Source organism: Synechocystis sp. PCC 7339 (genome assembly GCF_019924095.1).
Classification (GTDB): domain Bacteria; phylum Cyanobacteriota; class Cyanobacteriia; order Cyanobacteriales; family Microcystaceae; genus Synechocystis.
Window position 1 is genome coordinate 1,894,133 of the sequence record NZ_CP063659.1, and the last position, 461,373, is coordinate 2,355,505.

Genomic DNA, 461,373 nt, shown 5'->3' on the forward strand with positions numbered 1-461,373 from the left:
ACTATTGTAAATGCCGGTTAAAAAATTGGCTCAGTTCCCCAAAAACTTCTGCTGATTCCGGTGCGTCAAATTGGTAGAGATATTCAGCATGAGAAAGCCCTTCAAATAGTTGAAAATCTACTACCCTATTGTTTTGCCGCAGCTTTCTTTGCAGTCTAGCAGTATCGCTCAAGACTAAATCCCTGGTGCCACTAATGAGCAGGGTGGGGGGTAAGCCTTCTAAATCATTATAAAGGGGAGAAATAAAAGGATGGTTAAGGGGCAATTCCCCAGCATAGAGTTGGGCTAAACCTGCCAGTAAACCGCCGTAGCTGATGGCAGTGCGGTCAACATATTCATTGGTGAAGTAGGTATCTCCAGTTTTGGTCAAATCCACCCAGGGGGACAGGGGGGCGATCGCCGCTGGTAGGGGTAAATTAAGTTGCCGCAGTTGACAAACCAGAGCCAACAATAGGCCGCCTCCGGCAGAAGTACCAAACAGACCCATGCGGCTAACTTCATAGATTGTTACTAACTCCCGCCACACAGCCAAAGCATCGTCTAGGGCCGCGGGAAAAGGATAGTCTGGAGGTCGACGGTAATCGATGCTAATCACTTCAATCTGGCCGTAATGGGCCGCTAAAATTGCTTCCCCAGTGGCCAATTCTCCTCCGGCCAAAGCATAGCCCCCGCCATGGAGATGCACCAAAATTCTCTGGCCATTGGTTGGACTAATTACCGGGGGAGTCACTCGATAAACATTCACCCCGGCAATGCTTTCCTGGGTTAAGGTCACCGGAAATTGTTGTCTTAGTTGTTGAAATAAAACCTCGCTGGTTTGGTCATAGCTATTAATCAAGTCTTGCCAAGCTTGCTTATCTTCCAGGGCCGGTACCTGTTTGATCGCTTCCATGGCCCCCTGCAACGGCTGGGCGATCGCCTCTTTCAATGCGGGGCTAACGGTGGCTGGTACGGGGAGTGAACGGGGGGGCAGTGGGCGGGGAGAGTAGGCCATGGTCTGGGAAAGGTGGGATGGGAATAATAAGACTTTTGTGCTTATTCAAACCTATGATTAGTGGGAAATGATGGAGAATTTCAAGCTCTAGTTAGACTTATACCAAGTCTTTGTAAAGATGAGCTTAATAATACAATGATTTTGGTAAAGGATGCGAGAGAATTGAGGAAAAACAAATGGCTAGTCCTTTGCAAATTAATATAACAGAAAATAAGGAATAATTGCTACAGCGTATACGACATGAAAAAGATGTTTTAAATTAAGCTGAATTGCGGATGCTATTATTACTCAAAAAAAAGCTAAGAATCGCTAAGAACTTTGTTAACAATTAAATAAAAGTGAAACAACAATAAGTCGCTGGCTCAAGCAATACAGGGAGGGGGGACTGAAAACATTGTTGGAAAGGAAAAAAGAACCCGGAAAACCAAGGTCAATCCCTCCTGATATAATGATTATCTTAAAAAAGAAATTGTCACAAGGACAAGGATTTCAGAGTTACTAAGCCATAACAGAATAGCTAAAAAAACAAGGTGTTCAAGTTACTTACAAGACTGTATATCGTATTGTCAGATATGAGTTACAGGCAAAATTAAAAGGCCGTTGTTCTCGCCATTATAAGCAAAATTCAGAAGAAATAGAGACTTTTAACAAACCTAAAACCTGTAATACAAATACTAACTGACTTATCATATTGATCGGAATATTGAATGGTCTGAAAATATTATTACTATTTTTCATCCCTCTTATTTTCCTGAATTAAATTCCATTGAAAGACTCTGGGAATATAATCAAATTAGTTATAATTTATTATTCTGCCAACCGAAAATTGCCCTTGCCAAGGCGCTTAATCTTCATCAACTGATTATCTGCCTGTTCCACCCAATACTTGACTGCTTCACCCTGCTTGGCAAACACACTGACTCCCACTCCCCCCATACTCAAACTGATTGTCATTGGCCCTGCGGTCGTGGGCACTGGATTTTGGGCAATGGTGGCTTGAATTCTTTCTAGGAGTAGGGCGGTTTGTTCTCGGCTGGAACCAGGCAGGATAAGCATAAATTCATCTCCTCCCCATCTTCCCAAAGCATCATAGGAACGCAGTGCGGAAATGATTAAACGTGAACTACCCTGTAGAACCTCATCGCCCACTAGATGACCGTATTGATCATTGATCTGTTTGAAGTTGTCAAAATCAATCATGACAATGGCAATGGGGGAATTTTTGCGGGTGGCGTAGTCCCACTCCCGTTGTAGTAGGGTTTCGATACCCAAGCGATTCCATAGTCTGGTCAGGCTATCGAGCATGGCCACCCTTTCAAGTTCGTCCAATTCTTGAATTAACTGCATTTGAGCCTCGGACAGGGCGATCGCCGCTAGTTCGGACTCCACCATTTTGGAAAGGTCGTAGAGGATTTCTTGCTCTTCCACCGACAGATCTCGGGGCACCCGATCAATGGCACAGAGGGTTCCCACATGGAAGTCTTGACCCAAGTTAAGGGGATAACCAGCATAAAATCGGATGAAAGGCTCATTGGTTACCAAAGGATTATCGGCAAAACGTTCATCCTGGGTGGCATCTTTGACCAAGAGCAATTCATCCTTCAGAATGGCGTGGGCGCAAAAGGCAATTTCCCGGGGAGTTTCGGCAGCGCTTAGTCCTTGAATGGATTTAAACCACTGGCGTGATTCATCAACCATCGATACAGCGGCGATGGGTACTTTGAGAGACCGGCAGACCATACGGGTAATGCGCTCAAATCTCTCTTCGATTGGAGTATCCAGAATGTTGAGTTGCCTTAAAACGGTCAGGCGTTGCTCCTCATTTTGCGGTAATTTAGCTTCCATCCCTACAGTTCCTAACTTTTTTGCTATGACTGAATTTGTACCCTACTAAACCGTAAAGAAGCTCTTAAGCATGTAGGCCTTTAGCTCATTGGCTACGGTAACTGACAGGTCTTCTAAAAACTGAATATCGTCGTCGGACATTTCCCTCGGCTTTGTGTCATAGACACAGAGGGTGCCCACATGAATGTTATCCAGCATTTTTAGGGGATGACCAGCATAAAATCGGATGTGGGGCGGATCTATCACCAGGGGATTATCGGCAAAACGGGGGTCGGATAGGGCATCGGGGATAATTAGGGTGCGATCCTCCAAAATTGTGTGGGCACAAAAGGAAATAACGCGGGGAGTTTCGGTTAGGTCCGAGCCTCGAATGGATTTAAACCATTGGCGATTTTCATCGATCAAAGAAATGGCGGCCACTGGCATATCCAATACCCGACACAATAGCCGAGTAATGCGCTCAAACTTCTCATCGCTTGGCGTATCAAGAATGTTGAGATTCTGTAGATGGGCTAAGCGCTGCTGTTCATTGGATGGGATGGCAGCTTCTTGCATTGGCTAGGCAATTTTGATTGAGTTCGTGTTGCTGGGTAGTTAGGTTAATTGGCAACCACACCGCCGGTGTTAGACTTCTGATTTTTCTCCCTATTCAGGTTATCGCAAAGTTATGACCAATCCCTGGCCATGGGGCAAAAGCTGATGTAAAACTTTACACTGCGGTTTGGCGATCGCCAACAAAAAGTAGCAAAGAACACAGTCAAGTTGATCATCCCTAGCTAGGGTAGGGGATATTGTTTCTAGGGTTCCGATTCCCGGATGTGGGGAATGGCTGGTCCGAGAGAAACAGGCTAGGTTTTGTAAAAATTTTTGCCACTAGCTACACGGCGGGACAAAAGCCCGGGAGACTTTAATGACCAGTGCTTGGGTGTCATTAATAACTCCTGGGCAAATTTTGTTTTATAGCTGAGTAACTACTTATGAGCGATGCCACCCCATTCCCTCCCCCTTCTGAGGCCGAAGAAGCCCTATTGAAGGAAACTCGGTTACCCCTAACCGGTTGGCAACAGGAAGTTGATCAAGGGCTGACCTATGGTTTAGAAGCCGCCGCCAGCATTAAAGACCGCTCCATTCCCACCTTTTCCCGGGGGGAACTGCCCCACTATGCGGGCATTAACACCTTCATGAAAGCTCCCTATGTGGAGGATGTCCGTAACGTCGGCAATTACGACGTGGCGATCGTCGGAGTGCCCCATGATTCCGGGACCACCTATCGACCGGGTACCCGCTTTGGTCCCCAGGGCATTCGTCGTATTTCGGCCCTTTATACCCCTTACAACTTTGAAATGGGGGTGGATTTACGGGAGCAAATTAGCCTCTGTGACGTGGGGGACATTTTCACCATTCCCGCCAACAACGAAAAATCCTTTGACCAAATTTCCAAAGGTATTGCCCACATTTTCAGCTCTGGGGCCTTTCCGATTATTCTGGGCGGTGACCATTCCATTGGTTTTCCCACCGTGCGGGGCATCTGCCGCCACCTGGGGGATAAAAAAGTTGGCATCATCCATTTCGATCGCCATGTGGATACCCAGGAAACGGATTTAGACGAACGGATGCATACCTGTCCCTGGTTCCATGCCACCAACATGGCCAACGCCCCAGCCAAGAATTTAGTCCAATTGGGCATTGGCGGCTGGCAAGTACCCCGGCAGGGAGTGAAAGTTTGTCGGGAAAGGGCCACCAATATCTTGACCGTCACCGATATTACCGAAATGGGCTTAGATGCGGCGGCGGACTTCGCCATTGCCCGGGCCACCGATGGCACTGATTGTGTCTGGATTAGTTTTGATATTGACTGCATTGATGCGGGCTTTGTCCCCGGTACCGGCTGGCCAGAACCCGGCGGTTTATTGCCCAGGGAGGCTTTGTACTTATTGAAACGTATTATTCGCGAAACTAATGTTTGTGGTATGGAAGTGGTGGAAGTTTCCCCTCCCTACGACATCAGCGATATGACTTCCTTGATGGCCACCAGGGTAATTTGCGACACCATGGCCCACCTCGTAGTCTCAGAACAACTACCCCGTAAAGAAAAACCTGCCTATATCCATGCGGAAGCCAACATGGAAGTTGATCAGCCTTGGCAATAATAAGTTTAACTTGACTAGTCATTGCCAAATTTATGGCTCCAAAATAATCGGCGATCGCCTTTGGGAGAGGCAAAAATGCATGAAACAGACATGACCAAAGCCCTGATTATGACCGTTCAGGATTGGTTTGATCAACAAACTGTAAAACCCAAAATTACCAAGATCCACCTTCTTGTGGGTCAGTTCACCTGCGTGGAACCAATGAGTTTGCAATTTGCTTTTGAAGTGCAGACCAAGCAAACCTTTTTGGAGGGAGTGGAATTAGCGATCAAAGATGTGCCTTTAGTTGCCTATTGCCACCCCTGTCAAGCGGAATATCGCCCCGAAATTGGTTCGCAATATTCTTGCCCAACCTGTCGATCGCCTATGGAGGATATTCGCTCTGGGCGAGAGCTAAAAATTGACCGCATTGAACATCATCAATGCACTCCGGTTTAAATCCTAACCCACCGAGACCAAATTTTTTTATTAACTTGTCCACTTTTACCGCCAAAAAACTATGCACCAATCCATTGACACGGCGATCGGTCTGAATTTGCTCCATGCCAACCAGGCTGGGGCAGACCATAATAGAGCACACTTCGATGACTGGGGAATTACTTGTCTAAACCTAATGAGTAGCCCAGGAGCAGGCAAAACCGTCCTGTTAGAAAAAACCCTGGCGGCCCTCCAAGGTGAGTTAAAAATGGCCGTAATTGAAGGGGATATGACCACCGAATTAGATGCCGATCGTCTGCGGCAACATGGTAGTCCTGTAATTGCCATTAACACCGGCCGTTCCTGTCATTTAGACTCCAAAATGGTGGCGGGGGGGATCCATCGTTTTAAAGAGGATTATAATCCCCAGGAATTTGATTTAGTGCTGGTCGAAAATGTCGGAAATTTGGTATGCCCAGCGGAATTTGAAGTGGGGGAACATGCCAAAGTTGCTCTGTTGAGCATCACGGAGGGAGAGGATAAACCCCTGAAATATCCCATCATGTTTCAGGAAGCAGATTGTTTGTTAATTACCAAAATTGATCTAATGCCCCATTTAGACATTGATTTAGAAAAATTAGCCGCCAATGTCCGTTCTATGAATCCCCATGTAACCATCATTCCTGTGTCCGCTAAAACCGGAGAAGGTTTAGCTACTTGGTTTAGTTGGGTTAAACAGCAAATCAAAGTCCCTGCCATCGCTAATGTTTAAATCCTAATTTAAAAGGTCAAAATCAACACAGTAAAATTTTGCTTTTTAGCTCTATATAGTAACAGTTATTAGTGGAGGAACTTCTGATGCCGAGACGTAGTTTAATTTCTTTAATTTTAATTTTTTGTAGTACGATACTTTTGACCGTTAGTTGTGCCCAAACTCCAGAGCAATCCCAATCCCCTACCCCCACCCCCGAAGGGCCTCCCATCGTTATTGGTTACAGCAACTGGGCTGGTTGGTGGCCCTGGGCGATCGCCGAAGAAGAAGGCCTATTTGCCAAAAATGGGGTCAACGTAGAAATGAAATGGTTTGATGGTTATCTGGAATCCATGCAGGCCCTGGCGGCGGGACAATTGGACGGCAATAGTCAAACCCTGAACGACACCATTTCCTTTGCCGGGGAAGCGGTCAACGGAGAAGTAGCCGTACTGGTTAACGACAACTCCGCTGGCAACGACAAGATTATTGTCACCGCCGATATTAATACTGTTCAGGATCTCAAAGGCAAAACCGTGGCGATCGAAGAAGGGGTAGTGGATGATTTTTTGCTTAGTTTAGCCCTGGAACGGGAAGGCATGACCAGGGACGACGTCGTGATCAAACCCCTAGAAACTGGGGCGGCGGCGGCGGCCTTTGCGGCGGGACAGGTGGACGCAGTGGGGGCATTTCCTCCCTTTTGGTTAACGGCTCTCAAACGAGAAGGTTCCAAAGAATTAGTTACTTCCGCTGAATTTCCCGGAGCCATTCCCGACCTTTTAGTAGTGACGGAAAAATTAATTCAAGAAAAGCCAGAGCAGGTTCAAGCTTTAGTCAACACTTGGTTTGATATTCGTAAGTTCATGGAAGAAAATCCTGAAAAATCCGATGAAATTATGGCCAAACGGGCAGGGGTAAGCCAAGAGGAACTGCAACTATTTAAAGATGGCACCCGCTTTTTGACTCTGGAGGAAAACTTAGAAGCTTTTAGTCCCGGAGATAGCATGGTCCACATGCCTTTTGCCGCCCAAAAAATGGCAGATTTCATGATTAAAGTCGGCTTTATTAAACAGTCTCCTGACTTAAATAAAATCCTTGACTCCCAGTTTGTTAAAACATTAGCTGGTCAAGCTTAGGCTTAAGTTGCCTTCTTTAATGAGTAATCGGAGGGATTTTGATTTTTTTTGTGACAATTTGTTCACTCTGTTAACCAATCAACTTCCCTAATATTATGACTATTGCCCAAGATAAGTTACCAAATTATTCCCCTAAAAAATCTCTACAACCCACCGTTTTTTGGCGCATTGGTGGAGAAATACCGGAATCGCTCAAATGGTCCTTAATGTCCTTATCGATCATCATTCCCTTGGTATTGTGGGCCTTGCTTTCATCTTTACCTACTGTGAGTGATGTTTTTCTCCCTTCCCCCCAGTCAGTAGTTCAAGCCTTAATAGAATTGTTTAATGATGGATTTTTAATCCAAGATTCCCTGACTAGCTTTGGTCGAGTGGTAGGGGGATTTTTTTTAGGGGGATTGGTGGCTATTCCCTTAGGGATTTTAATGGGCACATTTCCTAGCATACGCAGTTTAACGGAGCCAATTATTGGCGTGGTGCGTTATATGCCAGCCCCAGCTTTTATTCCGCTGTTAATTATTTATCTCGGCATTGATGAAGCTTCAAAAATTGCCTTGATTTTCATTGGGACAATATTTTTTAATACCCTGATGATTATGGATGCGGTCAAGTTTATCCCCAAGGAGTTAATTGAAGTTACCTATACCCTGGGGGGATTACGGAAACAAGTTTTATTTAAGGTTATTACCCCCTACATTATCCCTAATATTCTTGACGCATTCCGGATCAATATGGCGGCGGCTTGGAACTTGGTGGTGGTGGCGGAATTGGTGGCGGCGGATAACGGTTTAGGGAAACGTATTTTGCTAGCTCAGAAATTTTTGAAAACTGATGAAATTTTTGCCTGCTTAATAGTTCTGGGCTTAATTGGCTTTGCTTTGGATTTATCATTTCGCCTCATCCTCAGACTCACCTGTAAATGGTCTTTGGAACAGTGATTTAGCATTTTTATGATCATTGCCCAATCATCAAATTAATTGTAACTGGTAAAAATTATGCATCTAGAAATAACTGACTTGAATCGGATTTTTGTCGGCAAACGGGGTTCAGTGGTGGCCCTAAAAAATATCAATATGCACATTGAAACCGGGGAATTTGTTTGTGCAGTGGGGGCTTCTGGTTCCGGCAAGTCGACTCTTTTGAGGTTAATTGCTGGTTTAGATACTCCCACTTCCGGCACCATCAATGTGGATGGACAAAAAGTAACGGGGCCAGGGGCTGACCGGGGCATGGTTTTTCAACACTACAGTCTTTTTCCTTGGATGACAGTGCAGGAAAATGTTGAGTTTGGACTGAAACTCCAAGGCTGTTCCCAAAAGGAAAGGTTTGACACTGCTAGCTATTATTTAGATGTGGTGGGTTTGGTTAATTTTGCCCAGGCCTATCCCAGGGAATTGTCAGGGGGCATGAAGCAACGGGTGGCGATCGCCCGGTCTTTAGCCTGCCATCCGAAGGTCTTGTTAATGGACGAACCCTTTGGGGCGTTGGATATTCAAACCAAGGAAAGGATGCATGAATATCTAATCGACATTTGGCAAAGACTGCAATGTAGCATTCTGATGATTACCCACGACGTTGAAGAGGCTGTATTTCTGGCCCAACGGGTCTATGTGTTGAGCTCCCGTCCGGGCACCATTCAACGGGAACTGACCATCAACCTGCCGGGGGATGAAGAAACTCCCAAAAATCGCACTTATAAAATCAAGCGGGAACCAGAGTTTTTTAAATATAGCGATGAAATTTCCAGTTTATTAAGGGGCAATCACACGGAAGAGGCAGAGGCGATCGCCAGCTAAAATTAGGCCACAATGTTCCTGAGCAAGAAATTTAGGACTTTAAATGGCGCACCAATGCTTCCCCCACCCTGGCCGCTTCCTCTGCAGTAGTACCGGAGGTTAAAGGAGGACAAATGTGACGGGGACACCAAGTTTCCGCATTGGGAAAAGATTTGCCGGGACACACATCTTTGAATACCGGCTGCAAATGACAGGGAATTTCGTACACCGTACCCCCTAAATAAATCTCTTCTGCCGCCAGAGCGTCTTTCATTTGGGCTGGGGTTTTACCTTCTGGTAACAATACTATTAATTTGTACTGACTAGCCCGCTCCATGTGGTCGGTGGAAACAAATTCAACGCCCGCTTCCCTGAGGGGGGCTGTGATTAGTTCGTAGGCCCTTTGCCTAGTGGCCAACATTCTCTCCAGTTTAGCCAGATGAATTTGTCCCAGCAGAGCATGGATTTCCGTCATGCGGGTGCTATTGCCAAAATCCGTATGCAGACCGCCAAAATTCATGCCCCGTTTTCCCTGATTCCGCAATGAACGGGCAATGGTATCTTCCTCGTCGTCGTTGAGGGTGACCATGCCGCCTTCAAAGGTGGTCATTACTTTAGTAGGAAAAAAAGAAAAAGAGGCCCCATCAGCTAAGTTGCCCGCCTGTTTGCCCTGGAGTTGACTACCGTGGGCGTGGGCCGTATCTTCCCAAACATGGAGTCCCTGACTATGGCAGTAGTCCATCACTGCGGGGAATTCGGGGGAAATTACGCCGCCGATATGCACCCAAAAGACACCGGACAAGGGTTTGGGGTAACTGTTGCCTTCCACCGCTTCTTTGACCATGGCCAGGGAGGGAGCAAAGGTTTTGGGATCCATGTCCAAATACTGCACGTCACTGTTCACCCGCAACACAGAAGCAACGGTGGCAAAATTTGTGTTAGTGGGCACAAGTACAGTGGTATTTTTCGCCTGTTTCAATCGCAGAAGAATTTCCAATCCCGAAGTGCCGCTATTAACTGAAATGGCGTGTTTTGTACCGACAAACTCTGCAAAGGCAGTTTCAAATTCCCGGGTATGGTTGCCCAGAATTAGGCTGCCGGATTTGAGGATTTGCCTGGCCCCGTCCAAAAAAAATTCAATTTCGTCGTCGCTGATGTCGAAGTAGAAAGGCTTAATCGGAGCGGCCATGGTTGGAGAGGGAAAATTATTGACAAATAGCTCTGGTCAGTTAGGGGTGCTTTGGGCAATCAGCACCGTCCTAAACAAAATCCAATTCCTGTTTCAACAATTCGAGCAATTTGGGTTTGGTGATCGCCCCTTCATGGGCCATCACTAGTTCATTCTTTTTAAACAAACGCAGGGCAGGGACCCCTTCTACTTTGCACTGGGCCACGGCAGTGGGGTTGGGATCCACTTCCAACTTGAGCACTTTGAGCTTATCGCCATAATCCTTGGCGATCGCCTGGATAGCGGGGGCCATCAACCGACAGGGCCCACACCAGGAAGCCCAAAAATAAACCAACACTGGCTTAGTTTGCCCTTGGGTTTCCTGCTCAAATTCAGCGTCGGTGATTTCCAGTAAACTCATGGTAGTGGTCAAGAATTTCCTTGGTTATTTGACTTCAGGTGATGGCGAACCTGGGGAGTGCCAGCCTGATTCTCCATCATGCCACGAAATTAACCTATCACCAGAGTCGTTTTGCTTTAGCTCCTACGGTCTTTACATCAGAGCAAGTAAACCAAGATAAACAAAACAATCCAAACTACATCGACGAAATGCCAATACAACTCCGCCGCTTCCACCCCAAAATGGGATTTGCTGGAATAATGCCCCGGCTGGCGTGATCGCCAAAGCACAGAAAGAATTAGTAACAATCCAAAGGTAACGTGGAGGCCGTGGAAGCCGGTGAGTACATAAAAGCAACTGGCAAATAGATTGGTAGTTAGTCCCATTTCCAGATGGAAATATTCATACATCTGGCCGGCTAAAAAGATAATGCCCATAATGGCGGTGAGGCCAAACCACTTTTGTAAACCTACATTGTCATTATTGCGAATGGCCGCTTGACCTTTGTGCATAACAAAACTACTGGAAATCAGAATAATACTATTGATCCCAGGCAAAAGTAATTCCAACTCCGGCGTACCCTCTGGCGGCCAGGCAGGCATCACACTGCGGTAAATCAAATAGGCGGTGAACAAGCCCAAAAAAATGGCACTTTCTGCCACGAGGAAAAGAACCATTCCAAACATCCGCAGATCGGGATGGCCATGGTGGGTATGGGCTTCCCCTGAGGTATAGGCGCTGTTTAAATCGGAGCTAAGGGCGGTGGTTTGCATAGGACTGACAATTATCGTTGCTGAATTTCTAGGATTTTGCAGAAAACTTCTGGCTGACGAGCCCATGGGGGGAAATTATTGAACTAAATATCCCCCTAGGCAAAGGAGGTGAAGGAAGCTAACTGCCTGCCGCATCGGCAATTAGGGTTTGGACTGTTTCTTCCTCGTCCACTAACTCCGTGTCAATACCAAAATCGTAGGGACCACACCAGAGCACCGGTTCTTCTTCAAAGTTTTCGATAATGGGGGGGGAGGCAGTTTGCCATTCTAGAGTTAGGGCTCGCCAAGGATTACGGGCCGCTTTTTCTCCTTTAAACAGACTCCAAAAGACGTTGATAACAAAGGGAATGGTGGAAGCGGCTAAAACGTAGGCCCCTATGGTGCTCAACACGTTTAGCGGCTGAAATTCAACATCGTAGAGGGCAATGCGGCGATTCATTCCCATTAGACCCAGCTCATGCATGGGCATAAAGGTTAAATTCATGCCGATAAAAGTGAGGACAAAGTGGAGACGCCCCAGGGGTTCATTGACCATGCGGCCAGTCATTTTCGGAAACCAGTGATAAACCCCGGAAAATAAGGCAAAGGCACTGCCTCCAAAGAGGACGTAATGGAAATGTCCCACCACAAAATAGGTGTCGTGGACGTGGATATCGAAGGGAACGGATGCCACCATTACTCCGGTTAGGCCGCCAATCATGAAGCTGGACAGGAAGCCAAAGGCAAACAGCATGGCGGAATTGAGTTGGATTTTTCCTCCCCAAAGGGTGCCGCACCAACTGAAAATTTTGATCCCCGTGGGAACAGCAATCAACATAGTGGTGGCCATGAAAAACATCCGCAACCAACCGGGGGTGCCACTGGTAAACATGTGGTGGGCCCAGACAATCAAGCCCAAAAAGCTGATGGCCAAACTCGAATAGGCGATCGCCCGGTAGCCAAAGATGGGTTTGCGGGCATGGACAGGGATGACTTCAGAGATGACGCCAAAAAAGGGCAAGATCATAATGTACACTGCCGGATGGGAGTAAAACCAGAATAAGTGCTGGTAAACCACGGGGTCTCCCCCCCCCACTGGGTTAAAGAAACTAGTGCCGGCAATGAGGTCAAAGGAGAGCAGAATCAACGCCGATGCCAACACCGGGGTAGAAAGCAAAATTAAGGAAGAAGTAGCCAGCATTGCCCAGCAAAACAGGGGCATACTGTGCAAATCCATGTCCTTGATACGCATTTTCAAGATGGTGGTGACAAAATTAATTGCCCCCAGAATCGAGGAGGTACCCACCAAGAGTAAACTCAAAATCCAAAATTCTTCTCCCCATTTACCACTGAGCAAACTTAAGGGTGGATAGGAAGTCCAACCGGCCTGGGGTGCCCCGACAAAAAAGCTGGAGATGAGCAGAATGCCCCCCGGCGGAGTGAGCCAAAAAGCCACGGCATTTAAGCGAGGAAACGCCATATCCTCTGTGCCCACCATTAGGGGAATGAGATAGTTGGCAAAGGCAGCCCCGGCCGGCACAATCCAGAGAAAGATCATAATCGTGCCGTGGAGGGTCATCAGTTGGTTATACATTTCCGGCTGGACAAAGTCCGGGGAGGGAGTGGCCAATTCCGTCCGCATGGCTTCCGCAAAGGAACCACCAATGAAAAAGAAGAGAAAAGATGTAACTAGGTATTGAATGCCAATCACCTTGTGATCGACGCAAAAGGTAAAGTAATCCGTCCATTTGCGGCGGGGATGATTAGCCGTTAGATTGTCAGCGGCAATAGTCATAAAAAATTTTCTACCAGATTTGTCAAAATTTACAGAGTTTTAGGGCAAAACCGACCAGTCCTACCAAAGGTTATTACTCCAGCCAAATCAAAGCAGATCTTCGACCGGGGTGACTTGATCCTTCAACTGGGCCAATGCCTTGGTTTCCACTCCCATTTCCTTCACATAAGGGGCCAAATATTCTTTGGGAGTCATGGCGGTGGTGGCTTTGGGTAATGTCATTGCCATGGATTCCGTCGGAGCCGGAGCATTGGCCGCTACCCAATCGTCATACTCTTCGGGGGTATGGGCATAAAAGACCGATTTCATGCCCCCATGGTAAGCACCACACAACTCAGCACAGATAACCGGATACTGCCCAGGGGTGCTGGCATTAAACACCAAGGTACTGCCCCGCCCCGGAATCACATCCTGCTTTAACCGTAATTGGGGAATCCAAAAGGCATGGATCACATCCCCCGCTTCCATATTCAATTGCACCGGGCGATCGATGGGGGCGTGCAGTTCCCCGGAAATAATCCCCGTTTCGGGATAGGTGAAAATCCACGCATACTGAATTCCTTTCACATCTACCATCAGGGGGTTGACTCCTTGTTCTTCGCTATCTAAACCAATGCCCAGGGCAACATCTCCGTCCCCAGCCATAGCCACCATATTACCCATGCTCCCCATATGTCCCATGTGGTTATGGGCCATCTGCTGACCGGCATTATCCCTAGAAATGGTTGGATCCAAACCGCCCAGGTTGTTGTACACCTCAAAGCTATACACTGCCAAGGTAAAAACAATTACCGTAGGAATGGCAGTCCAGAGAATTTCCAGGGGCACATTACCTTCTATGGGAGGGCCATCGGTTTGGTCGCCCTTGCGACGGCGAAAGCGAATCAGGCAGTAAACCAAAACACCTTCCACCAAAAGGAATAATCCCGTGGCAATGGTCATCATGTAATTAAAAATGCCATCCACTTCTTCCGCGTCAGCGGAGGCGGCAACGGGCATCAGACCATTATTCTGTCCGTACCACAAACTAACAACTGTGATCACAACGCCGATGAGAAGGGTTATGACACTACCGGGAATTTTCACAGCAAACCTCTATCTCTCGGAAAACAACAAAAAATACAATTCCCTACAGGGTAAAGCAATTCTCCAGACCGGGGTCAAGCTCTAGCTAAATTCTTCAGAGTTCTTTAACAATCTTGCCGTCCCAGTAGTTGGTTTGAGAGCTGTAGTAATTTAGACCCAAAAAGTGTTCTGATTTCAGAAATGAGAAGAATAGTTCCTATTACTTGTTTGATTACTTTGAGTTTCCTTTTTACCATTTTAGAAGTATTTACAAGTACCAAAAAGGTCTTTGCTTGTTATGCCAATCCTTTACCAAATGTTAAGGTAGGAGACAGTATAAAGAATGTTCTTCAGGATCTACTTAATAATGGAGGGTGTGGAGAACAATTAATTATGATGCGGTATGATGAAAAAACAATACTCATTTGTTCGCCTTTGAATGGTTTAGACCAGCCGATAGCACTTAAACTTCTTGTTCATAATTGGGTGGTAAAACAAGTAAAAGTAACAAGATTTGATGAAACTAGTTATTACCTCTGTGACTTTTAATGGTACTAATCTATGAAGACTCTGGCAATGAATTTACACGAAGCGGCGATTACTCAATTTTGCGAACAGAACCACATTCGTAAACTATCCTTGCTCGGATCGGTTTTACGAGATGATTTCACCGAATCCAGCGATATAGATATTTTGGTTTAATTTCAGCCTAGAAAAACCCCTGGCTTCACAATCGTTACTATGCAGGATAAGTTGTCTCAGTTATGGAGGCGACCTGTTGATCTCAGAACCCCGGCTAAATTAAGTTGATATTTTCGGGATCAAGTAATGCAGGAGGCAATGGTAATCTATGTTGAAGGCTGATCTTAAATTACAGTCCAAATGTCATCAATATTTACTTCGTTATAAACCTCAAAAACGCAATATTGATCAAAAGCATCTTCAGAGTTGTGGACGGCAACAACGACAATAAATTCAGCCACATAGCTCCGGTTTTAGTTTTTCCAACGGCGATCACCCCGGAATAATATTCGGTTCTCAAAACTGGTAGCAGACTATTCCCCCAAAGCTCCGTGCGATAATGGATAACTGCCCAACGCCAAAGTGAAAACCATGCCAGTGCCTGTACAAACCTTGATTAATGCCGAGATCCATAAGCCTGCCCGGTATCTAGGCAACGAATTGGGGAGAGCGCACAAAGATTGGGACAGTGCCACGGTGCGCTGGGTGTTGACCTATCCCGAAGTTTATGAACTGGGGGCTTCCAACCTGGGGCATATTTTGCTCTACAACATCATCAATGCTCAACCCAGGCAATTGTGTGATCGCACCTATCTGCCCGCCGCCGACCTGGCAACAAAACTAAGGGAGACTAATACCCCTTTATTTGCTCTAGAATCCCGCCATTACCTGCCAGAATTTGACATTTTGGGATTTAGTTTGAGTTACGAATTAGGGGCCACTAATATTTTGGAAATGTTGCAATTAGCCCAAATTCCCCTCACGTGGCAGAAAAGAAAAGATGGGGATTACCCCTTGATTTTTGCGGGAGGGCAAACCGCCACTTCCAATCCTGAACCCTACGCCGATTTTTTTGATTTCATTGCTCTGGGGGATGGGGAAGAATTGTTACCAGAAATTGGTTTGGTGCTGGAAGAAGGCAAACGGCAGGGACTAAACAAGGAAGATTTATTGCTCGATTTAGCCCAAGTGCCAGGGGTTTATGTGCCCCGTTTTTATGACATGGCCGATGATGGTTCTGTCCATGCCAATCGTCCCGATGTACCGAAACGAATTATGCGCCGGGTGGCCACTCCCATACCAGCCTATTCCATTGGTTTAGTGCCGCTGATTGAAACCGTTCACGATCGCCTGACGGTGGAAATTCGTCGGGGTTGTACTAGGGGCTGTCGCTTTTGCCAACCGGGGATGTTGACCCGTCCGGCCAGAGATGTGGAACCGGAAACGGTGATTGATGCCATTGAAACCGGCATTCGCCAAACGGGTTATAACGAATTTTCTTTGCTTTCCCTGAGTTGTTCCGATTATTTAGCTTTACCGGCAGTGGGATTGGAAATCAGAAATCGCCTCAAAAATGAAAACATTGCCCTCACTTTACCCAGCCAACGGGTGGATCGCTTTGATGAAAACATCGCCAATATTCTTGGCGGTACCAGACAGGGGAGTTTAACTTTTGCTCCGGAAGCAGGCACCCAAAGATTACGGGATGTAATCAACAAGGGGTTGACCAACGAAGAATTACTGCGGGGTATTAAAACGGCGGTGGAACAGGGTTGGGATAAGGTCAAACTTTATTTCATGATTGGCCTGCCGGGGGAAACCGATGTGGACGTGTTAGGCATTGTGGAAACGGTGCAATGGTTACGTCAGGAATGTCGTTTACCCCAACGCCGAGCCTTAAATTTTAATCTGACTATTTCCAATTTCACCCCCAAACCCCACACTCCTTTTCAATGGCATTCTGTTTCCACCAGTGAGTTTCGCCGCAAACAGGATTTATTACGACAGGCCTTTAAAGGGATGCGGGGGGTGAAAGTTAACTATACTGATGTCCGCATTTCTGCCATGGAAGATTTCGTTGGCCGGGGCGATCGCCGTTTGGGGCAAGTGGTGCGTCGGGCTTGGGAATTGGGAGCGGGCATGGATGCCTGGTGGGAAAGTTTGGACAAAGCCTATGGAGCCTGGGCCCAGGCGATCGACGAAGCGGATTTAACCTGGAAATATCGTCTGGTGGAGGATGGGGAGTGGAATATTTTTCATGGCGATACCCCCGATGAAAACGTTTATGATGCCCCCCTACCCTGGGATCACCTTGATACGGGCATTGATAAAACCTGGCTCAAAAATGATCTTTTCAAGGCGTTGGAAGCCGCCACTGTCCCAGACTGTTCCTTTGACGGTTGTTCCCATTGCGGTGTTTGTGGAGTGGATTTTGGCCATAACATTATTGCTCCAGTGCCCCCCATTCCAGTTTTTGATGGGGACTTTAAACCCAACACTGACCGAGTGCAGCGCCTACGGGTCTGGTTTGGCAAGCAAAATTCCATGGCTTTGGTCAGTCATCTCGACCTAGTGCGACTGTTTGACCGCGCCATGCGTCGTACTGGTTTACCCATTGCTTTCACCGGGGGATTTCATCCAGGGCCCCGCATTTCCATTGCCAATGCCTTACCGTTAGGTTCCAGCAGTAGCGGAGAAATAGTTGATTTTGACTTCACAGAAATGCTTGATCCAGAAGAATTTCGCCAACGATTAGCCGTTGTTTTACCAGAAGATTTACCTCTTTATCAAGTAGTGGAAGTGGATCCCAAATCCCCAGCAGTGACGCAATTATTAGACCAAGCTCGTTACCAAGTGCAACTAATAACTGACGAACCAGTGACATTAACCCAATGGCAAGCCTGGACGGAAGAAATTATCGCTCGAGAGGAAATATTGTGGGAAAAAACCACCAAAAGGGGCAAAAAGGTAACTCTTAATTTGCGGGAGCAGTTGCTTGATTTAACAATCCTTACAGTGATGCCAGAAGAGGTCACGGTGGATTACATGGGGACTTGCCGTAATGATGGCACCCAGTTACAACCTCGCAATTTAGCCTATTTGTTTGAGCAGGTGAGTGGAGTTAATATGCAATTGGGTCAAATTCATCGCTTAAGGTTGATACTTGATAACAACTAATAAGAAATGATATTTGTCTAGAGATAGCAAAAAAATGTTGTAAGTTAGATTCCAAAGGAAATCACTATAGTTAAAATACCCCGTAGACCAGAAGTTTTGAAAACTTCTTCGTTTTCATTAGCAACTAGCAATTGTCATTTTTGCCATCCTCCATGCAATGGACTATTTAACCCCGATCGCCAAAGAGAATAGTGCCCAAACGGATCATGGTAGCCCCAGCAGCAATGGCTTGGGGATAATCCTCGGACATCCCCATGGATAGTTCCGTTAATGATAGGTGAGATGTTTGATTAATCTCTGCGGCTAAATTTTTTAATTCTCCAAAGGTTTGTTGGCGATCGCCAGGGGACAGACCGAGGGGCAAAATGGTCATTAATCCACAAATTTTTAGGTTTTGTAATAGCTCTAATTGAGTTAAATCAATACTTAATGCTTCCTTGGTCCAACCCGATTTATTTTCGTCTGGCCGTAGCTTGACTTGCAATAATCCCTGGGGATGCTTACCCAACTCTTCGGCTATGCGATCCAACCTAGCGGCGATCGCCAAATTATCAATGGAATGGATATAGGCAAAATTTTCCACCACTTTGCGGGCCTTGTTTCTCTGTAAGCGTCCGATAAAATGCCAGTTAATGTCTTTGTAACTTGCTAAAGCCTCAATTTTTGGTAACGCTTCCTGGATGCGACTTTCGGCAAAATCCCGGATACCCGTCTCGTAGGCCGCTTCGATGTCGTTGATCGCCTTGGTTTTGGTCACCGCCACTAACCTTACACTGAGGGGGAGGATGGTAATAATTTCTGAGTAAACGCTGGGAGAAAACATGGCCGAACTGACGGGGGAAAAGGGCTGGACTGCCTTTGATCCTAAGGCGAATGGGGAAACGGTGCTTAACCGAACCCACTGCTACGGTTTTCCCACTCAGGCACTTCTTAACATCTCGTTACAATTAATTCATGTTAAGCCTCAGTTTAGGGGGGCAATTGAATGAACAACAATATCCGCGTCGGCAGTCTCTTTGGCATTCCTTTTTACGTAAATCCATCCTGGTTTTTAATTCTGGGATTGGTGACCCTCAGCTATGGCCAAGACTTAGCCCGCTTTCCCCAACTGTCCGGTGGCACACCCTGGATTTTGGGATTAGTCACTGCCCTATTACTTTTCGCTTCGGTAGTGGCCCACGAATTAGGCCATAGTCTAGTCGCCATTGCCCAGGGCATTGAAGTCAAATCCATCACCTTGTTTCTTTTTGGTGGTCTAGCGAGTTTAGAAAAGGAATCCAATACTCCCTGGCAAGCTTTTGCTGTGGCGGTCGCCGGGCCTGCGGTAAGCTTAGTGCTCTTTTTGGCTCTGACTATATTTGGCAGTCAAATTTCCCTTCCCCTCCCGGCTCAGGCCATTATCGGTTTACTTGCCGCCATTAACCTTGCCCTAGCATTGTTTAACCTCATCCCCGGTTTACCCTTGGATGGTGGTAACGTGCTCAAATCCATCGTTTGGCAAATTACTGGCAATCAGAATAAAGGTATCCTCGTCGCTAGCCGAGTCGGACAGGGTTTTGGTTGGTTGGCGATCGCCATCGGTAGCTTAGGCATTTTAAATATTCTGCCTATTGGTAGCTTCTGGACGATTCTGATCGGTTGGTTCCTGTTGCAAAATGCTGGTTCCTCTGCCCGCAATGCTCAGGTTAAAGATCAAATGGAAGCTTTCACTGCAGAAGATGCAGTCATTCCCAATAGCCCCATCATTCCTGCCGGGTTAAACATTCGGGAATTTGCCAACGAGTATGTGATTGGTAAAACCCCCTGGCGACGTTTCTTGATCATCGGTGCGGATAATCAACTGCTGGGACTGATAGCCACGGAGGACATTAAGGAAGTGCCGACCTCCGACTGGCCCCACACCACCGTTGATACCCTAATGCAATATCCTCAACAAATGGTCACTGTTAACGCTAACCAGTCTTTATTTGAAGTGGCTCAGTTATTAGACCAACAAAAGCTGTCGGAACTGTTGGTGGTGCAATCCTCCGGGGAAGTGGTGGGGTTATTGGAAAAGGCTTCCATTATCAAATGCCTGCAAACTTCCACCGCCTAGCTAGACTTGATTTTAAAGGCTCTCTGAATCCCCGAATTGGGGGGAAACAAGATTCAATGTCCCCCCAAAGTTGCCAGTAATTCAGTAGGTCAATGGAGGGGGACAATAAAAACTCTCAACAAGGATTGGGATTAAGCATCTATAGCTTTTTCTCAATCTTTTTTAATGAGTGAATAGGGGATTATCTGGTGTTACCCAAGGGGGTAAAATTAGGCCCAACCGTTACTCTTCTCTGGAATAGGATCTTTCCCCATGACCGTTGCCGCCGCCCCTGCTTTTTGCCAAGGAATTCGCTTTTTCGGTGAAAACCTGCCGGATTTTGATCGTTATGGCCAGGAAACGGCGATCGCCAGTGGGAAACAAGCCATCAACTCATCCAGTGATCCCCAGGCAGTTTATCAAACGTTATTGGCGGCGGATGCCCTGCGCTATTTGACCCTACAAACTACGGCTAGCAAGGAATCAGGACACCCCGGTGGCTTTGCCAGCATTGCCGAGGCGATCGCCTCCTTAGTGATGTTGGGCTACAAAAATACGGTGACGGAAGTAGGTCACCATGCCCCCGGTTTTTACAGCACCATGTTTCTGGATCGTTCCCTGGAAGCCATGGGGATTAATACAGTACAAGAACTTGGCGATCGGTTCCGGGAAATGCACGGGCTCTTGGGTCACCTCTCAGGCCAAATTCCTGGTTTATTAGCGCCAGCGGGACCTCTGGGCCAGGGTCAACATTTCGCCATGGCCGGGGCTAAACTCCATCCTGGCACCCTCTTTCCTGTCACCATCGGCGATGGCGGCCTGGGGGAACCCTACATCATGAGCAGTTTTGGCCATTTCCACACGGCCTATCCCCAAGTTACGAATTTCCTCCCCATTTTAGTTTGGAACGGTTTTAGCCAAGAACACCACAGCATGGTTTCCACCCAGAGCAACGAAGCCATGGTCAATTATTGGCGGGGCAACGGTTTCAAAAATGTCATTTTAGTTAACGCCAAAGATTTCGACGACAGCAATCAACCAGGGGATTTTGTTGACAGCACCAAGTTTTCTTTTAAGCAACGCTTAGCCTTCACCCAAGCCGTATTGGAAGTCACTGACCAAGCCGCCCAGGCCGCCCTCAATGGTACGTTGACTGTCCTGATTGTGAAGCAATTAAAAGGGGCTGGGGTCCACAAATCGGGAGCAAAATCCCATAACCTTTATCCCGGCGATAGTCTTGAGAAAGACTACATTGTTAGCGCTTTGCAAGAACGGGCTTTATCTCCAGACGCATGGCAATTGGTGCGGACTAATTTTGAGCGCTCCCATGGTGGCCCGGCGGCCCAGACAGTGGTAACGGAATCGGTTCTGCCCCTAGCGGATTTGGGCACTCTGCCCCTTAGGGAATTTGCCCTGGAAGATAAACAGGTGGCCACCACGGCCATGGGGGATTTGGTAGTTCATGTGGGCAAACAGGATGCTAATTTTGTCGTTACCAATGCGGACGGTAATGCGGCTTCTGGCATTAACAACATCAACGTCGGGCTCAAAATTGTCCACCCCACGGTGGATCAAGATTATTTCCAGGGCCCCAATGGCCAAGTTTATGAACCCCTGAGTGAAGATGCCTGTGCTGGTTTGGCCGCCGCCCAAGCCTTATTTGGGGGCCGTACCCTCTGGTGTTCCTACGAATCCTTTGCCATCAATGGTTTGCCCATCTGGCAGACTGTGACCCAGGCCATGGCGGAACTCCGTCGTCCTACCCCTTCCACCATTACCCTTTTTACGGCGGGGGCTTTGGAACAAGGACGCAATGGTTGGACCCACCAACGGCCAGAAATTGAGAATTATTTTGCCGCCATGATGCGCAATGGCAATATTTTTCCCCTCTTCCCCTGTGACGCCAACGGCATTCAGGTTTGTTATGACTGGGCTTTAACCACCAGCAATAAGGGCATTCCCATCACTGCCAGTAAGTCTCCCCTGCCCATCCGCACTACCCTGGAGGAAAATCGCCAAGGTTTGGCTAAAGGCGGCGTCCTAATCCACAGCAGTACTGGCTCCAAAACTGTGGTCTTTGCTGTGATTGGCGATATGACTTTAATTCCCGTCTTGGAAGCAGTTAGCCAATTGGAAAGTAAAGGTTATGGGGTGAAAGTGGTTTCTGTGATCAATCCCCGGCGCTTATACCGTCCCCATGATGTGCAATGGGAAGATTGTTCCGAGTCAGATGGTGGCTTTTTGAGTGATGCTGAATTTGCCGAACTGTTCGGTGGGGATGCGTTGATTGGGGTAACCGGCGGCAGTGGAGCCATGTTGGAACCGGTGATGCTCCGCAGTGCTTGCCCCAGGGATATTTTTGCCTGGAAACGGGGGGAAACCACCGCTAGTGCTGGGCAATTAATGGCCTATAACGGTTTAACTTCCCAAGCTTTAGGCGATCGGGCTAAGGCTTTGCTGGCCTAGGCTTAACCATCACTCGGTGAACTACCCACGCTGAATCTAAGACTACAGCATAGGCTTCCTATCCAGAAACTTGCAAAGGAGTAGAAGTCTTGCGAACGCTACTACCTTGTCTGACAGTTTGGCAATAGGCGGAATCCCCGGTTCCCGAGTTGAATGAGGTCAGAACCAGGTGGTCAATGCAGCGGACGACCGAGTTAACTAAGTAATTTTCATCGGTGGTCGCCGCCGTAATGGAGCTAGTTCCGCACTGGCCGGGGACAGATTTGCCCAGCTTTGGCGGTCTTGGTCAAGATGATAATGCTCTTTTTCCATAAGTAAAAATATTGCACACCTGCCACCATCGGCAACAGCGGTATAATCTAGCTTCCTCCCTAGTGCGTGTTTATGTCTGCTGAATCCCCTTTGTTATTGTTAGTTGATGGCCATTCCTTAGCATTCCGGGCTTACTATGCTTTTGGTTTGTCAAAAAAGGGTCCTCTGCGGACAACAGCGGGCATTCCCACCAGTGTATGTTTTGGTTTTTTAAATTCCTTGATACAGGTGATGGAATCCCAAAAACCAGCGGCGATCGCCATTGCCTTTGACCGCCGGGAACCCACCTTTCGCCATGAGGCCGACGTAGCTTATAAATCTAACCGTCAGGAAACCCCCGAGGGTTTTGCTGAAGACTTAAGCTATCTCCAGCAATTGCTACAGGCCCTTAATTTACGAACCATCACCTATGCAGGCTATGAAGCTGACGACATTTTAGGCACCTTAGCCCACCAGGGTAGTGACGCTGGCTATCGAGTTAAAATTCTCAGTGGCGATCGGGATTTGTTCCAACTGGTCACCCCAGAGCAAAATATTTCCGTTTTATACCTAACCCGTAATCCCTTTTCCAGTAACACTGGCTATGACGAATTGGACTGGCAGGGAGTGGTGGACAAAATGGGAGTGACCCCCGCCCAAATTGTGGATTTTAAAGCTCTCTGTGGAGATAAATCCGACTGCATTCCGGGCATTAATGGCATTGGTGAAAAAACCGCCATTAAGCTTTTAGCTGAGTACGAAACCCTAGAGAAAATATATGACAACTTAGAACAGATTAAAGGAGCGTTAAAAACGAAGTTAGCCAATGGCAAAAATGATGCCATGCACTCCCAAATGTTGGCTCGCATTGTAGTGGATGTAACTCTGGAGATAACCTGGGAAGATTTACAATTAACTGGATTTTCCACCGATCGCCTGGTGCCGCTGTTGGAAAAATTAGAGCTACGAACTTTTATCGACAAAATTGCAACTTTCCACCGTGCTTTTGGGGATAAGTATGGATCAGTACCAGTGGACGGTGGAATGGAGAGTAAGCTAAAGGATAACGCAGTTAAAACTAATCAAACTGCCAAGGCAAAAGCAAAAGTTAGCCAGGATGATTCCCAACAACTATCCTTGTTTGACGGCGTCCCCACCGTAACCAAAGAAGATGGTTTAATCACTATTCAATTGCCAGAACAAATTCAGCCACAAATTATTACCACTATTCCCCAACTGCAAGCTCTGGTTGAGGAATTAAAAAATTATACAGATGCAAAGTTTCCCGTTGCCTGGGACACAGAAACCAACAGTTTAGATCCCCTAATTGCCGACTTAGTTGGCATTGGTTGTGCCTGGGGTCAACAGCTCCATCAAGTGGCCTATATTCCCCTGGAGCACAATGAAGGGGAACAGTTATCCATCGACATAGTTAAAAATCTTTTGGGCGAAATTTTGAAAAATTCTAACTACCCCAAAGTCTTACAAAATACCAAATTTGATCGACGGGTTTTGGCCCACCACGGCATGGAGTTGGGGGGGGTCGTGTTGGATACTATGCTAGCTAGTTACGTGCTCCAACCGGAGGAAACCCATAATTTAACCGATCTTTGCCGTCGCTATAACCTTGGTTTGGTGGCCCTGAGTTATAAGGATTTGGGCTTAAAAAAAGACCAGACCATTGCCGATTTACCCCTAGAGACAGCGGGACAATATTGCGGTTTAGATTGCTATGCCACCTATTTATTGGCAGAAAAATTACAACAAGAACTGAATAATTATCCCGAACTTGCGGCTATTGTTAGGGACATTGAACAACCTCTGGAAAAAATTTTAGCGGCTATGGAAGATAGGGGGATTCGCATTGATTGCGATTATTTACAAACCCTATCGGAGCAATTGGCGAAAAAATTGCTCACCATTGAAACCACAGCCTATGCAGCAGCAGGGGAAAATTTTAATCTCAGTTCTCCCAAACAATTGGGTAGTATTTTGTTTGAGAAGTTGGGCCTAGACCGCAAAAAATCCCGCAAAACAAAAACTGGTTATTCTACCGACCATGCCACCCTCGAAAAACTCCAGGGAGACCACCCCATCATTGATGCAATTCTGGAACATCGTACTTTGGCAAAATTAAAATCCACCTATGTGGATGCTTTGCCGGAATTAGTTAATGCCCAAACCCAACGTATTCACACCGATTTTAACCAGGCCGTCACTTCCACTGGGCGGCTGTCTTCTTCCAATCCTAATTTGCAAAATATTCCCATCCGTTCTGATTTTTCCAGACAAATTCGGCGAGCTTTTTTACCCCAACAGGATTGGCTTTTAGTGTCGGCGGATTATTCCCAAATTGAGTTACGTATCCTGGCCCACCTTTCCCAAGAACCGGTGTTATTACAGGCCTATGGCTATCGCCAGGATGTCCATGCTGTGACTGCTAAATTGCTCTTTGGTAAAGAGGACATTACCCCGGCGGAAAGGAATTTGGGTAAAACAATTAATTTTGGCGTGATCTATGGCATGGGGGCCCAGCGCTTTGCTCGGGAAACGGGAATTTCCGCAGTGGAAGGTCGGGAATTTATTGACCGTTACCACCGCACCTATGCCCAAGTTTTTGATTACCTGGAAACCATGAAGCTAGAGGCGATCGCCAAGGGTTATGTGACCACCATTGTGGGCAGAAGACGTTACTTTAATTTTGTCACCGATGCCCTACGACGGCTGAGGGGAAAAACTGTGACGGAGCTAGATTTAGCTGGCATTAAAATGAACTATAACGACGCCCAACTTTTGCGCTCAGCAGCCAATGCTCCCATCCAAGGTTCCAGCGCCGATATTATCAAAATTGCCATGGTTAAACTAGCGGATCTGTTAGAAAACTACCAAACCCGCATGTTACTCCAGGTCCATGATGAACTAATTTTTGAAATGCCGCCGGAGGAATGGCAAGAGCTATTTCCCCTAATCCAAAACACCATGGAGCAGGCATTAACCCTATCGGTGCCTTTAGTGGTGGAAATGCATCGGGGTAGTAATTGGATGGAAGCTAAGTAACTTTTGCTACTCAATGGTCTTTGTGGACAGTGAACCCATGACCGTTAGAAAGTTTGCCTTTTCCCAAATATCCTTACAGAGTAAGTTTTGCCGAAAGTTAACAAATTCCAGGCAAGGGCTTAATTATTCTTAGAAATTGGGTTTTGACAAATCTGGTAGCAAGATCAAAAACCAGTGTGATAATAGCGACACTAGGTTAAGCAAAAGGCCGATTTTGCCGCCAATCTAGCGCCTTGTCTTGAGAACAAAAAATATCCCTCTTCCGTCAGACTGAGGGAATTAAAATGGAGATAAAAGGCTGAAAAGCGCGGAGGGAGAATGACAAAGACAAGAGAGGCGAAAAAGACAGTACAGTGTGTAGACACATATAGTGAACTGTATAAAGATATATTTCCAGAAGTGAGGTCTTATGAGTCATTTAAATATATCATTGTGGGAATATTAAGTGATATAAAAAGAAAGAGTTTACCTGCAATAGCATCATCACTAGGATTGAAAAATGAACAGGGATTACTGCATTTCATGACAGATTCTCCTTGGGAATTAAAAGAATTAGAAAAAAGAAGATTAAATATTATCTTAGAAGTTTTAGAAGGAAGAGAAATAATAGTAATAATAGATGAAACAGGAGACCCCAAAAAAGGGAAAACAACAGATTATGTAAAAAGACAATATATTGGAAATTTAGGAAAAATAGAAAGCGGTATAGTGTCAGTAAATGCCTATGGTTACTGCAATGGAGTAACGTTTCCTCTAGAATCAAAAGTATTTAAACCAAAAGAAAGATTAAAAGAGGGAGATAAGTATAAAACAAAGCCGGAATTAGCAGTAGAGATAATAAAAGAACTAGAAGAAAGTGGTTTTAAAATAAAAAGAGTAGTGTCAGATAGCTTATATGGAGAAAGCCATAGCAATTTTATCAGTGCCGTAGAGGAATTAAAAATAGAATATGCAGTGGGAATCCGGAGCAATCATGGGGTCTGGCTTCCAAAGGAAGCTAAAGTAAGGGCAAATAAGTGGAGGAGGTTTGAACATATAAGATGGGATGGAAAACAGGAAGATAGGTATATCAGAGAAATAGTTTATGGCAAAAAAAACGCAATAAGATATTGGGAAATTAAAACAGAAACAGAAAAAGAGGAGGAAAAAGCAGGATGGTTTGTAATGACTCGAATACCAGATATTAAATATAAAGAAGTTGGCAGAATATATGGGGTAAGGTCATGGATAGAATATGGATTTAAGCAATGCAAAAGTGAATTAGGATGGGCAGATTTTAGGGTAACTCATTATGAGCAAATTCAAAAATGGTGGGAATTAGTGATGTGTGCATATTGTATGATTTGTTTTTATGATGAGAATTTTAATCCGACTCTAAATTCAACGTCAAAGTATCATCAAAAGCATGAAAAATGGGATAAAGAAGAAGGGTGGAAAAAATGGCTAAACAACCTACGATTAGTGATCTCTGTATTTAATGCAATAAATCTTATCAAAAAGTGGTTAAAAGTATTTCCATTTGCCCATGTTTTGGATGAGTTAACTAAACTTTACAACAAGGTTGATAAGCTAGATCGATTAAAGTATTTGCTAAATTCATGGAATACATTCTATTCTTCTTCTGCCTAGATTGATGAAAGAGGGATATAGCAAAGGACGAGATAGTTAGGACAGTTCTCTCAACGCTATATCCAATGCAGAAATCAGCGATTCTCCATTACTAACAAGTTGGTAAACATAACGTTTTAGTCTCGCCCAGAACTTCTCAATTTTGTTCAAGTCTGGTGAATATGGTGGTAAAAATATAACCTCACACCCAGCTTTTGCTACCAATGCCTTTATTCTTTCTTTCGGATGAAAGCTTGCATTATCCATGATTAGTATCTGACCTGGTATTAACTCTGGTAATAACATTTCTTCTATCCACGTGCATACTACTTGAGCGTTACAGTATCCTTCAAATATCATTGGAGCTATTGTTGTTCCATTCCACCAACAACTTATTATGCTGACTCTCTTGGTTCTATGTCCTAATTTGCTCGCCTTTAATCTCTCTGATTTATGACAGTACCCATAGGGGTAGTCTAGAGTGTCATCTAGACCGGCTTGATCCATATAAATCAGTTTTTCTGCCGCATATTGCTTGATTTCATCTTCAAATGCCTTTCTCGCTTCCTCTTCTATTTCCCTGTAAATATAAGTTTTTTTTTCTAGTAAACCCTATTTTCTTTAGAGCCTTACTTATTCTTATTCTACTTACGGACTCTGGCCATTTTTCTGCCATTTGTTTTTGCGTTAAATGACCGTTCTCCTCCGCAAATTCTCTGAATTTATCCAAATCATCTATTTTCGGTCGTGGACCACGCTCATAATCTCTCTTCGCGGCCACACTTCCTGTTTCTTTCTTCTTTTTTATCCATAGGTCTAAGGTGTTGCGACTAATGTTCAGTGTTCGGCAGACATGGCTTTTCTTCTCTCCTTTTTCTACTGCACTTACCGCTTTCTCTCTTAGATCTATACTGTAGGGGGCTGGCATCGCTTTTTTCCTAACTCTTTCCCTACATTATGTCCTAACCTTAGCAATCTTTGCTATATCCCTCTTGCGTCAGACTGGGCAAGCCGATTTGCTGGAAATCATCGAAAGCCTTTAGCAACAACGGTTTTATGTAGTGTACTTAACAAGATATTATCCCCCATGATTGTCGAGTTTTGAAAACATTGAAACGTCTCCACAGTGAGACTTTTTGTGTAGTACTGAAAAATATTCTTTCCGAGATTCAGGAAAGAGGGATATTAGTTAAGCCAGGCTTCAATAATAAGCCGGAAGAAATAATGGCTGGTATCAGTGGAAACCCCGCCGCTTCTAATATGTTGGTAGGTACAGGGCAATTAGGGGCTTGGTTGGGGCTCAATGAAGATAGTCCCTTCCGCATTGGCGGTATTTTTATGGGCAACGTCAGCCAGCAAATCTCCGGCGGTAATCAGCCTGGATCTCTAGATTTTAATGGAGCTTTAATTCTTGGTGTGGGGATCGATTTGGAAAAAGCAGTGGGTTGGAAAAATGCTTTTTTTGAAGTGGAGGGTTTGCAATACAATGGCCAGCCAGTGAATTTTGTGGCGGGCTCAGCCCAAGGCTATAACTCCCTACAAGCAACGGCCCCCCTCAGCCGCACCGAATTGTACCAACTTTGGCTTAATCAAACTTTTCTGGACAATCGTATTTCCCTTCGCATCGGTAAACTAATTCCTTCGATGAATTTTGGCTATGTGGGACGACCCTTTGTTACCCAGACCGATCCCCAATTATTCACTTCCACCACTGGTTTACTTTATACTCCGGTTTTTGTCGGCCCTGCCATGTTGGGCTTTATTCCCGGCTACTACAATTCCGCCTTTGGCCTGTACGGTGCGTGGAAATCCTGGGGTGGCCCTGGCGATAATCCTGCTACGCCCAACGGTTGGTATGGCCAAGCTGGTATTTACGATGGACGGGGAGCGGAAGGGGTACAGACCGGATTGGTTTGGCTTAATTTTTCTGGCCCCCTATTCAAAGTAGCGGAAGTGGGTGGAACCTGGACTCCCTATGCCGATGCGCCAGAAATCGGTTGGGGTAGTGTGGCAGTGGGGGGATGGCGGCAAAGCGGCCCGCTGACAGCCCCTGGGGGAGCATTTGAATCCCAAACGGGGGGCATGTATGCGTACTTAGTCCAAAAGCTGGGCAAATTTCGAGAGACCAAAGACCAAAATGGCATCGTTGGTTTTGTCCAAGGTGGCTGGAACAGTTCCAGCACTGCGCTGATGCACAGTTCCTTCGGCTTTGGTTTAACTTTTATTGCCCCCTTTGGCGATCGCCCGTTGGATAGTTACGGCTTTGGGTTTTCCTGGGCCAGATTAAATGCAAATCCCCTGGCAGGCTATGGCTTTAACAGTTATGAAACAATGTTGCAGTTCTATGCTCAGTACCATTTGGTGGGCAATTTATTCATCCAACCCGTGCTGACGGTCCTGCCTACCCCCGGCGCTATGGGTGCAACGAGCTCCAGCCTTAGTGGTACGGTACAACTAACTTTTCCTTTCTAGAAAATGGGGCTAACTATTCCGATCCGACTGGGAATCGCCAGGGTTAGATTCTGACTCTCCAGTTTCCCCATCCAGAGTTGACGGAGATTCTGCTAGGTTTTCCGGGGGGATAAATTGGGGTGGTTCCCCATCGTCACCTGTATTAATTTTGGGGATAAAATTTGGCCTCCGGGACCGTTCCCATCCCACTGGCCGCTTGGAGTTATACCAGGCCACCAAACCAATGGATACCGCCGCCACCAACCCTACAACATACACTGCCACAAAATAGGTGGGAAACGTGCTAGCAACCGCCAGGATGGGTAGAGCAAACATATTTTTTAAGAAATAATGGTTGGGGGAATCACGAACCCAATCTTAACAAAAATTGTTATCGGGGCAATGGCTGACCCTGGGGTGATTTCAGACATTGAAGGACTAATTTTTGGCATTTGGTAGCCAATTTAGCAATCCGATCCCCGGGGGGGTGGCCTATGATAAAGTGCCAGATGTGGAGTAAGATCAGTGTCGGCCACACCATATCTGTGGCTTAATTTATCTAAGCTCTGACCTCGGGCCCTTGACCCTACCGGTTTGTTCCGCTACCCTACGAAGTCCCCCTGACTGTCTTTTTCTATGCACCCCACCCTCATCAGCGCCCCCACCAGCCCCACCGCCAATGACACCCATGCTGGCACCAGCCAGGGTTCACACCAGGGGCATCGCATACAGGTGATCCGTCGGGATGGCTCTTCAACGCCCCTCAACATTGGCAAGATCCGGGCAGTGGTGGACTGGGCCTGCCTTGGGTTAGAAGTGAACTCCATTGCCCTAGAAGCGGGTTTAACTACCCGTCTTAGGGAGGGCATTAGCACTAGGGAAATTCAAGATAATTTGATTAGCTGTGCTTTGGAAATGTGCAGTCCCAACGAACCCGACTGGCGCTACGTGGCTGGTCGTTTGCATGTTTGGAGTCTGTGGAAAGATACTCTGGTGCGCCGGGGATATCAATATGGTCAGTATCTACGCACAGTACAAACCAAGGTCACCAATGGGGAATATGACTCCCGCATCTTGACCTACAGCGAGGCGGAATTGCAGGAAGCGGGATGTTGGATTAATTCCGACTGGGACACGGACTATGACTATGCCGGGGCAGTTTTATTAACCAGCCGCTATCTTTTACCCAATGAGTTGCCCCAGGAAGCTTTGCTGACCTGTGCTTTATTGCTAGCTTCGGTGGAAGCACCTGATTGCCGTTTGCAATGGGCCCGGAGGTTTTATGAGGCGATCGCCGCTCGACGCATTTCTTTGGCTACCCCAATCTTGGCTAATCTAAGGGTTCCTGGGGGATCTCTAACTTCCTGCTTTATCGTAGCCATGGAAGATAACCTGGAAAGCATTTTTGGCGAAATTACCAATGCGGCCAGAATTTCCAAAAATGGGGGTGGAGTAGGGGTTAACGTTTCCCGCATCCGGGCCACAGGCAGTTGGGTGATGGGTAAGCCCAATGCTTCCGGGGGGGTCATTCCCTGGACAAAATTGCTCAACGATACGGCGATCGCCGTCAACCAAGGGGGCCGTCGGGCTGGGGCGGTGACGGTGGGGCTGGATGTGTGGCATTTGGACGTACCAGAATTCCTGGAAATGCAGGCGGAAAATGGCGACCAACGGCGTAAAGCCTATGATATTTTTCCCCAACTAATCCTGCCCGATGAATTTATGCGGCGGGTCATTAACAAAGAAGATTGGACGTTGGTGGATCCCTACGAAGTCAGGGAAAAAATGGGCATTGAGTTGGCCGAGCTCTGGGGCGATCGGTTCACAGAAGTTTATCGTTCTATCGAGGCGGCCTTGGATGAAACCATTACCCTCTACAAACGCATTAATGCCCGGGAATTGTTTAAGCAGATAATGCGTACCCAGGTGGAAACAGGGATGCCCTATCTCTCCTTTAAAGACACCATCAACAAAGCCAATCCCAATAAACATTTGGGCTATATCCCCGGCACAAATTTATGTTGCGAAAGCTTTAGCAACGTCACCCCAGGGCAGGACGCCCATTGTTGTAACCTGGTCAGCCTTAACTTAGCCAATCTCGACCTCCAGGACATCGCCGGGGTCAGTCAAATTGCCGTGCGGATGCTGGACAACACCATCGAATTGACCGCGCCTCCCTTTGCCGATGCCAAGAGCCATAACCACAAATACCGCACCATTGGGGTGGGGGCCATGGGGCTTGCTGACTGGTTAGCTAAGCGTCGCCTTAATTACGACGAGTTAGCAGACATTAACCGCTTATTCGAGGAAATTGGCTATTGGTGTACCCAGTCCTCTATGGAATTAGCTAAGGAACGGGGAGCTTACCCCGCCTTTGCCGGCAGTGATTGGCAAAAAGGTTTATTGATTGGTTCCAAACCCGTAAGTTGGTTTCAAGCCAATGCGGCTAAACCAGAACGGTGGGAAAAACTCTCCAACGACATCCAAACCCACGGCATTCGCAACTCCCACATCACGGCGATCGCCCCCAATACTTCTTCCTCGTTAGTGCAGGGGTGCACCGCCAGCATTTTGCCCGTTTATAGCCGTTTCTTTTACGACAAATGGGCCAAAGGTACCGTCCCTATTGCGCCCCCTTTCATTGGCAACTGTTTCTGGTTCTATCCTGAGAACAAAACCATGGACCAGCGCAAAGTAGTGCAAGCAGTGGCGGCAATCCAGCAATGGATTGATACCGGCATTTCCATGGAGTTACTTTTCAACCTCAATGCGGGCATTTATTTTCCCGAGGAACCGGAAAGGAGCCTCAATGCCAAAGATATTTTTGACACCCTTGTGATGGCTTGGGAGACCGGTTGTAAGGCGATCTACTATATTCGCACTGTACAAAAGGATGACTTTAAGGATTCCTCCGATGGCTGTGTGGCCTGTGCTAATTAAAGATATTAAATTTAGTGAGCTCCGGCTAGGCGGATATTGAATGACAAAATTGTAGGTGCTATGATGGCCTCCCAAAGGAGATCATCATGGGAAAGGTTATCAGTAAATCATTTTTGAATGGAATGGCACGGACACTCGATATGTCTGGAATCTGCCTAGTGCGTTCGCCAATCCGCCAAAAGTATATTTCAGCATCAGGACATTTGAGGAGTTCACACCTACTGTCTCAGCGTCCCGACTTAATGGATTCTCATAGTATTCGTTCTGATTTTGAAGCCATTGGTAATGACTTAAAAATGACTATCTATCAATACCAAAAAGATCAGCAAACTATTTAAGCTTTTGAGACTAAGTATGCAAGAATGTGACGATACGTCTTCTCAGATAGAAATATCCAATACGTCTAATCAATCCAATATAACTGAGCAAATTGATTCAAAAGTAATTCAGGAATTGATTGAAGATGTTAGTGAACTAAAAGAAATACTGCTACAGGAAGTGATTGAAATGAGAAGGATTGAGGGAAGATTTTATTCTGGTCTTATCCCTTCACCCGAGATAATTAAAGGCTATGAAGAAGTTATCCAATGAAGCGCAGATAGGATATTGAAAATGGCAGAAAGAAATCTTGAACATAGAATTGCCGCCGAAAACAAACAACTAGACCATAGTATTAAAAGTGAAGCTAAACTTATTAGTACTGAAACTTTTTTAAGCGATCTTGGACTAATTTCTGGTTTTATAATTTCCATATTTGGCTTATCAGGTGCTATTTATTTGGGGGTCAAAGACAAGCCAGTAGCTTCGACAATTATGTCTCGAGGAACTTTGGCCGGACTGGTTAGTGTCTTTGTTAGTGGTCAATCAATGGGTCGAAAACAATCAAAAAACGACAATAATTTAACGAAAAATGAGGAGAGCTAAAGAGCTAAATATTGACTAAAATATTGATGTTTTTCTTCGGCAACATCCGGTTTGTTGTTTACGAAGATTAGCAAAAAAAATCGTCATACCCTCCCTTAACCTACTTAAAAAATATCCTGATTGTCCAAGATTTTTAGGATAAATCAGCATACAATTACAGAATTTATATCGGCTACGGTTGCTAAAATTTACTAATTTTTTGTTTCTCTTGTTTTTGTCAAAATACAAGAACCTAATTACCAAATCATTGTATAAGCTCACTCTTCCGTTGGACTAACAGGACGGTACCGCTAGTTGAGTTTTGTCGCCCCTCCATGGCAATCTAGTCTGGGGTTTAAACAATCAAGCATTTTTGCCAATCATCTCCCCTATCCATTACCAATTAACCATGATCACTTCCCCCTCAGCCATTGCCCCCCACGGCGGCCAACTGATCAATCGCCTCGCCCCGGAAGCAGAACGCCAGGAATTTTTGGCGATCGCCGATAAATTACCCAGAGTGCAACTGGATGAACGGGCCACATCGGACTTGGTGATGATTGCCATTGGGGGGTTTAGTCCCCTGAAGGGTTTCATGGAACAGGACGACTACGAGCTGGTGGTGGAAGAAATGAAACTCGCCAACGGTTTACCCTGGTCGGTGCCCGTTACATTATCCGTAACAGAGGAAGTGGCCGCTCCCCTGGAAGTGGGTAGTTGGGTCCGGTTAGACAACAGCGTCGGTAAATTCATCGGTGTATTAGAACTCACCCAAAAATATCACTACAATAAAGCCCACGAAGCTAAAAACGTTTACCGCACCGATGATCAGGCCCACCCTGGAGTAAAGGTGGTCTATGACCAAGGGCCCGTTAACCTTGCCGGCCCCATTTGGTTGCTGGAACGGGAACCCCATCCCCTGTTTCCCAAATATCAAATTGACCCCGCTGCTTCCCGCCAATTATTTGCTGAGCGCGGCTGGAAAACCATTGTTGGCTTCCAAACCCGTAACCCTATCCACCGAGCTCATGAATACATCCAAAAATGTGCTTTGGAAATAGTAGATGGACTCTTTCTCCATCCCTTGGTAGGAGCAACAAAGAGTGATGACATCCCCGCCGATGTGCGAATGCGTTGCTATGAAATCATGTTGGATAATTATTTCCCCAAAGATCGGGTGATTCTGGGCATTAACCCCTCCGCCATGCGCTACGCCGGACCCAGGGAAGCCATTTTCCATGCCCTCATTCGCAAAAACTATGGTTGTACTCATTTCATTGTCGGTCGGGATCACGCTGGAGTGGGGGACTACTACGGCACCTACGATGCCCAGGAAATTTTCGATGAGTTTGCTCCGGAAGCGTTGGGCATTGTGCCGATGAAGTTTGAGCACGCTTTTTACTGCAAAAAGACCCTGCAAATGGCCACCACCAAAACCAGTCCCAGCGGCCCAGAAGACCGTATTCACCTTTCTGGCACTAAAGTGCGGGCCTTGTTGCGGGATGGGCAATTGCCGCCGCCGGAATTCTCCCGCCCCGAGGTGGCCCAGGAATTAATTCGGGCCATGCAGGGGGAAAGCTAAAAGGGATAGGGCAAGTCACCCTTTGATCCTGCAGCATTAAATATGCGCCTACTATTTGTTTCCAGTCCCGTCAGTTCCCTCAATTCTGGACGATTGGGGGGAGTGGCTCTGAATTTAAAAAACATTACCCGAACCATGGTCAGCCGTGGCCATGAAGTCAAAATTGTCGCCCCCACTGGATCGGCGATCGCCGGTTTGCCCATCCAGGAAATTGCCGGAGCGTTGCAACCGTTAATTCCCCAGCCCACCTACCACGATCCGGTGCTGATGCCGGAAGATGCGGTGGTGGCCCACATGTGGGACTACGTCAGGGAAGTAGAGCAAGATTATGACCTAATAGTCGATTTTGGCTACGAATGGTTACCTTTTTACCTTTCTCCCTTTTTGCAGCGGCCGGTGTTGCATTATGTTTGCATTAGCTCCTGGAATGCGGTCATGGACCGAGCGATCAACCGAGTCGCTCGATTATGTCCCGGCACGTTGGGAGCCCACACCCAAGCCCAGGCTAAAACCTATGCCGTGGCGGACTCCTTCCGTATTTTGAGCAGTGGCATTGATTTAGAGCAGTATCAATTTGTCCCTCAATCAGGCAAAACTTTGGCTTGGGCCGGTCGCATTTCCCCGGAGAAAGGCTTAGAAGATGCCTTTGCCGTGGCGGAAATCACCCAGTTACCCCTGCGGGTATTTGGTTATCTCCAAGATGAAAAATATTGGCAATCTCTGCAAAGAGATTATCCCCGGGCCCGGGTGGAGTACGGCGGATTTTTACCCACGGAGGAGTTTCAGCAGGCTTTGGGACAATGCCAAGCTTTGCTAATGACCCATAAATGGGTGGAAGCATTGGGGCGGGTAGCCTTGGAAGCTTTTGCCTGCGGGGTGCCGGTGATTGCCTATGACCGGGGGGGTCCCCAGGAAATTGTCGAAACGGGCCAAACTGGATTTTTGGTCACTCCCGACGATGTACCAGATCTAGCCACCGCTGTGGGCAAAATATCCGACATAGACCGTGCCCATTGTCGTTCAGTGGCCGATCGCCGTTATTCCCTCACTACCTATGGCGATCGTCTGGAGCAATGGTTTAAAGATGTACTTGATTTTTACCAGTAAATTTTTTGGATCATTGAAAATTTAGCTAAAGAGAAGTCGTAACAGGCAAATTAGAATCATCTTCTGCTAACCAAATAAAAACGTGGGTGTCTATCAAAACACCATTATAGCTAACTGAAATAAGAGTGGGGCGGACGGTATGTATAATGCTATATTATGAATAATGACTAAACTAATAAGCAACTTATGGCATACGATCTAGATTTACGGTTAAGAGTAATAAGTTTTTTAGAAGAAGGAAATGGTGTAACGAAGGCATCAAAAATATTCAAAGTAGGTAGAGAGACAATTTATAGATGGTTAAGCCGGAAAAATCTGGAACCAACGAAGGTAAAGAACCGGCGTCGGAAGATAGATATAAAAGAGCTGGAGAAAGATGTGATGGAAAATCCGGATATGCCGATGAAAGAGAGAGCAAAGAAATTCGGTGTAACTGCTAGCGCACTTTCATATAGATTTAAAGAAATGGGAATTACCAGAAAAAAAAACAGTTACTATATAAAGAAAGAGATGAAGAAAAAAGAGCAGAATATCAAAAAATCCTGAAAGAGCTAATTCTAATTTATGGGGTTGCAAGCCTTGTATTCATAGATGAAGCTGGTTTTGAGGAGTTTGCCTCTTCAGTGTAAGGATGGTCAAAAAGAGGAGTAAGAGTATATGGAGAAAAGCAAGGAAAGAGAGGAAAAAAAGAAAACCTTGTGGCAGGTAGAAGAAAAAACAAAAAAGAGCTGATAGCACCGATGCTATTTACTGGAAGTTTAAATACCGAAGGTTTTGAAGGATGGCTTGAATTATATCTGATACTTGCATTAACAATTCCATCGGTATTAATTATGGATAATGCGCCTATTCATAGAAAGACTAGGATTAAAAAAATAGTGGAAGAGGCAGGACATACAATTTTATTTTTACCTACCTACTCGCCAGATCTTAATGACATAGAGCATGATTTTAGTGCATTGAAAAGAGCAAGAACATACGCCTCTCCAGATGTAAACATAAATGAAATTATTCGTAACTACTGTGTAGCATGACGTCCTATAGTTAATTTAACTATCTATAAAAAGTCATTGCTTCAAGACCTTCCCCCTAGGGTTCCCCTAGATCAGCAAAGGCTTGCTGGGCATTGTTTTGGAGATAATCCACCAAAATAGAACGAATATCCCGGCCGTAGTTAATTACTTTTAACCCAGGGGTATTTGCTGTCAGGTAATCCAAGCCCACCTCCTGACCAGTTAATAAATATTCCATTAACGCCACCCGGTAAGTTTTGCTTGGTTCAATACTGTTTGGAGCCAGGCCTGCTAGCTGGAGATAGCCACCGGTACCGCTATTTTTTTCCCCCTGGGCCAAAATTTTTTGTAACAAATCCCCTTGTATATCCACCGTTACCACCCGGCCGCCAAAGGGTAAGAGGCGAATAATATCGTATTGGGTAATGGCCCCGGCACTAAGCAGGTCATCAAGGCGCACCATGCCACCGTTGAACATCACCATGGCCGCTTCCGGATATTCGTACTCCATGGCCCTGGTAATTAGTCTGGTGAGATTGGTGGACCTGCTACGCACATGGGCATCGAGGGCATCTAAGGCCATGGGGGCTTCAACTACCACAGCCATGGGCTCAAATCCCTGTTGACGAAAGGCATTAAAGCCAATTTCCTGCCATTGCTCAACCACTTTTTCGGTAGCCGGATCACTGGCGATCTCCGCAGTGATGGGTTGCAGTTGGGAATCAATTTCTAAACATTGCCGGTCCGTATCGTAGGTTAATTGGTGAATATAAACAGTACGGGCATTAGCGTCGGCCTTAAAAATTGGCGTTTGGGCCTGGGGACAACTAGGGGAACTGTCGGGCTTAATAATTAAATGGTTGCGCTGGATATTTTCGTGTTCATGGCCCCCCAAAATCAAATCTAATTCGGGAATGGCCTGGGCCAAGGCTAAATCCTGGGCTAGGGAAAGATGGGTCAGGGCTACCCAAACGTCCACTTCTCCCTCCAGACTTTTTATGTAGTGGCGGGCCGTGGCAATGGGCTCACTGTAGGTGACATAGTGCACAGCATTGCTGTCAATGGTCAGGGCTAAAATGCCCACCTTCAATTCTCCCCCTTCTACTCCGGGGATGGTCAAAATTTCGTAGGGTTTGATGCCCGTAAACTGATTACCGGCACCATCGGCAATATTGGCCGATAACCACTGGAAATCTGACTCCGCAATCCGTTGCATAAATTGTTGGGCAGTCACATCAAATTCATGGTTGCCCACAGCAGCATAGTCCAATCCCATGGCATTTAACACTGCCACCATTTGCTTTCCCGCTAGGCGATCGCCGTTGTAGAGAGCTGTGCCCAAGGCAGAAGGACTGAGAAAATCCCCTGCTAACACGGTGTAGGTGTGGGGATTAGCTTGTTCTAACTGCCGCCGTAAATTAGCTACCCGGGCCAAACCGCCCCAACGACCATTATCAATGGGGGCAATTTCATACACATCATTGAGCTGGAGCAGGGTAAAAGGAATGGTTTCCGCTCGGCAGGCCGTGGCCATGGCTCCCCAGATTACTAAGCCCCCCAGTGCCCGAGTTAGCCAAATCCTTTGATTTTTAATCATGATTGTGAAAAAAGTTTTATCAACATAGCCCTGCTTTAGTTGAGCAAACTATAGATAGCGAGAATAATTTCAATTACAATTAAAATAACAATATACCATTCAACTCTATGGCTACTATCCCTTTGTAAAATTGCTAGAGCTGTTTCCATTGTTCTACTAATTAAAATCAACTTCTTTTCCAAAGCTAGCCAGCGTTCTCGTAATTCATACTCGTCTTCCAATCGTAAGTAGAGACGGTCTAGTTCAGGGAAATCCCAAATAGGATCAGGCTTTTCTCCCACTTCAACAATACCAAAAACTTTTTGTTCAATTAACAGTAAGCCACCAATATAGCCCAACAATTCTTTTTCTTTGGGGGGACGGGGATTTTTACCTTGAATAGCTGTCGTAAAGGGTTTGATTTTGTCAAACAAATTAGAAACTTCACGCTCATAATAATCTAAAACAATGCTTTTTCCCAATGCCTCAGCAATAATTTGTAAACGTTCTGTGGTGCATTCTTGGATTGATAAATATCCAGATTCTAGTCGTTCCTTAACATTTGGACGAATAACCATTGGCAAAACTTCTAAAAGTTTTTCGGAAAAAGACTCCTGGATATGGGGATTAATTTGATGTAGAAATTCCAACTCTTCCGACTCACTACAATTAAATATCACCACAACACCGTAGCGCAATAAAACGGCACATCCATCTGCCCCAGTCCGAATAATTAGAGGATTAGTAGCCAGAGGATCTTGAACTTCAATATTTTTGATGGCAATGCGTTCTCCAATCAGGTAAGCTCGGGTCAGAATTGATTCCTTACTACTCCAGTCAAGGTCTGTCGAGGAAATAAGAGTTTGTGATTCAGCATTAATCGGCATCAAATCAGGAGATAAAGTCATTTTATTGAATATAATATAAACTAGAGATGGACAGAGCTGAATTTTATTGAAAAATAATACTAACGCTTTAAATTAGATTTTAGATTATCTACTTTATGCTTCCCATCTTTATTTTACGCATTTTTGAGTTCACAGCGAGCATTTTGCAATCTTTGGCAGATCTTCATTTGCTGATATAGAGGACGCCAATTCCACAGAGCATTTGCCAAGGCTTCCCAAATTGTTAACCAACTAAATACAGTCACCCCTTGATTAACTAGGGAAAAAGCAATTTTGATATCTTGGGAAACAGTCTGTGATTCTAATAAAATAGATAGAGCTAAAGTTCCTGTCCCAACAAATCCGAGTAAAATAGCGTCACGAACTAGTTGTTGTAGGTTTTGTCGGCGAATATTTTCTAGATAAGAAAAATAACGATGAATGACAATACGTAAAATTTGTTCGGAAAAATTTGTTTCAGGGGGAGATTGCTTGGCGAGAGTAAATTGGAGAATAAACTCATCATTCTCAAATTCTGTTAGACAGCTAAAAAGATAGTTAACAAGATCTTTATCAAGATTAAACACCAAGGAGTTTATATCATCATAATTATAATTTGTCGGGAACCGCTCAAAAGGCATCAGTAAGTCTATTGGTGAATCAAGATGTAGGCGAATAATGGTATCCCCTTCAGGAGAACGGGAAAAATGTTCTAATCCGGGTGTTCCTTGCATAAATGTCCGTCGCCAAGGAAATAATTGAATAACCCGTTTCATAATTCAACAATTAACATTAAAAAATGATTCTTCATCACCAATTCAGCTATTAATATACAGATTAAAAAAATCTTCTGAGTTCTAATGATATTTATGCTCACATAGACTAAGACATTTAGCAATAGCAACTAATGCATCTAAGCTGATAGATGCTCAATTTTTTGTTTTTGCATGGTCAAAGCTCCGTTATTTTTAATGAATTTTAATCTATGGGTTAATTTAGCGATCGCCTGTAAATAGAATTCTTTGTAATTCGAGAATAACTAATCATTCTCATTGATTGACGAAATAAAATAAATTAAGGCAGGAACATCCTTTTGAATAGCCTCCCAAATAATGTCACAGTCAACTTCTTTGTATTCATGGACGACTCGATTTCGCATTCCGCGAATTTCATTAAAGGGAATTTTGGGGTATTGATTTTTAAATTGTTCAGATAGTCGATTTACAGCTTCTCCCATAATCACTAATTGGTATAGGACTGAAGATTGCGTTTTTTCATCAACAACAAATTCTTGTTTATCCATATTTTGAGTGAAAGTAAGAATTTGATTGAGAGCATGATAAAGGTCTAAAATGATTTCTTCATCACTGGACATAAATAATCTCCGCACTATCAAGAATATTTTGGCGACGAATCCAGTTTTTGCTATTTTCAATCGCTTTTTTAGAAACGAGGTCAATATTTCGTTTGAGTAATATTTTAAATTCGTTTTCTATTTTAATGATATCCATTAAACTGATATGAGCTTTGGTATCAAATTTAACCAATAAATCAATGTCGCTATTAAAATTAAAGTCTTCTCGTAGGATAGAGCCAAAAACAGATAATTCAGTGATTTGACGTTGTTGGCAAAATTCATCAAGGATTTGGAAGGAGACTCCTAACCGCTTTTCAAGGCGTTGCTTGTTTGTAATAATTTTCATAAGAATTCATGGGACAACTAATTCAATATTGAATCTGTGGGTTAAATTGGCGATCGCCATAAAGATTACGCTGGTTAGTTGAAAAGAGCATTTACATTTTTTCTAACAGAGAATCGAATAGGCGGGCGAGCGCTGGTAGTTTGTTTGCAATTACATCCCAGATTATATCCAGATTAAGTTGATCATATTCATGAAAAATAATATCTCGCATTCCTGCCATTTCCCGCCAAGGTATTGCTGGATATTGATTACATTGCATAAATAATTTGAGGCGCAAATTCAATAAGTATGTCAATGTCACAGTCTGGATGAAAGTTTGAGCGTGGGATAGAACCGAATAATGCGAATTCTTTTACGTGCCATTTATGACAGAATTGACGAATTTTGTCTAGGGATAAGTCTATTGCTGTGATCATCATTTTAAAGATTAAGTTTATTGAGTTGAGAGACAAGGGAAGGGAGGTCATTTTTTATCGTTTCCCAAATGACATCGTTGTCAGTGTTAAAGTAGCCATGAACTATCTTACTTCTCATTCCAACAATTGCTTTCCATGGAATTTCCGGATGGGTATCACGGAACTCTAACGAAATTCTTCGGCCCGCTTCACCAATAATTTGTAATAGATGGGTGACTGCTAATTGTAACTTTTCGTCATTGTCAAAATTTTCTCGGCTTAAACCAGCTACAAACTGAATTGCTTTATGGGCAGTATCAATCATGTGCCCAATATAAACTTGATCATCGTGTTGCGGCATAACAAACCTCGGCTGTGGCTAAAATTTGATTGCGAATACGGTGGTTCAGAAAATTAGGTGTAACTAAATCAATAGATCGATTATCAAATATAGATGAAAGTTGTTCTTGAATTTGATATAGCTTAAAAAAGCCAGGAGTAAAACCTGGTTCAAATTCCACCAAAATATCTATATCACTATTGGGAGTAAAATCATCCCGTAAAACTGAACCAAATAATAACAGTTGGGAAATACGCCACTGTTGGCAAAGGGCTGAAATTTTATCAACGGGAATTTCAATATTTTTAGGTTTCATAGTTGCCATATTAATCTATAAAATTTTATGATGAGTTGATTGAGTTTTTTGTTTTTGGAATCGTGATATTTTTAGTTTTGTGGTTAGATGAAATTTATTTAAAGTTTGATTTGCTTGAAAAATGTTTGGCGATCGCCTATGAATAAAATTGCTCATAATTTTTGTGACTACCAATCCAAAACAAATTCACTGTGTCTTTTTTAAGAAGACCTAATGCCCGATAATTTAGACTAATTCTGACAAACCAGACATTTTCTTCTCGATTAATACATTTAAAATGCAGAGAAGGATGAAACGGGTTATCACGCCACAAATAGTATGTTTTTTAAACCCGTTGTCTTGTTTGCCTATCTAATAATTTATAGGTTTCCCAAAAAGAAGGTAAGGTTGCCGATTTCATAACTGCTCATAATCCATTAGTTGAGATTTGCCTTCGGCAATTTCTTGCTTGGCTTTTCTTGCGGCTTGAATCAAATTATGCTGGGTTTTACTAACTAAATTATCCCGCTCTAGTTCATCTTGAAGACTAGCAATATATTCTCGTAAATGTTCAATGAGTTGGGTTTGAGTTGTCTCTGGCAGAGACTCTAGCATTTTGGTAACGGTAGCGATATTTTCAGATGACATGGGTTAACTCTCCGTTGGGCTTACTGGCAATTATATTCTATTAAATAAATTAGTTTAAGTTGGCGATCGCCTAAAGATTCAGCTACGCCGTGCGCTAGTTTGTTGAAAGTGGCAGACTAAATTTTAATTGATAGCTTATTTTGCCCAGTTTTCCAAGGATAAATTGTTAATGCGTGAAAATTCTCGAACATTATTGCTCACAAGAGTTACTCCCAGACTTAACGCATGGGCCGCAATCAGCATATCCATAGCCCCAATGACAAGACCTCTACTTTCTAGATTACTTCTAATGTTGCCATAGGCGATCGCCGCTTCCTGATTAAATTCCACGATTTCTAGCGGCAACAAGAATTGCATTAAGGCATCACGATTTTTCGACTGCCGTTGACTTTTGCTAACACCATATTCTAATTCTGCCAGGGTAATGGATGAAATACCCACCTCTGACACCTCCAGGGCTTGAAGTTTTGCCAAGACTTGAAGCGGTTTCTTCTTAATGAGATAAATGCAAATATTTGTATCCAGTAAATACTTCATTTAGAATTCTTCTCGCACATCAAGGGGTGGTTGTTCCCTAGTTGCCATAAAGTCATCTGAAAATTGATCTAAGCTTTCAATTAAGGATTGCCAAGGGTTATCTTTGGCAATCAAAATAATCGTACTTCCAATTTTTTTAATGTAAACCTCGCTTCCGGCTATTGTAAAATTTTCTGGTAAGATTATGATTTGATGGGTGCCATCAGTGCTAATTTGAGCGGTGTTCATAATGTCGTCTCTAGGATAAGTAAGGGGGAGAGATTGGGGAGATTGGCGATCGCCGTAAGAATCCGCTTCGCAGTGCACCGATGGTTCAGCTAGGCAGTTAAGACTTGATGATACTCTTTCGATTAGTACTCATTGTAATGGCCACCAATGGCAAAAATGTAAATATATTTGTCGTCAAACTTATAGATAAGACGGTCTTTCTGGGAAATGCGTCTTGACCATAATCCCGACAAATTGTGCTTGAGTGGCTCAGGTTTTCCGGTACCTTTGGCGGGATCTCCTCTCAGCATTTCTTTAATAAGTTTACAGAGATTTTTGTGCAAAATTTTATCCTTCTGCCGAAGCTCTTCGTAAGTTTCCCAAGTATTTCCTTCAAAAACCAAGTATCTCATTAGTTTCTTCCTGATTAGGTAAATATCCTTGTTTTTTTTGATGCGTTGTCATTGATTCAGCAATTTGTTTCATTAACTCATTATTTTGTAAAACAAATAAGGTTTCCTGTTGCTGTTCCCAATCTTCTGCGCTGATGATGACAAAATCTTCGCCATCCTGATTGATCACTTTGATAGGGCTATGTTGTTTAATCACTTGCTCGATAAAAGTTTTCAAGCTATTTGTAAATTGGTTAACTGTAATCGTGTTCATAGTGTTAGTTGTTTAGTTAAGTTGATGATTTAGGAGGATTATCCACAGCCCAGGGGCCAATGATTTTTTCGCCCTGTTTTTCCTTTTCAGCAAGTTCAAGATTTAGGTGCAAAAGTTTCTCCAGAATATCGTCATCTTTTTTGAATCCATAGGCTTTCATCACCAATTCATCCAGTTTTTTATGGAGCTTGTAAAGTTGGCTAGCGGGTTCATCGAAAAAGGCGTTATAAAGTTTAGTAATACCCCATTGTTTAGCCTCCATTTGTTGACTGCGGTATTCATGTATATCAATCATGGCTTGGCGGATCTGTTGGGTTAGTTTTTCGCTCGCCGTTTGGGGAAAGGGAAAGGTTTCAAAACAAGTATTGTGAGTGTAACGAGTATCACCTTTTAAGGTTGAGCTTTGGGCTTTAACCCATTGACGATGAATGCCTGATGTCAATATTCCCAACACATAAAAATCATCAGAAGCAATAACTGTTGTTGAATCTGCCGGTAAATACTTTGTTTCAATTGGCAAAAAAATAAACCACTTTGATACCCTAGAAACATTAAAAAAGAAGGATAGTTCGGTTACAGCATTTCTCATTGCTAAATTTGTACGTTTAAACTTCCACCAATTTTCCCGGAGCATTGATACTCTATTTGTTTGACGAAATTCCTTGACTGTATTTTTGACGTGCTCGAAAGGTAGGCAAAACATTTGAGCTTCTTCTACGCTAAAATTTCTAAAGTCAATAATCCACCTCTCTGGTTTTCCATTGGGATTACGAACCAAATTCGATCCCATCGAAAATAATTTAAGAACTTCCTTGTTAGATTGATTTTTATAAATCCATTCATGAACAACATATTCATCAACAAAAAAACCACTACCATTAGGTTCAACTCCTCTAAAAGCAACATTCTGATTGATTTGTAGAATCTTTGCTAGTCGAATATCTGAAGCTGATTTTAATGATGAATTGATTAAACTGACTTGTCGGTTATCTAAATAGAATTCACTCGGTTTAGATGTCATCCAATTGACTAAACTAACATGTACTTTTGCGTCTCCTGACCAAATTTGCGACGAAATAGCATTATGAATATATCCTCCATGCTCAACAATATAGTCTAAAGATGCTTGACGACTTTTGCCCTGACTAATTGAATTTGTCCCTACTAGACCTGCACGTCCAGAATTTTCTTTTATTTTATTATGAGCTAGGTGAAACCAATGACTTGCAAAGTCTATTTGTTGATTAACAACTTCTGGAAAATGCTTGAAAAGTTTGTCAACATAATTATCACCTAGTTCTATACGCATTAAATGTCCCCCAAGAAAAGGTGGGTTTCCAATAATTGCATCAGCCCTCGGCCACTCATTAAACAACGCATCTTGACAAAGAATATTTTTATCTAGCGAATCCAATGGTAACGCCGGTTCCGTTAACTCAAACTTATCAATCGCAATCTTTCTGGCGATCGTCATTGTCACCCGTGCCAACTGCACCGCAAAGGGATTTGTGTCCATGCCAAAAAACTGTAATGGTGTCACAAAACCCATTTCCATTTGGCTCGGTGCTTGCTTTTTGCGTTCTGCAATCTTTTGCATTAAAAGTCGCTCAATCCGTTTTAGTTCTTGATAGGCCACATAAAGAAAATTTCCCGATCCACAAGCAGGATCAAGCACTCGATAGGACTGTAACTCCAACTGAAGTTGATTCAATTCCCCAATGGTTTTGGCGTTATTAATTTTCTCCTCCCAATAGTCCGAAATAGTGGGCCGCACAATCTGGCGAATATCCTTTTCTGAAGTGTAATGAATACCCCTCGCATGACGCTCATTTTCATCGATCGCCCCTTCAAAAATATTGCCAAAAATTGATGGACGAATATTTTCCCAATTATCCTTTGCACAGATGTCCAAAAGCCTTAACTCTGATTCTTCCAAGGCGATCGGCTGAATTTCCGCAAACAAACCACCATTAAAATAGTCCACCCTCGCATAACGACCCTGGGGCACAATTCCCGGTTGATTCATAGCCCGAAACAACCCACTGAAAGCATCATAGGCATTATCTTTTCCCGTTAAACAATCCTGCACCAAAGCCACAAATAAGTCCCGTGGTAACAAATTTCGGTCTTCCGCAAACATGGCCAACACACATTGCAGAGTAAACCGTTGTAACTGCTCCTCCGTAAAATAGGCAAACTTCTCCCGTTTGCCCCGCTCTCGCACCTGTTGATAAAACTCCCCCATCCGCCGGGCTGTGCGTTCCGTTACCTCTACTTGGTTATTGCGAAAAATGGGGGCCTTCCCCCCAATTTCCATAAAGGAAAAAGTCCCCAAACGCTTAGGTAAATCCTCCAGCCTGACCCGATCCACCGGCTCATCTACTTGGTTGGTGAAGTCATAGATCCAAAACTCATCAAAATTACAGAGGATTGAATACTGGGGCTTAGGCGTTAACCGCATCCAATACCGTTCAAGCTGGGAATAATGCAAAGTTAAATCTGTGCCCCGCCTCTTCATTTCAATCACCACCCCTTTAACCCCCAACCTGGACGGCCAGACTAAATCCGCAAAGCCCGTTTGATCCTGTTTACTACTCTTTTTTACCCTCTGCTCAAACTCTGCCCCCGCTTCCTTAATACCCTGATGACCAAAGGCTTGAAAAAACTTGGTTAAAAATGTTTGAGATTCTGACTTCTCGTCCCCTTTGATATGTTGCTGGCAATATTGGACAAAACTTTGCAGGGATTCAGGAGTCGCTGTCATTGCTACATTTAGAACAGTTTATCTATGGTCTATGCCATTTGAAGAAGTGGTTGGGGTTTGGGCAGTTTCCCGTCATCGTCATCTAACTCCGTTAACAGACCTAAAACTTCCTGGGCATTTTGCAATGCCTCATCATAGGTATCACCGTGGGTAACAGGCTGCATAACCGATTCAAAATCCGGAAGAAAGACCACAAAGCAGTTATCCGCTTCCGACCACTGAATGACAATCGTATATTTCATCCTTGGTTATCCTCTTGATCAAGCTTTCGTAATTTTGCCAAGCTTTCCATCACTTGCTTTTCGAGGTAGGGTTTGGCATCATCGCCATCCTTACCTGCCATGATGATAGCTTGCGGGAGACCCGGATGAGTCCATTTGCTATGACTTCCCTTCGCAGGTTTGACGGTAAATCCTGCTTGTTTCAATAGTGCTTTAAGTTTGCGAATTTTCTTTGGCATAACCAAACTTTGAACTCATTCAATATGCCTCCGTTTCCAAGGAAATCTTGGTGACTAAATTAGGATTTTGTCAGATTGAGCAATTTACCCTGTACCGACTCTAAAATTGAATTTCGCAAAAACGAACTGGCATTGATAATTTCAACCCCAATTAATTCCCCCTTCTCGTTCAATTCTGCGGTGACGTCAGGGCTAATTTCCACGCTATCTGCTTCCGGTTCATCAGTAATCACTAAATGTAGAACATCCTCCTGTTCAAAATAGCGAATTTTGGGATATGTCTCAGAAAAAGCCATAAGGGGTGTACCTCCCTATTCTTAAGCGAAATTTTATCTGCTGACGAGTTGTCGCATGAATAGTTATCGGCGTCACAACATCTCCAGAGGATTCGTAAGGAATTACAACCAACTGAGTTTGATGTCTCCCAACAACAATATGGCGTCCCGTTTCATTGTCATAGTAACGCTCATCAGCATATTTAAGGATTTCTTCAAGGTGCGATAACTCAAATCCCCGCTGTTCGGAACGATATTTGAGATAATCAGACCAAACAATGGTTGGCATACAAGACAGAGTCTAGCTATTGACAGAGGGACAGTTAAGCAGATTCCTATCCCTCAGATTAACCTAACTGCCGCCAATGCGAGCCACGTCCTTGGCATTTTGCTCAAACGCTGCATTGAGGGCATCATCACCGCTCAAACCGGCTTCCAGAGCATTTTTAATGGCTTGGAGAACCCGTTTGTAATCCCGGGGCATCACCTTAATAAATTTGGAAATACTAGTTTCCCAATCTGCTAAAACAGCTTTACCTTTGGCGCTATCGGTGTAGTTAACATGGTTTTGGATTAACTCCTGGAGATCCTTGATTTCTTCGGGATCTTCTAACGTTTCTAAAGCAACCATGGCTTGGTTACAACGGGTGGCAAAATCAACCGTTTCATCAAGAATGTAGGCCACGCCGCCACTCATGCCCGCCGCAAAGTTTCGTCCTGTTTGACCAAGAACCACCACCTTACCGCCGGTCATATACTCACAACCGTGATCGCCCACCGCTTCCACGACGGTACTCACACCGGAATTGCGGACACAGAATCGTTCCCCCACCATACCGGAAATATAGACTTCCCCTGCGGTGGCTCCGTAGAGACAGACGTTACCGGCAATGATATTTTCCGAAGCGACAAAACTTGAACCCTTGGGGGGATAAACAATAATTTTGCCGCCGCTTAGGCCTTTGCCTAGGTAATCGTTGGCATCCCCTTCCAGTTCCAAAGTCATCCCTTTGGGGACAAAAGCACCAAAACTTTGGCCGGCACTGCCTTGGAAATGAAGATGAACAGTATCTTCCGGTAGCCCTTCCCAATGGCGTTTGGTGATTTCGTTACCCACAATGGTGCCTACCACCCGGTTAATGTTGGTAATGGGTAAAGTAGCTTTGACTTTTTCCCCGTTGGCGATCGCCGGTTGGCAAAGATCCAGCAATTGGGTGACATCGAGGGAGTGTTGCAGGCCATGATCCTGGGGAATTTGGCAATAACGACCCACTTCCGGGGCAACGTCAGGCTTATGGAGCAGAGGGGAAAGGTCGATCCCTTTAGCCTTCCAATGGTCCACCGCTTTTTTGGGTTCCAAAATTTCCGTGTGGCCCACCATTTCGTTGATGGTACGGAAACCGAGTTGGGCCATAATCTCCCGTAGTTCCGTAGCAATGAAAGTCATAAAGTTCACCGCATGGGCCGGATCGCCGGTGAATTTAGCCCGCAGTTCTGGGTTTTGGGTGGCAATGCCCACGGGGCAGGTATTGAGGTGACAGGCCCGCATCATAATGCACCCCAGGGATACCAACGGCGCAGTGGAAAAACCAAACTCTTCTGCCCCCAGCAAAGCGGCGATCGCCACGTCCCGGCCAGTTTTCATTTGCCCATCGGTTTCCACCACAATGCGGGAGCGGAGATTATTTAACACCAAGGTTTGATGGGTTTCCGCTAGCCCCAATTCCCAGGGCAGACCTGCGTGTTTAATGGAAGTTTGGGGGGAGGCTCCTGTACCACCGTCATAACCGGAAACAAGGACTACATCGGCATGGGCTTTGGCTACCCCAGCGGCGATCGTTCCCACCCCCACTTCGGAAACGAGTTTGACGTTAATGCGAGCTTCCCGGTTAGCGTTTTTGAGGTCGTGGATTAACTCCGCCAAATCCTCAATGGAGTAAATGTCGTGGTGGGGCGGGGGAGAAATTAAACCCACACCGGGGGTAGAGTGGCGCACTTTGGCAATCCAGGGATAAACCTTTTTGCCGGGCAATTGACCCCCTTCGCCGGGTTTGGCACCCTGGGCCATTTTGATCTGAATTTCCTTGGCTTGGGAGAGGTATAAACTGGTCACCCCAAATCGTCCCGATGCCACCTGTTTAATGGCACTGTTTTTGGAATCGCCTTGGTCATTGGTCCAGGTAAACCGTTCCGGATCTTCTCCTCCTTCCCCGGTGTTGGACTTACCGCCAATGCGGTTCATGGCGATCGCCAGGGACTCGTGGGCTTCTTTGGAGATAGACCCATAGCTCATGGCCCCGGTTTTAAAGCGTTTCATAATCGCCTCCACGGGTTCCACTTCCTCTAGGGGAATGGGTTGTCGGTCTTGGAAATCCAGCAAGCCCCGCAGGGTAAAGAACTTCTGATTTTGTTCATTAACCAGAGCGGCGTACTGTTTATACAGTTCATAATTCCCTTCCCGCACCGCCCGCTGGAGCAAATGAATGGTTTGGGGACTGAATAAATGTTCTTCCCCATCCTTACGCCACTGGTATTCACCCCCCACATCAAGGGTATGGCGATCGCCGGGGCGGGGGGCAAAGGCGTGTTGATGGCGCAGAATAGCTTCCCGGGCAATTATCCCTAGGTCGGAACCCTGGATACGGGAAGAGGTGCGGCAGAAATATTCATCAATGACGGCTTGATTTAAACCCACTGCCTCAAAAATTTGTGCCCCCCGATAACTTTGAATGGTGGAAATACCAATTTTGGAAGCAACTTTAATAACCCCTTTAGTGGCGGCTTTGATGTAGTTTTTACAGGCATTTTTATGATCCACATTCACCAGTAAACCTTCAGCGATCATGCCGCCTAAAGTTTCAAAGGCTAGATAAGGATTAATGGCTCCACAACCGTAGCCCAATAAGACTGCAAAATGATGCACTTCCCTGGGTTCGCCGGATTCCAACACTAGCCCCACTTTGGTGCGGGAACCGTTACGGATTAAATGGTGATGCAAACCCGATACTGCCAACAATGCGGGGATAGCGGCTTTTTCCACCGAAACATCCCAGTCACTGAGAATGATTAAATTAGTTCCTTTTGCAATAGCTTGATCCGCCTCAGCAAAAAAATCATCTAAGGCAGTTTTTAAGCCCTTTTCTCCTTGGTTAGGATCAAACAAGATCGGTAAAGTAACGGATTTAAACTCATCATTATCCAGCGCTTTCAATTTGGCTAAATCTTCATTGGTCAGAATTGGCGTTTTTAGTTCAATTAAGCGACAACTTTCTGGCCTGGGATCGAGTAAATTGCCTTCGCCGCCAATGGTGGTTTCTGCAGAGGTAATAATTTCTTCCCGGATGGAATCAATGGGGGGGTTAGTAACCTGGGCAAATAGCTGTTGGAAGTAGTTATAAAGTAACTTCGGCTTATCCGACAGCACCGCTAACGGAGTGTCTGCCCCCATGGAACCGATCGCCTCCACCCCATCCCGGCCCATGGGAGCTAACAGAATCCGCAGTTCTTCAAAGGTGTACCCAAAGGCCATTTGGCGCTGGCGTAAACTTTTCCCATCGGTGCCGGGGACATTCCCGGGGGGGGGCAACTGATCCAAGGATTTTAGGTTAGCCGCTAACCATTCACCGTAGGGATATTGACTGACAATTTCCTGCTTAATTTCCTCATCGGCGATGATGCGTCCTTGTTCCATATCCACCAAGAACATCCGCCCCGGTTGTAGCCGTCCTTTTTTGGCCACCCGCTCCGGCTCAATGGGCAAAACCCCCGCTTCGGAAGCCATAATCACCAGATCATCCTTGGTGACGTAGTAGCGGGAAGGCCGCAGACCATTACGGTCCAACACTGCCCCCATCATCTTGCCGTTGGTGAAGGCGATGGAAGCCGGCCCGTCCCAAGGCTCCATTAAACAGGAATGGTATTTATAAAACGCTTTTTTTTCAGGCCCCATAGACTCGTGGGCACTCCACGGCTCTGGAATCATCATCATCACCGCATGGGGTAGGGAGCGACCGGCCAGATAAAGCAGTTCTAAAGCATTATCAAAAATGGTGGAGTCACTACCGTCAATGTTAATCACCGGCTGGACTTTGGCCATATCTTCCCCGAATAGGGACGATTCAAACAGAGCTTGCCTGGCCTGCATCCAGTTGACGTTGCCTCGCATAGTGTTGATTTCGCCGTTATGGGCAATGTAACGGTAGGGGTGGGAACGCTCCCAACTGGGAAAAGTGTTAGTACTAAACCGGGAATGGACGAGGGCCAGGGCACTTTCCATATCCGGGTCATGGAGTTCGGGGTAATACTGTCCCACTTGGGCGGTGGTCAACATGCCTTTATAAACCAAAGTTCGGGCCGATAAACTAGCCACATACCAATGGTTATCAATCTTTTGTGATCGGATGGCCCCGTGGGTCAACTTACGAATGACGTATAATTTACGCTCAAAATCCAAGTCATCGGTCAAGCCTTCCGGGCGGCCAATGTAAACCTGTTGCATAAAGGGTTCACTGCCCTTGGCGGTGTCCCCCAGGGGCCCGTTATGGGTGGGAATGTCTCGCCAGCCTAAAACCTGCAAACCCTCTTGAGTGACAATGTCATTGAATTTTTGCCGAGCTTCGGCCCTGGCCAACGGATCGGGGGAGCCGTAAATATTGCCCACTGCATACTGCCCTGGAGCGGGAATAGTAATCCCCTCAGCCCCAGCTACTTTTTGGATAAACTTATGGGGAACTTGGATTAAAATACCGGCCCCATCCCCCGTGTTTGGCTCACAGCCACAGGCTCCCCGGTGCTCCAAATTAACCAACATTTGTAGGCCCTGCTCCACAATGTCGTGGGAAACTTTGCCCTTCATCTGCACAATAAAACCCACCCCACAGGCATCATGTTCATTTTGTGGATCGTAAAGACCTTGGACTTGGGGGGCGAGGTGAGAACTGTTCATAGGACTGGTAACCGTACAAAAGTTTGGGATGAGGGGGCGAAGACCTCTATGGCAGGGCATTCCCCGGTTTTTGAATTGTAGCGGTCATTATGGAGAGGAGGGAGGTTTCCTTAATGAATCTATTAAGTTTTGCTGAAATTTCAGATTGTTACCGGGGAAAAGGTAACAAATTTAACTATTTTGTTCTGTTGTAGTTTGTTCCAGAGTTGAAGAACGCTCCCTAGATGATGATCAAAAATCATCAGTTAAACTAAAGGTCAGTCCCGAGCTGCTGGAGACCACCGCTATGACCGCCGCCTTAGATCGGCAAATTGTTTATCCCGATAGTGATGGGCAACCCATAGCTAGCAACACCAAGCAGTTTAGTTGGATTGTCCTATTAAAAGAAAATCTGGAATGTCTTTTTGCGGATAATCCCGATGTTTTTGTGGCCGGGGATCTGCTCTGGTATCCCGTGGAGGGTAAGCCAGAAATCCGGGTTGCCCCCGATGTTTTGGTGGCTTTAGGCCGACCCAAGGGCGATCGGGGTTCCTACCGTCAATGGCAGGAAGACAATCAACCGCCCCAGGTAGTATTTGAGGTGCTGTCCCCCGGCAATCGTCTCAAGGAGATGAATAAAAAGAGGGATTTTTATGATTTTTACGGTGTGGAAGAATATTATGTCTACGACCCCAATAACAATGAACTAGTGGGTTTGCAGCGGTGGCAGGGTAAGTTAACGGTTATTGATGAAGTGGAGCATTGGACAAGTCCCCTTTTGGGTATCCACTTTGAACTTACCCCGGATGATCTAAAAATTTTCTACCCCGATCGCCGTCCCTTCTTGAGTACTGTGGCTCTGGCGGCATTGGCGGAAGAGGCTGAAAAACGGGCCGAATTAGCTGAGGCGGAAAATACTCGCTTGAAGGAGTTGCTGCGGCAAGCGGGAATTATCGATGAGGGTTAGGCATTAGGTAAAAATCAAAATCTTTATCCCTTCCCCCATTTTGGTTCACAGGCACAGACTCCCCAGTACTCCAAATTAATCCTATCGATGTTTGAAGTAGTAAACTTATGTCTAAAAGTATAGATAATTTGTAACTTCATGAGTCTTTGCATTAATCCCTATTGTGAAAAAGCAAAAAAGCAGGAAGATCAAGGTCTGAGTTTGTTTTGTACAAGCTGTGGCTCAAACTTGCTAATCAATGACCTCTACCGCGTGATGGAACATCTGGGCAGTGGAGGCTTTGGGACAACTTATCTTGTGGATGACTGTGGCACGTAATAAGGTTCTAAAAATTCTCCACAATGACGACCCAAAGGCAATTGCCTTATTTGACCAAGAAGCCTTAGTCTTACAAAACTTAGACAATCCAGGCATTCCCAAGGTAGAACCTGGGGGAAGATTTGATTATTTCCCACGGGGAAATCAGAAACCATTGCGCTGTTTGGTGATGGAATATATCGAAGGAGAAACAATTGAAGGCTATTTGGCAAAAAATAATTATCGACCGATTTCTGAACGGGCAGCCGTGCGTTGGTTACAACAATTGATGGAAATTTTGCTGTTAATTCACAGTGCGAACTATTTTCACCGGGATATTAAACCAGCCAATGTGATGTTAAGAGCATCTGGTCAAATTGCTTTAATTGACTTTGGTACTGCCAGAGAAGAAACCGAAACTTATTTTAAAAAACTGCAAGGAAGTGGCGGTACTATTGCCATCGTATCCAAAGGCTATACCCCTGATGAACAAGCTAATGGCAAAGCTGAATACCGCTCGGATTTTTTTGCCTTGGGGAGAACTTTTGTGTTTTTACTAACAGGAAAAACTCCAGACCAGTTTCAAGACAGTTTAAAGAAAGGATTAATTTGGCAACAAGAAGCTCAAGGTTATCGGCAAGAATTACGAGATTTAATTGATGAATTAATGCGACCTGATATCAACGAACGTCCAATTAATGCCCAGGTAGTATTGGATAGGTTAAAGCCTTTGGCTGCTTTTTATAAGACTCAGGCAACAATTAAAGTTCTACCGCCACAAACTACTACACCAACATTAACACAAACGACAGGTTCAGGAATTTCGACAACAAGGCGCAATGTTATTTTAGGTAGTTTAGGACTTGTTGGTCTCTCAGGTCTAGCAATTGTTTCTCAAAAAAAGCTTGATATTTTTTCTGCAAATGTCAAAAACTTTACTGAAATATTACCCGGTGATGTTCCGTTGGAAATGATAGGCATACCTGCGGGAGAATTTATTATGGGATCGCCTGATTCTGATCCCGATGCCGATTCTAATGAAAAACCCGCTCACTTAGTCACATTAAAATCTTTTGCTATTGGCAAATATCCCATTACACGCCAACAGTGGTTAGCCATAACAGGATTAAATCTACGAAAAGATTTGTCCTATTTTTTTGATTTTCCTAATCATCCGATGGAGTGGATTGATTTTAGCAATGCCCAAAATTTCTGTCAAAAACTAGGAGCTTTAACAGGAAAATATTATGGTCTGCCAAGTGAATCCCAGTAGGAATATGCTTGCCGTGCTGGAACGGAATCTCGCTTTTACTGGGGAGATAACCCAGAGGAAATTATTAGTCACGCTTGGTTCGTAGATAATTCCGATGGGAGGTCCAATGAAGTTGGCCAAAAAATTCCTAATGCTTGGGGACTTTACGATATGGCAGGTAATGTTTGGGAGTGGTGTTCCGACGGGTGGCATGACGATTATAGAGGAGCACCAATAGACGGAAGTTCATGGGACGATAATTTAGAAAATAGTAAATATTTCCCTTGTCGAGGTGGATCGTGGGATAACCGTCCGTTAGATTGTCGTTCTAGCCGCCGCATAGCCCTTGATAAAGAGTTTGCGAGTTCAAACGTCGGGTTACGAGTCGTTTATGCTGTTTAATTATTTTTAGTAATTTCAATAGGAGTAAGGCTTTGAGATTTTTCTTTATAAATTGACTGGACAAAATTGTCTGTTTCTCACACAAAAATATCTGCAACCTGTAGGCTCCAATTTGGAAAAAGGGACGAAGTTAATTGGTCTTCAGAAAATAGAGTTAAAACCAGTTCCAAGCGGGCTGACGATCGCCGATAAATTTCCACTTTTTGTTGCTGCCAATCCACAATCCAATATTCTTCAACCCCCACCCTTGAGTAGAGTTTCAACTTCACCTGGCGATCCCTAGCAATATCCTGGTTCTTTTGGGAAAGCACTTCCACGATCAGTTCCGGGGCAGTGATGAGATGGCCAGCTTCATCCACATAAGAGCTAAGTTTTTCCTGGCTAATCCAAACCAAATCGGGAATGACATTATCGTCGCTAGCAAAAATTAACCCCGGCGTTTGCAAAACTTCCCCCGTTCGACCATGAGCATCTTTGGAGGGTAAAGCCTGGCACAGCCTAGTGAGAACTTTTTGGTGTTTCCAGTGGGGCGCTCGGGTCACGTAAAGATTTCCATCAATAATTTCATGGCGATCGCCATTGTCGGGAAAAAATTCCAGGTCTGCGATTGTCCAACGGGGCTTGGCGGCAGTCATCGAGTTTTCACCTCGGTGGGCTTTGACTTTAGCTCCATTCTAATCACGCTGCCCAAGATTAACTGGCCACTAACCGGTCTTAGTTCCTAGGCAAATTGTTTAAGGTGGAGTAAAAAGGAACGCGATTAATCGGCCTTATGTTTATTCCATTTCTGTTCAAGCTTACCCTCCCCCTGGCCAGTGGCATTGCCCTCTCAAGCTGTGGAGTATTTTCCCAAGCTGATCTTGTAAACACTGAAGCAGGTCAAACTTCCTCCAGGCCGACTAATTCGATGGAGGTGGCCCAAACTCCCCCAAAAGAAATTAAAGCTGTGCCGATAATCAGCGGTTTGGAACATCCCTGGGGTATGGCTTGGTTACCCAATGGCGACATTTTAATCACCGAAAGGCCGGGACGACTCCGCATTATCCGTAATGGTGTCTTAGATCCAGAGGCGATCGGCGGGGTAGAAGAAGTTGCCACCGTCTCTGCCCAACAACTATTTGCTTCCCAACAGGGAGGTTTACTGGACATTGCCCTGCACCCCCGTTTTGCAGAAAATCGCTTCGTCTATTTCACCTACTCCCACGGTACTCAGCAGGCCAATCGCACCAGGGTAGCCAGGGCGGTTTTTGACGGAGAAAAACTGACGGATTGGCAAATCATTTTTGAAGTAGGACAAACCAAATCCGGCGGCCAGCATTTTGGCTCCCGGTTAACTTGGTTGCCGGACGAAACCCTACTAGTTTCCATTGGTGATGGTGGCAATCCCCCTGTGCAACTGGAGGGAGACTTTATCCGCCAACAGGCCCAAAACCTGGCTAGTCACCTCGGCAAGGTAATTCGCATCAATGATGATGGCACCATACCCGCCGATAATCCCTTTGGAGATAATCCCGAAGCGGCCCCGGAAATTTGGAGTTATGGCCATCGCAATATCCAAGGCATGGCCTATGATCCCATTACCCAACAGGTCTGGGCTACGGAGCATGGTTCTAGGGGCGGGGATGAACTGAATTTAATTCAAAAGGGAGAAAATTACGGTTGGCCAGTGGTGTCCTTCAGCAAGGAATACAGTACGGGTCAGCCCGTTGCCCCCGTCACATCTCGCCCTGATATGGTAGATCCCCTCCAGGTTTGGACTCCGGCCATTGCCCCTTCCGGTTTAGCCATTTATCGTGGCGATCGCCATCCCGAGTGGCAGGGCACCATTTTTGCTGGCGGTTTAGTGGACAGGGGCGTTCGCCATTTACGGGTTGGGGAAAATAACGAAATTATTAGCGAAACCACCATTACCATCGGCGACAGGGTGAGGGATATTCGCCAAGGCCCCGATGGCCATGTTTATGTTTTAACCGATAACAATAACGGGCAGTTGCTACGATTGGAATCGTGAATCGACCGACCAAAGCCCCCCACAATAATCTAATTTCCCACCAAAAAACCATCCGCTCCCCCAAAGGCTGGATTGCAGCGATTCGGGAGAGCGGTCTAGGGGGTCAGTTCGGTCGAAACCTGACTGCCGGAAGGAACTTTAAATGTAGCTAATTCGGGTTGTGGGGAATAGTTACTCTAAAGAACGGCCCCGGCACACAGCCGGCTAACTTCAACCAAACGACCCATGCACATACTACTTTCTACCATGGGCATCACCTCCTGTATTCCTTAATGGTACTGACTTAAAGGGTGGACTCCTCCCAAGTTAGCTCAACTTTTTTTGAAAGGCAAGGCAAGTAGCTAAAAATTTTTCCACCGGGGAAATTTGACTGCCCCAATGGAGGTGGAGATAGGAAGCCTGAACAGGGCCCAAACACCAGCCATCCATTGTCCCCTGGTCAATGGCCAGGAGCCCCCGCTGGCGGTATAGAGCTTGGTCAGGGAGTTCCGTCATCTGGGAACGGTGAAATTCATGGCCTCGCAGGGGGGCTGTTGGCCACAACCAACTGTGGGAATTGACCACCTGGGCTTGGCGGTATCCGAGACTGAGTTTGCCCCCCATGGTGACAGCGGTGGGGAGAATGCCTAACATGGGAAAAGTTTGCCTGGTAAAGTCCGTAATGGCTTGGCTGAGATACATCAAACCGCCGCATTCCCCATACACCGGTAGTCCTTGGTTAATTAGTTGCTTGAACTGATTTTTTAACGACTGATTATGGCTGAGAGTTTCTGCAAACAGTTCGGGAAAACCACCCCCCAGGTAGACCCCATCGATCGCCGGAGGAAGTTGGGGATCTTCTAGGGGGCTAAAGGGAATCAGTTCAAAGCCGCAGTGGCTCAGTAAATCCAAGTTATCGGCGTAGTAAAAGTTAAACGCTTGATCCTGGGCGATCGCCAAGTGGACTTGGGGTAGTCGGGCGGGAATGTTAAATAAACTAGGGGGGGCAGATAAATTGCTGGATGTTGCCAGTAGCGGCAGCAGTTTGGGCCAGTCCAATTGCTGGGCGGCCAAATGGGTTAACTGGTCAAAATATTGCTGAATTTGCGGCAATTCGCCACAGGGCACCAACCCCAAATGGCGATCGGGCAAAGTTAAATCCTGCTGACGGAAAAATACCCCCAGAATAGGGATATCCAACGGTGCCAACGCAATTTTGAGTAATTCTAAATGGCGATCGCCTCCCACCCGATTCAAAATTACTCCGGCTAAGGTAATCTCCGGTTGCCAATGGCGATAACCCTGGACAATGGCGGCGATGGAGCCGGATAAACGTTGACAATCCACCACAAAAATTACGGGCAACTCCAGCAACCTGGCAATGTGGGCAGTGGAAGCATAGTCCCCCATGCCTTGGTAGGGTACGCCGTCAAATAGCCCCATTACCCCTTCAATCAAACTGTAGGGAGTGCTTTGGCTGTGGTAGCGGAAGCAATCTTTGACATAACTTTCAGAAGTTAAAAAAGGATCTAAGTTACGGCAGGGTCGCCCGGTAATTTGGCTGTGGAACATGGGGTCAATGTAGTCCGGCCCCACTTTGAAGGACTGCACCGTTAGTTTTTGTTGGGCTAAGTAGGCCAACATCGCTAAGGTAATGGTGGTTTTACCTGCGCCGCTTCTTTCCCCCGCAATAATCACTGTCATTGTTGGGCGCTCCCCAGGGCTTGCCCCAGTTCCCGGGCAATTAAATTCTCAATGAGCCCTAGCAACTTTTCCTGATCCCAATTTTTATAAAGCTGGGCGGCGATCGCCATGGCTCCGGCCCCCACCCCTTCTTTAACAAAACCCTGTTCATAGACCCGCAGTTGAGGATAGATGGAGGGTGCAAAACTGAGTTGGGGAGCTAACAAAACCACCGGAGAAAGCAAATTGGCCAGACCCACCGTATCACCACTGGCATCTTCACAGACCCATTTGGTTGTGCTCACCACCAGGCGGGAAAAATCCACCCTTAGATTTCTTTGCTGAGCTAGGGCTTGGATCAGGGCATATACCGCCAACATCTGGGTTCCCCCGGCCAACATCACCCCCGTACTATGGCTAGCGGCGATCGCCATCCCCGCCACCACGATTTGCATCGGATCCCCAACGGCGGCCACCACAGCTATCGGCTCTTGAGCCGGAGCACAATGGTTCAACCCCTGGCGTACCAGAGCCAATTTTTGTTGATGGTTGCAATGGGGGTGACTGCTGTTGACTTTGCCTCCAGCGGCGATGCCTAGCCCCAACAGTACTCCTAGGGCCGTGGTAGTGCCCCCCACCACACATTCGCTCAAAACTAGATAGCCATCGGCGTGGGCCCGGGCTAACTTTTCCCCCCACTGCAAACCCTGCTGAAAAAGATGCTCCACCATTGCCAACGGTAACGCTTGCCCTGTGGAAAGACAGCGAGCCGGTTGCCCCCCCAGATCGATAGCAGATACGGACGGGGGAATAGGTAAACCGGAGTTAAACAAGTACACCGGTGTGCCGAGGGCATCCACCAACGCTTTGGTAATAAACACAGGGGAAACCCCAGAAATGAGGGGAGGTAAGGGATAGGTTGCCCCTGCCGTAGTGCCCTTAATTAAAAATTCCGCATCGGCGATCGCCGTAAACTTCCGATCAGCGGGGGTTTTGCCGGCGGCGGAAATGCCCGGAATTAACCCAGTTTCGGTAAAGCCCAACACACAGACAAATGCCGGTGGACAATGACCATGGCGTTCTATCCAGGATAAAGCTTGGTCAGACTGGGTATAAACTGTCAACATATTGCTGTAAAAGTGGGCCCAATGCGGAAAATCAAGGTCAAATACATTGAATAGATTTAAATTGTCCTTCTTTAGCCTCTCTAGCCTTAAAAATAAAGATTTCTCCCTTGTTTCTATCTGATCATGGTTGCGCCAATTAACTACGACTCCATCCACTGCCTGGCGGACATCTGGGCCATCACCGGGGAAAATTTTGCCGACATTGTGGCCCTTAATGATCGCCACAGTGATTCCCCCGTCGCCCTGACCTACGCCCAATTGCGGGACAAAATCCAGACCTTTGCCGCTGGCTTACAGGATTTAGGGGTTACTCCCCATCAACACCTAGCTATCTTCGCCGACAATAGCCCCCGGTGGTTTATCGCCGACCAAGGCAGTATGTTGGCCGGAGCCGTCAACGCCGTCCGTTCCGCCCAAGCCGATCGCCAGGAATTGCTCTACATTCTGGCAGATAGCAACAGCCGCACCCTGATCGTGGAAAATCGGCAAACTCTGACCAAACTAGCCCTGGACAGCGAAAAGGTTGACCTTGACTTGATTATCCTACTCTCCGACGAAGCGGTGGACCAGGACAGCGCCATTCCTCAATATAACTTTGCCCAGGTCATGGCCCAAGGAGAGGGAAAAATCCCTACCCCAGTTCCCCGCCAAGAAGAGGATTTAGCCACCCTGATCTACACTTCCGGCACCACAGGACAACCCAAAGGGGTCATGCTCAGCCACGGCAATTTATTACACCAAGTACGGGAATTGGATTCGGTGATTATTCCTCGAGCCGGCGACCAAGTGTTGAGTATTTTGCCCTGTTGGCATTCCCTAGAAAGAAGCGCCGAATATTTTCTTCTCTCCCGGGGCTGTACGTTGAACTACACCAGCATTCGCCATTTCAAAAATGATGTGAAGCAGATTAAACCCCATCACATTGTCGGAGTGCCCCGGCTCTGGGAATCCCTCTACGAAGGGGTGCAAAAAAACTTCCGGGAAAAGTCCCCTGGGCAACAAAAGCTAATTAATTTCTTTTTCGGCATTTCCCACCAGTATATTCTGGCCAAACGCATTGCCAATAACCTGAGCTTGAACCATCTCCACGCTTCGGCGATCGCCCGATGGGTAGCTCGTTGCCAAGTCTTGGTGCTCAGTCCTTTGCACTACCTGGGGGACAAAATTGTTTACCACAAAGTCCGGCAGGCCGCCGGGGGCAGACTGGAAACCCTCATTTCTGGAGGGGGAGCCCTGGCTAGACATTTGGACGATTTTTATGAAATCACCGGTATTCCCGTCCTGGTGGGCTATGGTCTGACGGAAACGGCCCCCGTTACCAATGCCAGGGTACACAAACACAATCTGCGTTACTCCTCCGGCCGCCCTGTGCCTTTAACGGAAATCCGCATTGTTGATCCGGAAACTAAACGGGACCTCCCCCCCGAAACCCAGGGACTAGTTTTGATCCGGGGCCCCCAAGTGATGCAGGGCTATTACAACAAACCGGAGGCCACTGCCAAAGTGTTAGACCCAGAGGGCTGGTTCAACAGCGGGGATTTGGGCTGGGTAACGCCCCAAAACGATTTGATTCTCACCGGTCGGGCCAAGGACACCATTGTGCTCAGTAACGGGGAAAACATTGAACCCCAACCCATTGAGGATGCTTGTTTACGCAGTGCCTACATCGACCAAATTATGTTGGTGGGACAGGATCAAAAATTCCTAGGGGCTTTAATTGTGCCCAACTTTGATGCGTTGCAAAAGTGGGCTGAGTCCAAAAATTTACAAATCACTCTGCCGGAACCATCGGCTAGCAATGAAGCCATACAAGCCAGCGGTTTGTATGACCCCCAGGTGGTGGGATTAATACGGTCGGAACTGCAACGGGAAGTTCGCGATCGCCCTGGGTATCGAGCCGATGACCAAATTAAGGATTTTCGTTTCGTCCCGGCACCATTTTCCTTGGAAAACGGCATGATGACCCAAACCTTGAAGCTCAAACGAGCGGTGGTAACCCAAACCTATCAACATTTAATTGACGAAATGTTTTAACACCGACATTGGGCTCCGGCCTCAGGTCAAATTCCAGGGCCCCTTAGAGGCGTTGCAGAAAGGGGGAAAACTCCAGCCTTGGTTGGTGAGTAAGCTTGCGGCAAGTTCGATAAGATATACACATCAATCTTGTGAAAACGCCATGCAGGGAACCCTGAACGAAATTGATCTCCGGAGTATCCTGCGGCTCATTGCATTGGGCCAGCGGACGGGAGAACTTTTCGTTGAGGTTTATCCCCATCAGGGTCGTGGTCGGATTTTGCCCGACAAAGTAGGCTACTGGTTTCTCTTCTTTGTGGACGGCAAGTTGGTCTATGCCGCCGACCAAGACTGTGGCAAGTTGCTCCGCCTCCAAGACTATCTCCGCCACCATGACATTGCCATTCCCCTGGGGGAAATGGAACTGGAAAGTCTAGCCCTGAACCACATTCCTGAATACGCCTGTTTATGGCAATTACTTTCCAAAAATATTCTCACTCCCCCCCAAGCCCACCGCATTGTTTTGGGCATGGTGCAGGAGGTGTTGTTTGATGTGCTGAGTTTACGCCAGGGAAATTTTGTCTTCGCCTTAGGTTCTGCCCTAGAGCCGGCCCTCACTTCCTTTCCCGTCACTCCCCTATTGGCCCAGGCAGGGCAACAAATCCAAGCTTGGAAGCAGTTATATTTACGCATCCAGTCCCCCGACCAACCAATGGCGATCGCCAAGGATCCGGCCCTGGCCAACAAAATACCGGCCAAATTTGCCCAGCATTTCCGCAGTTGGACCGATGAGGCCATCCCCCTACGGCAGATCTCCCGCTACCTACAAAAAAATCTGCCCGCCATTGCCCATGGCCTCTACCCCTACATCGAATCAGGGGCGATCGAAATATTTCCAGCCCACGAATCCCACGGTGGGGCGGATCCAGCCTGGGAAACCTTGACAGACCATACCATCCATAAAGTTGTCTGCCTTGACGACGACTATGCCATCGGTAAACAAATTGAACTTTTTTTGACCAGTCAAAACCCCAACTGTGAAGTGGTGGTGCTCCAGGATCCCCTGCAGGCCATGACCACCCTCTTGACTTTGCAACCTGACTTGATCCTCTGCGACATCACCATGCCCCACCTAGATGGCTATGAAATCTGTCGCATGATCCGCCATTCCCAGCACCTACGGGCCATTCCGATCATTATGCTCACCGGCAAGGAAGCCTACCTCGACCGACTCTTAGCCCGGATGGCAGGGGCCACGGACTATTTGACTAAGCCCTTCACCCAACAAGAACTAATTTCATTAGTTGAATCCTACTGTAAAAAATCATGATCCGTTGACCATTGTCCCCAGCCCCTATTCCCATCCCCCGTTACACCAATGACAATTTTGCGGTAAATTGTCAGCACCAATGGGCTCCCCAGCAAAAAATAATACTGACTGAATTGTTAAGGGAGCGACTATGATGGAAAATAAACCAGGCAGGATTCGCCAATTTGCTTCGGATCCAGGTTTGCAATGCCAAGCAGAAAGGACTTTTATGAACGCAGTTTTGCTGGTTGAAGACAGCTCTAGTCAGCGCGAGATGATATCTGGCATCCTCAAAGACCATGGCTGGCAGGTCACCATCGCCTGTGATGGGGTAGAGGCCTTGGAAAAATTGCAGAGTTTTAGTCCGGACCTGGTGGTGCTGGATATTGTTATGCCCCGCATGAACGGCTATGAGGTTTGTCGGCGCATCAAATCCGATCCGAAAACAAAAAATGTGCCGGTGATTATGTGTTCCTCTAAGGGGGAGGAATTTGATCGTTTTTGGGGCATGCGTCAGGGGGCCGACGCCTATATCGCCAAACCCTTTCAGCCGATGGAATTGGTGGGTACCATTAAACAACTCCTGCGCAATTAATTGTGGGGATTTTATGAGACTTGGGTTATGGTTGTTCAGGGTCTTAGGTAGGGAAATCTATGGTTAGTTCTAATCCCGCTGATATTTTCATTGATGGTAAGCAGGAATTGGATCCGGCGTTTCAGGAACTGCAAGCCCTGGAAGGGGAGCTTCATCTCAGGTTTTATTTGCCTTCCCGGGAAGAATTTGCCCTGCCAGCGGTTTCTATTCGGGAAGTAATGCAACAAGAACCAGACCGCATTACCCCTATCCCCAACGCTTCGCCCCTATTGTTAGGAACTATTAACCTCCGAGGTCAGGTCATTTGGGTAGCAGACCTGGGTCGTTTTCTGGGGAATAATACCAATCTCAACACTGACCGGGCGGAAATTCCCGTCATTGCGGTGGAAGATCAAGAAACACTTTTGGGTTTGGCGATCGACTCCCTCGGTAATATGGAATGGTTGGATACGGACAATCTTCAGCCGGCTAACGCTGTGCCGGATCACATTGCCCCCTACGTCCAGGGAGAGTGGCAGATTCCCACTGACGGTGCGCCGTCCTCTCCCCCTCAAATTTTGCGCCTTCTAGACCATGTGGCGCTACTCCGATCCGCCCGCTGGGCAACTTGATATATCCGGCTGAGGCAATTGATTTTATTCACCTTAGCCTACCTAAAATCCGACTGAGGAAACCGGCAAAATGGCAACAGAAACCAATTTTTCGCAGCTTTATGGGTTGGCCTACGCCGCCTATGGACAGGGGAATTATCAAGAAGCTTCTTCCCACATTGAACAATTGGCCGCTGATTTTCCTGAAGATCCCAATGTGCTATTGCTCCGGGGACACATCTATGTCGGCCTGGAACAATACGCCCTAGCCCACCAAGCTTATCAGGGGGTAATCCGGCTTTCCGATCGCCAAGATTTAATCGACTGTGCTCACCAGGCCCTGGGGCAAATCCAAGAGGAGGGAACGGGGGGCAACGGAGCGAAAGACTCCTTTGGCCAGGATTGGCAAAGTGAGGTTGATTCTGTTGACCGTTCCATGGCCTGGGAAACGGGAATATTTACGGAGGATGATTTTGGTGAGCCCACCTTGGGTAGCGTACCTACCCCCACCAATCCGGGCATGGATCATCCCTTTGGCCGTAACTCTGGATCCGGTTCCTTTAGCACCAGTGGGGCCAGGAGTTACGAAATTGAAAATCTAGATTGGAGTCCAGAAGCTTTTACCGATGATCTGGACTCGGACGATGAACAGACCATGATGCCCCAAACCGGTGAATCTACCTTTGTGGTACCTCCGGCTTTCGGTGAAGGGATAGCGGACTTTGCTGATTTGGCGGCGGATGTCTCAGCGGCGGGTATTGGCGGGACAGAGGGCACCGAACATCCCCAATATCAAGCTTGGGATGGGGGCGACTGGAGTGAAGCCCTAGGTTTAGACGATCCGGAAGCCCTATCTGCCGCTCCTACCCCCACTTCTGGCAATTACGGCGGTGGCAACAACTTGCCGAGTTTTGATGCGTTTGAGGAAGGGGTTGACGATGAGTTGTCCGATTTTAACTTGACAGACATTGCCCCGGAGTTGCCCGATTCTTCCCTCTTTACCCAAACCACCGGTCTGGATATGGGCACTGTGGACCAGGTCGATGACACCCAAGGCGGTGATGCGGTGGCCCATGGAGGTAATGCCCCACCACCGGGTATGGCTACTTGGCTAAAACCAGAGGGTGCCGCCACCGGGGATTTATCCAGCGCCACTAGTCCCTTTAATGACCGCCCCACCAGTGAAGTAGATGCGGGTTTTCTCGGTTGGTTCACCAATGCTTCCCTGTTTAAAAAGCAAATTTACATGGCGATCTCCTCCGGTGTATTTTCCGGGTTCGCTGTGTTGGTATTAGGAAGCATAGTGGGCCTGGGGGGAACTCCCCAAGACGTACCTGCTCCTTCAGGGGAAACCACCACCGAAGCTCCGGCAGAAGGTGCCCCCGCAGAGGGTCAGGCCCCTTCCCAGACCCCAGAGGAAGAACCGGGCAAACCATCCCTCCTCAACCTCGCCCTCCTCACAGCCATAGCCACGGCGATTGGGGTCTTTTTGATCAATCGACTCCTGATGCAACAGATTAAAAGTATTATCGACGACCTACAAAATCAGTTTGAATCCATCTACGAAGGCAATTTCAATGTCCGGGCCAAGGTGCGATCAGAGGACGAATTGGGGGCTTTGACCCAGCGGTTTAACTATATTTCCCAGGTTATTCTCACTGCCACCAGTGAAGCCCAGGAACGGGCTGCCACCACCGAAAAAGTGCGGGAGAAGTTGCAACGCCAAGTAATTCGGCTTCTGGACGATGTGGAGGGGGCTTCCCGGGGAGATTTGACCGTACAAGCGGAAGTAACCGCGGATGAGTTGGGGGCGGTGGCCGATGCCTTTAACCTGACTATCCAAAATTTGCGGGAAATTGTCTTGCAGGTAAAAAATGCTGCCAAGCAGGTGAACAATAACTGTAAAGACAGTGAGTCCTTTGCTCGCAATAACTCCAGCGATGCCCTACGGATGGCGGAGGAATTGGCTGTCACCCTTAACTCCGTTCAGTTAATGACGGAATCCATTGAACGGGTGGCAGAAAACGCCCGGGAAGCGGAGGAAGTGGCCCATACTTCATCTTTGACGGCCCTCAAAGGTGGGGAAGCAGTGGAAAGAACGGTGGGGGGCATCCTACAAATTCGGGAAACGGTATCGGAAACCGCCCGCAAGGTAAAACGGCTAGCGGAAGCATCCCAGGAAATTTCCAAAATTGTGGCAGTTATTTCCCAAATTGCCTCCCGGACTAACCTGCTAGCTTTGAACGCTTCCATTCAGGCGGCCCGGGCAGGGGAAGCAGGGCGGGGCTTTGCTATCGTTGCAGACGAGGTGCGGCAGTTGGCAGATCGTTCTGCTAAGTCGTTGAAGGAAATTGAGCAGATCGTTTTGCAGATCCAGAGTGAAACCGGCTCCGTAATGACTGCCATGGAAGAGGGTATACAACAAGTAATCGACGTGACTGACAAATCGGAACAGTCTAAACGAGCCCTGGAGGATATTATTGAGGTGTCTAACCGGATTAACACTTTAGTGCGTTCCATTACCGCCGACACCGTCAAACAACAGGAGAATTCCGGGGCAGTGTCCAACGTCATGCAGTCCATTGAGCTGACCGCCCAAGAAACGTCCCAGGAATCCCAACGGGTGGCAGGATCTTTGCAAACCCTGGTCTCCATTTCCCGAGATCTGTTAACCTCTGTGGAACGGTTCCGGGTGGAAAGTCGATGAGGTAAGGGCGATATATTTCTTCCCTAGCCCAGCTATTGGAATAACGGTGTGGGACCCAGACGCCCCAGTCAATAATCATTGCAGTGAAGTATGTCAGATCGACGCTCTCGCCACTCCCTCAGTCTTTGGTTCCAGCGTTTGGTCGCGGCCTTTTTCTTAACCGGCCAGGTTTTTTTGCACATTTTGCAGGGGCGCATTAACCGGCGCAATACCCTGGAGCAAATGAATATGGTCGGCCCAGAATCCATGGCGATCGCCTTGATCACAGCGGGTTTTGTCGGGATGGTGTTCACCATTCAAGTGGCTAGGGAATTTATCTACTATGGAGCCACCACCACCATTGGTGGAGTTTTATCCCTATCGTTAACCAGGGAATTGGCCCCAGTATTGACTGCGGTGGTGATCGCCGGCCGGGTGGGGTCGGCATTTGCGGCAGAAATTGGCACCATGCGAGTAACAGAACAATTGGATGCCCTCTATATGCTCAGGACAGATCCGATCGATTATTTGGTGGTGCCCAGGGTAATTGCCTGTGGATTGATGTTGCCCATTTTGACGGGATTATCTCTGTTTGTGGGCATGGCGGGGGGATTGGTGATTTCCTCTAGCCTTTATGCCATCAATCCAACTATTTTTTTAAACTCTGTGCAAAATTTCACCCAGTTATGGGATGTGTTTGCTTGTTTGTTCAAATCTTTGGTATTTGGCATCATCATCGCCATTATCGGTTGTAGCTGGGGTTTAACCACTACTGGGGGGGCTAAGGGAGTGGGAGAATCCACCACCACTGCTGTGGTCACATCCCTATTGGCTATTTTCATCAGCAATTTCTTCCTATCCTGGTTAATGTTTCAGGGCACGGGGGATACTGCCCTCGGCTAGGACACCTGGCATTGACCTTGGTTATGGGGCTTTCATCCCTTTGGTTTCTGTGGGGGGCAAAGCTCTGCTACAGTCGGTTAAAGAAATCTTTCTGTCCCTCTAATCGCACCCAGTCCTATGAATATCTTCGGCATTGGCTTACCCGAACTAGGTTTAATCTTTGTTATCGCCCTGTTAGTGTTTGGCCCCAAAAAATTACCAGAAGTAGGACGTAGTTTGGGCAAGGCTCTGCGGGGATTCCAGGAAGCGTCCAAAGAATTTGAAACGGAACTGAAGCGGGAAGCTCAAAATCTCGAAAAGTCAGTGCAAATTAAGGCAGAACTAGAAGAGAGCAAAACTCCGGAGAGTAGTTCAGAAAAGGCGAGCTAAATCATCCCTGACGATCGCCAATCGGGCACGATTAATCCTTGGTGGGGCCATTGATGTAACAGTGATCCCCCTGGCCGTCAATGATTGAATTTTAAGAGTAGGCTATAGTTAACAGATATAAAAGCTGTTGCCCCGACTATTGTTCTATCCTACCAAGTTATTTAAACACCTTTTAAATATTTTCATCTTTTGAGCCAACGAAAATTTTAAATAGAAATAATACTTGGGGAAGATTACAGGGTTGAGCTTCAATCAAAAATAAAGTGGTGCATCGGTCACCATCTGTTGGTGGATAGCTTGTCAAACAAAAGATTCATGCAAAACTTTTCTTTTCAGAAAGTATTAAAAAAGCCAGAGGTCAAAACCCTACTCCAACGGCTGGACAGTTCCGTCGGGAAAAATTTTGCCATTGTTGATACTAATGGTCTTTGTCTTTGGGGCAATGCTCAAGGTTCCGAAGCAAAGGCTGATATTTATGCTCATCAGGTTTGTTTGGGAACCGTAAACGGTGACCTTGCGTCCGATTCAGCCGAGGCGATCGCCGCTGTGGTGGGTTACATTGTGCAAACGGAGTATGAAAAAAAACAGTTGGCCAAGGATGCTCTACAAAAATATGAAGAAGTGGTTTTTCTTTCACAATTTGCTAATGCCATGGCCACCTGCACTGGGTTGCATGAGCTAATCGAAATAATTAGAGCCCAGATTCGTCAGGTTATCAGTGTCGATGAAATATTTTTATACCTTTATGACCAAAGCCAAGATAGTCTAGCTCCATTTTTGTATAAAACGGAAGACTCATTACAGGATTTTAAAGCAATTGAAAAAATTGTTGAGCGGGTCTTAAAATTCCATCAAGTGGAGGTAATTGATGATATTCAAAAGGATCCAGATTACCTCAATCAGCCTTCTAGAATTCGTTCTTTGCTTTGCTGTTCTCTGACGGTCCAAAATTCAATTATTGGCGTCCTTGGTTTAGCCCACTACCAGGCCAAGCACTTTAATTCCAGCGATTTGAATCTTTTTTCCACCGTTACTGGCCAAGTAGCGGCCGCTATCCGCACTGCCCAATATTATGAAACCATCAAAAATTATTCCCAAACCTTGGAAATTAGGGTGAAGGAGCGCACCATGGAGTTAGAATTTGCCAAACAACAGCTAGAGCAAGTCAACCAACAACTCAAACATTTAGCTATTTACGATGAACTAACCCAAATTCCCAATCGCCGTTATTTCACTAGTTATTTAGAACAGGAATGGCGGCAATGTTTGCGGCAAAAATCTCCCATTTCCCTAATTTTATGTGACGTAGATTATTTCAAAAACTATAATGATCTTTATGGTCATCAAATGGGGGACAAATGCCTCCAAAGTGTAGCTAAAATCATTCAAAATTCTTTGAAGCGCCCTTCCGATGTCCTGGCTCGCTACGGAGGTGAAGAATTTATTGTAATTTTGCCCTACACCGATCAACCGGGAGCTTACACTGTGGCCCAACGCATCCATCACCATCTAGCGGAGGCAAAAATTTCCCATGCTGATTCTCCCACGAGCTGTTACCTCACCATGAGTTTGGGGATTGGCACCACTGTGCCTCTGTTGCATTATCATCCCAGTGATTTAATCAAAATTGCTGATCAGGCCTTGTATGCTGCTAAGGGAGCCGGGCGCAACCAAACAAAGGCAAAAATTTTATCTTTTCAATGTAGTTAGTTAAAATTATGGAGTCAAATATTACTTGGTAAGTCTTGATAATTAATTGACTAATTAGCCGATGAGTTTAGTTTTGTTAGTGGTATTTTTTCTGTTAACCAACGCTATCTTTACCAAGGTGTTGATCAGCTTGCCTGAATATTTTGTTAATCAGGGGGCAATGGTGGGACGTTTTGCCATACTGGGGTTAATCGTTCTTTTTCTTGGTTGGACAATGGGGGATGATTGACCATGGTGCCCCAACAATTAATTTTAAAAAATTTCCTCAGTTACCAAAATGTTAGTCTAGATTTCCGCGGCCTACACACAGCCTGTATTTGTGGGGCTAATGGAGCAGGTAAATCATCTTTGTTGGAGGCTATTACTTGGGCAATTTGGGGTAAGTGTCGAGCCGAAAGTGAGGATGATGTACTCCATAATGGCACCGATCAGGTAAGGGTAGATTTTCAATTTATTAGTAATAACCAAACCTATCGAATTATTCGCAGTCGTCAACGGGGCCGCAGTAGTGTAGCAGAATTTCAAATTAAAAGCGGCGATAATTTCCTTACCCTTTCGGCTAAAGGACTCAGAGCTACCCAGGAAAAAATTACCAGCACCCTAAAATTAGATTACGAAACCTTTGTCAATTCTGCCTATCTGCGCCAGGGAAGAGCTGATGAATTTATGTTGCGTAAGCCCAGTGAACGTAAACAAATTCTGGCAGACTTATTAAAGTTAGACCAGTACGAATTACTGGCAACTAGGGCAAAGGATATTTCCAAGGAAGCCAAGGGTAAAATTAATATTCTTAATGAACGCTTGCAAATATTGGAGCAGGATTTGAACCAACGACCAGATGTGGTAGCTAATCAAGTAAAATTAACCGAAGAAATTACAGCAGTCCAGGCTCAACAAGAACAGACACAGTGGCAGTTGCAACAGCTACAAACTAGTCAAAATCAACGACAACAATGGCAAAAGCAAGCTGAATGGCAACAACGGCAATGTCAGGAATTAACCACCGAAATTGCTAGGTTACAAAACCAGAATGGGGAGATTGCTCAGCAATGTCAAAATCTAGAATTATTGTTAGAACAAGAAGTAGTTATCCAAATTAATTTTCAGCGTTATCAAACCTTACAAAGCCAGGAAGGAGAATTAGCTAAAGACTTTCAACAATATCAAAATTTACAACAGCAACGACAAGATTTAGAGCAACAGTTACAACGCCAAGAAAATGAATTAGCACGACAAGCAGAGCAACAACTTCTGCGCTTGGAACATCTGGATAAACAACTGGCTGAATTGCAACCTATTTTGGCTCAACAGCAGGATATTGAAGCGGAGCTAGGCAAGCTAAAAGCCGCCAAACAAAAACTAAGTCAGCTTGATAAACTCCAGCATCAAGTTGCCCCCCTTTTACAACGACGTTTTGCCCTACATGCTGATTTAGAAAAGGCCAGGGCCCAGTGTCAGGCACAACTAGAGCAACGGCTGGCGATCGCCAAACAATTGCAGATGGCCATTGCTGCCATCCCCGACCAAAGAAGAGCTTTTCAAGCTTTGGACGAGGAAATTTCCCAACTGAAAAATAAACAGGTTTACCTTAAACGAGTAGAGGAAAAGGGCCAGGAACGGGGTCATTTCAAAGAACGACTCCAAGAAAATCAAAGGTTGTTTGAAAAACAGTTACGGGAATTAGAGCAAAAACTAAGTTTGTTAGATATTCCTGGGGCAACTTGTCCCCTGTGCGAACAGGGTTTAGATGGCCATTATCACCAACAAGTAATCGAAAAAACTGAGCATCAATGTCAAGAATTACGCAATCAAATTTGGATTCTGAAGGAACAAATTACCCTTGCCGATCAAGAACTAGCCATTCTCCGCAATGAATATAGAGAAATTGCCGATGGTCTAAGCAATCTAGAACAATTGCTACAACATTATGGGCAAATGGAAGCAGAATTAGAAAAAAGTGGAGAAAATCATGAGCGATTAGTAGAGTTAAATGAGCAAATCGATGACTTAGAACTGAGCTTAAGCCAAGGAACTTTTGCCGAATCGCTACAATTGGAATTAATTGTTCTGGAGCGGGAATTAACTAGTTTGGCCTACGACGAACAAACCCACGCATTGGCCCGTTCTATGGTGGATCAACTGAGAAAAGGGGAAATCCGCCACGCTAAATTTAAAGAAGCCCAAGCCAAACATCGACAACTAATGGCTGATCGCCCTGGGTTGGAGGAAAAATTGCTGGCATTACGTTCCCAATTACAAAGTTTGGGCACCAGTTCCCCCCTGCGTCAACAATGGCAACAGGTAGAAGCCGCTCTATCCCAACTGAATTACAACAGCGAAACCCACCAACAATTATTGGCGGAATTACGTCGTCAACAGCCTTGGCAATTGCGGCACCAAGAACTAGAACAGGCTCGGAAACAATTACCCATGCTGGTGCAACGAGCCCAGGAATACCGAGATCTCATTGGAGATCGCCAGCAGGCCCTAGGGAAAAGACATAGGGAATTGGCTCAGTTAGAGGAACAAATTAGTCAATATGCAGACCATGGGGAACAAATTCAATTTTTGGAGCAGGAATTAGGGCAAAGAAGACAACAGTTGGATAATCTACTGGCCAAAAAAGGTGGTTTAGAGCAATTATTAATCCAGATTGACACTTTGCAGGGGGAATATGAAGAAACCAAACAGCAGTTTAACCAAGCCCAAAAACAATTTCGTATCCATGAAGAGTTGAGCAAAGCCTTTGGTAAAAATGGTATTCAAGCCATGATGATTGAAAATATTTTACCCCAGCTAGAAGCAGAAACCAATTACATTTTGGCACGGTTAACGGGGAACCAACACCATATTCAATTTGTCACCCAAAAAGAAGGAAAAAGTAGTACAAAACGTAAGCCCAAAATGATTGATACCCTGGATATTCTCATTGCTGATGCCCAGGGTACCCGTCCCTATGAAACCTACTCCGGCGGAGAAGCTTTTCGGATTAATTTTTCCATTCGTTTGGCCCTGGCAAAATTATTGGCTCAACGGTCTGGCACCGCTTTACAGTTACTAATCATTGACGAAGGTTTTGGTACCCAAGACGCTGACGGCTGTGATCGCCTAGTGGCCGCCATCACTGCCATTGCCTCCGACTTTGCTTGTATTTTAACTGTCACTCATATGCCCCAGTTTAAGGAAGCTTTCCAACAGCGCATTGAAGTGAATAAAACCGAATTTGGCTCCCAATTGGCCATTGTTAGTTAGGCTCGTATAAGACCAAAATTTTCTCTGACTCCTACCTAGCTTGACCCAAAAAAATCTAAATTGAAGAGTAATAAAACATCAGAAAAATCAACTATGCTTACTGCCATCGGGAAGAATAGCCCCAGTTAACTTAGTCGCTGTTAGCTTGACCATAATCCGATTACCTGCGCCAATTTTGGCCCCTTGTAAATTAGCTCCGCTTAGATCTGCCCCACTTAAATCCGCCCCCACTAGATTGGCTTCTTGTAAATTTGCTCCCCGCAAGTTAGCCTCCAACAAATTAGCCCGGAAAAGATTGGCTCGAAACAGGTTGGCATTTTCCAAATTAACTTGGTGCAAAAAACTATCACTCAAATCCGCATTACTCAGGTTAGCGGACACCATTTTTCGCCCTGATAAATCCTTTTGTTTTAAATTAGCCCAGCGCAAGTCTGCCCCAGTTAAGTCCCGATAGTAGGGTCGATTGTGGTTTTCCTGATGATGGTGGGAGTTGGAACTATGGTTATGGCTGGTCGGCTGCTGATGATGGGGCCGGGATTGGCGATCGCCATGGGGGGGAGGAGCTTTGGCCCTAGGCTTGGATTTAGGTTTAGCTTTGGGGGCCTTGCTGGGCTGATTCTTTTCAGGCACCTGGGAAGCTTTAGCGCTTAACTCCAACTCCAACATTTCCTTGAGGCGATCGCGGGCTTGGTTGATTTCTTTCAGTTTGCCGGCCGCCTTGGCTAACAGACGGGGATTGTCCCTGGGCAGGCGATCGGGATGCCACACAAAGGCCAAATCTCGATAGGCTTCGTTGATTTCCTCCAGACTAGCCCCCACCTCTAGCCCCAGGATTTCGTAGTAGTGGGAAAACTCTTGCATAATCACCGCTGTGCAATGGCCCACTTAAAAGCGTAATATAGAAAGGTTGTCAATTTTTAAGATCCCAGAGAAGTCATGGCAGTTCCCAAGAAGAAAACCTCCAAAGCCAAACGTGATCAACGCCGAGCCCACTGGCGCAGACAAGCTTCCTCCCAAGCAGAAAAGGCTCTATCCCTCGGTAAATCTATTTTATCTGGCCGTTCTACTTTCCTCTATCCCCCTGCAGAAGAAGAAGGAGAAGAAGAGTAGAAAGAAATTGTCAGTTAGCTGAATTTAGCATTAAGGTGAAGGGCGATCGCCAAGGACAAAACGGTTTTGGGAAAAATAATTGAATTGATTGAACTTCAATGCTTAACCAGTTCCCGAAGCTTCGCCCAACTTCCTACCAAGCAAGCATCGTTGCTGTTTTTGTCTTTTCCCTGGTCATACGTTTCTGGAACCTGGGGCAGTTCAACGAGTTCGTTTTCGACGAAGTTTATTACGCCAAATTTGCCAGCGACTATTGGCTTGGCAACGAGTTTTTTCCTTCCCATCCCCCCCTGAGCCATTACCTAATTGCTTTAGCTATGGGGTTGGGACAGTTTTTCCCCGTCAATCCAGAGCAAATTAACGATCTAACGGGGGCGGTACGTTCCACCTGGAGTTACCGCTGGCTCAATGCTCTCACCGGGGCCACCATTCCCCTCCTCCTAGGGGCGCTCGCCTATCTGTTGACCCAACGGCGCTTGGTGACATTGCTAACCATGGGGCTAGTGGCCTTGGATGGGTTGTTTTTGGTGGAATCCCGCTATGCGCTGAATAATATTTACCTGATTTTTTTTGGGCTACTGGGGCAAGCCCTGGTTTTATGGCATTTGCGTCAGGGCAAACTGTGGCAATTAATTCTAGGGGGCATTAGTTTAGCTTGCGCCGGCAGCGTCAAATGGAACGGTTTTGCTTTTTTGTTGGGTATTTATCTCCTCTGGGCGATCGCCTGGTTTAGAGCGGTCTTCAATCAAGACTGGGCCAAGAAGCAAGGAAATTCACCGGAGCCATTAGATGGCAATGGGCACAATAATCAAGACTTTTTTTCCCGTTGGTTGACCATTTCTCCCTTTAAATTCGCCCTTTGGTTAGTGTTGGCCCCGGCAATTACTTACAGCGTCATTTGGACTCCCCATTTGTTAATGAATGGAGAATATGCTTCCCTGGAAGGTTTTTGGCGCATTCAACGAGAGACTTGGCAGTACCATCGCCGAGTAGGCAACAGTCCTGATATTCACCCCTATTGTTCTCCCTGGTATAGCTGGCTGGTGATGGCTAGACCGATCGCCTATTTTTATCAAAAATTCGGTGAATTTGGACTAATTTACGATGTCCACGCCATGGCCAATCCGATTTTGCTCTGGTTTTCCACGGGGGCCATGGGGCTATTGCTGGGTACTATTGCTTGGCAAAAAATCAGTCAATTTTTCTCCAGGGGAATTAATCAAATCAATGCACCTTTGCGGGGCGTTACTCTCTACGTTGCGATTAACTACGCTGTCAATCTTTTGCCTTGGTTGGGTATTAGTCGTTGCACCTTTTTTTACCACTACCTACCTGCCTATGGCTTTAGTATCTTAGCCTTAGCTTTGATTTTGGCCACTTTACTGGATAGCCCTAAACTTAGTTACCGCATTATTGCTTGGACGGTTTTAACCCTAGTGGCGATCGCCTTCTGGTATTGGTCCCCAGTTTTTCTAGGATTGCCCCTGACCCCCAGGGGTTTTGCCCTCAGGATGCTGTTTCCCAGTTGGATTTGAAACAAGAATATCTGCCAGTGATTAGTGGTTGGCTGTCAGTAAAATCTGAGATTACCTGTAAAAGCTAAATGGGGCGATAGACCACTGCATAATCCCCTTCCCGATTATCCGGTAAGAGAAAACCCTTACGACAAAGGGAATCAATGGTTTCTTTCACCTTTTGGGGATCTTCCCCGGTGGCCACAATACATTCGCTAACGGTGGCTCCAATCGCCTTAGCCGCACAGGTTTTAATAATCAACACATCCAGCCTTTCCGTGGCAACCGGGGGAGGCGCAGTGACAATGGGAGGCGGGGCAGGGGAAGGGAGGTAATGTTTGTGATTGTAAATGGCGTTGAACTTTCTTTCGTCCATGGTGCCGAGGATAATCACATCCACAAAGCCAAGGATGAAAGGAATACCTGTCCAAGAAAAAATAAAATAGACGATGCCGGCAAAAATATTGCCTAGGTAAAATTTATGTAAGCCAAAGCCGCCGAAGAAAAGGGCAAAAATTAGGGCAACAAAGCGATTTTTCATAGCGGGTGTGCAAAGGAAACCGGCACCTACTGACGGTACTCGACAACAAAAGCGGAATGGGTCCAAGCCCCCCTATTGTCATAGTAACGGATCAGCCTTTGTCGTTCGTTGGGGCGCACCAACCAGCCCACTTCCCCAAAGAAGGGTTGGCCCAATTGCAGACGATCGGGAGTGCAAGAGGAAGCTCCGTCGGGCAGTAGGAGCAGGTTGCTAGGGTGGGAGCCGAGAAAATTGATCTGATTACCGAGTACTTTCCCTTGGGTCACCGAGGTTTGTCCTGCCACTGTTACCCTTTGTTCCACGGAATCCCCCGTTTGGCTCAGGATAATTTCCATTTCACTAACTTCCGGTTCCCGCCAGTCGGGGTAGGCGGTGTAAACCTGACAGTGCCAAGTGCCCAACAATTGCTCCACTGTTAATGCCGGTCTTTGCTGGGCATTGCTTCCCCGCCGAAATTCCCGAATAAAGGTCAAACTGGCTAGGGTCAATTCCTTATCGTAAAGTTGAACGAATCTCATCCGGCGATCGCCGTCCACAAAGCCAAATTCTGCCCCAAATTCACTAAAGGGCGCCAACTGCCATGGCCCTTTGGAAAAGGCACCGGTGCCAAAAAAGATAATTTGTCGCCCCAGGGAACGGTAATCCTGGCTATAGTCCTGGGTCGGGGGGTCTTGGTGATCGGGATTATCGTAGCGACGCAGACGAAACTTGACCAACTTATTATCTTCCAAGCCTTCCAGAGTCAGTATGGAGGGAGTCTGGCCCAACACCTCCCCCTGGGGAGATAGGCGAGTAAAACTGCCCTGCCACTCCCCTAAATTTTTGAGAAAGTTTTCCCAGTTAGCCATAGTTCTTTGCCCCTGTTGTTAGTGCTGGTGTTTTTGGAGAATCAATTAAGACCATTCTCCCATTTCCCCATCCCCCCTCCCCGGTGGGCAAGCTTTTCCAAAAATACTGGTTTATCATCGAGGGGACCATAGCTCCGTTTTGCTAGCTAGTTCTAGATTTCTTTCAACCCACCCATGGAAACTATTCGCCTTGGCCCCAACGGTCCCTCTATTGCTCCCCTTGGCTTCGGTACTTGGTCCTGGGGAGACACCCTGTTTTGGGCCTACGGTAAGGACTTTGGCCCGGAGGAAGTGGAGGGAGCTTTCCATGCTTCTCTGGAGGCTGGGGTTACCCTGATTGACACCGCTGAAATTTACGGTTTTGGAGAGTCGGAAAGGCTCATTGGCCGCTTTTGCCAGGAAACTGACCAAACAGTGCAAATTGCCACTAAATACTTTCCCTTGCCATGGCGTTGGCAGCGTTCTGACGTCACTAAAGCTTTAACTGCGAGTCTAGAAAGGCTACTGACAGATAGCATTACCCTCTACCAAATCCATTGGCCCCTGGAGTTTTGGCTCAAAACAGCAGATTTCATGGCTGTGTTGGCCGCCGAGGTCAAAAAGGGGCGCATTCAGGCTGTAGGAGTGAGCAACTATTCGGCCCAGCAAATGACGATCGCCCATGAGTGTTTGGCCGCCCAGGGCATTCCCCTGGCCAGCAATCAGGTACCTTATTCTCTGCTCAACCGGGAGATTGAAAGTAACGGTATTTCGACCCAGGCTCGCCAACTCAACGTCACCATTTTGGCCTACAGTCCCCTAGCCCAAGGCTTACTCACCGGTAAGTATCGCCCCGAAAACTCCCCTACTCTCCAGGGAGCCCGCCGCCTTAATCCCCGCTTTAGTACCAAGGGATTGCAAAAACTAGCTCCCCTACTTAACCTCTTGGATACCTTGGCGGACAAACACAACAAAATACCGGCCCAAATTGCCCTCAATTGGCTAATTGCCCAAGGTAATATTATTCCCATTCCGGGGGCAAAAAATGCTTCCCAAGCTCAACAAAATGCCGGAGCTTTGGGGTGGCAATTAAGCCCAGAGGAAATTGAACAATTGCGGACTGTTGCCCAAGGTGTTTGAAAATTTTTTGCGAATAAAGTCTTGCTCTTGTTCTTTTAATCGCCCATGTAGAGCGCTAGGAAGACTTTAAAAGTGACATCCTCCACACACCGAATCAAAGATTACGGTGTGGGCTTCCCAAGATCGCTCTTGAGGTTTCCTGCTTCATCGGGATTCCCAGGCAGTCTTCCTCCACAGGCAGTTTCACCGACTGTCCATCGGCTACAAGAACCAGACCTCGTTGCATTACCACTTGAGCGGCAGCAACGTCTCGATCAGCCACATATCCACATTCGTCGCAATGATGCCCCCGTTCACTGAGTTCTTTTTTGCCAGTATGCGCCCCACATTGAGGGCAAGTCTGGCTTGTCCCGTTGGGGTCAACCTTGGCAAAGTAGACTCCCCGCTTCCAAGACACCCATTTGAGGATGCCAAGAAAACTCCCCCAGGCGGCATCAAGACAATGCTTTGCCAGCATACCGCGACTGGTCATTTTGAGGTTCAAGTCCTCAGCAAAGAGCATCCCAGCAGCATCACAAAGCTTGTGAGCCGTCAGGAAGTGGAACTCACGGCGAACGTTGTGGATATGTTCATGCAGTTTACGAATCTTGGCTTGGATTTTCCGGTAGTTGGCAGAACCCTTTTTCTTGTTTCTCAATTTGCGTTGCAGCCATTTAAGCTTGCTTTGCAAATCCACGAAAAAGCGAGGGCGCTCTATCAGTTCACCTGTCGATGTAGCCAAGAACTTTTCCAATCCCAAATCAATGCCAATCGGTTCACCATGCGGCATGACATCGGGAATGGAGATATGGGCTTGCAGAATCAGTTGGGCATACCATCCAGACGACTTGAACACAACCCGAACTTGTTTGACCTCAAATCCTTCTGGAATCGGTCGATGTAGGTTGATGGGCATGGCTCCTATTTTCGGCAGTTTGATTTCAAATCCATTGACCGGATTCGATTTGAACTGCGGAAATACAAACGAACGATACTGACCAAACTTCTTGAATCGAGGGAATCCAAAACCCCTTTCTTGTCTAAACTTGAACGCCTTATCCAGGCGTTTCAAGGCATCTTGCAAGACTTGAGAGTGAACTGCCTTCAGTTCTGGGATTTCCTCTTTCGCTTTGGTCAGTGCGTTTTGCTGTTTGTAGTAGTCGGGGTAGGGTGTTTCAGCAGGGATGATGTATTCCTGCTTGATGCTGCAAGCGTTGACCGGACACTTACGCGAATTGCTCCAGTCCTTTCTCTCCGCCAAAGCGTAGTTATACACGCGACGGCATTGTTCCAACCAGTCAAGCATTTGTGCTTCCTGATCAAGTCCTGGATAGATTCGGTATCTGTAGGTCAAGTTCAACATACTCATATTCTAACGGATTCATACTCTCTGTTAGAACCGATAGATAGTGTGTCGATGAGGGGTATCGAACCCCTCAAAAGTTAAACAACTGATTACTTAGACGAATCCATTGGCTCAGAAGTATTTTTAGAGGGATTTCTAACCCTGGTTAAATTCATATAGCAACCAAATCCCCACCCCCAAGCCGACAAAATTGGGCAGCCACGCCGCCAATGTAGGGGAAATTAACCCAACAATGCCTAAGCTACCACTGAAAAATCCCAGTATGTAGTAGGCAAAAATAATTACAATGGTTAAACCAAAGCCTGTGGCTCGACTTATCCTTTGGGGCCTAGCTCCGATCGCCGAACCTACTACCGCAAAAACAATACAAACAAAAGGAAACGCTAATTTTTGTTCCGTTCTTACCTGAAAAAACTGAATTTTCTTTTCATCGCCAATTAACTTTAAAATTTTGATATAGTCCTGGGCTTCAGCAATGGTCATTTCGTAGGGATCCCGTCCCTGTCGGGCAAAATCAAACGCCGATTTGGGCAGGGCAATTTGTTTATTCGTAAACGGAATCGCCTCTTGGTAGTCCTCTGTTTCTGTGAGGCGATAAACAGTACCATGAAAGAAATCCCAGCCTTTATTATCATTATTCCAAGTGGCATTGTCGGAAAGTACAATATGTTTAAGGTGATTTTCCGTCCACTGCAACACCGTCAGATTTTGCATTTCCTTGCCGTCAAATTTTTCCGCATAAACCAAACTTTTTAATCGCCGTGCAGTTTGGCCATTCTCGAGCTTAATTTCTTCAAACTCAGGGTAAAAAACATCGCGATTTTGCCAAAATGGATGCTCTTCATCTATGGATTCAATGAGGATACTGGTAGCTCTATAGTTGGCCACTGGCACCACCCATTCGCTCAGTACAAAAGCCCATCCTGTTACCAGCAAACTCAGCACCACCGCCGGCAAGATAAGACGGTATAAACTTACTCCACAACTGCGAATAGCAATAATTTCACTATCCCCACTCAAACGACCAAAGGCCATCATTGTGGCTAGCATCACCGCCACTGGCAGGGAATAGGCGAGAAACTCCGGTACTTTGAGCAGTAGTACTTCTGCGGCTTTAGCTACTGGGAGATTTTTCTCGACAATTTTGTTACCTAAATCGGACAAATTACCGATCGCCAGCCCCAAACTGGCCACCACCCCGACGCTGAATAAAAATGGGGGAATCAGTTGCCTGGCCACATAGCGGTCCATGAGGGAAATACGGGGCAAAAGACGGGGCCACTGCCCCAAGCTGGTCAAGGTTTTAGACAAGAACATCACAGATTTTCAAGCTTCCCAATGGCTAAAATTCTTCAAGTCTTTAAAATTCCGCGTTCATGGGAGTGCGGGGGAAAGGGATCACATCCCGAATATTGGCCATGCCGGTCATGAACTGGACAATGCGCTCAAAGCCTAAACCAAAGCCGGCATGGGGCACAGAACCATAACGGCGTAGGTCAAGATACCACCATAGATCGCTTTCGGGAACCCCTTGTTCCTGCATTCTTTGAGTTAATACGTCTAGTCGTTCTTCCCGCTGGGAACCACCGATAATTTCACCAATTTTGGGCGCTAAAATATCCATAGCGGCAACGGTTTTACCATCCTCATTTAAGCGCATATAAAACGCTTTAATATCCTTGGGATAATCGGTCACAATGGTGGGTCTTTTGAACACAATTTCTGCCAAATATCGCTCATGTTCTGACTGTAAATCCACTCCCCAAGCGACGGGATATTCAAACTTTTGATCCGCTTTTTCCAGCAGTTGGATGGCCTCGGTGTAGGTCAGCCAAGCAAATTCGTTGTTAATGATATTGTCCGCTGTGGCCAGCACTGTGTTGTCAATGCGCTGGTCAAAAAATTCCATATCCTCTGGGCATTTTTCCAGCACAAATTTGAAAATGTATTTCAGAAATTCCTCCGCCCATTGGCGATCGCCTTCTAGGTCACAAAAGGCCATTTCTGGTTCCACCATCCAAAATTCGGCTAGGTGGCGGGACGTATTGGAGTTTTCGGCCCGAAAGGTGGGGCCAAACGTGTAGACATTCTGGAATGCCAGGGCCATCACCTCCGCTTCCAATTGTCCACTCACTGTCAAATAAGCTTGTTTACCAAAAAAGTCCTCACTGTAATCAATACCATGATCACTTTTGGGCACCTTCTGTAAATCTAAGGTGGTGACATTGAATAAATCCCCTGCCCCCTCACAGTCACTGGCGGTAATGATCGGAGTATGGACCCAGAGAAAACCCCTCTCCTGAAAAAATTGGTGAATGGCGGTGGCACAGGCGTTACGCACCCTCATAACTGCGCCGATGGTATTGGTGCGGGGCCGCAGGTGACCAATGGTCCGCAAAAATTCAAAGCTGTGGCGTTTTTTCTGGAGGGGATAACTGCTAGGGTCTGCTCCCCCCAACAATTCCAGTTTGGCTGCCTTTAACTCCACCCGTTGTCCTTTTCCCGGTGAAGGGGTCAATTTTCCTTCCACCACCACCGCGGCCCCTGTCTGCAATTGGGATAACAGGCGATCGTAGTCCGTCAAATTCCCATCAAGCACCACTTGGAGGTTAGCCAAGCTAGAGCCGTCATTAACTTCCACAAAACTAAAATCCTTGAGGGTTCGTTTAGTGCGTAACCACCCTTGAACCATTACTTGGTCATCGGCATGACCATGGCGGAGAACTTCAATAATGCGGCGTTTGTTCATAAACCCCAGAGGAGTAGAGATAGAGGGACAGTGGGTGCCACTATTAAACCACGGCACCGAGCCACTCCTAGGGTAACCAATCCCGGCCAGGGAAGGGATTCCCAGCAAACCAGACAAAAATCTGACCAACCCAGAAAAAAATATTTTGACCATCAACAATTAGGTGTTATGATGGCTAATCGTGAAAGCAATGGGTCGATGCCCGAGTGGTTAATGGGGGCGGACTGTAAATCCGCTGGCTATGCCTACGCTGGTTCAAATCCAGCTCGGCCCATCCCTTTTGCCCTTGTAGCTCAGTGGTAGAGCACACCCTTGGTAAGGGTGAGGTCACGAGTTCAATCCTCGTCAAGGGCTTTCAAAAATTCCGTTTTGATGTCGATCAAGAATTGGGCCTTGAGCCTAATCTTTTTCACCATAGACCACTGTGATCTGGGATCTAGGTTTAAGAATCAGATGGAATGTTCTCCGACCCACTGCAATTGTCCAAATCAATGGGGATTTCAATTTTTTATGGATCAACAATAAATTAAGGATATCTCTGCATTGTTACTAAAACTTCAGTGTTAGGCTAATTAACTTTAATCATTAATGTAAAGAAGACCTGTTGGCTGTTATAGTCGGCAAAAGATGGGATGTAAACTATTCGCAAATTGACTGGAATATCAAAGTCAGTTTGCAAGAAGGGCAACATAAAAGGGAGTACCGGACTGCCAGATAGCTCCTGAAGTTGCGTTGTATAAAGCAATCCAATAGCCGAGCCGACTTGAATGGGGCTAGCAAAAATATTTTTTCTTAAACTAAGACCAACGTAGGCTGCTGGATAGCCAAAATCTGAATCTCTAAAAATATTAAATTCTAAACTAGCAATAGAATCTTGGACTAAGTTATCAAAAAAGCCATAATTAGGATTGATGATTTCAAAATTGTAGGCCGCCCCCATACCCAAGGGAAAATTATTAACGTCGGGTTCTGTGTAGTCTATGTGCCAGGAAATAGGGGAAATCGTCAAATATTTATCAGTTAAATTCCACAAGTTTATCGGAGGTGAACTGTTAGTTTTACTAGCACTTAAATTATGAAAATCACTTGGTTTGTTTGTTTGTTGATAATTTTGTAAAACAAGACTTAATTCTATACTCAAATCAGGGTTATCATTATTATCATTAGATAAAATAAGATGGTTCTTATAATTTCTATTTATTAATGCAGAGGGGACAAAGGGCTCTAATAATAGGGGGGAAGTGGGAATTAGTTCAAAGTTGCTTTCAAGGTTGATGATTTTTTTTTCGTATTTTAAATTACTAGAGTCAATTATAAGGTTTTCCTGAATCAGCAAAGGTTTTGAATACCAGTCAATAGGTGCATTGTTAATTTGTGTCAAAATATCTTGATCTGAAGAAAATTCATTTTCAAATCCTATTTCTTGGGCGTAAATTAAGTTATTTTTAAATAACAGAAAAATTAATTTCAACAAAACAATTCTCGTCGTCATTTTTCCATCAGTAATCAAAAAAATATTATGCCCTCGTCGGTTAAAATATAGAAAAAATATCAAGAAGAACTAAGCTAGTCAAACCACTGAAAGTCTGTTAGTGAAGTTTCAGTCCCTCGCTAAATTTCATCGCTAAAACCCCACCAATATCAAGGAGATTTTATCTAGTTCTTCCTCAATTTGGGAGTAGGGAAGCTTGTCAAACGGACTCTTCAAGCCCTTATCATACCTGCTAACTAAACCAGGCGGCCGATGTCTTCGTTGGAACCCAGGAGTACTAGAATCATCCCCCGTTGCAATCGTTCCTGGGGAGCGGGGTTGATTTTAAACTTTTCCTCGTAGCCCACTGCCAAAACGCTGACTCCGTGATTTTTGCGCAGTTGCAGTTCTGCTAGGGTTTTATCGCAGAATTCTTCAGGAACCAGAATTTCCACGATGCTGTTGTTGGGATCTAACTTGAAACGGTCAACGATCGCCGGGGTGGTGAGGGTATAGGCTAAGTCTTGGCCAGCTTTGTGCTCAGGAAAGATAATTAAATCAACCCCCAAGCGTTTGAGAATTTTTTCATGCGTGTCGGAAGAAACCTTAGCCACGACAGATTTGACGCCCCCTTCCTTGAGGTTAAGACACGTAATGATACTTTCCTTGAGGTAATTACCGATCGCCACAATCACCGTTTCAATCTCAAAAATGCCGGCCTCCCGTAGGGCCGTGTCATCGGTAGAATCGAGACTAATGGCGTTACCCACTACCCGATCCGCCAATACTTCCGCCACCAGTTTGGGATCTTGGTCAATGCCCAACACCTCATAGCCATTGACATGCAGGGTTTCGCACACTGCCCGACCAAACCGACCCAGGCCAATCACCGCAAACTGCCGTTTTTCCTGGCGAATTAAACTGAGAAAATGACTAGTTTTCATTAATTTTGTTCTAAATTGAGCGGCATTAAACTAAACCCAACAGGGCCACCATGAGGGCTTTTTGGGCGTGCATGCGATTTTCCGCTTGGTCCCAGAGTCGGGATTGCGGCCCTTCCATGACAGCGTCAGTAATTTCTTCCCCCCGGTGGGCCGGAAGACAGTGGAGCACAATGGCTTCGGGATCCGCCAGGGCAAGGAGTTCTTGGTTAATTTGGTAGGGCTGGAAAATGGGAATGCGACTGTCAGCTAAATCTTCCTGGCCCATACTGGCCCAAACATCGGTGTAAAGAATATGACTTCCTTGGGCGGCGGCTTTGGGGTCGTCGGTTAGTTCCACTTTTCCCCCTGGGGCCGCAATTTTCTGGGCTTGTTGGACAATCTCTGATAAGGGTTCATAGTTCTTCGGGGTAGCCACCCGCACCGTCATGCCCATCATTACCCCACCGAGGATGAGGGAATGGGCCACGTTATTGCCGTCTCCCAAGTAGGTGACTGTTAACCCTTCTAGTTTGCCAAAACATTCCTGGATGGTCTGCAAGTCCGCCAAAATCTGACAGGGATGCTCCAAGTCACTCAGGGCATTGATAATGGGCATTTTGGCATGGTCGGCAAAGGTTTGCAGATCTGCCTGTTTGAAAGTCCGCACTGCCAGGATATCAATGTAGCGGTCTAGTACCCTAGCGGTATCCTGAATTGGTTCCCCCCGACCCACCTGGGTCACACTGGGGTTTAAATCCAATACCTGTCCTCCCAGTTGGTACATGGCTGCTGTGAAGGAAACCCTGGTCCGGGTGGAAGCTTTGTAGAACAGTAAACCGAGAATTTTCCGACAATGGGGCTTGAGCATACCGGATTTAAGATCCGCCGCCAACTGCAAGAGTGATTTCATTTCTTCGATGGTCAAATCGGCGATCGCCAATAGATCCCTGCCTGCCAACGCCTTAATGCCCATAGCCCTGATCCCTGGTTCCCCAATGTGGTGGTCAAACTAATATCGAAATGATCGACTTAATTAAGCATTATTTTGCCATACTCCGCTGTTGACCCTTGGTAGATCGCCACGATGTCAGGGATTAGTGATTTTGCTTTTCCAGATAGGCCCGATAACCCAGTTGCTCCAGTTGGGTTTGCTTATCTAAAACCATGGTTTCTAAACTTTGACGATACTCTTGTACTTTTTCCAACAACACGGGATTATGGCTGGCGAGAATTTGCACCGCTAACAGCCCGGCATTTTGGGCATTGCCGATCGCCACCGTGGCCACCGGAATGCCCCCCGGCATTTGCACAATGGAATAGAGGGAATCTACCCCCTGTAGGGTTTTGGTCTGCACTGGCACACCGATCACCGGCAGAGGGGTCAGGGCCGCCACCATCCCCGGCAGATGGGCCGCTCCCCCCGCCCCGGCAATAATTACTTTCAAACCCCGTTGATGGGCAGTTTTGGCATACTCCACCATTTTTTTTGGGGTACGATGGGCAGAAACAATGGCCACTTCCGTGGGTACGGCAAATTGTTCACAAATGGCGATCGCCGCTGCCATGGTGGGGAGATCGGAGTCGCTTCCCATGATGATGCCGACCAGGGGAGAGGGGGAAGTCATAAATTGAACTGAATAAATTAAGTTGAGGTGACGAAGATGGAGGTTTGACTTTAAACTGAGGCTAACCGCTAATAGCGTATCGGAAAATCTTCAAGATCCCAAGGAAAGATTTTTATGTCAGTGAACAGTATCCATCTGGTGGGAAGGGCCGGCCGTGACCCTGAAGTTAAATATTTTGAGTCCGGTAATGTAGTCTGCAACTTCACCCTGGCGGTAAATCGACGCACAAGCAAAAAGGATGAACCCCCCGATTGGTTTGACCTCGAAATTTGGGGTAAAACTGCTGAAATAGCCGGTACCTACGTCAAAAAGGGGAGTTTGATTGGTATCCAAGGATCGTTAAAATTTGACCATTGGGAAGATCGGAACTCCGGTACCCCCCGTTCCAAACCGGTAATCCGGGTCAATAATTTGGATTTACTCGGCTCCAAGCGGGACAACGCTGAAGCCACCATGAATAATTACCCCGACGAGTTCTAGTCATCGGACCCATTAACCCCATTGGTAAATTGCGGCGATAGCCATTGCTAGCAAAATCTTTGCGTCCCTTACCCATGCCAAAGCCCCATGGAAGTCTTTGACCCCACTCCTCCCCCTTGGGTTGAGGATACTGTTCATACCAGGGGTTTTTGTTGTCCCCAATGTCAGGCTGGCCCCCGTCAGGCCCTCCGAGCTTGGATCAATCGGCGATCGCCAGTGTTAGGGGATGATCGACGGCGCAAATGGCAGGAGTTTTACCAGTGTGAATGTGGTCAGGGTTGGTGGGCCTGGAGCAGTGACCGTCCCCCTTCCCCCCAATAGTCCTTTAATCTTTTCTATGGTTGCCCAAACCCCTTCTTCCCAGCCCCTTTGGTTAACAATCATTTACCTGTTGCGTTGGCATAAACCTGCCGGCCGACTGATTTTGATGATTCCGGCGCTGTGGGCAGTGTGTTTAGCGGCCCAAGGCCTGCCTCCCCTGCCTCTTTTGGGTGTCATCACTTTGGGAACCCTGGCCACCAGTGGTTTAGGCTGTGTAGTCAATGACCTGTGGGACCGGGATATTGATCCCCAAGTGGAACGCACCAAGCAACGCCCGTTAGCGGCCCGCACCCTCTCCGTGCAGGTGGGCATTGGGGTGGGATTAGTGGCCTTGCTGTGTGCCGCAGGACTAGCCTTTTACCTCACTCCCCTCAGTTTTTGGCTTTGTGTGGCGGCGGTGCCGGTCATTGTTGCTTACCCCGGTGCGAAAAGAGTTTTCCCGGTGCCCCAGTTAGTTCTGTCCATCGCTTGGGGCTTTGCTGTACTGATTAGTTGGAGTGCTGTCACAGGGGATTTGACCACTGCCACCTGGGTACTTTGGGGGGCCACTGTGTTTTGGACCCTCGGTTTTGACACCGTTTACGCCATGGCAGATCGGGAGGACGATCGCCGCATTGGTGTTAATTCCAGTGCCCTCTTTTTCGGTCAGTACGTCGGGGAAGCAGTGGGGATATTTTTTGCCCTCACCATTGGTTGTTTATTTTATTTGGGCATGATTTTAATGCTCAATCCCCTCTATTGGCTCAGTTTGGCGATCGCCATTGTGGGTTGGGTAATCCAATACATCCAACTCAGTGCCCCCACGCCGGAACCGAAACTATACGGTCAAATTTTTGGACAAAACGTCACCATTGGCTTTGTGTTACTAGCTGGAATGTTACTGGGCTGGCTTTGACCCGTAACTATGCTCCAATCCCTTTCCCACTGGCAGATTCCTCAAATTTGCTTTACAATGGGAAACATTAAGAAAAATTAAGATTTCCCGGTTCTTTCTCATTTTTGCTCCCAACGACGGGCAAAGCCATGGGTCGGCGATCGGGAGAGAAAATTTTCCTTCGTAATTATTATTTGGAGATTTTGCGCCATGACCATTGCAGTCGGACGCGCCCCAGTCGAAAGAGGATGGTTTGATGTCCTCGACGATTGGCTAAAGCGTGATCGTTTCGTATTTATTGGTTGGTCTGGTTTGCTGCTCTTCCCCTGTGCCTTCATGGCCCTGGGGGGATGGCTGACCGGCACCACCTTCGTTACTTCCTGGTACACCCACGGTCTAGCCAGTTCCTATCTAGAAGGAGCTAACTTCCTGACCGTGGCGGTCTCTTCCCCCGCCGATGCCTTCGGCCATTCCCTCCTGTTCCTCTGGGGGCCCGAAGCCCAAGGTAACCTGACCCGCTGGTTTCAAATTGGTGGTTTGTGGCCCTTCGTTGCCCTCCACGGTGCTTTCGGTCTGATTGGCTTTATGCTGCGTCAGTTCGAAATTTCCCGTCTGGTCGGCATTCGTCCCTACAACGCCATCGCTTTCTCTGGTCCCATTGCAGTGTTTGTCAGCGTCTTTTTGATGTACCCCCTGGGACAATCCAGTTGGTTCTTTGCCCCCAGCTTTGGGGTAGCGGGAATCTTCCGGTTCATTTTGTTCCTGCAAGGGTTCCACAACTGGACTTTGAACCCCTTCCACATGATGGGAGTGGCAGGGATTTTGGGCGGCGCCCTACTGTGTGCTATCCACGGTGCCACGGTGGAAAACACCCTGTTTGAAGATGGGGAAGATTCCAATACTTTCCGGGCATTTGAACCCACCCAAGCAGAAGAAACCTATTCCATGGTGACCGCTAACCGTTTCTGGTCTCAGATTTTCGGTATTGCCTTCTCCAACAAACGGTGGTTGCACTTCTTTATGTTGTTCGTGCCGGTAACTGGTCTGTGGATGAGTTCCGTGGGTATTGTTGGTTTAGCCTTGAACCTACGGGCCTATGACTTCGTCTCTCAGGAACTACGGGCAGCGGAAGACCCGGAATTTGAAACGTTTTATACAAAAAACATTTTGTTGAACGAAGGGATGCGCGCCTGGATGGCTCCCCAAGATCAACCCCATGAAAACTTTATCTTCCCTGAGGAGGTTCTGCCCCGGGGTAACGCTCTCTAAGGCTTTGTAAAACAGTCATCCCTCGAAAAATGACTAAAAAACAAAACTAATTGAGCAAAACATCAGCAATTAGCTAAAGTTGGGAGAGTGTTACCGCTCTCCTTTTTCTTTTGCTCTAGCCGATGATTATTGCCATCACTGCCCTCAAAGGGGGCGTTGGGAAAACTACCACCGCTGTCCACCTGGCGGCTTATCTGCAACAAAAGGATCAAACATTGCTGATCGACGCGGACCGCAATCGTTCGGCGTTGATTTGGGCCAGGGAAGAAAAGTTACCTTTCTACGTTGCTTCCCAGGCGGGCTCCACAGCATTAATTCGTAAATATCCCCACATTGTGGTGGACACCAGGGCCATGCCGGAGTTGGATGAGTTTCGGGATTTGGCGGAGGGGAGCGATCTGTTGATTATTCCCACCACTCCGAATCATTTGGATTTGGATGCCACTTTAAAGGCGGCGGAGCAGTTGGCATCCCTAAAGGTTAACTACAAAATTTTGTTGACCAAGGTAGATGCCCGTACCCGTAGCGGTCGAGAAGCAAGGCAGTTATTGCAGGCGGAAAATTTACCTCTGTTCACAACAGAAATTCCCCTCTTGGTGGCCTTTGAGCGGGCTTCCCAGTCGGGGGTAATTATTCGAGATTACGTCGATCCCCGTTCCCATTTGGCCTGGGGTCGCTATAAAGCGGTGGGCCAGGAAATTTTACCCTAGACTTTGGCACAATATTTGATGACGGTTCCCTACCCTACTCCCCTACTGGCCACATCCAGCAAAGCTTTATATCATCAGGTTTCGAGCCTGTTGCTATACCAAGGTATTTTCGACCACCCCATTGGGGAAGCTTTTTTAGATTTGTTACGCTGTTTGCACCACAATGGGACTAACCAAAAGCCTGAAGCCACAGTTTGTCTGCAAGCCTATGGGACATGGTTTCGTCATTTGGCGGAGGTGGGTCAAAGTTGGCAGGATTTTTTACTCGATCGCCTATTGGAAGATGAGAACCCATTTAGTGCACGGGTGCAAAGGGAAGAATTGGCCCAATTGCCAACTAGTTTGCAGGATGCGGCCCGCCATGATCTGAATTTGATCCAAATGGTTTACCAATGCCCGCCGGAACAGATTTTGCAGTGGGTAATCATTGCCTCCCAAACCCCAGTGGCGTTAAAGGCTTGGCAGGTGCCCAACCAGCTAGAGTTTCCTGCAGAAAGCGGCCAAAGCTGGGGCGAAAAATTGGCTTATCTGGTGGCCCATTATCGGCAAAAAGGCGTGGGAGCGGTGGCCCATTACCGGGCTTTTCGTTGGCAGGGGAAAAAATTACAGGGGGTGCCCCAAATAGATGGCGTTCGATTGGCGGATTTGGTGGGCTACGATGAGCCACAACGGGCCCTCTGTCAAAATACCCAGTGCCTTTTGCAAGGATTACCGGCTCTGAATGTGTTGCTCTATGGCAGTCGGGGCAGTGGCAAATCTTCCTTGGTAAAAGCCTTGGTTAATCATTATGGCGACGAAGGTTTACGCTTGGTGGAAGTATCTCCCCAGGATTTGATTACTCTGCCTTTATTGGTGGAAAAATTACGCAGCTATCCGCAAAAATTTATCATTTTTGTTGATGATCTCTCCTTTGAGGAGGAGGATGAACGTTTCAAAAGTTTAAAGGTTGTGTTGGAAGGCGATTTAGTCGCCCGCCCTGCCAATGTGGTCATTTATGCCACCAGCAACCGCCGTCATTTAATCCGAGAATTTTTTGGCGATCGCCCTTCGCCCCAGGATGCCGATGAGGTACAAGCTTGGGACACGGTGCAGGAAAAATTATCTTTTAGTGATCGTTTCGGCCTAACGTTAACTTTTCCGCCAGCTAACCAGGACACCTATTTAGCGATAGTGCATCACCTAGCTAAACAAGCGCAGCTTAACCTGCCGGCAACGGAATTAGATTTTCGGGCTAAACAATGGGCCACCCGCCATAACGGGCGATCGGGCCGCACCGCCAAGCAGTTTGTGGATTATTTAATCGGCGAACAAGGTTTAACTTCCCCTTAACATTTCCTAATTTTGACATCACCATGGATTGGCAACTGTTTGGACTGAGTTTTATCACCGTTTTTTTGGCGGAAATTGGCGACAAAAGCCAGTTAGCGGCGATCGCCTTAGGGGGCAGTGCCAAATCTCCCCGGGCCGTATTTTTCGGTTCCGTGACCGCATTAATTTTAGCCAGTTTCCTTGGGGTTTTGGCCGGGGGCAGTCTAGCTCAGTTTTTGCCTACTAAGCTACTCAAAGCCTTGGCCGCTCTGGGTTTTACTGTTATGGCCCTGCGTTTACTGTGGCCCGACCAAGAAGATTAGATCACCGACCGTAATTTTTCCACCCAGTCCAACAGGCGATCGCCATTAACCCGATAACTGAGGGGATGGGCAATGAGCCGGGCACTGCTGTCGAACAAAACCTCAATTTCCACCAAGCCATTTTCTTGGAGGGTACGACCAGTGGATACCAAATCCACAATGGCTTCCGACATACCCGTGATGGGCCCCAACTCCACCGAACCATAGAGAGGAATAATTTCCACCGGTAAATCCAAACGACGGAAATGCTCCAGGGCACAATGGACAAACTTAGAAGCCACCCGGCCATGGGGCGGTAAATCCACCGATCGCCGATAGGGACTCGCTTGGGGCACCGCCACCGAAAGACGACAGCCCCCAAAATTTAAATCCGCCAACTGGGCCACCGCTGGTTTTTTTTCCCGCAGAATGTCATAGCCCACAATGCCCAACTGGGCCTGGCCATATTCCACATACACCGGCACATCCCAAGCTCTCACCAACAAAGCCTTGGCCCGATGGGTGGGATCAACAATTTGTAGCTGACGGTTTTTGGGTTCGAGGAAAGCAGAAAAATCTAGGCCAATTTGCTGGAAACGGTCAATACTATCCCGCAACAACGAGCCTTTCGGTAAAGCAATGGTGAGCATAACAATTTAAGATTGACCCGACTGCGGGGCTGGGGGCACTTGCCAATTATCAATGATACGTTGCCGTGGCCTGGCGATCGCCAAAGATCCGGCCGGCACATCCCGGTTGATCACCGATCCCGCCGCCACCGTTACCCCTTCTCCCACCTGCACGGGCGCTACGAAGACACTATTGGCCCCCGTTTTAGTTCCACTGCCAATCACAGTTGCATGCTTACTCACCCCGTCATAATTGGCAGTAATGGTACCGGCCCCCACATTGACCCGCTCTCCAAGCACTGCATCCCCCAGGTAGCTGAGGTGGGCCACATTAGATTGGGCGCCAATGACAGATTTTTTCACCTCAACAAAATTACCAATGCGACAGTTAGCTTGAATATCTGCTTCTCCCCGAATGTGACTATAGGGGCCAAGGCGGCAACCATCCCCAATCTGACTTTGGCTAACCACGGAAAATAGAACCGATGCCTCAGAGCCAATGCTACTATCCTCGATCAAGCTACCGGGGCCAATGCGACTGCCACGACCGATGACCGTTTTACCCCGCAGGTGGGTGTTGGGTTCAATGATCACATCCGCCTCCAGCACCACCGTGTCGTCAATGGTGATGCTATCGGGATTAATCAAAGTAATGCCCTGGGCCATCCACTCATCCTTGATGCGATTTTGCAAAATATCATTGGCCGCCGCCAACTGTTTGCGGTCATTGATGCCGTTAATTTCTAAATAATCGTCCACATCCACCGCCATTACCTGGTCTAGGTAATCCACCACTTCCGTCAGGTAATATTCCTGTTGATCGTTGTTGGCCGACAATTTAGGCAGAGCTGCTGCTAACTTGGGCCAGTGGAAACAGTAAATCCCCCCATTCACCCGATGGTTTTGCCGTTGGGCCGCATTGCAGTCCCGATCCTCGACAATTTGCGTAACCCGGTTATCCCCGTTGCAAAATACCCGACCGTAACCCTTTGGATCTGGTAAATGGGCTGTGAGCAGGGTGGCCGCATTGCCATGACGTTGGTGGGTGGCAATTAAATTTTCCAAAGTTGCCGACCGCAGTAGGGGCGCATCGCCGTTGAGCACCAACAAATCACCCTGATAGTCTTTGAGGCAAGGCAGTAACTGCTGAATGGCGTGGCCAGTACCCAATTGTTCCCTTTGTTCCACAAATTCCACGTCCGATCGCCCGGCCAAGGAAGATTCCACGGCGGCGGCCTGGTAGCCCACAATTAATATCTGTCTTTCGGGGGTGAGGGGACGGCAACTTTGCAATACCCTTTCCACCAAACTATAGCCCCCCAATTGATGGAGCACTTTGGGTAAGTCCGATTTCATTCGGGTACCTTTCCCCGCCGCTAACACTGCAACCGCCACCATAATGGTTTTCTGTCCTGATCGTCGCCATTGAGTATATCGTGATTGGGGCAAGGCAAATTCAGCCACGAAACTGGCAACCAAGAACCATCGGCAAAACCTTAACAAAAACTTTATGGTTGCCCAAACCCTAGGAAAACTAAGTATTTATACGGGAGCGCAAAGAATTGTAATAGATAATACAGCAAAGCCCCCCTTTGTTTGTATTTGGGGTTAGGTTATAGTTGTGTGTAGGCTTCGATCTCAGAATTTTGGTGACTTTTATGAGTACTGCAACTTTAACTCCCCTTTCCTCCTTCGGCTACGATATCAATATGCTCAAGGATGAAGCCCGCCTGTTAGTGGAGCGGGGTACGGTGAGCCGTCACCAACCGATTTATGTCCTCTGTCAGTATATTCCTGCCCGGGAATGGGTCTGTGTGGAATGCGAGTTAGAAAGAAATGACTATCTACTACGGGATCAGATTGGTGACTTGATGTCCTGCGAATGTTGGGAAAATGATTAATTGATTGGTTTTGGTTATAGTTTTTAATTTATTCCCAGTCCCAGTCCTCCTGCAAATTATCTAAATCGGTTTGCTCATAGAAACTATGGAGTTCTTGATGCTCCTGGCGACGGGAATGACGGCGGTATTTTTTAGTTTCTAACTTCGGTTCATCATACTCCTGACCATCACTGCCGGTTTTAGTTTTCAAACCTGTGTCCGCTTCCTTTGGCTGTTCGGTATTTTGCTGGGCCAAAACCTCCTCGAGGAAGGCTAGGTAATGGTCATATCGCTCCCAGTTCTGCCCCACAGCACAGTCCGGCTCCCCGCGATGGAGACAATCTTTAAAAAAACACTCCCGCCCCGCCAACTGCCGTCGTGCTTCGGGAAAGAGATGAATTAATTGGGCTGGTTCAACAGCCAAGTCCGGTTGGTTGAAGCCTGGGGTATCGGCCAGCAGTCCCCCGGCGGGTAGATCGAATAGTTCCACATGGCGAGTGGTATGGCGGCCTTTGCGTAGTTTGCCTGATACCTTTTTAACCTGTTGTTCCACCCCTGGCACCAGAAGGTTGATCAGACTGGATTTGCCCACGCCAGAGGGGCCAGCCATGAGGCTAATGCGGTGTTTCAATTTTTCCTGTAATTTTTCCATGCCCCAGCGATTTTGCACGCTAATGGTGATCGGTGCATAGCCCCAGTCGCCCAGGCGATCGCCCCAGAATTTAACGTCTGTTTCCTCCACCAGATCCTGTTTATTAAGACAGAGACTGATTTCCAGTCCCGTGGCTTCCGCTTGTACCAGGAATCGACTCAACTGCCATTCTTCCAGGGGGGGATCGGTGAGGGCAAAGACTAAACAAATTTGCTCAGCATTGGCCACCGGCGGCCGTTCCAGCACAGTGCGGCGGGGATAGACTTTGGCGATCGCCCCTAAATCCCCTTCTGCCACCATGGGAACCTCGGTCGCGTTACCTTGACCCTGTAACAGCAAGGAAGGGGGTAATTCCACCCGGACTTGATCCCCCACCATGACCTTTTGTCCTACTTTTTTCAGACGGGTACGGCGGGTGCAGAGCAGTGGCTGGGTAGTCACATTCCGCAGACGCACCCAATAATAGTTAGCTTGAACAGCAATAACTGTGCCCTCATCCGTCGCTTTGGTCATCGTTTAACCCCTAGCCCCCTAGGGAACTGCCACCGGAACGGTAATGGTCAAACAATAGGAGGATTCTCCCTCCAATGGCCGTAGGGATTGCTCTGTGTAACCCTCCAATTCCAGGCTATGGGGCACCTGCTCCACCGGCTCTCCTCCATCCAGCCACACTTCCAGGCATTGTCCTGGGGCCATCTGGGCCAGTTTGAGCTTAGTGCGGACAAAATTGATCGGACAGGGAGTGCCCCGCAGATCTAGCAAAATTGGTTCATTGCCCTGGCTCATTTATGGAATAACCCCCCTAAAAATCCTTCCAAGCCCCCTTTGCCGTGGCTCTCACCCTTAATGGTGGCCAGCCGTTCCAGGAGTTCCCGTTCTTCCGAGTTAATGCGGGTGGGAATTTGTACTTTAACGGTAATTAGATGATCCCCCCGGATGGTGGCGTTGCCTAATTTGGGCACCCCTTTATTTTCCAGGGTTAATACGGTGTTGGGCTGGGTGCCGGCCGGAATAGTTAGCTCCGCTTTACCGTCCACCGTGTCCACTTCCAAACGACAACCAAGGATAGCTTGGAGATAACTTACTTCCAAGTTGGAACGAATATTCATCCCTTCCCGGACAAAATACTTATCCGTTTCCACCATCAGGAAGACGTATAGATCCCCGGCGGGGCCGCCCCGTAGACCGGCATCCCCTTCTTTGCCCACCCGCAGACGGGTACCATCGTCTACCCCAGCGGGGATGGTGATTTTGAGCTTTTTCGTTTCTTGCTTGCGGCCAACTCCGTTGCAGGCTTCGCATTTTTCCTCAATGACTTCCCCAGTGCCGTTACAGGTGGGGCAGGTGGAAACCTGGGCAAAACTACCAAAGGGGGTGCGGGTTGCCCGGCGGACTTGCCCAGCGCCGTTACAGGTGCCACAGGTTTTAACCCCGGTGCCTGGTTTAGCACCAGTGCCTTCACAGACCTGACAGGATTCCAGGTGGGGAATGCGAATTTCTTTTTCGCCACCAAAAATAGCTTCCTGGAACGTTAACTGTAAATCCAGCCGTAGGTCATCTCCCCTGGTGGGGCCGTTAGCCCGACGACGACCCCGTTGTTGGCCCCCCATGCCGCCCCCAAAACCACCGAAAATGGTTTCAAAGATGTCGGCAAAGTCTCCCATATTGCCCACATCAAAGCCCTGGGCACCGCCACTACTGACCCCTGCTTCGCCAAATTGGTCGTAGCGCTGACGAATTTCCGGCTCGGAGAGAACTTCGTAGGCCCGGCTAATTTCTTTGAATTTTTCTTCTGCCCCTGGTTCTTTATTAACGTCAGGATGATATTTACGGGCTAACCGACGGTAGGCTCGTTTGATTTCATCTTTATTGGCATCCCGCGTCACTCCGAGCGTTTGGTAATAATCCCCAGGCATAATGCGTCGATGTTTTGCTTAACAATAATTGACAAGGCTTCTGTAGTGTTTACTGTAGCAAACTCTCGCCCCTACATGGTTGCCCAGAAATCCCCACCTCCGCATCTCAACCAATGTCGTTGCGGACTCCGTTCAGACCAGCCAGGGCAATGGCAATGGCATCCACGCTATCGTCGATGGGTAGGTCTTCTAGACCAAAAAAATTTTGCACCATAGCGGCCACCTCTGCTTTATTGGCTTTACCGTTGCCCAGATGGCATTTCCAACTGGATTGGTGCAAAAAGACGGGTTGAATACTCTTTTCCCGGTAAATAACGAGGTTTATCACCCCCAAGGCCTGCATTACGCCTCCGGCCGCTTTTATTTGCCGACTAAAAAAAGGCATTTCCATGGCGATCGCCTGGGGGGAAAATTCTTCTAATAGGGCGTGGATATCTTGCTCAATTTCTACCAACCTTTGCGGGGTGCTGAGGTGCTTGGAAGTTTCGATGATGCCGTAGTCCACCAGTTGGGCAGATAGATCAGGCTGACCGTCCAGAATAGCCCAGCCAATAATGGCTAAACCGGGGTCAATGCCCAACCAGCGTTGGGCCGCTTCGGTTTGATCCATTAGGTTAATTATTTTGATCCAGTTCAGCCAAAATTTCCACGGCTTGCTCACACAAAGCTCCATGGTGAGAACCATGGCTAGCCAGGATGCCGCCCCATTGCCGCACATCGCCCCGGTTATATACCACAGGAGTCTGGTCAAAATAGGTAAACTCCCCCCCCGCTTCGGTGAGAATTAACTCCGGGGCCGCAAAGTCCCAATCCTTAGCGGCGGATTTACCGGAGAGGGAAATGTACACATCACTTTGTCCCTCCAAAATCGTGACGATTTTACAGCCCACACTACCCACATAATGGCGATCGCCAAAGGGCAAACGATCAATCAAATCTTGGAAACGTTGGTCCCGATGGCTACGGCTCACCACTAAGGTTAAAGATTCTGGTTCAGTTTTAGGTTTTACTTTGACCAGGGTTATTTCCCCTCCCTTCGATTCCCGAAAACAGCCTTGCCCCTGGACAGCGTAGTAGAGCCTTTCTGCCTCTGGCACACCTACCAAGGCTAACATCGGCCGCTGGCGATAGGTCAGAGCAATGTGCAGAGCATATTCCCCGGTTTTATCAATGAAATCCCTGGTGCCGTCGAGGGGGTCAATGATCCAGACCCAATCCTGGGGTAACGGGTCAGTGCATTGGTGGGTTTCCTCGCTCAGGTAGCCAAACTCCCCTGGGCTAAAGGCTTTTTGTAGGGTGGCTAAAATATATTTGTTAGCCGCCAAATCCGCCGCTGTGACCGGGCCATCCTGTTTATTTTCATCAGCATTTAAATCGGTCTGATTTTTACCGCTGTAGTAAGACTGAAGAATTTCCATTGCCCCCCAACCGATGGTGCGGAGAGTGGTTAAACAGGAATCAAGGTTGGGTAACAAGTCACTATTGGTCATAAGGGTGAATGCAGTGGCAGCGAAAATCAAATCAGTAGTTTAGCCCAAAGGATCAACTTTAGCTTGGGTTAGGATTACCCCAGGAAGCTTACCCTTTAGATCACGCTCAAAATCCCAGCAGGGTGAAACGAACCAAACGATAGCCTAGACAAAGGCAAAATAGAACCATCAGAGCCGTTAGACTCGTAAGTACAATCCGCAAAAGTACTTTTTCGTAGTCGTTCCAGAAAGGTGGCACGGGGATAATTTTCGCAGTTGAACAAAATGAATTGAAAGTCAACTCATACGGTTTCCCGATGGGGTTTTGGCGACAAAATTAACAATTCCATCCTACTATCTAAGATCGGACTAGGTTAGTTTCATTATCTAGCCACCAACAATAATCCCTCGCATTGACTGCAATTTATGGAAATTCGCCGCCGTCCTCCCAATCCCCCCATCAATGTTGACATTCTCCAATACCAGATTAAGCATCCAGAAGCGGCGCCTCGGCATATTCTGGAGGAAATTGTTTGGCACAAGGAAAAGGAAGTGGCCCAACGGCGGGAATTGGTGCCCCTAGTCAAACTCCAGAGTTTGGTTAAGGATATGGCTCCCCCTCTGGATTTTGTCGGAGCATTGCGCCAGAGCCAGCGCCAACCAGCTTTAATTGCGGAAGTGAAAAAAGCTTCCCCCAGTAAAGGCATTATTCGAGCTGATTTTGACCCAGTGGCGATCGCCAAGGCCTATGAAAGGGGGGGGGCAAACTGTTTGTCGGTGTTGACGGACGAGAAATTTTTCCAGGGCAGTTTTGAAAATTTGCAACTGGTGCGCTCAGCGGTGCAGTTACCATTGCTGTGTAAGGAATTTATTATTTACCCTTACCAAATCTACCTAGCCCGGAGCCGGGGGGCCGATGCTGTATTGTTAATTGCCGCCATTCTTAGTGACAAGGATTTACGTTATTTCCTCAAAATTATCCAAGGTCTGGGTATGGCCGCGTTGGTGGAAGTCCACACCATGGAGGAAATGGACCAGGTGTTGGCCTTGGAAGGGGTGCAACTGATTGGTATTAATAATCGCAATTTGCAGACTTTTACTGTGGATCTGCAAACTACGGCGGATCTTTTAGACCAGCGACGGGAGCAATTAACCGAAAAGGGCATTACTGTGGTGAGTGAATCCGGTATTTATGAATTAGCTGATTTGCAAAGATTACAGCAGGCCGGGGCCCGGGCGGTGTTGGTGGGAGAATCCCTAGTGAAACAACCGGATCCTCAACAGGCGATCGCCACTTTGTACGGTGAAGTTTAATTGGGGCAGTAACAACTAGGGGGATAAATCCACCGATTCGGCATTGCCATGGTGCTGTTTTTGTTGCTGGAGCACCAATTGTTGCTTAACGGCGATCAGTTCTTGGTCTCTCTGTTGGAGCATTTCCGCCATTTGTTGAATGGTTCTAGCCAATGCGCCCAATTCATCGGCCCGGTTAGTGACTTCCTCCAACCCCAACTGGTCAGCTTTAAACGTGTTATTTTCAATGGCGGCGGCGATCGCCGCTGTAACGTAATAAATTTGGGCTAAGTCCTCCACACTGCGGTGATGGCGAGCTTCAAAGGCATCCATCACCTGGTTATAGCGGCCAGCAATGTGCCCCACTTCAGTGAAGGGATTGACCGGCACCCGCAAACTCAAATCATGGGTTTTGGCTTGGCGGTCCATTACCTGAAAAAGTTCGTAGGTTTCGGTGGTGGCCTGGTGTTCCGAAACGTTCAGGCCAATTTCCTCATCTTCGGGGGAAATCCGCAGAGCAAAGACCCGGTTAAGGAAGGTTAAAACTACCCAGGCTGAGCCGAAGGCTAAAAGGGCACAAATGCCAACACCCAATATTTGGACTCCACATTGTTGCCAACGATTCAGTCCTGTATCCACCAATGCCAATTGGCCAAACAGACCCACACAAAGGGTGCCCCAGACCCCAGCCCCGCCATGGACCGCAACCGCATCCACCGCATCGTCCACTCCCCAATGCAACATTTGTCTGCCCACTAAGTAGGCGATCGCCGCCCCCGTAGCCCCAATCACTATGGCGATCGGAGTGATGACCACATTGGCTCCGGCGGTAATGGCCACCAACCCAGCTAGGGAACCGTTCATCAGGGGTTCCACCTGGATCATTTTGTCCTGGAGAAGGCTGATCAACCCTGCCATCAACATGCCCCCCACCCCCGCCAACACAGTGTTGACAATGATGCCTGGCACAGCGGGAGTTAGAGCCAGAGTACTACCTCCATTGAAGCCCAGCCAGCCGAACCAAAGAATTAAGGTGCCGAGAACGGAAAATGGCATATTGGAGCCCTGGATTTTTGAGGCTTTGCCAGTTTTAGGAAAACGACCTTGACGGGGGCCGACTACTACAATGGTGGCTAAACCAACCCAGGCCCCGACGCTATGAACTACGGTGGAGCCAGCAAAATCCCGAAATCCCAAATTTTCCAGCCACCCCCCCATGGTTTCTATGCCCGCCGCTGTGGCCAAGCCATTCCACGCCCAGTCGCCAAAGAGGGGATAAATTAGTCCAGAGGCTAGACCGGCCACCAATAAATAAGCGGAAAACTTAAGCCGCTCCGCCGCCGCCCCGGAAATAATGGTGGTGGCAGTACCACAGAACATGGCTTGGAAAAGAAAAAAGACCGCTAAGGATGGCGCCTCACCGACGTTGACAAAGTTATAGCCCTCTCCCCACCAGCCCCCCCGGGACAGCCCAAACATAATACTGAAGCCAAATGCCCAAAAAAGGGCGACGGAGATGCCAAAATCGGCAAAGTTTTTAATGGCGACGTTAATACTATTTTTGGAACGGGTTAGCCCTGATTCCAAACACATAAAACCGGCTTGCATAAAAAATACTAAGCCAGCACAGAGCAACACCCAGAGTGTATCGATGGAGGTCATGGTGTCAGGGCCGCCTCTTGCCAACGGGCTTTGAGTTGTTTGCGTTTGAACTGATACTGTTCAGCAAAGCGGGGAATTTCGGAACGGTGACCAATAACAATGATGGTGTCATTCTCGTTCAAAATTTGGGAAGGGTGGGGATGGAGAATCGTACTGCCATCCGCCCGTCGTAGGGCAATGACAATGAAGGCTCCTTTACTGCGGACTTCCATTTCCATAATGGTTCGACCCATGGCGGGGGAATCTGGTGCCACAATTAATTCGTCCATTTGCACTTCTACGCTGGCCAACAGATCATTTAAAAAACCCCGTTCGTCAGGCCGATGGAGAAAATCCCGCCGGTTAGATTGGGTGATTAAATCCGCCATCTGAATGGCCCCCACCGTGAGAGGCAAAATTACTTGGTCTGCCCCTGCAAGCCGTAATTTTCTCTCGGTTTCGGGAATTTCCCCCCGGGCCAAAATGGTCAAACGGGCGTTAAGTTCCCGGGCGGTGAGGGTAATAAAAACGTTGGTGGCATCTTCTGGTAGTACAGTGGCTAGGGTTTGGGCTTTCATTACCCCCAGCATTTGCAATTGTTCTTCCCTGGTGGCATCCCCACAGTGGGCCAGATAACCCAAGGATTCGGCGATCGCCACTTGACTTGGTTGATTATCAATGATGCCAAAGGGCAAACCGGACTGCTTCAATTGCTTGGCCAAGACCTGTCCCATGCGCCCAAAGCCGCAAATAATCGTGTGGTCAGTCAAATTAGCAATTTGCCGTTGCCGTTGTTGATTCCCCAAAGCCCGATGGATTTCTCCCTCCGTCACCATTTGCACAAATGCTCCGACAATATAGACCGCAGAGGTGGTGCCCGCTAGGATAACCCCCATGGTAAAAAGTCTTTCCGCCGAGGTCGTGAGGGGACGCACTTCCCCGTAGCCTACCCCAAAAACGGTGATGACCACCATGTACACCGCTTCCGTTGTTGTCCAACCAAAACAGATGTAGCCCAAAGTGGCCAACACCAGGGTGACAGTGAAAAACAGTACCCCCAGCTTGAGCCGTTGATTGGAATTCTGCATGGTTAAACGGAACGAACGGCGATCGAAAAAGCCTAGGGACGGGAAAACACCGTCCGTATAGGCAGTTTATCAACCCTGACCCGGAAAATTGTGGCGAGGGACACTAAATTCGCAATTCTCGTTGTCATGAGGGTGGCTGGAATTTTGACATCGTCCAACTCGGCTAAAGCCGGGGGATTGCTAGACCCCGCAATCTAGGCTTTCTGCTTCACAGCCAGTTGACTAGACTGATTTACACCAGCCCCCGTCACCTCGACTCCACAGACATTTTCAATTCCCCGTTGCCCACGGGTACAAATCACTTGAGCGGCGGCAATATCCCTCGGTTTAACCGAGCCACATTCATGACAACGGTGCATCCTCACACTTAAGTCCTTTGAGACTCTAGCCCCACAATCAGGACATTGCTGGCTAGTGCCCTTGGGATCTACCTTGCCGTAGAAGACACCCCTCTGAAAACAGACCCAAGGCAAGATTTGATTGACAAATTGCTCCAGTTCCGCATCAAGAGTATGTCTACCTAACATTCCCTTGGCCATGATGGGAAAGTCTAGATCTTCCACAAATATGGAATTACCTTGGTCGCACAATTGATGGGCTAGTTTAAAATGCCAATCCTTTCTGGTATCGGCAATTCTTTCATGGAGTCTAGCTATCTTTTGACGAAGTTTAGCCTCATTAGCGCTGCCCCGTGGTTTCGTCTTTAGCCTTCGTTGTAGCAATTTAAGCTGACGCTGAAGTTCACCAAAGAAACGGGGACGCTTTACCTGAACACCGTCAGAAGTAGATAGAAAATACTCCAATCCCACATCAATACCAATGGGATGACCGTGAAAAGGCACATCGGGAACACTCACATCTAACTGTAGAGTGAGCATGACAAAATAGCCCGATGCTTTCCTGACCACCCGAGCCTGTTTAACCGCAAAACCTTCAGGCATAGGACGGGAATAGTACCACGCCACCTTGCCAATCTTCGGTAACTTGACCCCATCCGTATCCACAGGGTTTTTGCCTAATTGAGGAAAGACAAAAGAGCGTAGATTGTAACGCTTTTTAAATCTGGGAAAACCAAATCCCCTTTTGTGCATATCATCCCAAGCCCTGTCCAACTGCCTTAAGGTTTGTTGGAGTATTTGGGAATGGGCATTAGTCAATTCAGGAAATTGTTTTCTTGCCTCTGTTAAGCGTTTAGCCTGAATGTGCTAGTCAGGGAACGGCTCATCAACAGAGAGAATATATTCCCTCCGAATTGAGCAGGCGTTAACCGGAGACTTACGGGAAGCACACCAATCCTTGCGTTCTTGCAGGGCATAGTTCCAAACTTTGTGACAGACATTTAGGTTTTCCTCGATGTCTAACACTTGTTGTGGAGTTGGTTTTAGTTTGTAGGCGTAGGTCGTGGTTAACATACCCACATTTTAGTTTACACAAGATGTTTTGTGTGTAAGTGGTTGATGTGTTTAAATTAAAGCCATCCTCAAAGACGGGGTTTTAGACCCATTTTTCTGATAAAGAATTTACTCAATTTCCCAAAAGTTAACTGTCAAGATGGCGTTGATATCAGATTCGAATGGCCATGGGTCAGGGAAATTACAATTGGTATAGTCATCACGAACAGTTTCTAAGGCAAATTCCCAGGCTAAATCAAAGGATTGTTTCCAAATTGACTTCAAGCTAGGGGACGCTTTAATTTCTAGTCTAATCTGACGGCGTTGTTCTCGAATAGTCCGCTCCCAGCCATTATATTCTTGGGACATTTCTACATAGATTCGCTTCAGCAAATGCTCCAGTAAAGTAGCCAAGCGTTGTCTCAATTCTCGTTTTTGCGATCGCCCCAAATCTTCAATCTCCTCAATTAAATTTTCCACATCCAGATGATCAAAATCCCTGGCTTTGAGTTGGGCGATTATTTCTTCAGTCCAAAGCAAATAATCAATCTCGTAGAGGATCGTTGGCTTTATCTTGGTCTGCGCCATGATGTTAACTCCAGATAAAATTTTAAAAAAATGCAAATCTCGGCGGCAATTTAGCCCTACTTTAAACTACTAACTGTGTTCTACATAGAACTGAATAACTCAGCCCGTATTCGTTTGATATGGCAGTTATGGGTTGTGGCAATTTCAGCCAGTCTTTGACTACTGAAAAACAAAAGTGTAAACCTAAGCAGATTCCGGTTTAGGCAAAGAAGAAGGATGGAGCAATAATTCTGCTGTGGAGCGTTTTTCGACCATTTCCCTAGTAATTAAGCAATGGGTCAGGTCTTCTCGGGAAGGCAGTTCGTACATAACGTCTAACATTAATTCCTCCACAATGCCCCGTAGCGCTCTAGCTCCGGTTTTACGACGGTGAGCCTCCGTGGCGATCGCCCGCACCGCATCGGGTTTAAACTCCAGATCAACATGATCCATGCCCAATAGGGTTTGGTACTGCTTCACAATGGCATTGCGGGGTTGGGTCAAAATAGCAATTAGAGCATCTTCATCCAGGGGGTTCAGACAGGCCATCACCGGAATCCGACCGATAAACTCAGGAATCAGACCAAATTTAACCAAATCATCTGGCTCTGCTTGACGGAGCACATCTGCGGTACGTTTTTCCTTGCTTGGCCCCTCCCCTGGGCGCACAAAACCCATGGATTTTTTGCCAAATCGTTGTTCGATCACTTTCTCTAAACCCACAAAGGCTCCACCGCAGATGAAGAGAATATTACTGGTGTCAATTTGAATACAGTCTTGGTAAGGATGTTTTCTGCCTCCCTGGGGCGGCACATTGGCCACCGTTCCTTCCAACATTTTCAGCAAAGCTTGCTGTACTCCTTCCCCCGATACATCCCTAGTGATAGAGGGATTTTCACTTTTGCGGGCAATTTTATCAATTTCATCAATGTAAATAATGCCTCGCTGGGCTTCTTCCACATCCAAATCCGCCACCTGAAGGAGTCTTAACAAAATATTTTCCACATCTTCCCCCACGTAGCCCGCTTCCGTCAGGGTAGTGGCATCGGCCACGGCAAAGGGGACTTCCAAAATCTTCGCCAGGGTTTGGGCTAGCAGGGTTTTACCAGAACCCGTGGGCCCCACCAAGAGGATGTTCGATTTTTGTAATTCCACTCCCTCGCTAGGATCTGACTCCTGATTGCGCTCCAGCAGATTCAGCCGTTTGTAGTGGTTATAAACAGCGACGGAAAGTACCTTTTTGGCCTCATCTTGGCCAATTACATACTCATCCAGGTACTGTTTGATTGCCGTGGGCTTGGGTAATTCCTCCAGGGTGAGACGACGGCGAGGCTGGCCAGATTTTTTGTTTTTTGGGACTCCCCCTTCCCCCGCCGTAGCGGGGGGAACATCCAACAGCTCCTCATCTAAAATGTCGTTACATAGCTCCACGCATTCGTCACAAATGTATACACCAGGGCCAGCAATTAATTTGCGGACTTGCTCCTGGGATTTGCCACAAAAGGAACATTTCAGATGGGAGTCGTATTTGGGCATAAAACTAACCGAGGGAGGTGACGGGGGTAGTGGGATCGGGAAGATTGGGACGGTAAATTACCTGGTCGATGAGGCCATACTCCTTTGCTTCCTCTGCAGACATAAAGAAATCCCTTTCCGTATCTTCCTGGAGTTTTTCCATGGGTTGGCCGGTGTGTTCCACCAACATGGTGTTAAGACGATGTTTGATGTACAGAATTTCCCTGGCTTGGATTTCAATTTCCACCGCTTGACCTTGGGCTCCCCCTAGGGGTTGGTGGATCATAATGCGGGAACTGGGCAAAGCCATACGTTTCCCCTTACAGCCACCGGAAAGCAAAAAGGCTCCCATGCTGGCCGCTAGCCCAAAACAGATGGTGACTACATCGGGACGGATCTGTTGCATGGTGTCATAGATAGCCAATCCCGCATAGACTGAGCCTCCCGGGGAGTTGATGTAGAGTTGGATATCTTTTTCCGGATCCTCTGCGTCCAAAAATAAGAGCTGGGCCACAATGGAATCCGCCACTTGGTCGTCCACAGGGGTGCCCAAAAAAATAATTCTTTCCCTTAGCAGGCGGGAGTAGATGTCGAAGGACCGCTCCCCCATGCCAGATTGTTCCACCACCATGGGAACAACGCTTTGGATGTTATTACCCCCTAGGGTGCTGAGGGGAGAACGGTAGGGAGAACGGGAGTTGACCATGGGTTAGGTACGGAGAAAGGTAGGGGAAATTTAGGTAAAAAGCGGACGGTGATCTAACTAGCGCCCAAGGAGTGGTGGAAAGAAAAGATTTTGCCTTGCTTTGCTTTAGGTTAACTCAACTTTGCTGCTGACATGGTCTCATCTTACCTAGATTGACTTGAGCCTTGGGGGTTTACCGTCCTAGGGTCGAGAGGGCAGGGGGTTAGTCTGCCCTGTTAATTTGCCAACTCCAGGGATTTTTTCTCCGGTTTACGAAGGCCAGGCATGGGCCCCAAACCCAGGTCGAAAGTACGAGTTGAGGCAGTGGCCCCTAGACTTCGGAGGTGGCTTCCACGTCAACGGTGGTTTCGTCTCCATCGTCGTCATCCTCAGTTTCTTCCGTTTGGCTGAGGCTACCTTCGGGCAATAGTTCGATGGTGGCCCACTCCTTGAGCCGGTCTAGCACTTTATTTTCTATCAGGGAACTTTCCACAAAGCTTACCAGCCGGTCTTCGTCGATCTTTTCTCCCTTGAATTCCTGACGGAGTTCGTCGCAGCGTTCCTTAATTTCCGCCTCGGTGGGCTCAATTTTTTCCTCTTTAGCGATCGCCCCTATCATCAGTTGAGTTTTAAGGTTGGCGATCGCCTCCGGGCGGGAATTGTCCTTGAGAGTTTGGAGCATATCATCCCCTTGGCGGAAGAGCTGGGAAACATCCAGACCCATGCGTTCTAATTCCATGGCGGTTTGGGCCACTAGGCGATCGCACTCCTGTTTGATCATGGTTTCCGGTAAATCCCCGGTGAACAGTTCCCCCAATTTTTGCTTGATGGCGGCTTTAATGTTGTCATCGGTGCGTTGTTTGGCCTGATCCTGGAACTGCTTCTCCAGATCCGCCCTCAGTTCATCCATGGTTTCAAACTCGCTGACATCTTCAGCAAAGTCATCGTCCAATTCGGGTAGTTCCCGGAATTTAATTTCCTTGAGCTTAATTTCAAAGAGCACGTCTTCCCCGGCTACAGCTTCCAAGGGATAGTCCTCGGGAAAGGTTACGGGAATAAGTTTGGTTTCGTCGATCGCCATGCCGGCAATACCATCCACAATCCCAGTGACAAAACGACCTTCCTCTAGGGCCACTTCAAAATCAGAACCCTTTACTTCCGCGATCGCCTCTCCGGCTTGGTCACCTTCCGCTACTTCAAAAGCGGCATAGTCCACAATGGCCACATCGCCCAGGGCTGCAGGGCGATCCTCCACTGGTACTAGGGTAGCCCGTTTTTCCTGTTCTCCCTTGAGCCACTGCTCAACGGCATCGGCACTGTACTCAATTTCTTCCGCCTGGGCGGTGATTTTTTTGTAGCTCTCCGCCTCATATTCCGCTTCGGGGAACACATCCGCCGCCACTTTAATGGTGAGGGGCCCATCGGGGTCGAAGGTCTGGATCAAGTTTTCCATGTCCGAGCGCAGGGAAAAATTGCCGATGATGGGCAGTTCTTCCTGCTTAACTGCAGCTTTAATACTGTCGTCGATCAACTCTTCAATGGCCGTGGCTTTAATGTAGCTTTGTCCCAAACGCTGGATGACAATGGCCCGGGGCACCTTACCCCGACGGAACCCAGGAATATTAACGGTGCGGGTTAACTTTTTGACGACGTTCTCGTAAACCTTTTTCGACGCTGTGGCGGGAATCTCAATTTCTAGCCCAACTTGACTATCTGGCAATTTTTCCTGGGTAACTTTCATTGATGGGAAATCTCGATGGTGAAACAATGGGGGCAGTGGGCACTAAGTTCACCCCTGGAGGGCTGGGAAGGACTGCACAAATTGGTCTGTGGGCCCTTCTACCCGTGCTATGCTAGGTTCACTTAGACCGAGGGAAATGTTTCCCTTCTAGCCCCGCAACGCAATGACTCGGGGAAGACCTCTGGCGGTCAACCCAATTGATCATAATATAAGCCGGGTGCCATTTTTCCCTAGGGATAAGAATCTTTTCCTGCCGGGCCCATTGTTCCGTGGGTTAAAATTTTTTCCGTGGTGGCCACCCAGACCCGTTTGAACAAATTGGGCAAAATCAATAATTTTTCTAGCTGGACAATTCAATAATGGCCTTGCTGTTTACCGGGAAATGCCCTGCGCCACAATTTATTTTTTCCTTATCTTGCTAATTTTTTGCCCCAATGACTTTGATCAACTTGGCTGGATTGAGCAGCTTAATTGAGCTTAATGCCACTGTCTGAACGCCTTGCCCATCTTTACAATACAATGATCCTGATTAGCTACTGGAGGAGTAAGCCTTGCCATCACCGATACGCGTTGCCATCCTGGGGGCCACTGGGGCCGTTGGAACAGAATTACTGGGACTACTGGCCAGCCGGAATTTTCCCCTGGCGGATTTAAAACTGTTAGCATCCCCCCGTTCTGTGGGTAAAACCCTGGAGTTTCGGGGGGAAAAGTTACCGATCCAGGCGGTGGACGGGTCAGCCTTTAAAGACTGTGACCTAGTATTAGCCTCCGCAGGGGGTTCCACCTCGAAACGTTGGGCCGAGGAAATTACCAAGGCTGGAGCGGTGATGGTGGATAATTCCAGTGCTTTTCGCATGGTGCCGGAAGTACCCCTAGTGGTGCCGGAAATTAATCCCGAGGCGGCCCAAGACCACCAGGGCATCATTGCCAACCCCAACTGCACGACAATTTTAATGGGGGTAGCGATTTATCCCTTGCACCAAATTCAACCCATTCAACGCATTGTGGTGGCCACCTATCAGTCCGCTAGTGGAGCTGGGGCCATGGCCATGGAGGAAGTCAAACACCAAAGTCGGGATATCCTGGCAGGGAAAACTCCGCAAGCTAAGATTTTGCCCTATCCCCTGGCGTTTAACCTCTTCCCCCACAATTCCCCGATCACAGCTAATTATTACTGTGAAGAGGAAATGAAAATGGTGCAGGAAACACGGAAAATTTTCGCCGCAGAAGAGATCAGAATTACGGCTACCTGTGTGCGGGTACCAGTGCTCCGGGCCCACTCAGAAGCAGTTAACTTAGAATTTTCCACCCCGTTCCCAGTGGAACTAGCCAAAACGGCGATCGCCAAGGCCCCAGGGGTAAAACTGGTGGAGGATTGGCAAAAAAATTATTTCCCCATGCCCATGGACGCCACAGGACAGGATGATGTTTTAGTGGGACGTATTCGCCAGGACATTTCCCACCTGAATGGTTTGGACCTATGGTTGTGCGGTGACCAGATTCGTAAAGGGGCGGCCCTCAATGCGGTGCAAATTGCCGAACTATTGGTGGAGCGGGGTTGGTTGTAGAATTTTTCCAAACCCGCTGATGATCACTTATCCGTTGCCCTTTTTCCGTTGAGATAGTCTATGGCTGATTTTGTAAACGCTTCCCCCTTTGGCTCTGTGTTAACTGCTATGGTCACCCCCTTCAATGCCGACGGCGGGGTTGATTATGGGGTAGCGGAAAAATTGGCTGACCATCTTATTACCCATGGTAGTGACGGCCTGGTGGTCTGTGGTACCACGGGGGAGTCCCCCACACTCTCCTGGGAGGAAGAGCATGAACTATTTCGGGTGGTTACACAAACCGTCGGCGATCGGGGTTCCGTCATTGCGGGCACCGGCTCCAACTGCACCCGAGAGGCCATGGAAGCGACCCAAATTGCGGCCAAGTTGGGGGTAGATGGTTCCCTCCAAGTGGTGCCTTACTATAACAAGCCGCCCCAGGAAGGTTTATTGGCCCATTTCGAGGCGATCGCCCGCTGTGCCCCGGAGTTGCCCATGATGTTGTATAACATTCCCGGCAGAACAGGCCAAAATTTGGCTCCGGAAACGGTGTGCCGTCTGGCGGAGGTGGAAAACATTGTGGCCATCAAAGAAGCCACCGGCAGTTTGGAGCAAGCTTCCCTGATCCGGGCCCAGACACCGGAAGATTTTGCCATCTATGCTGGGGATGATGTGCTCACTTTACCTCTCCTGGCCGTGGGAGGAGCCGGGGTGGTCAGCGTGGCCAGCCATCTCGTTGGCGATCGCCTACAGGCCATGGTGCAAAACTTTGCCCAGGGAGCAACGGCCCAAGCCCTCGAAATTCATTTGCAGTTAATCCCCCTATTTAAAATTCTCTTCTGTGCCACCAACCCCATCCCCGTCAAAACGGCCCTAGGACTCCAGGGTTGGCCCGTGGGAGCCTTCAGACCCCCTCTCTGTGCTCTGTCCTCCGGTCACACCGAACAACTGCAGACCGTACTAAGGGATTTAGCCTTACTTCCCTAGGGGAGAGAAGCCCGGGATAACTGTTGGGTCAACCGGAGGAAAATAGACTGGATCAAAGAAGAAAATTGACCTTAGCCATGTCAGTCAAAGGGCCGCAATAACTGGCCACAATAATTTTTGATCAATTATCATCAACACCATTGTTAAACCCCAACCCAATGTTGATAATTTCTCGATTTTTTTCTCAGCATAGGTACTTATCTGGAGAGTGTGTGCTAGAATGGCATGAACTTAAGAGCGAAGTAAGTTTTTCAATCCCGTCCAAACCTGAATAGATAATCCATCCTCTATGCAAGCTAGTTCATTACACCGATTAGCTACCAGCTTTAGCGTTTTCTCCCAAGGTTCCATAGTTTCCGAGTCCAGGATGAGCTAAGTTTTTCCCAATCAGTCTTCATTTCCGCTCTCCGGCACTAGAGCTTGCTTTCTCCCCAATGGCTTCAGAGATCACAAATACATTCACTCCCTGGGACTTTGCCAAAATTCGATTCTGCCCATCCCCATTCCCCAAGAAACCAGGTGGAATACTAACCAAAAGATTGAATTGCATTGGTCATTTGCTGGTCACTTAGCCCCACTTTTGCTCTATTCAAGCCTCAGTTTTTCTTTGATTTCTTCAAGTTGTGCCGCAACTGTTGATTTTTTCTAGCTAAATTACAACGTTTTTTTATTTACACTATGGCTAAAAATACCCAAACCCCTACCCTCAAAATTCTTCCCCTCGGTGGCCTGCACGAAATTGGCAAAAACACCTGTGTCTTTGAGTACGACGATGAAATTTTACTGCTCGATGCTGGACTCGCTTTTCCCACCGATGACATGCATGGCGTCAATGTTGTACTGCCCGATATGACCTATTTGAGGGAAAATCGCGAGAAAATTAAGGGCATGGTGGTTACCCACGGCCACGAAGACCACATTGGTGGCATCGCCTATCACCTCAAACAGTTTGACATTCCCATTATCTACGGCCCCAGGCTAGCCATGGCCCTACTGCGGGACAAACTGGAGGAAGCGGGCATGCTAGAGCGCACCAATTTACAAACCGTCTCCCCCCGGGAAATGGTGCGTTTGGGTAAATCCTTTGTGGTGGAGTTTATCCGCAACACCCACTCCATTGCCGACAGTTACTGCCTGGCCATCCACACGCCCCTGGGGGTAGTTATGCACAGCGGGGACTTTAAAATTGACCATACCCCCATTGATGGCGAATTTTTCGACCTGCAAAAGGTGGCGGAATATGGAGAAAAAGGAGTGCTTTGTTTACTGAGCGACTCCACCAATGCGGAAGTACCGGGCATTACCCCCTCCGAGGCCTCCGTCATTCCTAATCTAGACCGGGTTTTTTCCCAGGCGGAAGGTCGTTTGATGGTGACTACCTTTGCTTCTTCCGTGCACCGGGTCAATATTATTCTCAGCTTGGCCCAAAAACATCAGCGGAAAGTGGCGGTGGTGGGACGGTCGATGCTCAATGTCATTGCCCATGCCCGTAAGTTGGGTTACATCAAATGCCCAGACAATTTGTTTGTGCCCTTGAAGGCGGCCCGCAATTTGCCGGACCAACAACAGTTAATTTTAACCACCGGCTCCCAGGGGGAACCCCTTGCGGCCATGACCCGGATTTCTAAGGGAGAACATCCCCAGATTAAGATTCGCCAGGGTGATACGGTGGTCTTTTCGGCTAATCCCATCCCCGGTAACACTATTGCGGTGGTTAACACCATCGATCGCCTGATGATGCAGGGGGCCAATGTAATTTACGGTAAACACCAGGGCATCCACGTTTCTGGCCATGCTTCCCAAGAAGAACACAAAATGTTGCTGGCCCTCACCCGACCCAAGTTCTTCGTCCCTGTGCACGGGGAACACCGTATGTTGGTCAAACACTCCCAGATGGCCCAGGCCCAGGGCATTCCCAGTGAAAACATTGTCATTGTCAATAATGGTGATGTAATTGAACTGACCGGCGATCGAATCCGGGTGGCGGGGCAAGTGCCTTCCGGCATTGAATTAGTAGATCAGGCGGGGATTGTCCACGAAAGTACTATGGCGGAGCGGCAACAAATGGCCGAAGACGGTCTGGTGACGGTGGCGGCGGCCCTGAGCAAAACTGGTACATTGTTAGCTTATCCGGAAGTCCATTGCCGAGGCGTGGTGATGACCATTCAACCTAAATTGCTGGAAGAACTGATCGTGCGTACCATCGAGAATTTCCTTACGGAGCGGTGGTCAGAGTTCACCCATGGTTCCAACGGCTCCACGGAGGTTAGTTGGAATGCCTTACAAAAAGAGTTGGAGTCCAGCCTGCAACGACTAATTAAACGGGAACTGCAAAGTAGTCCCATGGTTTTGTTGATGTTACAAACTGATACGCCCATCGAACTGGATCAAGTCCCCCAAAGCATCAGCGTCAGCTCTAGTACTCCAACACCCCGTAAAAAAGTGGTTCTCACTAATAAAACTCCAGAACCGAAGGTGAAAGCTAAACCGGAGAAAAAAGTGGTTGCCACTGCCGAACCTAGCGCCCAACCGGTCAGTACAACTAAGGTTTACCGTCGTAGCCGCAAGCGCTCCACCACTTCTGTTTCTTCCTAATATCGAGTATTGTTTTGGCTGGGGTTCTTGGTGTTTTATCCATTGGGCCCCGGCCAATTTCTTTGTCAGTCCGGTAATTGTCGAGCAAAATTAATGTCCACTGTAATTCCTACTTCCCAAGAGCCTGTCACCCTCCCCAATGAAATTCTGGAAATTTCCATTAGCATTGCCGTCAAGGAGCTAGACCCAAGCCTGGTCAATGAACAATTTTTGAAGTTCAGTGGCATTGTGCCCAACGAATGGGAGTTGAATCAACAGCCAGTGGTGAGTAAAGCTGGCTCCCAATTGGTGTTTAAAAATGGACTCAGCATTGTGGCCCAGCCCCGTTCCTTGACGTTTTTAGAAGGGATGAACGATAAAACCGTGGAAGTGATAAACGTGGGCAAAGTCGCCAGTGCCTTTGTAGAAAAATTACCCAATGCCCAATATAACGGCGTGGTAGTAACCCCCAAATGCCTAATTCCCCTGCCGGATCAAAACGACGGTGCTCGAAAGTTCATTACTGGTACTTTGCTGGCATCTGGTTCCTGGCAAGATTTGGGCAAAGCCCCCGTACAGGCGGCGGTGGAATTCACCTATCTTTTGGAAGGCTGTCAATTTAACCTTAAAGTTAACCAAGCGACTTTGCAGATTCCTGATCGCCAGGCGGTGAGTGCGTTGTTGTTTGCGGGTAATTTTAATTACAGCTTGAACAATCCTAACCCCCAAGAACGGGTAAACGTAGCAAAACAGTACATTGAAGCGTGGCAATCTGACTTGGATACATTTCGAGCTATTGTCCACGAAAAATTCTTGGCCGAGCAACAGCCCCAAACGGTTTTTGGTTAATTAATTCTCTCTGTCTTCCAGTTTCAGACCAGGAAGTTAACCAGTAAAAACTCGTATTTTATCCATGAATACCAGGCCCCCTCGACAACGATTGATTGGTTTGACAGGGGGCATTGCCACGGGCAAAAGTACTGTCACAGATCTTTTAAATCAAAAATATGGCGTTCCCATTCTTGACGCCGACCTTTATGCTCGCCTATCAGTGGCACCGGGTTCTGGGATTCTATTGGCGATCGCCAGGCGTTACGGCCCGGAAATTGTCGATCAACGGGGACAATTAAATCGGCAAGCCCTGGGGGAAATTATTTTCAATAATGTCCAGGAAAAACAATGGCTGGAGTCCCAAATTCATCCCTTTGTTAAGCAGTGTTTTTGGTCTGCCTTAGCTCAATTAGAACAGGAGCAAACGGTGGTATTGAGTATCCCCCTATTGTTTGAAGCCCAGTTAACGCATTGGGTGACAGAAATTTGGGTGGTGACCTGTGACCCGACACAGCAAGTAGAAAGATTAATTAGGCGCAATGGTTTGACGGAGGCACAGGCTTTAGCCCGCCTTGCCAGTCAGATGCCTTTAGCGGAAAAAATTGCCCAAGCGGATGTGGTGCTGGATAACTCTGGGCAAATTGCCGACTTAGAACCACAAATTGTCAGGGCTTGGGATAACCGTTAACATTTTGTTGCACTGATACTCCAACTTGGCGATCGCCAGAGCGCAAACTGGACTAAGATTAAGTTCCGCCGCGGTAAACGAAGCCCAAGAACCCCTCGGGACAGAAATCGGCGGAATTTACATATTTTAGCTACTACCATATTTAGCGCTTTGCCTCTACAATAAGACTCCCCGCACACTAGATATGGAGTCTTGCTCCGGCAAGGCCAATGGCAGAATGAATCACTTGCAAGAATGGCGGCAAAGTTGTGTGGACGACCAACTAACCCGTCTTAATGTTACTCCCCTGCTGGGGGACGCCCCCGCCCAACATTTGCTTTATGCCGATGCTATCCAGCGTCGTAATGATGGCCGGGTTAGTGATGGTCTGTTGAAACGTTATGCTCATGTGGCTGCGGGAGGCTGGTGGTGTTCCGGCATGGATTTGCTGTCCGGAGAAAAGGATTTATGGGGTTGTTTTAAACCCGATCGCCCGAGACAGGATGGGGAAAGCAGTAAAACTATTAAATATGAGCATCCCCCCAAAACCCCCACAGGAATTTTTGCCCTACGGGTTCCCCCCCATCTTTGGGAAAGGATTGCCGCCAAAGCAGGGGTAACCCTGACAACGGAGGATCAAGATCCTGACCAGCCGGATTTAGGCTTTTGGCAATGGTTAATGGGCCATCCAGAAATTCCCTTGGTAATTACAGAAGGGGCAAAAAAGGCCGGTGCTTTACTCACGGCAGGCTACGGGGCGATCGCCTTACCGGGAGTCCACAACGGTTATCGCACCCCCCGGGATGAGCAAGGACAACGCATCGGCAAATGTCAATTAATTCCGGCCTTGGGTAAATTAGCCACTCCCCGGAGGCAAATTTTGATTGCCTTTGACCAAGACAGTAAACCCAAAACTATCCAGCAGGTGAATTTAGCCATTCAACGGTTAGGCTATCTGTTCAGTCGCCAGGGCTGTGAAGTCAAAGTTTTGCAATGGGAGCATCACCTTGGTAAGGGCATTGATGATGTGATTGCCCACCAAGGCAGTGATTGCCTACAACAGTTGGTCACTAAGGCCCTACCGCTGGAAATTTGGAAGGCCCACCGGCTCAACCGCCTCACCCATAACCGGGGTGTGGAAGTGGAAGCTCGCTATTTACCCCCCCTGGCCATTCCCGCTGAAGAAAAATTAATTGCCCTACGATCGCCAAAGGGCACGGGCAAAACCGAATTTTTGGCCCACATTGTCCGCCAGGCCCAGGTCGAACACAGACCGGTACTGGTAATTGGCCACCGCATCCGTTTAGTGCAGGAACTCTGTCACCGTTTTCAATTGCCCTATGTGGGGGACTTGTCATCTTCTCCCCTGGCTTGCCAAAGGGGTTTTGGTCTGTGCATCGACTCTCTCCATGGCCACTCCCAAGCCCAGTTTGACCCTGAACAGTGGCAGGATTGCCTCATTATCATCGACGAAGTGGAGCAAGTGCTTTGGCACGGACTTAATTCCGACACCTGCCGCCGTCAGAGGGTCGCCATTCTCCGTAACCTCAAGCAACTACTGCAACATAGCCTAGGGGGAGAAGGACAAATTTATGTAGCCGATGCAGACTTAACCGATGTTTCCCTTGATTATTTGATCAGTTTGAGCGCCATTCCCCTCCAACCCTACGTGATCCGTAACCATTGGCGGCCGGGGGTAGAAGAAGCTTGGCCTATTTATCACTTTGGCGAAAACGATCCCAAGCAACTGGTCAAACAACTGTTACACCATATCCGGGAAGGGGGTAAACCATTCGTTTGTTTATCCGCCCAAAAGCTCACCAGCGCCTGGGGCACCCGCAACTTGGAAGCCTACCTCAAAAAACAGTTTCCCGATCGCCACATTTTACGCATTGACGCCGAATCCCTCTCCGATCCCCACCATCCAGCCCATGGCAGTTTAACTAACCTCAATCAGGTGTTGGCCAACTATGACATTGTGCTCAGCAGTCCGGCAGTGGAAACTGGGGTCAGCATTGACCTGCAAAATCATTTCACCTCTGTTTGGGGTATTGCCCAGGGCATCCAAACCGCCACTTCCGTTTGTCAATCCCTCGGCCGCATCCGTCAAAATATTCCCCGCTATCTCTGGGCCGCCAGCTATGGCTTTAACCAAGTGGGCAATGGAGCTACGGCCATTAGCAAATTCCTCACCGCTGGTCATCGCCTCACGGAGGTCAATATCCGTTTACTGCAACAGTCTGACCTGGATAATTTGGATGATTTAGACACGGGTTTCCAAGCAGAATCTTTGCTCTGCTGGGCCAAAATGGCGGTGCGTATTAACTTAGCCATGGTCAATTACCGCGAATCCATTCTCGGACTTTTGCATCAGGAAGGGCATCAGTTATTGGGGCCGCCCCCAGCTTTACCTTCCCTCCCGACCCCGGCCAGTGACCCCGACCATCCCCTCAGTACGGTCGCTCCTCAGCCCCTGCAGCAGGCCATTGAAGCGGTGCGAGCACAGAATTATCTGGCTGATTGCCAGGCGATCGCCGACGCCCAACCGTTAACGGAGCCGGAATATCAACAGCTAAAGAAAAGGCTGGTGAAAAATAGCCACGAACGTCAAAGATTACGCCGCCATGAACTGGCCCAACGCTATGGCATCCCCGTGACGGCTGATCTGGTGCAAAAAGATGACCAAAATTGGTATCAAAAACTGCGTTGGCACTACTTCCTCACTGTGGGGCGACCATTCCTCGGCGATCGGGACGCTAAAATCGCCCGCTTACTATTGGACCAAGGGCAGGGTAGTCTCTTTTTACCGGATTTTAATGGCTCCCAGCTAGGGGCAATCATTGGTACTTACGATATCATCGGTATTCCTATTCTCCTCAGCCATTCGCAACGGGAATTGTCTGCCCTGGATGAGGATTTAATGGCTTTAGGCAAATTAGCTTTAGCGAACCGGGATGACATCAAAACGTTGGTGGGCATTGGTTTGGCTAAAAATTCTAGTCCCATCACCATTGTCCGTCGCTTCCTAGAAAAATTAGGCTTTGGTATTAAATTAGCCCGTACCCAAACTGTGCAGAAAAAGCGGGTGCGAATTTATCAAATCACCTGTCCCCAGGATGGGAGGGAAAAGGTCTTCCAGGCCTGGCTCCAAGGCGATCGCCAATGTCCCGGTAGTTCGGAACAATGGATGGCGGACTACTGGCAAAAATTACAGGGTGCCCCCAGGGTGGAGGATCAGAATCAGCCCTTTGTGCAACTTAGCCTGGAGTTGGGGTAGCTCTGATATCTGGATTTGTCTTCTAAATTTATCTACTAGGGCTTCAGTAATGCTAGAGAAGTTTGATCCCATAATTCGTCATTGGGGGACTAGGAGGCTTTAAAAACAACTTCTCAAAAGTTTTGTTTTCTAAGAAATTGAGATGGGAGCCATGGGAAAACGATTAAACCCTTTCCATGGTGGGCTGGGGGCGACTAGTCAGAATGTCCAATAGCAATTGCATTTGGTACAGATTGAGGTAAGTGGGAAAATCCAAATGTCCTTTGAGGAGCATTTCTCGGTAAATTTCTTGACATTGTCGGAGATGTTCCGTCATCCAAGGCGTATTATGACCCTGCCATTGTTGCACCTCAGTTAAACCGCCGATAATTTTGGTTAAATCGTTATCCTGCTGACGATTAATTTCCATGCGACATTGTTCGATGAAAACTTCGTTCATGCCCTCAATTTGTTGATATAAATCCGGCGCTAAATTACCCTCGATCAACATCAAGCGATAGCTCTGTTTTAAACTTTCAATTTCCCTTAACGCTTCCTGGGGATTTTCCTGAGCCGTTGCCCCCAAGTCGGCGATCGCCTGACGATGGCCTACTAGGAATTTTTCCGTTTTACGCTTACGCCAACCCCGAATTAAAAAGCCAATGGTGGTGGTGCTTAACAACATGATTGAAGCGGCTTGTAGGGGTTTATTGTCCTGGAGATAACGTAACCAGGCAATACGGGGGTCCCCTTCTCGATAGGTACGAATGGCCGCAGGATGAATATACAGCAGTCCTTCGTAAAGATTAACTGAACCGTTTTCCGTTGCTAATTTAGGGTAAAAAGAAGCAAATTGACGGGAATTAGCAAAAATTGCCCAGGTCATAAACGCTACCTTCTCTCGACCGACATTGGGCCTGGTCAGTAACGCTCCCCCGGTGGAAATGGTGAGAACATCTTCCGCAGGGAAGGCCGGTAAGGCGCGGTAAGTCCCCTGGGGAATATAGGTTTTGCGGTAGGACTCTGGAAATTGCAAAGTGAGGTAATTAATAAAGCTTTCGCTCAGGGGCACAAAATTAACATCCCTAACGATAGTCAATTGTTCCCGCACTTCGTCGCTGGCTTTGAGCGGCCCCACATAAACCAGCGCATCCAATGGGCTGTCGGCGGCAGTAAAAATTTGTAATCCCAGCCCTAGAGCTGACTGGGTATAGGGTTGAATCTCCAAATTGGTGGAGTCAAATAAACGGGTAGCGGTGAAGTTGATGCCACTGCCGGGGGGCCAATGCTAACTTTTTTGCCTTCTAGATCCCTCAGGGTATTCACATTGTCATTTTTGCGGCCAACAATGTGGGCATATTCTTCAGTCAGAATGGCCACGGCGGCCACATCCCCCGCTTTCATAGCTTCGCTGGCCACATCCAATTGTACCAGGGCAAAATCCACTTCCCCATCCAATAGCCGCTGTAAGTTTTGTTGGGAACCCTGGGAATTTTTTTCATCCTCCACTATTAAATCCACGCTGGCCGCTGATTCCTGAATTTGTTGGCCAATGCGGGCATAGGCACTGAGGTTACTGCCACTGGACAGGGTCACAGTGGTGGGTCTCCTGGTAGTGTAACCAACGAATACCAAGGGAAAAAGGGCAATTACAACCACAGCCCAGCGGAGTCGATGTTGGAGTAATTTCTGTAGGGAAAAATTATTGGCCAATGGGGACAGGGTAAAAAGGTTCAAAACTTGATTGGGTCTCAAGGCTGATGGCTAACGGGGAAGAGGGAAAGCTCGGTCACCTCTAACCGGCCAAAAATAGACTAACTTCACCCCACTATAGTAATGGTTGCCAAGGCACTGTCCATTGTTCCAGAGGTTAGGTTGATTTCCATGCCTTCTTTGGCGATCGCAGTGGCAGGAAATTGCTGTTTAGCCTGGTTTAATATGGTGTCTAGCACGGAGTCGTCATGACTGGGGTCGTGGTGGAAGAGGATTAATTGCCTTACCCCGGCGGCCTGGGCCACTTTCACCGCCTCTTGCCAAGTGGAATGGCCCCAACCCACCTTGCTCACCTGGCGATCATAATATTCTTCGTCGGTATAAGTGGCATCAATGATCAACACATCCGCATCCTGGGCTAACGCCAACACATTGCCATCCAGGCGATCGGGGAAATGTTCTGTATCCGTGATAAAAGCCACCGTAATGCCTTGCCAAGTCATCCGATAGCCCATGGCTTCCCCGGGATGATTTAATGGCCTGGTCCGTAGCTTAATGTCGCCAATAACAATGTCTTCCCCCACCTCCAAATCATAAAAGGCCACAATGCCCTGCATTGTCTGCAAGGGAACGGGAAAATTAGGGTGTAACATCTGCTCATGCAGTCTTTGTTCGATGGTCATGCCATCGGGAGTGGGTACACCATAAACTCGAAAAAAATTGCCCGGGCGGAAAGCGGGGGTAAAAAAAGGAAATCCTTGGATATGGTCCCAGTGACTATGGGTAAAGAAAATATGGGCCGACACTCCCCCCTGGCCTGAAAAACTATCCCCCAACATCTTGATGCCCGTACCCGCATCAAAAATCAGTCGTTCCTGCCCGATCGCCATTTCCACACAGGTGGTGTTGCCTCCATAGCGCACCGTCGTCGGCCCTGGACAGGGGATGCTACCCCGTACTCCCCAAAATTTAATTTTGAATGTCATTGGACTGTCACTTCCTATGGTTCCCTAGCAATGATGGCGGTAACTTCAACTAGACCAAAGGAGTTGAAAGGAAAAGCCTTCGGCAAGGATTGATTAGCGATGTTCTTCTTGCACTTCCTTAATATTGTTTAGTTCGTTGACGTGGCCTAATTGGTCACGGACATCGTCAATAACTAAATTGAGTTGGGCAATTTTATCCTCCAGGCGACGGCGGGCCAACTCAATATTTTCCTCACTATCGAGATTTCCTACCCCCTCAGTGTCCAATTTTTCCTGGTCGGGACTTTGGGTGGCAGCTCGATTCGCCAGGACGGAACCCAAAATTCCCCCCACCACACCGCCAATTACTGTGCCTAATAAAAATCCTCCGCCGAAGTTATCTTTTTGAGCCATGATCTTACTCCTGTTTTTAATCTTTGGGGGGTGAATTTGTAATTATTTGATTACCAGTTTAACGGCGTTATCACGTGCCAAAGCAACGATCTCCGGCATCCCCTAGGCCGGGCACAATGTAGCCCCGGTCATTGAGCTGTTCGTCAATCATGGCAGTATAGATAGTCAAATGGGGGTGGGCATTACTCAATTTCTGTAGGGCAGTGGGGGCCGCCACCACAGAGACTAAACGGATTAAATTGGCATCAACACCCCTGGTCATCAGTAAATCCAGGGCGGCCATGATGGTGTTGCCCGTGGCCAACATGGGATCAAGTAATAAAAGATGGGTACCGGGGGCAAATCGATCCGGCAATTTATTGAGATAAAGGTTGGGCTCTAGGGTAGTTTCATTCCGCACCAAACCCAGATGGTAAATTTTTGCCAGGGGCAACAAGCCCTGGGCCCCTTCCAACAGGGCTAAACCGGCTCGCAAAATGGGCACAATGATAAAGGGAGTTTGGGGGTCAATCAGGCTAGCCTTGGCGATCGCCAGGGGAGTGGTCACTTCTGTATCCACCGTCGGCAACCAATAACGACCAGCTTCATAGGTCAACCAGCGCCCCAATTCTGCCATGGCAGTTTTAAACAAAACCGGCGGCGTGTTTTCATCCCTAGCTACCCCCAACCAATGCTTAATTAGGGGATGCTCCGGCACATAAACACGTAATTGGGAAGCCATGGGAAAACTTAAAAGTTGATATCTAAAACTTAAATTTGGGCCGTTGGGGAATCGCAAAGTTGGCTAAAAGTTAGGACGTGATCTCACCGTCAGCAACAACTCGCCTCAAAGTTCCACTGTAGCTCAGATCGGGTTACCACAAATCGAGGCATTGGGAAGGGAAGGTTTTTCTGCCATACTTTGGGCAGGGATCTCCCCCAAGTTCAACGACAGACAGGCAAGCATTATGAGCAAACAACCATCCTTTGACGGCTGGCAGTCCATTGTGGGGGGGCTGATTGCCGCCCTGTTAGTCCTGCTGAGTTTCAACTCCTTTGTGGTGATTAACCCTGGTCAGGCCGGTGTACTGAGTGTGTTGGGTAAGGCCCAGGACGGAGCCCTACTAGAAGGTATTCATTTCAAACCACCCTTGGTATCTTCGGTGGATATTTACGATGTGACGGTGCAAAAATTTGAAGTGCCGGCCCAAAGCTCAACCAAGGACTTGCAGGATTTGTCTGCTAGCTTTGCCATTAACTTCCGTCTCGATCCCACCGAAGTGGTCACCATTCGCCGTACCCAGGGCACGCTACAAAATATTGTGGCGAAAATTATCGCTCCCCAAACTCAGGAATCTTTTAAAATTGCCGCCGCCCGCCGCACAGTAGAAGAAGCAATTACCAAACGAAGTGAGTTGAAAGAAGACTTTGACAACGCCCTCAATTCCCGTTTAGAGAAATACGGCATCATCGTCCTGGACACCAGCGTCGTGGACTTGGCCTTCTCCCCTGAATTTGCCAAGGCGGTGGAGGAAAAACAAATCGCTGAACAGCGGGCCCAACGGGCAGTGTATGTGGCCCAGGAAGCGGAACAACAGGCCCAGGCTGATATCAATCGGGCCAAGGGAAAGGCGGAAGCCCAGCGGTTACTGGCGGAAACTTTAAAGGCCCAGGGGGGGAATTAGTCCTACAAAAAGAGGCGATCGAAGCTTGGCGGGAAGGGGGTGCTCCCATGCCCAAGGTTTTGGTGATGGGAGGAGAAGGCAAAGGGACGGGCGTTCCTTTTATGTTTAACCTGACTGACCTGGCCAACTAACAACAGCAGAGACTTTATGGTAAGGAGTGGCTACCCTGACTGACCATTGGGGGCCACTTCCCATAATCTGATAGCGCCATTTTTTCCACTGAGGTTCCCCATGGCAGATAGCGAAAATATTGCCGAACTCCAGCCGGTGTATACGGGCACCATTCTTTATCCTTCCCCCAGTCCCTATGCCCTGGCCATTGCCCCTTTGGTCCAGCTCAAGAAAATTTTCCAATCCCTCTACACCAGTCTATTAAAAATAATGTGGCAGGAGTTGTGGGCGGGGGAGGTGCAAAACAACGAAGCTTTTAATCTCATCCTTTTTTTGATTTTTTTGCTTCTTGCTTGGCTAACGTTTAGCTTTCGTACCGCTAGTCAATGGTTATTTACTTTATTTTTTATCTTTTGGTTTATTGACAACTCCATCAGCCAGAGAAATTTTCAGAGGGGACATTACATTCGTCGGGTTTATCTCCGTCTCAATAGAGCTGGAAATTTAAGTTGGCAACTGCAATTACCCCAACGCCCTCCCCTTTTAATGGAATTTAATCCAGGGCAAGTGCGAGCTATTGGTGTACGACGGCGAGAAATTAGAGGCGGAGCCTTTCAGGATAAGTTGGCGACGGTGTGGCAGGGGCAACTACTTCTGTACGATGGTTCTGATTGGATTTTTGAGGAAGATCAAAACCTTGATCGGGTGCTAGAGGCGATCGCCGTAATTCAAGGACTACTACAGGAACTGGTGCCGGTGGGTTTTGAAGCTAGCCATGGGCCGGGAGCCTATGCCCTGAATCCCATTACAACCCAGGAGGAGATGCAGCTATTGCAACAAGGAAAAGGGGTGGGGGTAAAAAGGACAGAACGTAAATGGCAGATTTTTTCCCGTTGGCGTTGGGGGGATTCTTGGCTATTAATTCAACAAATTTTTCGGGAATCGGGTTTCCTGTTATTTGTGATGTTAATGATGGGATTTATGGTGCAATTGGGCGCCATTTTAGATGGTTTTAGACGGGCTTTTGCAGGGGAGATGGTTTACGTTGAGATACCAACTAATTTCGGTCTAATGATGCCCTGGCAAGATTGGCGCATCGGTCTACCCCTATTGCTGGCGATCGCCCTTATGATTTACCGGGGCTGGCGCCTTAGTCAGGTTAAGTACTGTGCTGTGGATCAACATTTTGTGCGGGCAAATTTGGACCATTACCCCCTGGGAAAAGTACCCACCGACGCAGTGGAAGCCGTATTGACAGTGGGACAGAAAAAGCCAGAAATTTTGGTCTTAACCGCCACCCGCAGTCTAGTCATTCCCTCTTTCCAGCGGCTAGAAGAAGCCCTGACCTATACCTGTGTTCTCAGCAAGGCGATCGATGCATTTATCTTGGCCAAACGTCAAGCAGAAGCCACTGAAACTACCATACATCCAACGGAATTTGCGGACGAACCTTAAGCCGCACCAATACGCCAGTCAAATTATCGTGGCCATTGTATTCATTGGCCGCCTCCATTAATTTTCTCAGTCCCCGGTTCACATCTTGGCTGGAGCTAACATAGGGCAGGAGTAATTCTTGCCAATACTCCTCGACAAAATCATTGTCGGAAATGCCATCGGAACAGAGCAGAATCAGGCAATCCTCTTCAATTTCAAAGATTTTTACATCTGGTTTGATATAACTACTACTGTGGGGGCCTAGGGCTTGGGTCAACTGATAGGCATCGGGGCGGGCATAGGCCAACTCCGGCTCCAGCCCGTTGAGGATAGCTTGCTGACCCACTTCATGATCCACCGTCAACTGCTCTAAACCGTTTTTGCGGGTAATTCGGTAAATACGACTGTCCCCCACGTGGGCGATCGCCATGGTGGTGTCCTTCACCAGCATCATCACCAGAGTGGTACCCATGCGGCCACTGCCGGAGCTGGCATTACTTTGATTAACTTCGTAAATTTTTTGGTTAGCTAGACCAATACCTTCGGCAATGGTGTTTCTATCCGGCAACTTATTCGCCATAACAACTTGGAAATATTCCAGCAGGGTTTTGACCCCCATTTGACTGGCCACTTCCCCGGCCGCATGGCCTCCCATACCATCACAGACCACATAAATTCCCTGGGCTTTGATGGTCTTGCCATGGTTATTGCGATGGGTTTCCACATCTGTGGTGATACCAAAAAAATCTTCATTATGCTGTCGGTGCCCACCCCGGTCAGTGTAGCCCGCATCCACCAGACTGATTAACTGCATGGGCAGTACCGCCGTGGGGACATCGTCCACCTCTTCCGAGTCAAACACATTGGCATCGGGCATGGTCACCGGGTTACTACCGGAGGAAATTTCCTCTCTTTGCAGGGCGTTTTCCCCACTTTTGATCGCCGCAAAAACCTCATCTGGAATCTGCTCAAAATCCACTTCATGGATGGTAAAATCTTCCCTTTCTTCCTCCACCGTAATTACCAAATCTTCGATGTCCGTAAATAAATCGTCCATATCTTGGTACTCACCCTGGGCCGCCTTTTGCAATATGGCCAATAAATCCTCTCCCGCCGAGGGCACTGGACTAAAATAACCATGTAATAGATCGCCAAATTCCTCTAGGGAAACCGGAGAGCTGCCATTGGCATAAATTTGCTCTAGGGCGATGTTTTGGTCTTCGTCCACCCGCAGATTTTTCGCCATCAATAGCCCTTTACCCCAGCCGGCTGAGGCAAGTTGATGCCAGAGTTGGAAGAGTTGATTAATCCAGAAAACCATCTCCAACCCAGGCAGGGAGTCCCCTTCTTCCCGCAGAATATCTGCCAACACATCCCATTCGGAACGGTCTTCCATTAACACAAAACCACAATCTCCGTCACACCAGGCATCATAGGCTTCCGGGATTTTGGGCACCAACTCTGGAAAGCGAAAATAAGGAATAATCGCCTTGGGTAAATTCAAGCTCGACCAAGTGTCATCGGCCATAATTTCCCCATCGGACATTTGGGGTAATCGGGCTAACAGGTCTCCCTGTTGGGATAATAATGCTTTCAGTACGGACGGTTGTAGGGGCTGGCAATCTACCACCTTACTTTTGACCATAATTTGTTCTCCTCCCCCGGACTCATCAATGGTAAATGGGTTTTCCTCCACGGAGGTGAGTAGTTGGTAACGTTGACCCACATCAATGAAGTTTCCATAAAGCTTAATTTGTTGGGGATCAAAACTCTGTTCCGTTTCCCCATCTGGGCCCACCGTCACTGGTACTGTCACCAACACCGTTAATATCTGACCGGCGATCGCCCCACAATGGGGACAATGGGCCTCTCCGTACTGCACCATTTCTCCACAATGATTACAGGGACGTTCCTTCAGAGACGCCCCACATTTTTGACAAACACTGTCACGGTTAGGATTTTCGGCGGAGCACTGGGGACAAATCAACATAATTTAGGCGAGACGCAATAGACTGCGGTAACTGGGACAAATGACAACCAGTTTTTTCCAGAAAAGGCCCCACTTTGCCTATAAAACAACAATCAAGCTGCGCCGGGACAAAAACCGTGACTACAGGCGAGGAGGGGAGATTTCCAGGGAGACGCTAATTTTTCAAGACCATCTCCTCCATGGTAAATACCTTATCTCAAAAATCAGACACTACTTCAATAAACTCTGCTTTTGTCGGCATTACCTCACTTATTGAACGGTTTAGCCAGTTCTTAACACTCATTGTTGGTGGTATGGCTCCCCTAACGCCTCATGTGGGGTAAAGACTTTATGTAATGGTGCAATGGTTTGATGCTCGTCAATTTAGGAACCAGAATATCGTCGTTCCGGAAACAAAGTTAAGAGCAATTGATTAATATAAACCTGACCCACCACGGGCGGCTTTTCCTTGATTTCTTCTGGGACTAACGGCGTAGTGGTGACCACAGTTGGAGCGGTTGGTACCGATTCCCTAGGGGGTTGATTGGGGGGAATATGTTCCTGTGGTTGGGCCGGATCTGGCATTGTTTCCTTTGCCATGGATTCTTTGGGTTTATTAGAGGGGGAATCCGTCCTAGGGGCAGGGGGGTCGTTGTCCCAGGGGGAAGGAATCGGGGCGATGGGGTTTGCTATCGAAGCGGAATTTTCTTCGGTAACGCTGTCACTAGTTGGAGCACTGGCGGTTACCGTCTGGGCACTGACAACCCGATTAATTAGTAAAGATCCAGGGGGAATCAGGGCCTGGGCATCAATGTTCTGTTGAAAAACTGTGCTCCGGGAACCGAGGCAGGCTGTTTGTCCAATGGTCACTGGCCCAATGAGCAGACAACCAGGGGCGATCGCCGCCTGAGCTTGGATTTGGACATCACCGGCATGGGCGGTAATTACACTGCCTAAACCAATGCAGACCCCGGCGTCAATGGTAATTTGACAATCCGGAGCCGCTTCTAAAATAACTCCCGGAGCAATCACCGCTGTTTCGTGAATGATCACGTTACCACTCACAAAATATTCAGAAAGACTAACACTGTGAACGGGCGGTAACTGCATGGCAAAATCCGGAGGGCTGGTCGACTAGTGGTTACTAGGGACGCTGAATAATGGTTTCCAACACCCGTCGTTTCGCCGCAGGATCGATGCCCAGTAAGCGGACATATTCGCCATTGTGGTCTGCCAAGCAACCTTCTAGGGCCCGTAACACTTCCGACTCGTGGGTGCTGTTGATGGGGGCACAACTCTGCCAGGATTTGGCTTTAAAGCGGCGCTTATCCGTATGTTCGGTGCCAATTTTGTAACCCTGGGCCAGGAGGGAACGCACCTGGGTGACCACACTATTGTCTAAACGCACAGCGGAATTACCATAGCTGCTGCCGTTGCTACCGCCAAAGCCATTGCTGGAAGCACTACCAGTGCCACTAACGCTGGCTGAAGATGGCGATCGCCCGGAAGTAACATTATCCCCCGGACGTTGGATAATTTGTTCTAGTACCCGTCGTTTCGCTCCCCGGTCAATGCCGATAATCCGCACATACTCCCCGGCATGGTCAGCGAGGCAAGCTTCTAATTTGGCTAAAACCTCAGCTTCCCGACCCCCATCAATGGTGGGACAGGTATCCCAGGATTTGGCTTTAAAGCGCCGTTTATCCGTGTGTTCGGTGCCAATGCTGTGACCATTAGCCAGTAACCCCCGCACCGTTGCTACTACCTCTGGGGTTAAACCACCACCGCTACTATTACCGGGGGCACTCACTGGAGCGGATTTGTAGGTGCCGGCGCTGCTAGCACTGCTGGACTTACTGACACCATTGCCATTGGGACGGTGTACAACAATTTCTGCCACTCGCCGTTTACCTGCCGGATCAATGCCGATAATTCGCACATACTCGTTGGTGTGGTCAGCCAGGAAACGATTCAATTCCTGCAGAGCTTCCCCTTCCCGATGACTGCTAATAATCCCCCCGGTCAGCCAAGAGCCGGTTTTGAAGCGACGGGCGCTGGCATATTCCAAGCCGATCTTGCAACCCTGATGTAACAGAGCGCGCATCTGATTAGCACTATCCCCAGCTAAACTGCCTCCTTGGGCCGCGGTACTCCGGCTGGCACTACCACTACTCAAGGCCTTGGTCGTGGTGGTGCCCCGACTGGGGGAACCGGGTACATCGCCGGGGCGCTGAATAATCACTTCCACTACCCTGCGTTTGGCCCCCTGGTCAATGCCAATTAGGCGCACATATTCCCCCGCAAACTCCTGGAGCCAACCTTCCACCGTGGCGATGACTTGGTCGGGGCGGAAACCGTCGGCGGTGCCACAGCTCTGCCAAGATTTGGTTTTGAAACGTCGTTCGTTGGCGTGCTCTGCCCCGATGCCATAGCCCTGGGCCAGGAGGGAGCGGATCTGGTTGGTAATGTCAGAATTAATACTCATGTTGTCTATGGAATCTATATAGGGAGTTTCGGTAACGGGGGTAACAGCAGGGAGGGACTCCGGTAAAACACAGACGGCGGGATTACTCCCCTGGGTTGGGGAGGCACTTTCCCCTTGCATGGCCGCAATCTGCTGGACAAAATGGCGATCACCAGCTTGTACATCCGGCAAACTATCCGCTTGGTGTTGCTGGGTAATCATGGCACCGGAGGGCACCAACTTGTTGGGGGGGATTTCCACATTCTGGACGAGGGAATGCATCATCACCACCGCCCCATCCCCCACCCGGGCATTGAGCACAGTAGAACGGAAACCAACGAAGCAATTAGCGCCTAGGTAAACCGGGCCGTGAATCAAAGCCAAATGGGCCACACAGGTGCCCGGCCCAATCCAAACAGAATATTCCTGGTCATCGTCCCCCAGCACCCGACCAGTTTCTAGGCCATGAACCACCACTCCGTGCTGAATTAAAGCATTATTGCCAATCCAAAAGGGGGTGCCCTCGTCGGCTCGGATGGAGCTACCAGGGGCAACACTGACCCCAGGTTGAATGCGCACATCCCCCACCACATTGGCAAACGAATGCACGTAGGCCGTCGGGTCAATTTGGGGGTCTGCTAAATGTTTGGACCAAGGCCTGGAAGCCAAGGCGGTGCGAGATCCCATGCAATAGTTCCTCCTAGATACAGCGAACAACCAGCCCAGGGGCTTTGCCAGCACTGCATCGGGTTCAAATACGTCCCAAGCAAAACCCTATTCCCCCAGTGGACAGGAAGGATGGGAAAAAGGGGGGAGCACTATCTCCTATCATCCCTCTTGTTATAGAGGGAGCCACTAGCTACATTAACTGTGTCGATAATGCCCACCACCATGGCATCCAAAGGGCGATCGCCATTACCCCGTTCCTTGCGGGCGGCACTGCCCCGGGCCACTAGCACCCATTCATTCAAGCCTGCACCCACTACATCGCCAGCCACCTCATAGCGTTCTAGGGGTTGGCCTTTGGTGTCGAGGAACTGAACCAGGAGCAGCTTGACGCCGGTCAAATTCGGTGTCTTCGATGTACTGACCACGGTCCCCAAAACTTTGGCAAGTTGCATGGCTTAATTGGGCTCAAAATTTACAGGGAAAATTAGCGGCGGATAATGGAAGGATTGACGATTTCCCGGAACTGTTCCACTGCTTCGGTGTAGCGAATGGGAAGAACATACTCCAGGTTTTCGTGGGGACGGGCAATAATGTGATTAGACAAAACTTCGCCACCGTTCACCCGACGGATATTTTCGATGCCAGCGGTAACGGAGGCTTGCACCTCAGACACGTCACCCCGCACAATCACGGTAACTCGACCGCTACCGATTTTTTCGTAGCCCACCAGGGTAACCCGGGCGGCTTTCACCATGGAGTCGGCGGCCTCCACAACGGCGGGAAACCCAAGGGTTTCAATCATTCCAACTGCAATTGACATAGGTTTAAGTTACTCCCAGGGAATATCAAAATCAAAAAATCAAAATTACGCTCATTAGCGCCTATGGCTCCGGCTCGGCAGTCCCAGCTATTCTGTGTAGTTGACTACCGATCGCCAAGCAAAGGGGAATTAATATGTCCGAAATTGTTCAACTTCTTCGGTGTAGCGAATGGGGAGGACGTATTCCAGGTTTTCGTGGGGACGGGCGATGATGTGGGTGGAAAGCACTTCGCCACCGTTAACTCGGTTAGCGGCTTCGATGCCAGCGGAAACAGAAGCTTGTACTTCGGAAACATCCCCCCGCACAATGACGGTAACCCGACCGCTACCAATCTTTTCGTAGCCCACCAGGGTAACCCGAGCGGCTTTAACCATGGAGTCGGCCGCTTCTACAACAGCGGGGAAGCCACGGGTTTCGATCATTCCAACTGCAATGGACATGGGGGATAATCTCCTAGAATCGTGAAAGTGCGGGCAAAAGTTAGCAGGCGAGTTCGACTGTGGTCAGGGGCAGAGCCGGATCTGGCCATTCCCACCAAGGGATCAAAGCCCAGAACCCGATTGATTGCCTAACAGTCCACAGTAACAGCTTTGGTGAACGGAAAAATCAAGAGAATTTCAGAATAGGTTTTAGAAACCCAAGAGAAACTCCCGATACAAAAAGTATCGGCTCTTGACAGCTTTTCCTGCTGTTGAGGTCGAATTTAGGAGGATAAATAAAAAATTTACGGAAATCTGATTATTTACCCTATGAAAAGCATAGGAAACCTTGGGCCCTTTGACAATATAAGTGATTATGATAATTTTTAATTCAACTATTCAGCATTACTAATCAAAAAAAATCAGGGGGTGATCGCCGCTGCCGACGCTCATTTATATGATCAATTAACCGATGGCTATGGGCACCTAGGGGAGATCCGTTTCCCCCATTAAGTAAAGGTCACAGGCTTTGGCTGCCCCCCGACCTTCGTTGAAAGCCCAGACCACCAAACTTTGGCCCCGACGACAGTCCCCCGCCGCAAATACACCGGGAATACTGGTTTCATACTGGCCATATTCAGCTCTGATATTGCCCCGGGCATCCTTATCCAAGTTCATTGCATCCAAGAGGTAACTTTCCGGGCCGAGGAATCCCATGGCCAACAGCACCAATTGGGCCGGTCTGACCTGTTCCGTACCTGCTACTTGCTGGGGAATAAATCGTCCCTGCCCATCCTTTTCCCAACGGACATCCACCGTGTGGACCGCCTTAACCCGGCCTTGATCGTCCCCTTCAATTTTAGTGGCAGTGGTGAGGTAACTGCGGGGGTCGTGGCCATAGACGGCGGCGGCTTCTTCCTGGCCATAGTCCATTTTGTAAACTTTGGGCCATTCTGGCCAGGGGTTATTGGCGGCCCGATCCTCAGGAGGTTTGGGCATAATTTCCAATTGCACTAGGCTTCTACAACCGTGACGGAGGGAAGTGCCCACACAGTCGGTGCCGGTGTCCCCCCCACCGATAATCACCACGTCTTTGTCCTTGGCACTAATAAAATCCGGGCCCGGAGCTTTATTTAAAATTGCTTTGGTATTGGCAGTCAAAAATTCCATGGCAAAGTGAATGCCTTCTAATTCTCGACCCTCAATGGCCAAATCCCTAGGCCTAGTAGCCCCAGTACAGAGCACCACCGCATCGTAATCCTTGAGTAGGCCTTCTGGAGGTAAATCCTTGCCAATTTCCGTATTGCAAACAAAGGTAACTCCTTCTGCTTCCAGCACGTTCAACCGGCGGAGCACTACTTCTTCTTTGTCCAACTTCATATTGGGGATGCCATACATCAGCAAGCCACCGGGGCGGTCTTCCCGTTCGTAAACCGTCACCCAATGGCCAGCTTTATTCAACTGGGCGGCGGCGGCCAAACCGGCGGGGCCAGACCCCACCACCGCTACTTTTTTGCCAGTACGCTTTGCCGGTGGCTCCGGGGTTACCCAACCTTCCTGCCAACCCTTTTCGATGATGGAATATTCGATATTTTTAATAGTCACCGGGGGATTGTTGATGCCCAATACACAGGAGCCTTCGCAGGGAGCTGGACAAACCCGGCCGGTGAATTCAGGAAAATTATTGGTTTTATGGAGTCGGTCTAGGGCTTCCCGCCACAGGCCTCGATAGACTAGGTCGTTGAATTCTGGGATGAGGTTATTGATCGGGCAACCACTGGCCATGCCACTGATCAAATTACCGGTGTGGCAAAAGGGCGTGCCGCAATCCATGCAACGGGCCCCCTGGGTTTCCACCTGTTCGTCGGGCATGGTTAGGTGGAATTCGTCCCAATTCCTCAGGCGATCGCCGGGGCTTAATTCTTGGGGTGCTTCGCGGGTATATTCCAGAAAACCAGTGGGTTTGCCCATGCTCGTAGTTACCTCTTGTGGTGGGGGCCATCGCCATAAATTGGGGGTTAAGCCTAGTTTAAAGCAGTTCCCAACCAATGGAGGGTAACTTTTATCGAGATTTGCTGGCCATGTTGCTTTTTGTTACAAATCACCGATGGATCAGTGTTAAAGTTTGTTCGATCAAAAACCAGAAAAAAGCCCCCACCCAGCCGGGAGGAGGCCTAATTGAGAAGGAATTTCTTGTGGTGTGAGTTCTAGCTATTGGCTTGTTTAAACCAATCTAAAACTTAAATGTGGTGCGGATTACCCCCACCCAGATCGCACTGTTATTACTGTTAGCTTCCGGGTTAAGAATCACATAGGCACCAGGGGTAATCTGGATGTTTTTGCTAACCGGGAATTTATACTGAGCTTCAATGATGTAGGGGGCACTACGATCATTGCTGATCCGATCACCCACTAAGCTACCGACGTAGGGAGCGTAGGGCATCAAACCACCGCTGATGGAAGCCACTGCGCCTTCTTTGAACACATCCAGAACGGATAAAGACGCATTCCAAGTCCAGAGATCAGCACCAAGACCACTGCGATTTTGGGTATTGTTGCCGGTATTAAAACCTTGGGCGGTGGCATTGGCATAACCAAACCAACCGGCAAGGTTAAGCTTCTCGGTAATTTGCCAGGAAGTCTGGAAGTTATAGGTATCCATGGTTGTGGCCGCCTGGTAAAAGGGGTTACTGGCGATGCGGCTACCGGTACTCCCCGTCAAGTTAACGTCACCCTGGGTAAAGTATTTGTGCAGGTAGGAAATACCAAAGCTAAAGTCCTTGGTCGGTTTAACGTCAAACTGGACCCCGGTGCTGAAGCTACCATTAAAAAGGCCATTTCCACTCTTAAATGTATTCAGGCCGTTGGGACTTTCAAAAATATCATCGGAGGGATTGTTAGCCTGGTTGTTGTTACCGAGGTAAGCCGCGGTGACACTGAAAATGTCATTGAATTTATAGCGAGCCGCACCACCAACCCCGGATGGACCCCGAAAAGCAAAGGGATTATAGCGACTAAAACGGCTCAGAGCACCGGTGTCTCCACTTGCTAAATAGGGATTATGGGTCTGAAACACGTCATCTAGACCCAACCCCCTGGCCCCGACCCAGGTGGTGAAGTTCCCCACAGGAAAGCGGTAAAATAGTTTATTGATGTCAACGTTGTTATCTGGACTAGAACCATCAAAGGCAAGGCGAGCCATGTTGGTGCCGGTGGGGCCAGACAAGTTGGGTACACTGCCAGCCTGCAAACGAGTACGTAGTAAGTCTTTACCGGTAAAGCTGGTGTCGAAGTTTAAACGAACCCGACTGGACAAGGTGGCATTTTCCTCCACAGGAGCCGGGGCCGCCGCACCAAAGTTATCAATATTGTCCTGTTGACGCCAATCTACCGCTTTATCGCCTCCCCACTGGTCAACCAGGGCAAAAACTGCCACCCCATTCAGTTTAGTGGTGGTGGAAAATTGATGGTCTTCCAGGAAAGAAGTGCGGACTTCCAGGTTATCAATGCGAGCCCCCAAGGCGGCCAATTCCGCTTCAAACTCCTGCATTAAGCGTTTGAGTTTATCAATGTCTTCCCTTAGAACCGCTACGTTCTCCTGGATTAAACGCTCCATCACGTTCATACAAGCGTTCAAGCCGGCAGCAAATTCCCAACGACTCAACGCCCGATCGCCACGGAAAGTCCGGTCAGGATAACCCACAATACAGCCGTAACGTTCAACTAAACTTTTGAGGGCTTCATAGGCCCAGGCGGTGGGTTGCACATCCCTCAACTCGGAAACACTGGTTATCTGATCCATCGCTCCATGGGGATCAGAAACCAAGGCTCCACCACTGCCAGCACCAACTAGAGTGGGAAATCTTTGTTGCAATTGATTTTTCTTAAAGCTGTCCGGAAAGTTGGCCGAATCAAAGCTTTGAGCCACCACAGACGGGCTAAAAGCCAGAATCAACGCCACAATTCCTAAATTTGGGCGCAAAAAGCCCTGAGAATTGCTTCCCATAAGTCACTCCTCACTACAGAGACTATTACAATCTATTCGTGTTTAGATTTTTAGAAGGTTATCATAGTTGAGAATTAATATCAACATTATTGAGGTTAATTTGCAATATTTCGGTGATCGCCAGGCTGAAGGAGGACGGACAACGGTGCTTTAAAATGGGGACTCAGGAAATTTTGAATAGATTTCAGCGGACAAGCGCTTAGCATCAACATCATGATCAATCCCATTTTGGCTGCGGCTCAGCAAAGTCAATGGCAATTAGTGGGGCAATATCTATCCAGTGTTGGTCCGGCCCAACTCGACCAAGGGGATGCCAAGGGACTAACGGCTTTGATGTATGGCGTAGCGGCCTTGGAAATGACCACCGTCAAACAACTGCTACAAGCGGGGGCTGACCCTAACCGCTCCCGTCCACCCCATGGCATTACCCCCTTAATGTTATTAGCGGGACTACAGTACCATCCCAATAACTCTGAAAAAAATCTGGACCAACAGGCGATCGCCAAGCTATTGATAAAGGCCGGGGCAGATCTCAATCAGGGCAATGATGACCGTACAACGACTTTGATGATGGCGGCCTATCGCAATAATGAGCCCCTAGTAAAAATTCTCCTGGAGGCAGGGGCTGACCCTAATTTGCAAGATGATCAGGGCACTACAGCGTTGGAATGGGCGATTAAGCAGGAAAACCTAGCCATGGTTACAGCCCTGTTGGAGTGGAAAGTTGACCTGGGTTTAACCGATGGGGAAGGTAATTTACCGCTAACCCTAGCCATGGGAGGAGGTAATGAAGCCATCATCGGTGATTTAATCCGGGCCGGCGCCTGCGGGGATGCAGAAAGTTGGTTCACAGCAGTGGAGGAGGGCAACACTTTTGCGGTCCAAGCATTGATTGAGGCTGGCTATCCCCCGGCCCAGATGGGAGAAATGGGGGATACGGCTTTACATATTGCCTGTCTGGAAGGTTATGGCCAAATGGTGCAGGCACTATTGCAAGAACAAGTTCCCCTAGACCTTGCCAATCAAGCCGGGGATACCCCTTTACAATTGGCGATCGCCCAGGGACATGTGGACATTGTGGCTCAACTACTCAATGCTGGGGCCGATAGCAATTTTTCCGGTAACGGAGAACCGCCCCTCCTAACAGCCCTGACTGCCAGCCATGGAGATGCCCAGACTCAAGCGGCCATAGTTGACGCCCTAGGCCGGGCGGGAGTTGACCTCGACCAAACCCTATGGGAGGGAAAAACCCCTTTAATGCTGGCGGCCATGGAGAATCTGAGTGCTGTGGTTACCACCATTGCTGATTATGCTGTCCAAGTTAACCGTGGCGATCCCAGCGGCTCCACTGCACTGATGTGGGCTTGTCATCGGGGTCATCAGTCGGCGGTGCAAACTCTGCTGGCTAATTTCCCCGCTCTGGACGCTAACTTAAAAAATCAGGGGGGCCAAACAGCCCTTGATTTAGCACGCTTGAATCGTCATGGGCCGATTGTGGCTTTGTTGGAATCCTATATTTCCCGTAGCGCTTAATTATTAGTTAGTAATTTTATTCGACTTTGATTTCCCTTTTCACACCATGGTTAATTCCCTGCCCTCTCCTCCCCAACCCTTGCCCGATCGCCTGGTGGGGGAAAGTTGGCAATTTGTTGCCCTTCCGGCCCAGGATATCTGGCCCTATTTTGGCGATCGTCCGATGCGTTATCAATCCATGCCGGAGTCTTTATCCCCCCTCCAGCTAGGTTTAGCGGCGGATTTGCCCATTCCTGGGGTAGTAATTTACGGTGGTCGTCAATGTCGTCAGATTGGTCAATGGTTAGCAGAACAACAACCGACTAGTTTGCTCTACATTGCCGAAGACCCCCAACAATCGGGAGGACTGGTGCTTCATACCCAAACTGGCGATCAATGGGTAATGGTTACTTTTAAAGATGGAGAAATGGCCACAGCGGCGGGGGTATTTAGCCAACGACAACAAAAAGCAAAGGGCCTACATTTTCTTTGGCTCCAACCCGATAATTCGGGGGTAACAACTACGGGGATATGGTTATTGCAAAAGTCATAGAACACTAGCATTTTCACTCCCAACTAAGCTAAAAGAACTTAGAAACTAGACTATGAATTTCTGAATTTGGGTAATGGTCGGGGCGATCGCCCGATGGGCATCCTTTAAAATCTTGGTGAACACTAGACAGTTGACAAAGACAATGAATATTCAGTTTCTCACTAATATTACAACAGCTATACTAGTGGCAGTGGTGCTACAGATTACCCTTTGGCCCCCAGCGGCCCAGGCTTGCACCAGAATTTTGTGGAACAATAACAAATTCGCTGTGGTGGTCGGCCGGACCATGGATTGGCCAGAATCCACCGAGCCTGAGTTGATGGTTTTTCCCCGGGGCATCGAAAGGAATGGGGGCATGTTGGGGGATATGTTGGTGGTGAAAGACAATCCAGCCCAATGGACTTCCAAATATGGCAGTGTGGTGACGACAGTCTATGGCATGGGCACGGTGGATGGTTTGAATGAAAAGGGGCTGGGTATGCATATGCTCTACCTAACAGCGACGGATTTTGGACCTCGGGACCCCAAGAAAGCGGGAGTGCAGGCGGGACTGTGGGGACAGTATTTGTTAGACAATGCCGCCTCTGTGGAGGAAGCCCTGGCCTTAATGAAGGAGATTCAGCCAGTGATGGTTGCCCTTGACGACATGAAAGCAACGGTGCATTTAGCTATTGAGGACGCCAGCGGGGATTCTGCCATTTTGGAATATGTGGAGGGTAATTTAGTCGTCCACCACGGCCCAGAGTATCGGGTAATGACCAATGATCCCCCCTACGATCAGCAGTTAAAATTCCTAGAAACGTGGGACTTTACCAATGCCACCCGCCAAACTCTTTTGCCTGGCAACGTGGATCCCAAGGATCGTTTTGTTCGGGCTAGCTACTACCAAATGATGTTACCAGAGCCGAAAACTGAACAGGAAGCCATTGCTGGTATTTTATCCATTGCCCGTAATGTCTCTGTTCCTTTTGGTGCGCCTAATAATCTTCCTGGCTCCTTGTATAACACCGAATATCGCACTGCCATTGATCTAACCAATCGCCGTTACTTTTTTGAATTGACTACGAGTCCCAATGTCATTTGGGTTAACCTAGACCAGCTTAATTTTGTCTCTGGTGCAACGGTGTTAAGTCTTGATCCTGATGACCTGGGGTTATCGGGGAATGTCACAGATAAATTTGTACGGGTAACAAAAATTCCCTTTTGATAACCTGTTAGTCAGATAATCTTGATTCTCCAATATGGCCGGAAGCTAAAAATAACTGCCCCGCTTTTATTGGAGATCGAGGGAAAAAGTTTAAGGGTCTAAATCAGTATGAGCCACCTAAAAAATCCGTTAACCAATCCTTTAAAACCCAGGTGGCTCGGCAATCATCTTCGTTGTAGCGCAAAATTAATTCCAAAAATTGGCGATCGCCAGTGGTTAACCAATTGTCATACCAACAGACCGATTGATCACCGCTGGCCTGGGCATCCCGCCACTGAAAACCCAACCAACTAGCCAGGGATTTGAGAGAATAACTTTCCACCGGACAGATCACATGGCTGGTGACGTAATGGTGCAAATCCACACACTGTCCCAACATTTGCTCCCGCAATTTAGACGGTGTGCCATAGAGTTTCCCCAACCGTTTAATGGTTTCCCGTTCATATTCAGAAAAGTGATAAATGGGAGCATCGGGATAGGTCTCGATTAATTGCACAAATTGTTGCCAGATGAGGCCTTCTTCTGCGGGATCTTTAGCCATAAAGCCATAGAAATTTTCTGTTTTTTCCCGATAATTAACCACCACTACGCCGAGTAAATAGTCCAAGTTTCGCTCCGGTTCTGCCTCAATGTCGAAATATAATTCCACTGGTGATCGGGGTAGGGGATAGACTTTTTGCTCCTTCACCATGGCCCGTTTTTCCACCAAGGCCAGGGCCTGTTGCTGTAATTGCCTGGCGATCGCCGTGCCCATTAATTCCCCCACCTGAGTGGCCTGGAGTCGGGCGAGGGAGTCAATGGTCAATACTCCCACCGTTTGCAAGGATTCGTAGCGGCTGGGGGTGACTCCGGGGACGAGGGAAAGGTGCTGTTGCTCTTGGGCAATGGCGTAGCAATGGTTATACCAGTGGCAGAGATTACACCGTTGGCGGGAAATAAATACCTCTGGTTCCCGTTGGTGAATTAGGGTTTGTACACAATCGGCTAGGGTTTGGTGAAAGCGGGGCAACCATTCCCACAAATCCACCGAGTAAGAATTACCCCGGCGCAGAATAATTTCCACCCAACGGGGCAATGGTCCTTGATGCACCGCCAACAACTGGGCATAGAAAGCGGCTAGAATTTTGTATTCTGGCTTTGGCCGGCGACCCAACTGGATACTCACTGGCCGATATTGCCATGGCCCCCAACGGGATTCACCGGCAACTTTAACCAATAGATGGGGATGACCCAACAATTCCAGTATTGGTAAATGACCGTTATTGTCGGTGTTTAAATTGACTGGCAGACTGTGGTAAAGATAACCCCGATAAATGCAATCCACCCCCTGGGACATTAAGGTTTTGGTTTCTTGGGCCCGCTCCTGGCCGAACTGGGTGGGGGTTTCCGGTTCTCGGTAATGGGGAAATTGTTCCTCCAGAACTTCTTGGATATGTCTTTGGCTTTCCTGGCGTAGTTTGAGCAAAAAATCCCGCTCCGGGCGGCGTTCTTCACTGGAGCCGTGGGTGTTGAGATAGGCTCGGCGTTGACAGCGTTTATAGTCCAGCAGGAGGGTATCGGTAACTAGCATAGGGGCCCAGTTCCTGGCGGACGGCAATTATTTAGGGTGGTTATCCCCCAATGGTTTTGATGCTGACGGGGAAATTCACTGAGATCATCCACAAAGTTCACAAGTCTAGAGATTTTGCCCAAGTTACCCCCCATTATTCTACGAATCCGAAAAAAGTTGCAGAAGTCCTGCCCCACCAGGGATGATGTTAACTTGTTGCTCAACTATGTCTCCTGTCGGTAAAGTTTATTCTCCATGACCACCCTGACCCCTTTTATCCCCTTAAATTTCCCGATTACGGCGATCGTTGGCCAAGAAGCGATCAAACTAGCCCTACTCCTAGGGGCGATCGATCCAGGGTTGGGGGGCATTGTGATTGCGGGACGGCGGGGCACAGCGAAATCGGTCATGGCCAGGGCAATTCACACCCTGTTACCCCCCATTGAAATTATTAAGGGCAATCGTTACCAATGCGACCCGAAAAATCCCGGCAGTTGGGACGATGACACCCTAGAAAAATTCGCCGATGTTCCCCTGGATCAGTTGGAAACCGAGGTCATTCCCGCTCCCTTTATTCAAATTCCGTTGGGGGTAACGGAAGATCGCTTGCTGGGGTCGGTGGATGTGGAAAAATCCGTTAAACAGGGGGAAGCAGTATTTCAGCCGGGATTACTGGCCCAGGCCCACCGGGGCGTGTTGTACATTGACGAGTTGAATTTGTTGGATGATCAGATTGCCAACCAATTATTAACGGTGCTCACGGAAGGCAAAAACCAGATTGAGCGGGAGGGCATTAGTTTTCAGCATCCCTGCCAGCCTTTATTGATTGCTACTTATAACCCGGAAGAGGGGCCGTTGCGGCGCCATTTACTGGACCGCATTGCGATCGCCTTAAGTGCGGACGGCATTTTGGGATTGGATCAACGGGTGGCGGCGGTGGATCAGGTGCTAGCCTATGCCGATTCTCCCATTAGTTTTATTGACCAGTACGACGCTGAATTGGACGACCTCAAAACCACCATTATCCTGGCTCGGGAATGGCTCAAGGAAGTAAGTCTGACTTCGGATCAGGTGGGTTACCTAGTGGAGGAAGCGATCCGGGGTGGTCTCCAGGGCCATCGGGGAGAATTGTTTGCCATGCGGGTAGCTAAGGCGATCGCCGCTTTGGATGGACGCAGTGACGTACAGGCTGATGACCTAAGGCAAGCAGTGGAATTGGTCATCGTCCCCCGTAGTGTGTTGATGGATAATCCTCCCCCCCCAGACCAGGCGCCGCCGCCACCACCACCCCAAAATCAGGACGAAGGGGAAGAAGAGCAAGAAGATCAACAGGACGACAACGAAGACGACAAAGACAATGAATCGGAAGCAGAGCAAGATCCCCCCAGCATTCCCGAAGAATTCATTTTTGATCCAGAAGGGGTCAGTCTAGATCCTTCGGTGCTGTACTTTGCCCAGATGGCCCAGAAACAAGGTAAGTCCGGTAGTCGCTCGGTAATTTTTTCCGATGACCGGGGCCGTTATCTCAAACCAATTTTACCCAAGGGAAAAGTCCGCCGCATTGCCGTTGATGCTACGTTGCGGGCCGCTTCCCCCTATCAAAAATCCCGCCGCCTGCGCCATCCCGATCGCCAAGTAATTGTGGAGCAGGGAGATATTCGGGGCAAAAAACTGGTACGAAAAGCGGGGGCATTAATTGTGTTTTTGGTGGATGCGTCGGGCTCCATGGCGTTGAATCGTATGCAGGCCGCCAAAGGAGCGGTGATGCAATTGCTGACAGAAGCCTACGAAAATCGAGATCAGGTTTCCCTTATTCCCTTCCAGGGGGAAAATGCGGAAGTATTACTACCCCCCACCCGTTCCATTGCCATGGCCAAAAAACGGCTGGAAACGTTGCCCTGTGGCGGTGGTTCTCCCCTTTCCCACGGCTTAATGCAGGCAGTGAATGTGGGCATGAATGCTAAGCGTTCTGGGGACATTGGCCAAGTAGTAATCGTAGCCATCACCGATGGTCGGGGTAATATCCCCTTAGCCCGTTCCTTGGGGGACGAAATTCCTGAGGGAGAAAAGCCTGACATTAAAGCAGAATTGTTGGAAATTGCCGCCCGCATTCGGGGTTTAGGTATGCAATTGTTGGTTATTAACACGGAGAAAAAATTTGTTTCCACCGGCTTCGGCAAAGAATTAGCCCAAAAAGCTGGGGGTAAGTATTATCAACTGCCCAAAGCCACTGACCAAGGCATTGCTTCCATGGCCCGCCAGGCGATCGCCGACATGCAATGAAATGCCTTTTACCCCAGAGCTTCTTAGCGAATTGAATCAACAAAATCTGGCTCAACCGCCGCCAATTTACGTAGGGCTAAGTTGACCGTCGCTGAGTCTTTGAATATTGCCGCCACATCAGGGTCGAGAAGTACGATATTTGTTCCTTTACGATAGGCTTGATAATGTTTGCCCCGCTCACCACCAGAAAAATCATAAACGTCACGCATGGGAACTTCTTCATGATCATTAGTTGGACTCATACTGTCTCCTTTCTGCTGGAACTGCTGGACGTGCACTAATAATCCGAATGCGTCCTTCTCTCTCCGTATATGATACAACCAACAATCAGTTTTTAGATGAGTGAGCAATGCTTAACCACCTCATCTCATTAAAGGAATGATCGGGATCAGCGATGGTCAACTCTAACGGATCGCTAAAGACTGTAGCGGCTTCCCCAAAATTTATTCCATGTTTAGTGATATTACGCTTTTTTTCTGCCAAGTCCCACTCAAATTGCATCATTTTTTTCTGTCCAGACTGACACAGTCCCAACACTACTAATACAGTTTGGGAAACCAAATTCAACGACCAAGCTTACCAAGCAAGCTATGACCTAGTAAATACCACCAATTACCCAAAGCCACTGGCCAAGGCATTGCTTCCATGACCTGCCAGGCGATCGCCGACATGCAATAAAATGCCTTCTATGATCTAGCCTAAGTAAAACTCTTCATTCTGCTGAACAACTGAGTTTTATCCATGAGTGAACATGAATATAATAAATATATTAATCAATTGAGAAGGCAATTGGTCAATGCTATGGAGAGAATAAAAACCCTTGAGTTAGCCATAGAACCAGATGGACGCATAAGCGAAGCATTTTCGGTGATGGAAAAACATATGGACGTTCGGTTTGATCAGTTTGATACCAGATTTGATCACCTGGAATCACGGCTAGATCGAATGGATCATCAATTTAATCAACTACAGGCAAAGTTAACAATTATTTTGGACGCAATTACCGGCATCGGTGATTTACCTGAAGAATGAAACAGTCTGACTGTAACTTTATCAAAAACATAAACACCATGCAGAACCGAATCACTATCCACCCAGATATTTGCAACGGTAAACCTACCATTGTCGGAACCAGGATTACGGTACAAACCATAATGGAATTTTTAGGAGCAGGAGATTCTCCAGAAGATATTCTGGAAGATTACCCAGCCTTAACAAGGGAAGATATTTATGCTTGTATGCAGTTTGCCGCAAAGCTGATGGGTAACCATTTTGAAATCAAAAAAATTGTATGAAAGGATTTTTATTTGACGAAAATTTGCCTGCTAAACTTCAACTAAGATCCTCCTTCCCTATCATTCACGTCTCAGTGTTGGGAGAGAGTCTTAGAGATACAGAAATTTGGCAATATGCCAAAGAAAATGACCTGGTAATTATTACTAAAGACGCTGATTTTTCTGATCGAATAATAATCGATTCTTTCCCACCAAAAGTTATTCATCTACGTTTTGGTAATATGCGTAAAAAAGAATTTAAGGAATTTCTTTCTCAAATTTGGCTGGAGATTGAAAAATTAGCTGTTGATCATAAATTAATTAATGTTTATCGAGATCGTATAGAATCATTTAGATGAGATTAGTCATCAAAGAAAAATGCTTGCGATATCAATCAGCAGACTTTTTTTAATTCACCACAGCCAAGTAGGTTAGTTCCTCACTAGCTAGGCCGCTGATGGTACCACCTAAATTTAAAACTTCTGCCAAAAAGGCGATCGCCTCCGAGGTAATAATTTCTCCGGGGACAAGGACGGGAATACCGGGGGGATAGGGACAAAGCAGACCAGCACTAATTTTCCCAATGGCTTCATTAACGGTTACTAGTTTTTGGGGAGCATGGGCGGCTCGACGGGGAGTCATGGCCAGGGTAGTACTAGGTAAGGGGGGTAAAGTTAATTGAAGCGGTTGTTGAAAACTCGTGGGCGCTAACTGAGTTAAAGCTTCTAATAAACGAGCTAAATCCTGGACTTGATTGCCAATGCTGACGATAAAACTTAACTGCCGTAGGGTGGGCAATTCCGCTGTAATTTGAAATTTTTCCCGCAGAAAATCATCTAATTCAAATCCGGACATTCCCCAGGCGGTCGCATCGATGGTAATGCGGGTGGGATCGAGGGCTAAAGCTCCGGAATAAGGTTGGGAAATTTCTAATAAAACTAACCCCGGAATTTGAGCTAATTTTTGTCGGTAATGGAGGGCAAATTCCCAGATTTTTGTCATCATTTCTCGTCCACCATTGGCCATTTGGTGTCGGGCGCTATCGAGGGAAGCCAGCAAAACATAATTGGGGCTGGTGGATTGAATTAATTGCAAACATTGACTGATTTTTTGGGGATTAATCAAACTGCCTTGGGCGTGTACCATGGCGCACTGGCTCAGAGCTCCCAACATCTTATGGGTGGATTGGACCACAATGTCTGCCCCCAATTCCAAAGCTGGTCTAGGGAACAGGGGATGAAAGGGAAAATGGCCCCCATGGGCTTCATCAACAATGACAGGTAAATTAGCCCCATGACTCAATTCGACTAACTTCTGTAAGTCCCCCACAACGCCATGGTAGGTAGGATGGAGCAAAAATACCGCTTTGGCATCGTCATGTTTTTGTAGCGCTTGGCATAGGGTTTCTGGCCTAATCCCCAAAGCCAAATCCCAATCAGCGTAAACTTCCGGTTGCAAAAATATTGGTACAGCCCCGGCATGGATTACTCCAGCGATCGCCGCTTGATGCACATTCCGAGGCAAGAGAATTTTATCCCCATCGCCACAGGTGGCCAAAATTGCCGCCACAATGCCCGCCGTAGAACCATTAACAGAAAACCAGGTTCGTTCTGCTCCCCACAAATCCGCCGCTAACTCCTGGGCCTTGGCGATCGCCCCGCTGGGAGCAAACAGATTGTCCAGCTCTGGCAATTCCGGCAAGTCAGCTTGGAATAGGGCTGGCCCTAACCATTGTTTAAATGCAGGGGCAATACCCTGACCCCGTTTATGGCCCGGCGCGTAAAAAGGGGTGTCCGACTGCTGGGCAAGGTTTTTCAGCGCATTCGCTAGGGGTAAATCCTGTTGATCTAAACTAGCCATTACAGATCAGGAAAAACAGTTTGCACCGCCGGCTGCACTAATTTTCCTGCCTGGACATTAACTCCCTTGGCCAACGGCACATCATTCTCCCAAGCTTTTTTCCCCTGGTGGGCCAATTTCAACACGTAGGGCAAAGTACTATTGTTCAGCGCTTGGGTGGCTGTCCAGGGAGCGGCCCCAGGCATATTAGGAATACCCACATGGACTACTCCCGCCTCCAGGTAACTGGGCTCACTGTGAGATGTAACCCGTAAAGTTTCTACACAGCCTCCTTGGTCGATCGCCACATCCATAATTACTGCCCCCGGTAACATTTGCTCTACTTGGGAGCGAGACACTAAAACAGGGGCCCGTTTTCCAGGGATTAATACCGCTCCAATTAACAAATCGGTGTGGGGTAATAGCTCTTCAATCTCGCTGGCATTGCTGTAACGCAGATCCACCCTGGAGCCGAATAATTCCCCCAATTGGTTTAAACGATCCACATTGACATCCAAAATAGTCACCACAGCCCCCAGCCCGATCGCCATTTTGGCCGCCTCTGTACCGACAACGCCGCCCCCGAGGATAGTCACCTGCCCTGCTTTGACTCCGGGCACGCCCCCCAATAAAACTCCCCGGCCACCCTGTTGTTTTTCCAGGTAATGGGCCCCCATTTGCACCGCCAACCGCCCGGCAATGCGACTCATGGGCGCTAACAAAGGCAATTGACCATTGGCCAGTTCCACCGTTTCGTAGGCGATCGCCGTAATGCCGGATTTAATTAGAGCTTCGGTCAGGGCACGTTCTGCTGCTAAATGGAGATAGGTGAACAACAACTTAGGCAGAATTAAATATTCATATTCCCTGGGGAGAGGCTCTTTCACCTTCACCACCAGTTCCCTCTGCCAAGCTTCTTTGGCGGTCGTAACCAACTGGGCTCCCACCTTTGCATAGGCCCCATCGGGGAAACCAGAACCTACTCCGGCCCCTTGTTCCACAAAGACCTCATGGCCCTGGGCCACCAATGCTCGCACACTACTGGGGGTCAGCCCCACCCGAAATTCCTGGTCTTTAATTTCCTTGGGAACACCAATTTCCATACCGATCTCTGCAAGGGGGATACTATGCCAACCCCCCTATTAAATCAGACATTTCCACCGATGCCATGGACTAGGACTGCAACTAGGGATTGGCCGTAAATTCCCTTAAAATAGTAAGTCTGCTTAGATCAACAAAATCATTGAGAGGTTTGCCTTGCTAACATTGGGGGTCAACATCGATCACGTAGCCACTATTCGCCAAGCCCGTCAAACGGTGGAGCCAGACCCGATCGCCGCCGCTGTGTTGGCCGAACTAGCCGGAGCCGATGGCATTACAGCCCATTTACGGGAAGATCGTCGCCACATCCAAGAACGAGACGTGGAAATATTGCGCCAAACGGTGCGTACCCATTTAAACCTAGAGATGGCCGCCACCAAGGAAATGGTAGGCATTGCTCTCAAATTGAAGCCCGACTACGTCACCCTAGTACCGGAACGGCGGGAAGAAGTGACCACGGAAGGGGGTTTAGACGTGGCTGGTAACCTGGACTATTTGTTTGGGGTGGTTGAGCAGTTGCAATCCCAACAGATCCCCGTTAGCCTTTTCATCGACCCCGATGTGCCCCAACTGAAAGCCGCCGCCCAGAGCGGAACCAAATTTATCGAATTGCATACGGGCAAATATGCCAATGCCCCCACTGCCGACGACCAAGCCAGGGAATTAGGCTCCCTGGCCATTGCCTGTGATATTGCGCTAGAACTGGGGCTACGCATCAACGCCGGCCATGGACTGACCTATTGGAATGTGCGTCCCGTGGCGGAATTACCGGGCATGGAAGAATTGAATATTGGCCACAGCATCATGAGCCGAGCCATTCTGGTGGGCATGGAAAGGGCAGTGCGGGAAATGAAATTAGCCATGTTGGGCCTGCCATTTTAGCGCCAAGCCCATGGTAGGGTGGAAAGTTGGGCATTGACGATCCTACCCAGCGGTATAGTCAATCAGTATTTATTAGTTATAAAACAAACTATATGGCTACCTATTATTACGCTTTGGCAAGTCAAAAATTTCTCCTGGAAGAGGAACCCTTTGAAGAGGTGCTGAAGGAACGGCGACGGGATTATGCTGAAAAAAATAAGGAAATTGACTTTTGGCAAGTCATTCAACCAGCCTTTATTAATACACTGGAACTGGCCGAAGCCAAGGCGAAAGCTCCTGAAAAAAATGTAGCGATTATTTCTACCAATAAGTCTTTTATTGTCTGGGTCAAACTGCGGTTGGAATATGTCCTCACCGGGGAATTTGAAGCTCCGTCTGATACCATTCCCGACCCCCTTGCCTCCCTGGGTTAAGGGAGTTTTTCAAACTCTCTCTATTCGTATTCCACTAAGCTCCAAAACTGGTTACTGCCGGGAAATTGGGCCGCTACGGTTACGTTATCAAAGCGAATGGTCTCCGAGCCGGTAAAAATATCCCCTGTGCGGTTGAGGGGAATTAGTTCCCGTCGATCTTGGTCCACCAATACCACTGTTTCTGCCCCCGGCACCTGAATTTGGAAATAGCTGGCCTGGTTTTGAGGTAAAGTCCGCCCCAGGGGGGAAATTAGCCTTACTTGCATTTCGCTGAAGGTACCATAGGTGCTCGGAAATGGTTGTCCTGATCCCTGGGCTGTCACATCATAGACGATCGCCTGGTAATAGGTTTCTTCCTGGGAGTTTTTGCTCAGGATTAATAACTTATATTCCCCCGGTTGGGGAAAGGCGGCATTGACCGTTACTTGCCCCCGCTGACTTTGGCTGAGGGTATATTGCTTATCCAGAGGCTGACCGTTGTTATTCATCAATTGGGCCACCACTTGTACATCGTTCCCTGTGCGGAGGGTTACTTCCAAATCCCCACCGGCTACGATGTCATTTTGGGGATGACTAACTAATGCTATTTGATCCCGGAAAAATCTAGGGGTGAGGGCTGGTAACTGATCAAATGTTTGGCGATCGTAGGGTTGGGGCAGTAATTGCCATTGGGTCTCCCGGGGAAAGTGACTAACAATTAACTGTTCCGGCGGCGTCGCAAAATAGTTGGGGTTAAATTTAGCCTCAAACTTACCATTGCTAACAATGCCTGCTCCCCAGGTGGTATCAAGTAAATACCATTGGCCGTCAATGCTGACCCCATTCCAAGCATGGTTAACGTCGGGGTCATCCCCCACAATCACATCTCCCCCTTTGGCAAAGCCTTCAATAATTACCACGTCTAGCCCCAATTCCTTAGCCAGGGCCTGATACAAATTGGAGTAGCCAGAGCAGATGGTTTCCCCCCGAGCAAGCACCGTCTCCGGTCGGAGGTCATCAATGTTGCGGGTTTCGGCCATGGGCACGTCGTAGACAATATTTTGGGTAATCCAGCTATAGGCTAAGCGGGCTTTTTCCCAGTCATTGTTGGCCAAGGGACTGATTAAGGCAGCCAATTCTTTAACGGAATTACCTTGGTAAACAATTGTACGAGCCAAATTATCTAATCTTTCCCCCCCATCCCCAGAAAAAGATGCGGTATTACCAGCAATGGGATTCTCCACCCGTTGGGTTACCACAAGGGTTTTGGGGTTGATACCCTGGGGCAACTTATCGGCGATCGCCCCCAGGTTAACGGGCGGCAAACTTTTGGAACCACCGCTGGGGCTGAAATACCACATGGCTCCCCCCACCAAACCCAGCAGTACCATTCCCATCACCAAACTGCCCTTAGAAGATTGACGGGGCTTAACTTTCTGATAACGGCGAACGGAGTGGGTTTGGGAACGGTGAGGAGCCACGGAATTACAAAATTAGTGGTAAGGGTAAAATTGTTGAAAGAAAGGGAAAAATAAGTGTTACATATTTATTTCAGAGAAGAATAGATTTTATGTTTTTTTATGATAATTCTGTAAGTCATTGAGAAATACCAAGTCTTTGTCTCACTTCATCCCAACTTGATCCAGTGGTCGTGTCCTGTTGATAGTTTGCCAATCTGCTATCAAGCTCTTGCTTTTGAGCATCCGTCAAAAATAACTTATCGTCACAATCCAGAATGCTGTCCCAGAGGTCTTCCGCAAGTTGAATGCGCTCAGCGATGCTGAGTTGAGAAATTTCGACTTTGAGGAGGGGATGACTGTTCATAGTCTATGGGAGTTTTGCAGGTCGCATAGGAATGGTCAACAGATTGTTAAAAATCATACCGTTCACCAATCCTAGCAATGGAACTTTTATGCAGTTTAGACGGTACTGATCGCCATAAAAACTAGTTTTAAGCTCCGACAAATTTGAGGGAAACACCGTTCATACAATAGCGCTTGCCGGTGGGTTGGGGGCCATCGTCAAAAACGTGGCCTAGATGGCCGCCGCACTGACTGCAATGGACTTCGGTGCGGGTCATAAAAAAGGAGCGGTCGGTGGTGTAGCCCACTGCCCCTTCAATGGGTTGGTAAAAACTGGGCCAGCCCGTACCAGAGTCAAATTTAGTTTCCGAGGTAAACATGGGGGTGCCGCAACCCGCACACTCATAAATACCGGCTTTGTAGTTTTTGTCCAGGGGACTACTGCCGGCCCGTTCGGTGCCATGTTTACGCAACACTTTGTAAGCTTCCGGGCTCAACTGGGCTTGCCACTCGGCATCGGTTTTGGTGATGGGGAAGGTTTCTTGAGTCTTAGTCATGGGTAGAGGTTGCTGTTGTTTCGACTGGGCGGATCCTAAATACTGAGAGAGCCAGATGCCCCCTAGGGAAGCGGTGCCCACTTCTAAAAGGTAACGTCTTTTCATGGTGAAAGTTGGATGGGTGAGGTACGGGAAACTTAACTGGTGGGATTACGAAGTTGGGCAGTTTGTACGGTTAGGCTTAGACGGCGATCGCCCCGGAGCAGTTCAAGTTTGAGAGCTTTGTTTAGACCGGCTTGTTCTACTATGCGCTGGAGACGGGCACCATCGCTAATGGGAGTACCGTCCACCGCCACAATTACATCTCCCCGACGGATACCGGCTCTTTCAGCGGGGGTTCCAGGCAGTACCTGCATTACCAAAATGCCATTCACTTCCGGAATAATGAAAGGGGAGTTGGGATTACGATTATTTTGCTGGGCTTGGTCCACCGTGATATTCATCATTTGCACCCCAATGTAGGGATGGGGCACCGTACCACCGGCGGCGAGAGTATTTTGGATCGCTTTAGCTTGATCAATGGGAATGGCAAACCCAATCCCAGTGGCATCAGCCCGGATGGCGGTATTAATACCAATCACTTCTCCCCGGGCATTGAGCAAAGGGCCACCGGAATTACCAGGGTTAATGGCGGCGTCAGTTTGGATAAATTCCACCCGCTTATCAGGAATCCCCGCCTGGGCAGCCGATCGCCCGAGAGTGCTAATAATTCCCAGGGTAACTGTGTTATCCAGTCCCACCGGATTGCCCACGGCGATCGCCCAGTCCCCCACTTGCAGATTGCTGGAAGTGCCTAAGGGCGCCATCGGCAGAGGAGAACCCTGGGGCTCAATTTTCACCACCGCCAAATCTGTTACTTCATCGGTGCCCCGCACTTGACCGTCAAAGGTGCGGCCGTCCCGGAGGGTCACCACTACCTTACTAGCACCGTCCACCACATGGGCGTTGGTGAGGATAATACCGCTGTTATCAATAATGAAGCCACTACCCTGCCCAGCAATGCGCCTTTCTCGGGGAGGCACGGGGAAGGATCTACCAAAAAATTCCTGGAAAAACGGATCATCCAAAATGGGATCAGTGCGACGGGTTACCACCGTTTCCGTGTCGATACGCACTACCGCCGACCCTGTGCGGGACACCGCCGCCGCCACAAAACTTTCTGTTGTCAGCGGAACCGATGCCTGGGCTGTGACCATGGAAGCTGGGGCTAAGTTGTCCGCCGCCGCCACCCCATGGGGCAGATTAGCGATACCAAAAGCAGTGCCCACTGCAAAAGCCAATAAGTAACCGCCGATGCGGCGTAACCAGGTGGGATATTTCATCGTCTCCAAATACGCATTAGCAAGGATTTACAGAAATTTTCACTTTTGCCATTTTAACAGGGGCGATTTTATCTAAGAATCCGTGCAAAAAGCTTTTCCACACCACCGGTTTTTAGATGATAGACCAGCCCAAGCAAGCTTTAAGGGCAGGAATGGAAGTTTCTCAACGGTTTCTTAAGAATGGATTGCCCAAACCTGGGTCGGCTGGGTGTTACTGCCCCACAGGCTAGTTTTTCCCGAGTTTATCCCCCGTGATAGGCTGATGGGGGGAGGAATCAGCCAGTCTGGCAACCTGCTACGATCGCCTCCTACTAAACGGCCCTCTTTCCCTTTGCATGACTGCATTACCGCCATGGCAGAACCCATTTCCCTGTTGTTAGTTGATGATGAACCCGGTGTACGGGAATCCGTGCAGGCATTCCTAGAAGATAGTGGCGATTTTAAGGTGGACTTAGCGGCCAATGCCACGGAAGCTTGGGACTACCTCCAGCACCATTTGCCTGCTTTGGTAATTTCCGACATTATGATGCCCCAGGTGGATGGTTATCAGTTTTTGCAAAGGCTCCGGGAAGATGCCCGCTTCCAGTCCCTGCCGGTGGTGTTCCTCACGGCCCGGGGTATGACTGGCGATCGCATTCAGGGTTATCAAACTGGCTGTGATGCTTTTCTATCCAAACCCTTTGACCCCGATGAGTTGGAGGCGATCATCCGCAATTTGTTAGCCCGCCAACAGGCCAGTAGTGATGCGGGCAGTGAGTCGGCTAAGTTACAGGAAATTTACCAAGAAATCCGTGCCTTGAAGGAACAAATTGGCCAACCCAGCGGCATCCACACTACCCCGTCGCCGATCAAGCTGGATTTTACCCCCAGGGAACAGAGCGTTTTAGATTTGGTTTCCCAAGGCTTAATGAACAAGGAAATTGCGGCCCAGTTAAAGACCAGTGTCCGTAACGTGGAAAAGTATGTCAGTCGTTTATTCACCAAAACTGGGACTAATAGCCGCACTGAATTAGTTCGTTTTGCTCTGCAACACGGTCTGACAGAATAACCCTAATCAGGTCACAGCAATTATTGGTTGAACCGGTCTTTTTTGATTTTTCCCAAGGTACTATGTCTGAAAATTTTGCTGTTGCTACACCGGTGCGGGTAGGAATTGTCGGTACTGGCTATGCGGCCCAACGCCGAGCAGAAGTTTTCCAAGGCGATCGCCGTAGTCAGTTGGTGAGCTTTTGGGGGAACAGTGAGGCCAATACGGCTAAATTTGCGGATACTTTTGGGGTTAGCCCCCGGCAATCTTGGCAAGAATTAGTTAATGACCCAAAGATAGATTTAGTGCTCATTGCGACCATTAACCAGCTCCACGGGGCGATCGCCGAGGCGGCCTTACAAGCAGGGAAACATGTGGTGTTGGAATATCCCCTGGCTCTGACCTATGTCATGGGCAAAAAACTACAACAGTTAGCCCAGGAAAAGGGGAAATTACTGCATGTGGAACATATTGAACTGTTGGGGGGAGTACACCAAGCCATTCGCCAGAACCTAGGCAAAATTGGTGAGGTTTTCTATGCCCGTTACAGCACCATCATGGGACAAAATCCCGCTCCCCAGCGCTGGACCTATCACCATCAACAATTTGGTTTTCCCCTGGTGGCGGCCTTGTCCCGCATCAGCCGGTTTACGGATTTATTCGGTACGGTGCAACAAGTTAATGCTCAATGCCGTTTTTGGCCCCAGCCTAATCCAGATTATTTTCGCGCCTGTTTAGCTACGGCCTATCTTCAGTTTGACTGTGGTTTAAAAGCAGAGGTTATCTACGGCAAGGGGGAAGTATTTCACCAGAATGAGCGGACTTTTACCCTCCACGGCAACCAAGGCACTTTAATTTTTGTGGGGGAAACGGGGCAGTTAATTCAGTCCCAAACGGCAACCGAGATTACCGTTGGTAGTCGTCGGGGACTATTTAAACAGGATACGGAAGCGGTGTTGGATTATTTGACTACTGGCAAGTCCCTTTATGTGGATTTAGATGCGAGTTTATACGCCTTGCAAGTGGCGGAGCTTTGTGCCCAAGCTTGCCAAAACACTGTGGCAAATTAATTTTGTTTAGCTTAACTAAATAATAATTAACCAAACAAAAATTGGCAGATATAAACCGCCGAAAAAATTCCCACCACGTCGGCCATTAACCCCGCCAGAAGAGCATAACGAATTTTTTTAATGCCCACTGAGCCAAAGTAAACTGCCAGTACGTAAAAGGTGGTTTCCGTTGAGCCAAACATAGTGGCCGCAGTTTTAGCAGTAAGAGAGTCCGGGCCATGTTGCTCCACCAAATCTGCAAACAAGCCAAAGGAACCACTACCAGAAAGGGGACGCATCAGGGCTAAAAGCAAGTTATCGGGAGGAAAGTTGATCAAGCTTAATACTGGACTAAGCACCGTCAGCAACAGATCCAGCATGCCCGAAGCCCGAAACATGGCGATCGCCACTAGCATCGCCACAAGGAAAGGAATAATGCGTACTGCAATGGTGAACCCTTCCTGGGCACCATCGACAAAAACTTCGTAAACTTTAACTTTTTTGACTACTAGGCCATAAAAGGGAATGCCACAGAGCAAAAAGGGAATAACATATTTTGCTCCGGTGTTAAAAATATCGGCGACGGATTCCAGCATTGTTTTTTAATTGACCCAACAAACTAATTAAATTCTTCTTCTGGTTCTACGTTAGTAGGCAAAGCAAAAATTTTGAGCCGAGCTAAAAGTTTAGCCGCAATAATGGCGGTAACAGTGGAACAGGTCGTAGCTAAAATGGTGGAAAAAAAAATGTCATTGGCCGCGGTGCCCATTAAGCCCACCACCGTAGCCGGCAAAATTAATTGCACACTGGAAGTATTAATGGCCAAAAACATACACATGGCATCGGTGGCCGTATCTTTACGGGGGTTAATTTCTTCTAGCTCCTGCATCGCTTTCAAGCCCAAAGGAGTGGCCGCATTGCCCAGTCCCAAAATATTGGCGGACATATTCAGCACAATGGAGCCGATCGCCGGATGATCCGGGGGCACATCGGGAAATAACTTGAGGGTAATGGGTCTGACCAACTTGGCAATTAGTTCCACTAAACCGGCCGCTTCGGCAATTTTCATCATGCCCAACCACAGGGCCATAATGCCAATTAGGCCAAGGGAAAGTTCCACCGCTGTCCCGGCACTATCAATGGCAGCCTCGGTCACTGCGTCAATTTTGCCCGTTACTGTCCCGGCCACCACCGACAGCAAAATAATTGCAAACCAAATGTAGTTGAGCATAACCCCTGGGGTAAACTTCCCCCATCCCAGACGGGGAAAGCAAGAACCTTGTTTCAATGGGGGTTAGCCAGGAGATGGGCCAAAACACTCCCAACCTCCCTCAATTGATCGATCTGATCCTAGTCCGTATGGTAAATGCGCCTTCCATAAAGTTCTGTAATGAAACTCAAATGCCCCGATAGCCAATCGTTGAGTTGGTCGGGATGATAACGCCAACCCCAGTTACCCGCCGCAGTGCCCGGTAAGTTCATACGGCAGTCATTGCCTAAACCCAAAATATCCTGGAGAGGAAAAATAGCCAGGGTGGCCACGGAACTAGACGCCAATCGGATCATGCTCCAATGGATGCCTTCATCGCACACACAGCCGAGGTAATTAATTACCTTTTGTTGATCTTCCTCCGAGCGGGCTTCGAACCAGCCCACCGTGGTGTCGTTGTCGTGGGTGCCGGTGTAAACCACCGCATTGCAATTGCTGTAATTGAAGGGCAAGAAGGGATTACCCCGGTCGGAATCAAAGGCAAAATGGAGCACTTTCATGCCGGGGAAGTTAAATTCGTCCCGCAGGGCTTCCACTTCCGGAGTGATGACCCCCAAATCTTCGGCCACAATGGGTAAATCATTGCCGAGGGCTTTGCCCAAAGCTTGGAAAAATTCTTTGCCTGGCGCTGGATACCATTGCCCATTTTCAGCAGTGGCTTCCCCCTGGGGCACTCCCCAGTAGGACTCAAAGCCCCGGAAATGGTCAATACGGACAATGTCTAAATATTGCAGGTTGGCTTTGAAACGCTTAATCCACCAAGCAAACCCTGTGGTCTTGAGGGTTTCCCAATCGTACACCGGATTGCCCCAGAGTTGCCCTGTGGCACTGAAATAGTCCGGTGGCACCCCAGCCATCATGGCCGCTTCTCCGGTTTCGAGGTCGAGGCAAAAGTTTTCCGGATTGGCCCAAACGTCAGCGCTATCGTGGGCAACGTAGATGGGCAGATCCCCAAAAATGGCTATGTGCCTTTGGTTGGCGTAGGCTTTGACCTCTTGCCATTGGCGAAAACCAAGAAACTGCAAAAATCGATGGTATAAAACTTCTGTCTTCAGGCGATCGCCCCAGACTTTCAGGGCTTCCGGTTCCCGCCAGGCGATATCTTTATCCCATTGGTGCCAACCGGCTCCATTGTGGGCTTCTTTGATGGCCATGAAAAGTGAGTAGGCTTCTAGCCAATGGCTTTGGGCTTGGCAGAATTCTTCAAATTCCTGCTGAATGGCTGGGCCTATGTTGGTGCGGAACTGGGCAAAGGCCTGTTTTAAAACCTGGGATTTATAGGCGATCGCTTGGTCATAGTCTACTCTGGGATTGATAAATGGAGGAGCTTGGTCTAGTAAACTCGGTGGTAAAAATCCTTCTTCGGCTAGGCGATCGAGGCTAATCAACCAAGGATTAATGGCGAGGGCAGAATAGCAAAGGTAAGGGGAATTACCAAAGCCGGTGGGGCCCAGGGGCAATATTTGCCATACACTCTGGTCTGCGTCCGCCAAAAAATCGATGAACTGAAAAGCACCATCCCCCAAGTCCCCAATGCCGAAACGACTGGGCAAGGAGGTGGGATGGAGCAAAATACCGCTACAGCGTTTATCTAACATGCAAGCCTAGGAAGGAAAATCTCTCTCCAGATTTAACATATCGAACGGGCCAAGAAATGGCTTTACTAGTTTTGGGGGCGCTACTGTCAAGATCTGTTTATAAAGCCATGGGATCACAGCGAATTTCTACCTGAAAGCCATCTGGGTCGTAAAAATAAATTCCCCTACCCGTCGGTCTGGTTACCGGCCCTGACGCAATGGCCACCCCGTGGGCCTCTAACACGGCGATCGCCTGGTCGAATTGCGCTGGGGCAATGTCAAATGCCAAGTGATCAGTGCGGGTGAAGGATTGGTGAGGATCCTCTGCCGGGGGAGATAAATCTGGTGCCGCAAACAGATCAATTACGGTGCCATCGGGGGTGATGAAATTGCTGACTTTTCCTTGCTCCACCATGGTTTTGAGGGTAAGGGGCACATCTTCCCCCACTAACGGTTTTAGTCCCAAAATATGGCCGTAAAAGTAGCAGGATTTTTCCATATTTTTGACGTTCAAAGCAATGTGGTGCACACGCCGTAAACTACCGATGGGTAAACCAGAAGAAAGAGTCATGGTGGGAGAAATGGCTCAACGATCAACACTGTCCCTGTTTTAATGGTTGATGGGCGGTTATGCCAAATTTTTGCCGCCAACTTCCACTTTTCCTCTGCCTTTGTCTCAATCATTTCCCCCCGACCGATCCATCCCGCTCCAGCCGGAACAAACCATAGGGGAGTTGGGAGAACAAGCTCTGTTGGCCCAATTGCAAAAGTTTTCCCCGGCGGAGATAACTGGGGATGATGCCGCTGTGTTCGATTTACTTAACTCGGATTCCCTGGTAATCAGCACTGATATGTTGGTGGAAAATGTCCATTTCAGTGAGCAAACCACCTCTGCTTTTGACATTGGTTGGCGGGGAACGGCGGCCAATTTATCCGATTTAGCGGCCATGGGGGCCACACCAACGGGAATCACTGTGGCGTTGGCCTTACCTCCCTCCACTACGCTGGCTTGGATTTTAGCAGTTTACAAAGGTTTGACTGCCTGTTTAGAGCCTTGGCAGACCCCTATTCTTGGAGGTGATGTTTCCCGATCGCCACTTAAAACCATTAGCATTACAGTTTTGGGTCAAGTCCCCCAGGGTAAAGCCCTGTATCGTCACCAAGCCAAGGTAGGGGATTGGCTTATTGCCACGGGAGACCACGGAGCATCTCGAGCGGGCTTAGCTTGCCTACTCCATACCCATGGTGAAGAGTTGTTAACTACGGAGCAGAGGAATTTATGGCAACGGGCCCACCAACGTCCCCAGCCCCGCCTGGACCTGGTACCTTCCCTTCTCAGCTTGGAAACTACCATTGGAGCCATGGATAGTAGTGACGGCCTCGCTGATGCCGTATTACAAATTTGTCGAGCGAGTCAATTGGGGGCCGAATTATGGGCAGAAAAACTTCCCATCCCCGAGGGATTAACAGCTTGGGTTGGACTGGAAACAGCCAGGGAGTGGACTCTCTATGGCGGTGAAGATTTTGAATTAATCCTAGCCCTACCCCCCTTGGCAGCACAAAAATGGCTAGCGGCGATCGCCTCTTTGGATTTACTCCCTGACCGCCGCCCCCGGATTATTGGCAAAATCGTTACAGGAACGGAAGTATTTTTAACCTCTGGCAATGGGGTCAAGGAAAAGCTATCTTTGCAGGAAGGATTTCAACATTTTCATGCTTGATCAGTGGTTAAAATGTCTGGAAAAAGAATTTTATGGATATAAAATCACCCCAAGCAAGCTCGGTTACGTCCCTGGGACTTAGCACTATATAAAGCCTGATCTGCCTCACCAATGATCCTTTCAACGGTGTCTTCGGCGGTGGGAATTATGCTACTGATGCCAATGCTAATGGTCACATGTTGACTGACGGAAGAACCTTCGTGGGGAATGGCCAAAGCGGCGATCGCCTCGAGCATACTTTCTGCCATGGCCAAAGCGTCTTGCTGATTCGTATTAGGCAAAACTACCACAAATTCCTCGCCACCGTAACGGGCAACTAAATCAGTGATACGTTTGGCAATATCCACCAAAGTATGGGCTACTTTTTGCAAACAATCATCCCCCTGTTGATGACCATAAAGATCGTTGTAAGCTTTGAAATAATCAATATCTACCAGAATTAAAGCCAATGGTTTTTGTTCACGACAATGTCTTTGCCATTCCTGGGCTAAATACTCATCAAAACGACGGCGGTTAGCAATGTGAGTTAAACCATCAATATTGGCTAATAATTGCAACTGTTGGTTAGCTGCTTGTAATTCCAATTCCATTCTTTTTCGATCAGTAATATCCCGCACCGTTACAGCAAAACCATCCCCTAACTTCACCGCCACAAAATGATACCAATCAGAATTAGCAATGGGAAAATAAATATCTTGGGTTAAAAAAGTACCCGTCTCCACCAAGTTGACAAATTGATCAAAAAGTTGAGGATCTAAACGCTGTAAAAAACGCTTCAGTAATACCCGGCCAATTAAATCCTCCCGACTCCGGTTAAAAGCTTTGGAAAGAATGGGATTAATCACCAAACAACGAAAATCCTCAATGTCCCCCGTTTGGGGATTACGCACCGCTTGCATGGCTGCAATGCCGTCTAAGGCGGAATTTAAGACACTGGAAAGTAGGGCCCTCGACTGGTAAAGGACTTCCTCCGCTTCTCGACGCTTTCTTACTTCTCTTTTGAGGGCTATTCGCTGTCTTTGAATGGTAAGCTGACCCTCTATACGAGCTACCACTTCTTCGATTTGAAATGGTTTGGTAATGTAGTCTACCCCACCACATTCAAAAGCTTTAACTTTATCAAAAGTGTCCCCTAGGGCACTGATGAAAATAATGGGAATATCCTGTAATTCTTCTTCTTTTTTGATCATTTCACAGACTTGATAGCCGTCCATATCTGGCATCTTGATATCCAGCAAAATCAAATCCGGACGTTTAACTTGCAAGGTTCTAAGGGCCATTTTGCCACTGGTAACGCTCCGCACTGTGTAGCCCAAATTAACCAGTAAATCACTCAACAATTGCAGGTTGTTAGGCAAGTCATCTACTAACAGAATATTTCCCTTTTTTTCATCCGCTTTTTCCATGACAATTACTACGATAAAGGCTCAATTAGATCGAGAATTTTTTCAAATTCAAACCTACGCACTAATTTAGTTAGATTTTGCTCCAATTCTGACCCTGAAGCGGGAATTTCTGCTATCAATTTCATTACCTGCTCAGTATCAGCTTCCAAAAGATAATGGGATAACTGAGTCAACCAGTCCTGGGACATAATTAGAAAACTCTCTGGTTTCAATGCTGTGTCTCCTTGGCCATCGTTTTTCTCTGGGACTGACTCATAAACATATGTTACTCCTAAATGTTTGGTCAAGGCGTCAAAAATGGTATTTTCCCGGAATGGCTTACGGAGAAAATCATCGCATCCTGCAGAAAGCACGATCGCCTTTTCTTCCTCTAGCACACTGGCCGTTAGGGCCACCACCGCCGTTGCATTGCCTTTGACCTGACCTTTGATGTGTTTGGTTGCTTCATAACCGTCCATCACTGGCATTCTCATGTCCATGAAGATTAAATGGGGCTCCCAGCTCTCCCACAAGGCGATCGCCTCCTGACCGTTACTAGCTTCTTCAATTTCAAAACCAAAGGGAGCGAGGAGTTTGATTAGTAATTGACGATTCACACTCTTATCGTCCACCACCAGGATTTTATAGGCCGGTTGCCCCGGGGTGAGGGCAAGAACTTTTTTAGCAGAGTTGGGCTCCCGACTTAAAGTTATTTCTCCCAAATCCACCAAAATCGAAAAGCTAAAGGTGGTCCCCTTGTCAACCACACTACTAACGGTAATCTCCCCTCCCATTAACTTAATAAACTGACGGGTAATTGCTAAACCCAACCCGGTGCCTTCTTGGGCATTGCGCCCGGATTCTGTTTGGGAAAAAGCCTCAAATAAATGACTTAGCTCGACTTCACTAATACCTTTACCCGTATCTTGAATGGTGAAGTCTAACCAATATTTACTTTTAGATTCTGTTTCTGTCTCTTCATCCACCAATTCCCCTTGCTCCACATTTCTAAAGTTACTAGTTAGCACTACTTCCCCTTCCGTTGTAAATTTAATTGCGTTGCTGAGCAAATTTAGTAAAATTTGTCTTAGCTTAATTTCGTCACCATAAATGTATCGGGGTAAGTTATGGTCTCGAATAAAAATTAATTTTATACCTTCGTTAGACGCTTTAAGATGGAGCATATCCTCCAGATCGTCTAGTAAAAGATAAAGGTCAAAATGATGGGTATTTAAATGGGTTTTACCAGCTTCAATTTTAGAAAAATCAAGGATATTATTAATCAAACTTAATAAATATTCTCCGCTACGTTGAATAATACCAGCATTTTCATATTGCTCCATTGGTAAGTTTTTGGTACGCAACATTAACTGAGAAAAGCCAATGATGGCATTAAGGGGAGAACGTAGTTCGTGGCTCATATTGGCTACAAATGTGCTTTTGGCCTTAGCTTCACTTTCAGCTATTTCTTTTGCCCTTACTAGGTCAACTTGCTTTTGTAGCGATTCATTATATTCTATAAGAATTTTTTCTCTTTGGGCTCTTTCTAATTCCCTTTGTTGATAAAGTTCTTGGAGTTTTTGGTTTTGATCTATTAATATTTGATTAGTCGTAAATAATTGATTTTTAGATCTTTCATTTTCACTGAGAACCGCATTTAAAACTAGGGTGGTCATACTGATGCAAGCCAAAATTGATTGCAACAATAAAAGTTGATTTTTGATGACAATTTTTTCTTGGTCTAGGGCAAGGATTAATACTAATAGTCCAGAAACAACAATTGTTAATAGGGAAGATCCAACTTCGGTGAAACGAAAGGCTGACCAAAGCAAAAAGGGAATGAGTAGATATTCAATGGGATAGCCATTGGCAATAATTTTAACAATTAATAAAACGCAAAAAACTATGATAGTCGCTTCTAACCATTGTTCTTGTAGTAACTTAATAAATGCTTTGAAGTTATGGCTGCAGGCAATAATAAAAGGAGTAAAAATCAACAGAGCAAAAGAATCACTTAGTAACCAAGTATAGGCGACTTCAGAATATAAATTAAAAGGAATTTTATCAAATAAATATAATAAAAGTGGGCAAATAATGGCGGCGGGTAAACGACTGCCAAAGCAGACAAAAATAATAAATCTAATAATATTTTTTATCTTAGAGAATAGATAATTTTCCGCTGTGAGTCGATGGCTAAGATAAATCGAAAAAAGATTAACTAAACCAACTACTCCGGTAATTGCCACCGTTAACATCAGATTGGCAGTGCTTTCTAAACCGTGGAGGGCCATGGCTTCCCCCAATAACAATCCCCCCAACATGCCCGGCCAGACTGGGTAGCCCCAAATGGCTAAAAAACCGACAGCAATACCAGTGGGAATCCAAATTGGTGATGAAGCTGTACCCGCATAGGTAATAAATAATTGGGAAATGTAGGTGGCTCCATAGATGGCGATCGCCGTTATGACTTGCTTCTGCCAGGAAACTGATGGAAAATCAACCAAGCTGTTGAAAAAAGTATTATTAATTCGCATTTTATCTTCTATTTTTTTACAGAAAAACACTTAAGTCATGATCTGAAATGTGATAAATTTTCCTGATTTTCCCAAAAATGCTGACGAACTTAGATAAACCTAGGTGTTCTTTTGACCACAGTCTGCCAAGACAGGGAAACTGGTTGCCTATCTTTTCTCCCATCTCCCAGGAAAGAGTTCCAGCACTAATCCTACACTCTATTGAGTTGGTTTGATAATTTTATCCATGGCAAATCGGCGTAAATTTTCTCCCCCTATGGTAACGGTTTCTTCCGCTGTCACAACAAATCCTCTGGACTCGAAAAATGGCCGAGCCACCATACTTGCTTTGGTCTGAAGTTGACTTACTCCGTTGGCAAGGGCCAACCGCTCCACCGCTTGCATCAGCATAGTGGCAATGCCCCGACGGGCAAAGGTTGGATGGACAAAAAGCAAATCAATTAATCCAGCGCCATCGTAGCCAATAAAGCCGACAATGGTTGCTCCTTGCTCAGCCACAAGTATCACCATGGACTCCAGGCGATCGTGCCACCGTTGCTGGTCTGGTTCAGAGGGGCCCCAAGCATTCAGTTGGGCTGGGGAATAATGTCTAATGCCTAACTGATGGACAGCTTCAGTGAAGACGTGAATAATATTGTTTAAATCTGAAGGGCGATATGGGCGTAGATAGACAGTGTTCACTTTCACTACTTTGTGACAAAAAGTTGCTAATTTTTTTGCTAAGAACTAAGTTTGCAATAAAATTAATGATAAAAGTTGAAGAGCAGGGGGAATCGCCACCATGGTTAAAATTTCTAGTGCCTTGGTCGCTTTAATTGCTTTCCTAGGGCCCTTTGGTCAAGTCGCCGGCGCGAAGGAAAATGGCCCCAAACAGATCATTGCCCCACCTATATTGGCCCAAGCTGGGCAGGTAGATCTGGTCTACAATCAAATGGGCCAATCCATGGACGGTGCTTTACAAGAAATTTTGCCTTTTCTTTCGGTACTAAGCCAACTGGAGCAAGTACAAACTGATGAACAACTATTAGCATTGACTCACCAGCTCCGGCCTATGGCCACAAGAATTACCACTAATTTTAGCCAAGCTTACCAAGCAGGGGAGTTGATGTTACCTCTTCTGCCGGCGGGCACGGTGCAAACGGAATATCTCGGCACCATTGTGACCTTGAATGGTTTGGGGGCGTTGGCTTTTTCCCCCTGGCAAGAAATTTTCACCACCATTGAACAGGCCTATGCCATACAGAACACTGCTCTTTTGCAAACGGCGATCGGACAAATTCCCCAGGCAGCGGAGAAGTTAAATCAGTTTGCCGGTCAATTTCAGATGGTGGTGCAACAGGGACAACAAATACAAGCGGCGCAGGTTACTGCCCCTAATAATCTTAGTGTTGCCGAAGCTCAAATGATGTCTAATATGTCCCGCATGATGCACGAGACCAACATGGACATTCTCAACAATATGGGTTCCGATGGAGAGTGGCGCCTCAACTATGGTACTGGCCAGCAAGAGTATCAATATTATTAAGTTTTATCGATAAAATTGAGCCAATTTTGCGAATCTATTAGGAGTTTAATGGCCAGTGGTTCGAACTTCAAGTTGATTGTGAATCAAGTCTCCTGGGGGCTGGGAATAAGACTTTGCGTTTGAATAGGACAGTGCAAAATGATTTGGGACTGGGCAAGACGATATAATGGCCCCCTTGGGTATGAGCCGATGATTTATCCTATCCCTGGGGAATGCCCAAGTGCGAGTATTTCTTCCTCCCTTGTCCACTGTCGACGTTTACCATGGCCTACTACTGGTTTAAAGCCTTTCACCTGATTGGCATTGTTGTTTGGTTTGCTGGATTATTTTATTTAGTGCGTCTTTTTGTCTATCACGCTGAAGCAGACCTGGAGCCGGAACCAGCCAAAACCATCCTTAAAAAACAGTATGAGTTGATGGAAAAGCGGCTTTACAATATCATCACGACCCCCGGCATGGTGGTTACCGTGGCCATGGCGATCGGTCTTATTTCCACGGAACCAGAAATTCTCAAATCCGGTTGGCTCCATATCAAACTCACCTTTGTAGCTTTACTTTTGCTCTACCATTTCTACTGTGGAAGGGTGATGAAAAAGTTGGTTCAGGGAGAATCCCAATGGAGTGGGCAACAGTTTCGGGCATTAAATGAGGCCCCGACTATTTTGCTCGTGGTAATTGTCCTACTGGCGGTGTTTAAGAGTAATTTGCCCCTGGATGCCACCACTTGGTTAATTGTGGCTTTGGTAATTGCCATGGCAGCTTCGATTCAACTCTATGCCAAAAAACGTCGCCGGGACCAAGCACTACTGACGGAACAGCAAAATGCGGCTTCGGCCCAAAATTAGTGGCTGAAGTGGCTGACATAGTGGCCGTAACTACCCATAAATAAGGGAGTTGAGTTTAAGCTAAGCTCCATGCTTACTGCCTAACTCCGCCACCGCTTGGCCCGTTACTTATATTTTTACCCAAATATTTTCCATCACCCACTGATGTCCCATACTCTGACTAAGCTCGATCTACCTACCCTACAAACGGATCTGGAAAATGCCACCGCCCAACAGATCATTACCTGGGCGGCCCAGACCTTTGGCCCCGGCTTGGTGATGAGTACTAGTTTCGGCATTCAGGCGGCGGTGATGCTCCATTTGGTGACTAGTATTGTGCCCAATATTCCCGTTATCTGGATTGACACGGGCTATTTACCGCTGGAAACCTATCAGTTTGCGGATCAATTGACCAAACGATTGCAATTGAATTTAAAAGTTTACCAATCTCCCCTCAGTCCGGCCCGCATGGAAGCCCTCTACGGCAAACTCTGGCAACAGAAGGACGTGGAATCCCTCAATCGCTATGACCAGATTCGCAAGGTGGAACCGATGCAGAGGGCTTTAAAGGAGTTAGAGGTGATCGCCTGGTTAACGGGGTTAAGAAGAGACCAAACTCGGCACCGCCAGAACTTAAAACCAGTGGATCTCCAGGGCAATCAATACAAGGTGTTGCCTATTTTGGACTGGACTTCTAAGATGGTTTATGAATACCTGACAGCCTACGATTTACCCTACCATCCCTTTTTTGACCAGGGCTATGTATCCGTGGGGGATTGGCATTCCAGCCGGCCCTTGACGGCCCATGATGAGGATGAAAGGGACACCCGTTTCCACGGCCTCAAACAGGAATGTGGTTTGCATTTACCCCTGTCGCCGGAAGCTGGCCAGAGTTTGGATTCCAGTGCTTTGTAGGGCAGTCAATGGCACTCGAAAGCTCTACTAACCTATTGCCTGGAGCTCGGCTTAATTTTTGCTCAATGCTTCCGATAAACACTCAGCGGCCTGTTCTACCAAGGGAATAGTTTGTTGATACACCATGCGGGTAGGTCCCAAAATGCTCACACTCCCCACCGGGACTTGTTTTTGACGGTAAACCGCCGATACCAGGGTGCACGGATGCATGGATTCCAAGGGATTTTCCGCCCCAATGCGGAGGGTCACCACGGGCCGAGTCCGAGGGGCCATTTCCCCCATCAGTAGACTAGCTTCCTGGCCCAAGTTACCCAGACTATCCCAACAGTCATCGGGGTCAAATAAGAGGGAAAACAATTGCTCCTGTTCCTGTTCCAACAGAGACAACAACATTTGCACTTGTTCCAACTGGGAAAACTCCGGTTGCTGAATTACCTTGGAAACCCCATGGACTACTAAGGGCCCCGCCATGCGCCGTTGTAGAAGGGGTTTGATTTGTTGTTGTAAACCCAGCAAAAAATCTGCGTAAATACTAAATTTCTGATCTAGCTCCTGCCAATTTAAATGGCTCAATTCGGAAAGGTTTTTACCTCGCAATTGGGCATTGAGAAAATTAGAAAAAATTGCCAATTCCTGTTCCAATTCCCCTTCCTCCTTTGCTTCCATGGTGGCGGGCAAATCCAGGGTGAGGGAATGGGTATGGTAGCTGTCAGTAACCAGAATAATTAATATCTGATGGGACGGTAACAGCATCAATTGTAGATGGCGCAACTGCACTGTTTCCGTTTGGGGAAAGGTAATTAGGGCAATGTAGCCGCTCAAACCAGCCAAAATTTGCCCCATTCTCTGGATCAGGGCTTCAAAGTGCCACTTGTCGCCGTTAATTTCATTTTCTAATTGTTGCTTAACGGTGCGGCTCTGGCGATCGCTCCAGGTTAAAAGATTATCTACGTAGATGCGGTAGCCGGAGTCAGAAGGAACCCGACCGGCGGACACATGGGGCTGATAAAGTAAACCCGCTTTTTCTAGTTGCCCGAGGGCATTGCGAATGGTGGCGGAACTGACGGCAAATTGATACTCCTGGACCAGGGTTTGGGATCCCACAGGCTCGGCGGTGGCGATGTAGTGCTGAACGGTGGCTCGGAGAATTTGCTGATGGCGATCGTTTAAGCGGAGGGGCTTCACCATTGTTTCCTAATTGCGGGCTAAGGACTAGATATTAAAACGGTTGGTGTCAGGATGGATAAATTGGATTTAAAGTTAAAAGTTGGTAAAAAGCTCTTAAAAAAATTAGATTATAAGGTAATTACCCAGGATTTGCTCGGGCCGTTGCCGGAGAGCCCTGGATTAGATCTGAATCATCTGATTAATTTAAAGTTAAGCAAGCGGAGAGGGTGGGATTCGAACCCACGTTGAGTTTCCCCAAACCCGATTTCAAGTCGGGCGCATTCGACCACTCTGCCACCTCTCCAAGGGGTCAAAGATTAGTTAATCATCTTACCATGGTCGTCCTAGGGACATTGCCCAGTCAATTTTGTTCGGCACTGCATTGGGGTTTAAGCAGTCCTGGGATGGTAGCCAGTAACTCCCCGGCGATCGCCAGAGGGTCTTGATCCGCCTGTAGGGGGAACCGGAGATCTGCCTGGGCGTAGAGGGGTTGACGTTGGGTCAATAAATTTCCTAACCGTGCCTCTAGATTTTCCACCTGGAGCAGGGGCCGGTGTTCATCCCCCTGGAGTCTGGCTAAGAGTAATTCCAGTGAACCATCCAGCCAGATAACCAGGCCGTGGTGCAGATAGCTCCAATTTTGTCGCCGGAGCACTACTCCCCCACCCGTGGCAATCACACTTCTGGTCTGGGCAGCCAGATGTCCCAACACCTCCGTTTCCAAATTCCGAAAATTATCTTCCCCATCTTCCGCAAAAATGTCGGCGATCGCCTTACCGGCCACGCGCTCAATTAACACATCTGCATCGAAAAAACGATACCCCAACTGTTCCGCCAACAGTGGGCCGACAGTGGATTTACCACTGCCCATCATACCGATCAGAAACAGGTTAACGCCTTGTAATTGTTCTTTAATTAAGTCCTGGGCCATGGCAAAAGTTGCAGAGATTGAAAAATAGTGAACAGTGGTCCGAAGTTGATTTGCACCTGGGGTTTGGCAACACATCGGCGTTCCCTAGCTTAAATTATCTTGATGTTCAAAGAAGGCTCGCTTTCGGGAATCGCCATTACCATTGGAGGGAAAGACGTTGAACTTGTTTAATCGCCATTATGGGTAAGAATCTCCTCGAACAACTGCGACAATTTACGGTGGTGGTGGCCGACACCGGCGACATCCAAGCCATCGAAACCTTTACCCCCAGGGATTCCACCACTAATCCTTCCTTGATTACGGCGGCGGCCCAGATGCCCCGATACCAAGAAATTGTGGACAGCACCCTGCTCAAAGCTAAGGAGGAAGCGGGGGAAAATGCCTCCGTCAAAGACATTGTCCGCCTAGCCTTTGACCGTTTGGCCGTGGCTTTTGGGGTCAAAATTCTAAAAATTATCCCCGGTCGGGTTTCCACGGAAGTCGATGCCCGTCTTTCCTACGACACGGAAGCCACCATTGCTAAAGCCCGCTACCTGATTGGAGAATATGCCAAAGCTGGTATTGATAAAAAACGCATTCTGATCAAAATTGCTTCCACCTGGGAAGGCATTAAGGCGGCAGAAGTGCTGGAAAAAGAAGGCATCCACTGTAACCTCACCCTACTGTTTGGGCTCCACCAGGCGATCGCCTGTGCCGAAGCTAAAGTCACCCTCATTTCTCCCTTTGTCGGGCGCATTTTAGACTGGTATAAAAAATCGACCGGCAAGGAATATGCCAGCCACGAAGATCCTGGGGTGCAGTCCGTCACCACCATTTACAACTACTACAAACGCTTTGGTTATAAAACTGAAGTCATGGGGGCGAGTTTCCGCAATATTGGCGAAATAACCGAATTGGCCGGCTGTGACCTCTTGACCATTTCTCCCCAGCTATTAGACCAACTGCGTAACACTGAAGAGGATCTGCCCCGCAAACTTGATCCAGCCACAGTGCCCCAGGACATTGAAAAAATTGCCATGGACAAGGCCACCTTTGACAAAATGCATGCGGAAGATCCCATGGCGTCGGAAAAACTAGCCGAAGGCATTGCCGGATTTACCAAAGCTTTAGAGGTTTTGGAGCATCTGTTGGAAGAACGGTTAAAGGTTCTTGACGGCCAAGAACACATCAAACATGGGGCAGAGGAAATTTTCCATGCCTACGATCTAGATGGGGACGGTTTTATTACCAGGGAAGAATGGGCCGGCACCGATGTGGTTTTTGATGCCCTAGACCGGGATCACGATGGTAAGATTACCGCCGCTGAAATGTCTGCGGGCTTGGGGGCCGCTTTCCGTTTGGCTTCTGTCAGCTAATGGGTTAGCTTCATTGGCAAACAAAATTGTGGCCAGAGATGGGCCATCGTCAATGATCGGGGGGAAATCTATGGGTCTGTTGCTTTCCCCTGCTTTCCCCCCACCGTCATAATTTTCCTTGGTTAGAATGGTCGCGCAATTTTTTTGCTGATTTGACGTCAGTTTAGAGGCGAGGGAAGGCGCAGATTCCGCTAAACTGGGGGGGGATTGCAATGTTTCTTTACTTAGCCACTATTTAAGCAATATGACGATTGAAATAGGTCAAAAAGTTAAGGTTTACCGCCTGCGGGACCGGGTTTCCCCCGATGTGGTGGGTAAACTGGGTAAAGTCGGTGTCGTTAAGGATTTTAAAATGACGGATGGCAGTGGCATCGGCGCCGTGGTTTCTTTTGATGACCGTACCGCCACCTGGTTTTTTGAGGACGAACTCAAAGCCATTTGATGATCGGTTTCACTCTCCCCCATTGGTTTTGACTACCTTGGATTCTAGGAAATTGCTGTGGCATTAGTTCTAACTTTTTTAGGAAAAGGTGGCGTTGGCCGGACTACGGTGGCGATCGCCGCGGCCAAAAAGCTGGCCCAGGCAGGCCAGAGGGTGCTGGTGCTGGGGCAAGATCCTAGTTTGGCCTGGCAATGGGGGACGACCCTGTCGGAAACAGCCCAGGGGGTGGAAGCTAACATTGATGGTTTACTGCTCAGTTCCACCCATCTGCTAGAAAGGGGTTGGGAAAAGCTCAAGGAAGTGGAAGCCCAGTATCTCCGATCGCCGGCCTTGAAAAATATCTACGGGGAAGAATTGGGGGTACTGCCGGGTATGGACGAGGTGTTGGTGCTCAATGCCCTGCGGGAATACGAACTCAGCAGTCGCTATGACGTGCTAATTTACGACGGCCCCGGTAACCTCTCCACCCTGAGAATGTTGGGTATTCCCGAAATTGCCAGTTGGTATTGGCGACGCTTCCAGAAAGTATTGGCAGATTCAGAAGTGGTGCAGACCCTTTCCCCCTTTGTGCAGCCAGTGGCCAGTGCGGTGCTGAGTGTGAACTGGAGTCCTGACCAAATGCTCAACCACCCCGATGGCCCCCAGAATTTGCTCCAGCAGGGTAAAACGGCGATCGCCGACCCGAGTCGGTTTGCGGCCTACTTGGTTACTAGCAACGATGCCCTGGCTCAAAAAACAGCCCAGAGCTATTGGGGCGGGGCCCAACAAGTGGGGGTAACGGTAAAGGGGGTAATTCAAACTCCCCTAGGCAACGGCAGTGTGGATACCAGTCTGTTTAATCCGTTGGCTGTTGCCGCTTTACCTACCTACAGCCAGGGTAATTGGCAACCCCTCATGGATGCGTTACCTAATCCCCAGGCCATGGGTTCTGCCCCCCGACCGTTGGAAATTGACGCTAATGCTCGACAGGTAAAGATATTTTTGCCCGGCTTTGATAAGCGCCAGGTGAAGTTAACCCAATCCGGGCCGGAATTGACCATCGAAGCAGGGGATCAACGGCGCAACATCGACCTCCCCGGTAACTTAAGGGGCAAAGCGGTGGCGGGGGCCAAATTCCAAGGAGGTTATTTAATTGTTAGTTTTTAGTGTCAATCTAGTTCAATCCCTACGTCGGCGTAGTTTCTGGTTCACCCTGGCCCTGGTGGGGGTGGCGATCGCCGTGGGTAGTTATTTAATCAATCCTTTTTCTAAAGTTATTCCCGATCCGGTGGTGGATACGGCTCTGGTATCGAGTCCCAGTAATGGAACCGAAAAAGCCGTTTTTGCCGGGGGCTGTTTTTGGGGTCTGGAAGCCATGTTTGAAGAAGTGCGGGGGGTTAAGGATGTACGAACGGGTTATAGCGGCGGTACTGAGGCGACGGCAAACTATGCCAGGGTTAGCGGCGGCGGCACGGACCATGCGGAATCCATTGAAATCGTTTACGACCCAGCCCAGGTAAGTTACGGCGAACTGTTGAAAATTTTCTTTTCCGTTGGCCACGACCCTACCCAAGTTAACCGCCAGGGGGTAGACCAGGGTCGTCAATATCGTTCGGCCATTTTTGCCACCACTCCCGAACAGAAACAGGTGGCCCAAGCCTACATCGACCAGCTAGAAAAAAGTCAAGCCTTTGACCAGGCGATCGCCACGGAGGTGAATGACTTTGATGCCTTTTATCCGGCGGAAGACTATCATCAAGATTTTGTCCAACGCAACCCAGCCCATCCCTATGTGTTAGTGCACGATTTGCCCAAACTGCATAAATTTCGTCAGCAGTACAGCGATAAATTGAAAACCCAAAGTTAGAACATGTTTGAAAAGCCCCTCGATCTCCCAAGCTTGGGGGGAAATAGAGTCAAAGTCCCTCAGTATTGCCTGAGCTTTAGAGGGCAAAATCAGACTTTACAAACAGGCTCTTAGGGGCTAGAAAGCTTTAAGCTAACTTTTTGCCTAATGGGAGAGAGTCTAGGGCTATGGCCTTGCCCAATTCAACAAATGCCAGTAATTGGCAAAATACCGACAGACATTATTGATCCAAAATCAATGACCGATATTCAAAAACAGTTACAAGAAGAATTGGCCCCCATGGATTGGGGCACCATCATTCCCCATGCCAAAAGGGATGCGGTGATTGTAGTGGATGGGAGTTTAGATTTGCTCTCCGTCGGCCTGGCGATCGCCAAGGATGAAGTTAACCAGGTCAATCATTGGATTAGTGAATTACTGATCCATAAGCCCACGGAACAGGAATTAACCGATTGGAATGATCAGCCGGAACGGGAATTTCAAACTCTAATTGTCCAACCCTATGTGTTAGTGCAAGCCTGTTGAGTTGACGAATTTTGGCCACAGATTCTCAAGAGTACAAGCTAAGCCTCAATAGCCCGGATTTGGGTCAGGATAGCCTCCGCTTTTTGGGCCATATCCCCTTTCCCCTGGGCATTAAACAACGAGGCCGCCTTGGTCAGATCGGCGATCGCCTTGGGTTCGTCCCCCAAACGGTATTGGGTTAAGCCCCGGTTGAAATAGGCTTCAGCGGTATTGGGATCCAACTGGATGGTTTGGTTATAGTCCGCTAGGGCCTGTTGGTCTTGCTTGAGGCGGTTATAGGTCAGCGCCCGGTTGTAATAGGCATTGGCATGCTGGGCATTAATGCGGATGGCGTCGTTATAGTCGGCGATCGCCGTGGTTTCGTTGCCTAATTGGGACTGGGAATTACCTCGATAAACGTAAAAATCTGCGTAATTGGAATTAATTTCGATGGCACTACTGCAATCTTGAATAGCTTTGTCGTACTGACTTAATAAAAAGTAGGCGTAACAGCGGTTACCCAGGGCATAGGCAAATTGGGGATTTAAACTAATGGCCTGGTTGTAGTCCGTAATGGCTGCTTGGTACTGTCCCAAAACGTGTTTGGCATAGCCCCGGTTGTAATAAGCATCGGCATCCTGGTCATTGAGTTTAATGGATTCTGTAAAATCGGCGATCGCCCCGGAGAAATTTTGGGCCGCCAATTTATCGACCCCGTCGTTGTACCATTGCACCGCTGATTTGGTTTGGGCCAACACCGGCAAGCTTAGACCCCAGGCAACGGTCAAAGCCATTACAGTGAAGCGTTGGGGCCAGGAAAAAAGATGTGGGGATGCCATAGGATTTTTCAGAATTAACGTCAGGTCAATGGGAGATGGGGGCTTTGTTGGGCCTAGATTAGGACAATCGACTCGTCAGGGGGAATGGGATCTGTTTGAAGTTGGATTAATTGACACTCCCTTACCCAAGGTTGATGAACCATGGTAACAAGCTGGGAATTACCAATTGATCTCCCCTCAACCAGGCAATCAACAGGGCCAAGGCTAAACATCCCCCCAGGGTTAAGCCCAACAGGGCCAACGCAAAAAACTCCCCCGCCGACAAAGGGCGATCGCTGGCATCCAAGTAGGCTGAATTTTTCCCTAGGGTTGTCGATGTAGCCGAATTTTGCCCCTGGGGTCGATCCGGCGGTACCTGAATCACATTGCACCGGGAATAGCCGATTTGCAAATCATACACAGAACGGCGATCGGGATTGCTCAAAACAGCATAGGCCTCATTCAAACGTTGAAATTTGACCGTGGCAATGTCCGGGGTCAACAGGGTGGTGTCTGGATGGTAACGCTTGCTCAACTCTCGATAGGCTCGACGGATGGCCACCGGAGAAGCGGCGGGGTGTAGTTCCAACACACCGTAATAGCTATCCGCAAAAGGGGAAGGAAATCCCCCTGGCCTGGGTCGAGATTGGCTGGAATAGGAATTAGAAGACACGGGAAAGTTTACATTGGAAAAGGCTTTGCCCTATTTTAGACTGAGTTTTTTCCACGATGATTATGTCTGTGTGTTTGCCTTGGCTGGCCCGTTGTCGCCGCTTTCTCCTAGTTACCTTTGCCTTTGCTATGCTACTGCTGGGAATCTGGGGCACTCTGCCTCCATCTCTCACCAACGACGGCACGGCGATCGCCGCTTTGGAAGATGACCGTTACGATGGCAACATTTTTGTCGTTTATGCTGGCAATGGTTCCCTTGTGCCGCCCCGCTTGAATTTGAAGGATTCCTTTGAGCGTAAGTTACCAGTTATTTTGGTTTACTACCTTGACGACAGTAAAGATTGCAAACAATATGCTTTCATCGTTTCCCGTATGCAGGAATTTTACGGCCGGGCCGCTAGCATTATCCCCGTATCCGTTGATGGTATTCCCGACCGAAAACGTTTCCGTCGAGATGAGCCCGGCTATTACTACAGCGGTGGGGTCCCCCAGACGGTAATCCTAGACAAAAACGGCAAAAAAATATTTGATGCCCAGGGCGTTCTGAAATTTGAAGTGGTGGATGATGTACTGCGGGATCTGTTTGATCTGTTGCCCCGGTCGGAGTCCGTTGAGCTTAAACAGCGCACCTACAACGAATTTAATAGCGAATTAGTTGATTAATCAATTTATCCCGGCCAGAAAAAAACGGATAGGCCCATTGGGTTTATCCGCTTTATGGTCAATTTTTTACGAGTAAAGTTAGGCAAAAAGTTTAGGGATCGTGATCGCTGGAGCCAAAGTCGAAATCGTCCAGGGAAACTGAAGTTCCGGCCTCGCCACTGGAGGAACCAGTATCTCCCAACAGGGCATCCAGGTCATCCAATTCGCCGCCGCCACTGGAGGGGTCTTCGCCGAGCATATCCGCTAAGCCAGGAAAAAGATCGTCATCGTCACCCTGGTGCAACTTAGCTTGGTCTTCACTGCCTTCATCGGTTTGCAGTAGAGCCAGCAGATCATTGTCAGAAGAATTGGGGTCTTCATCCAAAATATTAACGAAAGGATCTCCCCCATGGGTTGCCGGATTGGCTTCCAACAGGTCTGGAAAATCACCACTCCCTTCGGCTAATATTTCCATGCTGGCAAAACCAGCGCTGATGGGCTCTTCGTTGGAAAATTCGGGCAGGAACTCATCTTCATTCTGCCCAGGGAAAAGCTCGGCATCTTCTGTTTGCAATTCTAAGAGAAAGTCAAGGTCATCGGCCTCAGCGTCCCCATCCCCCGGCGGAATTTCTTCGGTGGTTAGCTCAGGGGCCTGGCCATCTGTGCCGAGACTGGCCAGCAGATCCTCGGAAAGGTTCACATCATCATTGGTGTCAGAGGTGAAGGAAAAATCTTCGCCGAGGTCTTCCAATTCCCCTAAAGTCTCCGTTGGTGTCTCGGTGAATAAAGGGAGTTCTGGCGTGGATTCTTCGCCACTCAATTCGGCTAGAAATTGGTCATCCCTTTGTTCCGTTGCCGCCGCTTCTAGCGTTTGTTCTGCTGACTGTTGTCCGGGGTCGGTGATGCCCTCCACATTAATGTCTGGTAATTCCGTTGCCAAATCCATTGGTCCAAGATTCTGTTCCCCCTCGCCAAAATTCATATCCGGCAGGGACTCTTCTGCTTGTGCTTGATTGCCATCAAAGGATTCAAAGGAGTCGGCTTCGGCGGGAGCATCAACCCAATTTTCTAAATCGGCTTCCGCTTCTGCATCGGTGGTTTCAGTGGGGGAGGCATCAAAGGGAGAAAAACCTTCTTCCTCGGCTATGGGTTCCTCTAGTTGCTCCTGTTGCTCTAGGGGTTCTACCTCCAGTTCCGTCGTGGCGGATTCATCTAACCAATTTTCTTCCTGCTCTGGGGCTGTTTCTGCTATTTCGGCAGTTTCTGCGGCGACGGTTGCCTCCATAAATTCTACTACGGGTTCGGCCGCTGGAATAAATTCCTCCCCTGGAGTCTCTGCAAATTCGGCGATCGCTGGGGGGGCAAAATCCTCCGTCAAGGGTTCTGGTGCTGGGGGAAAGGAATGCTGGAGGGCTTCAATTTCAGCTTGATGTTGGTTCTGGAGAGCCTGGACTGTAGCTTGATGGTCCTGCTCCATGGCCAGCAACTGAGCTTGGAGGGCTGCAACTTCATCGCCCTGGTCTGGGGGCCACTGTCCCTCTGCGGGCGCGCTTTCCCTGAGGGAATTAAGCTGATCTTGTAGAGCTGTTTTTTCCGCCGTCAACTGGGCCAGGGCTGTCGCTTGGGTTGCTTGGAGCTCGTCTAGCTGGTTACGATGGTTGGACTCCAGGGCTTCCAGTCTAGCTTGGAGAGCTTGGGTTTCTCCCTTTTGGGCTTCCAACTGAAATTGGAGAGTTTCGGTATCTTCACTGGCACTTTTGGCACGGCCCAATTTGCTTTTAGTGCTATCCAACTTTTTCTGAAGTTTGGTAACCAGGGTGAAGTAGGTACCGGCAAAACCAACGACTAGCCCGATGATTATCCCCAACCCCAAAGATAAAGTTTCCATGTAATGTCTCCAAAGTGACAGTTAAGTTAGAAAATACCCATTCTGACCAAGGAACTCAGCAGTAACGGGTTGTTAGTCCGGTTGACCAACGGGGAAAAGCAGTCTTTATTGAGCTAAAAGACTCAATTCACTGTAACAGTGTGTAACTCAATTGAATGAGCAAGATTAGCTTAAATGATAGGGAATTTTGGGAAAGCGGTGCCCCTAAGTCAAAATTTCTTAAGAATTAACCCCGTGGGTAGGGAAAAAATTGTCGACATTTCGCCCATCAAATTTGCACTGCTTTAACTTGTTTTAATGGGATTTTAATGGGAGCTTTGGCTTTCTGCAAAGGCGGCATATACCCCTTGGACGTTATACCAATTGAGGAAAATTCGGGCAATTTCTAGGGCTAGTTGGGGTCGACCATGGTCAATGAACCATTGGAGGAGGGGAGCCATTGTTTTTTCATTCAAGCGCCCTCCCAAGGAAAGTAATCCCCACAGCAACCAATGGAGTCTAGTCATTTGGATCATCAACCGCACTTCCCAGGTGGGATGTTTTTGGTAGAACAAAACCCCCATGCGACCCCGTTGTACTTCTTGGTCAATCAATTTGGGGATTTGTTGCAGGCTAAAGGGAGGATGCCAGTGGTAACCTACTGCCCGGGGGCATTTAACGAGTTTTAAGCCTAAATTTTTCAGTCTGACCCCCAATTCCAAATCTTCCCAGCCGTACAGTTGAAAGCCGGTGTCGAATAGTCCTGCTTCTAGTAACCATTGCTTGGCGATCGCCACGTTGCCGGTGGCAAAGAAAGCGGCGGAGTAATCCGTTAGTTTATAGGGCTCAGATTCCGGCGCATCAAAGTTGCAGGTGTTGACCACGGCCCCATAGGTAAAAACCCGATCCGAATTGTATTGTGTTTTGCCCCGTTGTAAACCTTCCGCGTGGGCTTGGAGAAATACCTCCGTCACCACCAGATCACTGTCAATGAAAATGATGGTGTCTCCCTGGGCCTGATTCACTCCTAGGTTACGGGCGGCGGCGGGGCCTTGGTGATCCTGCTCCCATGGCCGCACGTGGAGCAATTCCTGGCGATGTCCTTCCAGCCAAGCTAGGGTGCCATCGGTGGAGCCGTCATCCACCACCACAATTTCATAGCCTGCGATTAAATCTTGGTCAAAAGTCTGTTTTTCCAGGGCCCGTAGGCATTTTTCCAGGATCGGCAAACGGTTATAGGTGGGAATGACAACACTAAAAAACATAAATAAACCCAGGCATTTTCAAGGGACCTTCCAGCTTAACCCAGCCTAGGCGGCCAATAATTCCCGGGCTGTGCTGGCTACCTGTTCCGCCTTATCCTGGGCCAACTGTTGCAGTAAGCTTTGGCGATCGGGATGCTCCAGATGACCCACCGCCAGGGCCAACCGGTAACGCACTTGCCAGTCTTCGTCCTGGGCTAGGGGCACCAACAGGGGAAAGGCATCGGGGTTCCCCAGTTCTCCTAGGGCACTGATGGCCGCAGTGCGAATCAAACTATTCTCGGAACCAAGGGCGATCTTCAGTAGGTCGAAGCCCCGGCTATCCCCCATTTCCCCTAGGGTGGCCACAATGCTCATCTGTAAGAGCCATTCAGGGGTTTCTTCATAGGCTTTTTGCAAGTCAGGATAGGCAGCGGTTAACTTCAGTCCTCCGATCACATCCGCCGCCACCGATTGCACGTCAATTTCTGGATCGTTAAATAGGCGATCGCGCAGCAGTTGCAATGATTGTTCTAAATCAGCCCTACCTACCGGATCCAATTGACTAACAGCGGCATAGCGAATGCGGGGATTGGCATCGTTGACCAAAGGTTTCAATAAGGGAAAAGCCTGGGCTGGCTCCAGAGCCCGCAGTTGATTCAAACCCCGGACTTTATCACTAAAACTATCCGAATCCAGTAATGCTTTGATGGAGGTGAGAGAATCACTCATAACAAGATTGGAAAAATCAACTAAGGGCTAGGGTTAGGAATTAGGATGGGCTGGACCAACCCGGTGGGTGAAAATGCTGGAGGTCGACCAATTGTAGGACTTTTGTGGGGTAGCTGCCAAAAATTTTTAGCACTTCCGTGTACTGCTTTAGTTTTTCTAAGGCTTCCTGGAGCCTGGGTTCCGTTTGGCTGGCTTCTAAATCCATAAAGAAAACATATTCCCCCAAAGACCTTTTAGTGGGGCGGGATTCGATGCGGCTAAGGTTGATATTTCTTTCAGCCAATAATTTTAGGGGGTTCACCAACGCTCCCGGCATATTTAGGGGAACACTGAAGGCTAGGGTGGTGTGACTGCCATCCAATTGGCCCTGGGAGCTGATCGCCCAAAAGCGGGTGCAGTTGTCGGGATAGTCCTGGATGTTTGTGTGTAGTACAGGGAGATCAAAGAGGGTGGCGGCCCTAGGAGAGGCGATCGCTGCCGCCGTGGGGTCATCGCCAATAATCTGAATCGCTTCGGTGGTGGAGTTGGCCGGCACTAAACTCACCTGGGGAAGATGGGCTCCCAACCATTTCTGGCATTGCCCCAAGGCCTGGGGATGGGACACAACCCTAGTCAGATCTTCTAGAAGTTTTCCCCGGCTGAGCAAAACATGGGTGATGGGCAGCACCAATTCCTGTTGTATCTTCAAATTTTCCGCCGCCCAAAGGCCGTCCAGAGTAATGGCAATGCCCCCCTCCGTCGAATTTTCCACCGGCACGATCGCCACATCCACTAAGCCCTGGGCCGCCGCCTCTAGGGTTTTGCCAATACTGGGACAAGGCAAAAATTCCACCTCCTGCCCAGTGCGCCCCTGGTGCTGTTCCCCATAAACCAGGGCGACGGTTTCCGTGTTGGTTCCCCTTGGCCCCAAATGTGCAACGACCAATGGCGACATAAATTCTCCCCAGGAAAGCTGGTACAGAAAATGTTATCATTTTGCAGAGGAATTAGGTCGTGCCGAAGTAGCTCAGTGGTAGAGTAGCTGATTCGTAATCAGTTGGTCGTGGGTTCAAATCCCATCTTCGGCTTCATTACTTTTAGCCTGCCCGCCCGGTTTTCCCTAGTTTGTCCCGGTCTTTTTTAGGACAAATAAAAAGTCTAAGCAATTAAGCCTATACTTACTCTAATGTCGGACGCTATACCGCAAAGCTCTCGACATCTTGGCACACTGAAGCATCGGGAAATTTTAAGCTGTGGGGGCAGTGTAATTATGGATAAACAGGGTTACTGGTTTCCTATCCATCGTCGCGAACTAGTCCGCTGGATTAAGGGTAGTGGCAGTGCGAGTTTTTTGCAGAGTCCTCTGCTCCATAATGTTCTTTTGAATCTTCTGGTAGCTCTGTTTTATGTTGTGGGAATTAAGCTGAGTGACCAGTTGGTTAGCACCCTACTACCAGGAAGAATTGCCCCTGTTTGGTTTCCCTCTGCCCTCACCTTTGGTGTGTTTTTTCACTTCGGCCATTGGGTTACTCCCGGCATTATTCTTGGCTCAGTATTGGGTTTAGTTTCAGTACTTTCCACCTTTGATCCGCCCCCCAGCATTGGTCAATTTCTTGTGCTGGAAACAGCTTTTGCTGTTGCCAATACTCTTCAACCCTTTGTGGGGGATCTATGGCTGAAAAGAAAGCTCAGATCATTGGCCCAAAGGGAGTCCGTTCCCGTTATCAAGAACGGTGACAGCATACAAGACCCCTTGGCCATTATCAATCCATTCCAAAGGGTTTCCACCACCATTGCTTTTGTCCAAGGGGCCGTCATTGGCCCATTTTTGTCAGCGGTTATTGGTGTTAGCACTTTACTATTTTTAGGCATTGTTGCTAGGGAAAATTTTCTCTATTCTTGGATAACTTGGTGGTCTAATAGTGTACTGGCAATCATTGTTTTCACGCCGGTATTAATTAATATTCGCTTTTATCGTTTTCATCGTCATCATTTGTTCAATACCAAGCTAATTATCTCGATTTTTTTAACAGTTTTAGTTTGGTTTTTATCGTTTTATCATTCCTACCCACTCGCCTATATGTTTTTGCCACTAATTCTATTTGTGTTTTTTCACTTTGGCGATTTCTTTGCTAGTGTTTTCGTTGCTTTCTTTGCCTTTTTTGCTATTTTTGCTACTGCCCAAGGTCAAGGTGTGTTCAACTATGACTCCGGTAATAATTCGATAATATTTCTACAGATGTTTACGGCGGTGATTTCCATGACGGCATTGTTTTTTTCTGCCATTATTCAAGAAAAGAAAACTGCCCAACAAATTCTCTACCAAGCAGTAAGAAGTTTAGAAAATGAAGTGCAAAAAAGAACTGACAAATTAACCGCCGTTAACAAATCCTTGGAGTTGGCCAATGTTGAACTCAATAAACTAGCCCACATTGATAGCCTAACCCATATTCCTAACCGTCGTTACTTTGAACAACAATTTGCCGCAGAATGGCAAATTTTCCTCCAGAGGGGCCAGCGCTTAACGGTGATGATGGTGGATGTGGATCATTTCAAGCTCTATAACGACCACTATGGCCATGGCCGGGGAGATATTTGCCTCACGGAGATTGCCCAAATATTGCAAAGTTGCATCCGTCAACCAGGGTCTGACTTTGTTGCCCGTTACGGAGGGGAAGAGTTTGTCCTAGTATTGCCGGAAGTGGACCAACTCGGGGCGATCGCCATTGCCCAAAGAATTAAAGCTGCCCTGCAAACCCCAGGTATTCCCCACCAAGCAGTGGATTCGGCCGCCAATGTCACCTGTAGTATTGGCATCGCAGTGGCCTATTCTGGATTTGAAGGTGACAAGGAAACACTGCTTAAACAAGCAGACCAAGCCTTGTATTGCGCCAAACAGGCGGGCAGGAATCAATATTTTCTCTTCAACTATGCCGAGGTGTGAACCAACACCATTTCGGCGGATTCCATGACGAAGTGGCACAATGGGTGACAAACATAAGTAAAAATTCACCGAAAAGTAAAATGCCTGCTCTATCAGTGGACATCAGAGAGAATAGTCAAGACCTATGAAGGCGGTCAAACCTCGATTAGAAAAGTAGCAAAGCAGTTTCAAGTGAGCAAAACAACGGTACAGGATTTGCTTAAACTAAAACGAGAAACGGGACAAGTTTGTCCAAAAGCTCCAAGTGGAGGGAAACCTAGTCAGCTGATGGGGAGAGAAGAGCAGGGTATAGCAATGGTGGCAGAACATCCCGATTATACTCTTTCAGAATACTGTGAGCTATGGCTAGAAAGAACTGGTATTAAAATTAGCGAATCTACCATGTGTCGCTTCTTACAAACCCTGAGATTAACACGAAAAAAAACAAAAAGGAATCGCAAAGCTAGCTCAGAAGAAGTTCAACAAGAAAGGAATATTGGCATTTAATTGTGAAAGAGAAACCTGAAAATTTAGTATTTCTTGACTAAATGGGCATCTTACTGGGAATTATGCGAGATATGCCGAGAAGTCTTATGGGAACTAGAGCCTATGACTTTGATTCTGTCTACAGGGGCACCCGTCTCAACTATGCAGGAGCGATGAGTTTGTTGGGGATTTTATGCTTAAAATTATTACCTAAATCTATGAATGGAGAACTGTTCATAGATTTTGTCAAAGAAGAACTCATCCCACAACTCTGGGAAGGTGCTGTCGTTGTTATGGACAATCTCAATGCTCATAAAGTTCAAGGAGTCAAAGAAATGATCGAAGCGTCAGGAGCCAAGGTGATTTATTTACCACGCTACTCCCCAGATTTTAATCCCATTGAACATTTTTGGTGGGAACTCAAGGCTTTTATTCGGAGATTTAGACCTCAAGACAAAGAATCTGTTGAAAACTTAGCAGCAATCGGCATTATCTTAAATTCTACCACAATTAGACGGAACTATTTTACTCATTGTTGCTACTATTACACTTAGACGCCAAATCCGCCGTATTAAAAAGTATTACAAAAAAACAACACTTTGCACGATCACTATTTTTGTACTCACTTGCATGAAGTTCTTGATCTTCGTTTAGACTGAAGTTAGGTAAGTGTTTTGTGGAGTAAAGCCGAACAATTGGCTCCCAGACTCAGGAAAGAGCGCTAGTTATGGGAGACAACTCTGATTTAGACGATCACCTAGAATAGGAAACTGAAAGCGGTAATGGAGCCTGAAAAGTCCTAAGAGTTTTCCTCTGGGGATTTATTTGCTGAAAAAACCTGATTTAATCATTTATTTTCAAATTATCTCGTTAAACTTTGCTAACTTCATTTTTTTTGCCCCTACGTCGTTGCTCCTCCGTTTTATGGGGAGGATTACTCCTTAGCACATTGATGTTAAGCAGTTGTGCGCCCCCCGATCCCCTAGAACAACGCAGTCAAGCTCCACCCCCCAAGGAAGAAAGTAGTCTTACCCTCAATAACGCCACCCTAGAACAGGCCAACGCGAAAGGGCAAACGGTCTGGAAAATTCAGGTGGAGGAAGCTCGCTATAGCGTTGATGGCAAGAATGCCACTTTGGTCAATGTGAAGGGGGATTTTTATGAGGATGGCAAAGTAGTGCTCCAAGTGAAAGCGGATAAGGGGGAAATTATTGAAGACGGCAAAGCCCTATTCCTGCGAGAGAACATTGTTGCCCTTGATCCCCGTAATAAGGCTGTGTTGCGGGCTCAGGAAGTGGAATGGCAAACCGAATCTAGCATTCTTACCGCTCGACAAAACCTGAAGGGGGAACACCCTGATTTGACCGTAACCGCCAAAGAGGGACGCTATGAAACGAAGGAAGAAAAGTTAATTGTTTCCGGCGATGTGGTAGCAGTAACCGAGCACAATACCAAAGACCAAAATCAGCCCAAAGATCCCCGTCGCTTGGAACTCAAAACCGACAGAATAACCTGGGAAATTAAAAACAACCGGGTTTTTGGGGATCGCCCGTTGACCCTAGTGCGCTTTGTGGATCAAACTGCCACCGACGAAGTCAAAAGCGACCAGGCAGAATTGTTACTGAAACAGCAGTTGGTACATTTGGCAGGCTTAAATCAGTTTAAATCCGTTGAACCACCATTACAAATTGCCGCTGAGCCCATTAGTTGGTACTATCTAACTCGTTTTGTGACCACCGATAAGCCGATCAGTATTGTGGATTATAAGCAACAAATTACAGTGCGGGGTAACCGGGGAGCCGTCAATCTGGCCGTCGGGATAGCCAAACTAGAACAAGGCACTAATACCACAAGCCAAGAACAACAATCCCAACTGTATGCCGATGAGTTAACTTACAATTTTGGTCCCCAAACGTTGCAGGCTAAGGGCAACATTATTTACGAGCAACAGAAGGGAGTGAAATTTAACCTCACTGGGGATGTGGCCCAGGGTTCTTTACCTGACAATAATGTGGTGGTAACTAGTACTAGCTCGGAAAGGGTGGTGACAGAGATTTTTCCCAATCAGTGAGAGCCTGTTTGTAAAGTCTGATTTCCCCCCTCTAGCCCTAAATTTCTTCACTAAAGCTCCGGCAATACTGGAGGACTTTGACTCTGTTTCCCCGCAAATTTGGGGGGTCATGGGGGCTTTTCAAACACGCTCTAAAGCAAGGTATTCATTAAGCAAATCGCAAAGTTTGCAACTCTAAAAACCAAAAATATCTAACTGTTTGGCCCTATCTTCCGCTGTTTCAAGATCCCCCTGACTAGCCATAACTTTACCTCGATTACCCTTACGTAAACCGACGGCGATTTTACTATATTTTTCAATCTGGGCCATCACCTGCCGGGCCCTAGTAATAACTGAACTAGGTAACCCCGCCAGCCGTCCCGCTTCAATGCCATAGGATTTATCCGCTCCCCCCGGTGTCACTTGGTGCAAAAAGATAATTTCCTCTGGCAATTCTTTAACAGTAACTTGAAAATTGGCCACATTTTCTAACAAAGAAGCCAACTCGTTTAGCTCATGGTAATGGGTAGCAAAAATTGTCCGGGCCTGGATTTCTCCGGCCAAATATTCCGCCACTGACCAGGCGATCGCCAAACCGTCAAAGGTAGCGGTACCCCGACCAATTTCATCTAGTAACACCAAAGATTTTGCGGTGGCATGGTTGAGAATATTGGCAGTTTCATTCATTTCCACCATAAAAGTAGATTGCCCTGTGGCCAAATCATCCACTGCCCCCACCCTGGTAAAAATACGGTCACAAATGCTCAGAGTAGCGGCTTTCGCAGGAATAAAACTGCCGGTTTGGGCCATTAATTGAATTAATCCCACTTGGCGCAGGTAACAACTTTTTCCACTGGCGTTGGGCCCGGTTAAGATGACCAAATCAGGATGCCAATGCTCATGGCCCAATTGGGTATCGTTAGCGACAAAAAATCCGGCTCCAAGGGATTGTTCCACCACCGGATGGCGACCTGCCTTAATATCGATTAAACCTGATTCGGTCTGCATAGTGGGACGGCAATAGCCCTGGTAAACTGCCACCTCGGCCAGCCCCGCCAACACATCGATCGCCGCTACGGCCTTGGCCACATCCCGAATTGGTTGGGCTTTTTCCGCCACTGCGCCCCGCACTTCGCTAAAAATTTCATATTCCAATTGATTCAAGTCAGCCTGGGCGGTGAGAATACGAGTTTCTCGCTCCTTCAATTCCGGTGTGATATACCTTTCTTCGTTGACTAAGGTTTGTTTGCGAATGTAATTTTCTGGAGCCTGTTCCGATTTACTGCGGGGTAAACTTAAGTAATAACCAAAGGCTTTGTTATAACCAACTTTTAAATTGGCAATGCCAGTTTTTTCCCGTTCTGTTACTTCTAAGTTAGCTAACCATTGATTATCATCTTCTAAACTTTGACGCATTTCATCCAAAGTTGGATTAACGCCACTGCGAATTAAGTTGCCTTCCCGGATATGTAAGGGGGGATTTTCCACAATATGAGCTAGAACATATTTGCCCAATTCTTCCAACTCCGGCGGTACTGTTTGTAAAGCTTTTAAATAGGGGCTATGGCCTTCCTGGGCCAATGCAGCTAAATCGGTCAACCGCACCAACGAAGAGGCTAAGCCATACACATCCCTGGCACTGGCGGTGTTCGCCCCAATTCTGCCCGTCAATCGTTCCAGGTCGTAAATCTGCCGGAGTAATTGCCGCAAATCCTGACGCAAAGCGGGGTGATGGTACAACTCTTGGATGGTGTCCTGGCGAGCTTGGATACCCTTGAGATCCAATAAAGGTTGCAATAGCCAACGCCGCAAAGCCCGACTGCCCATGGTGGTGCTGGTACGATCCAAAGCCCAGAGCAGGGAGCCGTGGAAACTGCCATCCCGCACGGTTTGATTAATTTCCAAGTTGCGCCGGGTCTGGTGGTCTAACACCAGAAAATCCGTTAGCCCATAGGTCTTTAATGGTTGAATGGGCACCACATGGGCCTTTTGGGTATCTTCGATGTATTCCAGCAATCCCCCCGCCGCCCGAATTGCTAGGGGTAAAGCGTCACAACCCATGCCTTCCAGAGATTTGACCCGAAAAGTAGTCAATAACCGTTGTTTTGCTTCCACTAAAGAAAAGGGAGTTTGGGAGCGGAGGGAATAGCAAAAACTGGTGGGCAATTGTTTGGGAATATGTTCTGAAGGTTCCCCTGGGCGCAAAATATTACGAATATCGGGGGCAGAGGTGGGAATAAGCACTTCCGACGGTTGCAGCCGCAGCAATTCCACTGCGAGGTCATCCAAATTACTAGACTGGCAAGTGAAAAATTCCCCGGTGGAGATATCAGCGTGGGCTAGGCCCCATTTGTCTTCCACCATGGCGATCGCCGCCAGGAAATTATTGCGCTTGGCGGGGAGCATACTGTCATCGGTCAGGGTGCCGGGGGTGAGCAACTTCGTCACTTGCCGTTCCACCATGCGTTTTTCTGCCTGGGCTTCTGCGGCATCTTCCACCTGGTCACAGATGGCCACGGCGTAGCCCTTTTCCACCAACTGGCGGGCGTAGCGTTCTAGGGCGTGGTGGGGCACCCCAGTCATAGCGACCCGGCCAATTTCTTTGCCCCCTTCTTTGCTAGTTAAAATTAGTTCCAATTCCCTGGCAATGATGACCGCATCCTGGAAAAAACACTCGAAAAAATCCCCTACCCGGTAGAGCAACAATGCCCCTTGATACTGTTCCTTCACCTCCGTGTAGTGCTGGAACATCGGCGTCAACTTCTGGCGATCGAGGGTGCGATAGTCCCGTTGGGGTTCTTTAACAGTGCCGAGGATGGGAGTATTAGTCATGGCCAGAGGATGGAGTCAGCGGCTTCCCATTCTGACACCCTCTCCCCACCGACAGCAAGATCCAACCAATGGCGATCGCCAACTCCAGTCATTATGGCCCTTCAAATTAATAACAACACCGTGTTCGCTATCATCCCAGCACTCGCCTATCGCTAGAGTGTGGGGCTTCTCGTTCACTTAAGCTAACCGAAAGAAAAGCTGTCCCCCCTTTGAACCTTGAGCAAACTCTTTGGGTCTAAACTCCCGTAACCGCCAAAGAGGTAGGTTTTGTTGGTTAAGCCCTTAGTCAATCCAGCGGTGGGGGAAAATGAAACTAGCATTATCCAGCAAAGTCAGCAGGGTGATGCCGAAGCCTTTCGTCAACTTTATCGTCGGTACCAAGCTAAAGTTCGTTCCACCCTTTATCAACTTTGTGGACAGCATCAACTCGATGACCTAGTTCAGGAGGTATTTTTCAAGGTGTGGAAAGGATTGCCCAAACTCCGCAATCACAATTTTTTTGCCACCTGGCTTTATCGCATTACTTGGAACGTGGCCCAGGATGCCCGCAAACAATTAGGGCGATCCCGCCAACGGATTCATCAACCAAGTTCTGCTTTAGCTGACAACGAAGGGGAAATATCTCTGCAATTGTCTCGGCCAGAGGATAGCCCTGATCTGTTGCAACTCCACTACCAGGATTTAGTGCAACAGGGCTTGGCTACCCTCAGCTTTGAGCATCGCACTGTGTTGGTGCTCCACGATCTGGAGGATTTGCCCCAAAAGACCATTGCGGAGGTACTCAATTTGCCTGGGGGCACTATCAAATCCCGTCTATTCTATGCCCGGCGGGCCATGCGGGAATTCTTGCAACAACAGGGAGTTCAAGATGTCTTTTAATTCATTTAACGCCGACCAGGAGGGCAAACTGAAGCATTTTTTGCAGGCCCATCGTCCTGGGGTTCCCGCCCCATCACCGCAATTGGAAAACCAAATTTTGCGACGGATGAAGCAATGTCCCCGCCGGTCTTTCGTTCCTGGTTTTTCTTGGCAATGGCTGGGGGGAGGAGTTCTACTCGTTGGCCTAGTGGGGGCAGGACTCTTCGGTTGGCGATCGCCAATGCAAACGGCCCGGGAACCTGACATGGCCGAACTAGAAGCCTTTCTCCAGGAAAGTTGGTCGGGGGCTATTTATCCCGACAGAGGTAACAGCTTGGGGGCCATGGACAACCCTAGCCAGGAATGGTGGTTACTGACCGATTCCCCAGGGGAATAGAAGTATTTTTTGCCATTTTTATCTCTTCAGTGAATTTTTTGAGGAACCTGATCACCATGAAAAACATTATTATTGCTGGTCTGCTGACCAGTTTAGCCTGTACTCTGACCGCTGTTCCCGCCATGGCCCAAAACCAAAATTTAGATTTACATTGGCAAAGTAGTGATGAAACTGAACAATTGATCAGCCAATGGGGCTGGGGCAATAAAAGGGGAGGCCAAGGCCAATGGATGCAATCCCTCAATTTGACCGATAGCCAAAAACAGCAGCTAGAAGCTATTCGTCAAAAGTACCAGGGGCAAATGCAATCCCTATCTGAACAATTACGCACTGGCCAAAACGAGTTACGCACCCTGATGGCCGGCAATGGCAGTGACAGTCAAATTAGGGCCAAACATAGTCAAGTAGCCAATTTGCGCCAACAACTGGGGGAACTGCGCTTCAACAGCATGCTAGAAAGTCGTCAAGTGCTAACCCCGGAACAACGGCAAAAGTTCTCCGAATTAATGCAGGAACGTCGCAACAATCGTCAGGGGCGCCGGGGCGTGGGCAGTCAACAATAATTAATGGGTATTAATCGGTATCTATGGCTACTTGACCAACTGATAGCGCCGTTTAAATTCCCGTTGTTGCTGATTGTGGTTCACTATGGGTTCAGGATAATTGACCGATCGCCTTTCCATGGGGGTGAGTTTACCGGTTAACAGATCCCCTGTGTCGAAGCGGGCTAACTGAGGTAACCAAGTGCGGATATATTCCCCCTCCGGGTCAAATTTTTGGGCTTGGGTATAGGGGTTAAAAATCCGCAGGGGTTTGGGGTCCATGCCACTAGAAGCACTCCATTGCCAGCCCCCATTGTTGGCCGCTAGGTCACCGTCATAGAGGGTCTGCATAAAATACAATTCCCCCCATTGCCAATTGAGAATCAAATCCTTGGTTAGAAAACTGGCCACAATCATCCGACAGCGGTTGTGCATCCAGCCGGTTTGGTTTAACTGGGCCATGGCCGCATCAATGATGGGGTAACCAGTCTCCCCAGCGCACCAAGCTTGGAAATGGTTTTGGTTTTCCTCCCAGGGAAATTCCTGAAACGGCGATCGGTAGGGGCCCTGGGCTAGGCCGGGAAAACTGTAAAGGCAATGTTGGTAAAATTCCCTCCAAGCTAGTTCCTGTTGCCAGGTTTCAATGCTGGCACGGGCTTCCTCACTGCGACTTTGATCCCAAACTGCCAAAGTGGCTTGCCAGAGGGTTCTGGGAGAAATAACACCAAATTTGAGGGCGGCGCTCAGTTGGGAGGTGCCATCGAGGGCAGGGAAGTTGCGGGTTTGTTGATATTCCTCTAGGACATTGGCCACAAACCAAGCCAATCTTTCCTCAGCCGCCTCTTCCCCCGGTGCCAATGGGAGGGGGTTTTCCCAGCTAAAACCCAAATCTGTTAGTCGGGGTATGGCATGGGGCCCCAGGGGGTCTAATTTTTCCTGTTCTGCCGCACTTAAACCCTGTAGATCCTTGGGTGTGGACACCGGACTTGCTTTGGGTAACTGACGCCAATTTTTCCAAAAGGGAGTGTAAACCGTGTAGGCATTCCCCGCTTGGGTGAGCACTTCCCCAGGATGATGCATGAGTTGATCCCATTCCGTGGCGATCGCCAACCCCTGTTCCCGCAGGGCCTGGGCGACCTGTAAATCCCGCTGTTGGGCGTAGGGTTCCGTATCCAAAGTCCAGACAACGCTGTGGGCTCCCAAGGTAGCGGCCACTTGGGGCAATAACTGCACCGGATCTGCGTGAAAAATCAACAGTTGACTACCGAGACGTTGGTAATGATCCTGTAAAGACTGTAGGCAACCGAGTAGGTAAGCCACCCGGGCCGGAGCTATATCTTCAGCTTGAAGAATTTTGTTATCCAGACAAAAGACCCCGACAATTTTGGCTGTTTTTTGACGGGCCTTGGCCAAAGCCAAATGGTCATGGAGACGTAAATCCCGACGGTGCCACAGCAAAATTAGGGGATGGTCAGACATGGGCAACAAAATCAACTGCTTCCCCATTGTGCCGTTTTCCCTGATTTGTTACTAGGCAGGGGGACTCAAATGGTTTTTCCAGAGAATTAGAGCATCTTCTCTGTCGGGATAGTAACCTTTGCGACGTCCGGCCAACTGAAAGCCAAATTGATGGTAGAGGTCTATGGCAACCTGGTTGGATGCCCTAACTTCCAAGGTAGCCCGTTCTAATTGTCGGTGCGTCGCTGTGGCCAAAAGGGACTGGAGAAGGATTTTTCCCAATCCCTGCCGCCGATGGGCCTGGGCGACGGCCAACAGGGTAATGTGGGCTTCCTCTAAAATTTGCCAAAAAGCCCCCATGGCCACCAAGTCTCCCCCGGTCATTAAACGAATTCCCAGCAGAACGCTGTTATCGCTATCCCATTCGCGCTCATAACCCCCTAGAGTCAACATTCCCCCCAAACACTGCTGGTCTAACTGGGCAAAATGGGGCAGGTCTTCTCGATGGGGCCAAAATAGATCGTATTTAGGGCAGAGAAGGGAAACCATTAGGTTGCTACCTGCTCTTGCAGTTTTAATTCCAATTCTTTCAATTGTTGCCGTTGGGTTTCCAGTTCAATTTGCCGCTTGGTCAAATCTAGATTTTTGGCGGCCATTTCCTGACGCCAGGCTTCTACCCTCCTCTTTTCCTGTTTTACTAAAGAAGCAAGGGCTTGATCTGGAGTGAAACCATTGGCGGTGGGGACAATTTCCAAAATTTCCAGTAGCCAGTCCAGCCCATCCCGAATTTGTTCTACTTGCTGGTCGGCATCGGTTTGAACCAACACTAAAGACCCCTCAGTCCAATGGTCTGGGTTGCCCAGGGGCAGGGTAAAGTTGCCCCTTTGCCAACACTGATGATTCTGGCAACTGGCCAAAACCGTTAGTTGATGACAATTTTCCTGCTGGTCAATGGTAATTTGGGCGAGGTGTAACATTATTTTCCCAGGCTCGGGCCCATAGCCTTATTCTCCACAGTTTAAGCCATTGTTTGCTCAAGCTATGGTGGGGTTTACCGAAATTAAACTCTAGGGGCGCACTAGTTCCTTCGGCACGGTAGAAGTGCTCTGGGGATTGGAGGTATCGGTGATGAGTCGGGCCCCCCGGCCTCTGGTGAAATAATTCCAGCCCCATTGCAACATGACAATTAGTTTATTGTCGAATTCAATCAGGTAATAAACGTGGGCCCAAACCCAGATCATCCACGCTACTAAGCCGGTAAATTGGGCAAAGCCAAGGTCAACCACTGCTTTATTCTGACCAATCACCGCCAAACTACCGTAATCCAGATAACGAAAAGGGGTAGTCTCTCGATGCTGTAAACGATCGCCAATGAGCTTGGCCAGATAGGCCGCTTCCTGCATGGCAACGGGGGCCACACCGGGCAGGGGTTGATCACCTTGGTGGGAATAATTAGCCAAATCCCCCAGGACAAAGATATTGTCAAAACTGGCCACACTCAAATCAGGGTTGACCACCACCCGACCGGCCCGGTCTAACTCGGCCCCAGCGCGATCGCTAATGATTTTGCCGAGGCCGGAAGCCCTTACCCCAGCGGCCCAGAGCACCGTTTTTGCCACAATGGTTTCACTTTGGCCATTGTTATGTATCGTCACCTGTTCCGGGTTAATGTCCGTTACCATTCTTTCGGTTAACACCGTTACCCCCAGGTCTTCCAAATCCCGTTGGGCCCGGGCTGACAGTTGGGGTTTGTAGGGGGGCAGCACCCGATCAACTCCTTCAATCAGCAAAATTTTTGCTTGTCTAGTGTCAATGCGGTGGAAATTATCCTTGAGGGAACTGTGGGCAATTTCGGCGATCGCCCCCGCCAATTCAACTCCAGTGGGCCCCGCCCCGACAATGACAAAGGTTAACCAAGCCTGTTGCTTTTCTGAGTTACTTTCCTTTTCCGCTGCTTCAAAGGCCGCAAAAATCCGTTGGCGCATGGTCAAAGCATCTTCAATGGTTTTTAACCCCGGTGCCAGGGCGGCCCAATGGTCATTGCCAAAGTAATGATGACTTACCCCAGTGGCCACCACCAGCCAGTCGTAGGGGATAGGAGCATGGCCTTTCAGCACCACTTTTTGTTGGTCGGGGTCAATGTCGATGGCCTTATCCATCAACACGCGAATATTTTTTTGACCCTTCAGCACTCCCCGCAACGGGGAAGCAATGTCCGCCGGGGAAAGACTGCCGGTGGCCACCTGATATAACAAAGGTTGAAATAGATGGAAGTTCCGCTTGTCGATCAGGGTGATATCTACTGGCGATCGCCGTAAATTTTTTGCAGTGTAAAGACCGGCAAAGCCGCCCCCGACAATAACCACATGGGGACGACGGGGAGAGGTGGAGGCATTCATAGCAACGGCAAAAATATTACGATTTGTTAATGTTAATCATTTTCCTGGGGCTTACCAGTAATGGTTGTTACAAAGATTTTGATTATTGTTGGGCAAACCCTGACGTTAGAGCGTGTTTCAAAAGTTGAGTTTTGACTGTTTAATCCCCCCTAGCCCCCCTTGGGAAGGGGAAAAATGTTACAAAAGTCCCCCTTCTAAGCCGGATCTTTAGTGAGGAAATTTAAGGAGATACATACCTAGCCTTGCACTTTTCAAACACTTTCTTAAATTCAGTTTAATGATTTTGCTTTCGGCAATAAAATTACGACCAATACTCCATGACAAAAGTTTTTTAATAACAGACAAAAATGATCAACTTTTGTCTGGGATATTTCTCGGAGGAATGGGATTGCCTCGATAAAAAGACTGTTTAAATTTGCCCAGCCCAGCCCAGAGAGCAAAAGCTAAGCCAGTCACCACTGTTAGTCCTAATCCCAGGAAAAAATTGGGGGCCAAGCCTAAACTAACTACAGGTAAAACCACCAGACAGATAATGGCGATCGCCAGGCTCCCGGTTTGAATTTTTTCAATGTTAGCAAGGGCGTTACGGCAACTATGGCAATGTTTGGTGTGAGAATGGTAACGATCCATCAATTGTTCTACCGATTGGCGATCTGGTAAAGAACTTTCCCCAAAGGGTTTAACTTGATACTGTTCAATCCAACGATGAAATTCCGCCACAAATAGATCGGCTTTAGTGGGCAGATAACAAGCTTTTTCATAGTTTGGTGATCCTCCCTTGCTTTGCACAAACCTTTCTTGGAAATGGAGAAAAATCTGGTCATCTTCTAGCACTCGATTCTGCCCTAAGTGGGAATACCAACGAGGGGTTAAACCAATCACTAAGCGGGGAAATTTACTAGGAAATTTGAAAGGAAAACGAGCAAATAAACGACATTCCCCTGGGCGCATGGGGGTAGCATAAACTACCGTTAAAGTCCGACCAAATTGCTTTGAAGTTAGATCGTGCCACATCAATCCTGGGGCAATGAAAGTGGTGGTTTGTTTGCCTAAAGTACCTTTTCTCGGGCCCTCTTCCCAAGCGCCGATAAAGCCTTGGCGCGCCGCGCAGCGGATCTCTGCGAGATCGCCGTGGACAATCTCCAAATCCACCGGGCTGACATTACTACGTTTACCCACGGTTTTATGGTGGGTGTAGGGAATATGGCTCGAATCCAACACATTTTCCATCAGGGTAAAGGCATCGTAGGGCAAATCCCGAAAGGTGTTGAGACAAACCCATTCAGACTGGTCTTCATCCAACACGTCCACCAAGGGGAGAGCAACTTTTTCCGCTTGATCAGTTTCCCCCGGAAAAGCAAAGAGCAAACCTTGGGCTACTTGGGTTGGCAGGGAACGCACACAGGCTCGTTTACTGGTGTGGGCTTGGCCGTCCGCATATTGTTGGGGGATGGCTTGACATTGACCTGACCCGGCAAAAGTCCAACCGTGGTAGGGACATTCCAACTGTCCAGCTTCGTTTATGCGGCCTTCCGACAGTGGAGCTAAACGGTGGGGGCATTGATCGGCGTAAACCCGCCATTGTTGGGCACTTTCCTCCCACCAAATCACCAAATCCTCCCCCAACAGAGTAAAACGACTTGGTTTGTGTTTGTCCAAATCCTCTTCATAGGCCAGGGGATACCACACTACCCGACAGTCAAATTTGCTTTGGTCCAAGCCCCCAGCAGGTAAGGACTCAGCGACACTTTGATCTTGACTGGGGGAAGTTAACAGACTGGTCATAGTAAAATTAATGGGGTTCCAGGACGGGGAATAGCCATTACCCGGGGTGGACTATTAAGAATTGTAACGATTATTGATGACCTTTGGCCCCCAACAAAAAACGATCGCCTCCCGAAAAAGTTGAGCATGGCGATCGCTGTTATTGGAGTTATTAGTTCAGGAATTCCAAGCCATCGGGCAAGAAGGAATACCAGAATCCGGCTAGTATTCTACTCCCGTATTTCCAAAGGTTGGGGGTAAATTGGGCTCAAGCAGGGCAAGGAAATTTTTTCCACCATGGGGGTGAAACCCAGCCATTGTTGGGAAAGCTCTGCAAACTGCTGGGGGCAACCACTGACGGTGAAACGGGTGGCAATGGACATTTCCGAATTCCGCAATCCCATCACTTCCAACTCTTGCCGGGCCGCCTTGACCACATGGCTAGCCGGATCCACTAGCCGGATATGGGAAGGCAAAATTTGCTGGAAGACAGGGGTTAAATGACGGTAATGGGTACAACCAAATACCAGGGTGTCAATGTCCGCATCTAAGAGAGGTTGTAGGTAACCCTTGGCCACCTCTAGGGTGTAGGGGTCATGGAGGCGGTTTTGCTCAATGAGGGGGACAAATTCTGGACATCCCATCTGCCAAACCAAGGCATCGGGGTTGACTTCGTGGATAGCATGGCGATAGGCGTTACTGGCCGCCGTAGCCGGGGTGGAAATAACACCGATGCGCCGACCTTGACGCACTGCCGCCCTGGCCCCAGGGAGGATCACTCCCAAAATTGGCATATTAAATTCCTGTTGTACGGTTTCCAGGGCCAAAGCAGAACTGGTGTTGCAGGCCATGATTACCATTTTCACTTCCTCTTCTGTCATCCAAGTGAGGATTTCCCGGACATATTGGAGGATAACTTGCGGGGATCTGTTGCCGTAAGGTAGCCGTGCGGTATCGCCAAAATAAAGAATTGATTCTTTAGGTAATTGTCGATACAGCTCACGTAGAACGGTTAACCCACCCACACCACTATCAAAAACGCCAATTCGGCTACGCTGGGGCTCACGCATTTTATATGGGACTATACCTGTTAATTAAGGAAAGATGCTTGTCATTGAAACACGAATAATAGATGAAGTAAATAGGTTTTAGTTACCATATCCTTCATATAAGTCAAGTTTCTCTGAATTTGAATTCTATGGACGGACAAGACTTATCTTTGTTGCAGATACTCCAAAACTCCCCTGGCGATCGCCTGGGCCATCTGTTGTTGAAAAGCAGGATTAGTCAGTTTGTAATTGTCTTCACTGCCGGTGACAAAGCCCATTTCCACTAGAGTAGAGGGCATACGGGAATTACGCAAAACGTAGAATCGCGCCTGGCGCACCCGGCGATCGCGCACATTCAGAGAATTGATCACATTGCGGTGGATAGCCTGGGATAGGCTCGCATTGCCGTGGTAGTAAATTTCAAAGCCATTGACATCGGGACGGCCCATCCCCATGGAATTGGCATGGATACTGACAAACAAATCAGCCCCGGCTCGGTTAGCCATATCGGTGCGGCCTTGGAGGCTAATGAAATAATCTCCAGTGCGGGTCATTAACACCCGGACTCCCTGTTGTTCTAAATATTGCCGTACATACTGGGAAACAGACAAAACTACGTCTTTTTCTTGCACCCCCCTAATACCGATCGCCCCCGGATCTTTGCCCCCATGGCCGGGATCCACCACTACTAAACGACTGCCCCTGGGAATGGAGGGTAAATTTCCTGCGGGGGGACTGCTCCACTCTGGGGGGAAACTAGGGGCCGCATTAGCTGGGGGTGGCTGAACCGCAATGGGAACTTGATCTCCACCGGTTCCCCTCGGGGAAGAACTGGCGGATAAATTGCCCAAAGGCCGGCTGGCGGTGGCATCGGGGATCAATTCCAAGGCATAAAGACTGCCCCCAGAACGAAATAAACGGCCAAAACGACGACCAGTGTTGGGCTGAACCAAAATTAAAACTGAATCGTTCGTTTCCTGGCGAATATTGAGCTGATAAATGGGGCCCCCCGTGACCAATTCTGGACTTTGGAACTGGGGGGACAGTTGGGCCCGGTCTAAACGAATTTCGTAGTTACCGGTTAGACGATTGAAATTTCCCCTAGCACTAATCTGGCGATCGCCACGGATGATCAATTGGCTATCATCCCTGGTCACCTCAACGGCGGTGATATTGGCGAGATTACGGTTGGAAGCCTGACTCACAAGGCGATCATTGGAGCTTCTATTACCAGAAGAACTGGGGGAAGAATTAGATGTGTTATTACTGACCGGAACGGCCGCCGATCCAGGAGCTCGGTTAGAACTCCCGGACCGGTTAATCTGCTTTGGGAGCAGAACTACGCCTCCCCCTACCCGGCTATAGTAGGCATTCCAGCCTCCGCCACTGTCCGCTAGGGCCAGGGAAAGGCGGGGATTATTAGAATTGTCGGAAAACTTAATTTCTTCAACTCCGTATTCCCCCACGGGCAAAGATTGCCCCACCAAACTTTCCGGGAGCACCGCCCCAGCGAGTTCAAAGTTGACCGTGGATTGGCGGGCATTGGGTTGGATACGAATATTACTGTTGTCGCCGTTTTTATCCAGGCGGACAAATAATCCATTGCCGGTGATCTGTAAGTCTTGCTGACCGGTGCTGGAAGAGTTAGCTGCACTTAAATTCTGACTAGGCAGGGAAGAGCCGTCGGGATTGGGGGCGGGAGCGTTATTGTTGCTTGCGGGGGCCAGTTCTGGAGTAGGTAATTCCACCACCCACTGGGTCGGGGTGATGCCCCGGACTTTAACCTGTTGGGGATCAACGGTGTAGCCTGCTTCCAGTTCTATTACTACCCTGGTGGTGAAACTGTCCGGCTCCCCAATGCGAATTTCCCTCACCCTGCCGGATCCTGGTTGACGCACGGTCGGGCCACTCAGGGTGGTGCCGGGTAAGTCCACCACAATGCGGGTGGGATTGGGGATCAGTTGGGCGGTGGGTTGTACCCGGGAATTGGTGTAGAAAGTAAACCGATTCTGGGAAGCGTTGAAATTCCAGTTAACTAACTGCCCCGCCATGGCTGGCAGACTGGTTAACAAGACCGATAGAAAGGTAAGAGCAAAACCAGGCAATCTTGACATAGGGACTTCTCAACTCAATGAACCGCTGAACGAACCTTTTGTCTTCCCCCAGATGACCCATCCAGAGCATTGGGGTGGTAATAAGTCATTCAGCGGATTGTTAGGGGCCGCCGCCAACGGGAACATTAATCAAAACGGTGTGGCGTATAGTCTTGGGAGATAGTAACCGCAATACAGTTCCCAAAGCAAGCAAGCAGAGCCTTTCGGGCCCCAACCAGCTCTTTACTCCCCCAGCCACCATTGAGGCGATCGCCGGGGAAGGCAGTTTTTTTAGACGACGATCCCCTCAGGAAGGTTCATTTTTGAGCCAATCCCCCAGGGGGCGGGTAAGCCAATTCAAGCCCACTGTTAATTGATGCTTCCAAGTGGGAAAACGGTAGAGATAGACCAACCGGCGGGCCAACACAGCGGCTGGACCACTTAATTTGATGCCTAAACCGCTCAACACAGCGCCATCGGTGCCCAGGGCCAGCATTTCCCCTAGGGGTTGATAACGACAGGGCAGGAGGGGACGGCCGGTTAAGTTAGCCCAAATGTTCCAAGCACAATAGTCTGCCTGTTGGAATGCCCCCTGGGCCGTGGTGGGAATTAATTGACCGTTGGCATCCCGACCTTCGGCCCCATCCCCCAAGGCAAAAATGTTAGTTTTTCCTTCCACCTGCAGTTGGGCATTGGTTTTAAGCTGACCTTGGTGGTTATGGGGCAGGGCTAAATTACGGATGAGGGGGGAAACGGTGGTGCCCACAGTCCAAAGCACCAAATCCACTGGAATTACATCTTCCTGTTCCCGGAACTGGAGGGTGACATCGGTGGCGGTGATGGCGGTGACGGTGGTTTCCGTATCTACCCAAATGCCCTTGGCGGAGAGACTGGCCTGGGCCTGCTGACGATTGAATTCTGGGGACATGGCTAAAATTTCTTGGCCCCGTTCGATAATGCGGATGCGGCCCCGAGTCCCCAGGCGATCGCCGAGCTTGGCTGCCAATTCCACCCCACTGTAGCCCCCACCGACAATGGCCACCCGGATTTTTTCGGTATCGGACTGTTCCAGCAATTTTAATTTTTGCTTGAGTTTATAGGCATCTTCCAGGGTGCGAAACGATAAACCATAATCCTTTAACCCCGGCAAATTGGGTAGGGGTGTTTGGCCCCCCAGGGCAATGACTAACTGATCAAACGCTAAATTTTCCGAACCCCTGTCCTGGTCATTTAACATCACTTTCTGGCGGTCAAAATCAATGGCCGTCACTTCTGCCTGGCGAAAAACTACCCCTGATTCCGCCAACAGTTCCACAAAGGGGGGAGCAATTTCCCAAGTTTGCATTTCCTCCGTCACCAATTCATAGAGAAAAGGAGCAAACAAAAACCGGTCCCGTTGATCGACGAGGACAATTTCCGGTGGAGTATGCCCTTCCCAGGGCAGTTGACTGAGGCGCAGGGCGGTATAAAGGCCGCCAAATCCTCCCCCTAAAATACAAATCCGTGGTCGAGCGTCCGTCATAATCTCTAGCCAGTGGTGAGGGCTTGTTACGTTTCTTAATCAAATTGCTCCTATTCTAGCCGTTTGAGCATGGCGGCGCGGGCTTGCTGGGCGAGGCGGTCTTCCAGGGGCGCTAACTGTACTTGCTTTTGATACTTTTTCTCCAGGGCTGTGCGGATCAACCAGTCAGCTAAAAAGGGATTTTTCGGCAACAGGGGGCCATGGGAGTAGGTGGCGATCGCCTTTTGGTGGAAGGCCCCTTCAAAACCATCTTCGCCGTTGTTGCCATAGCCGGTTTTAACTTTACCCAGGGGAGCAACCGTTTGGAGGTAGGTACGGCCACCGTGGTTTTCAAAGCCGATCACAATGGGAATTTCCCCGGTCATGGCCTGCAATTCCTGCCGGAGGGGTTCAGCGGTAATTTCAAACACCACGTTCCCAATACACCGTTTCGCTTCGGGTCCTGGATGTTTACTGACCATATCCAGCAGTCCCAAACCCTGAATTCTTTGTCCCAGGGCAGGTTCGTAATAGTGCCCCAGCAGTTGGGGAGAGCCGCAGGTGAAGACTCCGGGAATGCCGCCGTCTAGTTGATTTTTTAGGGCCTCTGCCTTAGCGCCCTGCAAGTCCCGCATGACAATTTCCTGTTGGCGATCCTGGGCCCCGCCCCCCACAATTACGTCGGCTTGGAGAAATAGTGCCGCATCGCTGGTTTGTTCCAAGGGCAGAATTTTCACGGGGATCTGCCGCCATTGACAACGACGTTGGATGCAAATGACATTGCCCCGATCGCCGTAGGTGCTCATGAGTTTGGGATAAAGCCAGCCGATTGTTAATTCCATACTTTATTTAGTGGGACAGATCAATTCCGGGGAGCAAAACAGAGTTTGGTGTAAATCTTGGTGCCACTGACTACAATGGTCGAGAAAATCTTCCCATTTTTCCTAGGCATTTTCGATGTTGCCGTTGATTTTACCCGCTCTCCTTTCCCTTTCCCTCACTGCCCAGCCTTTGAACCCTCACCCCAATCCCATGGTTGCTTCCATTAATTACACTGACCTCAGCTTTGAACAGGCCATTGCCCATAGCCAGGAACTATTGCTAGAAATTGCGGCAAATAACCTCAGTGACCAGGAAATGACCACGGCGATCGCCAATTTGGTGGCCACGGAAAACGGAGCCCGGGGTTTTTTCGTCACTTTTCTCACTGCCCAAAATTTTCCCCTGGCGGATCAACCAACCCCAGCTTTGTTAACAGCCCTTAGTTCCTCTCCGGCGATCGTGGGGGAATTGTTGGTGAAAAATTTGGCCATGGCCACCGCCACAGCAATTCTCCATCAAAGAGCGGGGGACGGGGAGGCAGCCCAGGGTTCCCAGCAGGTGGCCCAACGGACTCAGACTTTAATTAATGAACTATCCTTACCAGGCTTGCCAGAAAAATTAACCGAGTTGGAAGAAAGTTTGGACGGATCAGGGCCCTACGAAGCCTTTTTGCAACGGTGGAACTATGACCAAGAACAAAGGGAAGCTATCCGCCAGGCGATCGCCCAGGTTGAATAGTTACCCCAGAAAGTAGGTCGAGGCCAGGGTTAGCACTGCGGAAAGTTATCTTCCCCGACTGATTTATATGATTGGGAAAAATCGGAAAATTTCTCCTTCAGGGGTTGACAATCTCCGGCACAACTGATGTAATGGTAAAAGTCTGAAAAACCTGGGTCTGTAGTTCAATTGGTTAGAGCACCGCCCTGTCACGGCGGAAGTTGCGGGTTCGAGCCCCGTCAGACCCGTTAAAAGAGAGTAATAGCAACCCTTCAACGAGCCTCCCTAAGCTCCCCGACTATTTTGCTTTCGGTTTCCAATCTTTGATATTCCAAGTGGGACGATCCCAGGGAGTTAACTGCACCCCATCCAGGCGATCGCCTACCCCCACAACACTGGCCCGATGCACCAGGGGCACCAGAATATAATCATCCACTAATAAATCGTTCATTTGAATGAATAATTGCTGGCGTTTTTCCGGATCTAACTCGGCCACCGCTGTTTGCCAGAGTTGGTCATATTCTTCGCTACAGTAACGCCCATAATTATCCCCACTCCATCGGTTTTCAGCGGTGGGAATGGCTTCACAGGTAAAGGTCTGCATATATTTACTCGGATCAGGATTGGTGTTGCCCGTGGTGAACATGGACAAATCCCCCTGAAATCGCTCCAAAGTATCGGGATTGGCCGGATCACCGGAAAAGAACACACTGGGGTCAATGCTTTTTAGTTCTACCCCCACTCCGATCGCCTGGAGAGTTTGTTTAATGACCTGTTGGGTCTTTTGCCGCAGGGGATTAACGCTGGTTTGGAATACCATTTGCAACTCAATGCCATCCTTGTCCCGAATACCGTTGCCGTTGCTGTCCTTCCAGCCCGCTTGGTCAAGTAATTGCTGAGCTTCGGTGGGATTAAATTGGAAACTCGTATTTTGAGAAGCGTACTGCTGGGGCAACAGCAAAACATTGGCTGTAGGTTGGCCAGTCACACCATAAAGTTGTTTGGCAATTAAATCCCGGTCAATGCCTAACGTAATCGCCTTTCTCACTAGGGGATCCTGCAAAAAGGGATGGGGAAACTTCACTGAGGAGCGATCGCCATTGGTGCGGGCAGGGTCCGGGTCACTAAGATTGAAAATCACCCGTTCACTCAAACTGCCTAAATCTGCCACAATTTCCCCTTTGCCGCCCTGGGCCAAGGACTGGAGAATATTGTCCTCCACCTGTAAATTGAGAGCAAAATCCGCATCCCCCGTTTGTAGTACAGCCCGGGCCGCAGAGGTAGCATCTCCCCCACCCTTAATTTCCACCTGTTGAAAGCCAACGTTTTCCCGGTCTCGATAATGGGGATTAACTTCATACAACACCACATCCCCTGGCTTAAAACTGGTGACCCGATAGGGCCCGGTACCAATAGGCAAAAGATTGGCCGGTGCCTGCCGCGCCTTCTCTCCGACAAAATCTTTATAAATATGCTGGGGCAGAATCATCCCTTCACTGCCCACAAAGGGCAAAAACCAAGCGGGGTTGGGTTCCTTAAAGGTTACTTTGACTGTATTTTTATCTAACGCTTCCACCTTGGCGATCGCCTCATAGGTGCCGGTGCTGGTGGCCCCAGTTTTGGGATCGCTGAGAAACTTGTAAGTAAAAACCACATCTTCTGCTGAGAAGGGTTGCCCGTCAGACCAGAGCACATCGGGCTTTAACTTCCAAGTAACCGATATACCATCCGCCGCCACGCCGCTATTTTCTACGCTGGGAATTTCCGCCGCTAAAAATGGGACCAGGTTGCCTTCGTGGTCGAAGCTGGCCAAGGGTTCTAGGGCAATGCGACTGGCCTCCGCATCCTTAAAGCCCGTAGCCAAATGGGGATTCAAAATCGTGGGAGCCTGCCAAGAAAGGATTTTCAGCGTTTCTTGACGATTCTGCTGAGAGCTCCCATTGCCGACATTGGGGTCACCACAGGCAAATAGCAGTAAGGGCAACAGTCCCCCCATCAGCTTCTGATAGGAACGGGATTTAAAAGCGGCGGGAAGATTTAGCAACACAGGCAACAAGGATAATCAAGGCTTAATTTCGCTAGATTGTCCCCTGATTAGAGTCTGTTTGCAAAGTTTTCACCTTTGATTTGCTTCCTTCGGATCAAACTCTGGTTAATTTTTGCCCCTAGCGGTCTTGGTAGCCCATGCCATTGGCCTCCGCATAGCGCTCCATGAAACGGATAAAGCGTTCCCAATGATCATTTTTAATTAAATCAAAACTGCACTGGGCACCCCGGAGTTCATCCCCTTCGTCCCCACCAAAAATAAATTTTACTGACGATGGTTCAATTTCCATGGCCCCCTCTTCATCAGCAAGGCGTAGATGACCGTTGAATCTTTGGGTAAAGCTTTGGAATCTTTCGATCGCCTGGAGACGTTCAAAGGTCATTACCACTGTGCGGGCGCCCGTAGTGGCGTTACGTCGTAGGCTAACATTGCTGAGTTCTTCGGGGAGATCGGCAAAAAATTCAATAGTGGGGGTAAGGGTCATCATGGTTAATAAAGGAATGGCATTGCTTTGATCCTAACAACTCTCACCACAGCTTGTCAGGATAATTGAACTAATAAAATTCCTTGGCAAGACCTTATGGGGCTCTGCAATGTCACCTTCACCAAGCCAGAGAAAAAACTACGTCAGGAATATTGTCTCCGCTGTAGTTCAGGAGTTAACCTTGCCCGATCGCCAAGGAAGCCATAGATTAAAAGGGTGTTAATTTTTATCACTTATCGGAACTTTTTCATGGGTGTGCTACTGGCTGTGTTGCTATCGGGGATGGTTTGGTTTGCCGCCTTACCAGGCTTTGAACAAATTTTTGCTGGCTCCACACCGGAAAACCTAGGGGTCACGAGCGGACAATTAGCTCCCTGTCCTGACACGCCCAATTGTGTGAACAGTCAAATTAGTGGTGATTCAGTTCACGCCATTGAGCCCCTCCATTACCAAGGAGATTTGGCCGATGCCCGTAATTTGTTAACGGAAATTTTGGGGGTAGTGCCCGGTACCACCATTATGGAAACCCAAGATAATTACATCCGAGCCGAATCCCGTAGTCGTTTGATGGGTTTTGTTGATGATCTGGAATTTTATTTCCCTGGCGATCGCCCTACGATTGAAGTCCGTTCCGCATCCCGGTTGGGAGAATCGGATTTGGGGGTTAACCGCCGCCGTTTAGAGCAAATCCGTTTGGCCTTGGCGGATTTAGAGCAAGGTAATTAGAACATTTTCCAAAAACTAATCAGCGCAATTCTCACAGACCCCATGGACGGTAATTTCATAACGTTCCGCCTTTAGGCCCGGTCTGAGTTTACCAAGATCCACTGCCGGTAACTCCTCCCAATCCACATCCTCAATCGCCCCGCAATGACGGCAACAAAAATGATGGTGGGGCTCCACGTTGGCATCGTAGCGACAAACCCCTTCTTCTAATAGAACTTCGCGGATCAAACCCACCGACTGCAGAGCTTTGAGGGAACTGTACACCGTGGCTTGGGAAGAAGTGGGGGCGGCTTGGTTAAGGTCAAATAACAACTGTTCCGCACTGGGATGATCCCGACGTTGGAGTAGATTGGCATAGACCCCGTAGCGCTGGGGCGTAACCCGCAGACCTCGCTCCTTCAGCGTTTGAATAATTTCTTCTCTGGTTAAGGGCATACCGTTCCTCCTGACATCGTCTGCCAACATCGGTGCAGCACGTTTATCTGTTTGCCGTTGATAGGCAAGTCCCGCTGGGCAAACCATCAGCCTTGACTACTACACCAAATAATCCGCACTGTTTCGCTATAGTCTATCTAGCTTAACATTTTCTGGAAAGAGTATTAGATAAGACAATTATAAAAAAAATATTAATTTTTAAGCTTGACTTATTTTTATCTCAGAACTATTCTGAGAAAAGAGGGAAGGCATTGATGACAAATGCTCCATCCCCTCACAAAAATTTAGTCGTTTAGATAGCCAGAGGTAACCATGACCCCCGAACAAGTTCCCAGTGTAGTGTTCAAAACCCGTGTCCGTGACGAATCCGTACCTGGTCCTAATCCCTACCGTTGGGAAGACAAAACCACTGAACAAATCTTTGGTGGCAAAAAGGTTGTGCTTTTCTCCCTGCCCGGTGCCTTCACTCCCACCTGTTCTTCCAATCACTTGCCCCGCTACGAGCAGTTGTTTGAAGAATTCCAAGCTTTGGGAGTAGATGACATCATCTGTCTATCTGTTAACGATGCCTTTGTTATGTTCCAATGGGGCAAACAAATTGGTGCCGACAAAGTCAAACTGCTTCCCGACGGCAACGGTGAATTTACCCGCAAAATGGGCATGCTAGTAGAAAAATCTAACCTTGGTTTCGGCATGCGCTCCTGGCGTTATTCCATGTTTGTCAACGATGGCAAGATTGAAAAAATGTTTATCGAGCCTGAGTTCGGCGACAACTGCCCTGTGGATCCCTTTGAATGTTCCGACGCTGACACTATGTTGGCTTACCTCAAAGGGTCTGAAGCTCCTGGGGTTTCTGAACCCGTTAAAGCCTTTGTCGGCTAAGCGGTCTGAGAGCCTGTTTTAAAAGTCCCCCTGCCCCCCCCCATTTGGGGGGAAACTGAATAAAAGTCCTCCAGTATTGCCGGAGCTTTAATGAGTAGGTTGAGGGGAGAGAATAAAACTTTCTAAACACGTTCTGAGCATCTTGGTTAATTACTTGACCAAAACCTGACGAGTTAAAACCAAGCAGTGTTGTCCCCCAGGATGGCACTGTTTTTCGTTCAAGTTTTCCCTACCCAACGCTGCATACACTGCCCGTTTGCTCACTCGAACTGAGACTTTGATGTTTACATACAGTGCATCTAGGTAAACAATGGCATAAACCTCCTCTAATGGACGAGATTGCCAGGCTTTAACTTCCTCCGTTACTGAATCTGTCACTTCGCTAATCAAGCTGGCTGACACCTTTGCCCCATACAATTCCTCCAGTTCGGCACTTATGTCCCGAGTACTCATACCCCTGGCATACAACCCCAGAATTTTTTCGTCCGTTGATGTTTGGGCAGGCACTAACACTGGCTCAAAGCTACTTTCCCTGTCTCGAGGGATTGCTATTTCCATTTCACCCTGGTTTGATTGAACTGTTTTCTTTGAATAACCGTTCCGACTATTGCCCTTCCTTCTTCTTTCTGGTTATTCAGATGAGCATTCAGTTCCCCACTCAGGGCTCTCTATCAACCTTTTGGAGTCCTGACTCTCCCAGAATTTCTTCGGGGGTTTTATGCTCTTCTAGCAACTCATCTAGTAACACATCGACGCGATTCGGTTCTTGTTTTTTACGTACCATTGGGGTCTCCTTTTTTTGATTGGATTTTACTTCCCTTACGCAAAATTCTGTTCAGTCCCATTGTTAATGCTGATATCAAAAAGAATTCAAGCCATCCTTCAAAACCTGTTGCATTTAAGCTTCCGGTGAATAACATCCGCGCTATTAAGTCTTTTTGCGTTTTTCTTCTTCCTGCTACAAGATTTTCTTTTTTCTCCCTTTTCCCCTGCTTTTCTCCATATACTCTTTCTCCCTTTTTAGACCATCCATAAAGTGAGGATACAAATTCCTCAAAACCAGCTTTGTCTATGAATACTAGACTTTCAATACCGTATATTATAACTAACTGGCTGAAGATTTTTTGATATTCTGCTCGCTTTTGGGCATCTCTCTCTTGATAAAGTAACTGTTTTTTTCTAGTAATTTTCATTTTTTTGAATTGATAACAGAGTGAAGCAGGAGTTACACTAAATTTTTTAGCTCTTTCTTTTAGAAGCATATGCAGGATTGTTTTTCACATCCTCTTCCAATTTTTTTATGTTTATCTTACCTTGGCGGTTCTCAACTTTCGTTGCCGCAAGCTCTTCTCTGCCCAACCAGCGATAAATTGTTGCTCTGCCCACCTTAAATATTTTCGATGTCTTTGTGATTCCACCGCCACTCTCGATGAATTCTATGACCTTAATGCGTAAATTAAGATCGTAAGCCATGACTGATTTAGTTATTTATGAATTCTTATGTTATTCTTACAAAATGTTACCATAAAATCCCGACAAAACGTCTCATAATTAGTTAAATTAGCTATAACAGTGCGACCAAATTTTGGATTGCTGTTTAGGAAAAATATTTCTTGAACTTAGGACGGTGTAATACCTCCATCAGTTCAGCAAACAAATCTTCACTGAATAAAATGGCCACTCGGTTATCAATAATAGTTTGATTCAAACCTTGAAGAGTTTTTCCAATGAGAAAGCTAATTCAGATATTCGTATCAATCACAACCCGGATAGTTTCATCGCTTATGGTAATTAGCTTGCCGGACTGCTTCAACTTCTCGAGTAATGTCTTCTAGAGTTAATTCATCGGTTTTGACGGAATTGAGAAATTTGTTGAATCTGGTGGCAAAAGTATCCTTCTTTAAAAGTTCTAGTAATTCTAGTTTTTCTTCAAGATTACATTGGGCAATAATATTTTTCAGCTCAAGAAAGTCTAGTGATGATAATGATTTCATTTCTACTTTTCTCCGAGGGGCGGGTTATAACTCCCATTATTGTATTTCCAATAGTTCCCCAAGAATCTACTTAAAAAGCCCCCTGGCCCCAATTATGGAGGGATAAGTGTGAACTCATGGCGATCGCCGGAGCTTTAGTGGGGAAATTTAGGAGCAGATTAAAAATTTACAAGTCTACGTTAACAAGTCTGTCAACAGCCAAAGGGGCGATCGCCATTCCAGACCGATAAAATGTTAAGTTATATCACATTCAAGCAAAGTTCTTAGGAATTACTCCGTATGGTAGCAACGCCCGTTAAACAGAAATACGATATTAAAGATATTAGCCTCGCTCCCCAAGGTCGTCAGCGCATCGAATGGGCGGCCCGGGAAATGCCCGTTCTAAAGCAAATTCGGGAACGTTTTGCCCAGGAAAAACCCTTCGCTGGTATCCGTTTGGTGGCCTGCTGTCACGTTACCACCGAAACCGCTAACTTGGCGATCGCCCTCCATGCTGGGGGAGCCGATTCTTTATTGATTGCCAGTAATCCCCTCTCTACCCAAGATGACGTGGCTGCCTGTTTGGTCGCTGATTACGGTATTCCCGTTTACGCCATCAAAGGGGAAGACAACGAGACCTATCACCGCCATGTGCAAATTGCCCTGGATCACCGCCCCAACATCATCATTGACGACGGTAGCGACGTGGTAGCTACCCTAATTCAGGAACGGCAACACCAAATGGGTGACATCATTGGCACCACCGAAGAAACCACCACTGGTATTGTGCGTCTGCGAGCCATGTTCAACGATGGGGTACTCACCTTCCCCGCCATGAACGTTAACGATGCGGACACTAAGCATTTCTACGACAACCGTTATGGTACGGGGCAATCCACCCTGGACGGCATTATCCGCGCCACCAATATTCTCCTAGCCGGTAAAACCATTGTGGTAGCAGGCTATGGCTGGTGTGGTAAAGGGGTCGCCATGCGGGCCAAAGGTATGGGGGCTGACGTAATTGTCACCGAAATTAGTCCCGTACCGGCGATCGAAGCGGCCATGGATGGTTTCCGAGTCATGCCCATGGCCGAAGCCGCCCAACAGGGAGATATTTTCATCACCGTTACCGGCAACAAACACGTCATTCGTCCTGAGCATTTTGCTGTCATGAAAGATGGGGCGATCGTTTGTAACTCTGGCCACTTTGACATTGAAATTGACCTCAAATCCCTCAAGGAACAAGCCAAGGAAGTTAAAGAAGTTCGGAACTTCACGGAGCAATATATTCTCCCCAATGGCAAATCTATTATTGTGATTGGCGAAGGTCGTTTGGTTAACCTGGCCGCCGCTGAAGGTCACCCCAGTGCAGTGATGGACATGAGCTTTGCTAACCAGGCCCTGGCCTGTGAGCATTTGGTCAAAAACCAAGGTCAACTGGAGCCTGGCATGCACTCCATTCCCGTGGAAGTGGATCAAGAAATTGCCCGTTTGAAACTCCAAGCCATGGGCATTGCCATTGACAGCTTGACCCCCGAACAGGTGGAATACATCAATTCCTGGGCTTCCGGCACCTAGAACTGTTTACGGTTTACGGACTCACTTTGTACTTAAGAATCTTTCGATCTCCTGGATTTCAGGAGATTTTTTTTATCAATTTTGGGTAAGCCATGGGAGCATTTCCTCTATTGCTGCACCCAAAATTCCCAACTCTCCAATGTCAGGATTTACACATATCCTCTAGCAGGGGATGGGGATCGGCCAGGTAGCCAAACTAACCGGAGATTAACCGACGCAGATCCATAACATCACTCATATTTTTAATTTTGGCCATGATGCCCAACAGTTGTTGATAGTCTTTAATATCAATTTTGAGGCTAATGATCGCAGGCCTACCCAAATGGGTTTTAACATCGGCGTTGCGGACGTTAATGTGATTGTCGCTGAGGCGGGAAAGGATATCCTTCAGCACCCCTACCCGGTCAATGGCTTCAATGACAATATCCACCGGATAGGTTTGGTGATTATTGTTGTTGGGATTCCACCGCACTGGAATTAGGCGATCGCCGTCCATTTGTTCAAGATTATGGCAACCCTGGCGATGGATGGAAATACCCCGGGCTCCCCTGGTGACTACACCCATAATGGGTTCCCCTGGTAACGGATGGCAGCACCCAGCAATGTGATAAAGCAAGCCTTCAATGCCGGCGATCGGAGAATTATCTTTACCGGTGGCCGGGGGAGCAGTGGGATGGACTTGGGGGGAACTGGCGAGGGTAACTTCCTGGCTGGACTGGTTATTTTTAACGTTATTAACATTATTTTCCCGCAGACGGTTGACTACGGAATTGGAAGTAATTTCCCCGTAGCCCAAACCCGCCAATAAATCTTCCACATTTTGGTAATTACAGCGCTCTGCTGTTTTTTGCATCGGCTCCGATTTCAGCAGGGCTTCCAAACCAGTTTTGCCCAATTCTTTTTCCAACAATTCCCGGCCTCGGAGAATATTCTCATCCCGGCGAGAACGTTTAAACCATTGGCGGATACGGTGACGGGCACTGGGGGTAACAACAAAATTGAGCCAATCTAAACTGGGGTGGGAATTCTTTTGGGTGACAATTTCCACAATGTCGCCATTTTTTAGTCTGGTATCTACCCCTAACCATTGGCCATTAACCCGAGCCCCTTTCATATGGTGCCCTACCTCAGTGTGGATGCGATAGGCAAAATCCACCGGCGTTGCTCCCCGGGCCAGGGAAATTACTTCTCCCTTGGGGGTAAATACATAAACGTCATCGTCAAAGAGATTTTGTTTAAGATTTTCCACATACTCCTGGGCATCCTTGAGGTCACTCTGCCAGTCCAGCAGTTGCCGCAACCAAGTAAATTTTTCATCGGTAGAGCTCAGGGTCGCATTTTCAGATCCACCACTCTCCTTATATTTCCAGTGGGCCGCAATCCCGTACTCCGCCACATGGTGCATTTCTTCGGTGCGGATTTGGATTTCCAGAGGACGGCTAGTCAGTCCTAGAACCGTGGTGTGGAGAGATTGATAACGGTTGGGTTTGGGTAAACCGATGTAATCCTTAAAGCGCCCTGGAATGGGTTTAAAGACGTCGTGCACCACCGACAGAGCCCGGTAACATTCCCCCTTGCTTTCGACAATGATGCGGAGGGCGGCAATGTCATAAATTTCCTCAAAGGCTTTATTCTGGTTGGTCATTTTGTAATAAATGCCGTAGAGATGTTTGGGGCGGCCCTGGAGCTCAAAATTCTCAATGCCCTCATCCCGCAGGCGGAAGCGCAACATATCCTTAACGGTTTCCAGACGGGATTCCCGATCACCTCTTTTTTCTACCACCAGGGACTGAATTTTGCGGTAGGAATCCGGTTCTAGATATTTGAAGGAAAGATCTTCCAATTCCCACTTAAAGCGCCAAATTCCCAAACGGTTAGCTAAAGGAGCAAAAATATCCTTGGTTTCCCTCGCAATGCGCCGTTGTTTTTCGGCATTTAACGCATCTAAAGTCCGCATATTGTGCAGGCGATCGGCTAATTTGACCACAATCACCCTAATATCTTTGGCCATGGCCAAAAACATGCGCCGGAAATTTTCCGCTTGATGTTCCGTCGTACTAGAAAAATTAAATTTAGAAAGTTTAGTTACCCCCTCCACCAAACTCGCCGTTTCTTCCCCAAACAAAGCTTCAATTTGTTCAATGTTAATGTCCGTATCTTCCACCACATCATGCAAAAATCCCGCCGCAATCATTGCTTCATCCCCCCCAGGTCCCGCAGTAGCCCCGCCACCGCCACTGGATGGGCAATGTAGGGTTCCCCGGATTTACGCCGCTGTTGGGCATGGAGATCGTAGGCAAAACAGAAAGCTCGACAGATTAAACAATGGGGCGCTGTTGTTTCGTCCTGGCCCTGTTCCACCTCCCTTTGCCACTGCTGTAAACAATCCTCTAACCACTGGGGCAATTCGATATCGTGGATATCTTGGGGGCAAGTGGTCTGGATGGTGGGGGTGGGCAGTGCGGCGACGGCATTCATAGTTTTGGGGAGGGTGTTAGAGTAGCTTGCACTAACTAGGTATAAATAGGTATAAAACAGGGATAAACGACTAAAGGAGCCGATAATTGCCGATTAATAGGGAAATAGATAGTATCAGCCATTAAACTTTTCAAAATCCCGTATTTATCTTTTAACAGACATTCCTGTATCGGTGCAGGATTTAAGGATTAATGTTAATGGCTATTAGTGATTTTTTGCTCCTTATTGCGATGGAGATGTAAAAGCCGTACTCTCCCCAGAAGATATCCTAGGGAGTTTAACGATACAGTTCCGACAGATCTGAATTAATATCAGCAAGCCTTAACATTATTTTAACCTTGATCCGCCCAACGCCCGCCAAATCCCCCAGAGCAATGTCGTCTACGCTACCATCTGATTTACCCGATCGCCTTAGGGAATTACAGCAATTGCTGGAGCAGTGTCAGTTGACCATGGCCGACCCTGGGGCTGAGGTGGCAACGGTGGCCAAGCAAATTAACGAATTAGGGGATTTCCTGCGGGAGCATTTCCTCAGCGTCACAGCGGATGAATTTCCTGTCCAGGGATCGCAACCATGGTCATCAATACAAACGGAATTACAAAGAACCCTACGCCTACTCTCGACGGAATTAATCTTCTGGCGATCGGCCCGTTCCCCAGAGCGACGACAGCATTACCAACAGCGCTTATTGGGGCACTATCAACAGTTAATGGGTTTTAGTGGGGCAATGCAACAGTGGGCTGATGCTACCGATTAATCAATTAATTATTTCCTTCTGCAAACTTTGCTTTTCTGATTAAATATTTTTTGCTTTTTAGTTAAGGTTAACTAATAATTTTTCGGACTGCGACTCCTGGCAGGCTATGGAGCAAGGGGGATAAAAGACTGGAAACCTTGGTTTATTTAAGGGAAGACTGGGCATAGCTGACCAAACCAGCACCGATGTAGGAACTGTAATTGTCAATGGTGTTTTGGGTAGCAATACGATTGGGATTATTAAATAGTTCACCGATGCCCATGCTCAAGGTTAAAACGGTCACAGCGGCGATGGTGTAGTTGCGAATGGCGGTGGTGGTGTAGTTGGTGGAGGCGAACATGGTGTGGTGTTCCTTTGCTTTCAATAACTACAGCATAGGGAAATCTCCAGGGCATGTCAGTCCCCAAAAACCTGTAAAATCAAGGGTTTCAGCGTTTCCACTTCTCTCTTAAACATGGAAAAAAATAGAATTTTCTCCATCTCAGTCCCCTCCTATTCCTCTTTTGACCGCCCCGACTCGGCCACCGCTGTATGGAATTTCACCCGTTTTTTAGGAGCTGACCCGATCGCCATTGTCGTCCATTTCCAAAATCGGTAAACGCACCGTAAAACAGGATCCTTCCCCTTCTTTACTTTCCACTTTCACTTCTCCACCGTGGATATTGGCACAGCGTTGCACGATCGCCAGCCCTAGCCCGGTACCCGTTACCCCTTCCACATTGTCCGCCCGGAAAAAGGGATTAAATAATTCCGCCATGGCCTGGGGAGGAATGCCAATGCCTTGATCGGCGACCCGAAAGATCATGGTTTTATCTTTGGCAATGACGTCAAACAAAATTGGCGTGGGGGCAGGGGAATATTTAATGGCATTGCTGAGGAGATTACAGATAATGTGGCGCAATAAATGGGCATCCCATACCCCCTGCTGCAAATTGCCCTTGGTGTGGAAATGAATTGGCCTGGGTTGGCGCTGGGCACTGTTCACCAAACGCATTAAATCCTGGCAAAAGTAAAGTAAATCGAGAGCTTCAAATTGACAACTGAGCTGCCCATTTTCCGTTTTTCCCAGCAGTAAAACCTCCGATAACAATTCATCCAAATCCTTGATGGCGGTGCGGATCATGTTGAAATAATTATGTTGTTGCCCTTTACTCAGGCGATCGCCACTTTCTTCCAGGAGCCCCGCTGATAGCAGAATTGTATTGAGGGGATTACGGAAATCATGGGAGAGCATGGAAACAAACTCCGACTTGAGCTTATTGGCTGCTTTCGCCTCGGATAATTCCCTTTCTTGACGCTTGAGGTTGGCATTGAGGGTCTGGTTTTCCACCGCCAATTCCCGAGCTAGGCAATGACGTTGGATAGCATAGTGGACAGAACGCAGAAGCACGTCAAGGCTAACATCCCTTTTGACCAAATAGTCCTGGGCCCCCTGCCTCACTGCTTCTAAGGCCAAAGCTTCGTCCTGGTGGTGGGTGAGGACAATAACTGGTAATTGCTGTTGATGCTTTTGGAGCTTGGGTAGAGAATCCAACCCTTGGCTGTCTGGTAGGGTCAAATCCAGCAGAATAATGTCGAACTTGTCCCCCCGGTCTAAAATTGCCAAGGCATCCCCCAACCTTTGCACATGCTTAAACTCGAAGTTTTCCGTAGGGGAACCCTTAAGAATTTCTTGTAGTAGGCGGGCTTCCGCTGGGTTGTCTTCAATGAGCAGAATGCGTAGGCAGGGACTGATAACGGACATGGGAAATTGGGGGAGGAATAACCATTTGCTTGGGGTTCCGGGGGACAACCTCCACCGTATTCTACTAGCATCTTTCTAGGAGCGAGAATAATTCTTTTGTCCTTTCCCCAATCAATTTTGGGATTTTGCCATCTATTTAATGTACTTATAGTTGCCAGTGAAAACGATGACTAAGGGCTTTGTCTCCGGTGAAGAATTTGCCTGTTGGTATGCCACAGCCCGACAAATGGCGATCTCCAATGGCATTGAAGTGGGGGAACTGGATTGGTTATTGCAGGGGTGGACGGACTTAGACCGCTTAACCCTACGGTTGCAAGATTTTGGTCAACGGCAAGTTAGCCTCCGGGAACCTTGGGAAAATATCCAACAGGGCTGGCAGAAACGAGTGGAGGAGAAATACCCAGTGCAATACCTGTTGGGGCACACCCGATGGCGCAATTTTGACCTCAAAGTTACCGCTGATGTGCTAATTCCCCGTCCGGAAACAGAGTTAATTATTGATATAGTACAAAATCAAAGTTACCAGTGGGGGTTAAGGGACTCCCCCGACCATTGGGTGGATCTAGGTACCGGCAGTGGAGCCCTGGCCCTAGGTTTAGCTTCCCTCTTTCCCCACGCCCTAGTCCATGGAGTGGATTGCAGTGCCCCAGCGTTGGCGATCGCCAGGGAAAATGCCCAACGTCATCAACTTGGCGATCGGATTCAATTCCATCAAGGCTATTGGTGGGAACCTTTAGGACATCTCCAGGGCCAGGTGCAGGGTATGGTATCCAATCCTCCCTACATTCCCGAACGGGAACTACCCCAGTTACAGCCGGAAGTGATTAACCATGAACCCCTTTTAGCTTTAGACGGTGGCCCCGATGGTTTACAGGCGGTGGAGCAATTAATTCGGCGATCGCCAGCCCATTTAAAGCCCGGTGGTTTTTGGTTGGTGGAAATCATGGCCGGCCAAGCCCCCACCGTTGCTGAACTGTTAAGGAAGAATAGAACCTATCAAGATATCCGCATTCATCGGGATCTAGCCGGCATTGAACGCTTTGTTTCCGCCCTTACCCTAGGCTGAACTGGGGGGTTTTAGAAGTTTTGGGCAATTGGGAAAAACCTAGCGTCCGCCCACCGTAATGCCATCAACCTTAATGTGGGGCTGACCGACGGTGACATAAACACTGCCGCTGACGGAACCACAAAACCCCGCCGCCAAACCTAAATCCTGGGAAGACATGGAAATTTTATTCATAATTTCCGTGGCTGTGCCAATTAACGTTGCGCCTTTGAGGGGTTTAGTCAACTTACCGTTTTCCACCAGGTAAGCCTCAGAAACCGCAAAGTTAAATTCCCCCGTGGCTCCGACGCTACCGCCCCCCATTTGTTTACAGTAAATCCCCTTGTCGACGGAATTAAAAATGTCATCCACCGAATAATTGCCGGGGGCAATGTAGGTGTTACGCATGCGGGAAGCGGCTGCATAGGCATAGCTTTGCCGACGACCACTGCCGGTGCGGGGATGGCCGGTGCGAAGGGAACCGGTGCGATCGGCAATGAAGTTTTTCAAAATGCCGTTTTCAATTAACAGAGTACGCTGGGTGGGCATGCCTTCATCGTCCATATCAATGGTGCCAAAGGCCTTATCGGTCAGCCCTTCGTCCCAAGCAGTGAGATTTTCATGGGCAATTTTTTCCCCTTTTTTATCCAGGAAAGGAGTGGTTTTGTGCTCAATTTGGGTGGTTTCCAACAGGTGACCACAGGCTTCGTGGAAAATTACCCCCCCGAACTGGTTGGCCATAATGATGGGATAGTTGCCCGATTCCACGTAATCAGCGTAGAGCATTTTCCCGGCGGATTCAGCCACTTCCTGGGCCGCAGTTTCCGCATCCCAAGTGCGTAAATAGTCTGGGTTACTGGTGTCCCCGGAACGCTTACTCATGGAAGTGCGGTGTTCACCATCGGCACAAAAGAGGGAAAATCCCACGGATTGGGTGAGGCGGATATCCCTGGCAAAGGTACCGTCACTGGCCGCCACCAAAACCTCCTGCCAATCACGAAAATAGGCGGCCCGCCGTGATTGGGCATGGCTAGCATAGCGGTCTAATTTTTGGTTGGCCCCCAGCAAAATATCACTCATTTCCTGCATGGGGCTACAACGGTGTAACCATTGGTCTTTTTCCTTGGCTCCGGCATAGTCCCGTAACATTTCCAGGTTCAGTTCAGGCACAAAGGATTGGCCAGCCGGCAAGGTTAACCCCAAAATGGATAGGCCTTTTTCCAGGGCGGCGCGGAGGCCACTAAAGGAAAGGTCATTGGTGCTGACGTAGCAGTCTCCTTTGCCCTTATAAACCCGGACGCCACAACCGCTGGAAAGCTTGGGGGTGAGGCTAGTGATGGCATCATCTTCGGCTAGGCAACTGACGTAATTGACCTTTTCGAGGAAAAATTCGACAAAATCGGCTCCGGCGGCCCTGCCCAAACCCAGCAATGTGGATAGGGATTCCTGCCATCTACCATCGAGGCGATCGCCAGGGGTGGTGTAGTTGAGGCTGGGTAAATCCTGGGAGAGGAGCAGGGTGGGGGCCATAGTGATTTTTTCAGGAATGAGTGAAATATTTCTTAATGTATTCTAACCAATTTAACCTGGGCTTTTACATCTTTTTTATAAATTTTTATGGACTGATAATCCTAGGTACTTATTCGGATTTTGGAAAAATAAATAAGTTTTGAAATGGCTTGGTATTTTTCCAGCGATAGATACTAAAATCTCGATAATCAATCGAAAGAATACGACCATGACCAAGGTTTTCTGCCAAGATCACCAGAGATGCATCGGCAAGATCCATTGGCAAGTCACGATATTTTGTCATAAGTTGCTCAATGCGGGGGCAATGACTGGGTTTGATGTCAAATATATTGAGTTTTCCTGTGCCAATTTTTCTAATAAATGCCTGCGGTGCATTAATTCCAACCCGATTTTGTAGTAGATAGCAAGTTTCAGTAACAACACACCAAGTCGTTATAAATTGCTCTTCTTGTAAAGAGTAAAACACATTCACTGCCGGGATATGAACCTCATCATTTTTATTAGCTAAGGCAAGCCAAAAGCCAGTATCAACAATGATCATGTTTTTTTTCTAATTCACAGTTCAAATAAGTTTTATATTTTCTAGAAAGATCGGGTTCTGCATCTATGCAACCAATAAAATCTGACCAGTCTGTTGAATAAACTGATGTGTTTGCAACATGATTTTCCTTGAGGCTTTCGATTAAATCAAAAACAATTTCCTGAGCTTCAGGAGAAAGCTCTGCCAGATCCTGTTGAATGGTGTCGAGATTCATTGGCTAATTTTGACTAAAAAGCTAGCTGTGGCAATAAAACCAGGTTTGTTCTCTTTTCACACATTTTAGCCATTCTGGTGGGGCGCTGGGGCCGGGCTCTGGGGTTGGGCTTCGGGGAGAGGCTCCGATGGGGGGGATTTAGGGGCCAAAAGTTGCCCACTGATGGTTTTCACCACAATGTATAAAACCGGCACCACAAACAAGCTCAGGAAGGTGGCCACCAACATCCCGCCAAACACCGCTGTGCCCAACGCTTGCCGACTACCGGCCCCCGCTCCAGTGGCGATCGCCAGGGGGAAAATACCAAACAAGGTGGAAAAGCCAGTCATCAAAATGGGACGGAGACGATCCTGGGCCGCTTCTAGGGCCGCTTTAACAATGGAGTAGCCCTGTTCCCTGAGTTGGTTGGCAAATTCCACAATCAGGATGGCGTTTTTACTGGCCAGGCCAATGAGCATTACCAAACCAATTTGACAGTACACATCGTTGGGAAAACCGCGCAAACTCTGGGCCATCAACGCCCCCAGAATGGCTAGGGGCACACTCAAAAGAATGATTACTGGGTCAACATAATTTTCGTATTGGGCGGCCAACACCAGGAAAACAAACAATAAACCCAAGCCGAAAATGATCGGTGCCTGCCCCTGGGAAGTAACCTCCTCCAAGGAAATGCCCGACCACTGGAAATCAAACCCCGGTGGCATCACTTGACGGGCGATCGCCGCCATGGCATTCATCGCTTGCCCCGTACTTACCCCCTGGTTAGCCGACCCCGTAATGGCAATGGAACGGAATAGGTTGTAATGGGTGATGATCGGTGCCCCCACCCCTTGGGTAACCTTGACCAGATTGGCCATGGGAATCATGGTGCCGGATTCACTACGCACATAGAGTCGGTTAATATCCTCTGGGCTACTGCGGAACTGTTCGTCAGCCTGGAGGTAAACCCGATAGGTGCGGCCCTGCAAAACAAAATCGTTCACATAGCTAGAGCCCAAGGCCGTTTCCATGGTCTGGAAAATTTGATCCACGGGAACCCCCAAGCTTTTGGCCCGATTGCGATCCACATCCACAATCAATTGGGGACTATTGGCTTGGAAAGTGCTGAACACCCGCTGTAAATCTGGGCTTTGGTTCGCGGCCCCCAAAATCTGTCCCATGGTGCCCACCATGGTATCCAATTCACTGTTAACCCGTAGATCCTGTAGCTGGAAATCAAAGCCACCAAACTGCCCTAGTCCCCGGATGGGGGGTGGATTAAGGGGAAAAATGTTGGCTTCGGGAATTTGGGAAAACTTACCAAACATTTGGCCGATGATAGCCTGCACCGACTGATTGGGGGCTGGGCGCTCACCCCAGGGTTTGAGGCGGGAGAAAATGATGCCCTGGTTGGGGCTATTACCACTAAAGCTAAATCCCCCACCGCAAAAGTTGCCGTTATCTCTGGCACTGCCAATAGCTCCTTTTCCACCTGGGCCATGACTCGACTGGTGTATTGCAAAGACACCCCCTGGGGAGCCTGAATGATGGTGATGAAATAGCCCTGGTCTTCGTCCGGTAAAAAAGCGGTGGGCACTGTTAAGTAAAACCAGGCCGTGGCCCCCAGTAGGAGCACAAAAACCCCCACTACCATGGCCTTAAACTTAACTAACCTCTGCAGAGCGCCGCCATAGAGTTGACGTACCCGCTCCAGCCGCCGGTTAAACCAATTAAAAAACCAGGCGATCGCCGCTGGAGGTTCCTGGCCTTCCCGCAACAGTAGGGCACAGAGGGAAGGGGTAAGGGTGAGGGCCAAAAAAGTGGACAGGAGAATCGAAAAGGCAATGGTGAGAGCAAATTGTTGGTATAAAGCCCCTGTGGTCCCCGGAAAAAACGCCACCGGAATAAATACCGCCATCAACACCAAGGAAGTGGCAATTACTGCCCCCGTCAATTCCCCCATGGCCTCCTGGGCCGCCTGTCGGGGGTCTTCGTGCTTCACCTTAATAAAACGGCTAATCTGCTCCACCACAATGATGGCATCGTCCACCACCATCCCCGTGGCCAAAGTTAAGCCAAACAAAGTCAGACTATTGATGGAAAAGTCAAACAGTTTAACAAAACCAAAGGTGCCAATGAGCGCCAGGGGAATGGTCAAAGCGGGAATTAAAGCCGATCGCCAGTCCTGGAGAAAAACCAGAATGACCAAAATTACCAGGGCCACCGCAATTAAGAGGGTTTTTACCACCTCAAACAGGGACTCCTGGACAAATTCAGTGGTGTCAAAGGCCACGTTGTACTCAATGCCTTCGGGAAAATTTTCCGCCAGCCGGGCCATTTCGTCTTTAACCAAGCGGGCAACTTCCAGGGCATTACTATCCAATAGTTGGTAAATACCTAGCCCCACCGCTTCCTGGCCCCGAAAGCGCAAAAAGCTATTGTAATTCTCCGCCCCCAGTTCCACCCGGCCAATGTCCTTAAACCTAACCACAGAGCCACTGGGGCCCGATTTAACAATTAAATTTTCAAAGTCCCCCAAATCAGCCAACTGACTGCTAGCCCGTAAATCAAGTTGGTATTCCTGCCCGGGCGGCGCCGGTTCCGCCCCAATTTGCCCAGCCCCCACCTGGAGGTTTTGTTCCCTCAGGGCTTGGCTTAGATCCTCCATGGTCAACTGTTGGGCCGCTAGTTTCATCGGATCGACCCAAAGACGCATGGCATAGAGCCGTTCCCCGAAAATCCGCACATTCCCCACCCCAGTGATCCGACGGAGAGGATCCACCAGGTAGCGGTCGGCGTAGTTGCTCAAGAAAACGTTGTCATACTGACCATTGGGGCTAGTGATGCCAATGCCCAGCAAGAGCGCATTCGATTCTTTGTTAACCCTCACCCCTGTGCGATTGACTGATTCTGGCAACTGAGGGGAAGCGAGGGCCACCCGATTCTGTACGTCAACGGCGGCAATATCTTTATTCTGACTGCGGTCAAAGGTGACAGTGATGCTGCTGGTGCCATCGTTACTACTGGTGGAGCTGATGTAGCGCATGCCTTCCACCCCATTGATTTGCCGCTCCAAAATGTCGGTAACGGCCCTCTCCACCACCTCCGCATTGGCGCCGCTGTAGTTGGAAGTCACCTGAATGGCTGTGGGGGCAATTTCGGGAAACTGGGCCACGGGGAGATTGACCAAGCTGATCATTCCCACCAAGAGGATGATAATGGCGCAAACGCTGGCAAAAACGGGGCGTTTAATGAAAAAATCGACAAACATGGTAGGCACAAAGGCGGTTCAGCGGCGAAGACTGGCTTTCAACCCGGCCGTCGTTGCCATATTGTTACATATCTTTAACAATGCCCTAACCCTACTTTGGGTTGATCTTTCGGTTGCCCAGAAGCTTAATTTGGGCTGGAGGGATTAGTAGAACAACTGTGGTGATCTCAATTTTCCTCAATGGAAAAATTTGCCTCAACGGATCGTTGGGGAATGGGAAAAAATAGTATCACTTACTAGAGCGTAGAAGAAATTACAGCACAGTAGCCTTGATGACTTCCCCCGTGACCGCATCACTCATGATCACCTGCCCGATCGCCGTGGGGAGAATAAAGCGAACTTTACCAGCTTTGACCTTTTTGTCGTGCAGTAAACTAGCCAGCAAATCTTCCACCGCCAGGGATGGGGGTATCTCCGTGGGTAATTTAGTTTTGAGCAATAGTTGCCGTTGGCGATCGCCGAGGTCTTGGTCGCACAGTTCCAGGTAATGGGCAATTTTGGCCGCCGCTTCCATGCCAATGGCCACCGCTTCCCCATGGTTAATCACTCCGTAACCCGTTAAACTTTCTACCCCATGGCCGACGGTATGGCCGTAGTTGAGGATGGCCCGTAGCCCTGCTTCCTTCTCATCTTGGCTGACCACATCCACTTTTGCCTGGCAAGAGCGTTGGATAATTTGGGTTAGCAATGCCGGGGCCAGGTGATCGATGCTCGATAAATCGTTTGCTTCTTCTAAGGCTGTAAATAATTCTGGGTCCCAAATCACGCCGTATTTAATCACTTCCGCCATACCCGCTCGAAATTCCCGTTCCGGCAGGGTTTTTAACACGGTGGGGTCAATGTACACCAAGCGGGGCTGGTAAAAAGCCCCAATTAAATTTTTCCCCTGGGGATGGTTCACCCCCGTTTTACCGCCAATGGAAGCATCCACCATGGCCAGCAAAGAAGTGGGTACCTGGACAAAATTAATACCCCGGAGCCATGTAGCCGCCCCAAACCCGGTCATGTCACCAATGACGCCGCCCCCCAGGGCCAGCAGGGTGGAATTGCGTTCCAAATTGGCTTGGAAAGCGACATCGTAAAGCTCATTAATGGAAGCCAGGGTTTTGTGGGTTTCCCCGGCGGGAATTAAATGCTGAAAAACCTCATAGCCCGCCCTTTGTAAAGCTTGAATGACAACTTCACCGTAGTGGTCATAAATTTCCGGGTTGGATACCACCATAATTTTTTGGCCCAAACCGAGGGGAGCCAAGTGGCTCGCAATTTCCGCCAATCCTCCCGGCGCAATCTGTACTTGATAAGGGGACTGGGGCAGGGGAACGGGGATGGTGGTGGCCATAAGTTGCTGGTTCAATCGGTGGCGCTGGATCGTACAATAGCAAACAATTACAACGTTTTTATCAAAGCGAGGAACAAAATTATGGCCGCTGGTGTTGGCATTTTCATTGGTTATATTGCTGTTTTTACCGGGGTCGCCCTTGGTCTCCTCTACGGCCTGCGGTTTGTCAAGCTGATCTAATCCATCTTCAAGTTAACTGAGAGAGTGTTTTACAAGCCCCCCGCCCCCCAACTGGGGGGGAAACTAGGGAAAAGTCCCCCAGCATTGCAGTCGCGTTAGTGGGTTGGTTTAGGGGGCAAAAATTGGTCAACTAGCAACGTTAATTAATCGCTAGGGCCAGGCTTTTACTCTAAAAATTTTAAAAAAACTACATTAAGCAAAATATTTAGGCACCATTATGTTTCCCACCACCCGTCCCCGCCGTCTGCGCCAAAACGATGTTCTCCGCCGCATGGTCAGGGAAAATACCCTCACCGTTAATGATTTGATCTACCCCCTGTTTGCCGTTCCCGGTAGCAGTGTAGCCAAAGAAGTGGTATCCATGCCGGGGGTGTACCAATTATCGGTGGACAAAATTGTCGATGAAGCGAAGGAAGTACGGGATTTGGGTATTCCCGCCATTATCCTCTTTGGTATTCCTGAAGATAAGGATACTGATGCCACTGGAGCTTGGCATGATTGCGGCATTGTCCAAAAGGCGACGGAGGCGGTGAAAAAAGCAGTGCCAGATTTGGTGGTAATTGTTGATACTTGTTTGTGTGAATATACCAGCCATGGCCACTGTGGCTATCTGGAGACGGGGGATTTAACCGGCCGGGTGTTGAACGATCCCACCCTGGAATTGTTGAAAAAAACCGCTGTGTCCCAGGCCAATGCTGGGGCGGATATCATTGCTCCTTCGGGGATGATGGATGGTTTTGTCCAGGCCATTCGGGAAGCCTTGGATGACCATGATTTCCAAAATATTCCCATTCTTTCCTACGCAGCTAAGTATGCCTCGGCCTATTACGGCCCCTTCCGGGATGCGGCGGATTCCTCCCCCCAATTCGGCGATCGCCGGACCTACCAAATGGATCCAGGCAATAGTCGGGAAGCCCTGAAAGAAGTTGAATTAGATTTGCTCGAGGGAGCGGATATGGTGATGGTCAAACCGGCTCTGTCCTATATGGATATTATTTGGCGCATTAAGGAAATGACCAATCTACCAGTGGCGGCCTATAACGTTTCTGGGGAATATTCCATGGTGAAAGCGGCGGCCCTCAACGGTTGGATTGATGAGCAAAAAGTAACTCTGGAAACCCTCACCAGCTTTAAACGGGCCGGGGCGGATCTAATTCTGACCTACCACGCCAAGGATGCGGCCCGCTGGCTACAGGGCTAAGGGGATAATCCCCATAATCGGTCGATCCTAATTTCAAACGGCTTGGCCATGGATGGGGCGGGCTAGGAGAAAGGAAAGTAATGCCTAAAAAGCCCTTATTGAGTGTTTGTATTCCTGCCTATAACCGCCCTGGTTGGCTCAGACGGGGTTTGGAGTCGATCGCCATTGGGGATGGCACTGATATAGAGGTGGTCATTACCGATGATTCCGACACTGACCGGGGGCAGGCGATCGCCGCTGAGGTGTTAAAAAATTGGTCATTGTCTTGGCGCTACGAACACCATCAACAACCGTTGGGCATGGCCCAAAACTGGAACCGGGCTATTCAATGGGCGACGGGGCAGTATGTGATGGTTCTCCACGACGACGATTTTTTTTTACCCCAGGGATTAGGTCGGCTGGTCAATAAGTTGCAAGGGTTAGGGAACCAATACCCAGTTTTATTATTTGGGGTCCTGGTGGTGGATGCCCAAGAACGGGTCATGAAGCGGCAAGGGTTTAGACAAGATAAACTTTTGCCCCCCCACGATGCATTAATACGGCTTTTTTCCGATTCTTCGTTTGTCCGTTTCCCGGCCATGGTAATTAGACGGGACTTATTCACGGAGGTGGGTTATTTCAATCCGGACTGGCGGGAACCCTGTGATCTGGAAATGTGGATGCGGTTACTTGCCCGGTATGGAGTGTATTGTTGTCGGGAAGCCACGGTGGCCTATCGGGTACATGGCCAAGCACTCACCATGGGTTCATTTCATAGAGAGACGGTGAATATTTTGCTGAAGTTGTTTGGGGAGTTGGAGCAGTTAAATATTTTGACGGCAAAGGATATTGAGTTTTGCAAAGGGTCATTTTTCCATCAATATATTTTGGCGGGGGCGTGGCGACAATTGCGACGGCGACGCTGGCGGGAATTTCAACAAGTGATGGGATTGTTTGATTTGCCGGAGTTGAAGTCGTTGTCTTGTCCAGTGAAATGGTATTTTTTGAGAGGGTTATTTTCTTTGCCCTAGTATCAACTTTTTAATGGGTTTTTAATGGGACGAAATAACTTTTTCAATCAAACCCAAGTCCAAATTCAGTTTTTGGGCGATCCTTTCTGGAGATAGTCCGGCTTGGAAGAGGAGGGGGACAGCTTCAAGCTTACCTTCTAGTCTTCCCTCCAATTTGCCTTCCAATTTTCCCTCTTGCTTCGCATCCTGATACACTCGGGTTTGTTTAATTTCGGCGAGATCAAACATAGCGCGGAGTTTCTCTTGGGTGAGTTGGGGAAATTTGCAGAGTATGGCATTGTCGATTAGCTCTATTGTTAAGGTAGCCAGTCGGGATCGAGGATTTGTTCTAGGGTATAGGGACAAGTCAATGGAAATATTTCAGGGGACAATTTTGATTTGCGAATGGCACTTTTGCGGGCTTTTTGATAATCCTTCTCCAGAATTGTCGTGAGATGATTAAAGAGAACTTTGGATTCTAGCAGTAGATCCAGTTCTAAGCGAAAGTTATCAATTTCTTTTTCCCAACCTTTCCCTGACCATTCTTTTTCGGAGTACCAATATTGATAAAGCAGTAAATGAATCAGTAGTCGGAGTAAATAACTTTCGACTTTGTGGCGTTGTTCCCGTCCCAATGCTTCTATTTCTTCAGTTAAATTGTCCCAGTCAAGCTGTTCGATGTCATGGTTTTTAAGTTGGTTAAGGGTAGTATCTAACCAAGCGACATAATCGTCTTCATAAAGGTTGGGGACAGAAGGGTTAGAAATCATCGTTTTTAGGAAATTAGTTATTGGTTGTTGTTACAGCATTTGAGCTGAATTTGGGTGATTCGAGCTTGGGAGATTTCTCCTCCTCTTGAAACTATAAAGATAATAGGTTTCTGTTGGCATAATATATTTGAATCACGGTGATGAAAGCGTTTGAGATAGGCACATCGAAGACACAGGACTCGAATTAATTAATTTGAACTACTCCAAGTGGGATGCACCCCCTATATCAATTTGTTATTTATTTCTAAGTACTGCGGAAATTTTTATTCAGCCGACATGAGGTAGGTATCATAGAAAATTGCAGTGGCGATAATCAAACGGTCATGGGGATCACGGTGGTGCTCTGGCAATTCAACAGCTATTTGGGCAATCTTAGGGATAATCGGCAGAAGTAAAATATTTGATCCCTCAAGGGCTTGGTCAAACCAATCTGTTTTATTTTGGGGGAGGATAATCCGCTGATGCTGATCTAGCCAAGCGATTTCAAAGCAACTGATAGCACTGACCGCCAAAGGTATGGTCTGTTGCAAAAGCTCGACTCTTTTGATTCCTAGTTGATTGAGGTCATCATTCACCCACCAGAGCCAAATGTGGGTATCCAGAACTATCATTGCAATATTTCCCAATCTGTTTCGGGGACGCTATCGAAAATATCCCCCAGTATTTGTACTTTCCCAACTAAATTAGCAGGGGTACTGTTGACTAGTAAAGTTGACTCATTAATATCATCAAGAACAAGAAAAATTTCCTGTATTTTTTTGTTGGGGGGCAGTTTAGGAACATTTTTTAGGTTTCCTAATTGATCGGTTTCGAGAATAATGTGTTTAGGTTGCATGGTTCAATTTTGTTTTGAGTGTACTAGAGAAGGACTAACAGGATATACTGTTTTGGGCTTGGAAAAGTTCGCCGAGGATTTGCCAGACTTCTTGGGGGATGGTCATGGGATGACAAAAATGGGACAGTCCAATTTTAGCTCTGAGTCAGGCAGGGTTGATGGGGGCTAGGGTAGCCAGGTTTTGCCGAGTTTGCCGATAAGGCCATGGTAAAAACCTAAACAAGATGCCCAGATTTTAAGAAGTTTTTGATCAGGCTACGTTGGAACTAATATCGTCAGGGAGAAACGATAAAACATCTAAATACCACCACCATTGATGGGGGGAAATCCCATGCTCACTTCGATAGTTAGATAAATCAATAAAGCGAGAAATTTCTTGATAAATAGTTGCCATATTAATTAACATTTTTTTATCTTCTTCTCGTAATTCTCTTTTTTCTCGTGTGCTAAATGTGTTAACAATTTCTTCAACTTGATCCCGAATATTTAATAGCTCTAGGTGTTCAGCGCCACTGACGTTGGGATAGTCCAAACTAGCGATGTAAATTTCTAATAGCTCATTCATGATAATAATTCCCCTAATTTGCCTAGGTAACTAAAGGCCGGATTGCTAAGGTAATTGGATGGATTACTAGGAGGGAATGCGGTTTCTACTATCCCCTCTGATGTTAACATCAGGAGCCATAATCGATTTTGATGGTAGAGTTGGCCGGGAGGTGATTTAATCGAATCCGTTTTAATAAATGAGGATTGGCTTTGTTTGGCTTCCAATTAATTTGACGTTTTGCTTTCTCGATGTTCGTATAATTGTCTCTCGTGTTTTGGGCTGGACTGGTTCCATTATCATTATTTAATTATTTAAGTTTAAAAGCATTATTTGTTGTTGGATAACTGGCAGTTAACGGAAGGTTTTAACCAGAGTTTATTCAATACCCACGAATAGGTAGGGAAGGTAACAGTTCTATTTTAATCTTGGGACAGGCAGAGTCGATGGGGGCTAGGGTAGCCAGGTTTTGCCGAGTTTGCCGATAAGGCCATGGTAAAAGCCCAGGCAGGATGCCCAAATTTTGATCAGTTTTTGATCAGGTTCATAAATGATAATTTTGCCGATTTTTTTGATTAGACTTTGGAGCCGATGGAGATAGGATAGGGTTTTGTAATAGGGGTTATTGGACAGACGGGTTTCGATGTAGGTATGATTACGGTTGATGTAGTAGTAACGGAGAGAAGAATAGATATAAATGGGATGATTTTGATTCAGATGGGTTAAGTAGGTACCAAAGTTATGTTGCATGGTAGTTTTTTCACTAACGCAGACGTGATAACCATGTTTTTTCATGTTGAGGCAGTATTCCCAGTCCACACCGTCAATGAATAAATCGGGATTAGGAAGAGGGATATTTTTAGCAGCTTGGAGATTAATTAAGGAGCCGGAAGTAATAACAACATCACACTGATAAAGTTTTTCTCTATAAAAATAATCCTGATTTGGATTCTGCCAGTTTAATTTAAATGGTGTTCGGTATCCACAAAGTAATAAGCTTTTAGTCTGAACATCAACAATAGCAGGAGAAATTATTCCAACGGGTATTTTTGATGATTGAAGATAATCAAATTCTTTTAGCAAAATTTTTAATGTGTCAAACTCAGGAAGACTATCTTGATCAAATATCCAAAGAAAATCATATTTTTTATTTAAAAACCACTGGATTGCAATATTTAATCCTCCTGCCACACCAATATTTTCAGGACAATACTTAATAGTATGATTAACTGGTACGACTAGCTTTAAATCACTGGGAGAGTTGTCAACTATAAATACAAAATCTATTTTATGAGACTGCAATAAAAGGGAGCCAATAATTTTTTGCGTACAACAAGTATCTTTGTAACTAGTTATGTATGCCCCAACTTTTATAGTGCTTGCTTTATCTTTAATATATTTCATGCTATGACTTCAAAATTCTTTTAATGTTTACAGGCAATGGTCTCAGTATAAAGTAAATAATTAAAAATTTTAAAAAACCATGATAAAAATAATATAATATCCCAATATTTCCAAATACTAACCGATAAGCTGTCACTTGTATTTTCCAGTATGATGGCGATTTTTTTAAGAATAGTCCTTGCCAATGCTCTTTAAAAGATTTTTTAGAATATAGCCATGATACATTTATCGGATTTTTAGAACAGAATGAAATAGCATCTCCATGAATAACAAGCTCAAAGTTTTTTTTAAAGGCATTGTTCGTATAAACAAAATCTGCCAGGTGATGAGGTAATTTTTGACTATCTGGATAACCAATTTTATCTACAATCTTTTTATGAAAACATACTAAATTTCCGTTTAATGCATCGCATTTTATGACTGATTTAGGTGGACAATTGAGTGTTTTAAAAAATTTTCTTTTTGTGGAGATACCTGCATAACTAGGCTCGGTAGTTTCAGGGTCAATGCATTGTGAACCAATCATTAGATTATGATTTTGATTGCACAAAAAAAGCAGCGTGTTAATAGTCCCTTGTTTGGGAAAACAATCATCATTTAGCCAAATAATGTACTCTGCACCTTTTTTACAGGCATATTCCATTCCCATTCTAATTGCGCCTGCCCACCAAAGATTGCCATCTCCTTGGAGAATAATAATTTGGGGATATTTTTCAGCAATAGCCTGGCTGGTGCCATCGATTGATCCATCATCAACAACAACAACATGATATTTATCTAAATCACCATTACCCTTAAGTATATTTAAACATTTCAAGGTAATTTCCCTACGGTTGTAAACTGGGATAATAATAAAAACAGATGAAGAACTATTTTGCATCTTAAGATTAATTAAATTAAGTCAACATACCATTTTTTTTCTTGCTGACTATAAGTACAAATTTTATTAGGCTTTTTGAGTTTCAGTTTAACAAGAAGACGTCGAATTGGATAAGGCATCGTAATGTATTTATTGAAAATTAAACGAATAAAGATTTCAAAATTATTAGGGTAATATCCATTAACGCCAGCCAATGCTTCATTTGCTTCCTTGATATACTGTTGACGATACAATAATGATTTTTGATTGCCATGTAAGCGAAAACCTCCCAATGGAAATTGAACACTATAAAGATCGGCTTTTTGAAAAAATCTATTCCACAATTCAAAGTCAGCGGCTAGGTTGTAAGAGCAATTTAAAGCTCTATTTGTTTTTTCCCAAAGTGTGCGTCGCCAAAAAACAGATTCTTGTTGAATACATTGATCTGGCAAGTTGTCTCCCTTTAAAAATCCTTGTTGATTGTAGCCCCCCCTTGAAAAGCAGCGCATTGGTCGTCCTTTTTCATCCCAAACAAAAGGAAATAGCGTTGTGAGCCATTCTACTTCGGGAAGCTCTTGAAAAATTTCACTCACTAGCTGAAAACACCAAGGCATATATTTGTCATCGGAATTAATCCAGGCCATAATCTCCCCTGTTGTTTTTGCAAAACCATTATTGATGGCTTCATATTGTCCTGCATCTGGCTCACTAACCCAATATGCTAGCTGGTCTTGGTATTTACGAATAATTTCAATGCTATTATCGCTAGACCCCCCATCAATAATAATATATTCAAGATTGGGATAGTTTTGGGAGAGAACAGATAAAATAGTTTCCTCTAGGAATTCTCCTTGATTAAAGGAAGGGGTAACAATACTAATTTTAGGAATTGATTCGGGCATAGTATTTATTGTTTATAACGTCAGTGCCAGCTATTATCCTGAAAGTATTGACTCGATGTAGGGATAAAAAATAAGTCAAATTGCCACAAAGCTTTATCTTGATTACGAAATAAGGGATCGCAAATATCAATACAACGAAAGCCTTTTTTTTCTAGAAACTGACACATTTGCGGAAAGCGTAAACTCTGGGGATTAATATCAAAATTATAAGTTTCAACAATAATTAAGCTTGTATTTTCTAAAGTTTTTTCTGCTCCTTCAAAAATAGGAACTTCAAATCCGTGGGTGTCCAGTTTAAGTAAGTAAGGAGGGTTGAGTCTATGTTTTTCAACAATACTATCAATTGTTACAACGGGAACTTTTAAGTTAGTGTCATCTGACTGAGTATGGGAAGCAAGGCCACCAAAGGGATCACTGCCATTGAAATAAATTTCGCCGACGGTATCTCCCGCTGCGGCTAAAGTATAATCATAGTTTTTCCATTTTGTTTTGAGGTTTTCCAAAGATTGAGCATGACAAGGATTAGCTTCTATTAGGTGGTAAAATGCTGTGGAAAAATACTTTTTAGCAGTGGCTGACCAGCAACCATTAGATGCACCGATATCAATGACTGTGTTAATTTTAGTTTTTCGGCTAACACAGCGACCTAACGCACTTGTCAGTGCGATTTCTGGATCATAAATTGTAGTTGTTTTTAATATCTTGAGAATAGTTTTTGCAAGTAAATTTTTCATTCTTTTGCTTCCATATAAATTTTATAAAATTTCTCTAGCAACAAAGACTAGTTAAAATTAGGCAAGATTCTAAATCTTATCTTTCTATTAATCAAGTATTTAATCCATTGTTTTATCGACCAATTATTAAAGAAGCTTTCAAATCCAATATCATCTATTGAAATACTTGATCTTTTCATTATCTGTAGACTTTTAATTAAACTCTTGGTGTAATTTTCGTAAAATGGAATAAAATCACTAGCTATTTTATAGCCATAGAATAAAAGAATAATTCGAGGGTTAATAATTCTTAGGCTATGAAAATGATAGAAAACTGGAGAGAATTGGCAACCTAAATATTTTTTAAAATAAGTGACATTCCATGGGGCAAGGGTATTTTCCTTTTGCTGTAATATCCAAATATTTTCAGGAAAAAGAACAGGCCAAACATCTAGATATTTTTGATCGCCAAATTTTCCATCTATTAAAGAACTAGAACAGCATTCTAAGCATTTATTTTTCCACCATTGAATGATTTTATTCCCGCTAATATTATTTTTTATGGTTAGAAATTGGACACAAAATTTTCCATATAGTAACGTTTGATCATATTCTGGTGCATAGCCGTGTTCTGTGAGCAAAACATCTCTATCACTTTCTTCAAATTCCTTAAAAATAACCTGTGGATTTCTAAAAAAATAGAGATCAGCATCAAGATAAGTTACTCTTTCTATGTCAGGTCGCCGTTCAAAAACTGCGGTGAAAGTGAAGGGGGTTATTGTCCAACAGTATTCCCCTCTACTTCTTTCAGCTTTAATAGCTAACAATTCTGTCGTTTCTATTTCTTTTAATGGAATTAGGCTTACTTGTGGTAATGCTAAAATTTTAAGTTGTTCTTCTACCAATTCATCCATGCAAACAATCCATAAATGAAAGGATTGGGCATGGGTCAATAAAGACTGATGTAGACTCATTCCCATTGGTAAAAATTTATGATCAAATAATGTACAAAAATTCTCTATTGTTTGTTGATTAGTATCCATTAATAGCCTCAATTACTTGAGAAACTTGTTGATCACTCATTTGGGGATGACAGGAAATTGATAGACAAGTATCGGCATGGGATTCAACTTTTTTTAAGCCTTGAGAATCTGTTTTAATTTGTAAGCAGGGTTTTTGATAATGAATAGGGATAGGATAATGAATCAACGTATTAATTTGGTTTTTTTCTAAATAACTGGATAAAAAATTTCGATCTTGAGTTGTGATTACAAAAAGATGATAAACATGGTTTTCTTCTGATTTAGGCCTAGTCAATAGTGTGATTTTGGGATTAGAAATTTCCTGAAAATAGCGTTTAGCGATTTCCCGTCTTCTGTGAGTAAAATCATCTAACCATTTTAAACGCACTGAGAGTAACACGGCTTGTAATTCATCTAATCGACTATTTAAACCCAATTCAGGGTGATGATAACGTTCACTTTGTCCATAATTGCGTAGGATAATCGCACTTTGGGCGATCGCCTCATCACTGGTTACTAACGCCCCGGCATCTCCGATCGCCCCTAGATTTTTGGTGGGATAAAAGCTATAAGCACCCCAGAGTCCAAAACTACCTGCGGCTTGACCTTTCCATGTAGCTAGATGACATTGGGCACAATCTTCTAGTAGTAAGATGTTGTAGTTTTGGCAAAGGGATTGCCACCGATCCATTTGACGAATTTGGCCATAAAGATGAACTAATAAAATAGCTTTAGTTTTAGAGCTAATACACCGTTCTACACTGTTGGGGTCTAACAAGCCTGTCTGAGGATCAATATCTGCCAATACTGGCACTGCACCCGCTCGAACAATGGCGAGAACCGTGGCAAAGGCAGTCATGGAGGTCGTGATTATTTCATCTTGGGGCTGAAGATTTAAGCTTAGTAAACCAATTTCTAGCGCTTCCATGCCATTGGCGACTCCAACTACATGGGGAACTTGACAACGTTCAGCCCATAATTTTTCAAAGTTTTTAACTTCGGGCCCTAAAACATACCAGCCAGAGCGAAGGACTTTTTCAACGGCTTTTATTTCTTGTTGAATAAGGGCTTCTGGTTCGGCAGCAAAGTCGTTCATGGGAATCATGCTTCCACCTCCCAATATTGATGATGGTTTTGACGATAATATTCTATGGTGTTTTCTAATCCTTTTTTCAAGCTTATTTTAGGTTGCCAATCTAAAGCCTGATGAATTTTGCGATAGTCACTGTAATAATCGCCAATGTCAATTTTTTTACGTTCTGGAGGAAAGGGGATTAATTCGTAAGAACCTGCTTGAAAGATTTTCACCATTAATGCAGCTAAGTCATTAAGGTTAATATATTCTGAGCTACCGAGGTTAAAAATTTCTCCATCGGCCCTAGGGTGAATCGCAGATAGCAATAGCGCTTCGACCACATCATCGACGTAGTTAAAATCTCTGAGTTGACTACCGTCTCCAAAGACCTGAATTGGTTGTCCTTCGATTAATTTACGAATCCAAATTCCGAGGAAGGTTTGTCGAGCATCTTTGACTCGCATTCCGGGACCGTAGGTGTTGGTTAGACGCAGCGCACAAGAACGAATATGGTAAATGTCATTGTAAAGCAAGTGATACCATTCCCCAGCCAGTTTATTGATGCCATTAACATCAACAGGATGAATGGAATGATTTTCGTCAACGGGTAAATACTGAGGTTTGCCATAAAGTTGTCGAGTGCTGGCAAAGACAATGGTTATGTCGGGGTTATGTTTGCGGCAGGCTTCCAGAATAGATAGTTGGGCAGAAGCATTAATATTTAGGTCGGTTTGGGGATCAACCATGGAATCAAGATGACTGGTTTGTCCTGCTAAGTTAAAAAGAAAGTCTTGCCCTTGCACTAAATAGGCGATCGCATGGGGATCACGAACATCAGTAATATTTAGGGTAACTTGATCTTTGATATCGTGAATATTGAAGAGATTCCCACCATATTGGGGAATGAGGCTATCGACGAGGGTAATCTTGGCATTAAGATCAACGAGCTTTCTCGCAAGAGCAGAACCAATAAACCCCACCCCACCTGTGATCAAAATCTTTTTGCCAGCAAACTGAGTAAAGTCATTCATAAATTTTTTCTTTTTGAGCAAGGATAATGCTATCTAAATATAGATCATCATTTTTAGGAAGAATCTTCGATAGTAATTCACCTAGTATATTAAAGGGAGACATTAATGATATGGTAGTTATTAGGTTAACATATTGATTTGAAGTTACCGTCTTTTTATATAAATAAGCATTGATCAACTGAAAAATTATTCTAATATCATTCATGCTTTTACGGTATTCTAAAATTTTAAACCCATGCTTTTTAAGTAGATGTTTTAGCCCAAAGGAAGAATAACGGGCATAGTCATAGGGTTGTTCATGTTCATCCCAGACGAATGGAACGGTTATCAATAAAATTCCTTGAGGTTTTAAAACTCGATTGACTTCGGAAAGAAATATATCAGGATTAAAGATATGTTCTAAGACTTCGTTGCTAATAACCGAATCAAATTCTTCATCTATAAAAGGGAAATTATCACCTTGATAAAAATAATCTGCTTTTTTATTTTTTCGGTTGTCTTCTGAGTCTATTTCTAGCCCAATATATTCGGACACATTAAAAAGCTTTTGATAGGGTTTACTCCCACAACCAACATCTAATATTTTCCCTGTGACAAACGGACTAAAATCATGAATATTTTCAGCAAGTCCTTTTCTTGCAAAATAAAAGGGATTAATAAATAACCCCAATAAGCTGGGATAGAATTGCTCTCTTTCAAATAGTTGTTTGAATTTAATTTTCATTCTTTTTCTTGAAAATAAAACCTTTAAATTCTGATAAAATATTTACTTTATCATCACCTTGAAATTCAAAGATTAAATCATATTTTTCTTGAAAGTAATCCAAAAATTTAGCTTCACTGAAAAACCAAGAAGGATAACTAGCGTTATAAATTTCTGGCGGTATTTTTTGAATGGTCAGTCTATCATCATAACCATTAATTAAAGCTAGCCTATCAATTAAAATATAGGAAAATTTATGTTTGTTTATCAAAGTTTCAATAAATTCATAGGGTTTTTCTAAACACTGAATAACACCGGAAAGCAAAATAACATTAGGCTTTTCCTGTTTCAAACAAGTATCTATATCAAAATAAAACTTTAGTTCTTCATTTCCAAAAAAGGTTTGCCCACATTCAACAAAGTTTTTCTGTTCAACAACATTCCATTTAAGCTCTTTTAAATTTAGATCATATAAAAAGTCTCTATATTGATAATAATGACATCCGAGTGCCCCTCCAAAATCTAAAATATTCAGACGGCCATTATTTTCATAAATGATTTTTAATAAAGTTGCGAGAATTGGAAAAGAGTATTTTTTTTTCTCTAAAATAAATGAATCTCTAGCGTAGACAGCTTCTCCATTCTTCACCTTCAACATTGATTCTTTCACTTTATCAAGAATTAAAGTCGCATCATAACCATCAGAATTTTCTAATGCTGCATTCCAAGAGGCATAATCACCAAAAAAACCATACTGCTCAGATGAGCTTAGCTTTTTTAATGCTTTCCAAATCAATGGCGGCATTAGCTCTTTAGCTAATAATTTTACTTTTGAGGAAAAACTTGATTTTTGAGAATCCATTTATTGTTAAAAAATGAGTATGTCTTTTAAAGATTGTATTTTTTTAGGCTGATAGAATTTTTTGATTATTTCATCATAATTGAATTCTTTTTACGTAAATTCTTCTGAGTTCGCCCTTTCCAGGTAACGATCCAACCCATCAGGAGCTAAATCTTCGCCCTCCGGCCAATACAATCCTCCCAGTGGATCAATAGCAACTTGCTGAAAATATCTATTATTTCTGAGTCGCCAGTAACAATCTCGTGTTGTAATTAGGGACGATAAGTTTAAAATTTTCTCACTGGAGTTTTCAAATAGAATTTTTAGTCGGTAATTATGCAAAGGGGTGACAGACACAACTTTTAACCACGGGGTTCTAACCTGAAAGCTCATTCCATTTCTCCAATAACTCGGCTTGATTATTTAGTATAAAGCTTTTGATTTTTTTCGTTTGGGTAGGTGGCATTTGTCCTGCGAGACATTCGCCACTTTCAATGGAAAACGAACCAGCATAGTCTCCATATATGGCGTGACAGTGGGGAACACCATGATCATCCATATACATATAGATGGAAATTCCAAAAAAGAAAGCAATACGAGGCATATTTATTTCCACCTTAGAACAAAGTAATTGACAGTTTGATCGTTTTTTAGTTAGATAAAGCTTGTCTAATTATTTTATCTAATTGAATGGCCCTTTGGGCAAAGGTATGATCTTTTAATGTTCGTTGTTGCCCTGCTTTAGCAATACCTTGACAAGCTTCATTATTTTCTAGTAGCCATTTTACTTTTTCGATACATTCATCAACATTACGATAGGTTACAATTTCAAAATCTGGTTCAAACAACTCAGTGAGATTACTTTTCCAATCAGTCACTAAACAGGCTCCAACACCTGTGGCTTCAAATAAACGCATGTTAGATGCAGATTGTGATGAAATATTGATATGGTTATTAAAAGTAACCTTAGAATTAGCAAGTTGTTGATACATACTAAGACCATACACCGCAGGATGAGTTCTGGATACAATGGATGGAGAAATAAAGTCATTAAGGCTTGGACGAGTACTTAATTTTAGAAAATTTTTAAGTTTGGGTAAATCAAGTAAGATTTTATATAAAAATGAATTATTTTTCCAGGGTTGAAAAAAATCATAAATAAACTGTTTGATTGGCAATAAACGCCGATTGAGTAATGAAGACGAAGAAACATCAGACTAAATTTCTAAATTTGTTTCTCTAATTAATTTTTCCAAAAAAATTTCACTTTCGATATGATAATTTGCAGAAATGTTGAAAGTTGATATAAAACTTAACATTTAAGAAAACAAGATCTCAGGTAGAAAGTCGTACCTCAAATGGACAAAAGAAAAATATCTGCCCAGTATAAATTGTAACCATCGAAGCTTATCAATTAATTTTTCTCCATAAATTTTAGGTATTTCTAACAGTTGCAACAGAAGATAAGAAATAAGGGACATTATGATTTGCATCGTCACTCCATTATGACTTTTGGTGATTAATTCATCTAGTTTGAGGTGCGATTTTAAAAATTTCCACAATAATTCTATTTGCCACCGACAACGATAGGCTTCAGCAATTTCAGCATCAGTCATTGTCTTAACATTTGTGGCTAAATGATATTCACTATTGTCTTCCAAACTACAAAAACAAACTACCCTAAAACGCTCATGGTCAAACTGGGTTTTCATATTGTTTTTAGTTCGGACAATAAACAGAGTTTGAAATTCACACATTTCTTCGATGAAGTCCCAGCTTACAAAGCCTCTATCCATTATGCCTACTGTGTTATCAGGGATAAGAGTGCTGACTTGTTCTAGAAATTTTGCGTCATGAGCTTGACCAAAGTTAATCAAAAAATCGACAGTGTTATTACTTTCAAGGTTAATCCCGGTTAGTAGCTTTACTTGGTAGTGTTTTTTCGCCCAGAATAATTTGCTTGTCAGCTCTATAACAGTAGAGTCAATGGGTAATAGTGCTTGTTTGATTACAGTGTTCTTTTGAGTTAATTGGTTAACTAAATGGTAGTAAATCCTATAAAAATAGTTTTCTCTGCGGGATTTACAGGCCTTAGAAAAGGTTGAAATATGTAAATCTATCCCACTATTGTTTAATTTATAGAATAAGTCCCTCATGCTCGTTAAAGAACGGTCTAAGATAAACGTAAGCCATATTTCAAAAAGCAATCTGGAATTCAAAACTGCGTAATCAGTACTTGGTAATAAATGCAGGATGGGCTTGATTATTTTTTTCAGAGAGTCTAGCATAGTAGGTGATATTTACTTGTTGGGGGGGGTAACTTATCCATTTTATCCCCCTTTTTTCTTCCTTTACCTGTTTTTCAACACTTCTGGATAATTTGATGTTTTTACGATAGAGCCAACAAAAGAAAAGTCGTTTTTTTTAATAGTTGGATGATTGATATTTTCTAAAATTTTTGGTGCAAAAGCATGGTTAACATGATAGGATTTATGTCCTTTTTTTAATTCCTTTACTAATTCTGGATTGAGTAGCCTTTAAACTTTCAAAACTTATCTTACACTACTTTATTTTGTGAGTTCTCAACAATTGAGGAGCTGTGCTGGTTTAAATGATGGCTTCACTGTATTAACTCCATTAATGTAAGAATCACAGAGAAGTATAGCATCTTGCTTTGTATAGTTTCCTGCTTTAATTTGCTCCCACCCTTCTATATTTTTTGTATCTACACTTTCCAGCAAAGACTTTTTGACCAAAACGTTCTTTTGACCAAGAGCAGAAAGAGCACTAAGTCGATGATTTCCATCTTTGACGATAAAAACATTTTGGTTGTCTTTTCTTATTTCAAAAACTTGAATGAATGAGTGATTTTTGGGTTGATATCCATGCTTAGATATTGATTGATAAGCGTTTTCAAGCCAAAGAAATTCCTGTTCTATTTTTGATTTTTTGATACCTTTTTCGCAAAAATGGGTGATAATATCAGGAACATTATTAATATCTTGAATCCATCCATTTTGTGGGTCAAAAACTGTGGTTTTATGCCAGGGATATATCCATAGGGGGATATGGCGAGATGTTTTAATATTTAGTAGGTCTCCAAAACTTTGTGGCCTATAAAAAATCAAAAAATCCTGGAATTTTTTTCGCAGAACATCTTTAGGGATTTTCTGATGTAGTCCAAAAATATAATTTTCATAAGGATTAAGAGAATTAGATGCATATTTAAAGCCACAATAGTGACGGCATTTATTGATAGGAACTAAAATTGTCTTTTCCGTTACTTTATTAAATATTTTAAAAAGAATACTATTATTACTTTCTCGAATAGATAGTAACCCCAACTTGACACCCTCCATAGTCACTCAAATGTTGATAATGAGAAATTAGAAAGCCATTTTTTTTAAATTCGTTATTAACCAATAATTTCTTATGATAAAAAGCCCTTATATGAGACCATGGTTGATCCTCATCCTTTGTTATATTTGTAATCACAGGCTTGTGACACAAAAAATTTGTTAATTTTTTCTTGAAAATTTCAATTTTATTTGGTGGATTGTAAGTTTGCAAAACCACTTGTTTATTAACAACTCGACATAGTTCCTTTATGGCAGAACTAAGTAACGGTGTAGGAATTAAATGCATGAGTCTAAAAACAATAGCGACATCAAAATAAAAATCATCAAACCTTAAATTAAAAATATCTCCTATTTCTAGATGCACTGACATGGAAGAGGAAAATTCACCAAATGCTATTTTTCTTTTTGCTTCTTCAAGCATACCTTCCGAAATATCAACCCCTGTAATGCTATTTACAGATTGATAATATGGAAAAAAGCGTCCTGTCCCAACGGGAATATCTAGTAAATTTTTTACATTTTTGTTTTCTAAATAGTTTTTGACAAATTCATTTTCTTGTTTCCAGTGCTTTTCACTTTCTCTAGACGATTCATAGGTTTTTGCTACGTCAGAGTCGTATTTATAGTATCCATCATATTTTTCCATTGCTTTCACTACTCCATTGATGAGAAACGAGACACATTGACCAACTACGAGGTGGTATTGTCTGATAGCCGTAACATTTTTTATCCTCAATAGTGAAAGTAGCTGCATTTTGAATATAATCAACAATATCACCACTTGTTTGGACTTCACCTTTAATTATTGCAACGTTCACATAGCATTCGCCAGGAGATATATTAATTGGACCTAAAGAGCATTTGATTTTTCCTTTTTCTGGAAAAAATGTTGGCAACAGGCTATTAGAGCTACTATCTATAAAATAAATTTCAACATTTGACAAGTCGAAAATTCCTATTGCAAAAGTCATATTTTTAAATGATTTTTCTGCTTTATATTCTAAAAGGATATTTATGGAGTCATCACAAAAAATTCTTGATCCACCATTGGAATTACTGATTTCTATACTAGTAAGCCTTACTTGTCCATTACCTTTTCTGTCTTGGCGTTTTATGATGGGGATGCTTGTTGACGATAGCGTGCAGTTTAAATATTCATCAATAATTTTCCTGATCTCTCCAGTACTAATTAAATTTCCCTCTGATATCAGACAACCTTTCTCACAAATTGCACTGACAGCTGCCATATTATGACTAACAAATAAAACCGTTCTTCCTTCCTTTTCGCTCACCTCTCCCATCTTTCCCAAACACTTTTTTTGAAACGCCGCATCTCCCACCGCCAACACTTCATCCACCACCAAAATCTCCGGCTCTAAATGGGCCGCCACCGCAAACGCCAAGCGCACATACATCCCCGACGAATAGCGTTTTACTGGGGTATCAAGAAACTTTTCCACCTCCGCAAAATCCACAATTTCGTCAAACTTAGCTTTGATTTCCCGCCGAGTCATCCCTAAGATTGCCCCATTCAGATAAATATTTTCCCGCCCCGTCAGTTCAGGATGGAAGCCCGTTCCCACCTCCAGCAAACTTGCCACCCGGCCATGGAGTTCAACCCTTCCCGTGGTCGGCTCCGTAATGCGACTGAGAATTTTCAACAACGTCGATTTCCCCGCCCCGTCGATTTCCCCGCCCCATTGCGGCCAATGATGCCAACGCATTCCCCCCGCTTCACCTCAAACGACACATCCTTCAACGCCCAAAACTCTTCCTGGGTTGGCCGTTGACCTCCTCGCCCCGTAAACTGCTTCACCAGAGACTTAGCCCCATCCGCCAACACATCCCGCAACGCCACATAATTAGACCGCCCTTCTGCTTGGTGGCCAATTATGTACTTCTTACCTAAATTTTCCACCCGGATCATCACGTCCGACATAGAAATCCCAATCGAGAACCGACATCCATCAGCTTACCCAACAAAACCACAACAGCGATCATCCTTCACAAACCGTTACTTGATTGACCGAAATACGATTAATGCTATCGGTAATGATAACGACAACTGACAACACGAATGAAATCATCGGTGACTTCGTAAACTAGGCGATGCTCTTGAGTAATGCGCCGTGACCAAAAACCTGACAAATTAAAACGAAGTTTTTCTGGTTTTCCTTTGCCGGCAAAAGGTGATTTTGGTAGCGTCTCAATTAATTCCATGATTTTTAACGCTAACTTTTTATCTTGTTGAATCCACCACTTTATATCTTCAATTGCCTGCGGATCTAAAACAACTTCCTTCATAATCCTAAGTCATTTTTTACTTTTGTCCACGATGTAGCTTGATCAATTGATCGACTAGCGGCAGTTAATAACTTTTCAGCATTAACAGGGTTACTCAACAGATAAACAGTTTCCATCAAACTACGGTAATCTTGCTCAGATATAATAACAGCTCGTAAAGAATTCGGAAGCTCTAGACAGAGAGGCTCTTGCTCATTACCTATCTTTTCTACCAAAGTGGGCAGTTTTTCAGAGAATTGTTGATAATTAATGGTTTCCATTTTTAATCCTTGTAAATATTGATTAACTTTGTTATTTAATTTATCCTATTTCCTCTATCAGAGAGGGGGGAAATTATTTTGGCGATCGCCTTTGCCCCGCCCCATAAACTGCTTTACCAGAGACTTAGCACCATCCGCCAGCACATCCCGCAGCGCCACATAATTAGACCGCCCTTCTGCTTGGTGGTCAATTATGTACTTCTTGCCCAAATTTTCCACCCGGATCATCACGTCCGACACAGAAGCCCCAACCAAAAATCAATACCCCTCTAGCTTATCCAACGAAACGGCTACGGCGATCAGTCACCCAGAGAAATGCCACGATTCATTACTTCATCAATGCCATAAGGGCAAAATTCAGGAAACTCCAACCCCGTTTCCTTGAACCCATCGGCCCGGGCGGTCGGATAAATTTTGATTAGAGAATCATCAACCAAATAACGCTTTAAACTGGGACTATCCTGTAAGTAGAGAGCAATATTAGCCCTTTCCCGCTCAATCGTTCCTAGCCAACTGCGTGATCGCCGTTGGGGTTGATGATCCCACTTCAGTAAATAATGGATAATCAACCGCAAACTACTCAACAGGTGATCCCTTTCCCGCTTGGACAAATCCCGCACCTCCTCCACCAAATTTTCGATATCAAGTTCTGTAAACTTACCTGATTCGAGTAAATCGGCCATGGTTTCCGCCCATTGGCTGTAGTCTTGTTCGTATAATTGATCCATTTTGGTATCGACCATCAGTATTTGTGGTTAAATCCTAGCTTGACCTATTTAGAACATTATCGCCGGCACAATTTCCGACTCCAAACGGGCCGCCACTGCAAAAGCTAAAACAAATCTCCATATTCCGCCAACACCGCTAAGGGAGTCCTTAAGCTTCGTCGGTGGGATTCGGAGGGGTCAAGCTGAAACTGGATTTCGGCAATATGGCATCGAGTTTCGATTCTAGTGCGGCGAGTCGTATATTCTTCTGCTCTAGCTCGGCGTTGCTTTTCCTCAGCTCTTTCATCCTCTGCTCGTGTAAGATCTTCCGCTCTGCGTTGCTCTTCTTGAGCCAAGCGGTTTGTTTCTCGATTTCGACGGTTCCACTCAACGCCGAAATTAGCCAATGTAGCCAGGAGGGCCGCCACGGTGAGTCCATTGCTCCACCCTCGGGGGTTGGCAACGAGTCCGAGGAATTCAAAGTCGGTTTGGTCATAGAACCTCAAAAACGCAATAAAGTCGGTTTGGTCATAGAACCTCAAAAACGCAATGGCGATTAACAACAGGGTCAACACCGTTGAGGGCAATAACCCCAGGAAATTTAGCCCCATGGGAGCAATTCTTGGATCTTCTTTATTTTAGTGGACGGCTATGGGGGAATCCTAGGTGACGTCCAACAGCCCTTGTTCTTTCAGCTTGGGATTGAAGCGAATTTGTTGCGCCACTCCCCTGGCTTCGAGTTTGGCCAACACCTCTGCCTCTAGCCTACGGGCAATTTTTTTCAGGAGCTTGGGAGTATCCCCCGGTTCACTTTTGGCAACGGCGGCGGCTTCCTCCGGAGTCCAATAATCCAGGACATTGATGGATTCAGCCCAAAGTTTCTGACTCTCACCATTTCCAGGGGGATTTTCTCCAGTTAACCAATGATCTTGAATTTGAACCAACAGTTGGCGATCGGGGCGGTCGATGGTGTGTACTTTGAGACCATGGCAATGCTCCGGTTGGCGCACCAAATGTTGCAGTAGGCTAATGGCTAGATTACGGGAATAGCCCACGTACTGCAGGGTCTGATCCTGGTCAAAAATGGCGTAAACCCCAATACGTTTTTCGTAGCTTGGATCAATTTCCCCCGCCTCAGTTAGAAACGGTAAGGGTTTGAGATCGACTAAATCGGGAAGGGAATCCGCCATTGTGGAAATTTCAGGTTTAACGAAAAAATCTAATTGAGAATAGCTAACGTGAACTATTTCCCTGCAAGGGAGGAAGGAGAATTCCGCAACATTTTTGTTAAAAGGGAATATCGTCAGCACCGCCGTTGACATCGACGGGTTCAAATTCATCTGAGGGAGGGGGGAATGGCCCAGGCGCAGTGGCGTTGCCGCTATCTACCAAACTAATGCGGGAGGCAGTCAGCTCGGCCCGTTTTTCCTTAAAGCCTTCCTGCCGCTCCACTGTGTTCATACCCAAGCGCCCCTCGATAATTAGGCGATCGCCTGGGTGGTAGGTTTCTTTAATGGTGTTGGCCAAATTTCCCCAACCAACCACTTTCAAACTTTCCTTGGGGGAATCATCCCTCATACCGGGGAACTCCACTAGGAATTCACAGACAGGGGTTTGATTTTCTTTGGTAAAGCGTAATTCCGGCTCCCGAATGACGGTGGCCATTAAAACAAAACTGTTCATGGGGGCGATGACCTAAATTCTACGGTTGGGCAGTAATTGGTTGAATCTGGATGAATCGGGACAGGAATGGGCAGAATTGACCAGTGAAGTCAGCTCGGCCCAATTCTACCTCGATCGCCGACGGAGAGAGTAGTCACAATCTACTATTTTAATTACTAATTTACTGTGAAGCGAATAAATTTTTTCTTGCCCACCTGGAGTACTTTGCCGTCCAAATCTTCCGGTTGTTGGTATTCCTGGTTAACATCTGACTGGCGATCGCCATCTAAACGCACTGCTCCTCCCTTAATTTGACGCCGACCTTCACTGCTACTGGGGCACAGGTCAGTGGCACTAAGGAGATAGGCCAATTTAACCGGAAAGGCAACTTCCCCTAGGCAAAATTCCGGCACACTGTCCGTATTGCCTGCTTTCCCTTGGGTAACAATGGCCTCCGCTGTTTCCTGGGCGGCGATCGCCGCTTTCGCCCCATGGAATTGGGTGGTAACTTCCCTCGCTAGAAGCTTTTGGCACTGCCTGGGATTATCTGGTAATTCACCCAAATTTAGGTTTGTAAGCAACTCAAAATATCCCCCTAATAGGCGATCGGGCGTCTTTTCCAGCTTGGAATACATGGACAATGCGTCTTCCTGTAAGCCCACATAATTGTTCAGGGACTTAGACATTTTTTGTTGTCCGTCTGTCCCCAGCAAAATTGGTAACAGCAAACCGAACTGGGGCGTCAGGCCAAAATGCCTTTGTAAATCCCGACCCACTGCAATATTAAACTTTTGGTCGGTACCCCCCAGTTCCACATCCGCATGTACAGCGACGGAGTCATAACCCTGCATTAACGGGTAAAGAAACTCATGTAAAAAGATGGGATTTTCCTTTTGGAAACGTTCCGCAAACCCTTCCTTGGCCAACATTTGCCCCACCGTCATAGTTGAGAGCAGTTCTAAAATCCTACCCAGGTCTAAATTACTCAACCATTCCGAGTTGTAGCGGATTTCCAGTCTTCCGGGGGTATCAAAATCCAGAATTGGTTTTAACTGAGCCAGGTAACTCTCTGCATTGGCTTTAACTTGTTCCACCGTTAACTGTTTTCGCACCTCCGATTTTCCAGTCGGATCGCCAATTTGGGCCGTGAAATCGCCAATAATCACCACCGCCGTGTGGCCCGCATCCTGAAAGGCCCGCAATTTGCGAAAGGGAATGCTATGGCCCAGATGGATATCGGTGCCCGTGGGATCAATACCCAACTTCACCCGTAAAGGGCGATCGCCCTGGATTAAAACCCCCAAATTTTCCAAGGAGTTGGGGGAATCAGCATTATGGGGAAAAATTTCCGCCGTCCCCCGCCAGAGCCAATCGGGTTCAGAATTTACAGCCATAAATCACACAATAAAAACGACAGAGATTTCAGCGTTAAGCCTCATCGACAATGCCAAAAACCCGTTTAAATACCTTTTCCACCTTACTGCCAGAATCAATGGACTCCAGGGGATCTTTCCGTAAACGATGGCGCAAACAAAGTACAATCACCCGGCTGATGTCATCCACCGTTACCTCATTACGCCCTTCAAAAGCGGCGATCGCCTTGGCGGCCCGGTTGGTAACAATGTCCCCCCGTAACCCATCCACATCCAATTCGGCACAAACTTCAGACACTTTCACCCGGTAGTCATAATCAATGGTCACCTGGGGGAGTAAATTCTGGGCGTTAACAATTTTTGCCTGCAACGCCTCCTGTTCCGTTTGGTAATGGTCACAGAAAGGTTGGGGATTTTGGTCAAATTCCGTCCGTTGCTCCACAATCTTTACCCGTAGGGCCGGTTCCCGCACAGTGCGAATTTCAGCGTGCATACCAAATCGGTCTAATAATTGGGGCCGCAATTCCCCTTCCTCAGGGTTACCGGAACCTACCAACACAAAACGGGCTGGATGACGAATGGAAATGCCTTCCCGCTCCACCGTATTCCACCCCCCGGCGGCGGAGTCCAACAACACATCCACTAAGTGATCGTCCAACAGGTTAACTTCGTCCACATACAAAATGCCCCGGTTGGCCTTAGCCAATAGACCCGGTTCAAAGGCCTTAACCCCTTCCGAAAGCGCTTTTTCGATGTCAATGGTGCCACACACCCGGTCCTCCGTTGCCCCCAGAGGCAAGTCCACCATGGTGACTTTCTTTTTCACAATGGCAAGGGGCTCTTGGCTATCTACTCGGATGCGTACCTCCTCACTCATCATTTCTGGGTCGCTGGGGGAAGAGTTAAACGGATCGTTAGCCACCACCTCAATTTCTGGTAACAAATCCGCCAAGGCCCTAATGGTGGTGGATTTGCCTGTCCCCCGATCGCCCATGATCATCACACCGCCAATTTTGGGATCAATGACATTGAGCAACAGGGCCAACTTCATTTCATCTTGACCAACGATCGCCGTAAAAGGAAAAACAACACGGCGGGTTTTGCTGGGAGCGGCAAGGGTGGCAGTCATGGGCAAAGGGACAAAAATAAAAAATAATTAAAACTTATTAGATTCCGTGGGACCAGAAATCAAACTTGGTCAGGGGGAATTGAACTCCGCCAAGATCAACCAAGTTTTGGCATTCCATCGGGGGCGGCCAAAATCCGGCCGTTAACCATTTTGACACAAGGTTGGGAACCTGCCTGCAACGGTGAAACCTTGGCCCCAAAAAATATGGGAGAATGGGTTTGAGTGGCAAGCCTGGGTGCGTAGCTCAGTGGATAGAGCATCCGCCTTCTAAGCGGACGGTCGCAGGTTCGAATCCTGCCGCACCCGTTATTCCCGTCAACGTTAAGGATCTGCTATGAAATCCCGTGCCGCCGTTGCCTTTGAAGTGGGCCAACCCTTGGAAATCGTGGAAATAGATGTGGCCCCACCTAAGCAAGGGGAAGTCTTGGTCAAGATAACCCATACCGGGGTCTGCCACACGGACGCATTCACCCTCAGCGGCAATGACCCAGAAGGGCTTTTCCCCGTGGTGCTGGGCCATGAGGGCGCAGGCATTGTGGTTGAAGTGGGGGCAGGGGTAACCAGCGTTCAACCGGGAGACCACGTTATTCCCCTCTACACTGCGGAATGTGGGGAATGTTTATTTTGTCGTTCTGGCAAAACTAATCTTTGTGTTTCAGTGCGGGCCACCCAGGGAAAAGGGGTCATGCCCGATGGCACCAGTCGCTTTTCCTACAATGGCCAACCCCTCCACCATTACATGGGTTGTAGCACCTTTAGTGAATATACCGTCGTCGCCGAAGTGTCCCTAGCGAAAATTAATCCTGAAGCCAACCACGAACATGTTTGCCTACTGGGATGCGGCGTCACCACGGGCATCGGTGCTGTACACAATGCCGCCAAAGTGCAACCGGGGGACTCAGTGGCAGTGTTTGGCCTCGGGGGCATTGGCCTTGCGGTGATGCAGGGAGCTCGTCAGGCTAAAGCGGGCCGCATCATTGCCATCGACACCAATCCGGCTAAATTTGAGCTTGCCAGGCAAATGGGGGCCACCGACTGTATTAATCATCCTAGGGACTATGACCAACCCATTCAGCAAGTCATAGTCGAGATGACCGGCTGGGGAGTGGATCACTCCTTTGAGTGCATCGGCAATGTGGAGGTAATGCGTTCTGCCCTGGAATGTGCCCACCGGGGTTGGGGTCAATCTGTGATCATTGGCGTGGCAGGGGCTGGCCAAGAAATTTCCACCAGACCATTCCAGCTTGTTACCGGTCGCAGATGGATGGGTACAGCTTTTGGTGGTGTTAAAGGTCGTTCCCAACTGCCAGGTATGGTAGAACAATCCATGCGGGGGGAAATTGAACTGGCTCCCTTTGTCACCCACACCATGGCCCTCAGCGAGATTAATCAAGCCTTTGACCTCATGCATGAAGGCAAATCGATTCGCAGTGTGATCCACTACTAATACAACCCATGGAACGATTAGAACACCATGCCAGCTTTGGCGGTTGGCAAAGCGTTTATCGCCATCACAGTGCCGTGCTCAATTGCGCCATGAACGTTGCCATTTATCTTCCTCCTCAAGCTACTAGTCAACGTTGCCCAGTTTTGTACTGGCTGTCGGGCCTCACCTGCACGGAACAAAATGCCATTACTAAAGCCGGTCTACAGCAACACGCTGCTAAGCATGGACTAATTATTGTGGCGCCGGACACCAGTCCCCGGGGTGAGGGCATAGTTGACTCTGAAGATTATGACTTGGGTATAGGGGCCAGTTTCTATCTCAATGCCACCCAACCGTCTTGGGCTGCCCATTACCGTATGTATGATTATGTGGTGCAAGAACTGCCGATATGGGTTGAAGATAATTTTCCCGCCACCGATGCCCGGAGTATTTTTGGCCATTCCATGGGGGGTCATGGCGCCCTGGTCATTGCCCTGCGTAATCCTGGTCGCTATCGCAGTGTTTCAGCCTTTGCTCCCATTGTTGCCCCCACCCAGGTGCCTTGGGGACAAAAGGCTTTCAGGACTTACCTTGGGGATGACCAGTTAAGCTGGCAACCGTGGGATACCTGTGCTCTGATTAAATCCGCCCCGGAGCGGTTCCCCCTTTTGGTGGACTATGGGGACGCCGATCAATTCCTCGCCACCCAACTGCGGCCAGAATTACTCCAAGCGGCTTGCGAGGCGGCTAACCATCCTCTCACCCTCCGGTTGCAACCGAGCTACGACCACAGCTATTACTTCATTGCCAGCTTTATGGGTGAGCATATCGATTGGCATGGAGCGGCGTTGCTAGATTGATTTGCGTCTAATCTTCTTTGTTGAAGGGAAGGAAAAACTTTCTTTTGTTATTACTATGCCCGAAAAACATTTAAAGCAATGGGCGTTACGGCAGGCCAGGAAAACTATCTACGTACTGAATTTTAACGTCGGCAAAGGATTCAACAATTTTAATTTTGGTATCGGGAAAGGAGTTCACAATTTGCCATTGCCCACATTGATTAGGAAAGCTTTCTACTAGTTGCACCTTAAGATGGGGAAAGGCATTTACCACCTGCACTGTGAGATCGGGAAAAGAATCAACTAATTGAATTTTGCCTTGGAGGAGGTGACCATTAAAGCTACAATCGGCGGCGTTGATGCTTTCTTCTGCCTGCATACCACGATTAATGAAGACGGAAAATAAACAGTTAAAAACTAGTATCATTGCCAACTTAGTTTTCATTAGCATCTGCTCCCAATCATGGTCAATGCTATGGAGTGACCTGGACCACTTTTGACAAAACAAACAGGCTACCTTCGCCGCCCCTACCAATTCTCAAATCGTCATCAAGATAGGTGATTTCTAAGAAGGGAATTCTTCCCTCCGGCGATCGGGCGGGCACAACTTTGGCTGGATCTAATTTGGGGGTAGGCACACCCATTAGTTTTTGCACAGAAATTATTCTTTCAAGAAATTCCACATTGATGCGTTTATCGGGCAAGACTGCCCCAGCCGGTTTGGCAATCTCAAACTTTGCCGTTACTTTGACGTAACCTTTTGCTAAACCCAGGGGATGGTAAACAAAAGCTTGATTGAGAAATGATTGATTGGGGACGTTAATAATTTGATAAATACGGCCAACTTTCAGTCCTAGGGGCAGCTTATCTAGAGATCTAATTTCCCTAGCAGTGGAGTAATTTAGTAACCAATTGCCATCTAGTAATTGGGGTGAGTATAGCAATGGAGATAGGTTGGGATTGAGGGTCTCAATCGCCGTCACTAGGGATTCAATTTGGTTGGAAGTATTTGCCGGTAAAGTACGGTTGGTGAGGGGAGCACCCCGCTTGGCTTTTTGTAGAGGCTGAATCAGTGCGAATAGTTTTTGCTTTAGGTTTTGACGGTCTGGATCCATAATTAATTTAATTAAAATGTAAGGCTAGCCAAATGCAGGGTGGTTCATTACTGGTAAATGTTACCCGATGTTTTTGCCGAGCCGGAATAAGCAAATAATCCCCTTGATTAAGGCTAATCACTGCACCGGTATCGTAGGTTATTTCCGCTTTTCCCTGCAATAATACTACCCATTCTGGACGGTCTTGATCGTACCATTTCCCCTCTGGAGTTATTTGCCCAGTGGAAATAATTCGTTCCAAAGTAATATTTTTATTTTCCAGCAACAGATCAAATTGTTCTTGATCCGGTAGGGGATTGGGTAGTTGCCAAAGGTTTTTCATCGTATGGTCAGGAGTAAAAGTTTCAGCAGGTCAACTAGGTTCACAGTTTGGTTCCCCAACAATAAACCGCCCCAGACTCCGATCAGAAAACCAGGGCGGTTTGATATTTATCAACAACTGGCAGATCAAACCAAAGTGGCGATCGCCTTTTGCAGAATTTTCACTGCCTGGGCAATTTCTGCTTCCGTTACCACCAAGGGTGGCACAAACCGTAACACCTTCGGGCCAGCGGGAGCCAGTAGTAGTCCTTCTTCCATGGCAACCTTAACGATGTCTATGGAAGTGAGAGAACTTTCGGCGCTAATTTCCAAGCCGTTGATCAAGCCCCAACCCCGGACTTCGGTAAAGAGTGTGGGATATTGATTTTTAATGTCCGCCAAGCCACTCCGTAGCTGTTCCCCCCGGGCCTGGACATTGTCCAACAGGCGATCGCCCTCGATGGTTTTTAACACCGCTAGCCCAGCGGCACAGGCAAAGGGATTGCCGCCAAAGGTACTAGCATGGTTACCCGGCTCAAACACGTCACAGAATTTTTTGCACATCATTGCCCCGATGGGAATGCCCCCGGCCAGGCCCTTAGCACTGGTGAAAATGTCTGGCTCTACCCCCAGATGTTCGTAGCCCCACAACTTGCCGGTGCGTCCTACCCCCACCTGCACTTCGTCGAAGACCAGCAAAATATCGTTTTGGTCACAAATGTCCCGCACCCTTTTGAAATAATCCAAATCTCCGGGGCGGACTCCCCCTTCCCCTTGTAATGGTTCCAGGAAAATGGCCGCCACCCGACTATTACCTTCGTCTAAATCTGCCACCTTATTTTCCAAGGAGCGAATATCGTTGTAGGGCACGTAATCAAAGCCCGGCACCAGGGGATCAAAATACTGCTGATATTTCGGTTGGCCTGTGGCGGTGATGGTGGCCAAGGTGCGGCCGTGGAAACTAGCTTTGGCGGTGAGAATAACGGGCTGTTCCAGGAAATCTAGAACGGTGTGGGCATATTTTCGCACCAATTTAATCGCAGCTTCGTTGGCCTCTGCCCCGGAGTTACAAAAGAAAACCCGGTCCGCACAGGAGTGGTTCACAATCCATTTAGCCAGCTCTCCCTGCTCAGGAATGTAGTATAGATTTGAGACGTGGTGGAGCTTTTGAATTTGCTCAGAAACTGCATTAATTAGGGCTGGATGGGCGTGGCCGAGGGTACAGGTGGCAATGCCAGCGACAAAATCAAGATAACTTTTGCCCTGGGTATCCCATAAAGTACTTCCCTGGCCCCTGGCGATCGCAATGGGAAAACGCCCATAGGTTTTCATCACATAGGCATCAAAATCTTCGGTTTTAAACTCAGCGGCAGTGGATAGGTCGGTCACGGCAAAAGCTTGGGGTTCGACGGGGTCAACAACAGGGGAATAGGTCACAGGGGGCTCCTAACGCGTTAGACTGGCCAAATTTGGATATGGTCTGCAGGGGTAGGGTCACCCCTCTGAAATAATTGTCTCCTGATCTTAAATCGACTGACCTGTTTTAAGTGAGGTTTTAGGATGGGATTGGGATCACCAAGTCAGGGAAACCTGTTAAATCTGATCGATCGCCAGGGGCGCAGGTTAAGGCAGGAATTAATGGCCGGGGCCATTACCCTAGCGAGCCTATTTGTGATCGGTACGGCCTGGTATAGGTACGTAGAAGGCTGGACTTGGTTGGATGCTTTCTATATGACCACCATCACCTTGGCCACCGTTGGTTTTGGGGAAACCCATCCCCTTAGTCCGGCATCCCGTTTGTTTACCATTTTGCTGATTTTGATGGGCCTATTGACCATCGGCTACATGGTAAACCGTTTCACCGAAGCCTTTATCCAGGGATATTTTCAAGACAGTTTACGCCGGCGGCAGGAGCAAAAGGTGATTGAGCGATTGGCAGACCATTACATTCTGTGTGGCTATGGACGCACGGGACAACAAATTGCCTTTGAGTTTGCGGTGGAAAATATTCCCTTTGTGGTAATTGACGCTTCCCCAGAAATTATCATCCAAGCCAAGCTGAGGGACTATGCCGTCCTCCAGGGGGATGCCACCTTGGACGAAACCCTCCTAGCGGCCCATATTGAACGGGCTATTTGTATTGTTTCCGCCCTTTCCTCCGATGCGGAAAATCTTTACACTGTGCTTTCCGCTAAAACCCTTAATCCTCAAATTCGGGCGATCGCCAGGGCCAGTTCCGAAGAAGCGGTGCAAAAACTTAAACGGGCTGGGGCTGATGAGGTAGTTTCCCCCTACATTACCGGAGGTAAAAGGCTAGCGGCAGCGGCACTGCGGCCCCAGGTGGTGAGTTTTGTCGATGGCATCTTGACGGGGGCGGATCGGTCTTTTTATATGGAAGAATTTCGTATTGGGGCCCAGGACTGCCCCTACATTGGCCAAACTTTGCGGGAAGCCCAACTCCGGGCCCAATCGGGGGCATTAATTCTGGCCATTCGTCGCCAAGATCATAAATTAATTGTGGGCCCCATGGGGGACACCCATTTACTAGATGCTGATGCCCTCATTTGCCTAGGCACAGTGGAACAACTCCGCGCCCTCAATCAACTCCTTTGTCCCCTCAATCCGGCGCCGGTGCGTCTGCCCAAAAACCATCGTTAGTATCAAGGAATGCCACCATTATGCTTTTCCACTTAGCTAATTTGCCCTACTGGTTACTACTGGCGGTGGGGGTGCTCTGCCTAGGGTTAATGATTATCTCCGGTGATGGAAATGAAGACCTAGATCTGGAAGTGGAGATGGCCCTCGATGCAGTACCGGACGTAGAAATCACCCATTTGGATGTGGAGCTTGATCAAGGGGGAGCCATAGAGGAAGGGGAAGCGGTGCCCATGGCCCTGCAAGTACTCTCCTTTTTTGGTTTGGGCAAAGTTCCGTTAATGATTCTTCTGGGCATAGATTTTAGTCTCTGGGGGGTAATCGGCTGGATACTCAATGTGGCCGTTGGTACGGTAACGGGGACTATACCTAGTCAGTTATTGGGTTGGGCTGGGATAATTTTCCTGATTTCCTTGGCCATCAGTCTTTGGCTTGGTCGGTTGGCGTCCCGTCCGATCGCCAATTTATTTAAAACCTTTAGCCAGGATGTCAGCGCAGAACGGGTCATTGGTTGTACCGGCACTGTCACTTCAAAAAAATTACCCTACCTAGCCAATGGCACCATCGGCCAAGCCCACGTTTACGACAATGCTGGCAACTTACTAACTTTGAGCGTTAGTCTACCGGATTGGGCCACCGTCATTCCCCACCATAACCAGGAAATTTTGATCATCGACCAGTCCCCCAAGGGTTATGGCTATTTGGCGATCGCCAAGGACAGTTCCGACCAGGATAAATGGTTAAAGTCTTGAATACCCAAATTTTCGATGTTAGTCAAAATTCCACCAGTTCAAAGCATTGTCTAGACTGGAGAAAAAATTGCGAGGATTAACCCCATGACCGTAGCCCTCGACCGAGAAATCATTTACCCCGACAGCGATGGACAGCCCATGGCCGACAACACAGAACAATTTGAGTGGATTGTTCTCCTAAAGGAAAATTTGGAATGTCTTTTCGCCCAAAACCCAGACGTATTTGTGGGGGGAGACCTGTTGTGGTATCCGGTGGAAGGACACCCAGAAATTCGTGTGGCACCGGACGTCATGGTGGCCCTGGGCAGACCCAAGGGGAAACGGGGTTCCTACCGCCAGTGGCAGGAAAATAACCAACCGCCCCAAGTGGTGTTTGAAATTTTATCCCCCGGCAACACCCTCAAGGAAATGACGAAAAAGTTGAAATTCTATGACCATCATGGCGTCGAAGAGTACTATATTTACGATCCGGATGACAATGAGCTGACTGGGTTGCAGCGCATTGACGGAGAGTTGACCATTATCGAAGAAATGGCCAATTGGGCGAGTCCTTTGCTGGGCATAAAATTTGAGTTGACCGCTGACACTTTGCGGGTTTATTACCCCGACGGGCGACTTTTTCTCTCCACAGTGGAATTAGCAACCCAGGCTGAACAGGCATCCCAACGAGCAGACCAAGAGGCCCAACGGGCTGAGCGGGAAAAACTCCGGGCCGAATTAGCGGAAGCGGAAAACGATCGCCTCAAGGCATTATTAGCGGAGGCCGGCATTGACGTTTAATCGTTATCCAGGTAACGGCAGGATCAATGGTGCAGATTAACTATTTTTCCCAGCACCCCGAGCCTGTTTAGCCATGGCAATCAATACTTGGTGGGCATCTTCAGAATCCTGCAGAGGTTGCTCAAATTCGATGCGGATAGTTTTCGAGCCCCCCTCACTTTCCACCACTAAATCCATGCCCGTGGGGTCAATGGCCTGCATCTGGGCCGTAGTCACGTTAGTCTGTTGACCAAAGACCTGGGCATAAAGGGCGATCGCCGAGGCGTGATCTTCGTTCATGTGCTTACAAATACGGTCACTGATAGCAGGGGTGAGGGGATCGGCCATAGTTTTTGCAAATGAAAAAATAAAAAATTTAAAAATTAACTAAGATTTTGTCCGGGGCAATGTGGGTTAGGAAAAATTCCTCCCCAGCGGAATCCTGCAAGGCTTCCAAATAGGATTCAATGCCCTTTGGTTGGGGCAACGGATCAATATCTGCTAGATGTGACCCCAGAGCCGATTTCATCTGTGCCGCAGTTTCTTCCAAGTTTTTCCCTGTGGCGATACAGCCGGGCACGTCGGGACAGTAAGCAGAAAAGCCCGTGCTACTTTTTTCTAAAACCACAAGATATCGATCAATCATTTCAATCCTGCCTGTTTGAGGATACTTGCTAAAGTTCCTTTGCGAACATCATCGCTCAATTTTCCTGAGACATTCACTTTACCAGTTTTAGTAGGATGTTTAAACTGTCGATGACTACCAACAGTGTTCACCAAAAACCAACCATCTGATTCTAACAATTTGATGATGTCTCGTACTCTGGTTGCCGTTTCTTAATGTCCAGACAGGGAAAGCATTGGACAAAAAAATGTCAAAAAAAACCCCCACTAAACTAGTGGGGGTAACCGTCATTTAGACCTAGCCGCGCCAGGTAACTTTCGGCAGAATGTGCTTTTGATCCACCCGGTCTTTGTACTTGGTGGCAAAGTTCAACAGGGAATCAAGCAAAGAATCAGACAGGAAGTGGGGTTGCAGTCCCAGATCCAGCAGATTGGTATTAACGGCGTTGAAGTAATGTTCTTCCAGTTCTACCCGAGGATTTTCCAAGTGGTCGATTTCCACTTTCAGTCCGAGATCTGCGCCAGCTTTTTGTACCATCTGGGCCAGGTCACCGACACTGAATAGTTCTGTGTACTGGTTAAACACCCGGAATTGACCTTTATCGACCGGGTTGGCGATCGCCAATTCAATACAGCGCACCGTATCCCGAATATCCAGCAAACCACGGGTTTGGCCACCTTTACCGTACACTGTCAGGGGATGACCAATGGCCGCCTGAATGCAAAAACGGTTTAAAGCAGTACCAAATACACCGTCATAATCAAGACGGTTGATCAGCATTTCATCCATGCCGGTCTCATCGGTGAGCACCCCGTAAACGATGCCCTGGTTCAAATCCGTGGCCCGCAGACCCCAGATTTTGCAAGCGAAGTGAATGTTGTGGCTATCGTGGACCTTACTGAGGTGATAGAAACTACCGGGTTGTTTGGGGTAGGGCAGGGTGTCTTTCCGACCCTTGTGCTCAATGGTGATGTAGCCCTCTTCAATATCAATATTGGGCGTACCGTATTCCCCCATGGTGCCGAGTTTGACCAAATGACAATCGGGAAAATCTTCCTTCAGTGCATAGAGCAGATTCAAGTTACCCAACACGTTATTAGCCTGGGTCAACACCGCATGTTCCCGGTCAATCATGGAAAAAGGGGCCGACCGTTGTTCCCCAAAATGCACCACCGCATCGGGCTGGAACTGGCGGAGGGCATTAGTCAAAAAGGGATAGTCGTTAATATCGCCAATAAACAGGTCGATCTTCTTACCGGTCAACTCATACCAACGATCAATGCGTTGCCGGATGGGGGCGATCGGGGTTAGGGTTTCCGCCCCTAGTTGGGCATCCCAATAGCGGCGGACTAGACTGTCCAAAATACCGACTTCATAGCCTTTGTTAGAGAGATACAGTGCCGTGGCCCAACCACAGTAACCATCACCGCCAATAACCAGAGCTCTCATATTAAATCCGAGTAAATGTCTATCACTGATATCTGTCCAATTTATCAGGTTGGGGGACAGCCGGGGGTTAAGACGGGGAACTATAATCAGACATTGTGCTGTTCATTACTTTGCCCTATTTCCCATGAATGTTTCTCACCGTCGCTATCACATTATTACCTTTGGCTGTCAGATGAATAAGGCGGACTCGGAAAGGATGGCCGGCATTCTGGACAATTTGGGTATGACCTACACCGATGATCCCAATCAGGCGGATTTAGTCCTCTACAATACCTGTTCCATCCGAGACAACGCCGAGCAAAAAGTCTACTCCTACCTGGGAAGACAGGCCAAACGCAAACAAACGGAACCGAAATTAACCCTGGTGGTGGCGGGCTGTGTGGCCCAACAGGAGGGGGAACAGTTATTACGGCGGGTGCCAGAGTTAGATTTAGTAATGGGGCCCCAACATGCTAATCGGCTAGATCAGTTACTAGAACAGGTGTGGGCTGGTAGTCAAGTGGTGGCGACGGAAAGCTTGCACATTATGGAAGACATCACCAAACCCCGCAGGGAAAGTACCGTTAGTGCCTGGGTGAATATTATCTACGGTTGTAATGAACGCTGTAGTTATTGTGTGGTGCCCAATGTGCGGGGGGTAGAACAATCCCGTACTCCGGAAGCCATTTATGGGGAAATGGCAGTCCTGGCCCAACAGGGATTTAAGGAGGTCACACTGCTGGGGCAAAACATTGATGCCTACGGCCGGGATTTACCAGGCACGACTCCATCGGGTCGCCATCTCCATACCCTGACGGATTTGCTTTACCACGTCCACGACATTGAGGGGATCGATCGCCTGCGGTTTGCCACTAGCCATCCCCGTTATTTCACCGAACGGTTAATTCAAGCCTGCCAAGAGTTGCCAAAGGTCTGTGAACATTTCCATATTCCTTTCCAATCGGGGGATAACGACATTCTTAAAGCCATGAAACGGGGCTACACCAGGGAAAAGTATCTACAGATCATTGAAAAAATCCGTCGCTATATGCCCGATGCGGCCATCAGTGCCGATGTGATTGTTGGTTTTCCAGGGGAAACGGAAGCCCAGTTTGAAAATACCCTCAACTTAATTGAAGAGGTGGGTTTTGACCTGCTTAACACCGCCGCCTATTCTCCCCGCCCCGGCACCCCCGCCGCCTTCTGGGACAATCAGTTATCTGAGGAAGTAAAAGGAGATCGCCTACAAAGGTTAAATCATTTGGTTTCTACCCAGGCCATGGAACGTTCCCAGCGTTATCTGGGGCGAGTGGAAGAAGTGTTGGTGGAAGGGGAAAACCTTAAGAGTCCGGGGCAGGTGATGGGACGTACCAGGGGCAACCGCTTAACTTTCTTCCAAGGAGACATTGGCGAACTGTTGGGTCAAACGGTACCGGTGAAAATTACCGAAGCCCGGGCCTTTAGCCTCACCGGGGAAGCTTTAAGTTTAGTTACTGCCTAGGCGAAAAAGTTATTGCCCAAAAAAATTCCTGCCACAATGAAGATTAGCAGAAATTCAACAGTCCGATCTTTGGGAGGTGATAGTTATGGCTCTACGTCAAGGTTTTTACATTGGTGCCCTGGGGCTAGCATTAACCTCAGTTTGGCCTCTATCTGCCTGTGCCATTACCCCCTCCTTCCCCCCGGCGGAAGAGAGCAGTCAAGGGGAAAATGGCGATCGCCAAGGGACCTATCTAGCCCAAGCCTCCAAGACAAGTATTTTTATGGCGGATCAGGAGTCGGGCAAAATTGATGGGCAAGTCAGCCAGGGCCAACTTACCGCCATCCTCAAGCACACTAAGGTGACCCAGGATGGATACGAATCCTGGACTCCCACCGTCACAGTGCAATGGCAAGGACAAACGGTAGCCTTAGTGGAAGGTACGGAAGCGATGTTTCCCACTGCCCTAGTACAAATCGCCCCCATGGATGCGGCCAATGCCCAGTCCGCAGTAATCTTTGCCACCTATACCGGCGGTGCCCATTGTTGTAACGAAGTCAAAATCATTACCAGTCAAGCCCAGGGACAGGATTGGTTCGTGGTGGATCTGGGTTTATTTAACGGTGGCCCCCACGAAGCCGCCGACTTAGATGGGGATGGTTGGTATGAGTACGCTGAGATAGATAACCGTTTTCTTTACCGTTTTTCCTCCTATGCCGGTAGTGCGGCCCCGGCCCAAATTTTAGCCCTGCAAAATGGGGAAGTGGTGGACGTTTCCTTTGAATCTCGTTTTCAGTTCATCCATCGAGAAAATGCCCAATCTATGGAAAAAGAATTACCAGAAATAATGGGGCAAGATTGGGAAAAAAATGGGTTTCTGGCGGCCTACGTAGCGAATAAAGCCCTAATTGGAGAACTAGATGATGGTTGGCAGACCATGCTTAAATACTACGACCGGGAATCTGATTGGGGATTAACCACTTGTTTGGAGTACGACGACCAAAGTAAATGTTTAAAGGAGGTTAAATACGACTCCTATCCCGATGCTCTGCGAGCCTTTTTGGTAGAAACGGGCTATATCGAGGCTGACTTTAGGGCTGACAATAGCACTTTTTGAACAAGTTCTCACAGCTCGTTTGTAGAGCTTTATTTTACCTCCTAAATCGACTAAATAAAGCTTGGAAAAATTGTAGGCACTTTCCTTGCGTTTCCCTGCAACATGGGAGGCGTGTTTTTCAACATCTTCCCTAATAAGCTCCCTTCCTAAACAACAATATTCTGATTGTTTCCACAAGGATGTCCCAATCAAGGTTTAATGACCAGTTATCAATGTAGTACAAATCTAGGCGGGCAACGTCGTCGAAACTGCCAATATCCGATCGCCCGGAAATTTGCCATAGTCCTGTAACCCCAGGCATTACCTGATGACGAATATGATGCCAGGCATCAAACCGTTCCACGTCCCGCAGGGGCAGAGGCCTGGGGCCCACCAAACTCATTTGCCCCATTACCACATTGAATAATTGGGGAATTTCATCCAAACTACTGCGGCGCAGAAAATGTCCGAGGGGGATAATGCGGGGGTCACGTTTGAGCTTGAACATGATGCCATCATCGTTTTCATTGGCGGCTTCCAGCTTTGACTGGAGCAGGGGAGCATTGACCACCATGGTGCGAAATTTCCACATTTGAAAAGTTTTGCCCTGGAGTCCCACCCGTTCCTGGCGGAAAAAAGCAGGGCCCGGGGAGGATAGTTTGATCGCAATGGCGATCGCCAAAAATAGGGGAGAAAGCAAAGCAATGCCCAATAAGGCTCCACTATAGTCCAAAGATCTTTTGAGGCGGTAATCCAATCCCACCAGTAAGGGAATTTCCACCCGCACCGTTGGTAGACCAGCAAAAATTTCCGGCATGCCCCGACGGTAGAGCATATCTCGGCTGGATGGTAATAGTCTTAGGGCAATGTTTTCCCCCCGTAAATGCCAGTACAAACTAGAGGCTAAATCCGCTTCAGGCAAGGCTTCAGCAAGAACTTCCTGGGCCCCGGATGCCAAAATTTGTTGCAAAGTATGATGGCTGTGGGCAGTGCTGGCCAGGGCGGCCCCCACCACTCGGTATTGGGAACGTCTCTCTAGGGTGACGGTGAGGTGCTGAATACGGTAGGAGGTGGCGATAAGGAAAATGGGGATAGCTTGGCGACTTTCCAGGGGACTGAGGACAAGGCTAGTCCCAAAACGGGCTAGGGTGACGAAAATAATGCTAGTACCCCAAGCTGAAAAAAATAGGGAACGGGGCAGGTCGATCGCCGGGTCGTAAAAATATTTCGCCACCAGGGTGAGGAGAAAAACGTAGCTGATCAGTTTAATGACGCCGAGAAAGTTTTGAGTACGGGTCTGGGGACGGTATAAACCCCCGTAGGTAAAAACAATCAGAACAATGACGGCGTAACACCAAAATAAACTGGGCAATCCCCACCAGGTCCACCAAACAAACTGGGGCGGAGGCGGGGAATAGAAATCATTGAGGCGGTGCGCCGCAATCCAAGCTAACAGTAGAGCACCAAAGTCCGCCCCTAGCAAAAAAATTAGTTTCAGCCACTGGGGGGGAGCTAAATGCACCCCGGAAAAATTATGGGGAGCCCGAATGTCCGTTGCCAGAAAGTTTTTACTGAACCATTTATTCATCCGCTGTCCCTGGGGGGCTGAATGGACATCGCCACTGATCTAAGCCTACCCTTTCCATTGCCAGGGGAAATCAGCTATTAACGTATTGTTGCAACAGTTTTTCTAACTGACTAACAGGAGCCCGGGGAGATAACCTCGGTAAAGTAATTTCCCCCGTCGGCGATCGCCACACAAGCACCGGAATTTCATATTGGTAGGCGGCCCACCATGGTTCATTGGTGGTAATGTCACGGACTTCTAGCTCAATGGCCAGGCTGTCAATTTGGGCTAATTTTTCCATCAATCCTTCACAGAGATGGCAACCGGGCTTGCTGTATAAAATTAATTCCATAATGTTGCGGTTAGTTTTCACCATTGGTGCAGTCTTGCCTGTTTGAACTTTGAGGGTCAGGAAAATCCAGGTAACCTATTGAAAATGAATCGCCCCTCTGGACTTGTTGCCCAGGGAATAAAGCCAGGCGATCGCCGACAGGATTAACAATAAAACCACCACCCAATCCCCCCAACGGCTATAGGGACTGAGATTCTGACGACGGTAAATGGGGCCAGCGTGGATTTGATACTGGTTCATAGCCGATAACCAGAGAGTCTCTCCCCGGGGATTAATTATCGCTGAAAGTCCCGTGTTGGTGGCCCGGGCCAGCCACCGATCGCCTTCAATGGCTCGCATCACGTCCAGGGCATGGTGTTGAGCGGCCATGGTGTCGCTGTAATGGGCATTATTAGCGCTAGAAAGAATAAATTCCCCTCCCTGTAGGAGTTGGGAACGTAATAAATGGGGAAAAGCAGACTCGTAGCAGATGACCACCGCTGCTGGACCGAAGGGAGTTGGTAACGCCTGGGGGCGATCGCCGGGGAGTAACTGCTCTTTGAGGGGGGAAAGCCGTTGGATTAATTGCCCAAAAACGTTACTGAGGGGGATATATTCCCCCAGAGGCACCAGCTTAACTTTGTCGTAGCGACCCTGCAATTGTCCTTGGCCATCAATGGTAAAGAGGCTATTGGTGTAACCATTTTCCTTAGTGCCATAGGCCCCCAACCACACCGGCACCTGGGTTTGCAAAATAGCTTGGTAAAAACCACTTTTGGCCACCACCGTTTCCCAAAGATAGGGTAAGGCTCCCTCCGGGGTGAGTACTATTTCTGTTCCTTGCTCAGTTAGTTTTTTGTAACCTTCTGTGTAACCGGCGATCGCCCGGCGCCAACCTTCACTATTAAATTTAATTTGATTGGGAATATTGCCTTGGATAATGCCCACATTAAGGCTTTGTTCTGGTACATCCGCCAAGGGTTTTTGGTAAAGTAACCAACCTCCTCCCTGACAACCAAGCCAGATCACCATAGCCAGGAGGAAATAGGGCCAACTATGGCCATGATTGTTAGAGGTTTTAGCATCTAAAAAATCAATTAAAGCTAAGGCTAACAGTCCATTAATAGCCACAATAAAAGTAGTTAATAACGCCGACCCCCCAAGAGATCCCCACTGCAAAAAATATAATTGACTAGGACTTTGGGTATAGGCCACCGGACTCCACCACAGAATGGAATAGCTCCAGAGGGTTTCCAAAGTACACCAACTGGCGGTACCCCAAAGAATTAAGGACAAATTTCTAAAAATAGGATTAACCTTTGTCCGGGCTGTGGTAACTCGCCAAACCGCCATGGCCAATAACCAAACCCATACCAGGATAATGCCCCAAGCTGTGATTGCTAACCAACAAAAAGCGGCGATCGCCAGACTGGCCAGCCAAGGTACCCCCAACCAAGTGAGGGGATGAACTCCAGTGATCCAAAATAAGGCGATGCCGTAGAAACCACCGCCCCAGGCTGTGGCCGCTAGTAGTGTTGAAAGTAAAAAAGCTTTTGGTGGAAGTAAATCAGGATTGGTAGTATTTTTCCTCAAAACCCGAAACCAGAGGGGAATCTGGGCCAACCAAGCTAAATAAGTCCAGCCTAAAGGAGCCGTCGCTAAACCCATAGCCATGCCCCCCAAAATTAAGGAGATTAAGCTCCCCACCATGGCATTTAATTTTTGTCTATTCAATGAACTTTAACCCTTAAAATAAACCTATTTTAGAAGTTGAGTCGTTGGTGTCAAATGCTTCCTTGATAAGGACAGAAATTTTAGATAGGACTGCCTTTTGAAACAGAATTTAAAATAGTAAATCCATCGATCTAAACTTTGCAAACAAATTTTCAAATAAGCCATTGGTTAAAGTTGCTGGGCTCGACTTTGGGCTTGGTTAATTAGGGTCTGGGCCTGGTCATAAACGGTGGTGCCTGGCTGTACCTTTTGTAGTTGATTAATAATTTGGCTAATTTCCCCTTTAATACGGTTGCGGCCTTGACTGTCACTGCTGGGGGGCAGATTAGTTAATAGGTTTTGAATTTGGTTTTGGGCTTGGTCAAATTGGTCTATGGCTCCCTGTTCCGCCGCTAAATTGATGCGAATTTTACCAAGGGTTTCTGTATATTCCGCCAGAAAAGTTTGGGCGGATAAATATTGGGCATCTTGGGGTTGCACCATTTGCAATCTTTGGATGGCTTCTTGATATAAATTCAATACTTCCTGCCATTGATTCGTCGTTAACGGAGCCTGGGCCATGGTTTGATCGGCCCGCTGGGCAAATTGCTGAGCCGCCATCACCATGGTTTGGGTTTGATTTGTCGCCGCCACTAAACCCACCACCTGTTGGAATTCCTGTTCATAGTTGCGCAAACGATTGGTAGTTTGGCTCCCGGCCAAGGTTTCCTCTGGGATTAGGATCAATTGATTGACGGCCTCCTGCCAACTTGCGATCGCCGCTTGCCGTTGTTCTGGGGTCGTGGCCTGTTCATAACTAGCTTTCGCTCCCTGAATATTCTGCTCCGCTGTGGTCAGGGCTGATAGGGCATTTTTTTCCTGAAAAACCCTGGCCTCCATACGTCCCACCTGGGCCCGGGCCTGCTGAAATTCGTCAAAGGTGAAATTCCAAGAACAGCCCCCCATAAATTGGCACACTTTCACCGGCTCATAGCCCAGGAACCATACCGGCAATTGGTCCAAATTCTGCTGGGCTAAGCGTACTTTTTCTGCCCCCAATTCAATATCCGCCGCACTGGTGGCATTATTCACCAACTGATCCGCTTGTTCTCCATGGGCGATCGCCTCGCGATAATTCCTGTCCATATTAAGATAACTGGGCAAAAGCAACATGGGAGCCACCCGAGCCACGGGCCGCCGCACCATCGGGTAGGGTAAATTCACCAACCAAATTAAGCCCATAAAACCCACTAAACCAGCGCCCACAACTCCCCCTGCTTTTAGCCAGAGGCGCCATGGCTGAGCCGTATTTAATTTCGCCGCCTTGGTTAGGATTTGATCGCCCATGGTAGGGAACATATCCGTCACCTGCCCAACCAAATCTTCCTTACCCAAAGGTTTACCCTTTTCCTGGGCCAATTGGTTTAAGCGTTTGAGGACAATATCCTTTTGCACCTCAAAACCGAGGGATTCCGCTTCCCGATTGATTTCCTTGGTTAAAAATGACTTTGCTTTGGCATTGAGACGCATAACGGTTTCTCCCCTTTAGACCAAAACGCAACGGCAGATTATTCCCATTCTATTTTGGCTTGATGGTGTTGCGAGATTATTGGTTAAATCAAAGAACGCCACAGGGTTTGGAGTTTAAGCTCAATTTCTGCCACTTCCTTGAGGGGATCGGAACCCGCCACAATGCCAGCTCCGGCGTATAGTCTGGCTCGGTTGCGGGAAAGGAGGGCGGAACGAATACCGACAATAAATTCGCTATTGCCTTCGCTGTCTAGCCAACCCAGGGGAGCGGCATAGAGATTGCGGTCAAAGGTTTCATGGCGACGAATTAAATCTTCGGCGATCGCCACAGGGACACCGGCCACGGCGGGAGTGGGATGGAGTTGTTCCACCAGGGCCAGGGGATGGATGTGGGGGGGGAGGGGGGCTTGGATTTGGGTCCAGAGATGCTGGATATTGGCTAATTTGAGCAATTTCAAGGAAGAAGCCTGAGGGCTTAAGCCCAATGCCCGTAGACGCTGGAGCAGGTAGTCCAACACCGCTTGATGTTCCCGCAATTCCTTGGGATTGTGCAATAACTGTTGTCCCAATTGGCGATCGCCTGGGACATCCGCAGCCCTGGGGGCCGAACCGGCCAGAGCGTCAGTGACCAACTGTTGATTATGCAAACTCAGTAATCTTTCTGGGCTAGCCCCCACAAAACAGTCTCCCTGGCCATTGCCCCAGGAAAATAAATGACAATCTCCATACTGTTGCCGCAGTCTTTGCAAACAATGGGCCGTATTGAACCGACAACCATAGTCCAAATCCAATGCCGTTGCCAACACCACCTTACTCAATCTTTGTTGGGCAATTTCCTCCAAGCTAGAGGCGATCGCCGTGGCAAGCTTGGCTACTTCCGTTTCCGTCAGCCGGGGAGCCCTTGCCCCAATGGGGGGAGTATGGAGATCCCTAGAGGGTTTTACTCGACGGATGGCACTGAGCGTTGCACCGATAAAATCCACCAAATCGGTAATATCGGTATTAACATCCAGACTAACTTGCCAGCTTAACAAGCACTGCTGGGACGTTTTCACCACCTGAATTTGGGGTAAAAACAAAAAAGAATTAGCAAAAGGATTGCGGTTGGAGGTGCGGTCAAAAAAGCTAAAGCCACAAAAAATGTAGGGGCGCTGACTCCGGCCCTGGGCATTGCCGATGGGGACTAAACGCTGGAAACAGTCCTCTGCAAACTGTTGGGCCAAACTGAAACGATACTTGCCGGAAATCCTCAAGGACTGGCAAATGCCAAAGGCCAAGATGGTTTCCCCCCGCTGGGGATTTTCACCGTAGAAATGGACCTGATCTTGGACATTGAGCGCCCCAAATACCGCCAGGGGATCAACCTTTCCCAAGTTCTCCGTAAAGCTCCACAGGAACCGTTGGCCAGAAGCAAGACTCCTCTGCTGTTCCACCAGATAACCGTGCAGAACCGAGGAATTATCGAGGGAGCATGGATGACGGTCGAGGAGGGGTGTCGCAACGGACATCAGGGACGATCAGAGATTATCAATCAAAATTATCGAGTTTCGGAGACCGCTGTACCCATTACCCAAAGCGGGTGAGGGGAATCGAACCCCTATCATTAGCTTGGAAGGCTAAGGTTTTACCACTAAACTACACCCGCGTGTTGTCCTAGCGTTTTTAAGACTAACATATTTTGCCTAGACTTTTGTCAGGAGAACTTTCCCGTTGGCCACCCTTCCCCCCGCTCAATCTTCCCCCTGGCGTTTATTGCCCTACATCCAAGCTCCCGGTAATTTACAAATGGCGTTGGATCAATGGTTATTGGAAGATTATTTTCCCCACACCGGGCGATCGGTGTTGCGTTTCTACGGTTGGTCTAGGCCCACCATTTCCCTGGGTTATTTGCAAAAATCCTGGCCAGACCATTGGCGGCAATTAACTTGGCAAGGGCAATCGCTTGGGTTGGTAACGAGGCCCAGTGGTGGGAGGGCAGTGTTGCACCAAGGGGGGCTAACCTATGCTGTCGTAAGCGGGGCGAGCGGAGGTAAACGCCGGGAAATTTATCGACACATTTGCCAATTCCTCATCCAGGGCTGGGGCCAGTTGGGGCTACCCTTAACCTACGGCCAGGGGGGCCGGGGTTATATCCACAACGCCAGTTGCTTCAGCACCGCTACAGTGGCGGATTTAGTCAGTGCCACGGGGGATAAATTAATTGGCAGTGCCCAACGGCAAACGTCCAGTGCCCTTCTGCAACACGGAGAAATGGTTTGGCATGGCGATCGCCATTTGTTTGAACTTGTCTTTGGACAACCGGCCCCATGGCAAAAAACCATGGCGGAGTTGACCAGTTATCCGAATCTGTCCCGGATTTTACAGGTTTTGACCACTTCAGCCCAACAGCATTTTCAATCCTGCTTACAGTGGGAACCCCTCACCTCCCAGGAGTGGGCAATGGTGAAGGAAAAGTGCAGGAAATACTGAAGCGGATTTTGGCTGGATTTCCTGCCCGTTGTGAATCAGGTTGAAACTGAACCCCATTCGGCGACCAACTCCCACTTTAAGGTTAGGGCGGAGGAAGGAATCTGCGTCCTTGTGGAGCAATTACGGCATGTTAAGGTTAAATTAGTGCAAAATAAGTACTAGTCGGACAAATCCATCAAAATTTGCTCTAGCAAACGTTTTTTTAGCGTTTCCAAACCAATACCCTGGGCCGCCGCCAAAAAAATCGCCTGGGGATAGTCCGCTTGGGCCGTCGCCAAAGCTTCACTGGGCACTTGGTCAATTTTGTTAAAAACCATCACCATCGGTGCCGTAGCCAAGGGCATTTCCGCCAAAATATTGGCCACAGAGCCGATCTGTCGTCGCCAAGCTCGGTCGGATAGATCCACCACCTGGAGTAATAGATCCGCTTCCGTCACTTCCTCCAAAGTAGCCCGAAAGGCATCCACCAAAGCATCGGGTAATTGATGGATAAAACCCACCGTATCCGTTAGCAAAATGGGCTGGTAGGTTTGATTATCCGGATCAAATAGGGATAAACGCCTAGTGGTGGGGTCTAACGTGGCAAACAGTTGGTCGGCGGCGTAGATATCCGCTTGGGTGAGAGCATTGAGTAGGGTGGATTTGCCCGCATTCGTGTAACCGACGATCGCCACGGTGGGGACGGCCTGTTGTTGGCGTTGATTCCTTAGCCGGGAGCGATGGGACTGTAACTCATTAACCTGTTTTTGTAGCTTGGCAATGCGGCTTTGGATGGTACGCCGTTCCGTTTCCAACTTGGTTTCCCCTGGCCCCCTGGTGCCGATACCTCCCCCCAACCGGGACATGCCCTGACCCCGGCCCACTAATTTGGGTAACAGGTATTCCAACTGGGCTAATTCCACCTGTAACTTCCCAGCCCTGGATTGGGCCCGCTGGGCAAAAATATCCAAAATTAATTCGGTGCGGTCAATTACCCTAACTCCACACCGTTGTTCCAAATTTCGCACCTGGGCAGCGGATAGATCCCGGTCGAAAACCACTAGATTGGCCCCCGTGGTCTGCACTGCCAAGGCCAACTCTTCCACTTTGCCTTCCCCCACTACGGTTTGGGGATGGGGTTTACTGCGATTTTGCTGCATTACCTGGAGCACCTGGGCCCCGGCGGAATCCACCAGTCGTTCTAACTCCGTCAAACCTTCCGCAAAGCTCTGGTCATCCAACTCACTGGTTTTAAGTCCCATCACCAAGACCCTTTCCTGCCCTGCTTCCACCTGGCGGGCAATGAATTCCCTTTCAAATTCTGCCTCCAGGCTTTCCACCAAATCGAGGATGGCTTCTTCGGCCAAATCTTCCAAGGCCACCGCTGGGGAAACCACCCAATCAGCTACCCTATCTCCCATATCGTCACTGCTTTGGGGCAGTAAATGGGCTAAATATCCCGTGTCCACATAGCCCGTTACGCCGCCTCCCCGTTTGGCAAAACCCTGACCCGTGACGCTCAGCACCACTAGGGCATCCAATCTCTGCAGGGCCATGGCAATTAAACTAGATTCCCTGGGGGCCTCACCCTTTAAATCTGTGGTGAGGCAACGAATGCCGGATAGTCGCTTTTCCCCATAACGAGGTAATTCCAAAGGCGGAATTTGGGTTTGCCGGGGCGTGCCCACTCCCACCCGGATAATTTGTCCCCGCCGGTTAACGTACACCGAAACGGGCTGTTTGATTTCCTGGCTGATGGCCCCTAGGCGCTGGGCCAATTCCATCGTCAGCAGGCGATCGCCGGGGAGACGCTGTTGATAGAGGCGCTTTAGTTGCTTAATTTGACTGGTTTTGAGCCGTTGGGCTTGGCCGTAGATGGTATCGATAGGCTTTGGTCCTAATTGGTGTGGAGTTATGGATTGTTGAGGCGAAAACGGGGGCTGAATTGCCAGCTTAATAATCAATCCTGCCATAAACGACGCCGGCTTTTACCCCGCAACCGTTGGTGGGTATCCCGTAATAGGTCTGGAATGGCCAGATTATGGGGACACCGGGGTAAACAATCTCCACAATCAGTACACCGATCGCCTTTTCGTCCGGGAAACCAGTGCCCAGCATTTTCTAACATTTGATAGCGATATTGACCAAAATCTTGCATATCAAAGGCAACGGCCAAATTACGCAGACGTAAAATCTCGGGAATATTAATTTCCTCCGGGCAGGGCAAACATTGATAACACTGGTGGCAAGCATCCGTACCCAATACTTGTTGTTGATGGTCAAGCAAATTTTCCAAAACTGCCTGTTCTTGCCCACTTAAGGGCTCCAGGCGATCGCCGAGGGATAGAGGTTCATCTAATTCCTGGGGAATAGCGGGGCCAAGACTCAGGGTAGTAATGCGGGGGTCACTCAAGAGAAAACGATAGGTTAAACCCAAAGGGGTAAAGGGTTGACAGAGGTTTTGCAAAGTCTGGGGTGGTGCGTATAGTTGACCACCCTTATCTGCGGGAGAAATGATGAAAATGCCCATATCCGGTTGATGGGCCAGGGCGATCACCGGGGCAAAATGTTGGTTAAACCAGTAGTAATGCAAATTAACAAAGGCAAATTTTCCCGAAGTAATCACTTCCTGCACTAGGGGCAAACTACCGTGGGTGGAAAAACCAAGATGTTTAAATTTCCCCTGTTGTTGAGCCTTGTCTATCACTGGCCAAAGTTGCTGTACCCATTGCCAATGCTGGAGGGTGTTAATACCGTGGATGGCAAAACAGTCTAAATATTCCACCTGGAGTCGTTGTAGAGAACGGTCAAGGCCCTGGATAAATTGCTCTGCATTTTCCGTGGGACAAACTTTACTGGTGAGATGCACATCTCCCCGCTCAAAGCTTTTCAGCAATGAACCTAGATAAATTTCACTCTCCCCATAGGCCGCCGCCGTTTCAATGTGGTTAATGCCCGCTCCCAAGCCCTTAGCCACCGTGGCCGCAAATTGTTGGCGATCACCCAAGCCCCGCATGGTGCCCAGGGAAAAAACGGATAAATTTAACTCGGTGCGGCCAAAACGACGGTATTGCAAAGGTCAATTTTTATTGTTTTTATCAGAGTTGAAATCAAAATCTTTTCATCTACCAAGTGACATCGCTCAGATCCGCCCGTTGCAGGTTAGTGCCCACTAAATTGGCCCCCCGCAAATTGGCCCCCTTGAGGTTAGCCCCAGTAAAATCCGCCTGGGTCAGATTTGCCCCCCGGAAATTGCCATAGCGTAAATCCGCGCCCCGAAAATTAGTCTTTCTCAAATTAGCCCAGCGCAAATCAACGGCGATCGCCGCCACCGCACTAAAATCCGCTTCCGGAGCGTAGGCCTGGTGGAGATGGGCTCCCATCAATTGGGCTTGGCTAACATTGGCTCGGTAAAGTCTTAAACCGTGGGCTTCCGCTTCGGTAAAAATGGCCTGACAAAAAAGGGCTTCGTTGGCATCACTTTCAGTTAGATCCGCCTCACTCAAATTGCAACGGCTGAGGGTAGCCCGAGAGAGATTAGCCCGGCGCAAATTACTTTTGTGCAGACTGGCGGCAATCAAATTAGCATCTGTTAAATCCGCCCCTTCCAGATTGGCAAAGCGTAAATCACAGCCGATCATCGTAACTTGGCTGAGGTCCCCATGGGGAAATACTAGTCCGGCTAAATTTTGATTGGTCAGTTCCAAACTCTGGGGGTCATGGCCATTGACCAGTAGATTAGCGACCCCGGTGTTTAACCAGCCTGGGGTATTGATTGGGGTAGGGGATAAACCATTACTCATAATGTAATTCATCTTAACCCAGCGTTGGAATTAGTCCTTATCCTTAACCTAGTCCGCCCCAGCCATAGCCCGCCGCCATTAACATGCCGCTGAAGAAATGCAAATTAACCGCAATGAATTTACAGTTGCTGACCTGCTCCGGTTGGTCATGATACTGCCCCACATAGCGAATTAATTGTCCGGCCCAGGGCAGACTGGGCATTACCAATAATGTTTGCCAAGGAGCAAGGTTAAACAAAACCCCGATCGCCGCAATTAGGTAGAGACTGAGCACAGCAATGGTTAGAACCTGGGAGCCTAACTTGGTACCCAAACGAACAATGGGGGATTTTTTGCCGGCGGCCAGGTCATCTTCTACTTGATGAAAATGGGAACAGAACAGAATAATGGCGGTGCTGAGCCCTACAAAAATGCTAGGGGTGAGTAAATTCCAGCTAAAACTTTGGGTCTGGGAGTAATAGGCGGCGGCGATCGCCAGGGGGCCAAAGGTAATTAAACAAATCAATTCCCCCAAGCCTAGATAGCCAAGGCGAAAAGGGGGGCCTTGGTAGGTGTAGCCCAAAAATATGGCCAACCCAATTAGTTTCAACACCGTCCAATCTTGGGCCCGCCAACTGATGCTAATTAGCCCCACCACACCGGCCAGCAAGAAAACATTACTAATTAAAAAAACCAGATTGCGATTGCCCGTCAAATTGACCACCGAATGGGCCTTACGCACATCAATGCCCGTGTCACTGTCAAACACATCGTTGCTCAGGTTGATCCAAGCAATAATGGAGATCGCCGACAGCAAAAAGATGGTAAAAACATCGCCATGCCACTGCCCAGTTAAGCCATAGGCCACCGCCGAACCAACGGTAATAGGCACTACTGCCACCGTATACATGGGGGGCTTAATGGCCGCCAGCCAGAGTTTGCGGGTTGAAGGAGCCGTAGATGGCACCAGGGGGGAAGATTCGGTCATAACAGAGCGATGGAGCTAATTCAAATTACCTGAGCTTCCGCCTCCAGTTGATTCAATGGTACGAAGCATTCCCCTGGCAACAGCACCGGCTGACGATTGAACATCAGTTGACCCCGGTGGGTTTCTTTATGGATGGCAATGCCCAGGGGTTGCTTTTGGGATTTGGGGTGGAGCATGCGATAACTGCGGTAAATTCGCCGGGCCATGCGCAACATTTTGGGGTCTAGGGGCATGGGCACGCTCCTGTACTCCACATCAAAGTCGCTCTCATCAGGAATAAAAACCATAATAAACTCCCCACTCAGGACGCATATGTGTTCTAGCCTTTGACCGAAAAACGTCAGCCAGGTTAGCCATCATCATAAATAACAATAGGGTTTGACGTAAGGGCCGCCCCAGAAGATTCTTACTTACTCGACCAAGATTATGATTTCGACCCGAACTAACTGCCTGGAGGGAAGTCATTGAGGTAAAGTTTGTCTAGTTTTTTGCCAAGTCCCAATGGCCCTTACATGTCATCGAGGATGCTCAACAACTGCTCTCCCATTTGCCGACAGCCCACCAGTTGGGTGCCAGGGGAAAGAATATCACCAGTCCTATATCCCTGTTCCAATACTTTTTTCACTGCCCCCTCTAGGCGATCGGCCGCCTGGGGTTGATCTAAACCATAGCGCAACATCATGGCCGCACTGAGCACTTGGGCTAGGGGGTTAGCTTTATCTTGGCCGGCAATATCCGGGGCAGAGCCATGAACCGGTTCAAATAAGCCTGGGCCGTCACTGCCCAAACTGGCGGAAGGTAGCATACCTATACTGCCAGTTAACATGGCTGCAATATCCGACAAAATATCCCCGAATAAATTGCCCGTCACAATGGTGTCAAACTGTCTGGGACTCCGCACCAACTGCATAGCCGCATTGTCTACATATAAATGGGACAGTTCCACATCGGGATAATCTGCAGCGATCGCCATTACCCGATCCCGCCACAGTTGGGACACATCCAATACATTCGCCTTATCCACCGAACAGAGTTGACCCCGTCGTTTTTGGGCCGTTTCAAAAGCTACTTTGGCGATGCGGTCAATTTCCCCCACGGTGTAGGCCATGGTATTAACTCCTCGTTTTTCCCCCGTCTCCGTCTCGAAAATGCCCTTCGGTTTACCGAAATAAATGCCACCGGTCAGTTCCCGTACCACCATGATATCTACCCCTTCCACTACTTCCCGTTTGAGACTAGAAGCATCAACCAATTGGGGAAAAATGGTTGCGGGACGCAGGTTCGCAAACAGCCCCAGCCCTTCCCGGATGGCCAACAAACCAGTTTCCGGCCGTTGGGCCCTGGGGAGGTTGTCCCAGGCATAGCCCCCGATCGCCGCTAACAGTACCGCATTACTATCCTTCGCTTGGGCCAGGGTTGTCTCCGGTAGGGGTTGGCCCGTGGCATCAATGGCCGCTCCCCCAATTAAAGCCTCTTGGAAATTGCAGGCAAAACCAAATTGGTCTGCCACTTTGCGTAATACCGCCACCGCCACTGCCATAATTTCGGGGCCAATGCCATCGCCGGGGAGCAGGGTTACGTTATAGGTCTGGGACATGGTAGTGGAAAAACTGGAAAAACTTCGATTAAATAACTAGATTTAGGTAAGAACTCTGGAAAGAGATTCCATAAGCTTCCCCAGTGTAGAGGATTGGGGACGCAGATCAGAAACTTCAACCAGTGGCGATCGCTTTCCAGCAAATACCCCTCCCCCAAAGTTTAGGGAAAGGGTAAATGAGCCAAAGAAGATGTCAAATTTGCCTACGGTTCTGCCCATAATTGGGAGACAAAGAGGATTTTCGAAACATCAGCTTAAGAGTTGATGAAGAAAACTAGGCCGCCGCTAAGTTAGCCGCCACAAAGTCCCAGTTGACCAACTTACCGAGGAAATCAACGATGTAGTCAGGTCGACGGTTTTGATAATCTAAATAGTAAGCGTGCTCCCATACGTCCATGGTCAGCAAAGGAGTTTGACCGTCGGTCATGGGGTTTTCAGCGTTGCCAGTTTTGGTCACTTTCAAAGTGCCATTGTCCAACACCAACCAGGCCCAACCGCTACCGAATTGGGTGGCTCCAGCTTGTTTGAAAGCTTCCACAAAGGCGTCGAAGCTACCAAAGTCAGCGTTGATTTTATCAGCCAAGGCACCAGTGGGCTGGCCACCGCCACCGGGTTTCATGCAATTCCAGTAGAAACTGTGGTTCCAGGCCTGGGCGGCATTGTTGAACAGACCGGCCTTGCTCGCATCTCCGGCAATAGCTTTAATTACGTCTTCAATAGATTTATTGTCTAGGTCTGTACCAGCCACCGCTTCATTGAATTTACTAACGTAAGCGGCATGGTGTTTATCGTGGTGGAACTCCAGAGTGCTTTTGGAAATGCAGGGTTCCAGGGCGGTGTAGTCGTAAGGTAAGTTAGGTAGTGCGTAAGCCATTTAAATTTAAATTCTCTACTCAATAGGGGATTCCATGGCTCCCACTTTACCCTAAAGTTTCCTCGGTTAAAAGATCGGTAATCCGGTGGAGAACCGCACAAAAGGGAAAATCCTGCCGGCGGGCGTGAGCAGGAAAAAGAGTAAAAAAGTCTTGGTGATCACTTTAGCCAATCAGTCCCAACAATTTTTTAAAACCGCTTTTAAAAACCCCCCGGAGCGACCCAACAATTCAAAGGGAAACATTGCCATCGTCCATTTCCAGCACATTGGCTAGGTCAAAGTTTTCATCGTCATTTATAAAAATATCAAAGTTCTCCGGCAGACTCCCTGACACTTCCGCTGGCGTTTCCTTCAGAGAGTTCCCCTTGGCAGTCTTTACTCGCCGATGTTTTTTCTCTTCGCTACCCTTCCTAGGCGTTTCCTTGGCTGGCCGTCGGTGTTTTTGTCGTTTAAGTTCGGCTCGAGTCGTTTTTATCGGCCGAGCACGAGCGGCACTGCCCTTGGCCAGTTCGTGGGCGCTAAAAGCCGATTGGCTGGCCATGTCCGTTTTGAGATGGGCAATAAAATAGTCCACCGTTTCTTGTTTGAGCAGGCCCAGGAGCACCGCCGTGGCCCCGAAACGCAGTCCCAATACCTTTTGTTCCCGGAGAATTTGGTCAATTTGACATTGATTCAACAGGTCCGCCATCTGCAGGTAGTGCCCCAGGGGCATCGGGTTGGGACGGCAAATCAAATCAAACCATTGGTTAACAAAAAACTCGACGGTGTCCCTGCTCAACCAGCCATGGAGAACAATCACTTCCCCGATGAGGTAATCGAAATGTTGCTGATTGTTAACGGCAACCTCTAACTGGGCCGGGGTAATCAGACTGGCTTCCTGTAAAACCAATCCTAATCTTTTGCGCCCCGATGGTTGGGGTGGAGTCATAACCTTGTTTTGACCTACTTTAATCCGGGTTAGTCTGGCTGAGACTTCGGGAAAACAAGATTATAGCGACTTAATCCCCATTTTTGTCATCTAAAAGACCTATTCGGGGAGATTAAGACTGGCTTTGTCCTTAACGAGAAAGTTTTTAGCTGAGAAAAGGACAATTAACAGAGCAAAGTACCCACAGAAGGCAACGGCAATCAAATTAGACATTTAGTTAATTTTTGTAACGGGAGTTATTGCTTTAATCATAGGGGAAAGTCTCTGCTTTTAGCTTTGGGATTGCTTATTGCATCAATAATCGAGATTAATCACTGCTAAAAAAGCCAACAATAGAATATTTTCAATGCCTGTGGTGCGGTAGGTACCAGCAAATCCCAGAATTGCGGTGAGAAAATTCGGATCAGATTGGTCTGGGCAACAGATTAAACAGAACTAGCTCCAGTCCTGTTGTTCTTCGTTACTTTGTTTGGCGTGGGCGGCCCCACTGGCATAGAGGGCCCTAGTTTGGGCAAAGAGTTCTTCTTCGGTCAGATGCCATTGCTGAAGCACGGTGTCCAAATCCCGCTGTAAGCTCCGGGCTCCGGGAAAATTTTTGTAGCGAATCCTCAGCCGCGCCAGCGCCAACAGGTGGGGGGCCTCGGCGGGGGATTGCAAGAGGCGATCAACAATGGCCTGGTCTTTGCTTGCTTGGGGATGGGTTTGCTCTCCGATCGCCATGGTTGGGACTCCTGACAAGTTTTCAAAAAGGGCACAAGGGCAAAAATTTAGATCTGGCCGGCCAAGTTATTGCCATTGGCTCTATTTAGGGAAGGTGAGGTTCTGCTCCGTTTTCTCCTTCACTGGCCCCCAAACGGGTCTGGGCACTGGCCCATTGACCAGCAACAATAGCAACCAGCAGCCACCATAAAGTGCTTACGGGGGGACGATACCAGACGGTGTCCACAATACCGTGCACCAACAAACCGGCGATCGCCGCTAGGGCTCCCATAATCCAGATACCTTCCGGGGCGAAGGTTTGGCGACAGCGTTTAACCAGTTGGATTCCTTTGCCCAGGGTAACGGCCAACAGCCAGAGCATACAAGTAAAACCAATTATGCCCGCTTCTACCAAAATTTCCAGGTAAATGGAATAGGCACTCAGGGCAGTGAAGCGGGGGCGCATATAGTAGGGATAAATTTGGTTGAAGGCTTCGTTGCCTGGGCCAATGCCAATAATGGGACGGGCTTGGATCATGGCCTTGACTCCTTCCCAAACGTTGATCCGAAAATTATTGCTACTGTCTTCCCGACCGGCAAAAATGCTCATGGCCCTGAGCCGAATTGGTTCCACCGCAATTAATGCCCCTCCACCCAATATCACCGCCACGGCGATCGCCAGAGGCAAAGACCACCGTTGCCAAAATTTGGGCAATCGGGGCAGCCACCAGAAGTAACAAAGGGCCAAAAAGGTCGCACCCAAGGCCAGTACCGCCAGCCAACCGCCCCGGCTCTGGCTAAAAAATAAACAGAGGAGATTGACGATCACCATGGTTGCCCCCAGTAACTTAGGCCACCACCGTCGCCATACCAGCAGGGCGCTTAAGCTCAAACCGATCATGGGCAACAGGTAAGCTGCCAAGAGGTTGGGGTTGCCCAAAAAGCTGTATACCCTAGTAGCCTGGGCCAAGGTAGAGGTGGGATCATTCCAAGTAGCTAACTGTTCTACCCCGTCCACCTGCTGTCGCAGACCGTAACTACTCACCAAGAGCCCCACCAGCAGAACGACGGTTATCAACCGGTTCAGCCATTGCTTGTTCTGCAATAACCTGGCCGCCAATAGGAACAGACATAAATTAGCTGTTAATTTGGCTAGCCCCGACGCCGCCGCCATTTTCACCGGGGAAAAACCCACGGCGATCGCCGAAATGCACCAATAGGCAAAGACTAAAACATGGATGGGGGTGAGCCCCTTACCTGGTTGATCTGCCAGCGTCAGCAAAGCCCAGAGGGCTCCACAGAGGAGCATAAAAATGCCCAGCATGGTGGTGGAAGTAAACGGCGCCGCCATAAAAATTATCGCCAACAGAGCTGTACCCACCGCTTCAAACTGGGGCCACAGTAAGCTGCCCTGGGCCCAATGGCTGCCCCAGCCCACAAAACGGTGGAGCACACTGCCCCTTCCCCATTCCTGGGGAGAAAAACCGCCAAACATCAGCGATCGCCAGATAGAGATGGGAGACACCATTAAATACTTTGCCCGTGAATTCTGAACAATTTTCTCACCAATTAGCCTAAGCCATGGGGCATATTCTCGGTAGAAATACAGCCAAAATTGGATCCCGCGGCTCTGACAAAAGTCTAGTGTCAAACAATTTCACAGCGTATCTCGGTACTCTTCCAGTAGGGCCAAAATATCCGCTAACCGTCTTCGGTGGATTGGGCTGGAGTCAAGCTGGAATCTGGCACACCGCGCAACGGATCTCTACAAGATCGCAGTAGGATATCGAGTTTCGATTCTAGTTCGGCGAGTTTCTCGTTCTGTAGCTTTAATTCTTTCATTCTCTGTTCGTGCCTCATCTGCTTTTCTTGCTCTAGCTTCCTCATCTCTGCGGTTTCTTTCCTCATTTCTTCGTTGTACCTCTTCAAGCCGGACAAACCCCCGTAGGATTTGATCCAAGACTACAAACTTGAAAGTAACCCCGGCGAAGCTGAGTCCTGCCCATTAGGGGATAGGAAGTTCGTAGTTTTTGAAGTAGATGGTTTCATATTTGAGAGCTACTCCGGTTGAAAACACCAAGATGGTAGTGATGATCGCAATAAATGCCTGGAAGTCTGGCATGGTCTGTTCCCTAAGACTGTCCCATTCTAGCAATGCCCAGGGATCGCATTTCCCCTAGCAACAATCCAGGTTGGCAAAGGCCGCTTAACAAGGGAAAATAGGAGGTCTATCCCCCCTTTGTAATCGGCCCTGTGACTAAAATTCGCACTGTTTCTGAAGCCAAACGAAAATTTTTTACCCACTACAGCCGTCCCATTAGTTCCATCTACCGGCGTTTTGTCGAAGAGCTGCTGGTGGAAATGCATTTGCTCAGTGTGAACATTGACTTTACCTACGACCCCATTTTTGCCCTAGGCATCGTCACTTCCTTCGACAGTTTTATGCAGGGTTATCAACCTGCGGCAGAATTGCCTGCTATTTTTAGTGCCCTCTGCCATGGGGTAGATCAAAATCCCGACCAGATACGCCAGGATGCCCAAAATGTGGCCGCCAGTGCTCACCACATCGGACTAGACGCTTGGGTAACCGCCGCTTCCAGTGACCAGACCTCCGGGGATAACCTGCTACTCAACACCCTCACTGCGATCCACCAGCGTCATAAATTTAAATACAGCCGTCTGTTTGCCATCGGGCTTTACACTTTGTTGGCTGACCAAGACCCAGAGGTGAAAGACAATGATGAAAAACGTCAGGACTACCTCACCAAATTGTCGGAACTGTTGGATTTGTCCCTCGATAAAATGGTCAAGGATTTAGACCTTTACCGTAGCAACCTGGAAAAAGTTGACCAACTGCTCAAGGTGTTGGAAGATGCGGCCGAAGCGGAACGGAAGAAAAAAGAAAAACAAGCCGCTGCTACGATTCCTGCGATCGAGGATGCCCCGGTGACTACAGCCGAGAGTCCCGAAAGCTAGTCCAATCTATAGCCCCACTGTGAGGCCCCATTGTGGAACTGAAACAGGTGATCATTGCCCATAAAGCTGGGCACAATGAAAGCAAAACCTATGCCGAACGCTGTGCTAGGGAATTGGAGGCTAGGGGCTGTAAGGTGCTGATGGGCCCCAGTGGCATCAAAGATAATCCCTATCCGGTGTTTTTGGCCTCCGCCACAGAAAAAATCGATTTAGCTCTAGTTTTAGGAGGGGATGGCACCACCCTAGCGGCGGCCAGGCATTTATCTCCCGAAGGCATTCCCATTTTGTCCGTTAACGTGGGGGGACACCTGGGTTTTTTGACGGAACCCTTTGATTTGTTCCAAGATACCCAAACCGTGTGGGACCGCCTCAGCCAGGACCGTTACGCCGTTTCCCAACGGATGATGCTAGCGGCCAGTTTATTTGAAGGCGATCGCCGGGATCCCCAGATGGTGGGAGAAACCTACTACTGCTTGAACGAAATGTGTATCAAACCGGCCAGTATTGACCGGATGCCCACAGCTATCATCGAAGTGGAGGTGGACGGGGAATTAATTGACCAATACCAATGCGACGGTCTATTGGTGGCCACTCCCACAGGCTCCACTTGTTATACATCTTCTGCTAATGGGCCCATTTTGCACCCGGGTATGGATGCCATTGTGATTACCCCCATTTGCCCCCTCAGCTTGTCCAGTCGTCCCATTGTCATTCCCCCTGGCTCCTCGGTAAATATCTGGCCTCTGGGGGATTTTGAGTTAAATACAAAATTGTGGACCGATGGCTCCCTTGCTACGGGGATTTGGCCTGGGCAACGGGTGGGAGTGTGGATGGCCTACCAAGAGGCACAATTTATCCTACTGCGGGAAAGCTATTCCTTTTATAAAACTCTACGGGATAAGTTGCAGTGGGCTGGGGCTAGGTTTTTGTACGACGGCAACAACAAAGTCAATTGAGCCATTCTGTTTCAAACCCAAGATTAAGAGTACTCTCTAAACAGTTGAAATGGAGCTACAATCCCCTGGAAAAATATAAATAACTCAACTAAAAATAAGGCAATGCAAACAAGTAGGATACTTTTAATAAAAAACTTACAAAAGCCCATATTGTCTTAATTTTATTTCAAGTAGCTATAAACAAAAAAGCAACCGCCCAAGAACAGTTTTGTTTGGAATGCGGTTGCCGGAATAGAAACGAGCTTAGCTATCGTTAATTTAACAGCCCTCGGGGCCACAGAAAGTGTGCCCGTAAAGCACTTCCGCACTGCAAATGTAGATGATGCCGGCGTAATCATTAAAATACTTGACGGCAATCCGATCAGAAATTTCTTCAGCCATTTCCCGGGTTTCAGTCAATATTTCGAACTTGATATTGCCCTCGATGTCAGAAGTGTTAGGTTGACCCGACGAGCGCACGTTACGGCTACCTTTACCACCAGTATTCATTACTGTGTATCCTTTAGCGCCGGATTCGTCAATGATTTTGGCAATTTTTTTGAGCAGAATCTTTTCCGTGACGATGACGAGCTTATTCGCTGGTTTAGCCATTTTGTTTATCTCCTAGAAGTATGTAAGTTAATCTTTTTGGTCTGTTAGGTCAAGGGATTACTGACAGACCACAACCTGTTGAGGATTAACCTGCACCAAGGGTCTGGGCAAGCCCAATGAAAAGTGGTATACACACGCCGATGGCAATGGGAGTACCGATAGCGGTGGAGGAACCAATATAGGCAGAGGGATTGGCAGACGGGATACCAGCTCGCAAGGTGGGGGGGCCGGAGATATCAGAACTAGAGGCGGCGATGACTGCTAAAACTACCACACCACCTAGGCTGAATCCCGTAGCGTAGTGGGCAATCATGCCAAGACCAAAGGCAATAAACCCGTGCACTATTGGGGCTATCAAGCTATAGACCACATACCATTGAGCTACTTTACGTAGTTCGCCAATTCTAGACCAAGCCTCCATCCCCATAATGAGCATCAGGATAGAAAGTAGGCCTCGAAAAAGAGGATCATAGAAGCCTTCATAGACACTTTCCGGCTTGGTAAATATGCCAAGGGCAAGGCCTAATAACATGGCTGATAGGGCGGGGCCTTGTAGGCTTTCTTCGATGATCGGCCAGATCTTAACCCGATTATCCTCCGGTTGCTGCTGGCTCAAATATTCCTGGCGGGTACGGGGGTAATCCGATTGATCGCCATAATCCCCTGCGGCAACGGGTTGCTTGCTTAAAGCCCCCTCGATGGCGTTGGCACGACGCTTTTGCTTATTGAGATAGATATTAGCCACGACGATCGCCGTTACCAGGGCAGGAATATCCATAAAAGGATAGAGGGCACCGGCCCAAGCTTCGTAGGAAATTTTTGATTCTTCCAACGTAGTGAGGGCGGCGGCCATTGTAGAGCCACTGACTGCTCCAAACAGGCCACCGGTGGCAAGGGCATCCACGGTTTTGACGTTGGGCATTTTAGCCAGGGTAAAACGGGCGATGAATACAATAAGAACTCCTAATACTACAGAAAATGCCATGGGGAGAAGCATTTCCGTCAAGTTGGAGTTGCGAATTGCCATGCCCCCAGTCAGGCCAATCTTGGTGAGCAGCATAAAGACGATGATTGTGGAAATCGCCTCTGGAATTATCAATTGGGTACCAAGGGCGGCAATAACCATCCCCCCAATCAAAAAGGCTAGGGTTGGGGACTGCAACTGCCCCACGAAGTCCGTCAAGAAATTGGACAAAAAATCCATAATGTAAATTGTCTCCTTGGTTGAAATTTATGGGGATTGGGGTAGTAAAGCTTGCCCCCGAATCCTCGATAACTGGTTTGATACACCTGGGAGAGCAATGAATAATCCTCCCCCTGCTAACATCGACACTTCGATGCGTTATGTGCTAAAAAACACGGCGGTTTCACAGTATTTTGCATAGACCAGAGTCTATTGCGGCAAAAGCATCTATGCCTCTAAATCTATAAACTAAAGTCTATACTCAAAGCCGCCCAATTTTGCGACTGTCCCCCTGGATCTGCTAAGTAATTTCCAATTTGAATGATAAGTTTTACTGTTATTTGGTGATCGTCGCTCTCCTGGGACTCCATGGTGAGTAATAATTTTGCTCGATGGCATTCTATCGGTTAGCCAATGTGACAAATTTTCCAACTATTTAAACTATTGGGTCTAGTCGACCTGTAAGGGGGGGGATCCCTGGACTGGAGGAGATTCCGGTGGTTGAGCATGGCGAGCAACATTGATCCAAACCATCGACAGTAGTAAACCAACACCACAACCCAGTAAAAAGAGCCAAGCGTGGGAAGGCTCTAAGATAAATAGGAGGCGGCGACTTTTATCATACACATGAATTATCCAGCTAGCATTGTCATTTATCTTTGGTTGTGACTGTGTTGATTCAAACTTGTTCATGATTTTTACTCTATGGTGATTGTGGAATTTGCCCAAAGTCGATGAAATTTATCAAAGAAAAATTGCTAAAAACGTTTCTGTAAAAGGCATAGGAAAGTCTCAACATGGAATGACCAATCTGCTCTAGCCCCAAACTGCCCTTATACAATGAATAGAAATAAGACTATTTTTGTGAGAAAAACCATACCTCTAAGTGTATGAAATATTTGGTTCCCAGGCAGTATTTTTGCTGCGAAACTGCCTCAAATTTGTCAAACTTTTTAATAAGTTAAATTTATATTTCCGACCCGCCGGGCTTGGGCAGGAAATAGGTTAGCTAGGGATGGCATATTCCTGCTTCCCACTCCGTAGTAGTTGCCATGGCGAGTTTTTGCCCTTTTTTTGCCCAGGGAATCATTTTGCCCCTAGTTTCTGGCCAACCATTGGAGGTTTAATGGGTAAGGAAAGGTATTTTTGCCTTCCGGCCCAGTTCTTCCCTTGCTCCCATGTTTAAAAAGTCCCTATCCACTGCTGTAGTCCTGGTAATTTTACTACTGAGCTTTACCCTCACCGCCTGTGGAGGCGTGGGCATTGCCAGTTTGCAACGCTACAGTGACACCAAAGATGGTTATGAGTTTCTTTACCCTAATGGTTGGATTGGGGTGGACGTCAAGGGCGCTTCCCCTGGGGTGGATGTGGTGTTCCGGGATTTGATTGAGCGGGATGAAAATTTGAGTGTGATTATTAGTGAAATTCCCAACGATAAAACCTTGACGGATTTGGGCACAGCCACCGATGTGGGCTACCGCTTCATGAAAACGGTCAATGAGGCTGCCCAAGGCGATCGCCAGGCGGAATTAATTACGGCGGAAGAAAGGGATGAAGATGGTCAGGTTTATTACACTCTGGAGTACCGAGTATTGGTGGGGGACAATGTGGAGCGCCATGATCTGGCCAGTGTGACCACTAATCGGGGTAAGTTAATTACGTTTGATTTATCTACGGCGGAGAACCGCTGGGATACGGTGAAAAATTTGTTTGACACGGTGGCCAGTTCCTTTCACGTGTACTAACTTGCCCCTACCACCGCACGACGCTGGCGGCCCAAGTTAAGCCGGCCCCAAAGCCGGCCAGGGCAATTAAGTCTCCCTCTTTAATTTTACCCTCCCGCACCGCTTGATCCAAAGCCAGAGGGATGGAAGCCGCCGAGGTGTTGCCATAATTGCCCACGTTACTGATCATCTTCTCCGAGGGGATACCCAGGCGATCGCCCACGGCGTCAATAATGCGTTGATTGGCTTGGTGGAGAATCACCCAGTCTAAGTCAGTGGTGGTTAATTCCGCTTTGAACAGTACTTTTTCGATGATTTCCGGTACTTTAGCCACGGCAAAACGGTACACTTCCCGCCCGTTCATGGTGATGGGTTGATAGGTTCCCTGGGCAACGGTTTTTCCGGCTGTTAAAGGTTGGGGTAATGCTTGGTAGGGCAAATTCAGACAGCCATTGCCAGTGCCATCGGTGTACATTTCAAAGGCGAGCAAATTGTCCTGGGCTTGCCGTTGCAACACCACTGCTCCGGCCCCATCACCGAATAACACACAGGTGGTGCGGTCAGACCAATCGACCCAACGGGAAAGTACGTCCCCTCCCACTAGTAAAACCTGTTGGTAAACTCCGGTGCGCAAAAATTGGGCCGCCACATTGAGCCCGACCACAAACCCAGAACAGGCCGCAGTGACGTCAAAGGCAAAGGCTCTAGTCGCCCCCAATCCCCCCTGAATTTGGGCCGCACTGCCAAATAAATCATCGGGGGTGGAAGTGGCCAGAATAATTAAATCCAAATCATCTGGTTGTAGCCTCGCCATGGCCAGGGCTTCTTGTCCCGCTCTGACCCCCAAACTGGCCAAATTTTCACTAGCTGAACAAATGTAGCGTTGGCGCATCCCCGTGCGGGACTGGATCCACTCGTCGGAAGTCTCAACAATGTTGCCCAGGTCTTGATTTGTCAAACTCTGGTCGGCGATCGCCGTGCCACTGCCAATAATTTTGAGGCCACTGCCAAGGGTATTCAAAAGTCCTGACTCCCGCTGATGTCATGGTGAGCGATTACAGGCTTAAAGCATAGGACAAAGCTGGCCCCTGAGTCACTATGGCCAGAGGCAGTTTCTAGATATTTTGTAATTCTTCTGTTTTTTGCCGCTCCATCAACAGGGAAGTGGAACTGTTAATGCGGATAGAAACCTGATTATCGACGGCTTCCTTGGCCAGACGAATGGCATTAAAAATGGAGCCATTGCGGGAACTGCCATGGCTGATCAGGCAAATACCATCGACTCCAAACAGTAATGCCCCCCCATGTTCGGCGTGGTCCACCCGCTGTTTAATGCGTTTGAGGTTGGGGGCTAGCAATGCCGTGCCTAATTTTCCTCGCCACCCCTGGGGCAATTCTTCCTTTACAATGTTGAGCAAAATTTCTCCCACCGCTTCGGCAAACTTGAGCACAATGTTGCCTACAAAGCCGTCACAGACAATTACGTCAAAATTGCCTGAGAGCACGTCCCGCCCCTCCGCATTACCCACAAAGGGAATTTCCGGATTACTTTTGAGCAGTTCATGGGTTTGTAAGGCAAGGGTGTTGCCTTTGGTGGGCTCTTCCCCAATGTTCAGCAGACCCACTTTCGGTTCCGATACTCCCAGTACGTACTGACTGTACACCGTTCCCATCAGGGCAAATTGCTCTAAATATTTAGGGCGACAGTCCACATTGGCCCCCACGTCCAGCACAATCACCGATTTGCCGGGAATCATGGTGGGAAAAACTGTGCCGATCGCCGGCCGGTCAATGCCTTTTAAGCGCCCCAACCGCAACAGGGCAGAGGCCATGGCCGCCCCGGAATGGCCAGCGGACACCACCGCATCGGCTTGTTTTTCCTTGACCAAATTCATGGCCACATTAATGGAGGCTTTGGGCTTACGGCGCACCACCACCGCATCTTCTTCCATTTCCACCACTCCTTCCGCGTCAACAATGGTCAGGTTTAGTCCCTGATGGGGATGGCGGGTTAAGCAATCCTCAATGGCCTGGCGATCACCCACCAGGAAAATATCGACGTCCAACTCCTGACTGGCCCGGATAGCACCGATAACAATCTCTTCGGGGGCATAGTCACCGCCCATTGCGTCTAAAGCAATTTTCGCCCGCGTTACAGCCATTGATCACAACCCATTGAATCTCAAAAATTGTAGCAGACCGCCCGGTTAAGCAGAACTTTTCCCCCATCTGTCTAGTTAACTTAACTGATAACCTGGGCTTGTTTTTCTTTGAGGGTTCGGCGGACAAAATGAATCATCTTAATATCGTTTTCCTGGATGTGATGCCTAAGCCAATCGGCCAGGAAGCTAGACAAATCAAAAAACACCGCCAACACACTTTCTGAGTGCCGCAAACGAAATTGTAGATCTACCACTTGTTTGGTTAATTTCTCATGGATAGTGCGATGCTCAAACAAATGGGGGTAATCCAAACTCCGCATTAGCTCTTCTTCGCAGCGGAAATGAAACTCAGTGTATTCCAGCAAATCCGCCAGCAATAAACTCAGTTCTTCCTTAGCAATGGGTTTTTGCAAAGACTCGTCCAAGGTATTGATCAGAGCAAATAGGTGCTTATGCTGTAAATCAATTAATTCGTAACCACAGGCCAAATCTTCAGACCAAACGGCGATGCCCATGGCACTACCCTCGTTAGCTCTATACCTCCCATTGTAGTAGTAAAATTCCATCAATCTGCGGGATAAACTCCATTAGCCCACCAGCAAATTTTCCTCCGGGTATTTGATCAAACTTGGTTTAGGATCCCCCACGATCGCCGCCATTAGAATGGTGATGCCCACCCTACCAATGAACATGGTGACAATCAATACCAGTTGGGACAGGGGTTTTAGCTCCGGAGTAATGCCCAGGGAAAGGCCCACCGTGGCAAAGGCGGACACCGCTTCAAATGTCAAGGACACCGTTTCCTGTTCCGACTCCAGAAAAATCAGCAAACTCACACTGGAAATCACCGTCACCATCGAACCAAACACCACGGCGATCGCCTTAAGAATTAACTGGGGCGGAATACAGCGGTCGTCAATAATTACCCTTTCCTGCCCCCGCAGAGCCGACCGGGTACAGTTGGCCAAAATGGCAAAAGTGGTGGTTTTAATTCCGCCGCCGGTGCCACTGGGACTAGCCCCAATGAACATCAACAACATCACCAGCACCAAGCTAGTGGAGCTCAGCTCATTCAAATCAATGGTGTTAAAGCCCGCCGTCCGGGTGGTCACCGACTGGAACCAGGCGATCAGCAAACGATCCTGGAGGGAAAACTGAGCTAAAGCCCGATTGCCCTGGGCTTCCAAAATCAGAATGCCAAAAAAGCCCAACAACAACAGAAAAATGGTCACCCGCACCACCACCCGGAGGTTGAGGGAAAAGGCAAACCGCCGCCGGGAATTTTTGACTTTGCGTACCACCCAAAAATAGGACTCGATAATTACCTGGTAACCAATGCCGCCAAAAATAATCAGAGCCGAAACCGCCAAGTTAAGGGGTAAGGAGCTCTGATAACCAATCAAACCGTCGGAAAACAAGCTAAAACCAGCATTATTAAAGGCGCTGATGCTGTGGAAAACCGCATACCAGAGGGCCCTGGGGGGAGGGTAGTCCTGGACGAAAACACCAAAAAGAATAATCGCCCCAGTAATTTCAAAAATTAACGTGGTGGCAATGACGGATTTAATTAAATTATTGCTGCCCTGGGCAAAACGATGGTCGAAGGATTCTTGGATGGCAAACCGTTGTTGTAAGTCAAATTTGCGCCCAATCAGGATCATCAAAAATGTGGTCAGGGTCATATAGCCCAGCCCCCCCAACTGGGCCAGCAACATGACAGTCAATTCTCCCCAAAAGGAAAAGTATTTGCTCACATCCACCACACTGAGCCCCGTCACACAAACAGCGGAAGTGGAAGTAAACAAGGCTACCAAGGGGCTGCCCCATTCCCCGGTACTGGTGGCAAAGGGCATCAGCAACAGTAATGCCCCTCCGGCGATCGCCACAATGAAACCAAGGCAAATGGTACGGGAAATAGTCATTCCAGCAGATAAAAATAAGAACTTAGATTCGCAGAATGGGTTTGGTGAGGCACCAAAGTTTGATAGAGAGATTCCAGTTGCACCATGTTGGCCGCAAAGGTGTAGCGCTCCAGTACCCTTTCCCTGGCCTTGCGCCCCAACAGTTCCGTGATCTCTGGATGATCCCGTAGTAAAGGCAAAAGAATTTTTAGTTGGGCTGTCACCCCTTGGGTTTTGAGCACAATGCCCGCCCCATTTTCCAGCACTTCCCCATCTGCTCCAGCATCGGTGGCCACACAGGCCGTGCCACAGGCCATAGCTTCCAATAAAGACAGGGATAAACCCTCTACCAGGGAAGGCAAAATAAAGGCATCGGCGGCCCGCAACAGTTGAATCCTGGTCAACTCATCGGCCACAAAGCCCAACCAATGCACCCCCATTTCCGGGCCGTAGTGGGTTTGTAGGGTCGATTTCAAAAGGCCGTCCCCCACCATCAGCAGTTTGCAATGGGGGCCCATGTCGGAAAACTTCCAGCCTTTGAGCAGAGCTTCCACGTTCTTTTCCGGGGCGATGCGTCCCAGATAGATAAATAACCGTTCTGCTTGGTACTGTTTTTTAAGGTCATTTTCCCCCGGACAATAGCGCTCCACCGGCACCCCATTGGGAATGATGGCCAAGCGCTGCCGGGGCACCCCCAACTTGAGTAAAAGGTTTCGCTGTAGCCGGGAAAATACAATTACCTTGTCGTACTGGGCCAAGGAGGGGGCATAGAGTTGGTAGGTCAAAAACTGGGTACTGGAGGAAAAATTGCGTAGTTTACTATCAAAGGGAGGATGAAAGGTGGCAATCAGGGGCAAACCCAATTCTTCGCAAATTTCCGGTAAACGAAAATCCAGGGGGGAAAGGGTCAAAGAAGCGTGAACCAGATCGGGCTTTAACTTAGCTAGAGCATCGGCCAAAACTCGGCTGGAGCGGGGGGTGGGGATAGTATAAATGGTTGACTTAAACAGAAACGGCAACGCCACTTCAGCGCAACCACTTTCCGCCAGGGACTCCCCCTCCTCCTCCTGGGCAAAATGCAAAAAGCTTACCTGATGGCCCCGGTCTAGTAATGCATTGGTGACTTCCCGACCGTAGGTTACATTGCCGCAAAAGGGCGTTTTTTTTCCTAACCAAGCAATATGCATGCAGATAACCAGACCGTGAACGAAACCGTGCCAATCAGGGCATTGTAAACTTTGGCATTCTCAAAATTTCTTCGCCAATCATAGGGGATCTTTGGGCTTCTGGCGATGGCGTCGGACTCTAGGCGCTGATCAAACTCCCCATGGCCCGACCCATATTGGCGGGGTGGAGAGCATCGAGGGCGGCGGTTGGTTCATAGCCACAGTGGACCATGCAATCTTGGCATTGGGGATTGTTACTTTTGGGGCCATAGTTTTCCCATGCCGTTTCCTCCAGTAGTTCTTGAAAACTTTGGTAATAACCTTCGTTGAGTAGGTAACATGGTTTTTGCCAACCGAGCACGCTGTAGCTAGGGCTACCCCAGGGGGTGCAATCGTAATCCTTTTCCCCCATGAGAAAGTCCAAAAATAGGGGGTTATGGTTAAAGTTCCAAGCTTTTTTGCCTTGATTCCAGGGGGCTAATAGCTCTCGGAACAAAGCTTTAGTCTGGTCTCGCTTAAGGAAATGCTCTTGGTCCGGTGCCCACTCATAGCTGTAGCCAGGGGAAATCATCATTCCGTCGATGCCCAGGGTTTGCAGATAGTCAAAAAATGTCTGCATTTCCGCCACGTTAGCTCCTTCAAACACGGTGGTATTGGTGGTGACCCGGAATCCTCTGGCCTTAGCTGCTTTAATGGCCGCAACCGCTTTGTCAAATACCCCTTGGCGATCGACACATTTGTCGTGGTGCTCCCTGGGACCATCCAGGTGGACGCTGAAGGTCAAGTAGGGGGAAGGCTGAAATTTATCGAGGCTTTTTTCCAGCAAAATCGCATTGGTACAAAGATAGATGAACTTCCGACGGGCCACCAAACCCCGGACAATTTCATCGATCTGGGGATGGAGCAGAGGTTCACCGCCAGGGATCGATACCACCGGGGCACCGCATTCTTCCACGGCCCGAAAACAATCTTCTGGGGAGAGATTTTGCTTAAGAATTTCTGTGGGATGTTGAATTTTTCCACAGCCTTGGCAGGCCAGGTTACAGCGGAATAGGGGTTCCAGCATTAGCACCAGGGGGAAGCGCTTTTTGCCCTGGAGCCGCTGGCCAATAATGTAGCTACCCACCACTAGAGCTTGCTTAAGGGATACAGCCATGATTTTTTCACACCACCTAAATTTCTGATTGTTACCAAAAAGTATGACACGGGAAAACCCTGCCATTCAGGACCAAGATGGGCCAACTGAATCTAACTCTGATTTTAATGACAAAGTATAGACACAGGCATGGCAACGCAGAGCAAAATCCCTTTACCGACAATGTTGGAATTAGTCTTCAGGGTGGAAAACTATGTCTCGATAGTTAGAACTCTAAAAATTTGCAGAGATAATTATGCTTTATAGTTTAAAGCAGAGTAGCACTTGTTAGTATTAATTTTATGTGATTGATCCACTACTATTCATTACAATATAATTTACGCATTTTTCAATAACTTTTACAGTCGATCCTATTTTCTAAACAGTTTCTGATTTCAATCTGTCGTTTCAATTGTAATTGACTATTAAAATTAAAGTTATACTTGTCGCCACCAAAAGATCAAATGGTTAATATCAATGAATTTACCGATATCAAAATTGAATTGAGAGTCCTGAATACTGGCAAGCATTTATCTAATGATATCTATATTCATCACTCCGTAATTTTGCACTTACCGTCCATTATACAAAAATATGAAAGCCTTGCTCGACAAATTTTTGATGAAAATTATCAGTCTAAACTAAATCAAAATTTACAATTTACGCTGATTAAGTTTAATCTTAATGAACCAAAAATTTCCTACTTCGATTATATTTTCTGTCCAGATTTTGACACTAATCCCCATCCCCGCTGGCAGATGATGATGCAGATTGGCTTGCAGGATTTACGAGTACGATACAAAGAATATGACTCTGATTATGCACCAGTAGTGCATTGTAAGGAGCGATTAGTGATGAAGGATTATCCTCTGTACAAAAAATTCGCTAAGTTCTCGCAACAGGAAGAAGACTGGGGATTACTGGATAATTGGTCAGATATTTAATTGTGGCCAGGATGGCAAAAAATCTTGCGGGAGATGGAAGTATAATTTAAGGGTCATCGGTTAGTATGGGAGAGTGATCTAAATTTTGTGTAAAGAGGAAAATTAAAGAGAAAAGCGTTCAGGAAAAAGAATAGCAAAATGGAAAGCAGCAGCTCGCCAATCTCGGATAGGGCGTTGCCATTTTTTAGTGAAGTTCCTCATGGCTAAATGTAATAGCGTAAAAACAGAATCTTCGTCGGGAAAAACGGCTTTGGTTTTAATTACTTTACGTAAAGAACGGTTCATGGACTCAATAACATTGGTGGTATAGATTACCCGTCGAATTTCCATGGGATAGTCAAAAATGGGAATGACATGCTCCCAATGACGTAGCCAGATTTGAGTGATAACGGGGTAAAGTTTATCCCATTTCTGGGAAAAAGCATCCAGAGCCGCTTCAAATCTGTCGCCACTGTCTTGGGGTCTTTCCAGGGGACAGAGTTAAGGCAATTACGCATCAAATGGACAATACATAGTTGGACTTGGGTTTGGGGATAAACTTGCCTCAATCGCCTCAGGAAAGCCCCTTAAGCGATCACAACAGGCAATTAGAATATCCTTTAGCCCCCGATTCTTGAGCTCTGTCAGGATTCGTAACCAAAATTTGGCTCCCTCGGCCTCTGCTTCCCCAATCTGTAGTCCTAGTAGCTGTTTGTCTCCTTCCCGGTCAATACTCAACGCTGCATACACTGCCAATTGAGGAATTTGAAAGTAAAACTTTTAACAAAATTGAAGCTCAAATTCAAACTCAATGTGAACAATATAAAAACCAAATAAATTACAATGAATTGCAATCAAAGCAACTTGAACGAATACAGCAAAAAAACTCGATCTTTTAATTGAAAGTCTCGTCTATTAATGATTTAAGGATTTTAAAATTATAGATAATTAAATTAACTATAGGACACTATGCTACACAGTAGTTACGAATGATTTCATCTATGCTTACACCTGGAGAGGCGTATGTTCTTGCTCTTTTCAATGCACTAAAATCATGCTCTATGTCATTAAGATCTGGCGAGTAGGTAGGTAAAAATAAAATTGTATGTCCTGCCTCTTCCACTATTTTTTTAATCCTAGTCTTTCTATGAATAGGCGCATTATCCATAATTAATACCGATGGAATTGTTAATGCAGGTATCAAGTATAATTCAAGCCATCCTTCAAAACCTTCGGCATTTAAACTTCCAGTAAATAGCATCGGTGCTATCAGCTCTTTTTTGTTTTTTCTTCTACCTGCCACAAGGTTTTCTTTTTTTCCTCTCTTTCCTTGCTTTTCTCCATATACTCTTACTCCTCTTTTTGACCATCCGTATACTGAAGAGGCAAACTCCTCAAAACCAGCTTCATCTATGAATACAAGGCTTGCAACCCCATAAATTAGAATTAGCTCTTTCAGGATTTTTTGATATTCTGCTCTTTTTTCCTCATTTCTTTCTTTATATGGTAACTGTTTTTTTTCTGGTAATTCCCATTTTTTTAAATCTATATGACAGTGCGCTAGCAGTTACACCGAATTTCTTTGCTCTCTCTTTCATCGGCATATCCGGATTTTCCATCACATCTTTCTCCAGCTCTTTTATATCTATCTTCCGACGCCGGTTCTTTACCTTCGTTGGTTCCAGATTTTCCCGGCTTAACCATCTATAAATTGTCTCTCTACCTACTTTGAATATTTTTGATGCCTTCGTTACACCATTCCCTTCTTCTAGAAAACTTATTACTCTTAGCCGTAAATCTAGATCTTATGCCATAAGTTACTTATTAGTTTAGTCATTATTCATAATATAGCATTATACATACCGTCCGTCCCACTCTTATTTCAGTTAGCTATAGCCCTCTTTCATCAATCTAGGCAGAAGAAGAATAGAATGTATTCCATGAATTTAGCAAATACTTTAATCGATCTAGCTTATCAATCTTGTTGTAAAGTTTAGTTAACTCATCCAAAACATGGGCAAATGGAAATACTTTTAACCACTTTTTGATAAGATTTATTGCATTAAATACAGAGATCACTAATCGTAGGTTGTTTAGCCATTTTTTCCACCCTTCTTCTTTATCCCATTTTTCATGCTTTTGATGATACTTTGACGTTGAATTTAGAGTCGGATTAAAATTCTCATCATAAAAACAAATCATACAATATGCACACATCACTAATTCCCACCATTTTTGAATTTGCTCATAATGAGTTACCCTAAAATCTGCCCATCCTAATTCACTTTTGCATTGCTTAAATCCATATTCTATCCATGACCTTACCCCATATATTCTGCCAACTTCTTTATATTTAATATCTGGTATTCGAGTCATTACAAACCATCCTGCTTTTTCCTCCTCTTTTTCTGTTTCTGTTTTAATTTCCCAATATCTTATTGCGTTTTTTTTGCCATAAACTATTTCTCTGATATACCTATCTTCCTGTTTTCCATCCCATCTTATATGTTCAAACCTCCTCCACTTATTTGCCCTTACTTTAGCTTCCTTTGGAAGCCAGACCCCATGATTGCTCCGGATTCCCACTGCATATTCTATTTTTAATTCCTCTACGGCACTGATAAAATTGCTATGGCTTTCTCCATATAAGCTATCTGACACTACTCTTTTTATTTTAAAACCACTTTCTTCTAGTTCTTTTATTATCTCTACTGCTAATTCCGGCTTTGTTTTATACTTATCTCCCTCTTTTAATCTTTCTTTTGGTTTAAATACTTTTGATTCTAGAGGAAACGTTACTCCATTGCAGTAACCATAGGCATTTACTGACACTATACCGCTTTCTATTTTTCCTAAATTTCCAATATATTGTCTTTTTACATAATCTGTTGTTTTCCCTTTTTTGGGGTCTCCTGTTTCATCTATTATTACTATTATTTCTCTTCCTTCTAAAACTTCTAAGATAATATTTAATCTTCTTTTTTCTAATTCTTTTAATTCCCAAGGAGAATCTGTCATGAAATGCAGTAATCCCTGTTCATTTTTCAATCCTAGTGATGATGCTATTGCAGGTAAACTCTTTCTTTTTATATCACTTAATATTCCCACAATGATATATTTAAATGACTCATAAGACCTCACTTCTGGAAATATATCTTTATACAGTTCACTATATGTGTCTACACACTGTACTGTCTTTTTCGCCTCTCTTGTCTTTGTCATTCTCCCTCCGCGCTTTTCAGCCTTTTATCTCCATTTTAATTCCCTCAGTCTGACGGAAGAGGGATAGTTAGCCGGTTAGTTAGCAAGCTTCCAGTCCAGTTTATCAATACGTTAAAACTATCATCAAAGGAATTAGTCTGGGTACCAAAACATGCCCTTAATACCTTCCGGGTCCAGCACAAAGCCCAAACGTCGATAAAAATCCACCACCTGGGGATCGGCGAACAAGGTGATATTGCTGATGTCGTAATGGCGTAATTTGCGGATTATGTATTGCATTAGGGCCTTACCCAAACCCTTGCTCTGAAGACTAGGGTGAATCACCACGTCCCATACGGTGGCATTGAAAGCATGGTCAGAAGTGGCCCGGGCAAACCCCACCAATCGCCGTCGATTGCCCCGCACTTCCCACATGGTAACCACCAGAAAACTGCACTCTACAGCCTTTTTAACTTTGCGAATGGGACGTCGGGCCCAGCCCACCGCGTCACACAGTTCCTCCAACTCGTAGAGGTCAATGTCCCGGTCAGTGGTGAAAAATATCCGGCCTTTATCGATGTCATCGGTGGGAAATTCTTCTGCCCCCGTTGAGCCCAGGGATGGCGAACTAGTTGAATCGGGATTGAAAAAGCGTTTCCAAAAAACCATGCCGTTGGGCGTTCAAGAACAAGCTGGGGTGGACAAAGGGAAAAGCAGTGGGGGAATGGTGATAATTACTTTCAAACCTTAAGTATAAGCTTTGATCGCTTCCCCCTGGTGAATCTCTAAAAGCCTAAATCCTCCCTGGCGATCGCCGCTTCGGCCAATACTTCAGCATCGGTCATGTTTGGCCAATCTTGGCAACCAATTTCACTGTAAAACTGTTGGTCATAGGGACGGGTACGCACCACCACCGGCATGGGTACCGCATGGCCCAATACCAAAGCCTGTTGTTTGGAATCTAGCTTGGCCAAGACGGAACGCAAATTTTGCCCCCCCGCCACCCCGGTAAAAATTGCTTCAATGTCCTTTTCGTCGTTGAGTAAACAAGTAATGCGGGTACCAATTTGGGACATGACTTCGTTGTCAATGCCCGATGGCCGTTGATCCACTACCAGCAGAGTGACAAAGTATTTACGCATTTCTCTGGCAATAGTACCAAAAATGGTCTGATGGACAATGGCGGAGTCTAAAAAGCGGTGCGCTTCTTCAATGGTGATCACCAATTGCCTCGGGCGATCGCCAACGTGTTTAGTTTGGAGAAATTTTTCTGCTTTTTTAACGTAAATACCATGGATGCGCCGGGTGATCATATTGGTGGCTAACATATAGGAAAGCAAATTGGATTGGGAGCCAAATTCAATCACCACATGTTTCCCTGCTTCCAAACATTGCAACAGTTGGTCAATATAATTATGGGTACTGACTTGTTTGAGATACTTTAAATTTTCTAGTCGTTTCAATTTTCGTTGCAAAGACATAATGGAACCGGGGTGGCCCTGTTTTTCTTCACAAAAAATCTTAATTTCTTCATTGGTCATCACCAACAAACGGGAAATCCAACCAGAGCCAAATTCAGAAAATAAAATATTGGCATTGTCCAACGCCGCTTCCGACAAACCCAACTCAAAGCCGACTAAACGAATATCTTCAATTTCAATTTGGTCAAAACTTAAATAGAGTTCCTGGGCTCCCCTTACCCCCCGTCGTTTAGTGGATTCCGCATCGAGGGTAAAAATCTCCACTTCCCCCGGAAATAGTTGCCGCAGACCTTTAACAGTGGAAACGGTTTTGCCTTCCCTCATTGCTTCCCAACCATACTCGGAGTGCATGTCAAACATTAAATTGACCGCCGCTTGCTTGTGGATAATGCCAGAAATAAGTAAGCGGGTTAAAAAGGATTTTCCGGTGCCCGATTTACCGAAAACTCCATTACTCCTTTCCACAAAACGGTCTAAATCTAAGCAGACTGGCACCGCCATGTCCAACGGTTCTCCAATGGCAAAATTGCGCCGAAAAGGATCATTTTCCCAACCAAACACTAAACGAAAATCCCTTTCACTGGCTTCAAATACTTGGCTAAAGTGGGCAGGAATAGTTTTTACCGGCAACAATTCCACCTCGGCATTACTGTTAGCTTGGTAGGATGCCAGGCCATTGCCATTACTTTCGCGATCGCCGTGGCCGTTACTTTGTTCAGTTAAACTTTCGCCATAACCCGATTCCGTGGCCGACTCCGTTAACATCAACATGGGTGCCAATTCTAAAGTGCCGTAGGTACCACTGCCGGCCAAGACATCAATTAAAAAATCATCGTTAATGTGGGGGGGATTGGCCAAAATTCGGGGATTAGCAGTGCCCAAGGAAACATCGGTAAGCAAACAAAAAAAGCGCGATCGCCGACCTTGAATAACTAAAAATTTGCCCACCCGCATTTCTTCCACGGAAACATCCGCATGGAGACGCACTTCCAAGCCTTTACTAAGGGAACCTTGGGTAACGGAGCCGAGGGCGTGGTCTGGCATAAATTCTGGGGCGAGTCAAAAATGGGGTGCAATTTTTGCCATCGGTTAATACTCAAACCTTAGCGTTGGTACTATTTTGCCACAATGACAACGGAGCTGGGATAGGAAAAACTGACAAGTTTACCGTGTAACCCCTCATGGTTTCCCCTGATTTTCTTGGGGTTGGGAAGGTTTAATCTTGGTTGGTTGAGCGAGGGGGCTTGGGGAGGTGGAAACGGGGACAGGGTTAAGGGCCCCCCATTGTTGATAGTAGGAAGCCAATTGCTGTTGATGATCAAGCTGAAAGCGTAATTGTTGCCCACTGCGCTCCAGGGTGTGGGCGGTGTAAACCTGGTCTTGGAGATTTTCCGTGGAGGACACCAATTGCCCCAGGCCATCCACCAATTTTCTCAGGTTGTTACGGAAAGCTGGATCGCCTGTTAATTGCTCCACATCACTGGTGATTTTTTGGGCATTTTCAAAGGTGAGTCGGGCCGCATCCAGGGTTTGCTGGAGGGTTAGCATCAAGGTGGGGTCATTGAGGTCGGCGGAAATTTGCCGGATATTATTGCTGGTGACAGCCGCATTTTCCATCAGCAGGGCCAAGTCTTTGGTTACTTTTTGGGCATCGATCACCGCTAGGCCCTGGTTGACAGTGGCGACGGCGGTTTGGATTTCTCGACCGATCGCCTGGAGGTCCCGGTTGGTGGTTTCAATGCTTTTCAGGGTGAGATTGACCTGGGCTCGGTTTTCCCCCACCAGTTGGTTGAGGTTAACCATTAACAGGGAAGCTTCTTCGATGGTGCGGTTGATGTGGTCTTGGTTGGTCAGCACCACTTGATTAACTCGACTGGTTAACAGGGAAGCGTTATCAGCGGCTTTGGCGATCGCCTCGGAAGTACGGCCAAAACCCCGCACCTGTTGATTAGCGGTTTTGCTGAGGGCAGTAATTTCAGCGCTCATGGTGGCAATGCGGGCTGCGGCCAGGTTGGCACTTTTCACAGTGGCGTTAATGTCGGCCACAAACTGCGGCTCACTATAGGCCTGGGCTAAACGAGCCATGCTGTTGGTCAATTGAGTCCCCGCTTGCCCCTTCAACTCGTCGCCATTGCAAAGAATTTTGCCACTTTCGGGACAGTCGGCGCTAAGGGGGTCTAAGGCCAGGGCCGCATCGGACAATTGGCGATCGGGAATCATATCAATGGCGGCTTCCCCCAATAAACCGTAGCGACTGATTTCCACCTGCACATCGGCGGGGATACGCAACTGGGTGGAACTGATTTCTAACTGGGCCAAAATTCCGTTACTGCCAGGTATTAATTTGGCCACCCGACCCACGGGCACTCCCCGGTAACGCACGGCCCCCCCCACCTGGAGCCCACTGGCATCGCCAAATTGTACCAACACTTCATAGCCTGGATTGCCAAAACCGCCCCCCCTTAGCCATAGGACGATGCCACCAATGATAAATAGTCCCAATAGGGCAAACAGACCAACGGATCCTTCTTTGATGGTGCGGGGTCTGAGCATACGCAATGTCTCAATAGGGCCGAAAAATAAAGCGATTCGCCTAGGGGGGGAGGAGTTCCTTGCCGGTAGGAACGTTCAAAAAATTAGGCCAGTCCACCATCGCCTCTTTTTCTAGGAAACGGTCAGGAGCCAACGGGTTCCCCCATCTTACCGCCGTATTGGTTAATCCAAAATGCGAATGGGACCATCTACTTTTGCTTCAAAGAATTGCCGCACCAAGGGATTATCGGTCTGGTCGATGGCACTGACTGGCCCCTGCCATTGAATTTTGCCATCGTAGAGTAACACCACCCGATCCGCTGTCCGGCGAATGGTGCTTTCCTGGTGGCTCACCATAATATAGGTGCCGCACCCCCCCGGAGATCTTTGTAACCTCCGCACCAAATCTTCAATGACGGTGGAGGCGATCGGGTCTAAACCGGCGGTGGGTTCATCGTACAAAATCACCTCTGGGTTGTCCTCCGGTTGATGGGGATTGGACATGATCGCCCGGGCAAAGCTAACTCGTTTACGCATCCCTCCCGACAGTTGGGCCGGATAGTAATCTTCAATGCCCGTTAACCCCACCAGGGCCAGTTTGTGGGCCACCTGCTCCCGGATAACTTCCCTGGATAAGGAAGAATGCTCCAGCAAGAAAAAGCCGACATTTTCCGCCACTGTCAGGGAATCAAATAGGGCTGACTGTTGGAACACTAGGGCAATGCGGATGCGCTCATTGTCGTCCTCCACCAAACCCCGGCGGGGTTCCGCTTTGATTAGCACCTGTCCACTGTCCGGTGGCAATAGTCCGGCGATGATCCGCAAAATGGTTGACTTCCCGGTGCCCGATGGGCCGATCACCACCAATGCTTCCCCCGGGTAGAGGTCTAAATCCACATTGTCCAAAATTTGGCGATCGCCAAAGGATTTACTAATGCCCCGGAGTTCAATAAGGGGTTCCGTCATCTTGGATAATCCCGCCAAAGCCCTAATCCACCCGCTCCAATTGCCAGAGAATTTGGTTCCCTTCCCTTCTCACCCTGGAAACTACCCAGTTGCGCCATGACCAATGATCCCCCCGGCTGGTGACGGCACTGGGGTTGATATCCATCAAATCTGCCAACTCTGAACTTGTGATTAAATACCCCTGCTTGGCAATTTCTTCGGCGGCCCGGAGGGTTTCCACTAAATTACGCACCTGGAGAATGCGTTCTTCCCTCGATAACAGATACTCTTCCACATTATTGACAATATTTTCCATAGCAATGCCTGTAAATAACACTCCAAGAGCAATCTAGAACTATATTCAGGGGAATTTTCCCTTCCACATCTTAACTAGTTTCCTGAAAACAGATGCTCAAATAAAACACTTTTCGCGTTTCTTGGCTGAACTTAGCTGAACTCAACAGTTGGAGACGAGGGAGGCGATCAAAAATAATTTACTTTTGTTCATGGCCAACTCCCCCTAAGGGGTGGCTATAATGGACTGGCCAAAAAGTCCCTACCCTGGGCTTTGTCGTGGAAATATCGTTCATTTCGCCCCCAATTGCTGTGTTGCACCATAATTTCCGCCTCTTTTGCCTAACTTTACTAGCCTGTTTGTATGGTTTTGCCCCCCATACCCTAGCCCAAAATGTCACTGCGGCGAACGATGGCACTGGCACCACCGTTGATACCCAGGGTAATCAATTCAACATTGGTGGGGGTAGTTTGTCAGGAGATGGGCAAAATTTATTCCACAGTTTGCAACAATTTGGTTTAGATCAAAATCAGATTGCCAATTTTTTATCCAACCCTGACATCCGCAATATTCTCACTAGGGTGGTGGGGGGTGATGTTTCGATTATTAATGGTCTCATTCAGGTAAGTGGGGGCAATGCCAATTTATTTTTGATGAATCCGGCGGGGATGATTTTTGGCCCCAATGCCAGCATCAATGTACCTGGGGATTTTGTGGTCACCACTGGTTCGGCGATCGGTTTTGGTAATGATCAGTGGTTCCAGGCGATCGCCGACAATGACTATGGGGCGCTGGTGGGTAGCCCGACCCAATTTGCCTTTGATTTAGCGAACCCAGGTTTGATTATTAATACGGGGGATTTGTCGGTAACGGAGGGTAAAAACCTCACCTTCTTGGCAGGCAATGTGGTTAACACTGGTTCGCTGACAGCCCCTGGGGGCAATATCACCGTCGCCGCAGTGCCGGGGCAAAATCGTATTCGCATTTCCCAGCCCGGTAGTCTGCTGAGTTTGGAAGTGGAAGTTTCTCCCCAAATGAATCAGGGGGGCTCCTTTTCTGTGTTGGATCTGCCCACCCTATTAACCCAGGGAGCAGGCAATCTCGATTTGGGTTTAGCAGTACAAGCTGATGGTACCGTGACCCAAAATGCCACGAACACGATGGTTTCCCCCCTACCCGGTTCCGTCACTCTGTCGGGCGCCATTGATGCTAGCAATACAAGTTCCGTCTTGGCCACCGGTGGCCAAGTGGCGATCGTTGGTGATCAAATAGCACTACAAGGAGCGGCGATCGATGTTTCTGGTAATGGTGGTGGCGGCACGGTGCGAATCGGGGGAGATTTTCAAGGGCAACCTTCCCTCCCTACCGCAGTCCAAACCCTGGTAGACGGAAATTCAGTGATTAAAGCCGATGGTCTGCTAGCAAGAAATGGGGGAACGGTAATTGTCTGGGCCGATGATTCTACTCGTTTTGGCGGCGCCATTTCAGCTCAGGGGGGAACCATGGGAGGAGACGGCGGCTTGGTGGAAACCTCCGGCGCCAAAAGTTTGATTGTGGACGATACTGCCAGGGTTAATACCTTGGCCACCATGGGGGAAACCGGTACTTGGTTGTTGGATCCGGAGGAATTGATTGTTGGTCTTGTCGATAACCCCAACGTCGACCCTAGCCTTATCTCCGCTTCTACCGTTGAAAGTAATCTACTTTCAAGCAATGTTGTCCTTCAGGCAAACAAATCAATCGCTGTAAGTCAGCCAATATTTGCCACGGATTCCCCTAACAATCTCACCTTTGATTCATCCCTAGTCACCCTAGAGGCACCGGTCTTTTTAGGGACAGGTTCAATCATTTTTGCCAACACAGGCCCTATTACCACTGGCAATACATTAGTAAATTCTCCTTTCACCAATTTAGATTTTGATAATAAAATTCAACTCAACGCCAACACAACATTTAATGCTCCGGGATACGACGTTTATTTTCGTAAGTCTGTCAACGGCGGATTTGACTTATTAGCCAATGCCAACTTTGTCTATTTTGACGACGGTGCGGGCACCACTACTCCCTTAAAAAGTTTCGGTGTCACTGCTACGGAAATTTATGTTGGCAATAACATTATTACCCAGGGAAATCAAATTTTCGACGGGGTTTTCTATGGATTACAACCAGTTAATTTGACAAGTAACGCCGGCTCGGTGGTTTTCACCAACAATATTCTACTTAATGGAGGTCTGCAAGTTCAGGCAGCCCAAAATATTGTGAGCCAACCATCTTCTTCCCTTAGTGCAGTGGAAATTGCATCCGATGTACTGCTTGATGCCGAACAGAATGTTTCCTTTGGGAATGTTAATACTAAGGGCGGGAATGTAGATATACAGGCTTTGGGCAATATTTCTACCGGATCAATAGTTACATCTCCACTCAGTGGGTCTGCAGGGTATGTACTTCTTAATGCCGGCGATAATCTCACCACTGGTTACATAGAAACATCGGGATCTAATGGCGGTAAGGTTACCCTGTCTTCCGGTGGAGATACGAATACTTCTTATATCGATGCCCGGGGATTTGGAGATGGCGTCGAAATAGGAGGCTTGGGAGGGGCAGTTTCTATCCAAAGTAAAGGGGATATTGCCACAGCCTTCATCGACACCGGAGCCTATTCAGGCGTATTGTTTAATGGTACAGGGGGAAATGTTTTCCTCACAGCGGATGGTAATATCACAACGAATTACATATTCACCGCTGGCAAAAATGGGGGTGATATTTTCTTTCAAGCCGGTGAAAATGTGGGGATAATCAGTTATTTAGATACCTTTGGAAGTGAAACTAGTGGAGAGGTATATGTTGAGGCTCCGCTGGATATTTCAATTGGTTCCTACATATTCACTGGAGGCGATGGAGAGCCGGGGAATGTATTTCTGCAAGCGGGGGGAGATATTACTACTGGCTACATAGATACCTCGGCGGCCAATGGGGGTGATATTTTTATTCAGTCAGGGGGAGACATTGAAGTTAATTATTTGTTTACCAAAGGAGTTGAAGGTACAGGCGGTGACGTCTATGTTGAAGCTGCTCGTTATTTTCGGGCGATCGATGGCTTCTTTATTGGTTCAGAAGGGCCTTTTAGTATCTACACCGCTGGCGCCACAAATGATGGAGGTGGAGACGTCTATATTCAATTTGGCGGAACTGAACCTTTCATCGTCGGCAACCCCATTACCAATGGAACTCTGGGGGCAATTAGTTCGGGAGAAGATAACACTGTCCCAATTGGCACACCGCCAATTTTTGATACTTTTACCCTGGGCAATATATTCATAACCACTGATTCTGAGCCGGAACCTGAGCCGGAACCTGAGCCAGAACCGGAACCGGAACCTGAACCGGAACCTGAGCCGGAACCTGAGCCAGAACCTGAGCCAGAACCTGAGCCAGAACCTGAGCCAGAACCTGAACCGGAACCTGAACCGGAACCTGAACCGGAACCTGAGCCGGAACCTGAGCCGGAACCGGAACCGGAACCGGAACCTGAGCCGGAACCTGAACCGGAACCTGAACCGGAACCTGAGCCGGAGCCTGAACCGGAACCTGAACCGGAACCTGAACCGGAACCTGAACCGGAACCTGAGCCGGAACCTGAACCGGAACCTGAACCGGAACCCGAGCCCGAACCTGAGCCTGAGCCTGAGCCAGAACCTGAGCCAGAACCTGAGCCTGAGCCTGAGCCCGAGCCGGAACCTGAGCCTGAACCGGAACCCGAGCCTGAGCCCGAGCCTGAGCCAGAGCCGGAACCTGAACCCGAGCCGGAACCTGAACCTGAGCCGGAACCTGAACCTGAGCCGGAACCTGAACCCGAGCCTGAGCCGGAACCTGAGCCGGAACCTGAGCCGGAACCTGAGCCGGAGCCAGAGCCTGAGCCGGAACCTGAACCCGAGCCGGAACCTGAGCCGGAACCTGAACCCGAGCCGGAGCCGGAACCTGAGCCGGAGCCGGAACCCGAGCCGGAACCTGAACCTGAGCCTGAGCCGGAACCTGAACCCGAGCCTGAGCCGGAACCCGAGCCTGAGCCGGAACCTGAGCCGGAACCTGAACCTGAGCCGCTAACTCCTCCCATACCCGTCGAGCCTCCAACTTCTCCAGATGTTGAAGAAATCGATGATGAGAGGCAGATATCGTTTGATATTGAGCGTTCTACTGTTACCAATACCCCCAGTCTGGAAATTCAGAGCCAAGACATAGTTCCGGGTATTAATCTTTTCAGCACCAATGTTGGGGTCAACATCCCTTCCAATCAGGTTGTGTTACAACAGCAACTTAATGAAAATGTAGAGGAAGGAATTTCTGCACAGTTTATTAGTCACCTTAATCTGAACATTAATATTGAACTGGTCAACCCTGTTGATGTTTTACAGGAGTTAAATCTCAACACTGGGGTAAACTCTGCCTTGGTTTATATCTATTTTTATTCTCCGGGAACTGCAGGGGAAAATCTTCCCGAATGGCAATTTTCTTCTAATAGTGGGCCGACCATTCCCTCCTTGGCTTCCTATCCCAAAATTAATGATTGGCAAGTTGCATCCACTGAGCAACTGATTATCCCTTCTAATAATGATCCACAACCGGATGATCAATTAGTAATCGTGTTGGTCACGGCAGATGGCATTGCTCAGCCCATTCCTCTCAATGTCAGCCGCCGAGAAGTAGTCCGTCAGGTGGAAATTTTGAACCGAAACTTAACTGCTCCGGGTCGGGGAGATAATTACCAATCTCAAGCTTCCCAGTTATATGACTGGTTTATCCGGCCAATTAAGCCAATTTTGGAGGATAGAAAAATTGAAAATATCAGCTTTATTCTCGACCGGGGATTACGTTCTTTGCCGATGGCGGTAATGTACGATCGCCAATCGGATAAATATTTAGTTGAGGATTATAGCGTGGGGCTAATGCCCAGTTTGAGTTTGACGAACCGGGATTATGCTTCTCTAAATGGGGCCCAGATATTGGCCATGGGGGCGGAAACTTTTGCCAACCAAAGTCCATTGCCAGCGGCGGCGGTGGAAGTGGATACCATTGCCCAACAGTTGTGGAAAGGCACTCCATTTCTCAATGATCAATTCACAGTGGATAACTTTATCCAGTCCTTGGCAACCAAAGAATATCGCCTAGTACATCTGGCTACCCATGGTGAGTTTTTACCGGGTAATCGCAACAATTCCTTTGTGGTCTTCAGTGATCGGTCTTTGGATTTAGATGAATTCGCCAACGTTGGTTTAGATAAACCCATTGATTTGATGGTGCTATCGGCCTGTCGCACTGCGGTGGGGGATTTCGACGCTGAATTGGGCTTTGCTGGCCTGGCGGTGAAAACCGGAGTCAAAACGGCGATCGGTAGCCTGTGGTACGTCAGTGATGAAGGGACTTTTGCCTTGATGACCAGTTTCTATGATCAACTCCAACCGGCCCCTATTAAGGCCAAGGCTTTACAACAGGCCCAACTAAGTCTGCTCAAGGGAGAAATTCAAGTTGTGGACGACAATTTGATCCTTGGGGATGGCACAAATATTTCCCTGGTGGATCTACCGCTGGATATTCGGCAACGCTTAGCAACCCAGGATTTAAGTCATCCCTATTTTTGGAGTGGCTTCACCCTGGTGGGGAGTCCCTGGTAACAAGCTCAGTTCAGTAAGCCCATTTCCTTTGCTTCACCGTTAACCCATATGCCCATTTGTAATCGCTGAGGCCACTGGGGGTGCCGATCCGTGGCCATAATGGAGGCGAAGACGAATTACTGAAAAACTACCATGTCCTTTGCCAATGCCAATACTCCCCCCCAAGTTGTTTTGTTGGGGGCCGGAGCCTGGGGCTCTAGTCTTACCTATGTGTTGAACAATAATGACATTCCCACCCAAGTTTGGTCTCGCCGATCGCCGCAGAGCCTAGAATCCATGGTGGCGGGAGCAGATGTGATTGTCTCGGCAGTTTCCATTAAGGGGGTGCCATCGGTGGCGGCCAGGTTAGAGGCCATGAACCTCCAGAAGCGGACTATTTTAGTAACGGCCACTAAGGGTTTAGACCCCGAAACCATGGCTACCCCTTCCCAAATTTGGCAAGCGTCCCTACCTTCCCAGCCGATCGCCGTTTTGTCGGGGCCAAATTTATCAAAGGAAATTGACCAGGGCCTGCCGGCGGCAACGGTGGTGGCCAGTAGTGACCAAGCCGCGGCGGAGGAAATCCAAACTATTTTTGCGGCGGATAACTTTCGGGTTTACACCAACAATGATCCCTTGGGTACCGAATTAGGCGGCACTCTGAAGAACGTCATGGCGATCGCCGTGGGAGTATGCGAAGGGTTGGGACTAGGTACTAATGCCAAATCTGCCCTCATCACCAGGGCTTTACCGGAAATCACTAGGGTGGGTTTACATTTTGGGGCCCAACCGGACACCTTTTGGGGCCTAGCAGGGTTAGGGGATTTATTGGCCACCTGCTCTAGTATGCTCAGCCGTAATTATCGGGTGGGTTATGGTTTATCCAAAGGCCAAGCCCTGGAGGAGATTTTAGCCAATCTGGGAGGCACCGCCGAAGGAGTTAACACCACCGACGTACTAATAAAAATTGCCAATCGGGAAAAAATTGCTGTGCCCATCACTAGACAGGTTTACCGTTTGCTCCACGGAAAAATTACTCCGCCCCAGGCAGTGGAAGCATTGATGGAAAGGGAATTAAAAGCAGAATTTGAAGACTTTGATCTTTGACAAGGCCGTGTTCCCCCATCAACAGGGTGATTTAAACCGAGCTAAGGGGTCTGAACAAGGCGATTTTTGCATTGGGGGTAAAATCTAGCTCAAAGCTTTGCCATTGCTGAAGTTCAAGCGGCTCCATGGCGACGGGGGCAACGGTTACCCTGAACAACTTTTGAGACGTAATCCCAAAATTAACAAATCCCGTTCCTGCCCCCCCAACTCCGCCACCTTGGGCAATAGACCCCACTGCTCAAAGCCGTGGCGTTGAAACAAACGAATACTGGGCTGATTATGGGCAAAAATGTATCCCAGCAACGTTTTCAGCCCCAACTGGGGAGCCTTGGCGATCGCCGTTTTGAGTAGATATTGCCCCAAGCCCCGGTGATGCCAGCGGGGGTCAAGGTAAATGCTCAACTCCGCAGTGCGATGGTAGGCAGGGCGACCATAAAACCGCTGAAAACCCAACCAACCTACTATTTGTCTGTGCTCCGTTACCAACACCCAGAGGGGATAGGTGTCTGGCCCATGGTCCGCAAACCACTGACTACGGCTTTCCACCGTAATTGCATCGGTATCGCCGGTGGCTACATTTTGGGGAATGTTGGCATTGTAGATAGCAACAATAGAATCTAAATCCGTAATGATGGCATCCCGTAGGAAAAGGTCAGATGGGATCACAGCAATATTTAAGTACTTGCGGGGTTGATATGGGCACTAATCTAAATGTTAATGGGATTTGCGGTGGTTTCCGTCATTTCTAGGCGATCGCCAGAACGAGGTTAGAAAAATTGGTAGCGAAAAATACATTTTCTAACTACTTGACTCTTTACGATGGATAGTCGACGCAGCGCAAAATCGTAATTTATCTGACTGCACTAAGGAGAAAAAATGGCTAAAACCCCCCAGGAAGTCCTCAAGTGGATCCAAGACGAAAAAATTAAAATTATCGACCTCAAGTTTATTGACACGCCGGGAATTTGGCAGCACTGCTCCTTCTATTACGACCAACTTGACGAAAATTCCTTTAGCGAAGGTATTCCCTTTGATGGCTCCAGTATCCGGGGGTGGAAAGCCATTAACGAATCGGATATGTGCATGGTGCCCGACCCAAACACCGCCACCATCGATCCCTTCTGCAAAGAACCGACCTTGACCATGATTTGCAGTATCAAGGAGCCCCGCACCGGGGAATGGTATAACCGAGATCCCCGCACCATTGCCGCCAAAGCCGCTGAATATCTCCGCAGTACCGGTATTGCCGACACCGTCTATTTTGGTCCAGAAGCCGAATTTTTCCTCTTCGATGACATTCGCTTTGGCCAAACGGAAAACTCCAGCTACTATTTTGCCGACAGCGTTGAAGGTCGTTGGAACACCGGCCGGGAAGAGGAGGGGGGTAACCTCGGCTACAAACCAGGCTACAAACAGGGTTATTTCCCCGTTGCTCCCACCGACACCGCCCAGGATATCCGTACAGAAATGTTGCTCACCATGGCGGCCTTTGGCGTTCCCATTGAAAAGCATCACCATGAGGTGGCTTCCGGTGGTCAAAACGAATTGGGCATCAAGTTCGACAAGTTGGTCAATTCCGCTGACAACTTGATGATCTATAAGTATGTCATCAAAAACGTGGCTAAGAAGTACGGCAAAACCGTTACCTTTATGCCCAAGCCCATTTTCAACGATAATGGTTCCGGTATGCACGTGCACCAGTCCCTCTGGAAAGATGGCCAACCCCTCTTTGCTGGGGACAAATACGCCGGCTTTAGCCAGATGGGTCTGTGGTATATCGGCGGGATCTTGAAACATGCCCCCGCTCTCTTGGCCTTCACCAACCCCACCACTAACTCCTACAAGCGCCTAGTGCCCGGTTTTGAAGCCCCCGTTAACTTGGCTTATTCCCAAGGTAACCGCTCTGCCTCCGTGCGGATTCCCCTCTCCGGTGGTAACCCCAAAGCCAAGCGTCTGGAATTCCGTTGCCCCGACGCCACCTCCAATCCCTATCTAGCTTTTGCGGCCATGCTCTGTGCGGGCATTGATGGGGTTAAAAATCAGATTGACCCCGGCGAACCCCTGGATGTGGACATCTACGACCTTAGCCCGGAAGAGTTGGCAAAAATTCCTTCCACCCCTGGCTCCCTGGAAGCGGCCTTGGAAGCGTTGGAAAAAGACCATGAATTTTTGACTGGTACCGGGGTTTTCTCCGCTGATTTTGTGGAAAGTTGGATTGAGTACAAACTCGACAACGAAGTGAACCCCATGCGTCTGCGTCCGCACCCCTACGAGTTCTCCTTGTACTACGACTGCTAAGTCAGTTCGCCTCATCGGGTTTTAGAACCGATTAAAAATTAAACGGCGATCGCCAACCGGACACTTTCTCTGTGGGGGGAGTCTGGGGGGCGATTTCTCTTTTGGAAAAATTTGTTGAGTCTAATCAATGGTCTGAATAGGGATTTATCATGGTTATTAGTGCCATCGTGATGTCAATGAAATCTCCCCTGCGCCGTCTGCTACTTTCCCCCCTACTACCAATTCTGATCGGGGCAGGGCTATCGGTAATGACTGTCACTACTTGGTTTTTTCTCTACAACCAAGTTCAAGAGCGACTAAAACAAGTTTTGACCAATCGTCTGATTAATATCCACGAACAAATTGAAAATCAACTCAATATCCATATCCGTCAATTGGAGCAGATGGCCGGACGTTGGGAACGATCGCCAGCGGGAACTGAGCAAACAGATTGGGCGTTGGATGCCAGGGCCCAGGCGGAAAGTTTCAGTGGTTACCAGGCAATCCAATGGGTAGATTCAAAATTTGTGGTGCGGTGGGTGGAACCATTGCCCGGTAATAAGCAGGAGATTGGCGATGCTAACCAATATTCCGAGCAAATCCAATCCCTAGAATTAGCAGCGAAGCAAAAAACTACCATCATCAGCAGAGTGGTGGATTTGGATGGGGGAGATAAGGGGCTTTTGGTGTACGTGCCTCTATTTATTGAAGATAGATTTGACGGTTTTGTGGTGGGGGTTTTCCAACTCAATCAGTTTATCGACGCTGTTCGCCCCCTATCCAGTGAGAAACCAGGCCCAGATGGCAGTCTACGAAGCTTTGGCCTACGTATTTTTGAAGATAATCAACTCATATATGACGATATCCCTGCCCATTGGCGTCAGGATATTGTGGTTAATCAAGAATTAGAGTGGGCCGATTCTTTGACCCAAGCAGAAGCCATGACTAGCCGTTGGCAACTGCAATTGGTGCCGGGGCCAATTCTGCTAGACCAGTACGATTCCTTTTGGTCAGGATGGACTTTGTTGAGTGGTTTGCTCATGGCCTGGGCGGTGGCGATCGCCGTTCATTATCTCCAAAAAAGCAGTAAACATGGCCGGGAGTTGGCGGAACGAATCAAACAACAACAAAAAGCTGAAGAGTATTTACAATCTACCCTCCACGAATTGGCTGTCCAAAAAACCGCCCTGGACGAGGCGGCCATTGTGGCCATCACCGATACCGAGGGAGTCATCACCTACGTTAACGAGAAATTTGTGGAAGTGTCTGGCTATAGTCGGGAAGAACTAATTGGCAACACCCACCGTTTAGTCAATTCCGGTTACCATTCCCAGGAATTTTTTCAGCAGTTTTGGCAGACCATCAGAGCCGGGGAAGTGTGGCACGGACAAATTAACAATAGAACTAAAGCCGGTAATACCTATTGGGTGGATAGCACCGTTGTCCCCTTTTTGGATGACGATGGTAAACCCTATCAATACCTAGCCATCCGCTTTGAAATCACCTCTAGCAAACAGGCGGAAAAAAGTTTGCGGGAAAGTGAGGCCCGGTTTCGGATGATGGCGGACACCTCCCCCATTATGCTGTGGGTAGCGGACCAGGACAAAAAAATGACCTTTGTCAATCAGTCCTGGCTAGAATTTCGGGGGTCCACCCAGGCGGAGGAATTGGGCAATGGTTACCTAGAAGGCATTCACCCCGACGATAAGGGCCATTACCTGGGGGTTTATTACCAAGCCTTTGGCGATCGCCGACGTTTTGAATTGGAATATCGCTACCGTAGGGTAGATCAACAATACCGTTGGATTGTCAATGTGGGGGTGCCCCGTTACCTAGAAGACGGCAAATTTATGGGCTACGTGGGCTCTTGCCTGGACATCACTGACCGTAAACAAGCCCAGGAAATTCTGCAGAACAAGCTCAATCAAATTTTGTTAATGCGGAAAATTAGTCAGGAAATCCGCCGGAGCTTGCAACCAACTTTAATTTTCCAAACCGCCGCCCGCCAGGTGGGCAATGTTTTTGCGGTGAGCCGTTGCCTCATCCACCACTACTCGGAAGCTACGACTGTACAGGTACCCGTGGTGGCGGAGTATTTGGGAGGGCAATTTACTTCTTTGTTGGCCGGAGAAGTTGCGGTGGAACACGCCTATGACCAGATTATCATCCAAGGCGATCGGGCCATGGCGGTGGTGGATCTAGACCGGGATTTAAGATCCACTAAAACCAAAGAATTTTACCAACGGTTCCAAGTAAAATCCCTTTTGGCAGTGCGCACTTCCTACCAAGGCAAAGCTAACGGCATCATTGCCCTGCACCAGTGTGACCGACAACGGGTTTGGACTGCCGACGAAATTGAGTTGCTAGAGGCGATCGCCGAGCAAATGGGCATCGCCCTAGCCCAAGCGGCCCTGTTGGAAAAGGAACGGGAACGTCGTCGGGAATTGGCCCAGAAAAACCTGGAATTGGAAAAAGCCAAATGGGCTGCCGAAGCCGCCAACCGCGCCAAAAGTGAATTCCTGGCCATGATGAGCCATGAAATCCGCACCCCCATGAACGGGGTCATTGGCATGACAGAACTTTTGACAATGACCGATTTAAACCTACAGCAACTAGATTACGTCCAAACCATCCGTCAAAGTGGAGAAACCCTGCTGACCATCATCAACGATATCCTCGACTTTTCCAAAATTGAAGCCGATAAACTCGTACTGGAAACCCAGGCATTTGAACTAAGACCCCTAATTGAAATGGTGTTGGAGATGTTTGGCCCCATTGCCAGGGCTAAAAATCTGGAATTGACCTATGGCATTGACCCCCAAACCCCTGCCCGTATTCTGGGAGACCAGGTACGATTGCGACAAATTCTCTCTAACCTAATCGGCAACGCCCTCAAATTCACCGAAAAGGGGGAAGTAGTGCTGACAGTGAAAACGGAACCCTTTGACCCCAAAGAGTCGTACCACACCATTTTGAATTTACCCCATCCTAGCCATCGCATCTGTTTTAACCTCAGGGATACGGGCATTGGCATACCGGTGGATCGTCAAGACCGTTTGTTTAAATCCTTTAGCCAAGTGGATTCTTCCACCACCCGGAAATATGGCGGCACAGGGTTGGGTTTAGTGATTAGCCAACGCCTAACTCAAATGATGGGAGGAGTGCTGACGGTGACCAGTAAACCAGGGGTCGGTTCCAATTTTTGTTTTTGTATTCTCACCACTGCCCAGGCCCCCGCTTTGGCCGAAGCCGATTCAGTGCAACAGATGAAGGGCAAACAGGTGTTGATTGTGGACGATAACGAAACTAACCGACGGATTCTGCAGGAGCAATGCCAGACCTGGGGGTTAGTGTGCCATTGTTTTAGCAGTGGGGAGTCAGCCCTGGATTGGTTTGCCCGTTGTTCGGACTTGGATGCGGCCATTTTAGATTTACAAATGCCCCATATGGACGGCATCACCCTGGCGTACCATCTGCGACAGTTTGCCCAGGGAAAAAATTTACCTATGATCTTGCTTTCTTCTGGATTGTCCTTTGGTACAGATGACTTATCTATATTTCAAACAGTGCTCAATAAGCCGGTGCGCCAATCCTTGATATTTGAAACTTTAGTCAACCTTTTCCAGGGGTCGGTGGATCTGGCGGATTATCCCCTCCAGTTTGATCGGTTGGATTTACCGGAATTTATCCTAGACGGGGATAGCCCTCCCCCGGAAGACAACATCACCAGTCTGCAACCAGCCCTACGAATTCTCTTGGCAGAAGATAATCTGGTTAACCAAAAGGTGGCCCACCAGATGTTAAATAATTTGGGTTATCCCGTGGCGATCGCCAATAATGGCCAGGAAGTAATCGACGCCTTGGAGAAAAAATTCTATGACCTAATCTTGATGGATATGCAAATGCCGGTAATGGATGGCTTAACCGCCTGCCGCCACATCCGTCAAACCTTCCCGCCGGAACGTCAACCTCGCATTGTGGCTATAACCGCCAATGCCATGCCCAGCGATCGCCAGGACTGCTTGAATGCCGGCATGGACGGCTATATTAGTAAACCAGTTTCTATTGCCCAACTACGAAAAGTATTACAAGATACTCCGGTCTTGATGGCTTCTCCCCAAGCTGGGGAAGATACCGTTACCCCAGAGGTCGATATTATGACCGTACAAGAACAAACCATCGTCAAACCCACCGATGCGACCCTGTCTCCCCTTGATCCTACGGCGATCGCCTTTTTGCGGGACGAACTCTGTGACGGCGACTTGGCCCTGTTTAGGGAAATGGTGGTGTGTTACTGCCAGGAAAGTCAAAAGTTGATGGAGGAATTGCTACAAGGGCTAGAGAGAGGGAATTTAGATGTGGTCAAACGCACTGCCCATTCTCTCAAATCCAGTAGTGCCTCCCTCGGAGCCCAGCATTTATCTGCTTTCTGCAAACAACTAGAAAAGGATGCTGGATCAGGTAAACTAAGTTCAGATTATCCCACTCAACTGGCTGAACGTTGCCAACAATTACACAGCGCTGTGGTGGAAGCCCTTGCTCCCTTTCTTATTCCCTAGCTATGAATCTGCCTAAGCCAACGGAAACCCCTGCCGCAAACATTCTAGTGGTGGACGATGATGGTTTTATGCGGATGCAACTACGGGTTTATTTACAAAAAGAAGGACACCGGGTAGAGCTGGCCGAAAATGGAGAAGAAGCCCTGGCCAAATTTGCCGAAATCAAGCCAGAAGTGGTACTAATGGATGCTCTGATGCCCGTCATGGACGGCTTTGCCTGCTGTCAGGCCCTGATGAAAAATTATCAAAACCCGTCTCCATTAGTATTAATGATTACAGGGCTAGATGATGAGACCTCGGTGGATCGGGCCTTTGAGGCGGGGGCAATCGATTATGTGACCAAACCAATTCATTGGGCAGTACTGCGGCAGAGGGTAAAACGTTTGCTCTATCAAAGTCGTCTGCAACACCAACTGGAATCCGCCAACCAAATGTTGGAACGGTTAGCCAAAATCGACCAACTAACTCAGTTAGCAAACCGTCACCAGTTGGACTTATTTTTGAATACGGAATGGCCCGAGGCAATTCGAGAACAGTATCCTTTTTCTATTTTGCTCTGTGACATAGATTATTTCAAAAACTATAACGACCATTACGGTCACCAGGGAGGGGATGACTGTTTACAACAGGTGGCCAAGGCCTTAAGCAGAGTGGTGCACCGTCCCAAGGATTTGGCTGCCCGCTACGGTGGGGAGGAATTTTTGATGGCCCTACCCAACACAGACCTCGAAGGAGCTATTCACATCGGGGAAAACATCCAAGCAGAAATTGCTCGCCTCGCAATTCCCCACGCCCGATCGGCGATCGCCAGCCATGTCACCCTGAGTATTGGTTGTGCCAGCACCATTCCCTGCCTAGGTAGCAGTTGGGAACAGTTGGTAGCGGCGGCGGATAAATATTTGTACGAAGCCAAGGCCCAGGGGCGCAATCGTTTGGTCAGTGGTCGATGGGGGGAAGAAGCCATGGGATAATCAGGCCAACGCTACTCTGAGCTGTTTTTTGATGAAATTTTTTACCGCTATGCGTGACGTTCTCATTAGTCTCACTGTTGTTGCTTTTTTTAGTTTGGTGTTAGTTTCCGTGGCCATTTTTGGTAAATCGTCCCCTCCGGCGATCGCCGCTCCCCAGGAAGTTAACCCAGTCCAAATTGCCCAAGCTTCTGCCCTACAAGCCCCAGAACTATCTCCTATGACTGCCGAAAATTCCGCCAATATTGTCACCACCGAATCTGGATTGCAATACATCGATGAAGTGGTAGGGGAAGGCCCCAGCCCCACTAAGGGCCAAAAGGTAGAAGTACACTACACTGGTCGCCTCACCGACGGCACTAAGTTTGATAGCTCCGTTGACCGCAATAAACCCTTTACCTTCACCATCGGCGTCGGCCAGGTGATTAAAGGTTGGGATGAAGGGGTGGCCACCATGCAGGTGGGTGGTAAGCGTAAACTAATTATTCCACCGGATTTGGCCTATGGTTCCCGGGGAGCGGGCGGTGTAATTCCCCCCAATGCCACTCTGGAATTTGAAGTGGAATTGCTTGGTATTAAATGATTTTTGGCGGATTTTCGTCCTAGAACGGAACTGGATAAGCCCCCTTGCTTCCTAATTTTGGGGAAAATCAAAATCCCCAGTATGGCGGGAGTTTTAGAGCGTGTTTGAAAAGCCCCCCTGACCCCCCAAATTTGGGGGGAAACAGAGGCGAAATCCCCCAGAATTGCGGAGCTGTGAGGAGATTTAGGTGGCAAAATAAGACCTTACAAACCGGCTCTTAGGGGAAAATGGCGACCTTTCAGCCCTTCTTTCGAAGAAAATCCCTCTTAACAACTCTCAATTTCGATAATCTGCTTTTCCGTCACTAGGGCTTGCAGAGGAACATCCCAGGGGTCGTGGGGGAGTTTTTCCCTCAGCCCTGCCTCAAATAAGATGCCAGCCTTGGGCACGGCCCGCCAGAAGGGATCGGTAAACAGTCGGTCATAATAGCCACCGCCATAGCCCAAACGGTATCCTTGGCGATCGCCTGCTAGGCAAGGTACTAGGAGTAAATCCACTGTGCTTGGTGACCAGATTTCCGTCTGATCGGTGGGCACTTTAATGCCATAGGCTCCGGTGGTTAACGGTTGTCCCCATTGCCAGGGATGCCAAAGCAAATTTTTTTGCCCACAGCGGGGAAATCCCCAACATTTTGTCTTTCCCAGGCGATCAAACAATGCCTCTAAATCTGCTTCCCGTTGGGTACTGAAATAGGCACAGATTCGACTAGCCTGCTGGAACACTAACCATTGCTGGAGGTTGGCACACAGTTCCAGGCTTTGACGTTGCCATTGAGTCTCAGGCAATTGCCGTCGCTGTTGTAATAACTTAGTTCGTAATTGTGCTTTGTCCACTAACCTCCAGGTTGGCCCAGAAAGGCAAAGATTGAAAAATTGGCGGTGTTGTCCACGTCTTAGAATTAGGTCGATTGTAGTGGATTGCTCCCGCTACTGATGCCCATAATATTTAATCCTGGTTGTACCATTCAGGCGATCGCCGTTTGTAGGAGTTAATTTGGCTAACATCACCGTTCAAAACAAAACTTTTACCCAGATCCAAGCCCTCATTTTCGATAAGGACGGCACCCTGGAAAATTCCAAAATTTATCTGGAAAAACTTACTGTGGCGAGGTTGGCCCTATTGGAGCAGGAAATACCAGCATCAAATTTTGGCGATCGCCTGGCCGGGGCCTTTGGTTTTAACCGGGGCAGTGCCCAGTTGGACCCAGGGGGATTAATGGCGGTGGGCAGTCGTCGGGATAACATCATTGCCGCCGCTAGCTACATTGCCGAACAGGGCCATGGCTGGTTCCAGAGTTTAGAGATGGCTAACCAATGTTTTGACCAAGCTGATCGCCAAATTGTGGCCAATGCTGACACCTGTCCCATGTTCCCCACTGTGCTGGATTGCTTCCAAAAGTGGCGCAACCAAGGGGTGAAAATTGCCATTTTGTCCGCCGCCCGCCAAAGGAGTGTGGAACGCTTCATTGCCGATCACCAATTGCAAAACTTAGTGGACGTGGCCAAGGGGTCTGACCAAGGACTCAGTAAGCCCGATCCAGCTTTATACCTTTTAACCTGCCGGGAGTTGAACGTGAAACCGGCACACACCTTGATGATTGGAGATGCCCAGGGAGACATCACCATGGCCAAAGGGGCCAATGCCCAAGGGGCGATCGCCATTCACTGGCCTGGCTACCCCAAAGGCAACCTCCTGGGGGCTGATGTCACCATTGCTGATTTAGAGCAAATTCAATGCCAGCCCTGAACGGGCCCAACAGCCTCGCCGTTGCTTGAGCCGAGACAACAAACGTGGGAAGATAGCCCTGTCTTGCCCAGAGTCCTGGTTTTTAGTTTTTTTGGTTAGCCCCTATGCAATGCCGTGTTTGTGATTCTACCCGTCTAGATTTGGCGATCGATTTGGGGGAACAACCCTGGTGTAACCATTTTTTCACCCCGGCGGAAGTGGGGCAGGAACCCTATTACCCCCTGCGGGTTTTATACTGCCAGGACTGCGGCACGGTGCAATTGGACTACACAGTTAAAAAAGAAATTATGTTTGGGGACCACACCTATCTGTCCGGTGTGACCAAATCCCTCAGTGATCACTTTGCACGGGTTGCCCAGGAAGTGGATGAACGCTTTTTTGCCGACACCCCAGGAAAATCCGTGCTGGACATCGGCTCCAACGACGGCACCCAGTTAAAGCATTTCCAAGCCCTGGGCTATGACGTGCTGGGGGTAGAATCTTCCAAAACCACCGCCAAAATTGCCAACGATGCCGGGGTGCCCACCCTCAATGATTTTTTCAATTTGGAAGTAGTCGAAAAGTTAGGGCGTAAATTTTCCGCCATTAATGCGGCAGGGGTCTTTTTCCATCTCGAAGAACTCCACTCCGTCACCGAAGGTATCCGGGAAGCCTTGGCCAAGGATGGGGTATTTGTGGTGCAGTTTTTGTATATGAAACGCATTGTGGAAAACTTGGCTTTCGACCAGATTTACCATGAGCACTTGCTGTACTACAACCTCCAAACCATTGAAGTGTTGCTCAACCGCCATGGGCTATCCATGTTCGATGCTTACCTCGCTCCTATCCACGGTGGTTCCATTGTCGGTTTTGTCACCCACCAGGGCAAACGACAACCTTCAGAACGGCTCCAGGCCATGCGTCAGGCAGAAGTGGATGAAAAAAGCAATGATTACCAAACCTACCTCGACTTTGCCCAACGCATTGAAACCATGAAGGCGGAAAACCTCGCCTATCTAGACGAAGCTAAGCAAGCCGGTAAAACCATTTGGGGCTTTGGTGCTCCGGTTAAGGGTAATACGTTGCTCAATTACTTTGGCATTGGCACCCAATATTTAGATTATTTGGTGGAAAAAAATGAGTTACGGCGGGGTTTGGTTTCCCCTGGTATGCACATTCCGCTTTTGATCGAAAAAGAGCTAACCAGTTTACCCGACATTTATTACGTTCTAGCTTGGAACTTTAAGCGGGAAATCTTGGCCAATAATCAGCATTTGATTGACCAGGGGGTAGAATTTTTCTTCCCTGTTAATCCCCCCGATGCTTAATAAATTAGTTGCCTAATGGCTGAAGTGGGAGCCTTCCTGCTTCGGTTTGTGATCCGGTTGGCTGGCAAAATAGGCGATCGCCCTTTCCATGTCCGTTAATAAAAGATCGGCCATATCCCGACTAAAACCCTCTTTAACCACAATGCGTTGCACCACCAAATCTTCACGATTTTTGGGCATGCGGTAGGCCGGCACTAACCAACCCCGTTCCCGCAATTTATCGGCCATGTCGTAGAGGGTATAAGAGGTGTTGGCTAACACTTCATCCTTAAGCTTCCAGGCAAATACGGGAATATCGCCACCGTCGGTGAGCAGTTCAAAGGGACCTAATTGGGCAATTTTGCCAGACAGATAGAGGGCCGTATCTCGACAGGTTTGTTGGATTTTACGATAACCTTCTTTGCCCAGGCGGAGAAAGTTGTAATACTGGGCCACCACTTGGTTGCCGGGGCGGGAAAAGTTGAGGGCAAAGTTGGGTAAATCTCCCCCCAAATAGTTGCAATGGAAAATTAATTCCTCCGGCAATTCTTCCTTATCTCGCCAGATAATCCAACCGACCCCCGGATAAACCAAGCCGTATTTGTGACCAGAGGTGTTGATGGATTTCACCCAGGGTAAACGAAAATCCCACCGGAGATCCGGGTCTAAAAAAGGAGCAATGAAAGCGCCGCTGGCCCCATCCACATGGAGTGGTACTTCCCAACCAGTTTTTTGGTTCAATTCTTCTAGGGCATCGTTCAGCGCTTCGATGGGTTCGTAACTGCCGTCAAAGGTACTGCCTAAAATACCAATCACACCAATGGTGTTTTCATCCATGAGCTTCACTGCTTCGGCTGGGCTGATGTGGTACCGATCGCCTTCCATGGGCACAAAGCGGGGTTCCACTTCCCAGTAACGGCAGAATTTTTCCCAACAAACCTGGACGTTAATGCCCATAACCAAATTAGGACGATCAGTGGGTTTACCCTGGGCCTGTCGTCGTTGCCGCCATTTCCATTTCATGGCCATGCCCCCCAACATAGCCGCTTCACTGGATCCAATGGTGGAACAACCAGTGGCTTCGGCATTTTCCGGAGCATTCCAGAGTCGGGACAAAATATTGACGCAACGCAACTCAATTTCAGCGGTTTGGGGATATTCATCCTTATCGATCATGTTTTTGTCGAAGGTATCCGCCATCAGTTGCCGAGCTTCCGGCTCCATCCAGGTGGTGACAAAGGTGGCCAAATTTAAACGGGAATTACCATCTAGTCCCAATTCATCGTGGATAAGGTTATAGGCGATCGCCGGTAGCATTTCCGTTTCCGGCATTTCATATTTACTGACGGCATTGGCCAAACCCCGGGCCGCATAGGTGGGGGTGAGTAGGCTTTCCGCTGGGCTGAGTTGGCTGAGGTCAATTTTTTTATGGACCATAATGATGATGACGATTTTGCCAATAGGGATTAACTTTCCCTTCAGGGTAACGGTTGACCGACTTTTGATACGGAAATTTTGGCAGGGGGGAGAAAAAATCGAAAAATGCGATGTAGTATAAAGGAATCTTACTTGTATGGAATCAATTCAGTAAAGTGAATGAATAGTCTACTGTCTCGTGTTACTCAAATCCCCGGTCAGTGTGGTGGTCGTCCTTGTATCCGAGGGATGAGGATTCGAGTGAGCGACATTTTAGAAATGTTGGCTGAAAATGTTAGCACCTCTGAGATTTTAGAGGATTTTCCAGACCTAGAAATTGCAGATATTCAGGCTTGTCTCGTCTTTGCTGCACGACGAACTGATTTTCCCCAGTTGACCGCATGAATATTTGGGTTGATGCTCAATTACCCCCAACATTGGCAGATTGGCTGTCCAGTAGTTTTGATTTAGAGGCTGCGGCTTTGAGAGATCTTGGATTACGGGATGCCAAAGACATTGAAATTTTTGATGCGGCACGAGTTGCCAACTCTGTAATCATGACAAAAGACAGCGATTTTGTTGATCTTGTCTGTCGGTTAGGAATACCACCTCAGATTATTTGGCTGACTTGTGGCAATGTTACGAATCGAAACTTACGTCGGATTCTTTCAAGTACCTTGCCAAAGGCTTTAGAAAAACTGCAAGAAGGCGAAATGATTGTAGAAATCAGCAGCCCATAAACAATCCCCTGTTGGTATGCTTCAAAATATGACATGCAGGATCTACCCCAGCTTTCAGCTGAGGTCAATTTTTTTATGGACCATGGCAATACTTTTGGGTAACTTTTGCAGACTCCCTTTAGGTTAACCTCCAATTTCGTCTATCAACGCCCCATATAAATTCGGCCGGCGATCGGCTAGATAATTGGTATTTTCCGGATGGGTGGAGCCATAATTTCCCGGTACACAATCAGCAATGAGTAAAGTTTCTTCATTGCGGGGATGGAGCAGAATGTCCCCATGGGGCCCGGCAATAACACTGTTGCCCAAATATTCCCCCACCAGCACCGTTTCCCCCTGGGCATTGAGCCTGGTTTCGCCCCCAGCGCGATTACAGTAGGCGACAAAAATTACATTTTCCAAAGCCCGCACGGGAATAATATTTTGGGACACATCCGGGTAGGGCATTTCGGTTCTTTCGCCAGTGGAAAGTAACGTCCAAACGTCTGCCGCAGTGGGAATCACCACCAATTTCGCCCCCCGTAGGGCAAGGATACGACTTAATTCAGCAAATTCTGCTTCGTAGCAGTTCAACAAACCAATGGGAAAACCATTTACTTCATGGACGGTGAAAGCTTCTCCCTCTTCTGTATGGCAGTGACCCTGGGAGTAAATTTTGCCTTCGTCCGGGCCCCAGAGATGGGTTTTGCGATAGGTTTTGAGTAATTTTCCCTGGTTATCGAACAGGTTAATGCTGTCATAGTAGTGGATTTCCCCGTTAATAATTGCCTTTTCCGGGTAGGGACAAATGATGGCAATGCCATATTTTTGGGCTAGTTGCTCCACCTGGGCCATCACTTCCCCATCCTTGGCGATCGCCAATTGGTGTACTTCCTGGGGGGAAAGGGCGTAACCAGTTAAATAAAGTTCGGCAAAACTGATCAGTTGGCCACCAAAACTCCGGGCAGCCTGGATCGCTTCCTCCATTTTCCCTAGGTAATAGGTGATCGCCTCGGCATTACCAATGGGGCCACCTTGGTTTTGGTAAATGGCTAGTCTTACCCCCATACCTGGAGCGGGCGGTTGGGGCTGGAGGCGGGTTAGATAAATCATGGGCAATAAGGGTAAATTAATGAAAAATCAATAAAACTGACTGAGCTGGGTAAAAATATCCTTTGCTTCTTGGGTGGAATTTCCCCGGTAGCGGGCAATTAAGCCCTGGGTAGCGGTCAAACTTAGGCCAAACTGTGGCGATCGCCCCTGGCAATTAATTATCTCCCTGGCTTGATTAACCAAATTCTGGTCAAAGGAACGACTCAAATCCACATAGGTGCCCAGACAAGTAAAGCCCGCCAAAGCGTTGGGGGATTCGTAAAGTTGTTCCGCACCGATTAACTGTTGCCTTTCTCCCCAAATCAACCTCTCTCCCTGCCAAATTTCCCAACTGGATCGCCAATGGCCTTGGGTAAATTTTTCTCCCCTGGCAGTACGCCCCAAACGGACAATTTCCCAACCTTTGAAACGGGCCTGCTCCTGGAGCTTAATGCAAAAATTCTGTTGATATCGAGCCTGGTCAAAAATAATTGTTTCCTGGGGACACCAGAGCACCGAAGCCCCGATTCCCACCTCTAGGTTCACCCTCTGCTCACTCCAGGGGCCCAGACTACGGTAAATTTTCCCCGCCGAAGCACTGGTAAAGCACACATCACTCTGGGCTTCTAACACAATATCGTACCCCAGGCGATCGCCCCCCACCATGCCGCCGCCGGTATGTAGCAACATGGTTTGACATTGCCCCGTGTCATCCGGATAAAAAGACCGTTGTACCTTGAGGGGGGCCTGCACCAAACATTCAACCATGCGGGTACGGTGCCCAGGGCGGTCATAGCGGAGCCAAAGATTGGCCCGCCAAGGCGCAGAATTGTTGACAGTGGGAGCAGTGACCAAAGAATTAAATCGCTGGATTGAACTAGGTAAAAATCGCTATTTTGCTATTAATATTAAAGCCGGTTGGAAAAATTTAAAAAGAACAATTAAATTTCCCCAGTGCCCCTTCCCAAAGGAAGAGATGGGAAAAATATTTCCTTTTCAAAGGGCAAGTAGAGGAATATTGTACTATTGAAGCAACTTCTCCAACATTTAGCTATTAGGCGAAAAACCATGGCCGGGGGATCCCCAGCCGATGGGAGAACACAATGCCCAGGGAAAACTAACTGGCCTGGGGCAACAAACTCAGGAAAGCATCAAAATCCGCCAGGGCTTCTTGGTACTGGATTTTAGCTTGGGAACTATTGCGATCCTTGGCTGCCGCATCTAGTCGTTCCAAGTGGCCGAAAACTTCTTTGGCCAAGGTAGTGGCCTTATCTTGATCCTTGGGTAACAGGGAATTGGCCAGCCCCAACATATCTCGGCGTAGTTGTCCCAGGGGCCCGTGGATATAGGTTTGGGTATCCACCCAGTTCTGGTCCGCAATCAAACCCTGTAACTTATCTTCTATGCCTTCCCGGGCCACGGCGATCGGATTAACATAGACCTGTAGTTGGGCAATTTTTTCTGGGCTATAGGTGGTGGGAATTTCCACCTGGGGGCTACTGCAACTAACGAGGATCGTAGTTACTAAAACTAGAACGAGGGAAAGTAACGAACGTAAACGAGACATAAGCTTGGGTTACGGTGTTATTGACATTGAAGGTAATTGACAAGGAAAAGTTATCCCTGCAATTTTTTCCAATGATACGTGCTTTTCCGGCCGAAAACGAGCAACAGCCCCCAGTGGATGTCCAGGGGGGATTAATCTACAAGTATATTTAAGTATAAATTACTGAATACCCAAATTATTTGATTGACCCAATCCAGACGTTAAAAATATTTACAAAAACTTTCCTAAGTCGCCATTGTTTGCCCGGTAAACAATCCAGAAAAATGAGCTAGGATGGCCTCAACATGAGCATTGAGTAGGTTCACCATGGGTGCTGTTATCTCGGCGATCGCCGCCTTGGCTAGTTGGACAGTATTTATCAGCGTTAAAAATCCCGATAACCCGAAAATTCCTAAACTTTTACGGCCCCTAGTTTTTTGCATTGCCCTTTTAATGTCTGCCTTATTTTTACAACAAAGTTTGGGTAGGGCGGTGGTGGTTATTCCTGCGGGGGAGGTGGGGGTAATTGAAACTATGGGCACTGTGGATACCGTTCCCCTCACTTCCGGGGTTTATTTCCTCAATCCCCTCTCCAAAGTGGTTACCTACTCCACCCGTTTACAGGACATCAAAGAGACCGTGGATACGTCTTCCAAGGAGGGTTTGAACTTTAACATTGATGTGAGTTTGCAATATCGTCTCAACCCGGAAAAAGCTGGGGAGGTTTTTTCTAGCCTTGGCAACGAAGAACAGCAAAGGGAAATTATCATCTCCCGCTTCCGTTCCTTAATTCGGGAAAATACCGCTAAGTATGATCTGAGTTCCATTTATGGTGATAAAAGGGCAGAAATTTCCCTCGACCTGGCCCGGTCAATGAAAGAACAACTGGAACCCATTGGTTTTTTGGTGGAAGATGCCCTAATGAGAAATGTAATTCTGCCGGAAAATATCCAAAAAGCCATTCAAGCCAAGGTGGAGGTGGAGCAAAGTAATCAAAAAAAACAATTGGAATTAATTAGTGCCCAAAGGGATGCGGAAAGAAAAATAATCGAAGCCCAAGGAGTAGCAGATTCCCAAAAAATTCTTTCCCAAAGTTTGACAGATCAAATTATTAAATTAAAAGCCATTGAAGCTACCCAGAAACTAGCGGAATCGCCCAACACAAAAGTATTAATTATGGGATCGGGAGAGGGAAATTTACCCATTATCATGTCCGATCCTTAGCTGGAAGTTCTTCGCCTCACTGCTGGAGTGGAACAGGGACGATTGCCAAAGTAAAACGGTGGCTTGCTAGCGGTCTTCCCACCTTAACTACTACGAGCCTAACCTGAATTTATTGTTGGCCCAAACCTTCAGCGGCGTGGGCCTTGGCTAGACGAACATAATTTTGTCCATGGTCTAGCAGGCCCTGGACTTGCTCTTCACTCACCTGTTTAATAATTTTTGCTGGTACTCCCATCACCAAAGACCGGGGGGGCACATCTTTAGTTACCACCGCCCCAGCCCCGATGATGCTGCCGGCTCCAATGCGGACGTTATCTAAAATCGTAGCTCCAATGCCGATCAAGCTGCCCCGTTCAATGTGGGCGGCGTGGATCACAGCCCGATGGCCAACGGTGACCCAATCTTCTAGCACGGTGACAATGCCTGGATCGCCATGGAGTATGGCCCCATCTTGGATGTTAGTACCCTGACCGATGGTGATAGCTTCTAAATCTGCCCGCACCACTGCTCCGTACCAAATACTACAATCCTTGCCTAGGTTGACTTTACCGATGACTGTGGCATTGGCCGCCACAAATGCTGCTGGGGACAAATCTGGGGGAGTAAGGTAAATGGGAAAGTTTGCTTCCATAACACCCTTTAGAGCCTGTTTGCAAAGTTTGATGGCAATTAATCCCGCCAGCCATCCTTAGTAAGGAAAGAGAAAAACTGAAAGCTTCTCTTTCAAAGGGGGATTTAGGGCTGACCATACCATTTTTCAAACCTAACTCCCACACTGAATATAAAGACACTTTCAGGAGGTTTTTCCATTATTCCATCCACTACCGAGAGATAAATCTGGAAAAAGGGACTCCCTTACCCTAAACTTAAAAATGGATAAACTTATAGGTCAGTGTTATTAATGGGGGTGGTGGCCATGAACAAAACGGAGGCAATCGAGTTTGCCGCTAAACTTGGATGGACAAAAGCTGATGCGAAAAGGGCCTATCAAGAGCTCAATGTTGATTTTTCTGATCTTCAATCCACCTTAGAATATTACAAGCATGAATACAGCATAGAAGATGTTACGGATAAAGACATAGCCATTGTTTCCCTTGTGTTAGCTGATTTTGCTGGAGAAGTTTTATTAGACAGACAAAGAAAACAAGCTGCTCAAAAAGCTGAAGTTACAAAAAGGAAAAAAGAAATTCAAGAAATACAGGAAAGTCATGTAGAAGAAATTTCTAGTCTTAAGCAAGAAGTTCAGGACAAGGAAAGCTTACTAATGAAATTCATTATTAAATTGTACGGTATAGCTAGAAATCTAGGTTGGAAATCTGAGCCATGGGTTGAAGCAATGATCTCGGCATACGAGGATGATAAAAATGGAATTAATAACACAAAAGCAGTTAGTTGAACTTGGTTTAACCAAATATCAAGCCAAGCAAGTTATAAGAAAGCTTAATCCAGTCACCAAAATCAAAAGAGCTAACACTTATGGTGTTCAAGAAGTTATTTTTTCTATAAACGAATATCTAAATAAAAAAAAAATCAAGGAAACAACTAGAGTTTCTCTTGAAAGAGTCAAGTCTGTACTAATGCCAACCCTGGAAAATCTAGTTCAAGGGGAGTTTGGAGCCGATAGCATTTCAGAAATTGGAAAACTAGCTCAGATAATTATGGCTAAATCAAGTCAAGTGAATAGAAAAATAGCTAAACTGGAAAGAAGATCCCAAGAAATCAAGGGGCGATATGAAAAAAAATAGCTTTCTGGAATTATTTTGTCAATATAAAATAGCTCAGGACAAGGTTGAAGGTAGTCTTAAGAACCTTGATGATAAGGTTGAGCGTATCAAAAAATACTACTCTCCCCGTAACCAATTTAACCGCTGGAGAGATTCAGGTGATGGTAAAAATTGGAAAAAAAGACAACATGAAAAGCAAAAACATAAATGTGCAAATCCTAATTGCAATTTTGTTTACGAAAAGTCAGAGTATTTTGACATAGATCACATCAAGCCCATTAAAACTCATCCTCATCTGGCAGTTGACAAGAAAAATTTACAATTACTCTGTCCTCCTTGTAATAGTCGCAAAGGAGCATTGGAGAGGTAATTGCAGGATTTTATTTAGCTCTCTAGTTATGACAGTAAACCTGTAAATTTTTTTAAGTTGAAAAGAGTTAAGAGAAGAAAGTAGGACTTGATCAACAAATTCTGAGATAGGCTAGGAGTTGTTATTTCCGGGTACGTTATGACTGTTGATATTAAGACAACCCTAGTTAATATTCCCAACCAGGATTTGCAAATTGCGGGCTATTTGGCCCAGCCGGTGGCCGTGGGTCACTACCCCGTAGTGATTGTAATTCAAGAAATTTTTGGGGTTAATAGCCATATCCGAGACGTGACTGAACGCATTGCCAAAGAAGGTTGCGTGGCGATCGCCCCGGCCATTTACCAACGGCAAGCTCCGGGCTTTGAAACCGGTTACACTCCAGAGAGCATTGAAGCGGGCAAAAAACTCAAAGATCAAACCGATAGTGCAGAAATCCTCAGTGACTTAGAGGCAACCATTGCCTATGGGCTGAGTTTACCCAACGTTAAACCCGGCGGAGTAGGATTAATTGGCTTTTGCTTTGGTGGCTGGATCACCTATTTAGGGGCTAGTTTACCCACCGTCAAGGCCACCGCTTCCTTTTACGGTGCGGGCATTCCCCATTGGGCTCCGGGGTCAGCGCAACCTCCCATCGCCTATACCGATAAGATTGAAGGCACGTTATACGCTTTCTTTGGTTTGGAGGATGCCAGCATTCCCATGGCGGATACAGAGCAGATTGAACAAGCTCTAAGTAAGTATCAGGTGAACCATAAAATTTTCCGTTACCCCGGTGCAGACCATGGCTTTTTCTGTGATCAGAGGGCCAGCTATAACGCCGAAGCGGCCGCCGATGCCTGGCAAAAGGTAAAACAACTTTTTCAAACTGAATTGCAATGAAATTCCTGATTCTCAATGCCGGTTCCAGTAGCCAAAAAAGTTGCCTCTACGAGTTAGCTGGCGATCGCCTACCGGAAACAGTACCGGAGCCCTTGTGGGAGGCTTTCATTGATTGGACGGTGTTGGAAAATCAGGGGCGGCTAATGGTGGAAACCCCTGGCCAAAAACAGGTGATCATTCTGGAGACCGGCGATCGCCAACAGGGTATAGCCCAAATGTTGGACACTCTGGTAACAGGGGACTGTGCCGTTTTGAAAAGTTTGACAGAAATTGACCTGGTGGGCCATCGAGTAGTGCATGGGGGCACGGATTACGCCGCAGCCACCTTGATTACCCCAGCGGTGAAACAGGCCATTGCGGACTTAATTCCCCTCGCTCCCGCCCATAACCCCGCCCACCTCGAAGGCATTGAAGCCATTGGCGAACAATTGGGAGACGTGCCCCAGATCGCTGTGTTCGACACCGCTTTTCACCGCACCATTCCCACCGCCGCCGCCGAATATCCCATTCCCCAAGCCTGGACTGAGTTGGGTATTCGTCGCTATGGTTTCCACGGCACTAGCCATAAATACTGCGCCCAGAAAACGGCGGAGATTTTAGGCCAACCTTTGGCAGAGTTAAAACTCATTACCTGCCACATCGGGAATGGCGCCTCCTTGACGGCGATCAGAAATGGAGTCAGCATCGACACCACCATGGGTTTTACCCCCTTAGAAGGGCTGATGATGGGGGCCAGGAGTGGTTCCATTGACCCAGCCATTGTGCTATTTCTGCAACAAACCCAAGGTTTAACCCCAGCAGAAATCAACGCCACGTTAAATAAAAAATCTGGTTTATTGGGAGTTTCCGGGCGATCAGCGGATTTACGCACCATTTTGCAAGCTAAAGCCGAGGGGGACGAACAAGCCCAATTGGCCTATACCATGTATATTCACCGTTTTCGTCGTTGTTTGGGGGCCATGGTTGCTTCCCTCGAAGGTCTGGATACGTTGGTGTTCACCGCCGGGGTGGGGGAAAATGCGGCCACTGTGCGGGCTGATGTTTGCCAAGCTTTTCAATTCCTGGGTTTAAAACTTGATCCAGAGTTAAACGACCGATCGCCAAGGGATACTGTTATTTCTCACTCCGACTCCTTGGTGAATGTGGTGATTGTCCACACCGAAGAAGATTGGGCGATCGCACAGGATTGTTGGCACTGGTGGCATAGCCAGGGACTGGGCAAGAAACCGTAAATTGCGAAAATGTTAGAAAATGGCCATGAAATTAAATGTTGAATTAGGCTAAATTTCCTTGGCTAGAGTCCGCATCCGCCAACACGTTAATCCCCTCAGTCAAAAATATCGGCAGGTGTTGGCCTGTCCTGATTGGGCCACCGTTTATGACAATGTTCAACGGCCATTACATTTAGATATTGGCTGTGCCCGGGGTCGCTTTCCCCTGAAAATGGCCCAGGAACACCCCGATTGGAATTTTTTAGGTGTGGAAATTCGTCAACCCTTGGTACTAGAAGCAAATGAAACCGGCGATCGCCTGGGGCTTAAAAATCTCCATTACCTGTTTGGCAACATCAATGTGGAACCAGAAAAATTCTTGTCCGCCTTGCCCCCCACTCTGCAACGGGTGAGCATCCAATTTCCCGACCCCTGGTTTAAGCAACGACATAATAAACGCCGGGTAGCCCAACCGGAACTGGTCATGGCGATCGCCAACGCCCTGCCCCCGGGAGGGGAAGTATTGCTCCAATCTGACGTGGAACCCGTCGCCGAGGACATGAAAGAGCGTTTTGCTGAAAATCCTAACTTTGCCTTCACCCATGACACCCCCTGGTTGGAGAAAAATCCCCTCGGGGTGCCCACAGAAAGGGAAATTGCCTGTTTTAACCTCCACCGTCCTGTGTACCGCTGTCTATTACAACGAATTGCCTAGTCGGTGACAATTTTGCCACGAAAAACCAGGTAATTATAGATGTTGTAGAACAGCAGGATCGGAATCAGGAAGCCAATGAAGGTCAGCATAAACACCAGAGAACTAGGGGCCGCCGCCGCTTCATAGATGGTGACACTGGGGGGAATGATATTGGGGAAGATAATGAAACCCAAACCGATGAAGGAAAGGGAAAACACTAAAAAAGTCCAGATAATGGGGGTATTTTCTTCCCGCAGATACAAACTCCGCAACAGTAGGCCAATGAACAGTAACCCCACCAGGGGAATGGTGGCAAAAATGTACACCAACGGAGCGGTAAACAATTGGGACCTGGCCTCTTCGGAAAAAGCTGGGGTACTAATGGTGATAAACACCGCCCCCGCCAACGTGGTCCAAGTGGCGATCGCCGCCGTTTTGAAATAGGTTTTTTGCAATTCCCCTTCGGTTTTCAAAATTAGATAGGTGGAACCGATCAGTACATAACCTTGGATTAACGTCAGGGCCACAATGACAGAGCGCCAGGTGAGCCAGTCCCACATAGTGCCGGCAAAATGTCCTTGGGCATCAACGATAATACCTTCAAACACACTACCAAGGGCAAAACCTTGCCCCAACGCGGCTAAGAAACTCCCCACTCCAAAGGCAATATTCCAAACCAATTTACGGTTAGCATTTTCCCGAAACTCAAAGGAGACCGCCCGGAGAATTAACCCCACCACCATGATCACTGCTGGTAAATAGAGGGCATTCAAAATGGTGGCATAGGCCAAAGGAAAGGCCCCAAATAATGACCCCCCCATCAACACCAGCCAGGTTTCGTTGGCATCCCAGACATTCCCCAAACTGGTCATAAGAATGCTACGCCGTTCCTCCGTGGAAGCGGTGAGGGATAAAATACCTACCCCCAGGTCAAAGCCATCTAGCAGGACATAGAGAAAAAGGAAAAGCCCCAAAATGAAAAACCACACCTGGGGTAAAAAATGTTGTAACGGTTCTAAAGGTTCCATGGTTCCTACTCCTTAATCTCGGCAACTTCGGCAATGTCAGCGGGGCGGCGGTTAGTGGCGTGCTTGGTAATGTTGCCCCAAAGGGAGGCTTCCGAACCCCGGGGAGCAGGCAAATTCAGGTCGGGGCCGTTGCGAATAATCCGACTGCCAAAGTAGAGAGTGGTAATTAAAAAAACAATGTACATCACACTCAACCCTGTCAGGGAAAAGAGAATTTCACCGGGGGGCAAGTTGGAAGCGGATTCCGCTGTACGCATTTCTCCGTAAACGATCCAGGGTTGGCGACCTACGCAACGGACAATCCAACCCGTTTCCACCGCTAAATAACCCAACGGAGCGGCAAAAACCCAAGCCCGCAATAACCATTTTTGTTGGCTAATGCTTTCTGGGCTCAGTTTGCCCCGTAGCCATTGCCCCACTGTGACCGTCATCAAAGCGGCAAAAAAGAGCCCAATGGCTACCATAATGCGGAAAGAATAGTAAATTAAGCCCACCATCCTCGGGCGATCAACCGGGGCCCATTCCTTCAGGCCCTGAATGGGTTTGTCCAATTGAGGCTTGAGTTCCAAAATATAGCTCAATGCTCCGGGAATGGTCAGTTCCCAGTCATTTTTTTCTGCTTTATCGTTGGGCAAAGCTACCACACTCCAAGCCGCTGGTGTTTCCGCTGGCACCGTTTCCCAGAGGGCTTCCATGGCGGCAAGCTTAGCTGGTTGATGCACCGATACCTGTTCCGCGCTTAGGTGGCCAATGAAAATTTGTAGGGGAGCCACCGCCATCACCACCACCAAAATTACCTGCAAAGAGCGGGCAAAAAATTGCGGTTGCCGACCGGTGAGAATACACCAGGCACTGACGCCCCCAATGACAAACATAGAGGTTTCTAAGGTGGCAAAAAACATATGCAGGAAACTATTGACCATAAATGGATTGGCGATCGCCGCAAAATAGTCCTGCACCACAAATTTTCCATCGACAAAAATGCCCCCGGCGGGGGTTTGTAACCAGGAATTAGCTGAGAGAATCCAAAAGGTAGAAAGATTTGCCCCAATGGCCACCAAAATAGTGGAAAGGTAATGAATTAATGGGGGAACTCGGTCCCAACCAAATAGCATAATGCCCAAAAAGCTAGCTTCAAGCATAAAGGCCATGGTGCTTTCAAACCCAAGCACTGTGCCGAAAAAATCCCCTACAGATTCTGAAAAAGGGGCCCAGTTCAAACCAAATTGAAAGGCCATGGGTAAACCAGTGGCTACCCCAATACCAAAATTTAAAACGTAGAGCCGAGCCCAAAATCGAGCATGGTGATAATAGTCTAAATTACGGGTTTTGAGCCATAAACCTTCGATAATTACTAAATAAATGCCCATACCCGTGGTTAATACCGGCCAGAGCATATGAAAAATGGCAGTGACGGCAAATTGTAGCCGTGACAACGCCACCGTATTACTGAAAAAATCCTGCATTGGCAAAGAGCACTCCTAAATGGTTTTCTGATAGTTAGAGTTTAAAAAAAACAGAGAATTTTGCCCACTCTATCCCCTGTCCAAAACTAGCAGAAGCCAATGGGAAAGGCTCTGTATTATCAGCTACATTCCCTCTATTTTCACCCAAGCCATAGGCAAATAATTGACGAAGTTATATCTTTTGATGGACTTATAGTTAAGCTTCTTACCAATTGCCCAGGACATCCTGACTGAGACGGGACACGAAAACCATTGTTTGTCTTTGTTGATGCCAGTGCTAAGTAGTAAAAATTTCCTCTGGGGTCAGCACCAATTCTGAAAAAGTCCCAGACACGATGGTTTGTTGTCCCTGAAAAGCTTGGCGATCGTAAACACCTTCGCCATTGAGGGTATAGATGGAAACGGTGGGTTGCTTAGGTTCCCCCAAAATATCCCGACTACCGATCGCCAGATAGTCAACAATCCAATATTCTTTAATGCCAAGGCGTTGATACTCGTCCAATTTATCCAAATAATCCGTTTCCCAATTACTGGAAACCACTTCCACTGCTAACTGAATTGGCTCAGTTAAAGCCCCTAAAGTGCCACGATCTGATCGCCACTGGTCTCGATCAATCACACTTATGTCTGGTATACGCCCCTGGGTCTTGCCCGTTGTTAGGGAGGTGCGGATATAAACCTCTTGACGGACAACGTAGTTCAGATTTAGTCGATCCACTTCCCGATCAAGCATTTTGGTCAGGAAGGTGGCAATGTCGATGTGTTCTCGGGTGTTTACCATTTCGATAATTTCTCCATTGACCCATTCAAAGCGGCCTTCTTCGGGGCATTGCTTTAAAAATTGGTCAAAGGTTTGGGGAGTGCTGGTTTTAACTAGGGTGGGGGTAACCATAGCAATCTAATTCTCTCCGCACAGTGTGATTACTTATAATCTAACGACCTTGAGGCACTGCCTGGGGGGCCATAGCTGGACTTTCCGATGCTTGGGGACTAATCTCCACCGGCTCCTGTCCTGGATCATCCGTGAGCAGACCCACTCGGGGCACAGGCCAAAAACGGACAAAGGCACGGCCGAGCAATTTTTCCCGGGGGACAAAACCCCAGTAATGGGAGTCGTAGCTGTTGTTACGATTGTCCCCTAGCACCAAATATTGATCCTCTGGCACTTTCACTGGGCCGTATTCATAGCTGGGGGGGGCGGCAATGTAGTTTTCGTCCAACATTTCGCCGTTGACGTAAACGTTGCCTTGGGAAACCTTAACTTCATCCCCTGGTAAACCGATGATGCGCTTAATGAAAGCATCGTGGAAATTTTTTGCCTTGAGGGCGTCGGTGGGGTTAAACACAACAATTTCCCCCCGCTCTGGACTCCGCAATCGATAGGTGATCTTTTCAATGATCAGGCGATCGTTAATCTGGAGGGTGGGCTCCATGGAGGAAGAGGGAATGTAACGGGCTTCGGCCACAAAAGTACGAATGCCGATCGCCAAAATAACCGCGGTGACCATGGTTTTGCCCAATTCTAGCCAAGTATTTTCCGGTGGGCTTTCCTTCTTTTTGGTGGTTTCGCGGACGATATTTTCGGTCATAGGGGGGCCGGGAAAAATGGGGAGATTTATCTTAACCTGTTCCAGTCTAGTCGCAGTCTTCCTCTTCTTCTTCCTGGTGTGACTTTGGCGATCGGGCCAGCAACTGTTCCGCTTCTGGACAATCTTCAGAAATTAATAATTCATGACCAAGGCGGGAAACGGAGGCCAACTTACGGTTAACGGAGCCAATACTTTCCAGGCGCACCATTTCTTCCCAGGCACAGACCTCATCCTCTTCTTCGGTTTCGTAGCGAAAAGTCACTAAGTCTCCTTCCAGTGTCAGGATTTTGGCATTTTCCACCCACCTTTGTTGGTCCCTTAGGTAAAGGCTGACTTCGTGGCCATCGGTACAAAGTTGATAGATTTTCCGGTGTAGCATGGGCAAGCTCCTAGATAGCAGTGGGGGGACAGGACACGGCGAAACAAGGCCTTAGGGTATCCGTCTGGGGGGGTACTGGTGGGAGGTTGGTGCCGGATGGGCCAAAAAAAGTAACATATGGATCAAGAGAAAAATCCCTAGTGGGGAAAACTTACGAGAATTTTAACGCAAATCAGCGGAAATCTGAGTCTAGGAGCTAGCTCCCTCCTTCGGTGCGATTTTGAAAGGCCTTCTCTATAGTCCAATGGCGATCAGAGGATTGGTAAAGGCGTAAGCCGAGATGGGTACCATCGTCATGGACCCAACCCAAGTGCTGGAGATATGCCTCCACCTCTGCCATGGTGAGGGAGGCCTGGAGGGAATCAGCAAAAAGTTTCCTCTGTTGACCATTGTAGTCGGAGCTGATCGCCGTTACCAGAGCAGCCAACTTTTCTGGGGATTCGGGGCGAATTAAATCCCTAATTAATAAAAAACCGTGGGGCTTGAGCACCCGTTTTACCTCCCGTAAAAAATCCAGGGGCCTGGGTAAATGGTGACAGAGGCTATTGGCAATAACTCCATCGAAGGAACCATTGGCATAGGGCAATCGTTTCGCATCAACAAATTCTAGACAAATTTGAGTTTCACACCCCGCCGCCACGACATTTTCCTTGGCGATCACCAACATGGAACGGGCAAAATCGATGGCGGTGATTTGCCATGCAGGACGTAACTGGGCGAGTAGAATGGGGATACGGGCCGTGCCAGTACCGGCATCTAACACTGTGGCTTTGGTGGGGCCGAGTTGGCAAGCTCTCTGGGCAAAGGCCAGATTAACCGCTTGAAAGTCCATGGCATCGTAGTCCATTGCTTCTGCTTCGGTGTCCATCACCTCTGGCTCCAGGATTCTTTCCAACATCGGTCAATTACTCCAACTGGTTGCCCTGTTATTGTAAACACCCCACCCCACCACCAATGGCTAATTCTCCCCCCCCCAGTAGCGCAGGTAAGTCAGTACCGATTTTGTTCTATGCTGGGGAAGCCCTAGGACAAAAAGGTCAGGGAGCGGCGGTGGCCATTTTGCTCTTGCCCACGGGCAAAAGGACCAGCGTCAAACAGTTACTTGCCTCGGTCACCAGCGCCGAAGCATCCTATCAAGCTTTGTTAATTGGTTTGCAAAAAGCGCGGCAATTGGGCATCCACGAGATTGAAGTCAAGGGACACAACGAAAAGGTCTTTAACCAGGTGAACGGGTTAGAAGAAATTGACCAACTGCCCCTGCGCCACCTCCATCGGGAAGTGGTAACGGTAATGAAGCAATTTGAGCGGGTGATGGTGGAATGGATTCCCCTCGATCAAAACCGTCCCGCCTACCAGACAGTGCAAAAATGTTTGGCAACGGCGGCAGCAGCTCCCAAAATTAATGGATTGCCCCGACCGATCGCCCCGGAAATTGTGCGATTAGTCAAATTAGGCCATCGGGCCACAGCCAGGGATTTTCAGGCGTTACAGAGTCAACTCGACGAATTTTCCCGGCAATCTCTTGCAGCGTTGCGTCGCCGCATCCCCGTACAGATACAGGATAGGTTGGCTCTGCAATGGAATGGTGATGAGTCCCAATTGGCAGAGATGTACCGCTGGTATTTAAGGGGACTGCCCCCCGACTTCATTGTCCGCAAATTTCAATTAGAAGCCCCAGCCCCCGGCCAGAATCAAAAATTACCCTGGGAAGACCAGTTACTGAGCCAGGTTGCCGCCCCGACCTTTACCGATGCCAGGGATGAAATTGGCCATATTCAGTTTGTGCCTCCTCCACCGCCTCCATTTTTTGTCCCCTTGGAGGAAGAAAACCTGGCACCTGGGGAAGATTTTTCTTTAACGGAGCCTGGTCTTGCTGAGCAGGCCTTGGCTTCAACTGTCCCCGATCCCTTTGCCACTGACCACGACGATCTTTACCAAGAGCAGCTCAGTCGAGCCAAAGATACATTGCCCACAGTGGACCAAGTCCAACAAATTGTTAGCATGATTATGGACTTGTCCCCAGGGGAAAAAACTAGGCTAGTGAAGGATTTAGCCCAGTTGCCTGAATTAACCAATCAGTTCCTCACGGCGATCGCCGACCGCCTCAAACCTTCTGGAAATTGAAAAACCTATGAGCTTGAAAAAATTTAAGGAAGAATTCTTGCAACAGTCCCAACAAGCGGAAGGAACCGAGGAAGAGAAAAAAGCAGTGCAGTTGGTGATGACTCCTCTGTTTGAAAAAATTGGCAAAAAGCTGAATGTGGATAAGCTTTATATTTGGACTGGTCGCCACAATGACAATCTAGTTAAACTCACCCTGAGCGCCAAAGGAGGCAGTAAAACTGCGACGGCCATATTTTGCTTTGGTAATAAACAAGATGCCCAAAGACACCCCAATTTTTCCAGGGAAGAATATCAAATTCAGTCCATTGACATTTTTAATTTACTGCTCCACTTTGCCACCCTGCCGGAGCTTGATCTGTTGCTGGTCTACAACCAAAAAGGTCACCTGAATAAGTATTCTCAAATTGAGCGGAGTGGGTTGATCAAAGATTTCCAGCAACTCTGTTGGGAAACGGGACTAGTGCCCCGTCCAGTGGCGGAAACAGGACATTTTGGTTTAGCTTAGGGTCAAACGTGGTTCATCCACGGGGTTTTTGTTCAATTCAATGGCCATTAACAACTCAATCCTGACCTTAAATTATCCAACGTTGTAACAATGACTACCAACAACAGCACTTTGTTAGATACCATCCAGCAAGGTTTTCGGATTACGGTGGGGGCCACCGCTACTTTGGTGGAAACATTGCAGGATCCGCAAAAACGCCAGGGCACTTTCCACGATTTGCAACAGGAATGGGAGCAACGGGCCAGCCAATGGGCCCAAAAGGGTACCACTACGGAAACGGAAGCCCGTCAGTACGTGGATCAACTTCTGGAGCAATGGCGGCGTTCCATGCCCAGTCCCCTCGCTAAAACCACTGACACCGCCTCCAATAACATCATTGACTTTGCCACTGCCAAAAGGGAACTCGATCGCCTGACGGAGGAAATTGCCACCCTGAAAGGGGAACTAGCCCAAGGTAAACCGGGAACGGAGGGCTAATTTTTGACCAGTGCGGCCCCTTTTACTCCCCAGTTGACGGCGGATGGATCTTTTACGTTCTATTCGCCCCAATTTGGGGAAACTTTCCATTCCCAGCGAGGAGCGAAGGCGGAGGCGGACGAAAAATTTGTTCATCCCTGTCTTTTGCCTCGATTAGCGGCGGAGCGTTCCCAACTCACCATTATTGATGTGTGCTATGGCTTGGGCTACAACACAGCGGCTGCCCTGACAGCTATTTGGCAGGTTAATCCCCATTGCCACGTCACCCTCTACGGCTTGGAAAATGATCTCCAAGTACCCCGTCAGGCGATCGCCAATGGTCTCCTCCAGGGTTGGCCGGATCTTGTACGGGAAACTTTGCAGGATCTAGCCCAAACAGAAACGGTCACCAGGGAATTTCTAACAGCCCACCTGGCGATCGGGGATGCCCGGCAAACCTTGCTGTCCGTTGTGCCCCAGCAGATAAACGCCGATGCTATTTTCCTCGATCCTTTCTCTCCGCCCAAATGCCCCCAACTCTGGACGGTGGAATTTTTACGCCATCTTGGCGATCGCCTGGCCCCAACGGGTCGCTTAGCCACCTATTGCAGTGCGGCGGCGGTGCGTAATGGTTTACAACTGGCGGGACTACACCTGGCCACCATGGCGGACGGCCACCCCCCCCATCCCCGTCGTCGGCCCCTGGGGACCCTGGCTAGCCGCCAAATCCTGCCCCCTTTAGACTTTACCCCCTGGGAAATGGAGCATTTACAAACTAAAGCGGCCATTCCCTACCGTGACCCCCTGGGCACAGACCCGGCGGCAGTAATCCTGGCCCGTCGTCGAGCAGAACAGAGTCAGAGCGCCTTGGAGCCCACTAGCCGCTGGAAAAAACGTTGGCTCACTTCCGACCCGAAAAAAATTGCCAGCGCCCTTTGATTGCTATTCCTCAAGCAGCCAATGACTAAGCTTAATCAATGCCCAGAATTTCCTTCGCTTGGGCCAATAAATCCCTAGGACGAAAGGGTTTAGTCACATAGCAATCCGCCCCCACCGCCAACCCGGCCTGGCGATCAAATTGTTGACCCTTGGCCGTGAGCAAAATCACCGTAGTGCCTGCTAGATTAGGATTTTCTTTGATTCCTTGACAAACCGCCAAACCACTAATCTTAGGCAACATCACATCTAAAATTACCAATTGGGGTTGATGTTCCGTCGCCAAGGCCAGGGCCTTTTCCCCATCCATGGCGGTCAATAACTCCACCCCATAATCTTCTTCTAAAAGCTCAAATACCTCTTCCAAGAGAATTACAATGTGGGGTTCATCGTCAACAATTAGGATTTTTAGTGCAGACATTGGTAAGGTTGTAGTGAATTGAGCATCGCTGAAAAGTTAATTCCCCCTTAACTTTCCCAGCATAGAGCACCATGCACCATATTTCTATTCGTACTGCTAATATCCATCGGGCGATCGCCTTTTATGAACTACTGGGTTTTACCGTAGAGGAAAGGTTCACCACTGGTTATACCCTAGCCTGTTGGCTGACTGGCCTGGGGGGACGTATTGAATTGATTCAAATTCCCCAACCCAAACCAGCCCCTGATGGCTTCGCCGATGAACATTATGTGGGCTACTACCATATCTCTTTTGATTTAACAGACCAGGTGGAGAGTTTACCGGAATGGTTAACAAATCTCAGTCAAAAATTTAGCCAGGCCTATCAAACTAACCCAGAACAAATTGAGCCATTAAAAATCCTTTTGGCTCCCCAGCAACAACAAATCAGTGACTACATTTATGAAGTTACATTCATTGCTGACAGTGATAATCTCCCTTTGGAATTTATTCGTCGCCAGACTTCATCTAAGCAATAACAGGGGTTATATTTCTCGGCGTCAAGGCTTAAATTTACTCAAACTAATTACCATTGCTCTTCTAGTTTTTTTTTGCACCATAAGTACAGCTCAGGGGCAAAATTTTTTCAGCCAATTACCAGATGCAATCGATCAAGTAGAGCCCATAGATCTTAATTCTCCCGTCCAAAATAGGCCCTTTAGTTTGGGTTTTGATCCAAATTTGTCCGGTAGCATTGGCAACCTAGACTACACCACCGTTAGGGTGGACGGAGAGCCAATTTTTCTAATTGCCGTACCTACAGGTAACACCGATAAAGAAGGAGGCTCCGCCCTAAGTCCGATTGTCTATCGTCAACAACGAATTGAAAGTAAATTTAAAGAAATTATTCAACGAGGCTTTGATCCAGATACCTTAAGCGTTGCTAGTTCCATTCTCAATGGGGCGATCATTATTCAAATTAGTGATGACAAAAATCTCCGCCCCCAAATTCTCCGCACCATTACTAAAGCCGATGCTGACTTATATGCCCTCACTCCGGAAGACCTAGCTTCAGAAACTGTCGACCAGGTTCGTAATGCTCTACTGCGGGCCCAGCAAGAACGCCAACCGGAAGCTCGAAGAAAACAAACCAGAGTTGCCTTGGTAATTGTCTCCATTGTGATCACAGTTTCCCTGACAGTACTATTTATTTATCGTTGGTTAGGCCATAGAATTTATCTAATCAAGATGGCCATCAATTGTTTGATTAAAGCCGAAGAGAAAAACCCTGATTTTGACTACAATCACATTGACCCGACCATTTTTAAAGATATTGTCACAATTCCCCGTTACTCCTTTGCTTTTCAAGTCCTAGACCGGATAGCCATTTTTCTTTACTATTTGAGCGCCTATTGTAAGGCCATATTATTTGGTGACATTAATCGGGGAGATAGCAAAAAAAATCCGCCGCTTAATTTTTCCTTAGACAACCAAAAGATTTTTGAAAATATCCTCGAACTTTTTCAAGGTAAAGATTTTTATGATTTTCTTAAAAATCGTCTCAAACAAGTGGTATTCAGCCGGAGATTATTGATTTTTTTCATATTTATTATTTGGATCCGTGGCGGTGCATTTTTGTTGCAGGTTTTTCCCGATAGTAGAAGGTTGGGTAAACAATTATCTGGCACCCCCATTTCCCTTACTTTAATTTGGTTATCCGCCATAATTTTAATTAGAATATCCGATTTTTTAATTGAATCTTTTTTTCATACTCTGGAAAGTGACTATGCCATTTTACAAACCGCTAAATACACTAGACGTAAAATCAGAATTAACACCATCAGTAGCGCCATTAGAGGCATTAATTTAGTGGTCTGTATTTTTACAGCCTTAGTTTTTTCTCTCAGTTTGTTCGACGTGCCGGTGGCGACGGTGTTGGCGGGGGCCGGGATTATTGGTTTTGCTGTGTCTTTTGGCTCCCAAAATTTAATCAAAGACTTAATTGCTGGCATTTCCAATCTGATGAGCGATGCCTTTGCCATCAACGACTTTGTGCTGATCGGTCAATTTGAAGGGGTGGTGGAAGATACAAATTTATTTGTCACCCGCATCCGTTGTCCGAATGGTGATTTAGTCACCATTCCCAACGGCGCCATCGGTACAGTGTGTAATCAAACGAAGGATTGGTCCAGAGTCGATTATTCCGTTATGGTGGCGGCTGATGCTGACCCCAAAAAGGCGATCGCCGTTTTGCAACAGGTGGCATTGGGTTTGTACCACGACCCCTGGTGGCATCCCAAAATGCTCCAGGCACCGGAACTAAAGGGCATTGAAGAAGTTTCCCATCAAGGCATTCTGATTCGTATTTGGCTTAAGACCCTGCCGGGAGAACAGTGGGACGTGGCTAGGGAATTGCGACTAAGGGTGAAGGTCGCTTTTGAATCCCAGGAAATTGCCATTGGAGTGCCCCAACAACAGTGGTTAATGGCAGGGGCTTCCTCCTTAGATGAAGATGAAAAAGAAAGTGCTATTACGGATAGGGAAAAATAGTACCGACAGTTAGTTTGTTCTTACAAACCCCCGGGAGCAGATTCCCGCCGAAAAATGTAAATTATGTAGATTAAGGTCTAGTGCTGATGGGTAGATTACGTTCCCATATCCAAACCTATTTGTTGCGAAGGAAGGGAGAATTATTTCCCCGAAGTTGAACGCCCAGGCCAGTTTGGCGTCAACAGGCAACAAAATGAGCTAAAAACCCAGAAACTTTACTGTATGTAGTGTTTGGTTATGCCAGGAGGCGGACTTGAACCGCCGACACGAGGATTTTCAGTCCACTGCTCTACCAACTGAGCTATCCCGGCTTTTTTAGTGCATTAACAACATACCAAGAAGTATCACCCTTGACAAGCTCTTTGTTTAAATCCCCTGGCTGTGGCATTAACTACCCTGATCGCCAGCCGTTATGGGAGTGTGGCAAAATAGAGGGCGGACAATCCCTCAACAGAGAAACAAACAGTGATGCAGATCCGTGGAACAGACTACACAGCTTTGATTTGGCAGGGGGATGCCCTGGCCCTAGGATTTTTTGAAAATGCGACGGAAATCAGCGGTGATCTGGCCCAATTGGATGACCGCCTGGAGGGAGTATTGCGGGAACTGATGGAGGAAAAGGAGTTTAAGGGTAAAGCTGGACAAAAGTTGGTGGCCCGGGTGGGTAGTAAAACCCCAGTTAAAAAGCTAATCCTGGTGGGCTTGGGGGAAATCGAAAAATTTAACAGCCAGGTTTTAGGGGATGGAGCGGCGGCGATCGCCCGGTTAGCAAAGACAGAAAAAGTTAAAACCCTGGGGGTGAGCTTGCCCCAACGGGAGCATGATCCAGCAGCCACAGCGGCCATTTTAACGGAAGGTATTTTGTTGGCTCTGCATCAGGACAATCGTTTTAAATCCGATCCTGAAGATAAGGAAATTAAACTTACCACCGTGGAATTGTTAGGGCTAGGGGAGCAGGCAACGGCCATTAGTAAAGCGGAAAAAATTGTCTCTGGGGTCATTCTGGCCCGAGAAATGGTAGCAGCACCGGCCAACGCAGTTACCCCCCTAACCTTTACGAAAATTGCCACGGAGTTAGCCCAAACCTATGGCTTGGAGTTGGAAGTGCTGGGGCAGTCGGAATGTGAAGCCCTGGGCATGGGCGCATTTCTGGGGGTGGCGAAAGCTTCCGATTTACCGCCCCAATTTATCCACCTCACCTATCGCCCCGCTAACCCGACCAAAAAGCTAGCCATTGTCGGGAAAAGTCTGACCTTTGACTCCGGCGGTTTGAACATTAAAGGGGCCGGCAGTGGAATTGAAACGATGAAAATGGATATGGGAGGCGGCGGTGCTACCCTGGGGGCGGCCAAGGTGATCGCCCAGTTGAAGCCCAATGTGGAAGTGCATTTCATCTGTGCGGCAACGGAAAATATGATCAGCGGTAAGGCGATGCATCCAGGGGATATTCTCACTGCGTCCAACGGCAAAACCATTGAAGTTAATAACACCGATGCGGAAGGCCGTCTCACCCTAGCCGATGCCCTGGTGTTTGCGGAAAAATTAGGCGTAGAGGCGATCGTCGATCTAGCCACCCTCACTGGGGCTTGCATTGTCGCCCTGGGGGATGACATTGGTGGTTTGTGGAGTCCTAACCAAGAATTGGCCGATCAGTTGAAAACAGCCGCGGAGAAGGCGGGGGAAAAATTCTGGCAAATGCCCATGGAAGATAAATATTTTGAGGGTCTGAAATCCCCCATTGCCGATATGAAAAATACTGGGCCCCGGGCCGGTGGTTCCATTACGGCGGCCCTATTTTTGCAACAGTTCATCAAGGAAACTCCCTGGGCTCATTTGGACATTGCCGGGCCGGTGTGGACAGATAAACAAAACGGGGTTCATAATGCCGGAGCCACGGGCTATCCAGTGCGAACCCTGGTGCAATGGGTATTGGGATTAGCGGAGTAATTTTCTTCGTGTTGTAATTTGGGCAGTATGGTCGGGCGATCTATTTCGTCTGTATGCTTAAAGACAATTGTTTGGCTACTATCGGGATAGTCAACATAGCTCTATCCTTGCTGTATCACTTTTTTTAGATTTGGTGAACCGAAAGATTGGTTTTTGGTTCAAATTTTTTTTGCTGATTAGGTCTCCTCATAAAATTAACTAAGACGAGATAGCGGCAACTAAGAAGCAAAAGGATAATATCCCTCTTCCGTCAGACTGAGGGAAGAGGGATATAGAGCATGACTTTAGTGCATTAAAGAGGGCGAGAATGTATGCACTTTTGGGTACTAGCATAGATAAAATTATTCGAGATTAATGCACAGCTTGATGTCTCATAATTATCCTAATTGGCTATAAACGAAAAAGTTGAATTAGTTAAGGTGAATTTTCACTTTGACAGTTGTCGAGACAAGAAGGATAATTCTCTGCTAGATTTGGCAGTCTCAGGTAATGCAAATTATTTGGTGACGGGAGATAGTGATTTGCTAGCATTAAACCCATTTCAAAATGTAGAAATTGTCTCCTATCAACATTTTCAGACTCTTATTCTCGCCATCATAGATAATTAGTAACTATTGATCGGCGGGTTAACATTTAAATTAAGCATCATTCACAGCGGTGATTTTAACCTCCGTTTCTAGTTCTGACTGCACCGTCAAACCTGTTTCCAGGAAAGTTTTTACGGGCGCTACTTCTCCCCCCACCGGACTGCAATAGGCAGGAATGGCACTGGCCACCAAAGCAATGTGGCGATCGCCAACTGCCAAACCATGGGTGGGATCATAGCCCCGCCAACCGGCTCCTGGTAAGTACACTTCCGCCCAGGCATGGAGTTCCCATTGATTAACTTCCGGATCCCCCGCCTCGTAACCACTGACAAACCGGGACGCCAAACCCATAGCCCGACAAACTTCCATAAATAACACGGTTAAATCACGACAGGAACCCTCTCGACTGCGCCAAGTCACCCCCGCTTCCCAAGGTTCTCCTGTGGCTCGCACTGTATAAGTACAATGTTCGTATAACTTTTGGGTCAAATTTTGCAGAAAAGTAATTGGTTGCCGCTGACAGTCATGGGCAATATCCTGAGCTAGTTCCACTGCCACCGGATCAAGGCGACCTTCGTAGGGGACTAGATAGCTCCGCAACTGTTGGGCTAAGGATTGGGGATAATCAAACGGTAACTTTAACGCCCAGGGTTCGAGCAAAAAGTTAAAGGGATTTTCCATGGTGGTTTGCACAATTGAATCCACGACGATCGCCAGCTTTTCTGTGGGATCAGTGAACCAAATTTTTTGTTCTCCATTGCCATCAAGGGTGATGATTTCCCCTAAACTGGCGGGGAGAGGATCAATGGTTAAATTATACTTAAGCAGATTTTGCCAACCATTACTGCGGGGCCGCAATCGTAAACGATGGGGCCGTAAATAAACCGGTTGATTAAAACTATATTGGGTATGATGTTCGATGCGATAGGTTGCCATAAAAAATAATAATTTTAATACAATTTCTGGGTAAAATTTAAACTGGTGATGGCAATATTTAGTTTGATAAAATTTGATAAACTTCTAGGGTTTTGCGGGCAGTGTTTTCCCAGGAAAAATCCTTAGACCTAGTTAAACTTTTTTGCCTTAGGTGATCCCGCCAATCCGTATCGCTAACGATTTTTTCCAATGCTAACGCTAGAGTCTGGATATCTTGGGGATCTACTAATACGCCACTGTCTGCCACCACTTCCGGTAATGATCCACCATTGGATGTAATCACGGGTAAGCCAAAGTTCATGGCCTCCATCACCGGCAAACCGAAGCCTTCGTAAAAAGAAGGATAAACAAAAGCGGTAGCCCGTTGATAAAACATCGCTAACCATTGGTTAGGTAGATAGGATAAACGATGAATTTCATTGTTATGAGGAGAATTGGTGATCGCCTCAAGAATTGGTTCATATTTCCAGCCCAGTTGACCGATGAGCACTAACTGGTGGGGCGCTTTGGTGGCTTGTTTGAATAAATTAAAGGCTTTAATCAAACCAACTACATTTTTGCGAGGTTCCAGAGTACTAACGAAGAGAAAATACGGCAGATTAAAATCATAGGGGATTGGCTGGGGTAAAGCAACTAAATTTTCTGGAGTTAAAGTTAGTCCTTGATAACGGCTAGCCTGGGAAGTAACAAAAATTCTTTCTAGGGGAAATTGGTAATATTCGTTAATTTCTCGTTTAGTGCTCTCCGCAAAAGTTAAAATGCCCTGGGTAAAGGGCAAACAACGTAAAATTCTTTGGTGGTAGCGTTGGACGATGGGAGGTACAAATTCTGGAAATTTAAGAAAAGTTAAATCGTGAATTGTCAACAAGTTTATACTTTGTCGGCTAGGGAAAATGTAGTGATCGGTACCATGGATAAGATCGGGCTTGCCTAGGCGTGTTTCCAGCAAATTTAAAATGTTTAAAATGGGATTGGGAAAGCTAACTAGATGATCGCTCAGGGTAACTGGTAATGGTAAACAACTACAATCTTTGAATTCAGTCAGATGATGATTTTTTTGCCACTTTCCCCTTAACCAATCCTTTAAACCAGGCTGGTAATAAATTTGTAGGCAAAACTGCCCTTGAAACTGTTGGCTATGCTGGAGTTGATCAAGCGCTCGCAGGAGACTGAGATTATAAAAACCAATACCACTCAGTTGGCCCCGTATTGCCGTAGCATCCACACAAACTTTTAGCATCACCAATCAATCTTTCTCACTGTTGATAAATAATCACTAGATGCCAAAATCTTAATATTCTTCGGGGTAGAAAGCAGTTCTTTGGGTAGGAAGCCTAAGCCGTAATCTTCGATTCGGCGTGGGTAGTTCACGCAGGAACTTTTTCCAGGGGGAGGGTAAAGTAAACCTCTGCCCCTTTATTAACGGCGGTATCAAGGCCAATTTGCCCCCCGTGGGCTTCGACAATGAGCTTGCAAACGTATAGCCCTAAACCTAACCCCAGGGGATTATTATCTCGATCGCCGCGCTGATAGCGGTCAAAAACTCGGTCAGCTATGGCCAGATCCACACCTACCCCATTATCTTTGACTCGACAGGTTAAAGTTTGGCCTATGGCCGTAACTGTGATGGTAATGTTCAAAGGTTGAGAGCGGGGCAATGGATTGTATTTAAGGCTATTGGTCAACAAATTTTCCAACACCCGCCAAAGGAAGTTAGCATCCCCCATGATTAAGGGTAAATTTTCCCCCAAATTCAAACTAAGGGTTACTTCCTGCTCCCCTAGTCCCAACGACCACTCCTGGGCAAAATCCCTCACTAGGGTGCCCAGATCAAGGCGTCGCAATACCAAAGGAACCCCCTGCTGTTCCCAATGTTGACTTTCCACTAGAGAATTGATCAAGGCTAGTTGACGTTCACAACTGCGGGCCATCTGCTCCAGGGTTTGGCGGGGTAGAGAAAGTTCCGTTTGGTTTGGATCAGCCCGTTTGAGGCAATTGTTGAGTACCATGGACAGTCCCAACACAGGATTGCGGAGATCGTGGGACACCACCCGCAGGGAAACTTCCAGGGATTGTTCCGCCCGCTTCCGTTCTTGGATTTCTGCTCGCAGTTGATGTTTTTGTTGTAGCAGTAGTAGTTGATGTTCAATGCGGGCCAGCACTTCCTCCATTTGAAACGGCTTGGTGATGTAGTCCGCTCCCCCCAGGTTAAAGGCTTTGACTTTATCAAATACGTTATCTAGGGCACTGATGAAAATAATTGGGATTTCCTGGGTATCGGGATTGGACTTTAACCGAGCACACATTTCATAGCCGTTCATGGTGGGCATATTAACATCAAGTAAGATCAAATCCGGCGGGGATTGTTCAATACTTTTGAGGGCAAAATTGGCATCCAACGCTTTGCGGATTCGGTAACCATGGGCGGACAAAAGGTTAGCCAGTAGCCGTACGTTGTCCGGGGTGTCATCGACAATAAAAAGGGTTTTACAGTCCTGGCCCATGGCGATCGCCTGCGGGAATTGATGGAGAAGGAAGAAAAATTAAAGTTGAGCCGAATTTCAAATATCCGTTGGTACAGTTAGGGATAATCAACTGGGTTGCCCCGCTAAGGTTGCCTCCCCAAGACTAGATTCAATCGTCAGGAAAATCTGCTCAAAGCGGTATTCCCTAGCCCAGGTGGCCAATAGGTGAGCCAGGGATGGGGACAAGGTTGGCAGGGACTCAACCAGGGCAATCAGGTCATTGTCATTGCATTCTAGAGCCATTTTTGCCATCTGTTGTCGCCAGGACGGGGGGGTTGTCGTCAATTGTTCTGATAGGGACGGGGCCGTGATCACGGGAAAGGGTCGGAGAGGGGAAGCTAGTGGTTGAACCTGGGAAGGTAACGATACGGCCAGGTGTTTAGCCAGGAGGGCAATCAATGCTTCGGGGCGGAAGGGCTTACTTAAAAAATCGTCACAACCAGCGGCCAGGATTTCCGTTCGTTCTTCTTCAAAGGCACTGGCGGTGAGGGCAATGATGACCGTATGTTGCCCCTGGGGGGTGGCCTTAATTTTTTCGGTCGCGCTCCGACCATCCAACACCGGCATTTGCATATCCATTAAAATCACCTGGGGCTGCCAACTTTCCCACAGGGCGATCGCCATTTCTCCATTTTCCGCCTCTTGGACAACGAAGCCTAGACTGGTGAGCAATTGCCGCAGTAATAGCCGACTTTCCGGACGGTCATCTACCACAAGAATTTTTTGATTGTAATGGTCCAGGGTCGGCAGAATTGCCGCTGAAATTTCCGGAGTCGAATGGGGGGCCGCCATCACCTGCACTGGAATAGCAAAAAAGAAAGCACTGCCCTGGTCGACCTTACTCCTAACTTGAATTTGTCCCCCCATCAACTGAACAAATTTTTGGCTGATGGGTAGCCCTAAACCATTACCTTGACAAGATTTCAGCCCCGTTTCTGTCTGGGCAAAGGGCACAAACAATTTATGCATTTCATGGGACGCAATGCCCGCCCCCGTATCCGATACCAAAAAATGGAGCCAGATGGATGCGCCCTCACCCCCATCGGACTGGGGAGTCTTTGTGGTGGTCAGACATTTAACTTTGAGGGTGACACCGCCCTGGGCAGTAAATTTAATGGCATTGGCCAACAAATTAATCAACACCTGCCGCAACTTGCCCCCATCAGTCTTAATCCATTGGGGCACCTCTGGCGATCGTTCCACCTGGAGGAGAAGTTGTTTTTCCTGGGTCCGTAGTTGAAAAAGGGCCTGGAGATTATCTAACAGACGATGGCAATCAATGGTTTTTTCGTTGAGGGTGGTACGGCCTGCCTCAATTTTGGACATTTCCAGAATGTCGTTAATCAGTTCTAGTAAATGCTCGCCGCTCCGGTTGATGATATCCAGGGTGGGACGGTGGGGGGCCAAACTGGGATCCCGATGTAACAGTTGACTAAAACCAATGATGGCATTGAGGGGAGTGCGCAATTCATGGCTAATGCTGGCCAAAAATTCCGTTTTAGCCCGATTGGCCGCATCTGCCGCTTCCTTGGCTTGGGTCAGGGTTGTTTCTGCTTGGTGCCGGGCCTGGGCGATCGCCAAAAATTGCCCCACCAGCTTGGCTAGGTTTAATTCCTCAGGGTTCCAGCTATAGTTGCTATGGAGATGGACCATGCTAATGTAGCCCAACACTTGGGCATCCTTGACCATGGGCACCACCAGGATGGATTTCACCAGATCAAACTGTAGGGAGACCTTATCCATCTCAGCCTCCGGGGGCATTTGCTCCACATCTTCCACTAAAACACCGTCACTGTCCTGCAAATTAGCCCAGATCCAGGGATAGGTGGCCACCGGCACCCCTTGAAAAGTTGATAACCGAGGAGCAGTACCCACTGCGCACCATTCTTCCGCCATATGTAAACAGTCTTTGGCCGGATCGTGGTAAATCACATGGACCCGCTGACAACCAAACAACAGCCCCAGTTGCTCCATGGCAAAATGTACCGCCGTGGCCCAGTCCTTTTCCAGCAGAGTTCTCGCAATCGCCCTCAGACAATCTTCTCGTTCCAACTTTTGCTCCAAAACTTCCCCCCGGCGATCGCCTATCAGCCTAGGATTTACACCATCCCACCAGTTGGGAACAGCCCCAAAGTGATACCCTTAAAGATGGCAAATTTGACTAAAACTAAACAGTAATCCTGTAGTCTAACTATAAACAAATTCCTAGACAATCAGCATGGTAGCCGTGAAAGAAGCAACTAACGTTGGCAAAATTACCCAGGTCATCGGGCCTGTAATTGACGCCCAGTTCCCCAGTGGTAAATTGCCCCGTATTTATAATGCCCTTAAAGTCCAAGGCAGAAATTCTGCTGGTAACGAAGTAGCTGTTACCTGTGAAGTGCAGCAGCTTCTCGGCGACAATCAAGTCCGCGCCGTAGCCATGAGTACCACCGACGGCCTCGTCCGGGGTATGGACGTTGTGGACACCGGGGCCCCTATCAGCGTTCCCGTGGGAATCGGCACCCTCGGTCGCATTTTCAATGTTCTCGGTGAACCCGTGGACAACAAAGGTCCCGTGCCCAGTGGAGAAACCTTCCCGATCCACCGCCCCGCCCCCAAACTGGTGGACCTAGAAACCAAGCCTCAGGTATTTGAAACCGGCATTAAAGTAATTGACCTGCTCACCCCCTACCGTCAGGGTGGCAAAATCGGTCTGTTCGGTGGCGCCGGTGTGGGCAAAACCGTAATTATGATGGAATTAATCAACAACATCGCCATCCAACACGGGGGAGTATCCGTATTTGGTGGTGTGGGGGAACGGACTCGAGAAGGGAATGACCTCTACAACGAAATGATTGAGTCCAATGTAATCAACGCCGACAAACCGGAAGAGTCTAAAATTGCCCTGGTGTACGGTCAGATGAACGAACCCCCCGGGGCTCGCATGCGGGTAGGCTTGACGGCCCTCACCATGGCGGAATATTTCCGGGATGTGAACAAACAAGACGTATTGCTCTTCATCGACAACATTTTCCGGTTCGTACAAGCTGGGTCTGAGGTGTCGGCTCTGTTAGGTCGGATGCCTTCTGCGGTAGGTTACCAGCCCACCCTTGGTACCGACGTAGGGGATTTGCAAGAACGTATCACCTCTACCAAGGAAGGTTCCATCACCTCCATCCAAGCGGTGTATGTGCCGGCGGACGACTTAACTGACCCCGCTCCCGCCACCACTTTTGCTCACTTGGATGGTACCACTGTTCTTTCCCGTGGTTTGGCGGCTAAAGGTATCTACCCCGCCGTGGATCCCTTGGATTCCACCAGCACCATGCTCCAGCCTTCCATCGTTGGGCAAGAGCACTACAACACCGCTCGGGAAGTGCAATCTACCCTGCAACGCTACAAAGAATTGCAAGATATCATTGCCATTCTTGGTTTGGATGAATTGTCTGAGGAAGACCGTTTGACCGTAGACCGGGCTCGGAAAATTGAGCGTTTCCTTTCCCAACCCTTCTTTGTGGCAGAGGTGTTCACCGGTGCCCCCGGCAAGTATGTGTCCCTCGCCGACACCATCAAAGGTTTCAAAGCTATTTTGGCTGGCGAATTGGATGATTTACCGGAGCAGGCTTTCTACTTGGTGGGAGACATCGAGGAAGCTAAAGCTAAGGCAGCCAAGCTCAAAGAGGGCTAAAGGCTGATTTGTCTGGGGTCTAAGTTAGGAGAATTGGGGGTAATGGGAATGGTTTTCTAGGATGACCATTGGTTTATTCCCCCTCCTTTCCTAGCCGGCGATCGCCAGTTGTTTGCATAGAAACGCTATCAAAGGGAAATTCCTAAAAATGACGTTAACAGTACGGGTAATCACACCGGATAAGGTGGTTTGGGATGAGGAAGTGCAGGAACTAATTTTGCCCAGCACCACCGGCCAACTGGGTATCCTCAGCAACCACGCTCCCCTACTCACCGCTCTGGAAATTGGGGTAATGCGGGTGCGCCCCGGTAAGGACTGGAAAAATATTGCAGTCATGGGGGGCTTTGCCGAGGTGGAAAATAACGAAGTGAAAGTATTGGTCAATGGGGCCGATTTGGGCACAGAGATCGATGCTGAATCGGCCCGCCAAGCCTACACCGAAGCCCAAAGTGCCTTGGAAGAAGCCAACCGGGGGGAAGATAAACCCAATCAACTGAAAGCTTCTAACAATTACAAAAAAGCTCGGGCTCGCCTGCAAGCGGCCGGTGGCGCTGTCTAGTTGCGACGGTTGTCGTTGGTCGACACAATGGCCCAACCCGGCTTGGTTAGTCAAAGTCTTCCCAGTGTTAAAGCACTGTTAGCATTGGGGAGGCTTTTGCCTTGGTACTAGTCACCGTTTTTGCTTCTGCCCCAGCCCCACGACAGATTTAACCGATAACCAATGGGGACTGTGGATACTAGATCGCCTTGTTTGCCCTATGAAAAATCCTTGGAAAACCCCCAAAACAGTGGCCCCTAGCCCCAATCCCTGGCAACGGTTCGTCCTGGTGGCCACCTTGGTAATGGCGATCGTCGCTTTTAGCAATCTTTCCCTGGCTCCCGCCACTGCGAGGGACCTGGGAGCCCAGCCCAAAACCCATGACCAGTTAACCTTTCCTCCCCTGCCGGAAATCAATCTGCCGGAATACGAACGTTACACTCTGCCCAACGGTTTGGTGGTCTATCTCATGCCTGACCGGAGACTGCCCCTGGTATCGGGGTCGGTGGTAATGCGGGCAGGATCCCGCTGGGAACCGCCGGATCAGGTGGGGTTAGCCCAATTGACGGGCACCACTATGCGCTTGGGAGGCACAGAGCAGTACTCTCCAGCCCAACTAAATAATTTATTGGAGCAAAAGGCCGCTGCCATTGAAACCAGCATTGGCACCGCCTCTGGCTCTGCTAGTTTTTCTTCCCTGGGTAAGGACTTTGACTTGGTGTTTGACCTCTTTGCCCAAGTTCTCCAAACCCCAGCCTTTGACAAAGCCCAAATTGCCCTGGCCAAAAACCAACTGCGGGGAAGCATTGCCCGTCGCAACGACGACCCTGGGGATATTGCCAGCCGAGAATTTAGCAAAATGCTCTACGGCCCCACCAGCCCCTACGCCCGCACGGTGGAGTATCAAACCTTAGCCAATATTGACCGCCAGGATATTGTTGATTTTCATCAACGCTACGTCCGTCCAGACCAGATGATTTTAGGTATTGTGGGGGATTTCGACGGGGAAACCATCAAGCAAACCATTGCGGAAAAATTTGGTAATTGGCAAGTACCAGGAACGGCTCCCCAGTTAACTCCCCCAGCGCCAGCCAAGTTAATGACAGTGAAGTTTTTTTAGTTAATTTGCCCCACGTTACCCAGAGCAATGTGCTTTTGGGGCAAATTGGCGGCATGGTAGACAGCCCTGATTACGCCGCCTTGTCGGTGATGAATGGGGTGCTGGGTGGTTTTGCCGGCAGATTATTTAACAATATCCGTTCTACCCAGGGCTTAGCCTATAGCGTTTCCGGTAGTTGGCAGGCCCGCTATGACTATCCCGGTTACTTCCTGGCTGGGGGCCCTACCCGCACGGAAACCACGGTGCAGTTTCTCCAATCCCTGTTACAAGAGTTTGAAAAGTTACGCATCACCGAAGTGAGCCCCGAGGAATTGGCCTATGCCAAGGACTCAATTTTGAATTCCTTTGTCTTTAATTTTGAAAGACCGGGGCAAACCCTTTCCCGTTTGATGACCTACGAGTATTACGGTTATCCAGATGATTTTATTTTTACCTATCAACAGGCGGTGATGGGCACCACGGTGGCAGACGTACAACGGGTGGCGGCCAAGTATCTCCGCCCCGAACAGATGATTGCGGTTATTGTGGGTCAAGGCGATCGCCTAAAGGATGAATTAGAAGCCCTAGACCGGCGGGTGGAAATGTTGGAAATTGCCATTCCCGAAGCTAGCAGCTAATCGGGCCATGGAAGGACGGGGGAAACAAAAAACGGTTCCAATAGATGCTCCAGCCATGGAGGTGGTAGTTACGGGCCTGGCCCTGGACACTGCCCTGGGCGATCAATCACAAACCTGGGGGAAGTTGTTACAGGGACAAACGGCCATCAAGCCCAAGCAACCCTTTACTAACTTGCCACCGTCACCTTTGGCACTCCAGGGATATTATCCCCGTTCCCTGGGGCAATTGGTGCCGCCATTAGTCCAGGCCGCCATGGATGATGCCCAACTTGATCCCATGGAAGAACCCTGGGGTGTGGCGATCGGTTCTAGTCGAGCCGGCCAAGGCCATTGGGAAGATTGGATTGGCGCTAATACTAAGCCCCCGGTGGCGCCTAACTTTGGGCTGGTGGACTGGTGGCAGACCTTACCCGATCAGGCCGCCCGTCTCGCAGCTCAACTTTTGCAAGAAGTAACAGTAATGCAATGTCCCATGGCCGCCTGTGCCACTGGATTATGGGCGATCGCCCAGGGAGTGGAGTTAATTAGAACAGGCCATTGCCAACGGGTTTTAGCCGGAGCAGTGGAAGCGCCCATCACACCGCTCACATTGGCTGGTTTTAGGAAAATGGCCACGCTAGCTCCGGATGGTTGTTATCCCTTTGATCGCCAGCGCGAGGGTTTAGTGTTGGGGGAAGGGGGAGCTTTGTTGGTGTTGGAAACTCGAGAATTAGCTGAAAGGAGAAACGCGAGAATTTACGGTGAAATTTTGGGTTGGGGCTTTAGTTGTGATGCTCTCCATCGCAGCACCCCCGCCTTTGATAACCGCAGTGCCCAAAAAGCAGTTAAACATTGCCTTGCCCGTAGTGGTTTAACCCCAGAGAAAATTGACTTGATTCATCCCCACGGCACCGGTACCTTTTTTAATGATCAGCGGGAAGCTGCCTTAATTCAGGCCATATTCGCACCCAACACGCCAATCACCTCCACCAAAGGGGCCACTGGTCATACCCTGGGGGCTTCCGGGGCGATCGCCGTGGCCTTAACATTACTGAGCCTTTACCGACAACAATTACCCCCCTGTGTTGGTTTGATCACACCGGAATTTCCCCTGAACTTTACCAAGGTTGAATCAACTCAGCATTTAACTAAACCTTTGCGCCATGGACTCTGCCTCAGTTTTGGCTTTGGGGGGCAAAATGGGGCGATCGCCGTAGGGGCATAGTCTTATCAATAAAATGAACCGGACGTCAAGTCTCGTTGACAAAAATTAACATTATGTTTACTATAAGGAAGATAAGGCTATGGAAACCCGACAGAATTCCTTTGCAAGAACTATTAAGGGCACGGGTTCTAGGGGTTTCGGTACCTTCCATTGACATTGAGTTCTCCTAGATATGCCCTCGGTTATACCGGGGTATTTTTTTGTCTAATTACGCCTGCTTTTTGTCCTGGCGACTAGTCCCGCCGAATGGATTGAATTACTTCCCCCTGGGTGTTCACTAAATCAATCATCAATGGCATTTGCCCCGCCGCGTGGGTGGAACAACTAAGACAGGGATCATAGCAACGAATACCCGCCTCTACCCGGTTTAAAAAGCCTTCCTGCACATCATGATTGCGAATGTAATACTTGGCAATTTGAGCCACGGTTTTATTCATAGCCAAGTTATTGTTACCCGTGGCGATGATCAGATTAACTTTCTCAATCAGACCATTTTGATCCACTTTGTAATGGTGAAATAGGGTTCCCCTGGGTGCTTCACTTACCCCCACTGCTTCGGTACAGTTAATTTCCGCCCTGGCTCGACAGTTTTTGGAAAAAATATCTGGATCATCCATCAACAATTCGATGGCTTCTAAACAGGCGAGGATTTCCACCAAACGGGCGTAGTGATAAAAGAAGGAAGACGTGGCTACGCCTCCAGCCCGTTGACGATATTCCTCTAATTCTCGGTCTGCTTCCGGGGTGCCAATATGATGACAAACATTAAGGCGGGCTAGGGGGCCAACCCGATAAATACCTTCGGGATAACCCAGGGGCTTATAGTAAGGAAATTTTAAATAGGACCATTTTTCCACCGACTCACCAATAAAATCAGCGTAATTATCTTCACTGAGATTATCGGCCACAATATTGCCTTCACTGTCGGTAAATCGCAAATGGCCACCGTAATGTTCCCATTCATTATTTTTGCCCACCAGCCCCATAAATAAAGAGGGAAATTGACCAAATTCCGCCACTTCAGTTTGGAAGCGGTCTAGGAGATTTTTAAACAAATTTAGAGCGACATAAATGGTCTCTTTTGCCTCCGGTAAACGTTCCACAATCCACTGCCTTCCTTCTGCAGACAAGGGCGATCGTACTCCCCCAGGCACAGACCAAGCGGAGTGGATTTTCTTGGCTCCTAAAAGTTCAATCACTGTCTGGCCAAATTGTCGTAAACGGATGCCGGCCCTAGCTAAATCGGGATCAGCGGCGATTAAGCCAAACACATTCCGGGTAGCGGGGTCACTGTCCCAACCAAGCAGAAAATCAGGACTGCTGAGATGGAAAAAACTAAGGGCATGGGATTGGGTAATTTGCCCCAAATTCATTAACCGTCGTAGTTTTTCGCCAGCCGGAGGGATCTGCACCGCCAGTAACTTGTCCCCGGTTTTAGCTGCACAAAGGAGATGGCTCACAGGGCAAATGCCACAAATGCGGGCGGTAATACCGGCCATTTCCCACATGGGGCGGCCTTCACAGAATTTCTCAAAGCCCCGATACTCCACCACATGGAAGCGGACATCATCGACGTTGCCTTGGTCATTGAGAAAAATAGAGATTTTAGCGTGGCCTTCAATGCGGGTAACGGGATCAATAACAATAGTTTTAGACATGATAGTAAGTCAATTAATGTAATTTTTTTTGATATGATAACTGAACAAAATTAACTGCTATTAGTGGCAACTAATTTTATTCTAGGAAAATTTTGTTGTACGGAATTGAACAATTTTTTGTCACAAGTATAAAAATCTATCTTCATTTTTTCTGCTAAAGCTAAATAATGGGCATCGTAGGCGGCCGGCAATTGAAATCTTTCGGCGATCGCCAAAGCATCTTGGTGCAACTGGTCATACTCATAGATCTTGATGTTCAGTTTAAAAACAAGATTAAGTTTTTCTTGAGCGGAATCAATTTGCTTAAATCTCTGGAGACGGTGTAGGACATTACTGGCTTCGTAATAAATTAATTTAGGGGCGATAATAGTGTTGTTTTTTGTTTGCCACTCCCTCCACAACAACTGAGCTTTGTTAAAACTATCTTCCTTGGTAAGCAAAAGAATTAAAAAACTGTTGTCGATACAGATATTTACCATTGAATTTAAACTAGTTTAATTATTAAACCTAATCAAGATTGCCAAGTTTCTAGCAGCTGTTGGTCTCTTTCTTCTCGCATTTGATGAATAATTTCTGTAATAGAAAGCTCAATTTTTTTTCCTTGACGTACAGATAGATCTTTTTGTTTGCTAGCTTCAATCTCTTCTAAAACCTCTTCCCAATTATCTTTTTTTTCTTCTATTTGTTCTAGTTGACTCTTCAATAATTTTTGTTCCTCCGGGGAAAGACTCTGAATTATCTGAACCAAGGATTCTACCAATTGAATATTCATTGTTCAATCTCCTAAATACTGATTTTGCAAACCGTGGGAAAAACTTAATTTTAGCCAAACTTAATCATTGCCCGTCCCTCCATCAGAGGATATTCTCCATTTAATAGCGGCTCCAATGTTGCTCGAATGCGGTGGGCGTCGGGGGGACAACCGGGCATAAAAATATCCACTGGAATTACTTGGTGTAAGGGGACAACTTTGTCTAATAAGGGCGGGACAATGCCAGGTTCATCGGGTAGTTGGGGAGTGCCGTCCCCCAGTTCAATATAGGCTCGACGCAGAACCGGATCGCTGCCTTTGAGCATATTGCGCATACCTGGGACATTGGCGGTTACAGCACAGTCGCCAAAGGAAATTACCACTTTCGTTTTTTTTCTCAACTCCAGGGCCAATTCTAAATTTTCTTCGTTGGCGATCGCCCCTTCCACTAGGCAAACATCAACGTTGTCGGGATATTCTTTTAAGTCACAACCAACGGGGCTGAAAACCACATCCACTTTTTGGGCCAAATCGATTAACCATTCGTCCATATCCAGAAAGGACATATGACAACCAGAACAACCGGCGAGCCAAACAGTAGCAAAACGAATTTTAGACATATTTTTAAGGTTTATTTAGGTTACTTTGGAAGCAAAAGTTAAGTTATGGAAATTATCGAGTCCATTGCTGATCTTTACGGGCCGTAGCTAAAAATTCCACCTTACGGCGATCGCCAATTTTTTCAGCGGTGGTTTCTCCCTTGTGAAAAATAGAGCCAGTGGGACAAGCATCGACACATTTGCCACAGGAAGTGCAAGCATCCACCGTTCCCCAGGGCTGATTTAAACCGGAAATAATTTTGCATTCAGCCCCCCGGTAGGCCACATCCCAAACGTGAGCTCCTTCAATTTCATCGCAAACCCGCACACAACGGGTACAGAGAATACAACGGTTATGATCAATGCCAAACATGGGATGGGATAAATCCACTTCTCGCTTGGGAAATTGATATTTAAATCGGCTGTGATCCATGCCCACTGTAATGGCCATATCTTGCAATTCACAGTTGCCGTTAGCTACACAAATGGCGCAAACATGATTACCTTCAGAAAACAGTAATTCCACCGTCATACGTCGGTAATCTTGCAACTTTTCTGTGTTAGTGTGGACTACCATTTCTTCGCTGACAGCAGTAACGCAGGCGGGCATTAACTTATTGGTGCCTTCCACTTCCACCATGCACAAACGACAGGCTGCCGCTTCCGAAATCCCTTCTAAATGGCAAAGGGTAGGAATGGGAACCCCTGCTTCTTTAGCCGCTTGCAAAATACTTGCACCTTCCTCAATGGCGATCGCCTTATCATCAATGGTTAAAGTAACAACAGACATTGGCCAAAAACTCCTCTGAAAAATAAATTAACTAAATTGCTGAAGTAGCCAACGCATGACTTCCCCATGATTCGTTTGGCGTGTTTTTTGCAACGCCTCTTCCAAAACAGCTAAATTTAATCCAGGTAAAACCAAAGATTCTCGAATTTGGTAGCTCCCTTGATTTTCCATTTTAAACCCCAGAATTTTAGTGGCGTTCACATCCACAATCCAATATTCTTTAACGCCTAACTCTTCATAAAGTAGCCGTTTTTTTCCTTGATCATCAGCTAAGGAAGTATTGGCAATTTCGATAACCAAATCTGGGGGAGGATAATCATTTAAATTGACAATACCCGTTCCAGAGGGGATAGCCATAGCATTATCCCCCACATGGCAAGAAATGTCGGGTTGTACCTCCCATTGACTAGGTTTACGGTAACTGCAGGTATCTCTAATCGTTACCGGAATATTTTTTAAGGCAACATAGAGACTGAGAGCACCATTCACAAGGCCATGATCTCCGGCATGATCGCTGCTAATAGGGGACATTTCTATCCTCAACTGGTTCTGATAGTAGTAAAATTTTCCCTTTTGGTAATCAGGGTTTTCGGTAGCTTGGATAAATTCTTGCCAAGTGGCTTTAGTCCAAATATCACTTTTGATGGGAGCAGTTAAAACATTCATGGCGTTTTAGAAAGGGTAAATGAGTGGATAAATTACCGAACTAGGCTTTGAGTAATTCTTCATATTCATGGCGAAAATAGCGCAGGGTACTTATTACCGGATTAGGCGCACTCATCCCCAATCCACAAAGGCTAGTTTCCTTAACCATATGGCAAAGATTTTCTAGTTTGATCAAGTCTTCTTGGGTTGCTTCCCCTTCTAAAAAGCGAGTTAAAAGGTCATAAAGCTGCACCGTGCCAGCTCGGCAGGGAATACATTTACCGCAGGATTCCGATTTGCAAAAATCCATATAAAACTGGGCCACGTCCACCATATTGGTGGTTTCGTCCATGACAATCATGCCCCCGGAACCCATCATGGTGCCCAGGGCTAATAGGGTGTCATATTCGATGGGGGTGTCTAATTTATCGGCGGGGATACAGCCTCCAGAGGGGCCCCCAGTTTGCACGGCTTTGACTTGGCCGCCATCGGGGACACCGCCCCCCATTTCTTGCACCACCTGCCGCACCGTTGTACCCATGGGAACTTCAATCAGACCGGCATTTTCCACCTTCCCTGTCAGGGCAAAAACCTTGGTACCCTTACTCTTTTCGGTGCCAATGGCCCCATACCAATCGCCCCCTTCCCGAATAATTGGTACGACGTTGGCGTAGGTTTCGACGTTGTTAATTAGGGTGGGACTGGCCCATAAACCCGATTGGGCCGGATAGGGTGGTCGCGGTCGGGGAGTGCCCCGTTTTCCTTCCACTGAGGCAATGAGGGCTGTTTCTTCCCCACAGACAAAGGCGCCGGCCCCCACCCGGATTTCTACCTTAAAGTCAATGGGGGAATCAAAAATCTGGGTACCCATTAGGCCGTAACGCTTGGCCTGTTGAATCGCTTTTTGTAGTCGTTGGATGGCGAGGGGATATTCGGCCCGCACGTAAATATAACCATGGTTGGCCCCCACAGCATAGGCGGCGATCGCCATGCCTTCGAGGATGCGATGGGGATCACTTTCCAACACACTGCGGTCCATGAAAGCACCGGGATCACCTTCGTCAGCATTGCAGATAACGTATTTTTGTTGGCCGGGCATTTTGGCCACTGTGGCCCATTTCAAGCCAGTGGGATAACCACCCCCACCCCGACCCCGCAGACCACTTTTGTTCATTTCTGTGATCACTTTCTCCGGCGTCATTTCGTAGATAGCTTTATAAAGCTGTTCGTAGCCCCCCAGGGCAATGTATTCATCAATGGACTCAGGATCAATCTGGCCAGAATTTTCTAGGACAATGTTCCGTTGCAGAGCGTAGAAGGGATGGTGCGGATCGCCACTGATTAAGCCGGTTTCTGGAATCCCATCGGGTTCTTGTAATTTTTTGACAATATCCCCCACCTGTCCCGGGGTGACAAATTCGTAGAGTTGGTTCCGGTCATCCACCGCTACCAGGGGCCCCCGACCACAAAACTTCATACAGCCCACTCCACAAACTTCCACCTTGTCCCCTAGGCCTGCTTCGGCGATCGCCGTGGTGAGATTTTTTTTCACCGCTTCCCCTTCAGAAGAAAGACAACCAGCGGCACTACAACAGCGAATGCGAATTTTTGCTTGTTTCTCCCGGCTTTTGGCGGCAATTTCCCTTAATTCTTTGATATCCATAAAACCTCAAATCCTCAGTTGATGGTGGAGCAATGGAATTTAACTAAAAAAGTTGAGTCAAACTTGACTAATCAATGGCCATAGATGGCAATGACAAAAAACAATTACTACTAAAAATCGCCCGTTATTTAGACACTTATCCAGCATTGATAACTTAAGTAATAGCAACTGCCTCATAAATCAATGCTTAAGCTTTAATTAAACTTCAGTGTTGCCTAACCAAGGTTGGATCGCCGTCAACACCGCATCATCAGTTTGCTTGCCCAAAACCTTGCCATCATAGACCACCGCTGGGGCAATGCCACAGGCTCCAATGCAACGGGCCGTCACCAAAGACATCTGACCATCTTCGGTGGTTTCTCCAGGCTGGAGGTGGATTTCTTGATCCAGGGTTTTCAGCAAATTCCCCGCTCCTTTAACGTAGCAAGCTGTTCCCAAACAGACCACACAGGTATGTTTACCGCTGGGCTTGAGGGAAAATAAATGATAGAAAGTTGCCACCCCAAACACTCGGCTTAGGGGTAATTTGAGTCCCCGAGCTACGTAGAGCAGGACATCTTCCTCCAAGTAACCAAAAATTTCCTGGGCTTTGTGAAGAATTTCAATGAGGGCATCCTGATTAAATTGGTTGCGCTTCATGGTGGCATCTAACACCTTAAAACGCTTGTCTCCACTAGGATGGGCCGCAGACGGGGGCGTAGTTTGGCGATCGGTGGCAACGGTCATGGAAAAACCCTCAAAAAGGAGCAATACAGCCGATAAAAGATGATGAGGAAAGCATAAACCAGGAAGTTTAGACTGCAAAAATTAACCTGATTATCACCCTTGATTGGGGAAAAGTTTTCGTCTCTCCACAATCTTGCCCACAATAACGAACTGAATCTTTATCTGGTTGTCTTCATTGTTACACCAACTTTTTAAAAAGCGAGCAAATCTTTAGGTTTCTTCAATATCGATGGTTTAATGGTGACAATTTAGACAATAAAAAAATTGTTTTAGTCCACAAAAATAGTTTGAATAAACTGCAATAGTTTTTATTAATATTTCGCAACAAAACCAATAGCTTCTGCTCTTTTTAAGTGAATAAAGTTAAATATTACTTGCCATTCTTGATGGGATTTTGTACATTAAATACATGGAGTCGAAGGGCTTCACTGGCAGATAAAAACAGCCACTTACGTCCGAAAACCCTAGTTTAAAAAGAGAGGTAAAACCGAGCTGTTTCTTTCTAAATCTGTCTCTTTTGTTTCTCGTTTCATCGCTCAGATAGCGGACAACACCCAAACCGAGAATAGTCACAGCCCCAATTGCTAGCCATGGGAGATAGGCATTAACCTTTTGTCAGGTATTTGCAGCTCCAATCATGCTCGAAGAAAAGAGGGTTGGTCAGACTAGTTACTAGGTTCTGGGTGTTGTTTAATGTTGGGATAATTTTGTGGATTGGCAATCAAGACTCTGGTTGGCTTCGTGTAATTATAATCCTTAGATAATTCAGACAATTAAAATCATCTGAACTCCACTGTTATTATTCGCCCTGTTTTCAGTTAGCTTTCTACCTGGTGATGGTAAATGACTTTGTGGGTAATTTGGCTGTGGCTATAGAAGGGTTTAGCCGTCTGCAAAATTTCTTTGACCCAGTTTAGGGTCATGATGGCGTCTAAATAATCTTGTCTATTATTTTTGGCATCGGGATGGTCGAGAAAGCTAACTGCCAATTCCTGCATTAGCGCCCTAGCAGTGCCGCTACCATAGGAGCTTTCGTCCGATGATTGCTTATGAAAGTCCCAGTCAATAATCCAGGTAAGAATTTTTGCTTTGGCTTGGGTAACCCGATAACCCTTGATGCGATGGGTGTATGTAGTGATGTCAACGTTGCGCTTTTGACGAATGTATCGGTCGGCTTTGCGGAGATGACCTTTACTTGCTTCTTGCAAAATTTCTTGGTCTAACATTTTATTGAATTCCCGCAGGTTATCAAGGGTGATAAGAATGGAACCAACAGCGTTTTTGTGTCGTACTTGGTAAGCTGCAATGGTAAATTTGTGACTAGAAGGCAGTCTGTATAATTCCCCCTTTTGGTCCAGGGATTTTTTGATCAAGCTAACTTTTTCCGCCGATGAGGATCCGACTTTGGCTTGGCGGTTAAGGATAGTATCCAAGCCTTGCTGTACCAATGATTCAACTTTTAGACTGCTTAGCTTCGAAAGATCAAAACTCATTTTAACTATATTGGTGGGTGAGTGGGAGGAAATAAGTAATTAAGCAGGGATTATTTCGGTATAATTTTTCTTGTCGTAAGAAGATATTAAAAACTACATCAACGAACCCTTTAAAATGTTGTTTTTTGTTTCTACTTTAGCAATAAAATTCCCTGCTTGGGGCCATTGCTCCCAGGGTAAAAAACGAGCAAGCGTGGAAAAAAAGCATTATCAAGTAAAAAACAGCCTAAATAACCTTGCAAACAGAAGCTTGCCAAATATTTGTCTCCTATGGAGAAGGACTAGGGAAAATTAATCATCATATTCAGACTTTTCCAACACACTCTACCTTGGCCAAAATTAACTATTACTAAAAATTTTCGTTAACCTTGGGATCAGTTCGCCAAGTTTTAGCCATGAAATACGTTGATGAATATCGGGATGCCCAGGCGGTGGCCCATTACCGTCAGGCGATCGCCAGGGAGATCACCCAACCTTGGACGCTGATGGAGATTTGCGGCGGCCAGACCCACAGCATTGTCAAATATGGGTTGGATACCTTGTTACCCAAGGATTTGACTCTGATCCATGGCCCCGGCTGTCCTGTGTGCGTCACTCCGATGGAATTAATTGACCAAGCTTTGTGGTTAGCTAAGCAACCGGAGATCATTTTTTGTTCCTTTGGCGATATGTTGCGGGTGCCCGGCAGTGAGATGGATTTGCTGAGCGTTAAAGCTCAGGGCGGCGATGTCCGCATTGTCTATTCTCCCTTGGATTGTTTGGCGATCGCCAGGGAGAACCCGGAGCGAGAAGTGGTGTTTTTTGGGGTAGGTTTCGAAACCACGGCCCCCGCCACCGCCATGACTCTCCACCAAGCTAGGGCCCAACAGGTGCGTAATTTTAGTCTGCTTTGCGCCCATGTGTTGGTGCCCCCGGCCATGGAAGCTTTATTAGGCAATCCCGATTCTCTTGTGCAGGGCTTTTTAGCCGCAGGCCATGTCTGCACAGTGACCGGGGAAAGGGCTTATCAACATATTGCCGAAAAATATCAAGTGCCCATAGTCATTACTGGCTTTGAACCGGTGGATATTATGCAGGGCATCCTCGCCTGTGTGCGCCAACTGGAGTCGGGACAATTCACCTGCGACAATCAATATCGGCGATCTGTCCAACCCCAGGGCAATGCCCACGCGCAGAAAATTGTTGACCAAGTATTTGAGCCAGTCGATCGCCATTGGCGGGGTTTGGGGTTGATTCCCGCCAGCGGTTTGGGTTTAAGGCCAGCATTTGCCCCCTGGGATGGGGCAGTCAAATTTGCCTCCCTACTACAAACTATGGTTCCAACGACGGAGGAAACGACTTGTATTAGTGGGGAAATTTTACAGGGACAACGGAAGCCCAGCGATTGTCCAGCCTTTGGTACCATCTGCACCCCAGAACAGCCCTTGGGAGCCCCCATGGTTTCCTCGGAAGGAGCCTGTGCCGCCTATTACCGTTACCGCCAACAGGTGCCGGAGTCCGTGGGAATAGGAGTAATGTAGTGGTTTTGCTATCAGAAAATGCCCTCGTTGATGCTTTCTTGTAGCATGGTCCGCAATGATGCCCGCCAATGGGGAGGGGCACAGCCTAAAGCTTGTACTATTTTTTCATGGGATAGGACGGAGTAGGCTGGCCGTCGAGCCGGCGTGGGATAGGCCGCTGTGGTAATGGGCAGCACCCGACGTACCTGAAGGGAAATGCCTAAATTTTCAACTTCCTCAAAAATCGCCACCGCAAAATCGTACCAACTAGCCACCCCACTATTGCTGTAATGATAAATGCCCTGGGCCCGTTGTTGAGCTAAAGCGGCGATCGCCTGAGCCAGATCCTTTGCCCAGGTGGGACTACCAACTTGATCCGCCACCACCCTCACTTCTTGCCGCTCTTTGCCCAAGCGCACCATGGTTTTGACAAAATTGCCGGAGCCTTTGGCCCCATAAACCCACGCCGTACGGACAATGAGAAATTCACCGCCACTTTCTGCCACGGCCCTTTCTCCCTTGAGCTTGCTTTGGCCATAAACCCCGAGGGGATTGGTGGCATCCGTTTCCTGGTAGGGGGAACTCTGGCTACCATCAAACACATAGTCGGTGGAGATATGCACCACGTAGGCGCCGATTTCCTTGGCCGCGTTGGCGATCGCCTGGGGAGCAAGGGCGTTAACTGCGTAGGCTAATTCCGGCTCCGTTTCAGCTTTATCCACGGCAGTATAGGCGGCGGCGTTGACAATAATATCGGGGGCCAAGTCCCGAATTTTGTCCCCCAGGGTGGCCGGTTGGGCCAAATCAAAAGTTGCCCTGGTCCCCGTCTGCACCTGACCCAAACGGGATAAGGGCAGGGCCAACTCCTGACCCACTTGCCCCATTGCCCCTAGTAAGAGAATCTTCCTTGCCAACTGAACTAAGCTCCCAGGGAAACTTCCGTGCCAATGGGACAGGCCACATTAGTGCCCCCCAAACCGCAGTAACCATTGGGGTTTTTAGCTAAATATTGTTGGTGATAATCTTCGGCATAGTAAAAATCTGGGGCCGGTAAAATTTCCGTGGTAATTTCCCCATAGCCCTCCTGTTGGAGAGCTGGTTGATAGGCTTGCTTCGATGCCAAAGCGGCCTGTTGTTGGGCTTCAGAATAGGTGTAAATGCCGGAGCGGTATTGGGTACCCACATCGTTACCCTGGCGCATGCCCTGGGTGGGGTTATGGCTCTCCCAAAAGACTTTGAGTAATTCCTTGTAGCTCACTTGTTGGGGATCAAACACAACGAAAACCACCTCATTGTGCCCAGTCATTCCGGTACAAACTTCTTGGTAGGTGGGGTTAGGGGTATAACCGGCGGCATAACCCACCACCGTGCTGTAAACCCCGGGAATTTGCCAAAATTTGCGTTCCGCTCCCCAAAAACAGCCTAAACCAAACATAGCCGTTTCCATTCCCTCGGGAAAGGGAGCTTTGAGAGGATTGCCATTGACAAAATGTTTGTCTGGCACGGACATAGTGGCCGATCGCCCGGGGAGAGCTTCATTGGGTGCAACCATGGCCGTTTTTTTACCGAATAAATCGAAGAATCCCATAATGTTTAAGTTGTTGTTATTTATTAACGCTGAACGGAGCTATGGCCAACGGCTTTTGCTCCGCCTATGGACTAGTGTAACGAAACTGTTACAAACCCGAAGGGTTAAGCCCGGATGTATTCGTAGGCTTCCACATACTGGAGCCCCGGTTTATTCCAAGAGTAGTCGTAGGCCATGCCCTGCAACGCCAGGGTTTTAAACGCCACGGGATCATCCTTATACAAGGCGATCGCCCGACCAAGGGCCGTTTCCAAAGCATATTGATCCGGCTGATAGAAGACAAAACCGTTGCGTTTTTCTGGAGGATGATTTTGGTCATAATCCCGGTCAAACACGGTGTTCACCAAACCACCCACTCCCCGCACCACTGGAATGGCCCCATAACGGAGGCCGATCATTTGGGTCAAGCCGCAGGGCTCGTAGTTACTAGGCACCACAATGATATCCGCCGCTCCGTAAATTAGGTGGGCCAACTCCTCATCAAAGCCCAACTCCAGATGGACATTGGGATTATCGTTGAGATGTTGTTTTTCGTGCCAGAACCATTTGCTCAGATTGGGTTCGGTGGCGGAGCCGAGCAGTACGAATTGAGATTCCTGGGCGAGGGCGTAGTAGAGGGAGTGGTGCACCAAATGCACACCTTTTTGTCCATCCAAGCGGCCAATAAAGCAGACTATTGGTTTGTTGTCGTCCTCTTCCAGCATTAATCTTTCCCGTAAAGCTTGCTTATTTTTTGCCTTATCGCCAAAGGTTTTGGGACCGAAGTTGCTCGCCAATAGCGGATCAATTTCTGGGTTCCACACTTCGTAGTCCAAACCGTTCAAAATACCGCCGAATTTGTGCTGATGAATTTCCAGGGTATGGCCCAGGCCACAGGAAATATCGGAAAAGCGGGCTTCCCAAGCGTGGTGAGGGGAAACGGTGTTGACATAGTTGGAATAGACGATGCCCCCCTTCATGAAGTTAATGGCATTGGGATTGAAATTATCTTGCAGGCGATCGTAACTGAAATAATAACCGTCATTATTAAGCCCTGTGGCGTGGAGAATATTGGCTCCAGCAATCCCCTGGTGTTTGAAATTGTGGATGGTGTAGCAGACCCGCTGATGATCCATGCCGTGGAAGCGGTAAATTTCGTACAACAACACCGGTACTAGCCCTGTTTGCCAATCGTGGCAGTGGACAATGTCTGGGCGTTTGTTGCTACGTAGCAAAAACTCCATGGCCGCCTTGGAGAAAAAGGCAAAGCGCATATGGTCATCGAGGGCGCCGTAATAATGACCCCGGTTAAAAAAGTTATCAGAAGATTTGGGCTGAATGAAGAAGCAGAGTCTACCGTGGACCCAGCCACAGAAAACGTCACAAAAGATTGAGCTGCCATGCCAGGGCACCTCTAGGTTACGGTAGGCATCGTGTAAACCCCAGATATGGTCGTAGCGCATGCAATCATACATGGGCAGGATAAGCTCGACGCAATGGCCCCGCAGTTCCAATTCACGGCTGAGCCCGTAGATAACATCCCCCAATCCTCCGGCCTTAATGACGGGGGCGCATTCTGAGGCAATTTGAACGATGTACATAGAGGCTCCTGATAACAGTTTTTACTCGACGGCGATCGAGTTGATTGTATTTTCCTATGTTAAATGTCAAAAGAGGACTCCCGTTAAAGCTGAAGGCTTAACTGTGAGATGAATTTCGACCAACAAAGAAACCCGACCGAAGGGAATCAGCTTAACTCGGGAACCAGGGATTCCGCCCATTGTCTAGCCGTAAGACAAGGTAGTAAAAGGCGCAAGTCTTCCACTATTTTGCAGGCTATTGGATAGGAAGCTCCGATCTCAGTGCAAGCGGGTAGGGGGAGTTCACCCCAAGAATGAAAAGCTAACCGCAGTGATGATGCCGCAGCAGTAATGTTTCCACCAACCATTGGGCAGTTTTAAGTCTTTCTGGATCATTGGACTGGGTCACCCAAGCGGCCAACTCATTCAAAGAACCATTGACTAAGTGGGCAAAACCCTCAGCATCGACGGCGTAAAGTTCTCCTTCGGAAACGGCGGTCTGAATTGACTCACGGAGTAAACCAAAGCCATATTGATCAATTTCAGTGAGGTCATCCGCTGCCAAAACGGCGGGAGCTTCCACAAATACCAAGCGCCGCAGTTCGTCCTGTTGAGCAACTTCAAGAAATGCCCGACAGCCGACGATTAACTGTTGCCAATTGTTATCTAGGGGTCGAACTTTTGTTTTGATATAGTCGGTGATTTCGTCATAAGCCTCAACGATGACAGCCTTGAACAGCCCCAGCTTGTCGCCGAATTGATGGTATGAAGCTCCCCTGGTAATGGCTAGCTCACTAATAATTTCTTCGGTGCCCGTGGCGGTATATCCCTGGGTGGCAAACAGGTGACGGGCCCGATCAAGGATGGCCCGGCGAGTGCGTCGAGTTTGTTCCGCTTTGGTCAACTTAGCCGACATGGTGAGCAGATTTAACATTCATACAGTATGTATCTTGACAAAGAAAGGGGCTTCCTTTATTTTTGAGGTACATGCAGATTGTATTTTTTATGGGGAGTTTTCCCAAGGGAGCTGTGATGTCAACTATGCTAAATACCCGCCAAGCAACCACTGCGGATATTCCATTTCTCGCCAGGATTGAATACGAGGCTTCCCTGCCACCGTTAAATCATTGCTTTTGGGAAGATTTATTAGAAGGGACTGGTACCACGGCCTTGGACTTTATTGAGGCGGAACTGAAGGCCGATGCTTGCAATTGGGGCAATGTACCAGATTTTCTGATTTTGGAAGCTGAGGGCAAACCTGTTGCGGCGGCCGCCGGGTATGTACCGGAGACGGAGGACTACTGTCCATTGCGTCTATCCCAGCTAGAGGCGATCGCCAAGGAGCTGAACTGGACGAAGGAAAATTTAGCAGCTTTTCGTGGGCAGTATCTGGGGCTTTGGGGCGGAAATTTACGACCGTTTTTTCTCACCCCCCAGGCGACTTGGATTATTGAAAATGTGGCCGTATTACCGGAGGCCCGGGGCCAGGGTTTGGGCAAAGCGTTACTGAGGGCTTTACTGGAAAAAGGGCGATCGCAGGGCCATGAATTTGCCGGCATTATGGTGATCAATGGCAATGACAGGGCCCGTCATACCTATGAATCCGTGGGATTTAAGCCCTATCAAACCTTTTACCAGGATTATTTCTCGGAGCAATTCAAGATTGATTTTCCGGGCGTTACCAAGTTTGGCCTCCGTCTCAACTAGCAGGGAGAACTACGGAGAACTACCATGTTTGATAAGGGGTAAAACTGCCCGGCTTTAACTACTTGTAACGTGTGGTTGGACTATGATCGATTCACCCACATTTCTTTGATTGTGACCCCCATGGAATTAACCCCCGAAACCAAGGCCGCTGTGGTTACCCAAGGCTTGACTAAACGTTTCGATCGCCAGGGGGCGGTGACCAATGTGGATTTAACCATTGCGGAGGGGTCGGTGTATGGTCTGATTGGCCCCAACGGTGCTGGCAAAACCACCCTAATCCGTATGTTGGCCACGGCAGAGGAACCCACCAGAGGAGACATTTATTTGTTTGGCGATCGCCTGGTGGCAGGGGCAGACAATTTGCGGATCAAGCAATATTTGGGCTATCTGCCCGACGATTATCCCCTCTACGAAGACCTGAACGTTTGGGATTATCTGGATTACTTTGCCCGGTTATACCATCTGAAAAATCCCAGCCGTCGCCACCGCATCCAGGAAGTGTTGGAGCTGGTGCAACTAACCAGTAAACGCCACAGCCGCATCCATAGCCTTTCCCGGGGGATGAAGCAACGGTTGAGTTTGGCCCGCACCATTATCCATGAGCCCATTTTGCTCCTGCTGGATGAGCCGGTTTCTGGGCTAGACCCTCTAGCTCGGCAACAATTTCGTGACATTATTCGGGTGTTGCAGGCCGCGGGCATGACCATTCTGATTTCCTCCCATGTGCTCAGTGATCTGGCGGAACTCTGCACGGCGATCGGAGTGATGGAACTGGGGTGTTTGGTGGAAAGCACCACTTTGGCAGATTTGTATAATCGCCTGGGGCAACGCACTATCACCATTACCGTGCTGGCGGGAGTAGAGCAATTGCAGTATTGCCTGCAGGATCAACCCGGTGTGGAGGATTGGCAGATAAACTATGATCAGGGAGATCAGCAAAATTCCGCCCCAGGGATCCATTGCTCTGTGATTTTTTCTGGTTCCCCCGAAGACAGCGCCAGCCTACTCAGGAATTTGATCTATGCTGGTTGTCAAGTGAGCCAATTCCATTGTCAACAGGAGGATTTAGAAAGTATTTTCCTCAAATTAGGACATCAACAGGTTTCCTGACAGTAATAATCATCGTTCCGCCCTGGTTAGTGAAGATTATGTGGCTATTCTTCACTCAAACCACCGTTAATTTTTTCATCACTAATTTTTTTTCTGTCTAGTTTACTTACTTTCTAATTTAATATTTAACCTGAGATTCATTTGACAGTTAAAAGCTTTCTCAGACTGGAATTATTGCTCTAATTAAGGAGCTAACTGAAATCACCAACCCCCAACCTTATCGGTATTCTGCTGAACGAATTGGGGGATGAATTAGGACTTAAATAGTGACTAATTAACTTTACTTCTTGCTTTGCCCTGCCCCACTTCGCCATCACTACCATGATCAATCTTTTCTCTACCTATGTCGATCGCCTGGGAGATTGGCATCCCCAACTGTACCGGGAACTCAAAAGCCGTTTTACTACTACAAAGGTGCGCTGGCTGTTGTTGGCAAGTTTTATTTGCCAGGGCATAGTGTTATTTTTTCGCACCGGAGAAATTCCCGTACTAGATCCACTCAGACCCGCCGGAGAGCAATTTAGTCGCTACTGCATGGGCATCCCACCGGAGTGGGAATATAACCAAGGAATTTTTGTTTGCACCCAGGATCTATTGGGGCAACTATCGATCAATTGGCGGCTGTGGTGGTTGGATGGCTTTGCTTTTTTGAGCTTGGCCGGGCTAGTGCTATTGCTGGTGGTGGGGATTTATTTATTGGTGGCGGATTTACAAAAGGAATGCCAACGGGGCACGTTAAATTTTATTCGCCTTAGTCCCCAGTCCGAGGGTAGTTTTATCTGGGGCAAAATCCTCGGAGTGCCCAGTTTGTTGTATGGATTTTTGCTCACCCTGTTGCCTCTCCATATGATTGCCGCTGGGGGGGCGGGTGTTTCTTTGTTTCTGCTGGCAGGTTACTACGTTGTAGTGCTGGTGGGGGCCAGCTTCTTTTTCCACATTGCCCTCTGGATTGGTTTAAGCAGTAATGCAAAAAGTTATTCTCTTTCTAAAAGTGCGGCGATCGCCGGCTTATGTGCGGTGGGGACGCTAATTGGCACGGTCGTGATCATGCAAGACAATGATTGGGAGCCATTTTTCCTCTCTTGGTTATCTCTGTTTTACCCCGGTAAAGCTCTAATTTATTTAGTCCGCTCCACTTTTTTGTCCATACCCACCGTTGGTTACCTCGGCCCCAATGAACTGGATCAATTGCGCTGGTATGGCTGGGATTTATTCCGGTCGGCTCCCCTGGGCATGGGATTTATGGTGGCGAATTTTGCAGTGGGAACCTATTGGATAACCCAAGTATTACGCCGTCGCTTCCGCCGTCCCCTCAGTACGGCCTGGAGCAAGCCCCAAAGCTTAGGGGTAACCCTGTCCCTGGTGGCGATCGCCAATGGCTTTTTACTCCAAAGCTATGACAAAAGCGACTATCTCGATTTTCTCTTATTGAACCTGGGTAGCTGGCAATTGACCCTTTGTTGCTTCTTTTTGGGGTTGACCCTGGCCCTATGCCCCCAAATTAACTATTTACGGGATTGGAGTCGTTATCGTCACGAAGCCCCCCGACATTACCGCACCTGGAGCTGGCAAAATCTGGTATCTGACCATAGTCCTCCCCAAGGGGTGATCGCCATTAATCTTTGCCTCACCGCCCTTTTAACGTTGCCCATGGTGTTATTGTTGCCCTGGCTTGCTCCAGCACCGGTCGGGGTGACCATTCCCCTGAGGAGCATAGTGGTGGCCTTGGCCATGGGTCTGTTGTGGAATTTTACCTTCGCTTCCCTCATCCAGTGGAGTCTGCTAAGAATGCGTTTTTCCCGTCTGCTGGTGTTGATTTTATCGGTGGTGGTGATGGTAGTTCTCCCCCTGGCGATCGCCATTGGCGCGGGCATTAAGGAAAGCGTCGTTATGTGGTTTAGTCCCCTGCCTTCCATTGCCCTGGTGGAAGGAATTAACGTTCAAACGCCCCTCTTTTTCCTCACAGTCCTCAGCCAAACAGTGGTGATTGTGGCCAGCACCTGGCAGTTTAATCGCTACGTCCAACGTCTCGGGCGATCGGAAAGCCAGCAATATTTTGCCCCGGTTCAGCCGGAGTGAGAAAGGGCAAAAGTCCATAGCTAATCAACTACAACGCGACCTGCCATCACCATGACCACGCCTCTCGATAAAAAATCAACCATTGCAGACATCCGCTCCCGTTTTGATAAAGATGTGGCGCGTTTTTCTTCCCTTGAAACTGGCCAGGCAACAACCATTGACGCTCCCCTCGCCATGGCCCTAATTACCGAGGCGGCCATCTCCTGTACTAAAAATATCCGCCATGTACTAGATATTGGTTGTGGTGCTGGCAACAATACAATTCGACTGCGTCAATCCACCAATCAGGATTTCAATGTTGATTTACTTGATCTAAGCGCCCCCATGCTGATCAAAGCGGCGGAACGTATCCAACAATTAAACGGAGGTGCAGTGCGTACCCTACAGGGGGATTTTCGCTTAGTAAGCCTGCCAAATTCGACCTATGATGTGATTATTGCAGCGGCAGTGTTGCACCATTTAAGGGATGACGAAGACTGGTTACAAGCTTTTCAGAAAATTTACGATTTACTTGCCCCCGGTGGTAGCGTGTGGATTACCGATTTAGTTTTCCATGAGCAACCAGCCGTCCAAGCAATGATGTGGGATCAATACGGTGACTATTTGGTCTCCCTTGGTGGTGCGGAGTATCGGGAGAAGGTGTTCAGCTACATTGACCGTGAAGATTCCCCCCGACCTGTCACCTATCAAATTGATTTACTCCGTTCCGTTGGCTTTGACACGGTGGATATTCTCCATAAAAACTCTTGCTTTGCTGCATTTGGGGCGGTGAAGTGTGGACAGTAAAGTGTTTAAAACTAAGGATAAAACTTTATCTTTTCTTTTCTTAATGTTAGTTAGCTAAAATTTATTAAATTTCATCTTGATTGATTTAATATTGCCTGGAAAATATGCCTGTTAATCTAGACCCGATAGCATGGAAAAGGGGAAATTTTTGGTCAACAAAAACATCATCAAACAATACTGTCCCGCACTGGAGCTAACTGTCCATCAGCGGGACTCGAATTAACCAAAATTAAAATTCTGATCAGCTACATTCTCTGCCAAAATTGCTCCCAGGGGCAATAAGATTGATGGAAAATGTCATACACCAATTCCCTTAATAACTCCTGAAGAAAAAATATGTTGTTCTATCACAGGCTAAAGAACTGGTTGCGGAATGGTTTAATTATTTTTCTGCTCAACCTAGTTATGGTGGTGGCGACGGCATATTTGGTTTATCCCCAAACCGTTAACCCAACGGGAAGTAAGCCCACAGGGGCGCCGGTGATTTTAGGGGACGACACTCTATTTTATATTCAGGCGAGAATTGCCTCCTTCTCCCCAGAATTTCGGGCCCAGGTGGTTTCCAATCGTATAGCTAGCCTGGCTAAAGATACCGAAGTTAACCTGGACACGCTCAAAATTGTCGACAATGAAGCGGCGGCAACGGTTGATATTTTAACAGGAGACGAAACCCTAGTGACGATCACCGATGTGGATGCGGTGGCGGCGGGACAATCCCGTCAAGAGCTTGCGAACCAATATTTACAGATCATCAAAGAATCAATTACTGACTTTAGGTCTTCTTATAGCATCCATAGTTTGGTGCGGGGAGTAGTTTATACACTAATTGCCACAATTGTCCTAGTTGCTAGCTTAATTGGTATCACCAAATCGGTGCCTATTATTTATCGTCAATTGAGACGTTGGCGGGGTACCCGTATTCCGGCGTTAAGACTATTTGACACCCAAATTTTATCTGCCCATCGGGTAGTTGATCTAATTTCAGAAATTATTAAAATTGTCCGCCTTACTCTCTTACTAGGGCTGCTTTATCTTTACATTAATCTAGTTTTGAGCTTCTTCCCCTGGACTAAAGGCGTCGCTCGGATACTATTTGACTATGCCAACACAGCAGTTAATACCATCTGGTCTGGATTATTAAACTATCTTCCCAATTTATTTTTTCTGGTTATTATTTGGCTGTTAACTTTTTACTCTTTGAAAGTAATTCGCTTTTTGTTCACCGAAATTGAGCGAGATAATATCAGGTTTCAAGGATTTTACCGAGAATGGGCTAAACCTACCTATAAGCTAGTCCAATTTCTGGTCTTGGCATTTGCGGCCACGGTGGCTTTTCCCTATTTACCTGGCTCCCAAACTCCTGCTTTCCAGGGAATTTCTATTTTTTTGGGATTACTAATTTCCCTTGGTTCTTCATCGGTAATTGCCAATATTTTTGCTGGTATTATGTTAACCTACACCAGGGCTTTTTCCGTCGGCGATCGGGTAAAAATCACTGATACCATCGGGGATGTGGTGGAAAAAACATTATTTGTTACCCGTATTCGTACCATTAAAAATGTGGTGATTACCATTCCCAACTCGGCCGTTTTAGGTAGCCATGTAATCAACTACAGTGCCGCGGCTAGTGATCCGGGAGCGCTACCTTTAATTCTGCACACCACCATCACCCTAGGCTACGATGTGCCCTGGCGCAAGGTTCATGCCGTAATGATCGAAGCGGCTTTAGCAACAGATAAAATCCTAGAAAATCCTGCACCTTTTGTGTTGCAAACCAGTTTGGATGATTTTTACATTGCCTATGAATTAAATGCGTATACCCACGATCCAGGCATCATGGCGAAAATTTATTCAGAACTCCATCAAAATCTTCAAGATAAGTGTAACGAAGCTGATATTGAAATTCTTTCGCCCCATTACCGTGCTGTGCGAGATGGTAACCAGACTACCATTCCTGCCGATTATCTACCGTCGGATTATGAAGCACCCGCATTTAGACTTTCATCCCTCAATGCCCCGTCTACACAGGATAATGGAGTAAATACATCAAAATCTGACCAGGCCTAGGGCGAAGCATTTTATCTCGGGCAACAGTCGACAAAGCAAAATTATGCATTGGGCATTAACCTATGGAAAAGTTAATCAATATAATTCAAAGCTGGCTCAGTGATCCCAACGTCGTCAAGTTAATTGAAGTTGCCATTGGTATTTTAATTGTCTCCATTGTTTTTAAGATGGCGGCCCAGGGTTTATCCAGTCAAGTTCAAGATGGGGATTTACGTTACCGTATCCGCAAAATTCTGGCTTTTATTAGTTATGGATTCATTGCTCTCCTAATTGTGACTATTTTTAATGAAAACCTCAGACAGTTAACCGTTATTTTTGGTGTGGTGGGGGCAGGGATTGCCTTTGCCCTGCAGGAAGTGATTGCCAGTTTTGCCGGTTGGACGGCTATTTCCTTTGGAGAATTTTATAAGACCGGCGATCGGGTTCAGTTAGGGGGCATTATGGGGGATGTGATTGATATTAATCCCTTAAGAACGACGCTGATGGAATGTGGTGATTGGGTTAAAGCAGATCTCTACAATGGGCGTATTGTCAGAATTGCCAATAGTTTTGTCTTTAAGGAACCAGTTTTTAATTATTCAGGGGATTTCCCTTTTATTTGGGATGAAATTGTTGTTCCGGTAAGGCATGGTGGCGATCATCGACTGGCCAGAAACATTTTGCAACGGGTAGTTGAAGAAGTGACGGGCAGCTACATTGAACCAGCTAAAGCCGAGTGGAGTCGCATGATCCATAAATATCTAATTGAAGATGCCCAAATTGAACCATTTGTGACTTTGATTGCCAACGATAATTGGTTAGAGTTTACCGTCAGATACGTCGTGGATTATAAAAAACGTCGGGCAACAAAAGATCGACTTTTCACTCAGATTTTAGAAGAAATTGATGGTACTAATCGACGAGTTGAGTTGGCATCCACAACGGTGGAACTTATCTCTACCCCTGGTTTACATGTAAGCCTGGAGTCAGGTAATGGTGCTAATTAGGCGATCTTACAACAATCTTTAAACAAACTTTATTTATCTCAAAGGGCTTATTAATTATAGCTACTTGAAATAAATTTAAGATAGCTCTCTTCCGTCATTCTAAGCAGACGAATAACAAAAATCATCCCATAAATTTACCAGATATTGTAATTTGTCAAGCTTATTAACCCTGTTAAAAAGCTTAGTCAATTCTCTCAAAAGATGGGCAACTGGGAATACTCTCACCCATTTTGTAATAAGACTTACTGCATTAAGTACGCAGGTGACAAGCCTAAGATTATTTAGCCACGTCTTCCAGCCTTTTTCTCCCTTCCATTGCTCATGCTTTTGATGAGATTTTGTATGGAATTAACTGTCGGATTAAAATCCTCATCATAAAGGCAAATCATACAATATGCACACATTACTAATTCCCCCCATTTTTGGATTTGTTTATAATGAGTCATCCTAAAATCTGCCCATCCTAATTCACTTTTGCATTGCTTAAATCCATATTCTATCCATACTCTTACTCCATATATTCTGCCGACTTCTTTATATTTAATGCTTGGTATTCGAGTCATTACGAACCACCCTTCTTTTTCCTCCTCTTTCTCTTTTTCTGTTTTAATTTCCCAATATCTTACTTCTCCTTTTTTATCATAAACTATTTCTCTTATATGCCTATCTTCCTGTTTTCCATCCCATCTTATGTGATCAAACTTTCTCCACTTATTTGCCCTTACTTTAACTTCTGAAGGAAGCCATACCCCATGATTACTGCGGATTACCACTGCATATTTTATTTTTAATTCCTCTATAGCACTGACAAAATTGCTATGACTTTCTCCATATAAACTATCTGATACTACTCTTTTTATTTTAAAGCGACTTTCTTTTAGTTTTTTTATTATTTCTACTGCTAATTCTGGTTTCGTTTTATACTTATCTCCCTCTTTTAATCTTTCTTTTGGTTTAAACACTTTTGACTCTAGAGGAAACGTTACCCCATCACAGTAACCATAGGCATTTACTGACACTATACCGTTTTCTATTTTTCCTAAATTTCCAATGTATTGTCTTTTTACATAATCTGTTGTTTTTCCTTTTTTGAGATCTCCCGTTTCATCTATTATTACTATTATTTCTCTTCCTTCTAAAACTTCTAAGATGACATTTAACCTTCTTTTTTTTAATTCTTTTGATTCCCAAGGAAAATCTGTTATGAAATGCAGTAGTCCTTGTTCATTTTCAAATCCTAATGATGATGCTATTGCCGGTAAACTTTTTCTTTTTATATCACTTAATATTCCCACAATGATATATTTAAATGACTCATAAGCCCTCACTTCTGGAAAGATATCTTTATACGGTTCACTGTATGTATCTACACACTGTACTGTCTTTTTTGCCTCTCTTGTCCTTGTCATACTCCCTCCGGGCTTTTCAGCCTTTTATCTCCATTCTAATTCACCGACTTTGATGGAAGAGGGATATAGCAAAGGACGAGATAGTTAGGACAGTTCTCTCAACGCTATATCCAATGCAGAAATCAGCGATTCTCCATTACTAACAAGTTGGTAAACATAACGTTTTAGTCTCGCCCAGAACTTCTCAATTTTGTTCAAGTCTGGTGAATATGGTGGTAAAAATATAACCTCACACCCAGCTTTTGCTACCAATGCCTTTATTCTTTCTTTCGGATGAAAGCTTGCATTATCCATGATTAGTATCTGACCTGGTATTAACTCTGGTAATAACATTTCTTCTATCCACGTGCATACTACTTGAGCGTTACAGTATCCTTCAAATATCATTGGAGATATTGTTGTTCTATTCCACCAACAACTTATTATGCTGACTCTCTTGGTTCTATGTCCTAATTTGCTCGCCTTTAATCTCTCTGATTTATGACAGTACCCATAGGGGTAGTCTAGAGTGTCATCTAGACCGGCTTGATCCATATAAATCAGTTTTTCTGCCGCATATTGCTTGATTCCATCTTCAAATGCCTTTCTCGCTTCCTCTTCTATTTCCCTGTAAATATAAGTTTTTTTTTCTAGTAAGCCCTATTTTCTTTAGAGCCTTACTTATTCTTATTCTACTTACAGGCTCTGGCCATTTTTCTGCCATTTGTTTTTGCGTTAAATGACCGTTCTCCTCCGCAAATTCTCTGAATTTATCCAAATCATCTATTTTCGGTCGTGGACCACGCTCATAATCTCTCTTCGCGGCCACACTTCCTGTTTCTTTCTTCTTTTTTATCCATAGGTCTAAGGTGTTGCGACTAATGTTCAGTGTTCGGCAGACATGGCTTTTCTTCTCTCCTTTTTCTACTGCACTTACCGCTTTCTCTCTTAGATCTATACTGTAGGGGGCTGGCATCGCTTTTTTCCTAACTCTTTCCCTACATTATGTCCTAACCTTAGCAATCTTCGCTATAGCTAACAAAAATGCGCTGCAATCCTAGAACCAGCTGTCGGGACTGCTCCAGTGTCTTTCATCCCCATTGCCAGGCATACCTTTGGGCCGATTGCGGTAAGAAATTGGTAGGAAGATTTATTGAGAACCGCTATAATCGAGAGACAGAAGGAATTAGAAGATTTTCTTAACTTCGTTCGGGACGAAGGGGCCGCAGGTTCGAATCCTGTCATCCCGATGCTTTGAACCCATTGCCATTAATATTTCTCGGAATAAGAATTTTTGTCCTTGGGGATGAACTGCCTGCAATGACTGGGTTATTCCAGAACTGGCGTTTTTTTGCTTCCATGCCGGGGGAATGGATTCCCGTTGTGCCTTTGGGCAGGAAAATTAAACAAACGCAGGGCGTTGAGGGTAACGAACAGGGAAGACCCCATATCCTCCAAGACAGCAATGGGCAGGCCAATCAGCCCCACAACCCCCAGGAAAACGAAGGTGGCGTTTAAAATTAGGGCGACAGCAATGTTTTGTTTAATCACCGATAGGGTACGACGGCTGAGCTGAATGGCATAGCCTAATCTTTCCAGGTCATTGCCCACCAACACCACATCGGCCGTTTCCAATGCTGTATCCAGTTTACCCACAGCAAAGCTAACGTCTGCGGCGGCCAGGGCTGGAGTGTCGTTGATGCCGTCTCCCACCATGCCGACTATGCTCGATTGACGCAGATGTTGAATGACATTTAACTTGTCTTCCGGCAGCAATTCAGCTTGGTAGCTGTCAATGCCTACCTGTTGGGCCACCCGTTGAGCAATGGCCCGCCGATCGCCAGTGAGCATGACGATGTTGTCCAAACCCAGGCGCTCGAGTTGACGCACTGCGGCCGCTGACTCTAACCGGATGCCATCCGCTACGGCGATCGCCCCCAGCAATCCCCCTGAGGAGCCCACCAACACAGGAGTTTGCCCCTGGGACTCAATTTGTTGGAGTAAGGCTTGGGCGTCTTGAGATAACCCAATGCCCTGGTCTGCAAATAGGCGACGATTGCCCACAAAGTAGGTTTTACCCATCAATGTGGCCCCAATGCCCTTACCCGGCACTGCCATGAAGGATGCTGGGACAGACAATTCTATTCCTCGGGCCACGGCCTCCGCGGCGATCGCCTGGGCAATGGGATGTTCTGACCTTTGTTCTAGGGAAGCGGCAACCATCAGCACCAGATCATCCGCCAGGGTTCCTAAATTATGCACCCGTTGTACCTTGGGCATACCTTCGGTAATGGTGCCAGTTTTATCAAAAGCGAGGGTTTGCAATTTCCCCGCCGTTTCCAGGGCATTACCCCCTTTGAACAGTACTCCCTGCCTTGTGGCCGCGCCGATCGCACTAATGAGGGAAACGGGGGTAGCAATCACCAAACCACAGGGACAAGCAATTACCAACAGCACCAACGCCTTGTAAAACCAAATCTGAAAAGGTTGGGCAAACACTAGGGGGGAACTACTGCCATGGTGGCGGCCAGGGCTAAGACGATGGGAGTATAGATGGCAGAAAAGCGGTCTATCCACTGTTGAATGGGGGCACGACTTTCCTGGGCTTCTTCCACCAAATGAATAATGCGGGCCACGGTGGTATCTTCAGCGGTATGGGTAACCTCCACTTCCAAAAACCCGGTCTGGTTGAGGGTGCCCCCAAACACCGAATCACCAACTGTTTTATGTTCTGGCAGGGATTCTCCAGTGATAGGAGACTGGTCAATAGTGCTTTCCCCAGAACGAACTACTCCATCCAGGGCGATGCGCTGTCCGGGACGAATGGTTAAAATTTCCCCTAGCCCAATGACTGTAACGGGTAGGGATAATTCTTGGTCGTCACGTTTGACCGTGGCCGTGATAGGGGTTAAATCCATCAAATTGCCAATGGCGTTGCGGGTGCGACTGAGGGCAAATTTTTGTAGTGTGGTACCCAACCCAAACAGAAAAATAACCAACGCCCCTTGAAACCACTGCCCTAGAATGGCTGCCCCCACCGCCGCTAAAGTCATTAGCAGATTCATGTCCGCCCGACGCAGTTTCAACGCAATCCAGGCCGCCCGAATAATCGGCGCGATCGCCACCATCAAGCTAACGGCATAGAAACCTTGGGCCACTAGGGATAGGAAAAAGAACCGTTCGGCGATCGTCCCTAGCAGTAGGCCCACGCCACTCAGCAAAACAGTTTGTCCCCGGCGGGTGGTGAGCCAGAACCGCCAACCCACTAGATTAATTGGGCGAGCCGGTAAAAGCGTAGGGGAGTCAACCGCAGTAATGGTATTGGCGGCAGCTTGGACTTCAGGGGTGACAGTGTAACCCAATGTAGTCACTCGGCTAATAATGTCCTTTTTATTAGTGAGGGCGGGGTCAAACTTCACCTGTAGGCGCTCGGAAGCAAAGTTAACGGTGGCCTCTGCAATGCCCGGTAACTGTTCCAGATTGGACACAATGGTTCTCGCACAACCGCCACAATCCATGCCACCGACATGAGCCTGGAGAGTCTGCTGTAAAGGGGTTGACGTCATGGGCAGGCACCTGGGATTAAGGGACATATTAGCCATCACTGATATCTTAAGTTATATCAGTAGATAGTGATATGAAAGTGCAAAGAAAAAATAACCGCGCTTTGGGTAAACGCGGAGGTGATGTTACAGGAAATAAATTTAGGTGAATGGTTGAACCCCAACCCCAATGAGTTAATAGGTTTACTCACAGCGGGGAAGTCGTCATTATTGTGGCGATACCAACCAACTAAGCTTGATCCACCACTACAGTCTGATTTTGATCGTCTTCCGGATTTTGCCCCGACCGCTTGCGCCATTCCTGGGCCAAAATGCCATACTTAGGCGCACAAATCATGGCTATGGCAAACAGCGTTGTGAGCAGGACGACAATCATGCCCCCTGTCGAGACGTCAAAGTGATAGCTCAAATAGGTGCCGAGGACACAGGATAGGACGCTGCTGGCGACGGAGTACCACAGCATATGATCAAAGCGATCACTGAGTAGATAGCCAATGGAGCCTGGGGTGACCAGCATGGATATTACTAAAATGATGCCCGCTGTTTGCAAGGCGGCCACAATGGTAAGGGCTAGAACCGACAACAGCGTGTAATACATCACCTGAGTGCGCAGACCGATCGCCTTGGCATGGTTCGGATCAAAACAAAACAACAGCAGATCCTTGCGGCGCAACAAAATCACTACCAGGGTGATGGATCCGGCGATCAAAGTTTGGATGATGTCTTGTTGAGAAATACCCAGCACATTGCCAAACAGGATATGGAACAGGTCAACATTGCTGGGAATTTTGGTCACCAATACGAGGCCAAGGGCAAAAAAGCCTGTAAAGACAATGCCAATGACCGCATCCTCCTTTAACCGCGTTTTGGACTTGACGTAACCGATCGCCACCGTTGCCCCAAAGCCAAAGGTAAAAGCCCCAATGGCAAAGGGAATATTCAGGGCATAGGCCAGCACCACACCGGGGACCACCGCATGGGAAATGGCATCTCCCATTAGGGACCAACCTTTGAGGGTGATGTAACACGAAAGCACCGCACACACCAGGCCGACAAAGGCACTCACCCAAATTGCCCGGATCAAAAACCCATATTGCAAAGGCTCCACCAACCAATTCCAAAAAGAAAAGGCCACCACTAACTGACTCACGCATCTACCTCTGTCGTTTCAAACATCTGATTCAGGCTCATCACTGGTAGCCCGCCAAAGGTCAATTCTAAATTTTCTTTGGTGAAGGTTTCCTCGGTTTTCCCCTGGGCCAAAATGGTGCGGTTGAGCAGAATAGTGTGGTCACAGAAGGTGGAAATGGAAGCTAAATCATGGGTAGAAATCAGAATGGTGTGACCCTCATCCCGCAGTTGCATCAATAAGTCGATCATCCCCTTTTCCGTTTTCACGTCAACCCCGGTAAAGGGCTCATCTAGGAGAATTACCTTGCCTTCCTGGGCCAAGGCCCGGGCCAAAAACGCCCGTTTCTTTTGACCGCCGGAAAGTTCCCCAATTTGGCGATCGCGGTATTTCACCATGCCCACCCGCTCTAGACTTTCCATCACCAAGCGACGGTCTTTGGGGCTGGGAATGCGTAGCACATTCATATGGCCATAGCGCCCCATCATCACCACATCAAACACACTGACCGGAAAGTTCCAATCCACTTCATCAGCCTGGGGGACGTAGGCCATCAACTGTTGTTTTTGGGCCTTTTGCACCGGAAAACCACCGATGCGAACCCGTCCCTGACTCGGTTGCAAAAACCCCATAATGGATTTGAACAGAGTCGATTTACCACTGCCATTGGGGCCCACTAGGGCAGTAATGGTGCCAGGTTCAACGGTGCAGGTGGCATTGTAAAGGGCCAAACGAGCGTTGTTATAGGTAACGCTGACGCTATCAACGGATATATCGAGACGGGGGAGAGTGGTTGGCATCACAAAAGAGGGGTTCAGGTTTTAGGGAGCGGTCAATCGTCAACATTGAGTTGGGTTGATTAAGAAAAACTCAACACTGAATAAAAGGCAAAACTTTTGTCATTGTTTGGCATTAGCACCGGCCAAAAGACCGTTGGCAATCACCCGGGCATCATATTCCAACAAATCCAAAAAGGTGGGTACAGGGCCTTCCTCTGTGGAAAGGGAATCAACATAAAGATTGCCTCCAAAACGGGCTCCGGTTGCCTTAGCCACCTGTTTTTGCCCCTCGTCACTGACGGTGCTTTCACAAAAAATTGTTGGTACATTATTAGTCTTCACCTCCTCAATCACAGTTTGTACTTGCTTGGGGGTAAACTGCTGTTCGGCATTGATTGGCCACATGTAAATCTCTTCCATGCCATAGTCCCTGGCCAGGTAAGAAAACGCCCCTTCACAACTGACCAAAAATCTCTGCTTGGCGGGCACCTGTTCCAAATCGGATGCCAGTTGGGTATCGATCGCCTTTAACTTCTCGCTATAGGCCGCCGCATTGGCGTTGTAATATTCGGCATTGTCCGGGTCAAGTTCGACGAAGGCTTGGCGGATATTTTCCACATAGACCAGGGCATTGCGGGGCGACATCCAGGCGTGGGGATTGGGTTTATCGGTATAGGGACCTTCGGCAATGGGAATCGGTTCAATACCTTCCGTTAGCACCACAGAGGGCACATCCTTGACATTGCCCAAAAATTGCTCGAACCAACGCTCCAGATTCATGCCGTTGTAAAGGATTAAGTCTGCGTCCTGAGCTTTGACAATGTCACTGGGAGTCGGCTCATAACCGTGGATTTCTGCACCAATGCGGGTGATGGATTCCACCACTAACTTATCTCCGGCAACATTCTGGGCCATGTCGGCCAGTACGGTGAAGGTGGTTAAAACTTTCTTTTTCCCTTCGTTTTCCGCTTGGATTTCGGTGGTTACTTCTGTCACCTCTTCGCTGGGAGCATTGGATTTAGTGATTTCCGCTGTCCCGCAGCCGGTCAGCCAAAAGGCGATCGCCAAACCAGATGCCAGCATCTCCCCCCGGCAAGCAAGTCGTATTGCCATAGTGCTAAGGTCGTTTCATGATCATTTCATTTTTCATTATCCTCTCATAATTGGAGCAAAAATAGGGAGTTAAAATTTCTTAACTTTTGTCAACTACTAAGCCAGCTAATTTTTTTTAGCTACTAAAATTTACTATTGTGAATCTTATGTGCTTATTGTCTGTTTTTAAATGGCGATCGCCTCTCAATGAAGTCAGTATGTTCACTAAGAGATAATTTTTAAAGAAAGTGGATAAAAAATCTGTTTTTATGGTGAGGGGCAAAAATTGAGTATTGTCAATGAGTAGTTTGCTGAACGTAAGCGCAAGCCATATGTCAGTGATATGAGTCATGCGGAGTGGAAGATAATCAAGCTCAAGTTACTAGTATCAAAAAAATTGGGGCGTTCCTGAGAGGTAGACATGCGAGAAATTATTTTTCATGTACAGCGTACAGGATATTAATGGGAGATATTCCCCCATGATTTCCTACTCCATCAGACAGCGTATAAATGTGTAAAGCTTTTCACAAATGGCAAAGGAAGGGAGTCAGGCAACAGATTCACGATGAGTTAAGCAACGAGGTGAGAAAAAAGAAGGGAAGATCCCCTGACTTTAGCGTGGTAGTGGCTGACCCCCAATCCATTAAAACAACGGGTTTGCTCTTGGGATTATTGGTAACGGAAGCCAATGCTTCAGAGCGCTTGGGTGGTGGGTAGAGCGCACTTGTGCCTGGTTAAATCACCATTGGCGATTGAGCAAGGATTACGAATTTTATCCGAAATCAGCGAAGCCATGATTTAAGGAGTCAAAGAAATGATTGAAGCATCAGGAGCCAAGGTGATTTATTTACCACGCTACTCCCCAGATTTTAATCCCATTGAACATTTTTGGTGGGAACTCAAGGCTTTTATTCGGAGATTTAGACCTCAAGACGAAGAATCTGTTGAAAACTTAGCAGCAATCGGCATTATCTTAAATTCTGCCACAATTAGACGGAACTATTTTACTCATTGTTGCTAGTATGACAGTTAGACGCCAAATCCGCCGTAACCCCCTTTCCTGAATCTCGGAAAGAATATTTTTCAGTAAGTCTCACTGTGGAGGCGTTTCAATGTTTTCAAGACTCGACAATCATGGGGGACAATATTTTATTAAGTGCACCACATAAAACCGTTGTTGCTAAAGGCTTTCGATGATTTCCAGCAAATCGACTTGCCCAGTCTGACGCAAGAGGGGTAAGGCCGAATTGAAAGTTGACCTTATCCTCGCCCTTGCTAAACATGGCTACCCCCCCCGTGGCCAATAATGAGGTTTACAAAGACACCCTTGACCGGACCAAGAACTTCAAAAAGTATCGGCTTGCAACATCGTTCTGATAGGGGTGTTGATAGAAAAGTTAAACCAAGGGGCAAAATTGAAAAAGCCCTCTCCAGAAGCTTACAATGCTTGCAGGGAAGGCTTTTCAGTTGAATCGGAGCGGCGGGATTCGAACCCACGACCCCCACTACCCCAAAGTGGTGCGCTACCAAGCTGCGCTACGCCCCGAATTTTACAGATTCTAATCTTAGTTCTCCCCTGTGGCCCTTGGCAAGTTTTTTGGCAAAAATTTTCGAGTCTTCATTTTGATGAAATTTATTGGCATTGATTTAGGTTGGAGTTCTGGGGAGAGTGGACTATGTCGTTTACGGCTAGAATCAGCCCCCACTGGCGATCGCCTTTGGGTGGAAGACATTACCTGTCGCTTGAGTTTGGAGGAAATTTTCTCCTGGCTGGACAAAGGTTTAGGTGAAGCGGAGGGAGCCATGGTGGCGGTGGATGCTCCGACCATTATTCCCAATCAGACTGGGACTCGTTTACCCGATCGCCTGACCCACAAATATTTTGGCAAGTACCATGCGGGTTGTTATCCGGCCAATTTGGCTCGACCTTTTGTCGAAAGAACCATAACAGTGGGCAATCTACTGGAAGAACGGGGTTTTCTCCATGCCCCGCAGATAGAGCCCCAACGGCCAGGACGTTACCAAATTGAAGTGTTTCCCCATCCCGCCATGGTGCAGCTTTTTCAGCTAGAGCGGATCATCAAATACAAAAAAGGGAACCTAGCCCAAAAAAGACAGGGTTTGCTGGAGTTAGAGTCCTACATTGAAAATATTTTGCCCAGACTAACCCCGGCTCTGGAGCTTACCCTCCCCCCTGGCATAGAGCCTTGGCGATCGCCGTTGACATTGAATGGCAAGGAACTGAAACGCCAGGAAGACCAATGGGATAGTCTAATTTGTGCCTACATTGGTGCCTATTGGTGGTACTGGGGCCAGGAACGGAACTGGGTTTTAGGCGATGAAAGTACGGGTTATATTGTGGTGCCCACTTTGAGCGTGAACCAACCTCTACCGGATGGGTAATAGGCCTAAAAACTAGCCAGGGATTGCTGTTGGGTCTGACTTTGGCTTTGCACTGGCACCGGCGACAGCACTGGCTCATTGACAAAGAACGTCTGGGCCATTTTTACTCCCACTTCATTCACCTTGGCTTGGATCTCCTCCAGAAATTCGTGTAGTCCTTGGCTAATAACGTCCTCGATGGTGATATAGCCCATTTCCCCACAAAGCCGACCCAGGGCCCTTTCCGCATCATTGCGCCAGGAACCGAGGGGCGTACCAGTAACCTCATGCAATGACCGCTGTACCTGGAGTAGGCAAAAGTGGATGGAACGGGGAAATTTTTGGTGCAAAATCAGAAAACTGGCCACGTTGGCGGGGGTGATGCGCCGCTGGCTCTTGCGATACATTTCATAGGCACTAGCGGATTTGAGCAAAGCTATCCATTCCACCTGATCCAGAGGAGTACCTACCCATTCCACCGAAGGCAGTAGATAGTAATATTTCACATCCAAGATGCGGGCGGTTTTATCAGCCCTTTCTTGCAAACGACCCATCTGGCCAAAGTGCCAGGCTTCGTTATGGGTCATGGTGGCGTCCATAATGCCGGCAAAGCGATGGCTAGATAGTTTCACCTGGGCAAAAAAGTCAGCAATGTTGGCCGGAGGGCGATCGCCAGCCTCTTTGACCATGAGGTAAAAGCGGTTAATTTCCTCCCACATTTCCGAAGAAATAATTTCCCGAATGGAGCGGGCATTTTCCCTGGCCATGTTCAGGCAGGAAAGGATGGAGTTGGAATAATGCTGATCGAAGGTAAGGAATTTGATCACATTGGCCTTGGTGACTTCGCCGTAATGCTGTTTGAAAAAGCCCAAATCCCCAGTGGTCATGACCAAAGGCTCCCATTGCTGTTGGGCACCGTAGGGCAAATCCAACATTAGGTAAAGGTTCACGTCCACAAAGCGGGCAATATTTTCCGCCCGTTCGATGTAGCGATTCAGCCAGTAAACGGAGTCAGCAACACGGCTTAGCATAATTTTCGGTTTTTTCCAATTACGGATCCAGGGCCCATTGTACAAAGCCCTTGGGGGTTCAATATGTTGCCATTCTGACGAAATTGTAGACTATCTTCGCTTGTCAACAGTCCAATCCGCCCTACAATTACCCACCCTCCCCATTGGCGATCGGGGTATCATGGATGGTTACTAGCTCAGAAAAGTCTGGGGAGAAATGCCATTATGCAGGTAAAGACAAAAACAAGTCATGACACCAGTTATAACCAAGACTATTGCTTGTGGTTAGAGCAAACTGCTATCGCCCTGAAAAACAAGGATTTTAGCCATCTTGATTTAGAAAATTTAATTGAGGAGATCGAAGGTTTGGGGAGGAGTGAAAAACGCTCAATTTCTAGCTATCTAATGCGTCTTTGTGAGCATCTTCTCAAAATAAAATATTGGCAATTGGAACGGGAACAATGTTTTCGGGGCTGGAAATTAGAGGTACAAAATTTTCGTTTAGCTATTGAAGCTGAGTTGGAAGCAAGTCTAAGTCTTAAACCATTTCTGCAGGATGTTTTTATTAAGCAATATCAAAATGGCCGAAAGCTGTTTTTAATTGCCAGTGACCTAAATAAAAAAATAATTCCTGAAAAACCAGATTTTACGTTGGAGCAAGCTTTAGATGAAAATTGGCTTCCCTGGCAACCGGAACAATGGTTTAAGCTTCAGGAAGAAAGAAAAAGTCTATAACAGTAAATTAATTGAGGACAATGGGCGATCGCCAGGTTGGGGGTCAACTTTCCAGAGGTTGCCCTTAACCCCTACACTAAAGTCTTGACAGATTGAGGTGCAAGCAACGATGAGTCAGGATTTTGATTACGATTTGGTGATTATTGGCGCCGGCGTTGGGGGCCACGGAGCCGCTCTCCACGCCGTTAAATGTGGTCTGAAAACCGCCATCATCGAAGCCAAGGATATGGGGGGCACCTGTGTTAACCGGGGTTGCATTCCTTCCAAAGCTCTCCTGGCCGCCTCCGGTCGAGTGCGGGAAATGTCCGACCAAGACCATCTCCAACAGTTAGGCATCCAGGTCAATGGCATTACCTTCACCAGAGAGGCGATCGCCGCCCATGCCAATGACCTAGTAAGCAAAATCCAATCTGACCTGACCAATAGTCTTACCCGTTTGAAAGTCGATACCATCCGGGGTTGGGGAAAAGTGTCTGGGCCCCAGGAAGTGACGGTAATAGGGGAGAACGAAACCCGCATCCTCAAAGCTAAAGAGATCATGCTGTGCCCCGGTTCAGTGCCCTTTGTCCCCCCAGGCATCGAAATTGACCATAAAACGGTCTTTACCAGTGACGAAGCGGTAAAACTGGAAACCTTGCCCCAGTGGATTGCCATCATTGGCAGTGGTTACATCGGCTTGGAATTTTCCGACGTCTACACGGCCCTGGGTTGTGAAGTAACCATGATTGAAGCCCTGCCGGACTTGATGCCAGGGTTTGATCCGGAAATTGCAAAAATAGCCGAACGGGTGCTGATTAAATCCCGCGACATTGAAACCTATATCGGCGTATTTGCCACCAAAATCAAGGCAGGCTCCCCGGTGGAAATTGAACTCACCGATGCCAAGACTAAAGAGGTAGTTGAAATCCTCGAAGTAGATGCTTGTCTAGTGGCCACTGGCCGCATTCCTGCCACTAAAAATTTAGGCTTGGAAACGGTTGGCGTGGAAACCGATCGCCGGGGCTTCATTGAGGTTGACGATCAGATGCAAGTGATCAAAGATGGCAAGCCGGTGCCCCATCTCTGGGCGGTGGGGGATGCCACGGGTAAAATGATGTTAGCCCATGCTGCTTCTGGCCAGGGCGTAGTAGCGGTGGAGAATATTTGCGGCCGCAAAACTGAAGTGGACTACCGAGCCATTCCGGCAGCGGCCTTCACCCATCCTGAAATTAGTTATGTGGGTTTAACGGAAGCTCAAGCTAGGGAATTGGGGGAAAAAGAAGGATTTGTGGTTAGCAGCGCTAAAACTTACTTCAAAGGTAACTCCAAAGCCTTGGCTGAAAAGGAAACCGATGGCATTGCCAAAGTGGTTTACCGCCAGGACACCGGGGAATTATTGGGGGCCCACATCATCGGCATCCATGCATCGGACCTGATCCAAGAGGCCGCCCAGGCGATCGCCGACCGCAAATCAGTACGAGAATTGGCCTTCCATGTCCATGCCCACCCCACCCTATCGGAAGTCTTGGACGAAGCTTATAAACGGGCGGTTTAAACCATGGTCACCATTACCGTTACCCCAGAGCAACTGAGTGGTTTGGATCTGGCCTCGGTGCAATCATGGCTGGAGCAGACCATTGATTTGAGCCTGAATCGCATTGATGAATCTGCCCTGGCCACCATCGAAAAACAGGTGCAGTTTGACATTCAATTTGCCAGGCAAGAAGGCGATCCTAGGGAATTATCGGAGATTCCCGAAGTTCGTCTCTGGTTTATTCGCCTAGATAGTGTTCATCCCTGGTTTCCCCTTTGTTTAGATTGGCAAGCCGGGGAATTTACTAGGTATGCGGCCATGCTGGTGCCCCACGAATTCCATCGGGTGGATGGCATCCAGTTCAATCCTGAAGCCTTGGATCTGTTTGTTATGGGCAAAGTGTTTGTGCTAGCGGACTGGTTAAAAAAATATCAACTACCGGCCCAGTTCCGTCTGAAGTCTTTGGCTCAACTGTTGGGCTACGATTTGGACGAGAATTTTTTAGCCCAGCTCTAGTTGCCTCGACACAATTTACGATCCGTTACCCCAAGATAATATCCGGTTCAACCGGAGCAAAGCAGACCACGGTACCCCAGCCAAGGGGGTCAAATTTCGTGCGAAAATATGGAGCTATGCGTAACCAAGATGATGTGCTACTGGAGGACTCCTGGGTTGATCCCCTGGATCAATTGGACGACGACGTAGCCCCCCCACCCCCGGACCCCGATGAAATGTTGGCGCTTCTTACCAGTAGGGAAGCCCCACAGAGGATGCTGGCGGCCCGGGCCTTTTGTGAAATTGCCGATCGCCGCGCAGTGGAGCCGCTGATCAATTTATTGCGGGATAGCTGTCCCCTGGTGCGGGTAAGCGCGGCCTATGCGTTGGGGCGTAATACTGACCAGACCATAGTGGAACCGCTAATTCAAAGTTTGCAAACGGACTTTAATGGCTATGTCCGCAAAGGATTGGTCTGGGCCCTGGGCAATTGTGGCGATCGCCGGGCCCTAGCTCCATTGATCCATGCCCTTAAAACCGACATTTCCGCTGTGCGTCTCTGGAGTGCCAGCAGTTTACCCAACATTGCCAAATTGGCCTACGAAGATGTTATTGCTACCATTCCCCCTTTAATAGAGGGTCTGAGGAGGGACAAGATGGCCGCTGTCCGCAGTAATTGTGCCTGGGCAGTGGGGCAACTGTGCCGGGAATTGCCCTCCAATGTGGTCTATGCCACGGCGATCGATGCTCTCTTGGAAGCCCTAGTGGAAGATGAAGATTTCGGTGTGAAGGAAGATGCCAAATCCGCCCTACTACGACTGGGGGACGCCAGGGGGCTACAGATGATTGAAGACCTGGAAATGGACGGTCTGATCTGATTTGCCACTTAATTTGTAAAGAGAAATAGTTAAACATTAATTAAAAATCAACACACCATGGCACAACCTTTGATTTTGGGGGTCAGTGGTGCCTCTGGGCTAATTTATGCCGTCAGAGCCATCAAGCATTTACTGGCGGCGGACTACACCATTGAACTGGTAGCTTCCAGGGCCAGCTACCAAGTTTGGCAAGCGGAACAAAATATTCAAATGCCAGGGGAACCCTCCGCCCAGGCAGAATTTTGGCGGCACCAAGCTGGGGTGGAAACCAGAGGAAAACTTATTTGTCACCGTTGGGGGGATGTGGGAGCCACCATTGCCAGTGGTTCCTACCGTTGCGCCGGGATGGTGGTGATGCCCTGTAGCATGAGCACGGTGGCTAAACTAGCGGTGGGTATGAGTTCCGATCTGTTGGAGCGGGCCGCAGATGTGCAAATCAAAGAGGGCAAACCCTTGGTGGTGGTGCCCAGGGAAACGCCATTCAGTTTGATCCATCTCCGCAATCTCACCAGTTTGGCTGAGGCCGGGGTCCGTATTGTGCCCGCTATTCCCGCTTGGTATCATCGCCCCCAATCCGTGACAGATCTGGTGGATTTTGTCGTAGCCAGGGCCTTAGATCAATTGGCGATCGACTGTGTTCCCCTAAGCCGTTGGCAAGGAGGACCGGTGTCCGATCTGTGATGGACAGGAACACCAGGGCCAAACCCATTGCTTTTAGCCCATGGCAGCATTGACCCAGGGCTTTGGTTGGGGCCATTGTTACGTCATGGGGATTAGCCGCTAAGCTATAAAAAAACCGCCCCATGTCGGCGGCGGTGGGCAAAGTTTGGCATTGCCGCCAGAAAGGTTGAGGGGAGGTTATTGATTAGGGCGCGGTTGTCAAGCAGTTTGTTCTACAGATGCTCACTCTCCACCTAACTGTAAACACTATGGCAAGACGTAAAAAGACTTTTCCCTGTGGCCATAAGGGTTATGGCCAAGAATGTCATCGCTGTGTGCAAAAACACATTGACCAAGAGGAAAGGAAACAGTCCCGGGCCGCTTGGAAAGCTACCTTTGAGGAAGATCCAATTGATTTGACCCATCTCCCCCGCAACGTGGTGATTAAGGCTAGGCAAATTCTGGCGGGGTTGGCTGAACAAAATGACTACCGCGAATTTTATGGCAAACGCCTTAGACATGATCGCCTAGTGATCAGTATTCCAGTCACTAGACATTACCGGCTAATTTGTCAGGACGATGGCGATCGCCTAGAACCAAAAGAAATAGTCTCCCACGAAGATTACAATGTATGTAAACCAGGGCATTGAAAAAGCATTCTGTCCTGTGGGAAATAAGGCGCAAATCATTGCCCACTGCTCAACGCCTTGGAGGGTTACCTTGTTCAACCGTATTCTCGTTGCCTTGGATCTGTCCCCCGCAGGTCAAGAAGTTTTAGAAAAAGGTTTATCCCTGGCCAAGGCCTATGGGGCTTCCCTGTTATTGCTCCATGTGTTGTCCGCCGAAGAAGAGGGCAGTCCTTTGCCCATCCCGGTCAATATGGATGAAATTTATCCTGCTGTGGGTAATGAGTTGACCATGGAAGTGTGGCAACAGCAATGGCAAGCCTTTGAACAGGAAGGGTTAGACACCCTGGAAAAACGCCGTCAGCAAGCATTGAATTTGGGCATCCACTGCCAAGCGGAACAAATTTTGGGCAGTGGCAGTCCCGGCAAAATTATCTGCCAGCGAGCCAAAGAGGATAACAGTGACATCATTGTGGTGGGGCACCGGGGCCGGTGGGGACTGAGCGAAATTCTCCTCGGTAGTGTGAGTAACTATGTCTTTCACCATGCCCACTGTTGCGTGTTTGTGGTGCCAACCCTGGACTGAGAGGCGATCAGTCCCTGAAGTTGACCGCGGAGTTTCCCCAAGTTAAATAAAACTATCCCCTGAGCCATGCCCCCCATGAGTAACGATTCCATTGTCCGCCACGTTCTGGTCATTGAGGATCAGAAGTCTCGCCGCATCGTTTCCCTGGAAGAAAACACCTACGACATTGGTCGAGACCCCGGCAGTGCCATCCCCATTTACGATCGCCAAGTTTCCCGCCACCACGCCACCCTGATCCGGGTTAACGACTACCAAAATCATCAATACACCTATCGTCTAATTGACGGCAATCTCCAGGGCAAACGCAGTACAAATGGAATAGTGATCAATGGTCAATATTGTCTTTCCCACGAGTTGGAACACGGGGACGTAGTTCGCTTTGGTAACAAATCCAAAGCCAGTTACCACATTATGAATTTGACCACGGAGTCGGAGGAACAACCCTATGGAATCGAACCAGTATCGGTAGCGGCCAACCCGATCATGGGGGAAACCTACGTGGATCCCCTCAACTTTGCCATGGCTGACCACGAGTATGGAGAGGGAGCCGGGTTTGACCATGAAGCAGTGGAAGTAGAGGAAGATTCATCCTTTTCTACTGCAGTGGTCTATAACGAGGAACTGCCAGATGTGGGCCGCCGTGCCCCAGGGCAAAGCCATCGTCCGCCGGTTACCCTCAGCGAAAATAGCACCCAGTTAATTGTTGAGTTGACCACAGCGGGGCGGGTGCTCTACGCCAACGGAGCAACTAAAGCCTTATTTCCAGAGTTGATGGCCATCCAGACCCAACATCCCCTGATCCAGGGGCTCTCCAATTTATCCCTCACCAGGGAGGGCTTGCAGTTGGAGCGGGACATTGCCATCGGCCAACAAATTTTCCATCAGCGGGTTTTCCTCGGCCCTGACCGTAGCCGTTTGCAGTGCTACAGCGAGGACGTAACCGAGTATCGCACAATGGAGCAAGGGTTAAACGACCTCCACCACCGTTTGCGCGCCTATCGGGAATATACGGCCACCGGTTTTCTACTGGTGGATGCCCGCACCAAAACCGTGGTTGAAGCCAACAGTGCTTTTTGTCAATTATTGGGCTACGAAGAATCGGAAGTTCTTGACCTCACCCTTTATCAATTGATGGCCGCGGAACGGCCGGTAATCGAAGAACTATTAATTAACTTGGAAACCCAAGATTACCTGTCGGTACCAGAACTGGAGTACCGCAATCGGGAGGGACAAACGGTGCAGGTGAAGGGGGAAGTGTATCGCCAACCCTGGGAAGATAGGGAAGTGTACTGTTTTGTCATGCGCACTCCCCGGGGTCGCCAGGGCTATTCAGAAACCTTGGCTAACCAGGCGTTGTATGACCCCATTAGCAAACTCCCCAACCGGGTCAACCTGCAGAAGGAGCTATCCCTCGCCATCGATGCAGCGGCCCACCATCAGCATCTCATGGGGGTAATGTTCATCCACCTGGAGGTCCTCAATCGCATTAATCAAGCCTATGGCTTTAGCTTTGGGGATGAGGTGTTTATGGCCTTCCACGGGGCGATCGCCGATTGTATGCGCTCCGGAGATACCGTCGGGCAATGGGATAGCAGCACCTTAGTGATTATTTTGGCCAAGATCAAAAGTCCCCAGGATTCCATTCGTCTAGCGGAAAGAATTTTAGAACGTCTGAAAAACCCTCTAACAGTGCGGGAACGGGAAATTATTTTTAACATCAACATTGGTATTTCCGCCTACCCCAACGATGGTAACCGGGCCGAAGATTTGCTCTCCCGGGCCAACACTGCCCTGCAAAAATTATGCCAGACTGGTTTTAATCGCTACCAGTTCTATGATCCGAAGTTTAGCACCGCAGCCCTCCATCAAGCCCGCCTAGAAAATCTTCTCCAACAGGCGATTTCCAAACGTCAACTTACCCTGCAATACCAACCGCAAATTCATCTCCAAAGTGGGGAAATCACCGGCATGGAAGCCCTACTCCGTTGGGAACATCCCGAAGTGGGGGAGATTGCCCCCGAAAAAATTATTCCCATTGCCGCCCGTAGTAATCTCATTTTTGAACTCAGCGATTGGATTTTTCGCACCGCCTGTCAACAAAACGTAGATTGGCAAAAAGATGGTTTGCCTCCCCGGGCGATCGCCATTAACCTCTCAGTCCGAGAATTTTATCGCCAAGACCTAGTGATGATGGTGGGCAAAACCCTAGAAGAAACAGGCTTGGATCCCCAATGGTTGGAACTAGAAATCACTGAAAATACCCTGCGACAACAACCATCCAAAGCCCTGGCCATTCTCCGAGACCTCAAAGCCTTTGGCGTAAGAATTGCCCTAGACGACTTTGGTCGGGGCCAAATGGGCATTGGTTTTATCACCCAGTTTCCCCTCACCACCATCAAAATTCATCAAGGATTCATGGCCCAATTACGAGGCACCCCCCAGGAAATGGCCATTCTCCAGTCCATACTTGTATTGAGCCAGGGCTTCCAATATCGTTTGGTGGCCGAGGGAATAGAAACCGAAGCCCAACTCAGCCTGGTCCGGCAACTACAATGCCAAGAAGTACAAGGATTTTTGTTAAGTCGTCCCCTACGGAAACGGGAAATGGGACAATTTTTACAGAAACAATTACACCAAAGCTAAGTCTTGTCACCCCCGTTAAAACTAACCGCAACTTGCCCTCATTGATGGTCCACCCAAACCTCGAGTAAACCGTTAATAAAGTTTGCCTAAGAAGTACGATCAAACCGCTAGGGGTTATGTCAAACTAGAGGTGGGGTCGCAATTTAGCCAGATTTTGTCTCCATCATCGGGTCAAGATAAATATTTCCCTTGCCCATCCGCCCATCCTTGCTGTTATGACTAACCTGCCTGAATTTCGACATATATTTGTGATCGAAGATCAAAAAGCCCGTCGTATTATTTCTTTGGACGAACCCACCTATTCCATCGGACGGGAATCCAGCAATGATATTGTCATTTACGACCAGGTGGTATCCCGCCATCACGCCACCCTGATTCGTATCAAACCCACCCCCCAAAATGAAAGTTATTCCTACCGGATTTTAGATGGGGATTTGGAAGGTAATCGCAGTACCAATGGTCTGGTTATCAATGGTCAGGATAGTGAATCCCACGACCTGCAGCACGGAGATGTGATCCTATTTGGCAGTCAGTCCAAAGCCAGCTACTACATCGTTTCTACTTCCTTGGAAATCGCTATGTTCAACCCCTTGGAGGCCATGTCCTTAGAAGACCTGTCCCGCCAAAGTTTAGGGGAATACACCAGCAAATCTACCATTATTAATGAAGAGGAACAGGAAGCCTCCCGTTTGGCCCCCAGCTCCGCTGACTTGGTGCGTTTTTCTTCTTTTGCTGAGCTTAGTCCCCATCCCATTGTGGAAATTGATTTCAATGGCAAGATCGTTTATTTAAATCCCCCCGCTAGCATTAAGTTTCGGGATATCAATGACCAGGGGGCTAGCCATCCTATCCTGGAAGGTCTCCTTAATCAAGCCCAAAATGTACGGGGCAATTTGCTTTTGCGAGAAGTAAAAAATGGGGATGAATGCTATGAGCAATATGTCCATTATTTAACCGAAAATCAAATTATTCGCAGTTACTTAATTGACATTACCCGGCGGCAACAAGCAGAAAATAGTTTGGCTCAGCATACTTTCTACGACCCCATGACCGGGCTACCTAACCATGCTTTTTTCGAGGAGCAATTGGCGATCGCCTTGGCAAAAGTACAGCGAGATCAGAGTCGGTTAGCTATCCTATTCCTCAATTTTTATAATTACGAACGGATGATCAATGCCTTCGGACTGGGGTGTGGAGAAATTCTTCTCAAAACTGTAGCCAAACGCCTGAGCCAGTGGACGGAGAAAAAAGGCTTGGCCTGTCGGTGGCAGGGAAAACAATTTGCCATTTTGCTCAAGGAACCAGGGGACGATCAAGCCCTCACGGAAACCGTTAAGGAAATGCTGGCCATGCTAGAGGAAGGCATTGACGTGGCCAAACAAAAAATTCACCTCAAGGGTAAGGTGGGTATCGCTGTTTATCCTGATGGGGGGAATGATGGGGCTAGCCTATTGAAAAATTCCCACACCGCCCTAGAGCAGATTAAAGAAAAACACTTTGATTCCTTTGCCTTTTTCAACGAAAAGGCCGCCTCCAAAGCCAACCTGTTTTTTCGCTTGGAAAATCTCCTCTACGAGGCCCTGGACAAACATCAATTCTATCTGACCTACCAACCCATTCTCCAGATCAACACTGGGGAAATTACCGGCATGGAGGCCCTGTTGCGTTGGCACCATCCCGAAATTGGCGAAATTTCTCCGGTTAATCTGATTCCCCTAGCGGAAAAAACTGATTTGATCGTGCCCATCGGTGAATGGATTTTAAGAACTGCCTGTCAACAGAATCGGCAATGGCAACAGGCAGGACTTCCCCCCTTACCGGTGTGTATTAACCTCTGCCTCAACCAATTTCAAAATCCCCACTTGATTGCCAATATCCAAAGTATCCTAGAGGAGAATCAGTTGAATCCCCACTGGTTGACCATTGAGGTGACTGAGAGCATCATTATGGAGAACATCGATTATTCCCGTCGGGCCATCGAACAGTTGGCCACCATGGGAGTTAATCTTTCCCTCGATGATTTTGGTGTTGGCTTGGGTAGTCTATCTTGCTTGCAACAGTTTAAGATTCCCGCCGTCAAGATCCATCAGTCCTTTGTTAGGGATTTGGAGCATAGTCCCGTTAACGAGGCAATCGTTACTGGCATTATGACCCTGGGGGAAAAATTGGGCATCCGCATAATCAGTGAGGGCGTAGAAACCCAACAACAGTTGGAAGTACTACAAAGACTACAATGCCAAGAAATACAAGGTTTTTGGTTCAGTAAGCCCCTCAAAGTTGATGCCGCAACTGAACTTTTGAGTCAAAATACAATTAAGGCTGATCCCCTGGCATAACTTAGAATTAATAGTTCCCTAATTCTCTATGAAGCAACACATACTAGTTCTAGAAGATGCCAATCAAAGAAGAACAATAATCTTAGACGAGCAACAATACTCCATTGGTCGCCATTCTGGTACTAGCATCCAGATCCACTCCCGGCAGGCTTCCCGGCACCATGCCACCCTGATGCGGAAGACCAATAGTAAAACCAACGAAGAGTGTTTTTGGATTATTGATGGGGATCTAGAGGGGAATAAAAGTCAAAACGGCGTCTTTGTGAACGGAGAAAAACGCCTCATCCATGAGTTAAAAAATGGCGACCTAATTAATTTCGGCTGTAGTATCAATGCCAGTTACCACATTACTGGAGAGGGGCTTGGTGAGTCTTCCTCCCAGCCAGTGGAAATATTGCCCCAGACTTCTCCCTATAATGAGGCGGTTTCTGCCCAGATTGCTTCCAGCTATAACACGAGGGAAGGGGTTGATTTGTTGGCCGGCTCCAATGATGAAACGTTCCATGAGCAATCCTACCTGGATACGGCAACGGATTTGCCCAACCAGACCCTGTTTTTAGAGTACTTAAATATTGCTCTCTCCAATGCCCGCCGCCACCATGCCCAGGTGGGAGTCTTGCTCTGCCAGATTAATAATTGGTCTGACCTCAAGCGCAAACGGGGAGATGCGGTAGCCAATGCTTTTCTCCAGGAAGCAGGGCAAAAACTGAAAGCAAATCTACGCAATGGAGATATTGTTTCCCGTTGGGATAAGGATGAGTTTATTTTCCTGGTGTCCAAGGTGCAGGATACTAGCAGTCTGTTGGGAATTGCCCAACGCCTGATGAAGCCAGTTTTAACTCCGGTGACGGCAGGGGGAAGACCGTTCCAGCCAGAAATTACCTACGGGGTAGCCCTCTATCCGCTGGATGGGGAGCAAGTGAATGACTTGATTGGCCACATCAGGGAAAATCTACAGCAGTTGTTACTCCAACCCACTAACCCTGGGCTAGGGGAAGCGGATGACCATATCGAAACGGCAGTGGATGTGCGCGTCGATGCCCCCCAGCCGGTGCCAGAACTTTCTGACTCTGATCAGAAACGCTTGGCGATCGTGGAAAAGCGTTTACTGCGGGCCCTAGAACAACATGAGTTGGAATTGTACTATCAGCCCCAGATTAATTGGCGTAAAAAGAGCATTGAAGCCATGGAGGCGTTTATCCGTTGGCAACATCCCCAAAAGGGCTTACTACCCCCGGGACAGTTTTTGCCCTGGAGTGACCAAACCGAATTTATGGTGCCCCTCACCCGGTGGATTTTAGAAACGGCCTGCCAACAAAATGTGCTGTGGCAACAGCAATTGCAAACTCCCTTTTTGGTTTCCGTTAATATTTCTGAAAAGCAGTTTTACCATCCTTTGCTCAAAAATATGGTCATGGAGGCGATCGCCATGGCTAAGATGGAGACCCATTATTTAGAGTTAGAAATTCAAGAATCCACTGTGATGAAGGATTTTGGCCTGGCACAACAAATTATTACTAACTTACACAACTATGGAGTGGGCTTTTCCCTTGATGATTTTGGCACCGATTATATGTCCCTGCGTTGTCTCCAGGATTTGCCCTTCCAAAAGCTGAAAATTGACAAATCCCTCACGGCACAGTTGCTGGAACAACCAGATAATGTTCCAAATCTGACCATGATGGAAACTCTGATCAGTCTTGGTAAAACCTTCAATTTGAAGGTGGTGGCCGAGGGGGTCGAACAGGAGGAACAAATTAATATTTTAGATAGCCTTAATTGCTTTTTCCTGCAGGGCTACTGTTTCACTGAACCATTAAATATTTTGGCCGCCAATAGCTTTTTACACAAATACATTGCAGATAATTAGGTTTAGTTTTAGGGGCTTTTTGCGCCAGAGAAGCCAACGGTAGGATAGACTGAATATTACAAATTGTTAATGCGGACCCTGAAGCCGCTTGCCCGTTATGTCTCTTCCCATCCGCAATGTCGCCATCATTGCCCACGTTGATCACGGTAAAACCACCCTTGTTGATGCCCTGTTGAAGCAATCAGGCATTTTCCGGGAAGGGGAAGATGTACCGGTGTGCGTGATGGACTCCAACGACCTGGAGCGGGAACGGGGTATCACCATTCTCTCCAAAAATACAGCAGTCCGCTACCAAGATACGTTAATTAATATTGTCGATACCCCTGGCCACGCCGATTTTGGTGGGGAAGTGGAGCGGGTATTGGGTATGGTGGACGGTTGCGTCTTAATCGTCGATGCCAATGAAGGCCCCATGCCCCAAACTCGCTTTGTGCTCAAAAAAGCCCTCGAAAAGGGTCTGCGTCCCCTGGTGGTGGTCAACAAAATTGATCGTCCCCGGGCTGACCCTAACACCGCAGTGGATAAGGTGTTTGATTTATTTGTGGAACTAGGGGCAGACGATGACCAATGTGATTTCACCACTTTGTTTGCTTCCGGCTTAGCAGGCTTTGCTAAAGAAAGCCTCGAAGATGAGTCGGAGGATATGAAGCCCCTGTTCGAGGCGATTTTGCACCATGTGCCGCCCCCTGCCGGCGATCCCAGCAAACCTTTGCAATTACAGGTGACCACCCTGGATTACTCCGATTATTTGGGGCGCATTATCATTGGTCGCATCCATAATGGCACTATTAAAGCCGGGCAACAGGCCGCTTTGGTGAAAGAAGATGGTTCTATTGCCAGGGGGAAAGTAAGCAAGCTTTTGGGCTTTGAAGGTCTGAGTCGGGTTGAGTTGCCCGAGGCTAGTGCTGGCTACATTGTGGCGATCGCCGGTTTTGCCGATGCCAATATCGGTGAGACTTTGACTTGCCCCGACGAACCCCAAGCTTTACCCCTGATCAAAGTGGATGAGCCCACATTGCAGATGACCTTTTCGGTCAACGATTCTCCCTTTGCGGGCCAGGAAGGCAAATTTGTTACCTCTCGTCAGATTCGGGACCGCCTCAATCGGGAATTGGAAACCAACGTTGCCCTGCGGGTAGAAGACGGAGAAAGTGCTGAACAATTCCTAGTTTCCGGTCGGGGGGAACTACACCTCGGCATTTTGATTGAGACCATGCGCCGGGAAGGTTATGAGTTTCAAGTGGCCCAGCCCCAGGTGATTTATCGGGAAGTAAACGGTCAGCCCTGTGAACCGGTGGAATATCTAGTGTTAGACGTACCGGAAGCCGCTGTCGGATCTTGTATCGAGCGCCTAGGACAACGGCGGGGGGAAATGCAGGATATGCAAACCGGCGTGAACGGCCGCACCCAATTGGAATTTGTCATTCCGGCCCGGGGTTTACTGGGTTTCCGGGGGGATTTCATCCGCATTACCCGGGGGGAAGGCATCATGAACCACAGCTTTTTGGAATACCGTCCCATGAGCGGCGATTTGGAAACCCGCTATAACGGTGTGATGGTAGCTTTTGAGGAAGGGGTTGCCACCTTCTATGCCATGAAAAATGCTGAGGATCGGGGGGTGTTTTTCATTACCCCCGGTACCAAGGTTTATAAAGGCATGATTATCGGTGAGCATAATCGGCCCCAGGACATTGAACTGAACGTATGTAAAACTAAGCAGTTAACTAACCATCGTTCCGCCACTGGGGATGAATTGGTGCAACTGCAAGCACCGGAGGATATGAACTTAGAACGGGCTTTAGAATACATTGGCCCGGATGAATTGGTGGAGATTACCCCGGAATCCATCCGTCTCCGTAAGGTAACCCGCAAAAAGTTGGTCAAACGTTAGAAAAAAATTAACGTTATTGGGGTTGCTATTCTCAGTACACCCCCACTCAATTCTCCTGGCGATCGGGAGAATTTTTTTGCAAGTCTTTGGTAAAGCGTTTGCATTGCTCAAAATAAATCTGTGTTACTATACCTTTCAAACCGAGTTGTTACCCACCTCCCTGCGATATAACTCCTAGTTAGCTAAAGGAAAATGACAAAAGACAAATCAATCTCCTTGGTAAATCTGGGAGAGCTTTCTAAGCCCGCAAATACTCTCATAGAAAAATTATCCTCTGCGGTTGGTGGCTTATTTGGGCCATGGCAAGTTGAGCGCGTAGCTAAGGCACAGGCAAAGGTCGATCTCATCAAAGCCCAATCTGAAATACAAATTACGGCTCTGCACAGGAGGGCAATGCACCGCTTTGTTGAAGAGGAAGCTCAGCGTCAGCAGAATATGGAAAAGATAACCGAGAAAGCGATTCCTCAACTTGAAGAAAAGTCCGACCCGAGTCAGATCGAGGATGATTGGGTGACTAATTTCTTCGATAAGTCCCGGATTATTTCAGACAACGAAATGCAAGAAATCTGGGCGAAGGTTTTAGCCGGCGAAGCGAATGCCCCCGGGACTTACTCTAAGAGAACTGTGAATTTTCTGGGAGATCTCGACAAGAGCGATGCTGAACTATTCCAGAATCTCTGTAGCTTTGGATGGATCGTGGGCGAATTCACTCCGTTGATTTTCGATTCAGAAGCTGAGATCTACAACAAGGAAGGAATCAATTTTGCTTCTCTAACTCACTTGGATAGTATTGGTTTGATTCAGTTTCAGCATCTTTCCGGCTTTAGGAGAACTGGGCTTCCAAAGAAGTTCGCCGTTCTGTATTGTGGAAAGCGACTTGTTTTAGAAATGCCGAACGAAGAGAATAATAATTTGCCAATTGGCAAAATACTCCTGACCAAGCTCGGCAAAGAAATTGTTTCTGTTTGCAGTGCCCCTGGCGTGGATGGATTTTACGACTATGTCAGCGAGCAGTGGAAAAAGTTTTTACCCAAAACCAAAGAGATCGAACAAGTTAGTACAGGCAATGGCTAACCTTCCGCTAAATACACTCCCATATGCGGAGAATGCAGTAGTTGATATTCATAAATTGCGTGACTATTGCCTTAATCCAAAGCATGATGATGGAAAGCATAAGGCCCATCTATTTTTGTTAAGTTTGGGTATGACTGCAAGCCATGCTGAAGAATTGCGCCAAATTTTGCTACAAATTAGCTATGGCCTATGACAGTTAGCACCACAAAAACTCCCCCGATTATTTGGCCCGCCATGGGTTGTGGTACTTGGGCCTGGGGTAATAAATTGCTCTGGGGCTACCAACCGTCCATGGATAGGGAATTACAACGGGTGTTTGAGCAATGTGTGGCGGCGGGAATAACCTTTTTTGATACTGGCGATTCCTACGGCACCGGTCGACTCCAAGGACAAAGTGAAAAACTGTTGGGGCAATTTTCCCAAGCCTATGGAGGAGCAAATCAGGACAAAATTTGTCTGGCCACCAAATTAGCTCCCTACCCGTGGCGACTGACGCCCCAGGCCATGGTTAAGGCGGGCATTGCTTCTAGGGAACGACTACAGCGACCGATTGATCTGGTGCAACTCCATTGGTCCACTGCTAATTATGCCCCCTGGCAAGAACAGGCCCTGCTCAAGGGTTTGGCTCAACTCTGTCAACGGGGCCATGCTAAGGCTTTAGGTTTATCTAACTTTGGCCCTAAACGTCTGCAAAAAGCCCATGACTTTTGCCAGAATGAGGGGATTAGAATTACCAGTTTGCAAGTACAATATTCCTTGCTTTCCACAGATCCCCTTAGTAAATTGGGTTTGAAGGAACTTTGTGATCAACTGGACATTAAGTTGATTGCCTATAGTCCTCTAACCCTGGGACTGTTGACCGGCAAATATGGCCCCCAAGGGCCTTTCCCTCCAGGGATCCGCGGCCTATTGTTCCGACGACTATTGCCCAAAATTCAGCCTCTGCTGGACACTCTCCAGGCGATCGCCACGGAGCGGGAAAAGACCATGGCCCAGGTGGCTTTGAACTGGTGTATATGCCAGGGAACTATGCCCATTCCAGGGGCAAAAAACTGCCAACAGGTACAGGACAATTTGGAAGCGCTGGGTTGGCAACTAGACAGTGGGGAAATGGAGGAACTGAATAGTAAGGCAGCTTCGTTTCCCCAAACTATGGTGCAAAATATTTTCCAAAGTCGTTAGTCTAACAAAAAACGAATAGGGTTCATGGTTGCGGTTGCTTATGGGGGCCTTCAGTTTCATTGGCCCAAGTCTTCAGGAAAGGGCCCCGGTAGCACTGCAATCATTTGTGGTTTTTGGCCGCGCTTAACGGCGATCGCCAAGGGCTGGCCGATTTGGCTCCCTTCCACCCGTTCTTGAACATCACTAGCGGTTTTAATCTCCATGCCCCCCACTTCGAGAATAATGTCCCCTGGGGCCAACCCTGCCTGGGCCGCTGGGGAACCTGGGCTGACTTGAACAATTAAAACCCCTGTGTCCGCTGTTACCCCTGCCGGCAACTCTCCACTGGCCCGCAACTGTTTAGCCGTATCTGGGGTCAGGGTAACCATGTGAATGCCTAGGTAGGGGTGCTCCATTTTGCCCTTGGTGAACAGATTTTCCGCCACATTTTGGGCGGTTTGGATGGGAATGGCAAATCCCAATCCCTGGGCGTCAGCTCGAATCGCCGTGTTAACCCCAATCACTTCCCCTTTAGCGTTGAGCAGGGGGCCACCGGAATTCCCCGGATTGATGGCCGCATCGGTTTGGATAAAGCGCACCCGTTTATCTGGTACCCCCACCTCGGAACTAGAGCGCCCCAGGGCACTGATAATGCCAACGGTAACAGTGTTGTCTAAACCCAAAGGATTACCAATGGCGATCGCCCATTCCCCAGGCTGTAGGCGATCGGACTGGCCGACTTCCACCACAGGCAAATTTTCTGCTTCAATTTTTACCACGGCCACATCGGTCATGGTGTCGATACCCATCACCTTGCCTTCCAGGACGGAACCATCTTTGAGGGTCACTTTAACGGTGCTGGCCCCTTCTACCACATGGGCATTGGTCAACACTTCTCCGTCAGGGCTCAAAATGAAACCAGAGCCGGTACCCTGTTCCCTGGGGTCGGGGTTGGTGGGCATTTCATCGCCAAAAAAGCGACGGAAAAAAGGTTGGTCTCCCATGGGGCCACCCTGGGGTGGGGCGCTTCTTTCTGCGTCAATTCTGACTACTGCAGGGCCAATTTTTTGTACAGCCCTGGCAATGAAATTTAACTCCTGATCATCTTGGGCAGAACGGGGGAGGGGCAAGGGGAGAGCACTGCGGTAATTACTCTCGACGGGTAAAGGAGTAAGACTTTGGGGGCCGGTATTGACGGAAGAATCAGGGGAGGAATGGTTTTGGCCTGAAGACAAGAGATAACCCCCCCCAGCGGCACCGATCGCCCCACCAAAGAGGAGTAGAAGCACGGCCACGCCTAAATGTGATGCCTTCAGATGGATTGCCATGGAAAATTGTTAATAGTCAGTGCTTTAACTTTAACAAACTGGAGCTGGGGAAATTGTTGTTAAATGACGAAACCCTTCTTTCCCCTAAGCTCGGCTAAATGGCAACCCTAAAAATTATTCCCAGAAAGGATTACTTTTTCCGTGGGTACAGACCATATTTTGATTATTAGCTAAGTTATTCATCCAGCTTGTCATTTCTGCTTGACCGCCTTCCCCTTCTAGCCAAAAGACACTGATCAAGCCCATGGTGGCGTTAGTTTCACAGGAAAAAGTGGCATCGCCAGGCTCAACGGAGGGAATATTTTGTTCGCATTCCCAAGTTTGGTCTGGGTTGACGGTTTCTTGCCAACCTTTTAGTTCTTTAACTTCCACTGCTACGCTTTTACTGCCGTTTTCACATACCCAAGTGATTAACTGGTCGGGTTGGTCGGTGATGTCGTCTACGTCAGGGGTATCCAGGGCCTCTTCCACGGTGGGTATGTCATCCCCTGGAGCTACCTGGGCTGAGCTGGTCAAGCCATAGCCCCCTGTGGCCATCAACACCGACACCGATAGGGCAATTCCCCGCAGTAAAGATTTCATCACAACCTACCCTCTGGAAAAAGTGATTCAAGATATTCAAGACACATTGACCATAGCATTTTTCCCTAAAAAGCTGGGGCTAAAGGGTGCTATTTCTGCAACTGGACTGGCCATCAGGCTAGGTAATTTTAACTAGCTTTTTTATCTGCTTTGATCCAGTCGGCTAAGGTAGGAACAACGGTGGCGATCGCCAGATTTTGAACGCTTTTATCGGCCCGCTTGACCACTTCTAATTGTCCCTGTTTGAGGGATTTGCCGGTAACCACCCGATAGGGAATGCCAATGAGTTCGGAATCTTTAAATTTGACCCCAGCCCTTTCGCTGCGGTCATCCAATAACACATCTACCCCGGCGGCTTGGCATTCTGCGTAAATTTGGTCGGCCACTTGCATTTGTGCCCCGTCCCCCACGTTGGGCACCACAATGACCACTTCGTAGGGGGCGATCGCCGTGGGCCAAATAATGCCATCCTTATCATAACTTTGTTCCACGGCGGCCTGGGCTAAACGGGAAACCCCAATGCCATAACATCCCATCACCAAAGGTTTTTCTTCCCCCTGTTCATTGGTAAAAGTAGCCCCCATGGCTTGGGAATATTTGGTGCCCAATTGGAAAATGTGCCCCACTTCGATGCCCCGGGCAGTTTTTAGTTTTCCCTGGGGATCATGAACTGGGCGATCGCCGACCAGGGCTTTACGCACATCCACCACCAATTTGGGCAGGGTAAAGTCGGTGCCCCAGTTAGCTCCGGTGACATGGTAATCAACCTCATCAGCACCAGTGGCAAAGTTAGTTAAATCCACTGCGGTTTGATCCGCCAAGCGGAGAAATTTGTCAGCTACCGATGTATTTTTAGCAATGTAGTCATCACTAATGCCAGGGGAAATATAACCCAAAGGTAAAGGTTTAGCCGCCCATTTTTGCTGTTCCTTTTCATCGGGAACGGTCAGGCTCAAAATATTAGTGCTTTCATAGTCAGACGCCAACTTAGTTAACTCATTGGTTAATTTGACTTCGTTAACTTCTTGATCACCCCGGATGGTCACCAGCACCAAAACCGTTTTGCCCGCATTGTACACCGCTTGATATAAAACGTTTTTCACCACATTACTGCCATCACAGTCCAAACAGTGGCACATCTTGGCGATCGTGGCAGTGTCAGGGGTTGATTGTTTTTTGAACTCCTTAAAAGGAGAGGGTTTAACTTCCGCAGGGAGGGACACCGCTTTTTCGATGTTGGCAGAATACTGACCATCTTCGGTATAAAGAATTTCATCCTCCCCCGCATCCGCTAGCACCATAAATTCTTGGGAGCCGGAACCACCGATCGCCCCGGAATCCGCATCCACCGCCCGGAAATCTAGGCCACAACGGCTAAAAATATTTCTGTAAGCCTGGTCCATGGCCCCGTAGGTTGCCTTTAAACTGGCTTCGTCGCAGTGAAAGGAATAGGCATCTTTCATAATGAATTCCCGCCCCCGCATTAAGCCGAAACGGGGACGAATTTCATCCCGAAATTTAGTCTGAATTTGATATAAATTCACCGGCAATTGGCGATAGGAACGGATCATTTCCTTGGCGATCGCTGTGATCACTTCTTCGTGGGTGGGACCCAGACCTAATTCCCGTTCCAGCCGATCCCGTAGGGCGAACATAATTCCTTCGGACTCAGTGTAGGTGTCCCACCGTCCCGACATTTTCCACAGTTCCGACGGCTGTAACTGGGGCAATAGGCACTCCTGGGCCCCGGTGCGATTCATTTCTTCTTGGACAATGTGCTTCACTTTCTCCAGCACCCGCCACATCAGGGGTAAATAGGCGTACAAACCACTGCCCAAACGACGGATAAACCCGGCCCGCACCAGGAGTTTATGACTGGGGATTTCCGCATCCGCTGGATCGTCTCTGAGGGTGACAAAGAGCATCTGGGACAGTCGCATAATGAGCCTAGGTAAATGACGCAATGTCACATTATCCCATACCGGTTAAATTGTGTTGAATGACTGCGCCGAGAATCCCTTAATTCAGCTAAAATCGGAGTGCTACTTGGATCCGGAAATGTATTTGCCCTGTATTTTCCCTTCATTGTTTTGCCCCCGCTCTCCTGTAATAATTTTTCTCGTCTAGTCGTCACTTTCCCCAACTCTCTGCCATGGATTTTCTCGCCTCCGAGTCCCCAATCCCCATCAATCCCGGCGTTCATGTCAATGTTATGGAAACGTTGGTCTATGAAGAAATTGATAAGCAACTGCGTTTCTACCCCAAAAATCTGAGAAATTATCTCAATCTGACCGAGGTGGCTACCTATGCCCTCAATCGTTTACCTCCCCTCTATGCTTCCAGTGTTAAGGGAGTGGAGGAACAGCGTCGGGTGGCAGGACGCCAGTATCGCAGTGAGTTGACTTCCGCCGTTCGTCGGGCGATCGCCGCAGTGGAAAGGGATCCTTTACGTCATTCGGAACCAATTGTTTCGGAAATTGAGGTGAACTATCGAGGCGCGGAAAGCACCCTGGGGCAAATTCAAGAGTTGCTCAGGCGCTACCATCTGTTGGAGCCGGTGAACAAAGAGGTTACCTGGGATAATTGTCTGCCCCTCCTGCGCCAAGCTTTTTTAAAGTTAACTACCTCCCAAGCCCCGCCGCCGTCAGGTGTTACTGAGCGAAGAGCCTTTCCACCGCCGCCACCGCCACCGATCAGAACCCCCTCCATGGATGACCGTCAGATTGACCCGAAAAATACCCTTTGGTAATTGGTTAATCAGTTTTATTAACCTTACGAGTCGGATTTGTTGTGGGTGTATTTCCAAAGTTGGTCGGCGGAACTAATTCTCAAACATGATTTCATTGCCCCTCAAGGCAATAATCCTGATTTTTAGCGGTCCCACCACCGACGTATTCTCAGCGGCGATCGCCCGCACCTCATTAGGGGGATTATCGGACTGACGACGGAGTTGTTCAATAAAATCAATTAGGGTTTTAATGCGGCCATCTTCTACTTGGATGGGCCCCAGAATGCCTTCCCGACGGGCTCGGAATTGGGCGGCGGCGAGGAGATAGTCAATCCGTTTTTGGACATCAACTTCGCTAAAATCGGAAGATTCGAGGGAAATGGTGGCAATGGTTTCAGATTCTCGGAAAACTTGACGGTTGGGCACCACGTCGAAAAAGACCCGAATTTCCCTTTCTTCCTGCACATAATTTCCCGCCGACAACACCCGGATCACATATTCCTGCCCTGGTTGCAGTTGGTTCTTAATACTATTTACCTGGGCCGTGGTCACCCGGACAATGGGTTCATCGGGCACTGGCATATTGGGGGTTTTGACCAATTGCAGAGCGGTGCGATTGGCCTGTCGTAATAATTGATCTACCGCACCACTGACAGCTTCGGTGTTTACCACCCTTAGGCCACCAAAGGCCAATAACTGACCCCGCAGAATGGCAATTTGTTGTCCCCGCAACTCTTGGTAATCTTGGTAATAACGCTCTAGCTCTTCCACTTCCCTTTGCAGGAAACTGAGTTCCGTTTCTAGCCCCTGTAATTTTTCTTCCCGCACTTGGATGTCATTATCTTTGGCGGCGATCGCCTGGTCAAGTTGATCAATTTTGGTGTCCCGTTGATTGATTTCTGCCTGTAGTTGTTGGCGCTGGGCTTCCAAAGAAGCAAACCTCTGCTCCAAAGACTTCACCTGTTCCTGCTGACGGGCAAGAACCTTTTCCTGTTGAGCAATACGTTCTTGGCGTTTGGACAATTCCTGATCCCGCAACTTCACTTGATCCTGGAGCTCCGTGGCTTCCGCCAATAGGGAGTCCTTTTGTCGATTTAACTCCGCCCTTTCCGCCGACAGATTAGCCACTTCCTGACGTAAATTACGAGACTGCTGGGACACCCGACGTAACAGTTGCAATGCCCTGGTGTAATTACGGTCTAACTCTTGACTGCGCTCCTCTACTAGCTTTTGCTCCTGACGTACCTCACTCAATTCTGATTCGATCTCTTCCTTGGCTTGGCTAGCCTGCTCTAATTCTGCTTTGGCCACCCTCAACTGACCCAAAATATCATCCAGTTGAAATACCCCTTCCCGCAGGGATTTACTAAAAGTGAACAAAATACCCAGGGTAGAAGCGGAAATTAGGGTGCCAGTAATTACCGTCAACACCACCGCCGTTTGTCGGGGTCGTAGTTTAAACAAACGCAGGCGAGCTTTCCCCACCTTACTGCCCAAATGATCCCCGAGCGCAGCAATGATCCCGCCCAGGATCAGGACAGAAAGAACCAGAATATAGGCACTGGTCATAGAGGTTGGCTAGGTAAACTGTTGACTAAGAGCAACGGGATTGTGCACGGTAATTTTCTTTTTCGTGATGGAGATCATATTGCCTTCCCGCAAATCTCCCAGGAGTCTGGTTACCGTTACCCGGGTGGAACCAATCGCCTCGGCGATCGCCTGATGGGATAACTTGAGGTCAATGCGAATGCCGTCCGGGGCAGGTACACCAAAATCTCGACAGAGGATCAACAAAAAGCTAACCAAACGAGAACCCATGTCCCGGTGGGCTAGGGTTTCAATCATCATTTCCGTCTGGAGGATCCGGGAAGAAAGGCCCTGCAACATTAACAATGACAGGTCGGGATGCTCCTTGAGAGCCTGTTCCACCTGTTCAATGGGGGCAGACAGTAACTCCACCGGAGTAAAAGCCACTGCGTGATAAAAACGGTCAGAACGTTGTCCTGTAACTAATGATAATACCCCAAAAACACTGTTCTCCCTCAGCAGAGCAACGGTGATCTCTTCCCCCGCTTCGTAGACTCGAGATAACTTAACCGCTCCCTTAAGCAAAAAATAAACCCGTTCCGCCGGATCCCCAGGAAAAAAAATTGTTTTACTCCGATCAAAAGTTTCCACCACCGGGGGCATCAACTCACTGCCTAAGCGTCGAAACACTGCCGCTAGGGGACGATCTTGGGTTAAGGACTGATCCATGCACATTCACGGTAATGGGGGCATCAAGGGAAGTGCAAAACCCCATTCTGTATCAAGATTATACACAATGGACTACATGCGCTCCACACTGCCAAAGAAAATTGGTTCCACCCGGATGGCAACGATCGCCGAGGGTCGCACCACCATGTACTCGCCTTGAATATTTTTAATCGGCACACTGATAAATTCCTGGGAGTCGTGCTTGGGTACAACCTCGTTGCTATACCATTTTTGAAAATCTTGAATGGTCATGAAGCGGACTTCTTCCCTATGGCCATTGGACAAAAACAGGTGGATGGCAAATTCGTCGGCTTTCTGCATGGTCAGGGTCCCTAATGATCTCGTCTAGATTATCTCCCATCCTGTGGACAGAGCAACCGTGACCAATAGTCCAGTCTAGATTAGCTCCGTTAAATTTCGGGTAACAAAAGGTAACGAAGAAAAAAATAACTTTTACGTTGGGGGCAATGGCAAAAAAATTGCCTAGAATTAGCTCAGGTTTCTCACCTATTGCTCCAATCCAGCAACTTGGTTGTTGCCGCCCTTTTATTAACCCCAATATGGCTTCCATGGTCACTTTCCCCTCAAATCTCCGTCGTTGGTTCCAGTCCATTTGTTTGGGAGCCCTCACGGCGATCGCCATCCAATTACCGGGCAAAACTGCAGAAAATATCTTTTTTACCTACGGGCCAATCAAGTTGACAGTGCGGGTGGAATCCCTGGAACGATTTGTGCAAGATGGCACTGTGGACTCCAATCTCAGCTTTTTATTCAACCTAGTGGGAGCCTCCGAAGAAAAACTAACCAAGTTAAGGGAAATTATGGGGCTCCGGGCAGAGGTGGACCCCGTTGTGCTCAGCAACTTTTTTAACACTAGTCTGGGGGAAGATTCCTTAGCTCGGGCCGCGTTTATTCTCAATGCGCCTTGGGGAGCTAACTCCAAATATGGTATTCGGGCGGCGATTGTCCAGGCCGCTCAGGATCCCGAGGGGGGATTAAGCCTGATCAATTTTATTAGAAAGTATCCCACCGACATTCATTTCCAAGGGGAAGTCGTAGAACAGAGGGCCAGGGCAGCCCAACTGTTAGTCGATGCGTCCCAACATTTTATCCAGAAAATGATTGCCCTCTCGGAAATTGAAGCCGCTTCAGAAGGGGAGATTGACTTTAGCGTCTTGCCTGACCCCACCGAAATGGGCCCCTACGGTGTGGCTCCAAAGGAAACCTGGTGGTTAACCGACCAAAGTCGTAACCGTCGTTTTTACGTGGATGTGTACCGCCCCCAACGGTGGAAACCGGGTAAAACTCCAGTTTTAGTTTTTTCCCATGGTTTAGCCTCTCGCCCTGAAGATTTCGATGTTGCTGCCAAAAAAATGGCTTCCTATGGTTTCGTAGTGGCTCTGCCCCAACACCCCGGTAGTGACATTCTCCAGGCCAAGGCTCTGCTCAACCGCACTTCCCGCCAAGGTTACTATCCCACGGAATTTATTGACCGACCAAAGGACATCAGTTATGTCATCGATGAGTTGGAACGCCTTAATGCCAGTGAATTTGGCGATCGCCTTAACCTAACTGAAGTGGGGGTGGGGGGGCACTCCTTTGGCGGTTATGGGGCTTTGGCCGTGGCCGGAGCCACCATCGATTGGAATTTTTTGGAATCAGAATGTCAAATCGGTCAAGGAGTCCCTAATACCGCCCTGCTACTACAGTGCGATGCTTTGACTCTACCCCGGTCTGACTACGACTTTCGAGATTCCCGGGTAGCAGCGGTGCTAGCAGCCAATCCAGTTAACAGCGCGATCTTTGGTGTATCAGGACTACATAAGGTTACGGTACCGGTTCTATTACTTGGAGGCAGTTACGATCCAGCCACTCCCTTTGTGTTGGAACAGGCCCGTTCTTTTCCCCGTTTGGCCAGTCGTGATAAGTATCTAACCTTGATGGAAGGGCAAGCCCACGTAGACTTCTCCAAAATTGATGCCAACATCAAAAACGTAGTGGAGTCAGTGGAAGCAATTAACTTAAACTTGCCTGACCCCAACTTGCTCCATGCCTACGGCTCTGCTGTCATGGTGCCTTTCTTCCAGTTGTATGTAGCTGGGGACGAAAGTTTCCGCCCTCTAGTGGAAAATGGAGCCGCCCACGCCGCTTATTTAAGTCGGGATCAGGAATTCAAGTTTTATCTAATTAGCCAAAAATCTGAGGGAGCCTTAATCAAAGAAATTGATCAGTTCCGTCGCACCAATGGCATAATCGCTCCCCCCAATGAGTTCCCCACCCAGACTATTTCTGACAATTTTTAAGGGGGTGTTTTACCAGCGCCGGGACTTCCACAGACGATCTAGGCTGTTATAGTCAAGTGAGTGATGCCTGATAGATCTTTTGAATGGATTTATCCAACATCGTGTTGAATTCGGCATCGGTTTGCTGGGCAGTCAGCTCTTCAGTCAAGGCCCGGGAAAAGCTTGCTATGACACCGTGATTCTTGCCCAGGCGTTCATTGGCTTCCACTTGGGAGTAGCCACCCGACAAAGCAACCACTCTCAAAACACTGGAATGTTCAATGCAATCGCCATAAAGGTTGTCTCGCTCCGGCAAGGTAAGTTTGAGCATCACCCACTGTTCTTTAGGTAATTGTTCAAGATGCTTCAGAATGGCTGCTTTGAGTAGTGCTTCCGCTTGGGCTTTCTCTGGGCAGTGAATGTCTACCTCCGGCTCAATGATCGGCACCAGTCCGGCGGCAATAATTTGCTGAGCTAGCTCAAATTGCTGGTTCACGATCGCCTCGATACCGGCCCCATTGGCCTGTTTGATAAACGACCGCATTTTCGTGCCGAAGATGCCTTTTTTCTTGGCCCTCATTAGCAGATCGTCAAGCTGGGGTATGGGCTTCATCAACTGGACCCCATCCTCCTCTGGGGCCAGTCCCTTGTCGACTTTCAGAATCGGTACGATTTGCTTCTGCTTCCAAAGGTAGTTGACAGTGGGCTCTCCCTCAACTTCCCGGTCCATGGTGTCCTCGAATAGAATCGCCGCCAAAATCCGATCGCCGCTGAAGCCTGGACTAGTCATGATGCGGGTCCGCATTTGATGCACCAGTGCGAACATCTCGTCGTCACCAGAATAGGTATCCTGTTCGATTCCGTAATCGGCCAATGCTCCCGGTGTGCTACCCCCACTTTGGTCTAGGGCGGCAATGAAACCAGGATGGGATTTCATTTTTTCCAGTTGTTCCTGGTTCAGTTCGAGAGTCATTGTGCTTCCTTCCTTTTGCGGTAAATTTCTCTAATATTTTAATGGGGAAATATGGTAACTAAGACCGGATTGTTTGGGGCTCTCCAGTTCAGATTTCATTCCATAGGTTTTGTAAGGTATAGGGGCTTCCTGGCATTGTCCAAAACTCTCCTGACACGTAGCGATAATGACGGTCTAGTGAAGCAATTTTTGCCATTTGGGCATCGGTGAGGGTAATATCTGCCGCCTTTAAATTCTGCTGTAATCGTTCAGGATTAACTGACTTGGGAATGGTTACAGTTCCCCGCTGAATTGCCCAGGCCAAAAGGACTTGGGCCGCACTGCATCCCTGTTCAGTTGCAATCGCAGCAATCACTGGATCAGCTAGTAACGTCGGTTCTTCTGCCCTCTGGAAAGCCGCCGGGCGATCGCCAGAACCCAGGGGTGAATAACTCGTTAGTAAAATGTTTTGGGATTCAGCAAACGCTAGCAAGTCCGATTGCTGGAGATAAGGATGAAGTTCCACCTGATCGACAGCGGGGCGAATGCGGGCCATGGACAGAAGCATTTCTAACTTTTTAAGGCTGAAATTAGACACCCCAATATGGTGGCAGAGTCCCAAATCAATTGCTTGCTCCAAGGCTTGCCAGGTTCCCTCTAGGGAAGCTTGGGTAAATGGCAATAACTGGTCACCGGATTCAGGGAACCCAACGCCGGGCTGAATGACTACCGGCCAATGGATTAGATACAAGTCCAAATAATCTAGACCCAAATCCTGCAAAGTTTTTTGTAGAGCAGGTAAAACCGCGTCGGGATGATGGGCATTGCTCCACAGCTTGGAGGTAATCCAGAGATCCTCTCGCTTTACCAAACCCTTAGTGAAAGCCTTGGCTAAAGTGGCTCCAATTTCTGCTTCATTGCCATAGATGGCAGCACAGTCAAAGTGGCGATATCCCAATTCCAAAGCTTGCTCAACGGCTTGACCCACTACTTGGGGCGACGACTTCCACGTTCCCAGACCTAGGGCAGGCATCTGCTCCCCATTGCTCAAATGGAAATATTTCATTGAATTCATCCTAGTCAGGTATTTGAACAAAAGTTAACGTTGTTGGCTCAGCACTTGTCGCACTTTAGTTGCCAGTTCCAAACGATTATAGGGTTTACTTAGCAGGTTCACCCCCGGATCGAGGCGACCGTGATGAACAATGGCGTTCTCGGTGTAGCCAGAGGTAAATAAAATCTTGAGTTTGGGATACATTGCCTTGGCACGATCAGCTAATTCCCGCCCGTTTATGCCACCGGGCATAATTATGTCGGTAAGCAAAAGCTCGATATCGTTATGGGTGCCCAAGACTTTTAGTGCATCGGGGCCGGATATGACGGCTGTGACTCGATAACCTAGGGAGCGCAACTGAGCTTCAAGGTGTTTCAATACTAAATCGTCGTCCTCGGCAATCAAAATATGCTCCCTACCACCTTCCGGTAATGATTCCTGGGTTGGTGGATAATTTACTTGCTGGGCACCTCTCACCATCGGGAAGTAGAGTTTAACTGCCGTGCCTTCACCGGGTTCGGAATAAATTTTTATATGTCCACCCGATTGTTTGGTAAAACCAAAGACCATGCTTAAACCAAGGCCACTGCCCTTGCCCACCGATTTAGTGGTGAAGAAGGGTTCAAAGGCGTGGCTTACCGTATCTGAATCCATGCCAATGCCAGTGTCCGAAACACAAATCATCACATACTCGCCCGTTATCACTTCAGAGTGGCGATCGGCGTAATCACTATCCAGCACAGCAGTGGAGGTCTCAATGGTTAATTTACCCCCATCTTGCATGGCATCGCGGGCATTGACCACCAGATTCAACAATGCTGTTTCCAGTTCACCAGCATCAATTTCTGTAATGCCTAGATCGGGGTCAGGGACAAATTCAAGTTCAATATTTTCCGGCAGGGTGCGACGAATAAGCCCCCACATCGCCTCCACTAAATTATTAACATTCATCGCTTTAGGGTCAAGGGGTTGGCGGCGGGCAAAGGCTAGCAAATGGCGGGTTAGTTCGGCACCACGCTTAGCGGCCGATAATGTCATGTCTGCCATACTTTGTAGGTTTGGATCCGCCACCAGTTCTGACAACATTTCGGCATTACCCAGAATTATTGTCAATAAATTGTTGAAATCGTGGGCCACACCACCGGTTAAATGTCCCACAGCTTCGAGTTTTTGAGATTCCCGTAGCCTCTGTTCCATTACCATGCGCTCAGTGACGTCCAGGACACTGCCCACCATACGGGTCGCTTTACCTTGGCCATCACGGGCCACAAAACCACGATCTATGACATTAGCGTACTGACCATCGCTTTTTATAAAGCGATAATCGCATTCCCAGTAATTTTCTTCACCATCGATAACTTGATAAATACTCTGGAGAACACGCTCTTTGTCATCCGGATGGATGCGTAGCGTCCAGGATTCTGGTCCCGGCTCCATATCCGACAAAGCATAGCCAAACACATCTGTTATGGAGTCATTCCACCAGACTTGATTGGTAGCAAAATTCCAGTCCCAGATCACATCATTGGTGGCTTTGGATATTAACTGAAAACACTCCTGGGCCTCCCGTAGGGTTGAAATATCCTGAAACGCCCCCTGGACAACAATTATCTTGCCTTGGGCGTCCCGTTCGGCCTCGCCAATGGCCCTTATCCAAGGTCTGCGTCCGTCAGGCACTTGAAGTTGGCAGATGACATCAAAAGCTTCGCCTTGCTGCACACAACGTTCAAAGACTTCCATGATAAATTCACGAAATTCGGGGGCATAAAACTGAACTGCGGTGCTCACATCGGGGGGGGAGTAATCGGGGGGCATACCATGAATCACCGCGGTCTCCGGCGTCCAAGTGACAACCGGCGGATCTAGTTCGACCCGCCAACCTCCTAGCCGGGCTTTTTCCCCCGCCAGATGTAGAAGGTATTCCGCTTGGGTAAGTTTGTCGCGATTTCTAATAAACGAGGTAATGTCCTGAACACAGCCAACCACGATTTCACCGTCCGGTGTCCAATGACGTTCACCAAAGCCTTTAACATATCTAACATCGCCATCACGGGTGGTCACACGATGTTCAAAAGCAATTCGGGGGGCATTTTCTTCCATAAAGGACTGATAAATGGCAATGGATGCTTCCCGATCATCCGGGTGGACCATGGCAAAATATTCTTCGACATCCAGTGCTTTTTGAGTAGGGGTCATACCGTAGATGTCAAACACCTGCTTGGACCAATTCAAAGTGCCGGTCTGTGGATTATATTCCCAAGTACCAAGACTCAGAATCCGCTCTGCGGTGCGAATACGAGCCTCATGTTCCTGCAGTTTTGATAGAGTCTGCTTGAGTTCTTTTGATCGCAGAATAATATCCTGAAGGGCAATGCGGTTTTCCGTTTTGGTAATTTCCGTGAGGATGGCAAAACTATTTTCATGAACTATCTCCGTCACATCCTCTACCCTGTGCATAATAAACTCGACTGCTCCGAATTCACCTAACACGGGACTATTTACCGAACTCCAAAACCTTTCTTCAAACGTACCATTGGGTAGGCATATGGGATAGTGTTGTATACCCATTATATCGGCTGTTTTCAGCGACATAACTCTCTGCAGGGAGGCGGACATGCTGTTTACCCCATCTGCATTGGGGTCATTGGGATCGTCGGGAAATACATCAAACAGAGTCTTGCCGACAATATCACTTTCTTTTGTAGCGGTCGCCTTCAGGTATTCGTCAGTGACGGCGATGATCTCAAATCTGTCGGGTTGGAGCACCAGGATTTTGCTTGGTGACGCTTTGAAAAGTCTCTTGTATAGAAAGTCCATTGATTGATTCATTATGCCTACTTATCCGATAAGCCGCTCCAATTCCCGACGGTGACAACATCCATGGGCTTGCCGATAAAGTAGCCCTGGGCTTCGTCGCAACCAAGCTCTCGCAACAACCCCAGAGCGGATGCGTTTTCTACCCCCTCAGCTACTACATTCAAATCCATGGACTTCCCAAGACCAACCACAGCGGCGACAATTTTCCGAGACTCTTGGGAGCCGGCAAGGGTTTTGACGAACATTTGGTCGACCTTCAGTTCCGAAAAAGGTAACCGTGCCAGTTGCACAAGGGAGGAGTAGCCAACACCAAAATCATCAATGGACAACTGAAATCCATGGATGCGAAACTGAGTCAAATGCTCTAATAGCACCAGTGGATTTTCCATGCTAGCTGTCTCTGTAAGTTCCAGAATAATCTGTGATGGCTTAATACTATGCTCGCGGCATTTATTTCTTAACCAGTGGGGAAAATTTGTATCTTTTAAGTTGATTGGTGAAAGATTTAACGCATATTTCAATGGAGATCTATGGTTCCGTAGGGGCAAGTTGGCAAAGGCGTAATGATAGACTTGTCGCGTTAGTGCATCAATCATTCCTTGTTGCTCAGCCAAACCAATGAACTGATCCGGGGGGATCATAGTACCGTCCTTTTGGGGCCAACGGGCGAGGCATTCAAATCCGACTAGTTCGCCAGTCAGACAGGAAATTTTGGGCTGAAAGTGGGCCACAAAAGCTTTGGCCTTGAGCGCATCGCTGATTTGCTCATCAGAAACAGAATATGTTGGGAATTTCCGCGTTGAAACAGTCTCATGGACATCCTTTGCCAACAATTCTAAAAGTTGAGCACGGGAAAAGGGTTTGGCTAAGGTGCCCAGAAGCCGAAGCCCGTTTTCAGTAGCCGCTCTGGCAGAAGATTCTATGATGCGCCCTCCTAGACCGGACATGATGATCACCGCTGCTTTGCAGTCCATTTCCGCTAGTTTACGGATAACTTCTATGCCATCACGATAAGCTAGTTGCAAATCCACCGCCACGTGGGTCGGTGCCGAGGAGGCCACTTTCTCTAGAAAAATATCGGCATCATCAATATAGTCAGCGGCATAGGCGGCGGTGGCGGCCATCATGCAGATTGTGGCAGCGACATCTTTTTCGTCGTCAAGGACTAGCAAGCTTTTTGAGATTCGCGTTTTTTCCACTACAGCCACCTTAATATTTGCTGTTAATGCTAAAAACTCCAGTTATGAACGCCTGCTGTAATTTTAGGTCATGAAGTCTGTAACTTGTTGATATGTTCTCTAAATCGTTACAAGTCCGCTTGAATGGTGGACTCCACCACCCGACAGAGAAAACAAAGCAATGTCAACCAGCCCGGTGTTACAGGCAATGGTGGGGCGGACACTTAATCGAGCGTTTGGGGGGCTAAAATTTCTGAAATAGGATCGAAAGCTGGTGGCCCGGATTATCTACTCCAGTTGTTGGAATCCCGCCATGTAAAAGAAAACATCCAATGTCAGGGCTTTGCCTCCATTAAGAGCCTGTTTGGAAAATTGAGTTTTGGCTGTTTAATCCCCCCTAGCCCCCCTTGGGAAGGAGGGAAATGTCACAAAAGTATCCCTTTTTAAGCCGGAGCTTTAGTGAGGAGATTTAGGGGGATAAATACCTAGCTTTGTACTTTTCAAACACTTTCTAAGGGGGCGGATCAGTAAGTTAAATTGAGAATGGGGAGCGTGATTTTAATTCTTAATCCACCCCCCGGGCGCAAATATTAAACCCCACACCGATCATAGACCTAATTAGTGGTCTGCTTTCTTAGAAAATTCCCACAAACATTAATAACATAAATGCGACGAAAAATACTAGAGAAAAAGCAGCAAAACCCAGCCAAGGTTCGTGGTTAACTCGGTCTAGATATTTGTTGACTTTTTCATCTTTTTCTTCTGGGTGCCAAATCATTGGTTTCATAATTTTATCCTCTTAGATAACAAAAAATTTATCCGCTTAATAACCAAATATTCCTAAGCTTTTTGCCCCTAGCTATCGAGACATAAATAATTCAATTCATTACGAGAAATTGATAACATTAACCGGTGCGTCATCACTTATGTAAGCCCCCGTTAAGTCTGCCTCGCTAAAATCCGTATCTGTTAAGTTAGCTTCGATTAAGTTCACACCACGCAAATCTGCTCCTCGAAGACTAGCTTCAGATAAATTCGCCCTCCGTAAGTCTGCACCTCCTAATTTCGCATCTGATAGATCTGCATTGGAAAGATTTGCTCCCACCAAACTTGCACCACTAAGGTCTGCACCACTCAAATCAGCATAGGTTAAACACACCTCAGTCATATCAGCTAAAGCAAGATTTGCTTTTTTTAAGACTGCATTATTGAGGTGTGCACGATTCAAGTTTGCACCACTAAGGTCTGCAAAAACCAGTTGTGTGCCCATTAAGTTTGCATTCGACAAACAGACTTTAACCAAGTTTGTATGACTAAAATCTCTCTGTCCTTCGGCGTAACACTGAAGAATTTCCTGAGCATTCATAATTTTTATCCTTTTCTACATAACAACTTTTTCTTCTTAACTTATACTGATTCTTTTATTAAGCTTGAAGTAATTCCCTCCCTCTATTGTAACTCAAAGCTCATTTATGGCTAGGTGTATAAACTTACACCAACTGTTGAGGGCCGCTAGAGGAGGTGCCCTAATTCCGGGTAGGGACACTCAGGTTGGCTACAACTGTTATGTAGCCTGTCTTTCTAGACTCATTCCCTTGACTACTCCAGGATAGACAATACAAACTAGATATAGACAATACAAACTAGATGGAGATCTTGTTTGTGAAATTGGCATCGATAGTTTTGGGATATTAGTTAAAAGAGAGCAATATTGATTTATCAAAGTATGGCACGGGAAAATCCTCACTAAAGCTCCGGTGCCGTACTAAAGCTCCGGTGCCGTTCACGGCGGGGATGTGCCGAGTGCCTTAATTTCTTGCTAGTCAGACCACCTAGTTTTGCAAATAAGATGCTAAGATGCAAGGTATGGAAAAGTCACATCGGTATCGTTTTTACCCGACATCGGAGCAAGAAAGTCTCTTGCGCCGCACGTTAGGTTGCGTCCGCCTGGTGTACAACAAAGCTCTCCAGGTCAGAACCCAAGGGTGGTATGAGCGCCAAGAGCGTATCGGCTATACCCAGACATCCTCAATGTTGACTGGATGGAAGAAGGAAGAAGAATTAGACTTTCTTAATGAAGTCAGTTCCGTTCCCCTTCAACAAAGTCTGCGGAATCTTCAAACTGCTTTCACCAATTTCTTTGCGGGTCGGGCGAAATATCCCAACTTCAAAAAGAAACATCAAGGAGGTAGTGCGGAATTTACCAAAGTCGCATTCCGATTTAGGGATGGGCAAATTTACCTAGCCAAGTGCTCGAAACCTCTGGATATTCGTTGGTCGAGGCAAATTCCCAAGGGATGCGAACCAACCAGTGTAACGGTACGACTTCATCCATCGGGACGGTGGCACATTGCCATTCATTTTGATGATCCGAACATCAAATCATTGCCTGTTAACGAAAATGCTATTGGTATTGATTTAGGGGTGACAAGCTTGATTGCTACCAGTAATGGTGACAAGATTGCCAATCCCAAGCAATTTAAGAAGCATCATCGTTGTTTACGGTTGGCCCAAAAACGTCTAGCCCGTAAACAAAAGGGGTCTAAGAATAGGGATAAGGCAAGGCGTAAAGTTGCCAAAATTCACCTTAAAATTACTGATTCCCGTAAAGATTTCCTCCATAAATTGACTACTCAACTCGTTCGTGAAAACCAAACGATTGCAGTTGAGAATCTCTCCGTCAAAAATATGGTCAAAAACAGAAAACTCGCCTTCTCCATTAGCGATAGTGGCTGGGGCGAGTTTGTTCGTCAATTGGACTATAAATGTCGTTGGTATGGAAGGAATCTGGTCAAGATTGACCGTTGGTTTCCTTCTTCCAAACGCTGTAGTTCCTGTGGGCATATCGTCGATAAGATGCCTCTCAATATTCGAGATTGGCAATGTCCTGAGTGTGGAACCAACCATGATAGGGACATCAATGCCAGTCGTAATATCTTGGCCGCTGGACTAGCGGTGTCAGTCTGTGGAGCGACCGTAAGACCCGAACAGAGTAAATCTGTGAAGGCAGGTGCTATGAAGCAGAAACTTAAATCGTGAGGTTTAGGAATCCCTGTCCCTTGGGGCAGGGAGGATGTCAAAAGGAATATTTACCCAAGAACAAATAATGGGAATCAAGCAATGATTGTTTCCCCCCGCAAAAAATCCTGTAGTTGTTGGTCGTGGTCGTGGCTTAATGCTCCCAGAGGTAAATCTTCCACAGTAAAAGCTTGTACCTGGGACACCTCCTGGCGATCGCCAACGAGCAAATTACCTTCTGCTTTAACCACCAGGGAAATGGTGACGGAGTGCATACGGGGATCTCGGTCAGGACTGGAATAAACCCCAAGCAGGCGATCAATTTTGACTAACTGTAAACCAGTTTCTTCCCGTAACTCCCGAGCCGCCGTTATTGCCACTATTTCCCCCCAGTCGATCAGACCCCCCGGTAAACTCCATTGCCCTGTATCCTGTCGCTTAACTAAGACAATAGAACCACTAGGCAAAACGGGAATTAATGTCACCGCTGACAGGGGACGGCGGAGCAATAATTTGATGAAAACCTGGGCATATCTCCACACTGGTTTAACCTAGGCCTAACTCGGCTTTGGCATTGGCGATCGCCATTTTTACCTGTTCAAAACCCGTGCCGCCGTAACTATTGCGGGCCGCCACTACTTGCTGGGGAGTAATGGCTTGGTAAATGTCCTCTTCAAAAGCTGGATGGAGTGCTTGCCATTCGTTTAGAGTTAAATCTTTGAGCAATTTCCCCGCCGCTAAGCTGGTTTTAACTACCTTGCCCACTAGGTTGTAGGCTTCCCGGAAGGGCACTCCTTTAGCCGCCAGATAATCCGCCACATCCGTCGCATTGGAAAAATCTTCCGCCACCGCTTCCGCTAAGCGTTCTTGGCGAAAAACAATGCCTTCATCGAGCAAAATGGTCATGGCCTCCAAGCTCACCTGCACCGTTTTGACCGCATCAAATAGGGCTTCCTTGTCTTCTTGTAAATCTTTGTTGTAAGCCAGGGGTAGACCCTTCATCAGCACCAGCATGCCCTGGAGATGGCCAATTACCCGCCCTGCTTTGCCTCGAATTAACTCCGGCACGTCCGGGTTTTTCTTTTGGGGCATAATGCTCGACCCGGTGGCACAACTATCGGTCAAACTGATGAAGCTAAATTCCTGGGAGGCCCAGAGGATCATTTCCTCGCTTAACCGGCTCAAATGCACCATGATCAAACTGGCGGCATTGAGAAATTCGATGGCAAAATCCCGATCGCTGACCCCGTCTAGGCTGTTGGCATAAATGCCTTCAAATCCCAACAATTCCGCACTGTAATGGCGATCGATGGGGAAGGTGGTACCTGCCAGGGCCCCGGAGCCTAGGGGAGAAATATTAGTTCTGGCTCGAATTTCCCCCAACCGTTGCCAATCCCGTTGGGCCATCTGGAAATAGGCCAGTAGATGGTGAGCCAGACTCACTGGTTGGGCTCGCTGGAGGTGGGTATAGCCGGGAATCAGAGTTTCCACATTGATTTCCGCGAGTTGGAGCAACACTACTTGAAAATTTCTTAACCGTTGGCGGATGTCGTCAATTTGGGCCCGCAGGTAAAGACGAATATCAGTTCCCACCTGGTCATTGCGAGAACGGGCTGTGTGGAGTTTTTTGCCCACGTCCCCCACCAATTCCGTTAATCGTCGCTCCACCGCAAAGTGAACGTCTTCCTGGTCTACCCCTGGGTTGAAATTACCGGATCGGTATTCCTGGCGAATTTGCTCCAGGCCCTGTACCAATTGTTCTGCTTCCCCTGGGCTGATAATGCCCGTTTTAGCCAACATTTTGCCATGGGCGATCGAGCCATCCAGGTCATATTCAATTAATTCGATATCAAAACCAATGCTGGCATTAAAAAGGGTGATGGCAGGGTGCAACGTGCCTTCAAAACGATCGCTCCAGGTTTTTTTTGTCATTGGGATTGGGGAATTTTGTGGTAATGATGAGCAGATGGTGGCGGAGCAGTTGGTTTTAGGCGGAGAAAAATATTAACCGCCAGTGAAACCCCGGAATCCCCAACCGAGAACAAAACCAATAATCAAAGCCCAAATTTGCCCAGATTTGACAAAATTATCCCAGGCACTCTGAAAATCTCCCAGAATGTCAACATCTCTAACATTTTGGGCGAAAAACAAGCCGTGGTCTAGCCAGGAAGAAAAAGCGGCGGGGGCAGTGGGGGAAAAATGCTCTATTCCTCCATGGAGGGGCAAAATATTCAAGGCTAAATCTAGGCACTGCCACATAAATCTTGACTCCCAAACAATAAGGCTCACTCCGTCGATTTTACCCGCAGAACGACCAATGTCATATCGTCCCGGGCAGGGATTTTATCGGTTTGATGACTATTGTCTGAGCCCACAAATGCTTCCACCGCAGTGAAAATTGCTGTCAGGATGCCCTGGGCGGTTTGGGCGGTTTCACAGGCCTGTTGGAAAGCAATGCGGAGATTTTTATCGTCGAAGCGATCGCCTTTGGCGTTACCGGCATCGGTCAGACCATCGGTGTAGTACAGCACTACGTCCCCGGGAATAAGTTGAATTTGGGCATCCCGGTAATCGGAATCTGACTCCAGGCCGATTAAGGCACCTTCTGTGTCTAGGGGAATTAAACATTGGGGAGTGTCACTGCCGGCTCGCCACAACAGGGGAGGGTTATGGGCGGCGTTGCTGTAGGAAAGCACACTGGTTTCCGGGTCGTACTCAGAATAAAACAGGGTGACAAAACGATGGGAATTTTCCAGGTCGGCATACATTACCCGGTTGAGGTGGTTGAGAATCTGGGCTGGACTATGGCGATTTAGCACTTCTGCCCGGAGCATGCCCCTGGTCATGGTCATAATTAGCCCCGCTGGCACCCCTTTACCCATGACGTCACCAATTACAATACTCCAGGGCACCCCCAAATGGCTGGTGTTGCGACATAACCAATCCCCCTGGCGCAGTTGGTCATAGTTGGCAGGAATGAAATCGTAGTAGTCTCCCCCCACCCTGCTAGCGGTTTTACACTGGGCGGCAATGTCCAAACCATCAATTTGGGGACAACAACGGGGTAATAGTTGATTTTGAATTTCCGAGGCGATTTCCAATTCCCGGTCCTGACTTTCCCTCGATCTCAGTTTTTGGTTCAAGTCACTGTTGGCGATCGCCACGGCGGTTTGGTCAGAAATTAGTTGTAGTAGTTTGCGACGGGTGGGGGTCCAGCTATAGTTACGATCCTGGCTGAAAATGTACAAACGCCCCACTTCCTCCTGGTGGCTCAAAATGGGGGTGTTATAACAGGCGATCGCCGGTAACTCCTGGCGCAATTTACGGTCAAAATAACTAAGCACAGTGGAGGAATCTGGTGCCGGACTAATCCCGATCTGGCGGGCCCTCTGCAAGGCGCCTTTAATGGTCCCCTTGAGCCCATTTTTGTTGCCATGGATTTGTTCAAAAATAGATATTTCCCCCTCCCGCATTAACACCAACACACTACCATCAGCATCGGCTACCCTAGTGGCCATTAGGGGGGTCAATTCCAGAAACTGATTGAGATTGTGCAAACTCCGCAGGGCATAGCCCATGGCCGCCAACAAATCCTGCACCTTATTTTGTTCCCGGTACAACTTAGCCACCAACTCCTTGAGAATAACCACCGGAGAGGTAGGGGGTTCAACAAAGTGACCGGGGGAAATAACGGCATCGGTGGAAGGCAAGCTAGGCAGGGGGGGCATGGAGGACATCCAAGAAAGGTTAGTTGGAGCGATGCAGGAAAAAGTTTACAGAATCCATAGATGGACAAACTAGTAAATCAGAGATCGGTGCAGAAAGTGCAAAGCCGGGGCGAAAATCGGCTAGCCCATCGAGCAGTTTTACCAATAGTTTAATCAAAGCTATTTTTAGCTCACTATCTGTTGGGTAAAAACTATTGTTCTCAGTGAAGGCAACTGACAACAACTCTGCCCACTGAACTGCCAAATTTCCCCATGGGGAAGAAAAATTAGCTAGGTTTTTTAGCAATGGTGGGGGACAGCCATGGGCTGAACACAATGTTCCAACAAATCGGGCACATCAGCCACAGGATAGATGGTTGTGGCCAACTCCTCGGCCACGTCAGCCACCCGGAGGTCATCCAAAAAGCAAGTATCATCGTGTTTCAACATCAGAGCAGGCAATAGAATGCCATCCCCTAAATCTCTGCCTGTCAATTTAGCGATTAAATCCTGTCCCGTCAATAGTCCCGTTACCGTAATTTCCTGGCCCCAATAATCACTGTTCAAGGGAGCTAAATTAATCGTTAAACCCTCCACTTGATTTAACTGTTCCACCAGGGGCTCAAACACGTGTTCTACAGCATTGCCCACCACCCAGGTTAATGTCTTGGCTTTGGCGATCGCCGGGGGGAGAAATGCCTCAGCCTGTTGTTGAAATTCTTTAATAAATTGACGGATAGAGCCGACCCCGTTGCCAATTTGGGGATAGTCTTCGTAATGGCTTTCCGGCGGCAAGGGTTGACGGGCAATGAGAAACCACTCATCGGCCAACCAAGCAAAGTTACTACCTAGTTGCTGGGCAAATTCCTTTTGTAAAGCTTGCACCTGGGCAATTACCTCCCTGGCTCTAGCTTGACTGACGGGGCTTAATTCATCTTCCTGGGGACGAAAACGGGTCAGACCCACCGGTACCACCGCCACGGAAATGACTGCTGGGGTTTCTCCCTGGTGAAACTGGGCCAAATCCCGTAGGCTCCGTTCCAAATGGATGCCGTCGTTGATGCCTGGGCACACCACCACCTGGGCATGGATCTGTAACCTTCTAGCTTGGAACCAAGCTAACTGATCAAGAATTTGCCCCGCTCGATGATTTTTTAACAACCTTTCCCGCACCGATGCTTCCGTAGCGTGGATGGAAACGTAGAGGGGAGAAAGCCTTAACTGCTCTATGCGCTGCCATTCCTTAGCACTCAAATTGGTCAGGGTGAGATAACTGCCATAAAGAAAACTGAGGCGATAGTCGTCATCTTTGTAATACAGACTCTCCCGTTTCCCTGGCGGTTGTTGGTCAATGAAGCAAAAAGGGCAACGGTTATTGCACTGGATCAACCCGTCAAATATGGCCGTTTCAAAACCTAGTCCTAAATCCTGATCAAATTCCTTTTCCACCGCCAGTTCGTGCAGTTCCCCTTGACTATCCAGTACGTCCAATTCCAAATAATCGTCGGCGCAAAGAAATTGGTAATCAATCAAATCCCTCGGTGCCTGACCGTTAATGCGCACAATGGCATCCCCCGGCTCAAAGCCCATTTCTTCCCCCAGGGATCCCGGTAACACAGTACTGATTTTGGCGGGACGTAGGGAAGCTTCACTCATGGGTTGGGGGACAAAGCAGTGGTTTGATTGGCAGAATAGTTATTGAAAATTAGCGAAGACCGCATTAATTCAAGGGATGATTTATCCTGACCCATTCTACCTTGGCCCATGGAGCCCATGGTTTTAGCTCCTGTCCGGTTGGGGAAAAGGCGATCGCCAGAGGAGAGCAAATCGGGGGAGGATTGTCGATAGTGTATTATCAATAGTGAATACTTCTTACACTAATATTTTATGCACAATCTGATTAAAGCAGTGGTGAATAGCAATGAAAATACTCTCCTGAGGGAATTTCTCCACCAACTGCGGCAACAGAAACGTACCTATTGGCTAAGGAACGACATCATTGTTTTTTTTGAACAGTTTTGTCAGGAGCAAAAGGAAGAAGAAAAATTATCTCCGACCCCCCAAAGCACCGTCCAGATTGAAAAAATCCTGCAAGTTATCCAAGAAATTATCCTCGAGTCGGAAAGTTATTGCATTGTTATTCGCCCCAAAATTGCCCAGGAAGAATTCTATCGTCTCACCAATGCCCTGGAAGTGGAAGCCATTTCTGTACAAGAAATTCTCGCCATCCGTGACCGCTATGTCAACCACCATCATCCAGCAGATGGAAAAATTTTTGAAATTGATTTTCGTCCTTTTTATGACTATTCTCCCCTGATTCGAGACAGTAAAAATATTGGCAATGGAGTGCAATATTTAAACCGCTTTTTATCCAGTAAATTATTCCAAGATCCCCAGCAGTGGTTGTCGGAGCTGTACAAGTTCTTGAGCCTGCATAACTACAATGGCACCCAGTTGCTAATCAATGAAAGAATCCAAAACCAAGCCCAATTATCGAATCAAATTAAAGAGGCGATCGCCTTTGTGGAAAGTAGGCCCGCAACGGAACCCTATCCTGAATTTCGCTTTCCCCTCCAATCCCTTGGTTTTGAGCCTGGTTGGGGCAACACTGCCGGTAGGGTTCAGGAAAGCCTTGAATTGCTAGAAGCCTTGCTGGATTCACCAGATCACCAAACCCTAGAGGCCCTGCTGTCCCGCATTCCGATGATTTTTCGTCTAGTACTGGTATCCTGTCATGGTTGGTTTGGCCAGGAAGGGGTATTGGGGCGGCCTGATACTGGCGGCCAAATAGTTTATGTGCTGGACCAAGCTAAAAGCTTAGAGCAACAATTGGTGGAAGATATTACCTTGGCAGGGCTAGATGTGCTAAAAATTGTCCCCCAAGTAATTATCCTCAGCCGCTTAATTCCCCAGAGTGACGGTACCCGCTGTGACGAACGTTTAGAAAAAGTTTATGGCACAGAAAATGTCTTTATTCTCCGGGTTCCCTTCCGTAGCAATGGCCATTCAACTGACTACTGGATTTCCCGCTTTGAAATTTGGCCCTACTTGGAAACTTTTGCCATTGATGCAGAAAAAGAATTGTGGTCGGTTTTAAATGGTCGTCCCGATTTGATTATTGGTAATTACACCGATGGTAATTTAATTGCCTTTCTCCTGGCCCGTAAACTTAAGGTAACCCAATGTAATGTGGCCCATGCCCTGGAAAAGTCAAAATATTTATTTAGTAATCTCTATTGGCAGGATTTAGAGAGTCAATATCATTTTTCCCTGCAATTTACTGCCGATTTAATTGCCATGAATGCGGCCAATTTCATTGTCAGTAGCACCTACCAAGAAATTACAGGCATGCCCGATAGTGTGGGGCAGTATGAATCCTATAAACATTTCACTATGCCGGATTTGTACCATGTAGTGGATGGCATTGAGCTATTTAGCCCCAAATTTAATGTGGTTCCCCCCGGTGTAAATGAGTCCTATTTTTTCCCCTACAGCAATGACCAAGACCGCACCATGGGCGATCGCCAACGGTTGGAGGAATTGTTATTTACCCTCGATGATCCAACTCAGGTCTATGGCAAATTGGACAATCCAGAGAAACGCCCCCTCTTTTCCATGGCTCGGTTAGACCGGATCAAAAATCTGACCGGATTGGTGGAAATTTTTGCCCAAAGTGCCCAATTGCAAGAACAATGCAATCTAATTTTAGTGGCGGGGAAATTACGCCTGGAGGAATCGGAAGACCCCGAGGAACGCAGTGAAATCGAAAAAATGTACGCCTTAATTGACCAGTATCAACTCCAGGGCAAAATTCGTTGGTTGGGGGTACGGCTCTCCAAAGGAGATACGGGGGAAGTGTATCGGGTCATTGGCGATCGCCGGGGCATTTTTGTCCAACCAGCTTTATTTGAAGCCTTTGGTTTGACTATTCTTGAAGCGATGATTTCCGGCCTGCCGACTTTTGCCACCCGCTTTGGGGGGCCCCTGGAAATTATCCAAGACGGGGAAAATGGTTTTCTGATTAACCCCACCCAAACTAAGGAGACAGGCGATCGCCTAGCAAAATTTGTCCAGCAGTGTGACCAAGACCCCGATCTTTGGTTGAAGCTCTCCCAAGCCGCCATGGCCAGAGTTTACAGTACCTACACTTGGAAAATTCATACCACTAAACTCCTTTCCCTTTCCAGGATTTATGGCTTTTGGAATTTTGTTTCCCAGGAAGAGCGGGAAGATATGCTCCGTTACATTGAGGCCTTGTTCTATTTGCTCTACAAACCCAGGGCTAACCAACTTCTAGCAGCCCAGTACAGCCGCTAACTAGCCCCTACTAAGAGGGAGTTTTAAACGTTTGCCGGCCCCCTCCAAGCTCAGAGGGCAAGGAGATCAAAGCCCCCATTTAGGGCGTCAACCAAAACGCCACCAACAGGCCCCAACCATAAAGTTGACGTCCTCTTTGATACAATTGGGGGTTGTTATGGATTGTCATCGTCGGATTTGCTTCCATCGGTACATTGCCCTTAATACTGGTTTACTTGCCCTCCGCCATGGCTCACCCACCTTCCAGGGATTGGGGGAGGGGGAAACACCGTTCCAAACATCTGTACATCTGCAGTTGACATAGTTCAGTAATTTACTGAGGACGGCTTTCCACTACAAACTTTATGGTCAATGGCAAACCCCGGCAATCCTAACGCTTCCCTTCACCCCGTAAGCCCACCTCAGGATTCAGTTTCATGGATTATTCGATCGCCACACTTTTGTCCTATTTTGTTGATGACAAATTAGTAGCGGGTAAATTTCTCGAGAAAAAATTAGGTTGTGAAAGTCCTGAGGCCATAGAAGCCCTGCAGATTGTCCTCGATGCCCTGGAAAAAATGGGCGTACTGGTCAAGGAGCGGGGGAAGTATAAACGGGTATCCCGGGAAGATGTGGTGGAAGCACGGCTGCGTTGCTCCAGTAAGGGTTTTTGTTTTGCCATCCAAGACGATGAAGATGCCACCGATATTTACGTCCGGGAAGGGAATCTCAGCAATGCCTGGAACGGCGATCGGGTTTTAGTCAAAGTGATTAAAGATGGTACCCGCCGTAAATCCCCCGAAGGAGCCGTCCATCTCATCCTTGATCGGGCCAATCCTTCCCTGTTAGCTCAGGTGAAAAAAAGCGAAGATAATTACCGGGCTGTGCCCCTGGATGACCGCTTGCTATTTGAGCTAGAACTCAAAGATGAAGAGCAAAACCTCGCAGAGGCAGTGGATCACCTCGTCCATGTTTCCGTTCTCCGTTATCCCATTGCCCAGCACCCGCCCCTAGGAGAAGTTACCAAAGTGCTGGGTAGTGACGCTGAAGCCGCCGCCGACACCGATATTGTCTCCTGTAAGCATGATTTGCCCCTAGGCTGGACTCCCGAAGCCATAGAAGCTCTGCAAAATTTGCCCAAGGTAATTGAACCAGGAGAACTGAAAAAAAGGCAGGATTATCGCAAACTCCAGTTAATTACCTTTGGCGATCGCCCCCGGGGAGAAACCTTGCCCTGGCAGGAAGTGGCCCTGAGCCTAGAAAGCCAATCAAACCAATGGCAAGTGGGTATTCACATCACCGACATTGCCCACTACATTGCCGAAGATAGTCTGTTAGACCAGTTGGCCCGTAAACGGGGCACCACCGTATATCTGGAAGAACAGGTTTGCCCTCTTTTCCCCGAAGGCTTGACCGGACGCTGTTCCCTCATCCCTGATGAAGATCGCTTGGCCTTATCTTTCTTTCTCACAGTGGATGACCGGGGGGAAGTAACCGGGTTTGAATACCACAGCAGTGTGGTCAAAGTCGATCATCAACTGGACTTCAGCGAAGTGCAATCGGCCCTGGCGGATATTGAATCCGTCAATGACAAGTTGAAACCCTACAGCGGTCTGCTCCAGGAACTATTTTTCCAAATTTGCCCCCTGATTAAATCCCAACGCCTACAACGGGGGAGTTTCAACCTCCAAACAGAAACGGCTTCCCCCCGCCTGGATGAGGGCCGTTTAGGGGTAATCATGACCCAAGAAACCCTGCCCATTCGTAGCCTGTTAGCAGAACTGATGGTGGTGTTGCAACAGCAAGTGGCGCTCCAACTCCAAGGCCTGGGGATACCAGGTCTCTACTGTGGGCAAGTGGCACCGGAAGCTGAGGATCTGACGGATATTGTTAAGTTAGTGGAAAACCTAGATTTAGGGGTAAAAATTGACCTAGAAGGGGACATTATTCCTCAGCATTACCATCACCTCAGCCAGGCATTTGAGTCCCTCCCGGCTAAAGCGGTGTTGAACCATTTGCTGGCCAATACCCTCAAAATTGAAAAGTATTTTAGCCATCCCGCTCCCCACTTTGCCCTAGCCTACGATTCCGGTTACACTCACTGTGTTTCCCCTGCCCAACGATATGGGGACTTGGTGGTGCAACGGTTACTGAAACTGGTATTGGCGGAGGGGCGCGATCGCCGTACCAAACAAATGAAAACCGGGGTGGATCTCAATGCCCACACCTGCCGCAACCAGATTAGCTGGAATGTGTTGCCGCCCAACCTCCAGGAAACCATTGAAGGGGATTTGCACCAGTTAGTGTTGGGACTCAATGACCGGGAACAAACCGCTGAAGATGCGGAAAAAGATCTGTTGGGGCTGAAAAAAGCCGAAAAAATGAAAGCCCGCACCGGGGAAATCTTCCGGGGGTTAATCACCGGCGTCCAGTCCTACGGCTTCTTTGTGCAAATTTTCGATCTACTAGCTGAAGGCCTCGTCCATGTTAGTTCCCTCAAAGATGACTGGTATGAGTTTCGCAGCCGTCAATGTGCCCTAGTAGGACGCAAAAGTCGCACTTCCTACCGCTTAGGCAACGAGGTGGACGTGCAGGTGCGCAGTGTGGACTATTACCGTCAACAAATTGACCTCGGAGCAGTTAACAATGCCCCCAAAGGTTCTGCCAATATCGATTTGGATGATGATGACGAAGATGGGGATGATCGCGATGAAGAAGACACCATGGATTGGGATGCCATGGAAGATGGAGATGATGACGAAGGAGGGGCGGTAATTTTCTAGCTGTTGTCCAGGGACAAATCTTGCAAACCAAAGCAGACTGGGGCAAAGGCCATTGTCGCCTGGGCAAAAGTTGCTAAAATTTAACAATTCGCAATAAATTTTAACAATTATCCCAGGAGCAACGATCAATGGCCGGATTATTTGGCTTATTTGGTAAAAAAGCACGGTACGTCGAAGACATTGAAACCAACCCCAGCGCTCAACCAGAAAAAAAAGAGGCATTTTTCCTCGAAACCGACGATGCCAAAAGCTTAGGCAATGCTGAATATATGCGGACTCCCATCAAAATTAAACGGAGTTTTCCCAAAACCCTTAATTCCCAAGGGGGGGAAGTGGTGAAGGAGGTTTCTGCCATGGAAGTAAAAAAAATCCAGGCTAATGGTCAAGCGGCTCCCAGTACAGCAACGGATTCTGCCCCATATCCGACCAACTCCCCCCCTGTAAACGACGATCGCCGTTCCAGCGATAACAGTTTGGATATGTTCCGCCAGATGGCTAAGGATTTGAAAAAATAAAATGGCAAGGGGCAGCGAAAATTTCTGAACTTGCACACAGACCATGGCCGGGTGTCTTGACCACTCTCTGATGGCAGAGGAGTTAGGACACTCGGCCAACACTAATTAAAAGGCACTGTAGTTCCGGCAGGGCAAGCATTAAATTCTTGCCTGGGCTGGGTAACCTATGATGGTAGTGGTAATCTTTGCTTTTCTTTCCAGACCATGAGCATCATCGAGCAAGTTCTCACCGCCACCGTCACAGCAGAACAAACTTTAGAGCTTCCTCCGGAAATCAGATCCAAACTTGTTCCCGGTGAACAGTACACTGTTATAGTTCAGGAGGATACTCTGACCTTTGCTAAAAGTCCGAGATTGACATGGGATATTGTTCGGGCTAGGCATGAAGCATCAGAAGAAGAACTAACTGATGAGATTATGGAAGAAATTTGCGAACTTGTCCGAGAAGTACGCCGTGATCAGAAAAATCAATCTAGGGGATAATGCTTACAGTTGTCCTTGATAGCAATATTTGGGTATCTGCAATTCTTTGGGGAGGGTTGCCGGAAAGGGTTGTTTTTTTACAAAAAAATAGCACCATTAAAATTGCGTTATCCCAAGAAATATTTGATGAAACTAAACAGACATTTTTTAAACCCAAGCTACAATGGAAGCTAACAGATTTGGGTTTTACTGTTGACGCTTGTCTAGATCTGATAGCTAGAACATCGGTAATGTACACTATCCAGACCCTAGACGTTCCCGAACTGCGAGATCCCAAAGATGCCATGGTTTTGGCAACGGCGATCGCCTCTCAGGCCGATGCCATTATCAGTGGCGACAGCGATTTGCTCATTCTCGAAACGTATCAAAATATCCCCATTTTGACCGCAAAACAATTTTTAGATAGTTTGTGATTCTCCAGAAAGATTATGGCCATGGCAACAAAATCCATTCCCCAATTAACCACAGATATTTTGGTAGTGGGAGGTGGCACTGGGGGGACAGCGGCGGCAATTCAGGCGGCCCGGCGGGGAGCAAAAACCATCCTAGTTAGCGCAGGGCCTTGGTTGGGGGGGATGTTAACTTCCGCTGGGGTAGCGGCCCCCGATGGTAACGAATTAGCCGTCTGGCAAACGGGATTATGGGGACAGTTTTTACGGGTTTTGAAAGCCCAACAACCCGGCGGTTTAGACCATAGCTGGGTTAGTTTATTTACCTTTGATCCTCGTCTAGGGGCTAAAATTTTCGCTGACTGGGTGGCTGAATTGCCCACCTTGACTTGGATTACCTGCCAGTCCTCGGTGGAGGTGTTAAGAAATGGCGATCGCCTGGTGGGGATGAGGTTTCCAGACTATGAAATTCGGGCTAGGGTAATTCTCGATGGCACGGAGTTGGGGGATCTACTAGCTCTGGGAGACATTGACCATCGCTGGGGTTGGGATTGGCAAGATAAATTTGATGAACCTAGTTGTCCCGTTGCTCCTAATGGCATGACAGAAGAGTATCCAATACAGTCTCCCACTTGGGTATTTTTGCTACGAAAAACAACAAATAATCAGATAAATATCATTGCTGAAACTACCATTGATGTGACCCAAGATTTCACCCATACTTGGCAGAACCACGGGGAAAAAGATTTCTTAACCTATGGTCAATTGCCTGGTGAGCATTACATGATTAATTGGCCGATCGCCGGCAATGATTATGGCCGGGATTTAGACCGTTTACTGGGTAATAAAAAAGAAAGGCAAGCCTATTTACGGGAAGCTTACCAATATAGCTATGCCTACGCCCATTATTTACAAAAATATCATTCGGAAAATTTAGAATTAGCTACAGGAATTTTTCCACAAACGGGGGAGCTATCTACAGCCTTTGCCCTCCATCCCTACTATCGAGAAAGTAGACGTTTGAAAGGTCAACAAGTGATTACGGAAAGGGATATTTTACCCCAGGGCCAGGTGGCTCGCCTGCCAATGTATAACCAAAAAGTTACTAGCATTGCGGTGGGAAATTATGCCAACGATCACCACTATCCTGGTTACGAGTTTCCCCTCGCTCCTAAATCCTTAATTTGGGGGGGACGGTGGACAGGAACTCCCTTTACCATTCCCTTCGAGGCCCTTTTATCCCCAACAGTGCGGGGCTATTTACCCTGTGAAAAGAACATTTCCGTCAGTCACATGGCCAATGGCAGTACCCGTTTGCAACCCCTCGTGATGAATACAGGGCAAGCGGTGGGTATGATAGCCGCCTTAAGTATTGAAAAAAATTGCGACCCCCAGGATTTGGACGTGCGGGATGTGCAGGAGGCCCTCATTGGCGATCGCCAAGCTCCAGCGGCGGTAATTCCCCTCTTTAATTTGGTTCCCGACCATCCTGAATGGTTGCAATGGCAAAGGTATTATTTGGACAATCCTGATCAATATCCCCAGTCAGGCCATTGTCCAGTGGACGTCAACCTGGCTCGATTACCCTTTTCTACCAGTCAATCTGTTTACAGCGGTGAGTTACAAAAAAGCGGAAATCAAACCTATCAGTTAACCTGTCAACAATCGGGCAAAGTTCTAAAAGTAATTACGGAACGGCCAGAAGTGGCAGAGCAATTAATCAACTGTACCCATGGCCAAAGGATTACCTTCGGGGGGCGCTACAATCCGGCTGGCAATTGGTTAGTGGTGGAAACCATCACATCAGGTAAAGACCTGGGGGGCAGATAGCTCAGGGGCGTATAAATAATCAAAAATAGGCAGACGAATAATCCCCAAAAAAGCACATTAATAAACTCAGGGCGTTGACGGTCTAGCAATAGGGAAGTCATCGCCAAAGTTAAAGCCAACAAAACTAGCACTAATATAGTGAGCACTCCGTCCTGGGCAGTCCAATTGGTTAAATTGCCCTGGCTATAGGCACGATAAACTGCCATGGCCCCTAGGCCAGCACAACCCCCCAGAATTAAGAAAAATCTCCGCCACCAGGGAGGATAAACCCACGTAAGGCTTTCCTGTCTCACTTCCGCTAAAGTTAACCCCGCCGCCAATGCCAGAACCACTAACAGGGGCATCACCAAGGAAGTGTTATACCAGGGGGAAAGAATCACCAACATGCCATACACTCCCCCATGACAGAGGAGAAAACGGGCCCAACTCCAATGCAAAGCCTGTTGAGCTTGGGGAAAGGTATGCAGAGCAAAGATCAAACCGGTGGCACTGGCCAATAACCAAAACCAACCCCGCAGTTTAGTTGGCCAGGGGGAACCAGTAATGAAATCGAGACCAGTAAGCAAGTCGTTACTGTGGGCTAATACGCCATAGCCTAGCCACCAGGCGATCGCCGGCACCAAACCTAAAATGAAACCGATCCAAAAGAGGAGTGAGGACTTTAAACGGGGTGTATCCCAATAAAGAAAAAGTAGACCAGTGGCCAATAGTAGGATGGCGGTGGGCAAATTCGTTAATGCCAGGGCACTGAGGGTCAGGCCCAAAGGTAGGGCTCCCCGTAAATCCCGACGGCAAAACAAGGCGCTAGCTAGGTAGGCAATGGTTAAAGGGAAGACAAAACTATTAATGCTGGCTACCCTGACCCAATAAACCACAGTGGGGGCAGTGCCATAGACCACCACCGTTAGCAAAGCGGGGCAACGGCGGCCGTACAGTTCCTTCCCCAGCCAATATAACAGCGGCAAACTGGCCCCATTGAGCAAGGCTCCCAGTAAACGATCGCCCCATAATCCTTGGCCAAAGATTATTTGACTAAGACTAATTAACCAAATGGGCAATGGCGATCGCCCTAGGTTATCAAACAAGCTAATCGGGGTGAAGCCGTAATTTTGTAATGCCGTCCACCAATAACGGGCTGATTCAACTAAATTTGTTTCCTCGCCCCGCCGTAGGTTATGGAAGTCCAACCCCCAACAGAACAGCAAAGCGATGGGAAGCATCACCAGCACTAAACCGAACCATTCCTCCACAGGCCAACGCTGGAGTTTTTGCCCCAGATTTGCCATTAATTTCCTTAAGTTGGGCTTACTCATCGCCATAGGGCATCCGCAACCCTACAGACCTTGGCCATGGCTTCCACGTCATGGACTCTGACTACATCCGCTCCCCCAGCGATCGCCCGACAGCAGGCTGCCCCAGTACCCCAGACCCGTTGCTTAGGATCCGGTTGATCGAGAATTTTGCCAATGAAACTTTTGCGGGACGGCCCCACCAACAGGGGAAAACCAAGCTTTTTTAGCTCTGGCAACTGGCGCAGTAGGGTGATATTTTGCTCAGCGGTTTTAGCAAAGCCAATTCCTGGATCGAGGATGATTTGTTGGGGCAACACTCCGTAATGGTGAGCTAGGTCGATTTGTGTGGTGAAAAACTGCTTCATTTCCTCGATTAAATCCCCATAGTCCGTTAAATTTTGCATGGTTTGGGGAGTGCCCCGTATATGCATCAGAATAATCGGGGCCCTATGCTGGGCGGCGATCGCCAAAATTTCTGGTTCAAAGGTAGCCCCGGAAATATCGTTGATCAGAGCTGCTCCGGCCTGGAGGGCTTGTCGTGCCACTTCCACCCTGGTGGTATCGATGGAAATGGGGATGGCCAATTCCTGGCGGAGAGCTTGAATAACGGGAATGGTGCGTTCTAATTCTTCCGTGAGGCTAACGGTTTCTGCCCCCGGTCGAGTGGACTGGCCACCAATGTCAATAATGTGTGCTCCCCCCTGCACCATGGCCTTGGCCCGGCGGATGGCCGTTGGCAGAGCATTAAACTCGCCTCCATCGCTAAAACTGTCTGGGGTGGTGTTCAAAATCCCCATCACATAGGTGCGTTTACCCCAATCAAAGCGGCTCTGCCCCACCTGGAGGGGAGGGGGAAAATAATCACTCAATCGATCCGACTGATCCATGGGCTATTGGGACGTAAGGTTGGAGCACCGGGAGCGCTCTTGGTAGAATGTACCCAAGGGCAATGCTAGTTGGCCTGTGTTTGCTGGCTCCGGTCATAGCAAAGCTCCATGATCCTAACCATACAATTTTCGCTGATTTTTCGGGTTTTATTTCTCCAGTTGTCTAACCATGCCCCTGCATTTTGCCTCCCTGATTCCCATTGACAGCTTGTTTTCCACCCAAGGCATTATGGTGATGCTGCTGGGGGCCTATGCCCTGGCCATGTGGTTATTTCTCACCAGTGCTCCCAAGGTTTACACGGTGATGGTGTCTGACCTGGCGATCGCCAAAGCTTTTTATGAAGGCATGCTGGATCTAAACGTGGCGGATGTGCCTCTGCACTACTACTACAACTATGAACAAACCCTAGGCACTGCGGGTTGGGATTCCTTTGCCATGGCGGCTAACCCCCAAATTCCCCCCGAAAATCGCTATAGTGCCCAGGACGGCCTCTGGTATCAGTTGAAAAAAAATACCCAACTGCACATCATTGGCGGAGCTAGCTTTGGCAGTAAAAATCGGCAACGCCATGTCTGCTTTGACCACGATTGTTTGGAGCAGATTTTTCTGCGGGTGCAGTCCCGTCGACTCCGCTATAAGTTACGCAGTCGTAAACCGTTAAATTTTTTGGTCAAGGATTACGATGAACGGGTTATCGAACTAATGGAAGCCCAAAATTAGAAAGCTCCACTGTGAAAATAGCCCTTTTTGGCACCAGCGCCGATCCTCCCACCCTGGCCCACCAAGCCATTCTCGTTTGGTTAGCTCAACATTTTGACCAAGTAGCGGTGTGGGCCGCCGATAATCCTTTTAAGCAAGGCCCCAATCCCAACACAGGCCATTGGGCCAGCCTAGGCGATCGCCAAACAATGTTGAAATTGCTGGTGGAGGACGTACAGCGTCATTATGGCACGGTACAAATTTGGGAAGATTTGAGCGATCGCCGCAGTTTAATCAGTCTGCACCGGGCCCAACAACGGTGGGGTTTGGAACCGGACTACGCTTTGGTGGTGGGGGCCGATTTAATTGCCCAAATTCCCCAATGGTACGCAGTGGAAAAATTATTACCCGCTGTCCAATTGTTGATTTTTCCCCGACCGGGTTACGGCATTAATCAAGCTGATTTGGATAAATTGGCACATTTAGGAGGGCACTATCAAATAGTAGGTGAAAGGGACAATCAAGACATTACTCCGGCCATTTCCTCCAGCATTTACCGGCAAGTTAAAGATGACGATCTAATTCCGGATACGGTGCAAAGCTATATCGAAAAAAGGCAACTTTACCGTCAGTGAATACCAACGAATATTTAATGCCCACCGCCGCCTACATTCACATTCCCTTTTGTCGGCAACGTTGTTTTTACTGTGATTTTCCCATTGCCGTCACGGGTTTTCAGTCTTTAACTCTGGACGGTTGGGTGGGGGAATATGTGGAGGCAGTATGTAAAGAAATTGCTGGACAACAGTATTTAGGCTTACCCCTGAGCACCGTTTTCTTCGGTGGAGGCACCCCTTCCTTATTACCGATCGCCGGTTTGGAAAAAATTCTAACAACGGTGGATAAACATTTCGGCATTGCGACGGAAGCTGAAATTAGTATGGAAATTGACCCCGGCACCTTTGACCAAGTCCAATTGCAAGCCTATAAAAATTTGGGTATTAACCGCTTTAGTTTGGGGGTACAGGCTTTTCAGGACAACTTACTAACCCTCTGTGGCCGCCATCACCGTCGTCGGGATATTGACCAGGCTTTCACGGCGATCGCCAAGGAGGATATTAAAAATTGGAGTTTAGATTTAATTACGGGGTTACCCGAACAAACGGCAGAGGATTGGCACAATTCCCTAAACCTGGCTCTGGAAGCTGGACCTAACCACATTTCCTGCTATGACCTGGTGTTGGAACCCCAAACCGTTTTCGATAAGTGGGAACAGCGGGGAAAATTGGCTGTACCTCCGCCTGAGCGCAGTGCCGACTTTTATCGCCATGCCCAAAAAGCATTAACCCAAGCCGGTTTCCACCATTACGAAATTTCTAACTATGGCCGCCCCGGTTACCAATGTCGCCATAACCAAATCTATTGGCGCAATTTGCCCTACTACGGTTTTGGCATGGGGGCCACCAGTTATATTGACGGCAAACGTTTTGGTCGTCCCCGTACCAGGAATGGTTATTACCAATGGCTGAACTCTTGGTTAAACCAAGGGGATAAAACTCCGGGGGAAACGGTTTCTATCCTAGAAAATTTGTTGGAAAGCCTGATGTTGGGATTGCGCCTCACCGCTGGAGTGACTTGGGAGCAATTGCCTGCCATCAGTGAAGACACAAAGCAAACTATCCTGAATACCCTAATGTCCTTTGGCGATCGCCGTTGGTTGGAATTTTACGGCCGGGACAACGAATTACTTTCCCCAGAAAAAATTACCACGGCATCGGTGCAAAGATTCTGCTTTTCAGATCCGGAGGGAATGTTATATTCCAACCAAATTCTAAGCGCCCTCTTCGCTGCCTTGGAGGAAGATTAATGGAATCAGCCAATGGTTGTTGCTAGTAATCGACAAAATTTTGATCAAACGCCATATTTTTCTTTCAGGCGATCATCATGGTCATCGGACAATGTTGCCACTAAGGTAATGGCCCGGGAAATTTCACCGGGGGAAAGATCAGCCACGGTGCGCTGATGGAGGGCAACTAAATGATTTTCCCGCACGGCAAAACAGGCCTCAAAGGTATCCGACCAGTTTAATTGCATCACTTCCGTCAATAATTGGCCCGGATCTGTTGGTAAGGGCATCACCTCGGCCCAGACCCGAAACAGATCATTTTCCCCTTCTCCAGTGAGCTGTACTAGCACTTCCACACTGCCATAGGCAAATTTCCAGATGCTGCCCTGGTCGTTATCTTGCACAAAGGCGCTATTTTCCTGGGCCATGCCAGAAATTACTGTTTCCACTACATCGTGATGACTAACCGGGGTCATTTCATCCATGGTTGGGGGGGCTAACTCTGGTGCAGGGGATGCCATAGTCCTATTCTCAACGCGAAGGTTCCAACCCAAGTCTAGCGGTGAACCGGCCCCAGGCATAGTCTAGGACAGTCGTTGCTTGATGAAATTTACCAGTTGCCCCAACTGTTTTTTCAGTTGGTCGATTTCCCCGTGCATTTGGGCTACCTGTTGCTTGAGTTGTTGAACTTCGGCAGCCAAATCTCCAACCGGGGCGGCACTGCCCACACTGGCCACGGGGGCGTGTTTTTTCGCTTTGACCATGGCTTCTTTAATGGCCGCCACCAATTCCCTTTGTTCAAAGGGTTTTTCCACAAAGGCAAAATACTCGAAGGGTTCGGGGATTTTTTCGAGCACCTCTTCCTTCCGCCCAGACATTAGCACTAGAGGAATGGCCTTGAGTTCTGGTCTTTCCTGCACCGATTGGAACACTTCCCAACCACTCATTTTGGGCAGAAGAAAATCCAACATGATCAGGTTAGGCCGTTCACTCTGGATCAGGTTGAAACCTTCGAGGCCGTCCTTGGCTTCAATCACCTCGAAATTTCCCTGGGGCAACATATCCCTAACTCGCATACGGATAACTTTGCTGTCATCAATAACTAGAATCTTGTGGGCAGACACGGTAGACTCTCCTTCGAGAAAATTGGGTGAAATACAGCTATGGCAGACTTGTTGGATGCTGCCAACCCGTCAAAATTCTTGCTTGCTCTGTACATATTAGAGGAATTTGGGGTGGTAACAAACTTCCAAAAGGTCAATGTTAGCAAGCTCAGATGGAAGAATGGGAGACCTAGGATAATGTGGGATCAAGTTTCAATGTGTCCCCTAGACGTGTTTAGAAAGTTTTATTCCGCCCCCTCCCCTTAAATCTTCTCACTAAAGCTCCGGCAATACTGGGGGACTTTCACTCAGTTTTCCCCAAAATTTGGGGAACCGGAGGGGCTTTTAAAACAGGCTCTTAAACTGATCCCTTGAAGATCGGGCCATGGTGGGAGTAGGAGATTTTGACTTGGATTTTCGCCCAACTTGGGAGAACCAGGGACTTTTAAAACGCCTCCTAAGGGGAATTCAAATCCTCCAACTGCTTGATGTTTTTCAGGTTTAGATCAGGACAGGTGCGTTTGCATAGGCCAGTCAGCACTTTGCCTGGACCCACTTCCCAATAGTCCGTTGCGCCAATTTCCCCTAAATTAACCATAGTTTCTCGCCAGCGTACGGAGCCGGTCATTTGTTGAATTAGTTTTTCCTTCAGGCGATCGCCGTTTTGGGTAGGGCTGGGGTCCACGTTGGAGAGGACGGGCACAGTGGCATCCTGGAACTGACAAGCGGCTAGGGTTTGGGCAAAGGCTTGGGCCGGTTCGTTCATAAAACTGGAATGGAAGGCTCCGGAGACTTTCAATGGCACGGCTCGACGGGCTTTAACGTTAGCCAAAATAGCTTCTACCCCAGCCACCGTACCGGAAATGACCACTTGTTCGAGGCTGTTATCGTTGGCTAGCACCACCTCTGGGTTATCCGTCAAGGCTTGCTGTAACTGATTTTGATCAAATTTCATCAGGGCGGCCATCATTCCTCCCGAAGCTCCAGCCATTACTTCCGAGCGTTCCTTGACCAGTTGTAAACCCGTGACAAAGTCGAACACTCCGGCAGCGTAGAGGGCAGAATATTCCCCCAGGCTATGGCCCGCTACATAATCAGGCTCAAAACCCTGATCTTTGAGCAAATCGGTCAAAATTGCTTCGATAACGTACAGACAGGGCTGGGTATTTTGGGTCAGGGCTAAACGGGCTTCGTCCCCCTGACATTTTTCCACCACTGACCAGCCGAGAATCTCCTCTGCTTGCTGATATTTTTCCTTGGCGATCGCCGTTGGGAGCAGATCTGCCCCCATGCCCACAGCTTGGGAACCTTGGCCGGGAAACACCCATGCGGTTTTCATGTACTTATCTCAATAAACTAAAAATTTGGTCATTGCCAACGACTTTGCCCGCTGATACCGTCCGCCCTTGGCTAGGCAATTATACCAAGGCAAGGCCCAGCACCATTCCCCTCTCTGGCGATCTAGGACGGCTAGAATTGAAGATAAGCTTTTCTGTGTACTGAGTATTACCTATTAACCATGGCCCAAACCATCAATTTGCAGCTGGAGGGAATGCGCTGTGCGGCCTGTGCTTCCAGCATTGAACGGGCGATCGCCAAAGTGCCGGGGGTGCAATCCTGCCAGGTGAATTTTGCCCTGGAGCGGGCGGTGGTTAGTTACCAAGGGGACATCGACCCGGAGAGCCTGACAGGGGCAGTGGCCAGGGCCGGTTATCACGCCCAACTGATCGAATCAGAAATGGCCTCTTCGGAGCAAACAAAGCAGGCCAAGCCGTTATTTTCCGCCAAACTCGTGACAGGTTTAATCATTAGTGGAGTGCTCTTTTTGGGTTCTCTACCGATGATGCTGGGAGTGGATATTCCCCGTTTTCCCCATATTTTCCATAATGCTTGGTTGCAATGGCTCCTGGCCACCCCAGTGCAGTTTTGGTGTGGGGCGGAATTTTACCGGGGAGCCTGGAAATCAGTACGAACCCGCAGTGCCACCATGGACACCCTTGTGGCCTTGGGTACTAGTGCGGCCTACTTTTATTCCGTGGCCATTACCCTTTTTCCCCAATGGTTGACCAACCAAGGACTAGCGGCCCATGTTTATTTTGAAGCGGCGGCGGTGGTGATTACCCTGATTTTATTGGGAAGGTCGTTGGAACAGCGGGCCCGACAGGAAACTTCGGCGGCGATCCGTAAATTGATGGGGCTACAACCCCAGACGGCTTTGGTAAAAACGGAAAATGGCTGGGAAACCGTGGCGATCGCCGATCTAACTATTGATGATGTGGTGCGGGTAAGGCCGGGGGAAAAAATCCCAGTGGACGGTGTGGTAAAGGCTGGTAACTCCACAGTGGACGAATCTTTGGTGACGGGGGAAAGTTTACCGGTGGCTAAAACCGTGGGGGAAGAAGTAATTGGGGCCACGTTGAATAAAACCGGCAGTTTGGATGTCCGAGTTACTAAGTTGGGGCAGGATTCCGTGCTCGCTCAAATTATCCAATTGGTACAGCAAGCCCAGGCTTCCAAAGCTCCAATTCAACACTTTGTTGACCGCATTACCCACTGGTTTGTCCCGACAGTGATCCTGGTGGCGATCGCCGCTTTTTGTACTTGGTGGATCACAACGGGAAATATTACTTTGGCGGTTTTAACCCTGGTGGAAGTGCTGATTATCGCCTGTCCCTGTGCATTGGGTTTGGCTACCCCCACCTCCGTCATGGTGGGTACGGGTAAGGGGGCGGAATATGGCGTGTTAATCAAAGAAGCCCGCAGTTTGGAAATGGCGGAAAAGTTAACAGCCATTGTGCTAGATAAAACCGGCACGTTAACCGAGGGTAAACCCAGTGTGACCAACTTTTTTACCCTACCCCCCACCTCCACTGAGGAAAGCTTGCAGTTAGTCCAGTTAGCGGCCAGTTTGGAACAATATTCTGAACATCCCCTGGCGGAAGCGGTGGTCAATTACGGTCAATCCCAGCAGGTGAGTTTGTTAGACATACAAAACTTCCAGGCGATCGCCGGTTGTGGCGTGGAAGGGCAATGGCAGGGGCAATGGGTCAGGTTAGGAACCCCAAAATGGTTAGCAGACCTAGGGGTGAATAAGACCGATCATCAACCATGGCAAAGCCAGGCTCAGCAATGGGAAAAAGAACAAAAGACCGTTATTTGGTTTGCCCTAGGTACGGAAGTTAAAGCCCTCCTGGCGATCGCCGATGCCCTCAAGCCCTCTTCTCCCCAAGTGGTACAAGCTCTGAAAAAATTGGGTTTATCAGTTTATATGCTCACGGGAGACAACCAAGCCACCGCCGAAGCTATTGCCGACACGGTAGGTATTCGCCATATCTTGGCCCAGGTTCGGCCAGGGGACAAAGCCCAACAGGTGGAACAGTTACAACAACAGGGTAATACGGTTGCCATGGTAGGGGATGGCATTAACGATGCTCCGGCCCTAGCCCAAGCAGATGTGGGCATCGCCATTGGTACTGGCACCGACGTGGCGATCGCCGCCAGTGATATTACCTTGATCACTGGAGATTTACAGGGAATTTTGACCGCCATCAAACTTAGCCGGGCCACCATGGGTAATATTAGGCAAAATCTCTTTTTTGCTTTCATTTACAACGTTGTGGGTATTCCGGTGGCCGCTGGGGTGTTCTATCCCCTTTTTGGCCTACTACTCAATCCCATCCTGGCCGGGGCCGCCATGGCCTTTAGCTCCGTTTCTGTGGTGACTAATGCCCTGCGGCTGAAACAATTCCGTCCTTAGGGTATGGCCAAACTTTAATTTTTTTGGTAATGACAATTGGTGAAAAGATCGCTTATGATGGCTCCTATCGGCTTTAGTCAATATATCCGAGTTTTTGGCATTACAGGCAATGATTTTGCTAGACTTTCCGGCTTAGAGGGCTTTCAGGAACTTTTTTCCGTCCTTGCGCCCCAAAACTGCCAGTATCTCCTCGCTGATAAGCCGCCCTTTTTCGTGAATTTACTGTCATGGCTAAGTCCCCCTGTTCTCAGTTACTAGGCGAAATTTTAAGGGATGCTGATCTAATCACCGAGGCTCAGATACAGGTTGCCCTGCAGGATCAACAATACTCACCTCTACTCATCGGGGAAATTTTGGTGGTGCGGGGTTGGCTACACCAGGAAACCGCCGACTTTTTTGCCGAGTCCTGGCCCCGAATGGTTAAAACTCGAGATCGCCGCCCCCTAGGCTACTACCTACAGCAGGCCTATTTGCTACAGGAGGCACAGGTTAATTTAATCCTAGAAGAACAACGTAAATTGGGAATCAGGTTTGGTTCAGTGGCGGTGCTCAAGGGTTGGGTGAAGCAAAAGACCCTTGATTATTTCCTCGAACATTTGGTACCGGAAGCTAAAACTACCTCCGCTTTTCAGGGCAGGAACACCCAGGCCAACATCGCTTTGGGCCGGGATACTCGCCTGCAAACGGAAACGGGCCACGAAACCCAGGGAATTGGCGATCGCCGCGCCCCCATCAATACCCCTTCCCGGGACCGAGTCACCCCCTCCCGTGCAAACGATAATGGTGGACGTATTATCCTTAATCCCTTTGCTAGCAGTTCTGGTAACGGTAAGACTCGCACCGGTAAAACCAAGCAAACTCCTGCAAATGATAGTTCTACCACCAATTCCAACCGGGAAGATTTCGACCTAGCTTCGGTTTTGGGAGATAGCGCTAAATCCACTGCAGAAAAGGATTGGGAAGAGCGCATCTGGATCGATTAGTCCCATTGGGTAAGGGTAGGGATTTCAAAAATCCGATTATCTCCAGACTGGAGCTAACTAACCCCACTCCTCAAACCGGTTTGCACCCGCCAGAGTTTGGCATATACTCCCTGCCTTGCCAGCAAGCTTTCATGGTTGCCCATTTCCTCGACCATGCCGTTTTCCAGCACATAAATTTGGTCAGCGTAGCGCACAGTGGAAAGACGATGGGCAATGGTGATGGTGGTGCGGTTTCTGGTAATTTTTTCGAGGGAACGGACAATGGCCGCCTCCGTTTCATTGTCCACCGCTGATGTGGCTTCATCCAAAATGAGAATGGGGGGATTCTTCAAAATGGCCCTGGCGATCGCCAGCCGTTGCCGTTGACCCCCGGAAAGTTTTTGTCCCCGTTCACCGATGATGGTGTCGTAACCCTGGGGCAATTGCTCGATGAATTCTTCTGCCTCTGCTAAGTTGGCCGCCCGTTGAATTTGGGACAAAGTGGCATCGGCACTGCCGTAGGCAATATTCTCCCGCACTGTGCCATGGAATAAAAATACATCCTGGCTCACCAAACCAATACTGCGTCGTAAATCCCCCAGAAAATATTTTCTTAGATCTACCCCATCGAGCAAAATATCTCCACTGTCCCACTCGTATAAGCGCAGTAATAACTTGACCAGAGTGCTTTTCCCTGACCCCGTTGCCCCCACAATGCCAATGGTTTGCCCTGCCGGTACCCGTAGGGAAATATTTTTTAACACCGCTGAACGTTGGGGATAGGCAAAGCTAATATTTTGGAAAACTACTTCTCCCTGAACTTGGCTGGCATGGAGACTCAATTCCCCCGGATGGGCTTGAATGGGGGTTGTCAGAAGTTGCATTACCCGCTGGGTGGAGGCCATGGCCCGTTGATATAGATCGAGAGTTTTACCCAAACCCGTCAACGGCCAGAGCAGTCGTTGGGTTAAAAAGACCAGCATACTGTAACTGCCCACAGCCAAGTTGCCCCGCACCGCATCTAAACCACCGAAGTAGAGAATGGTGGAAAAGCCGACAAAAATAATCACCCGAATCAAGGGCACAAAGGCCGCACTCAAGGCGATCGCCCGTTGATTACTGTCTCGGTAGGCATCACTATCTTGCCGGAGCCGTTCCACCTCTTCCGCCTCCGTGGCAAAACTTTTAATCGTCATAATGCCGCTGAGGTTATTGGAGAGGCGGCTGTTCAAATTACTAACCTTTTCCCGCACCAGGGCATAACGAGAAGTGAGCAAAGACTGAAAGTAGATTGACCCCAACAGAACAAAGGGCATGGGCACCACGGCCATCCAGGCAATGTCCGGGGTAATGACAAAAAAGGCGCCGCCAATCACCACCACCGTGGTCAGCACCTGCAAAATTTCGTTGGCCCCCACATCCAAAAACCTTTCCAACTGGTTGATGTCATCGTTGAGAATGGCCATCAGCCGCCCGGTACTCCTTTCCTCGAAATAGGCCAGGTCTAGCTGTTGCAAATGGGCATAGGCATCCAAGCGTAGATCGTGTTGGATATCCTGGGCGAGGTTACGCCAAAGCCGCTCGTAGGCATACTCAAAAATTGATTCCAGGGCCCAAATAACCGCCGAAACCACCGTCAGCACCAGCAGTTGGCTTTCCACTGCCACAATGCCCCAGCGGGCCAAGAAAGAATCCTGCTGTTTGATCACCACATCCACCGCTAAACCAATTAGGGCGGGCGGGGCCAGATCAAAAATCTTATTCAGCAGGGAGCAGGCGATCGCCCAGTAAATTTTGGTACGATGAACCCGACTGTAATTTAACAGGCTGAGGAGAGGAGCAATGGGTTTGGTCACAGTATGGACAGAAAAATAGACAGAGACAAAAAAACAGCGATTTTAGGCTGAGGCACCATCTAATACAGTACAGTGGAAGTCCTTTTTCTGCCCAAGAGTATGCTTGAAAAGCTCGGGGCAATAAATTGGCACCACTAAATTGCAATTTTCCTTAAAAGAGAACGCCTACCAAAAATTTCCCCCCTTAATAAGGGGGGCTAGGGGGGATTAACCACTTTTAATATGAGGGCTAGAGGGGAAGGTTAATCGCCCTTGTCAAGGAAAGCTAGGGAAGATTAATCACTTTTATCAAGGGAGGCCAGGAAAGATTAATCGCCAAAGCTCAAGGAATTTTAATTACAACTACTCAAACCAATTCTAAACAACGCTCAAATTTGACAACTGAAATAGTGACTTCCCAGGCAATGATGGAAGAGCAATGTGCAAATTTTACTGATCAAATTTACGGGAGAAGCCCTCTTGTTTCAGAAATACAAATCGGGGAGACAGGGGCGGTAAATTCTTCGCATTATTGAAGCGAGTCTCGTAGGCCCAAGCCCGAGTCGGTGCACCGTATAGCTGATTGCTCCATCGCCCTGTAACTTTCTCCGGCGTGCCTGTACTAACAAAAGATCCGGTATAGGTTAGAGTACCCCAATTTTCATGGAAACGAGGATAGTTCTCCAATCCACCATTGTATCCGGGGGTCTCAGTTGAGTTAGTAATATCCGTACCCGAAAGAAAGGCAGAATTGATCGTTGTGTTAAAAGCACCGCCACCGCATCCCGTACCGCTCGCCTTGCGAAGTTGCTGATCAGTATTATCTATGCACCGCCGTGAAAGAACATTTAATGAATCAGCCAAAATACTCGCTGGTTGCCAAGTAGGATTAGTACCGGATACATCCCTGTGATTATAGTCTCCCACAAGATAAATCGCTTGGTCACTAACAAAAGTTAAACCAGTAGGATCAAAGTTATTGGTAGTTTCTGCTAGTCCAGGCAATTGTCCGCCCCCTACCAAAGCAAATCCGTAGGGGCTAGCATTGGTGCTAGGGTTTGGGGTAGCACCGGCACTGACAGTGGCATGGAAAACCAGACCATTGCTGCTGGTATCAGAACCAGCCAAACCCAATCTTTGGAAGGAATTAGCCGGAGCAGCAGTGTCCGCTGTTGCCGTAGCAAATAACAGTTGATTAGCAGAAACTAAGCCCGTCCCAGTGTCATTAAGGTAAACTCCCTGAAAATTCCAAACAGTCAGACTTTCTATGTTGATCTGCATCAGGCTCATGGCCCTGAAATTATTGCCAGGACTGCGTTCACGGTTATTGATAAAACTCACTCCACCGGTATAGCCTGTGGTGTTGGGATGCTGAATGGGGGCACTGATAAAACAACCACCAGCCAGGGCGGCAATTTGATTAGGAGTCAAGGCCCGTATCAGAGTTTGTTGAGCAGTGGTTAAAACTCCAAGATTTGTCTCTAATGCATTCCTGACCCCAACAGTGCTATTTAAAGCCGCTCCCATAGCAGAGAAAGGAACTGGAGTGGTCTGGGACAGAATTGCCCTGCGGAGTGCATTAGGTAAATCGGTAATTTGGCCTGGGAGCAAACCGGTGACAACTGGGGCAGTGACAGGGGTACAAACCCCCGCCGTTACGGCGGCTCCCGTTGCTAAAATTGGTTGACGTAAACTGGCTAATTGGGCATTAGTCAGCGGTGTGGCAGTCCCAACCCCCAGCGCATCACGTTTGGTGGCTGTGACGTTATATGGAATGATAGTCGTGCCAATACCAGGGACATTAACACCAGTTTTCTCTGGAGCATAAACAAAGTTAATATCAGCCTGTTGAGAATAATTGCCCCCTGCCCCCAGGGAGCTGATGGTGGGAATGGACAATGCTTCAACATCTAGCTGTACCTGACTTCCCCACGTGGCATTGACATTGGCCGGTATCATAGCTGCTGTTGTTTGGGCAGTACTCCCGGTTCCCCCCTCTAGGAGATTAAGCAAAGTCCCTGCGCTATTAGCTATTCGCACCCGACCATTGGGATAAGTACTGTTGTCGTTTTTACGGCGATTGAACAAATCTTGACCCACTGTCACTTGCCCTGTAATCGCTAGTACGTTATTCGCCCCCAAAAACAGACTGCCGTTGGTGTGCACTGGCCCCCCTAGGGTCATATTTGGCCCAGGTAGGATTTCCAAATCGTTGAGATAAAAAGCCGCAAACTGGAACATAGGAATTTGCCTACTTTTCACCGTCATTTCCGTCATGGCGATTACTTCGTCAGGATTGGCATTTTCCTTGGCAGTAACGGAACTGATGTCATAACGACTTTCCAGCATATTCAAGCCCTGAAAAGTCTCCCCAGGGGGCACTGTGCCCTGGATGGCCACACCACCGTTCTTGGGCACCACATAGCTGTAGGCCATAATGTTGGCCATATTTTTGTCAGGGGAGGCAAAGCTTGCCACCTTACAACGGAAATCTCCACTGCCCATACTGGTCTGTTGTAGACATTGATCTAAAGAGCTTGGACTGGTGCCACTGGGGTTTCTATCACTGAGAAAAACATCCCGCAATTCCTCCACTCGCATATTGAGGGCGCCTTCTGCACCGTAGAAACCGCTACTTCCCGTGGCTGTTCCTTTGGCAGATAGGCTATGAACCTTAGCCAAAATTGCATAGGCCACCAATAAACCGGATAGGGTAATCAGTAGGGACACCACCAGAAAGAGCATATAGCCCCTAGGGTTACCCTTGGGATTTCTAGAAAATAGAAATAGGGTGAGGCGAATATTACCAACAGCGTTAAATTTAGGTTTCATGGTTTTGACGAATAGGAAGAAAGATAAACTAAGTTAGAGCAGAAAATAAAACAATAGAAAATAATTAAATTTTGCCCATTTAAAAATTAATCAAATTACGGGGATAAAAAATTTGGGTTTGGATTCGGCTATTAATGTTATCAATGTTGGTAGTAGACAGCCCAGGAGTATTGCTAGCAAGGCTGGGTTTACTGGTAACTTCAATGCCATCAATTTGGGACCAGTTGTAGGTTTCCGCCAAAGTGGGACTGCAAGTAAAGCTACTGGTTTGGGGAAGAAGTCTTGTACATTGGGAGACAGTACTGCCCTGTCTCACTGCCGCCCTAACGGTGAACTGGCCAACATTATTGATGAGATTAATCGGAGATCCACTGTCAATAATTGTCTGGAGAGTATTGCCGTTGAGTTGATAGGTACGCTCTTCCACAATTATTAATCTGGTTGCCCCCCCGGCAGTGTAGGCATTAGCAAGAGTACCTGTAACATCAATGGAAGCTGAAGCAACTTGGTTTGCGCTAGGGGTACCTGTGATGGCCGCCCCGCTAGCATCATAGACTTTTTCCCCAGTGTAATTAAGCGGTTCAAGCCTTCCACTACCATCGTAAATATAAATTCTCAGAGTGCCGCCATTACTTTGTCGATAGCTTCTCCACTCCAACCAATCATCGGGATAATTATCCCCATTGCCATCCACCGGAACACAACCTGCCGGTGCGGCAAGGTCGGATGTCAGCACCGTAATTGATGTCTGGGCTCCAGCCGCGAGATCCTGACAAATTCTCAGTTTAGTTGATACTTTCAATTGACGAACAGTCAGTTTTGAATTGTCAGAACTAGTGGGAAAAGGTTCAATGGAAATAACTGGAAAACTCGAATCAACGCCGACGCCTTCCCCCGCTTGGGTAATGGCGGGACCTACTACCTCAAATACCGTTTTCAAATTCTGGTTAGTGTCATTTTTTGCCGCATCTTTCAAATACATTTCCCGGTTAACAGAAAAAGCAAAATAGGCTAGCTGAATTAAAATGCCAGCGATAACCATCCCCACAATCAGTTCGATTATGGTCACCCCCCGATTATTTTTACGGGCAAAATTAGGAGCGGATGCGGAGGCGAGCAAAAACAGTTTGTACACGGTAGATAGTTTCATTGGGATTATTGGGGGCTTTAACTTCAAGTAAGATTTGGCGGGCAAAATCGTTTTCCCCCACTGTTGTGGAACAGGTTCCAGCGGGATTGGCTGGATTTAAAGTGGTGCCCTTAGTGCAGATATACTGATCAACCTGATATTTATCGCCATTTTGTCCCGGCACATTCGTTAGCACTGTTTTGCCCAACTTGCTGTTCAGATCATTCATCGGTTGACGGCGGAGATCGCTCATCAAGTTATTGGCCACAGCAGTAGCTCCACTGAGCTGGCGATTCTTGGCATTCTGCATACCAAAGCTCATAAAGGCAGGCAACATTGCCGCCAGGGTAATGCTGAGGATAATGAGGGAAACGAGGTTTTCTGTCATGGTGAAGCCCCCGTCCACCGCTCTGAGTTTGAATAGTTTAAGTCGTTGTTTTGTTTGCATTGCCTAGAGTCCTTTGACTAAAAATTTCCCAAAATTTGTTTTAACAACTATTCATTTTATTCATTTCTAATTTCCCATGGCTCCACCGGGGGCAACGGTGACTTTTGCCTCTTCATTAGTACGAGAATTAGTTAGAACTAGATTGAGTTCACTATTGACTATGCCATCGGCATTAAATAGACTCACTAAACCCCTGCTGTTAATGCAGATAGACCATCCAGTCACTGCCGTACCGCCAAATTTTCCTGCCAAGCGGACATCAGGGTCAGTCTGGGAGCTTTTTTTGTTGATGTTAAGGTCTTCTTCTAGGAACGCCCCATCATTCTTCCAGTTTTTAACGGTTGTCACCGTCGTCCCCGTCGCTTTCGCCCCTACGGTGCTTCCCAAGGTTAAGGTGTTATCGCCGAAGTTGACTGAAAGCACATCTGCCTGGGTTCCCCCTACACTCACACGATCACCAATGGCAAATCCAGTCACACTATTCAGGGCAATGGTGGTATCGGTCGCCAGGGCGTCTTGACGGAGGGTGGCATTAGCTTGACAGCTACCGCTTCTAATCCTTTGTACCTTGATAGCCTCATTGGGATTGCTGGGATCAGCATTAATACGATAGGTGGAGGTCGTGTTCACGGCACGGGTTCTAGCCAACTTAATTGCACTCTGGAGACGGTCTTGACTATTTTTCAGCGGATTTTCGTACCATGGCCTGGCGTTTATCACTATCCCCGACAGGATGCCAATCATCACCATTACCACCACCAACTCCATGAGGGTGTATCCGGAAGCCGGAGAGGCCCTTTGGTAATTCCTGGCCAAAAGTAAAATTGAGTGGAATTTGGGAAATGGGATTTTGTACATAGTCAGCGGGGATTCTGGCGAGTAGGGGAAGGCCGTTGGCGGATTTTTATTACTTATTTTCCGTTAAATTACAGTGTAATAATGGAATTTAAAGCTTAAATAAAGGGATTTTAAGTTCCTCTTAAAGACAACCAAGGTTAGTCAAATCATCGGAAACAGATGGGGGGTGGGGGGATTTTTGACAACAAAGTATAAGACTTGACAATGAAGTTTTTAAGAAAAATCTCTGGGTTATTTATAGTCAAATCAAACACACATTGGCATAGGATGGGTGACAACTAACATCACCTACAATGTTAATTTAATTTACAGCATATGATTGTTAATCAACGCACTTAAGGTTGTGATGCTGAGCACTAAAATAGTCTACCTGTTTGCAATTTATCCCTGTAATCAGTGGGATGACGGTGACTAGAGGGGGATTTGGTTATTATTTGGACACATTGTAATGGCACCGCAAAAGCCTGCAGCAAAACAACTTAAACAATTGGCCAACGAAATTTCTTTTTTCCGGGCCTTATCAAAAGATTTGTTGATGCAAACTATTACTTACCTAAGCTTTCGTAATTATCCCTGTAGTCAGTCAATGTTATTTGAAAATTATTACGGGGGTTCAATTTATTTTATTGCTGAAGGTTGGATCAAGGTATGTGCCATTGATGAATCTTCAAAAAATAATATCTATACTCTTTACGGTCCGGACGAGATGGTGGGGGCGATCGCCGCCGTGGAAGAAGACTGGAACCCCAAGGAAGCGGTCACTCTGTCCCCTGCCAAGATCTGGAGTATTCCTACCCAAGATTTCCTAAATTTGCTCAAGGAAGATCCCCAAGCTAGTATTCAGGTAGCTATTTTTGCGTCCAAACGTCTGAGAAAGTTAAACCAATATTTTCGTCTAAGGGAAGCAGATAGTATGACCAAAGTGGCGCATATTTTGCTGGAATTGGTGCAACAGAAGGAAAATAGAATAAGCACCAAAAAACATAGGGTATTAATACCGAATTTGCCCCACCGAGAAACAGCCATTCTCAGTGGAGTTACTAGGGAAACCGTCACCCGCACATTGAGTAAATTGGAGAAAAAGGGCCTAATTTTGCGCCAGGGGGCCACGATTGAAATTCTCAATTTGGATTTTCTTCAGCAACTGGTCAGTGGCAATCCTACTTCGGTCTAATTTCGGTCAATTCCCCCATGGGCCTAGGAATCGGTTGGAGATGTTGAGTTGTCCCCTAACCCCCCTTGATAGGAGTGGTTAATCTCGACTGACCTTTCTTGAGTGTATTTAATCCCCCCCAACCCCCCTTGATAGGAGTGGTTAATCTCGACTGACCTTCCTTGAGTGTATTTAATCCCCCCTAACCCCCCTTGATAAGGGGGGAATTTGATGGTGATTTGGGAGGTATAGAGCCATTACTTTGAAGCTTTCAAGCACACACTAAATGACTAAAGCAGGGTGCGGGCTTTGAGTTGTAGGTAACGATCCACCAACTGTTCACTCACTTTGTCCGCCGGGGCATCTAAGACTAAAACTCCTTTTTGCTTCAGTTTCGCCAGGGCCAATTGCCGCTGTTGCAATAGATTAATGGCCACTGCTTGTTGGTAAGCACTACTAACTGTAGCGGCCGGGGAATGGGCTAATTGGTCCACCTGGGGATCCCGCAAGGTAACACAAAAGGGCAGATAACGGGGGGCTAGCTGAGTGAGGGCAGTGAGCAATTCCCGTGAAGCAGTGGGATCAATTAAATCGGTGATGCACACCACTAGGGCTCGCCTAGTTTGTTGTTGCACCAGTTGACCGATCGCCGCACCGTAATCCGGTTCTTGCAAAACTGGTTGAATTGGACTCAAGGTTTTCAATAATTTAGGCAAGTAATGCAAACCCCGCTCTGGGGGCAACCAACTCACCACTGTCCGGTCAAATACCCCGATGCCCAGGCGATCGCCTCGATGTAAAGCGGTCACTGCTAGGGCCAAACTGGTGTTCAGTGCCCAATCAAAGCGCTGTAGTCCCTGCACCCAAGCGGTCATTAACCGGCCCCGGTCAAGCAAAATAATCACCGTCTGTTCCCGTTCTGGCTCCAACACCCGCATAAGGGGAATGCCCCTTCTGGCACTAGCTTTCCAATCCAAATACCGCAGATCATCCCCCGCTTGGTAGTCCCGTAGTTCCCGAAATTCTGTGCCTAAACCAAGCTTGCGCATTTGTCTTAGGTTCCCCGTAGTGGCCTGGGCCAAGCGAATAGTCAAGGATTTGAGCCCCATTAAATCGGGGTGGACAGTCACCGTTTCCCCCTCGCCCACTGCCCATTGGTGCCAAGTCAGTTGCCAGGGACATAATTGCCGCACATTCACCTTGCCCCAACGGTATTCCCCCCGCTGATGGGGTTGTACTTGGTAACCTAACTGAGTGCTGCCCTGGGGTAAAACTTGGGCCGTCTTGATCTCATTCGTGGCCAAAAATGGGGCGGGATAATCATCTTTAATTTTGGCGATCGCCGATGGGCCAGAATTTGCCACTGTAATGGTAACGGGATTTTCTCGACCAATGGAAAGGGGTGCCAGGGGCTGCCGTTGCACGGTTATTTTTCGCTTCTTGCCTCGCATATAGTCAATTGCTGTCAGCAAAAAAAGTAAGCTATCTGCTATGGCCAAAGTCCCCACTGCGTTAGGAATAGTACTCATCCGGGCCACCACCATGGCCCCTCCGCCAATGAGCAGCAGGCAGACATAAAAGCGGAGAGTGGGAACCATAGCCTTGGGGGGAAAGGGGGAAAAGAATCAGGTTGCCATGCCATGGGGCTGGGGCAGTATTTTGACCACTACCACCATGCAACGGGGAAATTCCCCAGGGCGATGAACCATCAACTCACAATAACCCCCGGTAACGAATAAAGACCAAAATTGCCCCCCAGGAACCGATCGCCACTTTGAGGGCCACCAGGATATTCAACCAGGGAATCCAACCGCCACTAAGTTGGGCTCCCATTTCCCCCATAGGCAGGGCCAACCCCAGTAAACTACAGGCCGCTAGGGCAATGAAGAGGAGCACAGAAATTTTTTCTAGGGTGGCGGCCCGCCAACGTTGGTAAAGCTGATGGAGCCATTCCGGTGGTGCAGTGATGGCCACCAGTCCAATGGCTGTGCCCCCGGCTACCCCGGCCGCAAATCCTCCCCCTGGACTGAGATGGCCTCGCAGGGCCAGTTCCACACCGATCAAAGCGGCAATGGTGGCCCCCAATCTGGCTAAAACAATGGAAGGATGGTCGGTAAATTGATGCACCACTGCAACGGGTTGTTCATCCGCCAGCAAAAACCTCACTCCCATAATGGCAATGGTAAACACTACCACCTCAAATAGGGTGTCGTAGAGACGGTTGCGGAAAATAATCCCTGATACGACGTTGGGTACGCCACTTTCCTGGGCAATGGTTTCCACAATGGACAGTTCGGAAAACTCCTCCACCGGTACTACCAGGTTGGGGAGCAGGATCATTTTCAAGTAAAAGCCGATCGCCGCCAGCACATAAATCCATTTCATCGGACTACCTCCTGGGAAGAAGGAATGGGGTTAATGGGAGTCAACACCACTTTTAGTTGACTGGAAGGAATGGTGGCGGAGAAGATTTCTGCCAAACGCTCAATGGGGGTCAACAGGGCCGGGGCGGCCGGGTCAAAAATAACCTGGGGAGATTGTTGGGGAGACACAGTTTCACTATCTAGGGGACAGGGCACAATTTGTAAGCGGAGATGGTAGGGGGCGATCGCCGCTGAGATGGCTTGGTGCACATCGGGGGGTAAGGATTGGGGGGATGGGCCTAGGGGGGGCAAAATTCCCACCCGTAAAGTGAGGGAAGACCGCACTGCCACCGCATAGAGCGTAATCGACAACATGGTGCCCACCAACGCCTCCGTTAATGCCACATCCGCCGCCCCCAACAGGGCATATACCAAGGCTGCCACCGCCCCTAAAATCCCCCGCATCACCAGGGCCTGATAGGGATTGCGTTGCACCACCACCAAACTGGCACTTACCGGCAATAAAACGGCGATCGCCAGGACAATGCCATCGGTATTTTGTAACCAAGCGCCAAAATCAAGCATCACTAATTCTCTCCTCCCCACCGCTGGCACAATAGGCCAACACGTAGCCCAGTACCGTATTCCACAGCGCCAGGGAAATGAGCGCCAGCAACAGCAATGGCCATTCCCGCGACAGTTTCAACAACAAGCCCACCACGATCGCCATCGATCCCAACGTGTCAGAGATGGAAAGGCTATGGAGCTTGAACACAGAGGAACGTTTTCCCAGTAAAGGGGCGGTGCCCCAAAGCCAAAAAAAAGTCCCCATGGCAATCAAAATATTGGCAACTAAATTAATCATGTCTGTTCCAACCGTTTTAAAACCTGGGCTAATAACATCAAGGAGGCATTACCGACGCTGAGAATCAAAACCCCCACCACTCCGATCATCCAGTCATCCCGCATGACGGAAATGATCAAAATCAACACAGAAGTTTTGGTGGCCACACTGGCAAAGGCCAGCATCTTTGACCAAACATCTTCCTGCTGCACCGCTGCCACCAGGGGAATAACCAGAGCCAACACCATCAACCACACCAAGAAAGTCATGGCCGCCTCCGTCTTGTGACTTTGTGGACCTCATACCACCCCGCTTCATGGTACTTCAGCACCAGTGTTTTGGGGGTAAAGGTAATGAGGAAAATATCAAGAAAAACTAGTCCTGGGGTGCGTTGGGGTTTGACCCGTTCCATTTCCACCACTTCCTCAGTGTGGGGTCGGAGAATCATTTGCCACGCTTCCCAATAGGCCTGGGGAATGGCGATGAGAATTTCCCGCCCAATGCGTAGTCCGTCTCGCCACACCGACGAAGCAACGTAGCGACGGGGGATTAGCAACGCTACGGTGATGCCAATCAAAATATTCACCAGACTCAAGTCCGATGTGAGCAAAAACCAAATCGTGAGCCGTAGCCCCAAATCTAAGACACCAATCATGTCAAAATCCAAGCGAATAATAGGGTTAAGCTGATGCTCATCATGCCGATCAAGTGGTCGACCTTTTCCCCGGCATCGGGGAGTTTCAGTCCGAGTTTTTTTACAACCAGTACATAGACTCCGGCTCCTACACCACAAATCACAATGGCCTTGAGGACATTAATGGGGGTAAAAGCTTGCCAGTAGACGATGTTTCCCACGGCCAATGCCGTCAAGAGAAGCCCCAGAGCAATGGAAAGATTTGTGGGCAAAGATTTCCCTGTAGAGCTAGGCCGGAGAAAAACAAACTTGCAAAAAATAATTGCAGTCCCGATCGCCGCGACGTTTAAAGAGATAGCCAACCAGGGTGGTAATCCTTTTAAGGTAAGGGTTTTAGCTTCAAAGCCTGCCAAGAGGGGAAACCCAGCAATGGAGGAACTGGCAAGGACAAGGGGAACCCAAAAGCCAAAGGAGATCGGATTCTTCTGTAAAACTTTGAATTCCCGACTGGGCAAACTGCCTGCCAACAAAAACAAACTAGCTTTGGCCAATCCATGGGTCAGGGCATAAAAACCGCCGGCAACAGGGGCGGCGAGGATGAAACCCATTTGAGAGACCGTACTAAAAGCCAGGGTTCTTTTGCTATCTTGGGCTGGGATGGCGTAGGCCACTCCAAACAGGGCCGTTATTATCCCCAAACCCTGCACCAGCATCTGTAATTCGTCCGACAACATACTGCAGCGCAACAGGGGCAAAATACCTGCTTTGACCACCACCCCAGATAGGATGGCCGAAACCGGTGTGGCCGCTTCTCCGTGGGTCTGGGGCAGCCATAATCCCGCCAGAAAAATACCCCCTTTGGTCATTAAACCCAAGAAAATTAAGGCGATCGCCTCGGGGGGAGCTTCCGTTAAACCGCTAAAGGCAAAGGACCCATTGCTGGTGTACACCAAGGCCACACCGATTAGGTAAAACAACATGGCCGTGTTGCTGAGCAGGAGATAGCGCAGTCCCAACCAAATAATCCGGGGTTCCCGGGGATAGGTCATCAGGCAAAAAGCGGCGATCGCCACCACTTCCAGGGCCACATAAAGACTCATGAAATCCGCACAGAGAAAAGCGGAGTTCAGACTAGTGTGCAGAATAATTAATTGGGCATAGAAAAAAGCTGAACGGCCGGTGTTCCAGCAATAAACCAACACCGCCAAGGTAACCAGGGCATTGGTGAGCAGGAAATAGCCCGCCAGGGCATCTAGCTGTAGGGTGACGCCAAAGCTGTCTAGTAATACCCAGGACTGGACATCAGGCACTGTAAATGCCAAATAGGCCAAACCGAGGGTCAGCAAACAAACAGCCAACGTTAAAAATCGGACCGTCGCCGGCAATAGGTAGCCACTAAACCCCGCCATCAAAGACAGGCAAATAATCCCGGTTAACCAGGGCAAAGCATTAAATTCCGCTGGAATTGCAAATAAGGTCATGGCCAGTACTGTTTCTCAATCGCCCTTACTTCTAGGGTGGGATTCTCCTGGGCCAACTTCATGGTGGCCACCAACATCAACGCCTGAATCGAAAGGCCAATGACAATGGCCGTTAAAATCACTGCCTGGGGCACAGGATCGGCATAGGTCAAAGTCGATTTTTTCCCAGTGATAATGGGAGTGAGGAAGCCGGTGCGGGAAGCGGTCAGGCAATAATAGGCAATTACCCCGGTACTCATCACATCCATGGCAATGATTTTCATAAACAGATTGGGTTTATAAATCAGGGCCAAAAAGCCGATGATCACCGTCACGAAAATACAAGCCTCCAAACCGACCATGGCCAGTTCCTCCTTTTTACACTAGGTTAAAATCACTAAAAACCAAGAATATGTTCAAACATTTCCCTAGGGATTCACTGGGAAGCTTCCGGACACCAAGTTAAATCCTGCCGGTGGCTCCGTAGACCAACAGGCCGTTGAACATTTTTAGGTGACATTCACCTTTGGTTATGTAATTTAGGTTTTAGATTGCTTAGATTCTATCTTTGTCTGGGTCACAATAGCAATGGCGATCGCCATAAAATCCCCTGATGGCGGGGTTAACCTGGGATAATTAGGATTAATGGTTATCCGTGGCTAAAAATGGCCCTAACTGTGCTGATTTGGGAGCAACGATTATGTTGGAAAGTACCACTGTCAACCCCACCTACCAAGGGCAATTTGGCCCCTTCACTGTCAATGACCACGATCGCCGGGAGGTCATGCTCTACCGCACTGGCTTGGCCCTGGCCGCCGGAGGATTTAGCCTGGGGGTGGGCATAGGTTTAGCCCAACCTTTTCAGCCCTTGGTCGTTAATTTCCAACTGGCCACAGGTTGCTTTTGGCTAATGACAGCGGGTTTGGGACTGAGCCTCTGGACGATTCATATTTACCTAGTCGTACTTCACCGCACTTTGCAAATTTTCTGGGCGATCGGCACTGCCGCGGCTCTTTACTTCAGTTTTGCCTACCCAGAAGTCCTAGTGACTACAGTCTATGGTCGACCCTGGACTGTCCTTGGTATTGGCTTTACCTTTGCCGCCCTGACGGGAATCTTCTTTAAGGAAGCCTTTTGTTTCAATCGCTTGGAAACTAAATTTTTAACCGCCCTTATTCCCCTCTTGCTATTAGGTCATTTGGCTGGGATATTGCCGTTGACCGTGGCCAAAACAGGGATGATTTTAGCCAGCGTTTTATTCCTCATTTTTGTGGCCAGGAAGGCAAGGCAACCCCTTGATCCAGACATTGGGGATAAATCTGTATTTACCTACCTAGCGACGCAACGCAAAACAGGGCAAAGTTCCCTGTAGGAAGTCTGCCAAAAAGTCTGATTTCGTTCTCTGCAAGTTTGCCGGTGCCTCTTAGGCTAACAATCCCTGTTCACTGAAGATGCGGATCAAGGTGCCTTCCGCTGGCAGATTATTGGCCCGAAGGGAGAGGCGGTTGCTATTAATCCGTTGGATATTCATCCCTTCCACCAAATCCAAAAAGGGTTGCAGAGTTTGGAGGTCACAGTTCGCCCGGTCAGCGGCAGGAGTGGCGTACTGGGTAGGTACTACCATGCGGGGATTGAGCACTTCCATGGCGGCCTTGGCTTCGGCGGCGTCGTAGTTTTTCGGCCCGCCCCCCACAGGAATTAGGGCTAGGTCGGGACTGCCCAAAAGAATTTTTTGTTCTTCGGTGATGGGAGAAGCCGCTCCCCCCATGTGTACCACCCGAATGCCTCCCTGACTCCAACGCCAGACTACGTTTTGACCAAACCTTCTTCCTCCCAGGCGATCGTGGGGCGCACTGATGCCCTGAAATTGGATGCCACCAATATCGTAACTGCCCGGTTCAAATAAAATTCTTGGGTTGCCTGGTAAGTTCTCCGCTGCCCCTTCGTCCCACAGTTGGGAGCTAATGAGTACTAAATCCGCTTGTACCCTAGGCAAACGAAATCCCTTGGTGCAACCAATGGCCCGAAAGGGATTGGCCAGGATACGGAAGCCGTTGGCGGAAAACAAAAAAGCGCTATGACCCAACCATTCCACCTGTAAACCAGAGCTAGCCTGGGCAGTGGCTGGTCTGAGTCGATCGCCAATTTGGACTCCAGCAACGGCCAGCAACCCGGCTCCAGCAGTACGAATAAGTTTTCGTCGTTTCATGGAAATGGAGAATGGAAAAATTTTTAAGATTCAAGAACTCTAGGGACAAACCTTTGGCGATCGCCGAATGCACTCCCAGCATAATACCAGTAATGGTTTTGGGCTTTGGAGCAGGGACAAAATTTAAGCTCCCATTAACCCTGTCTCAAAACTTAACATCATTAACGGAAATATCCTTTAGAATTTTGGCCAATTGCCGCTTTGACCATTGGTCAATGTTGTTAGCCCTGGCAGGGGTTAACGTTTCCCCGTCAACAACATAGGATTTTTTAATGATGGAACAAGACTTACCTAAATATCGCATGGTCTGTACCCTATCCTTTGGGGATATTTACGGCCAAATTATTGTCTGGTTGATTGTAATTTTTCTTTCCTTGGCATCGGCCCTAGCGTTGGCCAGCAGTACCAGGCCGGTCTATGCCCTGGCCACAGTGGGTTTGGTGTTGGTACTTTCGCTGCCGTTTTTACTGTTCAGCTTTGTCACCACCCTATTTAACCATTTGGATTTTGTCCCAGTGGAATCGGATTAAAGGTCAAAGGCTACCCATGGGGATAAGGGGGAAAATTAGGAGCTACCGTGGCTTTTGCGGCTCTGTTTGCTAGAGTTTGAGTGGCAAATTCTTGGGATGCATTTTATTGGCTTGATTTGCTCTGCCAATGCTCCCTCGGGATTTGTAAGAAAACTGCCATCATCTCCTATTAGCAACTTTTCCCCTCCCCAGAGATCTATGAATGACCCGATTTTGGCTGTGCGTCAACTGGAAATTGCTTTTCCCGATGCTGATACCAGGGAAAAATTGTTGGCAGTCAAGGCCATTGATTTTGGGTTAGAACGGGGGGAAATCCTCGGCATTGTGGGGGAGTCGGGGTCTGGTAAATCCGTTACTTCCCTGGGAATTATGGGCTTGGTGCCGAAACCCGGTTGGGTGGAAACCAGCAGTGAGATTAGTTTTTATCCCCAAGGAAATGGGCCGGCAGTGGATTTGATGACCTTGTCGGAGGGGGAAAGGCGACGGTACCGGGGGGGCAAAATTGCCATGATTTTCCAGGAACCAATGAGTTCCCTCAATCCAGTCTATACCATTGGTTTTCAGATTGTTGAGGCCATTCGTCTCCACCAAAATGTCAGCCCAACCCAGGCCCAACAACAGGCGATCGCCCTTTTGCAGGAAGTGAGGGTTCTGCCGAGGGATGAGGTACTGGAGGAAGAATTTTTAGCTCAGGGTCAAACCCAAACCAAGGGCAAGGTAAGCCAAAATTTAGCCAATTATATCCAACAGCGCAAGCAAAGTTTTCTCCGGCGTTATCCCCACGAATTGTCTGGCGGCCAACTGCAACGGGTAATGATTGCCATGGCCATTTCCGCTAATCCCCGCTTGTTAATTGCTGATGAGCCCACCACCGCCTTGGATGTGACGGTACAGGCAGAAATTTTGCGGCTCCTGCGGGATTTGTGCAAACAGCATCAGGAAATGTCATTAATTTTCATTTCCCATGATCTGGGGGTAATCAACGAAATTGCTGACCGGGTAGCGGTGATGTACCGGGGGGAAATTGTCGAACAGGGGGAGAAGGAACAAATTTTACATAGTCCCCGCCATCCCTACACCAAGGGTTTATTGGCCTGTCGTCCCCGGCTGGAAATACAATTAGACCATTTACCCACCGTGGGGGATTTCCTTGATGCCGATGGCCCAGCCCCCAGTTACCAAGTGATTACCCCCGCCCAGGAAGGCGATCGCCTGGCTCGATTGCAGCAAAAACCAGCTTTGTTGGAAGTACAAAATTTGACTGTGAGCTATGGGCAAGGAGGATTTTGGGGTAAAAAATCTACGTTCACCGCAGTTAATGATGTTTCTTTCACCGTTTATCCGGGGGAAACCTTGGGGCTAGTGGGGGAATCTGGCTGTGGGAAATCAACCTTGGCCAGGGCTTTATTACGCTTGACTCCCATTCAAACTGGAAAAGTTATTTTTGATGGCCGCAACATTATCACTTTGCCGGAAAAATCCCAGCAATGGCGGAGCCTAAGGCGGGAAATGCAAATTATTTTTCAAAATCCCTACAATTCCCTGAATCCCCGTATGACCATCGGCCGGGCCATCCAGGAACCAATGATTATCCATCAACCCAAGCAACCGGCTAAACAACAACGGCAACGGGTGACGGAATTACTAGAACGGGTAGGCATCAGTCCCCAATGGTTCAACCGTTATCCCCACGAATTGTCTGGGGGCCAACGGCAACGGATTTGCATTGCTCGGGCTTTGGCGCTCAATCCCCGCTTTATTATTTGTGACGAGTCCGTTTCGGCGCTGGATGTGTCGGTGCAAGCCCAGGTTTTGAATCTGCTCAAGGAATTGCAACGGGATTTACAGTTGACCTACATTTTCATTTCCCACGATCTGAGTGTGGTTCGTTTCATGGGCGATCGCATTATGGTGATGAACCGGGGGCAACTGGCGGAACCCATCAACACGGCCCAGGAAATTATTGAAAATCCCCAGAGTGCCTACACCCAAAAGTTAATTCAATCCATTCCCCGCTTTCCTGAAACCCTCAATTGGTTGCAATCTGCTTAGGTTATCCCCCCGATCGCCAATTCCAGCCAACGTGGGATAATTGGTATAACTACCCAATGGAATTTTCGACGAAGTTAGCCGTGGCCAATAGTATGGATGCCAGTATGGACTTTAAAACCAACCTCCTAGAGGCGATCGCCGGCAAGAATCGGGGACTATTGGCGTCGGATCGAGACCGGGTAACCATTCTTTCCGCTGTGGAAAAACTGGAGG

438 protein-coding genes, 10 tRNA genes, 14 pseudogenes and 1 riboswitch (1 of these 463 running past the window's edge) are annotated in these 461,373 nt (G+C 47.8%); of the genes and pseudogenes, 188 read left to right on the forward strand and 274 right to left on the reverse strand.

Going from position 1 to position 461,373, the window contains the following annotated elements; genetic code table 11:
* Position 1 precedes the first annotated feature (1 nt).
* Entirely contained in the window at positions 2 to 994 is a 993-nt protein-coding gene (locus tag IQE94_RS08945; protein WP_212717598.1) for an alpha/beta hydrolase, read from the reverse strand.
* Between the two features lie 340 nt (positions 995 to 1,334).
* Between IQE94_RS08945 and IQE94_RS18860 the strand changes: the two are divergent.
* Positions 1,335 to 1,496: pseudogene (locus IQE94_RS18860) on the forward strand (helix-turn-helix domain-containing protein); the annotation flags it as partial.
* 305 nt (positions 1,497 to 1,801) lie between these two features.
* On the opposite strand, the gene IQE94_RS08955 reads toward IQE94_RS18860, so the two are convergent.
* Both IQE94_RS08955 and IQE94_RS08960 read right to left on the reverse strand, forming a co-directional pair.
* Entirely contained in the window at positions 1,802 to 2,839 is a 1,038-nt protein-coding gene (locus IQE94_RS08955) for a diguanylate cyclase (protein WP_223341771.1), read from the reverse strand.
* Between the two features lie 45 nt (positions 2,840 to 2,884).
* On the reverse strand, positions 2,885 to 3,394 hold the full coding sequence (locus IQE94_RS08960) for a GAF domain-containing protein (protein WP_212717595.1): 510 nt from the start codon (positions 3,392 to 3,394) through the stop codon (positions 2,885 to 2,887).
* Positions 3,395 to 3,625: 231 nt separating this feature from the next.
* A riboswitch (guanidine-I (ykkC/yxkD leader) is annotated at positions 3,626 to 3,745 on the forward strand.
* A 71-nt stretch (positions 3,746 to 3,816) separates the two neighbouring features.
* Here IQE94_RS08960 and speB point away from each other — a divergent pair.
* The 6 genes from speB to IQE94_RS08990 all read left to right on the forward strand — a co-directional run bounded on the left by speB (position 3,817) and on the right by IQE94_RS08990 (position 9,089).
* Positions 3,817 to 4,989, forward strand: a complete 1,173-nt coding sequence (gene speB / locus IQE94_RS08965; RefSeq protein ID WP_223341772.1) for an agmatinase — start codon at positions 3,817 to 3,819, stop codon at positions 4,987 to 4,989.
* A gap of 75 nt (positions 4,990 to 5,064) precedes the next feature.
* On the forward strand, positions 5,065 to 5,427 hold the full coding sequence (gene hypA, locus IQE94_RS08970; RefSeq protein WP_223343212.1) for a hydrogenase maturation nickel metallochaperone HypA: 363 nt from the start codon (positions 5,065 to 5,067) through the stop codon (positions 5,425 to 5,427).
* Between the two features lie 61 nt (positions 5,428 to 5,488).
* Positions 5,489 to 6,178 (forward strand): hydrogenase nickel incorporation protein HypB, encoded by a 690-nt coding sequence (gene hypB, locus IQE94_RS08975; RefSeq protein ID WP_223341773.1) that lies wholly within the window; start codon positions 5,489 to 5,491, stop codon positions 6,176 to 6,178.
* Between the two features lie 86 nt (positions 6,179 to 6,264).
* Positions 6,265 to 7,293 (forward strand): aliphatic sulfonate ABC transporter substrate-binding protein, encoded by a 1,029-nt coding sequence (locus IQE94_RS08980; RefSeq protein ID WP_223341774.1) that lies wholly within the window; start codon positions 6,265 to 6,267, stop codon positions 7,291 to 7,293.
* 95 nt (positions 7,294 to 7,388) lie between these two features.
* Complete coding sequence (locus IQE94_RS08985; protein ID WP_194019093.1) at positions 7,389 to 8,231, forward strand: ABC transporter permease; 843 nt, start codon at positions 7,389 to 7,391, stop codon at positions 8,229 to 8,231.
* Between the two features lie 57 nt (positions 8,232 to 8,288).
* Complete coding sequence (locus IQE94_RS08990; protein WP_212717587.1) at positions 8,289 to 9,089, forward strand: ABC transporter ATP-binding protein; 801 nt, start codon at positions 8,289 to 8,291, stop codon at positions 9,087 to 9,089.
* 31 nt (positions 9,090 to 9,120) lie between these two features.
* Here the strand turns inward: IQE94_RS08990 and IQE94_RS08995 are convergent, their stop codons facing one another.
* The 5 genes from IQE94_RS08995 to IQE94_RS09015 form a co-directional block, all read right to left on the reverse strand.
* Complete coding sequence (locus tag IQE94_RS08995; RefSeq protein ID WP_212717585.1) at positions 9,121 to 10,257, reverse strand: DegT/DnrJ/EryC1/StrS family aminotransferase; 1,137 nt, start codon at positions 10,255 to 10,257, stop codon at positions 9,121 to 9,123.
* Between the two features lie 70 nt (positions 10,258 to 10,327).
* On the reverse strand, positions 10,328 to 10,657 hold the full coding sequence (locus IQE94_RS09000) for a co-chaperone YbbN (RefSeq protein ID WP_212717583.1): 330 nt from the start codon (positions 10,655 to 10,657) through the stop codon (positions 10,328 to 10,330).
* Between the two features lie 137 nt (positions 10,658 to 10,794).
* On the reverse strand, positions 10,795 to 11,475 hold the full coding sequence (gene ctaE / locus IQE94_RS09005; RefSeq protein ID WP_223341775.1) for a cytochrome c oxidase subunit CtaE: 681 nt from the start codon (positions 11,473 to 11,475) through the stop codon (positions 10,795 to 10,797).
* A gap of 52 nt (positions 11,476 to 11,527) precedes the next feature.
* The gene (ctaD, locus tag IQE94_RS09010; RefSeq protein ID WP_223341776.1) at positions 11,528 to 13,183 is read right to left on the reverse strand and encodes a cytochrome c oxidase subunit I; all 1,656 of its coding nucleotides are present in this window, start codon (positions 13,181 to 13,183) and stop codon (positions 11,528 to 11,530) included.
* An 87-nt stretch (positions 13,184 to 13,270) separates the two neighbouring features.
* A complete protein-coding gene (locus IQE94_RS09015; RefSeq protein ID WP_223341777.1) occupies positions 13,271 to 14,269 on the reverse strand; it encodes a cytochrome c oxidase subunit II in 999 nt (332 codons plus the stop codon).
* 207 nt (positions 14,270 to 14,476) lie between these two features.
* On the opposite strand from IQE94_RS09015, the gene IQE94_RS09020 reads away from it, so the two are divergent.
* From IQE94_RS09020 to IQE94_RS09030, 3 genes are all read left to right on the forward strand, one after another.
* Positions 14,477 to 14,797, forward strand: a complete 321-nt coding sequence (locus tag IQE94_RS09020) for a hypothetical protein (RefSeq protein WP_223341778.1) — start codon at positions 14,477 to 14,479, stop codon at positions 14,795 to 14,797.
* 27 nt (positions 14,798 to 14,824) lie between these two features.
* Positions 14,825 to 14,950: a nucleotidyltransferase domain-containing protein gene (locus IQE94_RS18865; protein WP_223343213.1), complete on the forward strand. Its 126-nt coding sequence runs from the start codon at positions 14,825 to 14,827 to the stop codon at positions 14,948 to 14,950.
* Positions 14,951 to 15,361: 411 nt separating this feature from the next.
* On the forward strand, positions 15,362 to 17,947 hold the full coding sequence (locus IQE94_RS09030) for a TIGR03960 family B12-binding radical SAM protein (protein WP_223341779.1): 2,586 nt from the start codon (positions 15,362 to 15,364) through the stop codon (positions 17,945 to 17,947).
* A gap of 166 nt (positions 17,948 to 18,113) precedes the next feature.
* Here the strand turns inward: IQE94_RS09030 and IQE94_RS09035 are convergent, their stop codons facing one another.
* Positions 18,114 to 18,770, reverse strand: a complete 657-nt coding sequence (locus IQE94_RS09035; RefSeq protein ID WP_212717574.1) for a YggS family pyridoxal phosphate-dependent enzyme — start codon at positions 18,768 to 18,770, stop codon at positions 18,114 to 18,116.
* A 131-nt stretch (positions 18,771 to 18,901) separates the two neighbouring features.
* Between IQE94_RS09035 and IQE94_RS09040 the strand changes: the two are divergent.
* The 4 genes and pseudogenes from IQE94_RS09040 to IQE94_RS09055 all read left to right on the forward strand — a co-directional run bounded on the left by IQE94_RS09040 (position 18,902) and on the right by IQE94_RS09055 (position 27,464).
* Positions 18,902 to 20,042, forward strand: a pseudogene (locus tag IQE94_RS09040) (site-2 protease family protein).
* Between the two features lie 252 nt (positions 20,043 to 20,294).
* The gene (locus IQE94_RS09045) at positions 20,295 to 22,487 is read left to right on the forward strand and encodes a phosphoketolase (protein ID WP_212717570.1); all 2,193 of its coding nucleotides are present in this window, start codon (positions 20,295 to 20,297) and stop codon (positions 22,485 to 22,487) included.
* A gap of 378 nt (positions 22,488 to 22,865) precedes the next feature.
* Complete coding sequence (gene polA, locus IQE94_RS09050; protein WP_223341781.1) at positions 22,866 to 25,835, forward strand: DNA polymerase I; 2,970 nt, start codon at positions 22,866 to 22,868, stop codon at positions 25,833 to 25,835.
* A gap of 318 nt (positions 25,836 to 26,153) precedes the next feature.
* Positions 26,154 to 27,464 carry an IS701 family transposase gene (locus IQE94_RS09055; protein ID WP_223341782.1) on the forward strand — a complete coding sequence of 437 codons (1,311 nt, stop codon included), beginning with the start codon at positions 26,154 to 26,156 and terminating at the stop codon, positions 27,462 to 27,464.
* A gap of 36 nt (positions 27,465 to 27,500) precedes the next feature.
* Here the strand turns inward: IQE94_RS09055 and IQE94_RS09060 are convergent, their stop codons facing one another.
* Positions 27,501 to 28,031: an IS630 family transposase gene (locus tag IQE94_RS09060; protein ID WP_223343183.1), complete on the reverse strand. Its 531-nt coding sequence runs from the start codon at positions 28,029 to 28,031 to the stop codon at positions 27,501 to 27,503.
* Positions 27,991 to 28,371, reverse strand: coding sequence for an IS630 transposase-related protein (locus tag IQE94_RS09065; RefSeq protein ID WP_223341783.1), 381 nt, complete (start codon positions 28,369 to 28,371; stop codon positions 27,991 to 27,993). Before IQE94_RS09065 ends, IQE94_RS09060 begins: the two co-directional genes overlap by 41 nt.
* Positions 28,372 to 28,667: 296 nt before the next feature.
* Between IQE94_RS09065 and IQE94_RS09070 the strand changes: the two genes are divergently transcribed.
* Positions 28,668 to 29,915, forward strand: a complete 1,248-nt coding sequence (locus IQE94_RS09070) for a carbohydrate porin (RefSeq protein WP_223341784.1) — start codon at positions 28,668 to 28,670, stop codon at positions 29,913 to 29,915.
* A gap of 9 nt (positions 29,916 to 29,924) precedes the next feature.
* On the opposite strand, the gene psb35 is transcribed toward IQE94_RS09070, so the two are convergent.
* Positions 29,925 to 30,230, reverse strand: a complete 306-nt coding sequence (gene psb35, locus IQE94_RS09075) for a photosystem II assembly protein Psb35 (RefSeq protein WP_223343261.1) — start codon at positions 30,228 to 30,230, stop codon at positions 29,925 to 29,927.
* Positions 30,231 to 30,530: 300 nt separating this feature from the next.
* Between psb35 and IQE94_RS09080 the strand changes: the two genes are divergently transcribed.
* The 8 genes and pseudogenes from IQE94_RS09080 to IQE94_RS09115 form a co-directional block, all read left to right on the forward strand.
* Positions 30,531 to 32,834 (forward strand): ribonucleoside-diphosphate reductase subunit alpha, encoded by a 2,304-nt coding sequence (locus IQE94_RS09080; RefSeq protein ID WP_223341785.1) that lies wholly within the window; start codon positions 30,531 to 30,533, stop codon positions 32,832 to 32,834.
* A gap of 86 nt (positions 32,835 to 32,920) precedes the next feature.
* Positions 32,921 to 33,172 carry a hypothetical protein gene (locus tag IQE94_RS09085; RefSeq protein ID WP_212717652.1) on the forward strand — a complete coding sequence of 84 codons (252 nt, stop codon included), beginning with the start codon at positions 32,921 to 32,923 and terminating at the stop codon, positions 33,170 to 33,172.
* A gap of 16 nt (positions 33,173 to 33,188) precedes the next feature.
* On the forward strand, positions 33,189 to 33,425 hold the full coding sequence (locus IQE94_RS09090) for a hypothetical protein (protein WP_212717654.1): 237 nt from the start codon (positions 33,189 to 33,191) through the stop codon (positions 33,423 to 33,425).
* A gap of 21 nt (positions 33,426 to 33,446) precedes the next feature.
* Entirely contained in the window at positions 33,447 to 33,758 is a 312-nt protein-coding gene (locus IQE94_RS09095) for a hypothetical protein (RefSeq protein ID WP_212717656.1), read from the forward strand.
* A 388-nt stretch (positions 33,759 to 34,146) separates the two neighbouring features.
* Positions 34,147 to 35,319, forward strand: a complete 1,173-nt coding sequence (gene sat / locus IQE94_RS09100) for a sulfate adenylyltransferase (RefSeq protein WP_212717658.1) — start codon at positions 34,147 to 34,149, stop codon at positions 35,317 to 35,319.
* A gap of 42 nt (positions 35,320 to 35,361) precedes the next feature.
* Positions 35,362 to 36,426, forward strand: a complete 1,065-nt coding sequence (locus IQE94_RS09105) for a glycosyltransferase (protein ID WP_212717660.1) — start codon at positions 35,362 to 35,364, stop codon at positions 36,424 to 36,426.
* Between the two features lie 186 nt (positions 36,427 to 36,612).
* Positions 36,613 to 36,972 carry a transposase gene (locus IQE94_RS09110; protein ID WP_223341786.1) on the forward strand — a complete coding sequence of 120 codons (360 nt, stop codon included), beginning with the start codon at positions 36,613 to 36,615 and terminating at the stop codon, positions 36,970 to 36,972.
* A 143-nt stretch (positions 36,973 to 37,115) separates the two neighbouring features.
* Positions 37,116 to 37,460, forward strand: a pseudogene (locus IQE94_RS09115) (transposase); the annotation flags it as partial.
* Positions 37,461 to 37,515: 55 nt separating this feature from the next.
* Here IQE94_RS09115 and IQE94_RS09120 read toward each other — a convergent pair.
* The 20 genes from IQE94_RS09120 to gltB all read right to left on the reverse strand — a co-directional run bounded on the left by IQE94_RS09120 (position 37,516) and on the right by gltB (position 53,197).
* A complete protein-coding gene (locus IQE94_RS09120; protein WP_212717662.1) occupies positions 37,516 to 39,036 on the reverse strand; it encodes a bifunctional metallophosphatase/5'-nucleotidase in 1,521 nt (506 codons plus the stop codon).
* Between the two features lie 35 nt (positions 39,037 to 39,071).
* Positions 39,072 to 39,923, reverse strand: a complete 852-nt coding sequence (locus IQE94_RS09125) for an RMD1 family protein (RefSeq protein ID WP_212717663.1) — start codon at positions 39,921 to 39,923, stop codon at positions 39,072 to 39,074.
* A 113-nt stretch (positions 39,924 to 40,036) separates the two neighbouring features.
* Positions 40,037 to 40,678: a hypothetical protein gene (locus IQE94_RS09130; protein WP_194017876.1), complete on the reverse strand. Its 642-nt coding sequence runs from the start codon at positions 40,676 to 40,678 to the stop codon at positions 40,037 to 40,039.
* Positions 40,679 to 40,941: 263 nt separating this feature from the next.
* Positions 40,942 to 41,277, reverse strand: a complete 336-nt coding sequence (locus tag IQE94_RS09135; RefSeq protein ID WP_212717664.1) for a DUF86 domain-containing protein — start codon at positions 41,275 to 41,277, stop codon at positions 40,942 to 40,944.
* Entirely contained in the window at positions 41,267 to 41,605 is a 339-nt protein-coding gene (locus tag IQE94_RS09140; protein ID WP_212717665.1) for a nucleotidyltransferase family protein, read from the reverse strand. The genes IQE94_RS09135 and IQE94_RS09140 overlap by 11 nt, the downstream gene beginning before the upstream one ends.
* Positions 41,606 to 41,696: 91 nt before the next feature.
* Positions 41,697 to 41,864 carry a DUF86 domain-containing protein gene (locus IQE94_RS09145; RefSeq protein ID WP_212717666.1) on the reverse strand — a complete coding sequence of 56 codons (168 nt, stop codon included), beginning with the start codon at positions 41,862 to 41,864 and terminating at the stop codon, positions 41,697 to 41,699.
* Entirely contained in the window at positions 41,854 to 42,072 is a 219-nt protein-coding gene (locus tag IQE94_RS09150) for a nucleotidyltransferase family protein (protein ID WP_370630465.1), read from the reverse strand. Before IQE94_RS09150 ends, IQE94_RS09145 begins: the two co-directional genes overlap by 11 nt.
* Positions 42,026 to 42,361 (reverse strand): DUF86 domain-containing protein, encoded by a 336-nt coding sequence (locus IQE94_RS09155; RefSeq protein WP_212717667.1) that lies wholly within the window; start codon positions 42,359 to 42,361, stop codon positions 42,026 to 42,028. The genes IQE94_RS09150 and IQE94_RS09155 overlap by 47 nt, the downstream gene beginning before the upstream one ends.
* Positions 42,345 to 42,665, reverse strand: a complete 321-nt coding sequence (locus tag IQE94_RS09160) for a nucleotidyltransferase family protein (RefSeq protein WP_223341787.1) — start codon at positions 42,663 to 42,665, stop codon at positions 42,345 to 42,347. The genes IQE94_RS09155 and IQE94_RS09160 overlap by 17 nt, the downstream gene beginning before the upstream one ends.
* A 387-nt stretch (positions 42,666 to 43,052) precedes the next feature.
* The gene (locus IQE94_RS09165; protein ID WP_212717668.1) at positions 43,053 to 43,283 is read right to left on the reverse strand and encodes a hypothetical protein; all 231 of its coding nucleotides are present in this window, start codon (positions 43,281 to 43,283) and stop codon (positions 43,053 to 43,055) included.
* Between the two features lie 135 nt (positions 43,284 to 43,418).
* A complete protein-coding gene (locus IQE94_RS09170) occupies positions 43,419 to 43,757 on the reverse strand; it encodes a type II toxin-antitoxin system VapC family toxin (protein ID WP_249213932.1) in 339 nt (112 codons plus the stop codon).
* 63 nt (positions 43,758 to 43,820) lie between these two features.
* On the reverse strand, positions 43,821 to 44,048 hold the full coding sequence (locus tag IQE94_RS09175) for an antitoxin (RefSeq protein WP_212717673.1): 228 nt from the start codon (positions 44,046 to 44,048) through the stop codon (positions 43,821 to 43,823).
* 122 nt (positions 44,049 to 44,170) lie between these two features.
* On the reverse strand, positions 44,171 to 44,440 hold the full coding sequence (locus IQE94_RS09180) for a Txe/YoeB family addiction module toxin (protein ID WP_212717675.1): 270 nt from the start codon (positions 44,438 to 44,440) through the stop codon (positions 44,171 to 44,173).
* Entirely contained in the window at positions 44,421 to 44,693 is a 273-nt protein-coding gene (locus IQE94_RS09185; protein WP_212717677.1) for a type II toxin-antitoxin system Phd/YefM family antitoxin, read from the reverse strand. Before IQE94_RS09185 ends, IQE94_RS09180 begins: the two co-directional genes overlap by 20 nt.
* A 16-nt stretch (positions 44,694 to 44,709) precedes the next feature.
* Entirely contained in the window at positions 44,710 to 47,457 is a 2,748-nt protein-coding gene (locus IQE94_RS09190) for a DNA methyltransferase (RefSeq protein WP_212717678.1), read from the reverse strand.
* A 29-nt stretch (positions 47,458 to 47,486) separates the two neighbouring features.
* Positions 47,487 to 47,699, reverse strand: a complete 213-nt coding sequence (locus IQE94_RS09195) for a type II toxin-antitoxin system HicB family antitoxin (RefSeq protein ID WP_212717679.1) — start codon at positions 47,697 to 47,699, stop codon at positions 47,487 to 47,489.
* The gene (locus IQE94_RS09200) at positions 47,696 to 47,917 is read right to left on the reverse strand and encodes a type II toxin-antitoxin system HicA family toxin (RefSeq protein WP_212717680.1); all 222 of its coding nucleotides are present in this window, start codon (positions 47,915 to 47,917) and stop codon (positions 47,696 to 47,698) included. The genes IQE94_RS09195 and IQE94_RS09200 overlap by 4 nt, the downstream gene beginning before the upstream one ends.
* Before the next feature lie 59 nt (positions 47,918 to 47,976).
* The gene (locus tag IQE94_RS09205) at positions 47,977 to 48,213 is read right to left on the reverse strand and encodes a DUF2283 domain-containing protein (RefSeq protein WP_212717685.1); all 237 of its coding nucleotides are present in this window, start codon (positions 48,211 to 48,213) and stop codon (positions 47,977 to 47,979) included.
* Entirely contained in the window at positions 48,200 to 48,481 is a 282-nt protein-coding gene (locus IQE94_RS09210) for a hypothetical protein (protein ID WP_212717687.1), read from the reverse strand. Before IQE94_RS09210 ends, IQE94_RS09205 begins: the two co-directional genes overlap by 14 nt.
* A 63-nt stretch (positions 48,482 to 48,544) precedes the next feature.
* Positions 48,545 to 53,197 carry a glutamate synthase large subunit gene (gene gltB, locus IQE94_RS09215; RefSeq protein ID WP_223341789.1) on the reverse strand — a complete coding sequence of 1,551 codons (4,653 nt, stop codon included), beginning with the start codon at positions 53,195 to 53,197 and terminating at the stop codon, positions 48,545 to 48,547.
* 226 nt (positions 53,198 to 53,423) lie between these two features.
* Between gltB and IQE94_RS09220 the strand changes: the two genes are divergently transcribed.
* The 3 genes and pseudogenes from IQE94_RS09220 to IQE94_RS09225 all read left to right on the forward strand — a co-directional run bounded on the left by IQE94_RS09220 (position 53,424) and on the right by IQE94_RS09225 (position 56,034).
* Positions 53,424 to 54,083: a Uma2 family endonuclease gene (locus tag IQE94_RS09220; RefSeq protein ID WP_212717691.1), complete on the forward strand. Its 660-nt coding sequence runs from the start codon at positions 53,424 to 53,426 to the stop codon at positions 54,081 to 54,083.
* A gap of 138 nt (positions 54,084 to 54,221) precedes the next feature.
* Positions 54,222 to 54,401 (forward strand): 4-Cys prefix domain-containing protein, encoded by a 180-nt coding sequence (locus IQE94_RS18870; RefSeq protein ID WP_370630466.1) that lies wholly within the window; start codon positions 54,222 to 54,224, stop codon positions 54,399 to 54,401.
* A pseudogene (locus IQE94_RS09225) lies at positions 54,391 to 56,034 on the forward strand (SUMF1/EgtB/PvdO family nonheme iron enzyme). The gene IQE94_RS18870 and the pseudogene IQE94_RS09225 overlap by 11 nt, the downstream one beginning before the upstream one ends.
* Before the next feature lie 77 nt (positions 56,035 to 56,111).
* Here IQE94_RS09225 and IQE94_RS09230 read toward each other — a convergent pair.
* On the reverse strand, positions 56,112 to 56,669 hold the full coding sequence (locus tag IQE94_RS09230) for a Uma2 family endonuclease (RefSeq protein ID WP_212717696.1): 558 nt from the start codon (positions 56,667 to 56,669) through the stop codon (positions 56,112 to 56,114).
* A gap of 137 nt (positions 56,670 to 56,806) precedes the next feature.
* Between IQE94_RS09230 and IQE94_RS09235 the strand changes: the two genes are divergently transcribed.
* Positions 56,807 to 58,045: a PQQ-dependent sugar dehydrogenase gene (locus IQE94_RS09235; RefSeq protein ID WP_212717698.1), complete on the forward strand. Its 1,239-nt coding sequence runs from the start codon at positions 56,807 to 56,809 to the stop codon at positions 58,043 to 58,045.
* Between the two features lie 234 nt (positions 58,046 to 58,279).
* On the opposite strand, the pseudogene IQE94_RS09240 reads toward IQE94_RS09235, so the two are convergent.
* Both IQE94_RS09240 and cobT read right to left on the reverse strand, forming a co-directional pair.
* Positions 58,280 to 59,728, reverse strand: a pseudogene (locus IQE94_RS09240) (cobyrinate a,c-diamide synthase).
* Complete coding sequence (cobT, locus tag IQE94_RS09245; RefSeq protein ID WP_212717702.1) at positions 59,725 to 60,834, reverse strand: nicotinate mononucleotide-dependent phosphoribosyltransferase CobT; 1,110 nt, start codon at positions 60,832 to 60,834, stop codon at positions 59,725 to 59,727. The pseudogene IQE94_RS09240 and the gene cobT overlap by 4 nt, the downstream one beginning before the upstream one ends.
* 123 nt (positions 60,835 to 60,957) lie before the next feature.
* Here cobT and IQE94_RS09250 point away from each other — a divergent pair, with 123 nt between their 5' ends.
* From IQE94_RS09250 to sbcC, 10 genes are all read left to right on the forward strand, one after another.
* Positions 60,958 to 62,868 carry a long-chain fatty acid--CoA ligase gene (locus IQE94_RS09250; protein WP_223341790.1) on the forward strand — a complete coding sequence of 637 codons (1,911 nt, stop codon included), beginning with the start codon at positions 60,958 to 60,960 and terminating at the stop codon, positions 62,866 to 62,868.
* A gap of 142 nt (positions 62,869 to 63,010) precedes the next feature.
* Entirely contained in the window at positions 63,011 to 64,177 is a 1,167-nt protein-coding gene (locus tag IQE94_RS09255) for a response regulator (protein ID WP_223341791.1), read from the forward strand.
* A 208-nt stretch (positions 64,178 to 64,385) separates the two neighbouring features.
* Complete coding sequence (locus tag IQE94_RS09260; RefSeq protein WP_190596709.1) at positions 64,386 to 64,751, forward strand: response regulator transcription factor; 366 nt, start codon at positions 64,386 to 64,388, stop codon at positions 64,749 to 64,751.
* Positions 64,752 to 64,810: 59 nt separating this feature from the next.
* The gene (locus IQE94_RS09265; RefSeq protein ID WP_212717708.1) at positions 64,811 to 65,362 is read left to right on the forward strand and encodes a chemotaxis protein CheW; all 552 of its coding nucleotides are present in this window, start codon (positions 64,811 to 64,813) and stop codon (positions 65,360 to 65,362) included.
* Positions 65,363 to 65,432: 70 nt separating this feature from the next.
* Entirely contained in the window at positions 65,433 to 68,048 is a 2,616-nt protein-coding gene (locus IQE94_RS09270) for a methyl-accepting chemotaxis protein (protein WP_223341792.1), read from the forward strand.
* 90 nt (positions 68,049 to 68,138) lie between these two features.
* Complete coding sequence (locus IQE94_RS09275) at positions 68,139 to 68,930, forward strand: ABC transporter permease (RefSeq protein WP_194016605.1); 792 nt, start codon at positions 68,139 to 68,141, stop codon at positions 68,928 to 68,930.
* 117 nt (positions 68,931 to 69,047) lie between these two features.
* On the forward strand, positions 69,048 to 69,299 hold the full coding sequence (locus tag IQE94_RS09280; RefSeq protein ID WP_190596692.1) for a TatA/E family twin arginine-targeting protein translocase: 252 nt from the start codon (positions 69,048 to 69,050) through the stop codon (positions 69,297 to 69,299).
* Between the two features lie 315 nt (positions 69,300 to 69,614).
* Positions 69,615 to 71,009, forward strand: a complete 1,395-nt coding sequence (locus IQE94_RS09285; RefSeq protein ID WP_212717720.1) for a sensor domain-containing diguanylate cyclase — start codon at positions 69,615 to 69,617, stop codon at positions 71,007 to 71,009.
* 61 nt (positions 71,010 to 71,070) lie between these two features.
* Entirely contained in the window at positions 71,071 to 71,238 is a 168-nt protein-coding gene (locus IQE94_RS09290) for a hypothetical protein (RefSeq protein WP_212717722.1), read from the forward strand.
* A 2-nt stretch (positions 71,239 to 71,240) separates the two neighbouring features.
* Entirely contained in the window at positions 71,241 to 74,261 is a 3,021-nt protein-coding gene (sbcC, locus tag IQE94_RS09295; RefSeq protein ID WP_212717724.1) for an exonuclease subunit SbcC, read from the forward strand.
* 87 nt (positions 74,262 to 74,348) lie between these two features.
* Here the strand turns inward: sbcC and IQE94_RS09300 are convergent, their stop codons facing one another.
* The gene (locus IQE94_RS09300) at positions 74,349 to 75,146 is read right to left on the reverse strand and encodes a pentapeptide repeat-containing protein (RefSeq protein ID WP_370630467.1); all 798 of its coding nucleotides are present in this window, start codon (positions 75,144 to 75,146) and stop codon (positions 74,349 to 74,351) included.
* 51 nt (positions 75,147 to 75,197) lie between these two features.
* Here IQE94_RS09300 and rpmF point away from each other — a divergent pair, with 51 nt between their 5' ends.
* Positions 75,198 to 75,371, forward strand: a complete 174-nt coding sequence (gene rpmF, locus IQE94_RS09305) for a 50S ribosomal protein L32 (RefSeq protein WP_190596701.1) — start codon at positions 75,198 to 75,200, stop codon at positions 75,369 to 75,371.
* Positions 75,372 to 75,469: 98 nt separating this feature from the next.
* Positions 75,470 to 76,906, forward strand: coding sequence for a phospholipid carrier-dependent glycosyltransferase (locus IQE94_RS09310; protein WP_212717729.1), 1,437 nt, complete (start codon positions 75,470 to 75,472; stop codon positions 76,904 to 76,906).
* 64 nt (positions 76,907 to 76,970) lie between these two features.
* Here IQE94_RS09310 and IQE94_RS09315 read toward each other — a convergent pair whose 3' ends face one another.
* Together IQE94_RS09315 and IQE94_RS09320 are read right to left on the reverse strand one after the other, a co-directional pair.
* On the reverse strand, positions 76,971 to 77,426 hold the full coding sequence (locus tag IQE94_RS09315; RefSeq protein ID WP_223341794.1) for a TM2 domain-containing protein: 456 nt from the start codon (positions 77,424 to 77,426) through the stop codon (positions 76,971 to 76,973).
* 26 nt (positions 77,427 to 77,452) lie between these two features.
* Complete coding sequence (locus tag IQE94_RS09320; protein WP_223341795.1) at positions 77,453 to 78,274, reverse strand: DUF3598 family protein; 822 nt, start codon at positions 78,272 to 78,274, stop codon at positions 77,453 to 77,455.
* Positions 78,275 to 78,448: 174 nt separating this feature from the next.
* On the opposite strand from IQE94_RS09320, the gene IQE94_RS09325 reads away from it, so the two are divergent.
* On the forward strand, positions 78,449 to 79,393 hold the full coding sequence (locus IQE94_RS09325) for an aldo/keto reductase (RefSeq protein ID WP_223341796.1): 945 nt from the start codon (positions 78,449 to 78,451) through the stop codon (positions 79,391 to 79,393).
* Positions 79,394 to 79,487: 94 nt separating this feature from the next.
* Here the strand turns inward: IQE94_RS09325 and IQE94_RS09330 are convergent, their stop codons facing one another.
* The 3 genes from IQE94_RS09330 to asnS all read right to left on the reverse strand — a co-directional run bounded on the left by IQE94_RS09330 (position 79,488) and on the right by asnS (position 83,487).
* A complete protein-coding gene (locus IQE94_RS09330; RefSeq protein WP_212717735.1) occupies positions 79,488 to 80,735 on the reverse strand; it encodes an RNA-guided endonuclease TnpB family protein in 1,248 nt (415 codons plus the stop codon).
* Between the two features lie 138 nt (positions 80,736 to 80,873).
* Positions 80,874 to 82,055, reverse strand: coding sequence for an LptF/LptG family permease (locus IQE94_RS09335; RefSeq protein ID WP_223341797.1), 1,182 nt, complete (start codon positions 82,053 to 82,055; stop codon positions 80,874 to 80,876).
* Between the two features lie 43 nt (positions 82,056 to 82,098).
* A complete protein-coding gene (gene asnS, locus IQE94_RS09340; RefSeq protein ID WP_212717740.1) occupies positions 82,099 to 83,487 on the reverse strand; it encodes an asparagine--tRNA ligase in 1,389 nt (462 codons plus the stop codon).
* 192 nt (positions 83,488 to 83,679) lie between these two features.
* On the opposite strand from asnS, the gene IQE94_RS09345 reads away from it, so the two are divergent.
* Both IQE94_RS09345 and IQE94_RS09350 read left to right on the forward strand, forming a co-directional pair.
* Positions 83,680 to 83,761, forward strand: a tRNA-Tyr gene (locus IQE94_RS09345).
* An 8-nt stretch (positions 83,762 to 83,769) separates the two neighbouring features.
* Positions 83,770 to 83,841 (forward strand) — tRNA-Thr (locus IQE94_RS09350).
* Between the two features lie 214 nt (positions 83,842 to 84,055).
* Here the strand turns inward: IQE94_RS09350 and IQE94_RS09355 are convergent.
* The 4 genes from IQE94_RS09355 to purE form a co-directional block, all read right to left on the reverse strand.
* Positions 84,056 to 84,961 (reverse strand): hypothetical protein, encoded by a 906-nt coding sequence (locus IQE94_RS09355; protein WP_223341798.1) that lies wholly within the window; start codon positions 84,959 to 84,961, stop codon positions 84,056 to 84,058.
* A 254-nt stretch (positions 84,962 to 85,215) separates the two neighbouring features.
* Positions 85,216 to 85,902, reverse strand: a complete 687-nt coding sequence (locus IQE94_RS09360; protein WP_212717741.1) for a TrkA family potassium uptake protein — start codon at positions 85,900 to 85,902, stop codon at positions 85,216 to 85,218.
* Between the two features lie 25 nt (positions 85,903 to 85,927).
* A complete protein-coding gene (gene argF / locus IQE94_RS09365) occupies positions 85,928 to 86,854 on the reverse strand; it encodes an ornithine carbamoyltransferase (protein ID WP_212717743.1) in 927 nt (308 codons plus the stop codon).
* Positions 86,855 to 86,975: 121 nt separating this feature from the next.
* Positions 86,976 to 87,506 carry a 5-(carboxyamino)imidazole ribonucleotide mutase gene (purE, locus tag IQE94_RS09370; RefSeq protein ID WP_212717750.1) on the reverse strand — a complete coding sequence of 177 codons (531 nt, stop codon included), beginning with the start codon at positions 87,504 to 87,506 and terminating at the stop codon, positions 86,976 to 86,978.
* 114 nt (positions 87,507 to 87,620) lie between these two features.
* Here purE and IQE94_RS09375 point away from each other — a divergent pair, with 114 nt between their 5' ends.
* The 7 genes from IQE94_RS09375 (at position 87,621) to IQE94_RS09405 (ending at position 92,791) form a co-directional block, all read left to right on the forward strand.
* Positions 87,621 to 87,986: a single-stranded DNA-binding protein gene (locus IQE94_RS09375; RefSeq protein ID WP_212717752.1), complete on the forward strand. Its 366-nt coding sequence runs from the start codon at positions 87,621 to 87,623 to the stop codon at positions 87,984 to 87,986.
* An 87-nt stretch (positions 87,987 to 88,073) separates the two neighbouring features.
* Positions 88,074 to 88,307, forward strand: a complete 234-nt coding sequence (locus tag IQE94_RS09380) for a hypothetical protein (protein WP_212717754.1) — start codon at positions 88,074 to 88,076, stop codon at positions 88,305 to 88,307.
* Between the two features lie 16 nt (positions 88,308 to 88,323).
* A complete protein-coding gene (locus tag IQE94_RS09385; protein ID WP_212717758.1) occupies positions 88,324 to 89,202 on the forward strand; it encodes a 4-hydroxybenzoate solanesyltransferase in 879 nt (292 codons plus the stop codon).
* A gap of 189 nt (positions 89,203 to 89,391) precedes the next feature.
* Complete coding sequence (gene psbD, locus IQE94_RS09390) at positions 89,392 to 90,450, forward strand: photosystem II D2 protein (photosystem q(a) protein) (RefSeq protein ID WP_010872429.1); 1,059 nt, start codon at positions 89,392 to 89,394, stop codon at positions 90,448 to 90,450.
* Positions 90,451 to 90,572: 122 nt separating this feature from the next.
* Positions 90,573 to 91,160 (forward strand): ParA family protein, encoded by a 588-nt coding sequence (locus IQE94_RS09395; RefSeq protein WP_223341799.1) that lies wholly within the window; start codon positions 90,573 to 90,575, stop codon positions 91,158 to 91,160.
* Between the two features lie 18 nt (positions 91,161 to 91,178).
* Positions 91,179 to 92,489 (forward strand): ATP-binding protein, encoded by a 1,311-nt coding sequence (locus IQE94_RS09400; protein WP_212717759.1) that lies wholly within the window; start codon positions 91,179 to 91,181, stop codon positions 92,487 to 92,489.
* 23 nt (positions 92,490 to 92,512) lie between these two features.
* The gene (locus tag IQE94_RS09405) at positions 92,513 to 92,791 is read left to right on the forward strand and encodes a TMEM165/GDT1 family protein (RefSeq protein ID WP_190595477.1); all 279 of its coding nucleotides are present in this window, start codon (positions 92,513 to 92,515) and stop codon (positions 92,789 to 92,791) included.
* Here IQE94_RS09405 and hisG read toward each other — a convergent pair.
* The gene (hisG, locus tag IQE94_RS09410) at positions 92,788 to 93,420 is read right to left on the reverse strand and encodes an ATP phosphoribosyltransferase (protein ID WP_190595478.1); all 633 of its coding nucleotides are present in this window, start codon (positions 93,418 to 93,420) and stop codon (positions 92,788 to 92,790) included. The two genes, IQE94_RS09405 and hisG, sit on opposite strands and share 4 nt — an antisense overlap.
* A gap of 6 nt (positions 93,421 to 93,426) precedes the next feature.
* Complete coding sequence (gene glmU, locus IQE94_RS09415; protein ID WP_223343215.1) at positions 93,427 to 94,797, reverse strand: bifunctional UDP-N-acetylglucosamine diphosphorylase/glucosamine-1-phosphate N-acetyltransferase GlmU; 1,371 nt, start codon at positions 94,795 to 94,797, stop codon at positions 93,427 to 93,429.
* Between the two features lie 251 nt (positions 94,798 to 95,048).
* On the opposite strand from glmU, the gene IQE94_RS09420 reads away from it, so the two are divergent.
* The gene (locus IQE94_RS09420) at positions 95,049 to 95,300 is read left to right on the forward strand and encodes a DUF4327 family protein (protein WP_212722377.1); all 252 of its coding nucleotides are present in this window, start codon (positions 95,049 to 95,051) and stop codon (positions 95,298 to 95,300) included.
* 28 nt (positions 95,301 to 95,328) lie between these two features.
* Here IQE94_RS09420 and rsgA read toward each other — a convergent pair whose 3' ends face one another.
* The 5 genes from rsgA to IQE94_RS09445 all read right to left on the reverse strand — a co-directional run bounded on the left by rsgA (position 95,329) and on the right by IQE94_RS09445 (position 99,337).
* Positions 95,329 to 96,444 (reverse strand): small ribosomal subunit biogenesis GTPase RsgA, encoded by a 1,116-nt coding sequence (gene rsgA, locus IQE94_RS09425; RefSeq protein ID WP_223341800.1) that lies wholly within the window; start codon positions 96,442 to 96,444, stop codon positions 95,329 to 95,331.
* Positions 96,445 to 96,462: 18 nt separating this feature from the next.
* The gene (locus IQE94_RS09430; RefSeq protein WP_194016090.1) at positions 96,463 to 96,717 is read right to left on the reverse strand and encodes a sulfurtransferase TusA family protein; all 255 of its coding nucleotides are present in this window, start codon (positions 96,715 to 96,717) and stop codon (positions 96,463 to 96,465) included.
* Complete coding sequence (gene dnaJ, locus IQE94_RS09435; RefSeq protein ID WP_212717762.1) at positions 96,714 to 97,847, reverse strand: molecular chaperone DnaJ; 1,134 nt, start codon at positions 97,845 to 97,847, stop codon at positions 96,714 to 96,716. The genes IQE94_RS09430 and dnaJ overlap by 4 nt, the downstream gene beginning before the upstream one ends.
* A gap of 106 nt (positions 97,848 to 97,953) precedes the next feature.
* Positions 97,954 to 98,457 (reverse strand): crossover junction endodeoxyribonuclease RuvC, encoded by a 504-nt coding sequence (locus IQE94_RS09440; RefSeq protein ID WP_223341801.1) that lies wholly within the window; start codon positions 98,455 to 98,457, stop codon positions 97,954 to 97,956.
* 4 nt (positions 98,458 to 98,461) lie between these two features.
* Positions 98,462 to 99,337: a 3'(2'),5'-bisphosphate nucleotidase CysQ gene (locus IQE94_RS09445; protein WP_212717764.1), complete on the reverse strand. Its 876-nt coding sequence runs from the start codon at positions 99,335 to 99,337 to the stop codon at positions 98,462 to 98,464.
* 405 nt (positions 99,338 to 99,742) lie between these two features.
* On the opposite strand from IQE94_RS09445, the gene trpC reads away from it, so the two are divergent.
* The gene (gene trpC, locus IQE94_RS09450; RefSeq protein ID WP_212717766.1) at positions 99,743 to 100,630 is read left to right on the forward strand and encodes an indole-3-glycerol phosphate synthase TrpC; all 888 of its coding nucleotides are present in this window, start codon (positions 99,743 to 99,745) and stop codon (positions 100,628 to 100,630) included.
* A gap of 15 nt (positions 100,631 to 100,645) precedes the next feature.
* Here trpC and IQE94_RS09455 read toward each other — a convergent pair whose 3' ends face one another.
* From IQE94_RS09455 to tig, 8 genes are all read right to left on the reverse strand, one after another.
* Positions 100,646 to 102,271: an ammonium transporter gene (locus IQE94_RS09455; protein ID WP_212717768.1), complete on the reverse strand. Its 1,626-nt coding sequence runs from the start codon at positions 102,269 to 102,271 to the stop codon at positions 100,646 to 100,648.
* Complete coding sequence (locus tag IQE94_RS09460) at positions 102,268 to 103,338, reverse strand: TrkA family potassium uptake protein (RefSeq protein WP_212717770.1); 1,071 nt, start codon at positions 103,336 to 103,338, stop codon at positions 102,268 to 102,270. The genes IQE94_RS09455 and IQE94_RS09460 overlap by 4 nt, the downstream gene beginning before the upstream one ends.
* A gap of 194 nt (positions 103,339 to 103,532) precedes the next feature.
* Complete coding sequence (locus tag IQE94_RS09465) at positions 103,533 to 104,540, reverse strand: transposase (protein WP_255611402.1); 1,008 nt, start codon at positions 104,538 to 104,540, stop codon at positions 103,533 to 103,535.
* 3 nt (positions 104,541 to 104,543) lie between these two features.
* Positions 104,544 to 104,750 carry a helix-turn-helix domain-containing protein gene (locus tag IQE94_RS09470; protein ID WP_223341803.1) on the reverse strand — a complete coding sequence of 69 codons (207 nt, stop codon included), beginning with the start codon at positions 104,748 to 104,750 and terminating at the stop codon, positions 104,544 to 104,546.
* A gap of 108 nt (positions 104,751 to 104,858) precedes the next feature.
* Entirely contained in the window at positions 104,859 to 105,317 is a 459-nt protein-coding gene (locus tag IQE94_RS09475) for a DUF29 domain-containing protein (RefSeq protein ID WP_212717772.1), read from the reverse strand.
* A 183-nt stretch (positions 105,318 to 105,500) separates the two neighbouring features.
* Complete coding sequence (gene clpX / locus IQE94_RS09480) at positions 105,501 to 106,832, reverse strand: ATP-dependent protease ATP-binding subunit ClpX (RefSeq protein ID WP_223341804.1); 1,332 nt, start codon at positions 106,830 to 106,832, stop codon at positions 105,501 to 105,503.
* A gap of 4 nt (positions 106,833 to 106,836) precedes the next feature.
* The gene (clpP, locus tag IQE94_RS09485; RefSeq protein WP_194016074.1) at positions 106,837 to 107,517 is read right to left on the reverse strand and encodes an ATP-dependent Clp endopeptidase proteolytic subunit ClpP; all 681 of its coding nucleotides are present in this window, start codon (positions 107,515 to 107,517) and stop codon (positions 106,837 to 106,839) included.
* Between the two features lie 310 nt (positions 107,518 to 107,827).
* A complete protein-coding gene (gene tig / locus IQE94_RS09490) occupies positions 107,828 to 109,237 on the reverse strand; it encodes a trigger factor (protein WP_223341805.1) in 1,410 nt (469 codons plus the stop codon).
* Between the two features lie 551 nt (positions 109,238 to 109,788).
* On the opposite strand from tig, the gene IQE94_RS09495 reads away from it, so the two are divergent.
* The 6 genes from IQE94_RS09495 (at position 109,789) to IQE94_RS09520 (ending at position 119,120) form a co-directional block, all read left to right on the forward strand.
* The gene (locus IQE94_RS09495; RefSeq protein ID WP_212717787.1) at positions 109,789 to 110,805 is read left to right on the forward strand and encodes an aspartate-semialdehyde dehydrogenase; all 1,017 of its coding nucleotides are present in this window, start codon (positions 109,789 to 109,791) and stop codon (positions 110,803 to 110,805) included.
* A 60-nt stretch (positions 110,806 to 110,865) separates the two neighbouring features.
* On the forward strand, positions 110,866 to 111,771 hold the full coding sequence (dapA, locus tag IQE94_RS09500) for a 4-hydroxy-tetrahydrodipicolinate synthase (RefSeq protein WP_212717789.1): 906 nt from the start codon (positions 110,866 to 110,868) through the stop codon (positions 111,769 to 111,771).
* Positions 111,772 to 112,449: 678 nt separating this feature from the next.
* Positions 112,450 to 114,366, forward strand: coding sequence for a ribonuclease J (locus tag IQE94_RS09505; RefSeq protein WP_194016067.1), 1,917 nt, complete (start codon positions 112,450 to 112,452; stop codon positions 114,364 to 114,366).
* 93 nt (positions 114,367 to 114,459) lie between these two features.
* Positions 114,460 to 115,194 carry a hypothetical protein gene (locus IQE94_RS09510; protein WP_194016066.1) on the forward strand — a complete coding sequence of 245 codons (735 nt, stop codon included), beginning with the start codon at positions 114,460 to 114,462 and terminating at the stop codon, positions 115,192 to 115,194.
* 64 nt (positions 115,195 to 115,258) lie between these two features.
* A complete protein-coding gene (gene coaE, locus IQE94_RS09515; protein WP_212717790.1) occupies positions 115,259 to 115,864 on the forward strand; it encodes a dephospho-CoA kinase in 606 nt (201 codons plus the stop codon).
* Positions 115,865 to 116,081: 217 nt separating this feature from the next.
* A complete protein-coding gene (locus IQE94_RS09520) occupies positions 116,082 to 119,120 on the forward strand; it encodes a plasmid replication protein, CyRepA1 family (RefSeq protein WP_223341806.1) in 3,039 nt (1,012 codons plus the stop codon).
* A gap of 163 nt (positions 119,121 to 119,283) precedes the next feature.
* On the opposite strand, the pseudogene IQE94_RS09525 reads toward IQE94_RS09520, so the two are convergent.
* The 4 genes and pseudogenes from IQE94_RS09525 to upp all read right to left on the reverse strand — a co-directional run bounded on the left by IQE94_RS09525 (position 119,284) and on the right by upp (position 122,912).
* A pseudogene (locus tag IQE94_RS09525) lies at positions 119,284 to 120,758 on the reverse strand (TAXI family TRAP transporter solute-binding subunit).
* Between the two features lie 161 nt (positions 120,759 to 120,919).
* Entirely contained in the window at positions 120,920 to 121,798 is an 879-nt protein-coding gene (locus IQE94_RS09530; protein ID WP_212717792.1) for an MBL fold metallo-hydrolase, read from the reverse strand.
* 93 nt (positions 121,799 to 121,891) lie between these two features.
* Positions 121,892 to 122,191, reverse strand: coding sequence for a hypothetical protein (locus IQE94_RS09535; RefSeq protein ID WP_212717793.1), 300 nt, complete (start codon positions 122,189 to 122,191; stop codon positions 121,892 to 121,894).
* Between the two features lie 70 nt (positions 122,192 to 122,261).
* Positions 122,262 to 122,912 carry a uracil phosphoribosyltransferase gene (gene upp, locus IQE94_RS09540; protein WP_212717794.1) on the reverse strand — a complete coding sequence of 217 codons (651 nt, stop codon included), beginning with the start codon at positions 122,910 to 122,912 and terminating at the stop codon, positions 122,262 to 122,264.
* Between the two features lie 226 nt (positions 122,913 to 123,138).
* On the opposite strand from upp, the pseudogene IQE94_RS09545 reads away from it, so the two are divergent.
* Together IQE94_RS09545 and IQE94_RS09550 are read left to right on the forward strand one after the other, a co-directional pair.
* A pseudogene (locus IQE94_RS09545) lies at positions 123,139 to 123,986 on the forward strand (prohibitin family protein).
* A 100-nt stretch (positions 123,987 to 124,086) separates the two neighbouring features.
* Positions 124,087 to 125,421 (forward strand): hypothetical protein, encoded by a 1,335-nt coding sequence (locus IQE94_RS09550; RefSeq protein ID WP_212717797.1) that lies wholly within the window; start codon positions 124,087 to 124,089, stop codon positions 125,419 to 125,421.
* Here the strand turns inward: IQE94_RS09550 and IQE94_RS09555 are convergent.
* From IQE94_RS09555 to IQE94_RS09590, 8 genes are all read right to left on the reverse strand, one after another.
* Positions 125,384 to 127,390, reverse strand: coding sequence for a serine/threonine phosphatase (locus tag IQE94_RS09555; RefSeq protein WP_223341807.1), 2,007 nt, complete (start codon positions 127,388 to 127,390; stop codon positions 125,384 to 125,386). The genes IQE94_RS09550 and IQE94_RS09555 overlap by 38 nt on opposite strands.
* A gap of 363 nt (positions 127,391 to 127,753) precedes the next feature.
* Positions 127,754 to 128,479 (reverse strand): hypothetical protein, encoded by a 726-nt coding sequence (locus tag IQE94_RS09560; protein ID WP_212717800.1) that lies wholly within the window; start codon positions 128,477 to 128,479, stop codon positions 127,754 to 127,756.
* 34 nt (positions 128,480 to 128,513) lie between these two features.
* Positions 128,514 to 130,520: a ribulose bisphosphate carboxylase small subunit gene (locus tag IQE94_RS09565; protein ID WP_212717802.1), complete on the reverse strand. Its 2,007-nt coding sequence runs from the start codon at positions 130,518 to 130,520 to the stop codon at positions 128,514 to 128,516.
* A gap of 131 nt (positions 130,521 to 130,651) precedes the next feature.
* A complete protein-coding gene (locus tag IQE94_RS09570) occupies positions 130,652 to 130,954 on the reverse strand; it encodes a EutN/CcmL family microcompartment protein (protein WP_194016050.1) in 303 nt (100 codons plus the stop codon).
* 32 nt (positions 130,955 to 130,986) lie between these two features.
* Complete coding sequence (locus tag IQE94_RS09575; protein ID WP_010871405.1) at positions 130,987 to 131,322, reverse strand: carbon dioxide-concentrating mechanism protein CcmK; 336 nt, start codon at positions 131,320 to 131,322, stop codon at positions 130,987 to 130,989.
* A 129-nt stretch (positions 131,323 to 131,451) separates the two neighbouring features.
* Complete coding sequence (locus IQE94_RS09580) at positions 131,452 to 131,763, reverse strand: carbon dioxide-concentrating mechanism protein CcmK (protein ID WP_010871406.1); 312 nt, start codon at positions 131,761 to 131,763, stop codon at positions 131,452 to 131,454.
* A 465-nt stretch (positions 131,764 to 132,228) separates the two neighbouring features.
* A complete protein-coding gene (gene gltD, locus IQE94_RS09585) occupies positions 132,229 to 133,713 on the reverse strand; it encodes a glutamate synthase small subunit (protein WP_212717804.1) in 1,485 nt (494 codons plus the stop codon).
* A 262-nt stretch (positions 133,714 to 133,975) separates the two neighbouring features.
* Complete coding sequence (locus IQE94_RS09590; protein ID WP_223341808.1) at positions 133,976 to 135,748, reverse strand: iron uptake porin; 1,773 nt, start codon at positions 135,746 to 135,748, stop codon at positions 133,976 to 133,978.
* A 213-nt stretch (positions 135,749 to 135,961) separates the two neighbouring features.
* Between IQE94_RS09590 and IQE94_RS09595 the strand changes: the two genes are divergently transcribed.
* The 3 genes from IQE94_RS09595 (at position 135,962) to IQE94_RS09605 (ending at position 139,020) form a co-directional block, all read left to right on the forward strand.
* The gene (locus IQE94_RS09595) at positions 135,962 to 137,281 is read left to right on the forward strand and encodes an ankyrin repeat domain-containing protein (RefSeq protein ID WP_212717806.1); all 1,320 of its coding nucleotides are present in this window, start codon (positions 135,962 to 135,964) and stop codon (positions 137,279 to 137,281) included.
* A gap of 46 nt (positions 137,282 to 137,327) precedes the next feature.
* Positions 137,328 to 137,813, forward strand: a complete 486-nt coding sequence (locus IQE94_RS09600) for a Tab2 family RNA-binding protein (RefSeq protein WP_223341809.1) — start codon at positions 137,328 to 137,330, stop codon at positions 137,811 to 137,813.
* A 142-nt stretch (positions 137,814 to 137,955) separates the two neighbouring features.
* Positions 137,956 to 139,020 carry a linear amide C-N hydrolase gene (locus IQE94_RS09605; protein ID WP_223341810.1) on the forward strand — a complete coding sequence of 355 codons (1,065 nt, stop codon included), beginning with the start codon at positions 137,956 to 137,958 and terminating at the stop codon, positions 139,018 to 139,020.
* Between the two features lie 103 nt (positions 139,021 to 139,123).
* Here IQE94_RS09605 and IQE94_RS09610 read toward each other — a convergent pair whose 3' ends face one another.
* Complete coding sequence (locus IQE94_RS09610; protein ID WP_212717810.1) at positions 139,124 to 140,590, reverse strand: TM0106 family RecB-like putative nuclease; 1,467 nt, start codon at positions 140,588 to 140,590, stop codon at positions 139,124 to 139,126.
* 234 nt (positions 140,591 to 140,824) lie between these two features.
* Here IQE94_RS09610 and bchD point away from each other — a divergent pair, with 234 nt between their 5' ends.
* On the forward strand, positions 140,825 to 142,852 hold the full coding sequence (bchD, locus tag IQE94_RS09615; RefSeq protein WP_212717812.1) for a magnesium chelatase ATPase subunit D: 2,028 nt from the start codon (positions 140,825 to 140,827) through the stop codon (positions 142,850 to 142,852).
* Positions 142,853 to 142,875: 23 nt separating this feature from the next.
* On the opposite strand, the gene IQE94_RS09620 is transcribed toward bchD, so the two are convergent.
* Both IQE94_RS09620 and IQE94_RS09625 read right to left on the reverse strand, forming a co-directional pair.
* Positions 142,876 to 143,061, reverse strand: a complete 186-nt coding sequence (locus IQE94_RS09620; protein ID WP_223341811.1) for a hypothetical protein — start codon at positions 143,059 to 143,061, stop codon at positions 142,876 to 142,878.
* A 118-nt stretch (positions 143,062 to 143,179) separates the two neighbouring features.
* The gene (locus IQE94_RS09625; RefSeq protein ID WP_370630539.1) at positions 143,180 to 143,356 is read right to left on the reverse strand and encodes a BrnT family toxin; all 177 of its coding nucleotides are present in this window, start codon (positions 143,354 to 143,356) and stop codon (positions 143,180 to 143,182) included.
* Positions 143,357 to 143,593: 237 nt separating this feature from the next.
* On the opposite strand from IQE94_RS09625, the gene IQE94_RS09630 reads away from it, so the two are divergent.
* The 3 genes from IQE94_RS09630 to IQE94_RS09640 are packed head-to-tail and all read left to right on the forward strand — an operon-like array spanning position 143,594 to position 144,485.
* Positions 143,594 to 143,884, forward strand: a complete 291-nt coding sequence (locus tag IQE94_RS09630; RefSeq protein WP_212717815.1) for a hypothetical protein — start codon at positions 143,594 to 143,596, stop codon at positions 143,882 to 143,884.
* Entirely contained in the window at positions 143,881 to 144,147 is a 267-nt protein-coding gene (locus IQE94_RS09635) for a DUF433 domain-containing protein (RefSeq protein ID WP_223341812.1), read from the forward strand. Before IQE94_RS09630 ends, IQE94_RS09635 begins: the two co-directional genes overlap by 4 nt.
* Positions 144,144 to 144,485, forward strand: coding sequence for a DUF5615 family PIN-like protein (locus IQE94_RS09640; RefSeq protein WP_212717817.1), 342 nt, complete (start codon positions 144,144 to 144,146; stop codon positions 144,483 to 144,485). Before IQE94_RS09635 ends, IQE94_RS09640 begins: the two co-directional genes overlap by 4 nt.
* A 49-nt stretch (positions 144,486 to 144,534) precedes the next feature.
* On the opposite strand, the gene IQE94_RS09645 is transcribed toward IQE94_RS09640, so the two are convergent.
* Both IQE94_RS09645 and ald read right to left on the reverse strand, forming a co-directional pair.
* A complete protein-coding gene (locus tag IQE94_RS09645) occupies positions 144,535 to 145,986 on the reverse strand; it encodes an aminotransferase class I/II-fold pyridoxal phosphate-dependent enzyme (RefSeq protein ID WP_212717818.1) in 1,452 nt (483 codons plus the stop codon).
* Positions 145,986 to 147,068, reverse strand: a complete 1,083-nt coding sequence (gene ald / locus IQE94_RS09650; RefSeq protein ID WP_212717820.1) for an alanine dehydrogenase — start codon at positions 147,066 to 147,068, stop codon at positions 145,986 to 145,988. The genes IQE94_RS09645 and ald overlap by 1 nt, the downstream gene beginning before the upstream one ends.
* Before the next feature lie 154 nt (positions 147,069 to 147,222).
* On the opposite strand from ald, the gene IQE94_RS09655 reads away from it, so the two are divergent.
* Together IQE94_RS09655 and IQE94_RS09660 are read left to right on the forward strand one after the other, a co-directional pair.
* Complete coding sequence (locus IQE94_RS09655) at positions 147,223 to 147,948, forward strand: pyridoxine 5'-phosphate synthase (protein WP_223341813.1); 726 nt, start codon at positions 147,223 to 147,225, stop codon at positions 147,946 to 147,948.
* 92 nt (positions 147,949 to 148,040) lie between these two features.
* The gene (locus IQE94_RS09660) at positions 148,041 to 148,361 is read left to right on the forward strand and encodes an MgPME-cyclase complex family protein (RefSeq protein ID WP_212717825.1); all 321 of its coding nucleotides are present in this window, start codon (positions 148,041 to 148,043) and stop codon (positions 148,359 to 148,361) included.
* A 20-nt stretch (positions 148,362 to 148,381) separates the two neighbouring features.
* Here the strand turns inward: IQE94_RS09660 and IQE94_RS09665 are convergent, their stop codons facing one another.
* From IQE94_RS09665 to IQE94_RS09680, 4 genes are all read right to left on the reverse strand, one after another.
* Positions 148,382 to 149,821, reverse strand: coding sequence for a transglutaminase domain-containing protein (locus tag IQE94_RS09665; RefSeq protein ID WP_223341814.1), 1,440 nt, complete (start codon positions 149,819 to 149,821; stop codon positions 148,382 to 148,384).
* A gap of 115 nt (positions 149,822 to 149,936) precedes the next feature.
* Entirely contained in the window at positions 149,937 to 150,164 is a 228-nt protein-coding gene (locus IQE94_RS09670; protein ID WP_212717829.1) for an addiction module protein, read from the reverse strand.
* Between the two features lie 127 nt (positions 150,165 to 150,291).
* Positions 150,292 to 150,804, reverse strand: coding sequence for a peptide-methionine (R)-S-oxide reductase MsrB (gene msrB, locus IQE94_RS09675; protein ID WP_190597593.1), 513 nt, complete (start codon positions 150,802 to 150,804; stop codon positions 150,292 to 150,294).
* A 32-nt stretch (positions 150,805 to 150,836) separates the two neighbouring features.
* On the reverse strand, positions 150,837 to 152,021 hold the full coding sequence (locus IQE94_RS09680; RefSeq protein WP_212717831.1) for an HhoA/HhoB/HtrA family serine endopeptidase: 1,185 nt from the start codon (positions 152,019 to 152,021) through the stop codon (positions 150,837 to 150,839).
* A gap of 352 nt (positions 152,022 to 152,373) precedes the next feature.
* Here IQE94_RS09680 and rre1 point away from each other — a divergent pair, with 352 nt between their 5' ends.
* Positions 152,374 to 153,069: a two-component system response regulator Rre1 gene (gene rre1, locus IQE94_RS09685; RefSeq protein ID WP_212717833.1), complete on the forward strand. Its 696-nt coding sequence runs from the start codon at positions 152,374 to 152,376 to the stop codon at positions 153,067 to 153,069.
* A gap of 62 nt (positions 153,070 to 153,131) precedes the next feature.
* Positions 153,132 to 154,118, forward strand: coding sequence for a Gfo/Idh/MocA family protein (locus tag IQE94_RS09690; RefSeq protein WP_223341815.1), 987 nt, complete (start codon positions 153,132 to 153,134; stop codon positions 154,116 to 154,118).
* Positions 154,119 to 154,144: 26 nt separating this feature from the next.
* Here IQE94_RS09690 and IQE94_RS09695 read toward each other — a convergent pair whose 3' ends face one another.
* The 4 genes from IQE94_RS09695 to IQE94_RS09710 form a co-directional block, all read right to left on the reverse strand.
* Positions 154,145 to 154,693: a spore maturation protein gene (locus tag IQE94_RS09695; protein ID WP_194016237.1), complete on the reverse strand. Its 549-nt coding sequence runs from the start codon at positions 154,691 to 154,693 to the stop codon at positions 154,145 to 154,147.
* Between the two features lie 23 nt (positions 154,694 to 154,716).
* Positions 154,717 to 155,328, reverse strand: coding sequence for a nucleoside recognition domain-containing protein (locus tag IQE94_RS09700; RefSeq protein WP_194016235.1), 612 nt, complete (start codon positions 155,326 to 155,328; stop codon positions 154,717 to 154,719).
* Positions 155,329 to 155,447: 119 nt separating this feature from the next.
* Complete coding sequence (gene malQ / locus IQE94_RS09705) at positions 155,448 to 156,965, reverse strand: 4-alpha-glucanotransferase (protein WP_212717837.1); 1,518 nt, start codon at positions 156,963 to 156,965, stop codon at positions 155,448 to 155,450.
* Between the two features lie 97 nt (positions 156,966 to 157,062).
* Complete coding sequence (locus IQE94_RS09710; RefSeq protein WP_212717840.1) at positions 157,063 to 157,515, reverse strand: VOC family protein; 453 nt, start codon at positions 157,513 to 157,515, stop codon at positions 157,063 to 157,065.
* 49 nt (positions 157,516 to 157,564) lie between these two features.
* On the opposite strand from IQE94_RS09710, the gene thiL reads away from it, so the two are divergent.
* Positions 157,565 to 158,665 (forward strand): thiamine-phosphate kinase, encoded by a 1,101-nt coding sequence (thiL, locus tag IQE94_RS09715; protein WP_212717842.1) that lies wholly within the window; start codon positions 157,565 to 157,567, stop codon positions 158,663 to 158,665.
* A gap of 44 nt (positions 158,666 to 158,709) precedes the next feature.
* Here thiL and rre2 read toward each other — a convergent pair whose 3' ends face one another.
* The 3 genes from rre2 to IQE94_RS09730 form a co-directional block, all read right to left on the reverse strand.
* Entirely contained in the window at positions 158,710 to 160,071 is a 1,362-nt protein-coding gene (rre2, locus tag IQE94_RS09720; protein ID WP_212717852.1) for a high salinity-induced biofilm formation responseregulaton Rre2, read from the reverse strand.
* A gap of 8 nt (positions 160,072 to 160,079) precedes the next feature.
* Entirely contained in the window at positions 160,080 to 162,584 is a 2,505-nt protein-coding gene (hik12, locus tag IQE94_RS09725; RefSeq protein ID WP_223341817.1) for a high salinity-induced biofilm formation sensor histidine kinase Hik12, read from the reverse strand.
* A gap of 198 nt (positions 162,585 to 162,782) precedes the next feature.
* Complete coding sequence (locus tag IQE94_RS09730) at positions 162,783 to 163,271, reverse strand: GNAT family N-acetyltransferase (protein ID WP_223341818.1); 489 nt, start codon at positions 163,269 to 163,271, stop codon at positions 162,783 to 162,785.
* A gap of 94 nt (positions 163,272 to 163,365) precedes the next feature.
* Here IQE94_RS09730 and IQE94_RS09735 point away from each other — a divergent pair, with 94 nt between their 5' ends.
* From IQE94_RS09735 to cysH, 3 genes are all read left to right on the forward strand, one after another.
* On the forward strand, positions 163,366 to 164,109 hold the full coding sequence (locus tag IQE94_RS09735; RefSeq protein WP_223341819.1) for a hypothetical protein: 744 nt from the start codon (positions 163,366 to 163,368) through the stop codon (positions 164,107 to 164,109).
* A gap of 212 nt (positions 164,110 to 164,321) precedes the next feature.
* Positions 164,322 to 164,954, forward strand: coding sequence for a protoporphyrinogen oxidase HemJ (hemJ, locus tag IQE94_RS09740; protein ID WP_212717858.1), 633 nt, complete (start codon positions 164,322 to 164,324; stop codon positions 164,952 to 164,954).
* Between the two features lie 144 nt (positions 164,955 to 165,098).
* The gene (gene cysH / locus IQE94_RS09745) at positions 165,099 to 165,848 is read left to right on the forward strand and encodes a phosphoadenosine phosphosulfate reductase (protein ID WP_223341820.1); all 750 of its coding nucleotides are present in this window, start codon (positions 165,099 to 165,101) and stop codon (positions 165,846 to 165,848) included.
* A 51-nt stretch (positions 165,849 to 165,899) separates the two neighbouring features.
* Here cysH and hrcA read toward each other — a convergent pair whose 3' ends face one another.
* From hrcA to IQE94_RS09760, 3 genes are all read right to left on the reverse strand, one after another.
* Positions 165,900 to 167,036 (reverse strand): heat-inducible transcriptional repressor HrcA, encoded by a 1,137-nt coding sequence (gene hrcA, locus IQE94_RS09750; protein WP_212717860.1) that lies wholly within the window; start codon positions 167,034 to 167,036, stop codon positions 165,900 to 165,902.
* A 198-nt stretch (positions 167,037 to 167,234) separates the two neighbouring features.
* A tRNA-Ser gene (locus IQE94_RS09755) sits at positions 167,235 to 167,319 on the reverse strand.
* A gap of 57 nt (positions 167,320 to 167,376) precedes the next feature.
* Complete coding sequence (locus tag IQE94_RS09760) at positions 167,377 to 167,946, reverse strand: shikimate kinase (RefSeq protein ID WP_212717861.1); 570 nt, start codon at positions 167,944 to 167,946, stop codon at positions 167,377 to 167,379.
* A gap of 179 nt (positions 167,947 to 168,125) precedes the next feature.
* Here IQE94_RS09760 and IQE94_RS09765 point away from each other — a divergent pair, with 179 nt between their 5' ends.
* The 5 genes from IQE94_RS09765 (at position 168,126) to IQE94_RS09785 (ending at position 172,114) form a co-directional block, all read left to right on the forward strand.
* Entirely contained in the window at positions 168,126 to 169,301 is a 1,176-nt protein-coding gene (locus IQE94_RS09765) for a transaldolase (protein ID WP_212717862.1), read from the forward strand.
* A 244-nt stretch (positions 169,302 to 169,545) separates the two neighbouring features.
* Positions 169,546 to 169,743: a DUF2862 domain-containing protein gene (locus tag IQE94_RS09770; RefSeq protein ID WP_010871443.1), complete on the forward strand. Its 198-nt coding sequence runs from the start codon at positions 169,546 to 169,548 to the stop codon at positions 169,741 to 169,743.
* 57 nt (positions 169,744 to 169,800) lie between these two features.
* Complete coding sequence (locus IQE94_RS09775) at positions 169,801 to 170,889, forward strand: ArsA family ATPase (protein WP_212717864.1); 1,089 nt, start codon at positions 169,801 to 169,803, stop codon at positions 170,887 to 170,889.
* A 55-nt stretch (positions 170,890 to 170,944) separates the two neighbouring features.
* The gene (msrA, locus tag IQE94_RS09780; RefSeq protein ID WP_212721716.1) at positions 170,945 to 171,589 is read left to right on the forward strand and encodes a peptide-methionine (S)-S-oxide reductase MsrA; all 645 of its coding nucleotides are present in this window, start codon (positions 170,945 to 170,947) and stop codon (positions 171,587 to 171,589) included.
* Positions 171,590 to 171,826: 237 nt separating this feature from the next.
* Positions 171,827 to 172,114, forward strand: coding sequence for a DUF2288 domain-containing protein (locus tag IQE94_RS09785; protein ID WP_194019987.1), 288 nt, complete (start codon positions 171,827 to 171,829; stop codon positions 172,112 to 172,114).
* A gap of 38 nt (positions 172,115 to 172,152) precedes the next feature.
* On the opposite strand, the gene IQE94_RS09790 is transcribed toward IQE94_RS09785, so the two are convergent.
* The gene (locus IQE94_RS09790; RefSeq protein ID WP_212717866.1) at positions 172,153 to 172,932 is read right to left on the reverse strand and encodes a tetratricopeptide repeat protein; all 780 of its coding nucleotides are present in this window, start codon (positions 172,930 to 172,932) and stop codon (positions 172,153 to 172,155) included.
* 121 nt (positions 172,933 to 173,053) lie between these two features.
* Positions 173,054 to 173,584 carry a J domain-containing protein gene (locus IQE94_RS09795; RefSeq protein WP_212717868.1) on the reverse strand — a complete coding sequence of 177 codons (531 nt, stop codon included), beginning with the start codon at positions 173,582 to 173,584 and terminating at the stop codon, positions 173,054 to 173,056.
* 56 nt (positions 173,585 to 173,640) lie between these two features.
* Between IQE94_RS09795 and IQE94_RS09800 the strand changes: the two genes are divergently transcribed.
* Positions 173,641 to 174,246 carry a thylakoid membrane photosystem I accumulation factor gene (locus IQE94_RS09800; RefSeq protein ID WP_223341821.1) on the forward strand — a complete coding sequence of 202 codons (606 nt, stop codon included), beginning with the start codon at positions 173,641 to 173,643 and terminating at the stop codon, positions 174,244 to 174,246.
* Between the two features lie 91 nt (positions 174,247 to 174,337).
* Here the strand turns inward: IQE94_RS09800 and IQE94_RS09805 are convergent, their stop codons facing one another.
* The 4 genes from IQE94_RS09805 to pheA form a co-directional block, all read right to left on the reverse strand.
* Positions 174,338 to 176,113, reverse strand: a complete 1,776-nt coding sequence (locus tag IQE94_RS09805; protein WP_223341822.1) for a hypothetical protein — start codon at positions 176,111 to 176,113, stop codon at positions 174,338 to 174,340.
* Between the two features lie 305 nt (positions 176,114 to 176,418).
* Positions 176,419 to 177,357, reverse strand: coding sequence for a glycosyltransferase family 2 protein (locus IQE94_RS09810; RefSeq protein WP_212717875.1), 939 nt, complete (start codon positions 177,355 to 177,357; stop codon positions 176,419 to 176,421).
* Positions 177,358 to 177,402: 45 nt separating this feature from the next.
* A complete protein-coding gene (nblB, locus tag IQE94_RS09815; protein WP_212717876.1) occupies positions 177,403 to 178,065 on the reverse strand; it encodes a phycobilisome degradation protein NblB in 663 nt (220 codons plus the stop codon).
* A gap of 40 nt (positions 178,066 to 178,105) precedes the next feature.
* Positions 178,106 to 178,999, reverse strand: coding sequence for a prephenate dehydratase (gene pheA / locus IQE94_RS09820; RefSeq protein WP_212717878.1), 894 nt, complete (start codon positions 178,997 to 178,999; stop codon positions 178,106 to 178,108).
* Positions 179,000 to 179,060: 61 nt separating this feature from the next.
* On the opposite strand from pheA, the gene IQE94_RS09825 reads away from it, so the two are divergent.
* From IQE94_RS09825 to lptC, 5 genes are all read left to right on the forward strand, one after another.
* A tRNA-Thr gene (locus IQE94_RS09825) sits at positions 179,061 to 179,132 on the forward strand.
* A gap of 98 nt (positions 179,133 to 179,230) precedes the next feature.
* Positions 179,231 to 180,988: an MASE1 domain-containing protein gene (locus tag IQE94_RS09830; RefSeq protein WP_223341823.1), complete on the forward strand. Its 1,758-nt coding sequence runs from the start codon at positions 179,231 to 179,233 to the stop codon at positions 180,986 to 180,988.
* 111 nt (positions 180,989 to 181,099) lie between these two features.
* Positions 181,100 to 181,474 (forward strand): transposase, encoded by a 375-nt coding sequence (locus tag IQE94_RS09835; protein ID WP_223343217.1) that lies wholly within the window; start codon positions 181,100 to 181,102, stop codon positions 181,472 to 181,474.
* Positions 181,475 to 181,515: 41 nt separating this feature from the next.
* Positions 181,516 to 182,007 (forward strand): transposase, encoded by a 492-nt coding sequence (locus IQE94_RS09840; RefSeq protein WP_370630468.1) that lies wholly within the window; start codon positions 181,516 to 181,518, stop codon positions 182,005 to 182,007.
* A gap of 323 nt (positions 182,008 to 182,330) precedes the next feature.
* Complete coding sequence (lptC, locus tag IQE94_RS09845) at positions 182,331 to 183,524, forward strand: LPS export ABC transporter periplasmic protein LptC (RefSeq protein ID WP_223341824.1); 1,194 nt, start codon at positions 182,331 to 182,333, stop codon at positions 183,522 to 183,524.
* A gap of 174 nt (positions 183,525 to 183,698) precedes the next feature.
* Here the strand turns inward: lptC and mutS are convergent, their stop codons facing one another.
* The gene (gene mutS, locus IQE94_RS09850) at positions 183,699 to 186,335 is read right to left on the reverse strand and encodes a DNA mismatch repair protein MutS (protein ID WP_223341825.1); all 2,637 of its coding nucleotides are present in this window, start codon (positions 186,333 to 186,335) and stop codon (positions 183,699 to 183,701) included.
* A 318-nt stretch (positions 186,336 to 186,653) separates the two neighbouring features.
* Here mutS and IQE94_RS09855 point away from each other — a divergent pair, with 318 nt between their 5' ends.
* Genes IQE94_RS09855 through IQE94_RS09865 form a run of 3 tightly spaced genes read left to right on the forward strand, consistent with a single transcriptional unit; the run spans position 186,654 to position 188,153 of the window.
* Entirely contained in the window at positions 186,654 to 187,214 is a 561-nt protein-coding gene (locus IQE94_RS09855; protein ID WP_249214047.1) for a sigma-70 family RNA polymerase sigma factor, read from the forward strand.
* Complete coding sequence (locus tag IQE94_RS09860; RefSeq protein WP_223341826.1) at positions 187,204 to 187,590, forward strand: hypothetical protein; 387 nt, start codon at positions 187,204 to 187,206, stop codon at positions 187,588 to 187,590. Before IQE94_RS09855 ends, IQE94_RS09860 begins: the two co-directional genes overlap by 11 nt.
* Before the next feature lie 56 nt (positions 187,591 to 187,646).
* On the forward strand, positions 187,647 to 188,153 hold the full coding sequence (locus tag IQE94_RS09865) for a Spy/CpxP family protein refolding chaperone (protein WP_223341827.1): 507 nt from the start codon (positions 187,647 to 187,649) through the stop codon (positions 188,151 to 188,153).
* Between the two features lie 27 nt (positions 188,154 to 188,180).
* Here IQE94_RS09865 and IQE94_RS09870 read toward each other — a convergent pair whose 3' ends face one another.
* The 9 genes from IQE94_RS09870 to IQE94_RS09910 all read right to left on the reverse strand — a co-directional run bounded on the left by IQE94_RS09870 (position 188,181) and on the right by IQE94_RS09910 (position 199,238).
* The gene (locus tag IQE94_RS09870) at positions 188,181 to 189,638 is read right to left on the reverse strand and encodes an FAD-binding domain-containing protein (protein WP_223341828.1); all 1,458 of its coding nucleotides are present in this window, start codon (positions 189,636 to 189,638) and stop codon (positions 188,181 to 188,183) included.
* 24 nt (positions 189,639 to 189,662) lie between these two features.
* Entirely contained in the window at positions 189,663 to 190,139 is a 477-nt protein-coding gene (gene rimI / locus IQE94_RS09875; protein WP_212717889.1) for a ribosomal protein S18-alanine N-acetyltransferase, read from the reverse strand.
* Positions 190,139 to 190,567 carry a hypothetical protein gene (locus tag IQE94_RS09880; protein WP_212717891.1) on the reverse strand — a complete coding sequence of 143 codons (429 nt, stop codon included), beginning with the start codon at positions 190,565 to 190,567 and terminating at the stop codon, positions 190,139 to 190,141. Before IQE94_RS09880 ends, rimI begins: the two co-directional genes overlap by 1 nt.
* A gap of 90 nt (positions 190,568 to 190,657) precedes the next feature.
* A complete protein-coding gene (locus tag IQE94_RS09885; RefSeq protein WP_212717893.1) occupies positions 190,658 to 191,989 on the reverse strand; it encodes an NAD(P)/FAD-dependent oxidoreductase in 1,332 nt (443 codons plus the stop codon).
* A 351-nt stretch (positions 191,990 to 192,340) separates the two neighbouring features.
* The gene (locus IQE94_RS09890; protein WP_212717895.1) at positions 192,341 to 193,774 is read right to left on the reverse strand and encodes a Rieske 2Fe-2S domain-containing protein; all 1,434 of its coding nucleotides are present in this window, start codon (positions 193,772 to 193,774) and stop codon (positions 192,341 to 192,343) included.
* Positions 193,775 to 193,983: 209 nt separating this feature from the next.
* A complete protein-coding gene (murI, locus tag IQE94_RS09895; protein WP_212717897.1) occupies positions 193,984 to 194,823 on the reverse strand; it encodes a glutamate racemase in 840 nt (279 codons plus the stop codon).
* 143 nt (positions 194,824 to 194,966) lie between these two features.
* On the reverse strand, positions 194,967 to 196,916 hold the full coding sequence (locus IQE94_RS09900) for an N-acetylmuramoyl-L-alanine amidase (protein ID WP_212717898.1): 1,950 nt from the start codon (positions 196,914 to 196,916) through the stop codon (positions 194,967 to 194,969).
* Between the two features lie 286 nt (positions 196,917 to 197,202).
* Positions 197,203 to 198,417, reverse strand: coding sequence for an NAD(P)/FAD-dependent oxidoreductase (locus IQE94_RS09905; protein ID WP_223341829.1), 1,215 nt, complete (start codon positions 198,415 to 198,417; stop codon positions 197,203 to 197,205).
* Positions 198,418 to 198,467: 50 nt separating this feature from the next.
* The gene (locus IQE94_RS09910; RefSeq protein ID WP_212717900.1) at positions 198,468 to 199,238 is read right to left on the reverse strand and encodes a type 1 glutamine amidotransferase; all 771 of its coding nucleotides are present in this window, start codon (positions 199,236 to 199,238) and stop codon (positions 198,468 to 198,470) included.
* Positions 199,239 to 199,353: 115 nt separating this feature from the next.
* Here IQE94_RS09910 and IQE94_RS09915 point away from each other — a divergent pair, with 115 nt between their 5' ends.
* A complete protein-coding gene (locus IQE94_RS09915; protein ID WP_223341830.1) occupies positions 199,354 to 199,956 on the forward strand; it encodes a hypothetical protein in 603 nt (200 codons plus the stop codon).
* Between the two features lie 153 nt (positions 199,957 to 200,109).
* Positions 200,110 to 200,183, forward strand: a tRNA-Asp gene (locus IQE94_RS09920).
* A 50-nt stretch (positions 200,184 to 200,233) separates the two neighbouring features.
* Here IQE94_RS09920 and IQE94_RS09925 read toward each other — a convergent pair.
* Both IQE94_RS09925 and psb28 read right to left on the reverse strand, forming a co-directional pair.
* Positions 200,234 to 201,982, reverse strand: coding sequence for a peptide ABC transporter substrate-binding protein (locus IQE94_RS09925; RefSeq protein WP_223341831.1), 1,749 nt, complete (start codon positions 201,980 to 201,982; stop codon positions 200,234 to 200,236).
* Positions 201,983 to 202,100: 118 nt separating this feature from the next.
* Positions 202,101 to 202,469, reverse strand: coding sequence for a photosystem II reaction center protein Psb28 (psb28, locus tag IQE94_RS09930; protein WP_190595906.1), 369 nt, complete (start codon positions 202,467 to 202,469; stop codon positions 202,101 to 202,103).
* 246 nt (positions 202,470 to 202,715) lie between these two features.
* Between psb28 and IQE94_RS09935 the strand changes: the two genes are divergently transcribed.
* The gene (locus IQE94_RS09935; protein ID WP_223341832.1) at positions 202,716 to 203,192 is read left to right on the forward strand and encodes a DUF1499 domain-containing protein; all 477 of its coding nucleotides are present in this window, start codon (positions 202,716 to 202,718) and stop codon (positions 203,190 to 203,192) included.
* Positions 203,193 to 203,207: 15 nt separating this feature from the next.
* Here the strand turns inward: IQE94_RS09935 and IQE94_RS09940 are convergent, their stop codons facing one another.
* A complete protein-coding gene (locus IQE94_RS09940; RefSeq protein WP_194014014.1) occupies positions 203,208 to 203,627 on the reverse strand; it encodes a Fur family transcriptional regulator in 420 nt (139 codons plus the stop codon).
* Positions 203,628 to 203,939: 312 nt separating this feature from the next.
* On the opposite strand from IQE94_RS09940, the gene IQE94_RS09945 reads away from it, so the two are divergent.
* Positions 203,940 to 204,509, forward strand: coding sequence for a peroxiredoxin (locus IQE94_RS09945; RefSeq protein WP_212717905.1), 570 nt, complete (start codon positions 203,940 to 203,942; stop codon positions 204,507 to 204,509).
* Positions 204,510 to 204,743: 234 nt separating this feature from the next.
* Here IQE94_RS09945 and IQE94_RS09950 read toward each other — a convergent pair.
* The 5 genes and pseudogenes from IQE94_RS09950 to vap15 all read right to left on the reverse strand — a co-directional run.
* Positions 204,744 to 205,293, reverse strand: a pseudogene (locus tag IQE94_RS09950) (transposase); the annotation flags it as partial.
* A complete protein-coding gene (locus tag IQE94_RS09955; RefSeq protein WP_212717907.1) occupies positions 205,283 to 205,771 on the reverse strand; it encodes an IS630 transposase-related protein in 489 nt (162 codons plus the stop codon). The gene IQE94_RS09955 and the pseudogene IQE94_RS09950, both read right to left, overlap by 11 nt.
* Entirely contained in the window at positions 205,749 to 205,982 is a 234-nt protein-coding gene (locus IQE94_RS18630) for a transposase (protein WP_255611276.1), read from the reverse strand. Before IQE94_RS18630 ends, IQE94_RS09955 begins: the two co-directional genes overlap by 23 nt.
* 124 nt (positions 205,983 to 206,106) lie before the next feature.
* On the reverse strand, positions 206,107 to 206,250 hold the full coding sequence (locus IQE94_RS09960) for a putative toxin-antitoxin system toxin component, PIN family (RefSeq protein WP_223343218.1): 144 nt from the start codon (positions 206,248 to 206,250) through the stop codon (positions 206,107 to 206,109).
* Between the two features lie 34 nt (positions 206,251 to 206,284).
* Positions 206,285 to 206,503, reverse strand: a complete 219-nt coding sequence (gene vap15 / locus IQE94_RS09965) for a type II toxin-antitoxin system VapB15 family antitoxin (protein WP_223341833.1) — start codon at positions 206,501 to 206,503, stop codon at positions 206,285 to 206,287.
* 279 nt (positions 206,504 to 206,782) lie between these two features.
* Between vap15 and ahcY the strand changes: the two genes are divergently transcribed.
* Positions 206,783 to 208,060 (forward strand): adenosylhomocysteinase, encoded by a 1,278-nt coding sequence (gene ahcY / locus IQE94_RS09970; RefSeq protein ID WP_212717913.1) that lies wholly within the window; start codon positions 206,783 to 206,785, stop codon positions 208,058 to 208,060.
* 196 nt (positions 208,061 to 208,256) lie between these two features.
* Here the strand turns inward: ahcY and IQE94_RS09975 are convergent.
* Positions 208,257 to 210,538: pseudogene (locus tag IQE94_RS09975) on the reverse strand (bifunctional (p)ppGpp synthetase/guanosine-3',5'-bis(diphosphate) 3'-pyrophosphohydrolase).
* A gap of 374 nt (positions 210,539 to 210,912) precedes the next feature.
* Here IQE94_RS09975 and patD point away from each other — a divergent pair.
* The gene (gene patD / locus IQE94_RS09980; protein WP_212717917.1) at positions 210,913 to 211,296 is read left to right on the forward strand and encodes a heterocyst frequency control protein PatD; all 384 of its coding nucleotides are present in this window, start codon (positions 210,913 to 210,915) and stop codon (positions 211,294 to 211,296) included.
* A 142-nt stretch (positions 211,297 to 211,438) separates the two neighbouring features.
* On the opposite strand, the gene IQE94_RS09985 is transcribed toward patD, so the two are convergent.
* Together IQE94_RS09985 and IQE94_RS09990 are read right to left on the reverse strand one after the other, a co-directional pair.
* Complete coding sequence (locus IQE94_RS09985; RefSeq protein ID WP_212717919.1) at positions 211,439 to 211,636, reverse strand: hypothetical protein; 198 nt, start codon at positions 211,634 to 211,636, stop codon at positions 211,439 to 211,441.
* A gap of 210 nt (positions 211,637 to 211,846) precedes the next feature.
* Entirely contained in the window at positions 211,847 to 213,040 is a 1,194-nt protein-coding gene (locus IQE94_RS09990) for a hybrid sensor histidine kinase/response regulator (protein WP_212717921.1), read from the reverse strand.
* Positions 213,041 to 213,206: 166 nt separating this feature from the next.
* Here IQE94_RS09990 and prmC point away from each other — a divergent pair, with 166 nt between their 5' ends.
* The gene (prmC, locus tag IQE94_RS09995; protein ID WP_212717923.1) at positions 213,207 to 214,106 is read left to right on the forward strand and encodes a peptide chain release factor N(5)-glutamine methyltransferase; all 900 of its coding nucleotides are present in this window, start codon (positions 213,207 to 213,209) and stop codon (positions 214,104 to 214,106) included.
* A gap of 39 nt (positions 214,107 to 214,145) precedes the next feature.
* On the opposite strand, the gene IQE94_RS10000 is transcribed toward prmC, so the two are convergent.
* From IQE94_RS10000 to aroB, 5 genes and pseudogenes are all read right to left on the reverse strand, one after another.
* Complete coding sequence (locus IQE94_RS10000) at positions 214,146 to 215,615, reverse strand: TldD/PmbA family protein (RefSeq protein WP_212717925.1); 1,470 nt, start codon at positions 215,613 to 215,615, stop codon at positions 214,146 to 214,148.
* A 109-nt stretch (positions 215,616 to 215,724) separates the two neighbouring features.
* Positions 215,725 to 216,156: a type II toxin-antitoxin system VapC family toxin gene (locus IQE94_RS10005; protein ID WP_212717927.1), complete on the reverse strand. Its 432-nt coding sequence runs from the start codon at positions 216,154 to 216,156 to the stop codon at positions 215,725 to 215,727.
* Positions 216,143 to 216,370, reverse strand: a complete 228-nt coding sequence (locus IQE94_RS10010) for a hypothetical protein (RefSeq protein WP_212717929.1) — start codon at positions 216,368 to 216,370, stop codon at positions 216,143 to 216,145. The genes IQE94_RS10005 and IQE94_RS10010 overlap by 14 nt, the downstream gene beginning before the upstream one ends.
* A gap of 65 nt (positions 216,371 to 216,435) precedes the next feature.
* Positions 216,436 to 219,620, reverse strand: a pseudogene (locus tag IQE94_RS18875) (efflux RND transporter permease subunit).
* 253 nt (positions 219,621 to 219,873) lie between these two features.
* Entirely contained in the window at positions 219,874 to 220,959 is a 1,086-nt protein-coding gene (gene aroB, locus IQE94_RS10020) for a 3-dehydroquinate synthase (protein ID WP_223341834.1), read from the reverse strand.
* Between the two features lie 81 nt (positions 220,960 to 221,040).
* Here aroB and IQE94_RS10025 point away from each other — a divergent pair, with 81 nt between their 5' ends.
* The 3 genes from IQE94_RS10025 (at position 221,041) to IQE94_RS10035 (ending at position 223,350) form a co-directional block, all read left to right on the forward strand.
* The gene (locus IQE94_RS10025; RefSeq protein WP_190599803.1) at positions 221,041 to 221,139 is read left to right on the forward strand and encodes a cytochrome B6; all 99 of its coding nucleotides are present in this window, start codon (positions 221,041 to 221,043) and stop codon (positions 221,137 to 221,139) included.
* A gap of 217 nt (positions 221,140 to 221,356) precedes the next feature.
* Positions 221,357 to 222,340, forward strand: coding sequence for a porphobilinogen synthase (gene hemB / locus IQE94_RS10030; RefSeq protein WP_212717935.1), 984 nt, complete (start codon positions 221,357 to 221,359; stop codon positions 222,338 to 222,340).
* Positions 222,341 to 222,420: 80 nt separating this feature from the next.
* Entirely contained in the window at positions 222,421 to 223,350 is a 930-nt protein-coding gene (locus IQE94_RS10035; RefSeq protein ID WP_223341835.1) for a glycosyltransferase family 2 protein, read from the forward strand.
* A gap of 21 nt (positions 223,351 to 223,371) precedes the next feature.
* On the opposite strand, the gene IQE94_RS10040 is transcribed toward IQE94_RS10035, so the two are convergent.
* The 31 genes from IQE94_RS10040 to bchI form a co-directional block, all read right to left on the reverse strand.
* Positions 223,372 to 223,578 carry a hypothetical protein gene (locus IQE94_RS10040; protein ID WP_212717938.1) on the reverse strand — a complete coding sequence of 69 codons (207 nt, stop codon included), beginning with the start codon at positions 223,576 to 223,578 and terminating at the stop codon, positions 223,372 to 223,374.
* A gap of 68 nt (positions 223,579 to 223,646) precedes the next feature.
* Entirely contained in the window at positions 223,647 to 224,099 is a 453-nt protein-coding gene (locus tag IQE94_RS10045; protein ID WP_212717940.1) for a DUF29 domain-containing protein, read from the reverse strand.
* A 263-nt stretch (positions 224,100 to 224,362) separates the two neighbouring features.
* Entirely contained in the window at positions 224,363 to 224,710 is a 348-nt protein-coding gene (locus IQE94_RS10050; protein WP_223341836.1) for a type II toxin-antitoxin system VapC family toxin, read from the reverse strand.
* A complete protein-coding gene (locus tag IQE94_RS10055; RefSeq protein WP_212717944.1) occupies positions 224,707 to 224,934 on the reverse strand; it encodes a hypothetical protein in 228 nt (75 codons plus the stop codon). Before IQE94_RS10055 ends, IQE94_RS10050 begins: the two co-directional genes overlap by 4 nt.
* 250 nt (positions 224,935 to 225,184) lie before the next feature.
* Entirely contained in the window at positions 225,185 to 225,499 is a 315-nt protein-coding gene (locus tag IQE94_RS10060; protein WP_223341837.1) for a hypothetical protein, read from the reverse strand.
* Between the two features lie 432 nt (positions 225,500 to 225,931).
* Positions 225,932 to 226,882: a glycosyltransferase gene (locus tag IQE94_RS10065; RefSeq protein WP_212717948.1), complete on the reverse strand. Its 951-nt coding sequence runs from the start codon at positions 226,880 to 226,882 to the stop codon at positions 225,932 to 225,934.
* Position 226,883: 1 nt separating this feature from the next.
* Complete coding sequence (locus IQE94_RS10070) at positions 226,884 to 227,762, reverse strand: glycosyltransferase family 2 protein (protein ID WP_212717950.1); 879 nt, start codon at positions 227,760 to 227,762, stop codon at positions 226,884 to 226,886.
* An 11-nt stretch (positions 227,763 to 227,773) separates the two neighbouring features.
* Complete coding sequence (locus IQE94_RS10075; RefSeq protein WP_212717952.1) at positions 227,774 to 228,643, reverse strand: glycosyltransferase family 2 protein; 870 nt, start codon at positions 228,641 to 228,643, stop codon at positions 227,774 to 227,776.
* A 20-nt stretch (positions 228,644 to 228,663) separates the two neighbouring features.
* Positions 228,664 to 229,377 carry an FkbM family methyltransferase gene (locus tag IQE94_RS10080; RefSeq protein WP_223341838.1) on the reverse strand — a complete coding sequence of 238 codons (714 nt, stop codon included), beginning with the start codon at positions 229,375 to 229,377 and terminating at the stop codon, positions 228,664 to 228,666.
* 47 nt (positions 229,378 to 229,424) lie between these two features.
* A complete protein-coding gene (locus tag IQE94_RS10085) occupies positions 229,425 to 230,399 on the reverse strand; it encodes a hypothetical protein (RefSeq protein ID WP_223341839.1) in 975 nt (324 codons plus the stop codon).
* Complete coding sequence (locus IQE94_RS10090; RefSeq protein ID WP_223341840.1) at positions 230,389 to 231,474, reverse strand: DegT/DnrJ/EryC1/StrS aminotransferase family protein; 1,086 nt, start codon at positions 231,472 to 231,474, stop codon at positions 230,389 to 230,391. Before IQE94_RS10090 ends, IQE94_RS10085 begins: the two co-directional genes overlap by 11 nt.
* 5 nt (positions 231,475 to 231,479) lie before the next feature.
* Entirely contained in the window at positions 231,480 to 232,484 is a 1,005-nt protein-coding gene (locus IQE94_RS10095; RefSeq protein ID WP_223341841.1) for an NAD(P)-dependent oxidoreductase, read from the reverse strand.
* On the reverse strand, positions 232,477 to 233,208 hold the full coding sequence (locus tag IQE94_RS10100; protein WP_223341842.1) for a class I SAM-dependent methyltransferase: 732 nt from the start codon (positions 233,206 to 233,208) through the stop codon (positions 232,477 to 232,479). The genes IQE94_RS10095 and IQE94_RS10100 overlap by 8 nt, the downstream gene beginning before the upstream one ends.
* Positions 233,198 to 234,049, reverse strand: coding sequence for a methyltransferase, TIGR04325 family (locus IQE94_RS10105; protein ID WP_223341843.1), 852 nt, complete (start codon positions 234,047 to 234,049; stop codon positions 233,198 to 233,200). The genes IQE94_RS10100 and IQE94_RS10105 overlap by 11 nt, the downstream gene beginning before the upstream one ends.
* Before the next feature lie 90 nt (positions 234,050 to 234,139).
* Positions 234,140 to 234,385, reverse strand: a complete 246-nt coding sequence (locus IQE94_RS10110; RefSeq protein WP_249213947.1) for a DUF2442 domain-containing protein — start codon at positions 234,383 to 234,385, stop codon at positions 234,140 to 234,142.
* Between the two features lie 19 nt (positions 234,386 to 234,404).
* Positions 234,405 to 234,632, reverse strand: coding sequence for a DUF4160 domain-containing protein (locus IQE94_RS10115; protein ID WP_212717968.1), 228 nt, complete (start codon positions 234,630 to 234,632; stop codon positions 234,405 to 234,407).
* 46 nt (positions 234,633 to 234,678) lie between these two features.
* Entirely contained in the window at positions 234,679 to 235,206 is a 528-nt protein-coding gene (locus IQE94_RS10120; protein ID WP_223341844.1) for a glycosyltransferase, read from the reverse strand.
* 141 nt (positions 235,207 to 235,347) lie between these two features.
* Positions 235,348 to 236,316 carry a transposase gene (locus IQE94_RS10125; protein WP_223341845.1) on the reverse strand — a complete coding sequence of 323 codons (969 nt, stop codon included), beginning with the start codon at positions 236,314 to 236,316 and terminating at the stop codon, positions 235,348 to 235,350.
* A 294-nt stretch (positions 236,317 to 236,610) separates the two neighbouring features.
* Positions 236,611 to 237,387, reverse strand: coding sequence for a hypothetical protein (locus IQE94_RS10130; protein ID WP_223341846.1), 777 nt, complete (start codon positions 237,385 to 237,387; stop codon positions 236,611 to 236,613).
* A complete protein-coding gene (locus IQE94_RS10135; RefSeq protein ID WP_223341847.1) occupies positions 237,344 to 238,033 on the reverse strand; it encodes a class I SAM-dependent methyltransferase in 690 nt (229 codons plus the stop codon). The genes IQE94_RS10130 and IQE94_RS10135 overlap by 44 nt, the downstream gene beginning before the upstream one ends.
* Complete coding sequence (locus tag IQE94_RS10140; RefSeq protein ID WP_255611277.1) at positions 238,020 to 239,048, reverse strand: ABC transporter ATP-binding protein; 1,029 nt, start codon at positions 239,046 to 239,048, stop codon at positions 238,020 to 238,022. Before IQE94_RS10140 ends, IQE94_RS10135 begins: the two co-directional genes overlap by 14 nt.
* Entirely contained in the window at positions 239,045 to 239,326 is a 282-nt protein-coding gene (locus IQE94_RS18645; RefSeq protein ID WP_255611278.1) for an ATP-binding cassette domain-containing protein, read from the reverse strand. The genes IQE94_RS10140 and IQE94_RS18645 overlap by 4 nt, the downstream gene beginning before the upstream one ends.
* A gap of 104 nt (positions 239,327 to 239,430) precedes the next feature.
* On the reverse strand, positions 239,431 to 239,691 hold the full coding sequence (locus IQE94_RS10145) for a Txe/YoeB family addiction module toxin (protein ID WP_212717977.1): 261 nt from the start codon (positions 239,689 to 239,691) through the stop codon (positions 239,431 to 239,433).
* Positions 239,688 to 239,951: a type II toxin-antitoxin system Phd/YefM family antitoxin gene (locus IQE94_RS10150; protein ID WP_162328172.1), complete on the reverse strand. Its 264-nt coding sequence runs from the start codon at positions 239,949 to 239,951 to the stop codon at positions 239,688 to 239,690. Before IQE94_RS10150 ends, IQE94_RS10145 begins: the two co-directional genes overlap by 4 nt.
* Positions 239,952 to 240,008: 57 nt before the next feature.
* Positions 240,009 to 240,206 carry a hypothetical protein gene (locus tag IQE94_RS10155; RefSeq protein ID WP_223341848.1) on the reverse strand — a complete coding sequence of 66 codons (198 nt, stop codon included), beginning with the start codon at positions 240,204 to 240,206 and terminating at the stop codon, positions 240,009 to 240,011.
* A gap of 44 nt (positions 240,207 to 240,250) precedes the next feature.
* On the reverse strand, positions 240,251 to 240,694 hold the full coding sequence (locus IQE94_RS10160) for a DUF29 domain-containing protein (RefSeq protein WP_223341849.1): 444 nt from the start codon (positions 240,692 to 240,694) through the stop codon (positions 240,251 to 240,253).
* Between the two features lie 89 nt (positions 240,695 to 240,783).
* Positions 240,784 to 241,269, reverse strand: a complete 486-nt coding sequence (locus IQE94_RS10165; protein ID WP_223341850.1) for a hypothetical protein — start codon at positions 241,267 to 241,269, stop codon at positions 240,784 to 240,786.
* 51 nt (positions 241,270 to 241,320) lie between these two features.
* Positions 241,321 to 241,848, reverse strand: a complete 528-nt coding sequence (locus IQE94_RS10170) for a GIY-YIG nuclease family protein (protein WP_223341851.1) — start codon at positions 241,846 to 241,848, stop codon at positions 241,321 to 241,323.
* Between the two features lie 97 nt (positions 241,849 to 241,945).
* The gene (locus tag IQE94_RS10175) at positions 241,946 to 242,341 is read right to left on the reverse strand and encodes a single-stranded DNA-binding protein (protein WP_223341852.1); all 396 of its coding nucleotides are present in this window, start codon (positions 242,339 to 242,341) and stop codon (positions 241,946 to 241,948) included.
* A gap of 155 nt (positions 242,342 to 242,496) precedes the next feature.
* Positions 242,497 to 243,714 (reverse strand): tyrosine--tRNA ligase, encoded by a 1,218-nt coding sequence (tyrS, locus tag IQE94_RS10180; RefSeq protein ID WP_223341853.1) that lies wholly within the window; start codon positions 243,712 to 243,714, stop codon positions 242,497 to 242,499.
* 34 nt (positions 243,715 to 243,748) lie between these two features.
* A complete protein-coding gene (gene bchI, locus IQE94_RS10185) occupies positions 243,749 to 244,822 on the reverse strand; it encodes a magnesium chelatase ATPase subunit I (RefSeq protein WP_194017662.1) in 1,074 nt (357 codons plus the stop codon).
* Positions 244,823 to 245,055: 233 nt separating this feature from the next.
* Between bchI and IQE94_RS10190 the strand changes: the two genes are divergently transcribed.
* From IQE94_RS10190 to fghA, 3 genes are all read left to right on the forward strand, one after another.
* Positions 245,056 to 245,128: transfer RNA gene (locus tag IQE94_RS10190), tRNA-Arg, on the forward strand.
* 28 nt (positions 245,129 to 245,156) lie between these two features.
* The gene (locus IQE94_RS10195; RefSeq protein ID WP_223341854.1) at positions 245,157 to 246,269 is read left to right on the forward strand and encodes an S-(hydroxymethyl)glutathione dehydrogenase/class III alcohol dehydrogenase; all 1,113 of its coding nucleotides are present in this window, start codon (positions 245,157 to 245,159) and stop codon (positions 246,267 to 246,269) included.
* Between the two features lie 8 nt (positions 246,270 to 246,277).
* On the forward strand, positions 246,278 to 247,108 hold the full coding sequence (fghA, locus tag IQE94_RS10200) for an S-formylglutathione hydrolase (protein WP_212717987.1): 831 nt from the start codon (positions 246,278 to 246,280) through the stop codon (positions 247,106 to 247,108).
* Positions 247,109 to 247,193: 85 nt separating this feature from the next.
* Here fghA and IQE94_RS10205 read toward each other — a convergent pair whose 3' ends face one another.
* The 4 genes from IQE94_RS10205 to IQE94_RS10220 form a co-directional block, all read right to left on the reverse strand.
* Positions 247,194 to 247,532, reverse strand: coding sequence for a hypothetical protein (locus IQE94_RS10205; RefSeq protein ID WP_212717989.1), 339 nt, complete (start codon positions 247,530 to 247,532; stop codon positions 247,194 to 247,196).
* A gap of 28 nt (positions 247,533 to 247,560) precedes the next feature.
* The gene (locus IQE94_RS10210) at positions 247,561 to 248,202 is read right to left on the reverse strand and encodes a PAP/fibrillin family protein (protein ID WP_212717991.1); all 642 of its coding nucleotides are present in this window, start codon (positions 248,200 to 248,202) and stop codon (positions 247,561 to 247,563) included.
* A 7-nt stretch (positions 248,203 to 248,209) separates the two neighbouring features.
* Positions 248,210 to 248,524, reverse strand: coding sequence for a cupin domain-containing protein (locus IQE94_RS10215; protein ID WP_212717993.1), 315 nt, complete (start codon positions 248,522 to 248,524; stop codon positions 248,210 to 248,212).
* Positions 248,525 to 248,649: 125 nt separating this feature from the next.
* On the reverse strand, positions 248,650 to 249,939 hold the full coding sequence (locus tag IQE94_RS10220; RefSeq protein WP_212717996.1) for an aspartate aminotransferase family protein: 1,290 nt from the start codon (positions 249,937 to 249,939) through the stop codon (positions 248,650 to 248,652).
* A gap of 123 nt (positions 249,940 to 250,062) precedes the next feature.
* Here IQE94_RS10220 and IQE94_RS10225 point away from each other — a divergent pair, with 123 nt between their 5' ends.
* The 3 genes from IQE94_RS10225 (at position 250,063) to IQE94_RS10235 (ending at position 252,689) form a co-directional block, all read left to right on the forward strand.
* Positions 250,063 to 251,160 (forward strand): TrkA family potassium uptake protein, encoded by a 1,098-nt coding sequence (locus IQE94_RS10225; RefSeq protein WP_212717998.1) that lies wholly within the window; start codon positions 250,063 to 250,065, stop codon positions 251,158 to 251,160.
* 20 nt (positions 251,161 to 251,180) lie between these two features.
* Positions 251,181 to 251,909 (forward strand): OB-fold-containig protein, encoded by a 729-nt coding sequence (locus IQE94_RS10230; protein WP_223341855.1) that lies wholly within the window; start codon positions 251,181 to 251,183, stop codon positions 251,907 to 251,909.
* An 84-nt stretch (positions 251,910 to 251,993) separates the two neighbouring features.
* On the forward strand, positions 251,994 to 252,689 hold the full coding sequence (locus tag IQE94_RS10235; RefSeq protein WP_212718000.1) for a Uma2 family endonuclease: 696 nt from the start codon (positions 251,994 to 251,996) through the stop codon (positions 252,687 to 252,689).
* Positions 252,690 to 252,725: 36 nt separating this feature from the next.
* Here IQE94_RS10235 and IQE94_RS10240 read toward each other — a convergent pair whose 3' ends face one another.
* The 4 genes from IQE94_RS10240 to IQE94_RS10255 all read right to left on the reverse strand — a co-directional run bounded on the left by IQE94_RS10240 (position 252,726) and on the right by IQE94_RS10255 (position 254,742).
* Entirely contained in the window at positions 252,726 to 253,016 is a 291-nt protein-coding gene (locus IQE94_RS10240; protein ID WP_212718001.1) for a DUF2470 domain-containing protein, read from the reverse strand.
* A gap of 28 nt (positions 253,017 to 253,044) precedes the next feature.
* Complete coding sequence (locus tag IQE94_RS10245; protein ID WP_212718002.1) at positions 253,045 to 253,314, reverse strand: type II toxin-antitoxin system HicB family antitoxin; 270 nt, start codon at positions 253,312 to 253,314, stop codon at positions 253,045 to 253,047.
* Complete coding sequence (locus IQE94_RS10250; protein WP_370630540.1) at positions 253,311 to 253,481, reverse strand: type II toxin-antitoxin system HicA family toxin; 171 nt, start codon at positions 253,479 to 253,481, stop codon at positions 253,311 to 253,313. Before IQE94_RS10250 ends, IQE94_RS10245 begins: the two co-directional genes overlap by 4 nt.
* A gap of 109 nt (positions 253,482 to 253,590) precedes the next feature.
* On the reverse strand, positions 253,591 to 254,742 hold the full coding sequence (locus IQE94_RS10255) for an NAD-dependent epimerase/dehydratase family protein (protein WP_212718003.1): 1,152 nt from the start codon (positions 254,740 to 254,742) through the stop codon (positions 253,591 to 253,593).
* A 124-nt stretch (positions 254,743 to 254,866) separates the two neighbouring features.
* Here IQE94_RS10255 and miaB point away from each other — a divergent pair, with 124 nt between their 5' ends.
* The gene (miaB, locus tag IQE94_RS10260) at positions 254,867 to 256,222 is read left to right on the forward strand and encodes a tRNA (N6-isopentenyl adenosine(37)-C2)-methylthiotransferase MiaB (protein WP_212718004.1); all 1,356 of its coding nucleotides are present in this window, start codon (positions 254,867 to 254,869) and stop codon (positions 256,220 to 256,222) included.
* Positions 256,223 to 256,307: 85 nt separating this feature from the next.
* The gene (locus IQE94_RS10265; protein WP_223341857.1) at positions 256,308 to 257,318 is read left to right on the forward strand and encodes a hypothetical protein; all 1,011 of its coding nucleotides are present in this window, start codon (positions 256,308 to 256,310) and stop codon (positions 257,316 to 257,318) included.
* 130 nt (positions 257,319 to 257,448) lie between these two features.
* On the opposite strand, the gene IQE94_RS10270 is transcribed toward IQE94_RS10265, so the two are convergent.
* The 6 genes from IQE94_RS10270 to IQE94_RS10295 all read right to left on the reverse strand — a co-directional run bounded on the left by IQE94_RS10270 (position 257,449) and on the right by IQE94_RS10295 (position 264,083).
* On the reverse strand, positions 257,449 to 258,885 hold the full coding sequence (locus tag IQE94_RS10270; RefSeq protein ID WP_212718005.1) for a sugar transferase: 1,437 nt from the start codon (positions 258,883 to 258,885) through the stop codon (positions 257,449 to 257,451).
* A 70-nt stretch (positions 258,886 to 258,955) separates the two neighbouring features.
* Entirely contained in the window at positions 258,956 to 259,237 is a 282-nt protein-coding gene (locus IQE94_RS10275) for a glutaredoxin family protein (protein ID WP_212721745.1), read from the reverse strand.
* 54 nt (positions 259,238 to 259,291) lie between these two features.
* The gene (gene lnt / locus IQE94_RS10280; protein WP_212721749.1) at positions 259,292 to 260,863 is read right to left on the reverse strand and encodes an apolipoprotein N-acyltransferase; all 1,572 of its coding nucleotides are present in this window, start codon (positions 260,861 to 260,863) and stop codon (positions 259,292 to 259,294) included.
* A gap of 234 nt (positions 260,864 to 261,097) precedes the next feature.
* Positions 261,098 to 262,438, reverse strand: coding sequence for a hypothetical protein (locus tag IQE94_RS10285; RefSeq protein ID WP_212718006.1), 1,341 nt, complete (start codon positions 262,436 to 262,438; stop codon positions 261,098 to 261,100).
* 83 nt (positions 262,439 to 262,521) lie between these two features.
* Positions 262,522 to 263,946, reverse strand: a complete 1,425-nt coding sequence (locus IQE94_RS10290; protein WP_212718007.1) for an isochorismate synthase — start codon at positions 263,944 to 263,946, stop codon at positions 262,522 to 262,524.
* A 66-nt stretch (positions 263,947 to 264,012) separates the two neighbouring features.
* Positions 264,013 to 264,083: transfer RNA gene (locus tag IQE94_RS10295), tRNA-Gly, on the reverse strand.
* 65 nt (positions 264,084 to 264,148) lie between these two features.
* Here IQE94_RS10295 and IQE94_RS10300 point away from each other — a divergent pair.
* The gene (locus tag IQE94_RS10300) at positions 264,149 to 264,907 is read left to right on the forward strand and encodes a biotin/lipoate A/B protein ligase family protein (RefSeq protein WP_223341858.1); all 759 of its coding nucleotides are present in this window, start codon (positions 264,149 to 264,151) and stop codon (positions 264,905 to 264,907) included.
* Positions 264,908 to 265,065: 158 nt separating this feature from the next.
* Here the strand turns inward: IQE94_RS10300 and hflX are convergent, their stop codons facing one another.
* The 10 genes from hflX to IQE94_RS10350 all read right to left on the reverse strand — a co-directional run bounded on the left by hflX (position 265,066) and on the right by IQE94_RS10350 (position 275,282).
* Positions 265,066 to 266,670: a GTPase HflX gene (gene hflX / locus IQE94_RS10305; protein ID WP_223343219.1), complete on the reverse strand. Its 1,605-nt coding sequence runs from the start codon at positions 266,668 to 266,670 to the stop codon at positions 265,066 to 265,068.
* Between the two features lie 176 nt (positions 266,671 to 266,846).
* Positions 266,847 to 267,902, reverse strand: a complete 1,056-nt coding sequence (locus IQE94_RS10310; protein WP_223343220.1) for an aldo/keto reductase — start codon at positions 267,900 to 267,902, stop codon at positions 266,847 to 266,849.
* Between the two features lie 109 nt (positions 267,903 to 268,011).
* A complete protein-coding gene (locus IQE94_RS10315; RefSeq protein WP_223341859.1) occupies positions 268,012 to 268,701 on the reverse strand; it encodes a pentapeptide repeat-containing protein in 690 nt (229 codons plus the stop codon).
* A gap of 31 nt (positions 268,702 to 268,732) precedes the next feature.
* A complete protein-coding gene (gene menA / locus IQE94_RS10320) occupies positions 268,733 to 269,656 on the reverse strand; it encodes a 2-carboxy-1,4-naphthoquinone phytyltransferase (protein ID WP_212718009.1) in 924 nt (307 codons plus the stop codon).
* Between the two features lie 20 nt (positions 269,657 to 269,676).
* Positions 269,677 to 269,943 (reverse strand): hypothetical protein, encoded by a 267-nt coding sequence (locus tag IQE94_RS10325; RefSeq protein WP_190599085.1) that lies wholly within the window; start codon positions 269,941 to 269,943, stop codon positions 269,677 to 269,679.
* Between the two features lie 221 nt (positions 269,944 to 270,164).
* Positions 270,165 to 271,253, reverse strand: a complete 1,089-nt coding sequence (leuB, locus tag IQE94_RS10330; RefSeq protein ID WP_212718011.1) for a 3-isopropylmalate dehydrogenase — start codon at positions 271,251 to 271,253, stop codon at positions 270,165 to 270,167.
* A 274-nt stretch (positions 271,254 to 271,527) separates the two neighbouring features.
* The gene (locus tag IQE94_RS10335; RefSeq protein WP_212718013.1) at positions 271,528 to 272,127 is read right to left on the reverse strand and encodes a superoxide dismutase; all 600 of its coding nucleotides are present in this window, start codon (positions 272,125 to 272,127) and stop codon (positions 271,528 to 271,530) included.
* 229 nt (positions 272,128 to 272,356) lie between these two features.
* Positions 272,357 to 273,055: a hypothetical protein gene (locus IQE94_RS10340; protein WP_212718015.1), complete on the reverse strand. Its 699-nt coding sequence runs from the start codon at positions 273,053 to 273,055 to the stop codon at positions 272,357 to 272,359.
* 435 nt (positions 273,056 to 273,490) lie between these two features.
* A complete protein-coding gene (locus IQE94_RS10345) occupies positions 273,491 to 273,775 on the reverse strand; it encodes a DUF3288 family protein (protein WP_212718017.1) in 285 nt (94 codons plus the stop codon).
* Between the two features lie 85 nt (positions 273,776 to 273,860).
* Positions 273,861 to 275,282, reverse strand: coding sequence for an IctB family putative bicarbonate transporter (locus tag IQE94_RS10350; RefSeq protein WP_223341860.1), 1,422 nt, complete (start codon positions 275,280 to 275,282; stop codon positions 273,861 to 273,863).
* Between the two features lie 725 nt (positions 275,283 to 276,007).
* Between IQE94_RS10350 and psb29 the strand changes: the two genes are divergently transcribed.
* Both psb29 and IQE94_RS10360 read left to right on the forward strand, forming a co-directional pair.
* Positions 276,008 to 276,730: a photosystem II biogenesis protein Psp29 gene (gene psb29, locus IQE94_RS10355; RefSeq protein ID WP_223341861.1), complete on the forward strand. Its 723-nt coding sequence runs from the start codon at positions 276,008 to 276,010 to the stop codon at positions 276,728 to 276,730.
* A 32-nt stretch (positions 276,731 to 276,762) separates the two neighbouring features.
* A complete protein-coding gene (locus IQE94_RS10360; RefSeq protein ID WP_212718023.1) occupies positions 276,763 to 277,686 on the forward strand; it encodes an NAD(+) kinase in 924 nt (307 codons plus the stop codon).
* Between the two features lie 258 nt (positions 277,687 to 277,944).
* On the opposite strand, the gene IQE94_RS10365 is transcribed toward IQE94_RS10360, so the two are convergent.
* Both IQE94_RS10365 and IQE94_RS10370 read right to left on the reverse strand, forming a co-directional pair.
* Positions 277,945 to 278,277, reverse strand: coding sequence for a hypothetical protein (locus IQE94_RS10365; protein ID WP_194015660.1), 333 nt, complete (start codon positions 278,275 to 278,277; stop codon positions 277,945 to 277,947).
* A gap of 85 nt (positions 278,278 to 278,362) precedes the next feature.
* Positions 278,363 to 279,481, reverse strand: coding sequence for a sodium-dependent bicarbonate transport family permease (locus tag IQE94_RS10370; RefSeq protein ID WP_223341862.1), 1,119 nt, complete (start codon positions 279,479 to 279,481; stop codon positions 278,363 to 278,365).
* 1,157 nt (positions 279,482 to 280,638) lie between these two features.
* Between IQE94_RS10370 and psbP the strand changes: the two genes are divergently transcribed.
* Entirely contained in the window at positions 280,639 to 281,205 is a 567-nt protein-coding gene (gene psbP / locus IQE94_RS10375; RefSeq protein WP_223341863.1) for a photosystem II reaction center PsbP, read from the forward strand.
* Positions 281,206 to 281,212: 7 nt separating this feature from the next.
* Here psbP and IQE94_RS10380 read toward each other — a convergent pair whose 3' ends face one another.
* From IQE94_RS10380 to hpnH, 6 genes are all read right to left on the reverse strand, one after another.
* Positions 281,213 to 282,205 (reverse strand): beta-ketoacyl-ACP synthase III, encoded by a 993-nt coding sequence (locus tag IQE94_RS10380; protein ID WP_212718027.1) that lies wholly within the window; start codon positions 282,203 to 282,205, stop codon positions 281,213 to 281,215.
* Between the two features lie 94 nt (positions 282,206 to 282,299).
* Entirely contained in the window at positions 282,300 to 283,346 is a 1,047-nt protein-coding gene (plsX, locus tag IQE94_RS10385) for a phosphate acyltransferase PlsX (protein WP_212718028.1), read from the reverse strand.
* Between the two features lie 80 nt (positions 283,347 to 283,426).
* Entirely contained in the window at positions 283,427 to 283,861 is a 435-nt protein-coding gene (locus IQE94_RS10390; RefSeq protein ID WP_212718029.1) for a bacteriohemerythrin, read from the reverse strand.
* Positions 283,862 to 283,933: 72 nt separating this feature from the next.
* Entirely contained in the window at positions 283,934 to 285,268 is a 1,335-nt protein-coding gene (locus IQE94_RS10395) for a TrkH family potassium uptake protein (protein ID WP_223341864.1), read from the reverse strand.
* A complete protein-coding gene (locus IQE94_RS10400) occupies positions 285,265 to 286,434 on the reverse strand; it encodes a glycosyltransferase family 4 protein (RefSeq protein ID WP_223341865.1) in 1,170 nt (389 codons plus the stop codon). Before IQE94_RS10400 ends, IQE94_RS10395 begins: the two co-directional genes overlap by 4 nt.
* A 118-nt stretch (positions 286,435 to 286,552) precedes the next feature.
* Entirely contained in the window at positions 286,553 to 287,635 is a 1,083-nt protein-coding gene (gene hpnH, locus IQE94_RS10405; RefSeq protein ID WP_370630469.1) for an adenosyl-hopene transferase HpnH, read from the reverse strand.
* Between the two features lie 377 nt (positions 287,636 to 288,012).
* Between hpnH and IQE94_RS10410 the strand changes: the two genes are divergently transcribed.
* Complete coding sequence (locus IQE94_RS10410) at positions 288,013 to 288,492, forward strand: hypothetical protein (RefSeq protein ID WP_223341866.1); 480 nt, start codon at positions 288,013 to 288,015, stop codon at positions 288,490 to 288,492.
* Positions 288,493 to 288,594: 102 nt separating this feature from the next.
* On the opposite strand, the pseudogene IQE94_RS10415 reads toward IQE94_RS10410, so the two are convergent.
* The 8 genes and pseudogenes from IQE94_RS10415 to IQE94_RS10450 all read right to left on the reverse strand — a co-directional run.
* Positions 288,595 to 289,239 (reverse strand): annotated as a pseudogene (locus IQE94_RS10415) (IS256 family transposase); the annotation flags it as partial.
* Positions 289,240 to 289,438: 199 nt separating this feature from the next.
* Positions 289,439 to 290,252, reverse strand: a pseudogene (locus tag IQE94_RS10420) (IS630 family transposase).
* Positions 290,253 to 290,382: 130 nt separating this feature from the next.
* The gene (locus tag IQE94_RS10425) at positions 290,383 to 291,693 is read right to left on the reverse strand and encodes an IS701 family transposase (RefSeq protein ID WP_223341867.1); all 1,311 of its coding nucleotides are present in this window, start codon (positions 291,691 to 291,693) and stop codon (positions 290,383 to 290,385) included.
* A gap of 132 nt (positions 291,694 to 291,825) precedes the next feature.
* Positions 291,826 to 292,341 carry a GNAT family N-acetyltransferase gene (locus IQE94_RS10430; RefSeq protein WP_212718034.1) on the reverse strand — a complete coding sequence of 172 codons (516 nt, stop codon included), beginning with the start codon at positions 292,339 to 292,341 and terminating at the stop codon, positions 291,826 to 291,828.
* Positions 292,342 to 292,457: 116 nt separating this feature from the next.
* A complete protein-coding gene (locus tag IQE94_RS10435) occupies positions 292,458 to 294,197 on the reverse strand; it encodes an ATP-binding protein (protein ID WP_212718037.1) in 1,740 nt (579 codons plus the stop codon).
* Between the two features lie 135 nt (positions 294,198 to 294,332).
* Positions 294,333 to 295,706: an MlaD family protein gene (locus IQE94_RS10440; protein ID WP_223341868.1), complete on the reverse strand. Its 1,374-nt coding sequence runs from the start codon at positions 295,704 to 295,706 to the stop codon at positions 294,333 to 294,335.
* A gap of 162 nt (positions 295,707 to 295,868) precedes the next feature.
* A complete protein-coding gene (locus IQE94_RS10445) occupies positions 295,869 to 296,651 on the reverse strand; it encodes an ABC transporter ATP-binding protein (RefSeq protein WP_212718041.1) in 783 nt (260 codons plus the stop codon).
* A gap of 22 nt (positions 296,652 to 296,673) precedes the next feature.
* Positions 296,674 to 296,946 carry a hypothetical protein gene (locus tag IQE94_RS10450; RefSeq protein WP_041425911.1) on the reverse strand — a complete coding sequence of 91 codons (273 nt, stop codon included), beginning with the start codon at positions 296,944 to 296,946 and terminating at the stop codon, positions 296,674 to 296,676.
* A gap of 290 nt (positions 296,947 to 297,236) precedes the next feature.
* On the opposite strand from IQE94_RS10450, the gene IQE94_RS10455 reads away from it, so the two are divergent.
* Positions 297,237 to 302,594: a CHAT domain-containing protein gene (locus IQE94_RS10455; protein WP_223341869.1), complete on the forward strand. Its 5,358-nt coding sequence runs from the start codon at positions 297,237 to 297,239 to the stop codon at positions 302,592 to 302,594.
* A gap of 132 nt (positions 302,595 to 302,726) precedes the next feature.
* Positions 302,727 to 303,680, forward strand: a complete 954-nt coding sequence (locus IQE94_RS10460) for an NAD(P)H-dependent glycerol-3-phosphate dehydrogenase (RefSeq protein ID WP_223341870.1) — start codon at positions 302,727 to 302,729, stop codon at positions 303,678 to 303,680.
* A 144-nt stretch (positions 303,681 to 303,824) separates the two neighbouring features.
* Here IQE94_RS10460 and IQE94_RS10465 read toward each other — a convergent pair whose 3' ends face one another.
* A complete protein-coding gene (locus tag IQE94_RS10465; RefSeq protein ID WP_212718044.1) occupies positions 303,825 to 304,346 on the reverse strand; it encodes a GNAT family N-acetyltransferase in 522 nt (173 codons plus the stop codon).
* A gap of 210 nt (positions 304,347 to 304,556) precedes the next feature.
* Here IQE94_RS10465 and glnA point away from each other — a divergent pair, with 210 nt between their 5' ends.
* The 4 genes from glnA to IQE94_RS10485 all read left to right on the forward strand — a co-directional run bounded on the left by glnA (position 304,557) and on the right by IQE94_RS10485 (position 312,067).
* Complete coding sequence (gene glnA / locus IQE94_RS10470; RefSeq protein ID WP_212718046.1) at positions 304,557 to 305,978, forward strand: type I glutamate--ammonia ligase; 1,422 nt, start codon at positions 304,557 to 304,559, stop codon at positions 305,976 to 305,978.
* 176 nt (positions 305,979 to 306,154) lie between these two features.
* Complete coding sequence (gene hik14 / locus IQE94_RS10475; protein ID WP_370630541.1) at positions 306,155 to 310,516, forward strand: high salinity-induced biofilm formation sensor histidine kinase Hik14; 4,362 nt, start codon at positions 306,155 to 306,157, stop codon at positions 310,514 to 310,516.
* A 2-nt stretch (positions 310,517 to 310,518) separates the two neighbouring features.
* Complete coding sequence (locus tag IQE94_RS10480) at positions 310,519 to 311,487, forward strand: PleD family two-component system response regulator (RefSeq protein WP_223341872.1); 969 nt, start codon at positions 310,519 to 310,521, stop codon at positions 311,485 to 311,487.
* Between the two features lie 49 nt (positions 311,488 to 311,536).
* On the forward strand, positions 311,537 to 312,067 hold the full coding sequence (locus IQE94_RS10485) for an FKBP-type peptidyl-prolyl cis-trans isomerase (protein ID WP_223341873.1): 531 nt from the start codon (positions 311,537 to 311,539) through the stop codon (positions 312,065 to 312,067).
* 266 nt (positions 312,068 to 312,333) lie between these two features.
* Here the strand turns inward: IQE94_RS10485 and IQE94_RS10490 are convergent, their stop codons facing one another.
* Complete coding sequence (locus tag IQE94_RS10490) at positions 312,334 to 312,900, reverse strand: 5-formyltetrahydrofolate cyclo-ligase (protein WP_223341874.1); 567 nt, start codon at positions 312,898 to 312,900, stop codon at positions 312,334 to 312,336.
* Between the two features lie 160 nt (positions 312,901 to 313,060).
* Between IQE94_RS10490 and IQE94_RS10495 the strand changes: the two genes are divergently transcribed.
* Together IQE94_RS10495 and IQE94_RS10500 are read left to right on the forward strand one after the other, a co-directional pair.
* Complete coding sequence (locus tag IQE94_RS10495) at positions 313,061 to 313,813, forward strand: HAD family hydrolase (RefSeq protein WP_223341875.1); 753 nt, start codon at positions 313,061 to 313,063, stop codon at positions 313,811 to 313,813.
* Between the two features lie 104 nt (positions 313,814 to 313,917).
* A complete protein-coding gene (locus tag IQE94_RS10500; protein WP_223341876.1) occupies positions 313,918 to 315,120 on the forward strand; it encodes a class I SAM-dependent methyltransferase in 1,203 nt (400 codons plus the stop codon).
* A gap of 12 nt (positions 315,121 to 315,132) precedes the next feature.
* On the opposite strand, the gene IQE94_RS10505 is transcribed toward IQE94_RS10500, so the two are convergent.
* Positions 315,133 to 316,536 (reverse strand): glutamate decarboxylase, encoded by a 1,404-nt coding sequence (locus IQE94_RS10505; RefSeq protein ID WP_212718060.1) that lies wholly within the window; start codon positions 316,534 to 316,536, stop codon positions 315,133 to 315,135.
* A gap of 159 nt (positions 316,537 to 316,695) precedes the next feature.
* On the opposite strand from IQE94_RS10505, the gene IQE94_RS10510 reads away from it, so the two are divergent.
* Together IQE94_RS10510 and IQE94_RS10515 are read left to right on the forward strand one after the other, a co-directional pair.
* A complete protein-coding gene (locus IQE94_RS10510) occupies positions 316,696 to 316,920 on the forward strand; it encodes a DUF433 domain-containing protein (RefSeq protein WP_212718063.1) in 225 nt (74 codons plus the stop codon).
* The gene (locus IQE94_RS10515) at positions 316,917 to 317,255 is read left to right on the forward strand and encodes a DUF5615 family PIN-like protein (RefSeq protein WP_190599655.1); all 339 of its coding nucleotides are present in this window, start codon (positions 316,917 to 316,919) and stop codon (positions 317,253 to 317,255) included. Before IQE94_RS10510 ends, IQE94_RS10515 begins: the two co-directional genes overlap by 4 nt.
* 123 nt (positions 317,256 to 317,378) lie before the next feature.
* Here the strand turns inward: IQE94_RS10515 and IQE94_RS10520 are convergent, their stop codons facing one another.
* Positions 317,379 to 318,347, reverse strand: coding sequence for a carbon-nitrogen hydrolase family protein (locus tag IQE94_RS10520; RefSeq protein WP_212718064.1), 969 nt, complete (start codon positions 318,345 to 318,347; stop codon positions 317,379 to 317,381).
* Between the two features lie 27 nt (positions 318,348 to 318,374).
* Positions 318,375 to 319,181, reverse strand: a complete 807-nt coding sequence (locus IQE94_RS10525; RefSeq protein WP_212718065.1) for an urease accessory protein UreD — start codon at positions 319,179 to 319,181, stop codon at positions 318,375 to 318,377.
* Here IQE94_RS10525 and IQE94_RS10530 point away from each other — a divergent pair.
* Complete coding sequence (locus tag IQE94_RS10530; RefSeq protein ID WP_223341877.1) at positions 319,174 to 319,356, forward strand: hypothetical protein; 183 nt, start codon at positions 319,174 to 319,176, stop codon at positions 319,354 to 319,356. The genes IQE94_RS10525 and IQE94_RS10530 overlap by 8 nt on opposite strands.
* 87 nt (positions 319,357 to 319,443) lie before the next feature.
* On the opposite strand, the gene psbQ is transcribed toward IQE94_RS10530, so the two are convergent.
* Positions 319,444 to 319,893 (reverse strand): photosystem II protein PsbQ, encoded by a 450-nt coding sequence (gene psbQ, locus IQE94_RS10535; protein ID WP_223341878.1) that lies wholly within the window; start codon positions 319,891 to 319,893, stop codon positions 319,444 to 319,446.
* A 306-nt stretch (positions 319,894 to 320,199) separates the two neighbouring features.
* On the opposite strand from psbQ, the gene IQE94_RS10540 reads away from it, so the two are divergent.
* Positions 320,200 to 321,096 (forward strand): prohibitin family protein, encoded by an 897-nt coding sequence (locus IQE94_RS10540; RefSeq protein WP_212718068.1) that lies wholly within the window; start codon positions 320,200 to 320,202, stop codon positions 321,094 to 321,096.
* Between the two features lie 109 nt (positions 321,097 to 321,205).
* Here the strand turns inward: IQE94_RS10540 and IQE94_RS10545 are convergent, their stop codons facing one another.
* Entirely contained in the window at positions 321,206 to 321,727 is a 522-nt protein-coding gene (locus IQE94_RS10545) for a gamma carbonic anhydrase family protein (protein WP_212718069.1), read from the reverse strand.
* 285 nt (positions 321,728 to 322,012) lie between these two features.
* On the opposite strand from IQE94_RS10545, the gene IQE94_RS10550 reads away from it, so the two are divergent.
* The 6 genes from IQE94_RS10550 (at position 322,013) to trmB (ending at position 325,995) form a co-directional block, all read left to right on the forward strand.
* Positions 322,013 to 322,492, forward strand: a complete 480-nt coding sequence (locus IQE94_RS10550) for a hypothetical protein (protein WP_212718070.1) — start codon at positions 322,013 to 322,015, stop codon at positions 322,490 to 322,492.
* Positions 322,461 to 322,841: a hypothetical protein gene (locus IQE94_RS10555; RefSeq protein WP_223341879.1), complete on the forward strand. Its 381-nt coding sequence runs from the start codon at positions 322,461 to 322,463 to the stop codon at positions 322,839 to 322,841. Before IQE94_RS10550 ends, IQE94_RS10555 begins: the two co-directional genes overlap by 32 nt.
* Positions 322,828 to 323,190: an HNH endonuclease signature motif containing protein gene (locus IQE94_RS10560; RefSeq protein WP_212718072.1), complete on the forward strand. Its 363-nt coding sequence runs from the start codon at positions 322,828 to 322,830 to the stop codon at positions 323,188 to 323,190. The genes IQE94_RS10555 and IQE94_RS10560 overlap by 14 nt, the downstream gene beginning before the upstream one ends.
* 138 nt (positions 323,191 to 323,328) lie before the next feature.
* Positions 323,329 to 324,069: a dienelactone hydrolase family protein gene (locus IQE94_RS10565; RefSeq protein ID WP_212718073.1), complete on the forward strand. Its 741-nt coding sequence runs from the start codon at positions 323,329 to 323,331 to the stop codon at positions 324,067 to 324,069.
* On the forward strand, positions 324,066 to 325,301 hold the full coding sequence (locus IQE94_RS10570; RefSeq protein ID WP_212718074.1) for an acetate kinase: 1,236 nt from the start codon (positions 324,066 to 324,068) through the stop codon (positions 325,299 to 325,301). The genes IQE94_RS10565 and IQE94_RS10570 overlap by 4 nt, the downstream gene beginning before the upstream one ends.
* 58 nt (positions 325,302 to 325,359) lie before the next feature.
* Positions 325,360 to 325,995 carry a tRNA (guanosine(46)-N7)-methyltransferase TrmB gene (gene trmB, locus IQE94_RS10575; protein ID WP_212718075.1) on the forward strand — a complete coding sequence of 212 codons (636 nt, stop codon included), beginning with the start codon at positions 325,360 to 325,362 and terminating at the stop codon, positions 325,993 to 325,995.
* On the opposite strand, the gene cydB is transcribed toward trmB, so the two are convergent.
* From cydB to IQE94_RS10605, 6 genes are all read right to left on the reverse strand, one after another.
* Positions 325,992 to 327,002, reverse strand: coding sequence for a cytochrome d ubiquinol oxidase subunit II (cydB, locus tag IQE94_RS10580; RefSeq protein WP_212718076.1), 1,011 nt, complete (start codon positions 327,000 to 327,002; stop codon positions 325,992 to 325,994). The two genes, trmB and cydB, sit on opposite strands and share 4 nt — an antisense overlap.
* A 5-nt stretch (positions 327,003 to 327,007) precedes the next feature.
* The gene (locus tag IQE94_RS10585; RefSeq protein WP_212718077.1) at positions 327,008 to 328,468 is read right to left on the reverse strand and encodes a cytochrome ubiquinol oxidase subunit I; all 1,461 of its coding nucleotides are present in this window, start codon (positions 328,466 to 328,468) and stop codon (positions 327,008 to 327,010) included.
* 277 nt (positions 328,469 to 328,745) lie between these two features.
* Positions 328,746 to 329,360: a Uma2 family endonuclease gene (locus tag IQE94_RS10590; protein WP_212718078.1), complete on the reverse strand. Its 615-nt coding sequence runs from the start codon at positions 329,358 to 329,360 to the stop codon at positions 328,746 to 328,748.
* A 40-nt stretch (positions 329,361 to 329,400) separates the two neighbouring features.
* On the reverse strand, positions 329,401 to 330,057 hold the full coding sequence (gene lepB / locus IQE94_RS10595; RefSeq protein ID WP_212718080.1) for a signal peptidase I: 657 nt from the start codon (positions 330,055 to 330,057) through the stop codon (positions 329,401 to 329,403).
* Between the two features lie 46 nt (positions 330,058 to 330,103).
* Complete coding sequence (locus IQE94_RS10600; RefSeq protein ID WP_010871811.1) at positions 330,104 to 330,436, reverse strand: DUF6679 family protein; 333 nt, start codon at positions 330,434 to 330,436, stop codon at positions 330,104 to 330,106.
* Between the two features lie 196 nt (positions 330,437 to 330,632).
* Entirely contained in the window at positions 330,633 to 331,334 is a 702-nt protein-coding gene (locus IQE94_RS10605; RefSeq protein ID WP_212718082.1) for a class I SAM-dependent methyltransferase, read from the reverse strand.
* A gap of 56 nt (positions 331,335 to 331,390) precedes the next feature.
* Here IQE94_RS10605 and IQE94_RS10610 point away from each other — a divergent pair, with 56 nt between their 5' ends.
* The 4 genes from IQE94_RS10610 (at position 331,391) to IQE94_RS10625 (ending at position 334,460) form a co-directional block, all read left to right on the forward strand.
* Positions 331,391 to 332,560: a reverse transcriptase-like protein gene (locus IQE94_RS10610; protein WP_212718084.1), complete on the forward strand. Its 1,170-nt coding sequence runs from the start codon at positions 331,391 to 331,393 to the stop codon at positions 332,558 to 332,560.
* Positions 332,561 to 332,567: 7 nt separating this feature from the next.
* Positions 332,568 to 333,065, forward strand: a complete 498-nt coding sequence (locus IQE94_RS10615; protein ID WP_212718086.1) for a hypothetical protein — start codon at positions 332,568 to 332,570, stop codon at positions 333,063 to 333,065.
* 90 nt (positions 333,066 to 333,155) lie between these two features.
* Positions 333,156 to 333,542: a thylakoid-associated protein gene (locus IQE94_RS10620; protein ID WP_212718088.1), complete on the forward strand. Its 387-nt coding sequence runs from the start codon at positions 333,156 to 333,158 to the stop codon at positions 333,540 to 333,542.
* Positions 333,543 to 333,545: 3 nt separating this feature from the next.
* Positions 333,546 to 334,460: a tRNA (5-methylaminomethyl-2-thiouridine)(34)-methyltransferase MnmD gene (locus tag IQE94_RS10625; RefSeq protein WP_223341880.1), complete on the forward strand. Its 915-nt coding sequence runs from the start codon at positions 333,546 to 333,548 to the stop codon at positions 334,458 to 334,460.
* Between the two features lie 31 nt (positions 334,461 to 334,491).
* On the opposite strand, the gene IQE94_RS10630 is transcribed toward IQE94_RS10625, so the two are convergent.
* Entirely contained in the window at positions 334,492 to 334,878 is a 387-nt protein-coding gene (locus IQE94_RS10630; RefSeq protein ID WP_212718090.1) for a response regulator, read from the reverse strand.
* A 71-nt stretch (positions 334,879 to 334,949) separates the two neighbouring features.
* Between IQE94_RS10630 and IQE94_RS10635 the strand changes: the two genes are divergently transcribed.
* Together IQE94_RS10635 and IQE94_RS10640 are read left to right on the forward strand one after the other, a co-directional pair.
* Complete coding sequence (locus IQE94_RS10635; RefSeq protein ID WP_212718092.1) at positions 334,950 to 335,396, forward strand: VOC family protein; 447 nt, start codon at positions 334,950 to 334,952, stop codon at positions 335,394 to 335,396.
* 184 nt (positions 335,397 to 335,580) lie between these two features.
* Positions 335,581 to 337,407, forward strand: coding sequence for a mechanosensitive ion channel family protein (locus IQE94_RS10640; protein WP_223341881.1), 1,827 nt, complete (start codon positions 335,581 to 335,583; stop codon positions 337,405 to 337,407).
* Positions 337,408 to 337,645: 238 nt separating this feature from the next.
* Here the strand turns inward: IQE94_RS10640 and IQE94_RS10645 are convergent.
* Positions 337,646 to 337,718 (reverse strand) — tRNA-Phe (locus tag IQE94_RS10645).
* A 157-nt stretch (positions 337,719 to 337,875) separates the two neighbouring features.
* Between IQE94_RS10645 and IQE94_RS10650 the strand changes: the two genes are divergently transcribed.
* Together IQE94_RS10650 and IQE94_RS10655 are read left to right on the forward strand one after the other, a co-directional pair.
* A complete protein-coding gene (locus tag IQE94_RS10650; RefSeq protein WP_223341882.1) occupies positions 337,876 to 339,354 on the forward strand; it encodes a leucyl aminopeptidase in 1,479 nt (492 codons plus the stop codon).
* Between the two features lie 386 nt (positions 339,355 to 339,740).
* Positions 339,741 to 339,962 carry a putative toxin-antitoxin system toxin component, PIN family gene (locus IQE94_RS10655; protein WP_223341883.1) on the forward strand — a complete coding sequence of 74 codons (222 nt, stop codon included), beginning with the start codon at positions 339,741 to 339,743 and terminating at the stop codon, positions 339,960 to 339,962.
* A 30-nt stretch (positions 339,963 to 339,992) separates the two neighbouring features.
* On the opposite strand, the gene IQE94_RS10660 is transcribed toward IQE94_RS10655, so the two are convergent.
* From IQE94_RS10660 to IQE94_RS10675, 4 genes are all read right to left on the reverse strand, one after another.
* Positions 339,993 to 340,877 carry a transglutaminase family protein gene (locus tag IQE94_RS10660; protein ID WP_223341884.1) on the reverse strand — a complete coding sequence of 295 codons (885 nt, stop codon included), beginning with the start codon at positions 340,875 to 340,877 and terminating at the stop codon, positions 339,993 to 339,995.
* A gap of 58 nt (positions 340,878 to 340,935) precedes the next feature.
* Positions 340,936 to 342,117 (reverse strand): glycosyltransferase family 1 protein, encoded by a 1,182-nt coding sequence (locus tag IQE94_RS10665; protein ID WP_223341885.1) that lies wholly within the window; start codon positions 342,115 to 342,117, stop codon positions 340,936 to 340,938.
* 127 nt (positions 342,118 to 342,244) lie between these two features.
* A complete protein-coding gene (locus IQE94_RS10670) occupies positions 342,245 to 343,381 on the reverse strand; it encodes a hybrid sensor histidine kinase/response regulator (RefSeq protein ID WP_212718103.1) in 1,137 nt (378 codons plus the stop codon).
* 87 nt (positions 343,382 to 343,468) lie between these two features.
* Positions 343,469 to 345,454: a response regulator gene (locus IQE94_RS10675; RefSeq protein WP_223341886.1), complete on the reverse strand. Its 1,986-nt coding sequence runs from the start codon at positions 345,452 to 345,454 to the stop codon at positions 343,469 to 343,471.
* A 166-nt stretch (positions 345,455 to 345,620) separates the two neighbouring features.
* Between IQE94_RS10675 and atpD the strand changes: the two genes are divergently transcribed.
* From atpD to IQE94_RS10695, 5 genes are all read left to right on the forward strand, one after another.
* A complete protein-coding gene (atpD, locus tag IQE94_RS10680) occupies positions 345,621 to 347,072 on the forward strand; it encodes a F0F1 ATP synthase subunit beta (protein ID WP_212718105.1) in 1,452 nt (483 codons plus the stop codon).
* Between the two features lie 148 nt (positions 347,073 to 347,220).
* Entirely contained in the window at positions 347,221 to 347,631 is a 411-nt protein-coding gene (gene atpC, locus IQE94_RS10685; protein ID WP_212718108.1) for an ATP synthase F1 subunit epsilon, read from the forward strand.
* Positions 347,632 to 347,830: 199 nt separating this feature from the next.
* Complete coding sequence (locus IQE94_RS18880) at positions 347,831 to 348,730, forward strand: M16 family metallopeptidase (RefSeq protein ID WP_370630470.1); 900 nt, start codon at positions 347,831 to 347,833, stop codon at positions 348,728 to 348,730.
* On the forward strand, positions 348,655 to 349,347 hold the full coding sequence (locus IQE94_RS18885) for a M16 family metallopeptidase (protein WP_370630471.1): 693 nt from the start codon (positions 348,655 to 348,657) through the stop codon (positions 349,345 to 349,347). The genes IQE94_RS18880 and IQE94_RS18885 overlap by 76 nt, the downstream gene beginning before the upstream one ends.
* Entirely contained in the window at positions 349,322 to 350,551 is a 1,230-nt protein-coding gene (locus IQE94_RS10695; protein ID WP_255611281.1) for a beta-ketoacyl-ACP synthase, read from the forward strand. Before IQE94_RS18885 ends, IQE94_RS10695 begins: the two co-directional genes overlap by 26 nt.
* Before the next feature lie 233 nt (positions 350,552 to 350,784).
* Here the strand turns inward: IQE94_RS10695 and IQE94_RS10700 are convergent, their stop codons facing one another.
* From IQE94_RS10700 to IQE94_RS10740, 9 genes are all read right to left on the reverse strand, one after another.
* Complete coding sequence (locus tag IQE94_RS10700) at positions 350,785 to 352,209, reverse strand: Ni/Fe hydrogenase subunit alpha (RefSeq protein ID WP_212718110.1); 1,425 nt, start codon at positions 352,207 to 352,209, stop codon at positions 350,785 to 350,787.
* Between the two features lie 50 nt (positions 352,210 to 352,259).
* Positions 352,260 to 352,688 carry a type II toxin-antitoxin system VapC family toxin gene (locus IQE94_RS10705; RefSeq protein ID WP_212718112.1) on the reverse strand — a complete coding sequence of 143 codons (429 nt, stop codon included), beginning with the start codon at positions 352,686 to 352,688 and terminating at the stop codon, positions 352,260 to 352,262.
* A gap of 32 nt (positions 352,689 to 352,720) precedes the next feature.
* Complete coding sequence (locus tag IQE94_RS10710; RefSeq protein WP_212718114.1) at positions 352,721 to 352,981, reverse strand: hypothetical protein; 261 nt, start codon at positions 352,979 to 352,981, stop codon at positions 352,721 to 352,723.
* Positions 352,982 to 353,031: 50 nt separating this feature from the next.
* A complete protein-coding gene (locus tag IQE94_RS10715; RefSeq protein WP_212718122.1) occupies positions 353,032 to 353,580 on the reverse strand; it encodes an oxidoreductase in 549 nt (182 codons plus the stop codon).
* A 52-nt stretch (positions 353,581 to 353,632) separates the two neighbouring features.
* Positions 353,633 to 354,349, reverse strand: coding sequence for a bidirectional hydrogenase complex protein HoxU (hoxU, locus tag IQE94_RS10720; RefSeq protein WP_212718124.1), 717 nt, complete (start codon positions 354,347 to 354,349; stop codon positions 353,633 to 353,635).
* A 27-nt stretch (positions 354,350 to 354,376) separates the two neighbouring features.
* Positions 354,377 to 355,015 carry a Uma2 family endonuclease gene (locus tag IQE94_RS10725; RefSeq protein ID WP_212718126.1) on the reverse strand — a complete coding sequence of 213 codons (639 nt, stop codon included), beginning with the start codon at positions 355,013 to 355,015 and terminating at the stop codon, positions 354,377 to 354,379.
* A gap of 40 nt (positions 355,016 to 355,055) precedes the next feature.
* Entirely contained in the window at positions 355,056 to 356,657 is a 1,602-nt protein-coding gene (gene hoxF, locus IQE94_RS10730; RefSeq protein WP_212718127.1) for a bidirectional NAD-reducing hydrogenase diaphorase subunit HoxF, read from the reverse strand.
* A 198-nt stretch (positions 356,658 to 356,855) separates the two neighbouring features.
* A complete protein-coding gene (hoxE, locus tag IQE94_RS10735) occupies positions 356,856 to 357,383 on the reverse strand; it encodes a bidirectional hydrogenase complex protein HoxE (RefSeq protein ID WP_212718129.1) in 528 nt (175 codons plus the stop codon).
* 818 nt (positions 357,384 to 358,201) lie between these two features.
* Positions 358,202 to 358,816 carry a hypothetical protein gene (locus tag IQE94_RS10740; RefSeq protein ID WP_223341887.1) on the reverse strand — a complete coding sequence of 205 codons (615 nt, stop codon included), beginning with the start codon at positions 358,814 to 358,816 and terminating at the stop codon, positions 358,202 to 358,204.
* 455 nt (positions 358,817 to 359,271) lie between these two features.
* On the opposite strand from IQE94_RS10740, the gene hypD reads away from it, so the two are divergent.
* A complete protein-coding gene (hypD, locus tag IQE94_RS10745) occupies positions 359,272 to 360,396 on the forward strand; it encodes a hydrogenase formation protein HypD (RefSeq protein WP_212718145.1) in 1,125 nt (374 codons plus the stop codon).
* 11 nt (positions 360,397 to 360,407) lie between these two features.
* Here the strand turns inward: hypD and rfbD are convergent, their stop codons facing one another.
* From rfbD to IQE94_RS10765, 4 genes are all read right to left on the reverse strand, one after another.
* Positions 360,408 to 361,289 (reverse strand): dTDP-4-dehydrorhamnose reductase, encoded by an 882-nt coding sequence (rfbD, locus tag IQE94_RS10750; RefSeq protein ID WP_223341888.1) that lies wholly within the window; start codon positions 361,287 to 361,289, stop codon positions 360,408 to 360,410.
* Positions 361,290 to 361,294: 5 nt separating this feature from the next.
* Entirely contained in the window at positions 361,295 to 361,963 is a 669-nt protein-coding gene (gene msrA, locus IQE94_RS10755; RefSeq protein ID WP_212718149.1) for a peptide-methionine (S)-S-oxide reductase MsrA, read from the reverse strand.
* A 104-nt stretch (positions 361,964 to 362,067) separates the two neighbouring features.
* A complete protein-coding gene (gene glgA, locus IQE94_RS10760; RefSeq protein WP_212718151.1) occupies positions 362,068 to 363,543 on the reverse strand; it encodes a glycogen synthase GlgA in 1,476 nt (491 codons plus the stop codon).
* Between the two features lie 301 nt (positions 363,544 to 363,844).
* Positions 363,845 to 364,456, reverse strand: coding sequence for a TetR/AcrR family transcriptional regulator (locus tag IQE94_RS10765; RefSeq protein WP_223341889.1), 612 nt, complete (start codon positions 364,454 to 364,456; stop codon positions 363,845 to 363,847).
* A 98-nt stretch (positions 364,457 to 364,554) separates the two neighbouring features.
* On the opposite strand from IQE94_RS10765, the gene IQE94_RS10770 reads away from it, so the two are divergent.
* The 6 genes from IQE94_RS10770 to IQE94_RS10795 all read left to right on the forward strand — a co-directional run bounded on the left by IQE94_RS10770 (position 364,555) and on the right by IQE94_RS10795 (position 372,257).
* Positions 364,555 to 365,229 (forward strand): N-acetyltransferase, encoded by a 675-nt coding sequence (locus IQE94_RS10770; protein ID WP_223341890.1) that lies wholly within the window; start codon positions 364,555 to 364,557, stop codon positions 365,227 to 365,229.
* A gap of 111 nt (positions 365,230 to 365,340) precedes the next feature.
* Entirely contained in the window at positions 365,341 to 366,339 is a 999-nt protein-coding gene (locus IQE94_RS10775; RefSeq protein ID WP_212721791.1) for an ABC transporter ATP-binding protein, read from the forward strand.
* 321 nt (positions 366,340 to 366,660) lie between these two features.
* Positions 366,661 to 368,418 carry a hypothetical protein gene (locus tag IQE94_RS10780; RefSeq protein ID WP_223341891.1) on the forward strand — a complete coding sequence of 586 codons (1,758 nt, stop codon included), beginning with the start codon at positions 366,661 to 366,663 and terminating at the stop codon, positions 368,416 to 368,418.
* A 51-nt stretch (positions 368,419 to 368,469) separates the two neighbouring features.
* A complete protein-coding gene (locus IQE94_RS10785) occupies positions 368,470 to 369,204 on the forward strand; it encodes a class I SAM-dependent methyltransferase (RefSeq protein ID WP_212718157.1) in 735 nt (244 codons plus the stop codon).
* A gap of 336 nt (positions 369,205 to 369,540) precedes the next feature.
* Entirely contained in the window at positions 369,541 to 371,271 is a 1,731-nt protein-coding gene (locus IQE94_RS10790; protein WP_212718159.1) for a mechanosensitive ion channel family protein, read from the forward strand.
* Between the two features lie 62 nt (positions 371,272 to 371,333).
* Positions 371,334 to 372,257 (forward strand): mechanosensitive ion channel family protein, encoded by a 924-nt coding sequence (locus IQE94_RS10795; protein WP_212718161.1) that lies wholly within the window; start codon positions 371,334 to 371,336, stop codon positions 372,255 to 372,257.
* 99 nt (positions 372,258 to 372,356) lie between these two features.
* Here the strand turns inward: IQE94_RS10795 and IQE94_RS10800 are convergent.
* The 3 genes and pseudogenes from IQE94_RS10800 to IQE94_RS10810 all read right to left on the reverse strand — a co-directional run bounded on the left by IQE94_RS10800 (position 372,357) and on the right by IQE94_RS10810 (position 374,621).
* A pseudogene (locus IQE94_RS10800) lies at positions 372,357 to 373,666 on the reverse strand (IS701 family transposase).
* A gap of 84 nt (positions 373,667 to 373,750) precedes the next feature.
* On the reverse strand, positions 373,751 to 374,281 hold the full coding sequence (locus IQE94_RS10805; protein ID WP_223343222.1) for an IS630 family transposase: 531 nt from the start codon (positions 374,279 to 374,281) through the stop codon (positions 373,751 to 373,753).
* Complete coding sequence (locus IQE94_RS10810; protein ID WP_223341893.1) at positions 374,241 to 374,621, reverse strand: IS630 transposase-related protein; 381 nt, start codon at positions 374,619 to 374,621, stop codon at positions 374,241 to 374,243. The genes IQE94_RS10805 and IQE94_RS10810 overlap by 41 nt, the downstream gene beginning before the upstream one ends.
* 151 nt (positions 374,622 to 374,772) lie before the next feature.
* On the opposite strand from IQE94_RS10810, the gene IQE94_RS10815 reads away from it, so the two are divergent.
* Positions 374,773 to 374,895, forward strand: a tRNA-Ser gene (locus IQE94_RS10815).
* A 79-nt stretch (positions 374,896 to 374,974) separates the two neighbouring features.
* On the opposite strand, the gene IQE94_RS18650 is transcribed toward IQE94_RS10815, so the two are convergent.
* From IQE94_RS18650 to IQE94_RS10835, 5 genes are all read right to left on the reverse strand, one after another.
* Entirely contained in the window at positions 374,975 to 376,222 is a 1,248-nt protein-coding gene (locus IQE94_RS18650) for a cation-translocating P-type ATPase (RefSeq protein ID WP_255611284.1), read from the reverse strand.
* On the reverse strand, positions 376,144 to 377,211 hold the full coding sequence (locus IQE94_RS18655; RefSeq protein ID WP_255611285.1) for a cation-translocating P-type ATPase: 1,068 nt from the start codon (positions 377,209 to 377,211) through the stop codon (positions 376,144 to 376,146). The genes IQE94_RS18650 and IQE94_RS18655 overlap by 79 nt, the downstream gene beginning before the upstream one ends.
* A 226-nt stretch (positions 377,212 to 377,437) precedes the next feature.
* Positions 377,438 to 378,358 carry a metal ABC transporter permease gene (locus IQE94_RS10825; RefSeq protein ID WP_212718165.1) on the reverse strand — a complete coding sequence of 307 codons (921 nt, stop codon included), beginning with the start codon at positions 378,356 to 378,358 and terminating at the stop codon, positions 377,438 to 377,440.
* Positions 378,355 to 379,137: a metal ABC transporter ATP-binding protein gene (locus IQE94_RS10830; protein ID WP_194019528.1), complete on the reverse strand. Its 783-nt coding sequence runs from the start codon at positions 379,135 to 379,137 to the stop codon at positions 378,355 to 378,357. The genes IQE94_RS10825 and IQE94_RS10830 overlap by 4 nt, the downstream gene beginning before the upstream one ends.
* A gap of 99 nt (positions 379,138 to 379,236) precedes the next feature.
* Entirely contained in the window at positions 379,237 to 380,229 is a 993-nt protein-coding gene (locus IQE94_RS10835; RefSeq protein WP_212718167.1) for a metal ABC transporter substrate-binding protein, read from the reverse strand.
* Positions 380,230 to 380,718: 489 nt separating this feature from the next.
* On the opposite strand from IQE94_RS10835, the gene IQE94_RS10840 reads away from it, so the two are divergent.
* Together IQE94_RS10840 and IQE94_RS18890 are read left to right on the forward strand one after the other, a co-directional pair.
* Entirely contained in the window at positions 380,719 to 380,925 is a 207-nt protein-coding gene (locus IQE94_RS10840; RefSeq protein WP_212718169.1) for a hypothetical protein, read from the forward strand.
* 85 nt (positions 380,926 to 381,010) lie between these two features.
* Positions 381,011 to 381,124, forward strand: a pseudogene (locus IQE94_RS18890) (transposase); the annotation flags it as partial.
* Between the two features lie 556 nt (positions 381,125 to 381,680).
* Here IQE94_RS18890 and IQE94_RS10850 read toward each other — a convergent pair.
* A tRNA-Pro gene (locus IQE94_RS10850) sits at positions 381,681 to 381,754 on the reverse strand.
* A gap of 80 nt (positions 381,755 to 381,834) precedes the next feature.
* Between IQE94_RS10850 and IQE94_RS10855 the strand changes: the two genes are divergently transcribed.
* Positions 381,835 to 382,611, forward strand: a complete 777-nt coding sequence (locus tag IQE94_RS10855) for a DUF429 domain-containing protein (RefSeq protein ID WP_223343223.1) — start codon at positions 381,835 to 381,837, stop codon at positions 382,609 to 382,611.
* 5 nt (positions 382,612 to 382,616) lie between these two features.
* On the opposite strand, the gene IQE94_RS10860 is transcribed toward IQE94_RS10855, so the two are convergent.
* Entirely contained in the window at positions 382,617 to 383,621 is a 1,005-nt protein-coding gene (locus IQE94_RS10860; RefSeq protein WP_223341894.1) for an alpha-E domain-containing protein, read from the reverse strand.
* A gap of 204 nt (positions 383,622 to 383,825) precedes the next feature.
* On the opposite strand from IQE94_RS10860, the gene IQE94_RS10865 reads away from it, so the two are divergent.
* The 14 genes from IQE94_RS10865 to IQE94_RS10930 all read left to right on the forward strand — a co-directional run bounded on the left by IQE94_RS10865 (position 383,826) and on the right by IQE94_RS10930 (position 400,089).
* Positions 383,826 to 384,335: a DUF29 domain-containing protein gene (locus IQE94_RS10865; RefSeq protein ID WP_223341895.1), complete on the forward strand. Its 510-nt coding sequence runs from the start codon at positions 383,826 to 383,828 to the stop codon at positions 384,333 to 384,335.
* Between the two features lie 109 nt (positions 384,336 to 384,444).
* Positions 384,445 to 385,869 carry a dihydrolipoyl dehydrogenase gene (gene lpdA / locus IQE94_RS10870; RefSeq protein ID WP_223341896.1) on the forward strand — a complete coding sequence of 475 codons (1,425 nt, stop codon included), beginning with the start codon at positions 384,445 to 384,447 and terminating at the stop codon, positions 385,867 to 385,869.
* A 3-nt stretch (positions 385,870 to 385,872) separates the two neighbouring features.
* A complete protein-coding gene (locus IQE94_RS10875) occupies positions 385,873 to 386,364 on the forward strand; it encodes a CRR6 family NdhI maturation factor (protein WP_223341897.1) in 492 nt (163 codons plus the stop codon).
* Positions 386,365 to 386,462: 98 nt separating this feature from the next.
* On the forward strand, positions 386,463 to 387,221 hold the full coding sequence (locus tag IQE94_RS10880; RefSeq protein WP_212718189.1) for a HEAT repeat domain-containing protein: 759 nt from the start codon (positions 386,463 to 386,465) through the stop codon (positions 387,219 to 387,221).
* A gap of 57 nt (positions 387,222 to 387,278) precedes the next feature.
* Positions 387,279 to 387,902 (forward strand): flavin prenyltransferase UbiX, encoded by a 624-nt coding sequence (locus tag IQE94_RS10885; RefSeq protein WP_194014629.1) that lies wholly within the window; start codon positions 387,279 to 387,281, stop codon positions 387,900 to 387,902.
* Between the two features lie 248 nt (positions 387,903 to 388,150).
* Positions 388,151 to 388,531, forward strand: coding sequence for a hypothetical protein (locus IQE94_RS10890; RefSeq protein ID WP_190598743.1), 381 nt, complete (start codon positions 388,151 to 388,153; stop codon positions 388,529 to 388,531).
* 70 nt (positions 388,532 to 388,601) lie between these two features.
* The gene (locus tag IQE94_RS10895) at positions 388,602 to 389,093 is read left to right on the forward strand and encodes a universal stress protein (protein ID WP_212718191.1); all 492 of its coding nucleotides are present in this window, start codon (positions 388,602 to 388,604) and stop codon (positions 389,091 to 389,093) included.
* Positions 389,094 to 389,168: 75 nt separating this feature from the next.
* Positions 389,169 to 391,736 (forward strand): EAL domain-containing protein, encoded by a 2,568-nt coding sequence (locus tag IQE94_RS10900; RefSeq protein ID WP_223341898.1) that lies wholly within the window; start codon positions 389,169 to 389,171, stop codon positions 391,734 to 391,736.
* 215 nt (positions 391,737 to 391,951) lie between these two features.
* A complete protein-coding gene (locus IQE94_RS10905; RefSeq protein ID WP_223341899.1) occupies positions 391,952 to 394,072 on the forward strand; it encodes an EAL domain-containing protein in 2,121 nt (706 codons plus the stop codon).
* A gap of 28 nt (positions 394,073 to 394,100) precedes the next feature.
* Positions 394,101 to 395,942: an EAL domain-containing protein gene (locus tag IQE94_RS10910; protein WP_212718204.1), complete on the forward strand. Its 1,842-nt coding sequence runs from the start codon at positions 394,101 to 394,103 to the stop codon at positions 395,940 to 395,942.
* Positions 395,943 to 396,039: 97 nt separating this feature from the next.
* Positions 396,040 to 397,833, forward strand: a complete 1,794-nt coding sequence (gene typA / locus IQE94_RS10915; RefSeq protein WP_212718213.1) for a translational GTPase TypA — start codon at positions 396,040 to 396,042, stop codon at positions 397,831 to 397,833.
* A 192-nt stretch (positions 397,834 to 398,025) separates the two neighbouring features.
* Positions 398,026 to 398,907: a DUF2806 domain-containing protein gene (locus IQE94_RS10920; RefSeq protein WP_212718215.1), complete on the forward strand. Its 882-nt coding sequence runs from the start codon at positions 398,026 to 398,028 to the stop codon at positions 398,905 to 398,907.
* Complete coding sequence (locus IQE94_RS10925) at positions 398,900 to 399,100, forward strand: DUF6883 domain-containing protein (RefSeq protein WP_212718217.1); 201 nt, start codon at positions 398,900 to 398,902, stop codon at positions 399,098 to 399,100. The genes IQE94_RS10920 and IQE94_RS10925 overlap by 8 nt, the downstream gene beginning before the upstream one ends.
* Complete coding sequence (locus IQE94_RS10930) at positions 399,097 to 400,089, forward strand: aldo/keto reductase (protein WP_223341900.1); 993 nt, start codon at positions 399,097 to 399,099, stop codon at positions 400,087 to 400,089. Before IQE94_RS10925 ends, IQE94_RS10930 begins: the two co-directional genes overlap by 4 nt.
* A 56-nt stretch (positions 400,090 to 400,145) precedes the next feature.
* Here IQE94_RS10930 and IQE94_RS10935 read toward each other — a convergent pair whose 3' ends face one another.
* The 3 genes from IQE94_RS10935 to proS all read right to left on the reverse strand — a co-directional run bounded on the left by IQE94_RS10935 (position 400,146) and on the right by proS (position 403,918).
* Positions 400,146 to 401,396 carry an HhoA/HhoB/HtrA family serine endopeptidase gene (locus tag IQE94_RS10935; RefSeq protein ID WP_223341901.1) on the reverse strand — a complete coding sequence of 417 codons (1,251 nt, stop codon included), beginning with the start codon at positions 401,394 to 401,396 and terminating at the stop codon, positions 400,146 to 400,148.
* Between the two features lie 114 nt (positions 401,397 to 401,510).
* Positions 401,511 to 401,978 (reverse strand): hypothetical protein, encoded by a 468-nt coding sequence (locus tag IQE94_RS10940; RefSeq protein WP_223341902.1) that lies wholly within the window; start codon positions 401,976 to 401,978, stop codon positions 401,511 to 401,513.
* Positions 401,979 to 402,106: 128 nt separating this feature from the next.
* Entirely contained in the window at positions 402,107 to 403,918 is a 1,812-nt protein-coding gene (gene proS / locus IQE94_RS10945; RefSeq protein ID WP_223341903.1) for a proline--tRNA ligase, read from the reverse strand.
* Positions 403,919 to 404,130: 212 nt separating this feature from the next.
* On the opposite strand from proS, the gene IQE94_RS10950 reads away from it, so the two are divergent.
* Positions 404,131 to 404,727, forward strand: a complete 597-nt coding sequence (locus tag IQE94_RS10950) for a late competence development ComFB family protein (RefSeq protein ID WP_212718226.1) — start codon at positions 404,131 to 404,133, stop codon at positions 404,725 to 404,727.
* Positions 404,728 to 404,799: 72 nt separating this feature from the next.
* On the opposite strand, the gene IQE94_RS10955 is transcribed toward IQE94_RS10950, so the two are convergent.
* The 3 genes from IQE94_RS10955 to IQE94_RS10965 form a co-directional block, all read right to left on the reverse strand.
* The gene (locus IQE94_RS10955) at positions 404,800 to 406,275 is read right to left on the reverse strand and encodes a DUF3084 domain-containing protein (protein WP_212718228.1); all 1,476 of its coding nucleotides are present in this window, start codon (positions 406,273 to 406,275) and stop codon (positions 404,800 to 404,802) included.
* A 9-nt stretch (positions 406,276 to 406,284) separates the two neighbouring features.
* Positions 406,285 to 406,962 carry a global nitrogen regulator NtcA gene (gene ntcA / locus IQE94_RS10960; RefSeq protein WP_010872636.1) on the reverse strand — a complete coding sequence of 226 codons (678 nt, stop codon included), beginning with the start codon at positions 406,960 to 406,962 and terminating at the stop codon, positions 406,285 to 406,287.
* Positions 406,963 to 407,034: 72 nt separating this feature from the next.
* Positions 407,035 to 407,283, reverse strand: a complete 249-nt coding sequence (locus IQE94_RS10965; RefSeq protein WP_212718230.1) for a hypothetical protein — start codon at positions 407,281 to 407,283, stop codon at positions 407,035 to 407,037.
* Positions 407,284 to 407,522: 239 nt separating this feature from the next.
* Here IQE94_RS10965 and IQE94_RS10970 point away from each other — a divergent pair, with 239 nt between their 5' ends.
* Positions 407,523 to 409,265 carry an alpha/beta hydrolase gene (locus IQE94_RS10970; RefSeq protein ID WP_223341904.1) on the forward strand — a complete coding sequence of 581 codons (1,743 nt, stop codon included), beginning with the start codon at positions 407,523 to 407,525 and terminating at the stop codon, positions 409,263 to 409,265.
* A 52-nt stretch (positions 409,266 to 409,317) separates the two neighbouring features.
* Here IQE94_RS10970 and IQE94_RS10975 read toward each other — a convergent pair whose 3' ends face one another.
* The 6 genes from IQE94_RS10975 to IQE94_RS11000 form a co-directional block, all read right to left on the reverse strand.
* Positions 409,318 to 410,217 carry a fructose bisphosphate aldolase gene (locus IQE94_RS10975; protein ID WP_212718238.1) on the reverse strand — a complete coding sequence of 300 codons (900 nt, stop codon included), beginning with the start codon at positions 410,215 to 410,217 and terminating at the stop codon, positions 409,318 to 409,320.
* An 88-nt stretch (positions 410,218 to 410,305) separates the two neighbouring features.
* Positions 410,306 to 411,262 (reverse strand): aldo/keto reductase, encoded by a 957-nt coding sequence (locus tag IQE94_RS10980; RefSeq protein WP_212718245.1) that lies wholly within the window; start codon positions 411,260 to 411,262, stop codon positions 410,306 to 410,308.
* A gap of 33 nt (positions 411,263 to 411,295) precedes the next feature.
* Positions 411,296 to 414,079, reverse strand: coding sequence for a PAS domain-containing protein (locus IQE94_RS10985; RefSeq protein ID WP_223341905.1), 2,784 nt, complete (start codon positions 414,077 to 414,079; stop codon positions 411,296 to 411,298).
* Positions 414,080 to 414,084: 5 nt separating this feature from the next.
* Positions 414,085 to 415,275: an EAL domain-containing protein gene (locus IQE94_RS10990; RefSeq protein ID WP_223341906.1), complete on the reverse strand. Its 1,191-nt coding sequence runs from the start codon at positions 415,273 to 415,275 to the stop codon at positions 414,085 to 414,087.
* A 604-nt stretch (positions 415,276 to 415,879) separates the two neighbouring features.
* Positions 415,880 to 416,032 (reverse strand): hypothetical protein, encoded by a 153-nt coding sequence (locus tag IQE94_RS10995; protein WP_190597770.1) that lies wholly within the window; start codon positions 416,030 to 416,032, stop codon positions 415,880 to 415,882.
* 99 nt (positions 416,033 to 416,131) lie between these two features.
* Positions 416,132 to 416,620, reverse strand: a complete 489-nt coding sequence (locus IQE94_RS11000; RefSeq protein ID WP_212721803.1) for a pentapeptide repeat-containing protein — start codon at positions 416,618 to 416,620, stop codon at positions 416,132 to 416,134.
* Between the two features lie 491 nt (positions 416,621 to 417,111).
* Here IQE94_RS11000 and IQE94_RS11005 point away from each other — a divergent pair, with 491 nt between their 5' ends.
* Positions 417,112 to 418,284 (forward strand): RNA-guided endonuclease TnpB family protein, encoded by a 1,173-nt coding sequence (locus tag IQE94_RS11005; protein WP_223341907.1) that lies wholly within the window; start codon positions 417,112 to 417,114, stop codon positions 418,282 to 418,284.
* A 74-nt stretch (positions 418,285 to 418,358) separates the two neighbouring features.
* On the opposite strand, the gene IQE94_RS11010 is transcribed toward IQE94_RS11005, so the two are convergent.
* The 7 genes from IQE94_RS11010 to IQE94_RS11040 all read right to left on the reverse strand — a co-directional run bounded on the left by IQE94_RS11010 (position 418,359) and on the right by IQE94_RS11040 (position 423,829).
* Positions 418,359 to 418,805, reverse strand: a complete 447-nt coding sequence (locus IQE94_RS11010) for an NUDIX hydrolase (RefSeq protein ID WP_212718253.1) — start codon at positions 418,803 to 418,805, stop codon at positions 418,359 to 418,361.
* A 4-nt stretch (positions 418,806 to 418,809) separates the two neighbouring features.
* Entirely contained in the window at positions 418,810 to 420,195 is a 1,386-nt protein-coding gene (argH, locus tag IQE94_RS11015) for an argininosuccinate lyase (RefSeq protein WP_212718255.1), read from the reverse strand.
* A 72-nt stretch (positions 420,196 to 420,267) separates the two neighbouring features.
* Positions 420,268 to 420,522 (reverse strand): hypothetical protein, encoded by a 255-nt coding sequence (locus IQE94_RS11020; protein ID WP_223341908.1) that lies wholly within the window; start codon positions 420,520 to 420,522, stop codon positions 420,268 to 420,270.
* Between the two features lie 26 nt (positions 420,523 to 420,548).
* On the reverse strand, positions 420,549 to 421,913 hold the full coding sequence (locus tag IQE94_RS11025; protein WP_212721809.1) for a PP2C family protein-serine/threonine phosphatase: 1,365 nt from the start codon (positions 421,911 to 421,913) through the stop codon (positions 420,549 to 420,551).
* A 97-nt stretch (positions 421,914 to 422,010) separates the two neighbouring features.
* Positions 422,011 to 422,235 (reverse strand): hypothetical protein, encoded by a 225-nt coding sequence (locus tag IQE94_RS11030; RefSeq protein ID WP_223341912.1) that lies wholly within the window; start codon positions 422,233 to 422,235, stop codon positions 422,011 to 422,013.
* A 35-nt stretch (positions 422,236 to 422,270) separates the two neighbouring features.
* Positions 422,271 to 423,626 carry a TIGR03279 family radical SAM protein gene (locus IQE94_RS11035; RefSeq protein ID WP_223341914.1) on the reverse strand — a complete coding sequence of 452 codons (1,356 nt, stop codon included), beginning with the start codon at positions 423,624 to 423,626 and terminating at the stop codon, positions 422,271 to 422,273.
* Positions 423,623 to 423,829, reverse strand: coding sequence for a hypothetical protein (locus IQE94_RS11040; protein ID WP_212718266.1), 207 nt, complete (start codon positions 423,827 to 423,829; stop codon positions 423,623 to 423,625). The genes IQE94_RS11035 and IQE94_RS11040 overlap by 4 nt, the downstream gene beginning before the upstream one ends.
* 28 nt (positions 423,830 to 423,857) lie before the next feature.
* Between IQE94_RS11040 and IQE94_RS11045 the strand changes: the two genes are divergently transcribed.
* The 6 genes from IQE94_RS11045 (at position 423,858) to IQE94_RS11070 (ending at position 432,266) form a co-directional block, all read left to right on the forward strand.
* Positions 423,858 to 426,287 carry a sucrose synthase gene (locus IQE94_RS11045; RefSeq protein ID WP_212718275.1) on the forward strand — a complete coding sequence of 810 codons (2,430 nt, stop codon included), beginning with the start codon at positions 423,858 to 423,860 and terminating at the stop codon, positions 426,285 to 426,287.
* 416 nt (positions 426,288 to 426,703) lie between these two features.
* Positions 426,704 to 429,049, forward strand: a complete 2,346-nt coding sequence (locus tag IQE94_RS11050) for a ribonuclease R family protein (protein WP_223341916.1) — start codon at positions 426,704 to 426,706, stop codon at positions 429,047 to 429,049.
* Positions 429,050 to 429,177: 128 nt separating this feature from the next.
* Positions 429,178 to 429,564, forward strand: coding sequence for a hypothetical protein (locus IQE94_RS11055; RefSeq protein ID WP_223341918.1), 387 nt, complete (start codon positions 429,178 to 429,180; stop codon positions 429,562 to 429,564).
* 204 nt (positions 429,565 to 429,768) lie between these two features.
* Positions 429,769 to 430,047, forward strand: coding sequence for a hypothetical protein (locus IQE94_RS11060; RefSeq protein WP_212718281.1), 279 nt, complete (start codon positions 429,769 to 429,771; stop codon positions 430,045 to 430,047).
* Complete coding sequence (locus tag IQE94_RS11065) at positions 430,047 to 430,460, forward strand: putative toxin-antitoxin system toxin component, PIN family (protein WP_212718290.1); 414 nt, start codon at positions 430,047 to 430,049, stop codon at positions 430,458 to 430,460. Before IQE94_RS11060 ends, IQE94_RS11065 begins: the two co-directional genes overlap by 1 nt.
* Before the next feature lie 21 nt (positions 430,461 to 430,481).
* Positions 430,482 to 432,266 carry an FAD-dependent oxidoreductase gene (locus IQE94_RS11070; RefSeq protein ID WP_255611286.1) on the forward strand — a complete coding sequence of 595 codons (1,785 nt, stop codon included), beginning with the start codon at positions 430,482 to 430,484 and terminating at the stop codon, positions 432,264 to 432,266.
* Here the strand turns inward: IQE94_RS11070 and IQE94_RS11075 are convergent.
* Positions 432,197 to 433,579 carry a glycosyltransferase family 39 protein gene (locus IQE94_RS11075; RefSeq protein WP_223341921.1) on the reverse strand — a complete coding sequence of 461 codons (1,383 nt, stop codon included), beginning with the start codon at positions 433,577 to 433,579 and terminating at the stop codon, positions 432,197 to 432,199. The genes IQE94_RS11070 and IQE94_RS11075 overlap by 70 nt on opposite strands.
* Complete coding sequence (gene folP / locus IQE94_RS11080; RefSeq protein WP_223341922.1) at positions 433,576 to 434,445, reverse strand: dihydropteroate synthase; 870 nt, start codon at positions 434,443 to 434,445, stop codon at positions 433,576 to 433,578. The genes IQE94_RS11075 and folP overlap by 4 nt, the downstream gene beginning before the upstream one ends.
* A 169-nt stretch (positions 434,446 to 434,614) precedes the next feature.
* Here folP and IQE94_RS11085 point away from each other — a divergent pair, with 169 nt between their 5' ends.
* From IQE94_RS11085 to hemW, 3 genes are read left to right on the forward strand one after another with little or no spacing between them, the layout of a single operon-like run.
* Complete coding sequence (locus tag IQE94_RS11085) at positions 434,615 to 435,166, forward strand: glyoxalase-like domain protein (RefSeq protein WP_223341923.1); 552 nt, start codon at positions 434,615 to 434,617, stop codon at positions 435,164 to 435,166.
* 11 nt (positions 435,167 to 435,177) lie between these two features.
* A complete protein-coding gene (locus tag IQE94_RS11090) occupies positions 435,178 to 435,780 on the forward strand; it encodes a nicotinate-nucleotide adenylyltransferase (RefSeq protein ID WP_223341924.1) in 603 nt (200 codons plus the stop codon).
* The gene (gene hemW / locus IQE94_RS11095) at positions 435,777 to 437,012 is read left to right on the forward strand and encodes a radical SAM family heme chaperone HemW (RefSeq protein WP_223341926.1); all 1,236 of its coding nucleotides are present in this window, start codon (positions 435,777 to 435,779) and stop codon (positions 437,010 to 437,012) included. Before IQE94_RS11090 ends, hemW begins: the two co-directional genes overlap by 4 nt.
* A gap of 44 nt (positions 437,013 to 437,056) precedes the next feature.
* On the opposite strand, the gene IQE94_RS11100 is transcribed toward hemW, so the two are convergent.
* The 3 genes from IQE94_RS11100 to fabD form a co-directional block, all read right to left on the reverse strand.
* Positions 437,057 to 437,512: a YbjN domain-containing protein gene (locus tag IQE94_RS11100; protein ID WP_223341927.1), complete on the reverse strand. Its 456-nt coding sequence runs from the start codon at positions 437,510 to 437,512 to the stop codon at positions 437,057 to 437,059.
* A gap of 63 nt (positions 437,513 to 437,575) precedes the next feature.
* Complete coding sequence (locus IQE94_RS11105) at positions 437,576 to 438,115, reverse strand: PleD family two-component system response regulator (RefSeq protein WP_212718305.1); 540 nt, start codon at positions 438,113 to 438,115, stop codon at positions 437,576 to 437,578.
* Positions 438,116 to 438,551: 436 nt separating this feature from the next.
* The gene (fabD, locus tag IQE94_RS11110; protein ID WP_223341928.1) at positions 438,552 to 439,433 is read right to left on the reverse strand and encodes an ACP S-malonyltransferase; all 882 of its coding nucleotides are present in this window, start codon (positions 439,431 to 439,433) and stop codon (positions 438,552 to 438,554) included.
* A gap of 180 nt (positions 439,434 to 439,613) precedes the next feature.
* On the opposite strand from fabD, the gene IQE94_RS11115 reads away from it, so the two are divergent.
* From IQE94_RS11115 to IQE94_RS11125, 3 genes are read left to right on the forward strand one after another with little or no spacing between them, the layout of a single operon-like run.
* Positions 439,614 to 441,851, forward strand: coding sequence for a cation-translocating P-type ATPase (locus tag IQE94_RS11115; RefSeq protein WP_223341929.1), 2,238 nt, complete (start codon positions 439,614 to 439,616; stop codon positions 441,849 to 441,851).
* A gap of 54 nt (positions 441,852 to 441,905) precedes the next feature.
* The gene (locus tag IQE94_RS11120) at positions 441,906 to 442,109 is read left to right on the forward strand and encodes a hypothetical protein (protein ID WP_212718311.1); all 204 of its coding nucleotides are present in this window, start codon (positions 441,906 to 441,908) and stop codon (positions 442,107 to 442,109) included.
* Entirely contained in the window at positions 442,079 to 442,834 is a 756-nt protein-coding gene (locus IQE94_RS11125) for a hypothetical protein (RefSeq protein WP_223341930.1), read from the forward strand. The genes IQE94_RS11120 and IQE94_RS11125 overlap by 31 nt, the downstream gene beginning before the upstream one ends.
* A gap of 53 nt (positions 442,835 to 442,887) precedes the next feature.
* On the opposite strand, the gene IQE94_RS11130 is transcribed toward IQE94_RS11125, so the two are convergent.
* From IQE94_RS11130 to IQE94_RS11150, 5 genes are all read right to left on the reverse strand, one after another.
* Positions 442,888 to 444,669, reverse strand: a complete 1,782-nt coding sequence (locus tag IQE94_RS11130; RefSeq protein ID WP_223341932.1) for an ABC transporter ATP-binding protein — start codon at positions 444,667 to 444,669, stop codon at positions 442,888 to 442,890.
* Positions 444,670 to 445,098: 429 nt separating this feature from the next.
* Positions 445,099 to 447,480 carry a hypothetical protein gene (locus IQE94_RS11135; protein ID WP_223341934.1) on the reverse strand — a complete coding sequence of 794 codons (2,382 nt, stop codon included), beginning with the start codon at positions 447,478 to 447,480 and terminating at the stop codon, positions 445,099 to 445,101.
* 79 nt (positions 447,481 to 447,559) lie between these two features.
* Complete coding sequence (locus tag IQE94_RS11140; RefSeq protein ID WP_223341936.1) at positions 447,560 to 448,630, reverse strand: PilW family protein; 1,071 nt, start codon at positions 448,628 to 448,630, stop codon at positions 447,560 to 447,562.
* Positions 448,575 to 449,057 (reverse strand): type II secretion system protein, encoded by a 483-nt coding sequence (locus IQE94_RS11145; protein ID WP_212718319.1) that lies wholly within the window; start codon positions 449,055 to 449,057, stop codon positions 448,575 to 448,577. Before IQE94_RS11145 ends, IQE94_RS11140 begins: the two co-directional genes overlap by 56 nt.
* Before the next feature lie 66 nt (positions 449,058 to 449,123).
* Complete coding sequence (locus IQE94_RS11150; protein WP_223341943.1) at positions 449,124 to 449,873, reverse strand: Tfp pilus assembly protein FimT/FimU; 750 nt, start codon at positions 449,871 to 449,873, stop codon at positions 449,124 to 449,126.
* A 490-nt stretch (positions 449,874 to 450,363) separates the two neighbouring features.
* Here IQE94_RS11150 and IQE94_RS11155 point away from each other — a divergent pair, with 490 nt between their 5' ends.
* Entirely contained in the window at positions 450,364 to 451,089 is a 726-nt protein-coding gene (locus IQE94_RS11155) for a Crp/Fnr family transcriptional regulator (protein WP_212718322.1), read from the forward strand.
* 269 nt (positions 451,090 to 451,358) lie between these two features.
* On the opposite strand, the gene IQE94_RS11160 is transcribed toward IQE94_RS11155, so the two are convergent.
* From IQE94_RS11160 to IQE94_RS11195, 8 genes are all read right to left on the reverse strand, one after another.
* Entirely contained in the window at positions 451,359 to 452,666 is a 1,308-nt protein-coding gene (locus IQE94_RS11160; protein ID WP_212718324.1) for a DUF58 domain-containing protein, read from the reverse strand.
* 115 nt (positions 452,667 to 452,781) lie between these two features.
* Positions 452,782 to 453,453, reverse strand: coding sequence for a Na(+)/H(+) antiporter subunit B (locus tag IQE94_RS11165; protein ID WP_223341944.1), 672 nt, complete (start codon positions 453,451 to 453,453; stop codon positions 452,782 to 452,784).
* The gene (locus IQE94_RS11170; RefSeq protein WP_223341946.1) at positions 453,450 to 454,016 is read right to left on the reverse strand and encodes a hydrogenase subunit MbhD domain-containing protein; all 567 of its coding nucleotides are present in this window, start codon (positions 454,014 to 454,016) and stop codon (positions 453,450 to 453,452) included. Before IQE94_RS11170 ends, IQE94_RS11165 begins: the two co-directional genes overlap by 4 nt.
* On the reverse strand, positions 454,009 to 454,296 hold the full coding sequence (locus IQE94_RS11175; protein WP_212718335.1) for a monovalent cation/H(+) antiporter subunit G: 288 nt from the start codon (positions 454,294 to 454,296) through the stop codon (positions 454,009 to 454,011). The genes IQE94_RS11170 and IQE94_RS11175 overlap by 8 nt, the downstream gene beginning before the upstream one ends.
* The gene (locus IQE94_RS11180) at positions 454,293 to 454,544 is read right to left on the reverse strand and encodes a hypothetical protein (protein WP_212718337.1); all 252 of its coding nucleotides are present in this window, start codon (positions 454,542 to 454,544) and stop codon (positions 454,293 to 454,295) included. Before IQE94_RS11180 ends, IQE94_RS11175 begins: the two co-directional genes overlap by 4 nt.
* The gene (locus IQE94_RS11185) at positions 454,541 to 454,930 is read right to left on the reverse strand and encodes a cation:proton antiporter (protein WP_212718339.1); all 390 of its coding nucleotides are present in this window, start codon (positions 454,928 to 454,930) and stop codon (positions 454,541 to 454,543) included. The genes IQE94_RS11180 and IQE94_RS11185 overlap by 4 nt, the downstream gene beginning before the upstream one ends.
* Positions 454,927 to 456,390, reverse strand: coding sequence for a cation:proton antiporter (locus IQE94_RS11190; RefSeq protein WP_223341948.1), 1,464 nt, complete (start codon positions 456,388 to 456,390; stop codon positions 454,927 to 454,929). Before IQE94_RS11190 ends, IQE94_RS11185 begins: the two co-directional genes overlap by 4 nt.
* A complete protein-coding gene (locus IQE94_RS11195; protein ID WP_223341950.1) occupies positions 456,387 to 456,731 on the reverse strand; it encodes an NADH-quinone oxidoreductase subunit K in 345 nt (114 codons plus the stop codon). The genes IQE94_RS11190 and IQE94_RS11195 overlap by 4 nt, the downstream gene beginning before the upstream one ends.
* 293 nt (positions 456,732 to 457,024) lie before the next feature.
* On the opposite strand from IQE94_RS11195, the gene IQE94_RS11200 reads away from it, so the two are divergent.
* Positions 457,025 to 457,741, forward strand: coding sequence for a DUF2301 domain-containing membrane protein (locus IQE94_RS11200; RefSeq protein WP_223341952.1), 717 nt, complete (start codon positions 457,025 to 457,027; stop codon positions 457,739 to 457,741).
* A 51-nt stretch (positions 457,742 to 457,792) separates the two neighbouring features.
* On the opposite strand, the gene IQE94_RS11205 is transcribed toward IQE94_RS11200, so the two are convergent.
* Positions 457,793 to 458,578: an MBL fold metallo-hydrolase gene (locus tag IQE94_RS11205; protein WP_212718346.1), complete on the reverse strand. Its 786-nt coding sequence runs from the start codon at positions 458,576 to 458,578 to the stop codon at positions 457,793 to 457,795.
* An 11-nt stretch (positions 458,579 to 458,589) separates the two neighbouring features.
* Between IQE94_RS11205 and IQE94_RS11210 the strand changes: the two genes are divergently transcribed.
* From IQE94_RS11210 to IQE94_RS11225, 4 genes are all read left to right on the forward strand, one after another.
* Positions 458,590 to 458,841: a hypothetical protein gene (locus IQE94_RS11210; protein WP_212718348.1), complete on the forward strand. Its 252-nt coding sequence runs from the start codon at positions 458,590 to 458,592 to the stop codon at positions 458,839 to 458,841.
* Positions 458,842 to 458,850: 9 nt separating this feature from the next.
* Positions 458,851 to 459,108, forward strand: coding sequence for a hypothetical protein (locus IQE94_RS11215; protein ID WP_370630472.1), 258 nt, complete (start codon positions 458,851 to 458,853; stop codon positions 459,106 to 459,108).
* 198 nt (positions 459,109 to 459,306) lie between these two features.
* On the forward strand, positions 459,307 to 461,160 hold the full coding sequence (locus IQE94_RS11220; RefSeq protein WP_223341953.1) for an ABC transporter ATP-binding protein: 1,854 nt from the start codon (positions 459,307 to 459,309) through the stop codon (positions 461,158 to 461,160).
* An 80-nt stretch (positions 461,161 to 461,240) separates the two neighbouring features.
* Positions 461,241 to 461,373, forward strand: partial view of a PAP/fibrillin family protein gene (locus IQE94_RS11225; protein ID WP_212721811.1) — the beginning only. The gene runs 476 nt beyond the window's last position; 133 of the gene's 609 nt are visible here — the first part of the coding sequence; the start codon lies at positions 461,241 to 461,243; the stop codon falls past the right edge of the window.

Coding starts and splice junctions, on each gene's coding strand:
- IQE94_RS08945 (WP_212717598.1), bottom strand. CDS start 994: ATGGCCTACTCTCCCCGCCCACTGCCCCCCCGTTCACTCCCCGTACCA.
- IQE94_RS08955 (WP_223341771.1), bottom strand. CDS start 2,839: ATGGAAGCTAAATTACCGCAAAATGAGGAGCAACGCCTGACCGTTTTA.
- IQE94_RS08960 (WP_212717595.1), bottom strand. CDS start 3,394: ATGCAAGAAGCTGCCATCCCATCCAATGAACAGCAGCGCTTAGCCCAT.
- speB (WP_223341772.1), top strand. CDS start 3,817: ATGAGCGATGCCACCCCATTCCCTCCCCCTTCTGAGGCCGAAGAAGCC.
- hypA (WP_223343212.1), top strand. CDS start 5,065: ATGCATGAAACAGACATGACCAAAGCCCTGATTATGACCGTTCAGGAT.
- hypB (WP_223341773.1), top strand. CDS start 5,489: ATGCACCAATCCATTGACACGGCGATCGGTCTGAATTTGCTCCATGCC.
- IQE94_RS08980 (WP_223341774.1), top strand. CDS start 6,265: ATGCCGAGACGTAGTTTAATTTCTTTAATTTTAATTTTTTGTAGTACG.
- IQE94_RS08985 (WP_194019093.1), top strand. CDS start 7,389: ATGACTATTGCCCAAGATAAGTTACCAAATTATTCCCCTAAAAAATCT.
- IQE94_RS08990 (WP_212717587.1), top strand. CDS start 8,289: ATGCATCTAGAAATAACTGACTTGAATCGGATTTTTGTCGGCAAACGG.
- IQE94_RS08995 (WP_212717585.1), bottom strand. CDS start 10,257: ATGGCCGCTCCGATTAAGCCTTTCTACTTCGACATCAGCGACGACGAA.
- IQE94_RS09000 (WP_212717583.1), bottom strand. CDS start 10,657: ATGAGTTTACTGGAAATCACCGACGCTGAATTTGAGCAGGAAACCCAA.
- ctaE (WP_223341775.1), bottom strand. CDS start 11,475: ATGGGCTCGTCAGCCAGAAGTTTTCTGCAAAATCCTAGAAATTCAGCA.
- ctaD (WP_223341776.1), bottom strand. CDS start 13,183: ATGACTATTGCCGCTGACAATCTAACGGCTAATCATCCCCGCCGCAAA.
- IQE94_RS18865 (WP_223343213.1), top strand. CDS start 14,825: ATGAATTTACACGAAGCGGCGATTACTCAATTTTGCGAACAGAACCAC.
- IQE94_RS09030 (WP_223341779.1), top strand. CDS start 15,362: ATGCCAGTGCCTGTACAAACCTTGATTAATGCCGAGATCCATAAGCCT.
- IQE94_RS09035 (WP_212717574.1), bottom strand. CDS start 18,770: ATGTTTTCTCCCAGCGTTTACTCAGAAATTATTACCATCCTCCCCCTC.
- IQE94_RS09045 (WP_212717570.1), top strand. CDS start 20,295: ATGACCGTTGCCGCCGCCCCTGCTTTTTGCCAAGGAATTCGCTTTTTC.
- IQE94_RS09055 (WP_223341782.1), top strand. CDS start 26,154: ATGACAAAGACAAGAGAGGCGAAAAAGACAGTACAGTGTGTAGACACA.
- IQE94_RS09065 (WP_223341783.1), bottom strand. CDS start 28,371: ATGCCAGCCCCCTACAGTATAGATCTAAGAGAGAAAGCGGTAAGTGCA.
- IQE94_RS09070 (WP_223341784.1), top strand. CDS start 28,668: ATGGCTGGTATCAGTGGAAACCCCGCCGCTTCTAATATGTTGGTAGGT.
- psb35 (WP_223343261.1), bottom strand. CDS start 30,230: ATGTTTGCTCTACCCATCCTGGCGGTTGCTAGCACGTTTCCCACCTAT.
- IQE94_RS09080 (WP_223341785.1), top strand. CDS start 30,531: ATGCACCCCACCCTCATCAGCGCCCCCACCAGCCCCACCGCCAATGAC.
- IQE94_RS09085 (WP_212717652.1), top strand. CDS start 32,921: ATGGGAAAGGTTATCAGTAAATCATTTTTGAATGGAATGGCACGGACA.
- IQE94_RS09090 (WP_212717654.1), top strand. CDS start 33,189: ATGCAAGAATGTGACGATACGTCTTCTCAGATAGAAATATCCAATACG.
- IQE94_RS09095 (WP_212717656.1), top strand. CDS start 33,447: ATGGCAGAAAGAAATCTTGAACATAGAATTGCCGCCGAAAACAAACAA.
- sat (WP_212717658.1), top strand. CDS start 34,147: ATGATCACTTCCCCCTCAGCCATTGCCCCCCACGGCGGCCAACTGATC.
- IQE94_RS09105 (WP_212717660.1), top strand. CDS start 35,362: ATGCGCCTACTATTTGTTTCCAGTCCCGTCAGTTCCCTCAATTCTGGA.
- IQE94_RS09110 (WP_223341786.1), top strand. CDS start 36,613: ATGGCATACGATCTAGATTTACGGTTAAGAGTAATAAGTTTTTTAGAA.
- IQE94_RS09120 (WP_212717662.1), bottom strand. CDS start 39,036: ATGATTAAAAATCAAAGGATTTGGCTAACTCGGGCACTGGGGGGCTTA.
- IQE94_RS09125 (WP_212717663.1), bottom strand. CDS start 39,923: ATGACTTTATCTCCTGATTTGATGCCGATTAATGCTGAATCACAAACT.
- IQE94_RS09130 (WP_194017876.1), bottom strand. CDS start 40,678: ATGAAACGGGTTATTCAATTATTTCCTTGGCGACGGACATTTATGCAA.
- IQE94_RS09135 (WP_212717664.1), bottom strand. CDS start 41,277: ATGTCCAGTGATGAAGAAATCATTTTAGACCTTTATCATGCTCTCAAT.
- IQE94_RS09140 (WP_212717665.1), bottom strand. CDS start 41,605: ATGAAAATTATTACAAACAAGCAACGCCTTGAAAAGCGGTTAGGAGTC.
- IQE94_RS09145 (WP_212717666.1), bottom strand. CDS start 41,864: ATGCAATGTAATCAATATCCAGCAATACCTTGGCGGGAAATGGCAGGA.
- IQE94_RS09150 (WP_370630465.1), bottom strand. CDS start 42,072: ATGACCTCCCTTCCCTTGTCTCTCAACTCAATAAACTTAATCTTTAAA.
- IQE94_RS09155 (WP_212717667.1), bottom strand. CDS start 42,361: ATGCCGCAACACGATGATCAAGTTTATATTGGGCACATGATTGATACT.
- IQE94_RS09160 (WP_223341787.1), bottom strand. CDS start 42,665: ATGGCAACTATGAAACCTAAAAATATTGAAATTCCCGTTGATAAAATT.
- IQE94_RS09165 (WP_212717668.1), bottom strand. CDS start 43,283: ATGTCATCTGAAAATATCGCTACCGTTACCAAAATGCTAGAGTCTCTG.
- IQE94_RS09175 (WP_212717673.1), bottom strand. CDS start 44,048: ATGAACACCGCTCAAATTAGCACTGATGGCACCCATCAAATCATAATC.
- IQE94_RS09180 (WP_212717675.1), bottom strand. CDS start 44,440: ATGAGATACTTGGTTTTTGAAGGAAATACTTGGGAAACTTACGAAGAG.
- IQE94_RS09185 (WP_212717677.1), bottom strand. CDS start 44,693: ATGAACACGATTACAGTTAACCAATTTACAAATAGCTTGAAAACTTTT.
- IQE94_RS09190 (WP_212717678.1), bottom strand. CDS start 47,457: ATGACAGCGACTCCTGAATCCCTGCAAAGTTTTGTCCAATATTGCCAG.
- IQE94_RS09195 (WP_212717679.1), bottom strand. CDS start 47,699: ATGAAATATACGATTGTCATTCAGTGGTCGGAAGCGGATAACTGCTTT.
- IQE94_RS09200 (WP_212717680.1), bottom strand. CDS start 47,917: ATGCCAAAGAAAATTCGCAAACTTAAAGCACTATTGAAACAAGCAGGA.
- IQE94_RS09205 (WP_212717685.1), bottom strand. CDS start 48,213: ATGGCTTTTTCTGAGACATATCCCAAAATTCGCTATTTTGAACAGGAG.
- IQE94_RS09210 (WP_212717687.1), bottom strand. CDS start 48,481: ATGCCAACCATTGTTTGGTCTGATTATCTCAAATATCGTTCCGAACAG.
- gltB (WP_223341789.1), bottom strand. CDS start 53,197: ATGCCCTGCCATAGAGGTCTTCGCCCCCTCATCCCAAACTTTTGTACG.
- IQE94_RS09220 (WP_212717691.1), top strand. CDS start 53,424: ATGACCGCCGCCTTAGATCGGCAAATTGTTTATCCCGATAGTGATGGG.
- IQE94_RS18870 (WP_370630466.1), top strand. CDS start 54,222: ATGAGTCTTTGCATTAATCCCTATTGTGAAAAAGCAAAAAAGCAGGAA.
- IQE94_RS09230 (WP_212717696.1), bottom strand. CDS start 56,669: ATGACTGCCGCCAAGCCCCGTTGGACAATCGCAGACCTGGAATTTTTT.
- IQE94_RS09235 (WP_212717698.1), top strand. CDS start 56,807: ATGTTTATTCCATTTCTGTTCAAGCTTACCCTCCCCCTGGCCAGTGGC.
- cobT (WP_212717702.1), bottom strand. CDS start 60,834: ATGTTGACAGTTTATACCCAGTCTGACCAAGCTTTATCCTGGATAGAA.
- IQE94_RS09250 (WP_223341790.1), top strand. CDS start 60,958: ATGGTTGCGCCAATTAACTACGACTCCATCCACTGCCTGGCGGACATC.
- IQE94_RS09255 (WP_223341791.1), top strand. CDS start 63,011: ATGCAGGGAACCCTGAACGAAATTGATCTCCGGAGTATCCTGCGGCTC.
- IQE94_RS09260 (WP_190596709.1), top strand. CDS start 64,386: ATGAACGCAGTTTTGCTGGTTGAAGACAGCTCTAGTCAGCGCGAGATG.
- IQE94_RS09265 (WP_212717708.1), top strand. CDS start 64,811: ATGGTTAGTTCTAATCCCGCTGATATTTTCATTGATGGTAAGCAGGAA.
- IQE94_RS09270 (WP_223341792.1), top strand. CDS start 65,433: ATGGCAACAGAAACCAATTTTTCGCAGCTTTATGGGTTGGCCTACGCC.
- IQE94_RS09275 (WP_194016605.1), top strand. CDS start 68,139: ATGTCAGATCGACGCTCTCGCCACTCCCTCAGTCTTTGGTTCCAGCGT.
- IQE94_RS09280 (WP_190596692.1), top strand. CDS start 69,048: ATGAATATCTTCGGCATTGGCTTACCCGAACTAGGTTTAATCTTTGTT.
- IQE94_RS09285 (WP_212717720.1), top strand. CDS start 69,615: ATGCAAAACTTTTCTTTTCAGAAAGTATTAAAAAAGCCAGAGGTCAAA.
- IQE94_RS09290 (WP_212717722.1), top strand. CDS start 71,071: ATGAGTTTAGTTTTGTTAGTGGTATTTTTTCTGTTAACCAACGCTATC.
- sbcC (WP_212717724.1), top strand. CDS start 71,241: ATGGTGCCCCAACAATTAATTTTAAAAAATTTCCTCAGTTACCAAAAT.
- rpmF (WP_190596701.1), top strand. CDS start 75,198: ATGGCAGTTCCCAAGAAGAAAACCTCCAAAGCCAAACGTGATCAACGC.
- IQE94_RS09310 (WP_212717729.1), top strand. CDS start 75,470: ATGCTTAACCAGTTCCCGAAGCTTCGCCCAACTTCCTACCAAGCAAGC.
- IQE94_RS09315 (WP_223341794.1), bottom strand. CDS start 77,426: ATGAAAAATCGCTTTGTTGCCCTAATTTTTGCCCTTTTCTTCGGCGGC.
- IQE94_RS09320 (WP_223341795.1), bottom strand. CDS start 78,274: ATGGCTAACTGGGAAAACTTTCTCAAAAATTTAGGGGAGTGGCAGGGC.
- IQE94_RS09325 (WP_223341796.1), top strand. CDS start 78,449: ATGGAAACTATTCGCCTTGGCCCCAACGGTCCCTCTATTGCTCCCCTT.
- IQE94_RS09330 (WP_212717735.1), bottom strand. CDS start 80,735: ATGTTGAACTTGACCTACAGATACCGAATCTATCCAGGACTTGATCAG.
- IQE94_RS09335 (WP_223341797.1), bottom strand. CDS start 82,055: ATGTTCTTGTCTAAAACCTTGACCAGCTTGGGGCAGTGGCCCCGTCTT.
- asnS (WP_212717740.1), bottom strand. CDS start 83,487: ATGAACAAACGCCGCATTATTGAAGTTCTCCGCCATGGTCATGCCGAT.
- IQE94_RS09360 (WP_212717741.1), bottom strand. CDS start 85,902: ATGAAAACTAGTCATTTTCTCAGTTTAATTCGCCAGGAAAAACGGCAG.
- argF (WP_212717743.1), bottom strand. CDS start 86,854: ATGGGCATTAAGGCGTTGGCAGGCAGGGATCTATTGGCGATCGCCGAT.
- purE (WP_212717750.1), bottom strand. CDS start 87,506: ATGACTTCCCCCTCTCCCCTGGTCGGCATCATCATGGGAAGCGACTCC.
- IQE94_RS09375 (WP_212717752.1), top strand. CDS start 87,621: ATGTCAGTGAACAGTATCCATCTGGTGGGAAGGGCCGGCCGTGACCCT.
- IQE94_RS09380 (WP_212717754.1), top strand. CDS start 88,074: ATGGAAGTCTTTGACCCCACTCCTCCCCCTTGGGTTGAGGATACTGTT.
- IQE94_RS09385 (WP_212717758.1), top strand. CDS start 88,324: ATGGTTGCCCAAACCCCTTCTTCCCAGCCCCTTTGGTTAACAATCATT.
- psbD (WP_010872429.1), top strand. CDS start 89,392: ATGACCATTGCAGTCGGACGCGCCCCAGTCGAAAGAGGATGGTTTGAT.
- IQE94_RS09395 (WP_223341799.1), top strand. CDS start 90,573: ATGATTATTGCCATCACTGCCCTCAAAGGGGGCGTTGGGAAAACTACC.
- IQE94_RS09400 (WP_212717759.1), top strand. CDS start 91,179: ATGACGGTTCCCTACCCTACTCCCCTACTGGCCACATCCAGCAAAGCT.
- IQE94_RS09405 (WP_190595477.1), top strand. CDS start 92,513: ATGGATTGGCAACTGTTTGGACTGAGTTTTATCACCGTTTTTTTGGCG.
- hisG (WP_190595478.1), bottom strand. CDS start 93,420: ATGCTCACCATTGCTTTACCGAAAGGCTCGTTGTTGCGGGATAGTATT.
- glmU (WP_223343215.1), bottom strand. CDS start 94,797: ATGGTGGCGGTTGCAGTGTTAGCGGCGGGGAAAGGTACCCGAATGAAA.
- rsgA (WP_223341800.1), bottom strand. CDS start 96,444: ATGACCAAAGCGACGGATGAGGGCACAGTTATTGCTGTTCAAGCTAAC.
- IQE94_RS09430 (WP_194016090.1), bottom strand. CDS start 96,717: ATGAGCCAGGGCAATGAACCAATTTTGCTAGATCTGCGGGGCACTCCC.
- dnaJ (WP_212717762.1), bottom strand. CDS start 97,847: ATGCCTGGGGATTATTACCAAACGCTCGGAGTGACGCGGGATGCCAAT.
- IQE94_RS09440 (WP_223341801.1), bottom strand. CDS start 98,457: ATGGATCAAACCGAAGCGGCCCAACGCTGGTTGGGCATTGACCCCGGT.
- IQE94_RS09445 (WP_212717764.1), bottom strand. CDS start 99,337: ATGACCAATAGTGACTTGTTACCCAACCTTGATTCCTGTTTAACCACT.
- trpC (WP_212717766.1), top strand. CDS start 99,743: ATGGAAATTCGCCGCCGTCCTCCCAATCCCCCCATCAATGTTGACATT.
- IQE94_RS09455 (WP_212717768.1), bottom strand. CDS start 102,271: ATGACCTCCATCGATACACTCTGGGTGTTGCTCTGTGCTGGCTTAGTA.
- IQE94_RS09460 (WP_212717770.1), bottom strand. CDS start 103,338: ATGCAGAATTCCAATCAACGGCTCAAGCTGGGGGTACTGTTTTTCACT.
- IQE94_RS09470 (WP_223341803.1), bottom strand. CDS start 104,750: ATGTTAACCACGACCTACGCCTACAAACTAAAACCAACTCCACAACAA.
- IQE94_RS09475 (WP_212717772.1), bottom strand. CDS start 105,317: ATGGCGCAGACCAAGATAAAGCCAACGATCCTCTACGAGATTGATTAT.
- clpX (WP_223341804.1), bottom strand. CDS start 106,832: ATGCCCAAATACGACTCCCATCTGAAATGTTCCTTTTGTGGCAAATCC.
- clpP (WP_194016074.1), bottom strand. CDS start 107,517: ATGGTCAACTCCCGTTCTCCCTACCGTTCTCCCCTCAGCACCCTAGGG.
- tig (WP_223341805.1), bottom strand. CDS start 109,237: ATGAAAGTTACCCAGGAAAAATTGCCAGATAGTCAAGTTGGGCTAGAA.
- dapA (WP_212717789.1), top strand. CDS start 110,866: ATGGCTGATTTTGTAAACGCTTCCCCCTTTGGCTCTGTGTTAACTGCT.
- IQE94_RS09505 (WP_194016067.1), top strand. CDS start 112,450: ATGGCTAAAAATACCCAAACCCCTACCCTCAAAATTCTTCCCCTCGGT.
- IQE94_RS09510 (WP_194016066.1), top strand. CDS start 114,460: ATGTCCACTGTAATTCCTACTTCCCAAGAGCCTGTCACCCTCCCCAAT.
- coaE (WP_212717790.1), top strand. CDS start 115,259: ATGAATACCAGGCCCCCTCGACAACGATTGATTGGTTTGACAGGGGGC.
- IQE94_RS09520 (WP_223341806.1), top strand. CDS start 116,082: ATGAATCACTTGCAAGAATGGCGGCAAAGTTGTGTGGACGACCAACTA.
- IQE94_RS09530 (WP_212717792.1), bottom strand. CDS start 121,798: ATGACATTCAAAATTAAATTTTGGGGAGTACGGGGTAGCATCCCCTGT.
- IQE94_RS09535 (WP_212717793.1), bottom strand. CDS start 122,191: ATGGCTCAAAAAGATAACTTCGGCGGAGGATTTTTATTAGGCACAGTA.
- upp (WP_212717794.1), bottom strand. CDS start 122,912: ATGGCTTCCCAATTACGTGTTTATGTGCCGGAGCATCCCCTAATTAAG.
- IQE94_RS09550 (WP_212717797.1), top strand. CDS start 124,087: ATGGCAGATAGCGAAAATATTGCCGAACTCCAGCCGGTGTATACGGGC.
- IQE94_RS09555 (WP_223341807.1), bottom strand. CDS start 127,390: ATGTTGATTTGTCCCCAGTGCTCCGCCGAAAATCCTAACCGTGACAGT.
- IQE94_RS09560 (WP_212717800.1), bottom strand. CDS start 128,479: ATGCAGTTACCGCCCGTTCACAGTGTTAGTCTTTCTGAATATTTTGTG.
- IQE94_RS09565 (WP_212717802.1), bottom strand. CDS start 130,520: ATGGGATCTCGCACCGCCTTGGCTTCCAGGCCTTGGTCCAAACATTTA.
- IQE94_RS09570 (WP_194016050.1), bottom strand. CDS start 130,954: ATGCAACTTGCCAAAGTTTTGGGGACCGTGGTCAGTACATCGAAGACA.
- IQE94_RS09575 (WP_010871405.1), bottom strand. CDS start 131,322: ATGTCAATTGCAGTTGGAATGATTGAAACCCTTGGGTTTCCCGCCGTT.
- IQE94_RS09580 (WP_010871406.1), bottom strand. CDS start 131,763: ATGTCCATTGCAGTTGGAATGATCGAAACCCGTGGCTTCCCCGCTGTT.
- gltD (WP_212717804.1), bottom strand. CDS start 133,713: ATGGGCAAACCCACTGGTTTTCTGGAATATACCCGCGAAGCACCCCAA.
- IQE94_RS09590 (WP_223341808.1), bottom strand. CDS start 135,748: ATGGGAAGCAATTCTCAGGGCTTTTTGCGCCCAAATTTAGGAATTGTG.
- IQE94_RS09595 (WP_212717806.1), top strand. CDS start 135,962: ATGATCAATCCCATTTTGGCTGCGGCTCAGCAAAGTCAATGGCAATTA.
- IQE94_RS09600 (WP_223341809.1), top strand. CDS start 137,328: ATGGTTAATTCCCTGCCCTCTCCTCCCCAACCCTTGCCCGATCGCCTG.
- IQE94_RS09605 (WP_223341810.1), top strand. CDS start 137,956: ATGAATATTCAGTTTCTCACTAATATTACAACAGCTATACTAGTGGCA.
- IQE94_RS09610 (WP_212717810.1), bottom strand. CDS start 140,590: ATGCTAGTTACCGATACCCTCCTGCTGGACTATAAACGCTGTCAACGC.
- bchD (WP_212717812.1), top strand. CDS start 140,825: ATGACCACCCTGACCCCTTTTATCCCCTTAAATTTCCCGATTACGGCG.
- IQE94_RS09620 (WP_223341811.1), bottom strand. CDS start 143,061: ATGCGTGACGTTTATGATTTTTCTGGTGGTGAGCGGGGCAAACATTAT.
- IQE94_RS09625 (WP_370630539.1), bottom strand. CDS start 143,356: ATGATGCAATTTGAGTGGGACTTGGCAGAAAAAAAGCGTAATATCACT.
- IQE94_RS09630 (WP_212717815.1), top strand. CDS start 143,594: ATGAGTGAACATGAATATAATAAATATATTAATCAATTGAGAAGGCAA.
- IQE94_RS09635 (WP_223341812.1), top strand. CDS start 143,881: ATGAAACAGTCTGACTGTAACTTTATCAAAAACATAAACACCATGCAG.
- IQE94_RS09640 (WP_212717817.1), top strand. CDS start 144,144: ATGAAAGGATTTTTATTTGACGAAAATTTGCCTGCTAAACTTCAACTA.
- IQE94_RS09645 (WP_212717818.1), bottom strand. CDS start 145,986: ATGGCTAGTTTAGATCAACAGGATTTACCCCTAGCGAATGCGCTGAAA.
- ald (WP_212717820.1), bottom strand. CDS start 147,068: ATGGAAATTGGTGTTCCCAAGGAAATTAAAGACCAGGAATTTCGGGTG.
- IQE94_RS09660 (WP_212717825.1), top strand. CDS start 148,041: ATGGCTACCTATTATTACGCTTTGGCAAGTCAAAAATTTCTCCTGGAA.
- IQE94_RS09670 (WP_212717829.1), bottom strand. CDS start 150,164: ATGAACAGTCATCCCCTCCTCAAAGTCGAAATTTCTCAACTCAGCATC.
- msrB (WP_190597593.1), bottom strand. CDS start 150,804: ATGAAAAGACGTTACCTTTTAGAAGTGGGCACCGCTTCCCTAGGGGGC.
- IQE94_RS09680 (WP_212717831.1), bottom strand. CDS start 152,021: ATGAAATATCCCACCTGGTTACGCCGCATCGGCGGTTACTTATTGGCT.
- rre1 (WP_212717833.1), top strand. CDS start 152,374: ATGGCAGAACCCATTTCCCTGTTGTTAGTTGATGATGAACCCGGTGTA.
- IQE94_RS09690 (WP_223341815.1), top strand. CDS start 153,132: ATGTCTGAAAATTTTGCTGTTGCTACACCGGTGCGGGTAGGAATTGTC.
- IQE94_RS09695 (WP_194016237.1), bottom strand. CDS start 154,693: ATGCTGGAATCCGTCGCCGATATTTTTAACACCGGAGCAAAATATGTT.
- IQE94_RS09700 (WP_194016235.1), bottom strand. CDS start 155,328: ATGCTCAACTACATTTGGTTTGCAATTATTTTGCTGTCGGTGGTGGCC.
- malQ (WP_212717837.1), bottom strand. CDS start 156,965: ATGTTAGATAAACGCTGTAGCGGTATTTTGCTCCATCCCACCTCCTTG.
- IQE94_RS09710 (WP_212717840.1), bottom strand. CDS start 157,515: ATGACTCTTTCTTCTGGTTTACCCATCGGTAGTTTACGGCGTGTGCAC.
- thiL (WP_212717842.1), top strand. CDS start 157,565: ATGGGCGGTTATGCCAAATTTTTGCCGCCAACTTCCACTTTTCCTCTG.
- rre2 (WP_212717852.1), bottom strand. CDS start 160,071: ATGGAAAAAGCGGATGAAAAAAAGGGAAATATTCTGTTAGTAGATGAC.
- hik12 (WP_223341817.1), bottom strand. CDS start 162,584: ATGCGAATTAATAATACTTTTTTCAACAGCTTGGTTGATTTTCCATCA.
- IQE94_RS09735 (WP_223341819.1), top strand. CDS start 163,366: ATGGTTAAAATTTCTAGTGCCTTGGTCGCTTTAATTGCTTTCCTAGGG.
- hemJ (WP_212717858.1), top strand. CDS start 164,322: ATGCCCAAGTGCGAGTATTTCTTCCTCCCTTGTCCACTGTCGACGTTT.
- cysH (WP_223341820.1), top strand. CDS start 165,099: ATGTCCCATACTCTGACTAAGCTCGATCTACCTACCCTACAAACGGAT.
- hrcA (WP_212717860.1), bottom strand. CDS start 167,036: ATGGTGAAGCCCCTCCGCTTAAACGATCGCCATCAGCAAATTCTCCGA.
- IQE94_RS09760 (WP_212717861.1), bottom strand. CDS start 167,946: ATGGCCCAGGACTTAATTAAAGAACAATTACAAGGCGTTAACCTGTTT.
- IQE94_RS09765 (WP_212717862.1), top strand. CDS start 168,126: ATGGGTAAGAATCTCCTCGAACAACTGCGACAATTTACGGTGGTGGTG.
- IQE94_RS09770 (WP_010871443.1), top strand. CDS start 169,546: ATGACGATTGAAATAGGTCAAAAAGTTAAGGTTTACCGCCTGCGGGAC.
- IQE94_RS09785 (WP_194019987.1), top strand. CDS start 171,827: ATGACCGATATTCAAAAACAGTTACAAGAAGAATTGGCCCCCATGGAT.
- IQE94_RS09790 (WP_212717866.1), bottom strand. CDS start 172,932: ATGGCATCCCCACATCTTTTTTCCTGGCCCCAACGCTTCACTGTAATG.
- IQE94_RS09800 (WP_223341821.1), top strand. CDS start 173,641: ATGATTATGTCTGTGTGTTTGCCTTGGCTGGCCCGTTGTCGCCGCTTT.
- IQE94_RS09805 (WP_223341822.1), bottom strand. CDS start 176,113: ATGGAAACTTTATCTTTGGGGTTGGGGATAATCATCGGGCTAGTCGTT.
- IQE94_RS09810 (WP_212717875.1), bottom strand. CDS start 177,357: ATGTTTTTTAGTGTTGTCATTCCCACCTATAACCGTTTGCCGATCCTG.
- nblB (WP_212717876.1), bottom strand. CDS start 178,065: ATGAGTGATTCTCTCACCTCCATCAAAGCATTACTGGATTCGGATAGT.
- pheA (WP_212717878.1), bottom strand. CDS start 178,999: ATGTCGCCATTGGTCGTTGCACATTTGGGGCCAAGGGGAACCAACACG.
- IQE94_RS09830 (WP_223341823.1), top strand. CDS start 179,231: ATGTCGGACGCTATACCGCAAAGCTCTCGACATCTTGGCACACTGAAG.
- IQE94_RS09840 (WP_370630468.1), top strand. CDS start 181,516: ATGGGCATCTTACTGGGAATTATGCGAGATATGCCGAGAAGTCTTATG.
- mutS (WP_223341825.1), bottom strand. CDS start 186,335: ATGACTAATACTCCCATCCTCGGCACTGTTAAAGAACCCCAACGGGAC.
- IQE94_RS09860 (WP_223341826.1), top strand. CDS start 187,204: ATGTCTTTTAATTCATTTAACGCCGACCAGGAGGGCAAACTGAAGCAT.
- IQE94_RS09865 (WP_223341827.1), top strand. CDS start 187,647: ATGAAAAACATTATTATTGCTGGTCTGCTGACCAGTTTAGCCTGTACT.
- IQE94_RS09870 (WP_223341828.1), bottom strand. CDS start 189,638: ATGGGGAAGCAGTTGATTTTGTTGCCCATGTCTGACCATCCCCTAATT.
- rimI (WP_212717889.1), bottom strand. CDS start 190,139: ATGGTTTCCCTTCTCTGCCCTAAATACGATCTATTTTGGCCCCATCGA.
- IQE94_RS09880 (WP_212717891.1), bottom strand. CDS start 190,567: ATGTTACACCTCGCCCAAATTACCATTGACCAGCAGGAAAATTGTCAT.
- IQE94_RS09885 (WP_212717893.1), bottom strand. CDS start 191,989: ATGAATGCCTCCACCTCTCCCCGTCGTCCCCATGTGGTTATTGTCGGG.
- IQE94_RS09890 (WP_212717895.1), bottom strand. CDS start 193,774: ATGACCAGTCTGTTAACTTCCCCCAGTCAAGATCAAAGTGTCGCTGAG.
- murI (WP_212717897.1), bottom strand. CDS start 194,823: ATGCGTGAGCCCCAGCGTAGCCGAATTGGCGTTTTTGATAGTGGTGTG.
- IQE94_RS09900 (WP_212717898.1), bottom strand. CDS start 196,916: ATGTCAAGATTGCCTGGTTTTGCTCTTACCTTTCTATCGGTCTTGTTA.
- IQE94_RS09905 (WP_223341829.1), bottom strand. CDS start 198,417: ATGACGGACGCTCGACCACGGATTTGTATTTTAGGGGGAGGATTTGGC.
- IQE94_RS09910 (WP_212717900.1), bottom strand. CDS start 199,238: ATGGAATTAACAATCGGCTGGCTTTATCCCAAACTCATGAGCACCTAC.
- IQE94_RS09915 (WP_223341830.1), top strand. CDS start 199,354: ATGTTGCCGTTGATTTTACCCGCTCTCCTTTCCCTTTCCCTCACTGCC.
- psb28 (WP_190595906.1), bottom strand. CDS start 202,469: ATGATGACCCTTACCCCCACTATTGAATTTTTTGCCGATCTCCCCGAA.
- IQE94_RS09935 (WP_223341832.1), top strand. CDS start 202,716: ATGGGTGTGCTACTGGCTGTGTTGCTATCGGGGATGGTTTGGTTTGCC.
- IQE94_RS09940 (WP_194014014.1), bottom strand. CDS start 203,627: ATGCCCTTAACCAGAGAAGAAATTATTCAAACGCTGAAGGAGCGAGGT.
- IQE94_RS09945 (WP_212717905.1), top strand. CDS start 203,940: ATGACCCCCGAACAAGTTCCCAGTGTAGTGTTCAAAACCCGTGTCCGT.
- IQE94_RS09955 (WP_212717907.1), bottom strand. CDS start 205,771: ATGCTTCTAAAAGAAAGAGCTAAAAAATTTAGTGTAACTCCTGCTTCA.
- IQE94_RS18630 (WP_255611276.1), bottom strand. CDS start 205,982: ATGGCTTACGATCTTAATTTACGCATTAAGGTCATAGAATTCATCGAG.
- vap15 (WP_223341833.1), bottom strand. CDS start 206,503: ATGAAATCATTATCATCACTAGACTTTCTTGAGCTGAAAAATATTATT.
- ahcY (WP_212717913.1), top strand. CDS start 206,783: ATGGTAGCAACGCCCGTTAAACAGAAATACGATATTAAAGATATTAGC.
- patD (WP_212717917.1), top strand. CDS start 210,913: ATGTCGTCTACGCTACCATCTGATTTACCCGATCGCCTTAGGGAATTA.
- IQE94_RS09985 (WP_212717919.1), bottom strand. CDS start 211,636: ATGTTCGCCTCCACCAACTACACCACCACCGCCATTCGCAACTACACC.
- IQE94_RS09990 (WP_212717921.1), bottom strand. CDS start 213,040: ATGTCCGTTATCAGTCCCTGCCTACGCATTCTGCTCATTGAAGACAAC.
- prmC (WP_212717923.1), top strand. CDS start 213,207: ATGACTAAGGGCTTTGTCTCCGGTGAAGAATTTGCCTGTTGGTATGCC.
- IQE94_RS10000 (WP_212717925.1), bottom strand. CDS start 215,615: ATGGCCCCCACCCTGCTCCTCTCCCAGGATTTACCCAGCCTCAACTAC.
- IQE94_RS10005 (WP_212717927.1), bottom strand. CDS start 216,156: ATGATCATTGTTGATACTGGCTTTTGGCTTGCCTTAGCTAATAAAAAT.
- IQE94_RS10010 (WP_212717929.1), bottom strand. CDS start 216,370: ATGAATCTCGACACCATTCAACAGGATCTGGCAGAGCTTTCTCCTGAA.
- aroB (WP_223341834.1), bottom strand. CDS start 220,959: ATGGCCACCACCATCCCCGTTCCCCTGCCCCAGTCCCCTTATCAAGTA.
- IQE94_RS10025 (WP_190599803.1), top strand. CDS start 221,041: ATGGCCGCTGGTGTTGGCATTTTCATTGGTTATATTGCTGTTTTTACC.
- hemB (WP_212717935.1), top strand. CDS start 221,357: ATGTTTCCCACCACCCGTCCCCGCCGTCTGCGCCAAAACGATGTTCTC.
- IQE94_RS10035 (WP_223341835.1), top strand. CDS start 222,421: ATGCCTAAAAAGCCCTTATTGAGTGTTTGTATTCCTGCCTATAACCGC.
- IQE94_RS10040 (WP_212717938.1), bottom strand. CDS start 223,578: ATGTTTGATCTCGCCGAAATTAAACAAACCCGAGTGTATCAGGATGCG.
- IQE94_RS10045 (WP_212717940.1), bottom strand. CDS start 224,099: ATGATTTCTAACCCTTCTGTCCCCAACCTTTATGAAGACGATTATGTC.
- IQE94_RS10050 (WP_223341836.1), bottom strand. CDS start 224,710: ATGATAGTTCTGGATACCCACATTTGGCTCTGGTGGGTGAATGATGAC.
- IQE94_RS10055 (WP_212717944.1), bottom strand. CDS start 224,934: ATGCAACCTAAACACATTATTCTCGAAACCGATCAATTAGGAAACCTA.
- IQE94_RS10060 (WP_223341837.1), bottom strand. CDS start 225,499: ATGAATGAGCTATTAGAAATTTACATCGCTAGTTTGGACTATCCCAAC.
- IQE94_RS10065 (WP_212717948.1), bottom strand. CDS start 226,882: ATGAAATATATTAAAGATAAAGCAAGCACTATAAAAGTTGGGGCATAC.
- IQE94_RS10070 (WP_212717950.1), bottom strand. CDS start 227,762: ATGCAAAATAGTTCTTCATCTGTTTTTATTATTATCCCAGTTTACAAC.
- IQE94_RS10075 (WP_212717952.1), bottom strand. CDS start 228,643: ATGCCCGAATCAATTCCTAAAATTAGTATTGTTACCCCTTCCTTTAAT.
- IQE94_RS10080 (WP_223341838.1), bottom strand. CDS start 229,377: ATGAAAAATTTACTTGCAAAAACTATTCTCAAGATATTAAAAACAACT.
- IQE94_RS10085 (WP_223341839.1), bottom strand. CDS start 230,399: ATGGATACTAATCAACAAACAATAGAGAATTTTTGTACATTATTTGAT.
- IQE94_RS10090 (WP_223341840.1), bottom strand. CDS start 231,474: ATGAACGACTTTGCTGCCGAACCAGAAGCCCTTATTCAACAAGAAATA.
- IQE94_RS10095 (WP_223341841.1), bottom strand. CDS start 232,484: ATGAATGACTTTACTCAGTTTGCTGGCAAAAAGATTTTGATCACAGGT.
- IQE94_RS10100 (WP_223341842.1), bottom strand. CDS start 233,208: ATGAAAATTAAATTCAAACAACTATTTGAAAGAGAGCAATTCTATCCC.
- IQE94_RS10105 (WP_223341843.1), bottom strand. CDS start 234,049: ATGGATTCTCAAAAATCAAGTTTTTCCTCAAAAGTAAAATTATTAGCT.
- IQE94_RS10115 (WP_212717968.1), bottom strand. CDS start 234,632: ATGCCTCGTATTGCTTTCTTTTTTGGAATTTCCATCTATATGTATATG.
- IQE94_RS10125 (WP_223341845.1), bottom strand. CDS start 236,316: ATGCTAGACTCTCTGAAAAAAATAATCAAGCCCATCCTGCATTTATTA.
- IQE94_RS10130 (WP_223341846.1), bottom strand. CDS start 237,387: ATGGAGGGTGTCAAGTTGGGGTTACTATCTATTCGAGAAAGTAATAAT.
- IQE94_RS10135 (WP_223341847.1), bottom strand. CDS start 238,033: ATGGAAAAATATGATGGATACTATAAATACGACTCTGACGTAGCAAAA.
- IQE94_RS18645 (WP_255611278.1), bottom strand. CDS start 239,326: ATGTCGGACGTGATGATCCGGGTGGAAAATTTAGGTAAGAAGTACATA.
- IQE94_RS10145 (WP_212717977.1), bottom strand. CDS start 239,691: ATGAAGGAAGTTGTTTTAGATCCGCAGGCAATTGAAGATATAAAGTGG.
- IQE94_RS10150 (WP_162328172.1), bottom strand. CDS start 239,951: ATGGAAACCATTAATTATCAACAATTCTCTGAAAAACTGCCCACTTTG.
- IQE94_RS10160 (WP_223341849.1), bottom strand. CDS start 240,694: ATGGTCGATACCAAAATGGATCAATTATACGAACAAGACTACAGCCAA.
- IQE94_RS10165 (WP_223341850.1), bottom strand. CDS start 241,269: ATGGGGCTAAATTTCCTGGGGTTATTGCCCTCAACGGTGTTGACCCTG.
- IQE94_RS10170 (WP_223341851.1), bottom strand. CDS start 241,848: ATGGCGGATTCCCTTCCCGATTTAGTCGATCTCAAACCCTTACCGTTT.
- IQE94_RS10175 (WP_223341852.1), bottom strand. CDS start 242,341: ATGAACAGTTTTGTTTTAATGGCCACCGTCATTCGGGAGCCGGAATTA.
- tyrS (WP_223341853.1), bottom strand. CDS start 243,714: ATGGCTGTAAATTCTGAACCCGATTGGCTCTGGCGGGGGACGGCGGAA.
- bchI (WP_194017662.1), bottom strand. CDS start 244,822: ATGACTGCCACCCTTGCCGCTCCCAGCAAAACCCGCCGTGTTGTTTTT.
- IQE94_RS10195 (WP_223341854.1), top strand. CDS start 245,157: ATGAAATCCCGTGCCGCCGTTGCCTTTGAAGTGGGCCAACCCTTGGAA.
- fghA (WP_212717987.1), top strand. CDS start 246,278: ATGGAACGATTAGAACACCATGCCAGCTTTGGCGGTTGGCAAAGCGTT.
- IQE94_RS10205 (WP_212717989.1), bottom strand. CDS start 247,532: ATGAAAACTAAGTTGGCAATGATACTAGTTTTTAACTGTTTATTTTCC.
- IQE94_RS10210 (WP_212717991.1), bottom strand. CDS start 248,202: ATGGATCCAGACCGTCAAAACCTAAAGCAAAAACTATTCGCACTGATT.
- IQE94_RS10215 (WP_212717993.1), bottom strand. CDS start 248,524: ATGAAAAACCTTTGGCAACTACCCAATCCCCTACCGGATCAAGAACAA.
- IQE94_RS10225 (WP_212717998.1), top strand. CDS start 250,063: ATGGGATTGGGATCACCAAGTCAGGGAAACCTGTTAAATCTGATCGAT.
- IQE94_RS10230 (WP_223341855.1), top strand. CDS start 251,181: ATGCTTTTCCACTTAGCTAATTTGCCCTACTGGTTACTACTGGCGGTG.
- IQE94_RS10235 (WP_212718000.1), top strand. CDS start 251,994: ATGACCGTAGCCCTCGACCGAGAAATCATTTACCCCGACAGCGATGGA.
- IQE94_RS10240 (WP_212718001.1), bottom strand. CDS start 253,016: ATGGCCGATCCCCTCACCCCTGCTATCAGTGACCGTATTTGTAAGCAC.
- IQE94_RS10245 (WP_212718002.1), bottom strand. CDS start 253,314: ATGATTGATCGATATCTTGTGGTTTTAGAAAAAAGTAGCACGGGCTTT.
- IQE94_RS10255 (WP_212718003.1), bottom strand. CDS start 254,742: ATGAGAGCTCTGGTTATTGGCGGTGATGGTTACTGTGGTTGGGCCACG.
- miaB (WP_212718004.1), top strand. CDS start 254,867: ATGAATGTTTCTCACCGTCGCTATCACATTATTACCTTTGGCTGTCAG.
- IQE94_RS10265 (WP_223341857.1), top strand. CDS start 256,308: ATGGCTCTACGTCAAGGTTTTTACATTGGTGCCCTGGGGCTAGCATTA.
- IQE94_RS10270 (WP_212718005.1), bottom strand. CDS start 258,885: ATGAATAAATGGTTCAGTAAAAACTTTCTGGCAACGGACATTCGGGCT.
- lnt (WP_212721749.1), bottom strand. CDS start 260,863: ATGGGTTTAGCGACGGCTCCTTTAGGCTGGACTTATTTAGCTTGGTTG.
- IQE94_RS10285 (WP_212718006.1), bottom strand. CDS start 262,438: ATGCGTCTCAATGCCAAAGCAAAGTCATTTTTAACCAAGGAAATCAAT.
- IQE94_RS10290 (WP_212718007.1), bottom strand. CDS start 263,946: ATGTCCGTTGCGACACCCCTCCTCGACCGTCATCCATGCTCCCTCGAT.
- hflX (WP_223343219.1), bottom strand. CDS start 266,670: ATGGAATTGGCCCAGCGCCTAGGGGCCATCAGCCAGGAAATCAAACAG.
- IQE94_RS10310 (WP_223343220.1), bottom strand. CDS start 267,902: ATGCGGGGCTTGGGTGATCGCCAACAATTTGCGGCCACGGTGGCTAAG.
- IQE94_RS10315 (WP_223341859.1), bottom strand. CDS start 268,701: ATGAATTACATTATGAGTAATGGTTTATCCCCTACCCCAATCAATACC.
- menA (WP_212718009.1), bottom strand. CDS start 269,656: ATGACCGAATCTTCCCCCCTGGTGCCATCTACGGCTCCTTCAACCCGC.
- IQE94_RS10325 (WP_190599085.1), bottom strand. CDS start 269,943: ATGGTTTTTATTCCTGATGAGAGCGACTTTGATGTGGAGTACAGGAGC.
- leuB (WP_212718011.1), bottom strand. CDS start 271,253: ATGTCCCAGACCTATAACGTAACCCTGCTCCCCGGCGATGGCATTGGC.
- IQE94_RS10335 (WP_212718013.1), bottom strand. CDS start 272,127: ATGGCTTACGCACTACCTAACTTACCTTACGACTACACCGCCCTGGAA.
- IQE94_RS10340 (WP_212718015.1), bottom strand. CDS start 273,055: ATGACTCCACCCCAACCATCGGGGCGCAAAAGATTAGGATTGGTTTTA.
- IQE94_RS10345 (WP_212718017.1), bottom strand. CDS start 273,775: ATGGCGATCGGAGAGCAAACCCATCCCCAAGCAAGCAAAGACCAGGCC.
- IQE94_RS10350 (WP_223341860.1), bottom strand. CDS start 275,282: ATGGTGTCTCCCATCTCTATCTGGCGATCGCTGATGTTTGGCGGTTTT.
- IQE94_RS10365 (WP_194015660.1), bottom strand. CDS start 278,277: ATGGCTAAACCAGCGAATAAGCTCGTCATCGTCACGGAAAAGATTCTG.
- IQE94_RS10370 (WP_223341862.1), bottom strand. CDS start 279,481: ATGGATTTTTTGTCCAATTTCTTGACGGACTTCGTGGGGCAGTTGCAG.
- psbP (WP_223341863.1), top strand. CDS start 280,639: ATGTTTAAAAAGTCCCTATCCACTGCTGTAGTCCTGGTAATTTTACTA.
- plsX (WP_212718028.1), bottom strand. CDS start 283,346: ATGGCTGTAACGCGGGCGAAAATTGCTTTAGACGCAATGGGCGGTGAC.
- IQE94_RS10390 (WP_212718029.1), bottom strand. CDS start 283,861: ATGGGCATCGCCGTTTGGTCTGAAGATTTGGCCTGTGGTTACGAATTA.
- IQE94_RS10395 (WP_223341864.1), bottom strand. CDS start 285,268: ATGACTATTTCCCGTACCATTTGCCTTGGTTTCATTGTGGCGATCGCC.
- IQE94_RS10400 (WP_223341865.1), bottom strand. CDS start 286,434: ATGCATATTGCTTGGTTAGGAAAAAAAACGCCCTTTTGCGGCAATGTA.
- hpnH (WP_370630469.1), bottom strand. CDS start 287,635: ATGGCAGGGTTTTCCCGTGTCATACTTTTTGGTAACAATCAGAAATTT.
- IQE94_RS10410 (WP_223341866.1), top strand. CDS start 288,013: ATGGTTAATATCAATGAATTTACCGATATCAAAATTGAATTGAGAGTC.
- IQE94_RS10425 (WP_223341867.1), bottom strand. CDS start 291,693: ATGACAAAGACAAGAGAGGCGAAAAAGACAGTACAGTGTGTAGACACA.
- IQE94_RS10430 (WP_212718034.1), bottom strand. CDS start 292,341: ATGGTTTTTTGGAAACGCTTTTTCAATCCCGATTCAACTAGTTCGCCA.
- IQE94_RS10435 (WP_212718037.1), bottom strand. CDS start 294,197: ATGCCAGACCACGCCCTCGGCTCCGTTACCCAAGGTTCCCTTAGTAAA.
- IQE94_RS10440 (WP_223341868.1), bottom strand. CDS start 295,706: ATGCTCAGACCCCGCACCATCAAAGAAGGATCCGTTGGTCTGTTTGCC.
- IQE94_RS10445 (WP_212718041.1), bottom strand. CDS start 296,651: ATGACGGAACCCCTTATTGAACTCCGGGGCATTAGTAAATCCTTTGGC.
- IQE94_RS10450 (WP_041425911.1), bottom strand. CDS start 296,946: ATGGAAAATATTGTCAATAATGTGGAAGAGTATCTGTTATCGAGGGAA.
- IQE94_RS10460 (WP_223341870.1), top strand. CDS start 302,727: ATGTCCTTTGCCAATGCCAATACTCCCCCCCAAGTTGTTTTGTTGGGG.
- glnA (WP_212718046.1), top strand. CDS start 304,557: ATGGCTAAAACCCCCCAGGAAGTCCTCAAGTGGATCCAAGACGAAAAA.
- hik14 (WP_370630541.1), top strand. CDS start 306,155: ATGAAATCTCCCCTGCGCCGTCTGCTACTTTCCCCCCTACTACCAATT.
- IQE94_RS10480 (WP_223341872.1), top strand. CDS start 310,519: ATGAATCTGCCTAAGCCAACGGAAACCCCTGCCGCAAACATTCTAGTG.
- IQE94_RS10485 (WP_223341873.1), top strand. CDS start 311,537: ATGCGTGACGTTCTCATTAGTCTCACTGTTGTTGCTTTTTTTAGTTTG.
- IQE94_RS10500 (WP_223341876.1), top strand. CDS start 313,918: ATGCAATGCCGTGTTTGTGATTCTACCCGTCTAGATTTGGCGATCGAT.
- IQE94_RS10505 (WP_212718060.1), bottom strand. CDS start 316,536: ATGGTCCATAAAAAAATTGACCTCAGCCAACTCAGCCCAGCGGAAAGC.
- IQE94_RS10510 (WP_212718063.1), top strand. CDS start 316,696: ATGAATAGTCTACTGTCTCGTGTTACTCAAATCCCCGGTCAGTGTGGT.
- IQE94_RS10515 (WP_190599655.1), top strand. CDS start 316,917: ATGAATATTTGGGTTGATGCTCAATTACCCCCAACATTGGCAGATTGG.
- IQE94_RS10520 (WP_212718064.1), bottom strand. CDS start 318,347: ATGATTTATCTAACCCGCCTCCAGCCCCAACCGCCCGCTCCAGGTATG.
- psbQ (WP_223341878.1), bottom strand. CDS start 319,893: ATGTCTCGTTTACGTTCGTTACTTTCCCTCGTTCTAGTTTTAGTAACT.
- IQE94_RS10540 (WP_212718068.1), top strand. CDS start 320,200: ATGGGTGCTGTTATCTCGGCGATCGCCGCCTTGGCTAGTTGGACAGTA.
- IQE94_RS10545 (WP_212718069.1), bottom strand. CDS start 321,727: ATGGAAGCAAACTTTCCCATTTACCTTACTCCCCCAGATTTGTCCCCA.
- IQE94_RS10550 (WP_212718070.1), top strand. CDS start 322,013: ATGAACAAAACGGAGGCAATCGAGTTTGCCGCTAAACTTGGATGGACA.
- IQE94_RS10555 (WP_223341879.1), top strand. CDS start 322,461: ATGGAATTAATAACACAAAAGCAGTTAGTTGAACTTGGTTTAACCAAA.
- IQE94_RS10560 (WP_212718072.1), top strand. CDS start 322,828: ATGAAAAAAAATAGCTTTCTGGAATTATTTTGTCAATATAAAATAGCT.
- IQE94_RS10565 (WP_212718073.1), top strand. CDS start 323,329: ATGACTGTTGATATTAAGACAACCCTAGTTAATATTCCCAACCAGGAT.
- IQE94_RS10570 (WP_212718074.1), top strand. CDS start 324,066: ATGAAATTCCTGATTCTCAATGCCGGTTCCAGTAGCCAAAAAAGTTGC.
- cydB (WP_212718076.1), bottom strand. CDS start 327,002: ATGGAACCTTTAGAACCGTTACAACATTTTTTACCCCAGGTGTGGTTT.
- IQE94_RS10585 (WP_212718077.1), bottom strand. CDS start 328,468: ATGCAGGATTTTTTCAGTAATACGGTGGCGTTGTCACGGCTACAATTT.
- IQE94_RS10590 (WP_212718078.1), bottom strand. CDS start 329,360: ATGGTTACCCCCACCCTAGTTAAAACCAGCACTCCCCAAACCTTTGAC.
- lepB (WP_212718080.1), bottom strand. CDS start 330,057: ATGACCGAAAATATCGTCCGCGAAACCACCAAAAAGAAGGAAAGCCCA.
- IQE94_RS10600 (WP_010871811.1), bottom strand. CDS start 330,436: ATGCTACACCGGAAAATCTATCAACTTTGTACCGATGGCCACGAAGTC.
- IQE94_RS10605 (WP_212718082.1), bottom strand. CDS start 331,334: ATGTTGGAAAGAATCCTGGAGCCAGAGGTGATGGACACCGAAGCAGAA.
- IQE94_RS10610 (WP_212718084.1), top strand. CDS start 331,391: ATGGCTAATTCTCCCCCCCCCAGTAGCGCAGGTAAGTCAGTACCGATT.
- IQE94_RS10615 (WP_212718086.1), top strand. CDS start 332,568: ATGAGCTTGAAAAAATTTAAGGAAGAATTCTTGCAACAGTCCCAACAA.
- IQE94_RS10620 (WP_212718088.1), top strand. CDS start 333,156: ATGACTACCAACAACAGCACTTTGTTAGATACCATCCAGCAAGGTTTT.
- IQE94_RS10630 (WP_212718090.1), bottom strand. CDS start 334,878: ATGTCTGCACTAAAAATCCTAATTGTTGACGATGAACCCCACATTGTA.
- IQE94_RS10635 (WP_212718092.1), top strand. CDS start 334,950: ATGCACCATATTTCTATTCGTACTGCTAATATCCATCGGGCGATCGCC.
- IQE94_RS10650 (WP_223341882.1), top strand. CDS start 337,876: ATGCAGATCCGTGGAACAGACTACACAGCTTTGATTTGGCAGGGGGAT.
- IQE94_RS10660 (WP_223341884.1), bottom strand. CDS start 340,877: ATGGCAACCTATCGCATCGAACATCATACCCAATATAGTTTTAATCAA.
- IQE94_RS10665 (WP_223341885.1), bottom strand. CDS start 342,117: ATGCTAAAAGTTTGTGTGGATGCTACGGCAATACGGGGCCAACTGAGT.
- IQE94_RS10670 (WP_212718103.1), bottom strand. CDS start 343,381: ATGGGCCAGGACTGTAAAACCCTTTTTATTGTCGATGACACCCCGGAC.
- atpD (WP_212718105.1), top strand. CDS start 345,621: ATGGTAGCCGTGAAAGAAGCAACTAACGTTGGCAAAATTACCCAGGTC.
- atpC (WP_212718108.1), top strand. CDS start 347,221: ATGACGTTAACAGTACGGGTAATCACACCGGATAAGGTGGTTTGGGAT.
- IQE94_RS18880 (WP_370630470.1), top strand. CDS start 347,831: ATGAAAAATCCTTGGAAAACCCCCAAAACAGTGGCCCCTAGCCCCAAT.
- IQE94_RS10700 (WP_212718110.1), bottom strand. CDS start 352,209: ATGTCTAAAACTATTGTTATTGATCCCGTTACCCGCATTGAAGGCCAC.
- IQE94_RS10705 (WP_212718112.1), bottom strand. CDS start 352,688: ATGGTAAATATCTGTATCGACAACAGTTTTTTAATTCTTTTGCTTACC.
- IQE94_RS10710 (WP_212718114.1), bottom strand. CDS start 352,981: ATGAATATTCAATTGGTAGAATCCTTGGTTCAGATAATTCAGAGTCTT.
- IQE94_RS10715 (WP_212718122.1), bottom strand. CDS start 353,580: ATGTCTAAAATTCGTTTTGCTACTGTTTGGCTCGCCGGTTGTTCTGGT.
- hoxU (WP_212718124.1), bottom strand. CDS start 354,349: ATGTCTGTTGTTACTTTAACCATTGATGATAAGGCGATCGCCATTGAG.
- IQE94_RS10725 (WP_212718126.1), bottom strand. CDS start 355,015: ATGAATGTTTTAACTGCTCCCATCAAAAGTGATATTTGGACTAAAGCC.
- hoxF (WP_212718127.1), bottom strand. CDS start 356,657: ATGGATATCAAAGAATTAAGGGAAATTGCCGCCAAAAGCCGGGAGAAA.
- hoxE (WP_212718129.1), bottom strand. CDS start 357,383: ATGACCGTTGCCACCGATCGCCAAACTACGCCCCCGTCTGCGGCCCAT.
- hypD (WP_212718145.1), top strand. CDS start 359,272: ATGAAATACGTTGATGAATATCGGGATGCCCAGGCGGTGGCCCATTAC.
- msrA (WP_212718149.1), bottom strand. CDS start 361,963: ATGGGATTCTTCGATTTATTCGGTAAAAAAACGGCCATGGTTGCACCC.
- glgA (WP_212718151.1), bottom strand. CDS start 363,543: ATGTACATCGTTCAAATTGCCTCAGAATGCGCCCCCGTCATTAAGGCC.
- IQE94_RS10765 (WP_223341889.1), bottom strand. CDS start 364,456: ATGTTAAATCTGCTCACCATGTCGGCTAAGTTGACCAAAGCGGAACAA.
- IQE94_RS10770 (WP_223341890.1), top strand. CDS start 364,555: ATGTCAACTATGCTAAATACCCGCCAAGCAACCACTGCGGATATTCCA.
- IQE94_RS10780 (WP_223341891.1), top strand. CDS start 366,661: ATGATCAATCTTTTCTCTACCTATGTCGATCGCCTGGGAGATTGGCAT.
- IQE94_RS10785 (WP_212718157.1), top strand. CDS start 368,470: ATGACCACGCCTCTCGATAAAAAATCAACCATTGCAGACATCCGCTCC.
- IQE94_RS10790 (WP_212718159.1), top strand. CDS start 369,541: ATGTTGTTCTATCACAGGCTAAAGAACTGGTTGCGGAATGGTTTAATT.
- IQE94_RS10795 (WP_212718161.1), top strand. CDS start 371,334: ATGGAAAAGTTAATCAATATAATTCAAAGCTGGCTCAGTGATCCCAAC.
- IQE94_RS10810 (WP_223341893.1), bottom strand. CDS start 374,621: ATGCCAGCCCCCTACAGTATAGATCTAAGAGAGAAAGCGGTAAGTGCA.
- IQE94_RS18655 (WP_255611285.1), bottom strand. CDS start 377,211: ATGACGTCAACCCCTTTACAGCAGACTCTCCAGGCTCATGTCGGTGGC.
- IQE94_RS10830 (WP_194019528.1), bottom strand. CDS start 379,137: ATGCCAACCACTCTCCCCCGTCTCGATATATCCGTTGATAGCGTCAGC.
- IQE94_RS10835 (WP_212718167.1), bottom strand. CDS start 380,229: ATGGCAATACGACTTGCTTGCCGGGGGGAGATGCTGGCATCTGGTTTG.
- IQE94_RS10840 (WP_212718169.1), top strand. CDS start 380,719: ATGTGTAAAGCTTTTCACAAATGGCAAAGGAAGGGAGTCAGGCAACAG.
- IQE94_RS10855 (WP_223343223.1), top strand. CDS start 381,835: ATGAAATTTATTGGCATTGATTTAGGTTGGAGTTCTGGGGAGAGTGGA.
- IQE94_RS10860 (WP_223341894.1), bottom strand. CDS start 383,621: ATGCTAAGCCGTGTTGCTGACTCCGTTTACTGGCTGAATCGCTACATC.
- IQE94_RS10865 (WP_223341895.1), top strand. CDS start 383,826: ATGCAGGTAAAGACAAAAACAAGTCATGACACCAGTTATAACCAAGAC.
- lpdA (WP_223341896.1), top strand. CDS start 384,445: ATGAGTCAGGATTTTGATTACGATTTGGTGATTATTGGCGCCGGCGTT.
- IQE94_RS10875 (WP_223341897.1), top strand. CDS start 385,873: ATGGTCACCATTACCGTTACCCCAGAGCAACTGAGTGGTTTGGATCTG.
- IQE94_RS10885 (WP_194014629.1), top strand. CDS start 387,279: ATGGCACAACCTTTGATTTTGGGGGTCAGTGGTGCCTCTGGGCTAATT.
- IQE94_RS10890 (WP_190598743.1), top strand. CDS start 388,151: ATGGCAAGACGTAAAAAGACTTTTCCCTGTGGCCATAAGGGTTATGGC.
- IQE94_RS10900 (WP_223341898.1), top strand. CDS start 389,169: ATGAGTAACGATTCCATTGTCCGCCACGTTCTGGTCATTGAGGATCAG.
- IQE94_RS10905 (WP_223341899.1), top strand. CDS start 391,952: ATGACTAACCTGCCTGAATTTCGACATATATTTGTGATCGAAGATCAA.
- IQE94_RS10910 (WP_212718204.1), top strand. CDS start 394,101: ATGAAGCAACACATACTAGTTCTAGAAGATGCCAATCAAAGAAGAACA.
- typA (WP_212718213.1), top strand. CDS start 396,040: ATGTCTCTTCCCATCCGCAATGTCGCCATCATTGCCCACGTTGATCAC.
- IQE94_RS10920 (WP_212718215.1), top strand. CDS start 398,026: ATGACAAAAGACAAATCAATCTCCTTGGTAAATCTGGGAGAGCTTTCT.
- IQE94_RS10925 (WP_212718217.1), top strand. CDS start 398,900: ATGGCTAACCTTCCGCTAAATACACTCCCATATGCGGAGAATGCAGTA.
- IQE94_RS10930 (WP_223341900.1), top strand. CDS start 399,097: ATGACAGTTAGCACCACAAAAACTCCCCCGATTATTTGGCCCGCCATG.
- IQE94_RS10935 (WP_223341901.1), bottom strand. CDS start 401,396: ATGGCAATCCATCTGAAGGCATCACATTTAGGCGTGGCCGTGCTTCTA.
- IQE94_RS10940 (WP_223341902.1), bottom strand. CDS start 401,978: ATGAAATCTTTACTGCGGGGAATTGCCCTATCGGTGTCGGTGTTGATG.
- proS (WP_223341903.1), bottom strand. CDS start 403,918: ATGCGACTGTCCCAGATGCTCTTTGTCACCCTCAGAGACGATCCAGCG.
- IQE94_RS10950 (WP_212718226.1), top strand. CDS start 404,131: ATGGATTTTCTCGCCTCCGAGTCCCCAATCCCCATCAATCCCGGCGTT.
- IQE94_RS10955 (WP_212718228.1), bottom strand. CDS start 406,275: ATGACCAGTGCCTATATTCTGGTTCTTTCTGTCCTGATCCTGGGCGGG.
- ntcA (WP_010872636.1), bottom strand. CDS start 406,962: ATGGATCAGTCCTTAACCCAAGATCGTCCCCTAGCGGCAGTGTTTCGA.
- IQE94_RS10965 (WP_212718230.1), bottom strand. CDS start 407,283: ATGCAGAAAGCCGACGAATTTGCCATCCACCTGTTTTTGTCCAATGGC.
- IQE94_RS10970 (WP_223341904.1), top strand. CDS start 407,523: ATGGCTTCCATGGTCACTTTCCCCTCAAATCTCCGTCGTTGGTTCCAG.
- IQE94_RS10975 (WP_212718238.1), bottom strand. CDS start 410,217: ATGACTCTCGAACTGAACCAGGAACAACTGGAAAAAATGAAATCCCAT.
- IQE94_RS10980 (WP_212718245.1), bottom strand. CDS start 411,262: ATGAAATATTTCCATTTGAGCAATGGGGAGCAGATGCCTGCCCTAGGT.
- IQE94_RS10985 (WP_223341905.1), bottom strand. CDS start 414,079: ATGAATCAATCAATGGACTTTCTATACAAGAGACTTTTCAAAGCGTCA.
- IQE94_RS10995 (WP_190597770.1), bottom strand. CDS start 416,032: ATGAAACCAATGATTTGGCACCCAGAAGAAAAAGATGAAAAAGTCAAC.
- IQE94_RS11005 (WP_223341907.1), top strand. CDS start 417,112: ATGGAAAAGTCACATCGGTATCGTTTTTACCCGACATCGGAGCAAGAA.
- argH (WP_212718255.1), bottom strand. CDS start 420,195: ATGACAAAAAAAACCTGGAGCGATCGTTTTGAAGGCACGTTGCACCCT.
- IQE94_RS11020 (WP_223341908.1), bottom strand. CDS start 420,522: ATGTGGCAGTGCCTAGATTTAGCCTTGAATATTTTGCCCCTCCATGGA.
- IQE94_RS11035 (WP_223341914.1), bottom strand. CDS start 423,626: ATGAGTGAAGCTTCCCTACGTCCCGCCAAAATCAGTACTGTGTTACCG.
- IQE94_RS11045 (WP_212718275.1), top strand. CDS start 423,858: ATGCACAATCTGATTAAAGCAGTGGTGAATAGCAATGAAAATACTCTC.
- IQE94_RS11050 (WP_223341916.1), top strand. CDS start 426,704: ATGGATTATTCGATCGCCACACTTTTGTCCTATTTTGTTGATGACAAA.
- IQE94_RS11055 (WP_223341918.1), top strand. CDS start 429,178: ATGGCCGGATTATTTGGCTTATTTGGTAAAAAAGCACGGTACGTCGAA.
- IQE94_RS11060 (WP_212718281.1), top strand. CDS start 429,769: ATGAGCATCATCGAGCAAGTTCTCACCGCCACCGTCACAGCAGAACAA.
- IQE94_RS11065 (WP_212718290.1), top strand. CDS start 430,047: ATGCTTACAGTTGTCCTTGATAGCAATATTTGGGTATCTGCAATTCTT.
- IQE94_RS11070 (WP_255611286.1), top strand. CDS start 430,482: ATGGCAACAAAATCCATTCCCCAATTAACCACAGATATTTTGGTAGTG.
- IQE94_RS11075 (WP_223341921.1), bottom strand. CDS start 433,579: ATGAGTAAGCCCAACTTAAGGAAATTAATGGCAAATCTGGGGCAAAAA.
- folP (WP_223341922.1), bottom strand. CDS start 434,445: ATGGATCAGTCGGATCGATTGAGTGATTATTTTCCCCCTCCCCTCCAG.
- IQE94_RS11085 (WP_223341923.1), top strand. CDS start 434,615: ATGCCCCTGCATTTTGCCTCCCTGATTCCCATTGACAGCTTGTTTTCC.
- IQE94_RS11100 (WP_223341927.1), bottom strand. CDS start 437,512: ATGGCATCCCCTGCACCAGAGTTAGCCCCCCCAACCATGGATGAAATG.
- fabD (WP_223341928.1), bottom strand. CDS start 439,433: ATGAAAACCGCATGGGTGTTTCCCGGCCAAGGTTCCCAAGCTGTGGGC.
- IQE94_RS11115 (WP_223341929.1), top strand. CDS start 439,614: ATGGCCCAAACCATCAATTTGCAGCTGGAGGGAATGCGCTGTGCGGCC.
- IQE94_RS11120 (WP_212718311.1), top strand. CDS start 441,906: ATGATGGCTCCTATCGGCTTTAGTCAATATATCCGAGTTTTTGGCATT.
- IQE94_RS11125 (WP_223341930.1), top strand. CDS start 442,079: ATGGCTAAGTCCCCCTGTTCTCAGTTACTAGGCGAAATTTTAAGGGAT.
- IQE94_RS11135 (WP_223341934.1), bottom strand. CDS start 447,480: ATGAAACCTAAATTTAACGCTGTTGGTAATATTCGCCTCACCCTATTT.
- IQE94_RS11140 (WP_223341936.1), bottom strand. CDS start 448,630: ATGAAACTATCTACCGTGTACAAACTGTTTTTGCTCGCCTCCGCATCC.
- IQE94_RS11145 (WP_212718319.1), bottom strand. CDS start 449,057: ATGCAAACAAAACAACGACTTAAACTATTCAAACTCAGAGCGGTGGAC.
- IQE94_RS11155 (WP_212718322.1), top strand. CDS start 450,364: ATGGCACCGCAAAAGCCTGCAGCAAAACAACTTAAACAATTGGCCAAC.
- IQE94_RS11160 (WP_212718324.1), bottom strand. CDS start 452,666: ATGGTTCCCACTCTCCGCTTTTATGTCTGCCTGCTGCTCATTGGCGGA.
- IQE94_RS11165 (WP_223341944.1), bottom strand. CDS start 453,453: ATGAAATGGATTTATGTGCTGGCGGCGATCGGCTTTTACTTGAAAATG.
- IQE94_RS11170 (WP_223341946.1), bottom strand. CDS start 454,016: ATGCTTGATTTTGGCGCTTGGTTACAAAATACCGATGGCATTGTCCTG.
- IQE94_RS11175 (WP_212718335.1), bottom strand. CDS start 454,296: ATGATTAATTTAGTTGCCAATATTTTGATTGCCATGGGGACTTTTTTT.
- IQE94_RS11180 (WP_212718337.1), bottom strand. CDS start 454,544: ATGACTTTCTTGGTGTGGTTGATGGTGTTGGCTCTGGTTATTCCCCTG.
- IQE94_RS11185 (WP_212718339.1), bottom strand. CDS start 454,930: ATGATTGGTGTCTTAGATTTGGGGCTACGGCTCACGATTTGGTTTTTG.
- IQE94_RS11190 (WP_223341948.1), bottom strand. CDS start 456,390: ATGACCTTATTTGCAATTCCAGCGGAATTTAATGCTTTGCCCTGGTTA.
- IQE94_RS11195 (WP_223341950.1), bottom strand. CDS start 456,731: ATGGTCGGTTTGGAGGCTTGTATTTTCGTGACGGTGATCATCGGCTTT.
- IQE94_RS11205 (WP_212718346.1), bottom strand. CDS start 458,578: ATGAAACGACGAAAACTTATTCGTACTGCTGGAGCCGGGTTGCTGGCC.
- IQE94_RS11210 (WP_212718348.1), top strand. CDS start 458,590: ATGGAAAAATTTTTAAGATTCAAGAACTCTAGGGACAAACCTTTGGCG.
- IQE94_RS11215 (WP_370630472.1), top strand. CDS start 458,851: ATGATGGAACAAGACTTACCTAAATATCGCATGGTCTGTACCCTATCC.
- IQE94_RS11220 (WP_223341953.1), top strand. CDS start 459,307: ATGAATGACCCGATTTTGGCTGTGCGTCAACTGGAAATTGCTTTTCCC.